The organism is Pseudomonas sp. LP_7_YM (genome assembly GCF_004364435.1).
Taxonomy (GTDB): Bacteria; Pseudomonadota; Gammaproteobacteria; order Pseudomonadales; family Pseudomonadaceae; genus Aquipseudomonas.
Genome location: NZ_SOCT01000003.1, coordinates 1 through 457,233, shown reverse-complemented (window position 1 = coordinate 457,233; position 457,233 = coordinate 1). Strand labels below are relative to the sequence as shown.

Annotated in this window: 428 protein-coding genes, 4 tRNA genes, 19 pseudogenes and 1 riboswitch (1 of these 452 only partly in view); of the genes and pseudogenes, 238 read left to right on the top strand and 213 right to left on the bottom strand. The window is 58.7% G+C overall.

From position 1 onward, the window contains the following. Nucleotides 1-36, bottom strand: the 5' end (the start) of a protein-coding gene (locus tag EC915_RS11125) for a hypothetical protein (RefSeq protein WP_133750570.1). It extends 168 nt beyond the left edge of the window; the window shows 36 of its 204 coding nt (coding positions 1-36); its start codon is at nt 34-36; the stop codon falls past the left edge of the window. A 246-nt stretch (nt 37-282) separates the two neighbouring features. On the opposite strand from EC915_RS11125, the gene coaA reads away from it, so the two are divergent. The 4 genes from coaA to EC915_RS11105 all read left to right on the top strand — a co-directional run bounded on the left by coaA (nt 283) and on the right by EC915_RS11105 (nt 3,541). After that, nucleotides 283-1,209 carry a type I pantothenate kinase gene (gene coaA / locus EC915_RS11120; RefSeq protein WP_133750569.1) on the top strand — a complete coding sequence of 309 codons (927 nt, stop codon included), beginning with the start codon at nt 283-285 and terminating at the stop codon, nt 1,207-1,209. A gap of 20 nt (nt 1,210-1,229) precedes the next feature. Then, nucleotides 1,230-1,595 carry a Rap1a/Tai family immunity protein gene (locus tag EC915_RS11115; protein WP_133750568.1) on the top strand — a complete coding sequence of 122 codons (366 nt, stop codon included), beginning with the start codon at nt 1,230-1,232 and terminating at the stop codon, nt 1,593-1,595. Nucleotides 1,596-1,704: 109 nt separating this feature from the next. Beyond that, nucleotides 1,705-2,283 (top strand): TetR/AcrR family transcriptional regulator, encoded by a 579-nt coding sequence (locus tag EC915_RS11110; RefSeq protein ID WP_133750567.1) that lies wholly within the window; start codon nt 1,705-1,707, stop codon nt 2,281-2,283. Nucleotides 2,284-2,320: 37 nt separating this feature from the next. Further along, nucleotides 2,321-3,541, top strand: a complete 1,221-nt coding sequence (locus tag EC915_RS11105; protein ID WP_133750566.1) for a nitrate/nitrite transporter — start codon at nt 2,321-2,323, stop codon at nt 3,539-3,541. A 49-nt stretch (nt 3,542-3,590) separates the two neighbouring features. Here the strand turns inward: EC915_RS11105 and EC915_RS11100 are convergent, their stop codons facing one another. The 4 genes and pseudogenes from EC915_RS11100 to EC915_RS11085 all read right to left on the bottom strand — a co-directional run bounded on the left by EC915_RS11100 (nt 3,591) and on the right by EC915_RS11085 (nt 6,305). Then, complete coding sequence (locus EC915_RS11100; protein WP_133750565.1) at nt 3,591-4,430, bottom strand: PhzF family phenazine biosynthesis protein; 840 nt, start codon at nt 4,428-4,430, stop codon at nt 3,591-3,593. Nucleotides 4,431-4,553: 123 nt separating this feature from the next. Beyond that, on the bottom strand, nt 4,554-5,042 hold the full coding sequence (locus EC915_RS11095; RefSeq protein WP_133750564.1) for an N-acetylmuramoyl-L-alanine amidase: 489 nt from the start codon (nt 5,040-5,042) through the stop codon (nt 4,554-4,556). A gap of 116 nt (nt 5,043-5,158) precedes the next feature. After that, nucleotides 5,159-5,530 (bottom strand): annotated as a pseudogene (locus tag EC915_RS11090) (alkaline phosphatase family protein); the annotation flags it as partial. Between the two features lies 1 nt (nt 5,531). Continuing rightward, complete coding sequence (locus tag EC915_RS11085; protein ID WP_133750563.1) at nt 5,532-6,305, bottom strand: ABC transporter substrate-binding protein; 774 nt, start codon at nt 6,303-6,305, stop codon at nt 5,532-5,534. A 157-nt stretch (nt 6,306-6,462) separates the two neighbouring features. On the opposite strand from EC915_RS11085, the gene dnaX reads away from it, so the two are divergent. The 4 genes from dnaX (at nt 6,463) to recR (ending at nt 10,950) form a co-directional block, all read left to right on the top strand. Then, entirely contained in the window at nt 6,463-8,631 is a 2,169-nt protein-coding gene (gene dnaX / locus EC915_RS11080; protein ID WP_133750562.1) for a DNA polymerase III subunit gamma/tau, read from the top strand. A 67-nt stretch (nt 8,632-8,698) separates the two neighbouring features. Further along, nucleotides 8,699-9,025 carry a YbaB/EbfC family nucleoid-associated protein gene (locus EC915_RS11075; RefSeq protein WP_133750561.1) on the top strand — a complete coding sequence of 109 codons (327 nt, stop codon included), beginning with the start codon at nt 8,699-8,701 and terminating at the stop codon, nt 9,023-9,025. A 224-nt stretch (nt 9,026-9,249) separates the two neighbouring features. Beyond that, a complete protein-coding gene (locus tag EC915_RS11070) occupies nt 9,250-10,278 on the top strand; it encodes an NADP-dependent oxidoreductase (RefSeq protein WP_133750560.1) in 1,029 nt (342 codons plus the stop codon). Between the two features lie 69 nt (nt 10,279-10,347). After that, complete coding sequence (gene recR, locus EC915_RS11065) at nt 10,348-10,950, top strand: recombination mediator RecR (protein ID WP_133750559.1); 603 nt, start codon at nt 10,348-10,350, stop codon at nt 10,948-10,950. A gap of 79 nt (nt 10,951-11,029) precedes the next feature. On the opposite strand, the gene EC915_RS11060 is transcribed toward recR, so the two are convergent. The 13 genes and pseudogenes from EC915_RS11060 to ccoN all read right to left on the bottom strand — a co-directional run bounded on the left by EC915_RS11060 (nt 11,030) and on the right by ccoN (nt 23,165). Next, nucleotides 11,030-11,578 carry an adenine phosphoribosyltransferase gene (locus EC915_RS11060; RefSeq protein WP_133750558.1) on the bottom strand — a complete coding sequence of 183 codons (549 nt, stop codon included), beginning with the start codon at nt 11,576-11,578 and terminating at the stop codon, nt 11,030-11,032. Between the two features lie 66 nt (nt 11,579-11,644). Then, on the bottom strand, nt 11,645-12,379 hold the full coding sequence (fnr, locus tag EC915_RS11055; protein ID WP_133750557.1) for a fumarate/nitrate reduction transcriptional regulator Fnr: 735 nt from the start codon (nt 12,377-12,379) through the stop codon (nt 11,645-11,647). Nucleotides 12,380-12,499: 120 nt separating this feature from the next. Then, nucleotides 12,500-13,882: an oxygen-independent coproporphyrinogen III oxidase gene (hemN, locus tag EC915_RS11050; RefSeq protein ID WP_133750556.1), complete on the bottom strand. Its 1,383-nt coding sequence runs from the start codon at nt 13,880-13,882 to the stop codon at nt 12,500-12,502. Nucleotides 13,883-14,026: 144 nt separating this feature from the next. Beyond that, nucleotides 14,027-14,722 carry a sulfite exporter TauE/SafE family protein gene (locus tag EC915_RS11045; RefSeq protein ID WP_133750555.1) on the bottom strand — a complete coding sequence of 232 codons (696 nt, stop codon included), beginning with the start codon at nt 14,720-14,722 and terminating at the stop codon, nt 14,027-14,029. Between the two features lie 153 nt (nt 14,723-14,875). Then, complete coding sequence (gene ccoS / locus EC915_RS11040) at nt 14,876-15,091, bottom strand: cbb3-type cytochrome oxidase assembly protein CcoS (RefSeq protein WP_133750554.1); 216 nt, start codon at nt 15,089-15,091, stop codon at nt 14,876-14,878. A 17-nt stretch (nt 15,092-15,108) separates the two neighbouring features. Continuing rightward, nucleotides 15,109-17,562 carry a heavy metal translocating P-type ATPase gene (locus EC915_RS11035; protein WP_133750553.1) on the bottom strand — a complete coding sequence of 818 codons (2,454 nt, stop codon included), beginning with the start codon at nt 17,560-17,562 and terminating at the stop codon, nt 15,109-15,111. Between the two features lie 4 nt (nt 17,563-17,566). Next, a complete protein-coding gene (locus EC915_RS11030) occupies nt 17,567-18,106 on the bottom strand; it encodes a FixH family protein (RefSeq protein WP_133750552.1) in 540 nt (179 codons plus the stop codon). 6 nt (nt 18,107-18,112) lie between these two features. Beyond that, complete coding sequence (gene ccoG, locus EC915_RS11025; RefSeq protein ID WP_133750551.1) at nt 18,113-19,534, bottom strand: cytochrome c oxidase accessory protein CcoG; 1,422 nt, start codon at nt 19,532-19,534, stop codon at nt 18,113-18,115. Nucleotides 19,535-19,723: 189 nt separating this feature from the next. Continuing rightward, a pseudogene (locus tag EC915_RS11020) lies at nt 19,724-19,924 on the bottom strand (type II toxin-antitoxin system VapC family toxin); the annotation flags it as partial. Nucleotides 19,925-19,937: 13 nt separating this feature from the next. Further along, nucleotides 19,938-20,918: a cytochrome-c oxidase, cbb3-type subunit III gene (ccoP, locus tag EC915_RS11015; protein ID WP_133750550.1), complete on the bottom strand. Its 981-nt coding sequence runs from the start codon at nt 20,916-20,918 to the stop codon at nt 19,938-19,940. Continuing rightward, nucleotides 20,915-21,106, bottom strand: a complete 192-nt coding sequence (locus EC915_RS11010; RefSeq protein WP_133750549.1) for a cbb3-type cytochrome c oxidase subunit 3 — start codon at nt 21,104-21,106, stop codon at nt 20,915-20,917. Before EC915_RS11010 ends, ccoP begins: the two co-directional genes overlap by 4 nt. 5 nt (nt 21,107-21,111) lie before the next feature. Then, a complete protein-coding gene (ccoO, locus tag EC915_RS11005; RefSeq protein ID WP_166650964.1) occupies nt 21,112-21,723 on the bottom strand; it encodes a cytochrome-c oxidase, cbb3-type subunit II in 612 nt (203 codons plus the stop codon). After that, the gene (gene ccoN / locus EC915_RS11000; protein ID WP_133750548.1) at nt 21,723-23,165 is read right to left on the bottom strand and encodes a cytochrome-c oxidase, cbb3-type subunit I; all 1,443 of its coding nucleotides are present in this window, start codon (nt 23,163-23,165) and stop codon (nt 21,723-21,725) included. The genes ccoO and ccoN overlap by 1 nt, the downstream gene beginning before the upstream one ends. Nucleotides 23,166-24,105: 940 nt before the next feature. Here ccoN and EC915_RS10995 point away from each other — a divergent pair. Then, nucleotides 24,106-24,795, top strand: a complete 690-nt coding sequence (locus EC915_RS10995) for an alpha/beta family hydrolase (protein WP_133750547.1) — start codon at nt 24,106-24,108, stop codon at nt 24,793-24,795. On the opposite strand, the gene EC915_RS10990 is transcribed toward EC915_RS10995, so the two are convergent. The 5 genes from EC915_RS10990 to acnA form a co-directional block, all read right to left on the bottom strand. After that, nucleotides 24,784-25,272, bottom strand: a complete 489-nt coding sequence (locus EC915_RS10990) for a hypothetical protein (RefSeq protein WP_133750546.1) — start codon at nt 25,270-25,272, stop codon at nt 24,784-24,786. The genes EC915_RS10995 and EC915_RS10990 overlap by 12 nt on opposite strands. Before the next feature lie 654 nt (nt 25,273-25,926). After that, nucleotides 25,927-26,583: a hypothetical protein gene (locus EC915_RS10985; protein ID WP_133750545.1), complete on the bottom strand. Its 657-nt coding sequence runs from the start codon at nt 26,581-26,583 to the stop codon at nt 25,927-25,929. 771 nt (nt 26,584-27,354) lie between these two features. After that, complete coding sequence (locus EC915_RS10980) at nt 27,355-28,920, bottom strand: PAS domain-containing methyl-accepting chemotaxis protein (RefSeq protein ID WP_133750544.1); 1,566 nt, start codon at nt 28,918-28,920, stop codon at nt 27,355-27,357. 105 nt (nt 28,921-29,025) lie between these two features. Beyond that, nucleotides 29,026-29,817 carry a CPBP family intramembrane glutamic endopeptidase gene (locus EC915_RS10975; RefSeq protein WP_133750543.1) on the bottom strand — a complete coding sequence of 264 codons (792 nt, stop codon included), beginning with the start codon at nt 29,815-29,817 and terminating at the stop codon, nt 29,026-29,028. Between the two features lie 197 nt (nt 29,818-30,014). After that, nucleotides 30,015-32,756: an aconitate hydratase AcnA gene (gene acnA, locus EC915_RS10970; protein ID WP_133750542.1), complete on the bottom strand. Its 2,742-nt coding sequence runs from the start codon at nt 32,754-32,756 to the stop codon at nt 30,015-30,017. Nucleotides 32,757-32,993: 237 nt separating this feature from the next. On the opposite strand from acnA, the gene rlmM reads away from it, so the two are divergent. The 4 genes from rlmM to EC915_RS10950 all read left to right on the top strand — a co-directional run bounded on the left by rlmM (nt 32,994) and on the right by EC915_RS10950 (nt 37,122). After that, nucleotides 32,994-34,061: a 23S rRNA (cytidine(2498)-2'-O)-methyltransferase RlmM gene (gene rlmM / locus EC915_RS10965; protein ID WP_133750541.1), complete on the top strand. Its 1,068-nt coding sequence runs from the start codon at nt 32,994-32,996 to the stop codon at nt 34,059-34,061. An 87-nt stretch (nt 34,062-34,148) separates the two neighbouring features. Then, nucleotides 34,149-34,712: a helix-turn-helix domain-containing protein gene (locus tag EC915_RS10960; protein ID WP_133750540.1), complete on the top strand. Its 564-nt coding sequence runs from the start codon at nt 34,149-34,151 to the stop codon at nt 34,710-34,712. 330 nt (nt 34,713-35,042) lie between these two features. Further along, a complete protein-coding gene (locus EC915_RS10955; protein WP_133750539.1) occupies nt 35,043-36,464 on the top strand; it encodes an FAD/NAD(P)-binding protein in 1,422 nt (473 codons plus the stop codon). 169 nt (nt 36,465-36,633) lie between these two features. Beyond that, nucleotides 36,634-37,122: a hypothetical protein gene (locus EC915_RS10950; protein WP_133750538.1), complete on the top strand. Its 489-nt coding sequence runs from the start codon at nt 36,634-36,636 to the stop codon at nt 37,120-37,122. 321 nt (nt 37,123-37,443) lie between these two features. Here the strand turns inward: EC915_RS10950 and EC915_RS10945 are convergent, their stop codons facing one another. The 9 genes from EC915_RS10945 to EC915_RS10905 all read right to left on the bottom strand — a co-directional run bounded on the left by EC915_RS10945 (nt 37,444) and on the right by EC915_RS10905 (nt 48,333). Beyond that, nucleotides 37,444-38,547: a sigma-54-dependent Fis family transcriptional regulator gene (locus tag EC915_RS10945; protein ID WP_166650971.1), complete on the bottom strand. Its 1,104-nt coding sequence runs from the start codon at nt 38,545-38,547 to the stop codon at nt 37,444-37,446. Nucleotides 38,548-38,764: 217 nt separating this feature from the next. Then, nucleotides 38,765-39,901, bottom strand: coding sequence for an FMNH2-dependent alkanesulfonate monooxygenase (gene ssuD, locus EC915_RS10940; RefSeq protein ID WP_133750537.1), 1,137 nt, complete (start codon nt 39,899-39,901; stop codon nt 38,765-38,767). A gap of 330 nt (nt 39,902-40,231) precedes the next feature. Next, nucleotides 40,232-41,848: an inorganic phosphate transporter gene (locus EC915_RS10935; RefSeq protein ID WP_133750536.1), complete on the bottom strand. Its 1,617-nt coding sequence runs from the start codon at nt 41,846-41,848 to the stop codon at nt 40,232-40,234. A gap of 208 nt (nt 41,849-42,056) precedes the next feature. Further along, entirely contained in the window at nt 42,057-42,890 is an 834-nt protein-coding gene (locus EC915_RS10930; protein ID WP_133750535.1) for an aldo/keto reductase, read from the bottom strand. Nucleotides 42,891-43,192: 302 nt separating this feature from the next. After that, nucleotides 43,193-44,668 carry an efflux transporter outer membrane subunit gene (locus EC915_RS10925; protein WP_133750534.1) on the bottom strand — a complete coding sequence of 492 codons (1,476 nt, stop codon included), beginning with the start codon at nt 44,666-44,668 and terminating at the stop codon, nt 43,193-43,195. After that, nucleotides 44,665-45,582, bottom strand: coding sequence for an HlyD family secretion protein (locus EC915_RS10920; RefSeq protein WP_133750533.1), 918 nt, complete (start codon nt 45,580-45,582; stop codon nt 44,665-44,667). Before EC915_RS10920 ends, EC915_RS10925 begins: the two co-directional genes overlap by 4 nt. Further along, nucleotides 45,579-45,788 carry a DUF1656 domain-containing protein gene (locus tag EC915_RS10915; protein WP_133750532.1) on the bottom strand — a complete coding sequence of 70 codons (210 nt, stop codon included), beginning with the start codon at nt 45,786-45,788 and terminating at the stop codon, nt 45,579-45,581. The genes EC915_RS10920 and EC915_RS10915 overlap by 4 nt, the downstream gene beginning before the upstream one ends. Continuing rightward, a complete protein-coding gene (locus tag EC915_RS10910; RefSeq protein WP_133750704.1) occupies nt 45,785-47,875 on the bottom strand; it encodes an FUSC family protein in 2,091 nt (696 codons plus the stop codon). Before EC915_RS10910 ends, EC915_RS10915 begins: the two co-directional genes overlap by 4 nt. A gap of 5 nt (nt 47,876-47,880) precedes the next feature. After that, entirely contained in the window at nt 47,881-48,333 is a 453-nt protein-coding gene (locus tag EC915_RS10905) for a MarR family winged helix-turn-helix transcriptional regulator (RefSeq protein ID WP_133750531.1), read from the bottom strand. Nucleotides 48,334-48,844: 511 nt separating this feature from the next. On the opposite strand from EC915_RS10905, the gene EC915_RS10900 reads away from it, so the two are divergent. Then, nucleotides 48,845-49,513 (top strand): polysaccharide lyase family 7 protein, encoded by a 669-nt coding sequence (locus tag EC915_RS10900; RefSeq protein ID WP_133750703.1) that lies wholly within the window; start codon nt 48,845-48,847, stop codon nt 49,511-49,513. Nucleotides 49,514-49,582: 69 nt separating this feature from the next. Here the strand turns inward: EC915_RS10900 and EC915_RS10895 are convergent, their stop codons facing one another. Further along, the gene (locus tag EC915_RS10895) at nt 49,583-50,968 is read right to left on the bottom strand and encodes a heavy metal sensor histidine kinase (RefSeq protein WP_133750530.1); all 1,386 of its coding nucleotides are present in this window, start codon (nt 50,966-50,968) and stop codon (nt 49,583-49,585) included. After that, nucleotides 50,941-51,636, bottom strand: a complete 696-nt coding sequence (locus EC915_RS10890) for a heavy metal response regulator transcription factor (protein ID WP_133750529.1) — start codon at nt 51,634-51,636, stop codon at nt 50,941-50,943. The genes EC915_RS10895 and EC915_RS10890 overlap by 28 nt, the downstream gene beginning before the upstream one ends. A gap of 298 nt (nt 51,637-51,934) precedes the next feature. On the opposite strand from EC915_RS10890, the gene EC915_RS10885 reads away from it, so the two are divergent. From EC915_RS10885 to EC915_RS10875, 3 genes are all read left to right on the top strand, one after another. Continuing rightward, on the top strand, nt 51,935-52,540 hold the full coding sequence (locus EC915_RS10885) for a hypothetical protein (protein ID WP_133750702.1): 606 nt from the start codon (nt 51,935-51,937) through the stop codon (nt 52,538-52,540). A gap of 154 nt (nt 52,541-52,694) precedes the next feature. After that, a complete protein-coding gene (locus EC915_RS10880) occupies nt 52,695-53,318 on the top strand; it encodes a cytochrome b/b6 domain-containing protein (RefSeq protein WP_133750528.1) in 624 nt (207 codons plus the stop codon). Then, the gene (locus EC915_RS10875) at nt 53,311-54,081 is read left to right on the top strand and encodes a molybdopterin-dependent oxidoreductase (protein ID WP_133750527.1); all 771 of its coding nucleotides are present in this window, start codon (nt 53,311-53,313) and stop codon (nt 54,079-54,081) included. Before EC915_RS10880 ends, EC915_RS10875 begins: the two co-directional genes overlap by 8 nt. A gap of 192 nt (nt 54,082-54,273) precedes the next feature. Here the strand turns inward: EC915_RS10875 and EC915_RS10870 are convergent, their stop codons facing one another. After that, nucleotides 54,274-55,206: a hypothetical protein gene (locus tag EC915_RS10870; protein ID WP_133750526.1), complete on the bottom strand. Its 933-nt coding sequence runs from the start codon at nt 55,204-55,206 to the stop codon at nt 54,274-54,276. Between the two features lie 420 nt (nt 55,207-55,626). Between EC915_RS10870 and EC915_RS10865 the strand changes: the two genes are divergently transcribed. The 3 genes from EC915_RS10865 to EC915_RS10855 all read left to right on the top strand — a co-directional run bounded on the left by EC915_RS10865 (nt 55,627) and on the right by EC915_RS10855 (nt 57,552). Next, nucleotides 55,627-56,103, top strand: coding sequence for a GNAT family N-acetyltransferase (locus EC915_RS10865; protein WP_133750525.1), 477 nt, complete (start codon nt 55,627-55,629; stop codon nt 56,101-56,103). Between the two features lie 366 nt (nt 56,104-56,469). Beyond that, nucleotides 56,470-56,733 carry a DUF1652 domain-containing protein gene (locus EC915_RS10860; RefSeq protein WP_133750524.1) on the top strand — a complete coding sequence of 88 codons (264 nt, stop codon included), beginning with the start codon at nt 56,470-56,472 and terminating at the stop codon, nt 56,731-56,733. A gap of 396 nt (nt 56,734-57,129) precedes the next feature. Then, nucleotides 57,130-57,552, top strand: coding sequence for a hypothetical protein (locus EC915_RS10855; RefSeq protein ID WP_133750523.1), 423 nt, complete (start codon nt 57,130-57,132; stop codon nt 57,550-57,552). A 39-nt stretch (nt 57,553-57,591) separates the two neighbouring features. On the opposite strand, the gene EC915_RS10850 is transcribed toward EC915_RS10855, so the two are convergent. Beyond that, entirely contained in the window at nt 57,592-57,906 is a 315-nt protein-coding gene (locus EC915_RS10850) for a hypothetical protein (protein ID WP_133750522.1), read from the bottom strand. A gap of 883 nt (nt 57,907-58,789) precedes the next feature. Between EC915_RS10850 and EC915_RS10845 the strand changes: the two genes are divergently transcribed. Beyond that, entirely contained in the window at nt 58,790-60,220 is a 1,431-nt protein-coding gene (locus EC915_RS10845; RefSeq protein WP_133750521.1) for a pyridine nucleotide-disulfide oxidoreductase, read from the top strand. A 170-nt stretch (nt 60,221-60,390) separates the two neighbouring features. Here the strand turns inward: EC915_RS10845 and EC915_RS10840 are convergent, their stop codons facing one another. Continuing rightward, complete coding sequence (locus EC915_RS10840; RefSeq protein WP_133750520.1) at nt 60,391-61,638, bottom strand: M20/M25/M40 family metallo-hydrolase; 1,248 nt, start codon at nt 61,636-61,638, stop codon at nt 60,391-60,393. 180 nt (nt 61,639-61,818) lie between these two features. Here EC915_RS10840 and EC915_RS10835 point away from each other — a divergent pair, with 180 nt between their 5' ends. Further along, the gene (locus tag EC915_RS10835; RefSeq protein ID WP_133750519.1) at nt 61,819-62,058 is read left to right on the top strand and encodes a DUF465 domain-containing protein; all 240 of its coding nucleotides are present in this window, start codon (nt 61,819-61,821) and stop codon (nt 62,056-62,058) included. Nucleotides 62,059-62,352: 294 nt separating this feature from the next. Here the strand turns inward: EC915_RS10835 and csrA are convergent, their stop codons facing one another. From csrA to EC915_RS10820, 3 genes are all read right to left on the bottom strand, one after another. After that, entirely contained in the window at nt 62,353-62,541 is a 189-nt protein-coding gene (csrA, locus tag EC915_RS10830; protein ID WP_133750701.1) for a carbon storage regulator CsrA, read from the bottom strand. A 515-nt stretch (nt 62,542-63,056) separates the two neighbouring features. Next, the gene (locus EC915_RS10825; protein WP_133750518.1) at nt 63,057-64,409 is read right to left on the bottom strand and encodes a GntP family permease; all 1,353 of its coding nucleotides are present in this window, start codon (nt 64,407-64,409) and stop codon (nt 63,057-63,059) included. 111 nt (nt 64,410-64,520) lie between these two features. Next, nucleotides 64,521-65,036, bottom strand: a complete 516-nt coding sequence (locus EC915_RS10820) for a gluconokinase (protein WP_166650970.1) — start codon at nt 65,034-65,036, stop codon at nt 64,521-64,523. A 272-nt stretch (nt 65,037-65,308) separates the two neighbouring features. Between EC915_RS10820 and EC915_RS10815 the strand changes: the two genes are divergently transcribed. Further along, on the top strand, nt 65,309-66,325 hold the full coding sequence (locus tag EC915_RS10815) for a LacI family DNA-binding transcriptional regulator (RefSeq protein WP_133750516.1): 1,017 nt from the start codon (nt 65,309-65,311) through the stop codon (nt 66,323-66,325). A gap of 90 nt (nt 66,326-66,415) precedes the next feature. Here the strand turns inward: EC915_RS10815 and EC915_RS10810 are convergent, their stop codons facing one another. The 5 genes from EC915_RS10810 to glcD all read right to left on the bottom strand — a co-directional run bounded on the left by EC915_RS10810 (nt 66,416) and on the right by glcD (nt 73,020). Next, entirely contained in the window at nt 66,416-68,599 is a 2,184-nt protein-coding gene (locus tag EC915_RS10810; protein ID WP_133750515.1) for a malate synthase G, read from the bottom strand. A gap of 143 nt (nt 68,600-68,742) precedes the next feature. Continuing rightward, nucleotides 68,743-69,150 (bottom strand): heme-binding protein, encoded by a 408-nt coding sequence (locus EC915_RS10805; protein ID WP_133750514.1) that lies wholly within the window; start codon nt 69,148-69,150, stop codon nt 68,743-68,745. 46 nt (nt 69,151-69,196) lie between these two features. After that, nucleotides 69,197-70,420 (bottom strand): glycolate oxidase subunit GlcF, encoded by a 1,224-nt coding sequence (glcF, locus tag EC915_RS10800; protein WP_133750513.1) that lies wholly within the window; start codon nt 70,418-70,420, stop codon nt 69,197-69,199. Nucleotides 70,421-70,423: 3 nt separating this feature from the next. Next, on the bottom strand, nt 70,424-71,521 hold the full coding sequence (glcE, locus tag EC915_RS10795) for a glycolate oxidase subunit GlcE (protein WP_133750512.1): 1,098 nt from the start codon (nt 71,519-71,521) through the stop codon (nt 70,424-70,426). Beyond that, entirely contained in the window at nt 71,521-73,020 is a 1,500-nt protein-coding gene (gene glcD, locus EC915_RS10790) for a glycolate oxidase subunit GlcD (RefSeq protein ID WP_133750511.1), read from the bottom strand. The genes glcE and glcD overlap by 1 nt, the downstream gene beginning before the upstream one ends. A 655-nt stretch (nt 73,021-73,675) precedes the next feature. Here glcD and maiA point away from each other — a divergent pair. Together maiA and hppD are read left to right on the top strand one after the other, a co-directional pair. Next, entirely contained in the window at nt 73,676-74,308 is a 633-nt protein-coding gene (gene maiA, locus EC915_RS10785) for a maleylacetoacetate isomerase (RefSeq protein WP_133750510.1), read from the top strand. Nucleotides 74,309-74,450: 142 nt separating this feature from the next. Next, complete coding sequence (gene hppD / locus EC915_RS10780) at nt 74,451-75,527, top strand: 4-hydroxyphenylpyruvate dioxygenase (RefSeq protein WP_133750509.1); 1,077 nt, start codon at nt 74,451-74,453, stop codon at nt 75,525-75,527. 143 nt (nt 75,528-75,670) lie between these two features. Here hppD and EC915_RS10775 read toward each other — a convergent pair whose 3' ends face one another. Beyond that, nucleotides 75,671-76,459, bottom strand: coding sequence for an IclR family transcriptional regulator (locus EC915_RS10775; RefSeq protein ID WP_133750508.1), 789 nt, complete (start codon nt 76,457-76,459; stop codon nt 75,671-75,673). Between the two features lie 166 nt (nt 76,460-76,625). Between EC915_RS10775 and hmgA the strand changes: the two genes are divergently transcribed. Next, entirely contained in the window at nt 76,626-77,942 is a 1,317-nt protein-coding gene (hmgA, locus tag EC915_RS10770; protein ID WP_133750507.1) for a homogentisate 1,2-dioxygenase, read from the top strand. Next, on the top strand, nt 77,939-79,237 hold the full coding sequence (fahA, locus tag EC915_RS10765; RefSeq protein WP_133750506.1) for a fumarylacetoacetase: 1,299 nt from the start codon (nt 77,939-77,941) through the stop codon (nt 79,235-79,237). Before hmgA ends, fahA begins: the two co-directional genes overlap by 4 nt. Before the next feature lie 135 nt (nt 79,238-79,372). Here fahA and EC915_RS10760 read toward each other — a convergent pair whose 3' ends face one another. After that, a complete protein-coding gene (locus EC915_RS10760) occupies nt 79,373-80,836 on the bottom strand; it encodes an amidohydrolase family protein (RefSeq protein WP_133750505.1) in 1,464 nt (487 codons plus the stop codon). 72 nt (nt 80,837-80,908) lie between these two features. Further along, nucleotides 80,909-81,010, bottom strand: a pseudogene (locus tag EC915_RS25595) (hypothetical protein); the annotation flags it as partial. A 140-nt stretch (nt 81,011-81,150) separates the two neighbouring features. On the opposite strand from EC915_RS25595, the pseudogene EC915_RS10750 reads away from it, so the two are divergent. Beyond that, nucleotides 81,151-81,822: pseudogene (locus EC915_RS10750) on the top strand (DJ-1/PfpI family protein). Here EC915_RS10750 and EC915_RS10745 read toward each other — a convergent pair. Further along, entirely contained in the window at nt 81,819-82,448 is a 630-nt protein-coding gene (locus EC915_RS10745; RefSeq protein ID WP_133750503.1) for a TetR/AcrR family transcriptional regulator, read from the bottom strand. The pseudogene EC915_RS10750 and the gene EC915_RS10745 sit on opposite strands and share 4 nt — an antisense overlap. Nucleotides 82,449-82,677: 229 nt before the next feature. Here EC915_RS10745 and EC915_RS10740 point away from each other — a divergent pair, with 229 nt between their 5' ends. Next, nucleotides 82,678-83,769: an MBL fold metallo-hydrolase gene (locus EC915_RS10740; protein WP_133750502.1), complete on the top strand. Its 1,092-nt coding sequence runs from the start codon at nt 82,678-82,680 to the stop codon at nt 83,767-83,769. Between the two features lie 141 nt (nt 83,770-83,910). Beyond that, the gene (locus EC915_RS10735; protein ID WP_133750501.1) at nt 83,911-84,132 is read left to right on the top strand and encodes a hypothetical protein; all 222 of its coding nucleotides are present in this window, start codon (nt 83,911-83,913) and stop codon (nt 84,130-84,132) included. A gap of 121 nt (nt 84,133-84,253) precedes the next feature. Here the strand turns inward: EC915_RS10735 and EC915_RS24820 are convergent, their stop codons facing one another. The 3 genes from EC915_RS24820 to EC915_RS10725 form a co-directional block, all read right to left on the bottom strand. Continuing rightward, on the bottom strand, nt 84,254-84,421 hold the full coding sequence (locus EC915_RS24820) for a hypothetical protein (protein ID WP_166650956.1): 168 nt from the start codon (nt 84,419-84,421) through the stop codon (nt 84,254-84,256). A gap of 32 nt (nt 84,422-84,453) precedes the next feature. Next, complete coding sequence (locus tag EC915_RS10730) at nt 84,454-86,007, bottom strand: FAD-dependent oxidoreductase (RefSeq protein WP_133750500.1); 1,554 nt, start codon at nt 86,005-86,007, stop codon at nt 84,454-84,456. A 137-nt stretch (nt 86,008-86,144) separates the two neighbouring features. After that, complete coding sequence (locus tag EC915_RS10725; protein WP_133750499.1) at nt 86,145-86,633, bottom strand: GFA family protein; 489 nt, start codon at nt 86,631-86,633, stop codon at nt 86,145-86,147. A gap of 281 nt (nt 86,634-86,914) precedes the next feature. On the opposite strand from EC915_RS10725, the gene EC915_RS10720 reads away from it, so the two are divergent. Then, nucleotides 86,915-88,159: an AGE family epimerase/isomerase gene (locus tag EC915_RS10720; protein WP_133750498.1), complete on the top strand. Its 1,245-nt coding sequence runs from the start codon at nt 86,915-86,917 to the stop codon at nt 88,157-88,159. Between the two features lie 256 nt (nt 88,160-88,415). Here EC915_RS10720 and EC915_RS10715 read toward each other — a convergent pair whose 3' ends face one another. Continuing rightward, a complete protein-coding gene (locus EC915_RS10715; RefSeq protein WP_372237880.1) occupies nt 88,416-89,495 on the bottom strand; it encodes an AbrB family transcriptional regulator in 1,080 nt (359 codons plus the stop codon). 122 nt (nt 89,496-89,617) lie between these two features. Between EC915_RS10715 and EC915_RS10710 the strand changes: the two genes are divergently transcribed. Continuing rightward, nucleotides 89,618-90,520, top strand: a complete 903-nt coding sequence (locus EC915_RS10710; RefSeq protein WP_133750496.1) for a LysR family transcriptional regulator — start codon at nt 89,618-89,620, stop codon at nt 90,518-90,520. Between the two features lie 69 nt (nt 90,521-90,589). Beyond that, on the top strand, nt 90,590-90,805 hold the full coding sequence (locus tag EC915_RS10705) for a hypothetical protein (RefSeq protein WP_133750495.1): 216 nt from the start codon (nt 90,590-90,592) through the stop codon (nt 90,803-90,805). A gap of 64 nt (nt 90,806-90,869) precedes the next feature. Here the strand turns inward: EC915_RS10705 and EC915_RS10700 are convergent, their stop codons facing one another. Then, a complete protein-coding gene (locus tag EC915_RS10700; RefSeq protein ID WP_133750494.1) occupies nt 90,870-91,376 on the bottom strand; it encodes a nucleoside 2-deoxyribosyltransferase in 507 nt (168 codons plus the stop codon). Between the two features lie 150 nt (nt 91,377-91,526). On the opposite strand from EC915_RS10700, the gene EC915_RS10695 reads away from it, so the two are divergent. Beyond that, nucleotides 91,527-93,266 (top strand): VRR-NUC domain-containing protein, encoded by a 1,740-nt coding sequence (locus EC915_RS10695; protein WP_133750493.1) that lies wholly within the window; start codon nt 91,527-91,529, stop codon nt 93,264-93,266. 84 nt (nt 93,267-93,350) lie between these two features. Here EC915_RS10695 and EC915_RS10690 read toward each other — a convergent pair whose 3' ends face one another. From EC915_RS10690 to mfd, 3 genes are read right to left on the bottom strand one after another with little or no spacing between them, the layout of a single operon-like run. After that, complete coding sequence (locus EC915_RS10690) at nt 93,351-96,062, bottom strand: DEAD/DEAH box helicase (protein WP_133750492.1); 2,712 nt, start codon at nt 96,060-96,062, stop codon at nt 93,351-93,353. A 13-nt stretch (nt 96,063-96,075) separates the two neighbouring features. Then, nucleotides 96,076-96,612 (bottom strand): CsiV family protein, encoded by a 537-nt coding sequence (locus EC915_RS10685; protein ID WP_133750491.1) that lies wholly within the window; start codon nt 96,610-96,612, stop codon nt 96,076-96,078. Nucleotides 96,613-96,621: 9 nt separating this feature from the next. Next, a complete protein-coding gene (gene mfd, locus EC915_RS10680; protein WP_133750490.1) occupies nt 96,622-100,086 on the bottom strand; it encodes a transcription-repair coupling factor in 3,465 nt (1,154 codons plus the stop codon). A 169-nt stretch (nt 100,087-100,255) separates the two neighbouring features. On the opposite strand from mfd, the gene EC915_RS10675 reads away from it, so the two are divergent. Continuing rightward, nucleotides 100,256-101,719, top strand: a complete 1,464-nt coding sequence (locus tag EC915_RS10675; protein ID WP_133750489.1) for a glyceraldehyde-3-phosphate dehydrogenase — start codon at nt 100,256-100,258, stop codon at nt 101,717-101,719. Nucleotides 101,720-102,005: 286 nt separating this feature from the next. On the opposite strand, the gene EC915_RS10670 is transcribed toward EC915_RS10675, so the two are convergent. Continuing rightward, a complete protein-coding gene (locus EC915_RS10670; RefSeq protein ID WP_133750488.1) occupies nt 102,006-103,292 on the bottom strand; it encodes an MFS transporter in 1,287 nt (428 codons plus the stop codon). A 296-nt stretch (nt 103,293-103,588) separates the two neighbouring features. Here EC915_RS10670 and EC915_RS10665 point away from each other — a divergent pair, with 296 nt between their 5' ends. Together EC915_RS10665 and sthA are read left to right on the top strand one after the other, a co-directional pair. Further along, nucleotides 103,589-107,893: a dermonecrotic toxin domain-containing protein gene (locus tag EC915_RS10665; protein ID WP_133750487.1), complete on the top strand. Its 4,305-nt coding sequence runs from the start codon at nt 103,589-103,591 to the stop codon at nt 107,891-107,893. A gap of 381 nt (nt 107,894-108,274) precedes the next feature. Further along, a complete protein-coding gene (gene sthA, locus EC915_RS10660; RefSeq protein WP_133750486.1) occupies nt 108,275-109,669 on the top strand; it encodes a Si-specific NAD(P)(+) transhydrogenase in 1,395 nt (464 codons plus the stop codon). Between the two features lie 42 nt (nt 109,670-109,711). On the opposite strand, the gene EC915_RS10655 is transcribed toward sthA, so the two are convergent. Both EC915_RS10655 and EC915_RS10650 read right to left on the bottom strand, forming a co-directional pair. Next, complete coding sequence (locus tag EC915_RS10655; RefSeq protein WP_133750485.1) at nt 109,712-110,434, bottom strand: glycerophosphodiester phosphodiesterase; 723 nt, start codon at nt 110,432-110,434, stop codon at nt 109,712-109,714. 36 nt (nt 110,435-110,470) lie between these two features. Further along, entirely contained in the window at nt 110,471-111,058 is a 588-nt protein-coding gene (locus EC915_RS10650) for a PilZ domain-containing protein (protein WP_133750484.1), read from the bottom strand. 126 nt (nt 111,059-111,184) lie between these two features. On the opposite strand from EC915_RS10650, the gene EC915_RS10645 reads away from it, so the two are divergent. The 3 genes from EC915_RS10645 to EC915_RS10635 all read left to right on the top strand — a co-directional run bounded on the left by EC915_RS10645 (nt 111,185) and on the right by EC915_RS10635 (nt 114,457). Then, nucleotides 111,185-112,435: a lipoprotein-releasing ABC transporter permease subunit gene (locus tag EC915_RS10645; RefSeq protein ID WP_133750483.1), complete on the top strand. Its 1,251-nt coding sequence runs from the start codon at nt 111,185-111,187 to the stop codon at nt 112,433-112,435. A 7-nt stretch (nt 112,436-112,442) separates the two neighbouring features. Next, nucleotides 112,443-113,126: a lipoprotein-releasing ABC transporter ATP-binding protein LolD gene (gene lolD / locus EC915_RS10640; RefSeq protein WP_177413364.1), complete on the top strand. Its 684-nt coding sequence runs from the start codon at nt 112,443-112,445 to the stop codon at nt 113,124-113,126. A gap of 86 nt (nt 113,127-113,212) precedes the next feature. Beyond that, entirely contained in the window at nt 113,213-114,457 is a 1,245-nt protein-coding gene (locus EC915_RS10635; protein WP_133750481.1) for a lipoprotein-releasing ABC transporter permease subunit, read from the top strand. A 70-nt stretch (nt 114,458-114,527) separates the two neighbouring features. Here the strand turns inward: EC915_RS10635 and EC915_RS10630 are convergent, their stop codons facing one another. After that, nucleotides 114,528-115,886, bottom strand: coding sequence for a heavy metal sensor histidine kinase (locus EC915_RS10630; RefSeq protein ID WP_133750480.1), 1,359 nt, complete (start codon nt 115,884-115,886; stop codon nt 114,528-114,530). Next, nucleotides 115,886-116,566 carry a heavy metal response regulator transcription factor gene (locus EC915_RS10625; protein WP_133750479.1) on the bottom strand — a complete coding sequence of 227 codons (681 nt, stop codon included), beginning with the start codon at nt 116,564-116,566 and terminating at the stop codon, nt 115,886-115,888. Before EC915_RS10625 ends, EC915_RS10630 begins: the two co-directional genes overlap by 1 nt. Nucleotides 116,567-116,735: 169 nt before the next feature. Here EC915_RS10625 and EC915_RS10620 point away from each other — a divergent pair, with 169 nt between their 5' ends. After that, nucleotides 116,736-117,248: a plastocyanin/azurin family copper-binding protein gene (locus EC915_RS10620; RefSeq protein WP_133750478.1), complete on the top strand. Its 513-nt coding sequence runs from the start codon at nt 116,736-116,738 to the stop codon at nt 117,246-117,248. Between the two features lie 84 nt (nt 117,249-117,332). Further along, nucleotides 117,333-118,160 carry an NADPH-dependent 7-cyano-7-deazaguanine reductase QueF gene (gene queF, locus EC915_RS10615; RefSeq protein ID WP_133750477.1) on the top strand — a complete coding sequence of 276 codons (828 nt, stop codon included), beginning with the start codon at nt 117,333-117,335 and terminating at the stop codon, nt 118,158-118,160. 113 nt (nt 118,161-118,273) lie between these two features. On the opposite strand, the gene EC915_RS10610 is transcribed toward queF, so the two are convergent. Together EC915_RS10610 and EC915_RS10605 are read right to left on the bottom strand one after the other, a co-directional pair. Continuing rightward, on the bottom strand, nt 118,274-118,537 hold the full coding sequence (locus EC915_RS10610) for a DUF4404 family protein (protein ID WP_133750476.1): 264 nt from the start codon (nt 118,535-118,537) through the stop codon (nt 118,274-118,276). A gap of 108 nt (nt 118,538-118,645) precedes the next feature. Then, a complete protein-coding gene (locus EC915_RS10605) occupies nt 118,646-119,281 on the bottom strand; it encodes an HAD family phosphatase (RefSeq protein ID WP_133750475.1) in 636 nt (211 codons plus the stop codon). Between the two features lie 205 nt (nt 119,282-119,486). On the opposite strand from EC915_RS10605, the gene EC915_RS10600 reads away from it, so the two are divergent. Beyond that, complete coding sequence (locus tag EC915_RS10600; RefSeq protein ID WP_133750474.1) at nt 119,487-120,188, top strand: VacJ family lipoprotein; 702 nt, start codon at nt 119,487-119,489, stop codon at nt 120,186-120,188. A 100-nt stretch (nt 120,189-120,288) separates the two neighbouring features. Here the strand turns inward: EC915_RS10600 and EC915_RS10595 are convergent, their stop codons facing one another. Then, a complete protein-coding gene (locus EC915_RS10595) occupies nt 120,289-120,588 on the bottom strand; it encodes a PilZ domain-containing protein (protein WP_133750473.1) in 300 nt (99 codons plus the stop codon). 268 nt (nt 120,589-120,856) lie between these two features. On the opposite strand from EC915_RS10595, the gene rssB reads away from it, so the two are divergent. Beyond that, nucleotides 120,857-122,038 (top strand): two-component system response regulator RssB, encoded by a 1,182-nt coding sequence (rssB, locus tag EC915_RS10590; protein ID WP_133750472.1) that lies wholly within the window; start codon nt 120,857-120,859, stop codon nt 122,036-122,038. After that, nucleotides 122,038-122,517: an anti-sigma factor antagonist RssC gene (gene rssC / locus EC915_RS10585; RefSeq protein ID WP_133750471.1), complete on the top strand. Its 480-nt coding sequence runs from the start codon at nt 122,038-122,040 to the stop codon at nt 122,515-122,517. The genes rssB and rssC overlap by 1 nt, the downstream gene beginning before the upstream one ends. A 79-nt stretch (nt 122,518-122,596) precedes the next feature. Here the strand turns inward: rssC and tal are convergent, their stop codons facing one another. After that, complete coding sequence (tal, locus tag EC915_RS10580; protein WP_133750470.1) at nt 122,597-123,523, bottom strand: transaldolase; 927 nt, start codon at nt 123,521-123,523, stop codon at nt 122,597-122,599. 761 nt (nt 123,524-124,284) lie between these two features. Here tal and EC915_RS10575 point away from each other — a divergent pair. From EC915_RS10575 to EC915_RS10565, 3 genes are all read left to right on the top strand, one after another. Then, nucleotides 124,285-124,521: a hypothetical protein gene (locus EC915_RS10575; protein WP_133750469.1), complete on the top strand. Its 237-nt coding sequence runs from the start codon at nt 124,285-124,287 to the stop codon at nt 124,519-124,521. 252 nt (nt 124,522-124,773) lie between these two features. Next, the gene (gene dusA / locus EC915_RS10570) at nt 124,774-125,784 is read left to right on the top strand and encodes a tRNA dihydrouridine(20/20a) synthase DusA (RefSeq protein ID WP_133750468.1); all 1,011 of its coding nucleotides are present in this window, start codon (nt 124,774-124,776) and stop codon (nt 125,782-125,784) included. Nucleotides 125,785-125,913: 129 nt separating this feature from the next. Then, complete coding sequence (locus EC915_RS10565) at nt 125,914-126,837, top strand: Gfo/Idh/MocA family protein (RefSeq protein ID WP_133750467.1); 924 nt, start codon at nt 125,914-125,916, stop codon at nt 126,835-126,837. Between the two features lie 39 nt (nt 126,838-126,876). Here the strand turns inward: EC915_RS10565 and EC915_RS10560 are convergent, their stop codons facing one another. Then, nucleotides 126,877-127,257, bottom strand: a complete 381-nt coding sequence (locus EC915_RS10560; protein WP_133750466.1) for a hypothetical protein — start codon at nt 127,255-127,257, stop codon at nt 126,877-126,879. A gap of 208 nt (nt 127,258-127,465) precedes the next feature. Here EC915_RS10560 and EC915_RS10555 point away from each other — a divergent pair, with 208 nt between their 5' ends. The 6 genes and pseudogenes from EC915_RS10555 (at nt 127,466) to EC915_RS10535 (ending at nt 133,984) form a co-directional block, all read left to right on the top strand. Further along, the gene (locus tag EC915_RS10555; protein ID WP_133750465.1) at nt 127,466-128,053 is read left to right on the top strand and encodes an NUDIX domain-containing protein; all 588 of its coding nucleotides are present in this window, start codon (nt 127,466-127,468) and stop codon (nt 128,051-128,053) included. A 149-nt stretch (nt 128,054-128,202) separates the two neighbouring features. Continuing rightward, nucleotides 128,203-129,027 (top strand): annotated as a pseudogene (locus EC915_RS25590) (cache domain-containing protein); the annotation flags it as partial. A 15-nt stretch (nt 129,028-129,042) separates the two neighbouring features. Then, a complete protein-coding gene (locus EC915_RS25585) occupies nt 129,043-129,885 on the top strand; it encodes a methyl-accepting chemotaxis protein (RefSeq protein ID WP_372237879.1) in 843 nt (280 codons plus the stop codon). A gap of 197 nt (nt 129,886-130,082) precedes the next feature. Next, a complete protein-coding gene (locus EC915_RS10545) occupies nt 130,083-130,832 on the top strand; it encodes a gluconate 2-dehydrogenase subunit 3 family protein (protein WP_133750463.1) in 750 nt (249 codons plus the stop codon). 2 nt (nt 130,833-130,834) lie between these two features. Continuing rightward, on the top strand, nt 130,835-132,610 hold the full coding sequence (locus EC915_RS10540) for a GMC family oxidoreductase (protein WP_133750462.1): 1,776 nt from the start codon (nt 130,835-130,837) through the stop codon (nt 132,608-132,610). A gap of 12 nt (nt 132,611-132,622) precedes the next feature. Continuing rightward, on the top strand, nt 132,623-133,984 hold the full coding sequence (locus tag EC915_RS10535) for a cytochrome c (protein ID WP_133750461.1): 1,362 nt from the start codon (nt 132,623-132,625) through the stop codon (nt 133,982-133,984). A 196-nt stretch (nt 133,985-134,180) separates the two neighbouring features. Here EC915_RS10535 and EC915_RS10530 read toward each other — a convergent pair whose 3' ends face one another. The 3 genes from EC915_RS10530 to EC915_RS10520 all read right to left on the bottom strand — a co-directional run bounded on the left by EC915_RS10530 (nt 134,181) and on the right by EC915_RS10520 (nt 137,641). Beyond that, nucleotides 134,181-135,506, bottom strand: coding sequence for an MFS transporter (locus EC915_RS10530; protein ID WP_133750700.1), 1,326 nt, complete (start codon nt 135,504-135,506; stop codon nt 134,181-134,183). Between the two features lie 364 nt (nt 135,507-135,870). Beyond that, nucleotides 135,871-136,143 carry a hypothetical protein gene (locus EC915_RS10525; protein WP_133750460.1) on the bottom strand — a complete coding sequence of 91 codons (273 nt, stop codon included), beginning with the start codon at nt 136,141-136,143 and terminating at the stop codon, nt 135,871-135,873. 301 nt (nt 136,144-136,444) lie between these two features. Beyond that, nucleotides 136,445-137,641: an amino acid aminotransferase gene (locus tag EC915_RS10520; RefSeq protein WP_133750459.1), complete on the bottom strand. Its 1,197-nt coding sequence runs from the start codon at nt 137,639-137,641 to the stop codon at nt 136,445-136,447. 336 nt (nt 137,642-137,977) lie between these two features. Here EC915_RS10520 and uvrB point away from each other — a divergent pair, with 336 nt between their 5' ends. The 13 genes from uvrB (at nt 137,978) to xylB (ending at nt 155,430) form a co-directional block, all read left to right on the top strand. Further along, the gene (gene uvrB / locus EC915_RS10515) at nt 137,978-139,993 is read left to right on the top strand and encodes an excinuclease ABC subunit UvrB (protein WP_133750458.1); all 2,016 of its coding nucleotides are present in this window, start codon (nt 137,978-137,980) and stop codon (nt 139,991-139,993) included. A gap of 21 nt (nt 139,994-140,014) precedes the next feature. Beyond that, nucleotides 140,015-140,551 carry a GNAT family N-acetyltransferase gene (locus tag EC915_RS10510; RefSeq protein WP_133750457.1) on the top strand — a complete coding sequence of 179 codons (537 nt, stop codon included), beginning with the start codon at nt 140,015-140,017 and terminating at the stop codon, nt 140,549-140,551. A 167-nt stretch (nt 140,552-140,718) separates the two neighbouring features. Next, nucleotides 140,719-140,814, top strand: a complete 96-nt coding sequence (gene kdpF / locus EC915_RS10505) for a K(+)-transporting ATPase subunit F (protein ID WP_133750456.1) — start codon at nt 140,719-140,721, stop codon at nt 140,812-140,814. 5 nt (nt 140,815-140,819) lie between these two features. Next, nucleotides 140,820-142,514, top strand: coding sequence for a potassium-transporting ATPase subunit KdpA (gene kdpA / locus EC915_RS10500; RefSeq protein WP_133750455.1), 1,695 nt, complete (start codon nt 140,820-140,822; stop codon nt 142,512-142,514). A gap of 10 nt (nt 142,515-142,524) precedes the next feature. Beyond that, entirely contained in the window at nt 142,525-144,600 is a 2,076-nt protein-coding gene (gene kdpB / locus EC915_RS10495) for a potassium-transporting ATPase subunit KdpB (protein WP_133750454.1), read from the top strand. 65 nt (nt 144,601-144,665) lie between these two features. Further along, complete coding sequence (kdpC, locus tag EC915_RS10490) at nt 144,666-145,232, top strand: potassium-transporting ATPase subunit KdpC (RefSeq protein ID WP_133750699.1); 567 nt, start codon at nt 144,666-144,668, stop codon at nt 145,230-145,232. Nucleotides 145,233-145,562: 330 nt separating this feature from the next. Further along, nucleotides 145,563-148,220, top strand: a complete 2,658-nt coding sequence (locus EC915_RS10485) for a sensor histidine kinase KdpD (protein WP_133750453.1) — start codon at nt 145,563-145,565, stop codon at nt 148,218-148,220. A gap of 64 nt (nt 148,221-148,284) precedes the next feature. After that, a complete protein-coding gene (locus EC915_RS10480; RefSeq protein WP_133750452.1) occupies nt 148,285-148,974 on the top strand; it encodes a response regulator in 690 nt (229 codons plus the stop codon). Nucleotides 148,975-149,208: 234 nt separating this feature from the next. Further along, entirely contained in the window at nt 149,209-150,741 is a 1,533-nt protein-coding gene (locus EC915_RS10475) for a sugar ABC transporter ATP-binding protein (RefSeq protein ID WP_218568080.1), read from the top strand. Nucleotides 150,742-150,880: 139 nt separating this feature from the next. Then, the gene (locus EC915_RS10470; protein ID WP_133750451.1) at nt 150,881-151,873 is read left to right on the top strand and encodes a ribose ABC transporter permease; all 993 of its coding nucleotides are present in this window, start codon (nt 150,881-150,883) and stop codon (nt 151,871-151,873) included. Between the two features lie 64 nt (nt 151,874-151,937). Continuing rightward, complete coding sequence (locus tag EC915_RS10465) at nt 151,938-152,879, top strand: ABC transporter substrate-binding protein (protein ID WP_133750450.1); 942 nt, start codon at nt 151,938-151,940, stop codon at nt 152,877-152,879. A gap of 38 nt (nt 152,880-152,917) precedes the next feature. Continuing rightward, the gene (locus EC915_RS10460; protein WP_133750449.1) at nt 152,918-153,916 is read left to right on the top strand and encodes a LacI family DNA-binding transcriptional regulator; all 999 of its coding nucleotides are present in this window, start codon (nt 152,918-152,920) and stop codon (nt 153,914-153,916) included. 29 nt (nt 153,917-153,945) lie between these two features. Then, nucleotides 153,946-155,430: a xylulokinase gene (xylB, locus tag EC915_RS10455; RefSeq protein WP_133750448.1), complete on the top strand. Its 1,485-nt coding sequence runs from the start codon at nt 153,946-153,948 to the stop codon at nt 155,428-155,430. A gap of 73 nt (nt 155,431-155,503) precedes the next feature. On the opposite strand, the gene EC915_RS10450 is transcribed toward xylB, so the two are convergent. The 3 genes from EC915_RS10450 to EC915_RS10440 all read right to left on the bottom strand — a co-directional run bounded on the left by EC915_RS10450 (nt 155,504) and on the right by EC915_RS10440 (nt 157,438). Further along, complete coding sequence (locus tag EC915_RS10450) at nt 155,504-155,767, bottom strand: hypothetical protein (RefSeq protein ID WP_133750447.1); 264 nt, start codon at nt 155,765-155,767, stop codon at nt 155,504-155,506. Between the two features lie 368 nt (nt 155,768-156,135). Then, the gene (locus EC915_RS10445) at nt 156,136-156,453 is read right to left on the bottom strand and encodes a hypothetical protein (RefSeq protein WP_133750446.1); all 318 of its coding nucleotides are present in this window, start codon (nt 156,451-156,453) and stop codon (nt 156,136-156,138) included. A 79-nt stretch (nt 156,454-156,532) separates the two neighbouring features. After that, complete coding sequence (locus EC915_RS10440; RefSeq protein ID WP_133750445.1) at nt 156,533-157,438, bottom strand: LysR substrate-binding domain-containing protein; 906 nt, start codon at nt 157,436-157,438, stop codon at nt 156,533-156,535. 123 nt (nt 157,439-157,561) lie between these two features. Between EC915_RS10440 and EC915_RS10435 the strand changes: the two genes are divergently transcribed. The 9 genes from EC915_RS10435 to pstB all read left to right on the top strand — a co-directional run bounded on the left by EC915_RS10435 (nt 157,562) and on the right by pstB (nt 165,835). Then, nucleotides 157,562-158,686: an FAD-binding oxidoreductase gene (locus tag EC915_RS10435; protein WP_133750444.1), complete on the top strand. Its 1,125-nt coding sequence runs from the start codon at nt 157,562-157,564 to the stop codon at nt 158,684-158,686. After that, nucleotides 158,676-159,002 (top strand): (2Fe-2S)-binding protein, encoded by a 327-nt coding sequence (locus EC915_RS10430; protein WP_133750443.1) that lies wholly within the window; start codon nt 158,676-158,678, stop codon nt 159,000-159,002. The genes EC915_RS10435 and EC915_RS10430 overlap by 11 nt, the downstream gene beginning before the upstream one ends. After that, nucleotides 158,995-160,419, top strand: coding sequence for an NAD(P)/FAD-dependent oxidoreductase (locus EC915_RS10425; protein ID WP_133750442.1), 1,425 nt, complete (start codon nt 158,995-158,997; stop codon nt 160,417-160,419). The genes EC915_RS10430 and EC915_RS10425 overlap by 8 nt, the downstream gene beginning before the upstream one ends. Then, nucleotides 160,416-160,772, top strand: a complete 357-nt coding sequence (locus EC915_RS10420) for a RidA family protein (protein ID WP_133750441.1) — start codon at nt 160,416-160,418, stop codon at nt 160,770-160,772. Before EC915_RS10425 ends, EC915_RS10420 begins: the two co-directional genes overlap by 4 nt. A gap of 136 nt (nt 160,773-160,908) precedes the next feature. Beyond that, complete coding sequence (locus EC915_RS10415) at nt 160,909-161,685, top strand: ABC transporter substrate-binding protein (protein ID WP_133750440.1); 777 nt, start codon at nt 160,909-160,911, stop codon at nt 161,683-161,685. A 410-nt stretch (nt 161,686-162,095) separates the two neighbouring features. After that, nucleotides 162,096-163,115, top strand: a complete 1,020-nt coding sequence (gene pstS / locus EC915_RS10410) for a phosphate ABC transporter substrate-binding protein PstS (protein ID WP_133750439.1) — start codon at nt 162,096-162,098, stop codon at nt 163,113-163,115. 70 nt (nt 163,116-163,185) lie between these two features. After that, nucleotides 163,186-164,181 (top strand): phosphate ABC transporter permease subunit PstC, encoded by a 996-nt coding sequence (gene pstC / locus EC915_RS10405; protein WP_133750438.1) that lies wholly within the window; start codon nt 163,186-163,188, stop codon nt 164,179-164,181. Then, nucleotides 164,178-165,056 carry a phosphate ABC transporter permease PstA gene (pstA, locus tag EC915_RS10400; protein WP_133750437.1) on the top strand — a complete coding sequence of 293 codons (879 nt, stop codon included), beginning with the start codon at nt 164,178-164,180 and terminating at the stop codon, nt 165,054-165,056. The genes pstC and pstA overlap by 4 nt, the downstream gene beginning before the upstream one ends. Then, complete coding sequence (pstB, locus tag EC915_RS10395) at nt 165,056-165,835, top strand: phosphate ABC transporter ATP-binding protein PstB (protein WP_133750436.1); 780 nt, start codon at nt 165,056-165,058, stop codon at nt 165,833-165,835. Before pstA ends, pstB begins: the two co-directional genes overlap by 1 nt. A gap of 70 nt (nt 165,836-165,905) precedes the next feature. Here the strand turns inward: pstB and EC915_RS10390 are convergent, their stop codons facing one another. Continuing rightward, nucleotides 165,906-166,838: a LysR family transcriptional regulator gene (locus tag EC915_RS10390; protein WP_133750435.1), complete on the bottom strand. Its 933-nt coding sequence runs from the start codon at nt 166,836-166,838 to the stop codon at nt 165,906-165,908. 334 nt (nt 166,839-167,172) lie between these two features. Between EC915_RS10390 and EC915_RS10385 the strand changes: the two genes are divergently transcribed. Both EC915_RS10385 and EC915_RS10380 read left to right on the top strand, forming a co-directional pair. Further along, the gene (locus EC915_RS10385) at nt 167,173-168,642 is read left to right on the top strand and encodes an MFS transporter (protein ID WP_133750434.1); all 1,470 of its coding nucleotides are present in this window, start codon (nt 167,173-167,175) and stop codon (nt 168,640-168,642) included. Between the two features lie 203 nt (nt 168,643-168,845). Then, nucleotides 168,846-169,433, top strand: a complete 588-nt coding sequence (locus tag EC915_RS10380; RefSeq protein ID WP_133750433.1) for a LysE family translocator — start codon at nt 168,846-168,848, stop codon at nt 169,431-169,433. On the opposite strand, the gene EC915_RS10375 is transcribed toward EC915_RS10380, so the two are convergent. Both EC915_RS10375 and EC915_RS10370 read right to left on the bottom strand, forming a co-directional pair. Further along, nucleotides 169,434-170,249, bottom strand: a complete 816-nt coding sequence (locus tag EC915_RS10375) for an AraC family transcriptional regulator (protein WP_133750432.1) — start codon at nt 170,247-170,249, stop codon at nt 169,434-169,436. Between the two features lie 22 nt (nt 170,250-170,271). After that, on the bottom strand, nt 170,272-171,909 hold the full coding sequence (locus tag EC915_RS10370; RefSeq protein WP_133750431.1) for a phosphoethanolamine transferase: 1,638 nt from the start codon (nt 171,907-171,909) through the stop codon (nt 170,272-170,274). A 384-nt stretch (nt 171,910-172,293) separates the two neighbouring features. Between EC915_RS10370 and EC915_RS10365 the strand changes: the two genes are divergently transcribed. Further along, on the top strand, nt 172,294-172,611 hold the full coding sequence (locus EC915_RS10365) for a class I SAM-dependent methyltransferase (RefSeq protein WP_133750430.1): 318 nt from the start codon (nt 172,294-172,296) through the stop codon (nt 172,609-172,611). A gap of 1 nt (nt 172,612) precedes the next feature. Here EC915_RS10365 and EC915_RS10360 read toward each other — a convergent pair whose 3' ends face one another. Both EC915_RS10360 and EC915_RS10355 read right to left on the bottom strand, forming a co-directional pair. Then, a complete protein-coding gene (locus EC915_RS10360; RefSeq protein WP_256658702.1) occupies nt 172,613-173,533 on the bottom strand; it encodes a hypothetical protein in 921 nt (306 codons plus the stop codon). A 225-nt stretch (nt 173,534-173,758) separates the two neighbouring features. Continuing rightward, nucleotides 173,759-174,661, bottom strand: a complete 903-nt coding sequence (locus tag EC915_RS10355) for a LysR family transcriptional regulator (protein WP_133750429.1) — start codon at nt 174,659-174,661, stop codon at nt 173,759-173,761. A gap of 98 nt (nt 174,662-174,759) precedes the next feature. Between EC915_RS10355 and EC915_RS10350 the strand changes: the two genes are divergently transcribed. After that, nucleotides 174,760-175,941: an aspartate aminotransferase family protein gene (locus EC915_RS10350; protein WP_133750428.1), complete on the top strand. Its 1,182-nt coding sequence runs from the start codon at nt 174,760-174,762 to the stop codon at nt 175,939-175,941. Between the two features lie 98 nt (nt 175,942-176,039). On the opposite strand, the gene EC915_RS10345 is transcribed toward EC915_RS10350, so the two are convergent. After that, the gene (locus tag EC915_RS10345; protein ID WP_133750427.1) at nt 176,040-177,281 is read right to left on the bottom strand and encodes a M20/M25/M40 family metallo-hydrolase; all 1,242 of its coding nucleotides are present in this window, start codon (nt 177,279-177,281) and stop codon (nt 176,040-176,042) included. A 175-nt stretch (nt 177,282-177,456) separates the two neighbouring features. On the opposite strand from EC915_RS10345, the gene EC915_RS10340 reads away from it, so the two are divergent. The 7 genes from EC915_RS10340 to EC915_RS10310 all read left to right on the top strand — a co-directional run bounded on the left by EC915_RS10340 (nt 177,457) and on the right by EC915_RS10310 (nt 186,152). Next, nucleotides 177,457-179,820, top strand: a complete 2,364-nt coding sequence (locus EC915_RS10340; protein ID WP_133750696.1) for a DNA polymerase II — start codon at nt 177,457-177,459, stop codon at nt 179,818-179,820. 169 nt (nt 179,821-179,989) lie between these two features. Further along, nucleotides 179,990-180,268, top strand: coding sequence for a hypothetical protein (locus EC915_RS10335; protein WP_133750426.1), 279 nt, complete (start codon nt 179,990-179,992; stop codon nt 180,266-180,268). A 299-nt stretch (nt 180,269-180,567) separates the two neighbouring features. After that, nucleotides 180,568-181,485, top strand: coding sequence for a MoxR family ATPase (locus EC915_RS10330; protein ID WP_133750425.1), 918 nt, complete (start codon nt 180,568-180,570; stop codon nt 181,483-181,485). Further along, nucleotides 181,485-182,438 carry a DUF58 domain-containing protein gene (locus tag EC915_RS10325; RefSeq protein WP_166650963.1) on the top strand — a complete coding sequence of 318 codons (954 nt, stop codon included), beginning with the start codon at nt 181,485-181,487 and terminating at the stop codon, nt 182,436-182,438. Before EC915_RS10330 ends, EC915_RS10325 begins: the two co-directional genes overlap by 1 nt. A 13-nt stretch (nt 182,439-182,451) precedes the next feature. Then, on the top strand, nt 182,452-184,452 hold the full coding sequence (locus EC915_RS10320) for a DUF3488 and DUF4129 domain-containing transglutaminase family protein (RefSeq protein ID WP_133750423.1): 2,001 nt from the start codon (nt 182,452-182,454) through the stop codon (nt 184,450-184,452). Nucleotides 184,453-184,478: 26 nt separating this feature from the next. Further along, complete coding sequence (locus tag EC915_RS10315) at nt 184,479-185,258, top strand: CHAD domain-containing protein (RefSeq protein WP_133750422.1); 780 nt, start codon at nt 184,479-184,481, stop codon at nt 185,256-185,258. A 99-nt stretch (nt 185,259-185,357) separates the two neighbouring features. Continuing rightward, a complete protein-coding gene (locus EC915_RS10310) occupies nt 185,358-186,152 on the top strand; it encodes an acyl-CoA thioesterase II (RefSeq protein ID WP_133750421.1) in 795 nt (264 codons plus the stop codon). 63 nt (nt 186,153-186,215) lie between these two features. Here EC915_RS10310 and EC915_RS10305 read toward each other — a convergent pair whose 3' ends face one another. The 3 genes from EC915_RS10305 to EC915_RS10295 form a co-directional block, all read right to left on the bottom strand. Continuing rightward, nucleotides 186,216-186,437: a hypothetical protein gene (locus tag EC915_RS10305; protein ID WP_133750420.1), complete on the bottom strand. Its 222-nt coding sequence runs from the start codon at nt 186,435-186,437 to the stop codon at nt 186,216-186,218. Between the two features lie 201 nt (nt 186,438-186,638). Next, nucleotides 186,639-187,958: a methyl-accepting chemotaxis protein gene (locus tag EC915_RS10300; protein WP_133750419.1), complete on the bottom strand. Its 1,320-nt coding sequence runs from the start codon at nt 187,956-187,958 to the stop codon at nt 186,639-186,641. A gap of 98 nt (nt 187,959-188,056) precedes the next feature. Then, nucleotides 188,057-188,878, bottom strand: coding sequence for a TatD family hydrolase (locus tag EC915_RS10295; RefSeq protein WP_133750418.1), 822 nt, complete (start codon nt 188,876-188,878; stop codon nt 188,057-188,059). A 186-nt stretch (nt 188,879-189,064) separates the two neighbouring features. Between EC915_RS10295 and EC915_RS10290 the strand changes: the two genes are divergently transcribed. Then, nucleotides 189,065-190,486 (top strand): transglycosylase SLT domain-containing protein, encoded by a 1,422-nt coding sequence (locus tag EC915_RS10290; protein WP_133750417.1) that lies wholly within the window; start codon nt 189,065-189,067, stop codon nt 190,484-190,486. A 59-nt stretch (nt 190,487-190,545) separates the two neighbouring features. Here EC915_RS10290 and EC915_RS10285 read toward each other — a convergent pair whose 3' ends face one another. From EC915_RS10285 to EC915_RS10275, 3 genes are read right to left on the bottom strand one after another with little or no spacing between them, the layout of a single operon-like run. Then, entirely contained in the window at nt 190,546-191,295 is a 750-nt protein-coding gene (locus tag EC915_RS10285) for an ABC transporter substrate-binding protein (protein WP_256658701.1), read from the bottom strand. Between the two features lie 18 nt (nt 191,296-191,313). Continuing rightward, complete coding sequence (locus EC915_RS10280) at nt 191,314-192,660, bottom strand: diguanylate cyclase domain-containing protein (RefSeq protein ID WP_133750416.1); 1,347 nt, start codon at nt 192,658-192,660, stop codon at nt 191,314-191,316. Nucleotides 192,661-192,662: 2 nt separating this feature from the next. Next, the gene (locus tag EC915_RS10275; protein ID WP_133750415.1) at nt 192,663-193,433 is read right to left on the bottom strand and encodes an ABC transporter substrate-binding protein; all 771 of its coding nucleotides are present in this window, start codon (nt 193,431-193,433) and stop codon (nt 192,663-192,665) included. Nucleotides 193,434-193,865: 432 nt separating this feature from the next. On the opposite strand from EC915_RS10275, the gene cydP reads away from it, so the two are divergent. From cydP to EC915_RS10215, 12 genes are all read left to right on the top strand, one after another. Next, nucleotides 193,866-194,063, top strand: a complete 198-nt coding sequence (cydP, locus tag EC915_RS10270; RefSeq protein ID WP_133750414.1) for a cytochrome oxidase putative small subunit CydP — start codon at nt 193,866-193,868, stop codon at nt 194,061-194,063. Continuing rightward, nucleotides 194,060-195,649, top strand: a complete 1,590-nt coding sequence (locus EC915_RS10265) for a cytochrome ubiquinol oxidase subunit I (protein WP_133750413.1) — start codon at nt 194,060-194,062, stop codon at nt 195,647-195,649. Before cydP ends, EC915_RS10265 begins: the two co-directional genes overlap by 4 nt. A 10-nt stretch (nt 195,650-195,659) precedes the next feature. Then, nucleotides 195,660-196,802 (top strand): cytochrome d ubiquinol oxidase subunit II, encoded by a 1,143-nt coding sequence (gene cydB, locus EC915_RS10260; protein WP_133750694.1) that lies wholly within the window; start codon nt 195,660-195,662, stop codon nt 196,800-196,802. Between the two features lie 17 nt (nt 196,803-196,819). Continuing rightward, nucleotides 196,820-196,936, top strand: a complete 117-nt coding sequence (gene cydX / locus EC915_RS10255; RefSeq protein ID WP_133750412.1) for a cytochrome bd-I oxidase subunit CydX — start codon at nt 196,820-196,822, stop codon at nt 196,934-196,936. Next, nucleotides 196,926-197,228, top strand: coding sequence for a cyd operon YbgE family protein (locus tag EC915_RS10250; protein WP_166650955.1), 303 nt, complete (start codon nt 196,926-196,928; stop codon nt 197,226-197,228). Before cydX ends, EC915_RS10250 begins: the two co-directional genes overlap by 11 nt. A 330-nt stretch (nt 197,229-197,558) precedes the next feature. Continuing rightward, nucleotides 197,559-198,218 carry a M24 family metallopeptidase gene (locus tag EC915_RS10245; protein ID WP_133750410.1) on the top strand — a complete coding sequence of 220 codons (660 nt, stop codon included), beginning with the start codon at nt 197,559-197,561 and terminating at the stop codon, nt 198,216-198,218. Nucleotides 198,219-198,322: 104 nt separating this feature from the next. After that, nucleotides 198,323-198,751: a molybdopterin-binding protein gene (locus tag EC915_RS10240; RefSeq protein WP_133750409.1), complete on the top strand. Its 429-nt coding sequence runs from the start codon at nt 198,323-198,325 to the stop codon at nt 198,749-198,751. A gap of 126 nt (nt 198,752-198,877) precedes the next feature. Further along, nucleotides 198,878-199,726 (top strand): class A beta-lactamase, encoded by an 849-nt coding sequence (gene bla / locus EC915_RS10235; RefSeq protein WP_372237877.1) that lies wholly within the window; start codon nt 198,878-198,880, stop codon nt 199,724-199,726. Between the two features lie 538 nt (nt 199,727-200,264). Further along, nucleotides 200,265-200,996 (top strand): GntR family transcriptional regulator, encoded by a 732-nt coding sequence (locus EC915_RS10230; protein ID WP_133750407.1) that lies wholly within the window; start codon nt 200,265-200,267, stop codon nt 200,994-200,996. A gap of 202 nt (nt 200,997-201,198) precedes the next feature. Continuing rightward, the gene (locus EC915_RS10225) at nt 201,199-202,488 is read left to right on the top strand and encodes an MFS transporter (RefSeq protein ID WP_133750406.1); all 1,290 of its coding nucleotides are present in this window, start codon (nt 201,199-201,201) and stop codon (nt 202,486-202,488) included. A gap of 69 nt (nt 202,489-202,557) precedes the next feature. Continuing rightward, nucleotides 202,558-203,403 carry an amidohydrolase gene (locus EC915_RS10220; RefSeq protein ID WP_133750405.1) on the top strand — a complete coding sequence of 282 codons (846 nt, stop codon included), beginning with the start codon at nt 202,558-202,560 and terminating at the stop codon, nt 203,401-203,403. Between the two features lie 292 nt (nt 203,404-203,695). Then, entirely contained in the window at nt 203,696-205,078 is a 1,383-nt protein-coding gene (locus EC915_RS10215; RefSeq protein WP_133750404.1) for a hypothetical protein, read from the top strand. A 198-nt stretch (nt 205,079-205,276) separates the two neighbouring features. On the opposite strand, the gene EC915_RS10210 is transcribed toward EC915_RS10215, so the two are convergent. The 3 genes from EC915_RS10210 to EC915_RS10200 are packed head-to-tail and all read right to left on the bottom strand — an operon-like array spanning nt 205,277 to nt 211,089. Beyond that, nucleotides 205,277-206,698, bottom strand: coding sequence for an efflux transporter outer membrane subunit (locus EC915_RS10210; RefSeq protein ID WP_133750403.1), 1,422 nt, complete (start codon nt 206,696-206,698; stop codon nt 205,277-205,279). After that, nucleotides 206,682-207,848, bottom strand: a complete 1,167-nt coding sequence (locus EC915_RS10205; protein ID WP_133750402.1) for an efflux RND transporter periplasmic adaptor subunit — start codon at nt 207,846-207,848, stop codon at nt 206,682-206,684. The genes EC915_RS10210 and EC915_RS10205 overlap by 17 nt, the downstream gene beginning before the upstream one ends. Beyond that, nucleotides 207,838-211,089, bottom strand: a complete 3,252-nt coding sequence (locus tag EC915_RS10200) for an efflux RND transporter permease subunit (RefSeq protein WP_256658699.1) — start codon at nt 211,087-211,089, stop codon at nt 207,838-207,840. The genes EC915_RS10205 and EC915_RS10200 overlap by 11 nt, the downstream gene beginning before the upstream one ends. Before the next feature lie 207 nt (nt 211,090-211,296). Here EC915_RS10200 and EC915_RS10195 point away from each other — a divergent pair, with 207 nt between their 5' ends. Next, the gene (locus EC915_RS10195) at nt 211,297-211,707 is read left to right on the top strand and encodes a hypothetical protein (protein ID WP_133750401.1); all 411 of its coding nucleotides are present in this window, start codon (nt 211,297-211,299) and stop codon (nt 211,705-211,707) included. A 222-nt stretch (nt 211,708-211,929) separates the two neighbouring features. Here EC915_RS10195 and EC915_RS10190 read toward each other — a convergent pair whose 3' ends face one another. The 3 genes from EC915_RS10190 to EC915_RS10180 all read right to left on the bottom strand — a co-directional run bounded on the left by EC915_RS10190 (nt 211,930) and on the right by EC915_RS10180 (nt 215,129). Further along, nucleotides 211,930-213,345 (bottom strand): HAMP domain-containing sensor histidine kinase, encoded by a 1,416-nt coding sequence (locus EC915_RS10190; RefSeq protein ID WP_133750400.1) that lies wholly within the window; start codon nt 213,343-213,345, stop codon nt 211,930-211,932. Then, nucleotides 213,323-214,006, bottom strand: a complete 684-nt coding sequence (locus EC915_RS10185) for a response regulator transcription factor (RefSeq protein WP_133750399.1) — start codon at nt 214,004-214,006, stop codon at nt 213,323-213,325. The genes EC915_RS10190 and EC915_RS10185 overlap by 23 nt, the downstream gene beginning before the upstream one ends. 217 nt (nt 214,007-214,223) lie before the next feature. Further along, nucleotides 214,224-215,129, bottom strand: a complete 906-nt coding sequence (locus EC915_RS10180) for a formate/nitrite transporter family protein (RefSeq protein WP_133750398.1) — start codon at nt 215,127-215,129, stop codon at nt 214,224-214,226. A gap of 140 nt (nt 215,130-215,269) precedes the next feature. Between EC915_RS10180 and EC915_RS10175 the strand changes: the two genes are divergently transcribed. After that, a complete protein-coding gene (locus EC915_RS10175) occupies nt 215,270-215,755 on the top strand; it encodes a GNAT family N-acetyltransferase (RefSeq protein WP_133750397.1) in 486 nt (161 codons plus the stop codon). Between the two features lie 147 nt (nt 215,756-215,902). Here EC915_RS10175 and pncA read toward each other — a convergent pair whose 3' ends face one another. The 5 genes and pseudogenes from pncA to EC915_RS10150 form a co-directional block, all read right to left on the bottom strand. After that, nucleotides 215,903-216,553 carry a bifunctional nicotinamidase/pyrazinamidase gene (gene pncA, locus EC915_RS10170; RefSeq protein WP_133750396.1) on the bottom strand — a complete coding sequence of 217 codons (651 nt, stop codon included), beginning with the start codon at nt 216,551-216,553 and terminating at the stop codon, nt 215,903-215,905. A 97-nt stretch (nt 216,554-216,650) separates the two neighbouring features. Continuing rightward, nucleotides 216,651-217,619, bottom strand: a complete 969-nt coding sequence (locus tag EC915_RS10165) for a D-2-hydroxyacid dehydrogenase family protein (RefSeq protein ID WP_133750395.1) — start codon at nt 217,617-217,619, stop codon at nt 216,651-216,653. 179 nt (nt 217,620-217,798) lie between these two features. After that, nucleotides 217,799-218,452, bottom strand: coding sequence for a DUF1345 domain-containing protein (locus EC915_RS10160; protein WP_133750394.1), 654 nt, complete (start codon nt 218,450-218,452; stop codon nt 217,799-217,801). Between the two features lie 180 nt (nt 218,453-218,632). Continuing rightward, complete coding sequence (gene gudD, locus EC915_RS10155) at nt 218,633-219,976, bottom strand: glucarate dehydratase (RefSeq protein ID WP_133750393.1); 1,344 nt, start codon at nt 219,974-219,976, stop codon at nt 218,633-218,635. Nucleotides 219,977-220,102: 126 nt separating this feature from the next. Continuing rightward, nucleotides 220,103-220,522, bottom strand: a pseudogene (locus EC915_RS10150) (MFS transporter); the annotation flags it as partial. 342 nt (nt 220,523-220,864) lie between these two features. Here EC915_RS10150 and EC915_RS10145 point away from each other — a divergent pair. Continuing rightward, nucleotides 220,865-221,023, top strand: a pseudogene (locus EC915_RS10145) (GntR family transcriptional regulator); the annotation flags it as partial. Nucleotides 221,024-221,065: 42 nt separating this feature from the next. Here the strand turns inward: EC915_RS10145 and EC915_RS10140 are convergent. Further along, entirely contained in the window at nt 221,066-222,190 is a 1,125-nt protein-coding gene (locus EC915_RS10140; RefSeq protein ID WP_372237871.1) for an alpha/beta fold hydrolase, read from the bottom strand. A 232-nt stretch (nt 222,191-222,422) separates the two neighbouring features. Between EC915_RS10140 and EC915_RS10135 the strand changes: the two genes are divergently transcribed. Both EC915_RS10135 and EC915_RS10130 read left to right on the top strand, forming a co-directional pair. Further along, nucleotides 222,423-223,508, top strand: coding sequence for a sugar diacid recognition domain-containing protein (locus tag EC915_RS10135; protein WP_133750391.1), 1,086 nt, complete (start codon nt 222,423-222,425; stop codon nt 223,506-223,508). Between the two features lie 263 nt (nt 223,509-223,771). After that, nucleotides 223,772-224,908, top strand: coding sequence for a glycerate kinase (locus EC915_RS10130; protein WP_133750390.1), 1,137 nt, complete (start codon nt 223,772-223,774; stop codon nt 224,906-224,908). A 22-nt stretch (nt 224,909-224,930) separates the two neighbouring features. Here the strand turns inward: EC915_RS10130 and EC915_RS10125 are convergent, their stop codons facing one another. Continuing rightward, on the bottom strand, nt 224,931-226,748 hold the full coding sequence (locus tag EC915_RS10125) for a monovalent cation:proton antiporter-2 (CPA2) family protein (RefSeq protein WP_133750389.1): 1,818 nt from the start codon (nt 226,746-226,748) through the stop codon (nt 224,931-224,933). Nucleotides 226,749-226,969: 221 nt separating this feature from the next. Between EC915_RS10125 and EC915_RS10120 the strand changes: the two genes are divergently transcribed. The 8 genes from EC915_RS10120 (at nt 226,970) to map (ending at nt 231,495) form a co-directional block, all read left to right on the top strand. Then, nucleotides 226,970-227,158 carry a hypothetical protein gene (locus EC915_RS10120; protein WP_133750388.1) on the top strand — a complete coding sequence of 63 codons (189 nt, stop codon included), beginning with the start codon at nt 226,970-226,972 and terminating at the stop codon, nt 227,156-227,158. 242 nt (nt 227,159-227,400) lie between these two features. After that, nucleotides 227,401-227,667: a PepSY domain-containing protein gene (locus EC915_RS10115; protein ID WP_133750387.1), complete on the top strand. Its 267-nt coding sequence runs from the start codon at nt 227,401-227,403 to the stop codon at nt 227,665-227,667. A gap of 137 nt (nt 227,668-227,804) precedes the next feature. Next, nucleotides 227,805-228,230, top strand: a complete 426-nt coding sequence (locus tag EC915_RS10110) for a GNAT family N-acetyltransferase (protein ID WP_133750386.1) — start codon at nt 227,805-227,807, stop codon at nt 228,228-228,230. A gap of 54 nt (nt 228,231-228,284) precedes the next feature. Continuing rightward, nucleotides 228,285-229,316, top strand: coding sequence for an Ldh family oxidoreductase (locus EC915_RS10105; RefSeq protein ID WP_133750385.1), 1,032 nt, complete (start codon nt 228,285-228,287; stop codon nt 229,314-229,316). 121 nt (nt 229,317-229,437) lie between these two features. Continuing rightward, complete coding sequence (locus EC915_RS10100) at nt 229,438-229,650, top strand: hypothetical protein (RefSeq protein ID WP_133750384.1); 213 nt, start codon at nt 229,438-229,440, stop codon at nt 229,648-229,650. Nucleotides 229,651-230,031: 381 nt separating this feature from the next. Further along, nucleotides 230,032-230,376: a helix-turn-helix domain-containing protein gene (locus EC915_RS10095; RefSeq protein ID WP_133750383.1), complete on the top strand. Its 345-nt coding sequence runs from the start codon at nt 230,032-230,034 to the stop codon at nt 230,374-230,376. Nucleotides 230,377-230,461: 85 nt separating this feature from the next. After that, a complete protein-coding gene (locus EC915_RS10090) occupies nt 230,462-230,713 on the top strand; it encodes a ParD-like family protein (RefSeq protein ID WP_133750382.1) in 252 nt (83 codons plus the stop codon). Further along, nucleotides 230,710-231,495 (top strand): type I methionyl aminopeptidase, encoded by a 786-nt coding sequence (gene map / locus EC915_RS10085; RefSeq protein WP_133750381.1) that lies wholly within the window; start codon nt 230,710-230,712, stop codon nt 231,493-231,495. Before EC915_RS10090 ends, map begins: the two co-directional genes overlap by 4 nt. A gap of 219 nt (nt 231,496-231,714) precedes the next feature. Here map and EC915_RS10080 read toward each other — a convergent pair whose 3' ends face one another. Then, the gene (locus tag EC915_RS10080; protein WP_133750380.1) at nt 231,715-231,963 is read right to left on the bottom strand and encodes a hypothetical protein; all 249 of its coding nucleotides are present in this window, start codon (nt 231,961-231,963) and stop codon (nt 231,715-231,717) included. Nucleotides 231,964-232,235: 272 nt separating this feature from the next. Between EC915_RS10080 and EC915_RS10075 the strand changes: the two genes are divergently transcribed. Then, nucleotides 232,236-232,628 (top strand): hypothetical protein, encoded by a 393-nt coding sequence (locus tag EC915_RS10075; RefSeq protein ID WP_372237870.1) that lies wholly within the window; start codon nt 232,236-232,238, stop codon nt 232,626-232,628. Nucleotides 232,629-232,682: 54 nt separating this feature from the next. Here EC915_RS10075 and EC915_RS10070 read toward each other — a convergent pair whose 3' ends face one another. Together EC915_RS10070 and EC915_RS10065 are read right to left on the bottom strand one after the other, a co-directional pair. Next, nucleotides 232,683-233,747 carry an endonuclease/exonuclease/phosphatase family protein gene (locus EC915_RS10070; protein WP_133750379.1) on the bottom strand — a complete coding sequence of 355 codons (1,065 nt, stop codon included), beginning with the start codon at nt 233,745-233,747 and terminating at the stop codon, nt 232,683-232,685. Between the two features lie 112 nt (nt 233,748-233,859). Further along, a complete protein-coding gene (locus tag EC915_RS10065; RefSeq protein ID WP_256658711.1) occupies nt 233,860-234,054 on the bottom strand; it encodes a DUF1654 domain-containing protein in 195 nt (64 codons plus the stop codon). 249 nt (nt 234,055-234,303) lie between these two features. Between EC915_RS10065 and EC915_RS10060 the strand changes: the two genes are divergently transcribed. From EC915_RS10060 to EC915_RS10020, 9 genes are all read left to right on the top strand, one after another. Next, nucleotides 234,304-234,531, top strand: coding sequence for a YgdI/YgdR family lipoprotein (locus EC915_RS10060; protein ID WP_133750378.1), 228 nt, complete (start codon nt 234,304-234,306; stop codon nt 234,529-234,531). Between the two features lie 322 nt (nt 234,532-234,853). Then, entirely contained in the window at nt 234,854-235,810 is a 957-nt protein-coding gene (locus tag EC915_RS10055) for a sugar ABC transporter substrate-binding protein (protein ID WP_133750377.1), read from the top strand. A gap of 69 nt (nt 235,811-235,879) precedes the next feature. Next, a complete protein-coding gene (locus EC915_RS10050) occupies nt 235,880-237,430 on the top strand; it encodes a sugar ABC transporter ATP-binding protein (protein WP_133750376.1) in 1,551 nt (516 codons plus the stop codon). Next, entirely contained in the window at nt 237,430-238,425 is a 996-nt protein-coding gene (locus EC915_RS10045; RefSeq protein ID WP_133750375.1) for an ABC transporter permease, read from the top strand. Before EC915_RS10050 ends, EC915_RS10045 begins: the two co-directional genes overlap by 1 nt. 1 nt (nt 238,426) lies before the next feature. After that, a complete protein-coding gene (locus EC915_RS10040) occupies nt 238,427-239,449 on the top strand; it encodes a LacI family DNA-binding transcriptional regulator (RefSeq protein ID WP_133750374.1) in 1,023 nt (340 codons plus the stop codon). Between the two features lie 39 nt (nt 239,450-239,488). Further along, complete coding sequence (gene rbsK, locus EC915_RS10035) at nt 239,489-240,406, top strand: ribokinase (protein WP_133750373.1); 918 nt, start codon at nt 239,489-239,491, stop codon at nt 240,404-240,406. Next, complete coding sequence (rbsD, locus tag EC915_RS10030) at nt 240,403-240,807, top strand: D-ribose pyranase (protein WP_133750372.1); 405 nt, start codon at nt 240,403-240,405, stop codon at nt 240,805-240,807. Before rbsK ends, rbsD begins: the two co-directional genes overlap by 4 nt. A gap of 43 nt (nt 240,808-240,850) precedes the next feature. Then, a complete protein-coding gene (locus EC915_RS10025; RefSeq protein WP_133750371.1) occupies nt 240,851-241,879 on the top strand; it encodes a nucleoside hydrolase in 1,029 nt (342 codons plus the stop codon). Nucleotides 241,880-242,106: 227 nt separating this feature from the next. Then, entirely contained in the window at nt 242,107-242,427 is a 321-nt protein-coding gene (locus EC915_RS10020) for an I78 family peptidase inhibitor (RefSeq protein WP_133750370.1), read from the top strand. A 60-nt stretch (nt 242,428-242,487) separates the two neighbouring features. Here the strand turns inward: EC915_RS10020 and EC915_RS10015 are convergent, their stop codons facing one another. Further along, nucleotides 242,488-242,700 (bottom strand): cold-shock protein, encoded by a 213-nt coding sequence (locus EC915_RS10015; protein ID WP_007905882.1) that lies wholly within the window; start codon nt 242,698-242,700, stop codon nt 242,488-242,490. 975 nt (nt 242,701-243,675) lie between these two features. On the opposite strand from EC915_RS10015, the gene thrS reads away from it, so the two are divergent. From thrS to EC915_RS09965, 9 genes are all read left to right on the top strand, one after another. Continuing rightward, nucleotides 243,676-245,598: a threonine--tRNA ligase gene (thrS, locus tag EC915_RS10005; protein WP_133750368.1), complete on the top strand. Its 1,923-nt coding sequence runs from the start codon at nt 243,676-243,678 to the stop codon at nt 245,596-245,598. Then, nucleotides 245,598-246,149: a translation initiation factor IF-3 gene (infC, locus tag EC915_RS10000; protein WP_177413368.1), complete on the top strand. Its 552-nt coding sequence runs from the start codon at nt 245,598-245,600 to the stop codon at nt 246,147-246,149. Before thrS ends, infC begins: the two co-directional genes overlap by 1 nt. Nucleotides 246,150-246,209: 60 nt before the next feature. Next, nucleotides 246,210-246,404 (top strand): 50S ribosomal protein L35, encoded by a 195-nt coding sequence (gene rpmI / locus EC915_RS09995; protein WP_002553160.1) that lies wholly within the window; start codon nt 246,210-246,212, stop codon nt 246,402-246,404. 28 nt (nt 246,405-246,432) lie between these two features. Next, nucleotides 246,433-246,789: a 50S ribosomal protein L20 gene (rplT, locus tag EC915_RS09990; protein ID WP_007905879.1), complete on the top strand. Its 357-nt coding sequence runs from the start codon at nt 246,433-246,435 to the stop codon at nt 246,787-246,789. A gap of 104 nt (nt 246,790-246,893) precedes the next feature. Continuing rightward, a complete protein-coding gene (pheS, locus tag EC915_RS09985) occupies nt 246,894-247,910 on the top strand; it encodes a phenylalanine--tRNA ligase subunit alpha (protein ID WP_133750366.1) in 1,017 nt (338 codons plus the stop codon). A gap of 32 nt (nt 247,911-247,942) precedes the next feature. Further along, nucleotides 247,943-250,324, top strand: coding sequence for a phenylalanine--tRNA ligase subunit beta (pheT, locus tag EC915_RS09980; protein WP_133750365.1), 2,382 nt, complete (start codon nt 247,943-247,945; stop codon nt 250,322-250,324). A gap of 3 nt (nt 250,325-250,327) precedes the next feature. Next, entirely contained in the window at nt 250,328-250,630 is a 303-nt protein-coding gene (gene ihfA / locus EC915_RS09975) for an integration host factor subunit alpha (protein WP_019741137.1), read from the top strand. Further along, nucleotides 250,611-250,967 (top strand): MerR family transcriptional regulator, encoded by a 357-nt coding sequence (locus EC915_RS09970; RefSeq protein ID WP_133750364.1) that lies wholly within the window; start codon nt 250,611-250,613, stop codon nt 250,965-250,967. The genes ihfA and EC915_RS09970 overlap by 20 nt, the downstream gene beginning before the upstream one ends. Nucleotides 250,968-251,054: 87 nt before the next feature. Further along, nucleotides 251,055-251,131: transfer RNA gene (locus EC915_RS09965), tRNA-Pro, on the top strand. Nucleotides 251,132-251,656: 525 nt separating this feature from the next. On the opposite strand, the gene EC915_RS25245 is transcribed toward EC915_RS09965, so the two are convergent. Further along, nucleotides 251,657-251,872, bottom strand: coding sequence for a DUF6434 domain-containing protein (locus EC915_RS25245; RefSeq protein ID WP_133750691.1), 216 nt, complete (start codon nt 251,870-251,872; stop codon nt 251,657-251,659). Nucleotides 251,873-252,176: 304 nt separating this feature from the next. Here EC915_RS25245 and EC915_RS09955 point away from each other — a divergent pair, with 304 nt between their 5' ends. The 5 genes and pseudogenes from EC915_RS09955 (at nt 252,177) to EC915_RS09935 (ending at nt 256,049) form a co-directional block, all read left to right on the top strand. Then, nucleotides 252,177-253,751, top strand: a complete 1,575-nt coding sequence (locus EC915_RS09955) for a bifunctional diguanylate cyclase/phosphodiesterase (protein WP_133750363.1) — start codon at nt 252,177-252,179, stop codon at nt 253,749-253,751. A gap of 487 nt (nt 253,752-254,238) precedes the next feature. Next, nucleotides 254,239-254,376: a hypothetical protein gene (locus EC915_RS24815; protein WP_166650962.1), complete on the top strand. Its 138-nt coding sequence runs from the start codon at nt 254,239-254,241 to the stop codon at nt 254,374-254,376. 397 nt (nt 254,377-254,773) lie between these two features. Further along, a pseudogene (locus EC915_RS25450) lies at nt 254,774-254,923 on the top strand (DUF6021 family protein); the annotation flags it as partial. A 338-nt stretch (nt 254,924-255,261) separates the two neighbouring features. Continuing rightward, nucleotides 255,262-255,630 (top strand): DUF883 family protein, encoded by a 369-nt coding sequence (locus tag EC915_RS09940; RefSeq protein ID WP_133750360.1) that lies wholly within the window; start codon nt 255,262-255,264, stop codon nt 255,628-255,630. A gap of 215 nt (nt 255,631-255,845) precedes the next feature. Beyond that, nucleotides 255,846-256,049 (top strand): DUF2934 domain-containing protein, encoded by a 204-nt coding sequence (locus EC915_RS09935; protein ID WP_133750359.1) that lies wholly within the window; start codon nt 255,846-255,848, stop codon nt 256,047-256,049. A gap of 73 nt (nt 256,050-256,122) precedes the next feature. Here the strand turns inward: EC915_RS09935 and EC915_RS09930 are convergent, their stop codons facing one another. Together EC915_RS09930 and EC915_RS09925 are read right to left on the bottom strand one after the other, a co-directional pair. Beyond that, nucleotides 256,123-257,334, bottom strand: a complete 1,212-nt coding sequence (locus tag EC915_RS09930) for an MFS transporter (RefSeq protein WP_133750358.1) — start codon at nt 257,332-257,334, stop codon at nt 256,123-256,125. Between the two features lie 215 nt (nt 257,335-257,549). Beyond that, nucleotides 257,550-258,707, bottom strand: a complete 1,158-nt coding sequence (locus EC915_RS09925; RefSeq protein ID WP_133750690.1) for a murein transglycosylase A — start codon at nt 258,705-258,707, stop codon at nt 257,550-257,552. 283 nt (nt 258,708-258,990) lie between these two features. Between EC915_RS09925 and EC915_RS09920 the strand changes: the two genes are divergently transcribed. Further along, nucleotides 258,991-259,713, top strand: a complete 723-nt coding sequence (locus tag EC915_RS09920; RefSeq protein WP_372237869.1) for a hypothetical protein — start codon at nt 258,991-258,993, stop codon at nt 259,711-259,713. Between the two features lie 53 nt (nt 259,714-259,766). Here the strand turns inward: EC915_RS09920 and EC915_RS09915 are convergent, their stop codons facing one another. From EC915_RS09915 to ppnN, 5 genes are all read right to left on the bottom strand, one after another. Next, nucleotides 259,767-260,213, bottom strand: a complete 447-nt coding sequence (locus EC915_RS09915) for a CBS domain-containing protein (protein ID WP_133750356.1) — start codon at nt 260,211-260,213, stop codon at nt 259,767-259,769. Between the two features lie 168 nt (nt 260,214-260,381). Continuing rightward, entirely contained in the window at nt 260,382-260,822 is a 441-nt protein-coding gene (locus EC915_RS09910; protein WP_133750355.1) for a type III secretion system chaperone, read from the bottom strand. A gap of 38 nt (nt 260,823-260,860) precedes the next feature. Then, the gene (locus tag EC915_RS09905) at nt 260,861-261,265 is read right to left on the bottom strand and encodes an AvrE-family type 3 secretion system effector (RefSeq protein WP_166650961.1); all 405 of its coding nucleotides are present in this window, start codon (nt 261,263-261,265) and stop codon (nt 260,861-260,863) included. A gap of 77 nt (nt 261,266-261,342) precedes the next feature. Further along, nucleotides 261,343-261,927, bottom strand: coding sequence for a GNAT family N-acetyltransferase (locus EC915_RS09900; RefSeq protein ID WP_133750353.1), 585 nt, complete (start codon nt 261,925-261,927; stop codon nt 261,343-261,345). Between the two features lie 164 nt (nt 261,928-262,091). After that, complete coding sequence (ppnN, locus tag EC915_RS09895; RefSeq protein ID WP_133750352.1) at nt 262,092-263,465, bottom strand: nucleotide 5'-monophosphate nucleosidase PpnN; 1,374 nt, start codon at nt 263,463-263,465, stop codon at nt 262,092-262,094. A 354-nt stretch (nt 263,466-263,819) separates the two neighbouring features. On the opposite strand from ppnN, the gene EC915_RS09890 reads away from it, so the two are divergent. Beyond that, the gene (locus EC915_RS09890; RefSeq protein WP_133750351.1) at nt 263,820-264,356 is read left to right on the top strand and encodes a sterol desaturase family protein; all 537 of its coding nucleotides are present in this window, start codon (nt 263,820-263,822) and stop codon (nt 264,354-264,356) included. Nucleotides 264,357-264,481: 125 nt separating this feature from the next. Continuing rightward, on the top strand, nt 264,482-265,204 hold the full coding sequence (locus EC915_RS09885) for a dienelactone hydrolase family protein (protein WP_133750350.1): 723 nt from the start codon (nt 264,482-264,484) through the stop codon (nt 265,202-265,204). Between the two features lie 121 nt (nt 265,205-265,325). Here the strand turns inward: EC915_RS09885 and sodC are convergent, their stop codons facing one another. The 8 genes from sodC to EC915_RS09845 form a co-directional block, all read right to left on the bottom strand. Beyond that, complete coding sequence (sodC, locus tag EC915_RS09880; protein WP_133750349.1) at nt 265,326-265,859, bottom strand: superoxide dismutase family protein; 534 nt, start codon at nt 265,857-265,859, stop codon at nt 265,326-265,328. Nucleotides 265,860-265,971: 112 nt separating this feature from the next. Further along, complete coding sequence (locus tag EC915_RS09875; RefSeq protein ID WP_133750348.1) at nt 265,972-266,385, bottom strand: PaaI family thioesterase; 414 nt, start codon at nt 266,383-266,385, stop codon at nt 265,972-265,974. 788 nt (nt 266,386-267,173) lie between these two features. Further along, entirely contained in the window at nt 267,174-267,800 is a 627-nt protein-coding gene (locus EC915_RS09870; RefSeq protein WP_133750347.1) for a glutathione S-transferase family protein, read from the bottom strand. Between the two features lie 204 nt (nt 267,801-268,004). Continuing rightward, complete coding sequence (locus tag EC915_RS09865) at nt 268,005-268,856, bottom strand: CAP domain-containing protein (protein ID WP_133750346.1); 852 nt, start codon at nt 268,854-268,856, stop codon at nt 268,005-268,007. 277 nt (nt 268,857-269,133) lie between these two features. Then, complete coding sequence (locus EC915_RS09860) at nt 269,134-269,967, bottom strand: amidohydrolase (protein ID WP_166650960.1); 834 nt, start codon at nt 269,965-269,967, stop codon at nt 269,134-269,136. Nucleotides 269,968-270,053: 86 nt separating this feature from the next. After that, nucleotides 270,054-271,418, bottom strand: a complete 1,365-nt coding sequence (locus tag EC915_RS09855) for a short-chain fatty acid transporter (RefSeq protein WP_133750344.1) — start codon at nt 271,416-271,418, stop codon at nt 270,054-270,056. 227 nt (nt 271,419-271,645) lie between these two features. Next, entirely contained in the window at nt 271,646-272,851 is a 1,206-nt protein-coding gene (locus EC915_RS09850) for a CaiB/BaiF CoA-transferase family protein (protein WP_133750343.1), read from the bottom strand. 138 nt (nt 272,852-272,989) lie between these two features. Next, a complete protein-coding gene (locus tag EC915_RS09845) occupies nt 272,990-273,865 on the bottom strand; it encodes a LysR family transcriptional regulator (protein WP_133750342.1) in 876 nt (291 codons plus the stop codon). 200 nt (nt 273,866-274,065) lie between these two features. Between EC915_RS09845 and EC915_RS09840 the strand changes: the two genes are divergently transcribed. From EC915_RS09840 to EC915_RS09825, 5 genes and pseudogenes are all read left to right on the top strand, one after another. Continuing rightward, nucleotides 274,066-274,929: a CoA ester lyase gene (locus EC915_RS09840; RefSeq protein ID WP_133750341.1), complete on the top strand. Its 864-nt coding sequence runs from the start codon at nt 274,066-274,068 to the stop codon at nt 274,927-274,929. Nucleotides 274,930-274,985: 56 nt separating this feature from the next. Further along, nucleotides 274,986-276,347 (top strand): 2-hydroxycarboxylate transporter family protein, encoded by a 1,362-nt coding sequence (locus EC915_RS09835; RefSeq protein ID WP_218568078.1) that lies wholly within the window; start codon nt 274,986-274,988, stop codon nt 276,345-276,347. Nucleotides 276,348-276,624: 277 nt separating this feature from the next. After that, nucleotides 276,625-278,261: pseudogene (locus EC915_RS09830) on the top strand (ABC-F family ATP-binding cassette domain-containing protein). 60 nt (nt 278,262-278,321) lie between these two features. Then, entirely contained in the window at nt 278,322-278,495 is a 174-nt protein-coding gene (locus EC915_RS24810) for a hypothetical protein (RefSeq protein WP_166650954.1), read from the top strand. Nucleotides 278,496-278,527: 32 nt separating this feature from the next. Next, nucleotides 278,528-279,208 carry a GNAT family N-acetyltransferase gene (locus tag EC915_RS09825; protein WP_133750340.1) on the top strand — a complete coding sequence of 227 codons (681 nt, stop codon included), beginning with the start codon at nt 278,528-278,530 and terminating at the stop codon, nt 279,206-279,208. A gap of 26 nt (nt 279,209-279,234) precedes the next feature. On the opposite strand, the gene EC915_RS09820 is transcribed toward EC915_RS09825, so the two are convergent. From EC915_RS09820 to EC915_RS09810, 3 genes are read right to left on the bottom strand one after another with little or no spacing between them, the layout of a single operon-like run. Then, nucleotides 279,235-279,834, bottom strand: a complete 600-nt coding sequence (locus tag EC915_RS09820) for a class I SAM-dependent methyltransferase (protein WP_133750339.1) — start codon at nt 279,832-279,834, stop codon at nt 279,235-279,237. Continuing rightward, nucleotides 279,831-280,592: a PIG-L deacetylase family protein gene (locus tag EC915_RS09815; protein ID WP_133750338.1), complete on the bottom strand. Its 762-nt coding sequence runs from the start codon at nt 280,590-280,592 to the stop codon at nt 279,831-279,833. The genes EC915_RS09820 and EC915_RS09815 overlap by 4 nt, the downstream gene beginning before the upstream one ends. After that, on the bottom strand, nt 280,589-281,620 hold the full coding sequence (locus EC915_RS09810; protein WP_133750337.1) for an acyl-CoA dehydrogenase family protein: 1,032 nt from the start codon (nt 281,618-281,620) through the stop codon (nt 280,589-280,591). The genes EC915_RS09815 and EC915_RS09810 overlap by 4 nt, the downstream gene beginning before the upstream one ends. Nucleotides 281,621-281,851: 231 nt before the next feature. On the opposite strand from EC915_RS09810, the gene EC915_RS09805 reads away from it, so the two are divergent. The 3 genes from EC915_RS09805 (at nt 281,852) to EC915_RS09795 (ending at nt 283,450) form a co-directional block, all read left to right on the top strand. After that, nucleotides 281,852-282,229, top strand: coding sequence for a DUF2946 domain-containing protein (locus EC915_RS09805; RefSeq protein WP_133750336.1), 378 nt, complete (start codon nt 281,852-281,854; stop codon nt 282,227-282,229). 112 nt (nt 282,230-282,341) lie between these two features. Next, a complete protein-coding gene (locus EC915_RS09800; RefSeq protein ID WP_133750335.1) occupies nt 282,342-282,950 on the top strand; it encodes an SCO family protein in 609 nt (202 codons plus the stop codon). Then, nucleotides 282,950-283,450: a copper chaperone PCu(A)C gene (locus EC915_RS09795; protein ID WP_133750334.1), complete on the top strand. Its 501-nt coding sequence runs from the start codon at nt 282,950-282,952 to the stop codon at nt 283,448-283,450. The genes EC915_RS09800 and EC915_RS09795 overlap by 1 nt, the downstream gene beginning before the upstream one ends. A gap of 163 nt (nt 283,451-283,613) precedes the next feature. Here the strand turns inward: EC915_RS09795 and EC915_RS09790 are convergent, their stop codons facing one another. The 4 genes from EC915_RS09790 to EC915_RS09775 form a co-directional block, all read right to left on the bottom strand. Further along, nucleotides 283,614-284,942, bottom strand: coding sequence for an Nramp family divalent metal transporter (locus tag EC915_RS09790; RefSeq protein ID WP_133750333.1), 1,329 nt, complete (start codon nt 284,940-284,942; stop codon nt 283,614-283,616). An 86-nt stretch (nt 284,943-285,028) separates the two neighbouring features. Continuing rightward, on the bottom strand, nt 285,029-285,694 hold the full coding sequence (locus EC915_RS09785) for a glycosyltransferase family 2 protein (RefSeq protein ID WP_133750332.1): 666 nt from the start codon (nt 285,692-285,694) through the stop codon (nt 285,029-285,031). Nucleotides 285,695-286,012: 318 nt separating this feature from the next. After that, on the bottom strand, nt 286,013-286,573 hold the full coding sequence (locus tag EC915_RS09780) for a type 1 glutamine amidotransferase domain-containing protein (protein ID WP_133750331.1): 561 nt from the start codon (nt 286,571-286,573) through the stop codon (nt 286,013-286,015). Nucleotides 286,574-286,702: 129 nt separating this feature from the next. Next, nucleotides 286,703-287,038: a hypothetical protein gene (locus tag EC915_RS09775; protein ID WP_133750330.1), complete on the bottom strand. Its 336-nt coding sequence runs from the start codon at nt 287,036-287,038 to the stop codon at nt 286,703-286,705. A gap of 416 nt (nt 287,039-287,454) precedes the next feature. Between EC915_RS09775 and EC915_RS09770 the strand changes: the two genes are divergently transcribed. The 6 genes from EC915_RS09770 to EC915_RS09745 all read left to right on the top strand — a co-directional run bounded on the left by EC915_RS09770 (nt 287,455) and on the right by EC915_RS09745 (nt 291,056). Next, nucleotides 287,455-287,664, top strand: a complete 210-nt coding sequence (locus EC915_RS09770) for a hypothetical protein (RefSeq protein WP_133750329.1) — start codon at nt 287,455-287,457, stop codon at nt 287,662-287,664. Between the two features lie 106 nt (nt 287,665-287,770). Then, the gene (locus tag EC915_RS09765; RefSeq protein WP_133750328.1) at nt 287,771-288,178 is read left to right on the top strand and encodes a hypothetical protein; all 408 of its coding nucleotides are present in this window, start codon (nt 287,771-287,773) and stop codon (nt 288,176-288,178) included. Nucleotides 288,179-288,239: 61 nt separating this feature from the next. Further along, on the top strand, nt 288,240-289,004 hold the full coding sequence (gene tam / locus EC915_RS09760; protein ID WP_133750327.1) for a trans-aconitate 2-methyltransferase: 765 nt from the start codon (nt 288,240-288,242) through the stop codon (nt 289,002-289,004). A 12-nt stretch (nt 289,005-289,016) separates the two neighbouring features. Continuing rightward, complete coding sequence (locus EC915_RS09755; protein WP_133750326.1) at nt 289,017-289,520, top strand: cupin domain-containing protein; 504 nt, start codon at nt 289,017-289,019, stop codon at nt 289,518-289,520. Nucleotides 289,521-289,667: 147 nt separating this feature from the next. After that, nucleotides 289,668-290,453 carry a sulfite exporter TauE/SafE family protein gene (locus tag EC915_RS09750; protein WP_133750325.1) on the top strand — a complete coding sequence of 262 codons (786 nt, stop codon included), beginning with the start codon at nt 289,668-289,670 and terminating at the stop codon, nt 290,451-290,453. A 30-nt stretch (nt 290,454-290,483) separates the two neighbouring features. After that, complete coding sequence (locus tag EC915_RS09745; protein ID WP_133750324.1) at nt 290,484-291,056, top strand: GNAT family N-acetyltransferase; 573 nt, start codon at nt 290,484-290,486, stop codon at nt 291,054-291,056. 88 nt (nt 291,057-291,144) lie between these two features. Here EC915_RS09745 and EC915_RS09740 read toward each other — a convergent pair whose 3' ends face one another. The 7 genes from EC915_RS09740 to glgA form a co-directional block, all read right to left on the bottom strand. Next, a complete protein-coding gene (locus tag EC915_RS09740; protein ID WP_133750323.1) occupies nt 291,145-291,474 on the bottom strand; it encodes a hypothetical protein in 330 nt (109 codons plus the stop codon). Nucleotides 291,475-292,203: 729 nt separating this feature from the next. Beyond that, nucleotides 292,204-294,390 carry a glycogen debranching protein GlgX gene (gene glgX, locus EC915_RS09735; protein WP_133750322.1) on the bottom strand — a complete coding sequence of 729 codons (2,187 nt, stop codon included), beginning with the start codon at nt 294,388-294,390 and terminating at the stop codon, nt 292,204-292,206. 175 nt (nt 294,391-294,565) lie between these two features. Next, nucleotides 294,566-294,991, bottom strand: a complete 426-nt coding sequence (locus tag EC915_RS09730) for a DUF2934 domain-containing protein (RefSeq protein WP_133750321.1) — start codon at nt 294,989-294,991, stop codon at nt 294,566-294,568. A 16-nt stretch (nt 294,992-295,007) separates the two neighbouring features. Then, complete coding sequence (locus EC915_RS09725; protein WP_133750320.1) at nt 295,008-297,794, bottom strand: malto-oligosyltrehalose synthase; 2,787 nt, start codon at nt 297,792-297,794, stop codon at nt 295,008-295,010. A gap of 8 nt (nt 297,795-297,802) precedes the next feature. Continuing rightward, complete coding sequence (gene malQ / locus EC915_RS09720) at nt 297,803-299,872, bottom strand: 4-alpha-glucanotransferase (RefSeq protein ID WP_133750319.1); 2,070 nt, start codon at nt 299,870-299,872, stop codon at nt 297,803-297,805. After that, complete coding sequence (gene treZ / locus EC915_RS09715) at nt 299,862-301,676, bottom strand: malto-oligosyltrehalose trehalohydrolase (protein WP_133750318.1); 1,815 nt, start codon at nt 301,674-301,676, stop codon at nt 299,862-299,864. Before treZ ends, malQ begins: the two co-directional genes overlap by 11 nt. Before the next feature lie 27 nt (nt 301,677-301,703). Then, entirely contained in the window at nt 301,704-303,290 is a 1,587-nt protein-coding gene (gene glgA / locus EC915_RS09710; protein WP_133750317.1) for a glycogen synthase GlgA, read from the bottom strand. Nucleotides 303,291-303,891: 601 nt separating this feature from the next. Here glgA and EC915_RS09705 point away from each other — a divergent pair. After that, nucleotides 303,892-304,383 (top strand): GNAT family N-acetyltransferase, encoded by a 492-nt coding sequence (locus EC915_RS09705; RefSeq protein ID WP_133750316.1) that lies wholly within the window; start codon nt 303,892-303,894, stop codon nt 304,381-304,383. Nucleotides 304,384-304,500: 117 nt separating this feature from the next. On the opposite strand, the gene EC915_RS09700 is transcribed toward EC915_RS09705, so the two are convergent. Together EC915_RS09700 and EC915_RS09695 are read right to left on the bottom strand one after the other, a co-directional pair. Continuing rightward, nucleotides 304,501-306,246: a phosphoethanolamine transferase CptA gene (locus tag EC915_RS09700; protein ID WP_133750315.1), complete on the bottom strand. Its 1,746-nt coding sequence runs from the start codon at nt 306,244-306,246 to the stop codon at nt 304,501-304,503. Nucleotides 306,247-306,579: 333 nt separating this feature from the next. After that, nucleotides 306,580-306,753 carry a DUF6026 family protein gene (locus EC915_RS09695; protein WP_133750314.1) on the bottom strand — a complete coding sequence of 58 codons (174 nt, stop codon included), beginning with the start codon at nt 306,751-306,753 and terminating at the stop codon, nt 306,580-306,582. 314 nt (nt 306,754-307,067) lie between these two features. Between EC915_RS09695 and gnd the strand changes: the two genes are divergently transcribed. The 6 genes and pseudogenes from gnd (at nt 307,068) to EC915_RS25575 (ending at nt 314,486) form a co-directional block, all read left to right on the top strand. Then, on the top strand, nt 307,068-308,045 hold the full coding sequence (gene gnd, locus EC915_RS09690) for a phosphogluconate dehydrogenase (NAD(+)-dependent, decarboxylating) (protein ID WP_133750313.1): 978 nt from the start codon (nt 307,068-307,070) through the stop codon (nt 308,043-308,045). After that, nucleotides 308,045-309,568: a glucose-6-phosphate dehydrogenase gene (gene zwf, locus EC915_RS09685; RefSeq protein ID WP_133750312.1), complete on the top strand. Its 1,524-nt coding sequence runs from the start codon at nt 308,045-308,047 to the stop codon at nt 309,566-309,568. The genes gnd and zwf overlap by 1 nt, the downstream gene beginning before the upstream one ends. Then, nucleotides 309,565-310,383, top strand: coding sequence for an HAD family hydrolase (locus EC915_RS09680; protein ID WP_133750311.1), 819 nt, complete (start codon nt 309,565-309,567; stop codon nt 310,381-310,383). Before zwf ends, EC915_RS09680 begins: the two co-directional genes overlap by 4 nt. Nucleotides 310,384-310,440: 57 nt before the next feature. Next, nucleotides 310,441-312,240 (top strand): glycoside hydrolase family 15 protein, encoded by a 1,800-nt coding sequence (locus tag EC915_RS09675; RefSeq protein ID WP_133750310.1) that lies wholly within the window; start codon nt 310,441-310,443, stop codon nt 312,238-312,240. Nucleotides 312,241-312,416: 176 nt separating this feature from the next. Beyond that, a pseudogene (locus tag EC915_RS25580) lies at nt 312,417-313,613 on the top strand (FIST signal transduction protein); the annotation flags it as partial. Nucleotides 313,614-313,940: 327 nt separating this feature from the next. Further along, nucleotides 313,941-314,486 carry a methyl-accepting chemotaxis protein gene (locus EC915_RS25575; RefSeq protein WP_372237876.1) on the top strand — a complete coding sequence of 182 codons (546 nt, stop codon included), beginning with the start codon at nt 313,941-313,943 and terminating at the stop codon, nt 314,484-314,486. 36 nt (nt 314,487-314,522) lie between these two features. Here EC915_RS25575 and EC915_RS09665 read toward each other — a convergent pair whose 3' ends face one another. Then, nucleotides 314,523-314,882: a hypothetical protein gene (locus tag EC915_RS09665; RefSeq protein ID WP_133750308.1), complete on the bottom strand. Its 360-nt coding sequence runs from the start codon at nt 314,880-314,882 to the stop codon at nt 314,523-314,525. Between the two features lie 50 nt (nt 314,883-314,932). On the opposite strand from EC915_RS09665, the gene EC915_RS25230 reads away from it, so the two are divergent. Both EC915_RS25230 and EC915_RS25225 read left to right on the top strand, forming a co-directional pair. Then, complete coding sequence (locus tag EC915_RS25230; protein ID WP_256658697.1) at nt 314,933-315,715, top strand: hypothetical protein; 783 nt, start codon at nt 314,933-314,935, stop codon at nt 315,713-315,715. Then, complete coding sequence (locus tag EC915_RS25225; protein ID WP_256658696.1) at nt 315,672-315,878, top strand: hypothetical protein; 207 nt, start codon at nt 315,672-315,674, stop codon at nt 315,876-315,878. Before EC915_RS25230 ends, EC915_RS25225 begins: the two co-directional genes overlap by 44 nt. Before the next feature lie 44 nt (nt 315,879-315,922). On the opposite strand, the gene alkB is transcribed toward EC915_RS25225, so the two are convergent. From alkB to EC915_RS09640, 3 genes are all read right to left on the bottom strand, one after another. Then, nucleotides 315,923-316,600: a DNA oxidative demethylase AlkB gene (gene alkB, locus EC915_RS09650; protein ID WP_133750688.1), complete on the bottom strand. Its 678-nt coding sequence runs from the start codon at nt 316,598-316,600 to the stop codon at nt 315,923-315,925. Nucleotides 316,601-316,617: 17 nt separating this feature from the next. Next, nucleotides 316,618-316,797, bottom strand: coding sequence for a hypothetical protein (locus EC915_RS09645; protein WP_166650959.1), 180 nt, complete (start codon nt 316,795-316,797; stop codon nt 316,618-316,620). Nucleotides 316,798-316,873: 76 nt separating this feature from the next. Further along, nucleotides 316,874-317,179, bottom strand: a complete 306-nt coding sequence (locus EC915_RS09640; protein ID WP_133750306.1) for a DUF1883 domain-containing protein — start codon at nt 317,177-317,179, stop codon at nt 316,874-316,876. A gap of 169 nt (nt 317,180-317,348) precedes the next feature. On the opposite strand from EC915_RS09640, the gene EC915_RS09635 reads away from it, so the two are divergent. Then, the gene (locus tag EC915_RS09635) at nt 317,349-317,702 is read left to right on the top strand and encodes a hypothetical protein (RefSeq protein ID WP_133750305.1); all 354 of its coding nucleotides are present in this window, start codon (nt 317,349-317,351) and stop codon (nt 317,700-317,702) included. Nucleotides 317,703-317,726: 24 nt separating this feature from the next. Here EC915_RS09635 and EC915_RS09630 read toward each other — a convergent pair whose 3' ends face one another. Next, on the bottom strand, nt 317,727-318,008 hold the full coding sequence (locus EC915_RS09630; protein ID WP_133750304.1) for a hypothetical protein: 282 nt from the start codon (nt 318,006-318,008) through the stop codon (nt 317,727-317,729). 162 nt (nt 318,009-318,170) lie between these two features. Further along, a complete protein-coding gene (locus EC915_RS09625; protein ID WP_133750303.1) occupies nt 318,171-318,356 on the bottom strand; it encodes a hypothetical protein in 186 nt (61 codons plus the stop codon). Nucleotides 318,357-318,701: 345 nt separating this feature from the next. Between EC915_RS09625 and galU the strand changes: the two genes are divergently transcribed. From galU to EC915_RS09610, 3 genes and pseudogenes are all read left to right on the top strand, one after another. Then, nucleotides 318,702-319,544, top strand: a complete 843-nt coding sequence (gene galU, locus EC915_RS09620) for a UTP--glucose-1-phosphate uridylyltransferase GalU (RefSeq protein WP_133750302.1) — start codon at nt 318,702-318,704, stop codon at nt 319,542-319,544. A 135-nt stretch (nt 319,545-319,679) separates the two neighbouring features. Next, on the top strand, nt 319,680-321,035 hold the full coding sequence (gorA, locus tag EC915_RS09615; RefSeq protein ID WP_133750301.1) for a glutathione-disulfide reductase: 1,356 nt from the start codon (nt 319,680-319,682) through the stop codon (nt 321,033-321,035). 156 nt (nt 321,036-321,191) lie between these two features. Then, nucleotides 321,192-322,838, top strand: a pseudogene (locus EC915_RS09610) (response regulator); the annotation flags it as partial. 11 nt (nt 322,839-322,849) lie between these two features. On the opposite strand, the gene EC915_RS09605 reads toward EC915_RS09610, so the two are convergent. Continuing rightward, entirely contained in the window at nt 322,850-323,566 is a 717-nt protein-coding gene (locus tag EC915_RS09605; protein ID WP_133750299.1) for a DNA-binding protein, read from the bottom strand. 331 nt (nt 323,567-323,897) lie between these two features. Here EC915_RS09605 and ahpC point away from each other — a divergent pair, with 331 nt between their 5' ends. Next, nucleotides 323,898-324,461, top strand: coding sequence for an alkyl hydroperoxide reductase subunit C (gene ahpC / locus EC915_RS09600; protein WP_133750298.1), 564 nt, complete (start codon nt 323,898-323,900; stop codon nt 324,459-324,461). A 146-nt stretch (nt 324,462-324,607) separates the two neighbouring features. Then, nucleotides 324,608-326,170, top strand: a complete 1,563-nt coding sequence (gene ahpF / locus EC915_RS09595; protein ID WP_133750297.1) for an alkyl hydroperoxide reductase subunit F — start codon at nt 324,608-324,610, stop codon at nt 326,168-326,170. Nucleotides 326,171-326,284: 114 nt separating this feature from the next. On the opposite strand, the gene gloA is transcribed toward ahpF, so the two are convergent. Further along, the gene (gene gloA / locus EC915_RS09590; protein WP_133750296.1) at nt 326,285-326,806 is read right to left on the bottom strand and encodes a lactoylglutathione lyase; all 522 of its coding nucleotides are present in this window, start codon (nt 326,804-326,806) and stop codon (nt 326,285-326,287) included. A gap of 174 nt (nt 326,807-326,980) precedes the next feature. On the opposite strand from gloA, the gene EC915_RS09585 reads away from it, so the two are divergent. Beyond that, a complete protein-coding gene (locus EC915_RS09585; RefSeq protein ID WP_256658709.1) occupies nt 326,981-327,511 on the top strand; it encodes a DUF4946 domain-containing protein in 531 nt (176 codons plus the stop codon). 444 nt (nt 327,512-327,955) lie between these two features. Here EC915_RS09585 and EC915_RS09580 read toward each other — a convergent pair whose 3' ends face one another. From EC915_RS09580 to EC915_RS09530, 11 genes are all read right to left on the bottom strand, one after another. After that, on the bottom strand, nt 327,956-328,318 hold the full coding sequence (locus EC915_RS09580) for a histone-like nucleoid-structuring protein, MvaT/MvaU family (RefSeq protein ID WP_133750294.1): 363 nt from the start codon (nt 328,316-328,318) through the stop codon (nt 327,956-327,958). Between the two features lie 369 nt (nt 328,319-328,687). Continuing rightward, nucleotides 328,688-329,785, bottom strand: a complete 1,098-nt coding sequence (locus EC915_RS09575) for a tetratricopeptide repeat protein (RefSeq protein ID WP_133750293.1) — start codon at nt 329,783-329,785, stop codon at nt 328,688-328,690. 214 nt (nt 329,786-329,999) lie between these two features. Continuing rightward, nucleotides 330,000-331,397 (bottom strand): efflux transporter outer membrane subunit, encoded by a 1,398-nt coding sequence (locus EC915_RS09570; RefSeq protein WP_133750292.1) that lies wholly within the window; start codon nt 331,395-331,397, stop codon nt 330,000-330,002. Further along, nucleotides 331,397-334,588 (bottom strand): efflux RND transporter permease subunit, encoded by a 3,192-nt coding sequence (locus EC915_RS09565; protein ID WP_133750291.1) that lies wholly within the window; start codon nt 334,586-334,588, stop codon nt 331,397-331,399. Before EC915_RS09565 ends, EC915_RS09570 begins: the two co-directional genes overlap by 1 nt. Before the next feature lie 12 nt (nt 334,589-334,600). Continuing rightward, nucleotides 334,601-335,845, bottom strand: coding sequence for a multidrug efflux RND transporter periplasmic adaptor subunit MexE (gene mexE, locus EC915_RS09560; RefSeq protein ID WP_133750290.1), 1,245 nt, complete (start codon nt 335,843-335,845; stop codon nt 334,601-334,603). Between the two features lie 143 nt (nt 335,846-335,988). After that, nucleotides 335,989-337,728, bottom strand: a complete 1,740-nt coding sequence (locus EC915_RS09555; RefSeq protein ID WP_133750289.1) for an ABC transporter ATP-binding protein — start codon at nt 337,726-337,728, stop codon at nt 335,989-335,991. Next, a complete protein-coding gene (locus tag EC915_RS09550) occupies nt 337,721-338,542 on the bottom strand; it encodes an ABC transporter permease (RefSeq protein WP_133750288.1) in 822 nt (273 codons plus the stop codon). Before EC915_RS09550 ends, EC915_RS09555 begins: the two co-directional genes overlap by 8 nt. A gap of 2 nt (nt 338,543-338,544) precedes the next feature. Then, nucleotides 338,545-339,540 carry an ABC transporter permease gene (locus tag EC915_RS09545; RefSeq protein WP_133750287.1) on the bottom strand — a complete coding sequence of 332 codons (996 nt, stop codon included), beginning with the start codon at nt 339,538-339,540 and terminating at the stop codon, nt 338,545-338,547. Between the two features lie 5 nt (nt 339,541-339,545). Beyond that, entirely contained in the window at nt 339,546-341,048 is a 1,503-nt protein-coding gene (locus tag EC915_RS09540; RefSeq protein ID WP_218568077.1) for an ABC transporter substrate-binding protein, read from the bottom strand. A gap of 37 nt (nt 341,049-341,085) precedes the next feature. Next, nucleotides 341,086-342,003 (bottom strand): homocysteine S-methyltransferase family protein, encoded by a 918-nt coding sequence (locus EC915_RS09535; protein WP_133750285.1) that lies wholly within the window; start codon nt 342,001-342,003, stop codon nt 341,086-341,088. Nucleotides 342,004-342,392: 389 nt separating this feature from the next. Beyond that, the gene (locus tag EC915_RS09530; protein WP_133750284.1) at nt 342,393-343,307 is read right to left on the bottom strand and encodes a LysR family transcriptional regulator; all 915 of its coding nucleotides are present in this window, start codon (nt 343,305-343,307) and stop codon (nt 342,393-342,395) included. 471 nt (nt 343,308-343,778) lie between these two features. Between EC915_RS09530 and EC915_RS09525 the strand changes: the two genes are divergently transcribed. The 16 genes from EC915_RS09525 (at nt 343,779) to EC915_RS09450 (ending at nt 360,375) form a co-directional block, all read left to right on the top strand. After that, complete coding sequence (locus tag EC915_RS09525) at nt 343,779-344,801, top strand: zinc-dependent alcohol dehydrogenase family protein (protein ID WP_133750283.1); 1,023 nt, start codon at nt 343,779-343,781, stop codon at nt 344,799-344,801. 615 nt (nt 344,802-345,416) lie between these two features. Further along, the gene (locus EC915_RS09520) at nt 345,417-346,922 is read left to right on the top strand and encodes a hypothetical protein (protein ID WP_133750282.1); all 1,506 of its coding nucleotides are present in this window, start codon (nt 345,417-345,419) and stop codon (nt 346,920-346,922) included. A gap of 100 nt (nt 346,923-347,022) precedes the next feature. Then, a complete protein-coding gene (locus EC915_RS09515) occupies nt 347,023-348,420 on the top strand; it encodes a PLP-dependent aminotransferase family protein (protein ID WP_133750281.1) in 1,398 nt (465 codons plus the stop codon). A gap of 303 nt (nt 348,421-348,723) precedes the next feature. After that, on the top strand, nt 348,724-350,964 hold the full coding sequence (locus EC915_RS09510; protein WP_256658708.1) for an ATP-dependent DNA helicase: 2,241 nt from the start codon (nt 348,724-348,726) through the stop codon (nt 350,962-350,964). 145 nt (nt 350,965-351,109) lie between these two features. Continuing rightward, the gene (gene pgm, locus EC915_RS09505) at nt 351,110-352,756 is read left to right on the top strand and encodes a phosphoglucomutase (alpha-D-glucose-1,6-bisphosphate-dependent) (protein WP_133750279.1); all 1,647 of its coding nucleotides are present in this window, start codon (nt 351,110-351,112) and stop codon (nt 352,754-352,756) included. A 227-nt stretch (nt 352,757-352,983) separates the two neighbouring features. Continuing rightward, nucleotides 352,984-353,415, top strand: coding sequence for a hypothetical protein (locus EC915_RS09500; RefSeq protein WP_256658694.1), 432 nt, complete (start codon nt 352,984-352,986; stop codon nt 353,413-353,415). A gap of 53 nt (nt 353,416-353,468) precedes the next feature. Next, the gene (locus tag EC915_RS09495; protein WP_133750278.1) at nt 353,469-354,539 is read left to right on the top strand and encodes a harpin HrpZ family protein; all 1,071 of its coding nucleotides are present in this window, start codon (nt 353,469-353,471) and stop codon (nt 354,537-354,539) included. A gap of 39 nt (nt 354,540-354,578) precedes the next feature. Beyond that, entirely contained in the window at nt 354,579-354,953 is a 375-nt protein-coding gene (sctI, locus tag EC915_RS09490) for a type III secretion system inner rod subunit SctI (RefSeq protein WP_133750277.1), read from the top strand. A 9-nt stretch (nt 354,954-354,962) separates the two neighbouring features. Continuing rightward, nucleotides 354,963-355,766 (top strand): type III secretion system inner membrane ring lipoprotein SctJ, encoded by an 804-nt coding sequence (sctJ, locus tag EC915_RS09485; RefSeq protein WP_133750276.1) that lies wholly within the window; start codon nt 354,963-354,965, stop codon nt 355,764-355,766. After that, nucleotides 355,766-356,332 (top strand): type III secretion protein, encoded by a 567-nt coding sequence (locus EC915_RS09480; RefSeq protein ID WP_133750275.1) that lies wholly within the window; start codon nt 355,766-355,768, stop codon nt 356,330-356,332. Before sctJ ends, EC915_RS09480 begins: the two co-directional genes overlap by 1 nt. 39 nt (nt 356,333-356,371) lie before the next feature. After that, entirely contained in the window at nt 356,372-356,950 is a 579-nt protein-coding gene (gene sctL, locus EC915_RS09475) for a type III secretion system stator protein SctL (RefSeq protein WP_133750274.1), read from the top strand. 107 nt (nt 356,951-357,057) lie between these two features. Next, nucleotides 357,058-357,282, top strand: coding sequence for a type III secretion protein (locus EC915_RS09470; protein ID WP_133750273.1), 225 nt, complete (start codon nt 357,058-357,060; stop codon nt 357,280-357,282). After that, on the top strand, nt 357,269-357,700 hold the full coding sequence (locus EC915_RS09465) for a type III secretion protein (RefSeq protein ID WP_133750272.1): 432 nt from the start codon (nt 357,269-357,271) through the stop codon (nt 357,698-357,700). Before EC915_RS09470 ends, EC915_RS09465 begins: the two co-directional genes overlap by 14 nt. A gap of 1 nt (nt 357,701) precedes the next feature. After that, nucleotides 357,702-359,810, top strand: a complete 2,109-nt coding sequence (gene sctC / locus EC915_RS09460) for a type III secretion system outer membrane ring subunit SctC (RefSeq protein ID WP_133750271.1) — start codon at nt 357,702-357,704, stop codon at nt 359,808-359,810. Beyond that, a complete protein-coding gene (gene hrpT / locus EC915_RS09455) occupies nt 359,807-360,013 on the top strand; it encodes an HrpT family type III secretion system protein (RefSeq protein WP_133750270.1) in 207 nt (68 codons plus the stop codon). The genes sctC and hrpT overlap by 4 nt, the downstream gene beginning before the upstream one ends. A 2-nt stretch (nt 360,014-360,015) precedes the next feature. After that, a complete protein-coding gene (locus EC915_RS09450) occupies nt 360,016-360,375 on the top strand; it encodes a type III secretion protein HrpV (RefSeq protein WP_133750269.1) in 360 nt (119 codons plus the stop codon). Nucleotides 360,376-360,455: 80 nt separating this feature from the next. On the opposite strand, the gene EC915_RS25570 is transcribed toward EC915_RS09450, so the two are convergent. From EC915_RS25570 to EC915_RS09415, 8 genes and pseudogenes are all read right to left on the bottom strand, one after another. Continuing rightward, nucleotides 360,456-361,184, bottom strand: a complete 729-nt coding sequence (locus EC915_RS25570) for a methyl-accepting chemotaxis protein (protein ID WP_372237875.1) — start codon at nt 361,182-361,184, stop codon at nt 360,456-360,458. Nucleotides 361,185-361,313: 129 nt separating this feature from the next. After that, nucleotides 361,314-362,246, bottom strand: a pseudogene (locus tag EC915_RS25565) (sensor histidine kinase); the annotation flags it as partial. A gap of 356 nt (nt 362,247-362,602) precedes the next feature. Then, nucleotides 362,603-363,391, bottom strand: coding sequence for an ABC transporter ATP-binding protein (locus tag EC915_RS09440; protein WP_133750267.1), 789 nt, complete (start codon nt 363,389-363,391; stop codon nt 362,603-362,605). Next, complete coding sequence (locus tag EC915_RS09435; protein ID WP_133750266.1) at nt 363,388-364,419, bottom strand: iron ABC transporter permease; 1,032 nt, start codon at nt 364,417-364,419, stop codon at nt 363,388-363,390. Before EC915_RS09435 ends, EC915_RS09440 begins: the two co-directional genes overlap by 4 nt. Before the next feature lie 5 nt (nt 364,420-364,424). Then, nucleotides 364,425-365,441, bottom strand: coding sequence for an ABC transporter substrate-binding protein (locus EC915_RS09430; RefSeq protein WP_133750265.1), 1,017 nt, complete (start codon nt 365,439-365,441; stop codon nt 364,425-364,427). Nucleotides 365,442-365,585: 144 nt separating this feature from the next. Then, a riboswitch (cobalamin riboswitch) is annotated at nt 365,586-365,785 on the bottom strand. Between the two features lie 162 nt (nt 365,786-365,947). After that, nucleotides 365,948-366,670 carry an aspartate/glutamate racemase family protein gene (locus EC915_RS09425; RefSeq protein WP_133750264.1) on the bottom strand — a complete coding sequence of 241 codons (723 nt, stop codon included), beginning with the start codon at nt 366,668-366,670 and terminating at the stop codon, nt 365,948-365,950. A 23-nt stretch (nt 366,671-366,693) separates the two neighbouring features. Continuing rightward, the gene (locus EC915_RS09420) at nt 366,694-368,199 is read right to left on the bottom strand and encodes an NCS1 family nucleobase:cation symporter-1 (protein ID WP_133750263.1); all 1,506 of its coding nucleotides are present in this window, start codon (nt 368,197-368,199) and stop codon (nt 366,694-366,696) included. Between the two features lie 321 nt (nt 368,200-368,520). After that, entirely contained in the window at nt 368,521-369,516 is a 996-nt protein-coding gene (locus tag EC915_RS09415; protein WP_133750262.1) for an aldo/keto reductase, read from the bottom strand. Nucleotides 369,517-369,803: 287 nt separating this feature from the next. Between EC915_RS09415 and EC915_RS24805 the strand changes: the two genes are divergently transcribed. Then, on the top strand, nt 369,804-369,956 hold the full coding sequence (locus EC915_RS24805; protein ID WP_166650953.1) for a hypothetical protein: 153 nt from the start codon (nt 369,804-369,806) through the stop codon (nt 369,954-369,956). Between the two features lie 86 nt (nt 369,957-370,042). Here EC915_RS24805 and EC915_RS09410 read toward each other — a convergent pair whose 3' ends face one another. The 4 genes and pseudogenes from EC915_RS09410 to EC915_RS25220 all read right to left on the bottom strand — a co-directional run. Then, nucleotides 370,043-370,801 (bottom strand): endonuclease/exonuclease/phosphatase family protein, encoded by a 759-nt coding sequence (locus EC915_RS09410; protein WP_133750686.1) that lies wholly within the window; start codon nt 370,799-370,801, stop codon nt 370,043-370,045. Between the two features lie 125 nt (nt 370,802-370,926). Further along, nucleotides 370,927-372,141, bottom strand: coding sequence for an MFS transporter (locus EC915_RS09405; protein ID WP_133750261.1), 1,215 nt, complete (start codon nt 372,139-372,141; stop codon nt 370,927-370,929). Nucleotides 372,142-372,315: 174 nt separating this feature from the next. After that, the gene (locus EC915_RS09400) at nt 372,316-373,902 is read right to left on the bottom strand and encodes an ABC-F family ATPase (RefSeq protein ID WP_133750260.1); all 1,587 of its coding nucleotides are present in this window, start codon (nt 373,900-373,902) and stop codon (nt 372,316-372,318) included. A gap of 12 nt (nt 373,903-373,914) precedes the next feature. Next, nucleotides 373,915-374,143: pseudogene (locus tag EC915_RS25220) on the bottom strand (hypothetical protein); the annotation flags it as partial. A 118-nt stretch (nt 374,144-374,261) separates the two neighbouring features. On the opposite strand from EC915_RS25220, the gene EC915_RS09395 reads away from it, so the two are divergent. Then, nucleotides 374,262-374,582 carry a DUF1654 domain-containing protein gene (locus EC915_RS09395; RefSeq protein WP_133750259.1) on the top strand — a complete coding sequence of 107 codons (321 nt, stop codon included), beginning with the start codon at nt 374,262-374,264 and terminating at the stop codon, nt 374,580-374,582. A 170-nt stretch (nt 374,583-374,752) separates the two neighbouring features. Here EC915_RS09395 and EC915_RS09390 read toward each other — a convergent pair whose 3' ends face one another. Then, entirely contained in the window at nt 374,753-375,607 is an 855-nt protein-coding gene (locus tag EC915_RS09390; RefSeq protein ID WP_133750258.1) for a S24 family peptidase, read from the bottom strand. A gap of 143 nt (nt 375,608-375,750) precedes the next feature. Here EC915_RS09390 and EC915_RS09385 point away from each other — a divergent pair, with 143 nt between their 5' ends. The 5 genes from EC915_RS09385 (at nt 375,751) to EC915_RS09365 (ending at nt 378,897) form a co-directional block, all read left to right on the top strand. Next, the gene (locus EC915_RS09385; RefSeq protein ID WP_133750257.1) at nt 375,751-376,353 is read left to right on the top strand and encodes a hypothetical protein; all 603 of its coding nucleotides are present in this window, start codon (nt 375,751-375,753) and stop codon (nt 376,351-376,353) included. Nucleotides 376,354-376,773: 420 nt separating this feature from the next. Further along, complete coding sequence (locus EC915_RS09380; RefSeq protein ID WP_133750256.1) at nt 376,774-376,980, top strand: Com family DNA-binding transcriptional regulator; 207 nt, start codon at nt 376,774-376,776, stop codon at nt 376,978-376,980. Next, on the top strand, nt 376,970-378,145 hold the full coding sequence (locus tag EC915_RS09375) for a cellulase family glycosylhydrolase (RefSeq protein WP_133750255.1): 1,176 nt from the start codon (nt 376,970-376,972) through the stop codon (nt 378,143-378,145). The genes EC915_RS09380 and EC915_RS09375 overlap by 11 nt, the downstream gene beginning before the upstream one ends. 69 nt (nt 378,146-378,214) lie before the next feature. After that, nucleotides 378,215-378,541, top strand: coding sequence for an MFS transporter (locus EC915_RS09370; RefSeq protein ID WP_133750254.1), 327 nt, complete (start codon nt 378,215-378,217; stop codon nt 378,539-378,541). Next, nucleotides 378,538-378,897 (top strand): hypothetical protein, encoded by a 360-nt coding sequence (locus tag EC915_RS09365; RefSeq protein WP_256658692.1) that lies wholly within the window; start codon nt 378,538-378,540, stop codon nt 378,895-378,897. The genes EC915_RS09370 and EC915_RS09365 overlap by 4 nt, the downstream gene beginning before the upstream one ends. Nucleotides 378,898-379,319: 422 nt before the next feature. Here the strand turns inward: EC915_RS09365 and EC915_RS09360 are convergent. From EC915_RS09360 to EC915_RS09350, 3 genes and pseudogenes are all read right to left on the bottom strand, one after another. Continuing rightward, a pseudogene (locus tag EC915_RS09360) lies at nt 379,320-379,690 on the bottom strand (integrase core domain-containing protein); the annotation flags it as partial. A gap of 44 nt (nt 379,691-379,734) precedes the next feature. Continuing rightward, nucleotides 379,735-380,784 (bottom strand): annotated as a pseudogene (locus EC915_RS09355) (IS66 family transposase); the annotation flags it as partial. 409 nt (nt 380,785-381,193) lie between these two features. After that, nucleotides 381,194-382,369 (bottom strand): 4-hydroxybenzoate 3-monooxygenase, encoded by a 1,176-nt coding sequence (locus EC915_RS09350; RefSeq protein WP_133750253.1) that lies wholly within the window; start codon nt 382,367-382,369, stop codon nt 381,194-381,196. An 83-nt stretch (nt 382,370-382,452) separates the two neighbouring features. Here EC915_RS09350 and EC915_RS09345 point away from each other — a divergent pair, with 83 nt between their 5' ends. After that, on the top strand, nt 382,453-383,073 hold the full coding sequence (locus tag EC915_RS09345) for a TetR/AcrR family transcriptional regulator (protein ID WP_133750252.1): 621 nt from the start codon (nt 382,453-382,455) through the stop codon (nt 383,071-383,073). Nucleotides 383,074-383,135: 62 nt separating this feature from the next. Here the strand turns inward: EC915_RS09345 and tnpB are convergent. Continuing rightward, a pseudogene (gene tnpB / locus EC915_RS25560) lies at nt 383,136-383,510 on the bottom strand (IS66 family insertion sequence element accessory protein TnpB); the annotation flags it as partial. Between the two features lie 502 nt (nt 383,511-384,012). Here tnpB and EC915_RS09335 point away from each other — a divergent pair. Continuing rightward, nucleotides 384,013-384,405, top strand: a complete 393-nt coding sequence (locus EC915_RS09335; protein WP_256658691.1) for a reverse transcriptase domain-containing protein — start codon at nt 384,013-384,015, stop codon at nt 384,403-384,405. A gap of 352 nt (nt 384,406-384,757) precedes the next feature. After that, nucleotides 384,758-385,207: a LexA family transcriptional regulator gene (locus tag EC915_RS09330; RefSeq protein WP_133750251.1), complete on the top strand. Its 450-nt coding sequence runs from the start codon at nt 384,758-384,760 to the stop codon at nt 385,205-385,207. 101 nt (nt 385,208-385,308) lie between these two features. Here EC915_RS09330 and EC915_RS09325 read toward each other — a convergent pair whose 3' ends face one another. From EC915_RS09325 to EC915_RS09315, 3 genes are read right to left on the bottom strand one after another with little or no spacing between them, the layout of a single operon-like run. After that, nucleotides 385,309-386,757, bottom strand: a complete 1,449-nt coding sequence (locus EC915_RS09325; protein ID WP_133750250.1) for an efflux transporter outer membrane subunit — start codon at nt 386,755-386,757, stop codon at nt 385,309-385,311. Then, nucleotides 386,754-387,878: an HlyD family secretion protein gene (locus EC915_RS09320; RefSeq protein WP_133750249.1), complete on the bottom strand. Its 1,125-nt coding sequence runs from the start codon at nt 387,876-387,878 to the stop codon at nt 386,754-386,756. The genes EC915_RS09325 and EC915_RS09320 overlap by 4 nt, the downstream gene beginning before the upstream one ends. A gap of 32 nt (nt 387,879-387,910) precedes the next feature. Continuing rightward, nucleotides 387,911-389,509 carry an MFS transporter gene (locus EC915_RS09315; protein ID WP_133750685.1) on the bottom strand — a complete coding sequence of 533 codons (1,599 nt, stop codon included), beginning with the start codon at nt 389,507-389,509 and terminating at the stop codon, nt 387,911-387,913. 190 nt (nt 389,510-389,699) lie between these two features. On the opposite strand from EC915_RS09315, the gene EC915_RS09310 reads away from it, so the two are divergent. From EC915_RS09310 to EC915_RS09290, 5 genes are all read left to right on the top strand, one after another. Continuing rightward, complete coding sequence (locus EC915_RS09310) at nt 389,700-390,332, top strand: TetR/AcrR family transcriptional regulator (RefSeq protein ID WP_133750248.1); 633 nt, start codon at nt 389,700-389,702, stop codon at nt 390,330-390,332. A gap of 272 nt (nt 390,333-390,604) precedes the next feature. After that, the gene (locus EC915_RS09305; RefSeq protein ID WP_133750247.1) at nt 390,605-390,841 is read left to right on the top strand and encodes a hypothetical protein; all 237 of its coding nucleotides are present in this window, start codon (nt 390,605-390,607) and stop codon (nt 390,839-390,841) included. A 147-nt stretch (nt 390,842-390,988) separates the two neighbouring features. Then, entirely contained in the window at nt 390,989-391,705 is a 717-nt protein-coding gene (locus EC915_RS09300) for a tRNA (adenine(22)-N(1))-methyltransferase TrmK (RefSeq protein WP_305955395.1), read from the top strand. Nucleotides 391,706-391,880: 175 nt separating this feature from the next. Beyond that, nucleotides 391,881-391,956, top strand: a tRNA-Asn gene (locus tag EC915_RS09295). 537 nt (nt 391,957-392,493) lie between these two features. Further along, complete coding sequence (locus EC915_RS09290; RefSeq protein WP_177413363.1) at nt 392,494-393,081, top strand: hypothetical protein; 588 nt, start codon at nt 392,494-392,496, stop codon at nt 393,079-393,081. Between the two features lie 116 nt (nt 393,082-393,197). On the opposite strand, the gene EC915_RS09285 is transcribed toward EC915_RS09290, so the two are convergent. Continuing rightward, nucleotides 393,198-393,566: an NUDIX hydrolase gene (locus EC915_RS09285; RefSeq protein WP_133750245.1), complete on the bottom strand. Its 369-nt coding sequence runs from the start codon at nt 393,564-393,566 to the stop codon at nt 393,198-393,200. 516 nt (nt 393,567-394,082) lie between these two features. On the opposite strand from EC915_RS09285, the gene EC915_RS09280 reads away from it, so the two are divergent. The 8 genes from EC915_RS09280 to EC915_RS09245 all read left to right on the top strand — a co-directional run bounded on the left by EC915_RS09280 (nt 394,083) and on the right by EC915_RS09245 (nt 400,651). Continuing rightward, nucleotides 394,083-394,931 carry a transporter substrate-binding domain-containing protein gene (locus EC915_RS09280; protein ID WP_133750244.1) on the top strand — a complete coding sequence of 283 codons (849 nt, stop codon included), beginning with the start codon at nt 394,083-394,085 and terminating at the stop codon, nt 394,929-394,931. A 64-nt stretch (nt 394,932-394,995) separates the two neighbouring features. After that, entirely contained in the window at nt 394,996-395,658 is a 663-nt protein-coding gene (locus EC915_RS09275) for an amino acid ABC transporter permease (RefSeq protein ID WP_133750243.1), read from the top strand. Nucleotides 395,659-395,670: 12 nt separating this feature from the next. Beyond that, nucleotides 395,671-396,333 (top strand): amino acid ABC transporter permease, encoded by a 663-nt coding sequence (locus tag EC915_RS09270; RefSeq protein ID WP_133750242.1) that lies wholly within the window; start codon nt 395,671-395,673, stop codon nt 396,331-396,333. Beyond that, nucleotides 396,330-397,121, top strand: coding sequence for an amino acid ABC transporter ATP-binding protein (locus EC915_RS09265; RefSeq protein WP_133750241.1), 792 nt, complete (start codon nt 396,330-396,332; stop codon nt 397,119-397,121). Before EC915_RS09270 ends, EC915_RS09265 begins: the two co-directional genes overlap by 4 nt. 23 nt (nt 397,122-397,144) lie before the next feature. After that, the gene (locus tag EC915_RS09260) at nt 397,145-397,531 is read left to right on the top strand and encodes a RidA family protein (protein ID WP_133750240.1); all 387 of its coding nucleotides are present in this window, start codon (nt 397,145-397,147) and stop codon (nt 397,529-397,531) included. A gap of 140 nt (nt 397,532-397,671) precedes the next feature. Then, nucleotides 397,672-398,436, top strand: a complete 765-nt coding sequence (locus EC915_RS09255; protein WP_133750239.1) for an IclR family transcriptional regulator — start codon at nt 397,672-397,674, stop codon at nt 398,434-398,436. Between the two features lie 55 nt (nt 398,437-398,491). Continuing rightward, nucleotides 398,492-399,697 (top strand): amino acid deaminase, encoded by a 1,206-nt coding sequence (locus EC915_RS09250; RefSeq protein WP_133750238.1) that lies wholly within the window; start codon nt 398,492-398,494, stop codon nt 399,695-399,697. 12 nt (nt 399,698-399,709) lie between these two features. Continuing rightward, nucleotides 399,710-400,651 (top strand): sugar kinase, encoded by a 942-nt coding sequence (locus EC915_RS09245; RefSeq protein WP_133750237.1) that lies wholly within the window; start codon nt 399,710-399,712, stop codon nt 400,649-400,651. A gap of 49 nt (nt 400,652-400,700) precedes the next feature. Here the strand turns inward: EC915_RS09245 and EC915_RS09240 are convergent, their stop codons facing one another. Further along, the gene (locus EC915_RS09240; protein WP_133750236.1) at nt 400,701-400,976 is read right to left on the bottom strand and encodes a peptidylprolyl isomerase; all 276 of its coding nucleotides are present in this window, start codon (nt 400,974-400,976) and stop codon (nt 400,701-400,703) included. A 188-nt stretch (nt 400,977-401,164) separates the two neighbouring features. On the opposite strand from EC915_RS09240, the gene EC915_RS09235 reads away from it, so the two are divergent. Beyond that, on the top strand, nt 401,165-402,331 hold the full coding sequence (locus EC915_RS09235) for a PilT/PilU family type 4a pilus ATPase (protein WP_133750235.1): 1,167 nt from the start codon (nt 401,165-401,167) through the stop codon (nt 402,329-402,331). Between the two features lie 49 nt (nt 402,332-402,380). Here the strand turns inward: EC915_RS09235 and EC915_RS09230 are convergent, their stop codons facing one another. From EC915_RS09230 to EC915_RS09200, 7 genes are all read right to left on the bottom strand, one after another. Beyond that, nucleotides 402,381-403,976 carry an ABC transporter ATP-binding protein gene (locus EC915_RS09230; RefSeq protein WP_133750234.1) on the bottom strand — a complete coding sequence of 532 codons (1,596 nt, stop codon included), beginning with the start codon at nt 403,974-403,976 and terminating at the stop codon, nt 402,381-402,383. Nucleotide 403,977: 1 nt separating this feature from the next. Continuing rightward, nucleotides 403,978-405,000: an ABC transporter permease gene (locus tag EC915_RS09225; RefSeq protein WP_133750233.1), complete on the bottom strand. Its 1,023-nt coding sequence runs from the start codon at nt 404,998-405,000 to the stop codon at nt 403,978-403,980. Then, nucleotides 405,000-406,064 (bottom strand): microcin C ABC transporter permease YejB, encoded by a 1,065-nt coding sequence (locus tag EC915_RS09220; RefSeq protein WP_133750232.1) that lies wholly within the window; start codon nt 406,062-406,064, stop codon nt 405,000-405,002. Before EC915_RS09220 ends, EC915_RS09225 begins: the two co-directional genes overlap by 1 nt. Further along, on the bottom strand, nt 406,064-407,932 hold the full coding sequence (locus tag EC915_RS09215; protein WP_133750231.1) for an extracellular solute-binding protein: 1,869 nt from the start codon (nt 407,930-407,932) through the stop codon (nt 406,064-406,066). Before EC915_RS09215 ends, EC915_RS09220 begins: the two co-directional genes overlap by 1 nt. A gap of 342 nt (nt 407,933-408,274) precedes the next feature. Then, on the bottom strand, nt 408,275-408,556 hold the full coding sequence (locus tag EC915_RS09210) for a peptidylprolyl isomerase (RefSeq protein ID WP_133750230.1): 282 nt from the start codon (nt 408,554-408,556) through the stop codon (nt 408,275-408,277). Between the two features lie 105 nt (nt 408,557-408,661). Continuing rightward, entirely contained in the window at nt 408,662-409,546 is an 885-nt protein-coding gene (locus EC915_RS09205) for a triacylglycerol lipase (protein WP_133750229.1), read from the bottom strand. 310 nt (nt 409,547-409,856) lie between these two features. Further along, entirely contained in the window at nt 409,857-410,942 is a 1,086-nt protein-coding gene (locus EC915_RS09200) for a 3-deoxy-7-phosphoheptulonate synthase (protein WP_133750228.1), read from the bottom strand. Nucleotides 410,943-411,606: 664 nt separating this feature from the next. On the opposite strand from EC915_RS09200, the gene EC915_RS09195 reads away from it, so the two are divergent. Together EC915_RS09195 and EC915_RS09190 are read left to right on the top strand one after the other, a co-directional pair. Beyond that, nucleotides 411,607-412,380: a carbon-nitrogen hydrolase family protein gene (locus tag EC915_RS09195; RefSeq protein WP_133750227.1), complete on the top strand. Its 774-nt coding sequence runs from the start codon at nt 411,607-411,609 to the stop codon at nt 412,378-412,380. After that, nucleotides 412,381-412,869, top strand: a complete 489-nt coding sequence (locus EC915_RS09190; RefSeq protein WP_133750226.1) for a GNAT family N-acetyltransferase — start codon at nt 412,381-412,383, stop codon at nt 412,867-412,869. An 89-nt stretch (nt 412,870-412,958) separates the two neighbouring features. Here the strand turns inward: EC915_RS09190 and EC915_RS09185 are convergent, their stop codons facing one another. Then, nucleotides 412,959-413,192: a DNA-binding protein gene (locus EC915_RS09185; protein ID WP_133750225.1), complete on the bottom strand. Its 234-nt coding sequence runs from the start codon at nt 413,190-413,192 to the stop codon at nt 412,959-412,961. Between the two features lie 82 nt (nt 413,193-413,274). On the opposite strand from EC915_RS09185, the gene EC915_RS09180 reads away from it, so the two are divergent. The 5 genes from EC915_RS09180 (at nt 413,275) to EC915_RS09160 (ending at nt 417,006) form a co-directional block, all read left to right on the top strand. Beyond that, the gene (locus EC915_RS09180) at nt 413,275-413,622 is read left to right on the top strand and encodes a helix-turn-helix domain-containing protein (RefSeq protein WP_133750224.1); all 348 of its coding nucleotides are present in this window, start codon (nt 413,275-413,277) and stop codon (nt 413,620-413,622) included. A 184-nt stretch (nt 413,623-413,806) separates the two neighbouring features. Beyond that, nucleotides 413,807-414,451 carry a UvrY/SirA/GacA family response regulator transcription factor gene (uvrY, locus tag EC915_RS09175; protein ID WP_133750223.1) on the top strand — a complete coding sequence of 215 codons (645 nt, stop codon included), beginning with the start codon at nt 413,807-413,809 and terminating at the stop codon, nt 414,449-414,451. A gap of 1 nt (nt 414,452) precedes the next feature. Next, a complete protein-coding gene (uvrC, locus tag EC915_RS09170; RefSeq protein ID WP_133750222.1) occupies nt 414,453-416,276 on the top strand; it encodes an excinuclease ABC subunit UvrC in 1,824 nt (607 codons plus the stop codon). A 32-nt stretch (nt 416,277-416,308) separates the two neighbouring features. Further along, complete coding sequence (pgsA, locus tag EC915_RS09165; RefSeq protein ID WP_133750221.1) at nt 416,309-416,869, top strand: CDP-diacylglycerol--glycerol-3-phosphate 3-phosphatidyltransferase; 561 nt, start codon at nt 416,309-416,311, stop codon at nt 416,867-416,869. A 61-nt stretch (nt 416,870-416,930) separates the two neighbouring features. Continuing rightward, nucleotides 416,931-417,006: transfer RNA gene (locus EC915_RS09160), tRNA-Gly, on the top strand. Between the two features lie 474 nt (nt 417,007-417,480). On the opposite strand, the gene EC915_RS09155 is transcribed toward EC915_RS09160, so the two are convergent. After that, nucleotides 417,481-418,404, bottom strand: coding sequence for a dihydrodipicolinate synthase family protein (locus EC915_RS09155; protein WP_133750220.1), 924 nt, complete (start codon nt 418,402-418,404; stop codon nt 417,481-417,483). A 174-nt stretch (nt 418,405-418,578) separates the two neighbouring features. On the opposite strand from EC915_RS09155, the gene EC915_RS09150 reads away from it, so the two are divergent. The 3 genes from EC915_RS09150 to EC915_RS09140 all read left to right on the top strand — a co-directional run bounded on the left by EC915_RS09150 (nt 418,579) and on the right by EC915_RS09140 (nt 421,672). Then, entirely contained in the window at nt 418,579-419,532 is a 954-nt protein-coding gene (locus EC915_RS09150; protein ID WP_133750219.1) for a GntR family transcriptional regulator, read from the top strand. Nucleotides 419,533-419,572: 40 nt separating this feature from the next. After that, entirely contained in the window at nt 419,573-420,358 is a 786-nt protein-coding gene (locus EC915_RS09145; RefSeq protein ID WP_133750218.1) for an SDR family oxidoreductase, read from the top strand. A 108-nt stretch (nt 420,359-420,466) separates the two neighbouring features. Beyond that, nucleotides 420,467-421,672 (top strand): pyridoxal phosphate-dependent aminotransferase, encoded by a 1,206-nt coding sequence (locus EC915_RS09140; protein ID WP_133750217.1) that lies wholly within the window; start codon nt 420,467-420,469, stop codon nt 421,670-421,672. Nucleotides 421,673-421,724: 52 nt separating this feature from the next. On the opposite strand, the gene EC915_RS09135 is transcribed toward EC915_RS09140, so the two are convergent. From EC915_RS09135 to EC915_RS09105, 7 genes are all read right to left on the bottom strand, one after another. After that, nucleotides 421,725-422,900, bottom strand: a complete 1,176-nt coding sequence (locus EC915_RS09135) for a Xaa-Pro peptidase family protein (RefSeq protein WP_133750216.1) — start codon at nt 422,898-422,900, stop codon at nt 421,725-421,727. Further along, the gene (locus EC915_RS09130; protein ID WP_133750215.1) at nt 422,900-423,997 is read right to left on the bottom strand and encodes a mandelate racemase/muconate lactonizing enzyme family protein; all 1,098 of its coding nucleotides are present in this window, start codon (nt 423,995-423,997) and stop codon (nt 422,900-422,902) included. Before EC915_RS09130 ends, EC915_RS09135 begins: the two co-directional genes overlap by 1 nt. Beyond that, nucleotides 423,994-425,163 carry a M20 family metallopeptidase gene (locus tag EC915_RS09125; protein ID WP_133750214.1) on the bottom strand — a complete coding sequence of 390 codons (1,170 nt, stop codon included), beginning with the start codon at nt 425,161-425,163 and terminating at the stop codon, nt 423,994-423,996. The genes EC915_RS09130 and EC915_RS09125 overlap by 4 nt, the downstream gene beginning before the upstream one ends. 10 nt (nt 425,164-425,173) lie before the next feature. Continuing rightward, nucleotides 425,174-425,938 (bottom strand): amino acid ABC transporter ATP-binding protein, encoded by a 765-nt coding sequence (locus tag EC915_RS09120; RefSeq protein ID WP_133750213.1) that lies wholly within the window; start codon nt 425,936-425,938, stop codon nt 425,174-425,176. 12 nt (nt 425,939-425,950) lie between these two features. After that, entirely contained in the window at nt 425,951-426,676 is a 726-nt protein-coding gene (locus tag EC915_RS09115) for an amino acid ABC transporter permease (RefSeq protein ID WP_133750212.1), read from the bottom strand. Between the two features lie 67 nt (nt 426,677-426,743). Then, complete coding sequence (locus EC915_RS09110) at nt 426,744-427,568, bottom strand: ABC transporter substrate-binding protein (RefSeq protein ID WP_133750211.1); 825 nt, start codon at nt 427,566-427,568, stop codon at nt 426,744-426,746. Between the two features lie 217 nt (nt 427,569-427,785). Next, nucleotides 427,786-429,018: a gamma-glutamyl-gamma-aminobutyrate hydrolase family protein gene (locus tag EC915_RS09105; RefSeq protein ID WP_133750210.1), complete on the bottom strand. Its 1,233-nt coding sequence runs from the start codon at nt 429,016-429,018 to the stop codon at nt 427,786-427,788. A 113-nt stretch (nt 429,019-429,131) separates the two neighbouring features. On the opposite strand from EC915_RS09105, the gene EC915_RS09100 reads away from it, so the two are divergent. Both EC915_RS09100 and EC915_RS09095 read left to right on the top strand, forming a co-directional pair. After that, complete coding sequence (locus EC915_RS09100) at nt 429,132-429,989, top strand: LysR substrate-binding domain-containing protein (RefSeq protein ID WP_133750209.1); 858 nt, start codon at nt 429,132-429,134, stop codon at nt 429,987-429,989. Between the two features lie 316 nt (nt 429,990-430,305). After that, nucleotides 430,306-430,379, top strand: a tRNA-Cys gene (locus EC915_RS09095). Between the two features lie 99 nt (nt 430,380-430,478). On the opposite strand, the pseudogene EC915_RS09090 reads toward EC915_RS09095, so the two are convergent. Next, nucleotides 430,479-431,063, bottom strand: a pseudogene (locus EC915_RS09090) (integrase); the annotation flags it as partial. Between the two features lie 121 nt (nt 431,064-431,184). Between EC915_RS09090 and EC915_RS09085 the strand changes: the two are divergent. Genes EC915_RS09085 through EC915_RS09075 form a run of 3 tightly spaced genes read left to right on the top strand, consistent with a single transcriptional unit; the run spans nt 431,185 to nt 433,034 of the window. Next, nucleotides 431,185-431,673 carry a type VI secretion system tube protein Hcp gene (locus EC915_RS09085; protein WP_133750208.1) on the top strand — a complete coding sequence of 163 codons (489 nt, stop codon included), beginning with the start codon at nt 431,185-431,187 and terminating at the stop codon, nt 431,671-431,673. A gap of 9 nt (nt 431,674-431,682) precedes the next feature. Next, the gene (locus EC915_RS09080; protein ID WP_133750207.1) at nt 431,683-432,660 is read left to right on the top strand and encodes a hypothetical protein; all 978 of its coding nucleotides are present in this window, start codon (nt 431,683-431,685) and stop codon (nt 432,658-432,660) included. After that, a complete protein-coding gene (locus EC915_RS09075) occupies nt 432,657-433,034 on the top strand; it encodes a hypothetical protein (RefSeq protein ID WP_133750206.1) in 378 nt (125 codons plus the stop codon). The genes EC915_RS09080 and EC915_RS09075 overlap by 4 nt, the downstream gene beginning before the upstream one ends. 210 nt (nt 433,035-433,244) lie before the next feature. On the opposite strand, the gene EC915_RS09070 is transcribed toward EC915_RS09075, so the two are convergent. Next, nucleotides 433,245-433,454, bottom strand: coding sequence for a hypothetical protein (locus EC915_RS09070; protein ID WP_133750205.1), 210 nt, complete (start codon nt 433,452-433,454; stop codon nt 433,245-433,247). Nucleotides 433,455-433,810: 356 nt separating this feature from the next. Between EC915_RS09070 and EC915_RS09065 the strand changes: the two genes are divergently transcribed. The 3 genes from EC915_RS09065 (at nt 433,811) to EC915_RS09055 (ending at nt 434,682) form a co-directional block, all read left to right on the top strand. Continuing rightward, the gene (locus tag EC915_RS09065; RefSeq protein WP_133750204.1) at nt 433,811-434,002 is read left to right on the top strand and encodes a hypothetical protein; all 192 of its coding nucleotides are present in this window, start codon (nt 433,811-433,813) and stop codon (nt 434,000-434,002) included. Between the two features lie 124 nt (nt 434,003-434,126). Next, on the top strand, nt 434,127-434,327 hold the full coding sequence (locus EC915_RS09060) for a hypothetical protein (protein WP_133750203.1): 201 nt from the start codon (nt 434,127-434,129) through the stop codon (nt 434,325-434,327). Between the two features lie 40 nt (nt 434,328-434,367). Beyond that, nucleotides 434,368-434,682, top strand: a complete 315-nt coding sequence (locus tag EC915_RS09055; RefSeq protein WP_133750202.1) for an XRE family transcriptional regulator — start codon at nt 434,368-434,370, stop codon at nt 434,680-434,682. 183 nt (nt 434,683-434,865) lie between these two features. Here EC915_RS09055 and EC915_RS09050 read toward each other — a convergent pair whose 3' ends face one another. Beyond that, a complete protein-coding gene (locus EC915_RS09050) occupies nt 434,866-435,579 on the bottom strand; it encodes an SOS response-associated peptidase family protein (RefSeq protein WP_133750201.1) in 714 nt (237 codons plus the stop codon). 99 nt (nt 435,580-435,678) lie between these two features. On the opposite strand from EC915_RS09050, the gene EC915_RS09045 reads away from it, so the two are divergent. The 3 genes and pseudogenes from EC915_RS09045 to EC915_RS25205 all read left to right on the top strand — a co-directional run bounded on the left by EC915_RS09045 (nt 435,679) and on the right by EC915_RS25205 (nt 437,493). Beyond that, complete coding sequence (locus EC915_RS09045; protein WP_133750200.1) at nt 435,679-436,110, top strand: LexA family transcriptional regulator; 432 nt, start codon at nt 435,679-435,681, stop codon at nt 436,108-436,110. Between the two features lie 762 nt (nt 436,111-436,872). Beyond that, nucleotides 436,873-437,244, top strand: a pseudogene (locus EC915_RS25210) (autoinducer binding domain-containing protein); the annotation flags it as partial. Continuing rightward, the gene (locus EC915_RS25205) at nt 437,227-437,493 is read left to right on the top strand and encodes a LuxR C-terminal-related transcriptional regulator (protein ID WP_256658707.1); all 267 of its coding nucleotides are present in this window, start codon (nt 437,227-437,229) and stop codon (nt 437,491-437,493) included. The pseudogene EC915_RS25210 and the gene EC915_RS25205, both read left to right, overlap by 18 nt. Before the next feature lie 78 nt (nt 437,494-437,571). On the opposite strand, the gene EC915_RS09035 is transcribed toward EC915_RS25205, so the two are convergent. Genes EC915_RS09035 through EC915_RS09000 form a run of 8 tightly spaced genes read right to left on the bottom strand, consistent with a single transcriptional unit; the run spans nt 437,572 to nt 443,899 of the window. Next, nucleotides 437,572-438,096, bottom strand: coding sequence for a GNAT family N-acetyltransferase (locus EC915_RS09035; RefSeq protein WP_166650957.1), 525 nt, complete (start codon nt 438,094-438,096; stop codon nt 437,572-437,574). Further along, nucleotides 438,089-438,946, bottom strand: coding sequence for a diaminopimelate epimerase (dapF, locus tag EC915_RS09030; protein ID WP_133750198.1), 858 nt, complete (start codon nt 438,944-438,946; stop codon nt 438,089-438,091). The genes EC915_RS09035 and dapF overlap by 8 nt, the downstream gene beginning before the upstream one ends. 2 nt (nt 438,947-438,948) lie before the next feature. Further along, entirely contained in the window at nt 438,949-439,908 is a 960-nt protein-coding gene (argC, locus tag EC915_RS09025; protein WP_133750197.1) for an N-acetyl-gamma-glutamyl-phosphate reductase, read from the bottom strand. Nucleotides 439,909-439,927: 19 nt separating this feature from the next. Then, a complete protein-coding gene (locus EC915_RS09020; protein ID WP_133750196.1) occupies nt 439,928-441,007 on the bottom strand; it encodes a pyridoxal phosphate-dependent aminotransferase in 1,080 nt (359 codons plus the stop codon). A 25-nt stretch (nt 441,008-441,032) separates the two neighbouring features. Next, nucleotides 441,033-441,836, bottom strand: coding sequence for a ThiF family adenylyltransferase (locus tag EC915_RS09015; RefSeq protein WP_133750195.1), 804 nt, complete (start codon nt 441,834-441,836; stop codon nt 441,033-441,035). A gap of 16 nt (nt 441,837-441,852) precedes the next feature. Then, the gene (locus EC915_RS09010) at nt 441,853-442,542 is read right to left on the bottom strand and encodes a 2OG-Fe dioxygenase family protein (protein WP_133750194.1); all 690 of its coding nucleotides are present in this window, start codon (nt 442,540-442,542) and stop codon (nt 441,853-441,855) included. A 14-nt stretch (nt 442,543-442,556) separates the two neighbouring features. Then, entirely contained in the window at nt 442,557-443,597 is a 1,041-nt protein-coding gene (locus EC915_RS09005; RefSeq protein WP_133750193.1) for an iron-containing redox enzyme family protein, read from the bottom strand. Nucleotides 443,598-443,629: 32 nt separating this feature from the next. Then, nucleotides 443,630-443,899: a 4Fe-4S binding protein gene (locus tag EC915_RS09000; protein WP_133750192.1), complete on the bottom strand. Its 270-nt coding sequence runs from the start codon at nt 443,897-443,899 to the stop codon at nt 443,630-443,632. Between the two features lie 327 nt (nt 443,900-444,226). Here EC915_RS09000 and EC915_RS08995 point away from each other — a divergent pair, with 327 nt between their 5' ends. Further along, nucleotides 444,227-444,895: a glutathione S-transferase family protein gene (locus EC915_RS08995; RefSeq protein WP_133750191.1), complete on the top strand. Its 669-nt coding sequence runs from the start codon at nt 444,227-444,229 to the stop codon at nt 444,893-444,895. Nucleotides 444,896-445,240: 345 nt separating this feature from the next. Here EC915_RS08995 and EC915_RS08990 read toward each other — a convergent pair whose 3' ends face one another. The 5 genes from EC915_RS08990 to EC915_RS08975 form a co-directional block, all read right to left on the bottom strand. Then, entirely contained in the window at nt 445,241-445,636 is a 396-nt protein-coding gene (locus tag EC915_RS08990; protein WP_133750190.1) for a TetR family transcriptional regulator, read from the bottom strand. After that, nucleotides 445,633-447,219 carry an integrase gene (locus EC915_RS08985; RefSeq protein WP_305955394.1) on the bottom strand — a complete coding sequence of 529 codons (1,587 nt, stop codon included), beginning with the start codon at nt 447,217-447,219 and terminating at the stop codon, nt 445,633-445,635. Before EC915_RS08985 ends, EC915_RS08990 begins: the two co-directional genes overlap by 4 nt. Before the next feature lie 62 nt (nt 447,220-447,281). After that, the gene (locus EC915_RS25440) at nt 447,282-447,521 is read right to left on the bottom strand and encodes a hypothetical protein (protein WP_305955392.1); all 240 of its coding nucleotides are present in this window, start codon (nt 447,519-447,521) and stop codon (nt 447,282-447,284) included. Continuing rightward, nucleotides 447,518-449,194 (bottom strand): hypothetical protein, encoded by a 1,677-nt coding sequence (locus EC915_RS08980; RefSeq protein WP_133750189.1) that lies wholly within the window; start codon nt 449,192-449,194, stop codon nt 447,518-447,520. The genes EC915_RS25440 and EC915_RS08980 overlap by 4 nt, the downstream gene beginning before the upstream one ends. Beyond that, nucleotides 449,194-450,339, bottom strand: coding sequence for a site-specific integrase (locus EC915_RS08975; RefSeq protein ID WP_133750188.1), 1,146 nt, complete (start codon nt 450,337-450,339; stop codon nt 449,194-449,196). The genes EC915_RS08980 and EC915_RS08975 overlap by 1 nt, the downstream gene beginning before the upstream one ends. Before the next feature lie 87 nt (nt 450,340-450,426). Here EC915_RS08975 and EC915_RS08970 point away from each other — a divergent pair, with 87 nt between their 5' ends. From EC915_RS08970 to EC915_RS08960, 3 genes are all read left to right on the top strand, one after another. Then, entirely contained in the window at nt 450,427-451,683 is a 1,257-nt protein-coding gene (locus tag EC915_RS08970; protein WP_133750187.1) for a Y-family DNA polymerase, read from the top strand. Nucleotides 451,684-451,821: 138 nt separating this feature from the next. Beyond that, complete coding sequence (locus EC915_RS08965) at nt 451,822-452,466, top strand: hypothetical protein (RefSeq protein ID WP_133750186.1); 645 nt, start codon at nt 451,822-451,824, stop codon at nt 452,464-452,466. 5 nt (nt 452,467-452,471) lie between these two features. Beyond that, nucleotides 452,472-452,774 carry a hypothetical protein gene (locus EC915_RS08960; protein WP_133750185.1) on the top strand — a complete coding sequence of 101 codons (303 nt, stop codon included), beginning with the start codon at nt 452,472-452,474 and terminating at the stop codon, nt 452,772-452,774. Between the two features lie 74 nt (nt 452,775-452,848). Here EC915_RS08960 and EC915_RS08955 read toward each other — a convergent pair whose 3' ends face one another. Further along, the gene (locus EC915_RS08955; RefSeq protein WP_133750184.1) at nt 452,849-453,343 is read right to left on the bottom strand and encodes a type VI secretion system tube protein Hcp; all 495 of its coding nucleotides are present in this window, start codon (nt 453,341-453,343) and stop codon (nt 452,849-452,851) included. 75 nt (nt 453,344-453,418) lie between these two features. Here EC915_RS08955 and EC915_RS25200 point away from each other — a divergent pair. Beyond that, nucleotides 453,419-453,968 (top strand): annotated as a pseudogene (locus tag EC915_RS25200) (DNA polymerase V subunit UmuC); the annotation flags it as partial. Between the two features lie 101 nt (nt 453,969-454,069). Here the strand turns inward: EC915_RS25200 and EC915_RS08945 are convergent. From EC915_RS08945 to EC915_RS08935, 3 genes are all read right to left on the bottom strand, one after another. Continuing rightward, nucleotides 454,070-454,354, bottom strand: a complete 285-nt coding sequence (locus tag EC915_RS08945; protein WP_133750183.1) for a type II toxin-antitoxin system RelE/ParE family toxin — start codon at nt 454,352-454,354, stop codon at nt 454,070-454,072. Then, complete coding sequence (locus EC915_RS08940; RefSeq protein ID WP_133750182.1) at nt 454,344-454,583, bottom strand: CopG family ribbon-helix-helix protein; 240 nt, start codon at nt 454,581-454,583, stop codon at nt 454,344-454,346. The genes EC915_RS08945 and EC915_RS08940 overlap by 11 nt, the downstream gene beginning before the upstream one ends. 162 nt (nt 454,584-454,745) lie before the next feature. Beyond that, entirely contained in the window at nt 454,746-454,922 is a 177-nt protein-coding gene (locus EC915_RS08935; protein ID WP_133750181.1) for a DUF3606 domain-containing protein, read from the bottom strand. 675 nt (nt 454,923-455,597) lie between these two features. Here EC915_RS08935 and EC915_RS08930 point away from each other — a divergent pair. Together EC915_RS08930 and EC915_RS08925 are read left to right on the top strand one after the other, a co-directional pair. Then, nucleotides 455,598-455,882 (top strand): DUF1778 domain-containing protein, encoded by a 285-nt coding sequence (locus tag EC915_RS08930; protein ID WP_133750180.1) that lies wholly within the window; start codon nt 455,598-455,600, stop codon nt 455,880-455,882. Then, the gene (locus tag EC915_RS08925; RefSeq protein WP_133750179.1) at nt 455,840-456,364 is read left to right on the top strand and encodes a hypothetical protein; all 525 of its coding nucleotides are present in this window, start codon (nt 455,840-455,842) and stop codon (nt 456,362-456,364) included. The genes EC915_RS08930 and EC915_RS08925 overlap by 43 nt, the downstream gene beginning before the upstream one ends. Before the next feature lie 275 nt (nt 456,365-456,639). On the opposite strand, the gene EC915_RS08920 is transcribed toward EC915_RS08925, so the two are convergent. Both EC915_RS08920 and EC915_RS08915 read right to left on the bottom strand, forming a co-directional pair. Continuing rightward, a complete protein-coding gene (locus tag EC915_RS08920; protein ID WP_133750178.1) occupies nt 456,640-456,882 on the bottom strand; it encodes a DUF4224 domain-containing protein in 243 nt (80 codons plus the stop codon). A 104-nt stretch (nt 456,883-456,986) separates the two neighbouring features. Continuing rightward, on the bottom strand, nt 456,987-457,233 hold a 247-nt coding region (locus tag EC915_RS08915), incomplete at its 5' end, for a transposase domain-containing protein (protein WP_133750177.1).

Here is a 457,233-nt window from a genome sequence, read left to right as displayed (position 1 = left end):
GGTGAGCAGTTGCAGGGCCGAGCATTTATGCCGCATGGATAAGCGCCTCCGAGAGCAGGGTAGGGTGGCTCTTTGTCACCATCCAGCAAACCCGAGTTCCATTTATTTTTCTGCCGGGATTGGTCTATGCGCTCGGGTCTTATCGGAGCACCCGACTGTCTCGGATCAACGTCGATTGCGCCAATAATGCGAGGCAAATCAAAGAAATCTGCCCCGCTTTTGGGTCAATACGATAGTCTTCGCACCATTGTCGAAATGGACACCTGGATTGGAAGGCTATAGATGGCGCCTGATGACTATCTCGTAATGACCAGTGCCGAGTGGGCGGGGCTGCGCGCCAGTACGCCGCTGACTTTGTCCGAAGAAGATCTGGCGATGTTACGAGGCGTAAACGAAGACATTTCCCTGGAAGATGTCGTCAATATCTATCTTCCCCTGTCACGCCTGATCAATCTGCACGTCAGCGCTGCCCGCAATCTGGCAAGCATCAAGGACACTTTCCTCGGCCGTCCCGCGAAGAAGCAGACCTATGTTGTTGCCGTCGCCGGCAGTGTGGCCGTGGGCAAGAGTACCTTCGCCCGGGTGTTGCAGGCGCTGATGGCTCGCTGGCCTGATCACCCGCGGGTCGATCTGGTGACCACTGACGGTTTTCTGCACCCCAATGCCAAGCTCGATGCGGGCGGCATCATGCACCGCAAGGGCTTTCCGGAAAGCTACGACCGCAAACGCATGGTCAGGTTTCTGTCTGATCTCAAGGCCGGCGTCGCCGATATCAGTGCACCGGTCTATTCGCACATCAGCTACGACATCGTGCCGGATAAATTCCTGCAGATCAGTCAGCCGGACATTCTGATATTCGAAGGCTTGAACGTGCTGCAGACTGCCGGCAACGACGGCCAGAAGCCTGGCAGTATCGTGTCGGATTTCTTTGATTTTTCGATCTATCTGGACGCCGACGAAAGCAATATCGAGCGATGGTACGTCGAACGTTTCCTGATGCTGCAACGTACTGCGTTTCGTGCGCGCGGTGCTTACTTCCGGGAGCTGGCCGATCTGCCTCCGGAAAAGTCCCCGGACGCCGCTCGCAAGATCTGGCGAGACATCAATCGCCCCAACCTTCTGGAAAACATCCTTCCCACCCGCGAGCGGGCGAGCCTTGTGGTGCGCAAGGCTGCGGACCATTCGGTGAAGGAATTGTGGTTGCGGTAGGGGCAGAGGATAGATCACACATGACCAGAGCAACTCTCTGCGCGACAGCGTTGGCGTTGGGCTTGAGCGCTGGCGCCATGGCCGACGGCAACAAGCTGTTGCTCGAATGCCAGGATGGCATCAGCAGCATGAGTGGCGGCGTCGCTAAAAACCCTGTGGGTATCGGCCATTGCGTTGGCGTGCTGCAAGCCACCATCGACACACTGGACCTCGTTCACGAAGCCGCCGGCACGCCCAAACTGGTCTGCGTACCGGAGGGCGGGATCCCCATGCTTCAGTCGATGCGCGTTGTGGTGCAGTCGCTGGAAGAACACCCCCAGAGCCTGCACCTCAACGAGTCGGTTCTGGTCGTCTCGGCGCTGAAAAACGCCTTTCCCTGCCGATAGTTTCCATCCCATCCTTTTGCCATCGTTGTGGAATCTTTTCTCATGGCTGGCTATTCTGGTTTTTCCGTCTATCTTTACCGGTCAGTACAGATAACCTGAGTCGTTCTGCATGTTGACCACCAGAGATTTTGCCGCCAACCATCAGCGCCTGATCGACGCTGCGTCTGCGCTGTTTTTTCGCGACGGCATCAATGCCACCGGGATTGCAGCCGTAGCTGAGTTCGCTGGCGTATCGAAGATGACCCTGTATGCCCACTTCACTTCCAAAGACGAGTTGATCGTGGCGTTTCTCGACAAGCGTAACGAACGTTGGGAGGCGGCCGTACAGCAAACCCTTGGGTCCGGTGGGACGCCTGCCACTCAATTGCTTGATCTGTTTGACCTGCATCGGCAATGGCTTCGCGAGGGCGGATGGCGGGGCTGCCCCTACGTGAATTCCGCCGCCGAGTTTCCCGATCGCAGCCATCCGGTTCGCCTGGCGGTGGACCGGCATAAACGCGGGATGAAACAGCACTTGCTGGATCTGGCTGAGGCCGCCGGTCTGGCGAATCCTCGGACATTGGTCAGGCGGCTGTTCATGCTGCTGGAAGGAGCGTTTCTGACCGGCGCTCTGGAACACGATGACAGCGTATTTCTGATCGCCAAAGACCTGGCCGCAGAGCTGATCGACGCAGCGCGATCTGCGTAAGGCTTTTCCCTCTCTCATTCAAGAAAGGAAGCTGGCTATGCGTATCAATGCTCTGATTGTGCTGTTGCTGACCGGCCTGGTAGCTGCGACGTTCGGTTTCGGGATTTACCTGTTCGCGCAGCTGGTGCCGGACATGCGTGACAGCCTGGGCTTCGATATTTCCTGTGTCGGCACCATCACGGCGGCAGGGCAGTTTGGTTTTCTGCTGTGTGCACTGCTGGCAGCCTGGATCACTCCGCGAGTCGGGGGCGGCTGGGTGATCTTTGTTTCGGGTGTGGTCTGCGCGGCGGCCCTGCTGCTGATCCCGCTGACCCATGACATCGTCTTGATCGGCATGCTGCTCACCGTATTGGCGGGGACGGCAGCCACCGTGTTTGTGCCAATGGTCGATGTGATTTCGCGTACGGTCGCCTTCAATTATCGCGGCATGGCCATGGGTTTGGTCTCCAGTGGTACCAGCTACGGCGTTTTCGTCAACAGTCTGTTGGTGCCGTTGTACGCGGCACAGGGGCAATGGCCAATGGTTTGGTGGATTGTCGGCCTGATCACGGTGGTTCTGGCGATCGGTGTGGCGGTGGTGTTCAAGCGGGCAGGGTTGTTCCTCCAGCCCGAGGCCGCAACCATCAGCGAACCGATGCCCAAGGTCGACAAGGCTGCGCTGATGCAGCCTTGGGTGCTTACCGTATGGGCGATGAATTTCCTACTGGGCTTCTCGACCTTTCCGTTCCAGAACTACCTGTCGTCCTACCTGCGCACGGAGCTGAATTTCGCCGTCACCTACACCGCACAAATCTGGGCCAGTATTGGGTTCGTTGGCATGTTCGCGGGTCTGGCGGTGGGCTGGCTGGCTGATCGAGTCGGCTTGCGAATCGCCATGATGCTGGTCTACGCCTGCGTGGCCCTGGCTGCCATGATTCTGGTCACGCACCCTGGCGGTTATTGGCCGATGGTGGCGGGCGTGTTGTTCGCGCTGGCGTTCTATCCCATCTTCGGTCTGATCCCCGCCTACGTATCGAAGATGGCTGGTAGCGCGGCAATGGCGGTCACCCTTTTTGGCGTCGCCAACATCCTTCAGGGGGTGGGCGGGATGCTCGGCAATTTCAGCGGCGCGGTGCTGGCCCGGTTTAGCGGATCGTTCGTGGGCGTGTATGTCGCCATCGCGCTGGTTGCCGTATCGCTGGCGGGGCTGACATTGCGCTTGCCCAAGGAAGCCGGCGCAATGCAAGTGGCCAATCCGCTGGCCACCGTCAGTACCTGAGTGTCGCGTGATGGCCCATCACGCAAATCAGGTCGGCCACCCTGAAGGATTACAGGGTCACGCTTCCCCTCACGCAGTGCTGCACGTCACCGCCGATCCAGATCTGCTCACCGATCTGCTCGATGCTGATCCGCCCGCGATGACCGATCACCGTTCCCTGCCGGGCGGTGTATCGGCTTGGCGCCAAACCTGCGCTGATCAGCCATTGGGCGAGGCTGGCGTTGAGGCTGCCGGTGACCGGGTCTTCAATGCCGTTATCGCTGCTGATCAGTGCGCGTACTTCGAAGTCGTCCTCGGCGTCAGGACCGGTCCATGGCGCCACGACACCTACATTCAGACCCTTGAGCGCGGCGTAGTCGGGGCGGATCGCCAACAGTTCATCGCGACTTTCGAGCATGACCGCCACCCAGCCCGGCCCGTTGTCGGCCCACTGGCTGGCGACGATGCTTGCAGGCGACATGCGCAGTCCGGCTGCAATGTTCTGCAATACGTCGGCCTCGACCGGTCCGCTGCGCAGCAACGGCGGAGCGCTGAAGGCCAGGCGCGAGCCGTTGCGGCGGATACGAATCAGGCCGACACCACATTCCTGAACGATCTCGTCAGCCTTCGGGATGCCGCCGTTATCGAGCCAGACGAAACAACTGCCCAGCGTCGGGTGGCCAGCGAACGGCAGCTCGCGGGTAGTGGTAAAAATGCGCACGCGATAGTCGGCGTCGGGGTGGGTCGGACGCAGCAGGAAAGTGGTTTCACTGAGGTTGGTCCAGCGCGCGAATGCGGCCATCCGAGCGTCGGTCACCTCATCGGCAGCGTGCACCACGGCCAGTGGATTGCCTTCGGTGGCAGCGCAGGAAAAGACGTCAACTTGCTGGAAATTCAGTGTCTGGGGCATGGCAATCTCCTGATGTGCTGTAGGGCGCGGTCACTCTATTGCGCAGAAACCGCGCTGTATATGCACAGTTCCACACACATTCACAGCAGATGTGTGTGGTTGGCGGAGGCCGGACTCGTCAGCTTATGTGTAGCGTTTTAGCCAGGCCCTGACATCGAATGACGGACAGGCCTTGATGAACTCGCTGGAGCTGATCACGCCATCGCCGTTGCGGTCAGGGGACAGATCTCGATGACCCAGAATGCGAGCATCGGGATAACGCGTACCGAGCTGCTCGAGCAATCCGCGCAAGGCAGCGAACTGCTCTGACGTGAAGTTGTTCTCGGGTTTGCCCGTTGCGTCCACGCCCCCGGCCAGACACACGCCAATCGAGTTGGCGTTGTGCCCTTTGACGTGGGCGCCAATGGCCGATTCAGGTCGACCGGTTTGCACCTCGCCGTTGCGGCGGATGACGTAGTGATAGCCCACCGTGTCGAACCCTCGCTGGCGGTGCCATTGAGTAATGTCCTTTACCCCGATGTCCAGGGTGGGGCGCGTGGCCGAGCAGTGCACGACCAATAGCTCGGTGGTCTTGCGGTGTCTGGGCACGTAAGGAGGATGTGCTGCATTCATGTTGTCGCTTCCTTGCAGGTGATTGGAGCCCTGAAAGGAATATCTATTACGACGACAGGTCAACCGGGCAAAGATTGCAGGACGTCTCGGTGACGTCCTGCACAACCGGTCATCAATCAGCCCGGAAAGCGCAGGGCATTGGTCAGGTCGCCCATGGGTGTCTGTCCGCGGGCGGTCATTGCCTCGTCGCGCTCCTTCAGGCCGTCGAGTTGTTCCAGGCCATGCACGCGGGTGATCAGGCGCAGGATCGAGGCCGTGTCATAGACGGTGCGGTCCACGGAGCCCATGCGCGCGAACGGCGAGATGCCGATGGCCGGAACGCGCGTGCCGGGCCCCCAGCGATCACCCTTTGGCGGCGCAACGTGATCCCACCAGCCGCCGTTCTCATCGACGGTGATGACGATCACCATGTTTTTCCATTGCGCACTGTTGCGCAGCACTTTCACTGCGCGATCGATGTGGCGATCACCGGCGGCGACATCAGCTTGATCACCGCGCAGCCGCAGGCTGGTCGGCAGGCAGACCCGACACGGTTTTGTAGCGCTCCAAGATGCGGTCGATCTCGCCGGACATGCGCATGCGCAACAGAATTCTCATCAACCGCTGTGCCGGGATGCCGGGGTCGTTGCGCACGAGGCAACCCACCGATTGCTCGTCGATCACCGCTACGCTGCGCAACTTCTGGTCATCCGGCAGGTTGTGGTTGAACCAGTCCAGCGACCATTGGCTGCCCACTGCATAGCGGTAGCGATGAACCTGCAATTTCTCCAGCACCTGCACTTCGCTGCGCGCATCGTCGCGGTGCAAAACCTTGCTATCGAAATCGGCTTGCAGGGTAGGGTAGACGTAGCCCAGCACCGTCCCTATGGTTTCACCGGACAGGGTTTCGGGCGATCTCGGAGCGGGGTTGTCAGGAGTACTGATCAGTAGGTCGCGTTGGATCAGCAGCGGCAGGCTCCAGGTGTAATCTCCCGACAGGCTGGGCATCCATGACTGCGTGGTGTAACAACGCACGTCAACCCTGCCGCTATTCAAGACACGTTCCACGCGTTGAACGGGCACGACGCGATATTCCGCCGTCATGTTCGCCTGGGCCGCCATACTTTGCATGATGTCGAAAATGATACCGCCACTGGGCTGATGGTCATCGATCCTCACCAGTGGCATCGCCCATGCGTCGGCGATGGAAAAACGCAAGGGTACCTCCCCGGCGTGGGTGGCCCCGCTTGTCAGCAACAGAGCGCTCAGTGCCAGCAGGCGCATCAAGGTCCCTCGTGTCAGCATTGACGGCGCAATTATGCAGTGACGTCAGTCTACCGGCAGAGGGTTTATATGCCCGCAGTCATATTGCCCGGATGCAATTTTGCCCCCGCTCCGCTAGCATTAGCGGTCTTCCGCAACCCAGTCGCGACGGTTTTCAATGAGTTATCAGGTTCTTGCACGTAAATGGCGTCCGCGCTCGTTCCGCGAAATGGTCGGCCAGACCCATGTGCTCAAGGCCTTGATCAACGCGCTCGACAGCCAGCGCCTGCACCATGCCTATTTATTCACCGGCACGCGCGGGGTCGGCAAGACCACCATCGCCCGGATCATCGCCAAGTGTTTGAATTGCGAAACGGGGATCACGTCCACGCCCTGTGGCGAATGTTCGGTCTGCCGGGAGATCGACGAGGGCCGTTTCGTCGACCTGATCGAGATCGACGCCGCGAGCCGTACCAAGGTCGAAGACACCCGTGAGCTGCTGGACAACGTGCAATACGCGCCCAGCCGCGGGCGCTTCAAGGTCTACCTGATCGACGAAGTGCACATGCTCTCCAGCCACTCGTTCAACGCTTTGCTGAAGACGCTGGAAGAGCCGCCGCCCTACGTCAAGTTCATCCTCGCGACCACCGATCCGCAGAAGCTGCCGGCGACCATCCTGTCGCGCTGCCTGCAGTTCTCCCTGAAGAACATGACCCCCGAACGGGTGGTCGAACACCTGACGCACGTGCTGGGCGCGGAAAACATTCCGTTCGAAGACGACGCGTTGTGGCTGCTCGGTCGAGCCGCCGATGGCTCCATGCGTGACGCCATGAGTCTCACCGACCAGGCCATTGCCTTCGGTGAAGGCAAGGTGCTGGCTGCCGATGTGCGGGCCATGCTAGGCACGCTGGATCATGGTCAGGTCTATGACGTTCTCACTGCGCTGATCGATGGCGATGCGCGCTCCCTGCTTGAAGCCGTGCGTCATCTGGCCGAGCAGGGTCCTGACTGGAGTGGTGTGCTGTCCGAGATTCTCAACGTGCTGCACAGGGTGGCCATCGCCCAGGCGTTGCCAGAGGGTGTCGACAACGGTCACGGTGATCGCGACCGCGTGCTGGCACTGGCTCAGGCCTTGCCTGCCGAAGACGTGCAGTTCTATTACCAGATGGGGCTGATCGGTCGACGTGATCTGCCCCTTGCGCCAGATCCGCGTGGCGGTTTCGAGATGGTGCTGTTGCGCATGCTCGCCTTTCGCCCGGCAGATAACGATGACGCGCCCGGACAGCCGTTAAAGTCGGTGGGAATCAACCCGGCCACGGTTGATTCCCAGGCTACGGTGGCCGGTGCAGCGCCCGTTGCTCCGGCACCCGCGTACGTTCCGGCGGCAGCTGAGCCGCTGCCTGTCGCTTCGCCCGTTGTGGCCTCGCCGGTCGCAGGTCATACCGAACCGGTCGCCAAGCCCGCTGTGCCAGCAACGCCTGAACAAGCACCTGCGCCCGCGCCCGCAGAAGACATCGATCTGCCCTGGAACGAGCCCAAGGCTGTGCAGTCGAGCGCCGAGCCAGAGCCTGCGTCTGCTGCCGAAGAAATTCCGCAGCCGATGCTCGACACGGTTGCCGAGCAACCTGAACTCACGCCGATGCCCGGCCCGACACCGGCAACCCCGGTACCGGATGCGCCGGAAGTAGAGTCTCGGGAACAACTGCAAGCCGCCGCCGGTTTGGTCACCCCGGCCATGCTCGAACACGTGCCCATTGCCACGCCCTATGTACCGGCGCCGATGGAACGTGACGACGAGCCGCCGCCGGATGACGATTATTACGAGCCGGACATCGACATTGACCCGGCCTCGTTCGCCTATCTCGACGATCTGGCTCACGAAGCCGTCGAAACCGTTGAGGCGGTGGAGAAAGAACCCGAACCGTTGCCCGCCGCCGCACCCGCTACCGGGCTGGCCGCTGATTGGCTGGACCTGTTTCCAAAACTGCCGATCTCCGGCATGACGGGCAGCATTGCCGCCAACTGCACGCTGATCTCGGCCGAGGGCGATAACTGGCTGCTGCACCTGGATCCGGCGCACAGCGCGCTGTTCAATCCGACGCAACAGCGGCGCCTGAATGATGCGCTGAACCAATACCATGAACGCACCATCAACCTGAGTATCGAGCTGATCAAGCCCGAACAGGAAACCCCGGCTCAAGCGGCTGCCCGTCGGCGCGCCGACCGTCAGCGCCAGGCCGAGGCTTCGATACAGGGCGATCCGTTCATCCAGCAGATGCTGACGCAGTTCGGCGCAAGCATCCGCGAAGACACCATTGCTCCCGTGGATACTCCGGTAACCCCTTAATGAACCCGAGGCGCTAGGCTGATATAGCGCCGCCCAATGAACCCATCGACTTTCGAGGAGAACTCTCATGATGAAAGGTGGCATGGCTGGCCTGATGAAGCAGGCCCAGCAAATGCAGGAAAAAATGGCCAAGATGCAGGAAGAACTGGCCAATGCCGAAGTCACCGGCCAATCGGGCGCAGGCCTGGTGAGCGTGGTGATGACCGGTCGCCATGACGTCAAGCGCGTCAATCTGGACGACAGCCTGATGCAGGAGGACAAGGAAATCCTTGAAGACCTGATCGCGGCCGCCGTCAACGACGCTGTGCGCAAGATCGAAGCGGCGAGTCAGGAAAAGACCGCGAGCATGACCGCCGGCATGCAACTGCCGCTGGGTATGAAAATGCCGTTCTGATCGAGCGCACGTTGCACCCGATGCCAGGCTCAGTGCCTGGCATTTTTGTTTGTGGTCGATGAATTCTGCGCTGTACACCGTAAGTGATCTGCGCCCTCCAGGTGTCATCACGTCCGCTTATCGCATTTCGGGTGCATATCATCGCCACATCCGACCGAACACCCTTCAGCGCACACGGTCTGCTTTCTATCGTCCCGAATTGATCAATCCAGGAGTTGCTCCCGATGTCGCAAGAATTGATCCTCAACCAGCGTGTGGTCCTCGCCTCCCGTCCAGAAGGTGCGCCGACGCCGGAGAATTTCCGGCTTGAACGCAAGGCGTTGCCTGATCTGGAGGAGGGCCAGGTTCAGCTGCGCACGCTATATCTTTCCCTGGACCCCTACATGCGCGGTCGCATGAGTGATGCGCCGTCCTACGCGCCACCGGTGAAAATCGAAGCGGTAATGGAGGGTGGGGCGGTCAGCGTGGTCGAGCAGTCGCGCAACCCCGGATTCAAGGAGGGTGACCTGGTGGTCGGTCAGACCGGTTGGCAGAGCCATAGCATTTGCGATGGCAATCATCTGTTGGCGATACCGAAGGATTTGCCGAGTACGTCAATGGCCGTAGGTGTGCTGGGTATGCCCGGCATCACCGGTTACATGGGTTTGATGGACATCGGAAAACCCCAGGCAGGGGAAACCCTGGTGGTCGCGGCCGCATCGGGTGCCGTAGGCTCGGTGGTGGGGCAAGTGGCCAAGCTGCATGGCCTGCGGGTGGTCGGCATCGCCGGCGGTGTCGACAAGTGCCGCTATGTAATGGATGAGTTGGGTTTTGATGCGTGTGTTGACCACAAGAGCGAGTATTTTGCCGAGCAACTGAGCGAGGCCTGTCCCAGCGGCATCGACATTTATTTCGAGCTGGTGGGCGGCAAGGTGTTCGAGGCCGTATTGCCGCTACTTAATCAATACGCGCGGATTCCCCTCTGCGGCCTGATTGCACAGTACAACGCCCAGGGCTTGCCGGACGGTCCCAACCATCTGCCGCTGCTGATGCGCACACTGCTGACCAAGCGCGCCCGGATTCAGGGCTTCATCGTCTACGAAGAGTATTACCATCGCCTGGAAGAATTCATGCAAGCCATGGTGCCGTTGGTGAAGGACGGCAAGGTCAAGTTCCGCGAAGACGTGGTCGATGGGCTGGAAAATGCCCCGGATGCGTTTATCGGCATGCTTGAAGGCAAGAACTTCGGCAAGCTGGTGGTCAAGGTGTCTTAAGCGTGATTTGACGCTTGTCAGAGGCGCGGGTATAAACCGCGTCTCGTGTTTCTGTGAGATTTTTCTTCAATGAGCTTCAGCCCTTTGATCCGCCAGTTGATCGACTCCCTGCGCATTCTGCCGGGGGTCGGTCAGAAAACCGCGCAGCGCATGGCGTTGCAGTTGCTTGAGCGCGATCGCAGCGGAGGGTCGCGTTTGGCCCAAGCCTTGGGTCAGGCCATGGAGGGCGTCGGCCATTGCAAACAGTGCCGCACGCTCACCGAAGACGAACTCTGCCCACAGTGTGCCGATAATCGCCGTGACGACACATTGCTGTGCGTGGTGGAAGGTCCGATGGATGTCTACGCCGTGGAACAGACCGGTTATCGCGGTCGCTATTTCGTGCTCAAGGGCCATCTGTCGCCCTTGGATGGTCTGGGGCCTGAGGCGATCGGCATTCCGCAGTTGGTGGCGCGCATCGAAGAGCAGGGCACCTTTAGCGAAGTGATCCTGGCTACCAATCCGACGGTAGAGGGTGAAGCGACCGCGCATTACATCGCCCAGTTGCTCAACAACAAGGGTTTGATTGCGTCGCGGATTGCCCACGGCGTTCCGCTGGGCGGCGAACTCGAACTGGTGGACGGCGGCACATTGGCGCATTCGTTTGCAGGGCGCAAACCGATCAAGCTGTAAATCGCCAGTCTGAATGGCGCAGTGCGCTGCAGGAGCGAATACATTCGCTCCTGCAGCGAGATGGCCGCAATGGCTGTATTTACTTATCGGTCAACGCAAACTGCGTCAGACAGAACGTCGGGATGCCCAGGTCTTCCAGGCGCTGCGATCCGCCCAGTTCCGGAAGGTCGATGATTGCGGCGGCCTCGTGGACGTTGGCGCCCATGCGACGAATCAGGCTGGCTGCGGCGACCAGGGTACCGCCGGTTGCGATCAGGTCATCGAACATCACCACCGAGTCGCCATCGCACAGGCTGTCGGCGTGGACTTCCAGAAAAGCTTCGCCATATTCGGTTTGATAACCCTCGGCCAGAACATCAGCCGGCAGCTTGCCTTGCTTGCGAAACAGCACCAGCGGTTTATTCAGTTCGTAGGCAACGATCGAACCGATCAGAAAACCTCGCGCATCCATCGCGCCCACATGGGTGAACTCGGATTCGATATAGCGCTGGACGAAGCTGTCGATCACCAGGCGCAGCGCCTTTGGCGACTGGAACAGCGGCGTGATATCGCGAAAAATCACGCCGGGCTTGGGGAAGTCCACCACAGGGCGGATGAGGGATTTGAAGCTTAATTCGTCGAAAATCATCAAAGGGTCCTGGGCAGGAGGCTCGCGCAAAAGGCGTAGTCTAAGCCTGCCCAGACCTTACTGCCATCAGCTTTCCAGCGACCCGCCCGCCAATGCGCACAGCTGAATCGGGTCCAGAATATGAATTTCCTTACCTTCGGCGTTAATCAGTTCGTTCTGCTGAAAGCGCGTGAACACGCGCGAAACGGTTTCCACGGCAAGCCCCAGGTAGTTACCGATTTCGTTGCGTGACATGCTCAGACGGAACTGATTGGCGGAAAATCCACGGGCGCGGAAGCGCGCCGACAGGTTGACCAGGAAGGTTGCGATGCGCTCGTCAGCGGTTTTCTTCGACAGCAACAGCATCATTTGCTGGTCATCACGAATTTCCCGGCTCATGACTCGCATCAGTTGGCGCCGCAGTTGCGGCAGCTGCACAGACAGTTCGTCCAGACGCTCGAAGGGGATTTCGCACACCGACGTGGTTTCCATGGCCTGGGCGGACACCGGATAAGCTTCGGAGTCCATCCCCGAAAGGCCGACCAGTTCGCTTGGCAGATGGAAGCCAGTGAGCTGCTCTTCGCCGCCATCGCTGAGGCTAAAGGTTTTCAAAGCGCCAGAGCGCACGGCATAAACCGAATTGAACGCATCGCCCTGACGAAACAGAAACTCGCCTTTCTTCAAAGGACGGCCACGTTTGACGATATCGTCCAAGGCGTCCATGTCTTCCATGTTCAATGAAAGCGGCAGGCACAACGGGGCCAGGCTGCAGTCCTTGCAGTGAGCCTGGGTGTGAGCGCGCAATTTGACTGGCTCAGACATCGGGTAATTCCTTGTAATAAAACACACAGTAGTCGTAAGGGTAGCCCAATGACCAAAGCCCCGACTAGCACGTGCCCTCCATAGCGTGAAAATGATTCCTGCCGCTTCTTCGGAAATTTCCTAAATAACTTTGGAAAATCGCTGGCGGTTTTGTAGGTCGAGGTAAGCGTCGAAGACCATGCAGATGGAGCGCACAAGCAGTCGGCCGGCCGGTGTCACGCGCAGACTGTCAGCGTCCAGGTGAATCAGCCCGTCCGTGGCCATGGTCAGTAATCTGGGCCATACGTCATTGAAATAGTCGCGAAAATCGATGCCAAAACGGTCCTCGACAGTAGCGAAGTCCAGCGAGAAATGACAGATCAACTGCGCGATGACGGCGCGTCGGATGTGATCGTCTACGTTGCACAGCAGGCCACGGCTGGTTGCCAATTGATCGCTGCCCAGCAGGTTCTGATAGTCGGCAAGATCGCTGCTGTTCTGTGCGTAAAGATCGCCAATCTGGCTGATGGCCGAGACACCCAGACCGATCAGATCGCAATGCCCGTGAGTGGTGTAACCCTGAAAGTTGCGTTGCAGTGTACCCTCTTCCTGAGCGATGGCCAGGTCGTCATCGGGCAGGGCGAAATGGTCCATGCCAATGTAGCGATAGCCTGCCCCGGCCAACTGCTCGATGGTGCGCTGGAGCATCTGTAATTTGTGCTCAGCGCTTGGCAGTTGTGCCGTGTCGATGCGCCGTTGTGGCATGAAGCGTTCCGGCAGATGCGCATAATTGAACACCGACAGGCGATCCGGCTGCAGGGCGATGACTTGCTCGACAGTGCGGGCAAAACCGTCCGGGGTCTGCAAGGGCAGGCCGTAGATCAGGTCGATGTTCACCGAGCGGAACTGCAATGTGCGCGCCGCTTCGACGATAGCGCGGGTTTCGTCCAGGCTTTGCAGGCGGTTGATTGCGCGTTGCACCAATGGATCGAGATCCTGCACGCCAAGGCTGACGCGGTTGAAGCCAAGTTCGCGCAGCAGCCCCATGGTCGACCAGTCGGCTTCGCGTGGGTCGATTTCAATTCCATAGTCGCCGCAGTGGTCGTCCAGCAGGGTGAAGTGCTTGCGCAGATGCGCCATCAGTTGCCGCAGTTCGACATGGCTGAGGAAGGTCGGCGTGCCTCCGCCGATGTGCAATTGCTCGACCACCTGACGGCCATCGACGTGACAGGCGACCATCTGGATTTCCTGCTCCAGACGCTGCAGATACGCCTGTGCGCGGCCCCGGTCCTTGGTAATGACTTTGTTGCAGGCGCAGTAGTAACAGATGTTGGCGCAGAACGGGATGTGCACGTACAGCGACAATGGGCGCACGGCCTTGCGACTTTCGCGCAGTGCATGCAGCAGATCGAAAGCACCCACCTGGTTATGAAACTGCACCGCAGTCGGGTAGGACGTGTAGCGCGGTCCTGTCAGATCGTGGCGACGGATGAGTTCAGAATCCCAACGAAGGTCGTCGAGCATGGGGCATTCTCGGAAAGGCTGGCGGTAAAGGCATTTTAGGGAGAGGGAGGAGCGGGGGGTTGATCTGGGTCAAGGGGGCGCTGCTCCGAGACTGCAAGCCCATGCAGAACGGTGTTGCGTTCACGGATCCGGGCTGGCGATAGCTCAGTGCCCCATCAACCAGTGCTGATGCGGGCCCGGCAGGGTCCACAGGCCAAACAACATCACCAGCAGCCCCCCGGTAATCCGTACGCCACGTTTGCGCAGCAGTGCGGTGGTGCGCTCGGCGGCAAGACCGGTGGCCAGCAACACCGGCCAGGTGCCGACACCGAACGCCAGCATCAACAGCGCACTGGACAGCGCATTGCCCTGGCTCGCGGCCCACAGCAGGGTGCTGTAGACCAACCCGCATGGTAACCAGCCCCATACCGCGCCAAGCAAAAGTGCACGGGGCAGGTTCGACACCGGCAACAAGCGACTGGCCACTGGTTGAAGGTAACGCCATAACCATCGTCCCAGGCCTTCGATGCGTGTCAGCCCGCTCCACCAGCCGGCAAGATAAAGGCCCATGCAGATCAGCAACAGCGCGGCGATCACCCGCAACGCCATCGCCCCTGGACTGTTTGCCACCGCCCAGCCCAGCAGGCCGATCAGAAGTCCGGCGCAGGCGTAGCTGAAGATTCGCCCCAGGTTGTACGCCAATAGCAGACGAAAGCGTCGGCTGCGCTGCTCCCTGGGGATAGCCAGCGTCAGCGCACCCATCAGGCCGCCACACATACCCAGACAGTGTCCGCCGCCGAGCAGGCCAAGAATAAGGGCCGAGAGGAGCTGGGGGAGGAGGCTGGAGAGTGCCTCAGGCATGAAAGGGGCCCGATATTTCGGCAGCGTCTATCCAGCCCCCTTCGCGGGCAGGCTCACGCCCACAATGGGCAGGCGTCGAACCACAGGCTTGTGCATCGCGCTTAACCTGCGCGCGCGAAGAGGGCGGTCGTATCTGTGCAACAATCAACCTGTTCATCCCGCCTTTTTCTCATCCGGTTTCTGCACCTCTTTACCCGACGCCTCAACCACCGCTGCTTGGTGATTGGGGTCCTGATCGTCGAACAGAATGCTGTGCGCCGGTCCGTCCAGGTCGTCGTACTGACCGCTGTCCACGGCCCAGAAAAACACGTAGATCGCCACCGCCACGATCAACAAAGCCACCGGAATCATGATGTACAGCGCTGGCATTGAAGCTCCGGATTCCGTTAAGTGAACAGCGGTTGTTGAACGTCGAGCGGGACGGGCAGGTAATGGCCAGCCTTCACTCGAGTCAGACGCAGGGCGTTGAGGACTACGATCAGAGAGCTGACCGACATGCCCGCTGCCGCCCACAGCGGCGTGATCCAGCCCAGCGCGGCGAATGGCAGCATGAGGCCATTGTACAGCCCCGCCCACAGCAAATTCTCGATGATGATGCGTCGTGTACGTCGGGCCAGGTCGAATGCCTGCACCAGGGCCTGTAAGCGATTGGACAGCAACACCGCGTCTGCGCTGGTCTTGGCCAGGTCGGTGGCCGAACCCATCGCCACGCTGATGTCAGCCGCTGCGAGTACCGGTACGTCGTTGACGCCGTCGCCCAGCATCAGCACCTTGTGTCCCTGCGCCCTGAGCTGCTGGAGGACCTTCAACTTGTCATCCGGTTGCAGGCTGCCACGGGCCTCGTCGATTTGCAGCTGTGCGGCGACACTGGCCACCATCGGCGAACTGTCCCCCGACAACAGCAGGGTTTTCCAGCCCCGCTGTCTGCAGGCCTCGATCAACATGGCGGCGTCATCGCGCAGACGATCGTCAAGCACCAGCCACGCCAGCGCTTGCTGTTGATTTCCAAGCAGCAGCCACTGGCCCGACTCATCCGGCATGGGAGGCACGGGGCTGCCGCTCAAGGCACAGACGAACGCGGGTTGGCCAATGCGCAAACGACGGGTTGCAACGTGACCTTCCAAACCCAATCCCGGTACGCTGGTTACCTGCTCGGCATTCAGTGGGGTAAAGCCGAATGCCCGGGCGATGGGGTGTTCCGAATGACTTTCCAGCGCGGCGGCCAGACCCACGCATTCCTCACTGCTGAGCGAACCCAGCGTGCGAACCGCTCGAAGGGTCAAACGGCCTTCGGTGAGCGTGCCGGTCTTGTCGAAAATAACCGTGTCGATCCGATTCAACCCTTCGAGCACATGCCCCCGCGTCAGCAACAGGCCGAGCCTGTGCAGCGTGCCGGTGGCCGTGGTCAGCGCCGTCGGAGTCGCCAGCGATAAGGCGCACGGGCAGGTGGCTACCAGCATCGCCAGCACGATCCAGAAGGCGCGATCAGGTTCCAGTTGCCACCACACCAGCCCGATGGCCGCTGCGAAAATAAGTGTCATCAGCAAGAACCATTGCGCCACGCTGTCAGCGATCTGCGCCGCCCGTGGCTTCTGCGACTGCGCCCGTTCCAACAGCCTGACAATGGCCGATAACCGGGTTTCGTGGCCCAGGGCCAGGACTTCCACGGTCAGTGCGCTTTCGATATTCAGCGTGCCGGCTGTCACTGCGTCGCCAATGAAGCGAGGCTGGGGCAGATATTCGCCGGTCAGCAGCGACTCATCGATGCTCGACTGGCCGGCCACGATGCATCCATCCGCTGGCAGCACTGCACCGGGCAGTACCAGCACATGATCGTTCGGTTGCAGTTCGCTGAGCAAAATGCGCTCGCTCTGGCCGTTTTTTTCCAGGCGCAAGCAGGAAGCCGGTAACAGGTTGACCAGCTGCGCAGTGGCGGCCGCAGTGCGCTCGCGGGCACGCCGTTCCAGATAGCGTCCGGCCAGCAGGAACAGCGCGAACATGCCTACCGCATCGAAATACAATTCGCCGTTGCCGGTGATGGCTGTCCAGATGCCTGCCAGATAGGCCATGCCGATGGCCAGCGACACCGAGAGGTCCATGGTCAGGTGGCGTGTGCGCAGGTCGCGTAACGCCCCTTTGAAGAACGGCATACAGCTGTAAAACACGATAGGTGTCGTCAGAAACATCGCCACCCAGCGCAGGATGGTGTGCATTTCCGGGCTCAGGTCGGCGTTGAATTCCGGCCAGGTGGCCATGGTCGCCATCATCGCCTGAACCCAAAGCAGCCCCGCGACCGCCATTTGACGCAAGCTGCGACGGTTTTCTTGCGCCAGTCGCTCGGTGTGCTGGTCGGCTTGGTAGGGGTGTGCGGCATAGCCAATACTGCGCAGTTCGTGCAACACCTGACTCAAGGGCAGCGCTGTGTCGTTCCAGCGCAGTTGCAGGCGGTGGTTGGACAGATTCAGACGAGCCTCGACCACCGGCGACAAGGTGCGCAAGTGACGCTCTATCAACCAGCCGCAGGCCGCGCAACTGATTCCTTCGATCAGCAGTGTGGTTTCGGCCAGATCTTCATCGTGGTGCACGAACGGCGCCTGAACATCCGGGCGATCGTACAGCGCTTGCTCGTCTGCCGCTGCTGCGGGCAACACTCGAGGATTGGTCGAGGCTTCACTTCGATGGACGTAGTAGCCCTCCAGCCCGCCAGCGACGATGGCCTGTGCCACCGCCTGACAGCCGGGACAGCAGAACTCGCGGGTGTTGCCGAGCACCACAGCCGTGAAACGGCTGCCACGCGGGACGGGCAGCGCACAGTGGTAACAGGGAGTGGGCGTATTCATGGCATTACTTTTTCGCAGCTTCGGCGCCTTGAATCGGCTCGTCGCCCAGGATCAGATCCTTGTCGCGCACGATCGACTCTTCTTCAAACAGGCGCCAGGTCTGGCTGTTCTCCACGCCCAGCAACTCGACGAAGCGTCGCCCTTCGACCCGATCGCTCAATTGCCCGACGTAGCGGCCCGGTTGCGCAGGAGCGCGAGCCAGGATGATCTTGCGGTCCTTTTCCGGCTGTGTCGGTGAGATTAGATTCAACACCAGGGTTTCCGGCTGGCTGTTACCGGTCAGGCGCATGCTTGCTTCGCCGGTGACCGGGTCCAGGCTCACGGTGGCGCGCAGCTTCAGGGTTTGCGCCAGCAACTCGCGATCCAGCGAGCGGTTGATGCCTTTGCCGGCCTCGTAGTAATTGTCGCTGACCAGGTTGTCAGGATGCGTCACGGCAATCGTCACCATCGATAGGGTCAGGGTCACCGAGCAGGTCAGAATACCGATGATGATCCACGGCCAAAGGTGCTTGTACCAAGGGCTTGAGACGGTTGCTACGGGCATGTCTGACTACTCTGAACGAACGTGTGGGCCGATGAACCGGCTTTTGGCTTGCACTTGGGTACTGCTGTTCTCGGCGTCCCTGAGGAGGAAGCTGATCTCATTGCTGCTCGACGGCATCCGTTCAGGGGCAACCGACAGCTCCACCGGCAGGGTGAAGATTTCTCCTGCAGGCACCTTTATCTCGCGCCGACCTTGCAGTTTCAGGTCCGGTAACCCAGTGGCCTCAAGCACATACGTGTGATCGACCTGATCCTTGTTCATCACCTTCAGGCTGTAGACGTTCTCGATCCGCCCTTCTGCGTTTTCCCGGTACAGCATGCGGTCCTTGCTGACGTCCAAGCCGATCAGCGAACGGGTCCAGAATGCAGTAGTCAGCACGCCGATCATCACCAGCAGCACAGCTGCATAAGCGATCAGGCGCGGTCGCAGTTTATGAGTGGTCTGTCCGGAAAGGTTGTGCTCGGTGGTGTAGCTGATCAAACCGCGAGGGTAGCTCATCTTGTCCATGACAGTGTCACAGGCATCGATGCAGGCCGCGCAGCCGATGCATTCGATCTGCAGACCGTCGCGGATATCGATGCCGGTGGGGCAGACCTGGACGCACAGGGTGCAGTCGATGCAGTCGCCGAGTCCTTGAGCCGTGTAGTCCGTGTCCTTCCTGCGCGGGCCACGTGTCTCGCCGCGACGTGGGTCGTAGGAAACGATCAGGGTGTCCTTGTCGAACATCACGCTTTGAAACCGCGCGTAGGGGCACATATGGATGCACACCTGCTCACGCAACCAGCCGGCGTTGCCATAAGTCGCAAGGGTGAAAAAGCCGATCCAGAAGTACGACCAGCCGTCCGCCTGGCCGGTGAAGAACTCCACGGTCAGGTCGCGTATGGGAGAGAAATAGCCGACGAAGGTCAATCCGGTGGTCAGGCCAATCAGCAGCCAGAGGCCATGTTTGGTGAACTTGCGGGCGAATTTGCCGACGCTCATCGGTGCGTGGTCGAGCTTGATGCGCTGGTTGCGATCGCCCTCGGTGACCTTCTCGCACCACATGAAAATCCAGGTCCAGACACTCTGCGGGCAGGTATAACCGCACCACACGCGACCGGCAAAAACGGTGATGAAGAACAGCCCGAACGCGCTCACGATGAGAATGCCGGACAACAGGATGAAATCCTGCGGCCAGAAGGTCGCGCCAAAGATGTAGAACTTGCGCTCCGGAAGATTCCACCAGACTGCCTGATGGCCACCCCAATCGAGCCAGACCGTGCCGAAATAGAGAAGAAACAGGACAATGCCGCCGATGAGGCGCACGTTACGAAAGACACCAGTAAACGCCCGGGTGTAGATCTTCTGTCGGGAGGCATAAAGGTCAACGCTGTCACCCTCTGTGTAGGCCGGTGGGGTGACGTTGTGAACCGGTATCTGGTTACTCATCGAGGTGCGCTCATAGAAACACCACGGGGCAGTGGCAAAACTTGCCTCGGCCAGTGTGTGTCGACCGGGGTACTGGGTGCTTGTAACGCCGCACAGGTTTGATTGTCACTTAATTGCTCGCCTGGGGCCGCCGTTGCGCGTGGCTCGGCTTCCGCCCGCAGCGCGCCAGCGCAGAGTGATCGAGAACGCTCAGCTTTCGATGCCATACGGCACAGGCTCTTCATTCAACTGACTGATCCAGGGGTTGAGCAGCATGACGCCGCTTGCGGCGAAATCTGCGGTATTACGGGTGACGACCGTCATGCCATGCACTAATGCCGTGGCGGCGATCAACGTGTCGTATTCACTCCGCGGGTCGGGAACATGCAAGCGTGCGTCCCTCCACGCTAGCGGGGGTCAGCGCTCAGTCCTGGGTTTTCTCTACTTTAATCTCATGAGACAGGCTGTAGACATACGCGGCCAGCAAGTGCACCCGGTCGTTGCCTTGTAACAGTGCCTGCGCAGGCATCTGGCCCTGGCGGCCATAGCGGATGGTCTGTTGCACTTGCGCGAAGCTGGAACCGTAGATAAACCCGGTGGGATCGGTCAGGTTGGGCGCGCCCATGGCAGGAGTGCCTTTGCCTTCGGGACCGTGGCAGGCGATGCAGGTGGTGGCATAGGTCTTCTGCCCGGCAACCGGGTCGGCCTGGGTGCCTTCCGATAATGGGCGACCGGCCAACCGGGCCAGCACATAGGCGGACACGTCGCGCACCCCTTGCTCGCCGATCACCTGATCCCAGGCGGGCATCACCGCGTGGCGGCCGCCCATGATAGTGGTTTTGATGGTTTGCGGGTCGCCGCCCCAGCGCCAATCGTTGTCGGTCAGGTTGGGATAGCCAAAGGCGCCTTTGGCATCGGAGCCATGGCACACCGCGCAATTGGAAGCGAACAGTCGACCGCCCATTTTCAGCGCTTGTGGATCCTTGGCAACGTCCTCGATGGGCATTGCGGCAAATTTGGCAAAGATAGGCCCGAAGCGCGCTTCCGAGCGGGCCATTTCCTTCTCCCACTCGTGTACCGCGGTCCAGCCCTGAGTGCCGTCTGAAAAAGCGATCTTCTTGTCGTTGTCGACGTAGCCGTAACCCGGCAGCAGGCCTTTCCAGCTGCCCAATCCCGGATACAACGCCAGGTAGCCCAGGGCAAAGACAAGGGTGCCGACAAACAGCCAGAACCACCATTTGGGCAAAGGATTGTCGTACTCCTCGATGCCGTCGAACGCATGGCCGACGGTTTCGTCGGTGGTGTCGGCGCGCTGGCCCTTGCGGGTCGCCAGCAGCAACCAGGTCAGGCAAAAGAGCGTGCCCAGCGTCAGCACGGTGACGTATAGGCTCCAAAACGTAGTCATTGCTCATCGCTCCTTGCGGCCTTCGCTTGCTTGAGGTGCCTGATGGCCTCGGGATCGTCGGCAAAGGGCAACAGCGTCGCGTCGTCAAACTCGGCTTTGCGCCGTGGGCTGAACACCCAAAGCGCCAGCCCTATGAAGGCCACCATCACAACGATGGTGCCCAGGCCTCGAATGGTTCCGATATCCATAGCGATCACCGCTTGCTCTTGATGAGAGTGCCCAGGCCTTGCAAGTAGGCCACCAGTGCGTCCATTTCGGTCTTGCCCTTTACGGCAGCTTCGGCACCGACGATGTCTGCGTCGGTATACGGCACGCCCAGGCTGCGCAGGGCTTGCAGTTTGCGGCCGGTCAATTTGCCGTCGATTGGGTTGTCCGCCAGAAACGGATAGGCCGGCATGATCGATTCGGGCACCACGTCGCGCGGGTTGTACAGGTGCGTGCGGTGCCAGTCGTCCGAGTAGCGACCGCCCACCCGAGCCAGGTCCGGCCCGGTGCGTTTGGAACCCCACAGGAACGGGTGATCCCACACGCTTTCGCCCGCCACCGAATAATGGCCATAGCGTTCGGTTTCGGCGCGGAACGGGCGGATCATCTGCGAGTGACAACCGACACAGCCATTGGCAATGAACACGTCGCGGCCTTCCACTTCCAGGGCCGGACGCGGCTTCATGCCCTCGACCGGCCTGGTGGTGACATCCTGAAAAAACAGCGGCACGATTTGCGTCAGGCCGCCCACTGCGACCGCGAGGACCATGAAGAGCGCCAGCAGACCGATGTTCTTTTCGAGCTTTTCGTGCTTGATCATCAGTGGGCTCCCACGACGGCGATGTGGCTGGCAGCGTCGGCTTCCTGCGCATTCGAGGACCGTACGGTGCGGAACACGTTGTAGGCCATGAACAGCATGCCGCTGGCGAATGTGGCACCGCCCACGGCGCGCACGATATAGCCTGGATGGCCTGCTTGCAGCGCCTCCACAAAGGAATAGGTGAGGGTGCCGTCATCGTTGATCGCACGCCACATCAGACCCTGAGTGATGCCGTTGACCCACATCGAGGCGATGTACAACACGGTGCCGATGGTGGCGAGCCAGAAATGCGTGTTGATCAGGCCGATGCTGTGCATCCGCGCACGGCCATACAGGCGCGGAATCATGTGGTAGACCGAACCGATGGAGATCATCGCCACCCAGCCCAACGCGCCGGCGTGGACATGACCGATGGTCCAGTCGGTGTAGTGCGAAAGCGAGTTGACGGTCTTGATCGCCATCATCGGGCCTTCAAACGTTGACATGCCATAGAACGCCAGGGACACCACGAGAAAACGCAGGACCGGGTCAGTGCGCAACTTATGCCAGGCACCCGAAAGGGTCATCATGCCGTTGATCATGCCGCCCCAGCTCGGTGCCAGCAGGATGATCGACATCACCATGCCCAGCGACTGTGCCCAATCAGGCAGCGCGGTGTAGTGCAGGTGGTGCGGGCCGGCCCAGATATAAAGGGTGATCAATGCCCAAAAGTGCACGATGGACAGTCGATACGAATAGATAGGGCGCTCGGCCTGTTTTGGCACGAAGTAGTACATCATGCCGAGGAAGCCGGTGGTCAGGATAAAGCCTACGGCGTTGTGCCCGTACCACCACTCGATCATGGCGTCGGTGGCCCCGGCATAGGCCGAGTACGATTTGAAGAGGCTCACCGGCAGCGATATGTGGTTGACGATGTGCAACATCGCCGTCACCAGAATGAATGCACCGTAGAACCAGTTGCCCACGTAGATGTGTCGGGTCTTGCGCTGAGCGATGGTGCCGAAGAACACTATCGCGTAGGCAATCCATACCACAGCCAGCAGAATAGCGATCGGCCATTCCAGTTCGGCGTATTCCTTGCTGGTGGTGTAACCCAAAGGCAGGGTCACGATTGCGCCGATGATTACAGCCTGCCAGCCCCAGAAGTGGAAGGCCGCCAGGCGGTCGGAAATCAGCCGGGTCTGACAGGTTCGCTGCACGACATAGTAGGAAGTACCGAACAGTGCGCAGCCACCGAAGGCGAAGATCACCAGATTGGTATGCAACGGACGCAGCCGCCCGAACGTGGTCCACTCAAGCCCGAAATTCAGGTCAGGCCATACCAGCTGCGAAGCGATAAAGACCCCCAGGCCCATGCCAAGAATCCCCCAGACCACCGTCATGATGGCGAACTGGCGGACGACCCTATAGTTATACGCAGTCGGCGTGATTGCAGTGCTCATTCTACGGTTCCACGGTTTGGATGGTTGTTAGTGTGGTAACGGCCGCAGCATCCAATCATGGACAACGCCCTCCGTTACACCGGAGCGTGGGGCGAGGCCAGGCGTCGAGTGCTGTGGTGGTTCAGCAGATGCCTGCGCGTAGGTGCGCCGAGGCGATCTGCCCAAGTGGGCCGAAGGGGCGGGGAAACAGGTCGGTGAGGCAGCGCGCGTGAGTGGAGAAAGTTGGATACAACCCTGCGGGTGACTGACAGGGCTGCGCTGTCTGTCTGCAAGAGGGTTGAAAGATCGTGCACAATCCTTTCACTGAGCCTGTGGCCAGCTGTAGCCGGACCACTGTGGCGCTTAGCTTAGACGGGTTTGTTCGCCGATGGAAGCCGCATGAACAGAGGTAGCGACACTTGGCCGCGAGACAAGGGCAAGTTGCCGCGCCCCGGACGGAGCGCGGCATTCACCTTTCTTCGATGATCGCTGAAACGATTCTCTCCCTGCATTCCCTGCGAACGGGATAGCATTTCTACACCGCAGGTTGTATACAAAAGCCGCCGACAATTGCACTTAATTACTGCCCAAAAAATTTGGCCCGAGCTGGCAGATAAGGCCGGAGATCGTCGCGGTTGATCGACCGGCGCCGGTCAGAAAAGACGATCTCATCAATGAACCCGCCCGGTTGCGTGTGGTTTGGGGCGCTCATGGTGAAGGTGTTTTTTCTACCGAAGTGTGCTGGCAGGGTAAGTACCCGAAGCTGAACCGGGGCTGTCACGGCTGAGGATCTTCGAGACGTTCGTCGGTACGCAAGACTGGGTCTGCAGCCATTGTTCCCGCTGCAGGTAAGCATTAGCTGCGGTCAGGTCATGGTACGTCAGTACTGCCCGGCGCGCTGATCCTCGGCATAATGGTGAGCATTTTCTCTTACCCGCGGTCAGGACAGATCGAGAAAAACATGAGCAAAGAACATTCTGCGAGTACTCACGCCGAGCAATGTGCGCAACTGGCAAAAAACCAGGGCTGGCTGTGGAATGCTCCCGTCCCGTCCGAAAAACGCGAGCCTGCAACGCTGATTCTCGCCCACGGCGCCGGGGCCCCGATGGACAGTGAGTTCATGAATGACATCGCCCAACGTCTGGCTACGTTGGGCGTCGGTGTGCTGCGCTTCGAATTTCCATACATGAAGCAGCGCCGGATCGACGGTGGCAGGCGCCCACCCAATCCCCAGCCCAAGCTGCTCGAATGCTGGCGCCAGGTTCATGCGACATTACGGCCTCATATCAGCGGGTGTTTGGCCATCGGCGGCAAATCCATGGGCGGGCGCATGGCCAGTCTGCTCGCCGACGAGTTGCAAGCCGATGCGCTCATCTGTCTTGGCTACCCGTTCTATGCGGCAGGCAAGCCTGAAAAACCCAGAGTCGCGCATCTGGCCGAACTCCGGACCCCGACCCTGATCCTTCAGGGGGAGCGCGATACGTTGGGCAACCGCGAAACCGTCGAGGGCTACATCCTTTCACGCCAGATTCATGTCCATTGGTTGCCCACTGCCAATCACGACCTCAAGCCCTTGAAGGCGGCAGGTGTCAGTCATGAGGCGTGCTTGCAGGACGCAGCCGAACAGATCGTCAGAAAGCTAGTCGGCTAAGGGTTCAAACGGCTCTGCGGGGCGGCAGCGCAGATCGAATTCTCCTTGAGATACGGTGAAGTCGATCGCCGACATCGAAAATTCGAACGCCCCGCGCAGCCGTCCGGTGTGTGCATCACATTCATGCAACGTTACGCTGCCGTGCTGAAAATCCCGCGAATGATAGACCTGCGCTTGCTGTCTGGGCGTGAGGTGATAGACCGCCGTCAGCCGCTCGTTGCGTACCAGATCGTAAGTGCCGGGCTCAAGCGACTGATCGATGAAAAAGCCGAATACGGTACGACGCCAAGCGACTTTGCCCGTGGCGTGGACCTTCCATATCTTGCACGTGCGCTCGCCCGCCAATTCGGAGCGCAGGCACAAGTGCCCTTGCAAATGAGTGGTGGTAAAGGGCTTGTCGTTGATTAACGCGCGGAAATAGCCTTGGCTTGAACCGCGGGGACGGCCGGGGGAGGGGAACTGCGTAATTTTTTCCATAAAAGTCCTTTGTATAGATGTGCTTTTCCAAGTGCCAAAAAATGGAATTCGTATTGAGCGTGTTTCGGGTGTGCAGGACCTCCCTGTTCCGCAAATAAATTAATCGCAAGATTATTCCTCGGTCAACGTGGTAAAAATCTACATATGTAGGATTTTTTGAAGTTTTGTAGGACGTTAATAAGGAACTCAGAAAAAGTTGTGCAGGTTTTTTGCCCTAAAACGTGGAAATATCGGAACTGTGAATTTTTTGGAGTAAGAAAAAACGTTGACCCTTTGGGATGTATCCTACTGTGATTTTTTATGGTTTTTATTCACAAGGAACGTATGGGTTCCCAGGTTTGTAGTGCTCTCATGCAAGAGGGAGGCGTGCGTATATCTGGAGTATTTAGTCCGCAGGGGGTGAGTGTGCTTGCGCTGTCCATGAGTACTCTTTTTTCCCAGGCAGGGGCGGCAGAGGGAGGCGTGAAACTACTGAAACGTGGGCTCGGGAAGTTGCCCAGGGGGCATGGTGTTCAGAAGCGGAACGGGGGGGCACTGGTTGGAGGCGACGTGGGGCTGCGCATCGGGTTCTGACGCGTTTCGCGCTGCAATAGCGGTTTGTAATCTCGTGACTAAGCCCCGACCGCAATGAAGCAGTCGGGGTCTTGATGATTGCTATTGCAGTTTGCGACGGCGAATTGCCCGACCGCGCTGCGTCTTTGGATGATCTTTCCCATCGCAGCGCAGGACAATTTTCAAGGTTTCCGAAATGCCGACCAGGCGTGTACGTCGAACCACCTCGTAGCGAATCTCGATCGCGCCAGTCTTGTAGCTACCCAGTTTCTCGGCATTGAGGTACTGGATCAGTCGTGGTCCGGTTCGACCGCTGGACTCCCCGACGGTGGTGTAGAAAGTGCAGTTGCCCCAACGCATCTTCAATTGATCCCCGGCCCAGATTTTAGCGGTGCGAGGGACGTTGATGAACACCCCGGCAATGAGTTGTTCTTCGGTCACGACGCCGTCCTTGTCGCCGGTGAGAAACGGGGCAGGAAGGGAAGGCATGGCAGCCATGGCCTGCACGTCCAGCTCCCATGGAAACCCCAGGGCGCTTTGCAAATGCTCGGAGTAGAAGGTGGCGGTCTCGTTTGCGGTGACCCCTGGGGGCTGAGGCGCATGCAAGTCCTGGTAATGGGGAACCGTAGTCTTGCGCAGTGCTGGTTCGTCATGCTCTTTGTTGTTATCCATTAACTGATCTTTCGTTGATTTTTTATGGTTATCCAGGGGGGTATCTTGTGGATCGGCAGAGGGCTGGATGTCCATTTCGTCTTCCATGGAAGCTCCTTGATCAGATGGTTGTGACGGTGTTTAAAAATCAGACGATGACAACCTAATTTGTAGGACGTGAGCGTCTCAGCTGCATATGTTCGATTCGGTGAAAGCTACTGTCAATCGAGTGGCTTGCAGAGCTTTACATCGCTATACAGGTTAAATTTTTCCTCTTGAATAAAATCCCGGGATGTGGATTTCTGCATGTTTCCGTCGTTTTATCTGGGTTGTAACTATATATGTATCGTATTTGGCGATGCAGAATGTGCTTGCGAATGGGAGTGTTCCTAAGCGGTTGTAGGCGTTGAGGAAATAAGCATGAAAAAAATAAATCCAGATAATGCTCATTGAGTGGCTCTTGAACAGACCTGGATGCATATGCATGGAGGTCTGCGCGTCAAATAGTCGAACGAATATCGGGATTATGCTGTTACAAAGTTATTGACAGGGCCACGGGGAGCGATCTGATCCGCCGGTTACCAACGCGCTCGGTCACGGCGTAGCCAATAACCCTATTCGGACAGCAAGGGTGTGCAGCGCTTCACGTTCAAAAGTGACCCTGACAGGAAGCAGGGTCCGCTCGTCGGATTACACGGTTTGCGTCGTTCATAACACTAACTAAACCCGTGGAAGCCTCCTCCATCTGTCAGCCCTACAGTCCCTGGAATAGCCCGGGAAAGCGATCACACACGCAACGTTGAATATTTCCTGCTTTACACCGGGCCATAAAAAGCCCCGGCAGACGAACTGCCAGGGCTCGGGATGGAACGTGGGTTATCAGCGGTTGAAACGCTCGACCAGTGAGTACTGGCTGTTGGCAGTATTGGTCAGCTCTGCACTCAGGTTGGCCGAGCGACGGGCGTCATCCGATGTCTGGTCCGCCAGGTGGGCAATGGTACTGATGTTGCGGCTGACCTCTTCGGCGACCGAGCTTTGTTCTTCGGTGGCTGCGGCGATCTGAGCCGTCATGTCGGTGATGTTGGCCACTGCGTCGCTGATGCCCACCAGCGCCTTGTCAGCTTCCATAACCTGCTCGACGCCTTCTTCGGCCTGACGACGCCCGGTGTTCATGGTCTGAACGGCATTGTTGGCGGTCGTTTGCAGCTTGGCGATCAGCGAGTGGATCTGCCCCGTGGATTCGGTGGTGCGTTGTGCCAACTGGCGCACCTCGTCGGCCACTACGGCAAAGCCACGGCCCATCTCGCCCGCACGTGCCGCTTCGATAGCAGCGTTCAGGGCCAGCAGGTTGGTCTGATCGGCGATACCTTTGATCACGTCGACCACGCCACCGATCTCGTCGCTGTCCTTGGCCAGTTGGGTGACAGTCACGCCGGTTTCTCCCACCGAGGATGACAGGCGCTGGATGGCTTCGCGGGTTTCACTGGCGATGTCACGACCTCGGCGGGTCAGTGCATTGGCTTGCTGCGTGGCCTCGGCGGTGCGTTGAACGTGGTTGGCGACCTCCTGCGTGGTCGACGCCATCTGATTGATGGCGGTGGCGACCTGTTCGGTTTCCAGGCGTTGACGATCAAGCGCATTGGAACTGGCCTGGGCCAGGCTGTTGGATTGTCGCGCTTGCGAGTTCAGGTGTTCGGCAGTGTCCTGCAGCCGCGTCAGACAGGTCTTCAGGCGGGCTTCCTGACTGAGGATGGACATTTCCAGACGCGCTTGCGGACCACGGCTGTCGGTGTACATCTGCGCGATCAGCGGGTCTGAGGTCGTTTGTTCGGCCAGTCGTAACAGGCGCTTGATCCCGCGCTGCTGCCAGGTCAGACCGAGCAGGCCCAACGGTACGGACAGGGCGGCCGCCAACGCGAAACCCCAATGTGAGTTGAGCCACACACCGATCAGGAAGCTCAACTGACTGACCAGAATGAATGGCAGCCAGTCCTGCAGCACCGGCAGCCAGGTGTCGCGGCTGGGCACGGCAGATTTGCCGGCATTGATGCGCTGATAGAGCGCTTCAGCACGACGAATCTGCTCGGCAGTAGGTTTGATCCGTACCGATTCGAAACCCACTACATCCTTGCCATCGAAGATCGGCGTGACGTAGGCGTTGACCCAGTAATGGTCGCCGTTCTTGCAGCGGTTTTTGACGATGCCCATCCACGGCAGGCCCTGCTTGAGGGTCCCCCACATGTGCTCGAACACGGCCGGCGGGACGTCAGAGTGACGCACCACGTTATGTGGCGCCTTGAGCAATTCCTCACGGGAGAAGCCACTGATCTCGACGAATGCATCGTTGCAGTAGGTGATCACGCCGCGTGCATCGGTGGTCGAGATCAAGCGTTGCTGCGCCGGGAAGGTCCGTTCGCGTTGGGTAATGGGCTGGTTATTACGCATAAGCTGGTCTGTCCGGGAAAGGCTTTGACGAGTTATCGGCTCGCTTGCCAGGAAATTAAGCATTTTGTGAACTGCGTCATGAAGCGCGTTGCGGCAGGTCAATAGTCAGCGGTCGAACATCGGATAGGTGAACAGGCTGAAATGCGCAAGATCAAGCCCGAAGTGGGTGATGACCGCTGCGGGGAACCCGCCGTAACGGTAAGCGACGCCGCAGCCGAGCCCGGCCAGCCCGGCAAGCACCACCCACTGCCAGCCGCTACCCATGTGTGCGAGTCCGAACAACAGCGCGGCGATGAGCATCGCCAGTGTTTGGTGACAAGGAACCCGCTGCAGCAGACGGCTCAGGCCGCCTTGTATATAGCCGCGAAAGAGCAGTTCTTCCGTGACGGTCACCAGCAGCAGATTATTCAACGCCCAGATGCCACCTTGCTCGGGCCAGTTTGGCGACCAGCCGATCTGGTGCATCACGATGGCGCTCGTCAAACACGCCCCGAGGGTGACAGGCACCGCCACGCTGCTGACGATCAGCATACGGCGCAGGGTCACAGCGCAAAACACCCAGGGACATGTCAGCGCGATCCAGAAGCCAATCAGAGGCTTGTCGAGGTTCAGGTACATCGAAAATGGCGCAGCTTCCGGCGTGAAGCGCACGGCGGCGATGACTCTGCTGCTGAAAAAACCAGGCAGCCAGTGACTCGCCAGTCCCGCGGCCAGCGCAACGAAAAGCACATGGCCGAAGGCGCGAACCGCCCAATGAGGGAACTGGCTGACGCAGATCCCGGCCATGATCAATAAACCGAACGTGACCACGACCGGAATGCTCAACTGCCCGTACACCAGCGCGATGCAATAACCGAGGCTCAGGAGCGTGAGCGTGCTCCAGCGCTGCGCCGGCATGAGGACGTCCTTGAGCGTAGGAGAAGGCCGGCGATTTTAACGTTGATTAAACGGATGTGTATGTGATGAAGGGATGAAAGGTGTCTGAAAATCTGGTGAGTAATTCACCTGCTGGATGTAGGTTTTTTCTGAAAGATCGGGACCACGGCGCAGACGCTCAAATCGCCGTGGTCCTCAGCGGAGGGTTGGGTGTCAAATTACGCCGCAATCAACTGCCGCAACACATAATGCAGAATCCCGCCGGCCTTGAAGTATTCCACTTCGTTCAGGGTATCGATCCGGCACAGCACATCGACGCTTTCCTGCTGGCCGTTTTCCCGGGTGATCTGCAGGCTCAGGCTGATGCCAGGTTGCAGCGTGGTGCCGGTCAGTCCAGTGATGTTCAACACCTCCGTACCGGTCAGTTCCAGGGTCTTGCGACTCTGACCATTTTTGAACTGCAGCGGCAGTACGCCCATGCCTACCAGATTGGAGCGGTGGATACGTTCGAAGCTCTCGGCGATGACAGCCTTCACACCCAACAGGTGGGTGCCCTTGGCTGCCCAGTCCCGACTGGAGCCGGTGCCGTATTCCTGCCCGGCGATGACCACCAGCGGCGTGCCTTCCTGCTGATAACGCATGGCGGCATCGTAAATCGGCAGTTTCTCGTCCGTTGGCACGTGCAGGGTGTAGCCGCCTTCTTCGTTGCCGAGCATTTCGTTGCGGATGCGAATGTTGGCGAAGGTGCCGCGCATCATCACTTCGTGGTTGCCGCGTCGCGAACCATAGGAGTTGAAGTCTTTTGGTTCTACGCCCTTGCTGCGTAGATAACGACCTGCGGGGCTGTCGGCCTTGATGTTGCCAGCCGGTGAAATGTGGTCGGTAGTGACGGAATCGCCCAGAATCGCAAGCACCCGTGCCCTTTGTACATCGGCGATCACGGGCAACGGACCGGCGACGTCGTCGAAGAACGGCGGGTGCTGAATATACGTGGAGTCGTCCTGCCACACGTAGGTTGGGTCCTTGGACACTTCGATGCCTTGCCACTGCTCGTCACCGGCGAACACCTCGGCATATTCCTTGTGGAACATGCCGGTGCTGACGTTGAGCACAGCGTCGGCGATTTCCTGTTGCGTAGGCCAGATATCGCGCAGATAGACCGGCTTGCCGTCGCTGTCTTTGCCCAGTGGTTCGCTGCTCAGGTCGATACGCACGCTGCCGGCCAGCGCATACGCGACGACCAGAGGCGGGGAGGCCAGCCAGTTGGTTTTCACCAGCGGGTGCACGCGACCTTCGAAGTTGCGGTTGCCGGACAGGATCGAAGCGACGGTCAGGTCCGATTGCTGAATGGCTTTTTCGATAGGCTCGGGCAGCGGGCCCGAGTTGCCGATACAGGTGGTGCAGCCATAGCCGACCAGATTGAACCCCAGCGTGTCCAGATACTCGGTCAGGCCCGCAGCGTTGTAGTAATCGGTGACCACTTTCGAGCCGGGCGCCAGCGAGCTTTTCACCCAGGGTTTGCGTCGCAGGCCTTTTTCCACTGCTTTTTTCGCGAGCAGCCCGGCCGCCATCATGACGCTTGGGTTCGAGGTATTGGTGCAGGAGGTAATGGCTGCAATCACCACTGCGCCGTTTTTCAGGCGATAGGTGTTGCCCAGATACTCGTATTCCGCTTCGCCAACCTGTTCGGCATTGCCCACCGCAACACCACCGCCGCCTTCACTTTCGAGGCGGCTTTCATCGTGCTTGCTCGGTTTGAGCGCCAGACCGAGAAAGTCGCTGAACGCTTGGGAAACATCCGGCAGAGCAACGCGATCCTGTGGCCTTTTGGGGCCGGCAAGACTGGCGACCACAGAGCCCATGTCCAGCTCCAGCGCATCGGTGAACACCGGCTCTTTGCCCGCAAGGCGCCACAGGCCCTGCGCCTTGCAATAGGCTTCGACCAGTTTGACGGTGTCGTCGGGGCGGCCCGACAGGCGCAGGTATTGCAGGGTCACGTCGTCGACCGGGAAGAAACCGCAGGTCGCGCCGTATTCAGGGGCCATGTTGGCGATGGTCGCCCGGTCCGCCAAGGGCAGCTCAGCCAGGCCGTCACCATAAAACTCGACGAATTTGCCGACCACGCCTTTCTTGCGCAGCATCTGGGTCACGGTCAGCACCAGGTCGGTCGCCGTGATGCCTTCCTTGAGCTTGCCGGTGAGTTTGAAGCCGATCACTTCTGGAATCAGCATCGACACGGGCTGACCGAGCATCGCCGCTTCCGCTTCGATCCCGCCGACACCCCAGCCCAGCACGCCCAGGCCGTTGATCATGGTGGTGTGGGAGTCGGTGCCCACCAGCGTATCCGGAAAGGCATAGGTGCGATCGTCTTCTTCCCTCGTCCAGACGGTACGGCCCAGGTATTCGAGGTTAACCTGATGGCAGATTCCGGTGCCTGGCGGCACTACGCTGAAGTTATCGAACGCACTCTGGCCCCAGCGCAGGAAGGCATAACGCTCGCCGTTGCGCTGCATTTCGATGTCCACGTTCTCGCCAAAGGCTTGCTTGTCGCCAAATTTGTCGACCATCACCGAGTGGTCGATGACCAGATCCACCGGCGACAGCGGGTTGATGCGTTGCGGGTCGCCGCCAGCCTTGGCCACCGCGGCGCGCATGGCCGCCAGGTCGACCACCGCCGGTACGCCGGTGAAGTCCTGCATCAGCACACGGGCGGGACGGTACTGGATTTCCCGGTCGGATTTGCGCTCGGTGAGCCAGGCGACAATCGACCTGAGGTCCTCGCCGGTGACGGTCTTGTCGTCCTCCCAACGCAGCAGGTTTTCCAGCAGCACCTTGAGTGACATGGGCAGCGTGTCCAGATCGCCCAGGGATTTGGCCGCTTCGGGCAAGCTGAAGTAGTGGTAGGTCTTGTTGTTGACGTCGAGTGTCTTGAGGCTTTTCAGGCTATCGAGGGAGGGCATGAACTAACTCCTTGACGAGTCCGCACGGTACGGGCGGGTGAAACACGCAGAACGGTAAGACGGTGTGTTCGGGCCCTCTGAAAGGCGGCTCTAAACGGTCATTGAGTAGTACTGGACCTTTGGCCTGCGCCAGTGGTTCCTGATTCCGCTATCATGCGCGGCTTTCGAGTCATTGAGGTGCAGCCTCAAGTATAGAGCGCGCCGTGAGACCGTCCGGCGCGCGAGGAGACCATTTTAGTGAACACCCTTTTCATGCATTGCCGCCCCGGTTTCGAGGGCGAGGTCTGCTCGGAACTCAGCGATCACGCCGCGCTGCTGGCCGTGTCCGGCTATGCCAGAGCCAAGCCCGGTGCGGCCTGTGCCGAATTCGTCTGCACCGAGCCGGACGGTGCCGAACGGCTGATGAACGGTGTGCGCTTTACCAATCTGATCTTCCCAAGGCAGTGGGCCCGCGGGGTGTTCGTGCAGTTGCCCGAGACCGACCGTATCAGCGTCATCCTCGAGCACATGGCCGGTTTTGCCACCTGTGGCAGTCTGTGGCTGGAAGTGGTCGACACCAACGACGGCAAGGAGCTTTCGACCTTCTGCCGCAAATTCGAAGGTCCGCTGCGCAAGGCGCTGGAAAAGGCGGGCACGCTGGTGGACAACCCGAGTCTGCCGCGATTGCTGCTGACCTTCAAAAGCGGACGCGAAGTGTTCCTGGGTCTGGCCGATAGCGATAATTCGGCGATGTGGCCGATGGGCATTCCCCGGCTCAAGTTTCCCCGGGAGGCGCCAAGCCGCTCGACGCTGAAGCTGGAAGAAGCCTGGCATCACTTCATTCCCCGTGAGCAGTGGGATGAGCGCCTGTCCGGCGACATGACCGGCGTCGATCTGGGCGCCGCGCCCGGTGGCTGGACCTATCAGTTGGTCCGGCGCGGGATGCTGGTCACCGCCATCGACAATGGTCCGATGGCCGAAAGCCTGATGGACACCGGGCTGGTGCAGCATCTGATGGCCGACGGCTTTACCTACAAGCCACGTCAGCCGGTGGACTGGATGGTCTGCGACATCGTCGAAAAGCCTGCACGCAACGCTGCCCTGCTGGAAACCTGGCTCGGGGAGGGGTTGTGCCGTGAGGCGGTGGTCAACCTCAAGCTGCCGATGAAGCAGCGTTATGCAGAGGTGCGTCGTCTACTAGCGCGCATTGAGGAAGGCTTCAAGACACGAGGCGTGAAGGTGTCGATCGGTTGCAAGCAGCTGTACCACGACCGCGAGGAAGTGACCTGCCATCTGCGGCGGCTGGATATGAAGCGCAAGGCGTAGGCACCTGCGAACCGGGTGCATCGTCAAGCCTTCATGCTGCCAAAACCGGTCAGTCGGGTGCGCAGGGTGGCAAAGGGGAGTGATTCAATGGACAACGAACATTCGCAACGCGCGTCCGTGTTGCAACACGTCAGCCTGAATGTACGGCGTTTGCGGCATGCGGCGAATTTGAGCCAGACCGCCCTCGCGGAAAAATCCGGCGTCAGCCGGCGCATGTTGGTAGCGATTGAGGCGGGCGAGAAGAACGTCAGCCTCGCCACCCTTGATCGTGTGGCCGAGGCGCTGGACGTGGCGTTCAGCGATCTGATCCAGGCGCCGGAAGAACCCGATCCCAGTCGCATCAATGAGATCGCCTGGGCAGGCACCTTGCCGGGCAGCAAGGCGGTGTTGCTGGCCAAGGCGGTGGCACGCAAGGGCGTCGAACTGTGGGAATTCTCCCTGGAGCCGGGAGAGGCCTACCTTTCTGAAGCGGACCCCGATGGCTGGAGCGAGCAAGTCTATGTGATCGAAGGCTGCCTGACCGTTGCCCTTCCGGAAGAAATCCGCCAGGTCGCGACGGGCGAGTTCTTCATGTTTGCCAGTAACCGGCCCCATGCCTATCGCAATGAGGGGACGCAGGGGCTGCGGTTCGTGCGTAACGTGGTGTCGTGAGGTGACGCGTCCGTGGCCGTTTGCGCCCCCCGTGCGGGTGAGTCCATTGCCGAGGCGGTATTGCAGACCTGCACTTCGCCGGCAGTGACGTTTCTGTCGCCAATGAATGCGCTTTAACCGAAGTAATACGCTGTCGCGGGTGTTGACGACGCAACACCCGATCAACACTTTGCCCGCTATTTGGCCAGCAAACCTCGCCATATCCCGGCACGCGCCATGCCTTGCATCCTTCATACCGAAACAGGTCGCGTGCGCCCCTGTTTGAATCCATCTGCAGGCTCGCCATACTCAGGCCTGCGCGCCGTCACGGCGATGAAAAGGCGAACAAACATGACTTCAGAGAACAATCGACCTGATGCTGACATTCTGATCGTTGGTGGAGGGCTCAGCGGCACCTTGCTGGCCGTGCATTTGCTGCGCCTGCCGGGGCAACGGCGGATCGTGATCGTTGAATCGCGCAGCGAACTGGGTCGCGGCGAAGCCTACAGCGCCACCGATCCAGGCCATACCCTCAATGGCAATGCCGCGCGCATGAGTGTCGACCCGGATGACGCCGATGACCTGACCCGCTGGCTGGCGGAATTCATTGCCGCAGGCGGCTGGCCGGAGTCGGACGAGCAGCATGCACCGGTGGCCGAACTGTTTGCGCCGCGGGGGATTTTCGGTCTGTACGTTCAGCAGCGTCTGGCCGAAGCCCAGGCCTTGGGAGCACCTTATGGTTCGACCGTTGAGCATGTGCGCAGCGAGGTCATGGACCTGCAAACCGAGGCATCGGGCATTCGCCTTACCCTGGCCGACAATACCCGGCTAAGCGGACGTTTCGCCGTGCTGGCCACCGGCATGTTCGCCGCCGCGCGCACGCCACAACACGGCTCAAACGACTTGAACGCGGCAGCGGTTGACCCGTGGGATATCGAAGGCATGCGTCGCCTCGACCCTGAGGGTCGAGTGCTGATCATCGGCTCCGGCCTGACCATGGTCGATGCACTGGTATCGCTGGAAAAAGCCGGGCATCGCGGTCCCATCGATGTGTTCTCCCGTCATGGTCTGCTGCCTCATGTGCGTCGGCAGCCGCCGGCCTGGCCGGACTTTCTCGCCGCCGACCACAGCATTCGCAGCACCCGGCAACTGGTGCGCGCGTTGCGTGAACAATGCGACCAGGCGCTCGCCCAGGGCATCGACTGGCAGGCGCCGCTGGACACCGTGCGGGTGCATATCCCGCGTCTGTGGAGTCAGGCCACTGACCTTCAGCGCCGCCAGTTCGTACGCCACGTGCGGCCTTGGTGGGAAAGTCATCACCACCGCTCACCGCCGCCCAGCGCGCAATTGCTGGATCGCCTGCTGCAAGCGGGGCGTCTGAGCATCCATGCCGCATCGTTGCAGGCGGTGCTGGATCGCAACCCGGGACAGGTGCGGATCAGTGTTCGCCATCGCGCAGAAGAGCAACTGACGCAGGTCAGCGGTGCGGCGCTGATCAACTCCACAGGTATTCAATACGACTGGCGCCGTGTGGATCGAGCCTTGACCCGGCAATTGCTGGCGCGCGGGCTGGTTCAGCCTGGGCCGTTGGCGCTGGGCATCGCGGCAGACCCGGGCGGTGCGGTGCTGGACGCAGGAGGCCGGGTGTCCGGTCGTCTGTTTGCGATGGGCCCGCCATTGCGCGGCCTGTGGTGGGAAAGCACGGCGGTGACCGACGTGGCGTTACAAGCCAAGGCCTTGGCGGCGCGGTTGAGGTCACTTCAGGAAGGTTGAAGGCCGCGGAGAGTAAATGCAGTGAAATTGTGTCAACTGCGACACAATTTCGACGCCTGCCTCTAAAGGCCAGTACGAAAGAGCCGACAGCCAATAACAGACCCCGCGAAACCGTTGGTTTCCCGCAGGTACTTCACAGGACTGAACAAGGCGATGGAGGCACTCTTACATGTTGAGCTTGAGTTTCAGGAACCCGGCCGATACCGCGCTGTTGTTGCAACAAACCCTCGCAAACGCTCAGCAGTGCGCTGAGCAAAGCGGTGAAGTGCCTGATGCCACCGAGCAACTGCGACAGGGCGTCGAGGTGTTGTTATCGCCCGAGGCGCAAAAGGCTGCCAAGACCACTGACAAGAACGCCGACATCGACGCGACCCACTTGCCGGACCGCATCAAGGATCAGTTGAAGTTGATCCGTTCCATCCAGGAGCGTATCGCCAAGCGCATGCAAGACATGCAGGCCTTCATGAGCGACCGCTCACTGTCGCCGCGGGTCCGCGAAGGCAAGATGCGACAGTTGCAAATGGAAATCATGGCTCTGACCCACTCACTGATGCAGGCCACTAACCAACTGAATCAGGCGATGCAGCAAATGAGCCTGTCACAGGCCGACCGTTCGCTGGCCGGCACGCTGGTCAGTCCGCAGAACCTTCAATCCTGAACCAGCAGGCGCCGTCTCGTCCCAAGTCCTTCCCCGCCTTTCGCGCCGCAAACCCGGATATTTGCGGCGACTGAACTTCAGCCTTGGTGAGCACGCTCACGCCCACAGGGAAGAGGGGGTCAGCACGGCGCGGCAGCTGGCCCCGAACGCCATGGGCGCGAGCTTTCTCGCGAAGGGGCCGGTCCACTCACCACATCTCATCGGCAGTGCCTCAGCCTTCATGAAATACCCTCATCAAAAACGAGCACGGCGCAGTAGTCGACCTGCTTTCCGTAGGAGCGAATTCATTCGCCAGGCGCACGCCCTGACGACGCAGAACGATCAGACCGACAACTGCATCATTCGGTCGCCCTGCAGTTGCTCACCGGGTCGCCGCTTGTTCACGGCCAACTCGCCGATCTTGATCAGCCGCGCCCGAATTACATTGCGGCTCAGACCCAGCAGCTGCGCGGTATGCACCTGGTTGTAGTGACTGAAGCGATAGGCTGCTCGCAGCAGGGCATCTTCGACTTTTTCATGCAGGGCCCCGGCCTGTTCTTCGAAGAGTTTCTGAAAGGCGCGGGCGAGCAGGGCATCGGTGGAGTCGTCGACCACCGGTGACGACTCCTCCTGACGCTCAAGGCGCAGGTTGGAGAGGCGCAGGTCGTTGGCCTGGATCACGCCGTTGCGGCAGATCAGCAAGGTGTGATGAATGACGTTTTCCAGTTCGCGGATGTTGCCCGGCCAGCTGTACGTGCGCAGCTTGTGCTCGGCGTCGCTGCTGATCTGGATCGGCCCGCAGCCAAGGCGCTGGCTGTAGACCTCGATGAAGTGCCGGGTCAGCGGCATGATGTCGCCGGGACGCTCGCGCAGTGTGCTCAATTCCAGATTGACCACGTTCAGGCGATAGAACAGGTCTTCGCGGAAGTGTCCGGCGTTGATCGCGCGTTCCAGTTGCACGTTGGTGGCTGCCAGCACCCGCACATTGATCGGCGTACTCTTGCGCGAGCCCAGGCGCACCACTTCACGTTCCTGCAACACGCGCAGCAGTTTGACCTGAATAGCCATCGGCAGATCGCCGATTTCGTCAAGGAACAGCGTGCCGCCGTTGGCTTCCTCAAACCAGCCGGCCTTGGCGGTCAAAGCTCCGGTGAAGGCGCCTTTCTCATGGCCGAACAGTTCGGCTTCCACCAGGGATTCGGAGAACGCACCGCAATTCACTGCGACGAAGGGTTGATGACGACGACCGCTCAAATTGTGGATATGGCGCGCAACCAGCTCCTTGCCGGTGCCGGTCTCGCCGATGATCAGCACGCTGGCATCGCTGGGCGCGACCTGTTGCACGTGGGCCAGCAGTGCCTGGGACTTGGGGTCTTCGAACACCTGCGCGGTGGCGCGGATCGAAGTAGCCAGAGCCGGAGAGGGCGGTAACGTCAGTAGCTGCATGGGGATCACTTGTGGTTGAAACGGGACGCTGACGGTCATGTAGGAACTCCTTGACTGATCGTTCCCAGGCTTGGCGTGGGGATGCCGCCGATGACGCTCTGCGTCAGACAGTGGATGCAACGCGTCCGGGGATGCGTTCCCGCGCCAAGCGTGGGAACGATCAAGCAGAGCGTGGGAGTGATCGACACCTCTCCCACAGGCCGTGGGGTCATCGTGATTACTTCTGCGGCGGCAAATCATTGGCGATCATCTCGCCAAACGGGCCGGTCAGATTGGTGATGCCGCGCCCGGCCAGGCTGCGATAGGGCTCAGGCAGCAGCGGGAACACCAGTTCGGCAAAACGGTAGGCCTCCTCCAGATGCGGGTAGCCGGAGAAGATGAAGCTTTCGATGCCCAGATCCGCATATTCCTTGATCCGTGCAGCGACTTCTTCCGGGTTGCCGACCAGCGCAGTACCCGCCCCGCCCCGCACCAGCCCGACACCAGCCCACAGGTTCGGGGCGATTTCCAGATTGTCACGACGACCGTCGTGCAGCGCAGCCATACGCCGCTGGCCTTCGGAGTCAAAGCGCGAGAAGGATTTCTGCGCGGCGGCGATGGTGTCGTCGCTGATGTGCTCGATCAGCTTGTCAGCGGCTTTCCAGGCCTGCTCGCTGGTTTCACGCACGATCACATGCAAGCGGATCCCGAACTTGACGGTGCGACCATTGCGCGCGGCGCGTTCGCGGATATCAGCCAGCTTCTGGGCAACAGCAGCGGGTGGTTCGCCCCAGGTCAGGTACACATCGACCTGTTCGGCCGCCAGTTCGTGAGCAGCCTCCGATGAACCGCCGAAATACAGCGGCGGGTAGGGCTTCTGGATAGGCGGGTACAGCGCTTTGGCGTTCTGCACCTTCAGGTGTTTGCCTTCGAAGTCCACAGCTTCGCCTTGCAACACGCGGCGCCAGATCTTGAGGAACTCATCGGTGACCTCGTAGCGCTCGCTGTGATCCAGGAAACTGCCATCGCCACGGTTTTCATCAGGGTCGCCGCCAGTGACGACGTTGATGAGCAGACGCCCGCCGGACAGGCGATCCAGCGTAGCGGCCATGCGCGCGGAAACGGTCGGCGAGATGATGCCCGGACGAATCGCTACCAAATAACGCAGTCGCTCGGTCAACGGCACCAGTGCCGAAGCGATTACCCAGGAGTCTTCGCAGGAGCGACCGGTCGGAATCAACACGCCGTGGTAACCCAGATCATCGGCAGCCTGCGCTACCTGCTTGAGGTAGTTGAGCGTGACCGGACGCGCACCTTTGGCAGTGCCCAGAAAGTGGCCGTCGCCGTGGGTCGGTAGAAACCAGAAAACATCCATGAGAAATCCTTCGAGCAGCATCGGTGGCTTTTGAAATAGGTGCGCCATTTATAGAGGTTGTGGGTTATGCCGTAAAAGAACTGAATCCCATATTTTTAGATCGATTGGAGATATGGCTGTATTTACCTTTGAAAACGTATGTCCTGCACCAGCGGTATTGTTGCGCCCCACTGACTGCGTGTATGAGCGCGTTGGCCCGCAATCACAGCCTGTCAGTCAGTGAATGCATGACAATGTCTGTCGGAGTCTAAACGGGGCGGTTTACGGGAGCCGAAGTAAAAAGACAGGCACCGAAGCGCCTGGGAAGGAGAGAAGGGGAAGCAGTGCTGCTCAGAAAATCCGGGAGAATAACCAATACAGGCCGCCCGATAGCAGGATCGCCGCTGGCAAGGTCAGCCCCCACGCCAGGGCCAGATTGCGCAAGGTGCGCATCTGCAGGCCGGAGCCGTTGGCAGTCATGCTGCCCGCCACGCCTGACGACAGCACATGGGTGGTCGATACCGGCAGGCCGTACATGTCCGCCGCGCCAATGGTCAGCATCGCCACCACCTCGGCCGAAGCGCCCTGGGCGTAGGTCAGGTGAGTTTTGCCGATCTTCTCGCCAACGGTCACCACAATGCGTTTCCAGCCGACCAGGGTGCCCAGGCCTAGGGCAATGGCGACGGCAATCTTCACCCACAGTGGAATGAAGCGCGTAGCGGTGTCGATCTGCTGGTTGAACAGTTGCAGCTTGCCTTGGGTATCGGCATCAAAGTGCCCGACCTTATGCTTATCCATCAGGCGAATGACCTCGGACGTCAGGTACATGTCGTTGCGCACGTTGGCGGTGGCTTCGGCAGGCACTTTGGCCAGCGAGCCATAGCTGGCCACCTGATCGCCGATCTTGCCGGCCATCACCGCCAGGGCCGGTATCAGTTCAGCAGTCGGCTGTTTATCGCGGATGTAATTGGACAGCGTCAAGCGCGAGTCCGCAGGGGCGGGCAAGGGCGCAGCCTCGGTCAATGCCTGTTGGGTGACCTGTGCAACTGCCGCGAACTGCAGCGATTGATCCGCTGGCATCGCGCGGTTCAGGGCATAGGCCATGGGCAGGGTGCCCACCAGAATCAGCATGATCAGCCCCATGCCTTTCTGACCATCGTTGGAGCCGTGCGCGAAGGACACGCCGGTGCAGGTCACGATCAACAGGCCACGAATCCAGATAGGTGGCGGGGTATTGCCTTCAGGTGCCTTGTACAGCACACGATTCTTCACGAACATGCGCAGGGCCAGGAGTAACAGCGCGGCGCAGGTGAAGCCCACCAAGGGTGACAGCAGCAGCGAATAACCGACCTTGGTGGCCTGTGTCCAGTCCACTCCGCTGGTGCCAGCGCGGCCATGCATCAAGGCATTGGCAACCCCCACACCGATGATCGAGCCGATCAGGGTGTGCGACGACGAAGCAGGCAGCCCCAGCCACCAGGTGCCCAGGTTCCACAGGATCGCGGCGATCAGCAGGGCGAAGATCATCGCGTAACCGGCGGCCGAGCCGACTTGCAGGATCAGTTCGACCGGCAACAGCGCAATGATGCCGAAGGCCACCGCTCCGCTGGAAAACAGCACGCCCAGAAAATTGAAGGCCCCAGACCAGACCACTGCGATATTCGGTGGCAGGGAATGGGTATAGATCACGGTGGCTACGGCGTTGGCGGTGTCATGGAAACCGTTAACGAATTCAAAACCCAGGGCGATCAATAACGCGACGCCGAGCAACAGGAACGGGGTCCAGGTCACCACAGCCGTACCCAGCTCGTCCATATCCTGTTTCAGACTGAAGATCGTATAAAGCAGGCCCAGCCCCAATACGATGAAGAAAATAACCATCGTTCTGAGACCGGGTTTGCGACCGAATTGGGCACTCAGTCCGGGGCGTTGCCGTGAGGAGTCGTGAGCCAGTGTCGGGGTCGCCATGATTCACAATCCTTTCGAAATGGGATGGTGAAGATGATCTTTGCAAAACGTGACAGAAATGCGACGCAGGTCAGCACTGCATTGGATTTGTTGCGGGAACAGATAGGCGGTATTCAAGGAATACCGCAGTGAGGGCGCCATTGGGAGTTGGCACCAACCGAAAGACCGTCGTGGCAGCGCGCTCTTGCAGCAGCTGTTCTAAGGTCTCTTACACCATCGCCAGACGCTTCTTGCGCGACGGCGCGGGCCATGAGGTATCGATCAACAGTTCGTCATCGATGCTCAGCTCGATCTTCGCGGCGTCAGCATTCAGCCGAAGGTGATGGGGATCGACCGCTTTGGGTATGGCGATCACACCGTCCTGACGCAGCACCCAGGCCAGGCTGATCTGTGCAGGGGTGGCGTCATGGCGCTCGGCGACTTCGAGGATGGCCGGGTTCATCAACAGATTGCCGGCCTGACCGATAGGGCAGTAGGCCATGAGCGGCATGTCGGCGGTTTGCATCCAGGGCATCAGGTCGTATTCGACGCCGCGTTCTTCAGGGTTATAGAGCACCTGATTGGTGGCACAGGCACTGTCAGAATCGATGCCCTTCAATTCGAGCATGTCCGCGACGTCGAAATTCGACACGCCCCAACGGCCTATCTTGCCCCCCTCACGCAGCCGCTCGAACGCCTCAATGGTTTCTTCCAGCGGATACGAGCCCGGCCAGTGCAGCAGATAAAGATCGATGTAATCGGTTTTCATCCGTTGCAGGCTTCGCTCACAGGCCGCCGGAATACCTTTGCGGCTGGCGTTGTGCGGATAGACCTTGCTCACCAGGGTCACCTGGTCACGCTTGCCGGCGATAGCCTGGCCTACCACCTCTTCCGAGCCGCCTTCGCCGTACATTTCGGCGGTGTCGATCAGGTTCAGGCCCAGCTCAATACCCAACTCCAGCGCAGTCACTTCGTCCTGACGCCGGTGACGGTCCTCCCCCATACGCCAGGTGCCTTGACCGATGACGGGAACGGTTTTGTCTGCCAGTTGGAGAGTGCGCATCGAATGCCTCCTGGTGATGGGTGTATAGAGAGGTCAGGCAATGCAGGCGGACAGGGGTTCCATTAATCGGCAGTGGTGAGCGTTGAGCCTCAAGTTTCAAGCGCAGTGAGGCTGGCGTAGGTCTGATGTGAGAGTGAGCTTGCTCTCGTCAATGATGACAGGCCCTGGATCTGACTAGCGCCCCAGAAGTGCTGTGGGCGTTAGTCTGCTCACGAATGCCATGTTTCACCCCGCTTGAGGGGCAGGGGCAGTACCGTCCTGTTCGTGATCAAGCTCCCACAGAAGTCTTTGCCCCTTTGCAATTACTGTTCGCTCGGCTGTCCTGCGGCAGCTTGAGACTGTGCAGCTGCCTGCGCCGCCCGCGCATTCTCCCAACCCCCACCCAGCGCCAGGAACAGATCGATCTGCCCCATTGCCACTTGAGTATTGGCCGCCGCCAGTTGCGCGGTCACGTCGGTGTAGGTACGGGTGGCCTGCAGGTCGGCGAGGAAGGATTCGCGGCCGGCCATGAAGAAACGGTGGGTCTGGTCAGCGGCCTGCCTGGCTGATGACTCGGTATCTACCAGTGCGTCACGGCGTTCCAGCAGGGCGGTGTACTGCGAGAGTCCGGTCTGCGCTTCGCGGATGGCGTTGAGCACCACGCCGTCGAAATGCGCCAGTGCTGCCTGATTCGAGGCTTCGGCCATGCGAATCCGGGCACGAGCACCGTTGGACGGGATGGTCCAGTTGATCACGCCGCCAAACCCCCAGCGGTTGGTCGAAGGCTCGCCGAGTTCCTTGAGGATACCCACGGTGCCGACGGTGGCGCCGATGCTGATGTCAGGGTACAACTCGCCGGTGGCCACCCCGATCCCGGCGCTGGACATGGCCAGACGACGTTCGGCCTGACGCACATCAGGCCTGCGCTTGAGCAATGCGGCGCCATCGCCCACCGGCATGACCTGAGCGATGTGTGGCAGCTCGGCGCAATCGGCCACGTCCTTGGGCAACTGCTCCAGTGGCCTGGCCAGCAGCATCGACAGGCGATACAGACCGGATTTTTGTGCGGCCTCGTAGCGCGGCAGGTCAGCACGCAGGGTTTTGTACTGCGTCTGTGAACGCGTGACCTGGGTTTCGTCGCCTCGACCGGCATCACGCAGGCGCTGGGTCAGGTTCAGGCTTTGTTGCTGCAGATTCAGCGAGTGCAGGGCGATATTGCGCTCTTCGTTAGCCGCGCAGATTTGCGTATAGGAACGCACGACATCGGCCACCAGCGTGATCCGCGCGGTGTCGGCTGCAGCCTGGGCCGCATCGGCGCTGGCTTCTGCCGCCTCGATCCCGCGCTGAAGTACGCCGAACAGGTCGAACTGATACGACGTGCTCAGGCTTGCATCACCGACATTGGCCACGGGTACTTTTTCCGGCAGCAGGTACGCCTGTCCGGCTTCCTGCAACCGTTGTGCGCCCGCTTTGGCATTGCCGCTGAAACCACCCGCTGCCTCGGCTTCGTCGGTCTGAAAGCGCGCCCGCTGCAGATTGGCGGCGGCCACGCGCAGATCGGCGCTGGAAGCCAGAGCCTGTTGCACCAGCGCATCCAGCCTGGGGTCGTTGTACAAGCGCCACCAATCGGCCGGTACCGGCGCCGAGACGACATTGGTCGATGACCCCGCCAACTCGCGCTGCAAATCGGGACGATTGACCTCAGCGTCCTTGGGCAGTTTGTAATCCGGCCCGACCACGGTGCAGGCCGAAAGGAGCAAGCCCAGACCTGCGGTCAGGATGCGCACGCCGGGTTTCATCGCGCGGCTCCCGTGTCAGTGGGGGTGGCGGGATGCTTGTCGGCAATGCCGTCATCGATGACCGACACGGTCGCGGTCCGCCCGGCAATCATGCGGAAGTCCATCGGCACTTCGTCGAAGGCGATACGCACCGGGATCCGTTGCGCCAGGCGCACCCAGCTGAACGCCGGGTTGACGTTGGGCAGCAGGTTAGAGCCGCTGCTGCGGTCACGGTCTTCGATACCGGCGACGATGCTCACCACATGGCCGCGCAGCCTTGCGTTATCGCCGATCACGCGGATGTCCACCGGTGAGCCGATGTGAATGCCGTCCAGCTTGGTTTCTTCGAAATAACCGTCGATGTGGTACGAGGCGCTGTCTACCACCGACAGCACCGGGTGTCCGGCACTGACGAACTCGTGCGTGCGCGGGGCACGGTCGTTGAGGTATCCATCGACAGGGCTGCGGATCACCGACCGATCAAGGTTCAGCTGAGCGGCGTCTACCGCCACTTGCGATTCGTTCAATGCAGAGAGCGCGCGGGCTTCTTTGGACTGGCTTTCTTCCAGCTGTTCGCGGGCGACCAGATCGCTCAGGCCACGGTTTCGCTTGTTTTCGCGTTGGGCCTGTTGCCAGGTTTCCTTGCGCTCGGCCACGGTGGCCTGCGCCTGGCGCAAGGCCAGACGGAAGCGGTCCTGGTCGATGGTGAACAGCACCTGCCCCTTGGTGATCGCCTGGTTGTCGCTGACCGAAACCTGTTCGATCAGGCCAGAGACGTCCGGGGCAATCTGGATCACGTCGGCACGGATATGACCGTCGCGGGTCCAGGGGGCGTACATGTAATACATCACCATGCGCCAGACGACAAAGGCGGCGAGGGTGATGACCAGCAATGTCAGGACCACGCGGCCCAGAGTCAGTAGAGGTTTCTTCATTTCATCAGGTATCGACTGAGTGTATCCACGACGCCGAGCAGCAAAGCGTATAGACCGACGTTGAACAAAGCCCGGTGCCAGACCAGGCGGTAGAAGTGGACACGCAACAACACGGCGTGAACCACCAGAAAGACCACATAGGTGATGCCCATCAGCACCAGAAAGGTCGGCAGGAAAATCCCGCCAATATCCAGATCACCGATCACAAGGGTGCTCCATCGATGCCATACGGCGGTTGCTCTTCTTGCTCGGCGAGAGCATCAACGATTTCCACACCCGGCAGAAGTGCCAGACGCAGGCCGCTCAGGGCATGCAACAGATGCAGACGCGATTCGTCATCGCCCATCCAGTCAAAGGTCAGCGAGCGGCGCGCGCGATCCATGGTCATCAACAGACCTTTGGGCGCAGGTAAACGCTCACGGGTTTTGAGGCAGGCGCGGAAATAATTGCCGACTTCGGTCGCGACCTGACGCAGCAACTGGCGCGGCACCTCATGCACCCGCGGCATGTACGCCAGCAGGTCGAGCATGTTCAGCGCCACGCGCACTTCGCGCAGGGCGATGTTGGTGTCCTGTGCGGTGATTGCCAGGCGCGGCAGGTGCTGCATCAGCCGGTCAAGCATGCGCACGCCCATATGCCGGTGTTCGGCCAGGGTGGCTTCCTCACTCAACGCAACGATGTCGCGCCAGCCGAACCGGGTCAGGCGTTTGGCTGCCACTTCTGTACCGAATGGCCGCACGATCAGGGTCCAGACGAAGGCGAACGCCAGACCCGTGGGGCCGGCGAGGTTGGCGTTCACGAAGTTGAGAAAGTCGGCGTCGTAAGCGCTCTGGATACTGATGAAGGACGAGGTGTTGACGATGGTCAGCAGGGTGCCCAGGTAGAAGCGCGGCTGCACGGTCAGGGTGCCGACACAGATGAACGGCACGGCGAATGCGAGCACCAGCATCGGGAAGTCATGCAGGTTCGGCAATACCACGAATAAATAAAGGCTGGCGAATACCACCGACAGCATGGTCCAGAAAAAGAAACGGTAGATCTGCGGCGCCGGATCGTCCATCGCGGCAAAGAAGCTGCATGATACCGCCGCCAGCGCTACGGCGCTGGCACCGTCCTGCCAGCCCAGCAAAATCCACAGGGCCGAGGCAACAATGATCGCGCTGACCGATGTGGCCACCGAATACAGCATCATGCCTTTGTCGAGAAACGGGGACAGACGCCCCAGACGCCAGTGGCGGTAAACCGCGCGCCAGGGGCGGTGGTCATCGGTCTGGATAGCGAACTGCAGACTGCGGCAGTCCTGCCACAGGTCGATCCATTCGCGCAGACGATACAGCGCGTTGGACAACAGCAGTTGGCGACGGTCATCCAGCTGCGCCGGTGTCGGCTGCAAGCGCTCCAGTTCGTTGTGCAGGGCTTGCCAGTATTCGATCGGCGCGCCTTGCGGGGCGTTTTCAACCCAATCGCGGCATTCGAGGATCAACGGCGCAAGATCGGCCACCAGTTCCGGGGTTCGGCGCTCCAATGCCCAGAGTGCATCGTCCAGCGCATCGATGACCGGCAGCAGATGAATCATGCGCCCGCGCAGTTCCTTGGCATTGCGCACGGTCTGGCGGTGAGTGCCCTCGTAAGGCAGCTGGCCGATCATCAGTTCCAGACTGTTGAAGGTGCCGACCATGGCCGTGCGCAGGGCGCCGACGGCTTCCGGCGAGGCCGCGCGGGCAAGAAACAGGTCGCTGTAGGTCGAGGCATCCTTGAACCATTTGCCCATGGAGTCGACCAGCACCGGTGCCAGGCGGCGCGGCCAGAACATTGCACCGACCACGGCGGCGCAGACGATGCCGAGGAGGATTTCTTCGGTCCGCGACACGGCGATGTCGAACACCGCCTGAGGATTGTCCACCACCGGGAAAGAAATCAGCGGCATGGTGTAGCCCGCCAGCATCAGCGCGTAACTGTTGGCCGTGCGCAGGTGCAATGACAGAAACAACAGGGTACCGGTCCACAGGGCAATCACCACCGCCAGCAGCAAGGGCGTCTGCACAAACATCGGCACCAGCACCACCGATGCCGCAGCGCCGAGGAAGGTCCCCGCCGCGCGGTACAGCGCCTTGGAACTAGTGGGTGCTACAAAAGGGCTGGAAACGATGTAAACGGTCGCCATCGCCCAGTAGGGGCGGGGCAGTTCGAAGATCAGCGCGAGATACAACGCAAGCATCGACGCGGCAAAAGTGCGCACGCCGTAGAACCAATCTCGAGAAGGCGGCACGCCTTGAAAGAAACCCTGGAACATGTCTTTCAAAATGACAGCTCCGGCCCCATCGGGCTGGCTTTGGCGAACGCCTTGAACACGCGCAGGGCGGCTTCGAGATCCGCGGCATTGAGGTCGCTGAACACATCGCGACGCAGGCGAATTAGTTCTTCTTCAATAGAATCTGCAAGCGTGCGACCTTCATCAGTCAGGCTCAGGGCCTTGGCTCTGCGGTCGGTAGGGTCTTCGGTGCGTTGCACCAGATTGGCCTTGCCCAGTTGATCGAGCAGGCGCACCAGTGACGGGCTTTCCAGCCCGCATGCTTGTGCAACGGTCACCTGGCGTACGCCTTCACCCAATCTGGCGATCATCAGCAACGGCCCTGCGCAGGCCTCGGACACCCCATAGTTCATCAACGTGGTCTGACACACGCGGCGCCATTGGCGAGAGGCTGCGACCACGCCGCCGGTGATGTGCATTTGTAGTGAATCTAGGGTCATGAAGGTGCCACTGGTAATCGACAAAGAATTTTGATTAGGCGGTGAATGATTAGTCGCCGTACTATTAGGATGCTAACTATTAATATCCTGTAACAATCTAATTTCGTCAAATGAAAATTACAAAAAGTACCTAAGGATCCTTTAGGACAAATTGCCCTTGATGGCGAGGAAGAAAGCGATATAACGACCGTCTGTCTGTAAATATTTTTAAGCTTGAACCTTTACTTCTATTTTCTCTCTTGCCTGTTCAAAAAAATGACGTCAAGTAAAAGGCGTGTGTCCCGCCATTTCCGGGTGTTGGCTATCGGCCTAAAGCTTGGCTGGGATAAAACAGGTAATGCCCAGATGATATCGCTGCTCGAATTTAATCGATTTCGACGGTTTCTTGACTGCGGAGCGGGCTAAAGAAAAACCGGTTCAGCCGATAGCAAAGGCGACAGGAACCACGGTGTACACGCCTGTTCCAGACACCCCCTTTGCTGGTGCGCAGCGCGCACCCAAGAGCGGCATGATGATCGACCTCGCGACCTGGAATCTTTCCGAACCTGTGGGTACCCCCGCAGTCACCATTAGTACGCCGACGCTGACCAGCGGTTATGAGGATGGCTACTTCCGTTCAGGAGACACATTGTTCTTCTGGGCGCCAGTGACCGGGTCAAAGACAGACAACGCCATTTATCCCCGCACGGAATTGCGGGAAACCTACGCCAATGGCACCGCGCACAACTGGATGTACAGCCAGGCGGACAATTATTTGCGCGCGGCGCTGAGCGTCGATCAGGTGCCCTCGTCCGGCAAGATCGTTATCGGTCAGATCCACTGTTACGGCAGCACCGAGCCGCTGTTCAAGCTCGAGTACCAGTACAAGGACAAGACCAAAACCGGCAACATCGTTGGCAAATTTCGCCTCACGCCAACATCCGAACCGCAGGTGATTCAGATCGCCACTGGCGTGCTGCTCAAGGAACGCTTCAGTTACGTCATCCACCTGACGCCTGCCGGTGACCTTTCCGTCGATGCTCACGACATGCAATGGAGCGCCAAACTCGACGCCAGCTGGAGCACCCGGCAGTTGTACTTCAAGGCTGGCGTCTATGTTCAGGACAACACCGGGTATACATCGGAGGGCGGAGCGGCGACCTTCTACAAGCTGCAGATCTCCCACGAAAAGCAGGCGTGAAAGCAGCGGCGAATTTTGGGCTGCACGTTATCAGTTAAAAAGGGCCGGACTTGGGGCTGGCTGCAGCGCTCAAAACACTAGGGCGAAACAGATACGCCCTGGTGCCGGTTGATCCACTGTCGCCTCGCCGCCGTGCAGTTGCATGATGGCTGTGACAATCGCCAGCCCCAGCCCGTTGGAGTCCGAGCTTTGATGGCGTGAGGCGTCGGCGCGGTAGAAACGGCCGAACAATTTGTCCAGGGCCGATTCGCTCAGGATTGGCCCCTGGTTTTCTACCTCGATGCGGCAATGTTCGGCGCGCCAGGCCACGCGTATGTCGATCCCGCTGCCTTCGTCCGCGTACCGAATCGCATTGGCGACCAGATTGCTCAGGGCCCGGCGCAGCAGCAGCGGGTCGGCTTTCAACTGTCCCTCTCCTGAGACATGCAGCGTCATCTGCCGCTCTTCGGCCAGGCCTTCGAAATAACCCGTCACGCGTTGCAGTTCTTCGGCTAGGTCCAGCGCCTGAATATTCAACGCCGCCTGGGCATCATCGGCCCGGGCAAGGAAGAGGATGCTTTCGACCATTCGCGAGATTCGCTCAAGCTCTTCAAGGTTCGACGCCAGCAGCGATTGGTACTCATCGGCGGTGCGCGGTTGTCTAAGCGCTACCTGACAATGGCCCATCAACGAACCTACCGGCGTGCGAATCTCATGGGCCAGATCGGCAGAAAACTGCGTCAGGCGCTGATAACCGTCGGCCAGCCGGTCGAGCATGCCGTTGTAGGCGTTGCTCAACTGCTGAAGTTCGACCGGTGTGTCGCGACTGTCCATGCGGCTGTCGAGCCGCGCCGGAGTGATGGCAGCGGCGTGCTCGGCCATGCGGCGCAATGGGCGCAGGCCCCTACGCAGCAGCAGATAACCCAGCCCGGCGGTGAGGGCGAACGCCAAGGCGATGGAAAACAGGATTCGATTGCGAAAGCTTGCCAGCGTGGCCATTTCCTTGACCGCCAGGTGGGCTGCGGTCAGGTGCACGAGTCTGCCGCCGGACAGCGCTTCTACCGTGGCAGCGCGCATCGGCACATCCGGGTTGACCCACCCACTGCGAAGATCGGCGGCACTCAACGGTTGATCGACCTTGACTATCGGCGTTTGCGGCAGCGCCGCGTGGCGCGGATTGACCATGATCACCGGGGCTTTGCCGGGTTCTGCGATGACGAAAATGTCGTCCTCGCTATCGAGCATGTTCTCGAACAGTTGAGGACTGCTTTGCAGCGTGTCGAGGGTCAGGTCGTATTGCAATAGTTTGCGAAAGTGATCAAGGCGCGCCAGCACGGCATGATCGCTGCGGGTCATGACCGCGGCCTTCATGCTTTCGTACAGGTACATGCCGGCGCTGGCAACGGCGAGCATGGCAACGACTGCGAACGCCAGGGTCGAGCGCAGCGTCAGAGAGGGTTGGCGTCGAGCTCGCATGGCCGTACCTCGCAGACATATCCGATGCCGCGCACGGTATGGATCAGTTTGACGGGGTAGGGCATATCGATTTTGCTGCGCAGGCGCTTGATCGCCACGTCGACCACGTTGGTGTCGCTGTCGAAATTCATGTCCCAGACTTCCGAAGCGATTTGCGCCCTGGACAGCACGTCGCCTTCACGGCGCAGCAATAAATGCAGCAGTGCGAACTCCTTGTTGGTCAGGGTGATGACCTGCTGTTGCCGGGTCACCCGACGTCGCAGCAGGTCCAGTTCGAGATCGGCCAAATGAAAGTGGTCGGCTTCGCGGACCACGCCGCGCCGCAGAATGGTACGGATGCGCAGCAGCAGTTCGGTGAAGGAAAACGGCTTGACCAGATAGTCGTCGGCGCCCAACTCCAGTCCGCGAATCCGGTCCTGCAATTGATCGCGTGCGGTGAGGAACAGCACTGGCACGTCCTGCTTTGCGCGCAGGATCCCGATGATTTGCCAGCCATCCACGCCCGGTAACATCACATCCAGCACCAGCAGGTCGTAGCGCTGCTCCAATGCCATGTGCAGCCCATCGGCGCCATGCCGGGCCCAGTCGACCTTGTAGCCGGACTCGCTGAGACCTTTCTTCAGGTATTCGCCAGTTTTGGTATCGTCTTCGATCAACAGGATGTGCATCGTGAATGAGGCTCGCTTGACGTCATGGGAGGCGTCGCCGGACGCCGTATCAGGTAGTGGCGGTTCAAGGCAGGCAGGGAACGACGGGTCAGCACGTCGATTGCGCAGTGTAACCAACCGCCAGCGCGCGCACGGTTACATTTTTGTCATTGATAGATCGGGATGAGCACTGCGCCACGGATGACAAAAATGTCATCGTCCGGTCACTGTCCGGTGCCGGTCGCGGGAAGAGTATGGTAGTCATTCAATGCGCAATCTCCATTGCGCATATCTGCCCTCAAGGAGCGTCACGATGAAAATGAAGACTGCACTGTCCGCCACCTTCGGCTTGCTCGCACTCAGTGCGGCAGTGATGGTATCTGCTGCCGACATGCCGCTGATCAAGCCACTGCGCGGCACGGTCGACAGCGTCGACAGCAACACCCTGAATTTCACCACCCGCGCGGGCGTGCATCAAAGCATTGGCCTGACCGACAAGACCGGCGTGCGTCTGGTGTCGAAGACCGACGTGGAGTCGATCAAATCCGACAGTTTCATTGGCTCTGCAGCGACTCCTCAGGCCGACGGCACGCTCAAAGCACTGGAAGTGACTGTGTTTGAAGCGAGCCTGAAGGGCAGTGGCGAAGGGCACTATGGTTGGCAGAACGCTGACGGCAGCACCGGCACCATGACCAATGGCACCGTGGGCAAATTGACCAAGGCCAATGGCCGTACCTTGAGCGTGAGCTATAAGGGTGGCGAGAAGCAGCTGGTGGTGCCGGACGATGTGCCGATCGCTTATGTGCAGGCAGGCAAGGTCGATGAACTGGTCAAAGGGGCCAAGATCGTGGTTTTCCCCGCTGAAGATGGCAAAACCGCGCGCGGTGTAGCCGTCGGCAAGGATGGCTTCCAGCCGCCGATGTAACCGTTCATTTGAATCACCGTTGAATGGACGGTTGGCGCACTTCTGTGGGAGCGGATGCGGTCGCGAAAAGCCGGTACAGACGATACATCTCTATCGACTGTAGGGTTTTTCGCGAATGCATTTGCGCCCACAGGTTTGCGGCCGGAGGAATTCCATGAAAAAAATCAGAGTCCACCCTTGGCCCATCCGCCTGACGCATTGGGTCAATGCTTTTGGCATGGTCTGCATGTTCATGAGCGGCTGGGGCATCTACAACGCTTCCCCGCTGTTCCGTTTTTCCTTCCCTCGGGATTTCACTCTGGGCGGCTGGCTCGGTGGGGTGCTGGCCTGGCACTTTGCGGTGATGTGGCTGCTGGTAATCAACGGCCTTATCTACGTGCTGTACGGGGTCTTCAGTCGGCACTTCAAGCGTGACTTTCTGCCGGTGACTGCGAATACCGTCAAACGCGATCTGCTTGATGCGTTGCGCTTTGGTCTCAAACACGAAAAGGGTGTCTACAACGCCGTGCAGCGCTTGATGTACTGGCTGGTACTGGCGGCTGGGGTGCTGATCGTGGTTTCAGGGCTGGCGATCTGGAAGCCGGTTCAATTACAAGAATTGACCGCCCTTCTTGGCGGTTATGACTTCGCGCGCTTTGTGCACTTTGGCGCCATGGCGGCGATCGGCGCATTCACCGTAGTGCATTTGGTACTGGTGTTGCTGGTACCCAAAACCCTGCTGCCGATGATTGCGGGCGGGGTTAGAACGGTAGATGACGGGAAGGTCGAACATGATTGAACCGAAAAAACGCGCCATCGCGCGCGTCAGGCTGGAGCCTGCCCAACAAACGCAGCTGGAAAGCCTTCAGCGTCGCCACTTTCTCAAGGGCGGCTTGACCGTTGGCGCCATGGCCATGCTCAGTGGCTGCAACCTGCAGGATGGCGATCAGGTGGACAAGGTGCTGTGGAGCATGTCGCGCTGGAATGACAGGGTCCAGGCGTGGCTGTTCAGCGGTCAGAAACTGGCACCTACGTTCAGCAAAGCGCAAATCCGAAACCCATTTCCGTTCAATGCGTTCTACAGCGAGGATGACATCCCGGATCTGGACGTTGCCGACTGGAAACTTGGCGTCTCGGGGCTGGTGCGTGACAAGGGTGCGTGGAGTCTTGAAGGCTTGCGCGAGTTGCCGCAACGCAGTGATATCACCCGTTTGATCTGCGTCGAAGGCTGGAGCGCGATAGGGCAATGGGGCGGGGTACCGCTGAAGACCTTTCTTGAGCATGTAGGTGCGGACACCACAGCAAAATTCGTGGGCTTCAAATGCGCCGACCGGTATTACTCAAGCCTGGACATGCCCACCGCTTTGCACCCGCAAACCCTGTTGGCGCTGGACTTCGGTGAAGTGGCATTGCCCCCGGACTTTGGTTATCCGCTGCGGGTCAGGGTTCCGACCAAGTTGGGCTTCAAGAACCCCAAGCATATCGTCGAGATCTTCGTAACCAACGACTATCCGGGCGGCTATTGGGAAGACCAGGGCTACAACTGGTTCAGCGGGATCTGACGATACGAATCGAGTGTCTTACCGGGCTGGACGTTTTGGCACGCAAAAAAAATCCGCGCAGGCCTTGGTTCAAAGGCGCTGCGCGGATTGTCTACGACGCTGTTAGTGCACGAACAGGGCGATCAGGATGATGATCGGGATTGGGATACCCAGGAACCACAGAAGTAGTGAGCGCATAGTCTTTCTCCTTGATCAGCGAATGTTTGAATTAGTGGTGTAGGCACGGGTTTCAACGTAGGTCACAGCATCACGACGACGGCCACCCCAGATTGCGGCCAGGCTCGCAGCGAATGCACCGCACAGCAGGGAAACGAAGGTCCACAGTGCTGTCATCGCGGCATACTTGGCAGCAGCGTCAGCCGCTTGTTGAGCTTTGAGCTTGGCATCTGCAACTGCTTGTTTGGCCTGACCATAGACCTGATCAACACGGGCCTGGGCATCGGCCTGGCTCAGATTGGTACGCTGGGCGACCAATTGGGCAAGGTAGGTGCGGTCTTCGGCAGCCAGTTGGCCATCGTTGGCCAGGGTCTTGGTGAAGATACGCACTACGACGCCACGTGCTGCGTCATCATTGACGGCAGCAGGGCGGTCGTCACGGAACAGGGTGTCTACAAAGTAGCCGTATTGGTCGCGGCTGGTATTCTTCGCCGCAGAACCGGCAGCAACAGTAGCCGTACCGGCTACGCCTGCTACGGCGGTTGCGCCGGCCTTCACGCCGCTACCCACGACGCCGCTTACCGAACCGACGACCAGCACAGCAGCAACCAGCGTTGCTACTGCCCATGAAAGGAAGCCGTGCGCCGTGTCGCGAAAGTACACTTCATCGCCATGCATGTTCGACCATTTCACGCGAAGCCGACCGGCAATGTAACCACCCAGGCCGGAAGCGATGATTTGGGTCAGCGCCAACCAGACAACGGTAGTCACACCGATGGTTTTTGCGCTGGCGCCTTCATTGGCCCACGGCGACATCGCCGAGAAACCCAAGCCCGAGCCCAGAAGGATCAGAATCAGGGAGAGGGCTGCGGCGCCTGCGGCACCGGCGAAAATTGCGCCCCAGGAAACACCTGAGACATTGGAGGGTTCTTCTACTGCGGCAGAATAGGAATCGGGGGTGACATTCATTGTTGTGCTGCTCCGTGCGAATGGTGTTGTGACATCGCTGTAGATAATGCACTCGTTATGCCAGCAATGAAAAATTAAAAAAACATTTAAAATCAAGGGGTTATAAATGCCTAAAGATCCTCTATTCATGCAAATTGCATGAATGGTCCGCTTTGCACGGGCGTTCTGCCCGGTCAGGATAAGTTCAGCCTGATCATAGGGTTGCGGCGCGCTTTTCGTGTGCCGATGAATGTTAATGAAACACTCGGGCACATTCCCTTCAGAAAATTGTCCGATAGGATCAGAGCTGCACGGCACTGAGGGAGCTATCACCCGTTAGAGGGTAAGCCCGCAAGCAGTGGTGCCTACACGTCAGTGCTGGACTTGAGGTTGCGCAGTGAATTGCGCCCTGTATCGGTTTCTTCGAGAGGTATTTTCGTTATGTTCCTGCACCGTCCCCTGGAAGAGAAAGACATCCCTGCGATCTGCGATATGCCGCAGAGTGTTGACGAGCTTTTCTATATGTTCCCCAAGGCGGTCTTCCCGCTTACGCCTGCTCAGTTAAGCAACTCCATCGAACAGCGTTCGGACAACACGGTGATTGAGTTGAATGGCGAAGTGGTGGGATTTGCCAATTTTTCTCGTTATGACTTTCGCGGTCGCTGCTCCATGGGCAATGTCATTATTGCCCCGTATGCTCGCTCCAAGGGGGTAGGCCGTTACATGATCGGTTGCATGATGGAGCTGGCTTTTGGCAAGCATGAGGCTCAGGAACTAACAGCTTCGTGCTTCAACCATAACGTGCCTGGGCTGCTTTTCTATCCCAAGCTGGGCTTCAAGCCCTTCGCTATCGAAGAACGTCAGGACAAGCGTGGCAATCGGGTCGCCCTGATCCATCTGCGCCTGCCTCACGCCTGAAGCGCCACTCATGTCATTCGTCGGTTACAGCGCGGCAGCCGACGAAAGAATGGTGCGTGAAACGGCCTGGAAATTACTTTTTACAAGCCTGATTCTGTGTACTTCCAGATAATTTACCTGCGTTTGCCATTTTTATGAGGGGTGAAACGTTTTTTCAAGTCGCCGTCATAACTATTACTCCGCCAGAAGGCGACAGGGGTGAGGTTTGCTTCGCAGGGAAGCGCAGCGTATAACTTAATTGTGCGCTACAACCGTTGAGGTTAATGGCCCGAATAAACAGTTACTTTTATTCATGGAAGCTACTGATAAAAATCAGGCGACAAACTGTGCGTGTGATGACAGAGGTTGCCTCAGGAGGATACTGCGGTGATTGCATGCACTCTTTCGAACCTTGAATTGCGCAGCATTGTGGAAAAGGCATTTCTGCCTGTGCGCTGTAATTGCACAGTGATGGACGGTGCGATGAAAGTCGAGGTCATCGACCCCGTTACCGAGCGCGTTGAGCTGTTGGCCACAGGTATCAAACTCGATAAACTGGACACCAGCCGTGCGCTGTGTGAGTTGATTCTAAAGCTGCGCGCTGACCTGCAAGCGATGCAGCAGATGCCACAGCACGCATTGGCCAGTTAAGCATCGGAGCAAAACGTATAGCCGTTAATACATACGCTCATGATGCTGTAGTGTTATGAGCGTTTTTCATCAATGAACTCATAGCGTTTTTATCAAAAGCTGGAAACCTGCGGTTCCCCCTTTAACATTCTTAATCATTGGCTTGCGCAAGCATTCATGACCACTGTCCACGTCTTGATCCTCACGCGCGCGAGCCGTATTCCGAGAGAATGGCGTTGCCCACTGAAACGTTGACACACCCGCTTCTGAAATCGCGACCTTGCGCCGCTGGTTAAGCGCCGGGGCGGCAGTCGAGTCTCTTGCATGCACGAGACAGAAAAAGGCTGTGGCAAAGCACTCGTTTACCTTTTATCTTAGTGCCGCGTAAAACGCGGATTTCGATTTCAAGGGGAATGCATGGAAGAGAACCAGCCCGAGCGCGCCTGGGGATTTTCACAGGGTGCAAAATTCAAACGGATGCCGCGCCGGCGCAAGGTGATGCTGGGCGTCTCTTTGTTGTTAGTCGTGGCGTTGGTATGCGTGGCAGCCATTCTGGTCATGCTGCACCGGCTAGAGGCTCGCAATGCGGCTTTTCAACCGCCCATGACAGCACTGGAGCGACAGCGTCTTTTGCCGAGCGATCCGGTTCTGGATACCGCACCCAGGCTGGAGGGTTTGCATTATCGCCAGCAGGAAGAACTGAAAGCTGAAGGTTTTTCACCGGTAGAAGGTGTTGATGCTGAACGGCAGGGGCCTACCAATCACGTGTTGGTGCTTCATGGCGCAGACCTGCATGCCGATGCTCATTCCGGTCTGCGTCCCATTATCCAGCCCCGCTGACTGCCCGATCCTGCCCGAATATCGCAGCCCCCCTCGCGATCAATGTATCCGCCGCCGATGCTCGTTCTCGAACACCAGTCTAAATTCCTCCTTGCCGCTGTCCCGGGTTGCGTAATGGTCCAGTACCGGGCCCGCTTCGATCCTGCCATCCAGTGCGATCCGTATGATGGATGACTTGGAAAGGTAGTCGGGCACGTCACCAATAATCGTCAGTTCGCGAAGGGTATGACCGTCGTGTTCGATAGTGGCGAGCCTTACTCGACAAGTCGCCTGCATGGGAATGGGACCGAACAGTGTGTCACGCGAATAATCGATTTCGGCAATGCTGGACCGAAGGTTTTTCTCAGCATTCATGGTAGCGACCTCTCTGTCTGTTCAAAGGCAAGCATAAGCCCGACAATGGAGCCGGATCGTCTTGAAATAGTTCTTTTTTTTCGCCAGAGGGTGCGACCGTCTATCGGCTGTGAAGCTGGCTTATGGCTGACTGTGCATCGACTTTTTTGACAGCCCCGCGCCAGCCAACTGTTCTACCCATCAACAATGTTATTGGCCATTCCCGTTACAGCCTCCAATCCATAACGTCAGGACACGCAAGAAGTCAACTATCACCTCCAGTTATTGCGGTCGTCCTTGTTGGCGTATAGGTGAGGACAACAATTACCCGTTTTTCTTCGATTTTAAATTCGCATGACGCCGACGCGCTGTAACGAAAAGCTGGCGTCAAAAAATGCAAGTTCAATATAATCAATAGTTTACATGCTGATTTTTTCATTTTAACAATTTAGCGGATGTTTGACAGGTGTGAGCTTTTTTGAAACTATGTAAGTGCGTATTAGGTTGTCACTGTGCAGTTGCTTTGCCTGTCTAAGTAACTTTCTTTCGCTTCGTTTACGCAAATAGTGTCGTTACAAGTGTCGGCATGTATTATAAAATAATCACCGGTATATGTGCCAACTCGCTGATTTCGGAGAGATAAAATGATGTGAAAGGTGCTGGTTTTTTTGATCAAGTCATATGTTCATAAAATAATAGAGGCTGTGTCAGCAGCAGGGCTCTTTAAATAGGTGCCTCTACGCTTGTTTATACCGTGTATCAGACTGTTTTAAGATCTGATTTCATTGTAAATATCCAGATCAATAAAAAGGAAGTGACATCAGCACGAGCGGTCAGGAGTGGCTGTTATTCAGCACTCCCCCGAGGTTTGCTCAACGCATCGATTAAGTTCGGAGTCAACGTTATGCATGGAGAATATCTGGAAAGCGTGTGCGGCTGCGTTATAGCGGGCGCCGGACCGGCTGGCATGGGGCTGCTCTTTAACGCGTTAAAATGTGGCTCGATGCCTGAACTGGCCCGGCGGGGTCTGGTTATTGTCGATGCCAGTCCTCGTCCTGGAACGGGTCGGTTGGGAGATTACCGGGTCACGGCAAACTCGGTAGGTGATGTGTTCCTGGACTGTCTGCGCGATCCGGCATTGCGCAACGTGTTCGAACCGCTTGAGCGCTCACCCGCGTACTGGCGCATTCGGCGTCAGGCGCAAAACGCGCCGCAGCTGGCAGATGTTGCCGAGTTGTTGAGTGAGGCATCGATCCTGGTCCTAGACTTCGTTGTTAAACACTACGGTGTGAAGCTCTGGACTCGCGCCACCATCACCGAAATCGTGAAGCTGGACGATGAGTATCATGTCTGGGTCGAGTCCGAAGGGCGTTCCCGACGCATCCGCTGCCGTGCGCTGGTTTTGAATCTGGGAGGCAGGCAGGACCCCCAGCATCTTCTTGACAGTCTTGCCGATCAAGGCCTTGCTGTTTCGCCTTGCACCAAAGTGCTGAGTGCGGATGCGTTATTGCGCATGAACGGCGTGCAGTTGCGCGACTATTTTGCGGCCACGTTGGCGCGTGAGGGCCGGGTCAGTGTGGTGGGAGGTTCTCATAGCGCGTTCTCCGTGCTTGAAAACCTTGCCGACGCGCTGGAGTTCGCCGGTCTGCGCGAAGTGACGCTGATACACCGCTCGCCGATCCGACTTTTTTACGAGACAGCGCAGGCTGCAGTCGCTGCGGGTTACGCCTTCGACCCGCTAAAAGACATTTGTCCGGTCTCCGGGCGAGTCAACCGCTCCGGCGGGCTGCGATATCGCGCGCTCGATATCGGGCGCGAGGCAATGGCGAACGGGCGCATTGGCAAAACCGCGGTCCGCGTGCAGCTGCTCCAGACCCGACAGGGCCCGGAGGGGCATTTGCAAAGCGCTCGTCAAGCGCTGGCCGAGTCCGAAGTTGTAGTGCAGTGCACCGGCTATCAGCCTCTATTGCCCGCGATGAAGGACTCGCAGGGTGTCCCTATCCGTCTGATGGAGGTCAAGGGCGGTGTCGACTCGGACGCTTGCGGCTGCCCGCTGGACGTTAATGGGCAGCGACTTTATGGCTTGCATCTGTTTGGCCTTGGCGCCGGTTTGGGTGTCGATCCGCGCCTGGGCAGTGAGGCGTCGTTCGACGGGCGCATTTATGGCGTCTGGCAATTCCACCATGACGCCAGTCGCGCTGTGATTGACGCGGTGATCAGACGGCTGCAGCAGATGAGTCTTCCTTCGGTCAATCCCAACCATAACCAGTCTGGCAACCGTGAGGAGCAGCCTGGGCCGTTCCTCTGGCCAGTATTGGCCAACGCTCAGCCTTGATGCTGCGTGCAAGCTTGCGGACGGGCAACAGTGCTCGGGGGTTCCATCCTGAGACTTCAGCCATGAAGCGAAGCAGGCAGGGCCTGGGCCTTGCGTTCAAGGGCGGCCCAGACCCGCCGTACGGCGGGCATGATCTTTCCCTGACACCCGTTTCCACCGCTCAGGGACGTTTAACCTTTGGGTTTTGCCAGTTCCATGATCATTCGGGTCAGCAGATAGATTCGCGGCGAAACGCTGTCCACTTCGGCGTACTCCTCCGGGGTGTGAATGTTGCCGCCCACGATGCCAAACCCGTCGAGCGTGGGCACGCCAACACCGGCCGCGAGGCTGGCATCGGCTGCGCCGCCGCTGCCTTCGATGGTCAGCTTGCGACCGATTTCACCGTAGATGCCTTGAGCGATGTCGACCAGCTTGTCCGATTCGGCGGTTTGCGGCATGGGAGGCAGGCCCCGCTCCAGCCGTGTCGTGACTTCGGTTTCGGGTATCAGCTTGTTAGCCGATACGCGCGCCAGGTCCTTTTCGATCCTGTCGAACTCTTCCGGCACCGCTACGCGCACGTCTGCCTTGGCGGTGGCTTGGTCCGGAATCACATTGATGCGATCTCCGGCATTGATCACCGTGAAGTTAATCGTGGTCTTTTTCTCCGGATCCCCCAGCTGGCCCAGTTGCAGGATCTGGTGCGCGGCTTCCATCGCGGCGTTACGGCCCAGTTCCGGGGCAACGCCGGCATGGGAGGCTTTGCCTTTTACTTCCACCACGGCGTTGGCACTGCCCTTACGCCACACTACCAGGCCATCGGCGGGCCGACCCGGCTCAAGGTTCAGAGTGACGTCGTGCTGTTTGGCGACCTTCTGAATCAGCTCGGTTGCGGCCATGGAGCCGCTTTCCTCACTGGCGTCGAGCAGAAAGGTGATCTGAGCGTAATCCTTGAAGTTCAGGTTCTTGAGCGTTTTCAGCGCGTACAGACCAACAACAATCCCGCCCTTGTCGTCCATCACCCCAGGGCCATATGCACGACCCTCCTTGATGGTGAAGGGACGGTCCGCAGCCGAGCCTTCCTTGAACACGGTGTCCATGTGCGCCATCAGCAGGATTTTCGCTTTGCCAGTCCCCTTGAGCGTTGCGACGACATGACTGCTTTTGTCCGGCGCCGTGTTAGGAATGGTTTCGATGCTCGCGCCGAGCTTCTTCAATTCATCCACAACGATGTCGCGCACCTGTGTCAGGCCAGGTTCATAACCCGAACCTGTGTCGATGTTGACCAGCCGCTCCAGCAGTTTGAGCGCTTCGGCCTTGGACTGCTCAGCGTCAGCCTGCACTTGCTTGTTTGGCTCGGCCAGGGAAGGTGCGGCGTAACCGAAAGCCAGGCCCAGGGTCAGAGCGCTTGCGAGAATGGAACGGGCAAAGGATAAAGTCATGGGTCGATCCTTGAAATTATTTGGAATTATGTCGGATCACACCCTAACGTTTTGAACAGGATTGTGCATGTCAAAATTCGCTCTTCTGCCCCGTTACCAAGCCCTCTGGCAGAAATGTCGAACCTTATCTGCCCGTGATCCTCAATAACTGGACATCAGTAATCAGAGGAGCAGCGAACCATGCCGGTCAAGCACGATTTGTACGCGGATTTGAGTATCACCAAAGATGAGCTGAGCAAGCAACGCAGCCAGGATGCCCAACTCAATAAGCTGGTCAGTGACTACGAAGCGATCGATGCCGATATCGTCAAGGTGGAGGACGGATCAACGAACGATGTCTCGGATGACGAGCTGAAGAAGCTCAAGGAGAAGCGTCTGCTCGCCAAAGACAAAATTGTCGAGCATCTGCCTTCACGTTGATGCGCCCCTGACCTCCCTCTCCTGGCGGCCGGTATTTTGCGCAATACCGGCCGCTTGCGTTTGCGGTGCGCGCATTTCGACCGACCAGGCAAACAGCGAGGGCGGGATATCACGAGTCGTAATGGCGATTATTTAATAAAGCGCCACGGCGGTAGTTAGCGAAGGGATAACGGCAGTGAGGTTTGATGGATCCAAAGTTCACACAAAAAAACGGCGTCTGGGTGTACGCCGTTCAATCTTTGTCTGCTGCCAGTGAGCAGCAGACTTACTTACCAAGAAGATGAACCGGTTGGTTCATTGTGCCTCTTTGCCCGGCGCTATCTCGGCTTGAATACGTTTGTAGATTTCTTCACGGTGCACTGAAACATTCTTGGGCGCGTTGATGCCGAGCCGGACCTGAGAGCCCTGCACGCCCAGAATAGTGACGGTGATGTCGTCACCAATGTTTATGCTTTCGCCGACTTTACGGGTGAGTATCAACATAATCTTTTCCTTGATGGCCTCATGATGCGCCTCTACCAGGAGGCTGGCGTTAGCCTTTGGGTGATGGTGATTGCCGAGTGCATCCAAATGCGTTCATCAGTATGACGTCATTGGCACGATTTTAATTCCCCCAGGTTCTTATTCTTGTCATTAGTCTGATGCACCTGAGGCTAAGCGGCATACGAATTTTGCCTGTTTGCGGCAACAAATCCCCGGAAATATTGGCTATGGGTCTGATAGCCAGATCCGGGGCGGCGCCTATTGCACACTCCTTTCGCATTTAATGCAAAGAACTCGTGCCAAGCGGGGATGAAATTTTCATTAGTCGGCCTGTACGTGATCTCCCAAAAGGATTGTAGGAGACTTCGGAATTATGTGTAGGCAAAGTGATAAAGCTTATGGGGGAATTGCGACGGGCTAGCCGTTTGAGGGTGTCGGGAGGATATCTGCAGGGTGTGCGCCCCACAAATGACGTGCCCACCGCGAGGGTGGGCACGCAGGCAGCGGTCAGGGAATCAGACCACCAGCGACAACAGCATGATCAGGGTAATGCCCACCACGGACAGGATGGTTTCCATCACGGTCCAGGTTTTGAGGGTTTCGACCACAGTCATGTTGAAGTACTGCTTCACCAGCCAGAAACCGGCGTCGTTCACGTGGGACAGGATCAACGACCCTGCGCCGGTGGCCAATACCAGTAGCTCGCGATTGACGCCGGGCACCAATGCTACGACTGGCGCAACGATACCGGCACCGGTGATGGTCGCAACCGTTGCGGAACCGGTGGCCACGCGAATCACCGCAGCCACCAGCCACGCCAGGAGGATCGGCGAGATCTGCGCCTGAACGGCCATATGCCCGATCAGGTTGCCGACACCGCTGTCTACCAGCATTTGCTTGAAACCGCCGCCGGCACCGACGATCAGTACGATGGCCGCTACAGGCGCCAGGCTCTGGTCGAGCAGCTTGATGATCTGTTCACGGCTGAAGCCTCGGGCCGAACCGAAGGTGTAGAACGCCAGCAGCAGAGCGAACAGCAAGGCGGCAATCGGGTGACCGATGAAGTCCATCCAGATGCGGAAGATATGGCCATTCGGCAACGCGACGTCGGCGAAGGTTTTCAACAGCATCAAGAACACCGGCAACAGGATGGTCAGCAGCGTGATGCCGAAGCTTGGCAGATTCTCGTTGGTGGACTCCTTGGCAATCTGATCCATCAATGCCTTGTTGGGACTGCCGGGAATACGTTTGGAAATCCATTTGCCGAAGATCGGGCCAGCAATGATCGCCGTAGGAAAGGCAACGATCAGGCCGTAGAAAATCGTCTTGCCGATGTCGGCATTGAAAATGCCGATGGCCAGCAGCGGTCCCGGATGCGGAGGCACCAGGCCGTGAACGGCCGACAGTCCGGCCAGCAGCGGGATACCGATCTTGACGATGGACACGCCGCTACGGCGCGCGACGATGAACACCAACGGGATCAGCAGCACAAAGCCGATTTCGAAGAACAGCGGGATACCCACCAGGAACGCCGAAAACATCATGGCCCAGTGAACCCGCTCCTTGCCGAAGCGACGGATCAGGGTCTGGGCGATCTGGTCGGCACCGCCGGAGTCAGCCATCAGCTTGCCGAGCATGGTGCCCAGACCGAGGATGATACCGACGAAACCCAGTACGCCGCCGAAGCCGTCCTGGAACGACTTCATGACCTTGTCTACCGGCATACCGGAGGTCAACCCGAGAAAACCTGCGGCGATGGTCAGCGCAATAAAAGGGTGGACTTTGAACTTGGTGATCAAAAGCACAAGGCCAATGATGGTCACCAACGCATCGACCAGCAGATACGTGTCTTGAGTCATACCGAACATGGGGTGTCTCTCCGTTGTATTTTGTTTTTTTGGAGCTACTGCTCAGCGCTTCGCGCACTTCCTAGTGCACCTAAAAAGACAGCGCTGTCTTGGTCGCTCGCGCCGGGTCGATCAGGAACCGGTGAGGGCGTTGGCAGTGGAAGTTTGCGATGCACGCCACCAGGTTGCCGCTTCGGCACCGATGGATTCGATCGATTGGGTGGCGTCGACGACCAGCGTGCGGTCTTCGCCGTAAGGCGGCTCAAGCGTCGCGAACTGGCTGTCGACCAGACTGGCCGGCATGAAATGGCCTGGTCGGTGCGAGCACCTATCGGCCGCCAGCTCTGGGGTCAACTCGAGAAATACGAAGGCCAGGCCCGGCACAGCGGCACGCAGACGGTCGCGGTAGCTGAGCTTGAGGGAGGAGCAGGTCAGCACCGGTTTCTCGCCATTGCGCACGGCGGTCGCGACTTCCTCGCCCAGGCGGGTCAACCAGCCAGCACGGTCTTCGTCGTTCAGAGGATGACCAGCGCTCATCTTGTCGATATTGGCTTGGGGATGAAACGCATCGCCCTCGATCAGGCGGCCGCCGCTGTTTTTGGCAATTTCAGCGCCGACAGCACTTTTGCCGCAACCGGACACACCCATTACCACGACGGCGGATATAGCATTTGGAGCAGTAGTCATAAAAACCTCGTCCCGAAGACAGCGCTATCTTTGCCAGATGGTGTGCAAGTCCGGCAAGACTGTTTTCCGGGTGTAGTCATTGTTATGGGTATCTCGCTGTCCATGAGATGCAGCACTCCCGCTCGCCAATAGGATCGAGGAAAGTTGCGGGCCTCCGTGAGATAGCGCTACCTTAGAGCCCATCCCGGACAATCGCAACCCCTGCGACTTTTCCTTCCAGTAGTTGGCAATGCATGACACGTATTGGTTCCCGCTCCACCGGTCGTCCCACTCTCAATGAAGTCGCCAGGCTCGCCGCAGTCTCTCCTATCACGGCCTCAAGAGCCTTGCGTGGCATAGCGACCGTGGCGCCAGAGCTGGTTGAGAAAGTGCGGGCGGCTGCGCAGAGTCTAGGCTATGTCGCCAACCCTGCTGCGCGTGCGCTGGCGTCCTCGCACAGTCAGTCGGTGGTAGTGCTGGTGCCTTCGTTGTCTAACCAGCTGTTCATCGAAACGCTCGAAGCCATACAAACCGTCTTGCGCCCTCGTGGCCTGGAAGTGGTGATCGGTAATTATCACTACTCGCCTGTAGAGGAAGAGAACCTGCTGCGCAGTCATCTGGCAAACCGGCCCCGGGGCGTCATTCTGACCGGTTTTGATCACAGCCCGGCGTCGCGAGACGCGCTGGCGGCCAGCGGGGTGCCCTGCGTGCACATGATGGAACTCGATCCCGCCCGAACAGAGCCTTGTGTCGGGTTCTCCCAACAGCAGGCGGGCGCGCAGGCTGCGCGACATTTGTTGAGTCGCGGTCGCCGGCGTCTGGCTTATGTGTCCGCGCAACTGGACCCACGGGTGATCCAGCGTGGTAGCGGTTTTCGCCGAGCCCTGGAAGAGCAGGGGCTGTACGACGACAGCTTGCAGATGGCCTCGCCGCTGCCTTCCTCGATAGGCTTGGGTGGGGAGCTGTTCGCCCGCCTGCTGGCGGAGCACCCGGACGTGGATGGGGTTTTTTTCTGCAACGATGACCTGGCTCAGGGCGCCGCGCTTGAGGCCTTGCGGCGCGGGATCAGGATTCCCGAGCGGGTCGCGCTGATCGGCTTCAATGATTTGCCCGGCTCGGCGCACATGGTCCCGCGCCTGACGTCCATTCGCACCCCCCGCGAACAGGTCGGCCAGCGTGCCGCGCAACTGCTGCTCGGGCTACTGGACGGCAATGTTCAAGAGACACAGGTGGACCTGGGATTTGAGCTGGTAGTGCGAGAAAGTACCTGAAGCGCTGGACAAGCCTTCGCAGGACCGCGAGCACGTTGTGGGAGCCTACAGCAGCTCCACACATCTCGCGACGCACCTCAAATTGCCTTATCAGCGGTCCTTTTTGAATGCCAGGCGGAACTCATGTAATAACGGCTCGGTATACCCGCTCGGTTGTTCGCGTCCTTTGAACACCAGCGCCGATGCCGCCTGGAACGCGACCGACTTTTCAAAGTTTTCTCCCATTGGTTTATAGGCAGAATCACCGGCATTCTGCTTGTCCACCACTTTGGCCATGCGCTTGAGGATGTCCAGCGCTTCATGCTCGTGAATCACACCATGGCGCAGCCAATTGGCGATGTGCTGACTGGAGATGCGCAGCGTGGCACGGTCCTCCATCAGGCCAACGTTGTGAATGTCCGGGACTTTCGAGCAGCCCACGCCTTGTTCCACCCAGCGCACGACATAGCCCAGCAGACCCTGAGCATTGTTTTCGACTTCTTCACGAATCTGCTCTTCGGTCCATTTCGGGGCTGCAGCCACGGGAATGCTCAGCAGATCCAGCAGGATCTCTTCGCTGATGGCGTCCAGATCAATGTGTTCCAGCTCTTGCTGTACCGCCTTTACGTCGACTGTATGGTAGTGCAGTGCGTGCAAGGTCGCGGCAGTGGGCGAGGGCACCCACGCCGTGGTCGCGCCGGCTTCCGGATGGGCGATCTTCTGTTCCAGCATGTCGGCCATTTGATCCGGCATCGCCCACATGCCCTTGCCGATCTGTGCCCGACCACGCAGCCCGCACGCCAGGCCCACCAGCACGTTGCTGCGCTCATAGGCTTTGATCCATGGCGTGGTTTTCATGTCGCCCTTGCGCAGCATCGGGCCGGCTTCCATCGAGGTGTGCATCTCGTCGCCCGTACGATCCAGGAAGCCGGTGTTGATGAATGCGACCCGGGCCGATGCGGCGTTGATGCACGCCTTGAGGTTGACGCTGGTACGCCGCTCTTCGTCCATGATGCCCATTTTCAAGGTATTGCGAGGAATCTTCACAACGTCCTCGATACGGCTGAACAGCTGGTCGGCAAACGCGACTTCGGCAGGGCCGTGCATCTTCGGTTTGACGATATACACGCTGCCGGCTCGTGAATTGGTGCGGTTGTGCAGATCATGCAGGGCGATGAGGCTGGTGATCACGCCGTCCAGAATGCCCTCGGGGATTTCCTTCTTGCCGTCATACACAATCGCAGGGCTGGTCATTAGATGGCCGACGTTGCGGATGAATAGCAGCGAGCGACCGTGCAGCGTGATCTGGCTGCCATCGGCAGCGGTGTATTGGCGATCAGGGTTGAGACGGCGGGTCAGGGTCTTGCCGCCCTTGACCAGCTCTTCACTCAGGTCACCCTTCATCAGCCCCAGCCAGTTGCGGTAAATCACCAGCTTGTCGTCGGCGTCGACCGCGGCCACCGAGTCTTCGCAGTCGATGATGGTGGACAGCGCCGCTTCCAGCAGCAGGTCCTTGATGCCTGCCGGATCGCTGCCGCCGATGGGGCTTGCAGGATCGATCTGGATTTCGATGTGCAGTCCGTTATTCTTCAGAAGAATCGCCTTGGGTTGCAGCAGCTGACCCTGATAACCGACGTATTTTTCCGGCTGCGCCAAGGACGACTGGCTGCCATCGGCAAGGGTGACCCGCAGTTCGCCGCTGTCCACGGCGTAAGCCTTGGCGTCCACGTGGGAACCGGTTGCCAGTGGCGCGGCCTGGTCAAGCAGGGCACGGGCAAAAGCAATGACTTTGGCGCCGCGCAGCGGGTTATAACCGGCCTTGATTTCTGCGCCGTTGGCACTGGATATCGCGTCAGTGCCATACAGCGCGTCGTACAGCGAGCCCCAGCGGGCGTTGGCGGCGTTCAGTGCATAGCGGGCGTTTGCGGCGGGCACGACCAGTTGTGGACCGGCCTGTTCGCTGACTTCGATATCGACCTTGCTGGTAGTGACCTTGACCTTGACCTCGGCCGGCACCGGTTGCAGGTAGCCGATGGAGAGCAGGAAGGCGATGTAGGCAGGCATGTCGGTGACCGGCCCGGGATTGGATTTGTGCCACTTGTCGAGCTGGGTCTGCAGACGATTACGCTCGGCCAGCAGCTCACGATTGATGGGCGCCAGGTCGTGGACCAGCGAGTCGAAATCAGCCCAGAAGACCTCCGGACTCAGCCCTGTTCCGGGAAGCACGTCCTCGTCGACAAAGCGTTTCAGGTTGGCTGCCACCTTAAGGTTGTGGCAGTTGACGAATTCGGTCATCTCGGGTCTCCCATAAATAAACATGTAACCAGACCGCACGGAGTGTCAGACACAGACTGAATGTCAGCTTTACTGCCGCTGCGCGCCAGATTGTCAGCAAGCCAGCTGCCACGCCCTCCGGGCAGAATCAAAAGCGCTGGCAGCTAACCCGCCTTCACCGCCGCAACGCCTGCTTTAGCGACCTGCGCGTCCTGATCGGCCTTCACGCCGGACACGCCGACGGAGCCGATGGTTTCGCCGTCCACGATCACCGGTACGCCACCTTCCAGTGAGGTCAGCAAGGGTGCGCTGACGAAGGCGGTACGGCCGCCATTGACCATTTCTTCATAGCCTTTGGATTCACGGCGCCCCAGGGCCGAGGTGCGTGCCTTTTCGATGGCAATGTAGCCGCCGATCGGCGCGCAGCCATCCAGACGCTCGAAGCCCAGCAGGTGGCCGCCGTCATCGGTTACGGCGATGGATACCGCCCAGCCATTGGCCTGCGCCTCTTTACGGGCGGCGGCGAGGATCTGAGTGACTTCGGTCTGGGTCAGTACAGATTTGGTTTTCATGCAGCGCTCCTGAGCAGTGACGTAAAGGATGAAAGACGACCTGCGATCAACTTGGATGCAGGGCGTCCTCTATGAGTTCGATCCAGTGTTTGACTGGCGTGCGGCCGGCGCTTGCCAGGTGGGTCTGACAACCGATGTTTGCAGTCGCAATGACGTGCGGCTTGCCACTTTCCAGCGCATTCATCTTGTTGTCGCGCAACTGCCTGGACAGCTCCGGCTGCGTGATCGAGTAAGTGCCCGCCGAGCCGCAACATAGATGGCTGTCGGGCACCATGGTCAGATTGAAGCCCAACCGCGTCAACACCGACTCTACTGCACCGCCGAGTTTTTGCGCATGTTGCAGTGTGCAAGGGCAATGAAACGCCAGTCTTGTGCTGTCGCAGACGCCGAGTTTTTCCAGAGGCTCGGCCCGCAGCACTTCGACCAGATCCCTGGTCAAGGCGCTGACTTTCGCAGCCTTTTCAGCGTAGGTGGGATCGTCGCGCAGCATATGCCCGTAATCCTTGACGAAGGCCCCGCAGCCGCTGGCGGTCTGCACGATCGCTTCGGCACCGGCCTGAATCCCGGGCCACCAGGCATCGATGTTACGACGGGCGCGGTCCAGGCCTTGCTCCTGTGCGTTGAGGTGATAGTCCACAGCACCGCAGCAACCGGCTTGGGCAATGGATGTGACGCCGATTTCCAGCCGATCCAGCACCCGCGCCGTGGCAGCGTTGGTGTTTGGCGACAGGCCGGGTTGCACGCAGCCTTCCAGCATCAGCACCTGACGCGCATGTTGGCGGGTCGGGCGTGCCTTGGCCGGTCGGATGTTATCGGGCAACTTGGATTGCAGGTTGGCAGGCAGCAATGGCCGAAACGCGTTGCCCATTTGAGTCAGACGCTTGAACAGCGCCGCGTTGGGCACTACTGCACGCAGGCTTTCACGCAGCAGGCGCTGACTCATCGGGCGTGGCACGGCGGCATCGACCACGGCGCGACCAATGTCCAGCAGGTTGTGATAGTTGACCCCCGAAGGGCAGGTGGTCTCGCAGTTACGACAGGACAGGCAGCGGTCCAGATGCAGCTGGGTTTTTTCCGTGACTTCCTTGCCTTCGAGCACCTGCTTGATCAGGTAGATGCGTCCACGCGGGCCGTCCAGTTCGTCGCCCAGCAGTTGATAGGTCGGGCAGGTCGCGTTGCAGAAACCGCAGTGCACGCAACTGCGCAGAATGCTCTCGGCTTCTTCAGCGCGGGGCAGGCTTTTCGCGTGTTCGCTCAGGGTGGTCTGCATGGTTCATATCTCCGCGTACATTCGGCCCGGGTTAAAAATCCCGTGCGGATCAAGTTGCGCCTTGAGCTGGCGGTGATAGCGCAAGAGTGGCGCTGCCAATGGCTGAAACGGGACGTCGTCGAGGCCGTGGCTGTAACAGGTCGCATGACCACCGACCGCGCTGACGATGGCGCGAATCTCACGGCCGCTGGCATCACTCTTCAGCCAGCGCTGCGCACCGCCCCAGTCGATCAACTGATCGCCCGCAAGCTCCAGCACGCCGGTGTTGGTCGGCAGCGACAAACGCCACAGCGCCCGACCATCAGTGAAAAAGTCCAGGCGGTGCTCGTTCAAGGCGCGCCAGTAAAGCGGGTCGATGGGCTCGCCGCCCAGACGATCATGAGCTGCCGCCACCGACCCTTCGCCGCCTTCCAGACGCAGGCGCAGTACACGGCCGTCGTGGCTTGCAGCGCTGATTGGCAAAGGTTGCTGACCCCACTTGGCCAGGTGGGCAAGGGCACGGTTGCTGTCCATTTCCAGGGCCAGGCTGGTACACAACCGTGGCTTGGGCAGCACCTTCAGTGACACTTCGGTGATGACGCCCAGGCAGCCGAAACTGCCGGCCATCAAGCGTGAGAGGTCGTAACCGGCGACGTTTTTCATGACTTCGCCGCCGAATTTCAGGTGTTTACCCAGCCCTGTGATCACCCGCGTGCCGAGCACGAAATCGCGTACCGACCCGGACCATGGTCGACGCGGACCGGACAAACCCGCAGCAATCATCCCGCCGACTGTGGCATCGCTGACGCCGCCGTCGCTGAAGGTCGGGGGTTCACACGGCAGCATCTGGCCGGCCTGGTCCAGCGCGGCATTGAGTTCGCTCAGGGGCGTGCCGGCGCGGGCGGTGATGACCAGTTCGGTGGGGTCGTAACTGACAATGCCGCGGTGGATTCGCGTGTCGAGAACTTCACCGGCTACTTCGCGCCCGAGAAAGGCCTTGCTGTTGGCGCCCTGAATTCGCAATGGCATACCGACCTCAATGGCCTGGTTGACCTGTCCCAGCAGTACGTCACTGGCGTCTTGATCCTGAGCGGTGAGATTCGATTGGCGTTCGGCACCCATCAGAAGCGCTCCAGTTCGGGGAAAGGCAGCTTGCCCATGTGCACATGCATCGCGCCGAACTCCGCGCAGCGGTGCAGGGTCGGGATGTTTTTGCCGGGGTTAAGCGTGCCGCTGGGGTCGAACGCCGCTTTAATTGCGTGGAACAGTGTCAACTCGTCGCTGTTGAACTGCGCGCACATCTGATTGATCTTCTCGCGACCCACGCCATGTTCGCCGGTGATGCTGCCGCCCACTTTGACGCACAGTTCCAGAATCCTGCCGCCCAACGCTTCGGCCCGGTCCAGTTCGCCCGGTTGATTGGCATCGAACAGGATCAGTGGGTGCATGTTGCCGTCGCCCGCGTGGAAGACATTGGCGACCCGAAGGCCATATTCCTCGGACAGGGCGCAAATGCCCTTCAATACGCCTGGCAATTCACGGCGCGGAATGGTGCCGTCCATGCAGTAGTAATCCGGCGACAAGCGACCTACCGCAGGGAACGCGTTCTTGCGCCCGGCCCAGAAACGCACACGTTCGGCTTCGTCTTTAGCCTGACGGACTTCGGTAGCGCCGGCTTTTTCCAGCACCGCGCGAACCCGTTCACAGTCGTTGTGAACGTCGGCCTGGACGCCGTCCAGCTCGCACAACAGAATCGCTTCAGCCGCTATGGGGTAGCCGGCGTGAATGAAATCTTCGGCGGCGCGGATTGCCAGGTTATCCATCATCTCCAGCCCACCGGGAATGATGCCCTCGGCAATGATGTCGCCCACGGCGCGACCGGCTTTTTCAACCGAATCGAAGGCGGCCAGTAATACCCGCGCGACTTGGGGCTTGGGCAGCAGCTTCACAGTGACTTCAGTGATAATGCCAAGCATGCCTTCTGATCCGGTGAACAGCGCCAGCAGGTCGAAACCGGGTGTATCCAGAGCATCGGAGCCCAGCACCATGTGCTCACCTTCGACCGTGAGAATGTTGACGCTGAGCAGGTTGTGCACGGTCAGGCCATATTTGAGGCAGTGCACGCCGCCTGCGTTTTCCGCGACGTTGCCGCCGATGGAGCAGGCGATCTGCGAGGACGGGTCAGGGGCGTAATACAGGTCATAGGGCGCGGCCGCGTGTGAGATCGCCAGATTGCGCACGCCGGGTTGCACCCGAGCGAAACGCCCGGCCGGGTCAATGTGCAGAATCTTGTTGAAGCGCGCCATCACCAACAGCACGCCTTTGGCCAGCGGCAGGGCCCCGCCGGACAAACCTGTGCCAGCGCCACGGGTCACCACTGGCACCCCGCGCTCATGACATACCTTGAGCAGCGTCTGCACTTGTTCGATGCGCTCGGGCAGCGCCACCAGCATCGGCATGGTGCGGTAGGCAGAGAGTCCGTCGCATTCATAGGGGCGCAGTTCTTCCTCGCGGTGGAGGATATCCAGATCAGGCATCCGCGCTTGTAGGGAGCTCAGCAACCCGGCCTTGTCGATGGCAGGCCACGCACCATCGACGCGTTCGTCGTACAGGATGTTCATGATGGGTTTACAACCCTCTCTTGTATTTATAAAGGGTGCTTTATAGGAGGTCCGTTCCTGGGGGGAACGTTCTACCGCTGACTTGCATCATTCGCCGTGCTCCCCGTACTGTCCACGCCTGAAAGCACTGGTCGAACCAGTTTTTTTCAGGGTTTGTACAGTGGTATTGATAAAAATCGATGTGAATCAAGCGCCTGTAATACAGCGGTGATTGGGTGAATTCATTTTCTGCCACTGGTCATACCAGCTTGATGCGAGTCCGGGCAATCAGTCGTAGGCGCAAGCAGGCTGCCTGCTGCAGGGCGACGATGCGGCTTGAGGGCTGGGCGTGACACTTTCACGCAACACACGTGACGCTCAAGAGGCGCTCAGGGGAAGTGAGTCTGGTCCTCTCGCCCAAGGCGCTACCTCCGCGCTTCCCGTGTGAGCGAGCCGGCTCGCGAGGAGGCCGGTCCAGCCATCCAATCCCTGCCAGCGGCGCCTCATCCTTCGTGAGCACGCCCACGCACACACGCTCTGCAGCGTCAGTTAAATCGGTGAGCCAATTCTAAGCGTCGGGGCGGGCGAGCGTCATCCTTGACAGCTGCAGGTTTATGTCGCAGTTTACGCATTGCGTAAATCATTTACGAAAATAAAAACAAAGACAGGCCTTACCGTGGACCTTTTCACCTACTACCGATCCACCTCCAGCTACCGCGTGCGTATCGCGCTGGCGCTGAAGGGCCTTGAGACCAACGCGATTCCGGTGAACCTGATCCGTGACGGCGGTGAGCATCGCAAGCCCGATTATCTGGCGATCAATCCTCAGGGCCGGGTGCCTGCGTTGAGACTCGATGGGGGCGAGGTGATCATTCAATCGATGGCCATCATCGAATACCTCGAAGAGCGTTCGCCTTCCCCTGCATTACTGCCCGTCGATCTGCTCGAGCGTGCTTGCCATCGTGAAGTGGCAGCGGTGATCGGTTGTGACATTCATCCGCTGCACAACGTTGCCGTACTCAACCGTCTGCGCGGTCTGGCCCATGGCGAAAGTGACGTGACGGCCTGGACCGGCCACTGGATTACCGAGGGCCTGACCACCGTTGAAGCGCTCATCGGCGACGAGGGTTTCTGTTTTGGCAATGTGGGCCTTGCCGATGTCTACTTGCTGCCGCAACTGTATGCAGCGCGGCGTTTCAATGTCGACCTGAGTGCCTTTGTGCGGATCTGTCGGGTAGAGGCGCTCGCATTGCAACATCCGGCTTTCCAGAACGCGCACCCCGACGCGCAACCCGACAGGCCGGAGTAATCTTTCGCTCATGAAAATTCTCGGTTTGCAATTGATCTTCGGCGATTTCCTCGCCCGCAGCGTGCGGGGAATTCCCTGTGCGCCACCTGTTGAACAGTGATCTTCGCCGCAGTGCATTTCACTTTTCAGCAGGAGCAAGACCGTGACCGACCTTTACGAAAATCCAATGGGCCTGATGGGCTTCGAGTTCATCGAATTCGCCGCGCCGACCCCTGGCACCCTGGAACCCGTTTTCCAGATCATGGGCTTCACCAAAGTCGCCAACCACCGTTCCAAGAACGTGGCGCTTTATCGCCAGGGCGCGATCAACATCATCCTCAACAACGAACCTCACAGCGAAGCGTCTTACTTTGCCGCCGAGCATGGCCCCGCCGTGTGCGGCATGGCGTTCCGGGTCAAGGATTCGCAAAAGGCCTATCAGCGTGCACTGGAACTGGGCGCGCAGCCGATCGAAATCGGCACTGGCCCGATGGAACTGCGACTGCCAGCGATTAAAGGCATTGGCGGCGCGCCGCTGTACCTGATCGACCGGTTTGGCGAAGGCACGTCGATCTATGACATCGACTTTGTGTTCATCGAGGGCGTTGACCGCCAACCAGCAGGTGCGGGCCTGAAATTCATCGACCACCTGACCCACAACGTCTATCGCGGGCGTATGGCTTATTGGGCGAATTTCTACGAAAAGCTGTTCAACTTCCGCGAGCTTCGCTACTTCGACATCAAGGGTGAGTACACCGGCCTGACCTCCAAGGCCATGACTGCACCCGACGGCATGATCCGCATTCCGCTGAACGAAGAGTCGTCAAAAGGCGCGGGGCAGATCGAAGAGTTCCTGATGCAGTTCAACGGCGAAGGCATTCAGCACGTGGCGTTCTTCACCGAAGACTTGATCGACACCTGGGACCGGCTCAAGGCCCTGGGCATGCGCTTCATGACTGCGCCGCCGGAAACCTATTACGAAATGCTCGAAGGCCGCCTGCCCAACCATGGCGAGCCTGAACATGAACTCAAGGCGCGCGGAATCTTGCTGGATGGCACGTCCGAAGGTGGCAGCCAGCGTCTGCTGCTGCAGATTTTTTCGGAGACCCTGATGGGGCCGGTATTTTTCGAGTTCATTCAGCGCAAGGGCGACGATGGTTTTGGCGAGGGCAATTTCAAGGCCCTGTTCGAATCCATCGAGCGGGACCAGTTGCGTCGGGGCGTGTTAACGGCGGATTGAGTATCCGCGACTGACGCTTTTTTACCTGTGGGAGCGGGCTTGCTCGCGAATGCTGATTTCCAGGCACTGAAGATAAGGCGGATGCACCTGGCTTATCGTGAGCAAGCTCGCTCCCACAGGGTTTGTGTGCGTTATAAATGGGCTCAGGCCGGCATTTCCCCGCCCATTCGCGCACTGATGGCCTGCGCCGTTTCCCTGAGCCTCTGCGCCGCTGCCGCTTGGCGCTGGTCGGTAAACACTGACGCCGAGCCCACAATCGTTACCACGCCCACCAGCTTGTTGCCCATGGCGAACACCGGTGACGACACGGCATTGACCCCGGTCATCAGCATGCCGTGAATCTGATGCACACCCGTGCTGCGGATCTCCTTGATGTGCCGGTCAATCTCCTTCAGTTGCTGGCCGTCAAGGCTTGCAGACTCAGTCTCGCGCAAGGTTTCCGTCTCTGCGCTCGATAGAAAGGCGTCGAATACCAACCCGGTGGAAGAGCCCAGCAGCGGCAGTACCGAGCCGATCTGCGTGACCAGCGTGACTGCGCCCAGCGATTGCTCAACGTAAACCACTGTCGGCCCTTTGTTGCCCCACACCGCCAGGAAACAGCTTTCGTTGAACTCATCACGCAGGGCGATCAGCTGTGGAGCGCTGACTTTCAACACGTCCAGCTGGCTCAACGCCGCCAGACCCACCTGCAGGGCCGAGCGTCCCAGCCGGTAATGATTGGTGACCGGATCCTGCTCAGCGAAGCCACTGTCCACCAGCGCTTGTAGATAACGGTGGACCTTGCTGGCGGGCATCTCGACGTGTTCGGCGAGTCTGGACAATGAGGTGGCGGGCGTGAGTTCGGCCAGGGCCTTAAGAATGCCCACGCCGACTTCGGCGGATTGCACTTTCTGCTGGCGCGCAGCGGCGGGTGGTGCGGTGTCTTCGGTCATGAGCGGGGCGTGCGCCAGTGGGAGAAGGCTGCTTTATAGCTTGACCGTTTGGCAAACTCAAATTACGTTATGCGTAATTCGGTTACGATTATTCGATCCTGATCCGGTTTGCCCATTCCCATCCGGGCACATCCGATCGGTATGCACACAAAAACAAGAGGTCGAAATGTCCACTACACCTGCCCCCGACGCTCTGCGCTATCAATCCGGCTTGGGCAATCAATTCAGCAGCGAGGCGTTACCGGGTGGGTTGCCGGCCGGGCAAAACTCGCCGCAGCGTCATGCTCTGGGCCTCTACGCCGAGCAATTCTCGGGCACTGCCTTCACCGTGCCCCGTGCCGAAGCCCGGCGTACCTGGCTGTACCGGATCAAGCCGTCCGCAGCGCACCCGAAATTTCAGCGTCTGGACCGGCAAATTACCGGTATGGAGCAGGGGCCGATCAACCCCAATCGGTTGCGCTGGAACGCCTTTGACATTCCCGCCGACTCCACTGACTTGCTCGAAGGCCTGACCGCGCTCGTCAGTACTTCGGCAGCAGATCAGGCCGACGGCGTCAGTGTTTATGTCTATACCGCCAATCGCTCCATGGAACGCGCTTTTTTCAACGCCGATGGGGAATGGTTGATCGTTCCGCAACAGGGCCGTTTGCGCCTGATCACTGAACTCGGCCTGCTGGACATCCAGCCGCTGGAAATTGCCGTCATTCCACGCGGGCTGAAATTCAGCGTGCAGCTGCTCGATGGGCCGGCGCGTGGCTACATTTGCGAAAACCACGGCTGTGCACTGCGTTTGCCGGAACTGGGGCCTATCGGCAGCAACGGGCTGGCCAACCCCCGGGATTTTCAGGCGCCAGTGGCGCATTTCGACGCGAGTGCGCAACCCACCGTACTGGTGCAGAAATTCCTCGGTGAACTCTGGGAAACCCGGCTTGAGCACACTCCGTTCGACGTGGTGGCATGGCATGGCAACAACGTTCCGTACAAGTACGATCTGCGCCTGTTCAATACCATCGGCACCATCAGCTACGACCACCCGGACCCCTCGATCTTTACGGTTTTGACGTCACCGGGCACGACCCTGGGGCAGGCCAATGTCGACTTTGTGATCTTTCCACCGCGCTGGATGGTGGCGGAAAACACCTTCCGTCCGCCCTGGTTCCATCGCAACCTGATGAACGAATTCATGGGGCTGATCGACGGCGCCTACGACGCCAAAGCTGAGGGGTTCATGCCCGGTGGCGCGTCGCTGCACAATTGCATGAGTGCCCACGGTCCAGACAATGCCACGGCCGAAAGAGCCATCGCTGCCGAACTCAAACCACACAAGCTGGAGCAGACCATGGCATTCATGTTCGAAACCGGCAAAGTCCTGCGCCCCAGCACTCATGCGCTGGAGTGTCCGCAGTTGCAAGGCGACTACGACGCTTGCTGGGACGGCCTTGCCAGAATCTTCAAAACCTTTGATACGGACAGCCACCGATGAGCACCTCCAATCACCCTCGCAGTTGGGTGACCTGCGCCAATGATCACCCTGACTTTCCGCTGCAGAATCTGCCGTTTGGCGTATTCAGTCGCTCAGGCGGCGAAAAACAGGGGGGGGCGGCAGTTGGCGACTTCATCTTCGATCTGCAGGCTGCGCTTGATGCGAATTTGTTCGAGGGCAGTGCGCGGATTGCCGCTGAAGCCGCCAGTCGCGGTCAGCTCAACGCCTTCTTTGCCTTGGGTGCGTCGCCACGCAAGGCATTACGAAACGAGCTGTTGAAGCTGCTGGATGAACACAGTGCGCAGCGCGAGCGACTGCAAGCTTTGGGTGACAGCCTGCTGGTGCCGATGAGCGAGTGTCGGATGCACCTGCCAGCCCACGTGGGCGACTACACCGACTTCTACGTTGGTATCCACCACGCGATGAACGTCGGCAAGCTGTTCCGCCCGGACAATCCGCTGCTGCCGAATTACAAATACGTGCCCATTGCCTACCACGGACGTGCCTCGACGCTGTGTGTGTCGGGGACACCGATCAAACGCCCCAACGGCCAGACCCTCGCGCCCGGTGCCGAGGTGCCCGCGTTCGGACCGAGCAAGCGTCTGGATTACGAGCTGGAAGTCGGTGTGTGGATGGGGCAGGGCAATGAAGCCGGAGAGCCTATTGGCATCACCGAGGCGGGCGAGCATATCGCCGGTTTCTGCCTGCTCAATGACTGGTCCGCGCGCGATCTGCAGGCTTGGGAATATCAGCCGCTGGGGCCGTTCCTGTCCAAGAGCTTCGCCACCAGCATTTCGCCCTGGGTGGTGACCGCAGAGGCGCTGGCGCCATTTTGCAGCGCCCAGCCCGAGCGCCCGGCGGGTGATCCCAAGCCATTGGATTATCTGTTCGACGAACAGGATCAGCGACACGGCGCACTGGATATCGAGCTGGAAGTGTTGCTGCTCACTGCGCAGATGAAAGAACAGGGTATCGCGCCGCAGCGCCTGGCCTTGAGCAACACGCTGAACATGTACTGGACCGTGGCGCAGATGGTGACCCACCACAGCGTCAACGGCTGCAAGTTGCAGGCAGGCGACCTGTTCGGCACCGGCACCTTGTCTGGTCCGCGGGCCGGTCAGCTCGGCAGCCTGCTGGAAATGACCGAGGGTGGGAAGCACGCGGTCCAATTGCCGACCGGGGAGACGCGCAAGTTCCTGGAGGCCGGTGATGAAGTGATCCTCAAGGCCAGATGCCGCAAGGATGGCGAGGTGAGTATCGGGTTTGGCGAGTGTCGCGCAGTGATTGTCGGTTAGCCTTCAAAGGGTTGCTCAATGATCCGACAGTCATCACCGCAGTGCTGGCCAAAATCAGTTCGCCCCCACAGGAAGTTGCAGTTCACCTGTGGGAGTGAATTCATTCTCGCAAGGCAGGTTCTGGCGCCGCGGTTTTCAGCCTTGCTTGAATCCTGAAACCAAAGAGCCGCTTCTCTGCAAAAACCGCCCGTGCCGCTCACCTTGCGGTTTGCCCCCGGCATAGCTCAAATGCCCGTTCACCCACACCCCGTCGATACCCTCGGCGGCGCGTTTGGGCGCCGTGAAGTCGGCAACATCGCGCACGGTGGCGGCGTTGAACAACACCAGATCTGCCCAATACCCCTGGCGAATAAACCCTCGCTCGTGCAGGCCGAAGCGGGTGGCGGTCAGTCCGGTCATCTTGTGAATGGCTTTGTGCAGCGGGAACAGGCCGAGATCGCGACTGAAGTGTCCCAACACCCTGGGGAATGCTCCCCAAAGGCGCGGATGCGGAAACGGATCTTCCGGCAGACCGTCCGAGCCGATCATCGACAGTGGGTGTTGCATGATGCGCTGCACGTCCTGTTCGTCCATGCCGTAATACACCGCGCCAGCCGGTTGCAGTTTGCGCGCGGCGTCCAGCAGCGACAGGTTCCAGCCGGCGGCAATGTCCTGCAGATCGCGCCCACCCTGATCCGGGCAAGGCGTGGACCAGGTGATGGTGATCCGAAAGGCGTCGGTGACCTGTTTAAGGTCCAGGGTCGAGGAGCTGGCGGCATAGGGATAACAATCACAGCCGACCGGCTGGGTCCGTGCGGCTGTTTCCAGCGCGTCGAGCAGCTGTGGACTGCGGCCCCAGTTGCCTGCGCCGGCGCACTTGAGATGGGATATCACTACGGGTGACCGGGCATGGCGGCCGATCTCAAAGGCTTCTTGCATTGCCTCCAGCACCGGTTTGAATTCGCTGCGCAAGTGCGTGGTGTACACCGCACCAAAAGCGGTCAGCTCCTCGGCCAGCTGTTTGACCTCATCGGTTTCTGCCGAGTAGGCCGAGGCATACGCAAGACCGGTCGACAGTCCCAATGCACCGTCCTGCAGACTCACGCGCAGCTGTTCGCGCATGGCGCTGATCTCGGCAGGCCGGGCGGTACGCATCAGGTCGTCCAGATGATTGCTGCGCAGCGCCGTGTGGCCGATCAAGGCGGCCACATTGACCGCCGGCCGTGCCTGATCCACCGCTTGGCGATAGTCCCTGAATCGTGGGTAAACGAATGCGCTGGCCGGCCCCAGAAGGTTCATCGGATCGGGCGGATCGCCTGCCAGCGTTACCGGCGACGCGCTGATCCCGCAGTTGCCGACGATCACCGTGGTCACGCCTTGGGTGATCTTGGGCAGCATCTCGGGTTGACGAATCACCACCGTGTCATCGTGGGTGTGCACATCGATGAAACCTGGCGCTAACACTCGGCCTGCGGCGTTGATTTCCTCGCTGGCCGAAACGCCGTGCAGATTGCCAATACGCTGAATGCGCCCGTTGCCAATCGCCACGTCGGCGCGATAGCCGGGGCTGTCGCTGCCGTCGATCACCAGCGCGTCGCGAATGATCAGGTCGTAAGGCATGGTTCAGTCTCCAAGCGGCAGGCCGTCTTCACCGCCGCGGTAGTCGTCGAGGGCCAGTTTGAGCGTTATCCATCCGTTTTCCGCAGCGTGCACATTAGCCGAAGCGAAGACCTGTAGCGGCCCGGAGATATCCAGAAGTTGCACATCGGGAACGCGAGGATGCGGATCGACCATGTCTGGCATGGCAGATTCCCAGATACGTCGGCGGGAAATGTGGGGTCCATGGCGTATCCGCAAAAGCCTATCCGGCTACAGTTCAGTCGTCCACGCAACCGACTTCTTCTCGCTTGCACGTCAACACAGGAGCAACATCCATGACCCTGCACATCGGCCTGCTGGCATTCCCCTGGTTCAACAGCAGGATTTGACCGGCCCTTAAGACGTCTTGCCAGCCTGCCCGGCGTGACCGTGCATTCTGATCTGGAAATGCCTTGATCCATTGTTGTCCTGCACCGGGCTGGGCCTGTTGCCCACCCGCACATTTGATGACTGCCCGGATCTGGACGTGATCTGCGTACCCGGCGGCGTGGGCATCGATACCTTGCTGGAGGACGCCGAGACGCTGGCCTTCATCAGGTAGCAAGCCGCACATACGCAATATGTGACGTCTGTGGGCGCTGGTATTGCGGGCGGCGGGCCTGCTTGAAGGCAAGCGCGCGACTACTCATTGGGCGTTTCATGGTTTGCTGGAAAAATTCGGCGCGATCCCAGTGCATCAGCGTGTGGTGCGTGACGGCAACCTGATGACCGGCGGCGGCGTCACAGCGGGTATCGATTTGCCCTAACCCTGATCAGCGAGCTCTTTCGATGCCGATACCGCCCAGGCCATCCAGTTGCAAATTGAATATGCCCCGGCGCCACCGTTCGATGCAGGCCGTCCGAACACCGCGCCCGCTCCTGTGCTGGCTGTCGCAAAGGAGCGCGCGGCGCCGGGACTTCAAGCGCGTCGACAAATTGTCGAACGCATTACGGCGGGGCATCGTTAGGCCTTTACCGGCGCAGTCTTGATCTCGTACCAGCACAGAAACAGGTCCAGGGCCGACTCCACCACCGGCAGTTGCTCTTCCGCCGTCAGCAGCGGTTCATTGAGCGTGACCTGAGGCCAGAAGGCGAACGCCTTGAGAAGCGCATGAATCTGCGATGCGGCGAAGCCCGGCTCGACGGCTTTGAGTCGGCCATCTTGCTGGGCACTGCGGACCCAAACGGTAAACGCCTCTTCGCGCTCGTTGAGGCGATTGACCCAGGCCTGCGCGCGCTCCGGAGAGTGAATGGTGGCGCCAATGGCGACTCGCGCCAGATCGATGAAATTGCTATCGCCGAGGGTTTTCATCTTGGCCCCCAGCAGTTCGCGCAATTGATCACGCAACGGCACATCTGGACGATAGCTGGCGTCAGGCTGCGCGGTGGCCCTGGTCCACAGACGCTGGAGCATCTCCGAAAACAGCTCCTCCTTGCTCGGGAAATGGTTGTAGACCGTGCGTTTGGAAACTTCCGCCCGAGCGGCGATGCGATCCATGCTGGTGACCTCGAAACCGTTGTCGCGGAATTCGGCAATGGCTGCCTGAACAATGGATTCACGTTTTCGGTCGGTCAGGCGCAGCGCAAGGTTCATGGCATCGTTTCTGGGAGGTGGCCGGAGTTCGCGCAGGGATGGCATCATCCAGCGAGAAAATTACACCGGGCAGTTTACTTCCCTTTAGGGATCGTGCAAGCTTGAAACTACACTGTGTAGTGTAAAGGCTGTTACAAATTCCCCCTTACTTCGTCCAGCCGTATGCAACATTCTGCGATGCATTCGTCGTTGCAGACATCTCCACCCGTTTCATGGAGTCAGCACCCTCATGGCCTCGATCGAAAAAAAACTCGACAGCGCTGCGTCGCTGCCTGTCCTATCCCGCGAACAAGGCCGCTACCGCAATCACAAGCCAATGAAGCGTTCCGGGTTCCTGAAGACGATGCGTATTTTCTGGAATGCCATGGTCAATAAACCTCGGCACACGCGGCCCGTGGGTGAGATACCGGTTCAGGTGCTTTCCCGTCAGCAACTGCTGGCCGCGCCGAACAACACCGTATATCGGCTGGGGCACTCCACAGTGCTGCTTAAGTTGCGCGACCAGTATTTTCTGACCGACCCGGTGTTTGCCGAGCGCGCTTCGCCAATTCAATGGGCCGGGCCGCAACGTTTCCATCAGCCGCCGATCACCCTGCAAGACTTGCCGCCGCTTAAAGCCGTGATTCTTTCGCACAACCATTACGATCACCTCGACCACATGAGCATTCAGGTGCTCAAGGACAAGACCGAGCATTTCATCACCCCGCTTGGAGTGGGCGATACATTGATCGAGTGGGGCGTACCCGCGGACAAGGTGCAGCAACTGAACTGGTGGCAGTCCACCCAAATCCACGGTATCCGCTTCGTCGCGGCCCCAGCCCAGCATTTTTCCGGACGCAGCCTGCGTGACGGCAACCAGACGCTCTGGGCGTCGTGGGTAATCATTGATGGCCCGCAGCGGATCTTCTTCAGCGGCGATACCGGCTATCACGATGGCTTCAAGCTGATTGGCGAGCACTATGGCCCGTTCGAGCTGACGCTCATGGAAACCGGCGCCTATAACGCCCAATGGCCAGACGTGCACATGCAACCGGAAGAAACCCTGCAGGCGCATATCGATGTGCGCGGCAAATGGCTGCTGCCCATTCACAACGGCACGTTTGATCTGGCGATGCACGCCTGGCACGAGCCTTTCGACCGGATTCTGAACCTGGCCTGGGATCGCAGCATTTCCATTGCCACACCGGAAATGGGCCAGCCCTTCTACATGCAGTACCCGAGTCGCGGGGAGGCCTGGTGGATGAAGGTAGAGAAGGCGATCGAAAGCGAGGATCCGACATCTCAACGTTGTGGGCGTCGTTGCGATCGCCAACAGGCATAAGCTGCCAATCGCGGATAAGCTGCGCGCGTCCGGAAATGCCATTGACTGCTGTAACGACCTGTTGTGATTCAGGGGGGAAGCCTTGGCCCTGATCGTCCTGATTTTTAAAACCCGCCCGCCAGTTTTCAGTTTGTCGCGCACGTGACTGTCGAGGCCTTTACCACGCGTCACCACGTCTATCCGACACCTTGGGTTTCCAATGCCTATCTCGTTGACCGCTGGCTGGCTCGTCAGGGCACAGAGCGGCATATCGCGGCCTGCGCGGATACCTATGGCTCGGCGTTGCAACTGCTGCGGGGCACTGACCGCTTCCTCACACTGCCCCGACGGATTCTTGCCGCACTGGCTCCCCGACGTGGCTGACGGTGCGAGAGTTGCCAGACGATCTGCCAGCGTTTTCGCTGGAGAGGGTCTGGAGCGAACGTGCTGACCGGGACCAAGCCAATGGCTGGCTTCGTGAGCAGATTCTGGGCGTCTGCGTGGATCAGGGTTTGTTCTGATTGTGCTCCTTGTCCTGATCCTGCCCCTTGGGCGGTTCGGGGCGTCGGGGTTGTTCACCCTGCTGATTGGCCTGTTTGTGTTTTTCGCCGACTTTGCTGGCGTTTTCCGGTTTGTGGTCCAGGTCTTCACGGTTCGATTCTTTGGGCATCATTCACTCTCCTTTAAGTGTTGCGACCTGTGCCCTCAAGCACCGTCGCTTATCTGCTTGATCAGCATCAACGCTTCGTCTTTGAACAAAGGTTGCTTCATGCGTTCGGCGAGCAAAGCCATTTCACGTTCGCGCTTACAGCTGACCACGGCGTGCACCGTGCCTTGCTTACACATCAGCGCAAGGAATTCAAAGTTTTCCGGCTCACCCAGGTAGACGATATCGTCCCAGTCCTTGGCATGGCCCAAATAGTCCAGGCGCTTGCCGAAGTGAAAGGTCCAGAAAAAAGGCACGTCGGCGTAGTGTGTTTCACCGCCCAGCATGTTGCTTGCGGCGATGCGCGCATGTTGCTGGGCCAGACGCCAATGCTCTATGCGCAGGGGCTGGCCGTTGACGGGAAACGTCGCGATATCGCCTGCCGCCCAGAGGTCCGGGCCCACTTTCATGCCTGAGTCCACGGCAAGCGATCCGTCTTTCTCAAGTTGCAGGCCATCGATGAACTGAGTGGACGGCGTGACGCCGATGCCGATCAATGCCAGGTCGACCGGCATGCGCTCGCCGTTGTTAAGCACGGCAGTCTGCAGGCATCTGTTTTCGGCCTGTTCATCGCCCTCGAATCGGCTGACATCGACGTGGGTGCGGAACAAAACCCCGTTTCGTTCGTGCAGGGCGCGCAACGCTTTACCGATTCTATCGCCCAGTTGCGCGGCGAAGGGCGTCTCGTGATGGGCGATAACCGTCACGTCGACTCCGTGCTTACGCAAGGCTGATGCGGCTTCAAGCCCGATGAAGCTGTCGCCGACAATCAGCGCATGCTTGCCTGGCTGCGCGGCAGCGAGGATTTTCGCTGCGTCGTCCCGCGAGCGCAGCGTCAGCACCTGCGGCAAATCAGCACCGACCAATGGCAGCACGCGAGGCTCGCCACCGGTGCTGATCAAGGCGGCATCGTAGGTAATACGACGTCCATCGGACAACGTCAGGCGTTTGTTGACGACGTCCAGTTTCATCACCTCGCCCTGGATACGCTCGATTCGATTCTCTTCATAGAAGGTCTCTTCGCGCAGGGGCGGGATCTCATCCGGGCGCATGTCGGCCGCGAGTACGAATTTGCTCAGCGCCGTGCGGTCGTAACCGGGTCTGCTTTCGCGGTCAATCAGCAGCAGGCGTCCGTTGAAGTCTTTTTCCCGTAAGGCGCAGGCGGCTGCAGTGCCCGCAGCGCCTGCACCTATCACGACAAAGCAACGATCGTCGTCGGGCACGTTGCTGTGAGGGGGCTTCATGGCCTGATCATCGATGTGAATCTGATCTTCTATCACCAGCAGCGGATAGCGTGTGAGGGCATCCAGGGCGGGCGGCTCGCACAGGTGCCCGTCCGAAATGGCAAATTCCGCCTTGTGCCACGGACAAATCAGATGTCCATTGCATATTGCCCCGTCGGCCAGCGGCGCTCCTGCATGTGGGCACTCGCCCTGATAAGCGCGGACCTCATCGCCATGCTGCACCAGCACAATCTTCTTTTCACCCACCTCAACCTGAATCCCGCGATCTCGACGAAGATCGGCCAGACTCGCCACTCGATGCATTGGCATTTTAAGTTTCTCCCAGGCTTTGTTTTGGGAGTGGGCGGTCGATCAAGAGGTTCAGCGAATATGATGGAGCGTAATGCGTCCCTTGCCGCCGTAACCTTCGACCTCCAGCAAGATGTGCGAGTAGCCATTGAGCCGCCTCAGCGAACCAGACCCAACCGTTCATGCCACTGGGCAATCGACTCTTTGGGGTATTGCTCGAACTGTTGGTCCTTTGGACCTGCCTGCACCTGGACCCACGATGCCTTGGAATCCAGCAACAGATGCGTATGCTCAGGCGGCGTTGGCAGTGGTGTGTCGATGGCCGAGGCGAACGGGTGGATCAGCTCTGGCCACTGCGGGCTGAACAGCCATAGGCCGCTGCCGCACAGCTTGCAGAAATGCCGCTCGGCGTCGCTGGTGTGAGCCTGCTGGTGTTCCTCGTCGCGCATTTTGGCGTGATAAATGGCGATATTGTGCCTGCCCTTGACCTTCAGGCCGTTGGCATCACCACCCAGATTGATCGAATAGCCACCACCGCCTTGCGTCTTGCGGCAGATCGAGCAGTAGCAGCGTTGATAAGAGTAGGGGTGGGCGCTTGTCAGGCTGAACTCCACTTCGCCGCAATGGCATGAACCTTCCAGATGCATGATGGCCTCCGTCTTCGAATATGTTGACTCACTGTTCTAGACCTCATGAGGCGACGAGGTTCGATGTTTCCTCGAACGCGCGTTCGGATGGGCCGTGTAGAAGGCATGGGTTGCCTGTCGCACGAAGGAGCGCGCTCCCATGATCAGACGATCGATTTCCAAGCCGCTAGTTAATGGTTTCACCTGCGCCCCTTGCCGGAACCCTGTTCCGGCTTGCATGATCCTTCCCGACTAATAATTCCTGGCGGGCTGAACCTGCCGAGCAGATAGGTGACAAGGCAATGGATGATGTGAATCGCGGTTTCAGCAGTTGGTTGCGTGCCCCCGGACACAAGGCCTGGCTGGCTCAAGAGGGCAATCGCTTGCTCACCTTTGCCAAGGCGGCCAGGCTGCCCCAGGGTTTCGGCAATCTGGATGACCGAGGGCGGTTGCCAGCAGACGCGGTCGCCGAGACCATGAACACCGCGCGCATGACCCACAGCTTTGCCCTGGCGCATATCAACGGCATCCCCGGCTGTGCCAAGCTGGTCGATCATGGCATTGCTGCGCTGGCCGGGCCGTTGCGTGATACGGAGCACGGCGGCTGGTTTGCCAGACCTCTGAACGCGGACGGCGATACGGGCAAAGCCGCCTATCTGCATGCTTTCGTGGCGCTGGCTGCCAGCTCCGCGGTTGTTGCCCAGCGTCCCGGCGCCAAGGCCTTGCTGGAACAGGCGATTCACGTCATCACCGAGCATTTCTGGAGCGAGGAAGAGGGCGCCATGCGCGAGTCCTTTTCCCGTGACTGGAGCGAAGAAGAAAGCTATCGCGGCGCCAACAGCAACATGCACAGCACCGAAGCCTTCCTCGCCCTGGCGGATGTCACCGGCGATGCGCGCTGGCTGGACCGTGCGCTGAGCATCGTTGAGCGAGTCATTCATCAACACGCCGCCGCCAATAATCACCAGGTGATCGAACACTTCACCCTGCAATGGCAGCCGATGGCTGAATACAACGCCGACAAGCCTGACGATGGTTTTCGCCCCTATGGCACCACCCCCGGCCACGCCTTCGAGTGGGCGAGATTGTTGCTGCATCTGGAAGCCGCCCGACACGAGACCAAGCTTGAAACACCCGCATGGCTGGTTCAGGACGCGCGGATGTTATTCGACAATGCTTGCCGTTACGGCTGGGATGTCGATGGCGCGCCAGGGATTGTCTACACGCTGGATTGGCAAAACCGCCCGGTGGTGGGTCATCGCTTGCACTGGACCCATGCCGAGGCGGCTGCGGCATCCGCCGCTCTGCTGCAGCGTACCGGCGAGCAGCAGTATGAAAACTGGTATCGCACCTTTTGGGAGTTCAACGAGACCCTGTTCATTGATCGAGAGCACGGCAGCTGGCGTCATGAGCTGAACCCGCAGAACCAACCCAGCGCCGACATCTGGGCGGGCAAACCGGACCTCTATCACGCGTATCAGGCCACTCTGCTGCCGCTGCTGCCACTGGCCCGAAGCCTGGCGACCGCGTTGGAGCGTTTGCAGTAATCCGCATCGGCGTCCGGAGTGCTGCCGGGCGTCTGGGACAGGAGGTGTTCCATGGGGAGGGGCAGCTTTGAATTTCAATCTGCAAGTAAGCTAACGCGGTATTCGCAGCCGTCGTTACCCTCGGCGTCTCTCGCAGAGGCTGTGGGATCTTCTAGAACCGTGCGACAGTGGCAAATGCGTTGAATCAGGCTCGGATACATTGAAAGGATTTTTGAACTCGCTGCCGTGTGACCTTCTGCGTCTTTCTAGGAGTTGATCACGCCAACCGCTCTGTCACCCGTATCACCTGCCGTGCGATGTAAGCGCCGGTGACGATCACCCCGAACAGGCGCAAGGTCTGCATTGCCAGCACGAAGCCAACGTCCGAGTGGGTGTCGATAGCGATGATCGCCATTGCGTCCAGCCCGCCGGGGCTGGTGGCCAGGTAGACCGAGAGAAAGTCCTTGCCCATCATCTCGGCAATCACCCAGGCAGACATTGCACACAGCAGGATCAGCAGTAGCGCACTCATGATCATCGCTGGCAGGCGTCGCCACACGTAGCTGATGGTTACCCGGTCGAAGCGCAAGCCGATGTAGCCGCCGATGGCGCCATAGGCAATTGCGAGCAACCAGGTGGGCAGGGTGATCTGCAGCAGACCACTGAGCTGCAGGGTACCGCCCAACAGCAGCGGCACCAGCAAAGCACCGGCGGGCACGCGTGCGCCGAGACTGACACCGAACCCAATGACCACCAGGCTGAGCACCAGGTTGAGCCCATCGAAGCCTTGCAGCAGCGCATCGACGCTGTGCGTTTCGGTCCCGCCAGCGTCGGCACCCATCAGCCGGCTGACCAGTGCGCCGACCATCACCACGCAGACCACGCGCACGTATTGCATCGTCGCCACAACCCGTGAGTCGGCGCCGTAGTCCTCGGACATCGCCACCATCGCCGACGCCGCGCCGGGCGAAGTGCCCCATGCCGCCGTACTGCCCTGAATGCCCCCCCATCGCGCGACACCGATGCCCACCATCGCGCTCAATGCGACCGTGATCAGGGTGGCGAAGACCATGACGTGCCAAGAGTGCAGCGCGGCGATCAGCACGCCCATGGTCATGGAATGAGCGACCAATACCCCAACCGTCCCTTGACCCAGGCGAAAGATGTTCCTGTGCAGCCGGATCGAAGCGCCGGACACGCCGAAACCGATAGCGACCAACATCGGGCCGAGAAACAGCGCGGCGGGCACCTGGAAATATCTGAACAATTGGCCAGCACTACCGGCCAGAATCACCAACAGCAGCCATTGCATCCGCGAGGGGAGGGTTTCAAGGGAAAACGAGGCGGGGCGCGACAACGAGTATCTCCAGAGCATGGGCTTTTTCCTTGTGGAATTTCGTCCAATGCCGAGAAGTATCGACACTTGAATCGATCAAGTCTATTTTCTAATAATCATGAATTGATAACTTTGGTTGATATATGGACCTGCGCGACCTGACGTATTTCGAAACCATCGCCGAGCTCGGTCACCTGGGACGTGCGGCAGAAAAGCTCAACCGCAGTCAGCCTGCGTTGACCAAAAGCATTCAGCGCCTGGAAGCGTCTTTTGGGACCAAGCTGTTTCAGCGCGACGGCAGGCGGATCAAACTGACCCCGGTGGGTGAGTTGCTGCAGGCCAGAGGCAGGTTACTGCAGCAAAGCATCGCCCAGACTCAACGCGAGGTGCGCGATTTCGCCAGTGGTGCAGTGGGCGAAATCCGCCTGGGGTGTGCGGCGACGATGGCCGAGTACCTGCTGCCGGAATTGACCAACGCTTTGCTCAAACGCTCGCCGGATGTTGTCCTCAAACTGGTGATCGGTCAGGACGACATGCTTCGTGAGGAGCTGCGTTCAGGGCATCTGGACATGATCATCTGTTCGCAGCGCAGCACCGAGGATGAATTCAGTGCGCACCCGATTCTCACTGATGAAGCCGTGGTAATTGCCAGCCGCAATCACCCGATCTTCAACACACCGTTTCAGATGAGCGATCTGTGCAAATACCGCTGGGTGCTGCCGCCACCCGGGGTGTCGTCGCGGATGTGGGTTGACGACGCCTTCGCCCGCCACAACCTGCCGCTGCCCGTGGTGCAGATTGAAGCCAACTCCATTTCCCTGCTGCCCCGCCTCATCGCCCAGACCCGCCTGCTGAGCTTCATCGCCCGCGAAACGCTGGAATATGGCAAGAACATGCAGTACCTGCGTGAGGTGCCGTTGCAACCCACCACCATGACCCGAACCATTTGCGTGATTCTGCGCCGCCAGGGGTATCTGTCTCCCGCAGCCCACGCCATGGCGCAAATGTTGCGCGACGACGGCGGATCGTTTTTCAGTTGGGTGTGATTGCGTCGCAATCAGGTGTAGCCTTGAAGACGAAACACACTATCGAGTAGACCGTTGGAGAAACCTGCCATGCATGCAGCGCCATACGAACACGACCCGCGCAGTCTGACGCCGTACCTGCTGAGCGACGAAGACCAGCATTACGGTGGCGACCAGTCGCCCCTCAATGATGCCGATGGCGATGAAGACAGCGATCCGGAAGCTGAACTGGATCTAGGGGAGCTGCAACTGGATGAGTTTGCAGATTCGGACAAGCTGGATATCGGGTCGTCCACATTAGGATAAAGGGTCGCTGAAGCTCGTCCAGCCCACAACTTGCCCCGAGCCATGGGCTGACGGGTTCAGTGTTTTACAGACCATCCAGATACCGTGCCAACGTCTCGATTCCGTCCTCAGCCGTCTCGCTGCTTGCGGCCCAGGTGCATGCCAGCATCAGGTTTCTGGGTAGCTGAAAGTCCTCCACTTGAAAGCCTTGGGCGTCGAAGCCTTGTGCATCGTGGACGATTTGCTCACGTAACGTCCTCGTATCCTCGAAATACGCCCATACCGGTTTGCTCAGCGCAACCGCCATGCCTACTTCAAAGGCCGTCCCGGAGTCCGGTTCGACGCCGCGAAAAGGGTTCAGATTAGCCAGCATCGCATCACAGTTCCGGATCATGGCGATATTGGCATCACAGATGAGTCTGGCGGTCTGGTGTGCAGGGAGATCGGGTGCGACTTCGTTATCGAACGGGTACAGTCCGACCAGGCCATGGGCGTCGCACAGCGCTTTCAGATAACGCCCATGTTCGATGGCATCGGCGCGAAAGACATCGAAGCCGGCCAGATAGACGCGGGGTTTACCGGAATAAGTCATCACAAGCCCCTTTGACTGAATTGGACTCGATTGTAGCGCCGGCGCCTGCCGTTGATCAGCTCGATCCCCGTTCACGGGGACAAGGGCTGGAATCTGTACGGATAAACAGTATCCTCACGCTTTTCCCGTCAGCCATAACGTGACCCCGCCGTGAGCTATTCGCCCCTCGACAATCCCTTCTACTACCTGGAAAACTTTCGCCAGGTGCTGAGCTGGATTGGCCAGCGCTACGACGATCTGCTCGTTGACGAAGAGCGTCTTTTTATCGAGGGCTTCGCTCGCCTGCCGCAAGCCGCACAAGCGTTGCTGGTGCGAATGGTGATGCGCAAGGGTGTGCTGTTCAGGGCCAGTAAACTGGTATACCCCGAAATCGGTGACCCACGGCAGGCTGCTCTGCCGCTGCTGGCGTGTGGCTGGGTCGACGGGCAACCGCCTCTGGACCTTCGGGCGCTATTTGCGCTCCTGCGCAAGGACGAGTTGACCTTGTGCTTCAAGGCTCACGGGGTAAGAAATGCCGAGAAAAAAGCCGATTTTCTGGACCGCCTGCTGCCCCTTCATGAGCATGTCCAGCCGCTAGACCAGTGGTTTGCAGATTTTGACGAGGTGGTGTTCGGGTTGCAGGTCATGCCCCTGTGTGACCGGCTACGCCTTTTGTACTTCGGCAACCTGTATCAGGAATGGTCTGAATTCGTATTGGCGGATCTGGGCATCTATCGCTACGAAAAGGTCGAGTTTTCTCTGGAATCACGAGGCATCAGCCAGCGGCAAGACATCGACATTTGCCTGCATCTGCACAGTTGTCGCCAGGCGCTGGATCAGACTCTGAATGAAAGCGACCAACTCGGCGAACTGGCGACCCAGGCACTGGCTATCCGGACTGACAACCCTTGGTTATCCATGCGCCGGGCCAAACTGTTGTTCCAGATCGGCCAACAGGCTGAACGCCGACAGCAGGGGTTGTTGGCGCTGAGTGTTTATGCGCAGTCCAGTTACGCCGGCGCGCGAGTTCGCAGGATCCGGGTGCTGGAGCGCAGCGAGCAGTACGCCGAGGCGATGACGCTTTTGCAGCAGGCCCAGGCTCTGCCCGAAAACGATGAGGAAACCCAGCACCTGTTGCGGATTCAGCCCCGGCTGCAGCGCAAGTTGGGGCATTGCGCGGTGCGCAAGCGACCGACGCGCACGGTCAAGCGGCTGGACCTGAGTGTCACGCCGCTGCCCGATTACAGCGTGGAGCGCTTGATCCAGCTGCATCTGGCCGAGGAGGGCAGCGAAGTACATTACGTCGAAAATGCACTGATCAATTCGCTGTTCGGCCTGCTCTGTTGGCCAGCGGTGTTCGCGCCGTTGCCGGGGGCATTTTTTCACCCATTCCACAGTGCTCCCAGCGATCTCTACAGCCCGGATTTTTACCAGCGTCGGGCCGCGTTGTTCGATGAATGTCTGGCGCAGCTGGACGATGAACGTTATCTGGCGGTGATTCGTCACCACTACGTGCAAAAGTTCGGTCTGCAATCACCCTTCGTGTTCTGGGGCACCCTGACGCAAGATCTGCTCGAACAGGCCCTGCATTGCCTGCCGGCGCAGCACCTCAAGCACTGGTTCCGTCGGCTGCTGCAGGACATCAAGGCCAATCGCACGGGCATGCCAGACCTGATTCAGTTTTATCCTGAGCAGCGCAGCTACCGAATGATCGAGGTCAAAGGCCCCGGAGACCGTTTACAGGACAACCAGCTGCGCTGGCTGGATTTCTGCGCCGAGCATGAGATGCCGGTAGTGGTGTGTTATGTGCAGTGGGCCGAGCAAGTGACGTCGGCAGAAAAGAGCGACCCACCGCCGTTTGCAGCAGTCGGCGCGCCGGTGGATGCGTTAGCCCCGGCGCCTTACTGTTGACCCACCCGCCGCCATCGCGGGCAAGCTCGCTCCCGCCGTGCATTGCCAAACCCGGTACGGCGCAAACCCGGAAATGGCTGGGCTTTATGTCTGTCGCTTCACTTTCCTGGGGGGTAACGGCAACGGGGCAAACAAGGCTTGGATGTCGTCATCCTGCAGTTTCCAGTCCCCGGCCGTACGGCCATCCAGTACGCCAGATGCCAGCGCGGACTTCTCGTGCTGCAGGTGCTGAATTTTTTCTTCCACCGTGCCGCGGGCGATCATCTTGTAGACGAATACCGGCTTTTCCTGGCCGATGCGATAAGCGCGGTCGGTGGCCTGGTTTTCTGCGGCAGGGTTCCACCACGGATCGTAATGGATCACCGTGTCAGCGGCGGTCAGGTTCAGCCCTGTGCCCCCGGCCTTGAGGCTGATCAGAAAGATCGAGCGTTTGCCGCTCTGGAAGTCCTGCACTGGGGTACGACGGTCCTTGGTTCTTCCCGTCAGCAGGGCGTATTCGATGCCGCGCTGGGCCAGTTCGAATTCGATCAGTTCGAGCATCGAGGTGAACTGCGAGAACAGCAGAATCTTGCGGTCTTCGGCCAACAGCTCCTCGATCATCTGCATCAGGCTTTCCAGTTTGGCCGAACTCGACTGCCGCGTGCCGGCGGGGACGCTGTTGACCAGCCGCAGATCGCAGCAGACCTGACGCAACTTGAGCAAGGCTTCGAGGATGATGATCTGGCTGCGCGCGACACCCTTGAGGGTGATCTCGTCGCGAACCTTCTTGTCCATCGCCAGCCGCACGGTTTCGTAAACATCGCGCTGGGCATCGTTGAGCTCGACCCAATGCACGATCTCGGTCTTTGGCGGTAGCTCGGTGGCGACCTGCTCCTTGGTCCGGCGCAGCAGAAAAGGCCTGATCCGCGCGTTCAGGTGCTGCAAGCGCGCCTCGTCGCCGGCCTTTTCGATGGGGTTGCGATAATTGCTGTTGAACTGTTTGGCATCGCCCAGCCAACCCGGCATCAGAAAATGAAACAGCGACCATAGCTCCCCTAGGTGGTTTTCCAGCGGCGTACCGCTCAGGCACAGCCGCTGTCGGGCATTCAACTGCCGGGCCGCCTGCGCCGCCTTGCTGTTGGGATTCTTGATGTACTGTGCTTCGTCGAGCACCAGCACGTGCAGCAGTTGCTTGCTCAGCAGCTCGACGTCCCGAGGCAGAAGGGCGTAAGTGGTGAGGATCAGGTCGTAATCCTGCAAGCTTACGTAATCCTGATGCCGATTTGCGCCATACAGCGCCAGCACCTTGAGTTGCGGCGTAAAGTGTTTGGCTTCGTCCATCCAGTTGGGAATCAGGCTGGTGGGCATGACCGCCAGCGCCGGACGATCAAGGCGCCCGGCCTGTTTTTCCATCAGCAGGTGGGCGAGGGTCTGCAGGGTCTTGCCCAGGCCCATGTCATCAGCCAGGACCCCACCCACTTCCAGCTCCCGCAAGGTCTGCATCCAGCTCAGCCCTTCAAGCTGATAGGGACGCAGCGTCGCATTCAGGTCCCTGGGCGGCTTGACCTGGGCGGTTTTGATCGTAGCGAGGCGCTCTGAAAACTGCCGCAACCGGTCGCCGCCTTGCCATACCAGCGGCAGGTCGTCGAGCTGCTTGAGGCGTGCAGCATCGGCCTTGTTCAGGCGAATGGCGTCGTTGCCCTCTTCGCGCCAGTAAAAGTCGCCCAGGGTCGCGAGCACCGTCTTTAGTCGGCCATAGGGCAGGGCGACCTGGATCGGGCTGCCGCCACGCGGGGTAAAGTGGTTGAGCTGTACCAGCAACTGTTCGTCGTCGCGGCGTTTGGCAATGCCCGACAGGGTCATCAGTTCCGGGTGGGTGCGCAGCAGATTGATCAGGATCGGCAACAGGCTCAGGCGTTCGCCGTTGACGATGATGCCCAGCTCCAGGTCGAACCAGTCACGCTCCGGTTCCTCCTCGACGACGGCGTACCAGTCGTCCACTGGCGTGACGTCGAAGCCGAAATCTTCGTTCATCTCGATCTGCCAGCCTTGCTCGCGAAACGTCGGCAACTCGTCGAGCATAAAGCTCAGCCAGGCTTTCTCAGTGGGCAACTCGAACATTTCTCCTGCACTGTCGGGCAAGGCCTTGCTCTGCCGTGTAGCGATGCGAAAGCCGATCTCTTGCAGCTGTTTGCGCAGGTGCCCTTCGCGGTCCAGATGACGCCGCAGGCGCAGGGTTTCATCGACCAGATGGCGCACGATATCGCTGGAGCGGCCGGGGCTCGGCATGCCCGAAGCGTAGAACTCGCCATACCGAAACGCCAGTGCGGCACGATGCTGAATATGCCGCTGCATCTTGCCATTGCGCGGCTCGTAGGCGCTGAACTCGAAGCTGGCAAGGATCAAGCGCGGCTCGGGCTCGACGTTGGTAATGACCCGTTCGGGCAGTGCCGGTTTGTCCTCGGCCTTGGGACCGGGCGCAGCCGTGTGCTGATCCACGATGCTCAGAACACCGGGGAGGTTTTCCGGGGCCTGCAGATAGAACAACGCCGCCGCACAATGCTTGCAGTTATTTCTCACAGGGCAGGTGCAGGTGCCGACCACGAAATGGCGGGCGCGCTCGGCGTCCTTGAATTGCAGCGTCTGGACATAGGTTTCCATGCCAGACCCGCGGCACAGCGTGCGAACCAGATCGGGGCTTACATGCTGGAGCGTCACGCGTTTCTGTCGGGCATAACCGAGCCCGCGCTCCACACTCTGCGCCTTGAACAAGGGTTCCCATGGCAGGGCCAGGGCTTTTTCCAGTAGGGATGACACGTCTTGCCCTGCGTCAGCGCGGTGCTTGGAGAGGAGAAACCTTGATCAACAAGGCCAGGCTTCCGTTGTCCATGTAAGTCAATTCCCCGTTCCTGACCCGGGTGGCCTGACGCATGCGTTCGCTGGTGACCAGCACGCCGTGATCGTCGAGCTGATTGACCCAGAAATTGGCGTCGATGTCAGTGAAGCGCGCCAGGCCCAGGCTCACCGTACCTTCGATCGGATAGTGACCGAATTGCTCTTGCCCGTTGCTGATCGCAACCTTGCTCGGTGTGGCGCCCAGATCCTGTTGCCAGGCGCGGTGCAGCAGCACTTTGTAGCCGTCGCTGGATTCCAGTTTGCCCACCAGACTGTCCAGCGCCGTGGAGGTTTGGTTATCGACTCCCAGCGTTTTCACGCCAGCGTCCCAGTTTTCCGGCGCCGCCTGATTGGTGGCCGCCGGTTCACCGTTCTGGCGGAACAGGATCAACTCCACCTGATAGGTGCCATCGGCGAACGCTGCAGGGGCAATCAGCACCAGCAGCAGGGTGAGCGAGCGAAGCACACGCATGGGCAATCCTTAAGCCGATTTTTTGGAGGGCGGCGGGGTCAGGCGCTCGAGCAGCGCTTCGATTGTATTGAAACGCTCCTCGGGACGCTCCATCGGCACCATGAATTTGAACAGCGTGGCGCCTTCGAATTTGTAGCGTGCCGGTTGCCCCTGAATCAGCTTGATCAGCGTCAATGGATCGACCGGCGTATCGGCAGCGAATTCGATTCGTCCACCCTGCGGCCCGGCGTCAACCTTCTTGATGCCCAACTGCTCGGCCTTGAGCTTGAGCGAGGTGATGCGTACCAGATTCTTGGTCGGCTCCGGCAGCAGGCCAAAGCGGTCGATCATCTCCACTTGCAGATCCTTCAGGCCTTCCTCGTCGGCGGCGTTGGCGATGCGTTTGTAGAGAATCAGCCGCGCGTGAACGTCCGGCAGATAGTCTTCGGGAATCAGTCCCGGAACTCGGAGATTGACCTCCGGCCCGCCGCCCAGGGGCTGATCCAGATTTGGCTGCTCGCCCTTGCGGATCGATTTCACCGCGCGTTCGAGCATTTCCATATACAGGGTGAACCCTACGGCCTGAATCTGCCCGCTCTGGCCATCGCCGAGCAACTCGCCAGCACCACGGATTTCCAGGTCGTTGGTGGCCAGCACGAAACCGGCACCGAGGTCCTGCGTATTGGCGATTGCTTCCAGGCGCTTCACGGCATCCGCGGTGATCTGCTTGCGCGGCGGCGTCAGCAGGTAGGCGTAGGCCTGGTGGTGACTGCGCCCGACCCGACCGCGTAACTGGTGCAACTGGGCCAGACCAAACTTGTCGGCGCGCTCGATGATGATGGTGTTGGCGCTGGGCACGTCGATGCCGGTCTCGATGATGGTCGAGGCGATCAGCACGTTGAAGCGCTTGTGGTAGAAGTCGCTCATCACCTGCTCGAGATCGCGCTCGTGCATCTGTCCGTGGCCGATACCGATCCGGGCTTCCGGCACCAGTTCGGCAAGGTCAGCGGCGCATTTTTCGATGGTCTTCACGTCGTTGTGCAGGTAGTACACCTGACCGCCGCGCAACAGTTCACGCAGCAACGCCTCCTTCACGGTCGGCTTGTTCTGCTCCATGACGAAGGTACGCACCGACAAGCGTCGCGCAGGCGGCGTGGCGATGATCGACAGGTCGCGCATGCCGGCCACGGCCATGTTCAGGGTGCGCGGAATCGGCGTCGCGGTGAGGGTCAGGATATCGACCTCACTGCGCAGGGCCTTGAGTTGTTCTTTCTGACGCACGCCGAAGCGGTGTTCTTCGTCGATGATCACCAGCCCGAGGTTCTTGATCTTGACGTCGTCCTGCAACAGCTTGTGGGTGCCGATGACGATGTCGATCTTGCCCTCGGCCAAGTCGGCCACCGCAGCATTGATTTCCTTGGTCGACTTGAAGCGGCTCATCACCTCTACCGTCACCGGCCAGTCGGCAAAACGGTCGCGGAAGCTGTTGTAGTGCTGCTGGGCGAGCAGGGTGGTGGGCACCAGAATCGCCACCTGCCTGCCGCCATGCACGGCGATGAATGCCGCGCGCATCGCCACTTCGGTCTTGCCGAAGCCCACGTCGCCGCACACCAGACGGTCCATCGGCTTGGGCGCGAGCATGTCGGCGCGTACCGCTTCGATGGTGGTCTGCTGGTCCGGGGTTTCTTCGAACGGGAAACCTGCGCTGAACGTTTCGTAATCCAGCTTGGGGTCGGCGAACGCATAACCTTCGCGAGCCGCGCGCCGGGCGTAGATGTCCAGCAGTTCGGCTGCCACGTCGCGTACCTGCTCAGCGGCCTTGCGCTTGGCTCTCTGCCATGCCTCGGAGCCAAGGCGATGCAACGGTGCGAGTTCGTCGTCGCTGCCGGTGTAGCGCGCGATCAGGTGCAGATTGGCGACCGGAACATACAGCTTGGCTTCCTCGGCGTAGGCCAGCATGAGGAATTCGGCGACCTGATTCTCCACCTCCAATGTCGCCAGCCCCAGATAGCGCCCCACGCCATGGTCGATGTGCACCACCGGCGCACCTTCGCGCAGCTCTGCTAGGTTCTTGATCACCGCGTCGCTGGAGTGGCCGTCCATACGCTTTTCGCGCCGCCGCCGCTGCATCACCCGCTGACCGAACAGCGGGCTCTCGGCGACCAGCGCCAAGGCCGGTTGCTCCAGCACCAGGCCTTCATCCAGCGGCGCGATGGTGATTGCCAGGCGCTCTTTGCTGTCGACGAATTCCTGCCAGCTGTCGAGGGTTTTCGGGCGCAGTTTCAGACGTTCGAGCAATTCCAGCAGCACCTCGCGGCGCCCTGCGGATTCGGCAGTGAACAGCACGCGGCCGGGGAACTCATTGAGGAAGCTTGAGAGCGCCGCCAACGGCTGGCTGGCCTTGGCTTCAATGGCCAGATCGGGCAATACCCGAGCAGGAAAACGCTCGCGGCCCATGCCGGCGTCAACGTCGTCCTGGCTGGCGACCACCCGTGGCCAGCTCTTCAGGCGGGCGAAGCAGTCTTCTACCGGGAGAAACAGCTCCGTCGGTGGTAGCAGCGGACGATCAGGGTCAACGCGGCGTTCTTCGTAACGATTGCGCACGTCTTTCCAGAAGGTTTCCGCTGCCGATTCGATACCGGGCAGCGAGAACACTTGAGTGTCCTGAGGCAGGTAGTCGAACAGCGTGGAAGTTTCTTCGAAGAACAGCGGGATGTAGTACTCGATGCCGGCGGGGGTGATGCCGCTGTTCAAGTCCTGAAAGATGGGGCTGCGGCGGAAATCGACGTCGAAACGTTCGCGAAAACGCGCCTTGAAACGGGTTACCGCTTCTTTCTGCAGCGGGAACTCCTTGGCGGGCAGCAGACGCACCGAATCTACTTTGTCCACCGAGCGCTGGGTTTCCGGCTCGAAGGTGCGCAGCGTTTCGATTTCGTCGTCGAACAGGTCGATCCTGTATGGCAGTTTGCTGCCCATGGGAAACAGATCGATCAGCGCGCCGCGAACCGTGAATTCGCCATGCTCGTACACCGTATCGACATAGCGGTAACCGCTGGCTTCAAGTCGCGTGCGCATCGCTTCGACATCGAGCTTCTGACCGACATCCAGCACCAGGCTGCTGCCCAGCAGGAAGCTGGTCGGTGCCAGACGATGCAGGGCCGTGGTGATCGGCACCACCAGCACGCCATGTTCCAGTTCCGGTAGCCGGTAAAGGCTGGCGATGCGCTGGGAGATAATGTCCTGATGCGGCGAGAACAGATCGTACGGCAGGGTTTCCCAGTCAGGGAAATGCAGCACCGGAAGGCCAGGGGCGAAGAACTTCAGTTCCTGCTCCATCCGTTCGGCGCTCTGGCTGTCGGCGGTCAAAAGCAGGGTGAAGCGTTTCGCGGCGCTTGCAGCCTCGGCAATCGCCAGACTTTGAGCGGCACCGGGCAGGTTGCCCCAATGTTGTTTGCCTGCGGCGGCAGGAAGAATCGGTAGGCGCAGAACGGGCACGGAAGATAGAGCTCCAGGCGTTGCGGCAAAGCCTGGGATTGTAACTAAATCCGAGATCTGCTGTCAGTTTTACGCTCGCCAATTTATGTAGTGCCAGTCCTGTTCAAAACAGCGGATTGCTCATAAACAAAGGCTTGGGCATAATGTAGTCCCTTTTTTCAGCCCCTACATGTGGAAGGTTACCGTGACTCAGAAGCCCGACCAGTGTCTTGGTGAATGGATCGATCGTGAAGCGCTCGCCGAGGCGATGATCCCGCTTATCGGTCAGCTCTACCGCAATAACAATGTGGTGAGTTCGATCTATGGCCGCACCCTGATCAATCGTTCAGTGATCGCGATTCTCAAGGCGCATCGCTTTGCGCGTCATCGTCAAGCCGACGCAACCGAGTTGTCCGTACACGAGACTTTCCCGCTCATCAAAGCGATGAGCGAGCTCAAACTGGGTGCCGCTTCGGTGGATCTGGGCAAGCTGGCCGTCAAATACAAGACCGAAGCCAATGGTCGCACTGCCGAGCAGTTCGTCCGTGACGAGATGGCTGAAGTCGTCGGTCAGCAGAATTGCGGCGCCCGCAAAGGCACTGACGTCGTACTGTACGGTTTCGGCCGTATCGGTCGTCTGCTGGCGCGGATCCTGATCGAAAAAACCGGTGGCGGCGACGGCCTGCGTCTGCGCGCCATCGTTGTCCGTAAAGGCGCCGAGAACGATCTGGTCAAGCGTGCAAGCCTGCTGCGTCGTGACTCGGTTCACGGCCCGTTCGACGGCACCATTACCATCGATGAAGCCAACAGCACCATCACCGCCAACGGCAACCTGATCCAGGTGATCTACGCCAAGAGCCCGACCGAGGTGGACTACACCCAGTACGGTATCAAGGATGCGCTGCTGGTCGACAACACCGGCGTATGGCGTGATGCCGACGGCCTGGGCCAGCATCTGCAGTGCCCGGGCATTGACCGCGTCGTGCTGACCGCACCGGGCAAAGGCAAGCTGAAGAACATCGTTCACGGTATCAATCACCAGCAGATCACCGCCGATGACAAGATCATCTCCGCGGCGTCCTGCACCACCAACGCCATCGTTCCGGTGCTGAAGGCGGTCAACGACAAGTACGGCATCGTTAACGGTCATGTTGAAACGGTTCACTCGTACACCAACGACCAGAACCTGATCGACAACTTCCACAAAGGCGATCGTCGTGGCCGTAGCGCCGCGTTGAACATGGTCATCACCGAAACCGGCGCTGCTACCGCTGCGGCCAAGGCGCTGCCCGAACTGGCCGGCAAGCTGACCGGTAACGCGATTCGGGTGCCAACGCCGAACGTGTCGATGGCGATCCTGAACCTGAATCTGGGTACGGCCACCACGCGCGAAGAAATAAATGAATACCTTCGCGAAACCGCGCTGTATTCGGACCTGCACAAGCAGATCGATTTCGTGAACTCGCAGGAAGTGGTGTCCACCGATTTCGTTGGCTCTCGCCACGCCGGTGTGGTCGATGCCGAAGCGACGATCTGCATGGACAACCGCGTTGTCCTGTATGTTTGGTACGACAACGAGTTCGGTTACAGCTGCCAGGTGGTGCGCGTAATGGAAGACATGGCCGGGGTCAACCCGCCAGCCTTCCCGCAATAAGCGGCCTCGAGCGACAAGGTACGTCGCTGCAAGCGGCACGTTACGAGCCTCAAGCAAAAGCGCCACGACGGTCCACCCGTTGTGGCGTTTTTGCTTGTGCGCCTTCGGCGGGTCTGACCGAGTGGTTGCGGTGAGCCTCGTTGCTGCAGCGGTCCGGGTTGCCGACCATGACGTCCGTGCATCCTTAGCGTCACCAATCAGGGCTACTACAGGTGAATGAGCGCAGATCCGCTGGAAAAAAAAACGCCCCGAACAGTCGGGGCGTTTTTATTTCTTCTTGCAGCTTTTAGCTTGTGACTGCCTGTATGCGGGTCTGACCCTTGCGGAACAGCACCAGCGTCGCGAGCAGGCCCAGCACGGCGGCACCGCTCAGCCAGATGCCGGGCGCTGCCTTGTTGTCCAGCACATGGATCAGGTAGGTGCAGGCTGCCGGTGTGAAGCCGCCGAACGTCGCGGTTGCCAGGCTATACGCCAGGGAGAAACCCGTGGTACGCACTTCGACCGGCATGATTTCGGTCAGGGCCACGACCATGGCGCCATTGTACGAGCCGTACAGGAACGACAGCCACAATTCGACCATCAGCAGATTGGCGAATGTCGGATTGGCCGTCAGCCAGGACAGGGCAGGGTAGGCCGTGACGATGGCCAGAATGGTTGCGCCCAGCAGCAGGGGTTTGCGGCCGATCTTATCGGATAGCGACCCCATCACCGGCAGCCAGATGAAGTTCGAAATACCCACGCAGACGGTGACCAGCAGAGAATCCAGGTCCGACAGGTGCAGCTCGTTCTTGCCGAAGGTCGGGGTGTAGGCCGTGATGAGATAGAAGGACACGGTGGTCATGACCACCAGCGCCATGCCGGCAATCACAAGGCCGAAGTTCTGACCGATCGACCTCACGACCTCGCCAAGAGTTGGACGATGTTTTTTCGCACGGGCCTCGAATTCCGGAGTTTCTTCCAGCGAGCTACGGATAACGAAGATCGCCGGAACGATCAGGCAGCCAATCAGGAACGGCACGCGCCAGCCCCATTGGCCCATGTCTTCCGGGCTCAGCCAGTGGTTCAGGCCGACACCCAGCAGGCCTGCGAAAACCACCGCGGCTTGCTGGCTGGCGGACTGCCAGCTGACGAAAAAGCCCTTACGGCCAGGGGTCGATATCTCGGCCAGATACACCGATACACCGCCCAGTTCGACACCGGCGGAGAAGCCCTGGAGCAGACGTCCGATCAGCACCAGCAGAGGCGCAGCGACGCCCAGGGTTGCATAACCTGGCACACAGGCAATGAGGACCGTACCCATGGCCATCATGGCGAGGGTAATGACCAGGCCTTTCTTGCGGCCATGATGGTCAATGTAGGCACCGAGGAAGATGGCGCCCAGTGGGCGCATCAGAAAACCGGCGCCGAAGGTCGCCAGCGAAAGCATCAGCGATGCAAATTCGCTGTCGGCAGGGAAGAACGTTTTGGCGATGGCAGTGGCGTAAAAGCCGTAAACCATGAAGTCAAACATTTCAAGAAAATTGCCGCTGACAACGCGAAAAATCGCTTTGCCTTTGCCTGTGTTGGAGGCCATCTGGAATACTCACTTAGGCTGTCTAGCTGGGGGGATCCGTTGTATTTGTACGTCCTCTGCTGCGCCGCCCGGGCTTGGTCCCCGGCAGCGCAGATTTGTAACGATATGTGTAAAAATGGCGGATGGCAATCACAACCCGGTCGACCGCCTCAGTGGCTGGGCGCATGTCCTTGGGGGGCATGGCGATATTTGTTTATGTCACCGTCGACGAGAATCGGCTTTTAACTCGCCTGAAACGCTCCGATTCGGCCTCCGGACAGGCCGATCATAAATCCCTATTGCGAGTTCAGCCGCCCATGAGTACAAAATTCGACCTGATCGACACATTTTCCCACCGTCCCTCGCTTTCACCGCTGGCGCTCGGCGCACTGCATGACGCCCTTCGCGCCCAGTACCCGGCGCTGGATATCCGCCCTGACCTTGCAGTGATTACCGGTGAAGCAACAAGCCGGACCTTGCTCGAACATCTACACATCAACTTCGCGACGGGCAAGACCCCGCGCTGGCTACGTGGCCAAAACACCCTGGTGGCCGACCCAGGGGCACCGGTCACGCAGACCCTGGAGGTCGATATCGAACAGTTGGCCGTTTTGATCGATACCGTCTCCCTGGCACTTCCCGATACGTTCATTCACGCCTTGGTGGATTTCTGGGATCGTCCTGGTCCACAAGGCGTGACACCCTGGAAACAGCTGTCTGACGCCCTTGAGTGCCAACATTCAGCGGCGCATCCGGTGATCCGCGACGGCGGGAGTGTGGTCGGCGCCGAATCTCGGCTCGCGATACTTGCAAGTGGGTATTTCGAGCGCAAAGCCCTGGAAGCCCTGGACGCACAACTGTTGGCGATACGGGGCGTGCTTTCTTTTGGGCTGGAAGAATTCGACGAGATCGAGCGCTATCTGGCGCGGATCACCGACATCCGTCCTCTCCTGCACGATGAGGTCTTCACCAGGATCGCGTCGCGGGTGTCGCGATTGGAGCAACTGCCCGCCTGGCTGAAGACCGCCTCTTCGGCAGACCGCCTGGACTATAGCCGCAGAATGTCCGCGCTGGGCGTGGTAGCCGGTCGAGCCGCGGGCCAGGCCTGGAACGACGATTTACCGCCGATTCTGGATTACGCGGGCAAGGCCATGCAGGATGCTCTGCGCCAGGACCATCCTGAAGCCACACGGCTTACCCTCGATGACGTGACCGTACACATCGCCAAGGTCGTGGCGGCAGCCGTGCCATCGGCCGGGCAGATCATCCCGATCGGCAGCGTTCAAAACACGCGCATGAGCGTCGCCGCCTTCGCCTTGCAGAATCTTTCCAGCTTGCCCTACGGGTCCTTGACGCTCTCGATTCGGGATGGCGGTCCTTTGCCTGGCTGGTTCACTCCCGACTATCTGAAACAACTGGCGAGGCGCGTGGATGTCGGACGCAGTTATCCCGAGCGGGTGCGTCATTACCTGATCGCCGATCACGCGCAAATGGCGCGGCGTCGGGTCTTGTTTGCCGAGCAATTGCGCGTGCAATTGCCGCTCAAGGCCCTCGAACAAAAAATACGCGGGCAGGGCGATCTCACTTCGGCCGGCTATCGCGTGGTCTGCGCGCTTCTGACACCGGCATCGGCAGAGGGTGCCTGCCCGAGCACCGACAGCGTCTTGCGGCCCCTTGCCTGGACGGCAGAACCGGGCGCGGCCGCTGACGAGGTGAACAACATGTTCGTAATTGCGAATGCCGATCCAGCCATTGGACCATTGATCCTTTACCGTCCCTTCGCCGCTGTGCCGCTGACCGAGTTTGCCAATTGGACGAGCCTGCGTCAGGCCATCGTCACGCCTGGCGAACTGCAGGATGGCGTGTTGACCTGGATGAGCCCTCGCGGGCGGCAGCGATACGCCAATGGTGGTTTTGATCAACCGCACATCGTACGCTTCGGTCTGGGTTCGGATTTCGCCCCGCTGCGCACGCCTGGTCCGGCGCAGCTGTCCACCGCCCACGTGCAAGGTGACCCGTTGATTGCGTTGTTTGACGCCAACGCCAGGGCCTTGGTTGACCTTGCCGACCGTGAGTCGGTGTCCAATGCCGAGAGCCGCTGGGCGATGCTCCAGCGCGGCGGCTGGCTGGCGCTGGATGCTGTGATGCCGTTTATTTCGGGATCGGCGGGTTCGGCGCTTTGGCTGGTACAACTGATGGCCGGGGTCGATCAGGTGTTGGTGGCCGAGAGCCGTAAGGCGCGGCGCGAAGCCAGCCAGGCGTGGAACGGGCTATTGTTGACGATTTCCATGATCCTGCTGCACCAGGGGTTTGCCATACGGGCAGAGGCCAGCGGGCAATCGGTGCCGATGCAGCCTTCACCAACCGAGCCTGTCGGTCGGCCTGTCCTCACCGTCACCGAAGCATCGGTCCCCGTGCCCGATCTGGCCGAGCCTTCGCGCATTTCGCTGCTGGATTTCTCCTGGTCCAGCGACGACCATCGCTTGACCGAAACTCAGGCACGGCACCTCGAACGCCTTAGGGCATCTCCCGATTCGGCCTCCGGGGTGCCATCAATCGAGCCTGGCAGAGAAGGGTTATATCGCCAGGGTGAACAGTGGCGGGTGCGATTGGACAGTGGGGTCTACGCAGTCGGTTTCTCCGATGACGAAGTCTTCATCGTCGACCCGCAGGACCCTCTGTCCAAAGGGCCGCGCCTGAGAAAGGTCGCTCATGGCTGGGCCATTGATCTGTCTCTTGGGCTTCGTGGTGGCGGTCCGAAGCGTACCGCTCGAATGCTGGCCCAGGAAAATGCTGCCACGCTCAAGCGCGTGACCGAGCGGGGTGCGGCGCTGGCACAGCGCCGTCAGGAGATTTACCAACGATTGGCCCGGTGGGACGCAGATTACCGGGCCTCGCGCGCACCGTTGACCGCCGAGCTGATCAAGAGTGTCGAAGCGGACCTGAACGAACTCATTGCGATTCTCGAGGAGCACAAGCAGCTCCAGCAATCGCTGCGCCCGGCTGATCGGTTTGGAGAGAAGGCCACCGCCGATGATTTGAAGTCAACGGTCCGGCGCATCGCTTTTTTCGAGGGCGTGGTGCTCGAACGGCTGCTGGCGTACGTGCGCGTGGAGTTCCCGCGTTTGAGTGAAAATGGTGAGGCGAGCGTAAATGCAGGGAATATCGATGCCTATCTCATATTGTTCAACAAGGTACTGACGTTGACTGACCGGGGTGTGCATTGGTCTGGTGTGAGGTATGGATTCTGGGAACAACTGCGGGCGGTCCCCAAGGTCGGTGAGCGCTACTGGCATGATGAGGTGCTGGAGATGCAGCGCTGCAACTTGTATACGCACCTGGAGTGGCGCATCAACCGTATGTGGTCGCTGCTGGAGTTGAGCCTGCGCCAGGAGTCGATTCTGGCGCCCTATGACGCAGCGGAGCTCAAGGCCTTACGCATCGATGCAGCTTTGCATGCGGCGTGCAGCTCCCACGCCGAGCTGGAAAAACCCAATGACTACACGGTTTCGGAACAGATCGACGTGCTTGAAAGCTCAGTGCGCGAGTACCAGCGGGGTCTGACCATCGCCACCTGTACGCAGCAAAATACACCCGAACTGCTGATAGTCGAGCAGTTCGAACGTTTCGTCGATGACCTGTCAAAAGTCTCGGAGCAAGCGGAAAAGCGTTTATCGGACCTGATCCGTGAAAGCGCCGAGCCTCAGCACCATGTGCTCGAATATGCGCCGAAGGTCAGGCAGCCTGGCAAACGTGTCTTCAAGACCCGCAACCAGCGCACCTTGGTAGGACGTCTCAGAGAGGGCGAGCCGGACTTTCCCGGTGAAGTGGTGGATGTTACGCAATCGATGGGGGACAAAGTCGTCAGCACTTATCACCTGCACGAAAACGGGGACTGGGTGGAAGTGGAAACCGTGCATCCGGCGAAGGAACAGGGGCACGAAAGCAGGGTTGCGCTGGCCGAGCTCTCGCGCGAAGCGAGCGCAGCGCTGGCGCGGGTCGAACCGGATATCAACACCGTTCAGCGTCAGGCCAGGCGCGGCGGCGAGCCGGCAGACATGCAGGATATCCTCGTGCAAAAGGCCAGCCGCTTGACTGAGCTGGCTGACAGGATCGCGGCCCGCAGGGTCGAGCCCGCCGAAGTGGAGCCGACGGACACCGAAGTGCCGGCATTGCTCGGTGAACTGCGCCTCGCTGCCTCGCGTCTTGGGGAAGAGGGACGCAGTGTGCGCATCGCGATGATCAAGGCGCAGCCGCCCACCGCCGCACGGCTCAGTTATCTGGCGGCTGAGCGCGAGGTCAACATTGCCCGTTTCGAGGGGCGCAAGAACATGTCCGGCTCGCGACGCAATGATTTTTTGCAGGAGTATCTGATTCGTGACAACGAGATGCGTGTGTTGTGGTGGGCGCATTTTCACTATGCCAGTGAAGGGGCCGCCGCCGATGCGTTCACGGCGGCGCACCTGAAGTTGCCTGATCAGCGATTCATCGGCTACAAGGCCCAGTTGAAAGCCGCACGCGACAATAAGGAAGTGATCAGCGTCTATCGCAGCTACATCGGTAAGGATGTCGCTCGGCGGTTGTTCCTCGATCTGGATCCCGTGGCTACCCCCGGTAGCTGACCTGCCCTATATACGAGCAGCTTTGCTTGATCGCGCCTGAATTAGCCTGTCCGCCGACCGGTCGGGCGCGATCCGATGGCACAACAGGCCAAACACTGCCTAACCTGGCACTGCCCTACAAAATTCCGGCTTTTATTGTGATTCATCCCGCCTGCGCATTTATCATCCGCGCCAATTCGGCCTCGATCCGGTCTATGGCTGGCAAGGAAAATGCGCCGTAAAGCAGACAAAATTGGCTTGCGACGCGACCAAGGGTTAATGTTCCCCGCGACGTTGGGCGATTAGACTTCGCCGCGAGTTTCGATTCTTCATGCCGCTGGCTGCGGCATGGGTTAGCCAGAGACGCCAGAGTGGAGTCTCGGCCTGTTCTAAGGAGTACGCATGGCTGTCTACAACTACGACGTAGTGGTACTGGGTTCCGGCCCGGCTGGAGAAGGCGCGGCAATGAACGCCGCCAAGGCTGGACGCAAGGTAGCCATGGTCGACAGCCGTCGGCAGGTCGGCGGCAATTGCACCCATCTGGGCACGATCCCGTCCAAGGCGTTGCGTCACTCGGTCAAGCAGATCATTCAGTTCAACACCAACCCGATGTTCCGGGCCATTGGCGAGCCGCGCTGGTTTTCGTTTCCGGATGTGCTGAAAAATGCGGAAAAGGTCATCAACAAGCAGGTCGCCTCGCGTACTGGCTATTACGCCCGCAATCGCGTCGATGTGTTCTTCGGCACCGGCAGCTTTGCCGATGAGCGCACTGTCGATGTGGTCTGCAACACCGGTATCGTCGAGAAGCTGATGGCTAACCAGATCATCATCGCTACCGGCTCGCGTCCTTATCGTCCCGCCGACATCGACTTCAGTCACAAGCGCATCTATGACAGCGACACCATCCTCAGTCTCAATCACACCCCGCGCAAACTGATCATCTACGGTGCCGGTGTGATTGGCTGTGAATACGCATCGATCTTCAGCGGCCTGGGGGTTGAGGTCGAACTGATCGACAACCGTGATCAACTGCTGAGCTTTCTCGATGCGGAAATCTCCCAGGGCCTGAGCTATCACTTCAGCAACAACAACGTGATGGTTCGCCACAACGAAGACTACGAGCGCGTCGAAGGCCTGGAAAACGGTGTGATCCTGCACCTCAAGTCCGGCAAGAAGATCAAGGCCGATGCCTTGCTGTGGTGCAACGGGCGTACCGGCAATACCGACAAGCTGGGTCTGGAAAACGTCGGCATCAAGGCCAACGGTCGCGGTCAGATCGAAGTCGATGAGACCTACCGCACCAGCAAGCCGAACATCTATGGCGCCGGTGACGTGATCGGCTGGCCGAGCCTGGCCAGTGCTGCATACGATCAGGGCCGCTCGGCTTCGGGCAGTGCGGTTGACAACGGCGCCTGGCGTTTCGTCAACGACGTGCCAACCGGTATCTACACCATCCCGGAAATCAGCTCGATCGGTCAGAACGAGCACGATCTGACGCAGGCGAAGGTGCCCTACGAAGTGGGCAAGGCGTTTTTCAAGGGCATGGCCCGTGCGCAGATTTCCGGTGAGCCGGTCGGCATGCTGAAAATTCTGTTTCACCGAGAGACGCTGCAGATCCTCGGGGTGCACTGCTTCGGCGACCAGGCCTCGGAGATCGTGCACATCGGTCAGGCCATCATGAATCAGCCGGGCGAGGCGAACACCCTCAAGTATTTCGTCAATACCACCTTCAACTACCCGACCATGGCCGAGGCCTATCGGGTAGCGGCATACGATGGTTTGAACCGGCTTTTTTGAGCGGCTCCGGCCGGTGGCCTGAGCCGGCCGGGGAGACCGATTTCAGCAATTCCCAAGGGTGGCGTTGGCCAAACCGGGAAAGTCTGTAATCAGGCTGTCAACGCCAAAGTCAGCGAGTCTGCGCATCAACGCGGGCTCATTGACCGTCCAGACGGACACATGCAGACCCTGATCCTGGGCTTTTCTCAGGCGCTCGGGGGTGCACAGTGTCCAGTTCAGCGCCAGAAGTTCACAGCCGTAGCCCTGCGCGACCTTCAATGGGTCGAGCCAGGCATACTCGGCCACCAGCCCCCGCGAAATATCCGGCGTCAGCTCCAGGGCTGCACGCAAGACTTCCCGCGAGCTGGACGTGATGGTGATCCTGTCCAGCAGGCCAAGCCTCTGGGCCATTTCACGAATCGCCAGCACAGTCGTCGCAGCGCGGGTGCGTGATGCGCTTTTCACTTCCAGCTGCCAGTGATCGAAAGCGCAGGTCTGGAACAGTTCTTCCAGGCGTGGGATCGGGCAGGGCTGAACCCAGCCGGGCCCACCCTTGCGGGCGTCATAGGTGACAAGGTCCGCCGCCGTATGCTCGACCACCCTGCCGCGTCGGTCGGTGGTCCGTTTCAGCGTAGGGTCGTGGATCACCATCAGCTCACCGTCGCGGGACAGATGCAAATCCAGTTCGCAACGCTTGACCCCATGCTTGAGGCATTCCTGAAAGCTGGTCAGGGTGTTTTCCGGTGCTTCGCCTTTGGCGCCGCGGTGGCCATAAATCAACGTCACAAGTACTCCTTCGATAACGCGCCTGTAGGCTGAAAATCAATGCTGATCAGAGGGGCTCTGTTCCCGAGCCAGCCGCCGTTGGGCGGCTTGTCGTTGCAGAATGTGTCGCGCGAGCAATTGACGCTGAGCGTCAGACAGGTCAACCCACTCCGTACCTACCGCAAAATCGCCGATGGCCAGCGAGTGGCACTGCGTAACCCTGGCCTGCAACATCATTCCCGAGGCCTGGGGCATCAGCACCATTTTTACCAATAACGGGGTGCCGGCGGGGAAGGGGTGGGGAGATTCGAATTCCAGCCCGCCTTCGGACATGATCACGTTTTGCGGCGGACCCAGCTTGCCGAGCACGGTCTGGGCCACCACCTGACCTAACAGATCGATGCGTTTGCTCATGGCCCTCAGGAAGCTGTTGGTGGTACGGTCGCGGTCGTCCAGTTGGCGCAGCAGGCGCTGCGACTCGAACTCGGCAACATGCAGTTCGGTCAGCAGATCAAAGAGTGTCGAGGTGTCGTGAGCAGCCGGTTCGTCAACCGTCCCGGACGCCGGGATGGGTTGAATTTCCAGTGCGACGCTGTCCTCGATACGGTAGTATTCGCGGCGTTCTTCTTCATCTAATGTCGACATGGCGAACCCAAGGTAGCTGCGGTTGTCAGAGTGATTGCTCTCGAGCGCGACTCAGTGATCCGAGTGTAAAGCCGCAGGCCCAGGCCCGCCACATGGACGTTCCCATTCCTCCGAACAAGCCCCTACATGTTCAGACCTCTTTTTGTATTTATCGGCACGCGTTATACCCGTGCAAAACGCCGTAATCATTTTGTCTCCTTCATTTCCCTGACGTCGATGATCGGTCTCGCCCTCGGCGTGGTAGTGATGATAGTCGTGTTATCGGTCATGAACGGTTTCGATCATGAGATGCGTACGCGCGTCCTGGGCATGGTGCCTCACGCCACCATCGAGTCCGGCGAGCCCATCAGCGACTGGCGCAGCCTGGCGAGCAGAGTCAAGAAAAACCCGCAGGTGGAGGCCATCGCGCCATTCACCCAGATGCAGGGCCTGCTGACCAACAATGGCAATGTGCAGAAAATCCTGCTCAATGCCATCGACCCGGTTGAAGAGCGCAAAGTTTCGATCATCGACGGCTTCATGAAGCAGGGCCGGCTTGACGATCTGGTGACCGGCGGTTTCGGCGTGGTCATCGGCGACAAGGCCGCGACCAAACTGGGCGTAGGGATCGGCGACAAGGTTACTTTTGTCTCGCCCGAAGTCACGGTCACGCCTGCCGGGATGTTTCCGCGCATGAAGCGCTTTACTGTGGTCGGCATCTTCCACGTGGGTGCCGGTGAGCTTGATGGCTACCTTGGCGTGACCAATCTGCAGGATCTGGCGCGTTTGCACCGCTGGAAGCCTGATCAGGTACAGGGGCTGCGCTTGAAATTCACCGATTTGTTCAAGGCCCCGCGCACCGCTTATGACATCGCGCAGAGCCTGGGTGAGCATCAGTACTATTCCCGTGACTGGACACGTACTCATGGCAACCTTTATCAGGCCATCGGCATGGAGAAATCCATCATCGGTCTGCTGTTGCTGCTGATTGTCGCGGTGGCGGCGTTCAACATCATTTCCACGTTGGTGATGGTGGTCAACGACAAGCGCGGCGACATCGCGATCCTGCGTACCCTGGGCGTCACGCCTGGGCAGATCATGGCGATTTTCATGGTCCAGGGCACCGTGATTGGCGTGGTCGGTACGTTGATTGGCGCCGGCGTCGGCATTCTTGCAGCGCTCAACGTCAGTTCTGCGATCTCGGCACTGGAAGGCCTCATCGGCCACAAGTTTCTCAATGCGGATGTCTATTTCATCGACTATCTGCCTTCGCAATTGATGGCCGAGGACGTGCTGCTGGTATGCGGCGCGGCCCTGGCCCTGAGTTTCCTCGCCACCCTGTATCCCGCCTGGCGTGCTGCGCGCACCCAGCCGGCGGAGGCGTTACGTTATGAGTGAGTCGGGCATGAGTGATAAAGCTGTACTGAGTTGCCGCAACCTGGGCAAATCCTACGAGGAGGGCCCGGAGTCGGTGGTGGTGCTTTCGGGTCTGCAACTGGAGTTGCACCCGGGCGAACGCGTGGCGATCGTCGGCAGTTCCGGCTCGGGTAAAAGTACCTTGCTCAATCTGCTGGGCGGGCTGGACACGCCGACCGAGGGCAGCGTCTGGCTGGCAGGAGAGGAGTTGTCCGCGCTCAACGAGAAGGCGCGTGGGCTGCTGCGTAACCGGTCGCTGGGCTTCGTCTATCAGTTCCACCACCTGTTGCCTGAGTTCACTGCGCTGGAAAACGTCTGCATGCCGCTGCTGATCGGCAAGACGGCGATCCCTGAAGCGCGTCAGCGTGCCACTGCCTTGCTTGAACGGGTAGGGCTTGCGCACCGTCTGGCGCACAAGCCTTCGGAGTTATCCGGTGGTGAGCGGCAGCGTGTGGCCATTGCACGCGCCTTGGTCAACCAGCCAGGTCTGGTGATGCTCGATGAACCGACCGGCAACCTAGACTCCCACACCGCCCAAGGCATTCAGGACCTGATGCTGGAGCTCAGCACCTCGTCGCGCACAGCGTTTCTGGTGGTGACTCACGACATGGCCTTGGCCCGTCAGATGGACCGCGTGTGGCGTCTTGAACAAGGGCGTCTGGTTCAGGCGTGACGCAAGGCTGATTCATCCGGCGCCAGTGTCCCTGAGCGTCGGCAGGTTTCCATTTTTAGCTGCTTATCAGCTACGGTGCTCCACGAATGTTCAGACCGTTATCCATCTTTATCGGCACCCGCTACACCCGCGCCAAGCGCCGCAATCACTTCATCTCGTTCATTTCAATGACCTCGATGATCGGGTTGGCGCTGGGCGTGCTGGCGATGATCGTGGTGCTGTCCGTGATGAACGGTTTCCAGCAGGAGATGAGTTCGCGCATCCTCGGTATGGTGCCGCACGCGGTGATCGACGGGGTCAAACCGCTGGACGACTGGAAACCTGCGGCGGATGCGGCATTGAAGAATCCGCAGGTCACCGCTGCCGTGCCGTTCACCCAAATGGACGGCATGCTCTCGTACAAAGGCTCCATGCAGCCCATCGAGATCAACGGCGTCGACCCGGCGCTGGAGTCTCGGGTTTCCATCGTCACCCAGCATATCGTTCAGGGCCGTCTTCAGGATTTGAAGGCTGGCGAGTTCGGTGTGGTTATCGGTGAAATCACAGCGCGACGCTTTCGTTTGAATGTCGGTGACAAGCTGACCCTTATCGTGCCGGAGATCAGCAACGATCCGGGGGGAATCACTCCGCGTCTGCAACGCCTGACGGTGGTTGGCGTGTTCAAGGTCGGCGCCGAGCTGGACGGTTCGATGGCCCTGGTCAACGTTGCCGATGCTGCGGCGATCAAGCGCTGGCAGCCCAATCAGGTGCAGGGTGTGCGCCTGGCACTGACCGACCTGTATGCCGCGCCGCAGGTCTCCACCGCGATTGCCGGTGGCTTGGGCGCAGGCTACAAGGCCGATGACTGGACCCACACCCAGGGTAGCCTGTTCAGCGCGATGAAAATGGAGAAGACCATGATCGGGCTGTTGTTGTTGATGATCGTGGCCGTTGCTGCCTTCAACATCATCGCCACGCTGATCATGGTGGTGAACGACAAGGGTGCCGACATCGCGATTCTGCGCACCATCGGCGCCACGCCGCGCCAGATCATGGCCATCTTCATGGTTCAGGGCACCGTGATCGGCGTGGTAGGAACCTTCATTGGCGGTGTGCTGGGTATCATTGCAGCGATCAACGTCAGTCAGCTGGTGGGCTGGGTCGAGCGCGTCACCGGGCAGCACATTTTCACGTCCGACGTTTATTTCATCAGCAACCTGCCGTCGAAGCTGGAAGGCAGCGACGTGGCACTTATCTGTGCTGCCGGGTTCATTCTGAGCTTTCTGGCAACCATCTACCCTGCGTATCGTGCGGCACAGATCCAGCCTGCGCATGCGTTGCGATATGAGTAAACGCCAGTACTGCTGATGTTGCATACATTGAGGGCGTGAGCACGCTCACTCCCTCAGTTTTCAGAGTCTTCTAGACCGGCAATTCGATCAGGAACCGCGTTAGCCCATCCTGTGATTCGCACCTGATCGTCCCGCCATGAGCTTTGATGATCGACCGGGTTATTGCCAATCCCAACCCTGCGTGTTCGGTGCTGCCTTCATGGCGTGCCGGATCTGCTCGATAGAAACGGTCGAACAACCGCGGCAGCATTTCGGCCGGAATGGTTTTGCCGTTGTTCTCGACGCTGAGACGCACCTGTTGACACGTACATTCAAGGCGGACCGACACCTCACTTTCAGCAGGCGTGAAGCGCAAGGCGTTATCCAGCAGGTTCGATAAGGCCCGACGCAGCATGTGCCGGTCGCCGTTCAGTATCGCTTGGCCTTCTCGCCTCAGGCGCACCTGCGCCTCTTCGGCCAAGGGCAGAAAAAACTCCAGCAGCGCGTCGACCTCACTACCCAGTTGCAAGCGCTCGCGATTCGGGTTCAGCAAGCCATGCTCGGCCTTAGCCAGATAGAGCATGTCATTGACCATCTGCGCCATCCATTGCAACTCTTCCAGATTGCCCAACAACGCCTCGCGATAGGCCTCAAGGTCCCGAGGCCGGGTCAGTGTGACTTGAGTGTGAGTCAGCAAATTCGACAGCGGCGTGCGCAGTTCATGGGCAATGTCCGCCGAAAAGGCCGAAAGCCGCTGGAAGGCATCGTCGAGACGACCCAGCATGGCGTTGAACGCCTGAGTCAACTCAGCCAGTTCGACGGGCATCTCGGTTTGGGGCAGGCGGGTGGTGAGAGAGCTGGCCGACACACTGGCAGCAATCTCGCTCATCTGCCGTAACGGCCGTAAACCGCTGCGAGCCGCCCACGCGCCGAGCAGCGCCGTGGCCAATGCGGAGAGGCCGACGGTCAGCCAGATCAGGTGCTGCATGCGTTCGAGGAAGTGCTGGTGGTGGGTGATGTTCAGCAGCAAGGTCAGTTGCGGCGAAGCCTGCTGCTCTGGCCGTAGGGGCACCGAGTAGGAGCGGTATGAGACACCTTGATCGGCGACGGTGTTCAGCCCGTCATGCACGCGGGTCTGATTCATCGACGGCGTCACACTGTCGAACCACAACCTGCCGTCTACGCCGTGGACCTGTAAACTCAGGTCCGGCGAGTGTGCCAGTTCATCCTGCAAGGCTTGCCGATGCTCTGTCAGTAGCTCTGCGCTGGTCACTCCCGTCAAGGCATCGCGCAGGCTCGGCAGTTTGCTGTCCAGCAGTTGCTGATCCAGTTCCATGAAGTGCGCTTCGCTGGCCTGGTTGAACAGCACGCCCGCTGTCAGGGAAACCAGCGCGGTGCAGGCAGCGAACAATAAAGCCAGGCGACTGCCCAGGGAGATACGCTTGAGCATCAGAGGTCGCGCTCTTCGAGGACATAGCCCATGCCGCGCACGGTGTGAATCAACTTGTGGGTGAAATCGTCATCGACTTTCAGGCGCAGGCGGCGGATGGCGACTTCGATCACGTTGGTATCGCTGTCGAAATTCATGTCCCAGACCTGCGAAGCGATCAGCGACTTGGGCAGCACTTCGCCCTTGCGTCGCAGCATCAGTTCCAGGAGTGAGAACTCCTTGGCCGTGAGGTCGATGCGTTGACCGTTGCGCTCGACTCTGCGGCGTAGTAGATCCAGACGCAGGTCGGCCAGTTGCAGATGGGTCTCCTGACTGGCACTGCTGCCGCGCCGCAACAGGCTGCGCACCCGGGCCAGCAGTTCGGAAAAGGCGAAAGGCTTGACCAGGTAATCATCGGCGCCCAGTTCCAGCCCGCGTACCCGATCTTCGACAGCATCACGGGCGGTCAGAAACAGCACGGGCGTGTCCAGACCGGTACTGCGCACGGCCTGCAGGATCTGCCAGCCATCACGACCGGGGAGCATGACGTCCAGAATCAGCAACGCGTAGTCCCCGGTCAGCGCCAGATGCTGGCCACTGGTTCCGTCAGCCACAAGTTCGGTGTTGAAGCCGGCTTCGGTCAGGCCCTGACACAGGTATTGTCCGGTTTTCGCTTGATCTTCGACGATCAGTAATTTCATGGCGACTCATCAATCCTGTTAACGCTCCGCGGTGTTCGCAGGCGTACTTTATAACGCGACCCGGGCGGGCGAGTGCGCAAGCTTACAAAGTTGTAATGTCGCGGTCAGCTTAATGGCAGTGACCCAGGCTCAATGTCGGGGCATTGATTGCCGTTGACTGGAGATCCACATGTCCGCTCGCTTTATCGTTGCCGCTGTCTTGCTCAGTGCCAGCCTGTTATCCCAGGCCTCGCCCGATGCGCATTTCGATTTCGGCCATCCCGCCAAGGCTGACGAAGCTACCAGAACTGTCGAGTTGACCTTGGGTGACATGTATTTCGAGCCCAAAACACTGACGGTAAAAGAGGGCGAAACGGTGCGTTTCGTATTGGTCAACAAGGGCGCGCTGCTGCACGAGTTCAACCTGGGTGATGCGGCGATGCATGCTGCGCATCAGCAGGAAATGCTCAAAATGGTTGCCAGTGGCATGCTGACGGCAACCGGCATGAGGCACGACATGCCCGGAATGGATCATGGCGAAATGGGCATGAAGCACGACGATCCCAACAGTGTGCTGGTCGAGCCGGGCAAGACCACCGAGCTGACGTGGACGTTCACCAAAGTCACCCGTCTGGAGTTCTCCTGCAATATTCCCGGCCACTATCAGGCAGGGATGGTCGGAAAAATCGTGATCGCCGACTAATCGCTGAAAGGGCGGGACAAAACCTATAAACTTGGCGGTCATGATTTCACATCAGCCATTTTTAATACGTTTTCAGGTCCCGCCATGCATCCCGCCGAACACTCGCCGCTGGGCAAGTCCAGTGAATACATCGCCACCTACATGCCATCCTTGCTGTTTCCGATCCCGCGCACGGCCAAATGGGCAGAGCTCGGATTGACCGCCGAGACGCTGCCGTATCAGGGTATCGATTTCTGGAACTGCTATGAGTTGTCCTGGCTTTTGCCTTCGGGCAAGCCGGTGGTGGCGATCGGAGAGTTCAGCATTCCGGCCGATTCGCCCAGCATCATCGAGTCGAAGTCGTTCAAGCTTTACCTCAATTCGCTGAATCAGACGCCCTTTGCATCTGAGGCCGAACTGATCGCGACGCTGGAAAAGGATCTTTCGGCAGCTGCCGGCAAGCGTGTGGGCGTGCGCATTCGCTCGTTACGGGAGATTGAAGCCGAAGGCATTGTGCCGGTACCAGGCGTGTGCGTGGACGAACTGGACGTGACCGTCGATAGCTACGACCGCCCACAGCCGGAATTGCTGCGTTGCGACCACTCCCAGGTGGTGGAGGAGGCGTTGCACAGTCATCTGCTAAAGTCCAACTGCCCGGTGACCAGCCAGCCTGACTGGGGCAGCGTGGCCGTGCAATATCGTGGTGCAGCGCTGGATCACGCGAGTTTCCTGGCGTACATCGTTAGCTTCCGCCAGCATTCGGATTTTCACGAGCAGTGTGTGGAGCGAATCTTCATGGACCTGCAGCGCCTGCTCAAACCGGAAAAACTCACGGTCTACGCGCGCTACGTGCGTCGCGGCGGGTTGGACATCAATCCGTACCGCAGCACCGAGACACTTACGCTGGAGAACGGGCGCCTGGCACGGCAGTGAACGCCAGCTCCTCTATGCCTGTGCCAGAGCCGTGTCATATTGCGAAGGGTAGAAAGGTCGAATGCAAAAGCCCGTCGTGATGACGGGCTTTTGCCGACTGCGCGGGGCGGGCTTCAGATCCCGATATTGCCCAGCGTCTGCACGATATTGCGCAGGGTCCCGGCGATGGTCGGGTGTTCGACCTCAAAGCGTTCGACCGCAAGGTTCACGCCATCGGCGAGGTTGTTGTCCTGAGTGGTGGTTTCCAGAGCAATCTGCGACTGGATCTGGCTCATCAACTCATTCAGGTGCACGCGTTCTTCTTCGGTCAGCGGCGGGTTTTGGTCCAGTTGCTCGCGCAGGGTATTGAGTTGTTCTTGCAGTTCTCGGGCGGGCATAGGGTGCTCCCTCAATTGATAGTCTTTGCATGGACCGCAACGCGTCGGCAAAGGTCCCTGGTTGCCAAGACTAACCCAGTGCGGGCCCACGTGCATGACTCTGATCAATCAAGGCTTTTCCGCTTTCAAGCGGCGCAGGGCAATGTCGGCCAGACATGATTCCAGTTCGTCCAGATGATCGATGACCGAATGCGCGCCGGTCGCGTAAAGTTCAAGTGTCGCGCGGCCCCGCAGGCGTTCACGTTGCAGGTCGCTCATCGCTTCCCACTGTGCTGGCGACAGCCCGCAGAGGGGGCCGCAGGATGCCAGGCCCACTGTCCAGAGACCGGCGTTGAGCCCGGCCATGAGCAGGCGAGGATCGCCGCTGATCAGTACACAACCGTCAAGCTGCGCGACGTTCAGGCCCATCAGCGCCTGCCAGCAAGCGTCGGGTGCCGGCCACCGGTGGTTCGGAGCCGGTGTCGAGCGGGCCAGGCCCTCAAGGGTCGCCGCCAGTTGTTCGGCGATGCTGGCCGGGTATTCCTCGATCCAGGCGCAGGGAATGCCTTGCTGTCTGAGCCCTTTCAATGCATTGAGCGCTCCTGGCGTGGGTGCGGAGTAAAGGCTGGCATCCTCAGGGGCAAGCGACTGGCCGTCGCTGCTGCAGCGCTTGCGCATCTGCGCGCCGAAATCCACCAGACAGCCGCTCAGGCCAAACAATACAGCGGTGAACGATTGTACGGGCACGGAGGCGGCGGCTAGCATGGAATTCCCTCTCAAATGTCAGTGACGCTAAGGGATTTGCATGACAGTGCGATGACTGACGGGTAACGCCTTACCGCAGATGTGGAGTGAGTCTGGTAATTCCTTCGGTTTTCGGCGACGTAAATATTTACAGAAGGCTTTATACTCTGGCCTTTGGTTTGGGGGCGTAGCGCCCGCTTCATCACTTTGACTGGGAGTTCCTGCTATGCCCGTAACTGGTGCAGGCTTTATTAATCGTCTGGCTCGAACGTGTTTCTGGGCCGGTCTGGCGCTGGTGCCAATGGCCGCTCAGGCCGCTGAAGAAGACCCGTGGGAAGGCGTTAACCGCGCCATCTTCCGTTTCAACGACACTGTCGACACCTATGCCTTGAAACCGATCGCCCAAGGCTATGACTTCATCACGCCGCAGTTCCTTGAAGACGGCATTCACAACATGTTCAAGAACGTAGGTGAAGTGACCAACTTCGCCAACGATGTGTTGCAGGCCAAGCCTGAGGCCGCAGGTGTCGATACGGCGCGCCTGATCTTCAACACTACCTTCGGCCTGCTGGGCTTCTTTGATGTCGGCACCAAAATGGGCCTTCAGCGCAACGACGAGGACTTCGGCCAGACCCTGGGCCACTGGGGCGTGGAAAGCGGTCCGTTCGTGATGCTGCCTTTCTTCGGCCCAAGCACCGTACGCGATGCCTTGGCCAAGTATCCGGACACCTACACCCAGCCGTATCGCTACATCGACAACGTTCCTGCTCGCAACACAGCATTTGGTGTAAGCGTAGTCGATACGCGTGCCAGCCTGCTGTCCGCCGAGAAGCTGATCAACGGCGACAAATACATCTTCATTCGCAATGCCTACCTGCAGAACCGTGAGTTCAAGGTCAAGGATGGCAAGGTCGTCGACGATTTCTGATCGGACACGGCGGTTACATAATGCAAAAAAGGCGACTTTCGAGTCGCCTTTTTCTTTTGGTCGGATCTTTTCGAAATTGTGATGCAGTTCCCGGAGCGAATCACCTCATCGCAAGGATGGTGAGCCCCAGCTTTTGCTCTCCACCGTCGATGTCAGCGATCCAAACCACTTCGGTATCGGCTTCAAGGCCTCTGAGCGCGGTATGGTCGGACTCGATCTTCACGCTTAGCCGATCACCCACCTTAAATGAGCGGGGCGCCTGTATCTGCATGCCCGAACTGGACAAGTCGACGCACACCGCCGCAATGATCTGCCCCGCATAAATGAGGCTGATATCCGCGTCTATACGCATACGGATGTAATCTCGTTTCTCTGCATAGTCGCGATCAAGCTGGCCCATGATCCATCCTTCGTTTTTGTTGCTGATTTAAAGGTTCTTATAACTCCCGGCGATTTGTCGTGTAAAGACACTGGCCGACCGCTGGAGCGTGCTTGAAACACCCGGCGGATGGGAGTACCGTCTGCGCCTTGAAGGGCACCTCTGATAAGTGAAGCGTTTGACCACGAGTCCGCTCACTTTGCACCAGAGAGGCTAGAAGCGAATCCAGTATGCGGGCCTGACAGAATCCGACCGTGTACGCCAACCTAATCTGGCGCCGTTTGCCCACATGCAAAAAACCAGTGCCACGCTGCTGATTATCGATGACGACGAAGTGGTGCGCGCAAGCCTTGCGGCCTACTTGGAAGACAGTGGGTTCAGCGTCCTGCAAGCCGGCAATGGCCTGCAGGGGCTACAAACCTTCGAGAAAAACAAGCCTGATCTAGTGATCTGCGATTTGCGCATGCCTCAAGTTGGAGGGCTGGAACTGATTCGTCAGGTCACCAGCCTGTCCGCGCAAACCCCGGTCATCGTGGTTTCCGGTGCAGGCGTGATGAGCGATGTCGTTGAGGCGTTACGCTTGGGCGCGGCTGATTATCTGATCAAGCCCCTGGAAGACCTTGCGGTGCTCGAGCACTCGGTCAAAAGGGCGCTGGACCGTGCACACCTGCTGCAGGAAAACCAGCTGTATCGTCAGAAGCTTGAGACCGCCAATCGCGAACTCGAAGCCAGCCTGCACCTGCTGCAGGAGGATCAGGATGCCGGTCGTCAGGTTCAAATGAACATGCTGCCGACCAACCCCTGGGCAATCGATTCGTTCCAGTTCGAACACGAAATCATCCCGTCGCTGTATCTGTCGGGCGACTTCGTTGATTATTTCCGTGTCGATGAGCGCCGGGTCGCGTTCTACCTCGCCGATGTGTCGGGACATGGTGCTTCATCAGCGTTTATCACCGTACTCCTGAAGTTCATGACCACGCGCCTGCTGTTCGAATCCAAGCGCGGTGGCACCTTGCCCGAATTCAAGCCTTCTGAAGTCCTCGGACACATCAATAGAGGGCTGATCAGCTGCAAACTGGGCAAACATGTCACGATGGTGGGCGGGGTCATTGACGAGCAAAGTGGGAAGCTGACCTACAGCGTCGGCGGACATCTGCCGTTGCCAGTGCTCTATACCCCTACTGAAACCCGCTATCTGGATGGCCGCGGTCTGCCGGTGGGCCTGTTCAACGAAGCGACGTATTCGGACCACGTTCTGGATCTGCCCGAGTCCTTCAGCCTGACCCTGCTGTCTGATGGCATTCTGGACCTGTTACCGGGTGATACACTTAAAGAGAAGGAAGCCAACTTACCTGAACTGGTCAAGTCGGCAGGCGGCAGCCTGGATGGTCTGCGTCGTAAGTTTGGATTGGCCACACTCGGGGAGATGCCGGATGATATCGCCTTGTTAGTGTTGAGCAGGAACCTTTAATGAGTACCGGTAGAATCCAGTTTGCCGAGCAAGATGGCACTTTCGTCCTGAAGTTCGTGGGTGAAGTGCGCCTGACGCTCTGTTCGGCGTTGGATGCGACGATTGAGCGGATCTTCACCTCGATGAATTTTTCGACCGTGGTGATTGACCTGACCGAAACCCGCAGCATTGACAGCACGACACTTGGCCTGCTTGCCAAGTTGTCCATATTGTCGCGTCAAAAAGCCGGGCTGTTGCCCACAGTCGTCACCACCCACGAAGACATCACGCGTCTGTTGCAGTCAATGGGCTTCGATCAGGTGTTCAATATCGTCGGTCGACCGATCCCGCGCCCGGAGACCTTGAGGGATCTGCCTTCGCAAGATCAGTGCGAGGAGGTGGTGAAGGCCAAGGTGCTGGAGGCGCACAAGATTCTCATGGGGCTGAACGATTCCAATCGCGAAGCCTTTCGCGATCTGGTCAACGCTCTCGAGCATTAGAGCCAAGGGTTTTGCCGCGATCACGAATCGCGGGCATGAAAAAGGGCGGCACCCGTAAGGATGCCGCCCTTTTTACGATTTATTTCTTGGCGCTGAGCAGAGCTTCCAGCTTTTCCTGATCGCGAGCGAACTGGCGAATGCCTTCGGCGAGTTTTTCTGTTGCCATGGCGTCCTCGTTGGATGCCCAGCGGAACTGGCTTTCAATCAATGTCTGACGTGGCTCACCGCCATTGCCTGGCTTGAGCTTCTGAGCCAGCGTACCGTTATCTTCCGACAGCTTTTTCAACAGCTCGGTACTGATGGTCAAGCGGTCACAGCCTGCCAGTTCTTCTATCTGGCTTAGGTTGCGGAAACTGGCGCCCATGACCACAGTCTTGTAGTCATTGGCCTTGTAGTAGTTGTAGATGCGGGTAACAGACTGGACGCCTGGGTCTTCCGCGCCAACGTACTCCTTGCCCTCAGCCTTCTTGTACCAGTCGTAGATGCGCCCCACGAACGGCGAGATCAGGAAAACTCCGGCATCGGCACAGGCCTGGGCCTGAGCGAAGGAGAACAACAGCGTCAGATTGCACTGGATGCCTTCTTTCTCCAGCTGTTCTGCAGCCTTGATGCCTTCCCAGGTAGAAGCCAGCTTAATCAGGATGCGGTCGCGCCCGATTTCGAATTTTTCATACAGATCTACGATGCGCTTGGCGCGGGCGATGCAGGCCTTGGTGTCGAAGGAAAGGCGTGCGTCCACTTCGGTGGAAACGCGGCCCGGCACGACCTTGAGGATCTCGCGGCCGATGGCCACGGCGAAGCGGTCACTTGCTACGTCGATGTCGCCGTTGGCGCCGCTGAAGGCTTCTTTCAGGCGATCTGCATTGCTATCGGTCGAGCCCGCTTTGAGCAGCAGGGAAGGATTGGTCGTAGCATCGAACGGCTTGAGCTTTTCAATGGCAGCGAAATCGCCGGTATCGGCTACGACGGTCGTGAACTGTTTGAGTTGTTCCAGCTTGGAAGTCATGAGCGTGCTCTGTCCTGTGGGTTTGATGACATTACCCGAGCGCCGCCGGTCACTCAAGGGCGTATACCGCAACAGATACACTGAGTTAGACGCTTGTGTTTGCGCAAACAGCAGGCCTGCAGCTTAGCCACGAACCCGGTGCGACATGACATTTTCTTCAGTCCATGTGGGCTAGTGATCTTGGTTCCCGAGGAGGGCGGATACTCGATCCAGACTGATTGGAGCATGGATAACATCGGTCGTTCCCCCGACTTGTCTTTTAATGCGGACATTGCCGTCAAGCGGCTGGTCAGGGGTATAGCCAAAAGCTTACATGCATTGCAGCAAACTGGCTCTTTTAAAACATGAAGTTGAACAGGTACATTGGATCCATCAACTGAAGCAAAGGATTGCTTCGCAGGTCAAGGAAGATCAGCCATTGCGCGGAGCGCTGCCGACAGGGTGTCGGGATGGCCATGAACTGAGAAAACAACCCGCTTCGGCGGGTTTTTTCGTTGGTTATTCAGGCGTGTTCTGACGATGAGCCTACTTGGATATACGATTTGCGTGAACAGGCAGTGGTGCGCTGAAAGGTGTGAGCTGCGGAGCCGCTGCCTGGAGATTTCGCCCCCGTCGAACAAAGTGAGGCTAGCGCTTCTACCCTCAAAGTGAAAACACAACCTGGCAAGCGCAGTCGCCCGTCAGAATATTCCGTTGCAGGCTCATCCTTCGATTTCACGCGAAAAAACTGGTCTACGCTCTCCGCAAAGGAGGGCAGGAGAATGTACGAGGGCAGGGAAATGGCGCTACAAATCGCGCTAAAAGCTGTGTTGGCGACGGCCAGGAAACAGGGCCTGGATGTGGACGCGCTCGCGGAGGCAGCGGCGGACAGCCTCATAGTCGATCCGGCCTACAGCAGCTGGTACGTGTCGGAAGCGATCCTGGAGATCGAGAAGGCGGTCGACGCGCTGCCGGTGGAGTCGTCAGGCCCGCCGCACCTTGAAGAAACACTTAACTGATTCACTGGCGAATATCCCTCATGCTTACAGGCCTTGTACTTGGCAAGGCTGCGCGCGTGCTCGATTGCACAGGGCGCGGGCTGGTTCTCGCTTGCTTCTGAGCCGCGACTGTGTGGTCGCCCTCCGTTCGAAGGTCTGCCTTTCCTGATAAACTGTCGCGCCTTTTTGAGAGATGCTGATCAGCGCGTTGAGCCGCTGCGTCCCGGAAAAAAGCAGAACAGCAGTAGACGGTAAGAAATGAGAGTTGTTGAAATGCAGACCAAACCCGCAGAAAACCTCGCTACACCCGTAGATCCGGTATGCAGGAGGTTTTCTGTTGCGCCGATGATGGACTGGACTGACCGCCACTGCCGGTTCTTCCTGCGCTTACTGTCCAAGCATGCGCTGCTGTACACCGAAATGGTCACCACGGGAGCGCTATTGCATGGCGATGCCGAGCGTTTTCTGCGTCACGACCAGGCCGAGCACCCGCTCGCGCTGCAGCTGGGTGGCAGTGACCCAGCGGACTTGGCGGCCAGTGCACGTCTGGCGCAGGCGGCAGGTTATGACGAGGTCAATCTGAACGTCGGTTGCCCCAGCGACCGCGTGCAGAACAACATGATCGGTGCTGTGCTGATGGGGCATCCGCAACGGGTCGCCGACTGCGTCAAAGCCATGCGCGATGCCGTGTCGATTCCTGTAACCGTCAAACACCGTATCGGCATCAACGGGCGTGACAGCTACGCGCAACTGTGTGAATTCGTCGGTACCGTGCGCGACGCTGGCTGCACAAGCTTTACCGTACACGCGCGGATCGCCATTCTCGAGGGCCTGTCACCCAAGGAAAATCGCGACATTCCCCCACTGCGCTACGACGTCGCCGCACAGCTTAAGCAGGATTTTCCGGAGCTGGAGGTCAACCTCAATGGCGGCATCAAGACCCTGGAGCAGTGCCGGGAGCACTTGAAGACTTTCGACGGGGTAATGCTGGGCCGCGAGGCCTATCACAATCCCTACCTGCTGGCCGAGGTCGACCGCGAACTGTTCGGCGGCAGCGCTGCGCCGGTCACCCGTGCCCAAGCACTCGCCCAACTACGGCCTTATGTCGAAGCCCATCTCCGTGACGGCGGCTCGATGCATCACATCACCCGACACGTGCTCGGCCTGGGCACCGGCTTTCCCGGCGCCCGCAAGTTTCGCCAGCTGCTGTCGGTGGACATTCACAAGACCGACGATCCGCTAGGACTGCTGGACAAGGCGGGGGAGCTGCTGGAAGGGCGTTAGACTCGTAGGCGTCTTTGAAACGTCAAGGCCAGTGGATACGTACATCAGTGAATTCGCCGCGGCCAATGTCACTCGCTACAAGGTTCTTGGAATCGCCCCAAAATAACTACAACATCACAGGAGTCATCGATGCATCCGATTCGTTTAGGGTTGGTGGGTTACGGCAAGATCGCGCAGGACCAGCATGTGCCGGCGATCCGCGCCAACCCGCATTTCGAGTTGGTGGCGGTGGCGACGCTGGGGCAGCCTTGTCCGGGCGTCGATAACTTCGGTTCGCTGGCCGAACTGCTGGCTCAAGGCCCGGATGTCGATGCCATTGCCTTTTGCACGCCGCCCCAAGGGCGTTTTTCGCTGGTGCAAGAGGCGCTGGATTCGGGCAAGCACGTGCTGGTGGAAAAGCCGCCATGCTCGACCCTCGGCGAGGCCATGTCGCTGGTCGATGAAGTCAGTCGGGCAGGCGTCAGCGGTCTGTTTGCCTGGCATTCACGGTTTGCCCCAGGTGTGGGCATCGCCAAGGCGTGGCTACAGGGCAAGACATTGAGCCAGGTGCGGGTGGACTGGAAGGAGCAGGTGCGCAAATGGCATCCGGGCCAGACCTGGATCTGGCAAGCGGGCGGGCTGGGTGTTTTCGATCCGGGGATCAACGCGTTGTCCATCGTCACCGACCTGCTGCCAGGAGCCCTGTTCGTGGAGTCCGCGCGATTGAGCATTCCGGGGAACTGTCAGTCTCCGATCGCCGCTTCGCTAAACATACGTGGGGCTCATGTGGGTGTGATAGCCGAATTCGACTTTGACCATTGTGATACCGAGCAATGGTGTATCGAACTGCATTGTGATGAAGGCGTCATGCGTCTGGACGCTGGCGGGACGCTGGTCAGCATCAATGGCGTAGCACAGAGCGTTTCGGAAGAGGGCGAGTACCCGGCCATGTACCGGCATTTTGCGCAGCTGATTGCTGAGCAAAAAAGCGATCTTGACCTGCAACCGCTGCGCATCGTGGCAGACGGTTTCTTTGTGGGCAGCAAGCAGACGGTGGCAGACTTTTACGAGTAACTCGTAAGACCGGCGATTTATCCGCTGGCGAGCGTCACATCAGAACTGACCGACGCCTGCCAGCGCGATGCAAAAGGAAACGATCAGCATCAGCAGGATGGACATGTTGATGGACATTAAAGGGGCCTTTATCAGATTGAGGGCGCCATGATCCCTGTTCCTGAAGCTTAAAAGAATAGCGACATTCGCTATGTTCACTATCGACCACATCGATAGAATTATTTCCCAGCAGCGCACTCGTCTATGTCTGCGTCCTCTTGATGACCCTTTAAATTTCACCGCCCTACGCACGTCATGATGTGTAACTGTCATTGATCCCATGAGCGCCTCGGTGCAGTCCGGTTCCTGCAGGCGCATGCACCATTGGGCGGCGGCATCGGCAATGCTGTCGTGGTCGTAGGGATTGTCTGGGTCGTTCATGGTCTGTCCTGATTTTCGGCATTCTAACCTCCACCACCGGCCCCAGTAACAGCCGTCACGGCATATGCCTATCACTGATTCATGCACATTGACCGTAAATCCGCGAATCGCATGGCGGTTAAATACCCCGCGGCTCGTTCCCCTCTACGAGCGCCGCTAGGGTATGGGCTCTTGGATCGTTCAACACCCTCCATGTCAAAGGACTCCCATGGCCTCAACATCCGTGCGCATCACCGCTGAACACATTCTTTCTGACAACTGGTACCTGCTGAAGAAATACAGCTTCGATCTGCAGCGTCGCGACGGCAGTTGGCAGTCTCAGACCCGCGAGGTGTACGACCGCGGCAACGGCGCAACCATTCTGCTCTATAACCTTGAACGACGAACCGTGGTGCTCACCCGCCAGTTCCGCATGCCGGCATTCGTCAATCGGCACAGTGGCTACCTCATTGAGGCCGCGGCCGGCCTGCTCGACAATGCAAGTCCTGAAGAACGTATCCGCAAAGAGGCTGAGGAAGAAACCGGCTACGTCGTCAGCGCGGTACAAAAAATCTACGAAGCCTTTATGAGCCCCGGTTCGGTGACCGAACGCATCCACTTCTTCATCGGAGCATTCCAGCCTCAGGATCGTATCAGCGACGGTGGCGGCCTGGAGGAAGAGGGCGAGGATATCGAAGTCATGGAGTTGGGCTTCGAGCAGGCTATCGCCATGGTGCATACCGGTGAGATCTGCGACGGCAAGACCATCATGCTGCTGCAGTATCTGGAGCTGCGGATGATGTCGGCCCTTTCATAAGCTTAGTGTCAGAGCCTCCGACACCGCGCACGTGCTCTTGAAGCTCAGCCGTGTCGGAAGGCTGGCGTCAAAAAAACATCAAAATATTTCAAGTTGTACGATCTCCTGCCGATAGGTGATGACCACACGACCAGGAGGTGATTTATCCCATGAAGCTTACCGTTAAGAGCAAGCTACTCTGCCTAGCCATTATTCCAGCGCTATTGTTTGCCCTGATTCTCAGTGGCGTCGCAGCGTGGATGTTGCGCAGCAGCGCCGACCAGCAGATGAAGGAAACCCGCGAGCAGCTGGTGGAGCGTAATCGCCAGGTGCTGAAGAATTACGTGGATGTAGCGTTGACCACAATCAAGCCCTTGCACGATGCCTCCGCCCAGGGCGACATGGCCGCGCGGGACAAGGCGCTGCAGCTTCTCAAGCCGATGAAGTACGGTGAGGACGGTTACTTTTTCGGCTACGACACCCAGGGTGTTCGGGTCTTCCGTGGCGACAGCCCGGCAGGTGTCGGCACAAGCTTCTGGGACACTCGCGATCCGGATGGCACCTACCATTACCAGACCTTCGTCGAGGTCGCCAAAAACGGTAAGCATTACATCGATTACGCCGCGCCCAAACCGGGTGACGAAGCGGTGCAGGTGCCCAAGCTCGGTTACACCGTGTACCTGGAAAAGTGGGACATGGTACTGGGCAGCGCGATTAACATGGACGACATCGACGCCGCCATGGCGCTCGAACAGCAGGCCGTTACCAGCCGTACCCACCGCGTCCTGATCGGTGTCTTCCTGGTCACCTTGATCCTGCTGCTGGTGACCGCTGCCGCCGGCGTCTGGACCGCCAACGGCATCGTGCGTCCGTTGCGCATTCTCAAGGCCAATCTGGATGACATCGCTGCCGGTGACGGCGACCTGACCCACCGTCTGGAAGTGACCAGCCGAGATGAGCTGGGGGATCTGGCCACATCGTTCAACCTGTTCGTTGCGAAGATCCACGGCATGGTCCGACAGATCGCGCAGATGACCACCGACCTTGCCGGGCTGGTGGATCAAGCCTCGCAGCAGACCCAGCGCTCCGAAACGGCCATGCAGCGTCAGCGCGAAGAAACCGATCAGGTCGCCACCGCCATCCATGAAATGTCCGCCGCTGCACAGGAAGTCGCCAGCAGTGCGCAACGTGCTGCCCAGGCAGCGTCCGAAACCGACCAGCAAGGCCAGGCGGCACGCAAGGTCGTGGGCAGTAACATCACCGGCATGAACTCGCTGGTCAGCGATATCCGCAAGAGCGGTGTCAGCCTCGACAGCCTGCAGCAGGACGTGCGCTCCATCGTTTCGGTGCTGGATGTGATTCGCTCCATTGCCGAGCAGACCAACCTGTTGGCACTCAACGCGGCCATCGAAGCCGCGCGCGCCGGTGAAGCCGGTCGTGGTTTTGCCGTGGTGGCCGATGAAGTGCGCGCCCTGGCCAGCCGCACGCAGCAGAGCACTCAGGAAATCCAGGGCATGATCACCCGCCTGGAAACCGGCACCCATGCTTCGGTCGAAGCCATGCGCCGTTCCACCGAAGCGGGCGAAGGGGCCAACGTGCGGACCAACGAAGTGGGCGCCTCGCTGGATTCGATCTCCGACCTGATCGGCACCATCAACGCCATGAACGCTCAGATCGCCAGTGCTGCCGAAGAGCAGACGTCGGTCGCCGAAGAGATCAATCGCAGCGTGCATCAGATCGTTGGCGCCGTGGAAAACCTGGCAGAGGAAACCGAACAGAGTGCGCGCACCATGCGTGACGTTTCGGCGCTGGGCGGCAACCTCAGCGTGCTGGTTCGCCAGTTCAAGATCTGATGAATCGTTTAACCCGACCGTGCTGCTGGCACATGATGGCAAACGCTGGTTTAGTGTCGCCCGAATGCTTAGCTTGGTCACTATTAGCTGGCAATCGAATCACCGGGCAAGGGCTACGCAATGGGCTTTTTACCCCGGTGATCAATAACTAGAAACACCCAAAGCACACCCGTGTTCAGTCCCAGGAGATAAGAAAAATGTTCGATGACGACACCTCACCGGCGCGTCGCGACTTCCTACGCAAGTCGCTGACGCTTATTCCCGTCGTAACGCTGGCCAGTGCAGGACTGTCGTCCAGTGCTTTTGCGCAGACCCCGGCCAGTGATGCGAAGCAGGCGTCGGACGCCGTTCCAGGCCCGGTTACGGGCGATTACACACCGACATTCTTCACCCCCGAAGAATGGGCTTTTCTGATCGCGGCTTGTGATCGCCTGATCCCCTCCGATCAGGTAGGCCCTGGCGCCGTCGAACTCGGTGTCCCCGAATTTCTTGACCGACACATGCAAACCCCTTACGCCAACGGCGGCATCTGGTACATGCAGGGGCCGTTTTTAGAGGCTGCTCCGGAATTCGGTTATCAAGGTCGTCTGAACCTGCGCGAAACCCTGCGCATCGGTATCAAGGCCATGAATGCCAATTGCAGAAAAAACCATTCCGGCAAAGCCTTCGCTGAGCTTTCTGCTGCGCAACAGGAAGACCTGCTCAAGTCCGCCGAAAGCGGCAAGCTGGTGCTGGATGACATTTCCTCCAAGCTGTTCTTCACCAACCTGCTCAATGAAGTGCGCAACGGTTACTTCGCCGATCCGTCCCACGGCGGCAACAAGAACATGGGCGCATGGAAGATGATCGGTTATCCCGGCATGCGCGCCGATTACATGGACTGGATCACGGTGCGCGACAAGCCGTATCCGCTACCGCCGGTCGATCTGTCCGGGCGGAGGGGCTGAACATGGCGAACGCAAAAGCAAAAGTGGACGCCGTGATCGTCGGCATGGGCTGGACCGGCGCGATTCTGGCCAAGGAACTGACCGACGCAGGTCTGCATGTGGTGGTGCTGGAGCGCGGTGCTGACCGTGACACGCAACCTGATTTCGCCTACCCGAAAGTGGTCGACGAGCTGGAAGGCTCGGTGCACCGTCGCTACCTGCAAAGCCTGGCCCAGGAAACCGTGACCGTGCGTCACGACCTGACATCAACCGCTGTGCCTTATCGGCAGATGGGTTCGTTCAAGCCCGGCACCGGTGTTGGCGGGGCGGGCAGTCACTGGTCCGGCTGTCATTTCCGTGCGCTGCCGGAAGACTTCAAGCTGCGCAGCAACGTCGAACAGCGCTATGGCGCCAGCTTCATCCCTTCGGACATGAGCATTCAGGATTTCCCGGTCAGCTACGAAGACCTCGAGCCGCACTTCGACCATTTCGAATACGTCTGCGGCACCTCGGGCAAAGCGGGGGTGATCAGCGGGGTCAAGCAGCCCGGCGGCAACCCGTTCGAAGGCTCGCGTTCGCGGGAATTCCCGCTGGGCCCGAACCCGAACTACCTGGGCGCGGAAATGTTTTACAAAGGCGCCCGGGAGATGGGCTGGGACCCGTATCCGATCCCGGCGTCCAATGCCTCGGCGCCTTACGTCAACCCCTACGGTTGCCAGATGGGGCCGTGCAACGCCTGCGGTTTCTGCAGTGATTACGGTTGCCTGAACTACTCCAAGGCCAGCCCCAACATCAGCATTCTGCCGGTGCTGCGTCAGCGCAAGAACTTCGAATTGCGCACCCACGCGCAGGTGCTCAAGGTCAATCTGGACAGCGATGGCAAGAAGGCCACAGGCGTGACTTATCTGGACGCTCAGGGCCGTGAAGTCGAGCAGCAGGCCGATCTGGTGTTGCTGTGCGCATTCTCGCTGTACAACGTGCACCTGATGTTGCTGTCGGGCATCGGCAAGCCTTATGACCCGCAAACCGGCGAAGGCACCATTGGCCGCAACTATTCCTATCAGAACCTCAACCGCGTGGTGCTGTTCTTCGGCAAGGAAGTGCAGGCGAACCAGTTCATCGGCATCGGCGGCGCCGGTACCACGATGGACAACCTCAACGGCAACCAACTGGATAACGCCAAGGCCGGTTTCGTCGGTGGCGGTCTGGTGTGGGCGCGTCAGCCGGGCGCCGGTCCGGTACGCGGGATCAATGTACCGCCCGGTACGCCGAACTGGGGTACGCAGTGGAAACAGGCGGCCAGCGATGCATTCCGTCACTCGTTCTATTTCGAAGTGCAGGGCGCCTGCATGTCGTACAAGCAGCATTACCTGAGCCTCGATCCGACTTACAAGGACGGTTTCGGCCGACCACTGTTGCGCATGAACTTCGACTGGCACGACAACGAAATCAAGGCTTCGCAGTTCCTGGTAGGCAAAGCGCTGGAGATGTCGAAAATCCTCAACCCCACGGCCATGGCCGGTGACGCCAAGAAGCCGGGTGAGCACTACAACATCACCAAGTACCAAAGCACCCACACCTGCGGCGGCGCGATCATGGGCAGCGACCCGAAGACCTCGGCACTGAACCGTTACCTGCAATCCTGGGACGTGCACAACGTGTTCGCCATCGGTGCCAACGCGTTTCCACAGAACAACGGCTATAACCCGACCGGCATGGTGGGCGCGCTGGCGTACTGGTCTGCCAAGGCCATTCGCGAGCAGTACCTGCAAAACCCCGGCCCGCTGGTTCAGGCATAAGGAGAGACGACCATGAAAAAGTTTCTTCTGAGCCTGATCACCCTTGCGGTACTGGTGTTCGTCGCGTTGCTGGCATTCGCCCTGTGGCCCACCTCGACCCCGGCGCTGGTGGCCTCAGCCGACACCGATCAGGCAGCATTGGTAGAGAAAGGGCGGTACCTGGCCGATGCCGGCGACTGCACGGCTTGTCACACCGCTCCTGGCGGCAAACCGTTCGCCGGTGGCCTGCCGATCGCTTCGCCGATCGGCACGCTGTACAGCAGCAACATCACGCCCGAAAAGGCATCCGGCATTGGCAATTACTCGCTGGGTGACTTTGACCGGGCCGTGCGTCATGGCATCGCCGCCAACGGCAACAGTCTCTATCCAGCGATGCCGTACCCGGCCTATGCGCGCACCAGCGACGAGGACATGCGTGCGCTGTACGCCTACTTCATGCACGGCGTTGCGCCGGTGTCCGCAGAGAACCGTGCCAACGACGTGCCGTGGCCGTTGTCGATGCGCTGGCCTCTGGCGATCTGGCGCAAGGTGTTTGCCCCGGCCCCCCAAGCGATGGGGTTCGACGCCGGACGTTACAAGGATCCGCAGGTCGCCCGCGGTGCTTATCTGGTGCAGGGGTTAGGACACTGCGGCACGTGCCACACGCCACGTGCGCTGACGTTGCAGGAGAAGGCGCTGGACGAGTCGGGCCCCGAATACCTGTCGGGTGGTCCGGTGATCGACGGCTGGCTGGCGGTGAATCTGCGGGGCAACCCGGCTGACGGGCTCGGTAGCTGGAGCATCGATGACATCGTCGCCACCCTGCGCAGCGCCCGCAGTCCCACCCATGCGGTATTGGGCGGCCCCATGGGCGATGTGGTCACCCATAGCACCCAGCACCTCAACGAAGCCGACCTGCAGGCGGTGGCGGTGTACCTGAAAACGTTGCCCGCCAGCGAACGTCAGGTCTCCAGCTTCAAGGCCGATCCCACGACGGCCAAGGCGCTGGCGGCAGGGCAAGAGGGCAGCCGCGGTGCCGAGTTGTACGTCGATAACTGTTCGGCCTGCCACCGCACCAACGGCCAGGGCTACGAACGCGTGTTCCCGAAGATCGCCGGCAACTCGTCGGTGCTGTCGGAGGATCCGGTGTCGATGATTCGTCTGGTCCTGGCAGGCAGCAAATTACCGTCGACCGCCACGGCGCCGTCAGAGCTGGGCATGCCCGGTTTTGCCTGGCGGATGTCGGATGAAGAGGTGGCGCAACTGCTGACCTTCATTCGCAGCAGCTGGGGCAACCAGGCGCCAGCGGTGAACGCCGGACAAGTGGCGAAGATGCGCGCGACCTTGCCCAAGGAGTCGCCAGCGGTCAGCCGTACGGACATTGCCAAGCCTTGAGTCGTTGAAAAAAAACGGTGATTTTGCCCGCAGGTGGCAGGCGCACAGCCTGCTGTCCTTGCCGGGCAAAATTGGACCGTTCCCTACTAGCGGTCCGTTGAACGGATCACGTCTTCCAAGCTGTAATCTTCGCCTGCAGCTTCTCACGCACCCTCTTGAGCGCGTCGCCGCCCAGCAACCAGTAGGCTGACGGTGTTCAGCTTTGAACGGTGGCCGTGTTCTTCGCCACCAGGCGCAACCCGCTCGCAACGCTGCCAACCGCCGCGAACCCTGCGCCGATGCTCAGCGCCAAGACCGGGCCGTGTGCGCTGGAAATGCCGAAGCTCAAGGCAACCAGTGCGGCGCCGGTGGCCTGACCGAGCAGACGCGCGGTGGCGATGGTGCCGCTGGCGCCACTGGAGCGTTCTTTTGGGGCGCTGGTCATGAGTGCCTTCTGGTTCGGCGCTTGAAAGAAGCCAAAGCCCAGGCCGCACAGAATCATTCGTGCAGTGATGGACATCACACTGGCATCGGCAGGCATGGTCGCCAGCGAAATCATCCCCACGCACAGCATCGCCAGCCCGATCCCACCCAACAGCCCCGGCGCATACCGGTCCGACATTCGCCCGGCAAACGGTGCGATCATCGCTACCACCAGCGACCACGGGGTCATCAGAAAGCCGGTCTGCACGGGGTCACGGCCCAAAGTGGATTCGAAGAAAAATGGCAGCGACACGAATGCCAGCCCCTGAGTCGCAAAGGAACAAAACGCTGTCAGCGCGGACAGGGCGAACATCGGGCGCCTGAGCAGATCCAGCGGAAACATCGGCGCAGGGTGCCCGGATTCGCGCCTGAGCATTGCGGCGCCACCCACCAGAAAGATCGCCAGCGCGATCAGCACGCTGCTCATCGAACCCAGTTGTGCGGCCTGGCTCAGGGCGAAAATCAGGGCACCGAAGGTGATGACGTTGAGGATCGCCGTCACGCGGTCGAACACCAGACTGCCGGGGTTGGTGGCAGGTAAGGAGTTCCATGCGAATACCAGAGCGAATAAGCCAATGGGCAGGTTGATCGCGAACAGCCACGGCCAGTTGGCGACCGACAGCACCAGCGACGCAATGGTCGGCCCGATGGAAAACGAAGTACCGACCACCAGCGCATTCATCCCCAGGCCGCGACCGAGTCGCTCACGAGGGAAGATCGAGCTGATCAGCCCGGCATTGACGCTCATGATGGCACTGGCGCCAATGCCTTGCAGCACACGGGCCACGGTCAACGTAGGCAGCGACCAGGAGAACGTGCACAGCGCCGAAGACACCACGAACAGAATCAGCCCGCCGAGGTACACCTTGCGTTGCCCCAGCACCCCACCCAGTGCGGCGAAGGGCAACAACGTGGCGACCGCTGCCAGTTGGTAGGCGTTGATGATCCACACGCAAGCTGCAGGTGATGCATGCAGATCGGCCGCGATAGCAGGTAAGGCGGTATTGGCAATGGCGGTATCAAGCGTCGCCAGAGCGATGGACATCAGAATGGCCGCCATGCCGCGAAATTCGCGGGAGGTGAGCTTATCGTTGACGCGCGGGAAATCCTGAGTGGCGGGCTCAACCATTATTGACAACGCTCCGGGGGAAACTGCGGGCAGGGCTGCAAGCACAGAAGAAGCCGTGATGGTGCCGCTTTGTTAGGGAGCTATGCAATGGGCAGGTGAGGTGGCTGGAGTCGGTTAGGACAAATAGTTGAGGTTAAATTGTTGAGGTTAAATTGTTGAGGTTGGAGGCATCGGGCGCAGCACTAGCCCTGGGTGAACGAATTCATTCGCGAGACGGCGGCAAATCCGGGTGATAGGTACCGGGTGCACGTTCGTCTCGCGCATGGATCGCTCCACAGTGGGTTTGCAGCGTAGCTTAACCCCCTTGGGTATCGATATCTGCGTCGGTCTCGCCGGTGTCTTTTTCCTCACCGGTGGTGTCCAGAGACTCATGCTCCTCAGGCTCGAAATTTGGGGTATAGGTGTTTTCGCCCGATTGACTGCCTTTGTTCTCCTGACCTTGCGCGCTGTTTTGCTCGCCTGGTCTTGAAGTCGCTGGCTTATCCTGGCCCATGTGATTGTCCGGGGTATCCGGATCAATCGCTGGGTCGTTGCGGTCGGTGGTCTGCTGATTGTCTTGGGTAGCCATATGCACCTCTTCGGAATGCCCGACTTAACAGGGCTTGAACATATCGAGGGCTCAGCGACGCAGGCGTTCGATGTATTTGCTAACCGGTTGTCCGGGTTCTGCATGTGCTTTTTTACGCGTTAGCTCAGACATCGCCAGACGCGACTTGGGTTCAGGCCCGTGGAGCGTTGCCTGCGCGAAGCAATCCGACGAAGTCGGACCCAACCAGAACCAGCGCCATCTAAAACAAAACAGGGGAAGCCAGACCAAAATCTGCTCCCCCCTCGTTGAGCTTGCAGCTTCTAACTCGCCGCTGCTCTTTTTAGATGACCGCCAGAATCGCCCCGGTCACCGCTTCGATATTGCCCTTGTTCAACGCCGCCACACAAATCCGCCCCGTATCCAGCGCATAAATCCCAAACTCACTACGCAGGCGATGAACCTGCGGCGTGGTCAGACCCGAATACGAAAACATCCCACGCTGACGAGCGACAAAACTGAAATCCTGCCCCGCCGCATTATTCGCCAGACGCCGAGTCATCTCCTCGCGCATCCCACGAATGCGCACACGCATTTCGCCCAACTCGTCTTCCCACTTCTGACGCAACTCTGGATTGTTCAAAACCGCCGCGACAATGGTCGCGCCATGGGTCGGCGGGTTGGAATAGTTGGTGCGGATCACGCGCTTGACCTGAGACAGCACACGGGCTGTCTCTTCCTGCGAACCGGTCACGATCGACAGCGCGCCCACACGCTCGCCATACAGCGAAAACGACTTGGAAAACGAACTGGACGCGAAAAAGGTCAGGCCGGAATCGGCGAACAGGCGCACGGCAGCGGCGTCTTCATCGATTCCGTCGCCAAAGCCCTGATAGGCCATGTCGAGGAACGGCACATGACCCTTTGCTTTCAACACTTCCAGAACTTGCTTCCAGTCTTCAAGGGTCAGATCGACACCGGTCGGGTTGTGGCAGCAGGCGTGCAGCACCACGATTGAACCGGAGGGCAGGTGCTGCAGGTCTTCGAGCATGCCCGCGCGGTTCACATCGTGGGTCGCAGCGTCGTAATAACGATAGTTCTGCACCGCAAAGCCTGCGGTTTCGAACAATGCCCGATGGTTTTCCCAGCTTGGATCACTGATCGCTACCACGGCATTCGGTGACAGCTGCTTGAGGAAGTCAGCACCGATTTTCAGTGCACCTGTACCGCCGACTGCCTGCACGGTCATCACGCGGCCCGAAGCCAGTAATGGCGACTGAGCACCGAACAGCAGGGTTTGCACAGCCTTGTCGTAGGCGGCGATGCCGTCGATTGGCAGATAACCACGCGGAACGTGCTGAGCGACGCGAATTTCCTCGGCTTCGGCAACGGCACGCAGCAGCGGAATTTTCCCTTCTTCGTTGCTGTAGACGCCTACACCCAGGTTGACCTTGGTGGTACGGGTATCGGCGTTGAATGCTTCGTTGAGGCCCAGGATAGGATCGCGAGGTGCCATTTCGACAGCGGAGAACAGGCTCATTTTTGCGGCGGCTCTGAATGGGAGTGAATAGGTCGCATCGCTCCGGCCGAATGCACTGGAGCGGTGCACAAACGGGGAGTCAGTATAGAGAGCATCGCGCACCGGGGCGACAGGGCATGGCCGGTTTTTTCCGGGTTTTTCCGATTTTTTTCGACCATTAGTCATGTGCCGGGGACTAATGTCCTGATGATGGCTTGAAAGCTGGCGTCGCGGACTCCATTTGTAGTCCCATCATCTTTTCTTCGTACGCCTTTTCTCATGGCGAGATCAGTCGTCCGCGCTCATCACGCTCAGGCCCGAGAGCTTTCGAGGCCGGGGCGAACACAGAGGTATGCCATGTCCGAGTTTCAGCTCGTTACCCGTTTTGAGCCGGCCGGTGATCAACCGGAGGCGATTCGTCAGCTGGTCGAAGGCATCGATGCTGGCCTGTCCCACCAGACCCTGCTCGGTGTGACCGGTTCGGGCAAGACCTTCAGTATTGCCAACGTGATCCAGCAGGTGCAGCGCCCGACCCTGGTACTGGCGCCGAACAAGACCCTGGCCGCGCAGTTGTATGGCGAGTTCAAGGCGTTCTTCCCCAATAACGCCGTCGAGTATTTCGTTTCTTACTACGATTACTATCAGCCCGAAGCCTACGTGCCGTCGTCGGACACCTTCATCGAGAAGGACGCCTCGATCAATGACCACATCGAACAGATGCGCCTCTCCGCTACCAAGGCGTTGCTGGAGCGCAAGGACGCGATCATCGTTACCACGGTGTCGTGCATCTACGGTCTGGGTAGCCCGGAAACCTATTTGCGCATGGTCTTGCACGTCGACCGTGGCGACAAGCTCGATCAGCGCGCCTTGCTGCGTCGTCTGGCTGACCTGCAATACACCCGCAATGACATGGATTTTGCCCGGGCGACCTTCCGGGTGCGTGGCGATGTGATTGATATCTTCCCGGCCGAATCGGACCTGGAAGCTATCCGCATCGAGCTGTTCGACGATGAGGTCGAGAGCCTGTCGGCGTTCGACCCGTTGACCGGCGAAGTCATTCGAAAACTGCCGCGCTTCACCTTCTACCCCAAGAGCCACTATGTGACGCCGCGTGAAACGTTGCTGGACGCCATGGAAGGGATCAAGGTCGAGCTGCAGGAGCGTCTGGAGTACCTGCGTGGCGCCAACAAACTGGTGGAAGCCCAGCGCCTTGAACAACGCACCCGTTTCGACCTGGAGATGATTCTCGAACTGGGTTACTGCAACGGTATCGAAAACTACTCGCGCTACCTGTCCGGCCGTCCGTCCGGGGCGCCGCCGCCCACGCTGTATGACTATCTGCCGGATGACGCGCTGCTGGTGATCGACGAATCCCACGTCAGCGTGCCGCAGGTCGGCGCCATGTACAAAGGTGACCGCTCGCGCAAGGAAACCCTGGTCGAGTACGGCTTCCGTCTGCCGTCGGCACTGGACAACCGGCCCATGCGCTTCGATGAATGGGAAAATATCAGCCCGCAGACCATCTTCGTTTCGGCGACGCCTGGGACGTACGAAGGCGAGCACGCCGGGCGCGTGGTCGAGCAGGTGGTGCGGCCCACCGGCCTGGTCGATCCTCAGATCGAGATCCGTCCGGCGCTGACTCAGGTCGACGACCTGCTGTCCGAGATCAAGAAGCGCGTGGACATGGAAGAGCGGGTACTGGTCACGACCCTGACCAAACGCATGTCCGAAGACTTGACCGATTATCTGGCGGACCACGGCGTGCGGGTGCGCTACCTGCACTCTGACATCGATACGGTGGAGCGGGTCGAAATCATTCGCGACCTGCGCCTGGGCACCTTCGACGTGCTGGTGGGGATCAACCTGCTGCGCGAGGGACTGGACATGCCGGAAGTGTCGCTGGTGGCGATTCTTGACGCTGACAAGGAAGGCTTCCTGCGGTCCGAGCGCTCGCTGATCCAAACCATCGGTCGGGCGGCGCGCAACCTCAATGGACGGGCGATTCTCTACGCCGACAGAATCACCGGCTCCATGGAGCGGGCCATCGGCGAGACCGATCGCAGGCGTGAAAAGCAGATCGCCTTCAACCTGGCCAACGGCATCATTCCCAAAGGCGTGGTCAAGGACGTCACTGACATCATGGAAGGTGCCACCGTGCCTGGCTCGCGCAGCAAGAAACGCAAGGGCATGGCCAAGGCTGCCGAGGAGAACGCCAGGTACGAAGCCGAACTGCGCTCGCCAAGCGAGATCACCAAGCGCATTCGTCAACTGGAAGAAAAGATGTATCAGCTGGCACGGGATCTGGAGTTCGAAGCGGCCGCCCAGATGCGCGACGAAATCACCAAGCTGCGTGAGCGGTTGCTGGCGGTTTGAGGCAAACACAGGGGACGCGTGATGCAACGAACGACCGAACGGCTGATCCTGCGAACCCCCACCGTGGACGACCTTGGCAGTTTGTTCGCGATCTACAGCGATCCTGCGACTAACCAGTTCAACCCTTCCGGGCCGCTGACCCGCATCGAACAGGCGCAGTCGGTGCTAAAGGGCTGGCTGGCTCACTGGCAAAGCACAGGCTACGGACAGTGGGCCATCGCCACCCGCGAGCGCCCCGATCAGGTCATCGGTTTTGGCGGGATTGATGCGCGTCGCTATGGGGATGTCCTGAGGCTGAATCTGGGCTACCGCTTCGGCGTGCAGGCCTGGGGGCAGGGCTATGCTACCGAGCTGAGCCGGGCAGCGCTGGACTTCGCATTCGTTGAGTTGCAGGTCGCGGAAGTCTTTGCTGTGGTCAGGCCCCAGCACCATGCCTCGATCCGCGTGCTGGAGAAATCCGGGATGCAGCGCATCGACACCCTCAGCGACGTGCCGGGGCAGGCGCCAAGTCTGGTCTTTCGTTCGCGTCCGGATGAGGTGACTCAAAAGGTGACTTAAGCCTGCGGACGCATGCCATCAAGGCGCTCTTTACGGCTCGATCCCTCCTGAAACCGGCATTCTTTACGCTTTCTTTATGGCGTAGGCCTGCAGTCGGTCTCGTTCCTTTACACCCTGAATGAAGACAATTCCTGCACACGGCAATCGCCGTATGACGGAGAGTTTTCATGAGCGGTCTCGATGGGGTGTCACTGTTGTTGGCGGCAGGGTTGTTCGTGTACTTGCTGGTGGCGCTGTTGCGTGCCGGCCGGGTCGAGGAGTGACGACCATGCACGGCTACGACTATCTGCTGATTCTGGCTTTTTTTGCGCTGGTGCTGGTGCCTGCGCCGTTACTGGGCCGCTTTTATTACAAGGTCATGGAAGGCGAACGCACATTTCTGACGCCGGTCATGGGACCGGTCGAGGGCGTCTGTTATCGCCTGTCCGGCATCGACCCCAAGGTCGAGCAAAACTGGAAGCACTACGCACTGGCCTTGCTGGCATTCAACCTGGCGGGGTTCGTCGCGCTGTTTGCGATTCTGCTATTCCAGGGCGCGCTGCCGCTCAACCCGCAAGGCTTGCCGGGCATGGAGTGGTCACTGGCGTTCAACACGACGATGAGCTTCGTCACCAACACCAACTGGCAAAGCTACAGCGGCGAATCATCCCTGAGCTATCTAAGCCAGATGGCCGGCCTGACGGTACAGAACTTCGTCAGCGCCGCCACCGGCATTGCCGTGCTGGTCGCGTTTTGCCGGGGAATCGGTCGTCGCTCGGCGCAACACATCGGCAACTTTTGGGCCGACATGACGCGTGCCACCCTTTACGGCCTGTTGCCGCTGTGCATCATGCTGGCGCTGTTTCTGGTCTGGCAGGGAGTGCCGCAGACCTTCGCTCACTACGTCGATGCGCTCACCCTGCAAGGCACCGACCAAACCATCCCGCTTGGCCCGGCCGCCAGTCAGATCGCGATCAAGCAGCTGGGCACCAACGGTGGCGGCTTCTTCGGCGTCAACTCGGCGCACCCGTTCGAAAACCCTACGGCCTGGAGCAATCTGCTGGAGATGAGCGCGATCATCCTGATTCCGGCAGCCCTGGTGTTCACCTTTGGCCACTACGTCAAAGACCTGCGCCAGAGTCGCGCGATCATCGCTTGCATGCTGGTGCTGTTCCTGGTCGGCGGCGCCACCGCTTTGTGGTCCGAATATCAGCCCAATCCCACGCTGAATGTTGCCTCGGTGGAACAGACCGCGCCGATGGAGGGCAAGGAAACCCGATTCGGTACCACGGCCACGGTACTGTGGACGACCACTACCACTGCCGCGTCCAACGGTTCGGTCAACGGCATGCATGACAGCCTCAACCCACTGACCGGGATGGTCGCCATGGCCAACATGATGGTCGGCGAAGTGATCTTCGGCGGGGTCGGGGCGGGGCTGTACGGCATGTTGCTCAACGTGCTGATCGCCGTGTTCCTGGCGGGTCTGATGATCGGTCGCACCCCGGAATACCTGGGCAAGAAATTGCAGGCTCGCGAGGTGAAGCTGTTGGTGGCGACGCTGATCGTGATGCCGGTCGGGGTGCTGGTGCTGGGCGCGCTGGCAGCCTCCTTGCCAGGCCCGGCCGGCGCGGTGAGCAATCCCGGCGCACATGGCTTCAGCCAGTTGCTTTACAACTACACCTCGGCCACCGCCAACAACGGCTCGGCATTCGGCGGTTTCAATGGCAATACCCTGTTCCACAACCTGATGCTCAGCCTGTCGATGTTCCTTGGGCGCTTCGGTTACATCCTGCCGGTGCTGGCCCTTGCAGGCAGTCTGGCTGCGAAGAAAGCCTCGCCGCTGGGCCTGAACAGCTTTCCGACTCACGGCCCGCTGTTCGTCACCCTGTTGACCGTGACCATTTTGCTGGTGGGCGGCCTGACCTTTCTGCCGACCCTGGCGCTGGGCCCGATTGCCGAACACTTGAGCCTGGGCTTCTGAGGACTGAATGATGAACATGCAAACACCTGTGTCCAGCCCCCCTGTGACCCAAGCCCCTGCGCAGCCAGCGGCACCGGCCGAAACCGGTTTTGCCGAGCTGTGGCGCCCGGCCCTGATTCAGGCTTTTGTCAAGCTCGACCCGCGTCAGTTGCAGCGCGCGCCGGTGATGCTGGTGGTCGAACTGACCGCGATCCTGACCACCGTTCTGTGCCTGATTCCCGACCCCGCGGTGCCAACCCTGGTCGCGGTGCAGATCGCGGTCTGGCTGTGGTTCACCGTGCTGTTCGCCAATTTCGCCGAGGCACTGGCCGAAGGGCGCGGCAGGGCACGGGCCGACAGCCTCAAGTCTGGCAGCGAAGGCCTAAAGGCCCGTTTGCAAGGCGAGGGCGGGGCGTTCACCACTGTCAATGCCAGCACCTTGCGCAAGGGCGACGTAGTGCGGGTCGACGCGGGGGAACTGATTCCCGGCGACGGCGAGGTTATCGAAGGCATTGCGGCGGTCAATGAAGCGGCGATTACCGGGGAGTCTGCGCCGGTGATTCGTGAGTCCGGTGGTGATCGTTCGGCGGTGACCGGCAACACACGGCTGGTGTCCGACTGGCTGCGCATACGCATCAGCGCCAACCCCGGAGAGTCCACGCTGGACCGTATGATCGCGTTGGTGGAAGGCGCCAAACGGCAGAAGACCCCCAACGAAGTTGCGCTGGATATTCTGCTGATCGGCCTGACCCTGATCTTTCTGCTGGTGGTCGTGACCCTGCAGCCATTCGCCCACTTTGCTGGCGGGAGCCTGCCGCTGGTGTTTCTGGTGGCGCTGCTGGTGACCCTGATCCCCACCACCATTGGCGGCCTGCTGTCGGCCATCGGTATCGCCGGCATGGATCGCCTGGTGCGCCTGAACGTCATCGCCAAATCCGGGCGTGCGGTAGAAGCGGCGGGCGACGTCCACGTGTTGCTGCTGGACAAGACCGGCACCATCACCTTTGGCAATCGACGCTGCTCGGCGGTGTATGCCGCGCCAGGGGTGAGTGGCAAGCAATTGAGCGATGGCACGCTGCTGGCCTCGCTGGCCGACGACACCGCGGAAGGCAAGTCCATCGTCGAGTACCTGCGCGCCCTGCATCCCATGAGCGAGGCTGCGCCAGACCAACTGACGGCCGTGCCTTTCAGCGCCGAAACCCGCCTGTCCGGCGTCGACTGCAACGGTCACGTTTATCGCAAGGGCGCCGTGGATTCGCTGTTAAAGTTTCTGGGCCGTGATCGCAGTGATCTGCCGCCCGTTCTGGCGCGGGAAATCGACAAGATTGCCAAGACCGGTGGCACGCCTTTGCTGGTCTCGGTCGACAGTACCCTGCTAGGCGCCATTCACCTCAAGGACGTGGTCAAGCCCGGCATTCGCCAGCGCTTCGAAGAACTGCGCAAGCTGGGAATCCGTACGGTCATGGTGACCGGCGACAACCCGCTGACCGCAGCGGCGATTGCGGCCGAGGCGGGCGTTGATGACGTGCTTGCCGAAGCCACGCCGGAGAAAAAACTGGAGCGCATTCGTCAGGAGCAGAACGACGGGCGTTTGGTGGCGATGTGCGGCGACGGCGCCAATGATGCGCCAGCGCTGGCTCAAGCTGACGTCGGCATGGCGATGAACGACGGTACGCAGGCGGCGCGGGAAGCGGCGAACATGGTCGATCTGGACAGCGATCCGACCAAGCTGCTGGACGTGGTGCAGATCGGCAAGGAATTGCTGGTCACACGCGGCGCACTCACCACCTTCTCGATTGCCAACGATGTGGCCAAGTATTTCGCCATCCTGCCGGCGCTGTTCGCGGCCATCTATCCGCAACTGGGCGTGCTCAACGTCATGCACCTGGCCAGCCCGCAGAGCGCGATCCTCTCGGCCATCGTCTTCAACGCCCTGATCATCGTCGTGCTGATCCCGCTGGCCCTGCGCGGCGTGCGGGTGCAGGCGGCAAGCGCGGCGCATCTGCTGCGTCGCAACCTGTTGATCTACGGGCTGGGGGGCATCGTCGTGCCGTTCGTGGCGATCAAGCTTATCGACATGCTGCTGACCGGGTTGCACCTGGTGTAAGCGTTGTCTCTGCGCTGCGCGGCATGCATGCGCCCGCAGCACCTGACTGGATTGAGGATTGAATGATGTCGACTATAGTGCGTCCCGCAGTGAGCCTGCTGGTTCTGATGACGTTGATCACCGGTGTGGCTTATCCGCTGGTGGTGACGGGGGTCGCCCAGCTGGCGTTCCCGGAACAGGCCAACGGCAGTCTGGTGTACGACGATCAGGAAAAGGTCCGTGGCTCGGAACTGATCGCGCAGAGTTTCACCGGTGAGCAGTGGTTTCATTCGCGTCCATCGGCTGCGGCGTATGCCACAGTGGCCAGTGGTGCGAGCAATCTGGCGCCCAGCAACCCGGCGCTGGCAGCGCGTGTCGGCGAGGACGCGGCGAAAGAGCAGGTTGAAGGCCAAGGACCGGTACCGTTGAATCTGCTGACCACCTCAGCCAGCGGTCTGGACCCGCACCTGTCGCCAGCGGCGGCGGATTATCAGGTAGTGCGGGTGGCGACTGCCCGGCATCTGCCGCGCGAGACGGTCCAAGGGCTGGTGGCAGCCAACACCTACAGCCCGCTGATTGGCCCGCCGGTGGTGAACGTGCTGGCGTTGAACCAGAGCTTGAGCCAGTTGCCTGCTACCAAGCGGGCCAACTGACTGGCAAAGCCGCGTTATGAATAAACCCGGTGGGAGCAAGCTTGCTCGCAAAGAGGGTGGGTCAGGTATGAATGCTTGCCTGACCTACCGCTTTTGCTGCCGTCGTAACCTCCGGGCGTCTCCTACGCAATAACGCGGCAATACGCTGATACAGCGCCGAGCCGTCAAGGTTGAACGAATACTGTGTAAGTGGTGTGGATGTGTGTGCGGCGAAGCTTTTATGAGCCGGTTTGCTCAGGCGCGCGTTAGGTCAGGCCCATGCAGATCGCCCTATCAGGTCGTTATGAGTCAAGTCAGGAAAAAAGTGAGCAATCAGTCAGGACAACCATCGTGAATTCAGACAGCCGTGCCGACGCGTTGCTGGCCAATCTCCCTCGCGACGATCGCGGTCGGTTGAAGGTCTTCCTTGGCGCTGCACCGGGCGTGGGCAAGACCTTCGCCATGTTGCAGGCCGCTCATGCCCAGATGCGTCAGGGCGTTGCATTACGGGTCGGTGTGGTCGAGACCCACGGCCGCGCCGAGACCGAAGCGCTGCTCGGCGGGTTGGCGCAGCAACCCATGCTGCGTTCCGAATACCGCGGCGTCATGCTCGAGGAAATGGACCTCGACGGCCTGCTCGGCGCCCGACCGAAACTGGTGCTGGTCGACGAACTGGCCCACAGCAACGCCCCGGGCAGTCGTCACGCCAAGCGCTGGCAGGATATTCAGGAACTGCTGTCAGCGGGGATTGACGTCTACACCACGGTCAACGTCCAGCATCTGGAAAGTCTCAACGATCAGGTGCGCGGCATCACCGGCGTGCAGGTGCGCGAAACCCTGCCCGACTGGGTATTGCAGGAGGCCTACGAACTGGTGCTGATCGACCTGCCGCCTCGCGAGCTGTTGGAGCGTCTGCGCGACGGCAAGGTGTATGTGCCCGAGCAGGCAAGGGCGGCCATTGATGCTTTCTTCACTCAGACCAACCTGACCGCATTGCGCGAACTGGCGATGCAGACCGCCGCCGCACAGGTGGATAACGATCTGGCGCTGGGCTACAGGCAACTGGGTCAAGCCGCGCCTGCGGTGCGCGGGCGATTGCTGGTGGGCATCGATGGCGATGCCCAGGCCGAGCGTCTGGTGCGGCACGCCAGTCGGGTTGCACAGCGCAGACACCTGCCGTGGAGTCTGGTGCACATCGATACTGGCCGCTTCGTCGACGAGCGCACGCGTGGCCGACTGCAAACCGCCCAGCAACTGGCCGAACGCCTGGGCGGCGAAGTGGTGCTGCTGCGGGCGCCTGAAGTGGCTAAAACCCTGATTCAACATGCTGCCGAGCGGCGTGCCAGTCTGGTGCTGGTGGGCCAGTCGAGGCCGTCGCTGTGGCGCCGGAGGTTCGGCGGCGGTCTGGCGTCGCGGCTGTTGCGCAACGTCCATGGGCTTGAGATCAACGTTCTCGACAGCGAGGCGCATCCCGCTCAGCCGCGCTCGACCACCCCGCGCACGTGGCGATGGTTCGATTACCTGCTGGCGGTGGTGGCGACAACAGGTGCCAGTGCACTGGCCTGGGCGGTCTCCAGCGTACTGGCGTTGCCCAACATTTCGCTGGTGTTTCTGGCGGCGGTGTTGCTGGTGGCCGTACGCAGCAGTGTGGGCCCGGCGATGGTCTGCTCGGTGCTGTCGTTTCTGGCCTATGACTTTCTGTTCATTCCGCCGAATTTCTCCTTAAGCATTCAGCGCGAAGAAGACGTGCTGACCCTGCTGTTCTTCCTGATGATGGCCGCACTGACCGGCAATCTCGCTGCACGCCAGCGTCGCCAGATGCAGGCGTTGCGTGACACCCAGCAGGAAACCAGCGAACTGCTCGAACTGTCGAAACGTCTTACCGCAGCTACCGACCGCCAGGCTGTTCTCAGCGCAGCCGATCATCACCTGGCGGGCTGGAGCGAGTTGCAGATCTGCATCCTCGACAACGACCCGCAACAAGGCTGGAAGGTGGAAGTCGGCGCGGCGCAGGCATTTACCGAGTACGAGCGAGCCGCCGCCGATTGGGCCTGGCAACACGCGCAGCCGGCTGGCAAAGGCACTGGCACGCTGCCGTCGGGCAGTTGGTGGTGGTTGCCGCTGTGGGTTGATGACGCGCCGTTGGCGATGCTCGGCGTCAGGCCGCGACAGGGTCAGCATTTCAGTGCCCAGCGCAGGCGCTTGCTGACGGCGCTCAGTCAGCCCCTGGCCCAGGCACTGGCGCGGGCGCGACTGGCTGAGGATCTGGAAGCGGCGCGCCTGCATGGCGAGACCGAGCAATTGCGCAGCGCGTTGCTGGCCTCGGTGTCCCACGATTTGCGCACTCCGCTGACGGCCATGCGCGGCAGCATCGACAGCTTGCTGGCGCTGGGCGAAGCGATACCGCTGGACGACCGCCGCGAGCTGCTGGAAGGCACGCGCGATGAAGCCGAGCGTCTGGATCGCTACATTCAGAACCTGCTGGACATGACGCGTCTGGGCCATGGCGCGCTCAAGCTGGCGCGGGACTGGGTCTCGCCGGGGGACATCGTCGGCAGTACGCTCAACCGCTTGCGTGCGGTGCTGACGCCACTGCAGGTCAGCACCCAGCTGCCTGCGGATCTGCCATTGCTGTACGTACACGCCGCCTTGATCGAGCAGGCGCTGATCAACGTGGTCGAGAATGCCGCGCGATTCTCGCCGGTGCACGGGCGGTTGCAGATTCAGGTGCAAGCCTGTGCCGATGAACTGCTGTTCGCCGTGAGCGACGAGGGGCCGGGCATCCCCCAGGCCGAACGGGAGAAGATCTTCGACATGTTCTATACCGCCGCTCGCGGTGATCGGGGCGGGCAGGGCACCGGCCTGGGGCTGGCGATCTGTCAGGGCATGATCGGCGCCCATGGCGGCCGGATCAGCGTGGCGGACGGCATCGAAGGGCGCGGCACCTGCATCAGCCTGCACCTGCCTTTGCAGGCCCAGCCGCAGACTGAAATGGAGCAGGCGTTGTGAGGCGGCTTTGCGTTAGGCTGGCGGTTTGCGGCCACCGGCCATTCTTCGGCAGCAAGGCATTTCCATGAGCCAGACGGCAACCATTCTGGTGATCGATGACGAGCCGCAGATCCGCAAGTTTCTGCGTATCAGCCTCGCGTCACAAGGCTACAAAGTGCTGGAAGCCGGCACCGGCAGCGAAGGTCTGACCCAGGCAGCGCTGAACAAGCCTGACCTGCTGGTGCTTGATCTGGGCCTGCCGGACATGGACGGGCAAGAGGTGCTGAGGCAGCTCCGCGACTGGTCGGCGGTGCCGGTGCTGGTGTTGTCGGTGCGCGCCAGCGAAGGCGAGAAAGTACGCGCGCTGGACTCCGGGGCCAATGACTACGTGACCAAGCCGTTCGGCATTCAGGAGTTTCTGGCTCGGGTCCGCGCGTTGTTGCGCCAGGTCCCGGACAGCGGGCAGCGCGAGGCAGCATTGGTGATTGGGCCGCTGACCGTGGATCTGGCGTTCCGGCGAGTGCTGCTGGACGATGTGGAAGTGGCCCTGACTCGCAAGGAGTACGCAGTGCTGGCGCAACTGGCACGACATCCGGGGCGGGTCATCACCCAACAGCAACTGCTCAAGGACATCTGGGGCCCGACCCACGTGGAAAACACCCATTATTTGCGCATCGTGGTTGGCCATCTGCGGCACAAACTCGCCGACGATCCGACCGCACCCCGGTTCATTGTCACCGAGGCGGGAGTGGGCTACCGACTGCTGGCGACCTGACGGCGACATCCGGGGTGAGTCGGTTTTTTTTCGTGCTGAAAAGCAAGCGCTTGCGTGAATCGATTCAGCTGTTCTAGAGTGTTGCAACGTAATACCGAGCGTCGCCCGTATCGAGGCGGCCCAGGCATAAGAACAAGAAAGCCCGGAGATCCCCATGAACAGCTTGCCCGCTGTAGTGCCACGCCTTTTCCATGCGCCCGCCGCACCGTCTTGTTCGTTTCAGGACGCTCGGTCATGAGCGCCGTCCTCGCTGAACACCCCGCGCCCGTGCTGGAAATGCACGCCATTTCCAAGACCTTCAATGGCGTGCGCGTGCTGAAAAATGTCGCCCTGAAAGTCTACGCCGGGGAGGTCCATGCGCTGATGGGCGAGAACGGCGCGGGCAAGTCCACCCTGATGAAAATTCTCTCAGGCGCCTATCAGGCCGATGCCGGTGGCCAGATTCGTATCGGCGGTCAGACGCTGGCCGCGTTCGATCCATTGACCGCCAAGGCCCAGGGCATCGCGGTAATTTATCAGGAGCTGAGCCTGTGCCCGAACCTCAGCGTCGCCGAAAACATCTATCTGGGCCGCGAGTTGCGGCGCGGCTGGAGCATCGACCGCAAGGCGATGCAGGCCGGTTGCGTCGAAGTGCTCGCCCGTCTGGGCGCCGATTTCAAAGCATCGACCCAGGTCAGCGTGCTGTCGATTGCCGAGCGCCAACTGGTGGAGATTGCCCGCGCGCTGCATGCCAGGGCGAAAATTCTGGTGATGGATGAGCCCACCACGCCACTGTCCTCAAGAGAGACCGACCGGCTATTCGCCCTGATCAAACAACTGCGCGATCAGGGCTTGGCGATCATCTACATCAGTCACCGCATGGCAGAAATCTACGAATTGTCCGACCGGGTATCGGTACTGCGCGACGGCGAATACGTCGGCATGCTGCAGCGTGATGAGCTGTCAGCGGATGCCTTGGTGAAGATGATGGTAGGGCGCGACCTGTCCGGCTTTTACAAAAAGGAACACGCCCCGTACGACCCCGGCGCGGTGATTATGCGGGTGCGCGACATGGCCGATGGCAAGCGCGTCAAACCCTGCAGTTTCGACCTGCACGCGGGTGAGGTGCTGGGCATTGCCGGGCTGGTCGGAGCAGGGCGCACGGAATTGGCACGGCTGATTTTCGCCGCCGACCCACGCACCTCGGGCACGCTTGAGGTCGCAGGCACGCTGCTCACCGAGCTGCGCAATCCCGCCGATGCGATTGGTGCGGGTGTGGTCTACCTCACTGAAGATCGCAAGGCCCAGGGCCTGTTTCTGGACATGAGTGTGCGCGACAACATCAACGTTTGTGCCTGTGTGCCTGATGCCCATGCCGGTGGTGTGCTGGATCGCGGTCGTGGCGCGCAGCGGGCGCTGCAGGCGATTCGTTCGCTGTCGATCCGCGTGGCGTCGGGCAAGGTCAACGTCGGCGCGCTGTCCGGCGGCAATCAGCAGAAGGTTTTGCTGGCGCGGCTGCTGGAGGTCAAACCCCACGTGCTGATCCTCGATGAACCCACCCGCGGTGTGGACATCGGTTCCAAATCGGAGATCTATCGCATCATCAACGAACTGGCCCAGGCTGGGGTCGGCATCGTGGTGATTTCCAGTGAGCTTCCGGAAATCATCGGCACCTGCGACCGCGTGCTGATCATGCGCGAAGGTCAGTTGGTGGCAGAGGTCGGCGGAGCGTCGGGGCAGGCCATTTCACAGGAGCGGATCATTGATCTGGCGACTGGCGGTGGCTGAACGAAGCGCCTGGGTTTCCAGCCTCCGCAAGCAAGCCCATTCCCACAGAGGATGTGCGTGGGGATGAGGGCGTGCACTGCCCCAGCGGCACTGAGAGTGCTTCATACATTTTCTACAACAATAAAAAGGAAACCAGGCCATGAGTCTGACCCTGGAAAACTCGCCAAGCGTGGCCGCCATCAGCAAGCGCGAGCGTTTAGGTGAGTTGATGCGCACCGTCGGCATGCTGCCCGTGCTGATTCTGTTGCTGATCGGCTTTGCGCTGATGACCGACAGTTTCATGAGCTGGCAGAACCTGTCGATCATCACCCAGCAGGCATCGGTCAACGTGGTGCTGGCTGCGGGCATGACCTTCGTCATTCTGACCGCAGGCATCGACCTGTCGGTAGGGGCGATTCTCGCCGCCTCCGCCGTGGTCGCCTTGCAGGCCTCGATGTCGCCGCAATACGGCATGCTCGGGATCTTCGCCGGGGTCGGTTTCGGTTTGCTGTTGGGGCTGGTCAACGGTGGGCTGATCGCCTTCATGCGCCTGCCGCCCTTTATCGTCACCCTTGGTGCGCTCACCGCCATGCGCGGGTTGGCCAGGCTGCTGGCGGACGATAAAACCGTGTTCAACCCGGACTTGCCGTTTGCCTTTATCGGCAACGATTCGGTGCTGGGTGTTCCGTGGCTGGTGATCATCGCAGTGGCTGTCATCGCCATTTCCTGGTTCATCCTGCGCCGCACGGTCATGGGCGTGCAGATCTACTCGGTGGGTGGCAACCCGGAAGCCGCACGCCTGTCCGGGATCAAGGTGTGGAAAGTGCTGCTGTTCGTCTACGCCGTCTCCGGTGCGCTGGCAGGGCTGGGTGCGGTGATGAGTGCTTCACGGCTGTTTGCAGCCAACGGCCTGCAACTGGGGCAGTCCTATGAACTGGATGCCATTGCTGCGGTGATCCTGGGCGGCACCAGTTTCACCGGTGGCGTCGGGACCATCGGCGGCACTCTGATCGGTGCCCTGATCATTGCCGTGTTGACCAACGGCCTGGTGCTGCTCGGTGTCTCGGACATCTGGCAGTACATCATCAAAGGCATCGTGATCATCGGTGCCGTGGCACTGGATCGCTATCGCCAGTCCGGTGCGCGCACGTGAGTATCAGCTTGTCCCGCAACGCGTTGTAAACAATGGCTCTGACAATAATCACAAGAGAGAAATCATGAACTTCAAACGCACCTTTCCTGCTGTTGTATCTCTGTGCCTGGCGGCGCTGGTGTCTCAGGGCGTCGAGGCTCGTGAACTGAAATCGGTCGGTATCAGCCTGGGCTCGCTTGGCAACCCGTATTTTGTGACCCTGGCCGACGGTGCCAAGGCCAAGGCGCTGGAAATCAATCCCAATGCCAAAGTCACCTCGGTGTCCGCCGATTACGACCTGAGCAAGCAGTTCTCGCAGATCGACAACTTCATCGCGGCGGGCGTGGACCTGATCCTGATCAACGCCGTGGACCCCAAAGCCATCGCGTCGGCGATCAAGAAAGCCCAGGCCGCAGGCATCAAGGTGGTTGCGGTGGATGTCAGCGCCGCTGGCGTAGATGCAACCGTGCAGACCGACAACGTCGAAGCCGGCAAACTGGCCTGTCAGTTCATCGTCGACAAGCTCTCCGGCAAGGGCAACGTGATCATCGAAAACGGCCCGCAAGTCACCGCCGTCACCGATCGGGTCACCGGGTGCAAGTCTTCGCTTGCCGCTGCGCCGGACATCAAGGTCCTGTCCGACGATCAGGACGCCAAGGGCTCGCGCGACGGTGGTCTGAATGCGATGCAGGGCTACCTCACGCGCTTCCCGAAAATAGACGGACTGTTCGCTATCAATGATCCCCAGGCCATCGGCAGCGACCTGGCAGCCCGGCAGCTCAAGCGCAGCGGCATCGTGATTACTTCGGTGGACGGTGCCCCGGACATCGAACATGCGTTGAAGTCCGAGTCGTCGATTCAGGCATCAGCCAGCCAGGATCCGTGGGCCATGGCGCAGCAAGCAGTCGTTATCGGCAACGACCTGCTCAACGACAAAAAGCCGGCCGAAGCGGTGACTCAACTCACGCCCAAGCTGATCACCCGCGACAACATCGGTTCCTACACTGGCTGGTCGAGCAAACACTGACGGGTTGAAGCCGGCCTTGAACGGGGAGAGGGAACGCAGTGGTCAAAATGGAGGATGTGGCGCTGCGCGCGCGGGTCTCGACGTCAACGGTGTCCCACGTGCTCAACGGCACGCGCAAGGTCAGCCCGCAAACCCTCGAAGCGGTGCAGCAAGCGGTCAGGGAACTGGGCTATGTGCCCAACACCCTGGCGCGCTCGCTGGCCCGTTCGCGAACCAATACCATCGGCGTGGCGATTTCGGCGCTGTCCAACCACTACTTCAGCGAGACCGTCCACGCCATTGAAACCGAGTGCGCGCATCACGGCATCATGATGCTGTTCGTCGATACCCACGATGATCCTGAACAGGAACTGCGTGTGGTCAGGGCGCTGCATCATCGGCGCGTGGATGGCATTCTCCTGGCGCCCTCCAGCGATTCCGGGCAGGCAGCGCTGGCCTATTTGCAGAGCAGCGCGATTCCTGCCGTGCTGGTGGATCGTCTGGCGGCGCGAGGGTTTGATCAGGTGGGGGTGGAGAATCGCGAGTCCACGCGAGCGCTGATTGCCCATCTCATCGACCATGGTCATCAGCGCATCGGCATGATCGCCGGTCGTCGTGGTTTGAGTACCACCGAGGAGCGCATCGACGGTTATCGGCAGGCGTTGTCCGCGGCGGGTCTGGCATTCGATGAGGTGCTGCTGGTCAATGGTGAATCCAACAGCGAATCGGCGCGGCTGGCCGCTCTGGCCCTGTTGGCGTTACCGAGTCCACCCAGCGCGCTTATGGCCGCCAACAATCTGATGACCATCGGCGCCATGCACGCACTGCGCGATGCAAACATTGCAGTACCCGGGCAGATGGCGCTGGTGGGTTTCGACGACTTCGACTGGGCGGATTTCTTCCTGCCACGTCTGAGCGTGATCGCCCAACCGGTGCATGCCTTGGGGGCGCGTGCCGTGCAGTTACTGTTGCAACGCATCGGCAATCCAGACGGCGTACGACAATCCGAACGACTGCCTGCCACCTTGCGCATACGAAATTCATGCGGGTGCCTTTGAGCGCTGCCGCTGACAGGAACTGAACATACATGAGCCAAGCTGTCTCTCTGGGCATCGACCTGGGCACCTCCGAACTCAAGGCCATCCTGCTGGATATGCAGGGCAGGGTGCTGGGGCAGGCTGCTGCACGCGTGACTGTTACGCGCAGGCACTCCGGCTGGTCGGAGCAGAACCCTACGGACTGGTGGCAGGCCTGTCTATCCGCCCTGGAGCAGTTGCGCAGCGAGCAGGCAGCGGCCTGGCAGCGAATCGCGTGCGTCGGGTTATCCGGGCAGATGCACGGCGCGGTGCTGCTGGATGATGCGGGGAAAGTCCTGTATCCGGCGATGCTCTGGGACGATTCCCGCGCCGTCGCCCAGGCCGGGCAGTTGAATCGAGAGTTCCCTGATTACCCGGCGGTCACCGGCAGTCTGGCGATGGCCGGGCTGACGGCGCCGAAGCTGCTATGGCTCCAGCAAAATCAACCGGAGGTGTTCGGCAGAATCGACTGCGTGCTGTCGCCCAAGGACTACCTGCGTTTTTTGCTGACCGGTGAACGGGTCAGCGACCTGTCCGATGCGGCCGGCACGCTGTGGCTGGATGTGGCAAGACGCCAATGGTACGGGCCGATGCTGTGCGCCACGGGCTTGAGCCTGGCGCAAATGCCGAGACTGCTGGAAGCCAATCAGCTTTCAGGCACCTTGAATGCAAAGGCGGCGCAGTGGCTCGTGTTACCCGAGGGGCTGCCGGTCGCTACGGGCGGTGGTGACAACCCGGTGTCAGCGGTGGGCATCGGTGCGATCAATGCCGGAGATGCGTTCGTCACGCTCGGCACCAGCGCGGCCATCGTTGTCATCACCGATCACCCGGCGGGGAATCCGCTCAGTGCGGTCCACAGTTTTTGTCATGCACTGCCCGATCGCTGGTACACCATGGGCGCGATGCTCGCAGGCGCCAGTTGCCTGCGCTGGGTGACGCGCCTGTTGGGACAGCCGGATGAGCAGACGCTGCTGGACTTGATAGGTACGGCGTTGCCCGTCGATCGGCCCGTGGCCAAGACCCACCCCCTGTTTCTTCCGTATCTGGCAGGGGAAAGAACCCCGCATAACGACCCGCTGCTGCGCGGCGGTTTCATGAATCTTGGTCATGACAGCACCCCCGCGATGCTCGGTTACGCAGTACTCGAAGGCGTGGGTTTTGGTCTTCTGGACGCGATGAACGCCGCGCTATCGGCCGGGGCGAGCGTCAATGCCTGCGCTCTGGTGGGTGGCGGGGCACGTAGTGAATACTGGGCGCAGTTGCTGGCCAATATTCTGGATCGCGAAGTCTACACATTGCAGGGTAGTGAATTGAGCGCCTGCATCGGGGCCGCGAAATTGGGGCTGCTGGCGATCGGGCAGGGCGCGGACCTGCTGCATCACGGAATGCCGATCAAGGCGCGCTATCAGCCGATGGCCGCCGTACAGCACTCGCTGCAAGCGCGCTATGCAAAGTTCCGCGGATTACTGCCGGCAGCGCAGGGGTTGCATCGCTAAAAGAGGAACGATAAGGCGCCCATCTCGTACCTGAACAGTGTGCTGAACAGGCAGGATCTGTGTCTTTATCGACTCAATGCACCGCCCATGAGCGCGGTGCCGGGGTGTGACTGAAGCGGGGAATACCCTTGACCCAAAAGCGCCGATGAGAGGTCTGATCAGGCGCCAGCAGCGGCTGGCTGGACCATTGGTGGTGGCGCTTGGAATCTTCGCGCCACGCTTTCCATTCCATCGCTTCAGCGGTGTCTTTGGCCGCACACTCATCATCGAACCAGCCAAGAACGGACACTTCGCCCTGATCGCGGCCGTGTTCTACCAACAGAAAAATGTCGTACATAGGTATGCCTTTCATCATCAAGTTCGACCCGACTCTCGGGCTCTACTAATGATTTATCGACAGCCGACGGAAGAAATTTAGATAAAAGCACGCTCACATTGAACTCTAAAGATAGAGTCACAGCGCCAAAGGGTTTGAGGGGGACGCGCAAGTGAGGAGTAAGGGGGATAGGCTCAGGGCCACGGGGTCCAGATAGAATCGACATGCAGGCCTGCAGGGAGAGTGTTTGGTCGAGTGATATGCAGGGGCGAACTCGCTAGAGCATCCGATACGCAGGCGACGAATGAACGTCACCTGCAGCACCGAGCCTTGACGCCGTTCGCACCCCCAACAGCTGTGACCCATGCCTATGCAGGCAGGTCATGGGATTACTTGCTACCGCTGGACCCACTTGCGCCACCTGCATTGCCACCGCTACCACCCATGCCAGCGCCATTGCCGCTAACGCCGCCTTCGCCAGCGCTGCCATTGCCGTCAGAACTGCCCATGCCTTTGGTGCCGGGCGTGGAGCTGGTGCCGGTTTTAGGGGTGCCGTCGGTATTCGGACCCTGGCTGCTGTCGCGGGGACCTGCCGGATTGGAAGAGTTGACAGGATCGGTCGGCCCGGTGGAACCCGCAAATGCGGAACCTGTCGCCACAGCGAGCAGGCCAGCGAGAGTCAGGGCAGTCAGTTTTTTCGTATTCATGATGTGAATCCCTTTTTCTGTCGTTAATACAGATTGGTCTGCTCGCCTGGTCTGGACGTGCGGTCTCTCCGACGGACGGTCAAAAGCGATAGGCCTTGGGAACCTGTCGGCTGATAAATGCCTGCGTATGTTCAAGAAACGCCGTCTGCAGCTTCGAAGCAGGGCCCTGTACCGGCAGCAGCATGCTGAAGTCCATCTCGATGGCAGGGTCGAAGGCTTTGAAGACAATGCCGGTGCCTCGGTAATTGACCGCGCTCAACACGTCTACCAGAGCGACCCCCAGGCCATGCTCGACGAATTCGCACATCGGCTGGGACAGCTGCGTCTCCAGGCGCAGCTCGCGCTCGACGCCATGGGCAGCGAAGATCGTGTCGATCTGCTGCCGTGAACCGATTGAATGAGGGAAGGAGATGAAGCGCTCGCCACGCAGGTCTTCGGGAACGATCAGCGGCTTGTCACACAGCCTGTGACCCGCAGGCAGTGCGCACAGCATGCGGGTCGCCAGAAGTTTCTCCGAACGCGGGCTGGGGTAGGTGTTAGGCAGCACGATAATGCCCAGATCGCAGCGCTGACCGACCACCAGATCGATCACCTCCGACGATGAATGCACCACCAGCGAAATCTGTACGCCATCGTGCTCGGCCATGAATGCGGCAATCACACGCGGCAGGAAGACCAATCCCATGGCTGGCGCACAGGCGATGTGCAGGGAGCCGCGCTTGAGGCTGCGTATGTCCTGCGCCGTGCGCGCGATGCGCTCGACGCCCACCAGTGAGCGCTGCACTTCCTGATACAGCGTCATGGCTTCGGCGGTGGGCTGGAGCCGACCCTTGATCCGGTCGAACAGGGTGAAGCCGATGTCCTCTTCAAGGCTTGCAATCAGGCGCGTCGCTGCCGGTTGCGAGATGTGCAGCATCTCGGCGGCGCGCGTGACGGTCTGGCCGAGGATGACCGCCCTGAATGCTTCCAGCTGACGCAAATTCATTTCCCCAACCCCATAACAAAAAGACATGACTGGCCGAAAATAAAGCATTTTTCATGGCTGTAATAGCGCCGTTAGGATCGAAGCCAGTGAATACCTGACTCGCCACAAGCCTTGAAATGAATGATGCACAAGAATGATTTGATCGTCGTCGGAGGTGGCCTGGTAGGTATGTCCATTGCGTATGGACTGGCACTGCTGGGGCGTCAGGTTACCGTGCTGGATGAGGGTGACGATGGCCTGCGTGCTGCTCGCGGCAACTTCGGCCTGCTCTGGGTGCAGGGCAAAGGCTATCGCAACCGCCCTTACGCTAGCTGGACTCGCCAGTCCGTGGCATTGTGGCCGCAACTCAACGCCTTGCTGCAGTCCGACACCGGCATCGACGTTCACCTGCGTCAGCCTGGCGGGTTTCAGTTATGCCTGAGCGATGAGGAACTGGCTGAAGAAACCCTCCGACTGGTCTGGCTACAGGAAGCTTTCGAGGGCGATTACCCTTTCGAACTGCTCGACCCAGCGCAGCTCAGGAAGCGTATTCCGGGCATCGGTCCGGGAGTGGTAGGTGCCTGCTATACGTCGATGGATGGCCACGTCAATCCGCTCAAGTTGCTGCGCGCACTGTATGCGGCCTGTGCCTTGCGCGGGGTCAAGGTGGTCAATGGCCTGAGCGTCGACGCTATCGATCAGCACAGCGGTGGATTTGAGGTCCGTGCTGCACAGCAACGGTTCTGCTCCGAACATCTGGTCCTGACTGCAGGACTTGGCAATCGCCCGCTGGGTGCGATGCTGGGCATGGATGTTCCAGTGCGGCCCAATCGCGGGCAGATTCTGGTCACCGAACGCCTGCAGCCGTTTCTGCAATACCCCACCACTTATGTGCGGCAGACCGACGAAGGCACGGTGCAACTGGGCGACTCGCTTGAGGCTGTTGGCTTCGACGATCGCACCAGCAGCCCTGTGATGTCCGAGATCGCCGCCCGCGGTGTGCAGTGCTTTCCACGCCTGGCACAGGTGCGCATGGTGCGCGCCTGGGGTGCGCTGCGTGTGCTCAGTGCCGACGGATATCCAATTTATGAAGCCGCGCACGACAGTCCCGGGGCATTTGTCGTCACCTGCCACAGTGGCGTGACCCTGGCCGCTGCCCATGCCTTGCGCCTGGCACCCTGGATCGCCGGAGAAGCCGAAGAGCCGGCAATCGATTCATTCAATCTGGCCCGGTTCAAGGGCCAGCGCGAGGTGCCTTATGCTCACTGACGCATTGTTTCGACGCCTATCATCGGCACAGCACTGCGTACAAATCGAGTTCGAAGGTGCGCCGTTGAAGGTTCCCGCCGGTGTTTCCCTCGCGGCGGCATTGCTGACCCATGACCTTGGACATACCCGTGAGAGCGCCGTCAACGGTAGGCCCGGCGCGGCTTACTGCCTGATGGGTGTGTGCTTTGAGTGCCTGGTGGAAGTCGATGGCCAGGCCAATTGTCAGGCGTGCCTGGTCCAGGTTGCCGAAGGCATGCGCGTACGTCGTCAGCACGGGGCGCGGGAGCTGTTGATCGGAGGGCTGGAAGATGAATGATTCAGAGGTTGATCTGATCATCATCGGCGCTGGCCCTGCAGGCATCAGTGCGGCGCTGGAGGCATCGGCACATGGCCTGGACGTGGTGCTGCTGGACGAGCAAGCCAGCCCCGGTGGACAGATCTGGCGCAACGTCACCCAGAGCGACGCACGGACCCGGCAGGTGCTTGGCTGCGATTACAGCGCAGGACGCGAACGGGTAGAAACACTGCTTGCCAGCGAGGTTCGCTATCACCCCAATGCGGCGGTCTGGCAGGTGACCGATGCCCGTTACGTACATGTGCTGATCGATGGCGAGGCCCGCGTGCTCCGGGGGCGTCAGTTGTTGATTGCCACTGGCGCGATGGAACGGCCAATGCCGATTCCGGGTTGGACGTTGCCTGGGGTGATGACCGCCGGGGCAGGGCAGATTCTGCTCAAGAGCGCCGCGATGGTGCCTCGGGGCCCTGTGATTCTGGCCGGGTGCGGGCCCTTGCTTTACCTGCTGGCGGTGCAGTACCTGCGTGCCGGTATCCGCGTCGAGGCGCTGGTGGACACCAGTGAGCGGCGCGATGCCTTCAAACACCTGCGTCAATTGCGTCAGGCGCTTGCAGGATGGCGAGACCTGCTCAAAGGCGTGTCGCTTCTGGCAACCCTCAAGCGTGCCGGCATCAAGCATTACCATGCAGCACGCAATTTGCGTGTTGAGGGTGAACGACATGCCCAAGCGCTGCGCTTCGACAGTGAGGGTCAGTCGCAGAAGGTTTCGGCTTCGTTGATCCTGCTGCATCAGGGGGTCGTGCCGCATATCCAGATCAGCCAGTCCTTGCGCGCCGACCACGACTGGAACGAGCAACAATTGTGTTGGGTCGCGCGCCGCGACAGTTGGGGCGAAACCAGTGTGCCGGGGATTTTCATTGCCGGGGATGGCGGGGCCATCGGCGGCGCCCATGTGGCGGCCATTCAGGGGCGTCTGGCTGCCCTGGCGATCGCCTGCCGATTGCAGAAAATCGATGAATCTGGCCTGCACACCCTGAGCAAGCCCTGGCGCCGTTTGCTGAGCAAGCAAAGCGCCGCCCGACCGCTGATCGACGCGCTGTATCGCCCGCATGTGCAGAACCGCATTCCTCAAGACGACACCATCGTCTGCCGCTGCGAAGAAGTCAGCGCTGGCGCGATTCGCGGTTACGTCGATCTGGGCTGTCTGGGCCCCAACCAGGCCAAAGCGTTTGGCCGTTGCGGCATGGGCCCGTGCCAGGGCCGCCAGTGTGGCCTGAGCGTCAGTGAAATCATCGCCGAACACCGCAACGTTCTGCCGACGCAGGTCGGTTACTACCGCATTCGCCCCCCGCTCAAGCCCATCACCCTGGCGCAGTTGGCCAGCGAGCGAGCGCTTGAGATGTCCCCATCCTCACCCCCCGAAAGGAGCCCTTCATGAGCACCTCGATCCACCGTATCGAAAGCAACCCGCGGCTGAGCCGCAGCGTAATCCACAACGGCGTGGCCTGGCTCGCCGGTATCGTCGCCGCCGATTGCACCCAGGACATTCGCGGCCAGACCCGTCAGGTGCTGCAGCGTGTCGACGAACTGCTCGCCGCCTCGGGCAGCGACAAGAGTCGCTTGCTCAGCGTGCAGATCTGGATGAAGGACATGACCGCCGATTTCGCCGGCATGAATGAAACCTGGAGCGCCTGGGTCGACGCCGCGCAGACCCCGGCGCGGGCGACCTGCCAGGTGATGTTCGACGACCCTGAAATCCTGGTGGAGATCCTCGTCACCGCCGCCGTCTGATTTTTGCTGCAAGGGCAGGGCGCCGTTCGCGTGCGCATAGAGTGCCCACCCGCTGTTCACATTGCTGCTGCCATAACGGACGAGATCCTCATGCCGAGGGCTCGCCCGACTTGAACAACATCGCCCGGAGCCATGCATGAACATCACAACCCTCGTCAGCACCCTCAGCCTCGCTTCCTTGCTCGCGTTCAATGCCCATGCTGCCGATGCGCCGCTGAAACTGGGCATCGAAGCCGCTTATCCACCCTTCGCCTCGAAAACCGCCGACAACCGGATCGTCGGCTTCGACTACGACATCGGCCAGGCCCTGTGCGCCGAGATGACAGTGCAGTGCGTGTGGAAGGAGAACGAGTTCGACGGATTGATTCCGGCGCTCAAGGTAAAGAAGGTCGACGCGATCATTTCGTCGATGTCGATCACCCCCGAGCGCATGAAATCGGTGGATTTCAGCAACCGCTACTACCGCATTCCCGCGCGTCTGGTCGTGCGCAAGAACAGTGGCATCACCGACATTCCGGCGCAGCTCAAGGGCCTGCGCATCGGCGTGCAGCGCGCCACCAACTTCGAGCGTTACGTGACCGAAAAATTCGTCCCGGCCGGTGCGCAGATCGTCAGCTACAGCTCGCAGAACGAAGTGTTTCTCGACCTGCTGGGCGGGCGCATCGATGCCACCATGGCCAGTTCCGTCGCCATCGATGAGGGCCTGCTGAAAAAGCCTGAGGGCAAGGACTACGCATTCGTGGGCCCGGCGTTCACCGAGGCGCAGTACTTCGGCACCGGCATCGGTGTCGCCGTGCGTAAAGGCGACCCGTTGCTGCAACGCCTCAATCAGGCGCTGGCAGCGATTCGTGCAAATGGTACTTATGACCGGATCCAGAAGAAGTACTTCACCTTCGATATTTATGGTGAGTGAAACCGCAGGCCCGTTTGATTCTGCCGCGCGCCGACACCACCGAATCCTTTTGTGGCCGGGCGTGAGCCCTCACGCAAAACGTTGAAACACATGAGCGCCGGCAACGTCGCTGACAAATGACAAGGCCCGCCGTCATGGGCGGAAGAGCCAAGGATTTCACGGCAAAAAAGGGCAGTCCAGAGGCTCGGTGTGGCGTATTGATGTTAAAGCCCCAAAAACCTTAAAACCCTCGTTTCCCCCAATGGAAACGGGGATTTTTCAGTTTTGGCCTGGACGCATCTACCCCTACATCCGGGCTATTCGGGAGGTTTGTCTAAAGACTGTCATCAAACAGAAATGTTTCCGGTTTTAAATCTGCCTCGGGCCTTCCACTGGGACCCCACACACATTTCTCTTGTTGAGGTATTGCCGTGAATCTGCTGACAAAAACTCGCCTGTCACTCCTGCTGGCTTCGATGTGCCTGACCGGGATGGCGCATGCTACGGACGTCACAGGTGCTGGTTCGAGCTTCGTGTTCCCGGTCATTTCCAAATGGGCGACCGACTACAGCAAGGTCACTGATACCCGGATCAATTACCAGTCCATCGGCTCGGGCGGCGGTATCGCGCAGATCAAGGCTGCCACCGTCGACTTCGGCGCGTCCGATGCGCCTTTGAAGGCCGAAGACCTGCAGGCTGGCGGCCTGGGGCAGTTCCCCAGCGTGATTGGCGGTATCGTTGCGGTGATCAACGTCGAAGGCATCGAAGCCGGCGAGCTGGAATTAAGCGGCAAGGTGCTGGCCGATATTTTCCAGGGCAAGATCACCCAGTGGAACGACCCGGCCATTGCTGCCCTGAACAAGGGCCTGAAGCTGCCTGAGTCCAACATCACCGTGGTTCACCGTTCGGACGGCTCGGGCACTTCCTTCAACTTCACCAACTACCTGTCCAAGGTCAGCTCGCAATGGAAAACCGCAGTGGGCGAAGGTTCCAGCGTGCCATGGCCGGTCGGTGTGGGTGGCAAGGGCAACGAAGGTGTCGCTGCCTATGTGAAGCAAATAAAGGGTTCGATCGGCTACGTCGAGTTCGCCTACGCCAAAACCAACAACATCGCTTTCGCCAAGCTGGAAAACGCCGCCGGCAAAGTGGTGGAGCCTGGCGCCAAGGCATTCGCCGCCGCTGCTGCCACTGCCAAGTGGGAAGACGCCAAGGATTTCAACCTGATCATGACCAACGCTCCGGGTGCCGATGCGTGGCCGATCACTGCCACTACCTGGATCATCATGTACAAGCAGCCCAAGAACGCCGAGAAGAGCGCTGCGGCCTTCGATTTCTTCAAATGGTCCCTGGAAAAAGGCCAGGCCCAGGCCGAATCGCTGGACTATGTGCCGCTGCCTAAAGAGCTGGTCAGCAAGATCGAAGATTACTGGAAAACCGAGTTCAGCCGGTAACTCGACGTTATCCGGCTTACCCCTGTCATCGAGCGCTCGGTGACAGGGTTTCTTTGCGAGTGGACACACCATGACTGAAAACACCCAATACATGTCCGCTGCGATTCCGGACGTGACGTCCGAGAGCGAAAAACGCGCGGCCCGCGATCACCGACACGACGCCTGGTTTCGGCGCACGATGCTGGGCGCGGCTCTGTTGGTGCTGCTGTTGCTGGCGAGTATCGCCGGCTCGACGCTCTGGGGCGGCGCCCTGGCGTTCAAGACCTTTGGATTCGAATTTCTTACCAGTACCGAATGGGATGCGGTCAACGGCAAATTCGGTGCGTTGGTCCCGATCTATGGCACCTTGGTGACCTCCTTTCTCGCGCTGCTGATCGCTGTTCCGGTGAGTTTCGGCATCGCGATTTTTCTGACCGAAGTCGCACCGCCCTGGTTGCGGATGCCGATTGCTGCTGCGGTCGAGCTGCTGGCAGGCATCCCTTCGATCATCTATGGCATGTGGGGGCTGTTTGTTTTCGGCCCGTTCATGGCAGACAACATGGCGCCGTGGATCAACGACAACCTGGGCGCACTGCCGTTGATCGGGCCCGTGTTTCAGGGGCCGCCACTGGGGATCGGCATGCTCACGGCCGGTATCGTTCTGGCGATCATGATCACCCCGTTCATTACCTCGGTGATGACCGAAGTGTTCCGCAGCGTGCCGGTGGCGCTCAAGGAGTCGGCCTATGCGCTGGGCGGCACCACCTGGGAAGTGGTCTGGGACATCGTCCTGCCTTATACCCGCTCGGCGGTGATCGGCGGCATCTTTCTCGGTTTGGGGCGCGCGCTGGGTGAAACCATGGCGGTGACCTTCGTCCTCGGTAACGCCCATCAGTTTTCTGCATCGTTGATGATGCCCAGCAGCTCGATCGCCTCGGTGATCGCCAACGAGTTCAGCGAGGCCTACACCGACCTGCACCGTTCTTCCCTCATCGCCCTGGGTTTCCTGCTATTCGTAGTCACCTTCATTGTGCTGGCGATTGCCCGTCTGATGCTGTCTCGTCTGTCGCGCAAGGAGGGTTTATGAGTAAGGCCGATAACGAAAATCTGTACCGGGTCCGGGCACTCAAGAACATGATCGCCATGGTTCTGAGTTGCGGCGCGACGGCGTTCGGTCTGCTGTGGCTGGTGTGGATTCTGCTGACCACCGTGATCAACGGTTTCCAGGCGCTCAATCTGCGACTGTTCACCGAGATGACGCCACCGCCGGGTGCCGAAGGCGGCCTGGCCAACGCGTTCTACGGGAGCTTCCTGATGTCGGGAATCGGCCTGTTGATCGGAACTCCGATCGGTTTGATGGCCGGTATCTGGCTGGCCGAATTTGCCCGTCATTCGAAGCTGGGCAACGCTGTGCGTTTCATCAATGACATTCTGCTGTCGGCGCCTTCGATCGTGCTGGGTCTGTTCGTTTATACCGCTGTCATCCTGCCGGTCAGTGCACTGACCAACCACCAGGTCGGGTTTTCTGCCTTTGCCGGCGCCCTGGCTCTGGCGTTACTGGTGATCCCGGTGGTGGTACGGACCACCGATGAGATGCTTCAGCTGCAACCGTCAACCATGCGCGAGGCAGCGCTGGCATTGGGCGTACCGCAGTGGAAGCTGACCTTGCAGATCGTCCTGCGTGCGGCCAGGGCCGGCGTTGTCACCGGTGTGCTGCTGGCCCTGGCGCGCATAACGGGCGAAACCGCGCCGTTGCTGTTCACCGCCTTCGGTAACCAGTTCTGGAGCAGCAACGTTCTCAAACCGATCGCAAGCGTTCCAGTGGTGATCTTCCAGTACGCGATGAGCCCGTTCGATGACTGGCATTCTCTGGCCTGGGCCGGTGCCTTGATTCTGACCTTGTTCGTGCTGTTGCTGAGCCTCGGTTCCCGTCTTCTCCTTTTGCGCAATAAGGCGTCCTGATGAACAACCTTTCCCTGGCCGACGAAAAAACCAAAATCCAGGTACGCGACCTCGACTTTTTCTACAACGGCAATCGCTCGCTGAAATCAATCAACATGACCATTCCGGAAAAGCGCATTACAGCGATCATCGGACCCTCGGGATGCGGGAAATCGACCCTTTTGCGGGTGTTCAACCGGATCTATTCGATGTACCCGAAGCAGGAAGCCAAGGGCGAAGTGATACTCAACGGCGAGAATATTCTGGCTCCCGGCTATTCGATGAACCGCCTGCGCAGCCATGTCGGCATGGTGTTCCAGAAGCCGGTGCCATTCCCGATGTCGATCTACGACAACATCGCCTACGCCGTGCGTCACCACGAAAAGCTTTCTCGCCGCGAGATGGAAGATCGTGTGGAAGAGGCCCTGCGCGGTGCCGCGCTGTGGGATGAGGTCAAGGATAAACTCAGGCAGAGTGCCCAGAGCCTGTCCGGCGGTCAGCAGCAGCGGCTGTGCATTGCCCGCACCATCGCCCTGCGTCCGCAGGTCCTGCTGCTCGACGAGCCGACCTCGGCGCTCGATCCGATTTCCACAGGGCGCATCGAGCAGCTGATTACCGAACTCAAAGCGCAGTTCACCGTGGTCATCGTCACCCATAACATGCAACAGGCAGCCCGCTGTTCGGACTACACCGCGTTCATGTTCATGGGAGAGCTGATCGAACATGGCGACACCGACACCCTGTTCACCAAGCCTGCCAAAACCCAGACCGAAGACTACATCACCGGCCGGTTCGGCTGATCCAGCACTGACTCACCGCATTTTTTCGAATGCGGTCCCTGGTCAGAATCAGCCAGGGAGCCAGTGAGCTTCAGCCCAACGGCACAGGGGCGACGGTGATTTGCGCCCCCATGAATTGCTCCAGTTTCTTGCGCAACCAGCGCTCCGCCGGGTCGGTATCCATCACGCTCAGCCAGACCATCGACAGCTCCAGGTTCGGCGTGATGAACGGCAACGGCTCGCCACACAACAAGCCCGACTTGCTCATCGCTGCCGTCAGGTGGTCCGGCAGGTTGCACAGCAGGTCGGTGCCTGCCATCAACGCCGGAAGCGTGCTGTATTGCGGCACGGACAGCACCGCCTGACGCTTGCGCCCGATCGCTGCCAGCCACTCATCGGCGAAACTGGAGATGTTGGCCACGTGAGACACCACCACGTGGGGGCGCGAGCAGTATTCGTCGAGAGTGATCGGTTCGGGGGAGGCATCGGCTCGTACCACCATCGGCTGTACGCTGCGCAACAACTTGCGCTTGGCATTGGCCGGCAGCTCGCGGGTCATGCACACGCCGACGGTAATCTCGCCGGACATGAGCAATTCCGAGACATTCCAGTAGTTGACCTGCTTGATGACGATGACAATGCCCGGCGCCTCCTCGCGAATCGCCCGCAGGAGCGGCGGCAACAAGCTGTACTCCACATCATCGGACAGGCCGATGCGAAAGGTCATGTCGCTGCTGGCCGGGTCGAAATCACGGGTCAGGCTCAAGGCTACCGACATGGCGTCCAGCGCCGGTGACAGGTGGTGGATGATTTCATTGGCCCGCGCCGTGGGCTCCATGCGATGGCCCACGCGGATGAACAGCGGGTCGTTGAACAGCGCCCGGAGCCGATTGAGCGCAGCGCTGATAGTAGGCTGGCCGAGGAACAGCTTCTCGGCGGCACGGGTCACGTTACGCTCTTGCATCAAGGTTTCGAATACCACCATCAGGTTGATATCGGCCTTGCGCAGCTCATTGCGATTCATAACTCGTCCCCGTTACCCGACATGTTTCGTCCTGCCCGTGAAAGAAAGGCGGCGAAATGATGCGCAACAGTTTATGGATCGCCACCGCCCGGCGTCCAGCGTAACCGTATGTCTCGCGCTGGCATGTGTATATAGCCGGGGTTCATGGTCAGTTGTGAACGCTTGTAAGCCTGCTCGCGAAGTCGGTGTTTCGTCCAGGAAACAGGCAGGCGGTAGAGAATCCCTTTCCTGAAGACACGTGTCGCACCTCAGGAACACGCTGCAGTTGGCTGAACTCCCGATGGCCATCCAGACTCTCACCCCACAGAATCATCCTCCATCCATGGGAAGCGCGATGGCTATTACCGAGACTGAACCCGCAGCAGGTCTGGAAAAGGGCAGGGTCTTCGAAACCGATCTTCCGGCGCGTCTGGATCGTTTGCCGTGGGGGCGCTTTCATACCTTGCTGGTGTTCGCGCTCGGTATTACCTGGCTGCTCGATGGTCTTGAAGTCACGCTTGCGGGTTCTGTCTCCGGCGCGCTGAAAGACAGTCCGGTGTTGCATCTGAGCAATGCCGATATCGGGCTGGCAGGCGGCGCCTACATCAGTGGAGCTGTGCTGGGCGCATTGTTCTTCGGCTGGCTGACGGATCGACTCGGACGCCGCAAGCTGTTCTTCATCACGCTTGCGCTGTATATCAGCGCGACCGCCGCCACGGCATTTTCCTTCAGTGTCTGGAGCTTCATGCTGTTCCGCTTTTTGACCGGGATGGGCATTGGCGGCGAGTACACGGCCATTAACTCGACGATTCAGGAGTTCACCCCGGCACGGTTTCGTGGGTGGGTGGATCTGACGATCAATGGCACATTCTGGATCGGCGCGGCGCTGGGTGCGGGGGGGTCGATAATTTTTCTGGACCCGGGCTGGATCGGCGCCGATCTGGGCTGGCGTCTGTGTTTCGGCATTGGTGCGGTACTGGGGCTGGTGATCCTGTTTATGCGCCTATGGCTGCCTGAGAGCCCGCGCTGGCTGCTCATTCACGGGCAGGAGGATGAAGCGAAACGCATCGTCGAGAACATCGAAAACAACCTGCGCGAGCAGGGCCATGAGCTAACCCGGCCCAAGGGCAAGCCGTTGAGTTTGCATGCCCGCGACCATACCCCGATACGAGAAATCTTCGAGACGCTGTTCATCACCTACCGCCAGCGCGCCTGGGTCGGGATGACGCTGCTGACGGCTCAGGCATTCTTTTACAACGCTATCTTCTTCACCTATGCGCTGGTGCTCTCCGAGTTTTATCAGGTTCCCTCGGCGTCCGTGGGCTGGTATGTGTTGCCTTTGGCATTGGGCAACTTTTGCGGACCGCTGCTGTTGGGTCGATTGTTCGACGTGATAGGCCGACGTGTGATGATCAGTCTCACCTACGCGATCTCCGCCGTGCTGCTGACCATCAGCGGCTATTTGTTTGAGCAGGGGGTATTGAGCGTCACCCAACAAGCCATCGCCTGGATGATCATCTTCTTCTTCGCCTCGGCCGCCGCCAGCTCTGCTTACCTGACCGTTGCAGAAACCTTCCCGCTGGAAATTCGCGCCCTGGCCATCGCCGTGTTTTACGCCTTCGGCACCGCCTTGGGCGGGATTATCGGGCCGACACTGTTTGGCGAGCTGATCGACAGTCATCAGCGCGGTCCGGTATTCGTCGGCTACCTGATCGGTGCGGCCTTAATGTTGCTGGCCGCTGCGGTGCAGGCAATCTGGGGTGTGGCTTCGGAGCGCAAATCGCTGGAAGAGGTGGCGCGACCGCTGTCACAGGCTCGTGATTAACGGGCTGTTATCGCCGGTCGTCTGAGCCTTCCCGGCCTGCATGGCTCGATTACGGCTTCATCAACCAGGTCGAGCAGGCCCCTTACCCACGACGCAGTGTTGCCGCGTGCGATTAACACGCGCGACAGGTCAGTTTTCTTCAATACCCCGCTGGCCCCCTTTGCTTAGGCTCTCCGATACTCACCAATCGGAGAACTACTCTTATGAATCTGGCGCTTTCCATGGCGGCGTTTGCACTGGCGGCATCGATTTCCCCCGGTCCAGTGAACGTGGTGGCGCTCAGTTGCGGGGCGCAGTTCGGGCTACTGGCGAGTCAACGGCATGTCATGGGCGCTACGGTCGGGTTTGTAGTGCTGCTGATCTTCACCGGCTTTGGCTTGCATGAGGTGCTGCACAGCTACCCGATAGTGACCGACATCATTCGCTGGGCAGGGATGGCTTTTCTGGTGTACCTGGCGTGCAGACTGGCCATGGACGATGGTCGGCTCAACATTGAAAAATCCGCGCAGCGACCGTCTTTCTGGCGTGGCGCGGCGATGCAATGGCTTAACCCCAAGGCATGGCTGGCGGCGGTGGCAGGGATGGGTGCGTTCCTGGCGGGTGGCGAAGCCGAACTGATCGGTCTGTTCGCGCTGATTTACTTCGTGGTCTGTTACCTGTCGGTGGGTTGCTGGGTGTACGCCGGTGCGTTTCTCGGCCCTTGGCTGCGCAGCCCACAGCGCATTCGCACCTTCAACCGCAGCATGGCGGCGTTGCTGACCGGCTGCGCGGTGTCGTTGTTGTACGTGTGATCACTGACGATACTGGCCCGGGGTGGCGGCCAGATGTTTCTTGAACACGCGCTGGAAATGCGCCTGATCGGCAAAGCCACTCTGCTGGGCGATCGCGGCAATCGGCTGGCCTGCGCGCAGTTGCGCTTGGGCATGTTGAATGCGGCGGTTGATGAGATAGGCATGGGGCGTCATGTGGTAGTGCTGCTCGAAGGCACGAATCAGGTATGCCTGCGACAGACTCGCTGCCTGACAGATTTCTTCCAGCCGGACCGCGCGCAGGAAGTGCGCATTGATGTACCGCGCGGCACGTTCCACCTTCTGACTGGCCTTCTTGAGCGGCGCATCGCACTGGCCAAGACGCTGCTGCATCAGCACGAAAAACGCGATGGCGGTTTCGTGTTTCTCCAGGGACTGGAGCGTTGGATCGGTCAATACCCGGTATAGGTCCAGCAGCCGCGAAAAAAGCTCGGGGTCTGCGCTCTGAATCGCCGGAACAGGTTGGAAACCCTCGACACCACAGGCCTGCTGCACCCGCCCGAGCCAATGCGCATCGACGTAAAACATGATGTACGACCAAGGTTTGTCGTCGATGGGATTGCAGGCATGCACATCGCCTGGGTTCATCAATACGACGGTGCCGGTCGCGATGGTGTGCCGAGTCTTCTCATGCAGGTAAGTGCTTTGCCCGGCAGTGATCGCTCCAATGGAAAACACTTCATGGGAATGCCGGGAATAACACAGCTTACGGCCATCGGAGATGGAGCGGGCTTCGATGAACGGCAGCTCGGGATCACGCCAGAACAACGGAATTTCCGGCTTACGCTGTGGTTTCATCAAGGCCGCCTTGTCTACGCATTCAGCCGCGTCTGCAGCTGTGGAAAATGTCCAGCGCCGGCTGGTATTCGGTGCTATTGACGCCGAGCAAGCCTAGCACTGAATGGAACAGGTAGTCATGGCTCAGATCCGCCTGGTTTTGCTTGGCGAGCAGACAGTTGCGATCGATGCTTGCGTCTTGCAGCGTCGAATGGCCGAACCACATGACCATCGGTACATGGGTCTGGGCAGTGGGTGCAATTGCATAGGGTGCAGCATGCAGATAGATGCCGCTTTCGCCCAGCGACTCGCCGTGGTCCGACACGTAGATCATCGACGTGTCGACCTTGTCCTGATTGCGTTTGAGCAGTTCGATGGTCTGCGCCAGGAAGTGATCGGTGTACAGAATGGTGTTGTCATAGACGTTTTTCAGCTCATCCGAAGTGCAACTGCCCAATTGATTGGTGTGACACACCGGGGTGAAGCGCTCCAGGGTTTGCGGATAGCGTTCGTAGTATTCCGGGCCATGACTGCCGTCGGAGTGCAGCACGATGATGGCGTTGTCCTGGAGCGAGTCGATGTACGCTTGCAGCCCCACCAGCAGTGATTCATCCAGGCAGTTCTGACCATCGCAGAAGGGGCTGGGCTGGTTTTTCGGGATATCGCTGTGAGGCACGCGCAGGCAGGCGCCCTTGCAATCGCTGTTGTTGTCCAGCCATAGCACCTTCAAACCAGCGCGTTGCAGCATGTCGAGCAGGCCTTCGTAAGTCTTGCCCTTTTTGTCGCTGTACTCGGTGCGCGGAAACTTCGAGAACATGCACGGCACCGACACTGCGGTAGAGGTGCCGCAGGACGACACCTGGGTGAAGTTGAGAATGTCCTGCTGCTTCAATTCAGGGTTGGTGTCGCGAGCGTAGCCGTTGAGTGAGAAGTGGTCGGCGCGTGCCGTCTCGCCGACGACGAAGATCATCAGGCTCTTTTTCGGCCGTTGCCGGGCTTGCGCACCAAGCGCAGCGTCGGCGCCCACGGTCTGAACAGTGACTGTTTGCTTGATCGCCAGGGTCTGTTTGGTGAGTTTGCCGATGGCGTAGAGGTAGTTGGTCGGGTTGATGAAGTGGGTCAGTTTGTCTTCGTCACGGAAGATCGGCGCGTAGGTCGAATAGAAGGTGCCTACGCAAGCTACGATTACCACCACGCAACCGGCGCATACAAGGAGCTTATTGATCAGCCCCGGCAACACCCGGCGATAGGTCACCGGAATCAGCCATATCAACGCCGTCGGCAGTACGCCCAGCAAACCCAGATACATGAATAGCTTGCCGCTGAGCAGGTCCTGGGCCTCGCCCGGGTTGGTCTCCAGCACGTTCTGCATCATCGTCGTGTCGATGCTGATGCCGTAGGTATTCATGAAGTAGGCGGCGGCCGCCGAGCCTGGCGCGACCAGGCTCAACACCGGTTTGAGGGTCGGGCGGAACGAAAAGGGCGTCAGCAGCAATGTGATCGCGGCCCAAAGAAACAACCCGAAAGAGAGATAAAAGGCCCCGGCCTTGATGCCTTGCAACTGTGTCAGGCCGACGAGCGCATGCCAGGTGGCGAGGTTGTAGAACAGCACCAGGCACAGAGAAAAGAGCATGACCAGGCGGGTAGAGGTGAGAGGGCGTAGCTTCGAACGCATTTCCATATAAAGCACTACTCGAGTCGAGACGGGCCTGCACGTGAACTTCCAGTCGGCGTCATCCTTGCGACTTGCACGTCCAGACTGACCTGCCGAGGCAGGTGGTTAATGAGGAATCAAGCTGGCGCGAAGTTTTCCAGAAGGCTTGTGAATACTTTGTGAAACAGCTTAGACACAATCCATGCTTTGACGCGGTGCTCGTCGATGTGCCCGACACGATTGACAATGGCCGCACAGCTTCTCTAGGATGCCGCTCATGCGCCGATTTAAACAGCTACTTGCGGGGCGCCGGGTGTCGTGAGCAACGTCACCGAAATACCGCTAAAGCGCTGGTTCGGTGTTGCCTCTCACCGCTGCCCAGCGGAACACTGAGGCAGAGAAAACGACACGATGAGCAGCCCTCCCAGCCCACGTCCTCCCGTCCGACTTGGCCCGATCGCCAGTCAGTTCACCCGTCGCAACCCGAAAATCCTGCTCGGTGGTGTTCATCAGCCAACGCTTTTGCGATACCTGGACGGCTGGCCGCGTCGACAGCACGGCCCTCATGCTTTCCTCATCCAGTTCATCGATGCCGAAGAGTCACTCGAGCGTTTCGGCAACGACCAGTTTGACCTGGCCGTTGTTCAAGCACCGTCTACCGAGTGTGCTGCACAGGTGATCCGCCATCTGACGCGTATTGCACGCCAAGGGCTGATCACTTGCTGCTGACTCAGCGCCGCTTTGGTTGCAGGGGTTCGTCAGGGTGGCTGAGCTTGCGACCACCCCTAATCTCATTGGCGTGCCGACAATTGGCAATCAGATTGCTGCGCAGCGACCAATCGGTGTTGATGATGTAGAAGTTCTGGATGTAGCTGTCCTCGTCCACCGATTCGAACCACTGATCGATTTTATCGCTCAGGTCTGTCGGCGCATGAAAGGGCAGCGAGTATTTGGCGCATTGCACGGCTTGCAGGTAGAACGGCTCGTTGTATTCCTCGGCCACACGGTCAATGAACGCCTTGAGGGTGTTGCTGTTGAACAGATTCTCGCCCGGCCAGCGCTGGTTGACGCCGTCCCAGCCATCTTCTTCGACACTGGCATCGTTATAGGCGATAACCACGTTTCTACCCGGGTGATGCTGCCAGATCTGCCCCAGCGTCCAGTTGCGCACGCCATAAGGAAGCACCCGGGCTCCCAGCTCATTGAAAACCTGTGCCTGCAATTGGGCGTGGGCTCGATCGGTAAAACCCTTGAACTGGTGAAAATCGAGAATGACGATTTCACGGGCGGTACTGCCATCGCTTTCCAGTTCTGTAAAAAACGCCCGGACGGCGTCGATGATATCCACGGCAACGGTCCTGCCGGAGGATGTCAGGTGGAAGAGCTGGAAGCGATCCGGGTGGCCTTCCGGGTAATCCTCATCGAGTACGACACGCAGGTCGAGCACCCGGATACCATTGCGCAGTTGCTCCAGCGGCGACACATCCTGGGCGAATTCCTGCGGTAAGCCCGGATTGGGTGATTGCTTGTCGCTGCCCGAGTTATGTGTACCTGGCAGGATCAGTTCATCGATACGCAGGTGTTCGAGGTTGGCCGTCTCGGCCATCCATTGGGTATGCACAGGGGAGTGGGTGTTGCGTTGATTGGTCATGCTGTCAGTCCTTGACGTAGTGAGCGCACCTCGGGGTGGGCGTGCGTCGGGCGAGTCCTTGCCCTGAAAATCGAGGACCAGATTTGCTTTTTAAAGGCAGGCGGTCAACCGGCCAAGACGCGACTTATCGTTACCGAATGTCTGCGTCCGACGGGAGTACGGGGTCCGCAAGATGCCGAGAGGCGCCGCGTTCGCCGCGCGAGCGCTTGCTGGCCGGACCTGGCGTCATTTGCCCCAGGCCGCCAAAGCGCTTTCTACAAAATGCCTGACCTTGGGCAGACGATAACGATCCTGCGCATACATCAGCCAAAGCAGGCGGCTGGGCGGCTGGTAGTTTTGCAACAGCGGTATGAGATTGCCCGCCTTCAGATCATCACTGATCAACACATCCGGCAACATGGCAACGCCCATTCCGGCCAGTGCCGCCTGGCGCAATGCGGGCGAGCTGTTGACGATCATCGACCCGCAGACCGGAACCTCCATTACGCCTTCCGGGCCGGTCAACTTCCACAGTTTGTCGGCGGCGCGCCAGTCGTCACCTGCGGGATACGCGAACGCCAGGCAGTTGTGGTTGCGCAGTTCTTCGGCAGTGTTCGGGACACCGCAGCGTTTCAGGTAATCCGGCGCCGCACAGAGGGTCAGGGTGTAATCCTGCAGCGGTCTGGCAATCAAGGCAGAAGGTTCGGGAATGCCCAGGCGAATGGCCGCATCGAAACCGTGCTCGATCAGGTCCATCAGCTGATTGCTCAGCACCACCTCAATCCTGAGTTCGGGATAGCGCCGGGTGAAATCGCTGAGCATCGGCGCCAGGCGTTCGGCACCGAAGGCGGGCGGGGCGGTCAGGCGCAACGTACCGCTGGGTTGGGTTTGCAGGTGCTCTGCCATGCGTTCCGAATCGCTGACCAGCCCCAATACCTCGACACAGCGGCGATAGTACTGCAGCCCGAACTCCGTGAGGTTCTGCCGGCGTGTCGTGCGTTGCAACAGGCTTACGCCCAGCCGCTGTTCGAGAGCCTTGAGGTGATTGCCGACCATGGTCGTCGACATTTCACACTGCCGGGCGGCGGCGGTCATGTTGCCGGCCTCTACGACTTTCACGAAAACCGTCATTGCCTGAAAAACGTCCATTATCAAGCCCTGCTTTAAAGTCACCGAAGAAAGTCAATCTTTATACAGCAACACGGGTTAACCATACTGGCCCTACACCCTGTGATGGAGCCAAGAGCATGACTGCCGCCTGCCTGATGAACACTTACAAGCCGCTACCCTTAAGCTTTGTCAGGGGCCAGGGCGCACAGCTCTGGGATGACACTGGGCGTCAGTATCTGGATGCCGTTGCAGGGGTGGCGGTGACGGGCGTCGGCCATAGCCATCCGTTGATCGTTTCGGCAATCACCGAGCAGGCCGGCTTGCTGTTGCACACCTCCAACCATTACCGCATCGACTGGCAACGGCGTCTGGCCGGCAAACTGACGTGCCTGTCGGGGCTGGAGCAGGTGTTCTTCAATAACTCCGGCGCCGAGGCCAACGAAACTGCTCTCAAACTGGCGCGTTTGCATGGCTGGGCCAAAGGTATCGAACAGCCGTTGGTGGTGGTCATGGAAAACGCCTTTCACGGTCGCACCCTCGGCACCTTGTCGGCCAGCGACAACGGCACGGTTCGGATGGGGTATCAGCCGATGTCAGGGGCGTTCGTCAAGGTGGCCTTCGGCGACATGGACGCCATCCGGCAGGCCGCCAGGGTTCATGGCGAGCGTATCGTGGCGGTGATGCTGGAGCCGGTTCAAGGCGAAGGGGGCGTGAGTCTGCCGCCGCCGGGTTATCTGAAAGCGTTGCGTGCCCATTGCAGCGACAATGGCTGGTTGATGATCCTTGATGAAATCCAGACCGGTATCGGGCGTACCGGGCGCTGGTTCGCGTTCCAGCACGAGGGCATCGTTCCGGACGTCGTCACCCTGGCCAAGGCTCTGGGCAACGGCATTCCGATCGGCGCTTGCCTGGCATCGGCGGCGGTCGCGCGGTTGTTTACCCCCGGCAGCCACGGCAGTACCTTCGGTGGCAATCCGCTGGCGTGCAGGGTCGGATGCACCGTGCTGGATATCGTCGAGCAACAAGGCCTGTTGAACAATGCAGCGGGGCAGGGCGAACGGCTGCTGGCGCGCTTGCGCGCAGAACTGGCCGGGCATCCCGATGTGCGGCAGATTCGCGGCCTGGGATTGATGGTCGGGATCGAACTGCACAGACCGATTCGTGACCTGTGCCTCAAGGCCGCGCAGGAGTACGGGGTGCTGATCAATGTCACACGCGGCCAGACCATACGGCTTTTGCCGCCGTTGATCATAGAAGAGGCGGACGTCGAAAAAATCGTAAGTGCGGTGGTGGGAGTGTTGGCAAGCTCAGGAGCGTGAGTGGCTGAGGTAATGACGCAGGCTGCGCGGCCGAGGCTGGGCAAGTGGGAGTGAGCACGCTCACCCCACAGTCTCGCTTCGGTTCGGTCAGACCCGGATTACTTGTCGTTACCCGATAGCTGCATGATCATCGCCACTGTCAGGTAAAGCCTCGGCGCGATGCTCGACAGTTCCGAGTACTCGTCGTCGGCATGCAGACCGGCGCCGACCACACCCATGGTTTCCAGCACGGCAGGTTTCTGACTGTCGGGCACGTAGGCGTAACCGGCGTCGGTTCCGAAACGCATGGCGATCGGTTCGATGTTTCTCCCGATCTTCCCATACAAGGCCTTGGCAGTCTTCGCGAGGTCCTCGGTGGCCGGATTTTTCACCAGTGGCGGACGGCCCTTGTCGAGGCGGAACGTCACCTCGGTGCCATCGATCAGTTTGTCCTGCACGATACGCTGACCGTCGGCCAGCACTCGATCCGACTCACCGAGGTCCGAATAACGCATGTCGCCCTCGGCCGCAGCGCTCGCCGGAATGATGTTGCGCTTTTCGCCGCCCGTGATCAGCGTCCAGTTCACCGTCGTACCCTTGGCCGGATCGCCCAGGTCCTTGAGCTGAACCAGTTGGTGAGCCAGTTCCAGCGCAGCATTTCTTCCTGCCTCGGGGGCGGATCCGGCATGGGAGGACTTGCCCTTGACGTCGACGAACACGCCATTGATTCCGTTGGTGGCGACGGTCACTGCGTCTTTATCGGGCGGCTCATAGGAGAAGACGTAGTCATGCTTGCGCGCAAGCTCGGCGATGAGGTTCTTCGAGCCTGCCGAGCCCGTTTCTTCATCGGGGTTGAACAGCACGGTGATCGTGCCGTAGTCCTTGAATGACTGATCCTGCAGCAGCTTCAGCGCGTGCAGCACCATTGCCACGCCACCTTTGGCATCTGCGACTCCGGGCCCATAAGCGCGCTGGCCGTCGACCCGGAACGGCCGTTTGGCAGCGGTGCCCGGACCGAACACGGTGTCGTAGTGAATCATCAGCAGGAAGCTTTTGCTGCCGTTGCCTTTGAGCGTCCCGACGATGTTGTCACCCGCCGACGGGGTGGCTGGCGTGGTTTCAACGGTCGCACCCAACGCCTTCAAACGTTCGACCAGGACCGCGCTGACGGTCTTGAGTCCGGCGGCCTGACCTGTGCCGGTGTCGATATCCACCAGCTGTTTGACCGTCGCCAGATAGGGTTGCTGTTCGGCTTCGGCTTTCTTCAAAAGCTGTTCGGGCGGCAGTTCGGCGGCCAAGGCCAATGAACACAAGAACGAGGCGGCAATGGCAGCCGCCAGAGAGGTACGTCGAACGAGCATGCTGGATCCCTCAGAGGGTGTGCGAGTGATGTTCTGATAGCCCACAGGTTGGCATTGTTCCCCAGGCGCAGTCTCTGATCGGTCTGACGATCAGTTCACCAGAGCGGATCGCGGGCTTTCCCGTGCTGACCGCCGTAGAATCGCGCCTCGGGAAATGAGTTTCGAGGTCGCAGCGGTGGATTTACAACAGGGTTTTGTCTTGACCCGACATTGGCGAGACACGGATGCGGGCACGGAGGTCGACTTCTGGCTGGCGACCGACAACGGTCCGCGCCATGTGCGCCTGCCGCTGCAGACGTCAACGGCATTCATTCCGGCGCAGCACCGTGAGCGCGCCGAAGCGGTGCTGCGTCAAGAGCAGGGTGCCGAACTCAGGCCGCTGCACTTGTGCGACTTCCGCCATCGGCCTGTACTGGGTCTCTATACCCGGCAGCATCGGCAGTTGATGAACCTGGAAAAGGACCTGCGTCAGGCCAGCGTCGATGTTTATGAAGCCGATGTGCGTCCCCCCGAACGCTATCTGATGGAACGCTTCATCACCGCGCCCGTCCAGTTCAGCGGCACGCCGGATGCCAGCGGCGTACTGCTCGACGCGCAGATGAAACCCGCACCGAGCTATCGGCCGCAGTTGAAGCTGGTCTCGCTGGACATCGAAACCACTGAGCGTGGCGAGCTGTACTCCATTGCGCTGGAAGGCTGCGGCGAGCGCCAGGTGTATATGCTCGGGCCGGCCAATGGCGATGCATCAGCGGTGGATTTCAAGTTCGATTACTGCGACAGCCGCGAGCAGCTACTGGAAAGGCTCAACGAATGGATGGCGCGGCACGACCCGGACGCGATCATTGGCTGGAACGTGGTGCAGTTCGACCTGCGGGTGTTGCACGAGCATTCCCGGCGGTTGAATGTGCCGTTACTGCTGGGGCGCGACGGCCAAATCATGGGCTGGCGCGAACACGGCGCACGCAATAGCCATTTTTTTGCCTCGGCCGCCGGGCGTCTGATCATCGATGGCATCGAGGCGCTGCGTTCGGCAACCTGGAGCTTTCCCTCGTTCAGCCTGGAAAATGTCTCGCAGACCCTGCTCGGTGAAGGTAAGGCCATCGACAATCCGTACCACCGCATGGATGAAATCAACCGCATGTTTGCCGAGGACAAGCCGGCACTGGCGCGCTACAACCTCAAGGACTGCGAGCTGGTCACGCGGATTTTCGCCAAGACCCAGTTGCTGACGTTCCTCCTCGAACGCGCCACCGTCACCGGTTTGCCAGCCGATCGCAGCGGCGGTTCGGTGGCGGCGTTCGAGCACCTGTACATGCCGCTGATGCATCGCCAGGGTTTCGTGGCACCCAATCTGGGCGAGCGCATGCCCGAGGCCAGCCCTGGTGGCTTCGTCATGGATTCGCGGCCGGGTTTGTACGAATCGGTGCTGGTGCTGGACTACAAAAGCCTTTACCCATCGATCATTCGCAGCTTTCTGATTGACCCGGTGGGCTTGATCGAAGGGCTCAAACATCCCGACGACAGCGACTCTGTGGAGGGCTTTCGCGGTGCGCGTTTCTCTCGCACCCGACACTGCCTGCCGGCCATCGTCGCGCGGGTGTCCGAAGGACGCGAGGTGGCCAAGCGCGAAGGTAACGCGCCGCTGTCCCAGGCGCTGAAGATCATCATGAACGCCTTTTACGGCGTACTCGGCTCCAGCGGCTGCCGTTTCTTCGACACTCGGCTGGCGTCCTCGATTACCCTGCGCGGGCACCAGATCATGCGCCAGACCCGCCAGCTGATTGAAACCCAGGGCTACGAGGTGATCTACGGCGACACCGACTCCACGTTCGTCTGGCTCAAACGCCCCCATGGCCAGGAAGAGGCCGCGCACATCGGCAAGGCGCTGGTCAAAGGCGTCAATGACTGGTGGCAGGAGCACATACGAGACGAATACGGTCTGGAGAGCGCGCTGGAACTGCAATTCGAAACCCACTTCAAACGCTTCCTGATGCCCACCATCCGTGGTGCGGAGGAGGGCAGCAAGAAGCGCTACGCCGGGCTGGTCACTCGCGCCAACGGCGAAGACGAAATGGTCTACAAAGGCCTGGAAGTGGTGCGCACCGACTGGTCGCCGCTGGCGCAGGGTTTCCAGAAAGAACTCTATCTGCGCATCTTCAATAACCGGCCGTATCAGGATTACGTGCGCGACCACGTTCGCCGTACGCTGGCCGGTGAAATGGACGACCAGCTCATCTACCGCAAGCGCCTGCGCCGCCCGCTGCACGACTACGAACGCAACGTCCCGCCCCATGTCCGCGCCGCGCGCATCGCCGATGACTACAACCGTAAACACGGCCGCCCGCTGCAATACCAGAACCGCGGCTGGATCAACTACGTCATCAGCGTGGTCGGCCCCGAGCCATTGGAAGTCCGCAGCGCCCCGATCGACTACGACCATTACATCACCCGGCAACTGCAGCCGATTGCCGACGCCATTTTGCCGTTCGTGCAGGACGACTTCGCCACCCTGATTGGCGGGCAGATGGGGTTGTTCTGAGTCTTTTACCGGCTGATCAGGATGTTCGGCGGACACCTCACGTGATTCGACGTCAGGCACCGCCGATGGTCCATGCCCGGGATGGAAATCGGACCCTGTGCTTTGGCACTTTTACCTCGGCGCACCGTCAAAGCCGCATCGTTGAATTCCATTATTGAGGTAACACCCGATGAAAGCCTGGATCTGCCTGCCACTGCTCGCGCTTGTTCTAACGGGCTGCGCGGGTAAAACCGCCTATCGCGACAGCTGCGCGACCAATCTGGATACCGCCTGGCATGAGCTGGATCTGGCCAAAGCCGAAGGGTTTGCCGGAACGGTTAGTTATTCCAAAGCCCTGTCGTTGCTGACCGGCGCCAAGACCCAGCAACAGTTCGAGGCCTTCGAAGGCTGTAATGACAAAGCCGAGAAGGCGCGCTTCTACATTCGTGAGTCGCGCGCGGGGCGTTGAGGGCTTCCAGCTTATATACGGTCAGGGTGATAACACCCCCTGTGGGGGCGAGCTGGTTTACGAAGGCAATGTATAAGCCGCTGCGGTGATCGCGGACCGCTTGCCAAGCTCACCCCTACGGCATTTACGCTTGTCGTCTGTCCGCAGTGCAAACCTCTCGCCTTGCGTCCTCGCATAAAATCTTTTCATTCCTGCGCCCGTCTCTGGCTAAAAGGCCTACGCTGACTCTAAAGTGGCTGCACGTCTGGCATGGTCTGCAGTCCTATTAGCCAAGAGCAGTCGCTTGGGGAGGCTTTCCGATGGGCAGAAAACTGGATGCGTGCCTGAGCGCGATCAATGAAGTGGTGCTGGGCAAGGAGCCTCAGGTGCGTCTGGCCATGGCATGCCTGCTGGGTGGGGGGCATCTGTTGATCGAGGACTTGCCCGGCATGGGCAAGACCACCTTGAGCCATACGCTGGCCAAGGTCTTGGGCCTGAGTTTCCAGCGAATCCAATTCACTTCCGACCTGCTGCCGGGCGACATTCTCGGCACCTCGATTTTCGACCGGGACACCGGACAGTTCACCTTTCATCCCGGGCCGATCTTTGCCGAGCTGGTGCTGGCCGACGAGATCAACCGCGCCACGCCGAAAAGCCAGAGCGCGCTGCTTGAAGCGATGGAGGAGGGGCAGGTGACCATCGAAGGTGCAACCCGTCCTTTGCCCGATCCGTTTTTTGTCATTGCGACCCAGAACCCGTTCTCGCAGGGTGGCACCTTCGCCTTGCCCGAATCGCAGCTGGACCGCTTTCTGATGCGCCTGTCCCTGGGCTATCCGGCGCGCTCTGCGGAAAAAGCCCTGTTGTTGGGCGAGTCGCGCCGCGATTTACTCCCGCGTATCGAACCGCTCATCGACCACACTGAGCTTGCAGCCCTGCAACTGGAGGCACGGCGTGTGCGCGCCAGCGATGCGCTGGTGGATTATGTGCTGCGTCTGGTGGAAGCCACCCGCAGCCAACCGCAGTTCGCCTACGGCCTGTCACCTCGCGCCAGCCTGGCGATTCTCTCCGCTGCGCGCGCATGGGCGCTGTTGATCGGCCGCGATTACGTGATACCCGAAGACGTTCAGGCGATTCTGCCTGCGGTCATCAGCCATCGTCTGCGCGAACGCACCGATCCGACCGGGCATGGCGGTGGGGCTTTGGTCCAATGGCTGTTACGTGAGGTGCCGGTGCTTTGATGCCGCAGTTCAAACCGGTCTGGCAGCGTTGGGTGGGGCGACGCATTCCTGCGGCCTCCCGCATCCAGCTCGATCACCGCCGAATTTTCATCCTGCCAACGAAGGTAGGTGGCACCTACGCGCTCTTGCTTGTGTTGCTGCTGCTGGTATCGATCAATTATCAGAACAGTCTGGCCTACGGTCTAACCTTCCTGATGCTCTCGGTGGGCATCCTTGCAATTCTGCACACTTACCGCAATTTCAGCGGCCTGATCCTTAGCGCCAGCCCTGCGCGTTCGGTGTTCGTAGGTGAGCCTGTGCAGTTGCGGCTGCGTCTGGAGAGCGCTTCTAAGGGCCATCAGGCCATTGCGTTGGGCTGGAACAGCGAGCGCATGGAGCAGACCGATGTTGAGCGTGATCGCCAGATGGAGGTTGCGCTGACCTTGCCTGCGGTCAATCGCGGCTGGTTGCGGGCACCGCGTCTGCGGGTCGAGAGCGTGTTTCCGCTGGGCATCTTCCGCGCCTGGAGCTGGCTGGATCTGGAGCAGACCGTGTTGATCTATCCACGTCCGCTGGCTGGCAGTATGCCGCTGCTGCAAGGCGTTCAGCCCCACGCCAGAGATGAAGGACAGGCGACTCAAGGGCAGGGCGTCGACGATTATCAGGGCCTGCGCCCGTGGCAACCCGGCGATTCCCTGAGCCGTATGCACTGGAAAGCCTGGTCGCGCGGTCAGGGATTGATGATCAAGGAGTTCACTGACCTCAGCGGGCACGACCTGTGCCTGGATTTCATGGCCTTGGGAGGCGATATCGAGGAGCGCCTGTCACGTTTGTGTTACTGGGTGCTGGAGTTGTCCCAGCGCCAGCAACCCTTCGCCCTGCGCATGCCCGGTTTTCTCTCGGCAGTGGACAGCGGCGATGCCCACCGCCAGGTGTGTCTGCGGCAACTGGCGCTGTATGGCGTCCGCGCATGAACGTGGGGTGGGCATGACCTCGACCCGTCTGGCGCAATCGATTCCGCGGGTCAGCCTGAACTGGCTGTTGATCGCTCAGGCCCTGGTCATCGTGCCTTTCTCGTTGCATATCCCTGCTTCGCTGATTGTGTTGTGGCTGGCCTGTACCTTCTGGCGCATTCAGATCTTCCGCATGCGTGCGCGCATGCCCGGCAATTGGATCAAGTCAGGCCTGCTGGTCGGGACTGCAGGCGGCATCTACCTTGCGCAGGGCAGTCTGGTGGGGCTCGACGCCGGGGCGGCGCTGCTGATTGCCGCGTTCATCCTGAAAATGCTGGAGATGCAAACGCGGCGCGACGCATGGGTGCTGATCTTCCTGGGCTTCTTTTGTGTGGCCGTGGGTTATCTGTTCGAAGACGCGTTGCTTTGGGGGCTATTCACGCTTCTGCCGATTGCGACCTTGCTGGCCGGGCTGATCGGCCTGCAGCAGTCGGCGCTGTCGAGTAAACCGGCAGGCACGCTGATGCTTGCTGGCAAATTGCTGCTGCAGGCGGTGCCGCTGATGCTGTTGCTGTTTCTGTTCTTTCCTAGGCTGGATCCGTTGTGGTCGCTGCCGCAGCCGAGTAACAAGGCGCTCACCGGGCTCTCTGACAGCATGACGCCGGGGGATATTGCAGAGTTGAGCAAGTCCGCCGAGCTGGTCTTTCGTGCCAGCTTCGAAGGTTCTGTCCCGCCGCGTCACCAGCAGTATTGGCGCGGTCTGACCCTGGAACAATTCGATGGCAGACGTTGGTCGCAGTCTTCCCGGGCTCAGGTGCCCGACGCGCCGGACTGGCGCAAGGAAGGCGAAAAAATTGCCTACAGCGTTGTTATGGAGCCCACTGGCAAGCCTTGGCTGATGACGCTGGACGTTGGCGATACCGACCTGGCGGGCGTGCGGCAAATGAGTGATTTCCGTTGGCAGCGCAGACGTCCCATCGAGCAGTCGGTGCTCTACAACGTCAGTTCCTGGCCAGACGCCGTGCGCGATACAGCGCTCAGCGACGGAGCCCGGATGCAGGATCTGCAGCTGCCCGCCAAAGGCAATCCTGAAACACGGGAATGGGCTGCCGACATGCATCGTCGCTACCCCAAGCCTGATACGCTGGTCGACGCTGTGTTGTCCTATTTCACCCAGCAGCCGTTCCACTACACGTTGAAGCCCCCGTTACTGGGCGCCAACAGCGTCGATGATTTCCTGTTTGCCAGTCGCGCCGGTTTTTGCGCACATTACGCTGGCGCCATGACCTTCGTGCTGCGTGCCGCGGGTATTCCTGCCCGCATTGTGGCGGGCTATCAGGGGGGCGAGTTGAACCCCGAGGGCAACTACATCAGCGTGCGGCAGATGGATGCCCACGCGTGGGTCGAGTACTGGCAGGCCGGGGTAGGCTGGCGCAGTGTCGACCCCACCGCAGCTGTTGCACCGGCGCGGATCGAACAAGGCCTGGAGCAGGCCCTGTCCGCCGATGAGGACTTTCTCGCCAATTCGCCGATGTCGGCCCTGCGCTATCGGCATCTGGCCTGGCTCAATTCGATTCGCCTGACGTGGGATAACCTCAACTATGGCTGGCAGCGCTGGGTACTGGGCTATCAGGGCCAGCAGCAGTTGCAGGTTCTGGGGCGCTGGTTCTCCGGCTTTCAGGCGCCGGCCTTCGCAGGTGGCGCGCTGGTGATTCTCGGGATTCTGGCGCTCTGGCTGCTCAAACCCTGGCGCCGTGAAAGCGACTCGCAATTGCGACTGTTCAATGCCTTCGAACGACTGCTGGCCCGGCATGGTCTCAGACGTCAGCAGGGCGAAGGCGCGCAGGCCTTCGCCTTGCGCGCGGCGCTGCGATTTCCGGATCACGCCGAGGCGATCCAGGGCTTCGCCCGTGAGTTCGAATCGCAGCGTTATGGCGGCATGTCCGGCTCGGTCAGCCAGTTGCGCAGGCACCTCAAATACCTGCGCAGGCGCTTGCCCTGGCGCTTGTCGGCGGTGAAAGACAAGCATCCCTAACAAGATCAAGATGGAGGAGCGTGTTCATGTCTGCAATGGTCGATCACCTGATCGCCGAGATCTTTAGCCTCAACGTCAAACTGCTGGCCTGCCACGCCCGCTTGCAAGCGTCTACCGACAGCGAAGCGCTGCACGATCTGCGCACCACAGTGCGACGCCTGCGCAGCGCGCTGCGGCCCTTGCGCGGTTTACCGGGGCTAGGCCAGGTCGAGGAAGCGGCCAAAGGGGTCGGCGATCTGACCACGCCGTTGCGAGATATGCAGGTGCTGGCGGCGTTTCTGACCGCTGAGGGACTGGATCAGGCTGCGCTCAAGCGCACGAAATACCTGGACGCTGCCTGCCCGAAGGTGGCGACTTCGCCTGAGCTGAACCGCCTGTTCGGGGTGTTGGATCAGTTGCCGTCGCTTTTACGCACTCAACAGCGTCATGGCCTGCTGAGTAAGCTGCGCCAGCGGGTCGAAAAGCGCCTGGACAAGCAATGGAGGCAGCTGCGCCAAGCCATGGCCGATCCTGCCCATGATCGTCACCGCTTGCGTTTGCTGATCAAGCGCGTGCGCTACGCTGCTGAGGCCTATCCCGAACTCAGTCATCAGCCCAAGGGCATGGAGAAGCGGCTCAAGTCAGCGCAAGGCGCATTGGGCGATTGGCATGATCACCTGCAATGGCTGGCTCAGGCTGCGCAGCAGTCTGACCTGGCGCCGTGTGTAGCCGGATGGGAACTGGGCATTTTGCGTGCCGAGGAGAAATCGGACAAAGCGCTGCAGCGCCTGTTTCAAGCCTGCTTTGCCGACGCGCCGGCGCATTGATCCCGACCCCTGCGCAGGATTGGCAGTTATGAGCGCTGCTCGACGCGCCTGCTCTCGCTAAGATCCGCAAACGTTCTTTACGAGCTTCCTGGAGTGCCCATGACATTGTCCGAACTGCTCGAAGCCGTTCGCGCCAACCCGCAAGCCGTGACCGTTCCGGCGGTCTGGTCTCAAGGCCGTTCCTGCTTCGGCGGCCTGATGGCAGCGCTGCAATTCGAGGCGATGCGGGTGACGGTTAAAGCAGATCGGCCGGTGCGGTCACTGGCCATCTCCTTTATTGGCCCGACCGAGATCGATGTACCGATTTCGTTCGAGGTGCAAACGCTGCGTGAGGGCAGGGCGGTCACTCAGGTCTTGGGTCGCGCCGTACAGAACGGTGAAACCTTGATGCTTATCCAGGGCAGCTTTGGGGCACCTCGGGAGTCGCTGATTGCCGTATCTGCCGAGCCTGCACCCCAATTCAAACCGGTGGATGAAGTGCCGGAGTTTCCGTTCGTTGCCGGGGCAATGCCCGACTACCTGCGTTACATCGATATGCGTTGGGCCTTGGGAGGAATTCCGTACAGCAACACCCGGTCGCGCGCCATCGGCGGTTACGCACGGTTGCACGATGTCGCGCAAGAGAGGCTGACCGAAGCCCACCTGCTCGCACTGGCTGATACCTGGCCACCGGCAGTATTGGCGCATCTGAGTAAACCGGCACCCGGCAGTTCGCTGACATGGACCATTGAGTTCATACAGCCGTTGCCGCAAATGACCACTTTGGAATGGACGCAATACCAGGCTGTGATCGAGCACGCCCGCGATGGATACGGTCATGTGGCGGCAGGGTTGTGGTCGCCGAGAGGGGAGTTGATCGCGATCAGCCGTCAGACGGTGACCGTGTTCGGTTGAGCGTAAAGCGGTTAACGGCTTTTTATAGATGAGCAGCCACGGTATGCAGGCAATCCCGAGACCTTACTGGCCCCGGGCTTTGATGGCTTGCGCCGCGATCAGACCTAAAACACCGATACCTGCCGAAGTAATGCTTGGGCTCAGCGCGCCGTCGAGCAACAGCAGGCCCGAAACGATCGACAGCGCAAACGCCCGCGACGACAGAACCAAACACGAGGAAAGACCGGACTTGTTGGCAGCCGAGAAGAAGTCGTCAAGGTGAAGACTGGATATGAACTTGGACATGATGCTTACCTCTGCTGTGCCTGAATAAGAACCGTTTTCGATAGGCTCAGCGTAGGCCTGCGTTCTACCGATAGCGAATCGAGGTTGGCTATCGGTGTCATAGGCAAGAGGTTGGACAGCGGCGTTGCCGATTCGGGCGAGCCGGTGCAGGCGACATATTTCTGTCTCGTTCAACACCGCCCCCCGCGCATGAAGCGCGACTCAACCGCGCAATTTCAGTTGTCCGATCGCTGTGTTCAGTTCCCCGGCCAGTGTGGCCAGTTCATCGCTGGTGGCCGCCGAATCAACGGTCTGGCGCACGGTGCGTTCGGTGACGTCGCGTATGCTGACCACCGCCCGGTTCATCTCTTCGGCCACCTCACTCTGCTGCTGCGCCGCCACGGCGATCTGCGTGTTGCTTTCGCGCATCTGCGCCACGGCTTCGGTAATCGCGGCCAAGGCTTTGCCGGCTTCCTGTGCCTGCTGGACGCAGTCGTCAGCCTTATAAGAACTTTCCTGCATGAAATCCACGGCGTCTCGTGTACCCGCCTGCAACGCCGAGACCATGGTGGTGATCTCGTCAGTGGAGGCCTGCACGCGCTTGGCCAGATTGCGCACCTCATCGGCAACTACCGCAAAACCGCGACCCATTTCCCCGGCCCGCGCCGCCTCTATGGCCGCGTTCAGGGCCAGCAGGTTGGTCTGCTCGGCAATGCTGTGGATCACGTTAACCACGCCGTTGATCTTCTGGCTGTCTTCAGCCAAACGCTGAATCATGCCGGCGGTCTGCTGCACGCCACTGGACAGGCCGGCAATCGAGGTCTGGACCCGATCCACCACATCCCTGCCGCTGCCTGCCAGTGCATCGGCATTCTGTGATTGATCGCGCGTGGCGCTGGCGTGCTGGGCGATGTGATGCACCGTAGCGGTCATTTCGTTGATCGCGGTGGCTACCTGATCCGTCTCGCTTTGCTGACCGAGCATGCCCTCCCGTACGTCGCTCATGCCGGTGGCCAGATGCACCGCACCCTGATCCAGCCGCGCGGCCGATTGCGCCACAGTACCGACAATGCGCTGGTAACCTGCCTGCATGGCGTTGAACGCCTTGGCCATCTGCCCGACCTCGTCTTCTCCGGCCAGCGGCACACGCGCCGACAGGTTGCCGGTCTTCTCGACAAGCAGCATCACGTCTTTGAGCGTGTTCAGATGGGTCAGCAGGAACCGGATCAACAGCTGCGAAGCGCTGAGCATGGCCAGCATCAGCACGAAAACGGCGACAGCATAGTGGGTGAAATGCTCGGTCAGCACCTGCCTGAAGGAGGGCGCAGCGGCGAGCGGCACGGTACGGGGCACCGGTTGCCCGGCCGGCCAGGCCGCCAAGAGTTGTGCATGGACCTGCGCGGCGATCCTGGCATCTGCAGTGCGGCTCTGTTGCTCAAGGTTCAGCGCATAGAGCACCAACAGCAGGATGGTGAGGAATGCAACGGCGTTTACCGCCCAGAATTTGTATTTCAGCGAGATGTTGCTCAACCAGCGGCCCATGAGGAAGCTCTTCTGTGATTGCACGTGATAAGGCAAGGTGCCAGTATTTTCTCAACTGTGTATAGCTGCTGCGTTGACCTGCATCAACTCGCAGGCAGTCAAAATGTCGCACTTTCCTGAATCGCAGGCAGTGAGAAGAACGCACGAGCGCAAGCCGTGGTGTGAGCGGCGACGTCTTCCGGGCGTTCGCCCCGATGCAGTGCCACTTCACGCAGCACTTCCGTCAGATAGGCCGGTTCATTACGCCCGTTTTTCGGTTTTGGCCTCAAGCTGCGGGGCAGCAGGTACGGCGCATCGCTTTCCAGCATCAGACGCCCGCGGGGGATTTCGCGCATCAGAGGGTGCAGATGCGTGCCACGGCGTTCGTCGCAGATCCAGCCTGTAATGCCGATGTGCAGGTCCATGTCCAGATAGCTGAACAGTGCACGTTTTTCGCCGGTAAAGCAGTGCACGACGGCGCCGGGCAGGTGGTCGCGGTATTCGCGCAGAATCGCCAGCAATCGCTCGTCGGCCTCCCGTTCATGCAAAAACACCGGAAGCTGCAAGGCTACGGCCAAGGCGAGATGGGCGTGCAGCACCTTTTCCTGTCGCGGGCGCGGTGAGAAATCGCGGTTGAAATCCAGGCCGCACTCGCCGACTGCGCGCACGGCATTTTCTTTCAGCAGGCCCTGCAACTGTTGTTCGGTGTCCTGGGTCCAATCGCTCGCCGAATGGGGATGAACCCCAGCGGTGCTGAACAATCGCTCACCGCTTTCATCCAGTTCACGACACATCTGCAACGCCTGCTCACTGCCTTGGACACTGGTGCCGGTGAGGATCAACTGAGCTACGCCCGCGGCGTAGGCGCGCTCGAGAACTTCTCGCTCCTTGGATGCGAAGCTGGAATTCGTCAGGTTGACGCCGATGTCGATTAGCTGCATGGTTCACCTCAGGCCGGAGGCCGAGAAGAATAGCAGAGCGATTGAGGCGATAAAAAACAAGCAGACTCAACTGCTTAGAATTAGTAGATCCCTGTGTCGCTGTCAGCAGGCCTTGCACAGACCGCCTGCGTGATGGTCCGACAGGGACTTCAAGCCCGTTTTTTCGGCATTTTTCCCGGAGCGTCAATGATCCGAGCCTCGCTGGTCTCGTTGCTGTGCCTGTTGCTCGTTCCTGCCCATGCGGCGGCACGTCCTGCCGGGCCGCCGGTGATCGTCAAGAGAACCCAGATCCGTGACCTTGCCGCCATCCGCAGCAGCAAGGTGCTCCGTGTCCTGGTCAACCAGAGCCGCAACAGCTCAGGTGAAATGCAGGGCGAGCTCATCGGCGTCGAGTATCGCCGCCTGCAGGCCTTCGAAAAATACCTCAACGGCCACGCGCGTGATGGCCAGAAAGTCTCCCTCAAGCTGATTCCAAAAGCCAAGGACCAATTGCTCGCCGCACTGCAACGCGGGGAGGGCGACGTGGTGGCCCCGGGCGAGTTGCTCGATGCCAGCGCCGCGCAGTACGTCGACGCCACTGAGCCTGTGGTCAGGCACGTGCCGCTGGTGGTCGTGGGAACGCGCGGCGAGCGCGTGATCAAGCGCCCTGAGCAGCTGTCCGGTCGCACGCTGATGCTGACTAACGGCAGCGTGGCCGATGACGCCATCGCGCAGCTCAACCAGAAGCTGGCGTTGCGCAAATTACCACCTGTTCGCATCGAATGGGCCGACCCGAGCCTGGCTGTGGAAGACGTACTGGAGATGGTTCAGGCTGGGATTTATCACCTGACCATCGTCGAACAACCGATTGCCGAGCGCTGGGCCAGGGTCATGCCCAAACTTCGGGTCGACCGCGGGCTGGCATTGAGCGACCCGGGCGACATGAACTGGTTCGTGCGCAGGGACGCCGTGATGCTGCATGCCACCGTCGACCGTTTTCTGGAAACCTACGCGCCACCTGCCAATCAGGACGCCGCGTTCCAGAAAGCCTACAAAGACCTCTATCGCGTCCACTACCCGTTGGCGCGGGAAGACCGGCAGCGTCTGGAAAAGCTGCGTCCCACCCTGCAGCGTCACGCCGACGCGCAGAAAATGGATTGGCTGGACCTTGCAGCGCTGGCGTTCAAGGAGTCGGCGCTCAACCCCGTCGCCAAGGGTGGCAGCGGCGCCACGGGTTTGCTGCAGATCACCCCTTCAGCCGCCCAGCGGGTAGGGGTGGATAACATTCACGATGTCGATGGCAATGTCCAGGCTGCGAGCAAGTATCTGGCGATGATCCGCCGCAAGTTTTTTGCCAGCCCGCGGATCAACGAGCGCGAGCGCATGGCGTTCACCCTCGCAGCGTATAACCTTGGCCCGGAGCGGGTGCAGGCGATGCGCACCGAAGCCAGGCGTCAGGGCCTCAATCCCAATCAATGGTTCTTCCAGGTCGAGCGGGTGGCGATGAAGCAGCTGGGGACGAACGTGGTCAGTTACGTCAATAGCGTCAACAAGTACTACCTGGCCTATGACCAGGAGCGTACGTCGCTGGAAAGTCCTTCACCCCGGAAAGTGGCGATCAGGGACTGAGCGGTCGTCCGACACTGTCGCCTGATCATCATGCTTTCGTGCGGTCGAACCCTGGCCCATTACTGCGCCATGGCGTTGGCCACCGTTCCGTCTTCCTTCAACTGGGTGAACGCTGTGGTAATGCGCTGCACCGTATCCGGCGGTGTCTTCAGGCTCAGCGCGACATACAGTTCGCTGGAAAGCTCGTCGACGGTGTAAACGCTTTCGAGCTGACCGAAGTCGATATGGAGTTGCGCGCACTGCACACGCGCTTCGCGCTCGGGCATGGGCACCAGCGCGACTTGCCCATTGAGCAGCTTGCGCAGGTTATCCAGGTTGTTGGCCGATACCACCATTTTGCTGAAGCCTTGTTCCTTGAGGTATTCCTGGCGCGCATCATCACGTATCACGCCAACGGTGAAATTCCGGGCATCCCCCAGGTCGTTGATGACGATGTCATGGCGGTCGTGCAGTTTGTAGAACTTCGGCGTAGCCGATTCCAGCTCACCGACCCAGATGAACAGCGATTCGCGCTCGCTGCTGCGCACGATGGGATAAATCATTACGTTGCTTTCCAGGCGAGCAATGTCGTAGGCACGCGCCCAAGGGTAGAGGGCCATGCGGTAGTCGCTGACCCCGGCCCTGGAGAGGACCTTTTCCACCACTTCGCTGGCGCTCCCGACGACCTTGCCGTCCCTTAGCGCGCTGTAAGAGGAGTCCTCGGTGACGACCTGCAAAGGTTCGGCCTCGATGCCCAGACAAGCAAGCATCAGCAAGGTCGCGGACAGGGGACTCAAGCCTTGTTTGAGCGAATGTCGGGTAAGGCGCATGTCACATTCTCCCCACGGTCATATCTCACAGCGGTTACGCCCTTGACTCTTGGCGCGATACAGGGCCCTGTCGGCGCTTTGCAGCAATTGGTCGAAGCATTCCATGTTTGCCGGATCAAGCTCGGCGACGCCGATGCTCAACGTGACGTAAGGTGAAACGCTCGACCCCTTGTGGGGCAGTTTCTGCTCGGCAAGCAGTGCTTGCAGACGTTCGGCCAAGCTAAGCGCCTGCTGCCGGTTCTGCCCCGCAAGCAACACGGCGAATTCTTCTCCCCCCAGGCGAGCCACCAACTCCCCCGAACGCGAAAACAGGGCGCTCATGGTCAAGGCTACATCGCGCAGGCATTGGTCGCCGGTGGCATGGCCATAGGTGTCGTTATAGAGCTTGAAGAAATCGATATCGCACATCAGCACCGAAAACGGCTGGTCGTGGCGCAAGGAGCGGTTGAATTCCAGCTCCTTGAGTTCATCGAAGTGCCGGCGGTTAGCCAGGCCGGTCAGCGGATCGAAGCGGCTGAGGGCTTCGAGACGAATGTTGGCCGCCTTCAATTGCGCGGTGCGTTGTTCGACCAGTTCGGCCAGTTGATCGCGGCTGGTGGCCAGGGCCAGTTCGTCGTGGGTCTGGCGCTCGATGTGGTCGGCCAGCTTGTCTTGCAAGTCGTTGACGCCAGCTTCCAGCAGGTCCAGTTCGTCACTGGCCGTGCCGCCGCGTTCGAGCATCAGGTGATGTTTAAGGTTTTGGGGGGTCAGCTGTTCCAGGTGCTGGGCGATGCGTCGCACATGCAGGGTCACCGAGCGGTTGAACATGCTCATGATCAACCCGGCCAGCGCCAGCGACTGGATGATCTGGGTCAACATGATGATTGCGACTTCTTTCCACAGGCGTTGCCACAGCAGACGCGCATCGCCTTCGATGCTCAGTTCGCCCACCACTTCGGTGGCGCCGGGGTAGGGGCTGACCGTCAACTGGCGGCGCAGGGTTGGCGTGAAAGAAGAGCCGTCATGGCCCGCATGGTGACGCTCCAGGACCTCTGGCGGCCGGCCAGGACGCAAGACGCGCACTTCGACACGTCCTACCGGAGGTGCCAGGGCCACGCTGTCGAGCTGCGTCTGCAAGTCTTCGTTGTCCATTTCCCACACCGCCTTGGACAGCGTGCCCTGAAACACCTGGTCGATCAGGCTGAGTTCGGCGTTCATGTTCGACAGGTTGCTGTTCCAGGCGAACCAGGTCCGGACTCCCACGGTGGCCAGGGTGAACAACAAGCAAAATGCCAGCGTCGCCAGCACCAGACTGCGCGCGAGCGAACCGGCACGCGGTGGGGCGACGGCATTTGCGGGAAGCTGGGACTCAAGCTCTGCGGGCATGCTCACTTCCAGTTCCGGGCAATGGCATCGTAGGTCCCGTTCTCGCGAATAGTCCCCAAGCCTTTCTGAAACAGCTGCACGGTAGCGTCGGGAGTACCGGCGCTGAACGCCATGCTAAAACCCCCGTCTTTTTCCAGATCCTTGACCTGCAAGGATTGCACCAGCGTGCGAGCGGGATCGTCGCCCGCCTGACGTGCCAGGTAATTGGCATTCAGTTCATCGGAAATCCACAGATCGACGTGGCCGGTCTGAAGCTTCTGATAGTTGAGCGCGTAGCGATTGCTGGACTGCAGTTGCTGGCCGACGACGAAGTTTCTGCCGATCAGGTACTGCTCGCCGACGTCTTCATTGACCGTCGCGGTCTGCCAGTCAAGGGCATCGTCCAGTGCCATCAGGCTGATGGGGTGAGTGGACGCGGAATAAATGTACCAGCGCGAGGTGGCGATGGTCCCGACCCATTTGAAAAGATGCTCGCGCTCGGCGGTTCGGGTGATGGAATAGATCAGTACATTCGGGTCATGCAATGCCAGGTCATATGCCCGCGCCCAGGGCATGGATTGAATGCTCGCCTGCACCTTCACCTCTTTGAGCACCGCCCGCACTACGTCGGTGCTCATGCCGGTCAACTGGCCATCGCGCGTCATGTTATAGGGCGGCAGTTCTTCGGTGACGACGCGAATGCCGTCGGCCCATGCAGTGCCAACGCTAAGGCAAAGCGATACCACGCAAAACAGTAGGTTGCGAGCTGTGGAATCGAGCGTTGCGGGTGTCATGAACAGCTACCTCACGGTCTGCAGTAGCGGCGGTTATCCGGCTCCGACGCATGCAGAAAAGCATGAGCGGGATGCTTCCTACAGCCACCCTATCGGCTGAAAACCCCCTCACTTGAGAGGGTTATAAGACCTTTATCCTCCCGCTGCGATGTACAACTGTGGCAGAGGCAGGCGGTTGCCACTGGACACTGCGAAATGCCGCTGCCACAGCTGACAAGCTGTGCCAGCTGCTTGATTGAAACACACTGCTTTTTGGGACATTGCAGCGGTTTGAAAGCTGCCTGCCGACCACGGGTTTTGGAGGTTCCCGCCTTCCGACGAATCACGCTGTGGCGTTTTGCCACACCATGTCGCCCGGAGGTTTTTGACCTGGATCAACGGTTGCACAAGGCGCTATAGGAAAAATGCGGTGCACCCTGACGAGTCATCAACATGCCCGGTCCTTTCGATTTCCTCAAACACCCTCTGGCGAAAGAAATAGGCCTGATCCTGCTGATCAAGCTCGTCCTGTTAATGGGAATCCGTAGCGTCTGGTTCGACGCTCCGGTCGAGGTCAAGGATGACGGGGTGCAAGCTGGCCTGCATGTACTGGGCGCCCCTCCCGTGTCTCCTGAGAAGAATTCAAAATGATATCGGAATCCGTCGTCGACTTATCTCGGCTGCAGTTCGCAATGACTGCGCTGTACCACTTCCTGTTTGTCCCATTGACGCTGGGCATGGCTTTTTTACTGGCGATCATGGAGTCGGTGTTCGTCATGACCGGCAAACAGGTCTACCAGGACATGACCAAGTTCTGGGGCAAGCTGTTTGGCATCAACTTCGCCCTGGGGGTCACCACCGGCCTGACCATGGAGTTCCAGTTCGGCACCAACTGGGCCTACTACAGCCATTACGTGGGCGACATCTTCGGTGCGCCGCTGGCGATCGAAGGGATGATGGCCTTTTTCCTTGAATCAACGTTTATCGGTCTGTTTTTCTTCGGCTGGGATCGGCTCAGCCGCGTGCAGCATCTGGGTGTCACCTGGCTGGTGGCAATCGGTTCAAACATGTCGGCGTTGTGGATCCTCATCGCCAACGGCTGGATGCAGAATCCGGTCGGCGCAGAGTTCAACTTCACCACCATGCGCATGGAAATGACCAGTTTCGCGGACCTGATCTTCAACCCGGTCGCGCAGGTCAAGTTCGTGCATACCGTAGCTTCCGGTTATGTCACCGGGGCGATTTTCGTCCTGGCCATCTCCAGTTGGTACCTGCTCAAGGGGCGCGACATCGGCTTCGCCCGGCGCTCGTTCGCCATTGCTTCGGCGTTCGGCATCGCCTCGATTCTCTCGGTGATCGTGCTGGGCGATGAGTCCGGCTACGAAATCGGCGACGTGCAAAAAACCAAACTCGCGGCCATCGAAGCCGAGTGGGATACGGAACCTGCGCCCGCTGCGTTCACCTTGTTCGGTCTGCCGAACCAGGCCGAGCAGCGCACCGATTACGCGGTAAAAATCCCCTATGTGATGGGCATCGTCGCCACCCGTTCGGTCGACAAGCAAGTCACCGGGATCAAGGATCTGGTCAGTGAGCACCAGGGCCGCATCCGCAACGGTATGGTTGCCTACGACCTGTTGGGCAAGCTGCGCGCCGGGGACAAGAGCGAACAAACCCTCAACGCATTCAACGATGTGAAGAAGGACCTGGGTTACGGCCTGCTGCTCAAGAAGTACACCGACAAGGTGGTGGACGCCAACGAGCAACAGATCAAGCAGGCTGCCCTGGATTCGATTCCCCATGTGGCGTCGATCTTCTGGACGTTCCGCATCATGGTGCTCAGTGGCGTGCTGATGCTGCTGTTGTTCATCTGCGCGTTCTGGGCCTCGGCACGCAAGAACGAATCGAGCAAGCGCTGGTTGCTCAAGTGGGCGGTGTTCAGTCTGCCACTGCCGTGGATCGCCACGCAGACCGGCTGGTGGGTTGCAGAGCACGGTCGTCAGCCATGGTCGATCGGTGAAGTACTGCCGGTTCACTTGTCTGCTTCGACCCTGTCCAGCGGCGATGTCATTGGCTCGATTCTGGCGCTGGTCGGTTTCTACACCGTGCTGTTGATCATCGAGATGTACCTGATGATCAAGTTCGCCCGCCTGGGCCCAAGCAGCCTGCACACCGGTCGTTATCACTTCGAAGCACGCGGCGCCGCTGTGTCTGCTGCCAAACAACCTGTGCTGGCCTGAGGAACACATGATGTTCGATTACGAGACACTCAAACTCATCTGGTGGGTGCTGGTCGGCGTGCTGCTGATCGGCTTCGCCCTGACCGACGGCTTCGACCTGGGCGCGGCGATGCTGATGCCTGTGGTGGGTCGCTCGGATAACGAAAGACGTGTGGTGATCAACACCATCGCCCCGCACTGGGACGGCAACCAGGTCTGGCTGATCACCGCCGGTGGCGCGTTGTTCGCTGCCTGGCCACTGGTCTACTCGGCGGCGTTTTCCGGGTTGTACTGGGCGCTGTTGCTGGTGCTGTTCGCGTTATTCGTACGCCCGGTGGGCTTTGACTATCGCAGCAAGCTGGAAAACACCCGCTGGCGGCAGAGTTGGGATTGGGCGCTTTGTGTGGGCGGTATAGTGCCTTCGCTTGTGTTCGGGGTGGCATTCGGCAACCTGCTGCTGGGTGTGCCGTTCCAGTTCGATGAAACCATGCGCTCCAGCTACCAGGGCAATTTCTGGCAGTTGCTCAGCCCGTTCGGCCTGCTGGCCGGTGTCGTCAGCCTGAGCATGCTCGGTCTGCATGGCGGTACCTGGCTGATGATGCGCACCGAGGGCGCGATTGCCCATCGTTCGCAGCGTGCGGCGCAAGGGCTGGCACTGGTGTTCCTGCTGTCCTTCATCGGTGCTGGCGTATGGCTGCTGCTGGGCGCAATTGAGGGGCTGTCGATTACTTCGGCGTTCGATGCAGGCGCAGCGCTGAATCCGTTGGCCAAGACGGTCGATGCGTCTAACCACGGCTGGATGGCTAACTATCAGCAACACCCGCTCACCGTCATCGCGCCGCTGCTGGGCATCTTCGGTGGCCTGCTGGCACTGCTGTGCGCCAGCGCGGGGCAGGGCAGAATGGCGTTTCTGGGCAGCAGCCTGGCCATCGTCGGCGCTCTGTGCACCGCAGGTTTCGCGATGTTCCCGTTTGTCATGCCATCGAGCCTGGATCCGGCGTCGAGCCTGACCGTCTGGGATGCAGTGTCCAGCAGCAAAACCCTGTTCATCATGCTGGTTGCGGCCGTCATCTTCGTGCCGTTGATCCTCTGCTACACGCTGTGGTGCTACGCCAAGATGTGGGGCAAGGTCACCACCACGCATATCGACCATAACCCGCACGGCCTGTACTGAGCCGAGGAGAGAACATCATGTGGTATTTCGCCTGGATTCTTGGCGTATTGCTGGCCTGCAGCTTCGGCATCATCAATGCCTTGTGGCTGGAGTCTTCGGACGCCACGGCTGTGGAGAACGGTCGTGACCGCTGAGGCGCGGAACGCACCCTTCAGGCATGCCATCGGCCGGACACTGTCCTGGCTGATGGCGGTGCCCCTGAGCCTGGTGCTGTTGATTCATCCGGCGTCGATGCTCGATGCCAACGGTCATTATTCCCATAGCCTGTTGATGCTGGTCATGTGGGGCGTGGCCGGTGGTTTCGTGCATGGCGTCGGCTTCGAGCCCCACGCGCTGGTCTGGCGAGTGATGTTTCATCCACTGCTGTGCTGGGCACTGATGGCTTTGGGGTTCGGGATGTGGCTCACGGCGCGGCAGTTGATCTGAAGAGCCTGTGAAATGGCTGCCTGCCCTGATGGTGCGGGCAGTCAACTGACTCTTGCGTAATTGAAAGCGGCAGCCCGGCTGCTTCACAAAACCTTGGGAATAGAATCTCTGGCTCAGCACCGGCTCGTGGTTGCATCAACCAGCAGCACCTTGGTTCAACCCTGGGGGTCCGTGGAAGCCGGCAAGCCCGTACATGACTTACGCGATGAGCTGCGATGAATGAACGGCCTGCGTTGGATAAATACGTTCAGCCGTCGCCGATGATTGCCCATGGGTATCGCTATGTAGTAAACAACACAGCGGTAGCAGGGTAGGCGACAGGGGAACGGAATGAACGCAGTGGCAAAAGAATCGGTTGGGAAAATCTACGACATCGAGGCCATGCGGCATACCCAGGCCATGACCTGGAAGGCCATCGAGCGGGTGTCTCAGCGCATCAAGCCGGGGATGCTGGAATCAAAGGCAGTGGCTATGGGCAAACAGGTGCTGGTCGAGCTTGATAGCCAACGCATCTGGCACCCGATGTTGATCCGCTTTGGCGCAAACACCCTGAAAACCTTCAAGCAGCGCTCCGATGGCGATCCGGTGCTGGGTGAAGACGATATTTATTTCATCGACACGGGCGCGGTTTGGAAGGGACACGAGGGTGATGCCGGTGCCTCCTTCACCACCGGCAACGACCCGCAAATGCAAGCCTGCGCTGCTGCGGCGAAAACCCTCTTCGAAGGGGTCGAGCAGCGCTGGAAAACCGCAAGCGTCGAAGGCATCGAGTTGTACCGCTTTGCCCAAGAGCACGCTGCTGCCATGGGCTGGACGCTGAATCTGGAGATCAAGGGCCACCGCGTCTGCGACTTTCCGCATGCGATTTATCGGGACGGTAATCTCGGCGATTTCGATGGCGTGCCCAACCCCGGTCTGTGGATTCTGGAAATCCAGCTCGCCCATCCGAGCAAACCTTATGGCGCGTTTTATGAAGACTTGCTGGCCTGATATGCGTCACATCCAGATGTCAGCAAGTCGCTATGGTTGTAATCACATGACGGGTGGTTCGATGATGCGCGCCGCACTTATTCATCCATGACAGGACACCCGACATGAAAGTCAGCGCCCGTAACGTCTTCAAAGGTACCGTCAAACAGATTCAGGAAGGAGCGGTCAACGCCGAAGTGGCTCTGACCTTGGCCGGTGGCGAGGAACTGGTGGCGGTGGTCACGCTGCAAAGCGTCAAGAGTTTGGACCTGGCGGTCGGTAAGGAAGCGGTCGCTTTGATCAAGGCGCCATGGGTGATGCTGATGACCGATTCCGGTGGCTTGCGCCTCTCGGCGCGCAACTGCCTGCAAGGTAAAGTCACCCGCGTCAGCGATGGCGCGGTCAACGCCGAAGTGGTGATCACACTTGCTGGCGGCACTGAGGTCTACTCCATCGTTACCCGCGATGCGGTAAGCGAACTGGGCCTAGCGCCAGGCGTAAGCGCAACTGCGGTCATCAAGGCATCGCACATCATTCTCGGTGTGCCTGCCTGATCCAATCGATTGCCGTCGTGCGGCAACCGCTGTGGCAAGTGGTTGTCTTCGGCAGTCATGTTTCCATCTGCCAGTACAAGGAAGTGTATTTTGATTACACGCAGAACCCTGATCGGCGCATCGCTCATGGCGATTCCTGCGCTCTGGACCTTTAAGTCTTTGGCGGCCGCTGCCGCCACTTCCTCCACGACACCCATTGAACAGCAACTGGCTGAGCTGGAGCTTCGTCACGGAGGGCGGCTGGGCGTGGCCATTCTCGACACCGGCAGCCAGCGCCTGATCACCCACCGCGGTGACGAGCGATTCGCTCTGTGCAGCACCTTCAAGGCCTTGGCGGTGGCCCATGTTCTGGCCCGCGTCGACCGCAAGGAAGAGGACCTTTCGCGGTTGATCGTCTATGGCAAGGATCAGCTGGTCACCTATTCGCCGGTCACCGAAAAACACGCGGGCAATCCTGGGCTGAGCGTCGGCTCAATCTGCGAAGCTGCGATTACGCTGAGCGATAATACCGCTGCCAACCTGCTGCTGGACAGCTTCGCAGGGCCTGAAGGCCTGACCGATTGGCTGCGCTCGATGGGTGATCAGACCACCCGCCTGGATCGGCGCGAACCCGAGCTGAACGAGAACCGCCCCGGGGATCTGCGCGATACCACCACACCTGTGGCGATGCTCCAGAGCCTGCGCACATTGGTGTTGGGGAATGCGCTGTCCGCTGCGTCCCGGGACCAGTTGGTCGCCTGGCTAGGCAGCAACAAGACCGGCGACCAGAAATTGCGGGCCGGCTTGCCGAAAGGCTGGCGGGTCGGTGACAAGACAGGGTTGGGCGCCAACAACGCCAGTAATGACGTTGCGGTGATCTGGCCCTCCGAGCGAGCGCCGCTGATCGTCACGCTTTACTCCACCGGTTCCCACGCCAACGCCGAGCAGATCAATGCGCTGATGGCCGACGTCGGTCGGCTGGCTGCCTCGATTTGAATGCAGCATGTGGAGCCGCGCAGCAGAGCGGGGCGTTGGGAAAATGCATAACAAGCTATCTGATCCGGTTTTTTGGCGAATACCTGGCCCTGTATCGAAACAGACCTCGGCCTCACACTGAAGGTGCTCTTTAATCCCTGACCTCGACGCTCGAGGCATTACGGGGAGCCGGCGTTATCTGTCTCGAAACTTTCTGTGAGGAGGCCGTTGTGGCTCGAATGACTATTTTCCTGTTGAGGTTTCTGGCGCTGATCGTCACCCTCGGCTTGCTGGCGACCCTCCCTGCGGGTTGATCCGACAGGGGTGTTTATTTGTTTCCCCCCCTCGCTGCTTCTACTTGAAAACGTGCTGCTTACCGGGCTGTCGCGTACGGCGTTGGGCAGGTTGCCTGCGAAAAGTTTTACCCTGCTGGCCCCTGTCCACCTCCACCGTTGGTCTGCCAGACACCCTATCGCTCCTTGACGATTGACCGGTTCGAGACAATACTTCGCGACTATTCATATAGATGACTATATAAATCAGACAGCGAAGCGCCGCCATGAATCAGTTATCCAGTGATGTCCGCCTACCGCTTTATCAACGCCTGCGTGATCAATTGGCTGAGCAGATCGCCAATAATCGTTGGCGTCCGGGGGAAGCCATTCCCACCGAAGCTGCATTGTCCAGCGAGTACTGCCTGTCCACCGGCACCGTGCGCAAGGCTATCGACATGTTGGTCAACGAGAACATCCTCGAGCGCCAGCAGGGGCGTGGCACCTTCATTCGGCGTCCGCAGTTTCAGTCTTCCCTGTTCAGGTTCTTCCGCTTTCAGAGTGTCTCAGGCGAACGTCAGGTGCCCGAGAGTCGCATCCTGTCCATTGAGCCGGTGAGCGCGCCTTCGGCTGTTTCCCAAGCGCTGGGGCTGGCGCTGGATGCTCCGGTGATTCGCATGATCCGCCTGCGGTTGCTCGATGCCCAGCCGGTGCTCGCCGAAGAGATTTGGCTGCCGCAGGTGCAATTCCAGACCTTGCTCGAAACCGATTTCAGCCGCCATGGCCCCTTGCTTTATCCACTCTACGAACAGTTGTGCGGTCAGGTCGTTGCGTACGCTGAAGAGACCCTGACGGCCGAAGCGGTCAGCGACGTGCACGGGCGTTTGCTGCAGGTGCCGGCCGGCAGCCCGGTCGTGGTGATCGAGCGTCTGGCGCGCAATTACGCCGGTCAGCCGTTGGAATGGCGTCGCTCCCGGGGCCATGCGAGCCATTTTCGTTACAGCGTGGATATTCGATAACTCACACCGGACTTCACCACGGATCCTGCGGTGGCGAATTGATTCGCGAAAGATGGATCAGGCGACGGGGATGTATTGGCGCCTGGCGATTGAATTTGCTCCCGCAGGGGAGACCGCGATTCAAGGGCCATTTTCAAACAAGCCTGTCATTCAGAACGGGCTCAACAATAACTGCCGCTTCACCTGCATAAGGACAAAAACCATGTTCAATTGGTATCGCCAAATCACTCCTCGTGAGCGCAAAACGTTCTGGGCCTGCTTCGGTGGTTGGTCGCTGGACGCCCTTGAAGTCCAGATGTTCGGTCTGGCCATCCCGGCACTGATCGCCGCTTTCGCCTTGAGCAAGGGCGATGCCGGGCTGATCAGTGGTGTGACCCTGATCACTTCGGCATTGGGTGGTTGGGTCGGTGGTACGCTTTCGGACCGTTACGGTCGCGTGCGCACCCTGCAATGGATGATTCTCTGGTTCTCCTTCTTCACGTTCCTGTCCGCATTCGTCACCGGCTTCAGCTCGCTGCTGGTGGTCAAGGCCCTGCAAGGCTTCGGCATCGGTGGCGAATGGGCGGCCGGTGCGGTGCTGATGGCCGAGACGATCAACCCCAAGTACCGCGGCAAGGTCATGGGCACCGTGCAAAGCGCCTGGGCAGTGGGTTGGGGCCTGGCGGTGGGCGTATTTACGCTTATCTATTCGTTCGTGCCTGCTGATATCGCCTGGCGCGTGATGTTCCTGGTCGGTCTGTTGCCATCGTTCCTGATCATTTGGGTACGTCGCAACGTCGAGGAACCAGACAGCTTTCAGCGTCTGCAAAAAGAGCAGGCCATTCCGCAGAGTTTCTTCAAATCCCTGGCCGGTATTTTCCGTCCTGAACTGATTCGCGTGACCCTGCTTGGCGGATTGCTCGGGCTGGGCGCCCACGGTGGCTACCACGCGGTGATGACCTGGCTGCCGACTTTCCTCAAGACCGAACGTAATCTATCGGTGCTCAACTCCGGTGGCTATCTGGCGGTGATCATTGTCGCGTTCTGGTGTGGCTGCGTGGCCAGTGGTTTTTTGATCGACCGCATCGGCCGTCGCATGAACATCGTGCTGTTCGCCCTGTGCTGCGTGATCACCGTGCAGTGCTATGTGTTCCTGCCGTTGACCAATACCGAAATGCTGTTCCTGGGGTTCCCGCTGGGCTTCTTCGCTGCCGGCATACCGGCCAGCCTGGGTGCGTTGTTCAACGAGTTGTACCCCGCTGACGTGCGCGGGGCAGGGGTGGGCTTCTGCTACAACTTCGGTCGCGTGTTGTCCTCGGTGTTTCCGTTTCTGGTCGGTCACATGAGCGAGTCGATGTCGCTGGGCTCGGCCATCGGTATCGATGCCGGTATTGCCTATGGTGTGGCCGTAATCGCCGCACTGTGCCTGCCGGAAACCCGTGGTCGCAGCCTGGAGGCCAGCGCAGCCGTCGCTCAGGGGGCCACTCCGGATAAAGAAACTGCCAGCGCCTGATATTCCTTCCTGCGCGGTGTTCCGGCTTCAGGCCAGAGGCCGCGCATTTTTCTTCGATAGATGAGACCCATGTCCGATACCTTTCCCGCGTCGATTCTCGGCATCGACGGCCACGCACACGTATTCAGCAGGGAGCTGGATCTGACATCGGCAAGACGCTATTCACCCGACTACGACGCCACGCTGGCGGCGTATCAGCAAAACCTGCAAGACCACGGCCTGAGCCATGGTGTGCTGGTACAACCAAGCTTTCTCGGCAGCGATAACAGCTTTCTGCTTGATGCGCTGCAACAAGCCCCTGCGCAACTGCGCGGAGTGGTGGTAGTCGATCACGACATCAGCCGCACGCAACTGGACGAGATGGATCGTCTCGGCGTGGTCGGTATTCGCCTGAACCTGATGGGCAAGGCACTGCCGGATTTTTCCGAACCGCAGTGGAAGATCCTGTTCGGCCATATCGCCGAGCTTGACTGGCACGTGGAGTTGCATCGGCACGTGGCGGATATCCCGGCGCTGGTTCGTGGGCTGTTGCCATTTGGGGTGAAGGTCGTGGTCGATCATTTCGGGCGGCCCGACGCGCGACTTGGGCTGGACCAACCCGGCCTGCGCGAGATGCTCGAGCTGGGCCTCTGCGGTCAGCTGTGGCTGAAGGTCTCGGGCATCTATCGCCTGGAAGGCAGCGAACAGCAAAACCTTGACTTCGCTTGTGCCGCGCTGCCCTTGCTGATGGAGAGTTTCGGCCAGCAGCGCCTGGTGTGGGGCAGCGACTGGCCGCATACGCAGCACGAGGGGCAGGTGAACTACACCCAGGTGGTCGAGCAATTACACGCATTGGGCTGTACCCCTCAAGTGATGCGCTCGTTGCTGATCGAAGCGCCCCAGGTGCTGTTCGATTTTTCGATGGTCGAGGCCTGAAGCATTTTGTCCGCCGCCGCCCGTCCCTGTAGCCGTCCAGCTCGGCGGCGGTAGCGGTCGGATGCCCCACTGCCGGCAAGCCGCGCTGCTATGACAATGTGTGTACGGCGCCGTCTGCTAGGCTTTAAATGATCAGCGGTACGCCGTTCTACCTGGCCTCGATAAAACGTCGCCTGATGCGGCGTGACGCTAGAGCAGTTCCCACGGAGCGGGACTGATCGAGATGCCAGGAGGCTTTCGGCGTAACGCTTGTTTCAGTGCCGCCTCATTCAAGTGACTGAGGTGATCTACCATGCGAACCCTCTTCGCGTTATCACTCGTACTGTTGCTGGCTGCCTGTTCCGGCACCACAGTCGATACTCCCGCGCCGCCTACCGCTCCTGCCCGGATTCAGATCGCGAAACACGCAGCCCCCACCTCTGGCGTCGCCGGACAGCTGAATCAGCGCGGCGAACAGGCGCTCGCACTGCTTCAGAGCTGGTACAACGACAGGACCGTCGACTGCGGTGGCATCAATAAACCTGCGTACCTGTGCAGTGGTGTCTGGATCAGATTGACTACCACTAATCGGGCCTACCTTCCCTGGGACCCAAGCCCCGGTGCCATCACCAAAGGTGGCATTTCATTTGCTTGGCTGAGACAGGATCAGACTTTTTCCAATATCCTGGTAGATGCCCGCAACGGCTTGCTGTTCTATCCCAATGACCGGGCGCCGGCGGGCAAGTATGCCCTTGACGTGCTTTGCACCTTTCCAAGGGATGCGAATACCTGGGAGCGTGACACGTTGCAGGGGTGCGGGCCGTCGCGGTCCAATCCGGAAACGACCGTGCCTTGCCAGCCATTGGGCATTCTGACCGCTCGCCAATGGATCGCTAAATACGGAGAGTACGCGCCACCTTGTGGCTGGGATCTGCGCCCGAAAGCAGGTTCGCCCGGTCGGTGGTTCGACGCATCAGCCGTGTCGCATCAGACGTCGTCCGAGCAGGTGTGGCAAACCAATAACGAGTTGATCGTGAGTACCTGGCAGCCTGGGATCGGCGCAACGCTGCCCATGGTTGCCTTCGTCTACCTGAGCGGTTCGAACACTGAACTGGAGGCGCGGACCAAGGCCTGGATTGATCAAATCCGCTATTACGATGCATACGGTGTAGCGCTGCCGATCCTGCGCATCGAGCTACCCAAAAATCACAGTCAGCCGGTGACCTTCCGCTACTCTTCTGCCGATCAGGGCCTTGATCCCGGAAACCAGAGGCTGCACGCCGACTTTGAGGATGTGCCTGCGGGCACTTACCGGCGGGTGATTTCAAATGGGCTGGAATTCCTGCTGACCGACCCGTCCGGCGAAGTGCGTGATGATCCGCTGCCATCGGCCTCCATCAAGGGTCACTATGCGGTCGCAAACAGCACGCTGTCTTTTGGGGTCAAAGGGCAGGGACCCCTACGCGTGACTTTCGACTGGGGCTGCAATGAATACTGTTTTGTCGGCGAAAGCATGACGGGCAAATACCACGAGTTGTACGACGGCGCTACGCCCGGCCAGATGCGTTTCGGCACCTACAGTGTGGTCGTGGAGGCGCCCGAACACATCACCCTGGGCTCATTGGGCGAAGACGCTACGAAGATTGTGCTGGATAACGTGCGCATCGAGCCTGTCGAAGGCGCTACACAGCGCTGATGGATTTGTTGGGGTCGAGCTCAGTGCCGCTCGACCCGACGCAGCAGGAGCCAGTTGCTTGAAGCCCCGTGATGCATATCGTGGAGCGAGGGATACGCGTGCCCGCAAACGCGGCAGGCCAACCTGCGGATGGATTGGCGTGCCGCGTTCTTTGGCATTTCTGATTTGCGATGTCTGCCTACGGTTCAAACGTGACGATCAACCCGCTTTCCATCCACCACCCAACGCCACCGCCAACCCGACACTGGCCTGCAAGCGGCTAGTGTCCAGCACCTGAAATCTTCTCTGAGCTTGCAGGGCAGTGGTCTGGGCGGTGACCACGTCGAGGTAATTCACAGCCCCTGCTTCATAGCTGCTGGTGGCCATGCGTTCAGTGCTTTGCGCAGCGTCCACAGCGGCTTGCTGGTCCTGTGATTCCTGCTGCAAGTCGCGCAGTTGCCCGAGGTTGTCTTCCACTTCGCGCACCGCCTTGAGCACCTGGCTGTGGTACTGCGCGGCAGCTTCCTCGAATTCGGCGCGGGCCTGGCGTTCGTTGGCGCGACGGCGCCCGCCGTCGAAGATCGGCAGATTGACCAGCGGACCCAACGCCCAGTATCGATTGGCTGCCGCCAGCAGGTTGCCGCTGCCTCCCGTTTGCCCGCCCAACAGGCCGGTCAGACTGAAGTCCGGATACCAGGCCGCCTTCGCCACGCCGATATTGGCGTTTGCTGCGAACACCCGACGCTCCGCCGCAGCGATGTCCGGTCGCTGCTGTAACACACTGCCGGGCAGGGCTTGAGGGATGTCTGGCAGCTTCAATGGCTGGGCGTCGTGCACCAGGGCAAAGTCGCTGGGCAACACGCCGACCAGTTCGGCGATGGCGTGTTCGCTAAGGTCACTTTGTGCCTTCACATCGTCCAGTTGCGCCTGGGCTTCGGCCAGTTGGCTCTGGGCGCGGGTCAGGTCGAGTTCCGAGGCAATCTTGCCTTCGTAGCGATCACGGGTCAGTTGCAGGGCCTGGGTGTAGTCGTCCAGCGACGTCTTGAGGATCCGGCTTTGCGCGTCCAGGCCTCGGGCTTGAATGTAAAGCGTCGCCAGCTGGCGTTGCAGGCTCAGCCGCGCCACGGCCAGATCATCGGTCCCAGCCTGTGCCTGTGCATCACCGGCGGCGACCTGATTGCGAATCCTGCCCCAAAGGTCCGGGTCGAAACTCAGGCTGAAACCGGCAGTGTCACTGTTGTACACCGAAGGTTGCGTCGTGCCGCGCAACGGCCTGTGTTCCGACTGACGCTGGCGCAGCGGGCTGATGCTGGCCTTGATCTGCGGGAACAATCCGGCGTGCAACTGACTGGCGTAAGCCTGAGAGGCGTCGTAATGGGCCAGGGCCGCAGCCAGATCGGGGTTGGCCTTGAGCAGTTGCTGTTGCAGGTCATCGAGCTGTTTGTCCTGGAACACCTGCCACCATGCAGTTTGCACCTGATCGGCAGGTCGGGCAGGGTGCCAAGGGCCTGCATCTTCCTTGTAGTGGGCGGGGAGTGTCACGGTCGGCGCGTGATAGGTCGGCGCCAGTGAGCAACCCTGCAACGTCATGGCGCCGGCCATGACCAGTGCCAAAGCCAGACCTTCAAGCCTTAGGCGCATGCTGACCTCCAACGTTCGCCAGTTGCACGGGATCGTTTTCGCGCAGGGCATCGGGCGGGTTATCGATGACCTTGTCGGTGGCTTGCAGCCCTTGATCGATCACCAGCCGATCCCCCAGGTCCATGGCGATGTGAATGTTGCGCAGGTGCACGTGACCGGCGTTATCCAGAGTTGCCACTTGCGTGCCTTGGGCGCGGAACACCAGTGCGCTGGCCGGGATGCTCACCCCATGGCTACCCGCTGCGACCGGCAAGGTGGCGTCGGCATAGTCGCCGGGGAGCAGAGCCCCGTCAGGGTTCTCGGCGACGAACTGCGCCAGCAAGGTGCCGGAGCGCGGATCGATCGCCGTGGAATCGCCCAGCAGCGTTGCCTTGTAAACCTGCGCCGGATGTTCGGGCACCGTCAATTGCACCTGCATGCCGGGACGAATGACGCTGGCGTAGTTTTGCGGCACCGGCACGTACAGGCGCAGGCGATGCGTGTCGGCCATGCTGAACAGCGGTGTGCCGCCACCGTTGTCGGCCTTGATCAACTGGCCGATATCGGTATTGCGCGCGGTAATCGTGCCGCTGAACGGTGCGCGAATGGTCTTGTAGGCGGCCAGGTCCGTCAGGCGTTGATAATCCGCGACAGCGGCTTGGGCATCGGCTTTCGCAGCAATGGCGGCGGACAGTTTTTCGTCCACCTCCTGTTGCGATACCGAATGCGTGGCCAGCAGATGCTGCCAGCGTTGCGCGGTGGTTTCAGCGATGCGCGCATTGGCCTGCTGCTGCGCCAGATGAGCGCGAGTCTGTGCCAGTTGCTGGTCCAGTTCCGGGCTGTCGATGTGCGCGAGCACCTGACCGGCCTGCACCCGGGCGCCGATATCGGCGGTCCAGTCTTTCAGGTAACCGCTGACCCGGGCATTGATCGAAGCCTTGCTCCAGGCGTCCAGGCGTGCCGGTAACTGCAAGGTATCGCCTTGAGCCGCCTTGGAGGGTGAGACCACCGTGACCACCGGCACTGACTGGCTTTCGGTCCAGGCGGCGACCGCGTGGTCATGGCGGGTCCGCGCGGCCAGGCCGTTGGCGACCAGCAGCGCCGCCAGGGTCAGTCCGCCGATGCCGGTGAGCATCAGGCGTTTGCGCGAAGGGGCGTGTTCAGACGACATGGGGCGTTTCTCCATCAGTGTTGCGTTCTTGTGCGGCATGCTGGTTTAGCGAGCGGGGTTGCGAATGACGGTGCACCAGGCTGAACACCACCGGTACGAACAGCAGCGTTGCAGTGGTGGCCAGGATCAGCCCGCCAATGACCGCGCGGCCAAGCGGCGCGTTCTGTTCCTGGGAAATGGCCAGCGGCAGCATGCCGATGATCATCGCCAGTGCCGTCATGCATACGGGGCGAAAGCGCGTATAACCGGCTTCCATTGCAGCGAGCAGGGCGTCGCCATGTTCGGCCAGACGCTCGCGGCAGAAGCTCACCACCAGAATCGAGTTGGCGGTGGCAACGCCCATGCACAGGATGGCCCCGGTCAGCGCCGGAACCGACAACGACGTGCCGCTGAGGAACAGCATCCAGACGATCCCGGCCAAGGCAGCGGGCAGGCCGGTGATGATCACGAACGGGTCCACCCAGGACTGGAAGTTGACCACGATCAGTAAATAGATCAGCACCACCGCGCCGAGCAGACCCAGGCTCAAACCGCTGAAGGCTTCATGCAGGGCGTCAATCTGGCCGTGCAGGCTGACCACCGCGCCTTTGGGGCGCAGGTGCGCCATGTCATCGATGACCTTCTGCACGTCCTTCGCCACACCGCCCAGATCACGGCCTTGCACGTTGGCGTACAGGTCCAGCGTCGGCTGGATGTTGTAGTGGGTGACTACGGCCGGGCTGTCGACCCGCTTGATGGTGGCCAGCCCGCCAAGGATCTGCGACTGCCCATCGCTGCCGGTAATGGGCAAGGCTTCGAGGGTCGGCAGGCTGTCCAGACGGTATTGCGGCGTGGCTGCGACCACCGAATAAGACACACCGTTTTTCGGGTTCAGCCAGTAAGTCGGTGCCACTTGCGAGGTCCCGGCCAGCGACGCGCCGAGGCTGGTGGTCACGTCTTTTTCGGTGATCCCCAGCTGCTTGGCCCGCAGCCGGTCGACGTTCACCTGCAGTGATGGATAGCCGGTGGACTGCTGAATGCGCAGATCGGCGATGCCGGACACGTGCTGCAGTCGGCGTTGCAGTTCCAGCGCGTAGGCGCGGTTGGCTTCGCCGTTTGGCCCGGAGATTTTCAGGTCCAGTGGAGCGGGGGCGCCGAAGTTAAGAATCTGGCTGCTGATGTCCGCCGGCATGAAGGCGAACTGGCTGCCGGGAAAGCTCTGCGGCAGGGCTTCACGCAGACGTTTGACGTAGTCGGCTGTCGGCGCATGACCTTCCTTGAGCGTGACTTGAATATCACCATCCTGCGGGCCGATGGTGCCACTGCTGCTGTAGGCCATGTCGATACCACTGAGCGGGATGCCGATGTTGTCAATCACCGTGTCCAACTCGTCGGCGGGGATGATCTGGCGAATGCGTTGCTCGATGCGATCGAAAGCCGCGGCGCTTTCTTCGATGCGTGTGCCCAGCGGCAGGCGCACGTGCATCGACAACGCACCGGCGTCGGTGGCCGGGAAGAAGTCTTCTCCCAGACTCGGCAGCAGGGCAAAACTGGCCAGTACACAGGCCAAAAAGCCCAGCAGGAATGCCTTGCGTCGCTTCAGCGCCAGCCCCAGCAGGCCGTGATACACGTCGCGGATTGCCGAGAAACGTTTCTCGAAACCCTGCTGGAAAGCCAACGCTGCGCGCAGCAAGCCATTGCGCTGACGCCCGTGCTGATCGCCTTCGTGATGGTTGATGAACGCATCTTCCGGGTGATGGCCGGGGCCGGCTTCCAGGACATGCGGCTTGAGCAGAAACATCGCCAGGGTCGGCACCAAGGTGCGCGACAGCAGGAACGAGCTGCCCATGGCGAAGATCACCGCCAGCGCCATGGGGCGGAACAGGTAACCGGCGATGCCTTGCAGCATGAACATCGGCACGAACACGATGCAGATACACAGCAGCGACACGAACGCCGGGCCGACGATCTGCCGCGCGCCGTCCATGATCGCGTCCTGCACCGCCTTGCCTTGTTCCAGGTGCCAGTTGATGTTCTCGATAGTGACCGTTGCGTCGTCCACCAGAATTCCCACCGCCAGCGCCAGCCCGCCGAGGGTCATGACGTTGAGTGTCTGGCCACTGATGGCGAGCAGGGCAATGGCCGACAACACCGCCAGTGGAATTGAAGCAGCGATGATCACGGTGGAGCGCCAACTGCCGAGAAACAGCAGGATCATCACGCTGGTCAGCAGGGCGGCGATGATGCCTTCCCGCGCTACGCTGCCCACCGATTCCTTGACGAACACCGAGGCATCGCCCAGCAGCGAAGTCTTCAGTTCCGGCGGCAGGTTTTCATTGATCAGCGGCAGCATGTTGCGGATGTTGTCGACGATGGAAAGGGTCGAGATATTGCCGTTCTTCAGCGCAGGCATCAGCACCGCTCGACGGCCATCGACGCGCACGATGTTGGTCTGCGGCGGCGAGCCGTCACGCACGTGGGCCACCTGCCCAATGGTGATCAGCGCGCCGTCGACGGTCTTGATCGGCAGGTCATTGAGTTCGTCGATGGCCTGAGGGCTGTTGTTGAGCAGCACGGTGTATTCGTCCGTACCCATCTTCACCGTGCCCACGGGGATGATCTGGTTACCTGCGGCCAGCGCGTTGCCGACGTCCTGCGCAGAAAGGCCCTTGGCAGCCAGCGCCTGTGGGTCCAGGTCAAGGGTGATCTGCCGCTGCTTGCCGCCCATTGGCGTGGGCATCGCCAGCCCCGGCACCGCGCTGAGCGGCAGACGGATACTGTTCTGCACCAGGTCGCGGATCCGCGCTTCCGACAGGGTCGGACTGGAAAACGCCATTTGCAGGATCGGCACCGTCGAGGCGCTGTAGTTGAGGATCAGCGGCGGGGTGATACCGGCAGGCATCTGCTTGAGCACGGTTTGTGAAACCGCTGTCACCTGGGCGTTGGCGGTGCGGATGTCGACGCCCGGCTGGAAGAAGATCTTGACGATGCCCATGCCCGGCAACGACTGCGATTCGATGTGTTCGATGTCGTTGACCGTGGTGCTGAGCGAGCGCTCATAGGTGTAGATCACCCGCCCCGCCATGGCGTCCGGGGACAGGCCAGCGTACTGCCAGACCACCGCGACCACGGGAATGCCGATGTCGGGGAACACGTCAGTGGGTGTCTTGACGGCCGCCATCGGCCCGACAATACAGATGAATATCGCCAACACGATGAACGTGTATGGCTTGAGCAATGCAGTCTTGACCAGCCCGAGCATGCCGGAAACCTCCCATTTCGAATCAGCGCAGTCTTGGGGCAGATACCTAACAGGCAGCTTTCGGCCAGATGAACAAATCGTTAGTCCGGCGCACAAGGAGCTTTCATGGGGGATTCATTTGTTGTTCATGCAGGCCGCGTGCAGCCTTGCCTCCTCGAAATTCACCCTGCGCCACAGGGGCTTTTTTCAACTGCTGAGGTTTATGTCATGAACGCGAAATCATTGTTGCTGGTGCCCATGTTGGGGCTGGTGGCTGTTCTCTCTGCCTGTGCCGGCCCCATGCCCAAGGCTGATCCGAGTGAAGCGTGGATCGGCTTGCAGGAGGAGCCGTCCGGTGTATTGATGGCGGAGGATCTGGATGGCAAACGTTTGAACGATGGCCGGTATTTCGACGTGAAACCGGGCGCGCATAAGCTCGATGTAGACCTGATTGTCGAAGGCAACGGCGACGACGGGCAGAGGAACTGCGAAGCGGGCATCAGCTTTGACCAGTTCAAGGCGGGCGAACGTTACAAGCTGGTCGAGTCGAGTCTGGGTGAGGAATATCGGGTGAAGCTTGAGGATGCTCAGGGCCATCAGATAGGGCGCAGCAAGGATTTCACCTGCATGCCGGGGTGAGCCACTGTTCTTTGCTTCGCCGCTTCAGTTGAGTCCCCATCCTGTGGAAGCTTCTGGAGCCGTGCGACAGTGGCCAAAGCGGTGGATCGAGCAGTTCCAGGCTGACTGATACACCGCTTTCGCTGCCGTCGTAACCTCCGGCATTTCCTACAGGACTGCGGTGCGCAGCTTTCGTGTATTTACGCCGAGCTACTGTGGAAATTCATTCGCGAAAGATTGTGCTCACAGCTCATGAGTCGCGGGTGGCTCACCTAACGCCAACACCTGCCGACATTCCAGCACCAGACTTGCGCCCCTCGAGGGGCTGTTGCCGATGCGCAATTTGAAGCCATGCAGGCTGACGATCGCGGCGACGATGGACAGCCCCAGGCCGAAGCCACTTTGCTGATTGCCGGTTTCACTGCGGTAGAAACGCTTGAACACCGCTTCCCGTTCGGCGTCGGGAATGCCGGGGCCGGTGTCCTGGACTTCGATGAAGGTCGTGTCGCCTTCGGCGCGGGCGATTATCAGCACCTGGCCGCCCGCCGGGGTGAATTTGATCGAATTACTGAGCAGGTTCGACAACGCCTCGAACAACAGGGCGCGGTCGCCTATCACGGGCGGGAGGCTCTTGGCGACTTTCAGTTGCAGCGAAACACCGCCTTCCTCAGCAAGCGGCAGGTAAAAGTCATGCAGTTCCTGCAGCAACGGCAATGCATCGAGCTGACCAAAAGCTGAACGGCGTTGATGATCCTCCAGCTCGGAGATGCGCAGCAATCCACGGAAGCGCGCCATCAGGGTATCGGCATCGGCGATAACCTGGGCCATCTGTTCGCCCTGCGGTGAGTCTTCCGGGGACTGCTGCTGAATGCGGTACAGCTGCGCACGCAGGCGCGTCAATGGCGTGCGCAGGTCATGGGCGATGTTGTCACAGACACCTTTGACCTCGTTCATCAGCCGTTCGATACGGTCGAGCATGGCATTGACGATATCGGCCAGCATGTCCAGCTCGTCGCGACGGTCAGACACCGGCAGCCGTCGGGTCAGGTCGCCGGTGACGATGGCTTCGGCGCTGGCCTGAATCGCACCGATGCGTCTGAGCGGTCGGCGACGTAAAAGATGCCAACCCGCGATGCCGGGAATGATGGTCAGCGAGATCCCCCATAACAAAGCGCGCAGAATCAGCGTGGTTACCGCAAACAGCGAACCGTTGTCACGCACCAGAATCAGCCAGCGGTCGTCGAGGGTATGGATGGCCACCGCATCGCAACTGGCGGGCGGCAGATCCGGGTCGTCCGAATCGATGCAGGTGTCCAGCTCATGAATTTCACCGGTCAGCTTGAGCCCGCTAGGAATTTCGTGGACCGGCCCGCTGATCGGTTTCAGGTCTTTGTCGAACAGGCCATAGGCGTCGACGGTGCGGATATCGAACTTGTCGCTGGTGCGCAGGGCATCGTCCAGCTGCGCGCCCTGAAAGCGAGAGAACAATTGCTGGCGCTGCATGAGTGAGTGGCGGGCGAGGGTGTTCAGATAACTGGTGACTTCCCAGTACAGCACCCCCATGAGGATGCTGCTCCAGGCCACAAACAAAAAGCTGTAAAGCGCCAGCAGCCGGCTGCTGGAGGAGCGCCAGCCCTTAGACGGGTTCGGCAATGACATAACCTGAGCCTCGAACGGTACGTATCAGCGGCGTCAGGGTAGGGGGATCGATTTTCTTGCGCAAGCGACCGATGTGTACGTCGATGAGGTTGGTGCCGGGGTCGAAGTGATAACCCCAGACTTCCTCGAAGATCATCATGCGGGTGATGATCTGGCCGCTGTTGCGCATCAGAAACTCCAGCAGCTTGTATTCGGTGGGCAACAGGTTCAGTGCCTGACCGGCGCGGCTGGCCTCGCGGGTGATCAGGTTCAGTTCCAGATCAGCGACCTTAAGCATGGTTTCGGCCTGAGTGACCGGGTTGCTGCGGCGCAACAGAACCTCCACCCGGGCGGCCATTTCGTCGGAGGCGAAGGGCTTGGAGAGGTAATCATCGCCGCCGGCACGCAGACCGCGGACGCGCTCGTCGACATCGGACAGGGCGCTGATCATCAGAATCGGCGTGGCGATTCCGAGTGCGCGCATGGTAGTGACAATCGCCAGACCGTCGACTTCGGGCAACATCCGGTCGAGGGTAATCAGGTCGTAGTCACCGCTGACGGCACGCACCAGGCCTTCGCGACCATTGTCGACCCAATCCACATGCAGGCCGTGACTGCTTAACTCGGCGACGATTTCCTTGGCTGTGACGGCATCGTCTTCGATTGTCAGAATTCGGGTCATTGGGTTGCCTGAACCACGTAGTGACTGAAGGCTGTATTTTGCCCTTAAACGTGGCCACGTTTTCTTAAAAATAATTTAAGAACGCAGGACTGCCTTGATTCGCAGGCTAAAACCTGAGCTGTAGGAGTGGATTACTTCGCCGGGCGTCGGTACATCCCACCGCTGTGTAATGGAGGCTACCGGCCTCTTGCGAAGGGATTCGCTGCTACGGCTGGTCTCATTGCTCCCCGGGCTGGGCGTCATCCTTACGAGCGTTATCCGCACGCCGCTGTTTCTTTTCATCCCTCTTCGGCTTGCCGCTCTCACTGCGAATTTGCGCATGGCTGATCAGGGCGAAGATAAAGCTGCCGCCGATGATATTGCCTGCCAGCGTGGGCCCGGCGAAGGTCAGCCAGAACTCTCTCCATGACAGCTCGCCAGCAAACACCAGGTACGAAACCTCTGCCGAACCGACCACAATGTGGGTGAAGTCCCCCAGCGCCATCAGGTAGGTGATCATCAGGATGATCCACATCTTGGCGTTTTCCATGGACGGGATCATCCATACCATGGTTGCGATCATCCAGCCGGAAATGATCCCCTTGGCAAACATCTGGGCGGGGGTGTTTTCCATGACCTTGCGCCCGATTTCCAGAAATGCCTGATCGGTCTTGGTGTCGAAGATCGGCAGGTGCAGCATGACGTAGGCCACCAGCAGCGTGCCGCAGAGATTACCCACCAGCACGACAGTCCACAGGCGCAGCAAGCGAATGAAATTGCTCAGCGTCGGCTTGCTCATCACTGGCAACACCGCGGTCAGGGTGTTTTCGGTGAACAACTGCTGACGCGCGAGAATCACTGCCAGAAAGCCCGCGCTGTAGCCAACGCTGGCGATGACCTTGAATGCTTCGCCGTCCGGCAGGCGCGAGTTGAGCAATCCCATGGCCATCAACGACAGGCCCATGGTCAAACCGGCAGCCAATGCCGACCAGAACAACGCGGCGACATTGCGTTCCAGTTCCTGGTCGCCCTGCATGCGGATCGTCTCGTGCAATACGGCGGCACGGGGCGGTTGATTCTCGTCGATGCCACGTTCTTCCTCGGCCGTCAGGCCCGGGGTCTTACCGTCTTGTTCAGTGTCCATGTTTATCCTTGGGCTTTTCTGGGGTGGACGGTCTGATTTTTTGGATTTGTCTGCTGCGCCGTGCTGATGGTTCAGACACAATTGGGTTCCCGTCGTTCGCGCTGCACGACGGCCTTTTCATTGACCCCGGAGACCCTGCCGTGCCCCTTCAAATCCGCGACGCCACCCGCGCCGATGCCGCTGTGATACTGGGCTTCATTACCGAGCTGGCCATCTACGAAAAAGCCGAACATGAGGTCAAGGCCAATGTGGCCGATATCGAGTGCAGCCTGTTCGATGAGGCGTCACCTGCCAAGGCGCTGATCTGTCTGCTGGACGATGAGCCCATTGGCTTCGCCGTGTATTTCCTCAGTTACTCCACCTGGCAGGGCCGCAAGGGGCTTTATCTGGAAGACCTTTTCGTCTCGGCCACACAACGTGGCATCGGTGCAGGCAAGCAGCTGCTTCGCCATCTGGCGAAAATCGCACACGACACTGGCTGCGGCCGTTTCGAATGGAGCGTGCTGGACTGGAATCAGCCGGCGATCGATTTCTACACATCGATCGGGGCCAAGCCGCAGGATGAATGGGTGCGCTACCGGATGGAGGGGGAAGGGTTGAAGCGATTTGCGCTAGGGCAAGCGTGACTCAGCGTCGGGCATGACCTGTGGCAGCGAGCTCGCTCGCGAAGGGATCGGTACCTGCATGAGATGCAGATCTGAATCCGGGCCTTCGTGAGCAAGCACACACACGTGTTTCTGGCTGGCAACCGCCCAAGTTCTGAAAAATGGGGGTCAGTCAACCAACTCGCGGCTGTTGACCCGCATGACATCCGCGGCCTGGAAATTCCTCCACGCTTTGTCCAACGACCCGCCCAGGTCGATGGGCTTGCAGGCATCGGTGATCACCCAGGTGTTGAAGCCTGCCGCCCGTGCGTCCAGCGCCGTCCAGGCTACGCAGAAATCCAGCGCCAGGCCGACCACGAACACACTGTCGATGCCGCGCTCCTTCAGATACCCGGCCAGGCCGGTTTGCGTCGTGCGGTCCGCCTCGACGAACGCCGAGTAGCTGTCGATGCCGGGATTGCAGCCCTTGCGCAGAATCAACTGGACATGGGGAAGATTCAGGTCAGCATGTATCTCGGCGCCTCGGGTGCCCTGGATGCAGTGGTCCGGCCAAAGCGTCTGCGGGCCGTAGGGCAGGGTGATGCTATCGAACGGTTGGCGTCCGGCATGGCTTGAGGCGAAGGAAATGTGCTCGGCGGGGTGCCAATCCTGGCTGATCACCACGTTGCGAAACTGCGCGCCGAGGCGGTTGATCAACGGCACCAGCGCATCGCCTCCGGCCACTGCCAACGCGCCGCCGGGCAGGAAATCGTACTGCATGTCGATGACCAGCAGTGCGCTACGCGGGTCGGCAGCGAGTCGTGAGAGAGAGGGGGTCATCCTTGTAATCCTCGAGGCGTTGATTGAATCGGTTGCACCGCTGGCAGCGTTGCGACTGTTGCCGAGTGCGACGGGCATGACATCGGGTGGCGCCGCTTCATCCAGCAAGCAAACGAATCGGGCTTCCCGCATGCCAGGCCTGAATATCCTCGATCATCTGACCGAAGAACATTCTGTAGTTGTTCTCGGTGACATAACCCAAGTGCGGCGTTGCCAGCAGATTGGGCAGGGTGCGGAAGGGATGATCGGCAGGCAGCGGTTCGACGCTGTAGACATCCAGTGCCGCACCGGCGATCTTCCTCTGCTCGAGCGCCTCGATCAGCGCGTTCTCATCGACAATAGGCCCTCGAGACGTGTTGATCAGGTACGCCGCAGGCTTCATCCTGCTCAGCGATTCGGCGTCCACCAGACCCCGACTGCGATCACTGAGCACCAGGTTGACCGAGACGATGTCCGACTGTTCGAACAGCGCCTTCTTGCTGACGTACGTCGCGCCGTGTTCGCTGGCGCGCTCGGCCGTGAGGTTTTCGCTCCAGGCGATGACCTTCATGTCGAAGGCCTGCGCATAGCGGGCGATTTTCTGCCCGATGCTGCCCAGGCCGACGATGCCCAGGGTCTTGCCCTGCAGATCGCTGCCGATCCCGACCTGCCAGTTGCCTGCGCGCAGGGAATTGGCCTCGTCGACGATGTTGCGCGTGACGCCCATGATCAGCGCCCAGGTCAGCTCTGGAGCCGCGTGCTTGTAGCTTTCGGTACCAGCGATGCTGATGCCCAAGCGTGCAGCAGCCTTAAGATCCAGCGCGGCATTGCGCATGCCACCGGTGACCAGCAACCTGAGGTTGGGCAACTGGCTGAGCAGGGCGTCGTCGAAAATCGTCCGCTCGCGCATGACGCAGATGACGTCGAAGTCTTGCAGACGACTGGCCATGGTCGCGGTGTCGGCGGGATAGTCGTGAAGGAAACTGACGTCGCCAATCGGACCGAGAACAGTCCAGTGCGCCGCCTCTTGAGCGACAGATTGCCAGTCATCGAGTACGGCGATTCTCAGCGCAGACCCCTGAGTCATTCGGATACGCCCCATTTCAAGGAATACATTGGATGTGTGGCGCTTACAGTACGCTTGCGTCTTGCTGAGTAAAACCCTGAAAGGACTGCGTAAAAATTCACCCCTGCTTTGAACAATACGGGGGCTCCCAAGGGAAAAATGAACCCGGCAGGTGCCAACCCGGTGTCTGGTCCATGCCGTCAGTTAAATAAGCCCGCCGCAATGTTAATCGAGAACCCCAATATCGAGGTATTGAACAGAAACCCGATCAGCGACTGCGCCAGCACCACCTTGCGCAAGTCTCGGGTAGCGACGCCTACGTCGGACGTTTGCACCGCGACGCTGATGGTGAAAGAGAAATACAGGAAGTCCCAGTAATCTGGATTCTGCTCGCCATCGGCGAATTTCAGGCCTGCATCGTCACCGTCCCAGGTGTAGAACATGCGCGCGTAATGCAGGCTGAAAATCACCCCGATCAATAACCACGAGCCGACGATGGTCAAGCCCGTGAATGCGTAATGCAGGGCCTTGTCGCTGTCCGACATGCCCTTGATGTTCGCCAGCTCCAGAACGATGGCGGCAAGACTGGCGATGGCCGCGACGCAGACCACCATCAGCACCAGACCGGCGTTTTCGTCCTCGATTTCGGCGATGCGTTTGACGTCATCGGCATTGGATTTGAAGGTGCGGATCATGATCAGCACCATGTAGAACCAACCCGCAACGTTCCAGGCGATCAGGCATTTGCTGGTCAGGGTGATGTGTGGCGCGAAGACGGCAGCCGCAATACCGGCGGCGACGCCCAAGGCTACGGCGATGGTCAGGCGAGGGTGGGTCTGGGCGAGATGGGGCATGGCAGGCTTCACGGCAGCGAGATGAGCAGAACCTTAGCACGTCGCGCTCAACCGAATGAATGAAGAAAAACGGCGCGCAAGGGGAGACGCGCCGGTCGCCATAGGGCAGTTAACGTGGATGGGTTTCAGGCAACCGGAACGCTCGCTGCAGGGCGCCTGGCGTTTGTCGAACCTCAATGGCTATCGAACAAGACAGGGCTGCTTGTTGTTGAATTTCCAGTCAGGCATCAAAAATTGCATGGCCGCGCTGTCATCCCGCGCACCCAGGCCCATGCCTTTGTACAGCTCGTGGGCCTTGGCCACTTGATCCATGTCGATCTCGACCCCCAGCCCCGGCTTGTTCGGTACTTGCACGCTGCCGCCGATGATCTGCAGTGGCGCCTTGGTTAGGCGTTGCCCGTCCTGCCAGATCCAGTGGGTGTCGATGGCGGTGATGTTGCCCGGCGCCGCAGCTGCCGCATGGGTGAACATCGCCAGCGAAATGTCGAAGTGGTTATTGGAGTGCGAACCCCAGGTCAGGCCCCATTCGTTGCACATCTGCGCAACACGCACCGAGCCCTGCATCGTCCAGAAATGCGGGTCGGCCAGCGGGATGTCCACCGATTGCAGCTGGATTGCGTGGCCCATTTCACGCCAGTCGGTGGCAATCATGTTGGTGGCGGTGCGCAGCCCGGTGGCGCGGCGAAATTCGGCCATCACTTCCCGGCCCGAGTAACCGTTTTCCGCGCCGCACGGGTCTTCGGCGTAGGCCAGTACCTTGTGCTGATCACGGCACAGGCGGATCGCTTCCTTCAGTGACCAGGCGCCGTTGGGGTCCAGGGTAATGCGCGCCTTCGGAAAGCGCTCGGCCAGCGCGGTCACCGCTTCGATTTCCGCATCGCCGCTGAGCACGCCGCCCTTGAGCTTGAAATCTTCAAAGCCATATTGCGCGAAAGCGGCTTCGGCCAGACGCACCACAGCGTCCGGGGTCAGAGCCTCTTCATGACGCACGCGGAACCATTCATTGCCGGCGTCGTTTTCGGTGCGATACGGCAGGTTGGTCTTGGTCTGGTCGCCCACGTAAAACAGGTAACCGAGCATCTTTACTTCGTCACGCTGCTGGCCTTCGCCGAGCAGCGCCGCGACCGGGACGTGCAAATGTTGGCCGAGCAGGTCGAGCACGGCCGCTTCAATGCCGGTGACCGCGTGAATGGTGATACGCAGGTCGAAGGTCTGCAGGCCGCGACCGCCCGAATCACGCTCGGCGAAAGTGCGGCGCACATCGTTGAGGATTTTCTGATAGTTGCCGATGCTGTTGCCGACTACCAGCGCGCGGGCGTCTTGCAGGGTCTGGCGGATCTTTTCTCCGCCGGGAATCTCGCCCACACCGGTGTGGCCTGCGTTGTCCTTGAGAATCACGATATTGCGCGTGAAGTAAGGGCCGTGGGCGCCGCTCAGGTTGAGCAGCATGTCGTCATGGCCTGCCACCGGGATAACCTGCATCTCGATGATGACGGGGGTGCTGGCGGAATGCTGTGGGGTCATGGCTAAATCCTTGGGTTTGCGTGGCGCCTGGGTCGGCGCCGTTAACACGGGTTTCAGGCTTTTGAGTCAAAGAGCATCAGCAATGGCTGGGTGTCGCATCCACTCGGGCTACCGACGCCGCGCAGCGGTGAAGTAGTCGATCACGCCTGGAAAGAAACCGGCTTCAGCCACCCCCAATAGGAAACGCAGGATATAGAAGTGGGTTTGGGTCTGGATGAAAGCCATGCCTGCAGCCACCAGACCCCAGGTCAGCATGAGTCGGGTCAGCCAGATGCGCGCACCGACTTTCTGCAGGAGGATGTTGGAGGGTACGTCGAACAGCGCGTATGCGACGAAGAACAGGCCGGCACCAAAGCCGTAGGCGGCAGCGCCAATGCCTAGGTCATGTTCCATATGACTACGCACGAAACCGATATTGACCCGGTCGATGTAGTTGACGATGAACATAATGGCGAGCAGCGGCAGGGCATGACGGTTAACTTTTAAGACCGCCGATTGCAAGACGGAATCGATCCCGTCATCCACTCGTGATGAGGGTGTGTTCACTCTGATTGACTCCCACTGATTTATTTTTATGCGGGTTGTGGTGTATCTATCTCACACGCTGTGTGCGCTTTGTTGTTAGTCATCATACAAGTCACCTGAATCGCCGCAAGTGGTTTTTGCAGGGGTCGCAGCTACTATTTTGGGGAATACTCTGGCTTGTCTGACAAGTTGAATAAGTGGTTTTAGCTATCGTGCTCCACCGCTAATGGGGGCTTAGAGGGTCACCACGGCATTCTACGAATGCCTGTGCATACTCGCTTGTCCTGGCCACTAGATGGAAAAAGTACAAGTGCGAACGTGCTCACTTGCGGTCGATTCAACTCAGTGTTCGGACAATCTGCCATGGCATTCACCCCACCCGTTCTTCCCAAGCGTCGGCAGCACAATCTGGCAACCGATCTGGTGACCGACCTCAGCCGCCAGATTCTGTTGGGGTCCATCGCCCCCGGTGAAAAGCTGCCCTCGGAAAGCGAGATCGTGCGTCAGCATGGAGTGACTCGTCAGGGGGCGCAGAGTCCGGGCGTGCGGCCTCAGAGTTATGCATCATTCAGACGTCGACGCCGCGTGCAAAACCCCCAGCATCACGCCCATCTGCCATTCGAAGTACGGATTGAACGTCAGTCTCGCAAATACCTTGCCGGGCTCGCGATGCCCCCAATCCGAATACCACACCGGTTCACCGTTCAGGCATTTCTGCATGTCGGCTGCGTCCTGGCCGTTCCAGCAGATGCGCTGCTGACCGTCCTTGCCATACAGGCGGTTTTCGGGCGAGAACATCAGGCCCATGTGTGAGAACTGTGCGATGCGAGACGCCGGCAGATAATCGCTGCGCACCAGCACCCGCGAATTCCTGGCTGCCGCTGCCGGCTCGTCGCCGTACCAGATCAGACGACTGTCCGGGTGGCTGAAGCGGGTGTTGAAGTTGTCCAGCACATAGGCAGTGTCCAGCACCGAGTCATGTTGTGTGATGGCGATGAACACCGGTTTTTCGTAGCGCTGCCGATGGATGTGCCTCTGGGCCGACAGTGCGCTGCGATAGAACTGGGCAAAGCCGTTAGTGGGCACATTGAGGTAGCGCACCGGTGTTTGCATGGGACGCACGCCATCCTCGGGCTTAGCCAACCACGGCCGAAACCAGCCGATGTATTGGGTCACCCAGGCGTAGGTGTTGGCGGGACGAAAGGCAGGGGAAAACAGCACCAGGCCGGCGATTTCCGGATGTTCACTGGCGTAGTCCAGCACCAGATTGGCGCCGGTGGAGAAGCCGCCCAGGTACACCCTAGGCACCTCGCGCTGCAGAATTAGGGTCTGCTCGCGGACCACTTGCTGCCACTGGTTCAGCGTCACATCCAGCATGTCGGCCGGCTTGCTGCCATGCCCCGGTAGCAACACGGTACGCACCAGAAACCCCTGATCCGCCAGTTGCTGTCCGATGTCATTGAACGACCATGGCGAATCCCCAAGGCCATGCACCAGCAAAATCCCACGCGTGGGCACGCCGACGGGACGCCACTCACGCGGCGTATTCCACTCAAGCTCAGCGGCGTGGTCATCGGTCTGGAAAGTACGGTTTTGCTGGATCCAGGCCATGGTTTGCTCACGATACTCGGCAAAACTCGTCTGCCCCAGCGGCGCATCGCTGGAAGCGCAGGCTTGTAAGGTGAGCATTGGAAGCAACAGGGCAATACGACGTAGGGGCAAGTTGCGGTATCTCTCGGCTTTCTTTATTGGACGCAGAGCGCGCTTTTGCACTGTGCCACGCGAAGGCTCTGTTGGGTATTCGCGGTTGTCGATTGCCATGCAGGAACTAAACGTATAAATCAGGCAGACTCCCACCACTCATAAAAACAATTCGTGATGTGTATGAACCCTCAACGGCTTCGCTTACCGGTAACGCTTCATGTTCATCCTTGATCAAGCCCTGGCCCAGGACATCGTTGATCGGGCGATGGCGATATTGCCGTGCAACGTAAATGTCATGGATTACATGGGCATCATCATTGGTAGCGGCGAGGCGCAGCGGCTTTACACCCGTCATGAAGGCGCACAGCTGGTGCTGGCCAACAGCAGGGTGGTGGAGATTGATTCTCACACGGCCAGACAGCTCGACGGCGTGCGACCGGGGGTTAACCTGCCGTTGATGCTCGATCACAAACTGGTGGGGGTGTTGGGCATCACCGGCGAGCCGGCGCAGGTCCGGGTGTATGCGGAGCTGGTGAAGATGACCGCCGAAATGCTTATGGAGCATCGTCGGCAGCAGGCCGACCAGCAGTGGCGGCACCAGCGCAGCGAGGATCTACTGTCGCGGTTGTTGCTTGGGGACGGCGGCCTGCACTTGCTGGATGAGGCAGAGCAGCTGGGGCTGCAGCCGCAGTTATCGCGTCAGGCGGTAGTGATCGAACTCCCGGCCAATGCGGTGTATGCCGGGCAACTGGTCACATGGCTTAACGGGCGATACGCCAACAGCTGGTGTGTGTCGTGCGAGCCAAGTCTGGTCTATTGGTGCCGTGCTACTGGCAAGGATCGGGATGATGCCTTGTTGCTGGAGCAGTTCGATGCGCAACGCTGGCACGTATCGCGGATGGCGACGGTCGAGCCTTCGTCAGACCTGGCTTCGTTACGTGAAGCCTGTACAGCGGCGCGAGATTTGCTCGACTACGCCCGCCATGTTCAGCCGCAACACCGCTTATTACGGCTCGCGAGTCATCGTCTGGCCGTACTGTTCTGGCGCAATCGGCATGACTGTTTGGCCGACAGTGTGGCCGAGCCTGTCCGTCGTTTGCAGGGCAACGGCCAGTTGCTCGATACCCTGCGGGCCTGGTTCGACTACAGCGGCGAAAGCCAGACCTGCGCCGACGCGCTGGGCATACACCGCAACAGCCTGCGTTATCGCCTGGAAAAGATCGCCGAGGTGAGCGGTTGTGATCCGTATCGAACCGATGACCTGTTGAGGCTGTATGTGGGATTGCAAATGGTGCCCAGGTGAATGGCATTCATCGTGCCTCGCCGTAAATGGACGTTGTGAGCGACTTCATTCGTCCGCAGCGAATCAACCGGCTGCAAGTCCATTGCCCAAGCTATCTCGACTCTCTCGCGAAGCCACTTGTCTTGATACAGCCCATCGTCCATCGAGCAAAACCGAGCTTTTTGTTCGTATGAACAACGAAGGCATCCTCGGTTCTGTGCCGGGGCCAGCCGTAAGGTTTCGACGAACGTGCGAAGATCGCAACAATCGATAAGGAGAACCCCATGAAAATCGTCATTGCCCCGGATTCCTTCAAGGACAGCCTCAGCGCGCAAGGCGTGGCCCAAGCCGTCGCCATTGGCCTGCGCGAGGTGTGGCCTGATGCACGGTTGATTGAGTGTCCAATGGCCGACGGTGGTGAAGGCACCATCGAAGCGGTACTGGCAGCCTGTGGCGGGCAGTGGATGACCACCGATGTCAGCGGCCCGCTCGGGCAACCTGTGCAGGCGCAGTGGGGATGGCTTGCCGATTCTCGTACTGCAATCATCGAAATGGCCATGGCCAGCGGCCTGCAAATGCTGACCCTGGCACAGCGCGACGCGACCGTCACGACCACGTACGGCACGGGCCAGCTGATTACCGCAGCTCTGGATGCCGGCGCGCAGCGGGTCATCCTCGCCATTGGTGGCAGCGCCACCAACGACGCTGGCAGCGGGATGCTCTCGGCGTTGGGCGCACGTTTTCTCGACGACGACGATCAGCTTCTGGAACCTGGCGGTTTGGCCCTGAGCAAGGTTGCGCGCATTGATCTGGGGTCGCTGGACGCTCGCTTGAAAGAGGTGCGATTCGAAGTGGCGGCTGACGTCAATAACCCACTGTGCGGGACGAATGGCGCGTCGCATGTCTTTGGTCCGCAAAAGGGCGCTTCGCCCGAACAGGTGCTGGCGCTGGACGCTGCCTTGGGTCACTTCGCCGAGCAGTCGGCCCGTGTGCTGGGCAAGGATGACAGCGAACAGCCCGGCAGTGGCGCGGCAGGGGGAATGGGTTTTGCTGCCAGCGCCTATCTGAATGCTACGTTTCGACCGGGTGTGGAGGTGGTCGCGGATCTGACCGGTCTGGCGCAGGCGCTGGAGGGCGCCAATCTGGTGATCACCGGCGAAGGGCGTTTCGATGCTCAGACCCTGCACGGCAAGACGCCGTTTGGCGTGGCGAAGATTGCGCAACGTCAACGCGTGCCGGTGATCGTGCTGGCCGGGACACTGGGCGATGGCTACGCCGACCTCTACGAACACGGTATCAGCGCTGCGTTCGCATTGAGCAGCGGGCCGATGACGCTGGAGCAAGCCTGCGCCAACGCCGCTACCCTGTTACATGATCGCGCGCGGGATCTGGCGCGGGTGTGGCGACTGGCTGCCCGATAGCAGGGCGTCCTTCGCAGCGCGGTCAGCCTTTCGCGGCCTCCTCGGCTTCCTCGTCGATCCGGTCCGACTCGAACAATTCTGCGAGCTCGTTTCGGGCTTCCAGCGCATTCTGCATGACCTTCGCTGCGTCATCGTAGATCAGATGCTGGCGACTGAGCACCTGTTCGTCATGACGTTTGAAGCGGCTGATCCGTGCTGCCGCCTGCGTCTCGCTCAAGCCCAGACCAATCAGGGTGCGTCGGGTCATCTCCAGGCTGGAATAGAAGGTTTCCCGTACCGCCTGCGCGTCCAGGTCCATCAGGCGGTGCACGTGCTGCCGGTTGCGGGCCCGGGCGATGATCTTCAGGTGCGGGTACAACTTGCGCACAAGCTCGGCGGTCTTGATGTTGGTGTCGGGGTCGTCGGTGGCGATCACGAAATACTCGGCCTGATCGACCTTGGCTGCGCGCAGGATTTCCGGACGCAACGGGTCACCGTAAAACACCGGCACGTTGCCGAAGCTGCGGGTGAACTCGATGGTTTCCACCGAGGTGTCAAGCGCGATGAAAGGAATGTTCTGTGCCCGTAGGATCCGCGCCACGATCTGGCCCATACGGCCCATGCCAGCGATGACCACTCGGGGATTGTCCGAGTCGATGGACTTGTATTCGTCGGGCACTTCCTTGACCACCGACTTGGGTGTAAGCCAGCGTGACATCAGCAGCAACAGAGGCGGGGTCAGGGCCATCGACAGCGTGATGGTCAGCACCAGCGTGTCGTAAAGGCTCGCATCGAACAGGCCCTGATCGCGACCGATCTTGAATACCACGAAGGCGAATTCACCCCCGGCGGCCAGCACCAGGCCCAGGCGCAGCGCACTTTGTTTGCCAAGGCCGCCGGTCAACCTGCCGACGAAAAACAACAGTGGCAACTTCAAGCCGATCAACAGCAGGGTCAGCGCCAGCACTGTAAAGGGCGAACTGAACAGCAGCCCGATATTGGCACCCATGCCGACGCTGATGAAAAACAGCCCCAGCAGCAAGCCCTTGAATGGCTCGATCTGCGCTTCCAACTCGTGGCGATACTCGGAATCGGCCAGCAGCAGACCGGCGAGAAAGGCACCGAGTGCCATGGAGACGCCCACCAGGTCCATCAGCCATGCAGTGCCAATGACGACCAGGAGGGCGGTGGCTGTAGAAACCTCTTGCAGCTTGGTTTTTGCGACGATTCGAAACACCGGACGCAGCAGATAGCGACCGCCGACCACCACTGCGGTGATCCCGCCCAGCACCTCCAGCCCATGACGCAACGAGTCGCTGGATGAGGCTTCATGATTGCCGCCGGCCAGCATCGGGACCAATGCAATCAGTGGAATCGCCGCGATGTCCTGGAACAGCAGGATGGCAAACGCCAGTCGGCCGTGTGGCGCATTGAGTTCCTTGCGTTCGGCCAGACTCTGCAGGCCGAATGCGGTAGACGAAAGAGCCAGGCCCAGACCCAGGACCACCGCGCTGTTCAGCGGTTGGTCGAAGCCGAGCAGGGCGACTGTGCCGATAACGAACCCGGTGAGCAGCACCTGCGCCAGACCGACACCGAAGACCGATTTACGCATAGTCCACAAGCGTTTGGGTGACAGCTCAAGACCGATGATAAACAGCAGCAGGACCACCCCCAGCTCCGAAATGTGCGCCACGCTTTGTGGATTACCAATCAAGCCCAGTACGGACGGGCCAATGATCACGCCAGCGATCAGATAACCGATCACTGCGCCTAGCTGCAGCCGCTTGGCCAACGGCACGGTCAGAACGGCGGCGAGAAGAAACACGACTGCGGCCTGCAACAGGCTGCCTTCATGGGGCATTGGGAACTCCTTTGAGCGACAGGCAACGTTCGTACATGAAAAGTAAGTGCGCGCATTAAACCACGACGAAGTGACCGGGTTTAGCGTGCGAGGCTTTTCGCCGCACATGGGTACAGACGGCTCGGGAATGCTCGTGGGTGCCAGGACGGCTGTGACGGCGTAAGATGTCGGTCGCATTTGCGCCGCGCAAATGATCTCTACCCGCTTTCAGGACTTGCGCCATGACCAACAAACAGCGTCTGATTTATTCGATCATCATCGCCCTTAGCGTGCTGGCTCTCATGCTCGGCCTGTCGCACCTGCAGAATATCGGCGTGCTCGATGAGAAAACGTTCCAGTACATCGCCATCTTTGTGGCCGTCGTGGTAGTGGTGCTCAATGGCATTTTGCGGCGCAAGGTCAAACACTGATCAGCTGCAATTTCGGTGCTGTGAGGTAACGGCTTGATCGCGGAAACGGGCGGATGACCTTGCCGTAATTCCCGTGACATGCCGCGCGAACCTCACCTGCGTCGCGAAGCCCCTATCCTGAATCAATTTAGGGCATGACCCGCAGCACCCGGTTACAAAACCAGGCCTGAACTATTTTTCTTCTCGCGAACTCCAAAAAACTGCATGTCATATAGCCCGCAAAGGGAAAATGGAGTTCCGAAATGATCAAGACACTTACTGCTGCCGTACTCGCCACCGCCGCTCTGGCCACCGCCCCGTTCGCGTTGGCGGACAAGCCTGGTGCAGGCTGGATCACTATCGAGAAAGCGATCGAAAAAGCAAAGTCGTCCGGCTACACGCAGATTTATCAGATTGAAGCGGACAACGACGGTTACTGGGAAGGCAAGGGGCGCAAGGCTGACAGCCTGACTTATGAGTTCCGCATTGACGGCACATCCGGTAACGTCCTGCGCGATCAGAAAGACTGATCCGAGCGGGCGTATCACGCTGATTCGCCCCGCACCGGGAGCGCCGCTCGGCTGCTCCCGTCTCTGAATCGCGCTTTACTCCCCGCGCTGAATCCGACAACCTTGCCTTCCTATTCCATGTCAGCAGGAAGCGACGCATGACTGTGCGGATCGAATTCAAAAGCAACCCCAGCGAAGACGAGCGTTTAGAAATTCTCGAACCCTTGAAGGCCTACAACGCCGCAAGGGCGGGCGATGGACAGTCTGAAAAGTTTGCCTTCTTTGTCCGCGACCAGACCACTGAGGCGGTAATCGGCGGGCTGCACGGGCGCATTCTCTATTGCTGGCTGTTCATCGAATTGCTGGTGATCCCAGAGCAGGCGCGCGGGCAGCGCATGGGCAGTCAGTTGATGGACATGGCTGAAGAATATGCCCGCAAAAAAGGCTGCATCGGTGTCTGGCTCGACACCTTCGACTTCCAGGCTCCCGATTTTTACCGCAAGCACGGCTATCAGGCTTTCGGTCAACTTGAAGACTACCCGCTAGGGCATCAACGCCTGTTCTTTCAAAAGCGCCTGGACTGATGCCATGAGCTGACGTCCTGCCCGTCCGGCATTTGGGATCTTTCGGAGTTTAAGATGTCTTCAACACACGTCCCTGTTGATAGTCAGACGATTTCCTTCGGCGATCTGACCGAATTGCTGCGCCAGATATTCCTGCGTCACGGCACTTCGGCGAACGTCGCGGCGGTGTTGGCACAAAACTGTGCCAGCGCCGAGCGTGACGGATCCCATAGTCACGGCATCTTCCGTATCAAGGGCTACTTATCCTCGTTAGCGGCAGGTTGGGTGGACGGTCGGGTGGTGCCGCAAGTCGAAGACGTGGGCGCAGGTTTTGTGCGCGTTGATGCAGGTGGCGGATTTGCCCAGCCAGCCGTGCAGGCCGCCAAAGCGTTGTTGATCGAGAAAGCGCGTACGGCCGGCATTGCCATCCTTGCCATCCGCAACTCGCACCACTTCGCTGCACTGTGGCCTGACGTGGAGCCCTTCGCTCAGGAGGGGCTGGTGGCACTGAGCGTGGTCAACAGCATGACCTGCGTGGTGCCTCACGATGCGCAGGCTCCCTTGTTCGGTACCAACCCGATTGCGTTTGCCGCACCACGGGCCGGTGGTCAGCCAATCGTCTTTGACATGGCGACCAGCGCGATTGCCCATGGAGATGTGCAGATTGCTGCCAGGGAAGGGCGCACGTTACCGCCGGGCATGGGCGTTGATCGAGCCGGTCAGCCTACCCGGGATCCCGCTGCGATTCTCGACGGCGGAGCGCTGTTGCCTTTTGGTGGCTACAAGGGCTCGGCACTTTCAATGATGGTCGAGTTACTCTCGGCCGCGCTCACAGGAGGCCATTTCTCGTTCGAGTTTGATATGTCCACCAGGCCAGGAGCGCAGACGCCCTGGACCGGACAGACCATCATCGTGATCGACCCGGACAAGGGCGGCGGGCAGGCTTTTGCTCAACGCAGTGAAGAGCTGGTGCGACAGATGTATAGGGTCGGTCAACAGCGCATGCCTGGAGACCGCCGTTATCGCCAGCGAGAAAAATCCCTGCAGCAGGGCATTGTCCTTTCGGCGCAAGATTGGGTCTGGCTTAAGTCCCTTGCGCATTGTTGAGCGTCACAAATTCCTGAAAAGGCTCTAAGCAGGAACGACCACTCGTCGTATCGAGGCTTGCGTTTGGCTCTCTGAGAAAATACTGTATATTTAAACAGTATCCAGTGAAGAGGGATTGACCATGCAAGTCAACCAAGCTGCAACCACCCAGGCTTTCACCGCTCCGGCTGCAGAAACATCGTTCAGCAATGTCTGGGGCAATGAAATGCAACGCGAGGATTTTCTTGCCCTGGCAGCAGGCGTTCGTCAGTTAAGCACCCACCTTGAAGACGTCGCTTTTGTGCCGGGCGCACTACGTTACTCAGGTGAACAGGCCCAATGCGCAGTGGAATGAGTCTGCCTGTTGATTGAGCAGGCATGTTGCAGACCTAGCGGTGACGTTTCCCGGGAGCTCTTACCGGGACAGGCTCTACGGCAAAGGCACCATCAGCGTCGGGCTGACGCTTCTTGCCTGCGCTGATCAGTCCGACCGCAATAAAGGTTCCTGCCAGCGACACCGCACACCAACCCAGGAAAAATGGAATCACGTCTGGTCCTCCGAACTACAAAATCGGGTTGCCACGCAAATGACGAGCTGCCCATACGGGTTGTCGGCGTTTATAAGTGGTTCCAAAGGCCGAAAAGCGCGCAGCTTGAACAAATGTCGGGGGATTCGCAACTCCCCTCGACCAATGGGGTCTTGCTTTAAACATAGTCAATCTTGAGGCTCTCGGTTATGAAAGATATAGGTTCTCGCCTGAAGGAAGAACGCAAAAGCCTGGGCCTCTCGCAACAGGAGTTCGGTGCGATCGGCGGTGTCGAGGCTAACGCTCAGGGCAAGTACGAAAGCGGCGAGCGGATTCCTCGTTCCGACTATCTGGCAGCGCTGGGTAAAAAAGGAGTCGATGTGCTGTATGTGCTCTCAGGTGTGCGAACGCCAATGTCTGCCGAATCCCTGAACGACGAAGAACGGGCGATCATCACCCATTATCGAGCCTTGAGTGAAGACGACAGGGAGGCTATCTCACAATTGGCGACGTCGCTGTCTGAATGCGCCGTGGACGCCCATGCTCCGGTTTGAGGTCCATTTACAGCCTGGGCATTCGACGACTTGCGGCTGAATATATGAAACGTATATGCTTCGTATATTCAAAGCGAGGTGAGTCATGGGACTGGTCAAAATTTCCGAACAGATGCACGCCAATATTCGCTCGGCCAGCGCTGCGCTGAGTCGATCGATCAACGCCCAGGCTGAGCATTGGATGCGAGTAGGGATGCTCGCTGAACTCAACCCCGGCCTTAACTATTCCGATATCTGCCAGCTGCTCATTCGCGCCGAGGTCGCTGGCGATACGCTGAGTGATCAACCCGAGGAATTCGACACGCAGGAAACGCATTTCAGGGCGGTGTCGCAATGAGCGTTAGCATCAAGAGTGAAGCGGATCTGGCCGGATTACGTGTCGCCGGGCGTCTGGCCGCTGATGTTCTGGCGATGATCGCCAAGCACGTGAAATCAGGCATCAGCACCGAAGTGCTGGACGACATCTGCAATGATTACATCGTCAATGAGCTGAAAGTCATCCCTGCCAACGTCGGTTACCACGGGTTTACCAAGACCACCTGCATTTCGCCCAATACCGTGGTCTGTCATGGTATTCCGTCCCCGGACGACATCCTCAAGGAGGGCGACATCGTTAATATCGATGTCGCAGTTATCAAGGATGGCTGGCATGGAGATACCAGTCGCATGTACTACGTGGGTGAGGTGAGTCCTTTGGCGCGCCACCTGGTAGAAACCACCTACGAAGCAACGCTTGCAGGGATCCGGGTGGTACGCCCCGGCGCGACGTTGGGTGATATTGGTAGTGCGATACAGACGGTGGCTCATCGTGAGGGTTTCAGCGTTGTGCGTGAGTACTGCGGTCATGGTATCGGGCGTAAATACCATGAAGAACCCCAAGTGTTGCATTACGGGGCTAAAGGCAAGGGGTTGAAGCTCAAGCCCGGGATGGTGTTCACCATCGAGCCGATGATCAACGCCGGGAAACCTGGCACTCATACGCTGGATGACGGCTGGACGGTGCTGACTCGTGACCAGTCATTATCTGCGCAATGGGAACACATGGTAGCGGTGACCGATCACGGGTTCGAGTTGTTGACCCCATGGCCGGACGGGACAGGTGACTATCCGGCAGTTTGAGCAACGCCGCATTCGGACTAATAAAGTCACAATTGTTAGCATGACGAAAAGCTGACGTAACTTGTAGGAATCTTCCTGTTCCCCTGTAGTGCTGCAGCCTGACCGGCTCATGGATGATCAGACGTGCAGCATTTGGGGAGAACACCAAGAACACAAGGCGCGTGAAGGATCACACTCAATCAACGCCCACCGGTTTTCGTCAATCCCGATTTCCCCTCATCAAAGTCGTTTTGCCGCCTCCACTCCGGCAGAGCTGAGCTTGATCGGGTACTTGAGTGAGCGCTCGCCTTTGGCCGAGCTTTCAACGCACCCGTCATGTATCAACCCGGCTGTCTGCAAATGTTCAAGGGTGTCTGCAACTGCATGCTCCCCTCTGTAGTTATCCAGCACCTCTTTACCCAAGCCGGCCGGATGAGCGTGCAACAGACGTGTCAAGACTTCGTTTTTAAGCGCGTTATCGATGGTCATATTTACCTCGCTTTCTGGTACATGAGCGCTGCTTATAAATACCGACCACTCGATACCCGGTTTGTTTGGAGATTTATCATCTCACGTACGTTTGCCAGTCAACTGGGCCACATCTAGCCCTCCTGCCAATACCGTGGCCAAATGCGCGTTTAACCTGGAAAGCAATAATAGTGAGGGGGCGCCTTTATTCAGGCTGTGGAACTCCATGAATCAGGTTCGAAGACGAGCTGATTCAGCCGGATGAAGAATATCTGTAAAGAAAGGGCAATCTGATGGCCCGCGACGGAGACATTTTCTGGAAAAATCCTTTTCTTTCAATCAATTCCGGGGCGAGCTGTATGCGAGGAGTGGGTCTGGGCGTGGCGTTTTTTTTGATGGTGGCGGCAGTCCCTGCGCATGCACGAGCCATCAGTAAAAACGACCTGCATGTTTGCAAATGGGGAGCGTTAGTGGCACAGGCTGCCCAAGAATCCAAGCTGTCAGGGACGACGCTCTACAGTGCCAGAAAGAAGTTCCAGACGCGGAAATTCGCCCAGCCCTGGATGCAAAAAATGGCAGTGGGTATTACCGAACAGACCTATAAAAGCCCTTCGCGTCTGAAGCCTGCCGCAGTGAAACAGATCTATTACGACGGCTGCATCCAACATGATCTGGCGCGTAAATAAGCAGGAGGGATGTGGCGGGCTTTGAGGCCCGCCGTGTCGTTGCTTGCGAAGAGCTTAGTGGCAGTTACCTGCCAAATGGTAACGCTGGGCTTCGGCTGCCGCAGTGCTATCGAATTCGATCCTGTTTTTTTCCGACACCGCGTTGTATGACGGGCAGCCCGGGCGATGGTAGACCATGGTTTTCTTATTCCCGCGAATCGCAACATTCAGGTTGCTTGTCTTGGGTGCAGAGGCTGCATTTGGCTTCATCGAATTGGGTGCGGCGGGTATCGTCGACGTTGATCCTAAAGCAGAGCCTTTACCGCCAAAACTGGCGTTGAGAAAGATCGGCGCATGGTCGGAAACGCTTTCACGCCCCTGAGCATGGGTCATGCCCAGGTATTTCGGGTACTCGAAAACCTGAACCTTGTTAACCTTGATCGTCGAATTTTTGCCAACGAAAATGTTGTCGTAAAGATGGGCAAACTTGCCGTCCGACGTCGACAGCGTGCTGGCTCCGCTCAGCATCAGCGGTCTTGCACTGGCGTCCAGGTTGCCCCAGGCCGGCGAGGTGGGCGGCGTATTGAAGTCGCCCATCAGCATGATCTGGCTATTGTCCGGGTAGGTGTCCTTTAACCATGCCCAGTAACCGGACAATGCGGTGATCTCCGAAGCACGATCAGTCTGATTTTTGCCGTACAGGATATGCACCGTCGCGACGACAAAGGTACTGCCATCCTTGAGTGACTTGAAGCGGGCCGAATAAGGCTCCCGCTCGAAAGTATCGCCGCGATTAAGGTACGTTACAGCGCCGTCTTCGTAGGCCACCACATCGTCACGCCAGAGGAAACCGTACATTTCCTTATACGATGATCGGCCCACGGCGTGAGAAGCCATGGCGCTCCAGTGTTTGCCGGTCTGCCGGGTCAGTTCACGGGCCAAGGCTTGCAGGGCGTCTTCGTTCATAAGCTCTTGTACGGCAAGAAAGTCGACGTTCTGCGCAACTTTCGCGATGCTTTTGAAATCCTTGTTTGGACGCACGCTAAGGTGTTCCAGATTCCAGGTCCCGATATTGACGTCAGCGGATGCATTCTGCAGCACGGAGAAGGCCAGCAGGCATGAAGCGATAAATCTAAGCATTGAATTCCAACTTGGGGCTGAGTAAAGCGAAGGCGAGGCATTTTACGAATATCGCCGGGCAGGACAGTTTCATGGCCTGGATCAACCAGGCATCGAGATGCTGAAGAGGGGATCAATCGTCCTTGGGAACGGTCCAGAAGACCTGCACGCCACCGTCATCTCGCCAAGCCAGTGTCACGTTGTCGTTTTCGGCGATTTCTTCCAATAGCTGACTCCAGTCATCCTCGGGGTCGTCCGATAGGCGGAAGAGCAACGCAGAGCGAGATTTCTGCGCAGTGGGTGAGTTGATGATTTTTTGAATGCGCATGGCCAGACGATCATAAGAAGCCGGCGCTGAAACGGCGTTAGTAGACACGAGGAAAATCCTATTCTGCTGTATGTGTATACAGTATTTGAGTGTAGGACGTTTCGCAACTCCGGGGAGGCAAATTCGTGTCAGGCTACAGGTCTCTGTTCTACGGGACGGACTGGCGTCGCGAACCAAAATCAAATGTGTGGATCTGATCCGCTATTGGCGATTCAGTTCGCGATAACTCGAAAAATTAGAGGACTTGACATGAATATCAAAGTTTTGGGGCTGTCTTTCACTGCTGTGGTTATATGTGCTGCATTGGCTGGATGCTCGACGGCGACAGTGGTGACGCTGCAGAACGGCACCCAATACATTACCAAGGATGCACCGAAGACCAAGAGCAAGGACGGCTTTTACGAGTTCGAAGATATCTCTGGAAAAAACGTGAAAGTACGCGCTGACGAGGTGGCTACCGTCAAGAAGGAGGAATAAAGACGGCTTGGCCACTGTGTAATAAATCGTACGGATCGGCTTGAATAAACGCTTCAAAGCGGCCTCTGCCATGCCCCCGATGTCTTATGGGTGGCGTGGACGGTACGCAGGAGCGTTATCAGCGGCACGGAGCAGACGCGGCAGATCATTTTAATGCTTTGTAAGCAGGTGCTGAAATAATCCGTGATCGCCTTCAGGATGTTGACAAATCACTCGGCGATTCTCATAGTTTCGCCTACGCAAACGTTTGCGATTCGCTCATTCCTACGGGCTGAGGACGCATTCGGTGCCGATACAATAATCATAATGTCGGAGTAATTCCATGAAGCTGCCATTCGCTGCACGCCTTCTTGCTGTTGCCATGCTCGCCGCCAGTGCGGTAACCCTGCCTCTCTCTTCTGCCTCCGCTGACGACGCGAAGAAGCCTACTGTCGCCCTGGTCATGAAGTCCTTGGCCAACGAGTTCTTCCTGACCATGGAAGATGGCGCCAAGGAGTATCAGAAAGATCATTCTGCAGAATTCGACTTGATTTCCAATGGCATTAAGAACGAGTCCGATACTGCCGCGCAGATCGATATCGTCAACCAGATGATAGTGAAAAAAGTCGATGCCCTGGTCATAGCACCTGCTGACTCGAAAGCCCTGGCCTCGGTTATCAAGAAGGCTATGGACGCCGGTATCAAGGTCGTGAATATCGACAATCAACTCGATGCCGAAGTGCTGAAGGGTAAAAGCATCGAAGTGCCTTTCGTAGGCCCGAACAACCGCAAAGGCGCGAAACTGGTGGGTGATTACCTCGCCAAACAGCTGACTGCTGGTGATGAAGTCGGGATCATCGAAGGGGTGCCGACTACCACCAACGCGCAGCAGCGCACCGCTGGCTTCAAGGACGCGATGGATGGCGCGCAGATGAAGATTGTCTCCACTCAATCGGGCAACTGGGAGATCGACAAAGGCAATGCGGTCGCTTCGGCCATGCTCAATGAATACCCGAACCTCAAAGCGTTGCTGGCCGGCAACGACAGCATGGCTCTGGGGGCCGTGTCGGCTGTCCGCGCCGCAGGCAAGGCGGGCAAGGTGCAGGTCGTAGGCTACGACAACATCAACGCGATCAAGCCGATGCTCAAGGATGGTCGCATCCTGGCGACTGCTGACCAGTTTGCCGCGCGCCAGGCTGTATTCGGCATCGATACCGCGCTGAAGATGGTCAAGGGTGAAAAGCTCGACATCAAGGAAGGGGTGATCGAAACCCCCGTCGAACTGGTCACCAAGCCTTAACAAGCCCGACTTCTCAAGTCCCCGTAAATACCGCCAGCCCGCACTCCGGGCTGGCGAGTGGAGAGCGTTATGTCAGCGTCTGCTCAGGCCGCTGTTCTATCTGTCAGCGGCATCGGCAAAACCTACGCCCAACCTGTTCTCGGCGACATCGACCTGACGCTGATGCGCGGAGAAGTGTTGGCGCTAACAGGGGAGAACGGCGCGGGTAAGAGCACCTTGTCCAAAATCATCGGCGGACTGGTGACACCCACCATCGGCCAGATGCAGTTTCAAGGGAAGCCTTATACGCCAGCAAGTCGCACTCAAGCCGAAAAGCTTGGTGTACGCATGGTCATGCAAGAACTCAATTTATTGCCAACCCTGTCGGTTGCTGAAAACCTGTTCCTCGATAACCTGCCCAGTCGGGCCGGTTTCATCAATCGCAAAAAACTGCGTGAGGATTCCATAAAGGCCATGGCTCAGGTAGGACTGGAAGCCATCGACCCTGACACCCTTGTCGCGGAACTGGGTATCGGCCACCAGCAGATGGTCGAGATCGCACGCAACCTGATCGGTGATTGCCACGTTCTGATTCTCGATGAGCCGACAGCCATGCTGACCGCTCGTGAAGTGGAAATGCTCTTCGAGCAGATCACCCGTCTGCAGGACCGTGGCGTTTCCATCATTTATATCTCTCATCGCCTGGAAGAGCTTGCCCGGGTCGCGCAGCGCATTGCCGTACTGCGTGATGGCAAGCTGGTGTGTGTCGATGCGATGGCCAATTACAACAGTGAGCAACTGGTGACCTTGATGGTCGGTCGCGAACTGGGCGAGCACATTGATCTGGGCGAACGCAGCATTGGCGCGGTCGTTTTGTCGGTCAAGGGCTTGAGCCGCTCCGACAAGGTCCGGGATGTCTCGTTCGATGTGCGTGCTGGCGAGATCTTTGGTATTTCCGGTTTGATAGGTGCAGGTCGCACCGAGCTGCTGCGTCTGATTTACGGAGCGGACATTGCCGATTCCGGTACGGTTGCCATTGGCCAACCGCTGCAGACGGTACGTATAAGCTCGCCGGTGGATGCAGTCGGCCACGGTATCGCTCTGATCACCGAGGATCGCAAAGGCGAGGGCCTGCTGCTGTCGCAGTCGATCAGCGCCAATATTGCCCTCGGTAACATGGAAGCAATCTCCAGCGTAGGGGTGGTCAACGGTAATGCCGAGATGTCGCTGGCAAGACGTCAGGTGGATGCCATGCGGATCCGCAGCTCAAGCCCCACGCAGTTGGTATCCGAACTCTCAGGTGGCAACCAGCAGAAGGTCGTTATCGGACGCTGGCTGGAGCGCGACTGTCAGGTGATGTTGTTTGACGAACCGACCCGTGGCATCGATGTGGGCGCCAAGTTCGATATCTATGCGCTGCTGGGTGAACTGACCCGTCAGGGTAGGGCGCTGGTGGTGGTCTCCAGTGATCTGCGTGAGTTGATGCTGATCTGTGATCGTATCGGCGTGCTCTCCGCCGGACGTTTGATAGACACCTTCGAGCGTGAAAGCTGGACTCAGGATGAACTGCTTGCCGCCGCTTTCGCCGGCTACCAAAAACGTGATGCGCTGCTTTGCGAAGCGGCGCCCAGGAACGACTGATGAAAACTTCGACTCCTTCTGCCGCGCTGCCTTCACCGGGCAAACGCAGCGGCAATTATTTCGGCCTGGGGACCTATCTTGGCCTCGCAGGCGCCTTGCTGGCGATGATTGTGCTGTTTTCGCTGCTGAGCGATCACTTCCTGTCCTATGAAACTTTCAGCACCCTGGCCAACCAGATTCCCGACCTGATGGTGCTGGCGGTCGGTATGACGTTCATTCTGATCATCGGTGGTATCGACCTGTCGGTGGGTTCGGTGCTGGCGCTGGCAGCTTCCGCAGTGAGTATTGCAATGCTCGGTTGGGGCTGGGGCGTGCTGCCCTCTGCGTTGCTGGGCATGGCGTGCGCGACCGCTGCGGGCACGTTGACCGGCTCGATCACGGTAGCGTGGCGGATCCCGTCATTCATCGTCTCATTGGGTGTGCTGGAGATGGCTCGCGGTGTGGCGTACCAACTGACCGATTCTCGGACTGCGTATATCGGTGACTCTTACGCCTGGTTGTCGAATCCCTTCGCATTTGGTATCTCGCCCTCGTTCGTGATCGCATTGATCGTGATCTTTGTCGCACAAGCGGTCCTCACCCGGACAGTCTTCGGTCGATACCTGATCGGCATCGGCACCAACGAAGAGGCCGTACGTCTGGCAGGGATCAATCCAAAACCCTACAAGATTCTGGTTTTCTCGCTGATGGGATTACTGGCAGGCGTCGCGGCCCTGTTCCAGATTTCGCGCCTGGAGGCAGCGGATCCCAACGCAGGTTCGGGGCTTGAACTGCAAGTCATCGCAGCCGTTGTGATCGGTGGGACCAGTCTGATGGGTGGGCGCGGTTCGGTGATCAGCACTTTTTTCGGTGTGCTGATCATTTCCGTTTTGGCGGCGGGTCTTGCGCAGATTGGCGCAACGGAGCCAACCAAACGCATCATCACCGGCGCAGTGATCGTCGTTGCAGTGGTGCTCGACACCTATCGCAGCCATCGTGCACGGCGGCGCGGCTGAAATGGCCACTATCAAAGATGTCGCGGCAATTGCGGGCATTTCCTACACCACCGTATCCCATGTTCTGAATAGAACACGGCCGGTGAGTGACGAGGTCCGCAAGAAAGTCGAGGCCGCCATCGCACAGCTGGATTATGTGCCCAGTGCTGTGGCGCGCTCGCTGAAGGCCAAGTCGACAGCCACCATCGGGCTGTTGATTCCCAATGGCATCAATCCGTATTTCGCCGAGCTGGCCAGAGGGATTGAAGACTACTGCGAGCGCAACGGTTTCTGCGTGATTCTCTGCAATTCGGACGACAACCCGGACAAGCAGCGCAATTATCTGCGGGTGCTGCTGGAAAAGCGTGTGGATGGTCTGATCGTATCATCCGTGGGCGGGGGCGACAGTCTGGTCGACAGCTTGTCTGCGGTGCGCACACCTATGGTCATCGTTGATCGGGATCTGGAGCAAATCACTGCCGATCTGGTGCGGATCGATCATGAGTTGGGGGCCTACCTGGCCACTTCGCATTTGCTGGAACTGGGGCATCGCCATATCGCCTGTATTTGCGGGCCGGCTCAGACCAGCGTCGCACGTATGCGGCTGACAGGTTATCGCCGGGCGATGCAGGAGGCTGGCATCGAGGTCCCTGATAGCTGGGTGGTTGATAGCGATTTCACGGGGCCCAGTGGGCACCAGGCTGCAGGCAAATTGCTTGACGGTGATCGCCCGAGCGCGATATTCGCTGCCAATGACATGATTGGCATCGGCGTGTTGCGGGCCGCTGCGGAGCGAAATGTACGCGTGCCTGCTGATCTTTCAGTCATTGGCTTCGATGACATCCAGATGAGTCAATATGTGTACCCGGCGCTGACGACGGTCGGGCAATCGATACTGCAACTGGGTGAGCGCGCGGCTGAAGTCTTGCTTCGGCGCATTTCGACACCGGGCGACAGTCCGGTGCAGCGGTTGATCGTTGCGCCGAGCATCGTGTTGCGCGAATCCACGGCGCCTCCCACCAAAGCGTTCAATGAGTTTCGCTGAACCGGGCCGAAGGGGCCCGGCCTGAAGAGTAAAGACGTCATGCATGCAAAAGTAGTGATAGTGGGCAGTCTCAACATGGATCTGGTCACGCGTGCGCCTCGCTTGCCACGCGCAGGCGAAACCCTGGCCGGTCATTCGTTTGTCACCGTGCCCGGTGGCAAGGGGGCCAATCAGGCTGTCGCAGCGGCACGTCTGGGCGCCAGCGTGGCAATGATCGGCTGTGTGGGCGATGACGCCTACGGCGAACAATTGCGCGCGGCGCTGCAGGCCGAAGGCATCGACTGTCAGGCCGTGGCTAGCGTTGCCGGTGAGTCCACAGGGGTAGCGCTGATCGTCGTCGATGACAGCAGCCAGAACGCTATCGTCATCGTCGCCGGCGGTAATGGTCAGGTCACGGCGCAAGTGGTCGACGGCTTCGACAGTCTGTTGAGCCTCGCTGAAGTGATCATCTGCCAGCTTGAGGTGCCGATGGCAACTGTCGAGCACGTACTCAAGCGCGGACACGAGCTAGGCAAGACGGTCATCCTCAATCCGGCTCCGGCCAGTGGACCATTGCCAGCGCATTGGTACGGCTGGATCGACTACCTGATTCCTAACGAGAGTGAGGCCAGCGCGTTGACCGGTTTGCCTGTCGATAGCGTAGCCGGCGCCGATGCTGCGGCTACCGCGCTGATGGCCTCGGGGGTACGCAAAGTGATCGTGACGCTGGGCGAGCAGGGCGCATTGTTCGCGACTCATGCCCATTCCCAGCATTTTCCGGCGCCCAAGGTTAAAGCGGTGGATACCACCGCTGCGGGCGACACCTTCGTCGGTGGCTTCGCGGCTGCGTTGGCCGACGGTAAGTCCGAGGCCGAAGCCATACTTTTCGGACAGATTGCGGCGGCATTGTCCGTCACGCGTTCCGGTGCTCAGCCTTCCATTCCGACCGTCAACGAAGTTCAGGGCTATCCGTCATGAAAAAAACTCCGCTGCTCAATATCGCATTGTCACGCGTTGTCGCCTCCCTGGGGCATGGCGACGTGCTCATGATCGTTGACGCCGGGATGCCGGTCCCTCCTGGCGTGGAGCTCATCGACCTGGCTGTAACCCATGGTATTCCGGACTTCGTCAGCGTGCTGAATACGGTGCTGGCAGAGATGCAGGTCGAAAGCCATATTATCGCCGATGAAATGCACGAGAAGCAGCCTCCGGCACTGATTGTGCTCAATGAGCTCAACGCAGCCGGGCTTCTGGGCAAGCAGCATCTGCTCAGCCATGAAGCATTGAAACAAAAGAGCTGTCGCGCCCGGGCAATCGTGCGCACCGGTGAGTGTCAGCCATACACAAACATCGCCCTGGTGGCGGGCGTCGTCTTCTGAGTGCTTCGAAGCATTCCATTACTGATTGAACAGGGAGTTTTCAATGCAAATCTGCCGTCACTTCGTCTCTCAATTGATCCGGAGCGTTGCACTCTTGGCTATTTTTTCCACTGTTGCGGTGCAGGCAGCCGAAAAGCGTGACCTGATCATCGATACTGATCCCGGCGCGGATGACGTGGTAGCGCTGCTGCTGGCACTGGCGTCACCGCAGGAACTGAATGTGATGGCCATCACGACTGTCGCCGGTAACGTCCGAATTGACAAAACGTCGCGTAACGCGCGTCTTGCCCGCGAATGGGCTGGCCGTGAAGAGGTGCCGGTGTACGCCGGGGCAGGAAAGCCTTTGGTACGCACGCCGATCTACGCTGAAAACATTCACGGCAAAGAGGGTCTGCCCGGCGTTCAGGTGCACGAACCGAAGAACCCCCTCGCTAAAGGCAACGCGGTGCAGTACCTGATTGATACGCTGGGCAGGGCCGCGCCCCACAGCATCACCATTGCCATGCTGGGACCACAGACCAACCTGGCGCTGGCACTGATTCAGGCCCCGGAAATCACCCAGGGCATCAAGGAAGTGGTGGTCATGGGTGGCGCGCATTTCAACGGGGGCAACATCACCCCAGTCGCCGAATTCAACCTCTATGCCGATCCCGACGCCGCTAAGGTAGTCCTCGCCAGCGGGGTCAAGCTGACTTACGTACCGCTGGACGTGACGCACAAAATCCTTACCAGCGATCAGCGGATCAAGCAGATCGAGGGGCTGAACAATGAGGCTGGCAAGCTGGTCAGCAGCATTCTGAACGAGTACGTCAAGGCCGATATGGTGCATTACGGTTTGCCGGGCGGGCCCGTTCATGACGCCAGCGTCATTGCCTGGCTCCTGAAACCGGAGCTTTTCAGCGGCAAGCTGATCAACGTGGTAGTCGATAACCGCGAAGGGCCCGGGTTTGGTCAGACCATTGCCGATTGGTACGACACCATGAGCCAGCCGAAAAACGTGTTCTGGGTTGAAAACGGCGATGCTCAAGGGTTTTTCAATCTGCTGACCGAGCGTCTCGCACGTTTGAAATAGCCCTCACTCAAGCGTTGCTCAGCGCCCCGTTCGAGTAACGAGTGAAGTCAATTGCAGCCACGATAAATACAATACCAAACGTTTTGTGACGATTTGAATGCCATCACTGCGCCGTGCTCGGGCAGACTCGGCCTTGTCTGCAGCCGACTTGCAGGCACAGCCTGCGAAACCAAGCGTTTTCTGCGGTGTCGCAGAGTTTCGGTTCACGTTAAACGTAAGGAGTTTGTATGCCCTGGAAATACGCATCATCGGGATTGATCCTGGCCGCAGCGGTGCTGGCCGGTTGCAGCAGCACGTCCGGAACCTCAAAGCCAGCCGAGGAGTCGGCTTCTGATGCCGGCTACTCCCGTTGTGATGCCGCCGCTGCTCAATTCGCAATTGGCAAGCCAGCTTCACCCGCATTGCTGGAGCAGGCTCGAATCAAGGCAGGCGCGCAAACCGCAAGGGTGCTTGGGCCCGATGACATGGTGACGTTCGAATACCGGTCTGATCGGCTGAATCTGAATACCGATCAGACTGCGACAGTCAATCGCGTCAACTGCGGCTGATCACTTTTCCGCACGCATAAAAAACCCCGTCAGCGACGGGGTTTTTTTAGCACGCTTGGATTACTCCGCGCGAACCTGAGCGGCTTGCATGCCCTTCTGGCCTTTCTCAGCCACGAAAGAGACAGTCTGGCCTTCTTTCAGGCTTTTGAAACCGTCGGATTCGATAGCCTTGAAGTGTACGAACAGGTCGTCACCGCCACCTTGTGGAGTGATAAAGCCGAAGCCTTTTTCATCGTTGAACCATTTTACGGTGCCGGTTTGGCGATTAGACATGGTGTATCTCCAGAAACATAATTTTCAGTAGTGCTGTGCTGCTCAGGCCAACTGGGCACACGAGGGCTATCATAGTCGAATTGTGTGAATGCTGGACTTTTTCGGTAAGAACTTTGCGCCAATACCGCAAATATTTGCAGCCAACTTGATCGGCTTGCCCGTCCAATGCGGCGCCCCGGATATTCCGATACATGTTCAAATGCGGCTAAGGTCCGCGAGATACGGGGATTTCAGTCGAAGTTGCGGCCACTTGCACATTACCCGTGCTCCATGTGCAAGCGGTCTATTGTAAATTTTTTATTTTTTGTCTTTCAGGTATTTTCTCCTACCGCTTTTGTAAGCGAGACGTCATTTCGGCGCTTGGAGGCGTCGTTTTGTCATCGAGTGAGACGATTTCCCTATCACTAAAACTTTTATTGATTTGCTGCGCACCGCATTCGCATTAGGCCTTGACGGCGCTGGCACTCATTGAGTGACTATTCTGGGTTGCCGCGGCTGTACATTCACTCATGTACGTAGACCTGGTCTTTGCATTCATCGCGGCGTGAGCGCTGAATGGAGGTGCCAGTGCCAGCGGTGCGAGGAGTGCGGCTACGCATAAAACCTTCGTGGTAATCCATGCTGTCTGTTAGGCCCGGAACTGGCGGGCCTTGAATGCAAGTCCCGGATAGTCTAACGACAGCGAGATGGCGCCGTCAGTTCAGAACGATCCTTACAGTGATTGTCGGCAAATTTGGTGATCCCCTGCACTGGCCCTGACGTAGAGCATTCGGGCTGTGCTAGGATGCGCGTCCTGCAGATAGGCTTTTTTATCGCATGCCTGTCGATTTTGTACATTCCAGTCACTCCGGTTCGATCAAATGGTTGGCCTTTGGGCTCCTGCCACTGTGAGGCAGGTATACCGACGAATCGCGTACTGGCTCTATCCCACCCACGTGACCTTTGGTAGGGGTCACCACTAGGAGAGGAGGCGCCATGCCAACTATTACTCTTCCCGACGGCAGTCAACGTTCTTTCGATCACCCGGTTTCCGTAGCCGAAGTCGCCGCGTCCATTGGCGCAGGTCTGGCCAAGGCCACTGTTGCCGGCAAGGTCAACGGTCAACTGGTTGATGCCAGTGACATCATTGACGCCGACGTGAGCCTGCAAATCATCACCCCGAAAGATCAGGAAGGCGTGGAGATCATTCGTCACTCCTGTGCGCATCTGGTCGGCCATGCCGTCAAACAGCTGTACCCGACCGCGAAAATGGTTATCGGGCCGGTGATCGACGATGGCTTTTATTACGACATTGCCTACGAACGCCCATTTACCCCCGATGACCTGTCTGCTATCGAACAGCGGATGCAGCAGCTGATCGAAAAAGATTACGACGTCATCAAGAAAGTCACTCCGCGTGCCGAAGTAATCGAAGTGTTCAAGGCGCGTGGCGAGGATTACAAGCTCCGTCTGGTCGACGACATGCCTGACGAAAAAGCCATGGGCCTCTACTATCACGAAGAATACGTCGACATGTGCCGCGGCCCGCACGTGCCGAACACTCGTTTCCTCAAGTCGTTCAAGCTGACCAAACTGTCCGGTGCATACTGGCGCGGCGATGCTAAAAACGAACAACTGCAACGTGTGTATGGGACTGCATGGGCTGACAAGAAGCAGCTGGCGGCATACATCCAGCGCATCGAAGAAGCCGAAAAACGTGATCATCGCAAGATCGGCAAACGTCTCGGTCTGTTCCATACCCAGGAAGAAGCGCCGGGCATGGTGTTCTGGCACCCGAATGGCTGGACCCTGTATCAAGTCCTTGAGCAATACATGCGCAAGACTCAGCGTGAGAACGGTTATCTGGAGATCAAGACCCCGCAAGTGGTTGATCGCTCCCTTTGGGAGAAGTCCGGGCACTGGGCCAATTACGCTGAAAACATGTTCACGACCGAGTCGGAAAGCCGCGACTACGCCATCAAGCCCATGAACTGCCCTTGCCACGTGCAAGTGTTCAACCAGGGTCTGAAGAGCTACCGTGAGCTGCCGATGCGTCTGGCCGAATTCGGTGCCTGTCATCGTAATGAGCCGTCGGGTGCACTGCACGGCATCATGCGCGTACGTGCGTTCACTCAGGACGATGCCCATATCTTCTGCACCGAAGAGCAGATGCAGGCTGAATCTGCGGCATTTATCAAGTTGACCATGGATGTCTACGCCGACTTCGGCTTCAAAGACATCGAAATGAAGCTGTCTACTCGTCCTGAAAAGCGTGTAGGCGCCGATGAATTATGGGATCGCGCAGAGTCCGCCCTTGCAGCGGCGCTGGACAGCGCGGGTCTGCCATATGACTTGCAGCCGGGTGAAGGGGCTTTCTACGGCCCGAAAATCGAATTTTCTCTCAAGGATTGCTTGGGTCGCGTGTGGCAATGCGGTACATTGCAACTCGATTTCAACCTGCCAATCCGTCTGGGTGCTGAATTCGTTTCCGAAGATAACGGACGTAAGCATCCAGTCATGTTGCATCGCGCGATCCTCGGCTCCTTCGAGCGCTTCATCGGTATTCTGATCGAGCACTATGAAGGCGCGTTCCCTGCGTGGCTGGCTCCAACTCAGGCAGTGATCATGAATATCACTGATAAACAGGCAGATTTTTCCCTTGAAGTGGAAAAAATACTGCTTGAAAGCGGGTTTCGTGCCAAGTCCGACTTGAGAAATGAAAAGATCGGCTTTAAAATCCGCGAGCATACGTTGCTCAAGGTTCCTTATCTCCTCGTTATTGGAGATCGGGAGGTTGAAACGCAAACTGTCGCTGTGCGTACCCGTGAAGGTGCAGACCTTGGCTCAATGCCGGTCGCCCAATTCTCGGAGTTCCTTGCACAAGCGGTTTCCCGGCGTGGTCGCCAAGATTCGGAGTAATTATTATTAAGCGTGAAATGAGACAAGATAAACGAGCTGCACCGAAGGCCCCGATCAACGAGAATATCTCGGCCCGCGAGGTTCGGTTAATTGGGGCTGAAGGCGAGCAGCTTGGGATTGTGTCAATTGAAGACGCGCTTCTTAAGGCTGAAGAGGCCAAGCTCGATTTGGTGGAAATTTCCGCCGACGCTGCACCGCCTGTCTGCAAGTTGATGGACTACGGCAAATCGATCTTCGAGAAGAAGAAGCAGGTTGCCGCAGCCAAAAAGAACCAGAAGCAGATTCAGGTCAAAGAAATCAAGTTTCGTCCAGGGACGGAGGAAGGGGATTACCAGGTAAAACTACGCAACCTGGTACGTTTCCTGAGTGACGGGGACAGGGCCAAGGTGTCGTTGAGATTCCGCGGTCGTGAGATGGCCCACCAGGAGCTGGGTATGGAGCTGTTGAAGCGGGTTGAGGGTGACCTGCTCGAATACGGCGCCGTCGAACAGCATCCTAAGATGGAAGGACGCCAGCTGATCATGGTCATCGCCCCGAAAAAGAAGAAATAACCACCAGGGCACGGCAGGCCTTGCGGTTATGTTTATCAACTGAATGCGGAGTATCCGAACATGCCAAAAATGAAGACTAAAAGTGGTGCAGCTAAGCGGTTTCTGAAGACCGCGAATGGCATCAAGCACAAGCACGCTTTCAAGAGCCACATTCTGACCAAAATGTCGACCAAGCGTAAGCGTCAACTGCGCGGAAGCAGCCTGCTGCATCCGTCTGACGTGGCAAAAGTCGAGCGCATGCTGCGCCTTCGTTAATTTTGATCAAGAATAGAGGAAGTAACTCATGGCTCGTGTAAAGCGTGGCGTCATTGCCCGTAAGCGTCACAAGAAAATTCTGAAACTTGCTAAAGGCTACTACGGCGCGCGTTCACGCGTGTTCCGTGTTGCCAAGCAAGCGGTAATCAAGGCTGGCCAATACGCCTACCGTGACCGTCGTCAGAAAAAACGTCAGTTCCGCGCTCTGTGGATCGCTCGTATCAACGCCGGTGCGCGTATCAACGGTCTGTCCTACAGCCGTTTTATCGCGGGCCTGAAAAAAGCGTCGATCGAAATCGACCGCAAGGTTCTGGCTGATCTGGCAGTGAACGAAAAAGCGGCGTTTGCTGCGATTGTCGAGAAAGCTAAAGCCACTTTGGCCTAAGTCCCCGGCAGTCACCGGACTCCGTTTGGGGTTCGGTGTTAAACGTCATAAATAGGGGAAGAGCCTTATAAGCTCTTCCCCTATTTTGTATCTGGAGTCTGTACATGGAAAACCTGGACGCGCTGGTCTCTCAAGCACTTGAGGCTGTGCAAAGCGCCGAAGATATCAATGCCCTGGAGCAAATCCGGGTTCACTACCTCGGCAAAAAAGGCGAGTTGACTCAGGTGATGAAGACCCTGGGGAGCTTGCCTGCTGAAGAGCGTCCGCAGGTCGGCGCGCTGATCAACGTTGCCAAGGAGCGTGTTACAGACGTTCTCAATGCGCGCAAGGCGTCGTTCGAGCAAGCGGACCTTGCCGCCAGACTCGCCGCCGAATCGATTGATGTAACCCTTTCTGGCCGTGGCCAGATCACGGGCGGCCTGCATCCTGTTACACGGACTCTGGAACGTATCGAACAATTTTTCACCCATATCGGTTACGGCATCGCCGAAGGCCCTGAGGTGGAAGACGATTACCACAACTTCGAAGCGCTCAACATCCCAGGCCATCACCCGGCCCGGTCGATGCACGACACCTTCTACTTCAACGCGAACATGTTGTTGCGCACCCATACCTCGCCGGTACAGGTCCGCACCATGGAATCGACCAAGCCGCCGATTCGCATCGTCTGTCCAGGCCGTGTGTATCGTAGCGACTCTGATATCACTCACTCTCCGATGTTTCACCAGGTCGAAGGGCTGCTGGTTGACCGCGATATCAATTTCGCAGACCTGAAAGGCACCATCGAAGAGTTCCTGCACGTGTTCTTTGAAAAAGAACTGGCAGTGCGTTTTCGCCCTTCGTATTTCCCGTTCACCGAGCCGTCCGCTGAAGTCGACATGGAATGTGTGATGTGCAGCGGTAAAGGCTGCCGTGTCTGCAAGCAAACCGGCTGGCTGGAGGTCATGGGTTGCGGCATGGTTCATCCGAACGTGTTGCGTATGTCCGGTATAGATCCGGAAGAGTTTCAGGGCTTTGCTTTCGGCATGGGCGCAGAGCGTCTGGCCATGCTGCGTTACGGCGTCAATGACTTGCGCCTGTTCTTCGACAACGACTTGCGGTTCCTCGCGCAATTTCGCTAGGTCGCCCGTAACGAACTTTTTAGGAGAGCAGGATGAAATTCAGTGAACAATGGTTGCGCGGCTGGGTAAGCCCGCAGGTATCCCGTGACGAGCTGGCGGCTCGTCTTTCGATGGCCGGGCTGGAGGTCGACAGCGTGACCCCGGTCGCTGGTGTGTTCAGCGGTGTCGTGGTCGGTGAAGTACTGAGCACCGAACAGCATCCGGATGCCGACAAACTGCGTGTGTGTCAGGTCAGCAACGGTTCGGAAATTTTTCAGGTGGTCTGTGGCGCGCCGAACGTACGCCCCGGCCTGAAGATTCCGTTCGCCATGATCGGTGCCGAGTTGCCTGGCGACTTCAAGATCAAGAAAGCAAAGCTGCGCGGCATGGAGTCCAACGGCATGTTGTGCTCGCAGGCCGAGCTGCAAGTAGGCGAGGGTGACGACGGCTTGATGGAGCTGCCGTTGGACGCTCCGGTTGGCAAGGATTTTCGTGCCTACCTGAAGCTGGACGACGCCAGCATCGAAGTCGATCTGACGCCGAACCGCGGTGACTGCCTGTCTGTCGCCGGTCTTGCCCGTGAGGTGGGCGCGTTATATGACGCGACGGTTATCCGTCCGCAGGTGGCTCAGGTGCCTGCTGTTCACGAAGAAGTTCGTCCAGTCGAAGTGCTGGCTCCGGCTGCTTGCCCACGCTATCTGGGTCGTGTGATTCGCAATGTAGACCTGTCTCGCCCGACGCCACTCTGGATGGTTGAGCGCCTGCGTCGTTCTGACGTGCGCAGCATTGATGCAGCCGTGGACATCACCAACTATGTGATGCTTGAACTGGGTCAGCCTCTGCATGCCTTCGATTTAGCCGAAATCAACGGTGGTATTCGTGTGCGAATGGCCGAGGAGGGCGAAAAGCTGGTATTGCTCGACGGTCAGGAAGTCAGTTTGCGCGCGGACACACTGGTCATCGCGGACCATCAGCGCGCGTTGGCCATCGCCGGTGTGATGGGCGGTGAGCATAGTGGTGTCGATGCTGCGAGCACGCGTGACATCTTCTTGGAAAGTGCCTTCTTCGACCAGATCGCAGTTGCTGGCAAAGCCCGTTCTTATGGCCTGCACACCGACGCCTCCCACCGCTACGAGCGAGGTGTCGACTGGCAACTGGCTCGGGAGGCTATGGAGCGTGCCACGGGGCTGCTGCTGGAAATCACTGGCGGTGAAGCCGGGCCGATTACCGAAGTTGTAAACGAGCAGCTCCTGCCGTCGATCAATCCAATTGTTCTGCGCGCCGACCGCATCGAGCAAATGCTCGGCATGCAGATGGATGCCACCGAAGTCGAGCGTCTGCTGTCCGCGCTGGATCTACAGGTGGTCTTGGAAACGGCTGGTCAGTGGCGCGTCAAGGTACCAAGCCATCGCTTCGACATCACCCTTGAAGTGGATCTGATCGAAGAATTGGCGCGTCTGTACGGTTACAACCGCTTGCCGGTTCGCTATCCGCAAGCGCGTCTGGCGCCACAGGCGAGTGCCGAAGCTAAAAGCGATCTGCCTGCGCTGCGACGTTTGTTGGTCGCGCGCGGTTATCAGGAAGCGATCACCTACAGCTTCATCGATCAGAAATGGTTCGAGCTATTCAGCCCGGGTGTAGAGCCGCTATTGCTAGCCAACCCGATTTCCGCTGACATGGCAGCCATGCGCTCGTCGCTGTGGCCGGGCCTGGTCAAGTCCCTGCAGCACAATCTCAACCGCCAGCAGGATCGTGTGCGGTTGTTCGAAAGCGGGCTGCGATTCGTCGGCCAACTTGAAGATTTGAAGCAAGAGCCTATGCTGGCCGGTGTGATTTGCGGAAGCCGCTTGCCCGAAGGTTGGGCGCAAGGGCGAGATCCGGTGGACTTCTTCGATGTCAAAGCGGACGTTGAAGCGATATTGGGCTTCGCTGGCGCGCAGGAAGATTTCCGTTTCGTACCCGGACATCATCCAGCCCTGCATCCGGGCCAGACTGCTCGCATCGAGCGCGATGGTCGTGAAGTCGGTTATATAGGTGCTTTGCATCCGGAACTTTCCAAAACCTTGGGGCTGGATCGTCCGGTATTCGTTTTTGAGCTGATATTGGCCGATGTCGCCAAAGGCCAATTGCCGAAATTCCGCGAATTGTCGCGCTTCCCGGAGGTCCGCCGTGACCTCGCAATAGTGGCGGATCGTGAGGTTGCGGCCTCGGCGTTGCTGGACGTTATTCGTGGAAATGCAGGGGAATGGCTGACAGACCTCAGGCTATTTGATGTTTATCAGGGTAAAGGCATTGATCCGCATAGAAAAAGCCTTGCAGTTGGCTTGACCTGGCAACATCCATCGCGCACTCTTACTGACGATGAGGTAAACGCTTCGACGCAGCAAATTCTCACCTCGCTAGAGGAAAGGTTAAACGCCACGTTAAGGAAGTAGCGTATGGGGGCTCTGACGAAAGCTGAGATGGCCGAACGTCTGTACGAAGAGCTAGGCCTGAATAAACGAGAAGCCAAGGAACTGGTTGAGCTGTTCTTTGAGGAAATCAGGCACGCTCTGGAAGATAACGAGCAGGTCAAGTTGTCCGGTTTCGGAAATTTTGACCTGCGAGACAAGCGCCAGCGACCGGGCCGAAATCCCAAAACAGGGGAAGAAATTCCGATTACGGCTCGCCGTGTGGTCACCTTTCGCCCAGGGCAGAAACTGAAAGCCCGAGTTGAGGCATATGCTGGAACCAGGTCATAACGACGAGCTGCCGCCTATTCCTGGCAAACGCTACTTCACCATTGGTGAGGTCAGTGAGCTCTGTGCGGTCAAACCGCACGTTCTGCGTTATTGGGAGCAGGAGTTTCCTCAACTCAACCCGGTCAAGCGCCGCGGAAACCGTCGGTACTATCAGCGGCAGGATGTGCTGATGATCCGACAGATCCGCGCCCTGCTCTACGACCAGGGTTTCACTATTGGTGGGGCGCGTTTGCGCATGTCCAGCGATGAGGTCAAAGACGATTCTTTGCAGTACAAGCAATTGCTTAAGCAGATGATCGTAGAGCTGGAAGACGTTTTGGTGGTATTGCGTAAATAGCAGCCTTGATCAAAATACTTCCCTGATTCAAAAGCTTAGGGTATATTTCTCGAAGCTTTCGCAAGAAGTCACAGTTTCACGCCTAGTCGGGGCGTAGCGCAGTCCGGTAGCGCACTAGCATGGGGTGCTAGGGGTCGAGTGTTCGAATCACTCCGTCCCGACCATATATTTCAATGATAAGGGCCAATGTTCACAGCATTGGCCTTTTTCATGCGCGTGATTTCTGTACTGATCCGCGTCAAGTTGTTCGAATTCGGCATTTTTCGACCCGTACTATCTGGATGCCACCCGCGTGCCGAATGGCACATCGTTCATGTGCAATCGCCCCGGCCGATGACCGGCCCTGCCAATGAAGACAAAGGTGGAGGAAGAAATGAAACTCAGGGTGTTGTTGGGTGCGGCCGATATGGGCACACCACTCGCGTCCGCTTCTAGAGGCGAGCCGCGTATTGCCACAATTGATTCACTCTCTTCAGAAGACCGCGTCAGGCTCGTTGAACTCTACTAATTCCCCGACGCCGTCAACGCAAGGCTTGAACCGGTCTGGTACGTGACTGGTGCGGAACTCGGTCGTAGCGAGCGTTGCTTAACTCAATAACACATTGAGCCCGCAGCGCCAGTTCACGGACAAATCCCGATACGTGCGAATCGATGTGCTCGGTAGTCACGCAAGTTCATCAGTTTTTGTTCTATTCGGATCGCTTATTTATGCGAAGCCAATGATCTGCAACATCGCCCATGGTTAGTTTTTCTCCCTGTTTCATCCAAGCCATGAACGCCCGGTCGAATTTAAACGCCTCCCCACACTGCGAGATCATGAATCGCCTAACCTTCTGCGTATTTCGGTAATTATCGTCCAGAGGTGTTTCGCGGGTGATAGATCCTGAGTGCCAATCAAACGTCATGGTCGCTACCTTGTGAATGCCGAGATCTATCGACGACGTGATGAGCATAGCCATTCACACCATTAAGTGCCGTGCGCTGTCCAGCTTTTAGATCCCATCCGTATCCCCTCCGCCAGACTGGCAATTCCCAATCGCGCCGGTGTCCAGTGACCGTGACTGGGACGTTACAGGCTCAGACTGCGGTTTGAGCGAGTGAGTCGGCCATTCGACAGAGCGTACTGGTCTGCGATCAACGGTATGAACATTTATGAGATGATGGCTGTCTGACATCACTCTGAATTTCACTGGCCCTGCGAGGCCTGCCATGACCGACTTGCATCACCAAAACCCCTGCCGTTTGCCCACGCTCCTGTTATTTACGCTGCTGTCGATGATCGGCATTTCCGTGCTTTGGGAGTTCAAATTTGAAGCCTTGGCAATGCAGTGGCTAAATCTGCCTTACGACAGCGACTTCGAGGACGCGGAACGCTGGAGGTTTGTGTTGACTGCTACTGCATTCTCTTTGCTTTCGTTGATTGCGCCTACTCTGGTACTCAAACGGCTGGTGGCAAATACGCGCTCCAGCTATCGTCGCCTGCAGCGTGTACAACTGCTGACCGAAGCATTGGCTAAATATGACTCGCTTACCGGCTTGATTAACCGGCGCATTTTCATGGAGTCGTTACTCGATCAGCTTGGTCGGAACCATCCAGCAGCGATCATGCTCATTGACCTTGACCATTTCAAGGCAATCAATGACCAGCATGGGCATTCGGTAGGCGACCATACCCTCATTGAGGTCGGCCGCAGGCTTCAGGATATTGCACGGCTGTATGACGGTATGGCCGTGCGTTTGGGCGGTGATGAGTTTTGTCTATTATTTCTGACGCATAAAGAAGAGAACGAACTGGTTGAAATAGCTGAGACTGTTCTGTCGAAATTAGCTAAACCCTTGCCGGAAACTAAAGGCTTCTGCAGGCTGGGGGCGACGATTGGCATTTCGCGGTCCTGGCTGGACGCGCAAGAAGCATCAGCCCTTCTACATTGCGCTGATATAGCCATGTATAAGGGAAAGAGCAACGGACGATTAACGTTCAGCTTCTACGACAGCGAGTATGAATGTCAGCGCCGAGCTCAATCTGAACTTGAGGTGGCCCTTAGGCAAGCTCTAGAAGGGGAGGAGATCGTCCCTTTTTATCAGCCGATTGTTATTCTTCCCGCTCAAGAAATCGTTGGTTTCGAGATTCTCGCGCGCTGGGTCAAGCCGGATGGCAGCATTGGCATGCCTGCGGATTTCATTCCGGTCCTTGAGCGACTGGGATTGATTTCCGCAATGACTCGTTCGCTGGTCAAGCAAGCCTGTCGAGCTGCCAAAAGTTGGGACGGCCATCTGCATCTGTCATTGAATATCAGCGCCGCGATGGTTGCAGATCAGTTTTTTCCTGATCAGCTTTTGGAACAACTCACACATGAGAAATTCCCCTTTAATCGTTTTGAGATAGAAATCACCGAAGAGGCTCTTGTCGGGAATCTGGAAGCGGCGCAGCGAAATCTGAGCAGACTCAATTCCCATGGCATAACCGTGGCGCTGGACGATTTCGGCACTGGCTATTCGGGCTTGTATCACCTGACTCGGTTGTCCATTGACAAGATCAAGATAGACCGTTCTTTCTTCGAGGCTGGGCAAACAGACCATTTACCCATGGTAGAAGCCATCTTGGGAATGGCCCGGAGTATGAACATGAAGGTGACTGCCGAAGGCATTGAGGATTTTCATCTGCCACATCTGCCGTCGTGGTTGGCAGACAACGGCTGTCACTATGCGCAGGGTTATCTTTATGGACGACCACAAGCGCACGTTGAAATGGTTCCGGTATTGGCCGAATTCCCCTTTAACTAGTCTTTGCTTCAACTAATCCTTTGGACTCAATCGCCGAAAACGTTAGTCAGTGCAGATCCGGGCCGCTTTACCATCAGCAAGCCATTGAGTCGCTTCCGAGAGTTTCTATAGAATGCATGCCGTTCGTCAGAGCCGCTGCACGTTTTACCAGTTATCCAGTCCATTCAACGCTGGTAGAAAACCTGGGATTTTATGCGAAGCACAAATTACGACCCCCCCAACGCGCTCGATCTGCTCAATGAACTTGATCGATCGACCGAGGAAATGATGGCCTTGCATGTTGGGCAGGTCGGCGGTCAACGTTGGCAGGACGCTTGCGCGCGTCAACAGCGTGCTTTTCGAGCCTGGCGCGATTACCTTTTTCTCAAGGCAGATGAGAAACCGCCCGCTAAGCTGCTCAGTATCGCCTGAAGTTCCGGGCGCCCTGAGCGCCGAATATTTGGCAGAGGGTGTTATCCTGCCTGCCTTTAGTTAAGGAGCAGGTGCGTTGAAAGCGTTTACGTTTCTTCGCGATCCGATGTTTCTGGTGGGCGCTCCGGTTCTCATCCTGGCGCTCATTTACGACCAGCCGGTCCTGATGGGGCTTGGAATGTCTTTAGTCGCGTGCACGCTGCTCGCGAGCTGACCAGAACGCGCTGACACATGCCGCGGCCACATTCCTCGGTAGACGGAGATTGTCGCTCTTGACTGAGTGCTGTTCTGGTTATCGCGCTTATTTCAGATAAAGTTAAGTATCTCGGGAAGCCCTGGTTCAGATCTCCCAATCCACTCGTTCATGTGAAGGTCGGCTGCCAACGCTCATCAGTTGTCCTGAGTCAACTAACCATTCGTCCATCTTCGGGCACTCGCCAGTTATTGGGGTATCCCAATTCCCTGTGCATGGATGTCCCATGCAACAAGGTTGGAGAAACGAGATGGAAATGAATCCCGACGCACCAGGTAATGTTTCGCAAAAAGGCGTAAACAGCGACGCGGATAATGAAACCGGGTTCGATCATCGTTCGCAAGGCCAAGCGGATCCTTCTTCGGACAATGGCAAAGACGTCGGCGATGAGTTGGGCTTTGACCCTGACTCGCCCGATCTTTCGGATCCTGCCGTGGATCCGCTTCACCCGGCGCGTACCAGCAACGACCCTGTTCCCTCTGGGAAGCGCTTGGGTAGTAGAGACTAAGTTTTGACTGGCAATTACGGCATTGCTAAGCAGTAATATCGAGAAACCCGGCCATTTCGCCGGGTTTTTTGTTCCTGCTTTTTGATTAGGGCGGTGTTCGGTGTTGTCCGATCCGATGTCGCCTGTTAACGGTCGAATCTTTATAAATGGTGCTTGAGAGTTCGTCGCACACGTTCGGCATTGGTTGCTTCAATGCCCATATGCCAATCCTCTTGACGCACAATGGCTGAGCCCTCTCGCGCCTTGCCATGCCGTGACTGCCGTTGTTCGGAATTCAGGAACGAATTGCCTCCAGGCTTGGTCAACCCAATTCGTCAACTTAGAACTCGGTACTCTCCATGAGCACGATGATCGATAACTTCGCTGAAACGCTGAGCGATGATCTGTATGAAAAAACCCGTAAGCAGCTCAACACGTTTATCGACGAGACTAACGCGCTGCTGGCCGCAGGTGACGCACTGCATGAAGACCGTACTTCACAGGCCCGAGAGCGCCTGAACAGGTTTTTGAAGGGCGCCTCGTTGAGAGCAGCAGCCTCCAGAGGCGCGGAATTTGCCACATCAGAGTTTGCTGTTGAACAACCCCCACTGACCCGAGCGATCGATGGCGCCAAGGGCTACGTCAGGGCTTATCCGTGGGCTGCGGTCGGCGCGGCGGCGGGGGTTGGCTTGATTGTCAGCATTTTGCTCAATCGCAGGCAGCCCTGAGGATAGACGAAATGCGTCGTGGTATCGCAACGATGCGCAGGGGACCAGGGGGAAGATTCTCGCTTTCCAATGCTTACAAGCGTTGTGAGGGAGCGCGGGTGTTTTATCCACGGTATTGGCTGCTTTATGGCTCGCCAAGCGTTGTCACAGCAGGTGGCCTTGGGGTCTATCTGACCCCGGGCGATGAATTGCAAAAGTATCTAAGGGGGCCTTGCATGGGTGTCGACGAAGAGGCAGTTCGTCAACTGGCGCAGCTGATCTGGGAAACAGAGGGCAGGCCCGATGGGCAGGAGACCCGGCACTGGGAAATGGCAACCAAGCTTGCCGAATCGGCGGCCATGGCGCCTGTGCGTTCGGTGCACCGGCATCGGGTGGATACGCTGTTTCCAAACCCGGATGACGACGCTGACGATAAGTAAACCCGATAACGCCGCGCTTGCGGCGTCTACGGTTGACAGCGTGATGCCGCAGATGCGGCATTCCAAGGCACGATCAAGCGTCTCCGGTCGCTACAGTGGAGACCGCATGCGTGGCGCGTGCGTCGGTGATTGCCCAGTACCACATTCCCAAACCGCCTAATGTCAGGCCCGCTGCGGCGTAACCTGCCGCAGGCAGACCAAGGCCTGCGGAAATGACCATACCGCCGACCCAGGGGCCAATGGCATTGGCCAGGTTGAAGGCGCTTTGCACCAGAGCACCCGCCAGTGACTGAGCGTTGGGCGCCACGTCCATCAACCGCGTCTGCAGAATCGCTGCCAGACCGACCCCGCAGCCAACAAAAAATACCGCTGGGATCAGCAGCCACAGGTTATTCGTAGCCGATGGATACACGGCAAGGACCAACGCTGTGAACCCAAGCGAAATCCCTGCCGAGCGCATGGTTGCCCGATCCGCTGCCCAGCCGCACACCAGATTACCTGCAGTGGTACCCAGGCCGAACACTGCCATGACCACCGGGATCATCAAGCTCGAAGCGTGGGTGACCTCGATCAGTGTCGCCGCCAGATAGGTGTAGACGCAGAAAATCCCGCCAAAGCCGATGCCGGCAATTCCCAGCGTCAGCCACACTTGACGTGAACGTAACGCGTCAAGTTCGCGTAACGGGCTGGCATCGGGCTGCGCGGGGGAAGCGGGCGCCAGCAGGCGGATCAGCAGCGCTGTAATTGCGGCAAGCAGGGCAACCACACCCAAGCCCCAACGCCAGCCGACGGTCTGACCTATCCAGGTCGCGAAGGGTACGCCGACGATGGTGGCGATGGTCAGGCCCAGGAACACTCGGGAAACCGCTTGGGCTCGCTGGTTCTTCGGCACCAGTGACGCCGCCAGCAGCATGGCCACGCCAAAGTAGGCGCCATGGGGAAAGCCGCTCAGAAAGCGAAAGAACACCAGCCACGGCAGCGAGGGGGCAACGGCGCTCAGTGCATTGGCGAGGCCGATGAAGGCTGCAAGCCCGACCAACAGCGCCCGACGCGGCAACCTGACACCCAGCACCATGATCACCGGCGAACCCACTACCACTCCCAATGCATAGGCGCTGATGGCGTGGCCTGCCAGTGGTTGCGTACTCTGGAAGTCGCTTGCAATGAACGGTAACAGCGTCATCGACGCGAATTCGGTGGTGCCGATGGCGAAGGCGCCCATGGCCAGAGCGAAGAGCAGCCAGCCCATGTTGAAGTCGTGAGGGGTTACAGAGGAGGTATTCATGTGGGGATGAGCGCGGCGCATTTGGGAAGAAGCGCTCCGTTATACCTGAAACCGGTTTCATATCAACTTGAAACCGGCAGCAATCGCCAACGATGGCGCGTGCCACTCAGGTGGAGCGCGCCATGTTGATCAGGAGCATTGCTTAAACTTCGGGCCACGCCCCATCAATGATATTGACGCGCAATAGCGTTTGCGACCATCGGCCTGATGCTCTGTCAGTCCTTGGATTTGGCATCAGGCAACGCCGCGCCCTTGGGCCACAGCATCCAGATTTGCCCCTGTTGTTTCATATTGCCCGCCAGTTCGCCTGCACCGTCGCCTGTGCCCCAGAACATGTCGGCGCGCACTTCGCCTGCGATGGCACCTCCGGTGTCCTGGGCGGCCACCGGGCGCACCAGCGGCGAACCGTCTGGTCGAGTCGAGGACAGCCACAGCAGGCTGCCCAGCGGAATGACCTTGCGATCGATAGCCACGCTGTAACCCGCCGTCAATGGCACGTTCAGCGAGCCGCGAGGGCCTTCGTCGCTGTCCGGGCGCAGGGTGAAGAATACGTAACTGGGGTTGCTGCCCAACAGCTCATGGACGCGCTCGGGATGGGCGATGGCCCAGTCGCGAATGCGCCCCATGGAGACCTCGTCCTTAGTCAGTTGGCCCTGCTCGACCAGCCAGCGACCGACGGGTTTGTAGGGGTGGCCGTTCTGATCGGCATACGCGATGCGCAACTGGCGACCGCTTTCAAGTTGCACGCGCCCGGATCCCTGAATCTGCAGAAATTGCAGGTCGATGGGGTTTTCCAGCCAGGCCAGGACCGGGGCGTTGGCACCTTTTTCGTTGATGGTGGCAGCGTCGTCGTAAGGACGCAGGACGCGACCGTCGAGCCGGCCGCGCAGGCGCTTGCCTTTGAGTTCCGGGTAGATGCTGTCCAGATTAACGATGATCAGATCGTCGGGCACACCGTAGATCGCCACCGGGTGCTGATCGTTGTGTGCCTCGCTGCCTTTATAGACGGGTTCGTAATAGCCGGTGATCAGGCCGTTGGCGCCATGTTCGGAGGAACGCAGGCTATAGACCTGCAACTGGCTTTTGAGGAAGTCGCGAACGGCAGCGGGCTGCTGGGGCACTTGTGCGGCCATGGCACAGGTGGAGCCCCATACCGGGTCCTTGGCGAGCCGCTTGCACGCCGAGAACCAGCTGTTGTAGCCAGCGATCAGGTCGGCATCGTCGACCGCAGGCAGTGTGTCCCATTCGACGCTCACATAGGTGGTGGCTTCGGAAGGCTTGGTCTTCGGGGCGCCGCCGTCGCAGGCGGCGAGCAGGGCGATCAACGGCGCGAGGCAAAACAGAAAGCGGCGCCAGTGCAGGCTTGGGGTCATCACGCGGGGTGTTCCTGAAAACAAGTGAAGGCGGCTAGCTTGGTGAAAGGTGGGGGCGGCGTCAAATCTGTGAGAGGTGCTGGGGTAGATGCGCGTTGGTCAGGCAAGTCTGCTCCTGCACTGCGTCGGCGGTGGCGAAGGTGTGATTTCACGCTGCTTTTCACCCATGCACCGCACTTTTTTGCATTTTTCCGCTCTATGCATGGCCGGGACGTCGCGATTCGCGCGGGGTCCAGATCGTCGAAGTTTGTAATTAATGGTTTCAGTCCGGTGTGTTTTTTCTTTGTGCCGCAACGCCAGCGTTGGGCTGGCGGTAGGTATTGTTGTGCTGTGTGCGGCGGGCTGCACCCGGCAGGACGGACGTGAGGTAGCGACCCAGTTCAGCGAAACCCGGCCTCAGGAGTTCTTTCAGACCAGCGTGGATCGCATGGCGACGCTCACCATGCAGGACAATCTGGAAAGCCTGTATCTGTTGATGAGCAAGCTGTACCTGCGCAACCCGGCCGAGTGGCGCAAATCCGGGTTCGTCAACGCTCAGGCTGCCGAACGCAACGTGCGTAATGCCATCGAACAGCAGACGCCACTGGCGCAACTGGGTAACCGGCGCGACCTGGCGGCGTTGAGTTATGCGTTGAGTCCGGATTTTCTCGGTGATCGTGTGGGCGCGTTCATCTACGCCATCGGCAGCATGCTGGTCACCGCTCATGGCGGACGTTTTGAGTTTTTTATGACCGACCAGATCAATCCCCGATTCGTCAACAATGCCGCCCGCAACATCGAAAAGGCCACCTGGCTTCTGGGCCAGCGGCAAAACGCCAATGGCGAGCTGATGCTGTTCTCCAACGAAATTTCGGAGGAGGGCAGTAACCTGAGTTTCGCCACCGAGTTTGGCAAGATTGTGGCGCGGCTGGATCTGCTCACCCAAATGCTCGATGAGCGCTACCGACGCATCGGGCTCAATTATGCGCAGAGCCTGTTATTTCTGAATTTCCTGCCGGTGCAGTGAAGGCGCCCCGCGGCAATTCTGTAGTCGGGCAAGGTAGCAGTGCTGCCGGTGGCTTAATACGTCTCGCCACGAATGTATTGCTGCAGCTTCTCGATCAACCGCTTTTGTTCGGCAATGGCTTCTTTCACCAGATCGCCGATCGACAGCAAGCCCACCAGGCAACCATCGTCTACAACCGGCAAATGACGCAGACGACAATCGGTCATGATGTTCATGCACTGATCCACGGTCTGCTGGGAATTCACGGTTCTGACGTCATGGGTCATGATCTCGCTGACCGGTGTACCCACCGAGGCTCGTCCCTTAAGCTCCATCTTGCGCACATAGTCTCGCTCACTGACGATGCCTACCACCTTGCCGTCCTTTACAACCGGCACGGCGCCGATGTTTTTGTCCGCCATCAGGATGATCACTTCGATGACCCTCTGATCCGGTCCGACGGTGTGAGGTGCGCGATGCTGTTCATCTTTGAGGTTTAGTAATTCGGCTACGATTTTCATGCTGGCCTCGGCGGCGCGTATTTATGAGCTCGTCCACGATCTGTCGGGCGAGGCATAGAGAATCGTAGAGAGATGGCATTCCCGCAAGTGTTGAAAGTGCCACGCAGCGGCTGAAAGCGCCACGAAAGAGTCGATAGCCCTGTTCATCGGCCTACGCGGCACGCGGACTCAAAGGCTGCGTGACAAGCCGGGCATCGTCGGCCGCTGCGCCATGGGCCTGGCCGGCCCCCCAATACCCAACCTCAGCAAGCCCGGCATCTCCCGGGTCTGCCGCACAAAGCCTTGAACCCAATGCACGAACTCCGTTTCGTCCATCGATTCCAGCGATGCCTGGGCGCACAGCCGGACATCGGAGCGCTCATCCAGCGCCAGCCAGCAGCCATGCAGGGCGCCCATGTCGAAATTCAACCGCAGCAGTCGCTCATGGATGCCCGGATCCGGCCGCATAGGCAGCTTGCAATGCAGCACTGCGACATCGCCTGCGGGTGAAATTTCGATGATGGCGACCTCGTTGTCCTGATCGAAGAGGGCGCAAACGCCGTTTTCCAGGGTCAACTCGGTGTTCAGTTGCTTACCCAACGCGCCGAGCAAGGTGTCACGGGAGGTCATGGATCATTCCTTTCAGTCGATGGATTCTTCGGGCGGTGTCAGCGAGTGCGGAATTCGCCGCCCGCGTGGCTGCCCAGATCGTGTGCAGCCTGCAGGGCGCTTTGCTGATCAGCTGCATCGCCAAGCTCGCCGTCGACGGTGAATTTCTTCGGATGGCTCTGATCCAGCCCATAGTCGAACGTCACCTCGCCACGCAGTCGTTCGATGCTCAGGGCGCTGCCGCTCTTGAAACTCACATAAGGCAACGGCAGACCGAGCGAGTCCTCCTTGGTCGCAGTGCGGAACACGGCGATTGCCTTGATCCGCAGGGTCTTGAGAGGCGGCCAGCCGTTGGCGCCTGGTTTGCGAGAGTGTCGCCGTTGGGCCGGCCCCCCGGTGATGGCGGTGAGCGTCGGGGAGGTAGGGGCGATACGGGTGGCCGGATTAAGACGGGGAAGGTCCACGAGAAATCGTCCATGCAGGGATTTAGCGCTTGAGTGGCACTGACGCCCATCCGGTTCCCTGAATTCGCGCGATGGCTCTAGTCTGGCCGTGCGCGCCGGGGCCGCGAGATAACCGACTCGATATTCTTGCGTCCGATCAGCAACGGGCTTTTCGCTTTGCGCGAGGCGGGCATGTCGGCGAGCCATTTGTACATCACCAGACAATCGACCAGACCCTGACGGGCATGGCGATAAGCACGCGGCAGACGACCGACGGTCTCGAAACCGAGCTTGTTCCACAGTGCGACGGCGACTTCGTTGGTCGATACCACCGAATTGAACTGCATTGCCGAGAATCCACTGTCCACCGCCAGTTGCTGGGAGTGCTCGCACATCAACCGCGCCACGCCGCGGCCACGTGCCTGTAGCGTAACCATGTAGCCACAATTGCAGACGTGACTGCCAGGCCCCGCAGCGTTGGCCTTGAGGTAATAGCTGCCCAGCAGCACGCCGTCTTCCTCGGCGATCAAGGTGTGAAGCGGGTACTCCAGCCACAGGTGCAGGGCCTGGTCATAGCTCATGCCCGGATCGTATGCGTAGGTCTCCCGAGCTTGAATCACGGCCTGGAAGGTTGGCCAGAAGCCCTCGAAGTCTTCGGCGGTCATGGGGCGGATCTGGATCATGGAGGTTCCGTTGGCGAGCGAAGATCAACTGTTGAAGCCGGCGTGTCGGCGAGCAGCGGTATGTCAGATAAAGGTCTGCTGACAGGACGCTGTTCACCAGCAAGCCGGCTCCTTCAGGTGTTACGTTTCAGCGGGCCTGCACGCAGGGCTGCCGAGTGTGTAACTTAGGAAACCACTCGGTAACACGGCACATACGCCGCGCCGCCCGGTAATTTCATCCGGTGCTGCTCGACGAAGGCCTGAAGCAGCCTGTCCAGCGGCTTCATCACCTCAGCGTCGCCATGTATCTCGTAAGGACCATGCTCTTCGATCAGCCGGATGCCTTTGTCCTTGACGTTACCGGCGACGATGCCGGAGAACGCCCGACGCAGGTTCGCGGCCAGTTCGTGAGGCGGCAGGTCACGACGCAGTTGCAGGCTGGCCATGTTGGCATGGGTCGGGTCAAACGGACGCTGGAAGCTTTCTTCGATCTTCAGCAGCCAGTTGAAGTGGAAGGCATCGGCACGTTCGCGGCGGAACTGACGCACGGCGCTCAGGCCTTCGGTCATCTGCCGCGCCACTTCGGCGGGGTCGTCGATAATGATCGTGTAGTGCTTGTGCGCCTCTTCGCCCAAAGTGGCGCTGACGAAGGCGTGCAGTTGTTCCAGATACGGTGCCGTGCTTTTCGGCCCGGTCAGGATCACCGGAAATGGCAGCTCCTGGTTGTCCGGGTGCATCAGAATGCCGAGCAGGTACAGAAACTCCTCGGCCGTACCGGCGCCGCCCGGGAAGATGATGATGCCGTGGCCGACCCTGACGAAGGCTTCAAGACGCTTCTCGATGTCCGGCAGGATCACCAGCTCGTTGACGATCGGGTTCGGCGCTTCGGCAGCGATGATCCCCGGCTCGGTCAGGCCCAGATAACGCCCCCCTGTAATACGCTGCTTGGCGTGGGCGATGGTGGCACCTTTCATCGGCCCCTTCATCACGCCCGGTCCGCAACCGGTGCAGATGTCCAGCTTGCGCAGGCCCAGTTCGTGGCCGACTTTCTTGGTGTATTTGTATTCTTCGGTGTTGATCGAATGGCCACCCCAGCACACCACCATCTTCGGTTCCACGCCGGGCCGCAGAGTGCGGGCGTTGCGCAACAGGTGAAAGACGTAGTCGGTAATGCCCTGGGACGAGCTAAGGTCGATGCGCTGGCTGTCCAGTTCGCTTTCGGTGTAGACGATGTCACGCAGGGCGCTGAACAGCATTTCCCGGGTGCTGGCGATCATTTCGCCGTCGACGAAGGCGTCAGCTGGCGCGTTCAACAGCTCCAGGCGTACGCCCCGGTCCTGCTGATGGATGCGCACTTCGAAGTCCTGATAGGCCTCGAGAATGGTCTTGGCGTTGTCGACATGGGCGCCGGTGTTGAGGATGGCCAGGGCGCACTGGCGAAAAAGCGTATAGATGCTGCCGGAGCCTGCAGCGCTGAGCTGTTGTACTTCACGTTGCGACAGCGTCTCCAGGCTGCCTTTTGGGCTAACCGAAGCATTGATGACATGTCTTGGGGCCATTCTGAATTCCTTGAAAGCGATGCCGGGCAAACGTCAGCAGTGGACGGCACCAGTACAGTGAACGAGATAACGCCCACCCATGGGGGCCATTTTTTACATCGGTCGGTCAGGAAAGCAAACGTTGTGCGTGAAATCCTTGGCATGTGCCCTTGCCGTCACTGCTTCATGAACGCCACGGCCCTTGTGGCAGTGAGCCTGGCCAGTCCGTGCAGATTCACCTTCAATACCCCAGTGATGGCTTTGCAACCAAGCAATCCCGGTGTCCATGGGAACAGCGACTTTTGATTTTTCACTGCGCCCCGGTATGCTGCACCCCGATACCCGCAACCACCCCTACACGATGTTCCCGACTTCATGATCTATAACGTTGCGATTTTCCTCTGCACCCTGATTTCCATGGAGGGGATCGGTTTTCTCGCGCACAAGTACATCATGCATGGCTGGGGCTGGTGCCTGCACCGCTCGCACCATGAAGAACATCTCGGCGCGCTCGAAACCAACGACATTTATCTGCTGGTGCTGGGCGCTGTTGCCGTTGCCCTGATCGTTCTCGGCAACAGCGGTCATGACCCGTTGCAATGGGTCGGCGCAGGTGTCGCGGCATTTGGCCTGATCTACGTTCTGTTCCACGACGGCGTTGTTCATCGCCACTGGCCCGTGAGCCCCAAACCGCGCAATGGCTACCTGCGACGCCTGCATGACGCCCACCTTATGCATCACGCCATCAAACACCGACGCAACAACGTGTCGTTTGGCTTTCTCTATGCACCCTCGGAATTGACATTGCGCAAACAACTGCGCGAGATGGGGGTTGATCGGGACCGGCAGCCCGAACCTCAAGACGGCAGCCTTTGCAGCACGCCGGTCAATCCCGATCTGCAAAACGGTTGAGCGAATGAGATTGTCGAGCGTTGCTCTTTTCAACACCGTTCAACTGTCGTAGAACGGTAGGCCCGAGCTGGCCGCATACTGTGCAGGCCAGCACGAACCGATTTTTTAATGCGTGGGAGACCAACGTGACTCAATCGAAAGCGCAACCAGCGGCAGGCAAAACCATCACTTACCAACGCCCGGACGGCAAAGACGTCAGTGGTTATCTGGCAAGCCCGGTGAAGGCCGAAGGCGCGCCGGCCATCGTGGTGATTCAGGAGTGGTGGGGGCTCAACGACCAGATTCGCGGTGTGGCCGATCGTCTGGCAGCGGTCGGTTACCTGGCTTTGGTGCCGGACCTGTATCGCGGCGAGACGACCGTCGAAGAGGAAGAGGCCCATCACCTGATGGACAAACTCGACTTTGCCGACGCCGCGACCCAGGACATTCGCGGCGCTGTGCAGTACCTCAAAGGGCATACGCAAAAGGTCGGCGTCACAGGGTTCTGTATGGGCGGCGCACTGACGCTGCTGGCGCTGAACTTCATCCCCGAACTATCGGCTGGCGTGGCGTTCTATGGCATGCCGCCGCTCGAATACCTCGATCCCAAGGCGATCAAGGTGCCGGTGCAGGCACACTGGGCAACCCAGGACGAGTTCTTTCCAATTGAAAACGTCGACAAGCTGGAAGAAAAACTGGGCGAAGGCGCAGTGGACATCGAGTTCCACCGGTACCTGGCGCACCACGCGTTCACCAACGAAACCGCTGTCGGCCCCGGTCGGATCGCCGGTACTCAATACGATCCGGTGTGGGCGCAATTGGCGTGGGATCGCACACTGACCTTCTTTGGCCGCACGTTGTGGGGTTGATCGGCCTACGTTGAGGTTGGGGAAGTTTGGCTTTCAGCGATGTCCGAGTGCCTGAAAATCGGCAGCGGCATCCAGACAACAACCGGTGACGCCGCAGAGGCGATCACCGGTGACTTTCCGATCAGATCACGCCGCACGCCATACGGTCACCGCCACCCCCTAATGGCATCGGCATGTCGGCGTGATTATCGCCGCCGGCGTGAATCATCAGCGCGTGGCTTTTGATTTCCGAAATCTTTTTCAAGCGAGGGGCGAGCACCGGGTAATCGGCTTCGCCTTTGGCGGTCACATAAATGGCCGGCAGGTCGCCCAGATGACCATCGGCGTACGGCCCCAGGTGCTTGCCGGTCTTGGCCGGATCGAAATGCCCGCCAGCGGCCAGCGCTGCGACTGTCTTGCCATCCTTTGTGCCAGCGTCGCAGCTGCCGTTTTCATGCACGTGGAAGCCGTGCACGCCAGCGGGCAACGAAGTGAGCTTTGGCGTGAAGAGCAGCCCGTAGGCGGTTTCACTGATGGTGACCTGGCCGATGGGCTGCGGTGCGCCTTCGGCGCTGACCAGATTGATCGGAACCTCGATTGAAGCGGCCTGAGCAGTTGCGCAAACGCTGCCTAGAGAAAGCGTGCCCAGCAGTCCGAGCCAGAGATAAGGTTTCATAAGCGTTCCATCGTAGGGGTGGGGGGGATGTTGAGCTTAGGTGAACTCTCTTAGGCTATTGAAGCCATGCCCCTTTTGAGTGTTACAAAAAATTCCGGTTCGCATCGGTCGCTCAGCGCAACGGGTGTGGCGCAATGGCGTAGGTCCCGACCACATGGGCCACCGCCTCAGGCAAGCCTTCGGAATACAGGGACACTTCGCCAACGGCCAAGGTCTTGCCGACTTTCATCAGCTGACACTCGGCAATCAGGCGCCGCCCGGCTTCGGGTTTGCGCAGAAAATTGATGGTCAGGGAGGTGGTGACCGTCAGCGGCACAATGCCAATAACCCCAAGCACGGCGACGTAGAGCGCTACATCGGCCACCGCCATCAGCGTTGGCCCGGAGACCGTACCGCCAGGGCGCAGGTCCGAGTGATCAACCACCTGCGAAACCCTTGCCCGCTGATCGCCCACCTGCTCGACGACGATCCGGGTCTGCGGAAACTCATCGGTGATGAATGCCGCGATTTCTTCTTTGCTTGCCATCGTGTGCTCCTGCCAGATGCGGTTGGGCAAGACTCGATGAGCAAGAGGTGCTTGTCAACGGGGTGTCGCTTTCGAGGGGAGGGGGCGTCTGAGCGGGGCGCATCGCCAATGAATTCGTTCCCACAGGGTAATGCTGTTCACTCAAAAAAACGCCCCCAGCCCCAGCAGGTATCGCGGCGTTTGGCGTGGAGCGGGCAAGTGTCTGAGGCGTTGGCGTTGGCGTTGGCGTTGATGCTTGTGCCTGGCTAACCAAAGACCGAGGCCATTGCTTTGCGATCACCCGGCAGGCGCCACGCATGCGCTGTTCGCTGAGCGTAAGCAGGGTCCATGCCACCTCAGTGCCGCGCCAGCTGGTTTTTCTTACCCGCGCTACGGCGAGAAAGTAGCAAGGAACCGAACCTACGCAGTACCAGAACAGCTCCATTGGCGTATTGCCCGCTGTGCTGAGTTGGCAACTGCTCTTGACCACACGCAGCAGGGCTCCACTCACCGGTCCGTACGGTGTCGGAAAGCGTTGCTGCGCGAAGCTGTCTTGCAGCGCACGCTGCCGCTGCCTGCGGGACCAAACCGTCATGTACAACAAGGTGCCGAAAGCGCTGGCGCCGATCAGGATGGAAGTCGCAGTGCAGATTACCGAAGAGAACAGCATGCCGGGATCGAGTGATGGGCCGGCATAGAAATGAAAGGGAGAACACAGCGGTTCCCCCTTCATCAAACGGCCTGAGCTAAAAATGTAAATCTTACAAGGCTTGAGCCGAGTGTTGCCAACGGCGCAAGGCAAGTGGGCATCATTTCGCGAATGCGTACTCTCCGCCTTTTTCCACTGCCTTCCGATAGGCCGGCCGCGCCTGAAATTTTTCGACCCACGCCGTAACGTTAGGGTACGGCTGCAACATCCCTTGGGTGTTGGCGAATTCGCCAATGAAGCTCATCTGCACGTCTGCACCGGTGAGCTCATCGCCCAGCAAATAAGGCGTCAGTCCCAGCGCGGTGTTTAAGTAGCCAAGGTAATTGGCCAGCTCAGACTCGATGCGTGGGTGCAGCGGCGCGCCCGCGTCGCCCAATCGGCCCACGTACAGGTTGAGCATCAGCGGCAGCATCGCCGAGCCTTCGGCAAAGTGCAGCCATTGCACGTATTCGTCATAGGTGGCGGTAGCAGGGTCCGGCTGCAGACGGCCTTCGCCATGGCGACGAATAATGTAGTCGACAATGGCGCCCGACTCGATCAGCACATGAGGACCGTCCTCGATGACCGGCGATTTGCCCAGCGGGTTGATGGCTTTGAGTTCAGGCGGCGCCAGGTTGGTTTTCGGATCGCGCTGGTAACGCTTGATCTCATAGGGCACGCCGAGCTCTTCGAGCAGCCACAGAATGCGCTGCGAGCGTGAGTTATTGAGGTGATGGACAGTGATCATGGCAGCTCCGGTTAAACGAGAGATAGGTCAATGAAAGAGACTGCCGGGCCGCCGGGGAGTGCCCAAAAGTTTGCGCTTACTGGAAAGAGTCGATGACATCTGCGGCGATGGGTGGCCGTCAGCCGCGCACTTCCTGGCTGCGCGCTGCCGGTTGCGGCGAGCCGTTGTTGCCGTTCCTGTGACTGCCATAACCCAATTACAGCGCTACTGCTGCACGCCGAACATCGCTGTCCAGTAGATCCCTGCATCGCTTTTCGGGTCCACTGCATAAGCGGCACCCAGTTCACGAAACGCCGGGTTCATGATGTTAGCGCAATGCCCGGGGCTGGCCAGCCAGCCTTCGACCACCTTGCTTGCGCTGTCCTGCCCGGCGGCGATGTTCTCGCCGATCTGCTGCCCGATATAGCCCGCCATTTCCGCACGGTCCCCCGGCGTTCCACCGTTGCGTCCCTTGTGGTCGAAGTAATTGTTGTTGGCCATCGAGCGGGTGTGCCCTTCAGCCGCGCTGGCCAGGTTGTCGTTCCAGTGCAACGGCGAGGCGGGGTCATAGGCCTGGCCCCCACACTCATGGGGCACGCTGCGCGCCGCGTTGACCAGGCCGAGCATTTTCTGGCCCTCGGCCTGGGCGTTACCCAACCCGCCCGTCAGCAGGGGCCGCGCCAGGACGATGCGCCAATCGCGATCATTGCGGCTCACGCCGACGTCCACGAACTGCGGATTGAGCACGACCTGACAGAAACTTTCCTGAACCGCCTTCATGGCCGATTCCGCATCCCGCGGGCCGGACAGGCTGATCGCTTGCACCGAGACCATCGGGTAAGCAGCGCGGGACAGCATCGGTTGCAGGTCCACGGCGCCGCTGGCCGGAAGATTCAGGCGCGGATCGGTGTTCAGCGGAGGGAGCTCCTGGGACACCACGTTGGCACAGGGTTGCGCCTGACTGCGATAGGTATTGATGGACTGGATCAACTGCGTTTCTTCGCTGGCCAGCGCCGTCCCGATCGACATCAGCAGCCATGAGCAGGCGCCAAGACGTATGAATGATGTGAAACGCATGAAGATCTCCCTTGAGCTGACTGCGGCCATGATGCGCGATTTTGTCGGTCGCGAAACAGTCTGAGCCGAAGAATCCCCGGAGGTTGCAGTCCAATAGAAGGTTTTTGCAATGAGAAAAAATCAAAAGCCGCCTCAAGGGCGGCAGCTTGGGGCGTGCACGGCTGGCATTTCGCTGAATTGGTGTATCGCCGGCAGGGCGCATGAGCAGGAGCAAGGCCGGGGCGTCGATCAGGTGATGAGGTTATTCAACAGAGGCCATCACCCGGGTGCTCAGGTATCAGTCGTCGAATCCGTATAGTTGCGCCGGGTTCTCGACCAGAATGGCCTGGCGTGCCGCATCGCTGCCGGCCCAGTCGAGCAGCAGGTCCAGCAGGTCGGCGTCATCGGGTTTTTGGGCTTCGGTGACGTGGGGCCAGTCGCTGCCCCAGACCATGCGCTGCGGCGCCAGGGTCACGAGGTTTCTGGCCAGGCTGCGGACATCGGAGTAGCGCGGAGCGCCTTCGAGGGTATTGAGATAGGGCCCGCTGAGTTTGACCCAGGCCTTGTCGGCATCGATAAGTCGCGCCATGAAGCGCAACGCCGGATGACTGGCGTCGGAGCCTGGCGGCAGACGGCCCATGTGATCGAACACCACGGGCACCGGCAGAGCTGCCAGCAAGGTCTGCTGTTCGAGTATCTGCCCGGCAGCCATGTGGATCTGCACGTGCCAGCCGAACTCGGCAATGCGCTCGGCCAGCGGCTTGATCATGTCGACGCTGGTCACTTGATTACCGGCGTTCCATAGGCTGAATCGAAGCCCCCGGATGCCACCCTCATGCAGGCGAATCAACGCCTTGTCGGTCACGCTCGTGTCGACCACCGCAATGCCTCGGGCCTGGCCGCGCATTTGCGCGATGGCGTTCAGGGTGCAGCGGTTGTCGGTGGCGTAATGCTTGGGCTGAACAATGACGGCGCGGCGCAGGCCCAGCTGCGTGCGTACACCGCTGTAGTCGTCCATCGATTGGCCGTGGGCCGTGGTTGTCGCCGGATCGGCGGGGGCGAAGCGCGGGTCGATAATATGGATATGCGCGTCGCAACTGTTGGCCGGTGCTTTGAAGGCGGGTTTTTTCATCGGTTGACCTTCTTGTCCATACATCTCACGTTTCAACCAGGAGGGATGACAGCATGCTTTTTAAGGGGCTGGCGTGCGGCTTGCCCTCACACCAGCCATAACAACGCCGACCCATAGGCCACGGCTGCCACCAGGAACGTCACGAAGGTGAAGCCCAGCACGCGCTGCACACCGACCCCCGCCATGGCGACCACGGGAGCTGCCCAAAACGGTTGCATCATGTTCGACACCTGCTCGCCCATCGCAACCGCCATGGTGGTGGCTGACAGCGATGCATGCAGCTCGACCGCCGCCGGAATCGCGAACGGGCCTTGCACCGCCCAGTGACCGCCTCCACTGGGAATCAGGAAGGTTACCAACAGCGAACAGACATAGCTCCAGAACGGCAGGGTATGAGTGGTGGAAATCGCCACGAACCCCTTGGCGATAACCCCTGGCAAACCGGTGGCTTCCATCATGCCCATGATTCCACCGTACAGCGGGTACTGCAGGATCATCGAGCCGCTTTGGCGGGCTGCACCCTTGACTGCATTGGCGTAGGCCAGCGGGTAGCCGTGCAGGATGATGCCCAGGGTGAACATGCTCACGATCACGCCGTTGACCCCGGACAGTTGCAAATGGCCGGTGAACGACCAGCCCACTACCGCGACCCCCAGCAATCCCATGAGAACGCTGCCCAGCGGCGAGTATTCTAAAAATTGCGCAAAGCTGCGCTTGCCCTGCGGCCGTTGGGCCGGCTCCGGGTCAGGGTGCTTGCTCATATCGAGGAAAACGGCGTCTTCATCCCTGGGGCGCAACGCCGCCAGCACGAAGGGCATGATCACCAGCAGGGCGATGGTCGGCACCATGTTGTAAGGCATGAAGACCATGTCGCCAATACTAAGCACCTGTCCTGTGAGTTTCTCGACGACGTTCATCGGATTGCCCGGCGTGGTCTGCGCCAGCACGATGGAGCTGGACAGTCCGCCTGCCCAGACCACCCAGCCGGAGAACCCCGCCGCAACGATCCAGGCGAAATCCACGCGCATGCGCTTGGCGATTTCCCGGGCGAGCAGGGCGCTGAGCACCAGGCCAAATCCCCAGTTGAAGAACGAGGTGATCGCCACGCAGAGGAAGATCATCGCCCCCGCCTGAGCCGGGGTGCGCGCCAGAGCCACGAGACGTGTGAAGAAGCGCTGCACGATCGGCGCATGGGCCAGTGCATGGCCGAGCACCAACACCAGAGTGATTTGCAGGGCAAAGGTGAAGATGTTGCACAAGCCTTTGTACCAACCACCCAGCAGTGCATCGAACGAGGCATTCGGTGCCACCAGCCATGATGCGGCGGCGACGATGAAGGTGATGAAAATCGCCAGCACGAATGGATCCGGAATGGTTCGTTCGAACAGTCTGATGGTGCTGTCGGTAAAGCGGGTGCGCAAAGAGCGTGACGCAGTGATGGAGGTGTTCATGGCCGGGAGCCTCCGTGCGGACGGACTGCGGACGTGGTGTTCGGCATGGGGTTATCCCTTTTATTGTGTTTGTGGGAAATCGGTCTGACCCACTCCAGACCGGCGCGGATCAATCTGAGGAAGCGAATTCACTGGTGAAGCAATCCATCGTGCAAACCATATGCGCGGATGTGTCGCCTCTTCGCGAACGCGTCACTCCCCAGGTCAGGCAGGTGCAATCAACGAAATCAGAGCAGCGCCCCATCGGCCCTGAGCTTTGCAATTTGTTGCTCGGTAAAGCCATGCTCGGCCATTACGCGATCCGAATCGGCGCCGAACATCGGCGCAGCAAAGGGCGCTGATCCGGGGGTGCGGCTGAAGGTCACCGCGCGGGTGAAGCCCTGGTAGCGACCGACCGCCGGATGGTCGAACGCGGTGATCAGCGATTCGGCCTCGCACTGCGGGAAATCGAACATGTCCTCGACACGCCGCGCGGCGGCACAAGGCACGGCCTCCCCGAAGATCGTCTCCCATTCCAGAGCGCTGTGCTGCTGCAACGCCTGGTGCAATTGCGGGACGATGACGTGGTGGTGGATTGCCCGTTTGCGCACGCTGTCGAAGCGCTCGTCCGTCGCCAGATGACTCAAGCCGGTCAGCTCGCACAGCGCTTTCCAGAAATGCGGGGTATTGGCCGACAGATACAGATGACCTTCGCGGGTCGGGTGAATCCCGGTGATGCCGCCTGAGCGCATGTCGCGATCCAGGGCGCGCGGTTCGCTGTCAGCCCAGACCAGCCGCGCCGACTGCATCGCCAGCGCGCTGCGCAGCAGAGACACACCGACTTCCTGGCCCAGGCCAGTGCGTTCGCGCTCGAACAGCGCCGAGGCCACGCCACCGGCCACCAGCGATGCGGCGTAATAGTCGACCACCGAGCCGTAGAGCACCTCCGGTGGCCCATCGGCCTTGCTCTGGGCCGTGCACATGCCGGTCATGGTTTGCAGCACCTGGTCATAACCGGCCTTGGCTTTCAACGGACCCTGATCGCCGTAGCCGGTGACCGCGCAGTAGATCAGCCGTGGGTTGACTTGGCGCAGTTGCTCATAACCGATGCCCAGACGTTGGGGGACACCGGGACGAAAGTTATGTACCAGCACATCCGCCTCGTGCACCAGCGCCAGCAGCGCGTCCAGGCCACCGGGAGACTTGAGGTCCAGCACCACGCCGGATTTGCTGCGATTGACGCCAAGAAACGCGCGGCTTTCGCTGGCCAGCGTCGACGGGTATTTGCGCAGGTTGTCGCCGCTCGGCGGTTCGATCTTGATCACGGTCGCGCCCTGATCGGCCAGCAGCGAGCAGCCGTAGGGGCCGGCGATGTAAGCGCTGAGGTCGAGGACGGTGATACCGGCAAGCGGCCCGGTCGGATGGCCTGACGGCGGCGGGGCGGGATGAGGCATGGGCATTTCTCCGATCTTGTTATCGCTGTGCAGGGCAGCACCAGGCGAGCCCCAATGCAGCACATGGGACCATTCTGGTGAGCGCGAAGGAGAAATAAAATGCGTTTTAGCTAGCTTTAGAATCCATAAAAAATGGACTTAAGAATGGCTGAGCTGTTCGAACAGCACCTTGCAGAAGACTTCGATCAACCGCTCCTTGGCTGAGTTGCGTTTCCATAACAGACCGATCGGTCTATATAGCCCGGCACCCGGTAAAGGGATTTGCGCCAGTTCCCCCAATTGCGCGTGCATCGGCCGCCACTGCGGTACCAGTGCTACGCCAAGCTTGCCCTTGACCATGGCTGCAATGGCATCCAGCGCATCCATCTCGAAACGCTCCTGAGGCTGGATGCCTGCCTGCAGCAAATACCGATCCGCCAACACCCCACCCCACGAACGGCGGTGATAACGAATGAACGGTTGGCTGCGCAACACTTCGTGGGGGTGTTCGTCCGCCAGATGTGGCGGGGCGAGGACCACGAACGGCTCATCGCGTACCGGACGCCAGACGAACTCCTTGGGCAACTCGAATTGGGGCGCGACCATCATGGCCACGTCTGTTTCACCCGACAGCACCTTGCGGTACAAATCGGTGGAAAACGCGGGCTCGACGTGGGGCCGCAGATGTTCATAGTTGGCGATCAGGGTCGCCAGCACATCCGGTACCAGATAGGCCAGAGCGGTCGTAATGCAGCCAATGCGCAGCTCACCCGCGACGGTATCGAGCGCGGCAATGGCACGCAACTCACGGGTGCGAACCAGCAGCTCGCTGGCAGGAGCAAGCAGTGCCGAACCCGCAGCGGTCAGTTGCATGTTGCGCCCGGCACGACTCAGCAACGGCTGGCCGATTTCATGTTCCAAGGCCTTGATCCGCTGGGCCACCGCGGTGGGAGTGAGGTTGAGTTTGCGTGCGGCGGCAGCGGTGGAGCCGAGCTGGGCCACTTGAAGGAAGCTGTCGAGGTAGCGTGTGTCCATAGTCTAAAAATTCTGGATTCTGAACGTAGAAATACGCACTTTAGTTAGCTTTTATGTTTTTGCAATATGGGTCTGGCTTTCAAGACCGCCGGGCACACCTGTCCGGCTTCCAAGAACAATGCCGGGTATGGGCTCGATCCTGTCATCCGGCACGACGCTGCAGCGCCCCGTGGGCGGGCGTCGTCATCGAGTGAGTGGCCATGCGCAGCAAATTGTTCGTTCCTGGATCCCGCCCTGAACTTTTCGAAAAGGCCCTGGCTTCACGCGCCGACGGCGTCAGTTTCGATCTGGAGGATGCAGTTGCCGAAAGCGCCAAGTCGACTGCGCGTCGTCAGCTGGCAACGTTTTTAAGCCACCTGGCTGCCACCGAAAAGACCCTCGTGGTTCGCGTCAATGGCCAGGACACCGCGCACTACCAGGCCGACCTCGAAGCGCTGGTGGGCAGTCGCCTGGACATCATCAATCTGCCCGTGGTCGAAAGCCCCGAGCAGATCGTGCAACTGGTGACTGATCTGGAGCGCCTCGAACGCCAGCATCCCGCAGCGGCGAAGGTGAGGATCCTCGCCAATATCGAATCGCCGCGTGGTTTACGCAGAGCGGCAGAGATTGCCTGCGCTCACCCGCGGCTCATGGGCCTGCAATTGGGCTTCGCCGACCTGCTGGAGCCTTTGGGCATCAACCGCCACGAAGCCAGCGTGATCCGGCAGATTCAACTGGCCGTGCGCCTGGCGGCCGGTGAAGCCAACATCGCTGCCTATGACGCTGCGTTCGCCGCCATCAAGAACGTTGAGGCCTATCGGGAAGAGGCGCGTTTCGCTCGCAGCCTGGGCTTTACCGGTAAGTCCTGTATTCATCCGACCCAGATCGATCTGGCCAACGAAGCTTTCCTGCCCGGCGCCGAAGAAATCGAACGCGCCAAGCGTGTACTGGCTGCCGCCAAAGACGCTGACGCGGCGGGCGTCGGTGCTTACACGGTTGATGGGCAGATGGTCGACGCGCCGTTTGTGCAGCGCGCTCGCGTGATCATCGAGCAGGCTCGTCAGGCAGGCCTGCTGCCCCACTGACCCACGCAGCACGTGATGCAACCTGCCCTACAACAATAAAAGAAGACGAGGTTTACATGCACAACGCCGAATCACTGGCCAAGCCGGCCGTGACTGCGCCGAATGCGGGCCGCAACGCTCTGTTCTGGCGCCTGATGGACATCCGCATCGGCTTCATTCCTTTGCCGGTTTACCTGCTCTTGGCGGCGCTGGTGGCCGGGCTGCTGCTTTGTAAAGAGATCAAGGCCGACTTGCCAACGATGATTGCGATCATCGGACTTGGCGGGGCCACCTGCGCAGAGATCGGCAGGCGCCTGCCGTTCTTCGGCAAGATCGGTGGGGCGGCCATTGTCTCGGCCTTTCTGCCCTCGTACCTGGTCAGCCTCGGTTGGGTGCCGCAGGACATCATCGCGCCGGTGACGACCTTCACCAAATCCAGCAATTTCATTTACCTGTTCGTGTCGGCGGTGGTGGTGGGCAGCATTTTCACCATGGACCGCAACCTGATCATCAAAGGCTTTGCCAAGATATTCGTGCCGCTGCTGGCCGGCTCGGTACTGGCGCTGTTTGCCGGCATCGCCGTGGGCCTGCTGTGCGGAATGGAACTGCGTCAGGTGCTGTTCTTCGTCATTGTTCCGGTGATGGGTGGAGGGCTGGGCGAAGGGGCGATTCCGCTGTCGGTGGGGTATGGCGAAATCCTGGGCATGGACTCGGGCAAGATTCTCGCGCAGTTACTGCCCATCATCCTGCTGGGCAACCTCTGCGCTATCCTCGCTTGCGGCGCGCTGGACCTGCTCGGCAAACGCTTCCCGCAACTGACCGGCAACGGTCGCCTGCAAATGGTGGAGCTGCCGGCGGATGACACCGCTCAAACGCAGAAAGCGCTAACCCGCTTCGATGCCCAGACCGTGAATCAGGTGATCGCTGCCGGCATGTGCGCGATCACCCTGTATCTGGCCGGTGTTCTGCTGCATGCGCTGTTCGGTTTGCCGGGCCCGGTGTGCATGCTGTTTCTAGCGGTGCTACTGAAGTTGTGCAACGCCATACCGGCACCGTTGGAAGTGGGGGCGCAGGTGCTGTTCAAATTCTTCACCACCTGCGTGACCTATCCCTTGCTGTTCGCCAACTCGATTGCCGTGACCCACTGGAGCGAACTGACCGCAGCGTTCCATATCGGCAACGTGCTGACCATCGCCACGACCGTGCTGACCTTGATGCTCACAGGGCTGGTGATCGCCCGAAAAATGGGCATGTACCCCATCGAAACCGCCATCGTCAACGGCTGCCACAGCGGTCTGGGCGGCACCGGCGACATCGCGATCCTCACGGCGGCCAACCGCATGCAACTGCTGCCGTTCGCGCAGATCTCAACCCGTATCGGCGGCGCGATCACGGTGATGGGCGCGCTACTGATACTGGCGAACCTGCCGCCGGTTTGACCCTCGGGCCTGCGCCGCCCCTCGAGCGGCGGGTCCCGGTTTAAGGTGCAGCGTCGGTGAAAGACGCGGCCTGCGTCAGTGGGGCGGGAGGTTATCGGGCCAATGCCCGATACCTGACGCTTGTTCCAATCCCGATAGGGTTTCATACTCTGGCCCGTTCTCACGTTTTTGAGGTGTTCGTCCAATGCGCAATTGATGCCGCCGTCCTGTTCGACGGCCCGCTTTCAGGCTCCCTGACTTCAGGGGGAATGTTCCGTGGCATCCATTGAGTACGTGTATGACGATTGCATCCCTGACACTGCAAAGCGTTTCCCTTGCCTTGCCCGATGGCCGGCAAGTCTTCTCCGATCTCACCGCGCAATTTGACCAACAGCCCACTGGCCTCGTTGGCCGCAATGGCGTGGGCAAGAGCCTGCTGGCGCGGTTGCTCGCAGGACAGCTCGAACCCAGTGGCGGTCGCTGTCTGCGCACCGGCTCGGTTCATTACCTGGCGCAGCAGGTTGATCTTCCTCCTGATTTGACCGTAGCTGGCCTTGCGGGTCTGGCACCGGTGATTGACGCACTGCAGCGCATCGAAGCAGGCAGTGTCGATCCTGCTGATTTCGACGCAGTCGGCGAGCGCTGGGACATTTGCCAACGGTTGCAGACGCTGCTGCAGGCCCACGGCCTTGGGCAGTTGGCGCTTGATCGGCCAGCCACTGAGTTGAGCGGCGGTGAGGCCATGCGCGTGGCCTTATTGGGCGCTTGGCTGGCGGAACCGGATTTGCTGATCCTTGACGAGCCCACCCACCCTCTCGATGGTCCCAGCCGTGAGGCGTTGATGGAGCAACTGCGCCTGTGGCCTAAAGGTTTACTGGTCATCAGCCACGACCGAGCGCTGCTGCAGCAGATGTCGCGCGTCGTCGAACTTTCATCGCGGGGATTGCAGAGTTATGGCGGCAATTTCGCGTTTTATGAGCAGTGCAAGGTGCAGGAACGCGTGGACGCCGAGCGCCTGGTCGAGCAGCGCAAGCACCAGCGCAAACAGGGCGAACGGGCGCTGGCGCAGCAGCGTGAACGCCAGGAGCGGCGGCAGGCCCAAGGCAACCGGCAAGCGCGCGAGGCCAATCAGGCGCCGATCCAGCTGGGCAGGCAAAAGGCGCGCAGCGAGCAAAGCGCGGGTAAGTTGCACCTGCGTCAGAGTGTAGTGCTGGAGGCCTTCAGTCAGCAGGTTCGCGACGCGGTGCAACGGGTTGAGCAGGACGCCGACATTACGCTGTATCCACCCCTCAACGCATCCAGTCACCGCCATCGGGTGGCTGAATTGAAGGCCCTCCGTCTGCCGTACGGGGGGCCTTCTACCGCACTCGACCTGACCATCGGCGGTCGCCAACGGATAGGGCTGGTCGGTGCCAACGGCGCAGGAAAATCGACGCTCTTGCAGGTGCTCGCGGGTCGGCTCAGTCCGCTGACCGGGCTCTGTTCAGTGCAGGCGCAGACGGCGTTTCTTGATCAGCGACTGGGTGACCTTGACCCGAATCAGTCGGTGCTTGAGCAACTGCTGAAGGTCAATCGAACAGTCAGTGAAGGCGAGCTGCGCACGCGTCTGGCGCACCTTGGCCTCGATGCTCACAGGCTGACGCAGCCTTGTGTTGCGCTCAGTGGCGGCGAGCGTCTGAAAGCGGCCTTGGCCTGTGCGCTGTACGCCGACCGGCCGGCTCAGTTGCTCTTGCTGGATGAGCCGGGTAACCACCTGGACCTGGTTCGCTGCGGGCGCTTGAGACCCTGTTGCTGCAATACGCAGGAGCGCTGGTGGTGGTGTCCCATGATGCCTGCTTTCTTGATCGTTTGGTGTTGACCCATCGCCTGCACGTCAGTGATAGCGGATGGGTTCTGCAGCCCTGGCCGGTTACCGTCGTCGACAATGACCGATGACGAGCCTTCTCGCTTATACGCAAATGCCGCATCAGGTCATGACATTCGACAGGACAAGCGATGCAACTGGAATGGCTGGCGGACTTCGTCGAGCTGGCGCGTCTTGAGGTCATCGAAAAGGCCGGGACAGTGATCGCTCATGACAGGGGCACCCCGATCATCACCCCCCATGACAACTGCGTGCTGGTGCAACCTTTCCCTGATGAAGAAGGTCAGGATCGAAAGCAGTTATGATACCCAGGCCCGTCCATCGCCAGAGCCTCAGCATGTTCACCGTTACCCGCCTCGAAAACACCCCGCCCGAATCCATCGATAGCCAGATCATGCAAATGGTCGTCGACTACGTCACCGACATCAGCAGGGTCGGCATCGCCCCCAGCAACCCTCTGTACCCGCTTTATCAATACGGGGTGGGTCACGAGGTGCACCAATACCTTCAGGCCATGAACGGCTCCCGAGGCTTCCCGGTGGAACTCATCGTCGCCCTGGACGACGCAGACCCTTCCGTGGTCTCAGGCTTTCTCCTCTACCTGCCGGTGCAAGGCGATCCCCAGGCGTGCTCCATTGCCTACATGGCGGTCAAGACCTGCCAAAGACGACGCGGTATTGCGCGTGCGATGGTGCAGAAGATGCTGGGCCGCTATCCACACGCCGAACTGGCGTGCTTTGTAAGCAAGGTGCCGTACTTCGAAGCGATGGGTTTGCAGGTCCTTGGCGCTCGCGGCCCGCAGGTCTTGATGAACACCCGCGACCACCAGACCGATGGCCTGTTGGCGGTGCTCGACATCGCGCCGATTTACCACTCGTTGGAAGTGCGGCAGATCCATGCCTACCTGCTTAAACAGCACGGCAAACGCGCGATGACTGACGCGGAAAAACAACGTGATCGACAGCTGGACCAACTGACCCGACACGCACGGCTTTACGTGCAGGAGCGCCTGGTCTGACAGGCGCGAATCCAGACACGCGCCACTCAGAACACCTGCTCACCTAGATCGATCCCGCCTGGCTGCTGGCCCCACATCTCCAGAAGAAAGTCGGTCTCTTCGTGCCGGAGCAGGGGCTGTAGCCCCAGATGCTCGGCGAGCAACCCATGCGCCTTTCGACCGAGCATCGGGCAGCCTTCGATGGGGTGCAGCCAATGACAGGCCAGCACCGTGCCGTCGGGAGTGAGGCTGTCGGCGATACGCTCGACCACCTGCACAAACAACTCAGGCTCAAGGTAGTAGGCCCACTCGCTGACCACGATCAGATCGAACTTGCCTGCAGGCCAGTCGTTCGGCAGACAACCTTCGAGCACTGTAGCGGCGGGAAACGGGCTCAGTCGCTCGCGCGCCAAGGCCACAGCTCTGGCGCTCATGTCCAGGCACAGCAGTTCGTCGCAGCGTTGCGCCAGACGCAAGCTGAGTTCGCCGTTGGCGCAGCCAGGTTCGAACACGCGGCCGTAGCGTTGCCGGGGCAGAGCGGCCAGGGTCACGTCACGCTTGCGCTGCTCATACCAGCGCGTGCCAAAGCCCCAGGGGTCGTCGCTGTCGGCGAACAGTTCATCGAAATAATCGGCAGGCAGGCTCACAGAAATACCAGTTCGAAGGGCTGCAGCAACCGCTCCAGCGTATTGGCGTCGAGCACCGGCGCAGCGCCGGTGCTGGTGTCGATTTGCAGCTGGCTGGCATGGGCCGTGATTGCCTTGCGTTTGCGCATCAACTGAGCGTCGGTCAGCATCAGCTTGCGCGCGCGATCCCACGGAATTCTTGGATCGTTGGGCTGCGCCCAGTGCCAGGCCCACACCGGCAATTCCAGCAAGGTCGCTCCGGTGTTCGCCGCAGCTTGTGCAGCGCAATGGCCGACCGCCTCGTGATCGCAGTGGCCGTCGTGGCGCCAGGTGCTGAGCAGCACGTCACCGGGGCGCATATCTTCGCTGAGCAGCGCTATCAACGATTCGGCGCGGTCAGCGACGTGGCCATCGACCAGCTCCAAGCGGTGCCAGCTGATGCGCGACAATTCGAGCCCGAGACTGGCAATGGCGTGTTCACTTTCCTGACGACGCTGAGCGCGCAGCTGCGGTTGCGGCCATTGCGACGATCCCGGATGGCTGCCTTCCCCGTCGGTCACCGAGATCAGCTGGATATCCTCCTGCCGCTCGGCCATCGCTGCCAGCAGGCCGCCGCACGCCAGAACCTCATCGTCCGGGTGCGGGGCGAGCACGACCAAGCGTGAACCGGGAGGAACCAGTGCCTCCAATGTGATCGGCTGTACGCTGCGCAATGCCGCGCTGTTTTGCCAATCTCTCAAAGGCGTACCTTGAACGCCGAAAGGCAGGGCTTGACTCATAGCGACCAATCCTGCGGAGCGTGGCTGACGAGCAACTGGCCGAGTTGCGCCAGATCACGCTCGGCGTGGCTTTGCCGGATGAAGACCGGCAGGTCCACGGCCAGCCGGGCGAACTGCGGATCACGGCAGAAGGGCGTGGCCCCCAAAGCACGTCCCACGTGTCGACAAACCTGCTCGACCGCCATTTCGACCTGGGCTCGCACACGTTGCACAGCCAGTCGCGCATCGTCCCGGGGATGGGCGTCAATCCACTCTGCGCAGTCTCGCAGCGAGGCCGCGGCCCCGTAGAGCGCGGCGTCCACAGCGCCCAAGTGCGCATCGGCATGCTCATCGGGCCGGCCTTGCTGGCGTTGCTGATGAAGCGAGCACGCCAGCGAGGTGGCTGCGCCGTACCAGGCGGCGGCGATGCCTGCACCGCCTTGCCAGAAACCGGGGCGAGACAGGTAGGCCCCGCTTTCGCCTACGCACTGGCCCACGGCATTATCGAAATGCAGATCGACGCTGGCGGTATGGGCCATGCCCACGGCCTGCCAGGCTTGCGCATCAATGGTGACGCCGGGCTGATCGAGGCGCACCGCGACCAGTTGAGGCTGGTCACCGCCGCTCCAGACGGTGATCAGCGCGTAGTCGATCTGCTGCGCGCCGGAGCACCAGGCCTTGCGCCCGTTCAGACGCACCTGGTCGCCGTTGCGCTCGCTGGCCAGGACCCGCGCCGAGGGAGGTTCTGCTGCCCACACCCCCCAGATGCCAGGTTCGGCAAAAGGCTGACAAGCGAGTTCTTCGAGAATGGCCAAGGCATCGGTGTGTCCTTCGTAAAGCTTGAGCAACGCCAGATCGATGGAGCCCACGGTGGCCAACTGTTGCCAGCGGGTCAGGGTCTGACCGCTGCCGGGCAATGGCAAATGATCAAGCCCGCGCTCAAGGCACAGACACATCGCGTCACGTAGCCGACTGTCGCTGCCAGGCACGTTGGGCCGGCGGGCGAAATCCGCCAGTGCCGCCTCAATTCCTTGTGAGTGATCGCCCATGCCTGAAAATACTCCTGCCGATTCCATGGCCCGCACGGCGTGCGCGGGCTACCCGTTCAGTTCGGCATCCGCTGGAGGAGGGGGTTCAAATAATCTGAAGCGGCTTTAGCCATAAACACTTGCCCGGTACTGCGAGGGCAGTGCGGGGCACGTTGCCTGCGCGGTTTTGTCGCATCCCTTGATCCGGGCTCACGCCATGTGATCGGGTGCAACGATGTAGAATCACGGCCCATGAAATTCGTCCGAACCCATCAATCGCTCATCGCCTGGATGCTGTATGGCTTCATCCTGTTCAGTGGGCTTGTGTGCAGCCTGAGCCATGGCCAGATGCTGCAGGCGTTCAATCAGTTTGACCCCGCCGCCGAGTGCAGCACGCGCCACGAGCTGTCCGGCCATCCGGACATGGGGCAGTTGGGTGAGCATGCGCGGTTGATGAACCTGTCCATGGCCGATTGTGCCTTCGCCGGTACGCTGGTGCTGGCGTTGATCTTCTTCATAGGCGCTGGCTGGACAGCACGCAGCCAGCGCAAACTCGTTCCCCGTTCCGACTACCTGCTGCGCAAACCTCCCCGATACCGCCTGCCTGAACTCGCACCTCAGGCGCCCTGATTCCTCTGTGCATCGTGTACAGTCAGCGTCGTTCTTGAGCATGCCCATCGCGGCAACTGCCGGGACGATCAAAGGCCGGCGTCAATGCCGGTCGCTTCAGAGAGTGCGTGACATGAATGATTTACTGAGCCGCCGTCAGGTGGTCACCGGCATGGGCATTCTTGGCCTGGGCCTGCTTGCCGGTTGCGATGGTTCGACCACCGCGCTGGATTTCAAATACGGCAAGGACCTGAGCAACAAGATCATGGGCCGTACCTTCAAGCTCACCGATACCGCAGGTGAAGTGAAAACCCTTTCCAGCTATCGCGGCCTGATGCCGATGGTGTTCTTCGGGTTTACCCAGTGCCCGTCCGTCTGCCCCACGGCATTGGCTCGCGCCGCGCAGATCAAGAAGATCATGGGCGAGGACGGCAAGACCCTGCAGGTGATTTTCATCACCGTCGACCCCGAGCGCGACACGCCGCAAATCCTCGACGCTTACGTCAAGCAGTTCGACCCAAGCTTCGTTGCCCTGCGCGGCACGCCGGAGCAGACGAAACAGGTTGCCAAGGAGTTTGGCGTGTTTTACGAAAAAGAGCCGATCGGTGATACGTACACCATGTCCCACACCGCCACCAGCTACGTGTTTGATTCCCGGGGCAACCTGCGCCTGGGCCTGTCACCTTCGCTGTCCGCCAAGCAATGTGCGGAAGATCTGCTCACCGTTATGGAGATCTGCTGATGACCCTGTCGTTTTCATCTGCCCTAAAACGCCTGGCCCTGCGCCGGATTCTTGCCGCTTTCGTATTGGGCGGCTTCAGTGTTTGCGCCATTGCTCAGACCCATGTCGATGATGCATGGGTTCGCACGACGGTACCGGGCCAGCCTTCCTCCGGTGCGTTCATGCGCATCACTGCCGATGTCGACAGCAAGCTGCTGAATGTCGCTTCACCGGTGGCGAAGGATGCACAGATTCACGAAATGAGCATGACCAATGACGTGATGCGCATGGGCCCGGTCGACGCCGTGCCACTGCCCGCGGGCAAGGCCGTATCGCTGGACCCGGATGGCTACCATGTGATGCTCATGGGGCTGTCGGGCCAGATCAAGGAAGGCGATCAGGTACCACTGACCCTGACCATCGAAAACGCTCAGGGCGTGCGCGAGACCGTACAGGTGCAGGCTCAGGCGCGGCCGATGATGGACATGGACATGAGCCACGACCACGGCAGCAGTCATTGAGCTGAATGTGAGCGTTGGTTGACGGAACAATCTGCTTTCTAACGCTCGCCACTTCTGACGCCTCCAACAGAACTCGGGCCTGGCTGCAAAAGACTCTCGGCAGGAAGTCTGCCGAAGATTTATGGCCTGAACCCGATCCAGTGCAGTCAAAATATTTGCGCCATCAATCGCCAAACATCCCCACCAGCAACACAAGATTCAAACCGATGATCAACAGCGCAATGGCCCAGGCCACCAGGGTCAGCACAGGTCCTGTGACCAGCTTGCCCATCAGCTTGCGGTCCGACACGAAGCGCACCAGTGGCACGATGGCGAAAGGCAGTTGCATCGACAGGATCACCTGACTCAACACCAGCAGTTTGGCGGTGCCTTGTGCCCCGTAAATACTGGTGACTACGATCACCGGGATGATCGCTAGCCCCCGCGTCAATAGCCGCCGCACCCAGCCTGGCAGCTTCATTTTCAGAAAGCCCTCCATGACGATCTGCCCGGCAAGCGTAGCGGTCACTGTGGAGTTGATGCCGGACGCCAATAGCGCAATGGCGAACAGCGCCGACGCAATGCCCACGCCCAGCATGGGCGACAGCATGTGGTAAGCCTGTTCTATCTCCACCACGTCCGTCTTGCCTGCTTTGTGAAAGACCGTAGCGGCAGTGATCAGAATGGCTGCATTGACGAACAGCGCGAGCGTCAGGGCGATGGTGCTGTCGGTGACCGACCAGCGCAGGCCGATGCGCCGGCCTTCATCGGTGCGCGGATAGGCTCGTGTCTGCACGATGGAGGAGTGCAGGTAAAGGTTATGCGGCATGACGGTTGCGCCGATGATGCCGATGGCCAGGTACAAGGCTGCAGGGTTGGTGACAATTTCAGATTGTGGAATGAATCCGGCCAGCAATTCGGCCATGTCAGGACGTGCCAGGATCATTTGAATCGCGAAGCAGCCGAAGATGATCAGCAGCAAGGCAATGACGAAAGCTTCGAGGGCGCGCAAACCTCTGCCCATCAACAGGAAAATCAGGAACACATCGATTGCCGAGATCACCGCGCCCCACACCAGCGGGATACCGAACAGCAAATTGAGGGCGATGGCCGTGCCGATCACCTCGGCCAGGTCACAGGCGATGATCGCAATCTCACAGGCCAGCCATAGCGCAATGCACACCGGTCGGCTGTATTGCTCACGGCAAGCGCGGGCCAGGTCCCAGCCAGTGGCGATGCCCAAGCGTGCGGAAAGCGCCTGAAGCACGACGGCCATCAGGTTGGAAAACAGGATGACCGAGAGCAGCATGTAGCCCAATTGCGAGCCTCCGGCCAGGTCCGTGGCCCAGTTACCAGGGTCCATGTAGCCCACGGCGACCATATAGCCTGGGCCGGTAAATGCCAGCAGGCGTTTGAACCAGTTGCCGGATTTGGGCAGGGCCACACTGGCGCTGGGCATGCCGCCGCCCAGGGTGTCATCACCGGGCTCGGCGCGGTTTTTCATGGGTTGCATCGGTTACTGTCCCGCCGGGGTGAGAGTCGCTGATGGGGCACGCTGGGTGCTCAATGACGTTTCCAATATTGCGCACACAAGGGGGGCTAGCCTGGTAACGCCTGACCCGCCAGAGAATTCAAGTAGTCGCCAAAGCCTTCCTTGCAGCGAAAATGTTTGCGCGCGCTGGTGGTCACGCTGTTACGGGCGGTCCAGATGATCTGCGCGCCAATGCGTTGCAGGTCCTCGACAAGGTGCACGTCCTCATGAGCGGGGAGTGCTTTAAAACCGCCCGCCTTGAGGTAGGCCGTGGAAGAAACCCCCAGGTTGGCGCCATGAATGTGCCGGTGATCGTCCATAGGTTGATAAAGCGCGTCATAGCGGTGCTTCACATGCTCCGGGTGTTCGGACCAATCATCGACCTGAACGATTCCGCAGACGGCATCGGCATTCGCTCGAAGCTGTTCCGCCAGCCAGCCATAGGGCACCACGCTGTCGGCATCGGTGAATGCCAGCCATCGGGCGCCACGCTCGAGCATCCACCGTGCTCCTGCTGCGCGGGTCTTGCCGACATTGCGATAGTCACAGTCGAGGGTGTGGACACCCTGTGCCTGTGCAACTGCTGCCGAACCGTCACTGCAGTCATCCAGCAGGATCAGAATCTCTACCGGCTCGCTATTGAGCTGCTCATGACTGGCAGCTGCTACCAGTGACTTGATGCAGTCACCCAGGAAAAATTCTTCGTTATGCGCGGGGACAATAATTCCGATCATGTGCGAAATCCCGTGTCTGCACCTGCGTTGATCGCGTTGGCCTCGGGATGTGGACCGGTAATGTGAAAAATTGGTTGCAAGTATTTTTCTTGCCACTAGCACATTGGCGCCAGTGCGCACAGCCGAACGTCAGTTGCTTGAAAAAATATTCGAACAGACTGAATTAGTCCCGCAGATCGCGCTCAGAACAGGGGAGTGCGAGACTCCCCTGGCGGTCTGTACGTCGCTGTCTTCCGCCAGGGTTATAATTCCCCAAACGCATCGACGCCGCTTTTGAGCGGCGTCGGTGCGTTTTCAGTTGTGATAGAAGCAGCGGCTTCAGACCCCTTGCAATGCGTTGCCGATGGCTTCGTTAAACGCCGGCAGATCATCCGGGGTGCGCGAAGTGATCAGCGTCCAGCCATTGGCGCTGCATACTTTGACTTCTTGATCCACCCAGTTGGCTGCTTTGGCATTCATCAGATCCTGGCTCACGCTTGGATAGGAAGTCAGGGTTTTGCCTTCCACCACGCCAGCGTTGATCAGCAGCCACGGGCCATGGCAGATAGCGGCGATGATCTTGCCTGAATCAGCGAATTCCTTGACCAGACGCTGCGCGTCTTTGTCCTGACGCAGCGTATCGGCATTGACGGTGCCACCTGGGATCAGCAGCGCATCGAAGTCCGCAGCAGACAAGCCTGCCAGTTGGGTTTTAGAGGTGACGCTGATGTCTTTTTCGGTGTCTTGGACGAACGTTTGCGCCTCGCCACCCTTGATGGTGGCGTGGGTGACGGCTGCGCCCATGGCCTGCAACGCCTTCAGCGGCTCGAGCAGTTCATCACGCTCGATACCGGTGTTGGACGTAATGATCAGGACCTTTTTGCCGTTCAATGTATTCATGGTGAAGATGCCTCCAATGAAAATCCATGCTCGATAATCGAGCGGTATCGGTTCTCAGAGGGAATCGGCAAAACGAAAGTTCACACCGATTTTCTTAGCGTGTGCGAATGGCATCTGCTCACCAGCAGCTCATAAACAGTCGCGTGCCGCCTTCTCCAGTGCGCTGTGGCCAAAGGCTGAGGCGAGAGGAGCACGCTGGTAAAGGAATGCGCGGGTATTGGGATTGCCCTTGAATACTTCGAGGATATTGTCCTGCGCCACTTTGCCGGAGATCAGCAATTTGTAGTGCCCCTTGCTTTCGATCAGCTTGGCATCGGGCTTGAGTCGCTGCCATTTCTGAAACACGCATTGTGCATAGTCACCTGCAGCTTTGGGTGTTTCCAGATCCACTGAAGGGTTGTTCGGGGTTGAGCCGCAGCCGGACAGCAACACGGCCAGCACACTGGTCGACAGTACAAGACGCATCTATTTAATCCTGAAGCAAAAGTGAGATCACGTTGGCAATAACCGCGAAGCGAGTTCGTATGCGGCTTTTACATAAGTTTGTTATTAAGCAAAGAAACACGATAGTTGAGAATTAATATCATTCTCTTCTTTAGGCTGCTTGCTGTTACGAGTGGGCGGGTATGTTGACGAGCAAATCTGCAAATGAAAAGGGCGTCTGCCAAATATTCCGGTAGGGCTCTGCACTCAGACTTATGCGCTGAAACGGGCTGCGCTGCTGGACTGCTTCAGCGTCATTCGACTGCTGCTGCCCTTCACTGAATGCTCGGTTATGGTGGGTTTCATTGATTTTATTTGTTATTTCAGCAATAGCGAGCATGGTCGAGCAATCAAATCATACTAAAGAGGCGAATCATGCCAAGGCAGGTGTGCATCTGTTGCTGGTTTCAAGCGAGTCGGGATTGGACGAAATCGCTCAGGCCATTGTCGGAGCGGTCGAAACCGGCCTGCTCGAACTTCACCAGTTGCTCAAGGCATCCGAGAAGGTCAAGGGCCTGACCGAGAAGTCCCGTGCGCAGGTCGATGCCGGGTTGTACGTGTCCTATTCGATTCCCGGTGGCCACCTTACACGCAGGGTGTGCATCTGATCGCGGCAGGCCAGGTTGATGCGGATCGAGCGTAGTAGGCAAAAGCCTCGCCGCGCTGCACAATGTCGGCACGCCAAGGACCTCATCAGCCAAGAGTCTGCTGCCCATGTTCACCCCTATCGCTTTGTCTGAACTGCTGCGCTTTGCCCATCATTCCAGTGCCGTCACCCAAGCCTGCTCGTGCGTCCCCAAATCCTTCGCTGGCTGGGAAGGGATGCCGGTATCGCTCAAGGAAAGCCAGCTGCGGGAAGTCGGCTCGCTGATCGCAGGCGAGGAGGAAGACCTGACCCTCGATGAACATCATCCGGCAGGCACTTCCTATTGGTCAGCCGAAGCGCCGATTGCTCCGCATTTCTTTCCGTACAATCGCTGCCGGATCTGGGAGTGCGTGCTATGCAGCCGGGTTTTTTTGCGCTATTCCGAAGCCGGCGCGTATCACTTTGAACAACGCATTCGCAGCCTTGATCCGGTATTGATTGTGGATGTGGCCTTTAACGGTATCGGCCGCGCCTGACCGCGATCCGGTCGTTTCGACCTTGGTTCATACGTCTTACAGAAAGCGGAGAGCAAGCCCGATGAGTTGGTCAGCCAGGCAATATTCGATGTTCGAGCAGCAACGCACGCGACCGGTCCGCGATCTGGTCGCTGCCATCCCTGCAAACAGAGTCAAGACTGCAATCGACCTGGGTTGCGGTCCGGGTAATTCCACCGAGGTCTTGGCAGAGCGTTATCCCGACGCGTCAATGACCGGGCTGGACAGTTCAGAGAACATGTTGGCAGAGGCACGCCAGCGCTTGCCGAGTCTGCAATTCGCGCTGGCCGACATCGACACATGGAGGCCTGAGCACGCCTTTGATGTGATCCTGGCCAACGCCTCCTTGCAGTGGGTGCCTGATCACGCCGAACTGTACCCGCGTCTGATCAGCTTTCTTGAGCCCGGCGGGACGCTGGCCGTGCAGACGCCAGACAACCTCCAAGAGCCTGCGCACCGTCTGGCGCGCGACATCGCCGCGAGCGGGCCATGGGCAGGCAAGATCGCTTCGGTGAAACACCCGGACCGGCATCCGGCGGCCTGGTACTTCAACCTGCTGCAGCCTCATTGCACCGAAGTGGATGTCTGGCGCACAACCTATCATCATCCATTGTCCGGCGGGCACGCAGCGATCGTGGAATGGTTCAAGGGCTCGGCACTGCGGCCTTATCTGCAACGTCTGGATGAGGTTGAGCAGAAGGATTTCCTCGACGCCTACCTGCATGCAGTCAGTCAGGCTTACCAGGCGTTGTCAGACGGCTCGGTGCTGCTGCCGTTTCCGCGCCTTTTCGTTGTAGCAACGCGCTGATTCGGAGTGCATATGGACCCGACCAAAACAGATCTGGCTTTGCGCCTGATCCGCAATTTTAATGAATTACCCTTGCACAATGAACGCCGCGACCCGCTCTATGAAAGTCAGGCTGCGCGCCTGGGTACAGGAACGGTGGCGCAGAAGCTCGGCGCTTCAATGGACATTGTCGCGCCGGGCAAGCGTTCCTGTCCGTACCATTTCCACCATATTCAGGAAGAGATGTTCGTCGTCATCGAAGGTGAGGGCACCCTGCGAGTGGCCGGGGAAATGCTGCCAATTAAAGCGTGTGATGTGATCTTTATCCCGCCTGGTCCTGAGTACCCGCACCAGATCATCAATACCTCTGATAAGCCGCTCAAATACCTTTCCATCAGCACCCGCGAAACGCCAGAAGTGTGTGAATACCCTGATTCGGGCAAGTATCAGGCAACGGTAACGATCAATGACGCGGATGCGTTCACGGTGGTACAGCGACCAGAGGCGTCGCTGGATTATTGGGACGGCGAACCCTGACGGCTACGTTATGCCTGAAAGGACAGGTCAGTTTGGTTATATCCATAGATCGTATCGATCTACTCTTCATATAAGAAAAATCAAGGTCCATAGACAAAAAATCGCTATCCTGCGTGCCAGTTTTTTGCAGGCGTATCAGGTCCAACCATGGATTTCGGCAATATAGGTTTCGTCGTCGCAGGATTGGTCGTGGGATTCATCGTCGGCATGACCGGAGTCGGAGGGGGGTCGCTGATGACCCCGATCCTGCTGTGGTTCGGCATCAATCCGGCAACGGCCGTTGGCACTGATTTGCTCTATGCAGCCATCACCAAGAGCGGTGGCGTGCTGGTGCACAGAAAGAATGACAACATCGACTGGGGCATCACGGGCTGGCTGACGTTGGGCAGCGTACCGGCGGCGGGACTGACCCTGTGGTTTCTCAGTAGCCTGCACACCGCGCCCGAGGCGATGAATGCGGTCATCAAGCAGGGGCTGGGGTTTGTCCTGCTGCTCACGGCGGTAGCGATTTTCCTTAAGCAGCGTCTGCTGGCCTTCGCTCAGCGCCATGCCGGAGACCGCTTTCGCCTCAGCGGCAAAACCCTCAACAGCCTGACGGTGATCACCGGAGTGGTGCTTGGCGTCATGGTCGCCCTGACCTCCATCGGCGCCGGGGCTTTGGGCACGGTGGCGCTGTTTTTACTCTATCCGTTTCTCGATACCCGGCGCCTGGTGGGCACCGAGATCGCGCATGCCGTGCCGCTGACGCTGATTGCCGGCCTGGGACACGCCAGTATGGGCAACATGAACTGGACCATGTTGGGGTTCCTGTTGATGGGGTCGCTGCCGGGCATCTACATGGGCAGCCAGCTGACCGGACGTATCCCCGATGCCGTGCTGCGCCCCTGTCTGGCGTTGATGCTGATCGCGATCGGTTACAAGCTGGCCTTCTAAACTTTTCAGAATCAGGTCAAGACGCACGTCATGGACATCATTGCCGAGCCGCAGCTGATTCGTCTGGTTACCGAGCGTCTGGTCTTGCGCCCGGTGGCAGGCGGGGATGCGCTGCAGATTCAGCGCTACAACCTGAACAACCGCGATCATCTGCAACCCTGGCAACCGATCCGCCCAGCGGGCTTTTTCGAGCTTGATGCGATTATCCACCGCATCGCTTACACCGAGTATGAGCGGATTGCCGGGAGGGGGTTGCATCTGCTGATCATCGAGCGTGACAGCGCAGATATGGTGGGTGAATGTATCTTCAGCAATGTCGTGCTGGGTGCTTTTCAGGCCTGTCATTTAGGCTATTCACTGGCTGAACAGGTTCAAGGAAAAGGTCTGATGACCGAGGCGCTGCACCGGGCCATCGCCTACGCATTCGAAGACCTGGGACTGCACCGGATCATGGCCAACTACAGGCCGGAGAATGAGCGCAGCGCACGGGTGCTGTCGGCGCTGGGTTTCGAGCGGGAGGGTTTTGCCCGAGCGTATCTGAAGATCAACGGCGAGTGGGCAGATCATGTGCTGACGGCGTTGATCAATCCGGCAGCACGGTGACGTACGACAGCATGCGTACAGTCGGTGGCACTCTAAGCAATACGCCGCTGACCCTTGGGAAACCCAGGAATCAGCGGCGCAACGCTTCTTAGCAAAGCCGGTCGATCACACACACGCCTTCGTGTTGCCGCGCGTTGCCCCATTCACTGCTCAGGGTATCGAGCACCTGACCAAGGAACTGTTTGTCGGCGGCTGCCTTCTTGCCGACATAACCGTGGCCTTTGCGGTACATCTTCAGCCGTGCGCGCATATGCGGACGCTGTTCGTCGAACTCTTGTTCCTCGGTGCACACACCGAGGCCGTCCATATGCACATCACCTTTCTCACAGACCCAGAGAATGTGGCTGTCGAGGGAGTCCTTCTGCGCCGCGAACAGTCGAGCCAATTGGTCAATGGTAGGTTGATTGTTCAGATTCATGGTTGGATACCCCTTTTTGCCGTTCGTTAATCTATCTAGTCAGTTCAAAACGCGATGGCGGATCGTCCGTCGATCCGCAGTCCTTCACACGCTGACAAACAAGGCCCGTCTAGACGCAGAGCCGGTGCCGGGCGTCAGGATGTAGTGCTGATGAGAGTCTGCTACGGAACGGTTCGAAACATCGAGGAGAGGCTGCGAGCGTCGCAAGAACCCTGGCGACTGATGTCGACCACAAGTGTCATGAGGACGTATCGCCAGCGCTCGGCCCATGGCTCGATCATGCCGGTTCAGGTTCATCAATCTGCCTTGTGGGCAGCACACATCCAGAGGTGGTTCGACTGTTGGGTCGAATGGCCCGGACTACTTTTGCCAGCTCTCCCGATCGGGGAGACGGTTGAACTATGCAATTGCAAAACAGCTTCGTCAATCATTTTGTAGTGATTATTTTAAGGCACTACATATTTTGTAGTTTCAATACAGGAAGGTCGGTTTGTGACTACAAAGTCGGCACTGCGCAGGGAGAAAACAACAGCGGGTCAGCGCGCGCAACAGGGGCGCGTCCGTATTGATTTGCCTGGATAGGCCTTTGAGAAGGGCTGCGAGCGCGTGATCATTCTACCGGCTGCAAAAATGCAAAACCCCTGCTGCGGCGAATGCATTCGCTGCAGCAGGGGTTGGGGAACGGTCCTCAGGAAGCGAGCCTGGTCCTGAAGACAATTACGTGGCTTTTTACGCCTGATCTTCCTTGTGCAATTCAAACAGCAGCAGCGAACGCGGCGTCACGGTGTACTCGCTGCCGAAGTCGAATGTGTCCTTGCCACGAATTTCAGGCTGGTTGGTGTCGACCAGGCTGACCCAATGCACGCCTTCTGGCACTTCCGGCAGGGTGAAGTTGACGCCATCGTGGTGTGAGTTGACGATCAGCAACATGGTGGCCTCGGAGCCACGGCGACGAATACCGGTCTCTTGAGCGCGGCCATCCATGAGCATACCCAAGCAACGACCATTAGGATCTTCCCACTGCTCGATGGTCATCTCTTCACCGCTTGGCGACAGCCAGGTCACGTCCTTGACCCCCAGTTCTTCGTTGTAATCACCGACGAGGAAACGTCCGCGACGCAGGATCGGATATTTCAGGCGCAATTTGATCAGGCGTTGCACGAAGCTGTGCAGAGCCTTGCCGTCTTCGTCCCACTCCCAATTGACCCAACCGATTTCGCTGTCCTGGCAGTACGCATTGTTGTTGCCATGCTGGGTACGGGCGAATTCATCACCGGCCACGATCATCGGCGTGCCCTGCGAAAACAGCAGGGTAGCGAAGAAGTTGCGCATCTGACGCAGACGCAGTGCGTTGATTTCCGGATCTTCGGTCGTGCCTTCCACACCGTGGTTCCAGGAGCGGTTGTCGTTGCTGCCGTCCTGGTTGTTCTCGTCGTTGTCCTCGTTGTGCTTGTCGTTGTACGACACCAGGTCGTGCAGCGTGAAGCCATCGTGAGCGGTGACGAAGTTCACCGAGGCATAAGGTCTGCGGCCGCGCTGGTTGAACATGTTGCCCGAGGCGGTCAGGCGACTTGCCAGATCGGCAAGCTGCGCTTCATCACCCTTCCAGAAGGCGCGCACGGTGTCGCGAAACTTGTCGTTCCACTCGGCCCAGCCCGGCGCGAAGTGACCGACCTGATAGCCACCGGGACCGCAGTCCCAAGGCTCAGCGATCAGCTTGACCTGACGCAGCACCGGATCCTGGCGGCAGGCCACAAGGAAGCTGTGACGCTCATCGAAGCCATCGTGGTAACGACCGAGGATGGTTGCCAGGTCAAAGCGGAAGCCGTCCACATGCATCTCGGACGCCCAGTACCGCAGCGAGTCGGTAACCATCTGCAGCACGCAGGGATGGCTCAGGTCCAGTGTATTGCCGGTGCCGGAATCGTTGATGTAGAAACGTTTGTCGTCCGGCATCAGGCGATAATAGGAGGCGTTGTCGATACCGCGCATCGACAGGGTAGGGCCGCGCTCGTTACCTTCGGCGGTGTGGTTATAGACCACGTCGAGAATCACCTCGAGTCCGGCCTGGTGCATGTGGGCGACCATTTCCTTGAACTCTGCAATCTTGCCATGCGCCAGGAAACGCGGATCCGGGGCAAAGAAGGCAATGGTGTTGTAGCCCCAGTAATTGGTCATGCCTTTTTGCAGCAGATGCTGGTCATTGACGAAGGCATGGATAGGCAGCAGCTCCACGGAAGACACTCCCAGCCCCTTGATGTGCTGGATGACCTCATCGACCTTAAGGCCCGAGAACGTGCCCTTCAACTCATCGGGAACGGCTGGATGACGCATGGTGAAACCGCGAGTGTGGGTCTCATAGAAAACGGTCTTTTCCCACGGCACATTGACCCGCTGATCGCGGCCCCAGGTGTAGGCAGGGTCGATGACCTTGCACTTGGGCACGAACGGCGCACTGTCGCGCTCATCGAAGCTCAGGTCGTCGTCAGGGTGGCCAATGGTGTAGCCGAACAATGCTTCCGACCATTTCAGCTCCCCGACCAGTTGTTTAGCGTAGGGGTCGATCAGCAGTTTGTTGTGGTTGAAACGATGGCCGTTCTTCGGGTCGTATGGACCATAAACACGGTAGCCATACACCAGACCCGGGTGGGCGTCAGGCAGGTACCCGTGGAAAATCTCATCGGTGTACTCGGGAAGTTCGATTCGCTCCAGTTCAGTCTCGCCGGAAGAGTCAAACAGGCAAAGCTCTACCTTGGTAGCGTTGGCCGAGAAAATCGCGAAGTTTACCCCCAAGCCGTCCCAGTTCGCGCCGAGTGGAAAGGGGAGCCCCTCTCGAATGCGCGATGCGGTAACTTCCGGGCTGTCAGCCTTAGTGGATTCATTCTTTGGGGCGGTGTTCTTTTCTTGCTTGCTCATGGTGATTCCTGACGTTCGAATGATTTCCTGAAGGCGAACAAAGCCTCTGTCGCAGGCTGAAGCTGCGCCACACGGTAGAAACAGGCAAAGGGGTTACCGCAGGGAGAAGATCGTTGTAACGCGATCCCTGCGGTAGGGGGCTGCTGTACGCTGAGTCTTCGTTGAAAACGAAGACTCAGTGCGCGGTCGGCTTGGCCGCGGCGGGCGCTTTCTTGACTGCAGGTTTGGCCGCTGGCTTGCTTGCAGGTGCCGCGCCGCTTGCGGTTGGTGCCTTCGCCTTTGCCGGGGCTTTGGCCGCAGGTTTGGTCGCAGGCTTGGCCGCGGGTTTGTCTGCAGGTTTCTCAATTGCTTTGGCTGCAGGCCTTACGGGTGCTGCCTTGGACTTGGCGGAAGCTTTGGCGGCGCCCGCTTTAGGCTCGGCTTTGCCGTCGGCCTTAGGCTTCGCTGCTTTGGATGCTGCAGGCTTCTTGGCTAGCTTGGTTTCAGCTTCAAACAGCTCCAATGCCTTCTTCCAATGCTCGGCATCCTTTCCGTGTGGTTTTCCTTCCGTTTTCCACAGATCGTAGGCTATCTCTTTGATTCTTTTATCGTCGGCACTCATCTCGACACTCCCGGTATTACAAGGTTTGAATAAGCAGATTTACGGAAAATTCCTTGAGCGCTTCGCTGAGCGACAATTCCTTGCTCTCTGTGACTGTAGCCTGTGCAAAAAGTCCCTTCCAGTTTGGATTTGCGTTAGCGAACGGCAGGATCACTCGTGTATCGCCCCAATTTGCCGCATTGATCAATGGAGTTTGCGCGGTGCCCAATAGTTCAGCCGGCAAACGAGGTATCACAACGATAGCCCGCACCTCCTCATGTTCACGGGCAAATGCCAGGACGTGTTCAGCCTGTGAGCCGTTCACTTCGAGGGGCAGATACCGACCTTCACTGAACAGTGCTGGATACTGATTGCGCAGCGAGAGCACTTGAGCAATCAATGCCTGCTTGATCCGGCCGTCCTGCCACTGGGCGAGCAGCTGCGCAGGCACTGGCGCGTCATTCAAGGCACGCTGTCGAGCGCAATAGTCCACTGGCCGACGGTTGTCCGGGTCTACCAGACTGAAGTCCCAGAACTCGGTGCCCTGGTACAGATCAGGCACGCCGGGCACAGTCATTCGCAGCAAGGTTTGCGCCAGACTGTTGAGGGCGCCCGCGGGGGCGATGCGATTGGCGGTAGCCCCGATGGATTGGCGCAATGCCAGCGCATCCGGGCTCAATAACACATGCTGCAGAAACTCGCGACAGGCCGTTTCATAGGGCTCGTTCGGTGCGCTCCAGCTGCTTTGCAACTTGGCTTCGCGCAGGGCCTTTTCCTGCCACTGAGTGAGGCGTTTGGCGTAATCCTCGAACCCCTGCTGGCCCTCCAGCCCCAGCGGCCAGCTGCCCAGAATCGCCTGGTACAACATCAGCTCGTCGCCTGGACTGATCTGATGCTCACCCTGCTTGAGCGGCGCAGACAGCTGTAGCCAGCGCTCGACCTGCTCCGCGTACCAGGGCGCGTTTTCACTGATCACCGCCAGACGGGTACGCGTATCCTCGCCACGCTTGTGATCGTGGGTGGCAGTGGTCAGCAAGTTGTCTGGAAAGTGTGCACCGCGTTCCACACAGATTTCGTGAAACGCTTCGCAAGGCGCACTGAAATGTTGCGGATGAAACCCTACATCGTTGCGCGAAAGGAGCACGGCAGAACGATAGAAAGAGGTGTCTTCGACCGATTTTGCCGCCACAGGGGAGGTCAGTTGCTGAAAGCGATTGCAGGCCTTGCGACGCATCTCACGCTGTGGGCCGCTCGGGAAATCGCGCAGGCTTTCGCCGCCCAGCCAGCGTGCCAGATTGTCGAGCACTGGCCAGTCGCCCTCGCTGAGCATTTCCCGCGCGCCACTCATGGCCTGCTGGAAGAACCGCTCGTCCTCGGCAGAACGGCCACACGCGGTGATGTAGGTGCGATACACCGGGAAGTTGCCTACCAGCGCCAGCAGCGCACGGCGGATCGCACCCAGCGTCAGATCGCGGCTCATCACGTCGCTGCGGGCCACTTGCAGCAGCGCCTGAGCGAGATTTTCGAAGTCGCCGGCGAGGGTGCCGTGCAGGACCAGATCTCGCGCTTCCAGCACCTCCTGGTTGAAGTCGGCAGTGCGGCCACTGATGCGGCTCCACAGTTCTCCCAGTACCTCTTTGCCGCGTGGATCGTGTTGCAGCAGCGAGACCTGGTTCATGAATTCATAACCGGTGGTGCCGTCGACGTTCCAGTCCTTGCGCACCTGTTCATCGGAGCCGAGGATCTTCTCGACGAAGATCGGTACATGGCTCAATTCAGTGCCCTGCGGGCGCTGATTCAACAGGCTCTCGACCCGCCGGTGCAGTTTTCGGCAGTAACCGCGTGGGTCGGCCAGACCGTCGATGTGGTCGATGCGCAACCCATCCACCAGTCCTTCGGCGATCAATTGGAAGATCTTGCCGTGGGTTGCCTCGAACACCTGCGAGCGCTCGACCTTAAGGCCGCCCAGTTCGTTGATGTCGAAGAAGCGGCGCCAGTTGATGTCATCGCCGGCGGTGCGCCAACTGGCCAAACGGTAATCCTGGCGTTCAAGCAATGCGTGCAGGCGTTCGAAACCTTCGGGTTTGCTGGAGTCGTACTGGCCCAGGCCGCTTTCTATGGCCTGAACCAACGCCGGTTCAGCCTTGATGAGTGCAGCCAGTGCATCCTTGATTTCCTGCGCCTGCTCGTAAGCCTGCGGGCTGGCGTCCAGCTGCTCGAAGCGTGCGGCCAATTCATTCAGTTCTGGGCGGTTGGCCGCTCTGAGCAACGGTCCATAGGTGCCCGGGTTGATCGGGAAATGATGCTGATAGTGTTCAACGCGGAAACTGGCGTGCTCACTGTCCAAGCGCAGCGGCACCTCGTTGTTCTGCAACACGGTGCCGTAATCGGTGCTCAGAAATGGCAGCAGCAGCTGGCCTTTGAGCAGTGGGTCGGGGGAATTCCACTGGATGTCGAAGAACTTGGCGTACGGGCTGCGCTGACCCCATTCCAGCAGGTCCAGCCACCACGGGTTATCAGCGCCGCCGACGGCCATGTGATTGGACACGATATCCAGGATCAGGCCCATGCCGTGTTTGCGCAGCTCGGCCACCAGACGGCGTAACGCGGGTTCACCGCCAAGCTCCGGGTTGATGATCCGGGGATCGACCACGTCATAGCCGTGCATCGAGCCCGCACGTGCCTTGAGCAGCGGCGAGGCGTAGATGTGGCTGATCCCCAGTTGAGCGAAATAGGGGATCAGAGCGGTGGCGTCGTCGAGGGTGAAATCTTTATGAAATTGCAGGCGCTGTGTGGCGCGTAGCGATTTGAGAGGTGGATTCATTGGATGACTCATTGATCACGCTCTGCGGCTTGTTGGCGTGCTGCGGCCAGTATTTCCAGACGACGCGCCGCGTTAGCGTTGTCCAGCAGGCGAGCACAGTCGCCGGACAGTCGGCGACGCCAGTTGGGATGGCTGTCGATAGTGCCCGGAAAGTTGGCTTGCTCTTCGATGCCCAGCGCATCTTCGATGGGTAGCAGCACCAGCGGCGCGCGGGTATGGCCAAGGTAGCGCACGCTGCCGTCGATAACGTCGCTGTCGCTGATCGCATCCTCGCCATAGCTCTGCCGCAGCGCGGCACGCAGGCCCCGACGTTCGCGTTCACGACCTTCACGCCACTGGCGCTCGGTGTCGGCGTCGATGTGGCCGAGGGTTTTATTCCAATCGATGTCCAGCTCACTGAGCCAGCCGCTCAAGGTGGGCAGGTCATGGGTGCTGGTGGTCGCCAATGCGTCATCGGACCATTTGATGATCGGCTTGAACTGAGCGTTGTCCTGTTCGAACAACAGCACGCGCATGCCTAGAATTCCTCGGGTCGAGAGCTTCTCGTGCAAGCCTTCCGGTACCGTGCCCAAGTCCTCACCCAATACCACGGCCTTGTGGCGCCAGGATTCCAGGCACAGCAGGCGCAGCATGTCATCCAGCGGGAAGTTCAGATAAGCGCCTTCATTGGCCGGTGAGCCCAAGGGCACCACCCAAAGGCGCTGCAGGCCCATTACGTGGTCGATCCGCAGGCCGCCTGCATGAGCGAAGTTGGCGCGCAGCATCTCAATGAATGCCCGGAAGCCATTGCGCTTAAGGCCCGTGGGCGAGAACGCCGAAATGCCCCAGCTTTGTCCCGAACGATTGAGAATGTCCGGTGGCGCACCGACAGTCAGCGCCGACAGCAGCTCATCCTGACGGCTCCAGGCCTGACTGCCAGCACCATCGGCGCCTACCGCCAGATCGCCGATCAGGCCGATGCTCATGCCACTGCCCCGGGCCGCTGTCTGGGCGCGTTCAAGGCCTCGCGCGACCAACCATTGGGCGAAGGCGTGAAAACCGATCTGCTTGCCATGCGCGGCAGCGAATTCGTCGATCACCTGGCTGCGTGGGTCCTTGAAGGGCTCCGGCCATTCGTGCCAGTTACCACCGATGCCCAGCGTTTCGCTCTCGTCGCGCAGGGCCTCGAAACGGCAATGGTTTTCCAGCGCTTGACCACCTGCATGGCGGAAGCTATTGAAGTCTTCGTGCAACGGATGACTGCTGGCAACGAAAGCGGCGTACAGCGCGCGATAGAGCTTCCACTTGGCGGCTGCGGCTGCCGGCCAGTCGATCAGCGGCAGCGCCTCCAGGCGTGTGAGCTCATCGGCCAGACCGGTTTCATCGATAGCCATATGCACTGCGCGTTCCCCGAGAATGGCTCCGGGTGCGGCGTACAGCGCATTAAGAAACAGGCGACTGGACGGCGAGTAAGGGCTGAAGCGCTCGCTGTCATTGGAGAACATGGCGTGCACCGGGCTGATGGCGATTGCCTCCGCGCCGCGCTCGCCTGCGGCACGGGCAAAGGTTTCCAGCGCCTGGGTATCGCCAAACCCGCCATCGCCTTCGCGACGCAGGTAATACAGCTGCAGGGTCAGGCCCCATGTGCGGGGTACGCTAACGCCGGTGGCCGAGCCTAGGGTGTAGGCGGTCTTGGGCGCTACGGCGATGGTCAGATGCTGACCATCGATAGCCAACTGCTGATAACCCACTGTGGCCAGCGCAGGCAGCTCTGCCTTGGCCGTTAGTTTTGCGTCCAGGCGCGAGCCGTCCTCCAGTTCCAGTACGAACGGCGTCTTGGGTTTGAACCAGGCGGACAGATCGAGGTTGCTGCCATGATCGACCGTCAGCAGAGGCGGGGGCGTGGTCGAAAGACTCTGGTCCTGCAACTGCTTGAGGCTTGCCGCTATCTGCTCATCGGTGTCGGCGCTGTGGCCAAGGCCGGCGAGAACCTTGCGTAATACTTCAGGACTGACTCGTTGCGGTTTTGCGTTGGCGTCTTTCCAGTCGACGGATAATCCAGCTTCGGCGGCCAGCATCTCCAGTTGCTCATTGCTCATCCTGTTCCTCCACAACGTCACTCGATATCAGGCTGACAATGGCCGTGTATGGATTGAGGTTGCCGTGTTGGGAAAGTTCTGCCGATTTTGGATGGGACTCATACAGGACCTGCTGGACGCTGTGCTCGTCGATCTGCACGGCGTGTTCGCTGAGATTCAGATCGATGCGCAGGATATGGCCGTCGCCCATCTGCCAACTGGCGCTCACCGCTTTTTCGGCCAGCACCTGTGCGCCCAGTGCCTGGCTGCTGCCAAGACGGGGGACGATCTGCTCGCGACGGATCTGCAGCAGTTCCTTGTACAGCGTCAGCCAGCTGCGGTGGTCCTGGCCCTTGTCGGTTTCCAGAAGCAGCGCATCGAACGCAGGTCGCGAAGCGTCGAAGGTCTGCAGCGCATTCGGGTCGGGAATGAGTTCGCGCTTGGCCGGGTCGGCGAATGCCGCGAAATCGGCAAACTCGCCACGACGACCTTCACGCACCGCGTCTGCCAGATCGTCATGGAAGTCAGTGAAGAAGAGAAACGGCTCACTGGCACCCCACTCGTCGCCCATGAACATCAGCGGAATCATCGGCGACAACAGCAGCAGCGCAGTGGCAGCCCGCAATGCAGCCGGTGGGCATAATTGTGCAAGGCGCTCACCCAATGCACGGTTGCCGATCTGATCGTGGTTCTGCAGGAACAGTACGAAGGAAGTCGGCGACAGATGAGCACTGGGCTCGCCCCGCTTATGGCCGTGGCGGGTCGACTCACCCTGGTAGACAAATCCCTCGCCAAGCAGACGCGCCAGCTTGTGCGTCGGCTGCTGGGCGAAATCCGTGTAGTAGGCGTCGGTTTCCCCGGTCAGCAATACGTGCAAGGTGTTATGCCCGTCGTCATTCCACTGAGCGTCGTAGTGTTTCTCCAGACGATGAGCTTCGTTGAACTCGTTTTCCAGCATCAACCAGATATGACGCCCGGTTGGCGTCTGTTGCCGCACACGTTCTGCCAGTTCCTTAAGGAAAGTTGGATCTTCAATGGCGTGCACAGCATCAAAGCGCAGACCGTCGAAGCGGTATTCCAGCAGCCACATCAACGTGTTGTCGATGAAGAAGTCGCGCACCTCGCGACGGCGAAAATCGATGGCGTCACCCCAAGGGGTTTTCTTGTCGCTGCGAAAGAAATGCTTGGCGTAAGCGCCCAGGTAGTTGCCGTCCGGGCCGAAGTGGTTGTAGACCACATCAAGGATGACCGCCAGACCCAGGCCGTGGGCCGTGTCGATCAGGTGCTTGAGCTGCTCCGGAGTGCCATAGGAGGACTGAGGCGCGTAAGGCAAGACGCCATCGTAGCCCCAGTTGCGGTTGCCGGGAAATTGCGCGATGGGCATCAACTCAATGGCGGTTACGCCGGTGTCTACAAGGTGTTGCAGATGTTGCTCGACACCTGCAAAACCGCCCAGGGTGCCAACATGCAGCTCGTAGACAACCGCTTCGGCCCAAGGCCGTCCTAGCCACGCATTGTGCTGCCATGGGTAGGCGTCGGGGTCGACGACCACACCGTAGCCATGTACGTCGCTGACCTGAGCCCGGGAAGCCGGGTCAGGCACGCTCAGTTCATGGTTGATTTTATAGCGATAGTGCGAACCGACCGGGGCGGCTGTTTCCAGAACGAACCAGCCGTCTTCCTGGGGCAACAGGGCATGTGAGGCCCCGTTCTCCAGCTCGATATTTACGTAGTCCGCATCCGGTGCCCAGAGGGCAAACCGGGTGTGTTCGGAATCCAGCAGGACGGCGCCGTGGCGCCAGTTATTATCCGTGCGCGAAGGCATCCGTTACCCCTTTATTTCAGTCATCAATCAGTAATGCAGTGCAGCGCCCAGGTTCTTCTTCAACAGTTGCTGATAAAGATCGGCATAGGGTTCTACTGCTTTATGCCAGTCGAACGGCGCAGCCATGGCGCGGCAGCGCATGGCGTTGAGCAGCGCAGGGTTGGCGAAAACGTTGAATGCGCGGGTCAGGGCTTCGGCGTAGCTCTCAACGGTCGATTCGTCGAACAGAAAACCCGTGCAGCCATCCTCGATGGTGTCGGCCAGGCCCCCGGTACGACGGGCCACAGGCAGCGAACCGAAACGCTGGGCGTACATCTGGCTCAGGCCGCAGGGCTCGTAGCGTGAGGGCATCAACAGGAAGTCACTGCCTGCAAACATGCGGCGTGCGTCGGTCTCGTTGAAGCCAACCCGCACGCTGACCTGGCCGGGGAAGCGGGAGGCGAGGGCGCGCATGGCGTCCTCTTCGTCAGGCTCGCCACGGCCGATAATTGCAATCTGCCCGCCTTTGTTGACGATATGCTCGGCAACGCCGATGGTCAGGTCCAGACCCTTTTGATACACCAGGCGCGACACCACAGCGAACAACGGGCCGGTGGAAGGCTCGAGCTCGAATAATTCGCGCACGTAGTCGGCGTTGATTTCCTTGCGGGTCCATTCATTGGGCGCGAAACGGCAAATGAGGTGGTCGTCAGTCGCGGCATCCCAGCTTTCGTCGATGCCGTTGGGGATGCCGCTGAGCTTACCCACAATGGCTTTGCTTTGCAGGAAGCCTTCCAGCCCGCAGCCGAAGTCAGCAGTGGTGATCTCCTTGGCGTAGGTCGCACTGACGGTAGTAATGTGGCTGGCATAGGCCATACCGGCCTTGATGAAGGAAAGCTTGCCGTAAAACTCCATGCCTTCGGGACTTAGCGCCGAATCGGGAATCCCCAGCTCGCGGCTCGATGCGGTGCTGACGAAACCCTGATAAGCAAGGTTATGGATGGTGAAAATGCTGGGCGTGCTCTGACCGCGCCATTTCATGTAGGCAGGCGCCAGGCCCGCAGGCCAATCGTGAGCGTGCACCAGTTCCGGGCACCATTGGGTTTTCACCGCGCCTGCCGCAAAGTCCGCGGCTGCGAGGCCCAGGCGAGCGAAACGGATATGGTTGTCGGACCAGTCACGGCCTTGATTATCGCCGTAGGGCGTGCCTTCACGTTCATACAATTCGGGACAGATCAGCACATAGATGACCAAGCCGTCTTTCATGTCCATACGACCGATCTTGCACGGTGGCAGCGCAGCGTACCCGGTCAGTTCATTGATGATGTGAATCGGGTTGCCGCTATTGATGACTTGCGGGTAGCCCGGAATCAGCACGCGGACATCGTGCAGGTGGCGCATGGCGCGCGGCAATGCTGCAGACACATCACCCAGACCGCCGGTTTTCACCAGATCGGCCATCTCCGAGGTTACGAACAGGATTTTTTTCCGGTTCGCCATGGACATGCCTGGTTGTACAGGGGGCAGTTGTAGCCGAGGTGCGCTCGTCGTTGCAAAGCCCGGCAGATGGGTCAGCTCGCTGGCCGGCTGATTAAAACTCTCTCCCTTCTGGGTTTTGACAGCGGCACTAATCATCGTTTTCTCCAATTCGATACACAGTGTTGATACAGCACTTGATGGGTAATCGGCCATTTCCTATGGCCAGGCACACAAGACCTACGCAAGATCGATACCTATTTACCGAATGCATGAGAAAGGACAGGGTGGAAGCGGCCTCTATTCGACTGTCATGCAACAGCATAGGCGCTCTAAACAGCTGACCCAGGGCATTTGTAGAAGTTTCGACTTTTTCTTGAGAAAACTCTGACGTGCTTCATGGCAACAGTTTGTAGGAAATCGATCCTGCCACTACAGATGGCCCACGACCGCCAGTTGCGCCGTTTCGGAGCAGGCATAAGAGCTGTTAGAGGCCACTGACCGCTGGTCGGATTGTTCGACAATCAGCGAGGTTAAACCCGGTAGTTCCGCTTTGCAGATGTGTTATGTGGCGAATTGAACACAATGCTTGTTCATTGCCTTTTCAGGTGCAGTTCAGCTCAAAACGCATGCCTGCCAGGAAATATCCTGCTTCTGTACCGGGAAATTTTGTTGCGCTCCACGGTAGAATCCTCGGCACGTGGCAAACGGTCTCTTCAGTCCGTTGCCTGTTCCCCCTCCCTTGTAGTAGAGGAAGTCAATGCAAGCCCCAGAGGTGCTGGTCCTGCAAGCCAGCTATAGCAATCCGGTTCACGCTGAAGCCATCGGTTTTCTGCTCGATCAATACGCCACTGATGCCATGGGTGGCGGCGAACCGCTGTCGATGGACACTCGTCAGCAACTGGCTAAGGAGCTTGCCAAGCGACCTCACGCTTTCAGTGTCCTTGCCTTCATTGCCGGTGAGCCCGTGGGGCTGGTCAATTGCTTTGAGGGTTTTTCAACCTTTGCCTGTCGCCCGCTGGTGAACATTCACGACGTGGTGGTTATTGCCTCGGCACGCGGGCAGGGCATCAGCCAAAAGATGCTGGGCAAGGTCGAAGAAATCGCACGCCAGCGCGGCTGCTGCAAGATGACCCTGGAAGTGCTGGAAGGCAATGCAGTCGCACAAGGTGCGTATCGCAAACTCGGCTTTTCCGATTATCAGCTCGACCCGCAGATGGGTCGCGCCCTGTTCTGGCAGAAGGCGCTTTAACAGAAAACGCCGGGGGGACGATGACTGCGTCGTGGCCAAGCCGGCGCGGCTAACACATCACGAAAAAAACGGCCTGCATTGCGCAGGCCGTTTCTCTACAACGCAGGACGCACAGCGCTACCGTCTGGCGACTTCAGGCGCCGCGCCAGGTTGCCTGGCAATCTTCTCCATCACCGCGAAATCACTCAGGCCTTTCTGCGCATAAGGGTCGCCGATCATTCTGGGGCGCGCCTTGAAATCCAGACTGACCATACTCTTGGTAGTGTCGAGTTCGTCGAAGCTCAGCCCGGCAAGCTGCGCCCACGTGTGGATCAGAGTGGAGCTGCTGTACGGGCGATCGCGAATGCTGTCGAAGTTCCAGTCATGCGTTTCCCGCCATTTGGGTGAGGCATAAACGATGAACGGCACGGTGTACATCGGAATCGTCGGTTTGGCCTCATTACGGCCCAGCGTGCTGTGCCCGGCGGAGTCGTACACGTCCTCACCGTGGTCGGACAGGTACAGCAGAAAGCCGTTGGGATCGGCCTTGCTGTAAGTCTTGATCAGGCTCGATACCACAAAGTCGTTATAGAGCACGGCATTGTCATAGCTGTTGTACATCTGCAGCTTGCTGTCATCGATTGCCGCCGGTACGCCTTCACGGCCGGTGAACTTATCGTACTGCTCGGGATACCGATACTGGTACGCCATGTGCGTGCCCAGTAGATGCACGACGATCAACTTGCGTGGCGCAGCATCGGTCAAGGCTTTGGCAAACGGCTCCAGAACATCGCCGTCGAACTGACGAGCGTTCTGGTTACGATTGTTGTTCAGGTACACCTGTTCATCCGCTTGTTCAGAGAACGTGGTGAGCATGGTGTTGCGTTTGGTCATCGTCTGCTGGTTGGTGATCCAGAACGTCTTGTAGCCCGCCTGTTTCATCACGCTGACGATGGACGGCGTCTTGAGGTACAGGTCCGGGTTTTCTTCGTCGGCGAACGTCAGTACCTGTTGCAGCGCCTCGATGGTGTAGGGGCGGGGAGTGATGACGTTGTTGAACACCTGCAGCTGGTCTTTCATGGCGTCCAGGTTTGGCGTGGTCTGCCGCGGATAACCATAAAGATGCATGCGTCCTCTATTGGTCGACTCGCCGATCACCAGCACCAGCGTGGTGGGCAGTCCTGCCTGTTGATCCTTGAGGTTTTTCAGTGGCGGGATATTGCTGGAGGTCGTCAGCATGTCCTGCATGCTGTCCAGTTGCTGGGTGTAGCGATGGTAGGCCACCACCATCTGCCACGGCACCGTGGTTTCGATACGCGACTCGAAACCTTCAAGGCCCGCTTCTACGGTGTCGTTACGCGCTATCTGCTTGGCCAGCGGATAGCCAATGATGGCGACCAGCAGCGCCGAGGCGACCACCCAGGCTCGGCCCCGGGGCATGTACACCGGGCGCAGACGGGTCCACAGAAAGATCGCAAAGGCAGTGTGAGCGATAAACGCCAGCACGATCCACCAAGCGAAGTACTGGGTCATGTACTCGCCCGCTTCAGAGATGTTCGACTCGAACATGATGAAGATGACGCTCTGGGAAAACTCCTGCTGATAGATGAAAAAGTAGCCCAGGCTGGCCATGGAGCATGCCCACAGCACCACCCCGATCACGGCCGCCATAATTCGGGTTTTGGCGGGGAATATCAACATGGGCGCAAGCCAGATGCCGCTCATCACGAACGCTTGGCGAAAGCCCGAGAAGCCTGTGATACCGGTGAGCTGAATCAATAACTGAGTAATACCGGAGAAATACCAGAAGAATAAAAACAGCCAGGCTACACCTGTCCAGTCGAAGCCTTTCGGAGTCGTGGTACTCCGTTTCGTTGTTGCCATCGGGCGCTCCAGCTGTGGATCTATCGCGCGGCCCGGACAGCCGCATCGTGTGCGATGGAGGGAACGTACGGCCAGCAGGCGACCGCAGTCATTCCATGAGAGAGGCGCGAGTATGCAAAGAGGCAGGTGAAAAAAACGTCACCCCGACGTCAGCAGAGTGTTGGCCACGCTCAAGACCGGAGCTGCGAGAGGGGGGAACGTTAGCGGATGTGCCTGGTCCGACAACTGATCAATCGAAAATCGTGAGCTTAACAGAAGGTTTGGGCAGCAAAGGGGCATGGAAGGGCAAGCCAGCTGATCGGGCTTGCCTCGATTCGGCAAAAACGGGAGATATCAGGCGTGCAGGGCCGTGCCGCGGCTGGCGAGCTGAGCGTGTTGCAGCATCATAGCCAAGTGAGCGACTTTCTTTTTAAGTTGTTCGCGTTCCTCCCGGAGCTGACGCAGCTCGTCGCGGCGAATGGTGACGTACAACGTCTGTGGAGCGCTTGCCGGTACTACATTGCCCATTGCTCACCTCGCAAATGGCGGGATTCAACATCATAAGGTTCGAACAACGACACTATCGCGACCCGAATTGTCTTTGCTCATACCTTTATCGGCGCAAAGTCTGATTTCTTTTGAGGGAAAAAGGAACTTTTTTATTTTTTATTGTCGCGAACGTTTCTTGATCGCGACAATGGGCGTCCTACACGGCGTTAGCGCCCCAAGATGAAACTATTTTCACCGGGAAACCTTCGTTTGCCTCCCCCGGACTAACCCTACAGGCGGCACTGGGCTATAAAATGGGGCACCCCTGTTTAAGAATTAAGGAGCACCTCTACATGCAACTCGGGATTGTTGGACTAGGCCGCATGGGCGGCAACATCGCACGTCGACTGATGCTCAATGGCCACACGACCGTGGTCTATGATCGCGATGAGCAGTCTCGCACCGTGCTCGCTAACGAAGGTTCGAAGCCAGCGGGTGGCCTTCAGGCACTGGTCGCCGCGCTGGACAAACCGCGAGCCGTCTGGGTCATGTTGCCTGCGGGCGCGCCGACCGAAGACACCATTGATGAGCTGGCTGAACTGCTGGAAGCCGATGACGTGATCATCGATGGTGGCAACACCTTCTACAAAGATGACGTGCGCCGCTCCCATTCGCTTAAGGAGAAGGGCCTGCACTACGTCGACGTCGGCACATCGGGCGGCGTATGGGGGCTGGAGCGCGGCTACTGCATGATGATCGGCGGCGAACCCGAGGTCGTGAATCGCCTCGATCCGCTGTTCAAGACCCTGGCGCCGGGCATCGGTAACATTCCGCGCACCAAGGATCGTGCCCAGAGCGCTGATCCGCGTGCCGAGCAAGGCTATATTCACGCTGGCCCGCCGGGTTCTGGCCACTTTGTCAAGATGATCCACAACGGTATCGAATACGGGATGATGCAGGCCTTTGCAGAGGGCTTCGATATCCTCAAGACAAAGAATTCGGAAAATCTCCCTGCCGATCAGCGTTTCGACCTGAATCTGGGCGATATCGCCGAAGTCTGGCGTCGTGGCAGCGTGGTGTCCTCCTGGCTGCTCGATCTGACCGCCGACGCGCTGGCGACCGATCCACAGCTCAATGCCTATTCCGGCTCGGTGGCCGACAGTGGTGAAGGCCGCTGGACCATCGAAGCCGCCATGGAGCAGGCGGTGCCGGTTCCGGTGCTGTCGACTTCTCTGTTTGCCCGCTTCCGCTCGCGTCAACAAAGCACGTATGGCGACAAGATGCTCTCCGCCATGCGTTTCGGATTTGGTGGTCACAAGGAACCAAAATAATGGGTTTGACCCGAAGCAAGCAAAAGGCACCGGTCGCTCCGGCAACCACACTGTTCCTGTTCGGCGCTCATGGCGACCTGGTCAAACGGCTGCTGATGCCGGCCCTCTACAACCTGTTCCGTGACGGGCTGGTGGGTGAGGATCTGCACATCGTCGGCGTGGACCACAACACTGTGAGCGACGCCGACTTTGCCAAAAAGTTGGAGGACTTCATCCGTCAGGAGGCGGCCAGCAAGGTCGCTGAAGGCGGCAATGAGCCTCTGGACCCGGCGCTGTGGGACGGTCTGGCCAAACGGATCACCTACATCACCGGTGATTTTCTGGATGACGCTACCTACACCGCCATCGACGAGAAGATCAAGAGCACCGGCACCAAAAATGCTGTGTTCTATCTGGCGACCGCCCCGCGCTTCTTCAGTGAGGTAACCAATCGTCTCGGCTCTTGCGGCCTGATGGGCGAGGGCGACGATCATTTCCGCCGCGTGGTGATCGAAAAACCATTCGGCCATGATCTGCCGAGTGCGGTGGAGCTGAACAATTGCTTGCTGAAGGTCATGTCCGAAAAGCAGATCTACCGGATCGACCATTACCTGGGCAAGGAAACGGTACAGAACATTCTGGTCAGCCGTTTTTCCAACGGTTTGTTCGAGTCGTTCTGGAACAACCACTACATCGATCACGTACAGATCACCGCAGCGGAAACCGTGGGCGTCGAAACCCGCGGCAGTTTCTATGAGACCACCGGCGCGTTGCGGGACATGGTGCCCAATCACCTGTTCCAATTGCTGGCGATGGTTGCCATGGAACCGCCAGCTGCCTTTGGCGCTGACGCGGTGCGTGGCGAGAAAGCCAAGGTGATTGGCGCTATTCGGCCTTGGTCGGAAATGGAGGCCCTGGCCAACTCTGTGCGCGGGCAGTACAGCGAGAGCAGTATCGATGGCAAGCGCGTGCCTGGCTATCGTCAGGAAGACCGTGTCGCGCCCGACAGCACCACGGAAACCTACGTGGCGCTCAAGGTGATGATCGATAACTGGCGTTGGGTCGGCGTGCCGTTTTACCTGCGCACCGGCAAGCGCATGAGTGTGCGCGACACCGAGATCGCGATCTGCTTCAAACCGGCGCCTTACGCGCAATTTCGTGACACTGACATTGATCGTGTGGAGCCCAACTTCCTCAAGATTCAGATTCAGCCCGACGAAGGCATGTGGTTTGATCTGCAAGCCAAGAAGCCCGGGCCTACCCTTGACATGCAGACCATCGAGATGGGCTTTGCCTACAAGGACTTCTTCGAGATGCAGCCATCGACCGGGTATGAAACCCTGATCTATGACTGCCTGACCGGCGACCAGACCTTGTTCCAGCGTGCCGATAACATCGAAAACGGCTGGCGTGCGGTGCAGCCTTTCATCGACGCCTGGGCCAAGGATCCGCAAGTCGAAACCTATCAGGCAGGTGAGGACGGTCCTGCTGCGGCCGATGAATTGCTGGCCCGCGATGGTCACACCTGGCAACTTCTCGGATGAGTGACTCTGCGCATCCCTCGATCCGTTTCATGTTGTCCGACATTGATGGCACGCTGCTGCGGCCCGATCACAGCCTGAGTCAGGCCAACATTGATGCCATTGGCAAGTTGCGTGAGGCCGGGATTCTTTTCTCGGTCGCCAGCAGTCGGCCGCCGCGTGCCATGCGTCAACAGATCGCGGCGCTGGGCATCAATGTACCGACGGTAGCCTTCAATGGCGCCAACATCATCAATCCCGATGGCAGCTTGCTCAAGGCACACCGAATCGCGTCCACGGCGGCACGCAGCAGCCTGGAACTCTTCGCTGGCGAGAACGTGGCGGTGTGGGTGTTCGCCGACGATCAGTGGTTACTGATCGATCCCCAAGGCGATTACGTGGAGCATGAGCGCAACACGCTGGGATACGACTTCGTTCAGGTTGATCACTTCGATGACTACATCGATCGAATCGACAAGATCGTCGCCGCCAGCAAGGATTTCGAGCTGCTCAAACAGCTGGAAGCTCGCCTCAACCCGCTGATTGCCGACACAGCGTTGGCGGCTCGCTCTCAGTCCTACTACCTGGATGTCACGGCTCTGGACGCCAACAAGGGTTCTGCACTGGAAACCCTTGCCAAGGGTTTGGGTGTGGCGCTGGCCCATACGGCGGCCATCGGTGATGCGGGCAACGACGTGGCGATGTTTCTGCGCGCCGGTCTGTCCATCGCAATGGGGCAGGCCGAAACAGGGGTCAAGACCCACGCCAGCTACGTGACTGAAAGCAATGAACACGACGGGCTGGCGACGGCCATAGAGCGTTACATCCTGCCGCGCTGAAAAACGCGGCACTTTTAATGACTGATGCCCCCTTACACCAAGAGGGAACACTGCCCCATGGCTGTTTTGATTGAAGATTATGCGCTGCTTGGCAATTGTCGCACTGCAGCGCTGGTGGCCCGCGATGGGTCGCTGGACTGGTTGTGTTTTCCGCGCTTTGACGCACCTGCCTGTTTTTCCGCTTTGCTGGGTGACAGTGATAACGGTCGCTGGAAAATTGCGCCCACCGATGGAAAATGCAACTCCCGGCGCAGTTATCGCGACGGTACGCTGATTCTCGAAACCCTGTTCGTGACCGATACAGGTTCAGCGGTACTTGTGGACTTCATGCCCATGAGCGAAGACAGCAGCGTAGTGCGCATCGTGGTCGGCCTCCAGGGACGCGTGGATTTCTCCATGGATCTGGCCATCCGCTTCGACTACGGCAGCACGGTCCCGTGGGTCGAGAAACGCGATCCGCATACCATGACTGCCGTGGCTGGCCCGGACATGCTGGTCCTGCGTACGCCTTCGGAATTGCATCCACTGGACCACCACACCGAAAGCCAGTTCACGGTCCAGGCCGGTCAACGTCTGGGCTTTGCGCTGGCGTGGCAGGCGTCCCATGAGCCGGTCCGCGAACGCTTCGATATCGAAGCGGCATTGCAGCAGACGGAGGGGTTCTGGCGAGAGTTTTCTGACCGCTGCCCCGATGTCGGCCCGTGGACCGCTCAGGTCAAGCGCTCGTTGATCACCCTCAAGGCCATGACGTATGCCCCGACTGGCGGTATCGTCGCCGCAGTGACCACCTCGTTGCCCGAGCAACTGGGCGGCGAACGCAACTGGGATTATCGCTTCTGCTGGCTGCGTGACGCGACCATGACGCTGCTGGCGTTCATGAATCTGGGTTACTACGAAGAGGCGACAGCCTGGCGCAACTGGTTGCTGCGTTCAGTGGCCGGCAACCCCGAGCAGATTCAGATCATGTATGGACTGGGCGGTGAGCGACGCTTGCCGGAGTATCAACTGCCGTGGCTGAGCGGCTACGAAAACTCCCGCCCTGTTCGCATTGGCAATGGTGCCGCGACCCAGACGCAGCTGGACGTATACGGCGAGGTGGCGGATGCCATGACGCAGGCCTTCAAGAGCGGTCTGCCGCGGTTGCCGCGCAGCACGCAAATCCAGAAAGTGATCATGCCGTTCCTCGAGCAGGTCTGGCATCTGCCGGATGCAGGCATTTGGGAGATCCGCTCCGAGCCCCGGCACTTCACTCACTCCAAGGTCATGGCTTGGGTGTCATTCGATCGCAACGCTGCCGTCCTCACGCAAAGTGATGATGCAGAAGATCGCGAGCGCGGTCGGCATTACCGGCTTGTCGCCGACGAAATCCATGCCGATGTGTGCACCAATGGTTATGACGCCGACCTGGGCAGCTTCGTGCAGACCTACGGCGGCAAGGAGCTGGATGCCAGTCTGCTGCAGATTGCACTGACCGGGTTCCTGCCGGTGGATGACCCACGCGTGACAGGCACGATGACGCAAATCGAGAAGGCCCTGATGCAGGACGGTTTGCTGCTGCGCTATGACGGCGAGCGCAGTGCGGACGGAGTGTCCGGCAGCGAAGGCACGTTCCTGGTCTGTTCGTTCTGGTTGGCAGATGTTTACGTATTGCAAGGACGCGAGCAGGAGGCCAGTGACCTGTTCGAGCGACTCTGCGGATTGTGCAACGACGTCGGTCTGCTTGCCGAGCAGTACGATCCGCGTGCCGGACGCATGCTCGGGAATTTTCCACAGGCGTTCAGTCACATCGGGATCATCAATACCGCACTGAATCTGCATCGAGTGGTGTGCCCGGTGAAAACCCGGGCGTCGGCCTAGAGAGCCTCGCAGGCTTGCATCAGCGGTCTGGGAGCGGGAGCCTATCATCGCTGAGGCTGCGGGGTAAGGGGCTGCTCAGGGAGCTCGGTCGGGTTTCGAGCCTCTGGCGCAAGGAGTAAGACGAACTGTCTTCAGCCCGCGCCGCAGTAGCCGATAGAGGGTAACGCGCCACACGCATGCAAAGCTTGCGTCAGGCCACCCACTCGTCCGAGCCCATCATGAATCCACTCAGACTTTTCAATCAGGCGCGCGCATCTGCTCAAGGTGCCCTGACCATCACGTGCAGCGCCAGCGAAGTCGACAAAGCCCTTGCCGCGTTGCGCATGGCGCCCGTTCTCATTACCGGTTTTGTTTCTCCTTATCTGGACATCGACACGATCGCCAGCAAACTCAGGCAGCGTTTCCCTACCAGTGCTATCAGCCTGTGCACGACCTCCGGCGAGCTGTGCAACGCTGCTGACAAGCTGTACTGCACGACGGGAGACAGCTGGGATCGCGTGGTGCTGCAACTGTTTGACGTCAGTGTCATCGCGTCCGCCGAAGTGGTGATGGTGTCGCTGGAGTGCGAAGACATTCGCCGCGGCGGCAAACGACTTGCGATGCGCGAGCGGATTGCCAAACTGGTGAGCAGCATCAAGCGTACCCAGATCCGCACCGCCATCGACCACCGCGACACCTTGGCGTATGTGATTTTCGACGGCCTCTCAGCCTCCGAGTCATTCTTCATGGAAGCCTTGTATGAATCGGGACGTTTTCCGTGCCTGTTCGTTGGCGGGTCGGCCGGTGGCAAGCCAGACTTTAAAAAGACCCTGATTCACGATGGTCAACGCAGCTATGAGAACCATGCGCAGATCGTTTTCCTTAAAACCCCGCCCGATGTGCGTTTCGGAGTCTTCAAAAGTCAGAACTTTCAACCCGCCGGGCTCAGCTTCAGTGTCCTGACCGCGTCGGTGGAAGACCGCACCATCGGCCAGGTCATCGACAGCAGCGGCAATATCAAATCCATGGTGCAAGCCCTGTGCGAAGCCTTTGAATGCACTGCGCAGGCGCTTGAGCAAAAGCTTGCTGATTACTCGTTCGCCATTGCGGTGGGGGAGGAACTGTTCGTGCGCTCCATTGCTCGTATCGATTACCAGCAGCAGACCGTGCATATGTTTTGCGACGTCGCGCCCGGCGAGCAACTGGTCATGGTCAAGCGCACCCCTTTGCGCGAAGCAACGCGCAGCGACTACGAGCGATTCCTGCGAGGCAAGGGTGGTAAACCGGTGGCGGGCATTCTCAGCGACTGTATCCTGCGCAGGCTTAACAATATCCGCGACCTGCGCAGCATGACCGGGGTGTTCGGTGATGTGCCATTAGCCGGCTTTTCGACCTTCGGCGAAATTCTTGGCTTGAATCTCAACCAGACATTGACGGCGGTTTTCTTTTTCCGGGTGGCGAAGGGCGCCAGCTTCGTCGATGACTACGTTGACAATTTCATCACTCATTATGGTGAATTCAAGGCCTTTTTCCTGCGTCGGCAGATCAAGCAACTGGCGGGCCTGAACCATGTGGTGGTCAAGCAGATAACTGCATTCAAGAGCGGCGACTACGGCCGTGCCTTGGACACCGAGGGTCTGGATAACAAGATTCGGCCTGTCTTCGATGGCCTGGCAGACCTGGGGCAGGTGTTGGCACAGGCCAGCGAGCAGCAGGAGCAGATGTCGAAGCAGATCAAGCATTACTCGGGCCAGTTGCACCTGTCGATGGACGATCTGGCGGGTACTATTGACCAGCAAAACGCGGTGGCCACGAGGGCGGGAGGCACGGTCGAGAGTCTTGCCACACAAGCTGAAGAGGCAGTGACAGGTGCTCGCGCGCTGGCAGGTTCCAGCTTGCGTATCCAGTCGATTGTGCAGGTCATCCAGCAAATTGCCGGGCAAACCAACTTACTGGCGCTCAACGCCGCCATCGAGGCTGCGCGAGCCGGCGAGATGGGTCGAGGATTTGCTGTCGTGGCTGATGAGGTGCGTAAGCTTGCGGAGATCACCCGCAAGAACGCGGCCGATATTGGTGTAGACATTGATCTGTTGACCGGCGAGATTCAGCGCGTCGCTCAGCAAATTGAAAGTCAGTCCATTGCTGTCGGTACGTTGCGGGAAATGCTCGACGCGCTGGAAGAGTCCAACCGCACAACCGAAGGCACAGCACAACGTACCAAATCCATTGCAGATACATTGACGGGTCTGACCCACGGGCCGCTTTGAAACACGCGCCGCTGTCCTGATGCGCGGAGACCCGCTTCAGTAACAGCCCAGGCTTCGCAGGGCGTAGGTGTATTTCAAGACGGGATCGAGGTATCGCTCAAGTTCCTCCAGCCAGTCGGGCAGGCGCCAGGAACCATCCGCTTGCTCAGCGAGATAGGGTGTCTGCCAGTCACGATGCCGTTCAAATACATCGGGTACCGAGGCCGCTAACACGGCCAGCTCGCCCGCCCCGAAACCGGATGCCAGCAGAGATCGGGTTTTATCAAGCGCTTGCTCGTACTGGTGTCGCTGATCCAGCTTCATGCGCCTGGCCAAAGGGATCAGGTTTTCCAGCGCCTGCCCCAGCTGCATCAGCTGTTGGCGGCGTTCGTGTGGCGTATAGAAGTGCCCAGTCATAAACCTGCGCCTGAACCAGAAGGTGCACGTGATAGCAAGGATGAGATCACTTGGCAATCAACACCGATTTCGGTCTGGTGTTCGGCAAGGGCATACTGCTGACCGTTTTACTCGAAGATGACGCACCACTGCCCGAACCGATATCGCAGTCATTTTTTGCGCCGAATGCAAAAGTGCTGAAGAAACACCGCTGGGTCCAGTTGCAACTGCTTCAGTTCTGCCGCGACGATGTGAAACTCAAGCCGCAACAGCTTGCCGATCTGATCCGCAGTCACCTGAACGCTGGAAGGCGCGACACCTGCTTGAGCAACGTTTTGAAACGGCCAAGGCCCCGACGGACTCGACGGAACAGTCAACCAGGCTGTCGTGACGACAGGCTTTTCAGGACGATCCATTGCAGCCCATTTGCCTGGCAACGGACGCAGACCGGTCTCTGGATATGCCAGGGACCGGACACGCTTCTCACCAACAAGGAAGTACCCTCTTCATGCAGCAATCCTTCTGCGCTCCACCCCCCCGACGCAGGCGAACTGACCGGCACCTACTGCCATGGCAAAGGCTTTTTGGTGTTCCTGTTGTCCTTTGGTGGCGTGATGCTGTGTCTCGCCGGATTCTTGCTGTACTTGAGCAGTGTTTTGCCGCCAAGCGATAACGGACCTGCATCGGTGCATACACACACAGGCATGGCATTGGATTTTTCCAGCCCGCAGATGCTGATCTATTGCGTGAGCGGGTTTCTGGCATTTATTGCGCTGGGTGTGCCCTTTACCTGCAACAGAGTTTATGAAAGTGCGCGGCAAACAGGTGGCGATTTCCACACTCATTACCGTTGATCTCAATGCCTGGACAGAGCGCGTGATCGTCAGGGATGAGTCCGGTATGGAGGTGCTGAACACGATCTGCACCGGCATCATGAGCCATGATCTGTTTCTCAATACGCTCGCAGCGCTTTTCGAAGCATCGCATACCGGCGAGCCATTGGCAGAGCCCGCATAGGCCGGGGAAGGATGGTTTGGACCAGGCTGGCAGCTAGCGGGATTTCAGCGTGCTTTACGAAAGGTGAAGTTGATACGTTGCTCGCCCAGTTGGGCATGCTCGGCTTGTTTGATCGGCATGACGCCGTGGTAGCGCAGGCGGTCTTCGCCGCCCCAGACCACGACGTCGCCGTGGAACAGTGGCACCTTCGTGGTAGCGTCACTGCGGGCATGACCACCGAACAGAAACCTTGCCGGGATGCCGAGCGACACTGACACCACCGGCCATTGCAGCCCGAGCTCGTCCTTGTCCTGATGCAGTGACATCTTCGTGCCGGGAATGTAGCGGTTGATCAGGCAAGCATCGGGTATGAAATCGGCAAACCCCGCTGCATCGGCTGCAGCCTGCGCAAGCTTCAGGAAGAGCTCAGGCATTGCTGGCCACGGCTGCCCGCTCTGAGGATCGATGCGCGAGTATTTATAGCCCCGGCGATCGGTGGTCCAGCCGAACTCGCCGCAGCTGCTGAGCGCAACCGACATGATGTGACCACCGGGGGTGACCATGTTGCGAAAAGGAGCCTGAGCGAGAACAGCTTCAAGGGTTGGCAGCAATGGCTCCACCATCGGTAATGCGAAGCCGCGAAAGACGAACGAGCAAGGGCCGATCTGCTCGGTGGCCGGCAATGGAGGGGCGTCGTCGGCAAACAGATCAAAGGTGGCTGGGGTCGTGCTCTTGAGTTGCATCATCATGGCCTTTGCGATCAAAGCGCCTTGCTGACCTTTACATCGCTGATCACGTCATCGCTGCCGCTGTGCATTTTCTGCAGTGCAGCCAGCGCCTCGCCAGCAGAAGGGGATTGCAGCAGGGCGAATTCGAAGCGGCGCTCGCCGTTGAGTTTGTAGCTGATGGCGTATTTGATTACCGGGTCGGACGTACTCACGATGAACTCCTGAAAAAAGGTGGCATGCTGGCGTGAAACACGAAGATTTCACGCGGCCTGTGGTTGACTGCGCTGATCAGCTCAGGCGTGTAGACGTGCGTCGCACGATTTTGATCGAGTGGGTAAACGTGGTTTTGCGCGCGCCGTGGGTGTCCAGCTTGCGCCCGGCGGCGTCGATGGTAATGTTCCAGAAACCGGTGCTGGGCACTGTAATCTTTGCCGGAAACCGATCGAATGCGCCGCCGTGGTAAGTGTGCCGTCCGCCATTCTTGAAGCTGCGGAAATTCGCGTCGCTCATCAGGCGTATGTTGCAAAGCTGGGAACACTCGATGACGACCATGTCGTCTTCATTGAGGTGCTCGCGCTGGTGTACGAATTTCATGGGTGTCTCCGAAGACAGGCATTCTCGAAAACCCGAAACGATAGCACGCCGAGCACCTGCGTTGATGACCGTTCAAATGTTTGTTGTCGCAACTGCGGCAGAAAAAGCGTAATGGCCAGGGATATAATCAGCGCCTGGCTTGTCGTAGAGCCTTTACTGGAGGGTTTGTATGAAACTGGCTGTTGTAGTTTTGGCTCTTGCAATGACAGGGTGCGCAAGCGTGACTGACATCGAGCACACCCCCGCCACCATGAGCGTAATGTCAGGGAAGAACCCGCAGGAATATGCCGAATGCTTCGTGGGCAAAATCAGTGACAGCCGCGAGCCATCTCAAGTTGAGCCCCACAAGGATGGTTTGCGTGTGATTGTTCCGCAGAAGTTTGCCAGCAGTACCCCTACTGCCATCGTCGATATCGAAAGGCGCTCCGGGGGCAGTTCGATCAAGCTTTTCGAGGATGGCGGCAATAATCCCTTGCGGCCCAAGGATATCCAGCACGCCGTCACTGCGTGCATTTCGGGTTAATGAGCCCCTGAAGCGGGTCTCTGCTTATTTGCACATCACCAAAACGGTACGGTTCTTGTAGTTGCCCACGTCCACGCCCAGGGTTTTATCGGACTCCTGAGGTTGTGGCGTGCCGTTGGTACTGACGATGTTGTAACCCGTGCCTGCGCATGAGGCATCGGCTTTTTCATAGCAGGCGGCCCAGGACATGGCCTCGCCAGAGCAGTCGATGCTCAGTGCCTGCTTGCCGTTCTTCAGGTAGGTGTTTTGTGCGGTTGCACAGCCGGTCAGGCCCAGTACAACGATGACGGACAGAATCTTGATCATTTTCGAATGCTTCACGATGAGGGCCGAGGTGGAATAATCAGCCTCTCTGAGACTGAACGGCCATGCCATCGTTCCGGCATCACTGAAACATTTTTTCGACGTGTCGACGGTTGTGCATGAGGGTTCAAGCCCGGCCAGCCCAGGCCTGAACGCTTTACCGACTCAAGACCTCTTGTCAGCGTGGTGGCGGGGAACGGGGGTATCCTGAAACACGGCGGCCACTTCAATAGCGCTGCTTTCGCTGGCGAAAGGGCCGGCAACGTGTTCTTCGTCATGGCCGATCAGCCACCACTGACCATCCTGCAGTTGCTTGATCTGGTAACCGTTTACACTTTTTGCTTCTGACATCGATCCATCTCGATAAATGATTCAGGCGCCATAGTAAGCGGGAATGATGCTATTTCCAATGTATGCGCGTGGGCCTTTCAAAGGCCGTTCTGTATCACGCAATGCTCGCTTGCTGGCGCTTGCAAGCGCTTGATCAGCAGCGAGCGCCCATGGACAGGTGAACGCCCCACGAGGCGTTGGCAGTCTCTTAGTGACAGGTGAGTCGCAATATCGGAATTCATGCGGAACTATCTGCGCATCAGTTCCTCTACCAACACATCGAATCGGCCAGTGGCGGGGCATTGTAAGGTAAGCGCCTCCTGATTAGACTGCGCCGCAATACCCCCAGCCCCATCAAGGATTTATATGATCAAGAAATGCTTGTTTCCTGCAGCCGGTTACGGCACTCGCTTCTTGCCAGCGACCAAAGCCATGCCCAAAGAAATGCTGGCAGTCGTCAACAAGCCGCTGATCCAGTATGGCGTGGAAGAAGCACTTCAAGCCGGGTTGAAAGAAATCTCCATCGTGACCGGTCGCGGCAAGCGCGCACTGGAAGACCACTTCGACATCAGCTACGAGCTGGAGCACCAGATCAAGGGTACCGATAAAGAGAAATACCTGGTCGGCATCCGTCGTCTGATCGACGAGTGCAGCTTCGCTTACACCCGTCAGACCGAGATGAAGGGTCTGGGGCACGCGATCCTCAGCGGTCGCCCGCTGATCGGTAATGAAGCGTTTGCTGTCGTACTGGCCGATGACCTGTGTGTGCATCTGGAAGGCGACGGTGTCCTGGCGCAAATGGTCAAGTTGCACAACCACTATGGCTGTTCGATTGTTGCGATTCAGGAAGTGCCTGCCGATGAAACCAACAAGTATGGTGTGATCGCCGGGGAAGAGATCAAGCCGGGTCTGTTCCGGGTAACCAACATGGTTGAAAAGCCGAAGCCGGAAGATGCGCCATCGAACCTGGCGATCATCGGCCGTTACATTCTGACCCCGGACATCTTCGAGAAAATCGAGCAGACCGAGCCGGGTAAAGGTGGTGAAATCCAGATCACCGATGCGTTGATGAAGCAGGCTGCCGAAGGCAACGTTCTGGCTTACAAATTCAAAGGTCAGCGGTTTGACTGCGGTGGCGCCGAAGGTTACGTCGAAGCGACCAACTTCTGCTTCGAGCACTTCTACAAGACGGGTAAATCTACCCAGTGATGCAGGTGTCCCGGTAATTCGCCGATAACTGTGTTGCAGCGCAAAGCCACCTTCGGGTGGCTTTGTCGTTTCTGTCTGCGGGCCTTGCCGAGTGCGCTGAAGCGGTTATGCTAGCTGCCTTGCCAGGAGAAATACATGACTTACAACTTCGACCTTTTCGTCATCGGTGCCGGATCAGGTGGTGTTCGCGCCGCGCGGTTTTCCGCCGGTTTCGGCGCGCGCGTGGCGGTTGCCGAAAGCCGCTATCTGGGCGGCACGTGCGTCAATGTCGGCTGTGTCCCGAAAAAACTGATGGTGTATGGCGCTCACTATTGCGAGGACTTCGAACAGGCTAAAAGCTATGGCTGGAACAGCGGTGCGGCGAGCTTCGACTGGCCGACCCTGATCGGCAACAAAAACCGCGAGATCAGTCGCCTCAATGGCGTCTATCGCAAGCTGCTGGACGACAGCGGCGTGACCTTGATGGAGGGCCATGCTCGCTTGCGTGGGCCCCATGAGGTGGAAATCAACGGCCAGGTTCACACCGCCGAGCACATCATGATCGCCACCGGCGGCTGGCCTCAGATCCCGGACATCCCAGGCCGCGAACACGCTATCACGTCCAACGAAGTGTTTTTCCTCGAACAAATGCCCAAGCGCGTAGTGATCGTCGGTGGTGGCTACATCGCGGTCGAATTTGCGTCGATCTTCAATGGCCTCGGTGCGGACGTGAGCTTGATGTACCGCGGCGAGCTGTTTCTGCGAGACTTCGATGACGGGGTACGTAACCACCTGCATGAGGAGCTGAACAAGCGCGGGATGGACATTCGGTTCAAGACTGAAATCAACAGCATCGAAAAGCGCGCCGACGCCAGCCTCGACCTCAAGCTCAACGATGGCAGCACGTTCAACACGGACTGCGTGTTCTACGCCACCGGACGTCGGCCGATGCTGGACGATCTGGGCATGGAAACAGTCGATGTCGCGCTGGACGAAAAAGGTTTCGTCAAGGTCGATGAGCATTATCAATCCAGCGAGCCTTCGATCATTGCAATCGGTGACGTCATCGGTCGTGTGCAATTGACTCCCGTGGCGCTGGCCGAAGGCATGGCTGTCGCTCGGCGCTTGTTCAAGCCCGAGCAATACCGTGCGGTGGACTATAATCACATTCCAACGGCTGTATTCAGCTTGCCGAATATCGGGACAGTAGGTTTGACCGAAGCGCAAGCCAGGGAAGCGGGTCACGACGTGCAGATTTTTGAAAGTCGCTTCCGGCCGATGAAGCTGTCACTGACCGATAACCAGGAGCGCACGCTGATGAAGCTGGTGGTGGATGCCAAGACCGATCGCGTGCTGGGTTGCCACATGGTGGGCCCGGATGCCGGTGAGATCATTCAGAGCCTGGCTATCGCGCTGAAAGCCGGAGCCACCAAGCAGATTTTCGATGACACCCTCGGCGTGCACCCGACGGCAGCGGAAGAGTTCGTCACCATGCGTACAGCCGCGCGTTGATGTCTGAACCCCGCCTCATGGATGAGTGTCGGGCCTGCAATCGTTATAAGGATGGAACCGCTTTTGACCAGCAAGAATCTTCCGGCAGCCATGCCCTTGAATCCTACTGCAACTGAAGATCGGGAATCTGATGACCGGGGACCTGCCGGGGACGCCGCGTTGCACGAAAGCGAGCGGCAGTTCCGGACCCTGGCTGACAACATGAGTCAGTTGGCGTGGATTGCCGATCCTGTCGGAAGGATCTATTGGTACAACGCACGCTGGTATTCCTATACCGGCACCTCTCACGAAGCCATGATGGCGCTGGGCTGGCGATCGCTGCACCATCCCGATCATCTGGAGCGCGTTGAGACGCGCATGCGACGCTGTTTCGCCACGGGTTCGATCTGGGAGGACACCTTCCCCCTGCGCGGCAAGGACGGGCTCTACCGCTGGTTCCTCTGTCGCGCGCTGCCCATCCGCGATGAGCAGGGCAATATTACCTATTGGCTTGGCACCAGCACTGACATCACCGCGCAGGTCAGCGCTGAAGATGCGTTGCGTGAACTGAACGAAAGTCTTGAACGGCGGGTGGCAGAGCGCACGCGCGAACTGGCGCAGATCAACGAGCGGCTCCAGGTGGAAATCAGCGAGCGTGCACAGGCTGAAGAGGCGCTGCGTCACGCCCAGAAAATGGACGCCATCGGCCAGCTGACTGGCGGCATCGCTCATGATTTCAACAACATGCTGACCGGCGTGCTGGGTGCTCTGGACCTGATCCAGCGACGTGTTGCGGCGGGTCGAGTGTCCGAGATCGACCGCTATATCGAGGCGGCCATGAGTTCGGCTAACCGGGCCGCCTCGTTGACGCACAGGTTGCTGGCATTCGCCCGGCGTCAGTCGCTCGACCCACGACCCGTCGACGTCAACCAGATGGTGATGTCGATGGAGGAGCTGGTTCGGCGGACCATTGGCGAGAGTATCGAACTGGAAATCGATCTGACTACCGGCTTGCAGCTGACCAACACCGATGAGCATCAATTGGAAAATGCCCTGTTGAATCTGGTGATCAATGCTCGCGACGCCATGCCCGACGGCGGACGGCTATTGATTCAGACCGAGATCGTTCATGCGGCAGCGCTGCATGACGCGTTGCCGCCGGGTGACTATGTCCGGTTAAGCGTGCAGGACACCGGCAGCGGTATGTCCGCAGAGGTGATTGCTCGTGCGTTCGATCCGTTTTTCACCACCAAGCCGATCGGGCAAGGCACCGGTCTGGGCTTGTCGATGGTTTATGGCTTTATCAACCAGACTGGCGGGCAGGTGCTGATCGACAGTGTGGAAGGCCGGGGGACGCGCATCGACCTGTACCTGCCGTGCCACTTCGAATCTGCGCACCGCCAGCAAGCGACCGATGAGGACGCTGCGACTCCAAGAGCGGAGCAGGGCGAGCGCGTGTTGGTCGTGGAAGATGAAGCCGATGTGCGAATGCTGGTGGTGGATGTGCTGCGGGAGCTGGGGTATTCGGTAGAGGTGGCTGCCGACGGTACGTCTGCCTTGCCGTTTTTGCAGGATGGCGGGCGAATCGACCTGCTGGTCACTGACGTAGGCTTGCCGGGCATGAACGGTCGTCAATTGGCGGAAATCGCCCGCCAGCAGCGCCCTGAGCTGCGCGTGTTGTTCATGACCGGATACGCCCGCAATGCCCAGGTGCGTGGCGATTTTCTGGAGAAGGGCATGGACATGCTGGTCAAGCCGTTCCACATCGATGACCTGGCGCAGCGGGTCCGCGGCTTGATCGAAGCGCCGTCGGACAAACCTTAGGCGCTGATGCGTCAGCTGTCCGGGGCGGTTTGCGTGGCAGGATGCTCTGCCCGCAGATTTTCCAGCGCCACTTCAGTCTTGATCAGGATCAGCTCCAGAACCCGATTCTGCTGGTCACGTTCGGTCAGCCGCTCCTGCAGCCTGTCGTTTTCACGCTGTGCATTGTGCAAGCGTTCCTGTAACAGCGCGCACTGGGTGTGCGATTGCAGATGCTGTCCTTTGAGCGCGCGAATCTGCGCGTCCCTGTCCTCCAGGCGTGACGTGGCATCCTGAGCGGCCTGGGTCAGTCGGCCATTCTCCTTCTGCTCGATCTGCAAGGCTTTCTGTGTGCTCAGCAAAGTGGCGGTCTGGGTGCCCAGCTTGGTGGTCTGGCTGGCGTGGCGTTCAATGAGGTCGGCCAGGCGCCGCTCTACGGCGTTCAGTGTGTCCTGCAGGGCCTTCTTTTCGGCATCCAGGCTTGTCTTCGCCTCCTCGATGTGCGCCTGCGCCTGCTCCCTCAACCGCGCTCCCAGGCGAGCCACAAGACTATAGAGTTCGGCGTCGATCTGTGGGACAGGCGTGTCGCTCTCTGTCGTGTCAAGTTCGCGCATGAGGCGGTGGATGGTGCTCTTCGATCCTGTATTGCCCATCTCGATACGTACTGCATCGATGCTCGGATTTTCGCCCCGAGCCAGCAGAGCAAGGCGCGCAGACTGCACGTCCGACTTGTTTATGCCGCTTCGGGCCATACTCACTCCTGCAGAATGTAACGGCCACCTATCAGCGGTTACGTACTATCAAAGGCGCGCATTTTGCTGCATTTTTCAGGTGATGTCTGCCATGGGTTGAACATCCATGGATGAAGCCGGTAGGCTGTCCGGCGCGTGCTGCGATTCACCCTGGATCGCCTGTGACAGATTCGCGAGGCCGCACTGAATTCTTCTATTAATAGAGTTCCTTTATAGCGAAAACCAATCATCAGCATCAGGTTTGCCAATGAGCCGTGGCTGATGATTGTGCGTAAGATCCTTCCCATCGCTTCACAACGCCGTTTTTTTTAACCCTAAGGAGATCCAACCGATGCCTATCATTAACAGCCAGGTAAAACCGTTCAAAGCGACCGCGTTCAAAAACGGTTCTTTCGTCGAAGTTTCGGATGCTGACCTCAAAGGCAAATGGTCTGTGGTGTTCTTCTACCCAGCCGACTTCACCTTCGTCTGCCCGACCGAACTCGAAGACCTGGCGGACAACTACGAAGCGTTCCAGAAACTGGGCGTTGAAATCTACTCCGTATCGACCGACACCCACTTTGCCCACGCTGCCTGGCACAACACTTCCCCAGCCATCGGCAAAATTCAGTACACCATGATCGGTGACCCAACCCTGACCCTCTCGCGCAACTTCGACGTGCTGATCGAAGAGGCTGGTCTAGCAGATCGCGGTACCTTCGTGATCAACCCTGAAGGCGAGATCAAAATCGTCGAGCTGAACGACGGTGGTGTAGGCCGTGACGCCAACGAGCTGCTGCGTAAAATCAAGGCTGCTCAATACGTTGCTGCTCACCCGGGTGAAGTCTGCCCGGCCAAGTGGAAAGAAGGCGAAGCGACGCTGGCTCCTTCCCTGGACCTGGTCGGTAAGATCTAAGTCCTCATGACAGGACCGGGGGCGTTCAGCCCGTAAGTCAGTAAGCCGCATCGCCCCCAAAAAACGCCCGGGCGGTTATCGCCTGGGCGTTTTTGTTTGAAGACACTGCATTTGCAGACCCTGAAAGTGAAAAAAGGAACGCCATCATGTTGGACGCCAATCTTAAAGCTCAGTTGAAATCGTACCTGGAGCGGATCACTCGCCCGATCGAGATCGTCGCGTCCCTCGATGACGGCGCAAAATCCCAGGAAATGCTGGCGCTGCTCAATGACATCGTCAGCAGCTCCAACCAGATCACCTTGGACACCAACGGCACCGATGCCCGCACCCCGTCCTTTGCCCTGAACAGCCCGGGCGAGGACATCAAGTTGCGGTTTGCCGGCCTGCCAATGGGTCACGAATTCACCTCGCTGGTATTGGCGCTGCTGCAGGTTGGCGGCTATCCCTCCAAAGCCACCGAGGAAACCATCGAGCAGGCACGTTCCCTGTCCGGTGAGTTCAAGTTTGAAACCTACTTCTCCCTGACCTGCCAGAACTGCCCTGACGTGGTTCAGGCGCTGAACCTGCTGGCTGTGCTCAACCCGAATGTGCATCACGTGGCTATCGAAGGCGGCCTGTTTCAGCAGGAAGTCAGCGACCGTCAGATCATGTCGGTGCCGAGCATCTACCTCAATGGCGAGCTGTTCGCCCAGGGCCGCATGAACCTGGAAGAGGTTCTGGCCAGGATCGACACCGGTGCAGGTGACCGTCAGGCAGAGAAACTCAATGCCAAGCAAGCATTCGATGTGCTGGTAGTCGGTGGCGGCCCTGCAGGTTCCGCGGCAGCGATCTATGCCGCACGTAAAGGCATCCGCACAGGCGTGGCGGCTGAACGCTTCGGCGGTCAGGTGCTGGACACCATGGCCATCGAAAACTTCATTTCGGTACAGCACACCGAAGGCCCGAAACTGGCCGTGGCCCTTGAAGAGCACGTCAAGGAATACGAAGTCGACATCATGAACCTGCAGCGTGGCGACAAGCTGATTCCAGGCAAGGATGGCGCGCTGCATCAGGTCAGGTTCGCCAGTGGCGGCGTGTTGAGATCCAAGACCGTGATCCTGGCGACCGGTGCCCGCTGGCGCGAAATGAACGTGCCCGGTGAACAGCAGTATCGCAATAAAGGCGTAGCGTATTGCCCGCACTGCGACGGCCCGTTGTTCAAAGGCAAGCGCGTGGCTGTGGTCGGCGGCGGTAACTCTGGCGTGGAAGCGGCAATCGACCTGGCCGGTATCGTGTCCCACGTGACCCTGCTGGAATTCGACAGTTCGCTGCGAGCCGATGCTGTTCTGCAACGCAAGCTGCACAGTTTGCCCAACGTCACCGTGCTGACCAGCGCGCTGACTAGCGAAGTGACTGGGGACGGCCAGAAGGTCAATGGCCTGCGTTACAAAAACCGCATCACCGGTGAAGAGATCAACGTTGAGCTGGAAGGTATCTTTGTACAGATCGGTCTGCTGCCAAACACCGAATGGCTCAAAGGCACCCTTGAGCTTACGCCACGCGGCGAGATCGTTATCGACAACCGCGGTGAGACCTCAATCCCTGGCATCTTCGCTGCCGGTGACGTCACCACTGTGCCGTACAAGCAGATCGTGATCGCGGTGGGTGAGGGCGCCAAGGCCTCCCTGAGCGCGTTCGATCACTTGATTCGTACCAGCGCCCCGGCCTGATGGCTGACTGACTTAGTCTCAAAACAAAAACCTCATGAGCGATCATGAGGTTTTTTTATTTACAGGATCACCGACGAGTCCTGAAATGGGGGCAGTCGTGACCTGGCGGAATGCTCAGACCGGCGTAGGCTGAATGATCTCGACCCAGTAGCCGTCCGGGTCCTTGATGAACGCCAGGCTCTTCATGCGGCCATCGCTCAGGCGTTTCTGGAAGTTCACACCCAGCTCTTCGAAACGGGCGCAGGCCACGTGTACGTCCGGCACTGACACACAAATGTGACCAAAGCCTCGCGGATCGCTGTTGCCATCGTGGTAGGCGACCGACGGATCGTTCTCGGTGCCGTGGTTGTGGGTCAGCTCAAGAATGCCAGCAATGCCCTTCATCCAGACCGTGCGCGCCGCGTCGTCCGCAGGAATCTGCGCCTTGTCGACCAGCGCCAGGAAATACAGGCTGAATTCGGCTTCAGGGAAATCGCGTTTTTCCACCAGACTGAAACCGAGGACGCGGGTGTAGAAATCCAGCGAGGTGCAAATGTCCTTGACCCGAAGCATGGTGTGGTTGAACACGAATCGGGCAGTGGCGGCATCCGGCTGGGCAGTGACGCCTGGGAAGGTGTTCAGTTCGTGCAGACTCATGGTGACTCCGGGTAATTCTGTAAATGTGGCTCAATGATACGGGACGCCACGCCGTAGCCAAACCCGAAAGTGATAAACCTGTCTGCGCGCCTTGTGGGCATACTCTGTCTGCACCACAATTTCCGGCTCTACGTTCAGGTATCGGACATGCTGCTCACGCTACGTACTCTTTTAATGGTCGGTGCCTGCCTGGCATTTGGTTCAATTCCGGCACAGGCGGCGGATGCGGTGATCGTCTGGCCCAGCGACTGGCAAGTCGAGGCATTGCCACCGGCGCAGCCGCAGTCAAATCCGGACCGACCTGCTGTGCAGATCCGCCAACGGGCGGTGAAGAACGATGACAATGGCGACCCGGCGATGGTCGTTGAGCTGACACAGACCCGCTTGCAGCCCGGCCATGAGGTCAATGTGCAGAGCGTGCTGCTGGAAATGCGCAAGGCGGTGCAGGTCAACTTCGTGCGCAGTGGATTGCAGAGTGTCTGCACGAAGATGAAGGACAGTGCCTTAAGCGATGTGCCGGCGATGGAAACCACCTGCACTATCACGCAGAACGGAGCGCATGTGATGACCCAGACGCTGGTCGCGGCAGCCAGCAATGCGACGGCCTGGTCGTTGTCTTATGCAGGCTCGGCAGACGGCTACGTCGCCAATAAGGATGAAGTGTTGCGCATTAGAGACAGCTTGCGTCTGCATGTAACGCCCTGAGCGCTAAACGATAGGCATAAAGAAGCCCGCCGAAGCGGGCATGGGGCGCTAATCCTTTAGCAGCCCCCATCCTGTAGAAGTGCATGTGAAAAATATGTGAAGAACTTGCAAATAAGCAGTTAGCACTTAGCGATTTCATCGACTGTTCGTCGATTCAAGCAATCTTGGGTGCTTAGTTCGTTACCGCCCTCGACAAGGTGAATAACACCCATTCATTACTACTTTGTAATCAATCACCGGGGTGGTCCGCCTTAGTTGTCATCCCTTTGTTGGAGCCGACATGCCCGGTATACGCTCACACACTTGATGGCTTTGTGCAGCCTGGGCAGGGGCCGCATTGACTTTCACGGTTCGCACCGTGCGTTGATCATCCAGGTCACGATGTTTATAAAAAAGCCCCTTGGCAGGGGCTTTTTTATAAGGCGTTGGTGCCACCCAAGGCGATCAGTCGCGCAGCCAGGAGTCAACGGTTTCAGCACCGTACTGCTCTTTCCATGACTTGAGGCCGCGATGGTTGCCGCCTTTGGTTTCGATCAATTCCCCGGTATGCGGGTTGTGGTAGACCTTGACGACGCGTGCCCGGCGGCGCTTGGGGCCTGCAGGGGCGGCGGTCGTATTCGAAGGGTTTGGATCGAGAATGGCGATGATGTCACGCAGGCTCTTGTCATAAGTGCTCATCAGGGCCTGAAGCTTTTGCTCGAATTCGATCTCTTTTTTCAGTCCGGCATCATTCTTCAGATTCTCCAGCTGGGCCAGCTGTTCCTGAAGGGCTTTTTCTGCTGCGCGAAACTCGGCAAGTCTGGACAAATATAGTACTCCGACGATGAATGGCTGTTATCAGCCCAAGGCAAGCAACATAGACGCAAATAAAAGGCCTTGTGCTCATTGTGTCACTACCCCTCTGCGCCTTGACATTGACATCGGCCAATGAAACTAACGTTGTGATATCAGTTTCACATCGATGGCGGGGTAGTTGTGATTCACTGCGGGTAAATAATGCACGTTTTTTGCGAGTTGGAAAATAGGCGAGGCGCATTTCCAATATGAAACTTGCAGGGAAAGATAAAGCCGTCTGACAGAAAATGCCTCGGAAGGAGCAAATTTCTGTAAGTAATTTCTCAAACTAGGCTGACAGAAGAAACTAGCGACCTGCGCTGCCGGACCCTCTTTCTGTCCCTAAAGGCCTTGTTGCAGGGCAGGATCATCAGGGTTCAACTGCTCCAGCTCCGCGAGCAGTACCTGAACTTTCTGCAGTTGTCCGGCCTCCTTCCAGTAGTGGATGAGCAGAATGCGTGCGCTGCGATTTGCCGGTTGGCGCTGCAGGATTTCTGCGAGTTGACGCTGTGCCGGCTCCAGCTGTTGAAGGTCATGCAGGGCGACGGCCAGATCATACCGATAGTCTGTATTCTCGGGCTCCAGCTCCACAGCCTTGACGAGCGCCAGCAAGGCGTATTCATGTTGCTGATGACGCAGCAGCCACAGGCCCAGCGCATGTTGCAGCATGGAAGACTGGGGATGCTTGCTCAGCAGCCGCGCCAGTTGCTGCCGGGACGGGTCGGCCTGGCCCTGCCGATCCAGGAGCTGAACCTGCGCAAGGCCCGCCTCAATGTTATCGGGCTCCAGTTTCAACGCCAGATCCAGAGCGTCAGACGCTTTTTGCACATCGCCGTGGTTGATCAACAGTTTTGCCAGCAGTAATTGACTCTGACCACTGGGGGGCTGCGAGGCAAGCGTGCTTTCGTATTGGGCGGCGGCGTCCTGAAGCGGGCCGTAGTAGAGCCCGACGTCGTCCGGCGTCAGACCCAATAATGCGCGCACGGCACTGAAGCGCACGCCTTGATCCGGGTCATCGAGCAGGGGGCCCAACAGCAGGCTGCGTTGGGCCTGCGGAACCATTGCGGCGACGGCGTCTATTGCGGCCTGCTGAACCAGTGGGACGGGGTTTTTGAGGTCTTTATCAAGTATTTTCAGCGCCTGAGCGCTTGGATAGTTGGCCAGTTCGGCGAGCAGGCCAGCGCGGCGGATGTCCGAGAGGTCGGTGCGACTGAACTGTTGGTAGAGCACGCGGGCAGCTCCCGGTTTGCCGTTGTGAGCCTGTTCCAGCGCTTCGGCGTAGCTGTGATTGACCGCTGGCCGGGGCGCCGGGGCGTGCCACCCGCGCACCAGCAATGCCAGGGCGATAAACGCCAGCACTGCCATGGCGGCAATGGCGATATTCCAGCGGTGTCGAGCTTTCAGTGATGCTGGAGAGTCCTGCGGAGACGCTTTTGACATACTGATTTCCGTTTCTGCGTGGGCAGCAGCTTCGGGGAGGGATCGTCGAGTGTCAAACGCCAATCCACAATTTAGGGCGCTGTCGTCGCGCTGCGCGGTTAACGAACGAGCGCCATGCGGAGTTCAAAACCGTTCAGTGAAAAGCCCCGGACCTTATGAGTCCGGGGCTTGAACAGGGCGGCAGACAAAGCTTCCGGCGGGTGCCCGGAGTCGATCAGGCGTTGGGCTGCCAGCCGCCGCCGAGTGCCTTGTAGATCGCCACGATACCCCGGTACAAATCGATTTCTGCCTGCGCCTGGGTGTCTTCAGCGGCAAGACGCTCGCGCTCGGCATCCAGCAATACCAGGAAGTCGGCGGTGCCTTCCTTGTACTGAATGCTCGCCAGATTCGCCGCCGAGCGACTCGCCTCACTTTGCCGCACGAGTGCGACCAGCCGCTGCTGACGCTTGTCGTAATCGCTGAAGGCGTTTTCGGTTTCTTCCAGCGCCAGCAGGACCTGTTGCTCGTAGTTGGCAAGCGCGCCCTCGGCATCGGCGTTGGCGCCTCGGATCCTCGCCCTCACGCTGCCAAGGTCGAATGCTGCCCAGGTGATGCTCGGGCCCAGCCCCCAGGCTTGCGCCGCCCCGGAGCCGATCTGCGAACCCCGGCTGGCAGTGAAGCCAAGGAAACCGCTGAGACTGACCCGTGGAAACAGGTCGGCGGTCTGCACACCGATGCGTGCGGTTTGCGCCGCCAGTTGTCGTTCGGCACTGCGCACATCAGGACGGTTTTCCAGCAGCCTGGTCGGGTCGCCAATCGGCAGCGCCTTGGAAATCGCCGGCAGTCTGGCCGGTGCCAGGCTCACGGTCATGGCGTCCGGGCGTTCACCCAGCAGGGTAGCGATGCGATTGCGCTCGCGGGTCTGTTCGGCCTGCAGTTGCGGGATCGTCGCTTCCACGGCGGCCAGACGTGCATCCGCGCGCACCACGTCGATCTCGTTGCCGACGCCTTCGTCGCGCAATTGCACAGTGACCCGGCGCGAGTCCTGCTGGTTTTTCAGGTTGTCGCGGGCGATGTTTTCGCGCAGCTGAGCGCCGCGCAGTTGACCGTAGGCGTCCACCAGCTCGGCGATCATGCTCACTTGAAGCTGATACAGGTTGGCCTCGGCCACTTGCTGATCGGCTTCGCTGGCTTCCAGTTCGCGCTGAATGCGACCGAACAGGTCGATCTCCCAGGCCATGTCCAGACCCAGGTCGTAACGTTCCTGATTGACCCGGTGTTCGGTTTCACCCGGCACCTGGGCCCGGCCGATCTGGCTGCTGGCGCGGCTGGTCACCACGGGCATGGCATCGTTGCTGATGTCGTCGCGGATGGCCCGAGCCGCCTTGAGACGGGCGAACGCGACGCGCAATTCGCGGTTGCCTTGCAGCGATTCGGCCACCAGTTGATTGAGCGTCGGATCATCGAATTGCTGCCACCAGATCGTCTCTGTGCGGCTGCGGTCGTAGGCGCCCTGGCCGGCGGCGTGGATATCGGCCGCTGAGGTGTCCGGCTTCTTGTAGTCAGGGCCGACGGCACAGGCCGCCAGCGCGAGGACCAACAGGCTTGGCAGAAAGAGTTTTGCAGCCTTCATCAATGAGCCTCCGCAGCGATGGTCTGAACGTGTTGAGCCTTGGCCGCTTTGCGCGCCTGTTTGCGCTCCACGAAATTACGAATCAGCACATAGAACACCGGGGTCAGCAGCAGACCGAAGAAGGTCACTCCAAGCATCCCGGAGAATACCGCGACACCCATGGCATGACGCATCTCGGCACCGGCACCGCTGGACAGCACCAGCGGCACGACACCCATGATGAACGCGAAGGAGGTCATCAGGATCGGACGCAGACGCAGACGGCAGGCTTCCAGCACGGCCTCCAGCGGGGTCTTGCCTTTTTCCTGTTCGTCCTTGGCGAATTCGACGATGAGGATCGCGTTCTTGCACGCAAGGCCCACCAATACGATCAGGCCGATCTGGGTGAAGATGTTGTTGTCGCTGCCGGCAATGATCACCCCGGCGATGGCCGACAGCAGGGTCATCGGAACGATCAGGATCACTGCCAGCGGCAGGCTCCAGCTTTCGTACAGTGCCGCCAGTACCAGGAACGCCAGCAGCACGCAGAGCGGGAAGACCAGCAGCGCCGTGTTGCCCGAGAGGATTTGCTGGTAGGTCAGGTCGGTCCACTCATAGGTCATGCCGTTGGGCAGTTCCTGCTTGAGCAGTTTTTCCATCGCCACCTGTGCCTGACCCGAGCTATAGCCTGGACCGGCGGCACCGTTGATCTCGGCGGTGATGAAGCCGTTGTAGTGCATTACGCGGTCCGGGCCCGAGGTGTTGGTGACGTGCAGCAGGGTCGCCAGCGGGATCATTTCACCCAGGTTGTTGCGCACTTTCAGCTGACCGATCTGCTCGGCGTCCTGACGGAACTGCTGTTCAGCCTGAACGTTGACCTGATACGTACGGCCGAAACGGTTGAAGTCGTTGGCATACAGCGAACCCAGGTACACCTGCAACGTATCGAAGATATCGCTGATGGCCACGCCGTGGGTTTTGGCCTTTTCCCGGTCAATGGCGGCATCTACCTGCGGCACATTGACGGTGTAACTGGTGAACAGCGCGGCCAGTTCCGGCACGCTGCGGCTCTTGCCGATCACGTTCATCGTCTCTTTATACAGCTCGTCATAACCCAGGTTGCCGCGGTCTTCGATCTGCAGTCGGAAACCACCGATGGTGCCCAGTCCCTGTACCGGCGGCGGCGGAAAGATCGCCATGTAGGCCTCCTGAATCGACGCGTATTCACCGTTGAGCGCACCGGCAATTGCCCCGGCCGATTCGCTGGCCAGCTTGCGATCGTCGAACGGTTTGAGCGTGACGAACACCACACCCGAGTTCGGGCTGTTGGTGAACCCATTGATCGACAGGCCCGGGAACGCCACCGCGCTTTCTACGCCCGGCTGCTTCAGCGCGATGTCGGACATGCGCTTGATCACCTCTTCGGTGCGGTCAAGGCTGGCCGCGTCAGGCAACTGCGCGAATGCCACCAGGTACTGCTTGTCCTGCGCAGGTACAAAACCGGTAGGCGTGCTCGAAAAACCCAGCCAGGTCAGAACGATCAGCCCGGCATAGACCACCAGCGCTACGCCGCTGACCCGAATCACACGTCCTACGGCCCCTACGTAGCCATTGCTGGCCTTGACGAAGAAACGATTGAACGGACGGAACAGCCATCCGCCTAGCACCCTGTCGAGCAAGCGCGAAAAGCCATCTTTCGGCGCATCGTGAGCGCGCAGCAGCACAGCAGCCAGTGCTGGCGACAACGTCAGGGAGTTGAACGCAGAGATCACCGTCGATATGGCAATGGTCAAGGCGAACTGTTTATAGAATTGCCCCGTCAGCCCGGAGATGAACGCCGCCGGGATGAACACTGCGCAAAGTACCAGTGCGGTCGCGATGATCGGGCCGGTCACTTCGCGCATCGCGATCTGTGTGGCCTCCATCGGTTGATGGCCCAGCTCGATATTTCGCTCGACGTTCTCCACTACCACGATGGCATCGTCCACCACGATACCGATCGCCAGCACCAGACCGAATAGCGACAGGGCATTGAGCGAGAAGCCGAACAGGTGCATGACCGCGAACGTACCGATCAGCGACACCGGCACCGCCGCCAGCGGGATGATCGAGGCGCGCCAGGTCTGCAGGAACAGGATCACCACCAATACGACCAGAATCAGCGCTTCGAACAGGGTGTGAACCACTGCCTCGATGGAGCCGCGCACGAAGATCGTCGGGTCATAAACGATGCTGTAGTCCATGCCCTCGGGGAAGCTCTTTTTGAGCTGGTCCATCTGGGCGCGCACTTCGTTGGAAATGTCGATGGCGTTTGAGCCGGGACGCTGAAAGATGGGCATCGCCACCGCTGGCTGGTTGTTCAGCAGTGAGCGCAGGGCGTACTGGCTGGAACCCAATTCGACTCGGGCAATGTCGCGAACCCGGGTGATTTCGCCGTTGTCGCCGGCGCGAACGATGATGTTTTCGAACTCCTCTTCAGAGACCAGACGGCCCTGGGTGTTGATCGACATCTGAAAGCTGGTAGCGCTCGGGGAGGGTGGAGCACCCAGCTGACCGGCCGCGACCTGGCGATTCTGTTCGCGAATGGCGTTGACCACATCGGTCGCGGTGATATTGCGCGAGGCAGTCTTGTTCGGGTCCAGCCACACACGCAGCGAGTAGTCACCCATGCCGAACAACTGCACGTCGCCGACACCGTTCAGGCGCGCCAGCTCATCCTTGATGTTGAGCACGGCGTAGTTGGACAGGTACAGCATGTCGTAGCGTTTGTCCGGCGAGGTCAAGTGGACCACCATGGTCAGGTCCGGGGAGGCCTTGTCCACGGTGATACCGATCCGCGTCACCTCTTCAGGCAGCTTGGGTTCGGTCCGGGTTACGCGGTTCTGCACCTGTACCTGCGCAGTGTCCAGGTTGGTGCCCAGGGCGAAGGTGATGGTCAGGGTCAGTTTGCCGTCGGCGGTTGCCTGCGAGGACATGTACAGCATGTTCTCGACGCCGGTGATCGCCTGTTCCAGTGGTGCGGCCACGGTTTCGCCGATGACCTTCGGGTTGGCGCCGGGGAAATTGGCGCGCACGACCACGGTCGGCGGCACGACTTCCGGGTATTCACTGATCGGCAGCTGAAACAGAGAGATGGCGCCGGCAATCAGGATCAACAGCGAGAGCACCGCCGCGAAGATCGGGCGCGTGATAAAGAACTTTGAAAAATTCATCGAGTGTGTTCCTTAACCGCGTGGGGTCGCGACAGCAGCAACCTTGGCGTCCGCTGTGGACGGCACCTTGGGTTGATTGCTGGCGTCGAGCGCCTGGCGTTGTTTCTGCAGTGCAGCGAGCGTATCGGCGCTGGCCATCTCGGTGTCTTGCGGGTCGATCGGTGAGCCTGGACGTACGCGCTGCAGACCGCTGACCACGATGCGGTCGTCCTTGGCCAGACCGCTGCGCACGATGCGCAGGCCTTCGATTTTCGGCCCCAGGTCGACGCTGCGGTAAATGGCCTTGTTGTCCTTGTCCACCACCAGCACGAATTTCTTGCCCAGATCGGTGCCGACCGCTTCATCCTTGATCAGCATCGCCGAGTAGGTGCCGCTGCCCACCAGCTTCAGACGCGCATAAAGACCAGGGGTGTATTCACCCTTGCTGTTATCGAACACCGCGCGGCCACGGATGGTGCCGGTACGCGGGTTGACCTGGTTATCGACGAAGTTCATCTGACCCTGATGCGGGTTGTCCGCTTCGTCGGACAGCCCCATGTACACCGGGCTGGCAGCGCCACGCTTGCCGTCGCGGGCCAGTTGGTTGTACTTGAGGAACACTCGCTCATCGGCGTCGAAGTAGGCGTAGACCTTGTCGGTGGAGACCACGCTGGTGAGGATGCTCTGATCGGCGGTAACGATGTTGCCGGCGGTAATCTCCGCTCGGCTGACGCGACCGGCAATCGGCGCGGTCACGCGGGTGAAGCTCAGGTTCAGCCGTGCCAGATCCAGTTGTGCCTGAATGGCTGCGACAGCCGCTTTGGATTCCTGCGCGCCGGTAGTCCGCGAGTCGGCCAGCTCCGTGGAAATTGCATTATTGGCGCGCAGACGTTCGCCGCGTTGCGCTTCGTTGTTGCTGCGCAGCGCCGCTGCTCTGGCCTGTTGTAACTGAGCATCCAGACGATGCACTTCGGCCTCGAACGGGCGCGGATCGATCTGGAACAACAGGTCGCCTTTCTTCACCAGCGCGCCATCGGTGAAGGCCACCGAATCAATCTGGCCTGAGACTCGAGGACGAACCTGCACGGTTTCGGGCGCTTCAAGACGCGCGGTCACTTCATCCCATTCGTTGACCGGTTGTTCAAGCACCTTGGCCACGCTGACTTTTGCCGCCGCTGGGGCCTGTGCTGCCGTCTCCGGGCTTTTGCCGCAGGCACTGATCACAACCAGTGCCAATGCGGCAAGGGGATAGCGAAAAGGAGGGAGTGACTGAAACATGGAAAAATCCGCCGATGTTATTGAGATGGGCGGATTCTGTTCTCGGGGGTTTTATTGCACGAATCGAATAACACGAAGATAAATATCAGTCGGAATGATATTTCCGCTGTCGCAGGCTCTGGGACGCGGGTTACACCAAGCTGTCAGGATTCCGGAAAAAATGTTGTCAAGGATTCAGGGCGCCGTTCACGCCACCCGGATTGTATCTCGCTCCCCCAGCTGAGCGTGTCCGAGCCGGTGCCAAGTGCAATGACCTGCTGTCGATCAAGGCTGATGGAGATTTTGGCGAGCCAATCTTCCCTCATCTGCGGCACGGCCTCGATCAAACGTTGGGTATACGCATCCAGCGGCGGATTGAGCGCTTCATCCACGCTGCCTTGGCGCACTATGCGGCCGTGACAGAGTACGGCCACGTCATCGGCGATCTCTTCCACGACGTGCAGATCGTGGGTGATAAACAAGTAAGACACCCCCGTATCCTCCTGCAGCTGACGCAGCAGCGCGAGGATTTCCCTTGCGACCAAGGGGTCGAGCGCTGACGTAGGCTCATCGCAGACAATCAGATCCGGTTTCGCTGCCAGCGCGCGAGCAACGCATACGCGCTGCTTCTGGCCCCCGGAAAGCGTATGGGGAAGACGCTGCGCTACGATGGCCGAAAGGCCTACTTGACCGAGCAGCTCAAGCACACGTCGTCGACGCTGCTCGCGGCTCAGGTCGGTGAATTTTTGCAGTGCACGATTCAGCTGATCGCCAATGAGAAGCTTGGGATTCAGAGCGCTGTCCGGTGTCTGGTGGATCATCTGGATCCGTTGCAAATGCTCTCGACTGCGCTCGCCAAGGGTCGGCGGCAACGCCCTCCCGTCGAGTGTAATCGAGCCACTCTTGGCAGCCAGCAGCCCGCAAACCACTTTACCGAGCGTCGATTTGCCAGAACCGGATTCGCCGATGAGCGCCAGCGTGCGGCCCTTGAGCAGACTTAGGGAAATACCGTCCAGAACCGGTTGATGGTGGTAGCTGGCGCTAAGAGATCGTATTGACAACAACTGCGGATTTTCAATCCGGGTCGCAGGGCGCCGGTGAGCACCGCGTCCGGCATCGAGCAGGTCGTTGGTGTACCGGGCGGCAGGTGCATGGAGAATCTGCCTGGTCGTGCCGTATTCCACTTGCCGGCCATGACGCAACACCAGAATGTGGTCGGCCAGCTGCGCCACTACTGCCAGATCGTGGCTGATGTAAATCGCCGCGACGCCGAACCGGCGGATCACCCCTGCGATAGTCTGGAGTATCCCCAGCTGAGTGATGACATCGAGTGCGGTCGTGGGCTCATCGAAGACGATCAGATCGGGCGCGCTGCACAGCGCCATCGCAATCATTGCGCGTTGCAGTTGCCCACCCGAAACCTGATGGGGATACCGCAGATAAAACTTTTCTGGCTCCGGTAGGGAGAACAGCCTAAACAGTTCAAGTGCTCGCTCCCGTGCTGCCATAGCGTCCATCTGCCCATGAAGTCGGGCGGCTTCGACCACCTGAGCGCCAATGGTAAGGGCCGGATTGAAGGCACCGCCGGCCGACTGTGCGACATGGGCAATCCGCTTGCCCCGGATCCGCCGCAACTGGGGCTGCGGCAGACACGCCAAATCCTTATCGTCGAACAGGATACGGCCGCCCGTGAGCGCCATGCCCTGGCGCAGGTGCCCGAGTATGGCCTGGCCAATTGTGGATTTGCCCGCACCGGATTCGCCAATCAGTCCGAGCACTTGCCCGCTGTCAAGGGTGAAGGAAATATCGTCGACCAGAACCCTTTCAGGTGTGCCCCTGGCCACAATCCGCAGGTCTTCGACGCGCAGCAGCGGGGTGAGTGCAGTGCCTGACAATTCAGTCATGAGCGCGTGCTCCCCAGGCCCGTGTGTTCGCGCCAAGCAGCCAGTCGGCCAGCGTATTGATGCACAGCGCCAACAGCGCGATCGCCGCGCCCGGTAAAAGCGCGGCCCAAATGCCGAACAGGATGCCGTCTTTATTATCCCGAGCCAGCCCACCCCAGTCGGCCGTGGGCGGTTGAATCCCCAAACCGAGGAAAGACAAGGCGGACAGGAACAAGAGAATGAAGACGAACCGCAAGGCGAACTCCGCGATCAGGATAGGTAACGCATTGGGCAAAATCTCGCGCAGGAGGATCCAGCCCAGACGCTCGCCGCGCATGCGGGCCACATCGATGAACTCCATGGCTGCGATGTCGGTTGCCAGTGCACGAGCGACCCGAAGAATGCGAGTGGCCTCCAGCAGCCCGAGCACCAGGATAATCACGCCAAGGGATTTGGGCAGCGTCGCCAGCACCACCAGTGCCAGGATCAGCGTAGGGATGGCCATCACGACATCGTTGACCCGTGAGATCAGTTGATCAAGCCAACCGCCCATCACACCCGCGATGAACCCCAGGGTGGTGCCGATGATGAACGCGACCAACGCCGTGACCATCGTTACCGACAGCGAGGTGCGAGTGCCCCATATCAGCCGGGACAGCAAATCCCGGCCCAGATTGTCCGTGCCCAGCGGCGCCAGCATCGAAGGTTGATCCCACGCTATCCCAATCACCTGGTCCGGTGCGTGGGGAGAAAGCAGGGGGGCGAACAGTGCGACGCCCACGAACAAAATAAAACCGGCAATACCGGGCAGGTGGGACAGTTTCATGGCAGGCATGGCTAATTTCCGTTGCGTAGGCGGGGGTTGGTCAGAACGGCGACGACATCGGCGAAGAGGTTCAAGAGGATGTAAACGAAGGCCAGTACCAGAGCGCAGCCCTGCACCACGGGGATGTCACGTTTGCTGATACTGTCGACCATGTATTGGCCGAGTCCTGGGTAGGCGAAGATGTTCTCCACGATCACCACGCCCACCATCAGGTACGCCAGGTTCAGCACGATCACATTAATGATCGGTCCCCAGGCATTGGGCAGCACATGACGCCACAGCACGCGCATGGGCGACAGGCCCTTGAGGATCGCGGTATCGATGTAACTGCTGTTCTGCGCGTTCAGCAAGGCTGCGCGGGTCATGTTACTCATGTGCCCCAGCACCGCCATCACCAGCGTGATTCCGGGAAGGACAATCGCCATCAGCCGCTCAGATAGCGGCATGTCCATCTGCACACTGCTATTGCTTGGCAGCCAGGCCAAGGTAATCGAAAAGATCAGAATCAGCAGATAACCTGAAAAGAATTCCGGCAACGCCACGGCTGAACGGGTCAACAGATTCAGCAGCCAGTCCAGCCAGCTGCCATGAAAGCGTACCGAGACGAAGCCGATGATTAAAGCGAACGGGACGGCGACCAATGCCGTACCGCTCGCCAGGAACAGGGTATTTTTCAGTCGGGTCCACAGGGGGGCGGATATGTTTTCCCCAGAGGTCAGACTCATGCCGAAGTCCCCATGCAACACAGCGCCAAGCCAATGGAGATAACGCGCGAGTGCCGGCTGATCCAGACCTAATTTCAGCTTCAATGCGTGGACAGCGGCGGGTGTTGCCGACTGGCCCAGAATCGCCGTAGCTGTATCACCGGGCAGCAGGTTCAGGCCCGCGAAGATCAGCAGCGAAATCGCGAGGAGCATCAGCAGCCCGGCGAGCAGCCTGCGGGCGATCAGCGCAACGAGAAAATCCTGCCCGGCGGCGCGCGCAAAAAACGGCAGTGTCAGTGACATGGACCTTACCCCTCCAGCCAGACTTTCTCGGCAGCGCGGTTTCCGCTCAGGGGCACACCGGGCACCGAGGTAAACCCCTGCACTTTCTTGCTGGCGGCTGAGAGCGCATCGGCATAGAGAGGAATGAGTTCGCTGCCCTGATCCACGAGCATCACTTGAATGTCGTGGTAAATCTGGCGCCGCTTGACCTCGTCGGTTTCACCCCGCGCAGCCTTGACCAACTGGTCGAAGGCCGGGACTCGCCACGCGGATTCATTCCAGGGCGCATTGCTGGTGAACACCAGTGACAGCAATGCATCGGCGGTCGGTCGAGAACCCCAGTTGGACGTGCAAAAGGATTTTTTCAGCCAGGTATCGGTCCAGAACGCATCATTCGGGACACGCTCGACAGCAAGGGGAATACCCGCTGTGTGCGCAGATTGCTGAAAGAGCTGGGCCGCGTCAACGGCACCGGGAAACCCCGCGTCTGCCGCGAAGAGCACCAGCGGACCGTCGAAACCTGCCTTCTGCCAATGGAACCGTGCCCGGTCAGGATCGTGAGGCCGTTGCGGGAGGTCCTTGGCGAAGTAGGTGTTTGACGGAAAGATCGGGTTGTCGTTGCCCAGCGAGGCATAGCCGCCCAGCACTGTATCGATTATCTGCTGCCGATCGATGGCGTACTTCAACGCCAGCCGCCCGTCCATAGAACTGAAGGGCGCGATGTTCGCGAGACCCGGCAAGGTGAAAAGCTGGCTGTCCTTGTCGCGCACCAGCTGGATCGAGGGGATTTTTTCGATGCGCCCGACAATACGCGGATTCACCCGGTTGACGATGTGCGCCGAGCCACTGATCAGCGCCGCCACCCTGGCAGTCGAGTCATTCATGGCCAGCGTTTCCACTGAGTCCACGTGGCCACGGTCAGGGTGCCAATGGTTAGGATTGCGCTTGACCAGCATGCGTACGCCGGGCTGGAAGTTTTCGAGAATGAAGGCTCCGGTGCCGATGCCTTTCTCGAAGGCTTCGTTCTCGGCCGTGATCACGAAATGCACAGCAGAGAGCAGCGAAATGAACTCCACGTTAGGCTCTGCCAGCGTCAGAGTGACCTCATGCTCACCCGTGACAGTCAAGCCTGTGACAGGCTCCAGGTAGCCCTTGACCGGCGAGGAAGATTTCTCGTCGCGATGGTGATTGAGCGACCAAACGACGTCTTTTGCGCTTAATGTGCGGCCATCATGGAATTGCACCCCTTTGCGGATATTGAGTACCCATTTGCGGCCACCGTCGGCACTCGACCAGGCCTCTGCCAGGGACGGCACGATGTTGCCACTGCTGTCGATTTCAACCAAGGCGTTGAACAGCTGGCTGCCGGTGAAGTACATCCAGCTTTCAAACCAGAATGCAGGGTCCAGGCGATCGGTGGTCGAAGCGTTATCGAGCCCGATAATCAGATGACCGCCTTTTTTAGGACGTGAAGGTTCTGCCGCCAGGGCGCTGGCTAACGACCAGGGGGAGGTCAGCGCGGCAGACATGACAACCGTCCCAGTACCCTTTATGAAAGAACGCCGATCAATCATGTGGACCACTCAGTGGATCGTTGGAAGTGGGCAAGTGCGCCGACAACGCAGCGATGTGTTCAGGCCCAATGCCACAGCAACCGCCCACGATGCTGGCTCCCTGTTCGATCCATTCGTTGGCCCAACGCAGGTAACTGGGAGGTTGGGTATCACGACGTATCGCACTGATCCCCACATTGGCGCCGCGTTTCTGATCCGCCGGCTCGAAGGCGTTGGCGTAGACCCCTAGGGTTAGCGTCGAGGAGGCCGCCGCTTCAAGTACCGCTGCACTCATGACTTCCGGTGGGCTGCAATTGAACAGCACCGCCGCCGCATTGAGTTCAACAGCGGCCGCCACTGCGTCGGTGATGCTTTCCCCGGAACGCAACCGGGCCTGGCCTTGTTCATCAAGTGCATCGTCAAGGGTGAAGGAAAACCAAAGCGGGCGCGGGTCGTCTTTCAATAACTCGGCCACCAGTCGCACTTCCGCAATTGAACTTTGCGTCTCTGCCAACCACAGATCGACGTTGTCACTCAGCGCTTCGATCAATACGTTCAAAATTGGCTTCGCCGCTTCGGGTTCAAACAGATCCGGACGGTAAGACCCCAGCACTGGCGGCAGCGAGCCGGCGACGCGGACCGGATCCACGCTGGCATCTGCCGCCCCGCGAGCGATGGAGCCCGCCAGCCGTGCCAGTGAGCGACCCTCTGTAGCGAACCGTTCCTCTCCTATATGAAACGGCACGACGGCGTAGCTGTTGGTGGAAATCACCTGCGCGCCGGCATGAATGTAGGCATCGTGCGCCTTGCGTACGTATTCCGGAGTTTCGATCAGGGCCAGCGCCGACCATTCCGGCTGGCGAAACGAAGCGCCGTTACGCGAAAGTTCCCTACCCATACCGCCGTCCAGAATTTGAATCTTTTTCACCATCGTATTCACCAGGCACCTGAATAAGCTTTTAAAACGACACGTCATGCTTATAAAAAAGCGCCGTTTTTCGTGCTTGGTTCAATTGCAAGTTCAGGGCCAGCTGTATTTCAGTGGGGGCGGGGGGGTCAAGTGGTTATTGGTCAGGCGCTTTAGCAGCACTTTGCTAAATGACTGTCCGCCCATCAACAGCACAGCACTCAAGACGATAAATGAGCAACTAACATGCTGACTGTTTAGCGATGCTCGCGTCGGCGCCGACATTGCTTATCTGGGCGGGTGGTATCGTTGCCTTGGTCGACGGATCTCAGCCTATTTCGACGCAGGGGCAAGGAGGGCGATAGCAGGGATGATCGATTACGGGCATTCCAGAGCGGTTCCATACAGATTGCTTAAAGGCTATCGGGGTCACCAAAAAACATCTGAATCCTCGAGCGCAGCCAGCGCTCGCCCGGGTCGTTGTCCTGGGAGCCGCGCCAGACCATGTGCAGCTCGAAGGTGCGCGATTCAATGGGCAGGTCGTCGGCCCGGACGCCGCCCGCTGCGGTGAGTACCGCTGCTGCGTAATCGGGAACGGTGGCGATGATGTCGGTGCCGGAGATCAGGGTTGCCAGGCCGTTGAACTGCGGCACCGCCAGTACCACATGACGCTTGCGGCCGATCTTCTCCAGGTGTTCATCGATGAAACCACCCAGGTCGCCAGCGATGGACACCAGTGCGTGAGGCCGGGCGCAGAAGTCATCCAGCGTGATCGATCCCGGCATCGCGTCCGCGCGCAGCAGCTTGGGCTTGCTGCGGCGCAGTAGCTTACGCTTAGCATTGGCGGGCAGGTCGTCGGTGTAGCTGACACCGATGGATATCTCGCCGGAAGAGAGCAGTGCGGGCATCAGAATGTAATTGGTACGACGCACCACCAGCACGATGCCGGGCGCTTCGGAGCGCAGACGCTTGAGCAGCGATGGCAGCAGAGCGAACTCGGCGTCATCGGACAGGCCAATGCGAAACACCGCGGTACTGGTCGCCGGGTCGAAATCGGCAGCGCGGCTGACGGCTGTGGAGATGGAATCCAGCGCTGGCGAAAGCAGACCGAAGATTTCCACCGCCCGCGCGGTGGGTTCCATGCTGCGACCCGTGCGCACGAACAGAGGATCGTCGAACAAGCCACGCAGCCGGGAAAGCGCAGCACTGATCGCCGGCTGGCCAAGAAACAGCTTTTCTGCGGCACGGGTGACGCTGCGTTCGTGCATGAGTGTCTCGAACACGATGAGCAGATTGAGGTCGACGCGACGCAGGTCGTTGCGATTCATGACAGGGGTCTCGGAGACATTGATCAATGCATTGGCGGCCGCAAAAGCATGCCAGTGTTCAGCTCAGGGACGGATATTAAGGGCAAATGCGCACCCTGCGCATGGTTAAATTCATCTGCGGCATGCAGGCGCGCTCGCTGTCACGGCGGTTGAGGGCGTGGGCCGACGGCTTGACTCATGACCGTGATCCATCCACATGGGTTGATCTATGGTGCGGGGCCACCCGGATGCACGGAGTGTTCACTTCTCCGGCGTGCGCTTCACCGGAAATCAAGGACCGGGTTGCAATGTCCGGGTGAGCGAAGAACAATGTCCGCCTTGAAGACGTGGACATTCGATGAAGGTTTCATCGCTTTACGTCCGCAAACACAATCGATGACAGGCATGTCGACTATTAATAGCCACTGATAGTGTTACCGGCAGCGCCCGGATAGAGTTCATGGCATCAAGGTTCATAAGGCGAGGTTCGAAATGTCCCGCACGATCCGTTTTCATCAGTTTGGCCCGGCCGAGGTGCTCAAGTTTGAAGAGCTGCCCGTCGCGTTGCCGGCGCCCGGCGAGGTGCAGGTGCGCGTCCAGGCAATTGGCGTTAGCTGGTACGACGTGCTGTGGCGGCAAAACCTGGCGTCTTCCCGGGCTCGATTGCCTGCCGGCCTGGGTTCCGAGATGTCCGGTGTGATTACCGCTGTCGGCGATGGCGTGGTCGATTTCAACGTGGGCGACAAGGTCGCCAGCTTCCCCGCAGCCGACCCTAACGTACATCCGGTGTATGGCGAGATGATTACGCTGCCGGCCAATTCCGTGACCCGCTATCCGGACGTCCTGACCGCTAACGAGGCAGCGGTCCATTACACCCCGATGCTGATTGCGTATTTCGCGTTCGTTGAACTGGCCCGCGCCAAACCCGGCCAGACGGCGCTTATCACCGACGCGAGCCACTGCGCCGGACCTGCGTTTTTGCAAATGGGCAAGGCGCTTGGTATCAAGGTGATCGCAGCAACCAAGACCCAAGCATGTCGTGACTACCTGCTCAAGCTGGGCGCGGACAAGGTGGTTGTCACTGAAGATCAGGATTTGTTGATGGTGATCAACAAGTACACCGATAACCGCGGCGTCGATATTGTGCTGGACGGTCTGGGTGGTCCGCAGATGTCCATGCTGGGGGATGTACTGGCACCGCGTGGCAGCCTGATTCTTTACGGTCTGCAAGGCGGTAACCACACGCCATTCCCGGCGTGCGCAGCCTTTCAGAAAAACATTCAGTTCTTCGTTCACTGTGTCGGCAACTTTACGGGCAAGCCGGAGCTGGGCATCTGTCAGGATGAAGATGCGGTGAAGCGTGCGCTGCGTGATATCAACCAGCTGACCGCTGACCGGGTGCTGTTGCCGCAGATCACCAAGGTATTTTCGTTCGATCAACTGGTCGAGGCACACCGCTTGATGGATAGCTGCCCGGTAGGTGGTCGGGTGGTGGTAGAAGTCGATCCTGCGTGAGCGCAATTCATCGCGCTCATTGATTGATCGACGCCAAGGCCAGGCGTTGAGACGGGTACAGGGTCAATGTCAACGTAGATCGCCCCGTTTTTGATTGGCCATGTGGTATCTGACAAAGCCTTCCTGAAGAATCGGGAGGGCTTTTTTGTTTATACGTTCAATGTAATTGAACAGGGTTGTTTCGCAGGCGAAGCATTAGGCTAAAGCTCGTCGCGTCATATTAATGGTTCAACCTCTAAACGCATAGGTTTAACGGCACGAGTTTTGTATAAAACTGGCAGTCAATCCAACGCGGATCTGTACCTTGTAAATGTGTTCGTGAAGTCGATAATAGTTCGCTCCATACAACTCAGGGAGTGAGTCATGTCACACTTTCGTTATGGCCGGGATACGCACTCTGCTCGTTGGTTCCGGCTTTTTCTCAACGGAACGCTAGCCCCAAGACAGACCGCCCCAGCCCATGCGCGGTGCAGAGCCTCTAGCCCGAAGGCTGTTGAGTCCGACCTGAACGAAATGCTGCGTCCGACAGTACCGATGGCCAGCCAACTCGTTTCCCAACGTTGTGGTAAGGCCATCAACGTTATCGCTTGATCGAGCAAGTCAGGTATTGAAGTTATGAGTTCCATCCATGAGCAGGCCATGAAATATGTCTATCAACAAGTGCTGCAACGCCTGTTGAGTTATTTCAATCGCGCCGAACGAACTGCGCTGCAATTATTAATTCAACGTTTGATTGTGGCCGCCGGAGGCATCGAGCAGATAGGCAACTATCGCGTATTGGTGACGTTCAGTGGAGGCAAGGACAGTGCGTATACGGTGGCGTTGTTGCGCGCGGCTCAGTTGAGCATTGCCGGTCGCTCTCCAGCCACTTTCAAGCTACGGATTGCCAACATGCGTCACGCCGCAATGACGTCAGCGGTAATGGGTAATATCCAGCGCTGTTATTCAGCTTTGTTTCTGCACGATGACCCCAGGGTGCAATTGCTCGTGGTCGATCATCAGTACGTCCAGGCTTTCGAGCCGGATCTGCCGTTTACCAGGGCCGCACGCGAGCAGAACCGGTCCGACGTGCTGTTGGGGGGGCATCTGACTGCGGGTGATGCCCGGACCACGTTCTACAACGCCTGCTACCTGAGCATGGCGCGGTTTCTGGGTCGGGCAGCCAGTTGGGCCGAGGGCGTCAATGCCGTGGTCTGTGGCCAATCGCTCAAGGCGCGCAGACAGTACGCCACCTGGATCATGCGCCTGGCGCGGAGCAACGGCCAGAGCGTCTCGCATTGGCACAAACTCGGGCTGGGCCATGTGCTTAATACCATCGACAGCATCGGTCGGGTGTATTACCGCGAGCTGTACGGAGAAGCACCCACGCCAAGCGATCTGGTGCTGCGACCGCTGGGCTATCCGGACACACTCAAAACGCCAACATTACTGCCCATTGCCGATCTGACCGCCTTCAGGGTCGAAGAGCATTGGGGATTGCTTACCGGTTTTCTGGGCTTTCACTTCGACGATCTGGCATTTGGCTTCAGTGAGTCCGACTGCGCCAATCCTTTGCTGATGGCGCATATGCGCGGACTCAGGGCGCAGTTCATCCAGGGAAGGGATTACGCAGAGGGCGTTACCGAGTTCCTGGATCAGGCGGTTGCAATGATGCATCGCAAGCAAATGCCCAAGCGCCTGATCGAACAGGCCATAGCTGCTTACGATCGTGCCGAAAAAGTCCAGGAACGTCGCGAGCGGGCTGCCGACTATGCGCAGGAAGCTTTTGGGCTTAACGAAACGCAACTGGTCTGCCTGCTGTTTGCACCCTTCGTCGATGCAGGGGCGCAACTGGCGCCGTTTCTGCGTTGCTGTCATCCCGGCATGCTGGTGGCATTGGCCGATCTGCATAAAGCGCTCTCGGGCCAGTCGGCGCCTGATCAGGTGGTCCAGTGGCTTTTGGATGTCAGTGGCCTGAGCCTTGCGGGGCTGCAAAATCTGTACACCCGATCACGTGTGGATTTCAGCGACGACAGTTCGATCATCGCCCGTGTACGCGCCAGTGACCCGGACAAGGGCCGCGTGATCACCTTCGATCAACCTGCTGAAGAGGCCGTGGCGGAGTGGGTCACAGGCTGCTGAATGTTTCATTGCGTAGCTGATACGGGAGCATTGCGACCTGATATTGCTGCGTATTTATTTTCATTGACCCTGCGTTTTGCGCATGGATGGGGTTCGTCCGATGAATAAAGACAAGACCGATTTCGCCTACCAGATGGTGTACCGCTACCTGTCGAGGCTGACCCACGAGCTGCCGGCCGGCCCGGCCGTCAAGCTGCCCTCGCTGCGTTTGCTCGCCCGGCGCCTGCGCGTGTCCATTTCAACGGTGCAGAACGCCTATTCCTTGCTGGAAAAAGAGGGGCGCATCTGTTCCGTGCCCAAATCCGGTTATTACGCGCTGCCACAGCCTTGCAACGATATCCATTGCGAGGGCGAAGACCTGCTGGAGCGTTATCAGGCCAGTACGCGACGAGCCGACATGTTCGTGTTCGGTGCCGATGAGCCGACGCTTGTGCAATCGATGGACACGGCGCTGCTGAGCCTGGAGCGCGACCTCATGCGGCATTACCCCAGTCAGTCGGATCCACGCTTTCAGCCCTTCGGTGACATCGAGTTGCGCGCGGCACTGGCTGCGCATTACACCTCTTGCGCCCAACATTGCTGGCACCCGGACAACGTCTTTATCGCTCCTGACAAGACCGGGGTATTGAAAACCGTGCTCAAGGCGCTGCAATTGCGCGATTGTGCGGTGCTGGTCGAGTCGCCCTGCGGCTGGAGTATCCTGCGCACCCTGCAGTCCTTCGGCATTCGTGTGATCGAGCTGTGCACGGATGTCGAAGGGGTGATCGACCCTGACGACCTGGAGGGACTGTTACGCCATGCCGACATTAAAATGGCGATCCTGTCGTCGCGGATGAACACTATCCGTGGCCGGGTCATGGCGAGTGATCAGCGCGTGCGTCTGGCGCAGGTGCTTAACCATCACGGCCTTTGGGTGCTGGAAAACGACAGTCAGGGTGAGTTGTGTTTCGACCAGCAATGCGTCCCCTTGCGTGATCTGATCGATCCGCAGCGCTTGCTGATCGTCGGTGCGTTCGACAAGACCATCGGCCTGGAGGCGCCCTTTGGTTATCTGCTGACCCGGCATTCCCGAGCCTTGTGGCACCGGCAGTTATTGTTGCGATCTTTTCGCTTGCCTCCGATCAGGCAGAAAGCCGTCGCTCGTCTATACAGTTCCGGCCAGTTGCAACGGCACCTGTGCCAACTGCGGCACCATCTTCGGCTACGGATGGACCACCTGTCGCTGATGATCGATGAGTATCTGGGTGAGAACGTGACCTTCGAGCCTCCCCAGGGTGGCGCGACAATCTGGTTGAACTGCAGACATTGTGTGGACATGGAGCGTGTGTTCGAGCGGCTGCTGGACCAGCGTATCGTCATCGCCCCGGGAACGCTGTTCAGCGTGCGTGGCCTGCATCAGCAGAGTTTGTGCCTCAGCGGTGCGGCGGACTGGAGTCAGAACATCGAGTCGATGCTGGTGAGCATCAGGAATGCGCTGGTGCAGGAGCGTTTGAGGTAGCGGTCAGCAGCTCTGATCGGCTGTCGATCCCGGGTAAGCCATAAGTCGCAACGCGCACTGGGCATCGGGTTCTGCCCGCCCGGACGCGGTGGCGGGATTGGCGAGCACAGAGCCGTCGATCCTTTTCCGATTGCCAGAACGGTAATGCTGCTGTTATCTGTATGCCTGTCCAGTATCACGAATGCGCTTCCCTTGCTGCCAGTCAACACCATCCCCCCGATCGAACCTGTTACCGACGCGGTATCTGATGAGCTGCCAGCGGCGCCGGCTGCCCCGGCGATCGATCCGCAGGCCGGCTACTCGATTGCCGTGCGCGCGTTGTGCGAATTCACCGCCAAGGTCGGCGATCTCGATCTGCGTTTCACACCGTCGCCTACCGCCCAGGAAGGCATCGTCGGGCATCGTACCGTGGCCGCACGCCGCGGTCCGCACTATCAGTCGGAAGTGTCTCTGTCCGGCGCTTATCACGAGCTGAAGGTGCGGGGCAGGGCGGACGGTTACGACTCAGCCCTCAACCAACTGGAGGAAGTGAAGACCTACCGTGGTGACCTCGACAAGATGCCCGTCAACCACCGACAGTTGCACTGGGCTCAGGCCAAGGTTTACGGCTGGCTGCTCTGTCAGCAAATGCAGCTGGCGGACGTGCACATCGCGCTGGTCTATTTCAACATCGTCAATGAGCAGGAAACCCTGATTCGCGAACGTTTTACGGTCGCGCAATTGCAGGCATTCTTTGAAGCGCAGTGCGGGATTTTCCTGCACTGGGCACGTCAGGAACTGGCCCACGTCCAGTCGCGCAATCTGGGGCTGGCTGAACTCAAGTTTCCCCACGCCGGTTTTCGCAGCGGCCAGCGCGTATTGGCTGAGTCGGTATACAAGGCTGTCAGTACCGGGCGCTGTTTGATGGCTCAGGCGCCGACCGGCATCGGCAAAACCATCGGCACCGTGTTTCCGATGCTCAAGGCCGCGCCGAGCCAGAAACTGGACAAGGTTTTTTTTCTCACGGCCAAGACCCCGGGGCGACAGCTGGCGCTGGATGCGCTGAGCGTCATCGGTCGCAGTGCGCCACAGTTGAAGCTGCGGGTGCTGGAAATGGTCGCTCGCGACAAGGCCTGCGAGTACCCGACCAATGCTTGCAATGGCGATTCCTGTCCCTTGGCCAAAGGCTTTTATGACCGATTGCCTGCCGCACGCAGCGATGCCGTGGCTAACCCCTGGCTGGACCAGGCAGGGTTGCGCGAGGTGGCGCTGCGTCACCAGGTGTGCCCGTACTACCTGAGCCAGGAGCTGGCACGCTGGTCGGACGTGGTGATCGCCGATTACAACTACTACTTCGACCTTAGCGCCTTGCTGTTCGGGCTGTGTCAGCTCAACCAGTGGCGCGTTGCGGTGCTGGTGGACGAGGCGCACAACATGGTCGAGCGCACGCGACAGATGTACAGCGCAAGCCTTGATCAGTACACGCTGAATCAGGTCCGGCAAAACGCCCCGGAGCAACTGAAAAGGTCTCTGCAACGGTTGAACCGGGAGTGGAACGCCCTGCACAAAGAGCAGGTGGCACCCTATCAGGCTTATCCCGGCACGCCCGCAAAGTTTCTCGCCAGCCTGAATCTGTGCGTCGCTGCGTTCGGCGATTACTTCAACGATCATTCCCATGCCGCCAACGGTGAGTTGCAGAGCTTCTACTTCGAGGCGATTCAGTTCGGGCGCATCGCTGAATTGTTCGACGAGCATTACCTGTTCGACATCAGCAAGCGTGAGCTAGGGAGCAGCAAAACGCTGTCGAGGTTGACGCTGCGCAATGTGGTGCCTGCCGGGTTTATCCGCCCACGGCTGACGGCGGCGCGCAGCACCACCCTGTTTTCCGCCACGCTCACCCCCAGGCATTTCTACCGCGATTTGCTGGGGTTGCCCGACGACACCGCCTGGGTCGACGTCGAATCGCCGTTTGTGCGCGAACAGCTGGATGTGCATATCGTTAGTCGTATCTCGACGCGTTACACCCATCGTCAGGCCTCGCTTGCGCCCATTGTCGAGCTCATGGCCGAGCAATTCCGTGCGCGACCGGGTAACTATCTGGCGTTCTTCAGCAGCTTCGATTACCTGCAACAGGTGGCAGGGCTGATGAGCGCGACTCACCCGCATATTCCGATGTGGCAGCAGTCCCGGGGCATGGCCGAGACGGATCGCCAGGCGTTTCTCGAGCGCTTCACGCCCCAGAGCCAAGGCATCGGTTTCGCCGTGTTGGGCGGGGCGTTCGGGGAGGGTATCGACCTGCCGGGTGCTCGACTGATCGGGGCCTTCATCGCGACCCTCGGCCTTGCCCAGATCAACCCGGTCAACGAGCAGCTCAAGCAGCGCATGAGCCTGCTGTTCGGAGCCGGTTACGACTACACCTACCTCTATCCCGGCATGCAGAAAGTGGTGCAGGCGGCGGGCAGGGTGATCCGGGGGCAGGAGGACTGCGGCGTGGTAATGCTCATCGACGATCGCTTCGCCGAGCGCAAGATTCAGCAGTTGTTGCCAGCCTGGTGGCAGTTATAGGACGCACTGCGCAATTGTCTGAAGGGTTACGGATCAATAGCCGAGCAGGGTGGTCCAAGTGCCAGTAAACTGCCGCGCCATCGGCATTTTTTCTTTTGCTGCGCCCCATTTTCTATTCCACGGTTTCCATCCACGGAGGTTTTCCATGAGCATCAGTCCATTGGCGGGCAAACAGGCGCCTGCAGAATTGCTGGTCGATCTTCCTCGTCTCGTGACGGCTTACTACACCGGTCAGCCAGACGCCTCGGTGGCCACGCAACGGGTTGCCTTCGGCACTTCCGGTCACCGTGGTAGCTCCTTCGACCTGAGCTTCAACGAGTGGCACGTGCTGGCGATCAGTCAGGCCATCTGCCTGTATCGTCAGGCCAATGGCATCGACGGCCCGCTGTTTCTCGGCGCCGATACCCACGCGCTGTCCACACCCGCTGCCGCTTCGGCGCTTGAGGTGCTGGCTGCCAATGGCGTCAACGTGATGATTTCCGAAGGCGACGAGTACACCCCGACGCCGGCCGTGTCTCACGCCATCATTTGCTACAACCGTGGCCGTACATCGGGTCTGGCTGACGGTATCGTCATCACCCCGTCGCACAATCCGCCGGAAAGCGGTGGCTTTAAATACAACCCTACCAACGGTGGCCCGGCCGACTCGCACATCACCAAGTGGATCGAGACCAAGGCCAACGAGTTGCTTGCCGAGAAAGTTATCGGCGTGACCCGCGTAACCCTTGAAAAAGCCTTGCGTGCCGACACCACGCACCGTCATGACTACCTCAACACCTACGTCGCCGACCTGAAGAACGTCATCGACATGGACGCCATCAAGGGCGCCAATCTGCGTCTGGGCGTCGATCCGCTGGGCGGCGCTGGCGTGCGTTACTGGTCGGCCATCGGCGAGCACTACGGCCTGAACCTGGAAGTGGTGAACACATTCGTCGACCCGACCTTCCGCTTCATGAGCGTCGACTGGGATGGCAAGATTCGCATGGACCCTTCGTCGAACTTCGCGATGCAGAGCCTGATCGGTCTTAAGGATCGCTTTCAGGTGGCGTTCGCCTGCGACCCGGATCACGACCGCCACGGCATCGTGACACCAACCGGCGGCCTGCTGGCGCCGAACAATTACCTGGCGGTGTCCATCGATTATCTGTTCCAGAACCGACCTGAATGGCGCGCCGAGGCAGCCGTCGGCAAGACTGTGGTCAGCAGCGGCATGATCGACCGGGTAGCGCAGCGCTTGGGCCGTCGCCTGTATGAAGTGCCAGTGGGCTTCAAGTTTTTCGCTGAAGGCTTGTACGAAGGCACGTTGGGCTTTGGTGGCGAGGAGAGCGCGGGGGCGTCATTCTTGCGTCGCGACGGCACGGTCTGGACCACCGACAAGGATGGTCTGATCCCCGCGTTGCTGGCGGCCGAAATCCGCGCGCGTAAAGATCGCGACCCGAACGAGATGTACAAGGCGCTGACCGATGAACTGGGTGAGCCGGTGTCGACACGGGTCGAGGCCAAAGCCAATTTCGAGCAGAAGGCATTGCTCAGCAAGCTGTCGCCGGAGCAGGTCACGTCGACCGAACTTGCAGGTGAGAAGATCCAAAGCATCCTCAGCAAAGCACCCGGAAACGATCAGGCGATCGGCGGCTTGAAAGTCATCACTGAAAACGGCTGGTTCGCTGCGCGTCCGTCGGGCACGGAAGATATCTACAAGATCTACGCCGAGAGTTTCAAAGGCGAGGATCACCTCAAGCGTCTGGTCGCTGAGGCGCAGGTATTGGTAGACAGCGCCATTTCACCGAAGTAAAGCCAGCACGGCGGAGTTCGCAAGGGCTCCGCTGTTGTGCGGTTGTCTTGATTCGCGCACTCCACTGCGACGTGTTCCTCCCGCGCCTGGACGCACATCTGCTGTGGGAGAGCGTTTGTGTGTGTCTGCCAGACATGCTGTCCTGATCCAGCCTCAGTGTCTTTACGCCAGACCTGGTACGCACTTCATACCTGTGGCCACGAGCACCTGTTCATCGCACAAAATCAGTGCTCAACAAATTTTTGAATAACGCGCGGAACCGATCTTCACCTGGACGCCACCCATCAGCACCAAGCACTTCCGCTGGTGACGATCCAGGAGTATCGAAAATGGGCGCTATCTCTTCAATAGGTAATTTCGCAAACAGTCTGATCAACGGCGGCGGTCAGATCGCGCAGCAAACAGCCGGCGCTGGCGCCAACATCACGCAGCAAAGCAACATCACAGACTCAAGCGGCACATCAAAAGCGGAAGCGGCGCAAAGTGCTGCTACCGAAAAAGCCGACGCCAGTTCCGCACGCCTGATCGCGATGCAGACTGATGCTGACATCCGCAAACAAACCAACGACGTCCTCAGTGCCATTCGTTCCGGCAAGGAAGACAGTTCGAACAAGGCGATCAGTGCCGAGGCGCAAAACGCCAAAGGTATCAGCTACTGATCATTCAGAGCGCCCCCTGAAAAAGGGGGCAACCCGCTGAAGTTGGAGGTTTCATGCTAAGTCTCAATGCCAGTATCAACCCGCTGCAGAACGCCCGCGTGGGCAACATGCTGTCGACCGGCTCTGTAGGCGGCCAGCAGGGCACGCAGCAATCGCTCAAGGACGTCATCGACAAGCTGGCCCAGGCGCTCACCAAAGACGGTCAGCTTGACCAGAGCTCGCCACTGGGCAAGATGGTCGGCGACCAGATGAAGAAATCCAATCCTCTGGCCGCGCTGGGTGGTGGTTCGCCTGACATGGTCAAGGCCGCTTTGAGTGAACTCATCAAGGACACGTTGGGCGACAATTTCGGCGCAGCGGCAGACTTCGGTCTCGACAGCGGCACGGGCAAGCCTGATCTGATGTCCCAGGTGCTCAATGGGCTGGGTAAAGCTTCGTTGGATGACCTTCTGAGCAAGCAGGGTGATGGAACGAAGTTTTCTTCCAGCGACATGCCGCTTCTGGACAAGGTCGCGCAGTTCATGGACCAGAACCCCAGCAAGTTTCCGGCACCGGATTCAGGCTCCTGGAAAAATGAACTCAAAGAAGATAACTACCTCGACAAGAGCGAAACCAGTGCCTTCCGCGCCGCGCTGGACATGCTCGGTGGCCAGCTCGAACAGCAACAGAACGGTGTCAGTGATGCAGGCAATGCGGGCGGCGATCTTGGCGGCGATGCCCTGAGCACCGATGCTTCCGCCGGTCAGGATGCGGTGAGCGACCCTGCCCAAGACCTGGGCCAACTGCTCAGCGGTTTGTTGCAGCAGGGGCTGAACGCAAGCACCGGCAACGGCGGTGGCAACAGCGTGGGTGGAGGTCTTGGCACCCCGATCAACGACACCACGCAGTCGGCCAATACTGGTAATACCGGCAACAGCGTGACCCAGGATCTGGGCAAGCTGCTCAGCGGCCTGATCGAAAAAGGCCTGCAAGCCAGTCAGGGCGGTAACGGCGGCAATGTCAGCGGTGCTGGCGGTCAGCAGAACCCTCTGCTCGCACAGCACGACCTGCAAAGCAGCCTGAGCCAAGCGGCCAATGCCATCATTCAGGCGCTGACAGGAGCGGGCAACAACAGCCTGTCCTGATCCAGCCTTTCGTATCGACCCGTCTGTCGGAGAGAACCCGTGACCGTTTCCAACATCAATCAACTCAAATCGTCATCCCCCGATCTTGAGCAGCATCTTGATCAGGGACTGGTCAGCGGCCCTTCGCAGGCGGACGTCGACCTGTTCAATTCCGCCATGCGCCCTGACATGGCGTTGCAGCAAAGCCATCTTTCTGACCAGATTGCCAATGCCTTGTCCGAGCGATTGGGCACGATGGACAAGTTTTCCCAGCAGGCGGTGCGCAAAATGAAGAAGGCGTCCAGTACCGATGACCCGCTGGAGATCGCGCAAATGAGCCGATCCTTGTCCCAGTACTCGTTGCAAATGGCGTTGACCACCAAGGTCGTCAACAAGAGCGCTCAGGCGTTCGACAAGCTGACCAACCTGCAATAGAGGTCCTGCGTGAACTATCTGACTGCGGGCTTGATGTGCCTGATGATGCTGCTCGGCGGATGCAGCGACGACACCGATTTGTTCAGCGGTCTGTCCGAGCAGGATTCCAACGACGTGGTCGCCAGCCTCGCCGATCAGCATATCGATGCGCGCAAACGCATGGAGAAAACCGGCGTGGTCGTCACGGTGGCAACGGCGGACATCAACCGTGCCGTGCGCATACTCGATGCCGCCGGGTTGCCCCGGCACTCGCGTACCAGTCTGGGTGAAATCTTCAAGAAGGAAGGGGTGATCTCGACGCCGCTCGAGGAGCGCGCTCGCTACATTTATGCGCTGTCCCAGGAACTGGAGGCCACGCTCTCGCAGATCGACGGTGTGATCGTGGCGCGGGTCCACGTGGTGCTGCCTGAACGGGTGGCGCCGGGGGAGCCGGTGCAGCCAGCATCGGCGGCGGTATTTATCAAACACACCTCGGCACTGGACCCCGACAGCGTGCGCGGGCGAATTCAGCAGATGGTTGCCAGCAGTATTCCGGGGATGTCCGGCGAGTCGGCGGATTCAAAGAAATTCGCCATCGTTTTCGTACCTGCAGCGGAATTTCAGGACACCGAGCGGCTGGTCAGTTTCGGCCCGTTTCTGGTCGACAGCGCCAACCTGGGCTTCTGGAAAGGCATGCTTTGGGCCGCACCGTTCTTGGGCCTGATGCTCATCCTGTTGCTGGTGCTGATCCTGCGCGCTGATTGGCGCAGCGCACTCTTGCAGCGCATCGGGATAGGCCGCGGCCAGCGTTCGAACATGCCGGTACGTGTGTGATGCCCGACCAGACCGAGCGCTGGATTCAGTGGTGGTGCGCCCCGTGGCAATGGGCGCATCCGGACTGGATGGCGCTGTTCGCCGAGCGCAGTGGCCTGCCGGCCCTGGCGCCGCAGGCACTGTTATGCGGTCGACACAACGCGTTTTTGCAGACCGTGGGCATTACCCCCAGTCAACCGCCAGAGCCGTCCGCGTCATGGGTGCAATGGCTGATGCTCAGCGCTGACCGACAGCGGCAGGCCCTGAACCTGGCCGGAAGTATCTGCTTGGGGCGCGCTGCTTTCAGGGCAACCGGGCCCTTTGCAGAAGGGCGGGTTCATGATGACGCTTTACAGCATGAAGATTGGTGCCGTTCGGTAGCCAAGGCGTTGCGTCCTGGCGCTTGGCTTGCGCCTTCGATTGATGATCCAAGGCTGTTGCTGGCGGCCTGGGCGGGCGAGGCAAGCTGGTCGCGACTGCGGCTGAGCTGGGCGCCGGACGAGGTGCAGCATCACGTTATCGAGCTGCCGCAGAACAAACTGCAAACCCTATGGCAGTCGGTGCTTTGGCGTGTCACCAGCGCTTGAATCGCTCAAGGCTTGAATCCTTAACAACAGGAATTGCACATGCTCGCTAAACGCAGCCTTTCCCTGGCCTCCGACGGGGTGCTCGTCGAGACTATCCTGCGGCGCGAAGACCTCGTCGACGTGCAACTGGCCTCGCAGGTGCTGCGCGATGCTCATCTGCAAGCCGAGCAGATCCTCGCTCAGGCCCGTGAACAGGCGCTGCTCGAGCGAGATCAGGCCCACGCGCAGTTCTGGGGAAATGCCAATAGCTTTTTGCAGGATCTGCAGCAGGAAAGACAAACCCTGCAGCACGAGTCGATGGTGGCTGTCGAACAGCTGTTGAGCAGCGCCCTGGCCAGCCTTCTCGACGAAACATCCTTGGCCGAACGCACCCGCGCCCTCATCCGTAACCTCGCCGACAGTCAGCGGCACGAAGCAGTTGCCACCCTCAGCGCCCACCCTGAGATGCTCGCCGATCTGCGCCAATGGCTGGAGCACAGTCGCTTTGCCGAGCATTGGCAGCTCAAGGGCGATCCGTTGATGGCGCCTCAGACCCTGCGCCTGAGCGACGCCAACGGCGCATTCGATATCGACTGGGCAAGCCTGCGTAACGGATTGGTAGGCCAGTCGGACGAATGATGACCTCTTCCTGAACGAGCATGACGGTTTTTTGCAGCCATGCAGGGAACCGGAGCGGAGCGAGTTTCCACTCAGGGGTTGAACCCCTTATGTCGGAGTCGCCACTCATGATCAGTTTCAAGTCCTTGCAGAGCCACCTCGATCACACCTACAGCCGCGCCCAGAACGACATGGACGACGCTGCCGAAGCCGCCTCGGACAGCGGCACCATGGAAGACCTTCAGGCGTTCAACGACGCCTCGCAGCAGACCAACATCGCCAACATGATCCTCAATGAAGGATTGCGCGCCAAACACGGCATTACCAAAGCGATCATCGATGGAATTCAGTGAATTTGCGGCCATTCTCGGCCAGTGGTGTGAGCAGCGGCCGCTCGCACCGCTGGACTGCTGGATCGACGATGCCAACGCGAGGCTGATGGTCCTTGGCAACGGCGTGAGAATCAGCCTTGACCTGCTTGACCCCTACGACGGAAGCGACCCGCAACGTCTGGAAGCCTTGCTCGGGCAAGGTGGCGCCAGCGTGGCCTGCGCCTGCGCCGGCGCGCTGGCGATCGACCCCGACAGTCGCTGTGTGGTGTTAACCAGCTGGCTGGCGAATCCGTGCAGCCAGACCGATCTGCTCAACCAACTCGAGCAACTGGCCAATCAACGGGCCGCGATGCTTAGCTTGATGCAAACCTCCCTGCGCAACGCCACGGCTTCGTCGTCGCCTCGCGCAACTTTAAATCGCTGGCAACCAGGAGTGTGAAATGCGCAAGGCCTTTATGTGGTTGCCTCTGCTGATGATAGGAGTCGCCGCGCCCACGCTGGCAGCGGTGCCAGATGCCTGGAAACATACGGCTTACGCTTACGATGCCCGGCAGACCGATCTGACTGCTGCGCTCAAGGACTTCGCCAAGGAGTTCGGCATCGGTCTGGAGATGCCCCCTATCCAGGGCACCCTCGACGGACGCATCCGTGCGCAGAACCCGCAGGAGTTTCTTGACCGATTGGGCCAGGAACATCACTTCCAGTGGTTCGTTTACAACGAGGTGCTGTACGTAAGCCCGACCAGCGAGCAGACCTCGGCCCGCATAGAAGTCTCCCCCGAAGCGGTGGACGACTTGCAGCAGGCGCTCTCCGATGTCGGCCTGCTGGACAAACGTTTCGGTTGGGGCGCGTTGCCCGACGAAGGCGTCGTGCTGGTGCGTGGCCCTGCCAAATACGTGGAATTCGTACGCAGCTATAGCAAGAAGGTCGAGGCGCCCGAGAAAGCCGAGAAGCAGGACGTCGTGGTCTTGCCGCTCAAATACGCCAACGCCGCGGACCGAACCATTCGTTATCGCGATCAACAGCTGACCGTGGCCGGCGTGGCCAGCATCCTTCAGGAACTGCTTGAAAGTCGCTCTCGTGGCGAGTCGATCAATGGCGTCAACCTGGTGCAGGGGCAGGGCGGCACTGCCAACGGGATGGCGGGCAACAGTAATGCCTCGGCGATGAATTACGGTGGCATGGACGGCGGCGGCTTCGACACCGGCGCACTGGAACAAGGTCTGGATCGAGTGCTGGGCACCGGTGGAAAGCGTGGCGCGGGCTCCCGTGACAGCACCGGCGCACGTTCCAAAATCCGCGTCAGCGCCGATGTGCGCAACAACTCCGTGCTCATCTATGACCTGCCCAAGCGCAGGGCAATGTACGAAAAGCTGGTCAAGGAACTGGACACGCCTCGCAACCTGATCGAGATCGACGCCGTGATCCTGGACATCGACCGCAACGAACTGGCGCAATTGTCCAGCCGCTGGAATTTCAATGCGGGCAGCGTCAGTGGCGGCGCCAACCTGTTCCAGCAAGGCACCAGTTCAACCTTGTTCATTCAGGACGCAGGCAAGTTTGCCGCCGACCTGCATGCGCTGGAAGGCAATGGCGCGGCGTCGGTGATTGGCAACCCGTCGATTCTTACCCTGGAAAACCAGCCTGCAGTCATCGACTTCAGCCGTACGGAATTTCTCACCGCGACCTCCGAGCGTGTGGCAGATATTCAGGCCATCACCGCCGGCACCAGCCTGCAGGTCATCCCGCGCTCGCTGGACAAGGGCGGCAAATCGCAGGTACAGCTGATCGTTGATATCGAAGACGGGCAGATCGACACGTCGACCATCAATGACGCCCAGCCTGCCGTGCGCAAGGGCAACGTCAGCACGCAGGCGGTGATCGCCGAGCACGGCTCGCTGGTGATCGGTGGCTTCCACGGACTTGAAACCACTGACAGGGTCAACAAGATCCCGTTACTCGGTGATATTCCGGTGATTGGCAAGCTGTTGTTCCAGAATCGCAGCCGCGAACTGAATCAGCGTGAACGGTTGTTCATCCTGACCCCACGCCTGATCGGCGACCAGGTCAACCCGTCGCGCTATGTCGAAATCAGTAACCCTCACGATGTGGACGACCAGATGAAGCGCATCAGTCAGCGCCGCGACGGTGGCGAAGAGCCGACCCGTGGCGACGTGCAAAGTGCCTTCACCCAGTTGCTCGATGGCGTGGCCCCGGTGGGGTTCAACAGTGGCGAAACCTTGCCGTTCGAAGCCGACAGTCTGTGCGATCCGGGACAAGGGCTGGAGATGGACCGCACGCGCTCGCAGTGGTTTTCGAAGAAGGATTGGGGCATCGCTGTCGTGGTGGCGCGCAATACCACCGGCAAACCGGTGCGCATCGATGAAAGCCGTTGTGGCGGCCGCTGGGTGATGGGCGTTAGCGCCTGGCCCCATGCCTGGCTGCAACCGGGGGCGGAGAGTGAAATCTACATCGCGGTGCGCCAGCCGCAGATTTCGACCAAAGCCAAACAGAACCGACCTTCGCTGCTCAAGGGGGCAACACGATGAACGCACGCGTGTACATCATTCTTCTGGTGCTGTTCGCCACGTTGGGCGGCTGCGCGAGTCGTTCCGGTTGTTCGGGCTATGCCTGCAAACGCCCGGATTCCAATGATCGCGAACTGGTGATCTGGTGGCCGCAGGACATGCGTCAGGGTCTGGATGAGCGTGACCATGAGCTGGACTTCACCGTTGTGCCACTTAAGGATTGAGCATGATTCGGGTATCGGAAAAAGCTGCGTTCTATGCGCATGTCGCGGCCGAACGCGCGGCGATCTGGCCGGTGGCGACGGGTGTGGCATTCGTCAGCCGGCGCGAGCACCGCGACTGGGGCATCGCTTTGCACATCGAAGGACGGGCGTTGCGACCCGAGCAATTGCGTGACGCGTTGGAGCGGCGGTTTTCACAGGCGGAAATGTTTAATGACTATTTCCTTTTTCTGGACGTGCAACGGGATTTCGTGGTCTGGCATGCGGTGCCGGGCGCTACTGAATCGCCTACCAGCCTGGACAGCATCCGCCAGCATGAACTGATGCTGGCAGGGCTGGATCACCTGAGTGATGTGGGGCGTTGAGCGCCGTCAGCTGACCTGCGGCTCGCCTGTCAGCTGAACGCCGGGGGTGCGGAAAAAGCCACCTTGGCGCGACGCTGGACTCAGGTCTTGAAGCGGCGCACCAGCCCGTCCAGTTCGTTGGAAAGGGTCGCCAGGTTCTGCGCGTCCCCGCGCGCCGAATCCGCCAGATCCGCCACCCGCTGCGCATCGCCGTGTATCTGGCTGATATGGCGGTTGATGTCTTCGGCCACCTGATGTTGCTCTTCAGCGGCGGTGGCGATCTGGGTATTCATGTCACGGATCACGTCAACCGACTCGCGTATCTGGCCGAAGCTGCTGCGGGCTTGCCCGATCTTGGCGACCGACTGCTGCGACACGTCCAGGCTGGCGTGCATCTGCTGCGCGACCGAGGCCGTGCGCCTGGCCAGATTACCCAGCAGCGAGTCGATTTCTGCGGTCGAGTCCGATGTGCGTTTGGCCAGCGCCCGCACTTCGTCGGCCACCACTGCGAAGCCGCGACCCTGCTCACCGGCGCGGGCTGCTTCAATGGCCGCGTTGAGCGCCAGCAGATTGGTCTGTTCGGCGATCGATCGAATGGTGTTGAGAATCGACTGGATGCCGTTGCTGTCCTTTTCCAGCTGGGTCATGTCATTGGCCGAACGAGAGATTTCACTGCTGAGCTGGTCGACGCTATTGACCGCATCGTCAATCTGGCGCTGACCCTCACGGGCCTGACGCTGACCACTGTCTGCCGATTCTGCGGCCTGACTGCAGGAACGCGCGACTTCGTTGGCGGTGGCCACCATTTCATGGAATGCAGTCGATACCATGTCTACGGCTTCACGCTGACGCTCGGCCGCTTCCGCCATGTCGCTGGACACGCGCGTGGAGTTGGCGGAGCTGTCGAGAATCCGGGTAGCGGACTGGCTGATATGCTGAATCAGCCCGCGAATGGCCGTCAGGAACTGATTGAACCAGTTCGCCAGTTGCGCGGTTTCATCCTTACCGCGTATGGACAGGCTTTTGGTCAGGTCGCCTTCACCTTGTGCGATGCCCTCCAGGCCGCTGGCGACGCTGCGAATCGGACGCACGATGAGTGTGGCGAAGCTGGCACCGAGAATGGCGAAGACCACTGCCAATACCGCTGCAATGATCCCGATCAGCCAGGTCAGTCGTGTCGCCGAGCTCATGACTTCGCTCTGCTTGATCAAGCCGATGAAGCTCCAGCCCAGTTGATCGGAAGGGAACACGTTGGCCATGAAATGCTCGCCATTGATGTTGACTTTGATCAGCCCGGCCCCGGCCTTGGCCAGGTCACTGAAACCGCCGCCCAGCTCTGCGAGTTTCTTGAAGTTGTGTTCGGGTTGCTTCGGGTCGACCAGCACCGTGCCGTTGTTCTCGATCAGCATCAGATAACCGCTTTCGCCGAGCTTGATCTGCTTGACGATGGTCGTCAGCTGCTTGAGGGAAACGTCGATATTGACCACGCCACCAGCGTTGCCCAAGGCGTTATTGACGGCGCGAACCGTGCTCACGAGCACCGCATCGTCGCCGGCCCAGTAATAGGCGCTGGTGCGTAATGTCTTGCCCCGATTGGCCTGGGCTGTCTGATACCAGGGGCGCTGACGCGGATCGTAACTGGCCATTTTCGGATCGCCTGGCCAGAACGCATAACTGCCGTTTGCCAGCCCATAGGACACGTACGAGTAGGCCGGATGACTCTTGGCAATGCTGGCAAAGAAGTCGAACAGCTGTTTATCGACATCGGACTGTGGAATGTCGGGGGCCTGAGCGCTCATGTAGCTTTTCACGCCGTCCCCGGCACCTGTGACCAGCGGATGGGCCGCCAGGTAGTCGACGTTCTGGCTGATGCCTTCGAAAAACAGCTGCATCGCGTTGCTGACCTGACGTATCTCCCGGCCGCTGCTGTCGACGAAGCTGTTCTCGGCGTCGTTGCGCAGGTTGATAATGACCAGCGTTGCAACCAGGATGATGGGCAGGCAGGCAATCACTGCAAAGGCCCAGGTCAGTTTCTGTTTGATGTTCATCGGCGCTCCTGATTCGTTCTTGTGGGTCACGCGTGGGATTGTGCCGCTGGCAAAATCGATCAGGGCCGTGCGAGGAATGCAAAAGCATCTGATGGCATACCATTTTCGGCAGGCAGACGGATTTCTTGAGTGTTCAAGCGGGACGTCGCTGGCGTGCCCGACCTCAGCGGCCCATCAAGGCTTGGTCAGCTTGGCTGGACTTAAGGTGTGCGCAACCTCAGGATCCGCGCGCCATCGAACGGGTCCGTCAGCCAGTGCCCCAGAACGCCAAAGGTCTCAGTCAGGCGTTCCGGTGTCAGCACCTGGAAAGGCGAGCCCAGGGCTACCAGCCGTCCGTGATCCATCACCGCCAGGCGATCGCAGGCCAGTGCCTGATTCAGATCGTGCAGTGCAATGACGCTGGTCACCGGCAGTCGATGCACGAGCCTGAGGATCGACAGTTGCTGCTGGATATCCAGATGATTGGTCGGCTCGTCCAGCAGCAGAATCTGTGGCTTTTGTGCCAATGCACGGGCGATGTGAGCGCGTTGCCGTTCACCGCCTGACAGGGTGTGCCAGGCGCGCTCGCGCAGGGCTTGCAGGCTTACATCGGCAATGGCCTGATTAACGATGCGCGTATCTTCCTCACTCCAGGGTGCCAACGCGGACAACCACGGTGTGCGGCCCAGCTCCACGGCCTGCAGCAGACTGATTGAATCGCTGGTTTCAGCGTGCTGTTCGACGACCGCCAGACGTTGCGCGATGTCACGGCGGCGGATTGCCGACAGGGGCTGACCTTGCAGGAACACCTCACCCGCGCTGGGGGCCAGCAGCCCGGAAAGCAGTTTGAGCAAGGTCGATTTTCCCGAGCCGTTGGGCCCGATGATGCCCAGATTCTCCCCTGGCCGAATCGCCAGACTTACGTCGTTGAGCAACTGCGCACCCTTGACGCGGTAGCTCAGGTTGACCCCGCTGAGCACGCTGGTGACCTGATCGGTTCGCGCATTCATCGTGAGCGATTGCCTCGCAACAGAATGAGGGCGAACACCGGTGCGCCGACCAGTGCGGTGATGACGCCAATGGGCAGCACCTGACCCTTGATCAGTGTGCGCGAGAGGATATCGGCGGCGATCATGAACAGCGCGCCGCTCAGTGCACTCAGCGGCAGGACGCGCGCGTGCCGCACGCCGGCGATCATGCGCACGGCATGGGGAATCACCAGCCCGACGAAACCGATGGAGCCGACGATCGACACCATCACAGCGGTCACCAGTGCGGCGGTGGCGATCAGAATCGTCTGCACCCGGCGCACCGGAATGCCTAGCGACGCCGCTGAGTCGGCGCCAAAGGTGAATGCGTCCAGCGAGCGACGATGCCACAGGCACACCAGCAGCCCTGCGATGACCACCGGCACCGACAGCAGGACCGAGGTCCAGCGCACGCCGCTGAGATTGCCCAGCAACCAGAACATGATGCCGCGTGCCTGTTCGGCGCTGGCCGACTTGGTGATCAGGAACGAGGTCAAAGCGTTGAACAGTTGCGAGCCGGCGATACCCGCCAGAATGATCTGCCCGGTGGCGGTCTGACCCCGAGAGGACCGGGCGAGCAGGGCGACCATGGCAAACGCGGCAAGGGCGCCCACGAATGCGCCGGTGGACAGCGAAATTGCCCCGGCGCCCAGACCGATGATTGCCACCAGCACTGCACCGGTGGAGGCCCCGGCGGAAATCCCTAGCAGATAAGGATCGGCCAGTGCGTTGCGCAACAGCGATTGCAGCACCACGCCAGAGATCGCCAATCCGGCACCGCAGGCCGCCGCGACGATGGCGCGAGTCAGGCGGTAGTTCCAGACGATCCCTTCATCGATGGCATCCACCGCAAAACCTGCCGCCCACAGCTTGTTCGCCAGCACCTGGAATATCACCGGCAGGCTGATCGTCGTCTCACCAATGGCGACGCCCGCCAGCACTGCCATTAGCAGCAGCGCGCTGATCCATAAAGCGTGCAGCACACGCCCCGGCCATTGCCCGATGCTCATACGCCTCATTGATTGCCGGAGGCCTGGGCCAATTGCTCGATGCCGTCGAACAAGCGCACGCTGGACTCCATCGCGCTGGCGTCCATGATCACGATGCGGTTGTTTTTCACGGCGTCCATGCTGCGGGTAACCGGGTCGGATTTAAGAAAGGCCAGTTTCTTCTCATGATCGTCTGCCGGAAAGCGGCGGCGATCCATGCGTGCGATGACCAGTATCGTCGGGTTGGCCTTGGCGATGGTTTCCCACCCTACGGTTGGCCATTCTTCATCCGAATCGATGATGTTGTGGATACCCAGGGTCTCGAGCATGAAGTTGGGAATGCCTTTGCGCCCGGCCACGTAAGGGTCGACGTTGATATCGGGGCTTGAGAACCAGAACACGGCTGAGGCATTGCCCGCGTGCTTTTTGGCTTGCCCCACGGCCTTTGCCAGACGCGTTTTGTAGCTGTCGATCAACTGCTGTCCACGGTCCTGGACGTCGAAGATCTGCGCCAGCTGGGCGATGCTCTTGTACAGCGTGTCGATGCGGAAAGCTTTCAGCCGCGTGCCGTCGGCACCCACCAGATTGTTCTTGCCCTCGCAGTCGGAGGGCAGGAGATAGGTCGGGATCTTCAACTCTTGAAACTGCTGCCGGGTAGCGACTGCACCCTGCGGGCCGACCATCCATTCGAACTGAACCGGTACGAAGTCCGGGCGTTTGCCGATCACCGATTCAAAGCTCGGTGCATTGTCGGCCAGACGTTCGATCGGGTCGTTGGCAGGCTTGAACTCAGGCAGCACCTGGTTGAACCATAGCGAGGTGCCGACGATGTGCTGGCTCAGGCCGAGCGTGTAGAGCATTTCGGTCGCGGCCTGGCCGATGGTCACGGTCTTTTGTGGGACATGGTCGAAGGTCAGCGGCACACCGCAGTTATCAAGGGTCAATGGATAGTGCGTCGGCGCGGCAGATGCAGCGGGGGCCACGAGCGCTGCGCTGGACAGTGTCAGACCGGTAAACAATGTGGCGAAGCGGCGCAGCGACATCGAGGACTTCTCCAGTGAACCTGAGTATCGGCGGAGCAGGCATTGGAAAGCACACCCTGATGTAGCGCTTGAAAGGCAAGTCAAGCCGAAACTTGCGAGGGGCAAGCGACGCGCACGGGAGTCCTTCCCGGATACCCCGCCGGTGAGTGATTGACGCGTGCCGGCAGGTCTCCTGACTGGCGCGTCCTCGCCCTGCTTCGGCCTTCCCGGGAGAACCCAGTGGCAAACATGAAACAGGGCTCAGCGCCTACAGTTGCGGGGACAGTTCCGTTTGAGCCTTATAGAGGAAGGGCTCGCGGATTCCCTATTAATTCCGTGCGGAAACCGGCGGCGGGGATACTAAACGATTTGCGGGGGCGGGGCGAATCTTCAAAGCAGAAGCCGGCGCAGACGAATGCGCTGTTCTGACACACCGCATTCTCAGGATTTGCTGCCGCTTTGCGCTAAGTCGCGAGCAAGCTTGCTCCCAGGCCCTTCGGACATCGGCGGCAACACCCACTGGTGCGTTACAAGCTGAACGGCCAGCCGATCACCTTCTTGGGACGCGGCGTGGCATAGGTGCGCACCTTGGACGTTTTCAGGCCCAGACGCACCAACGATTCGGCCAGCGCGACCGCCGCGGTCACGCCGTCGACCACCGGAACCCCTGCACGCTCACGAATCAGTTGATCGAGTCCTGCCATGCCACCACAACCCAGGCAGATCACTTCGGCCTTGTCCTGGGTTACCGCTTCGACGGCCTGCCCGGCGATGGCCTCGAGCGCGCGGTCGGGCATCTCTTCCAGTTCCAGCACGCTCATACCGCTGGCGCGGACGGACGCACAGCGCTCGAACACCCCCGCCAGTTTCAGGCGGTCCTCGATCATTGGCACAGCGCGATCCAGTGTCGTCACCACCGAGTATTTGTGCCCCAGCAGCATTGCCAGGCTTGCAGCCGCTTCGGTGATGTCCACCACCGGCACCTCGAGCAGTTCCTGCAGACCCTCTCGGCCATGTTCCCCATAGCCTGCCTGAATCACCGCGTCGTAGGGTTGATCGTATGACAGCACCCTGTCCATCACGGCGATGGCCGCCAGGTAACTTTCGAAGTTGCCCTCCACGGATTCGGCGCCGAAGCGCGGAGTCAGGCCGATGATTTCAGTACCGGGGGACGCCACGCTGCGCGCCTGTTCGGCGATGGTCTGAGTCATCGACTGCGTGGTGTTCACGTTGACAATCAAAATACGCATGAGTAACGGCCTCTCGTTTGCGATCAATGCTGGGTCTCTTGTACGGCAATGGCCTCACCACTGACGTCGTTGAAGGTTTTGCGACGGTCGGCCAGCAGCAGGTACAACGCCGCGCCAATGGCCGCACCCATCAGCCACGAAAATGGCGATATCGAATCGAATGCTGGCGCCAGTGCAGTGATGGTGGAAATAAGCGCCGCCGGAATGAATGCCCACACCGCGCGCAGATTGACCCCGCGTGAGTAATGGTAGGCGCCGGTCGGGTCTTCGGTATAAAGCTGCGGCACGTCGACGCGGCCTTTGCGCAACAACCAGTAGTCCGCGGTGATCACGCCATACAGCGGGCCGAGCAGGGCGCCCAGACCTGACAGAAAATACACGATCACCACCGGGCTGTTGTAGAGGTTCCATGGCAGGATCAGCACCGCGACAGTCGCACTGAGCATCCCGGCGCGGCGAAATGTCAGGTAGCGCGGCGCCAGGCTGCTGAGCACGAATGCGGGAGCGACGAAGTTGGCCATGATGTTCACCGCGACCGTGACGATCAGAAATGCCAGGCAACCGAGCACCAGAAAGAAGGTATTGGGAATGGTCTTGATGATGTCGGTCGGGCTTTGGATGATCTGCCCATTGATGGAGAACTGCGCGCCGCAAATCAGCACCGTGATGCAGGCGAACAGCAGCACATTCACCGGCAGGCCCCAGAAATTGCCCTTGCGAATGGTTTTCCTGCTGGGTGCCGAGCGTGAGAAATCGCAGAAATTCAGGATCAACGTGCCGTAGATCGCCAGCCATAAAGCGCTCCCTGCAAAAATGCTGCGCCACATCTGCGCGCCCTCCAGAGGCGACTTGTTCGACCAGGCGATCTGCCCATGGGCCTGGGTGAACATCCAGCCTGCAAGGCTGGCGACCGTCAGCAGAATCACAGGACCGGCGAAGGCTTCATAGCGGCGCACCATCTCCATGCCGTAAGCGAGAATGACGAACTGCACCGCCCAGATGCTGGCGAAGCACAGCCAGCCCAGACTTGATAATCCCAGCCAAGCGTCGTGGTCATAACTGTCCAGCGCCGGATCCAGCGCGGTAAGCAGGACGCGCAGCACCACCGAAGCCAGATAGGTCTGAATACCGAACCAGGCAATGGCGATCACTGCGCGAATGAGCGCCGGAATCTGCGCGCCGAAGATGCCGAAGCTGACTCTGCTTATCACCGGGAACGGCACCCCGGTCTTTTGCCCCATGTCGCCGGTCAGGTTCATGCACAGATAAACCAGCACCGCGCCAATGGCCAGTGACAACACGATTTGCCAAGCCCCAAGCCCTAACGCAAAAAGGCCGATGGCGAAAGAATAGTTGGCGAGATTGTGTACATCATTGGTCCACAGAGCAAAGATGCTGTAGCCACCCCATCGTCTGCCTTCTCGCTTGCTGGGAGCAAGGTCGTGATTATAAAGACGGCTGCTGAGTCCCGGACATTCGGCAGTCGGGGAGGCGGCAAGGCTTGGATCGAGGGTGCTTTCAGTCGGCATGTTCAACAATCTCCGGCGCTATTTGTATTTGTTTTTGTATACAGTGCGCAGGCAAGACTAACGGAAATGACAGTTGAGTCAACGCGAAGATTACCGAGGATGCGGGGTGGGACGCTTAGGGCCTGAGGTGAAGAGCAGGGTCAGAGGCTCTAAATAAACACTGTGAGAGCGAATTCATACGCGAGAAGGCCGGTACATCCGATAGGTGTCCGGCGCCTGACGAATAGCCTCGCGAAGGAATTCGCTCCCACAGATCTGGGCCCCTCCTGCGGGAGCGAATTCATTCGCGAAAGGGCCCAGCCAGCCGAAGAGCCGGGCCGGTCAAGCCTTCATGGGTACCGGCGCCTGCGCGGCGATGAACCCTTGATCGCGCATCGCCTGCCAGAAACCATCGGGCACTTGGGCGTTAAGCGCGGCAATATCCTCAGCTATCCGCGATGGTCGGCTGGCGCCCGGAATCACGGCTGCCACCAGAGGGTTGGCGAGGACGAATTGCAGGGCAGCCGATTTGATATCGACCTGATACTGGCGAGCGATTTCCTGAATGTGCGCCACCTTGTCGAGCATGGCTTGCGGGGCTTCCTGATACTCGAAATGCTTGCCCCCCACCAGTACCCCCGAGCTGTAAGGACCGCCGACCACGAATTCAGCATTGTGCTCACGCGCCTTGGCGAACAGACGTTGCAGCGGCTGGTCGTGGTCGAGCAGTGAATACCGGCCGGCTAGCAGGAAGCCGTCCGGTTGCGCTTCGCTCAGATCCAGCGTCAGCTCGCACGGCTCCACCCGATTCACACCCAGACCCCAGGCCTTGATCACGCCTTCTTCGCGCAAGCGGGTGAGGGTGCGGAAAGCACCTTTGCGAGCGACGTTGAAATGCTCGATCCACTCATCGCCATGAGCGTCCTGAGCGACGTCGTGGACAAACACGATGTCCAGCCGGTCAGTGTTCAGGCGTTTGAGGCTGGCCTCGATGGAGCGCAGCGTTGCATCGGCCGAATAATCGGTGAGGATCTTGTTCTTCAGCCCCTCGGTGAACGGTCCGCTGCGGGCTTGGGTATCAAGCTCGTCCGAAATCAGCCTGCCGATCTTGGTGCTGAGGGTGTATTCATCGCGCGGCACATGGGCCAAGGCCCTGCCTAGCCGTTGTTCGGACAGGCCAGCGCCATAGATCGGTGCCGTATCGAAATAGCGAACGCCCTGATCCCAGGCCGATTGCACGGTGGCGGCGGCTTCCTCTTCAGAGATGTTGCGGAACATGTTGCCCAAAGGCGCGGCACCAAAGCCAAGGTGACCGATGATCTTGTCGTGCAGACTCATGAAAATATCCTGTCTGGCGTCGTGGAAGATTGGTGTAAGCGCTGTGAAGTGAGCGCCTGATGTTCGTGTACTGATCGTCCATCGAAGCAGTAGTTCGAATGACGTGCATCAAGCGGCAGTGACTCGACTCCGTGGGAAGTGTCATTGTCTGGCAGCAAGGGAGGCTTGATCCGGGACCGGCCTGGCAGCTCGGTGCGGACGCGGTACGTTGAACCATCAGCCTAGACGGGGCTCAATCAATCAGACCCCAGGCGCGAAAATATCCGCCTCAACACGAGGAAATTGTCATGAACACACACTCGCACAGCACCTTTACCGGCGAGACGGATGAAGATGTGATTGACCCTGCTAAAGACATCGATAACGACCCGGGCAATGAGGACCCCGGCTCGCAGCTGGATCGCGAGGCGACGGTGCCGCTCATCGATCCAGACGAATAACAGACAAAAGGCGTTGGCTATAGCCCTTGCTGCGTTCCGGCACGTGGCCGGATGACGAATCCATTGCGTGCCCAGTTGACATTGCTTTACATGTGCACTTCCACCGTGAGTGGCAGGTGATCCGAAAGGTGCGTCCATGGCCGGGTTCCAAGAATCTTCGGGTCGTGGCTGGTGGCGTTGCGCAGGTATATTCGGTCCAGACGCAGCAGTGGAAAACGCGCCGGGTAGGTTTTCGCCAGCCGCCCATGGCTGTGCTCAAACGCTTCATGCAGATACGTACAACGCGCCAGGCGCTTGTTGCCTTGCAGTTGCCAGTCGTTGAAGTCTCCGGCAATCACGACCGGCGCGTGTTCAGGTAATGAGTCCAGCAGTGCGCAAAGCAAATTCAACTGCAACTGGCGGTGGCTTTCCAGCAAACTGAGGTGCACGCAGATCGCATGCACTTCGTCATGCCCCGGCACCTGTAACACGCAATGCAGCAGACCACGTCGTTCTGGACCCGTAATGGAAATATCCAGGTTGCGGTAATGCAGAATCGGGTACTTGGACAGAATGGCATTACCGTGGTGGCCTTCCGGGTAAATGGCATTACGACCGTAGGCAAAGTCGCTCCACATGCTGTCAGCAAGAAACTCGTACTGGGAAGTTACAGGCCAGTCGTCGTAACGGGTGGCGTGACCATCGTGGCCACCCAGCACTTCCTGCAAAAAGACCAGATCGGCGCCAGTGCTGCGCACGGCCTCGCGAAGCTCTGGCAGGATGAAGCGCCGGTTCAGCGCCGTGAAGCCTTTGTGTGTATTGACGGTCAGTACACGCAGCTTGTGGACGTCTTGTGCAGCCGCCATGTTCGTGGGAGGTAGATTGATGCCTGGGTCGGAGGTCACACGCACGCTCCTTTTTGCATTGTGAGGGGATTGATGTTTCCGACCGCCTGGAGTCGGGGCGGTTCAGCTTTTCGGCCGCAACAGGGTCATACCCGCGTGTCTACGCCGGGACGACGCGACAGCAGCAGCGTGAGGCCCAACGCGAGCACTGAAAGCACGGCAGCAAAGAAGAAAATCCAGCCGTAACCCATGCCTAGCGCGATCGCTCCCATCAGGGGGCCGGCGATTGCCAGTGCCAGGTCGAAAAATACTGCGTAGGCGCCCAGGCCAGCGCCGCGGCTGCTGTTGGGCACTTGCTTGATCGCTTCAACGCCAATGGCCGGATACACAAGAGACAGGCCAAACCCCGTCAACCCCGCTCCCATCAACGCAGTCGTAGTGTTGGGTGACAGCCAGAGGGCCAGTAGCCCGATGGTTTCGACCGACATGCAGGCGATGGCCGAAGCGAAGCCACCGAAGCGGGTGATGGCGTTGATAAAGAACAGTCGGGCGAGGATGAAACAGATACCAAAGACCGTCAGGCACCAAGCCGCACCTTCCCAGCCTCGGCTGACGTAATACAGCGTGATGAACGTAGTCAGGGTGCCGTAACCGATGGACGATAAGGTCAGGCTCAGGCCATAGGGCGCCACTCGACCGAACACCGACCAGAATGCCATTCGTTCGCCGCGCACTACGGGCACCGGCGGCTTGTTGCGGATCAGCAGCAGCGCGCCGACTGCCAACACCGTAAGCACCAGCCCCAGGCTGACGAACCCTAATGCGTCGACCATCACTACGCCCAGCGGAGCGCCGATGGCAATGGCGCCGTACGATGCAATCCCGTTCCAGGAAATCGAGCGTGCCGTGTGCTCGGCCCCGACCTGGCCGATGCACCAGCTGATCGTGCCCACACCCACCAGGCCCTGCGAGCCACCCAGGATCAGACGGGCGACGATCAGGATGATCAGGCTGGTACTGGCGAATTTCTCCAGCAACACCGCGAGTGCCGTCAGTCCGCCGCTCAGCGCAATCCCCGCAAGACCGTAGACGATTGCCCGTTTGGTGCCGATGGTGTCGCAAATTCTGCCCGCCACTGGACGACTGAACAGCGTGGCCAGGTACTGTGAGCCGATTACCAGTCCCGCAACCACCGCACTGAACCCCAGCTGGTTGTGAACGTAGCCGGGCATGACCGCGATAGGCAGGCCAATGCACAGAAACGCAATGAACGTATAAAGGACGATAGAAACGATCTGCAAAGTGATCGTCATTGAACTGGCGTTCGGCGCAGGCGTATTCGGCGGCAGGGCGGCGGACATGGGACTCTTCGCTGGAGCGGTGGGAGTGCGCCATCATCGCCCGTGAAGCGTGGAAATGAAAGCAGGCTAACGTTTTAATCCGGCCTCAATGAACAGCGAACGCTGCTGAAAACCCTTGCCTGAAAACAGAAAGCCCCGTCATGAACGGGGCTCTCGGGTAGTGCGCAGCGCTGTTTAGAGCACAACGCCCTGGCTGCGCAGGTAATCGTCGTACGTGCCGCTGAAGTCAGTGACGCCATTGGGGCTCAACTCGATGATTCGAGTGGCCAGAGACGATACGAACTCACGGTCGTGACTGACGAAGATCAACGTGCCCGGATAGTTTTCCAACGCCAGGTTAAGCGCTTCGATGGATTCCATGTCCAGGTGGTTGGTCGGTTCGTCCATCAACAGCACGTTTGGCTTTTGCAGGATCAGCTTGCCAAACAGCATACGGCCCTGTTCACCACCGGAGATGACCTTGACCGACTTGAGAATCTCATCGTTGGAGAACAGCATGCGCCCCAGCGTGCCACGGATGATCTGTTCGCCCTGAGTCCACTGACCCATCCAGTCGAACAGACTGACATCGTCTTCAAAGTCGTGTGCATGGTCCTGAGCGTAGTAGCCCAGCTCCGCGCTTTCGGTCCATTTCACCGAGCCTGCGTCCGGCGTCAACTCACCCATCAGCGTGCGCAGCAGGGTGGTTTTACCAATGCCGTTCGGGCCAATGATCGCCACGCGCTCGCCGGCTTCGACCGTGAAGCTGAAATTCTTGAACAGCGTTTTGCCATCGAAACCCTTGGACATCTGCTCGATGGTCACGGCCTGGCGATGCAGCTTTTTGGTCTGCTCGAAACGGATGAATGGGCTGACGCGGCTCGACGGCTTGACCTCGGTCAGCTGGATCTTGTCGATCTGCTTGGCGCGGGAGGTGGCTTGTTTGGCTTTCGAGGCGTTGGCCGAGAAGCGGCTGACGAAGGTCTGCAGTTCGGCGATCTGTGCTTTTTTCTTGGCATTGTCCGACAGCAATTGCTCACGGGACTGGGTCGCCGCGGTCATGTACTCGTCGTAGTTGCCCGGGAACAGGCGCAGCTCGCCGTAATCCAGGTCGGCCATGTGGGTGCAGACGCTGTTCAGGAAGTGCCGGTCGTGGGAAATGATGATCATGGTGCTGTTACGCGCCGTGAGGATGGTTTCCAGCCAGCGAATGGTGTTGATGTCCAGGTGGTTGGTCGGTTCGTCGAGCAACAGCACCTCCGGATTGGAAAACAGCGCCTGAGCCAGCAGCACACGCAATTTCCAGCCCGGTGCAACCTCGGTCATCGGGCCGAAATGCTGTTCCAGTGGAATGCCCAGACCCAGCAACAGCTCGCCGGCGCGGGATTCTGCGGTGTAACCGTCCATTTCGGCGAATTCGGTTTCCAGTTCGGCAACGGCCATGCCGTCGTCTTCGCTCATTTCAGGCAGCGAATAAATTCGGTCGCGCTCGGCCTTGACCTTCCACAGTTCCTCGTGACCCATGATCACCGTGTCGAGCACGCTGAACTGCTCATACGCGAACTGATCCTGGCGCAGCTTGCCCAGGCGCACGTTCGGTTCGAGCATCACCTGACCGCCGGAGGGTTCAAGGTCACCGCCCAGAATTTTCATGAAGGTGGATTTGCCACAGCCATTGGCGCCGATGAGGCCATAGCGATTGCCGTTGTTGAATTTGACCGAAACGTTCTCGAACAGCGGCTTGGCGCCGAACTGCATCGTGATGTTAGCTGTGGAAATCAATTACTTTACCTATCAAGGGGTTACAGGTTGCTGATTCTGGCCTTGGACCAGCGATGGACCAGTCTTTAGCTTTTCCATCTCACCCCAATCGCCGCTGGAGCTGATCCAGCGGGCATACGTCGAAGGCGACATCTGCACGTTATGGCTGAGCTGCTGGGAAATGAATGCGGGGGTTCATGCCAGACATTCTGCGTATTGTCGCATAGGTGTGACGACAGTTGTACGGGGGACGGTGTCGCACCCGAGCTCCTCAAGGTCAGTACCCGTGATTTATCGAGCCGAGGTGTTTACGTCAGGTTTTGCAATACGCTATGCTTTGTGTGGTACTGTACATGCATACAGCAATCATGGAGTAGCTGATGACCCGCCCACAAAAGCAGACACTGCAAGATCATCCGACAATGCCCGGGATAGAGCGGCTGAACCTCAGGGTTTCGAACATGATCAACCATCCCATGGCCCAGGATCAGCGGTGGGTGACGATTCACCGCCTGGATACGGACGGCGACAGGGAATGGCATGAGGTGATGGGCGTGCTGTCCGAAACGGACGGAATAGAAATGACATTCAACGAGGAGGATAAGTCGGTCACTTTGAAGTGGGAGGCGTCTTCAGAAGCGGATCTCCACGTACAGGCTCATGACGAATTCGTGATAGTTGAAGAGTCAGCACCCTTCTGACCAGGATTTAAACCTGAAGGTCGACCTCTATCAAAAAAGAGCGGCGCGAACCTTGCTGACCAGAGCCCCACCCAGACAATGCACGGCCGCTGGGGGCGTCGGAATCAGTAGGGCGAACACATCCCTTGGGCTGCCTAAACGCTGAGGCCATATGACGTGAAGAACCTGAGCTAAGCCTTTCTGGCATTCCAGATAAGCAACACTTTCGCGTGAATCGTTACGTCAGCGATCCTTGCTGTCTGGTTTTCGTAATGCGGGTTGTCCGAGATCAACCGGTAGTGTTCTTCGTCCAAACGCATGACGCGCTTGATGTACAGCTCCTGATGCCAGGTCATGACATAAATACCTTCACCGACGAAGTCTTTCACGCCGCGGTCGACAATGACGAGATCCTTGTCGTTGATCGTGCCTTCCATTGACTGGCCCCAACCGGTGATCATCGCCAGCGCGCTTGCAGAAGTGTAGGTCACACCCTTCTCGCGAAGAATTTCTTCGCGCACCACCAGATTTCGGACTGCCTGGTTGTACTCGGGCGGGACCTGCCCATGGCCCATTGCAGCACGGATGTCGTACTGGGGAATCAGGATTTCTTCGTGGGTGGGTCGCAGGCTGGCCAGCTTCGCAGTCAGAACGTTTGTCGGGCCCTGCTCGGGCTCTTCTGCAGCGGCAACAATTCGATCACGTGCCTGCACAGACAAGCCTCTCACTCTGCTGAGCATGCGTTTTACCTGGTCGGTGGCTGAGGAGGGCGGTTCAACAGTTGCTGCAGTCCCTGCATCTGGTGCTTCGTCCGGCGAGCGCGTCGACGGTTCTTCAGCCGGTATCGAGTCAAACCAGCCACGCGGCAAACCCTCAACCGCCTCGATGCGACGAGCGACATCATCACCCAGATTTTTTGCTGTTTTGGTGGAGAGAACCTGACTCAGGTGCGCAGGCGCCATCCCCCAGCGATCAGCGCAGGCGCCTTTTTTTTGGTTTCCGATCAGTTTGACCAATTGGTGTTTGCGAATTGCGTAGATGTCCATGGGTGCCAGAATGCCATCCTTTAGCTCTTTGCTAAACGCACTATAAGCTAAATAATATCTTGCTACAAATTTAGCCTTGGGCTAATTTTTGTCTTTGTATACGGCCCGGATTGGCCAAAGACCCAAGCTCAAGGAGAAAGCCGATGCTGTATTCTACCGTTTTGAGCGCCGTCGTATCGGCTCTCGGCACTGAAGCCGCGGACAACACCAGCAAGCAGGCCTGGCAAAAGCTTTACATCGCGCCCGACCGTTTGAGGGCGGATCGAGGCAGGCTGTCGCCGTCAAGGCTCGATGGTATGGATCGTCGGGCAGTCGATTGCTGGATCTACGCTCGGCTGCAGTCACAACTGATCACGCGTCACTGGAATGCACTGATGGCGAAGTTCAGCGTACACAAAGGCAAAAAGGTACACGCTATTGGTGAGCTGGTGCCTTTGATGGCTTCGCACGCGCCGCAGCTGTTTCTCTATAAGGCTGTCACCGCCTGGGCCATCCCGCCGTTACTAGGCGCCAAGGTTATAGCCGACCGCGAGCAACAGAATGTAAAGCGCTCAACTGACATGATCGTGCTGCCGGAGACGTTTTATGACATCAGTACCTGGGATCCACAGGGGTTGAATCGAACCACCTATTGGCGGTGGAAGAAAGCGATAGATATCGCGTTGGAGGCGCTGGTGAAGGACGCGCTGAAATCAGCCGAAGCCGTACTGATTCACGAAGGCGTGCTTCTTTCAAAAACCGGTTGACACCTGTGCATCCATACAGTATTCTTTATCCATGCTGTTACTTCTGCGTAGATAAGACTACGCCACAAGCCCCGCTAGAGAAATCTGCCGGGGCTTCGTCATATGTGCTTATTGGAGCCTGAATATAACGAGAGCAGAGACCGCTCTGCGTCTCGAATTATTCATGTGCTCTTGGCCCTGTTTGAGCGGCCACTTCCTTCTAAAGCTCGGTGTCCTCCGAGGGTTTTTACCGATTGCTTGAAAACAAAGCCCCGAGACTCGGGGCTTTTTATTTAGTAGTGCAAAAAAAGAGGCACACGGTGTAGGGCAGTTCTAACCCTCAAGTTCGAACTCAGATCGCAAAACCTTACTGCGCCCCGGCCAAGACCCTTCACCGCTCAGGGGGGCGTGACGCATTCTGGAAAAACAGAGGCTTTGCATATGTTGAAAGATTACAGATGTGGAAAGTGCAAAAGACTTCTCGCCCGAATCGGCGAGATGACCGAGCTCCAAATCAAATGCGCCCGTTGCGGGACGTTGAATCATGTGCGGGCCACGAGCCCCGAGCTATCGCCATTGAGCGCCAGCGGTACCGCGTCCGTTACGCGGCTAACTCGATCGACTCAAGGTGCACAAAATGTCCAATAGCAGCTCAGCAATCGCCCAGCTCACCAATATCCCTCTGGTAGGGATCAACCTGGGCTCCGTTGCCAACGCCGGTCAGATCCTTCCGGGTTCAGCCGGCACCCATTATCAATGGCCTACCCGGGCCACCATCACCCATTGGGTGAAGGACCTCGGTGTGCGACTTATCCGGTTCCCCTTCGAACTGCAGCGTGCCATCGAACTTTCTTCGACGGATGGACTTCCGGGCCAAGGGGCAAGTCTGAAGCAAGACTTCATCGATAATTGGAAAGTGATGTTGAAGGCGATTCACGATGACTCCAATGGTGAAGCCAGGATCATTCCTGACCCGCATCACTACATGCGCCTGCATCGTTATGAAACCGACAACTACGGGCAATTGACCGGCAGCCTTTATCCTCCGGAAAAAGCCGGTAATCAATCCGGCTGGAAGGTGACCGAGCAAGTCCTGATCCAAGACGGTAACGCTGTCGGTGGAGGATCGTGGAGTGCAGTCCATTTGGCCAACTTCCACCAAAAACTGGTTGTTGCCTGCGACGACCCGATGGTGCTGGGTTGGGGCCTGGGTAACGAGCCTTATTCCTTCACCAGCAATGCCTGCGCAAAGGATTACATCACTCTGCCCAACCTGGAAACGTTGTACATCAACACCATGAACACGGTTCTCCAGGCCCTTCGCAACAGTTCCAAAAAGCCGGTTTTCATCTGCGGTCTGGAGTACGCAAGCGCCAAGTACTGGTCGAGCGTTTCGGCGAATCTGCAATCGAAAATCGTCGATCCGGCGAACGCCATCGTCTGGGAGGCTCATGGCTATGCTGACGTTGATGGCAGTTCCAGTGGTGCTTATAACGGCGATAACACTCAGATATCGTCCACCGCATTGCGCGATAATATCGTTGGCCCGTTCCTTACCTACGCCAAAACCAACAAGATGGCAGCATTTATCGGCGAGACTGGCATTCCGCCGACCGATGCCGGTCGCACTGCCTTGAAAAACCTGCTTGAAAAAGCCAAAGCCGAAAAGACTCCACTTACCTTGTGGGTGGCCGGCCCTGGCACCGATGGGGAAAAAATGAGCCTTGAAGCCAGCAACCATGCAACCACGGTCACCATGGTTCAGCCTTACTTTGCCGAGCGTATCGCTCAGTGGGGTTACGCCCAGGCATAACTTGGGTGCCACGACACGGGAGCCCCGCATTTTGCGGGGCCTTTTCATGCCCAGTATGGAGTCGAGCGCATGGAGATCTTTCACCGGCTGCTCGACAAGTTCGACTGGCTGATTGCAGGACTATTGGGTGCCCTTGTCGCCACGCGCTGGCACAAGGAGGATCTGACCGACTGGAAGTCCTGGCTGTTGTTTCTCTTCACGGGCATGGCGTGTGCCCACTACCTGACCGGCATGGTCAGTGCTTATTTCGGAATTATCGAACCACGCACTGAAGCCGGAATTGGCTTCCTGCTGGGTACCTTTGGCGGATCGCTCATGGCCGCAATTACCCGGGCTATCAAGGCCGCAGACCTGTGGTCATTTATCCGAAGCAAATTCGGAGGACCCAGCCCATGATATTCGAGTACCTGAACGCATACGCCGCAGGCTTCATTGCATGCTGGGCTACCTGGTGCGCGCTGAACGGCAAGATCCGGGACGGTGTCATTGGCAAAATCCTATACGCAGTGATCGCCATCAGTGGCTATGCGGTCCTTGCGCTGTCTGACCCTCTCTTCTTCACGACAAATCCAGCAGGGATGACGATGCATGTCGCGATGGCTCTGGCCGGACTGCGTCACATGTTCATGGTCACCTGCTGGCCCAAAATGAAACGCTGGAGAAGCGCGCGGCCCGATCGTGAAGGCTGTTTACGTGATAACCGTTTCGGCTGTCAGCCTGGAAAGATCGAGCGTCGAAGCGAACGCCGCTAGCTGACCGATTGGTTAGATAAATACCCATCGTTTCTGGAGAGAAATTTGCTGAACTCGGCTGTACGGCCAGCATCCATTCATCCATCTCAGACGTAGAGAGTAGTTGCGATGGATGATGAATTGGATTTCGTGACCGACCTTCAGTTTTTGGGCGGCTTGGTGCTGATTGCAATCTTTACGGCGGTGACCTGGATGATTTTCTAAGACAGTGCCACCTGTTCGCATGCATCCGTTTTGTAGCTTGGCACAAGCCATGATCAGCATGGTCTCAGCGGTATCGTCTTGACGGTACCGGGGCCGGATTAAAACGACGTTGCAAGCTGTATCCGTATCACCACTTGCGCTTTTAATGGTCCGCCAGTGACAACGTTTTTCAAGGTAGTTGTCGCGTCAACCGTATAACTATGCCGTCCTTTCTCGACCTGCTGCTCTCGATCCGGGTTCAACAGTACGGTACCGATCGGCTTCCAGTTACGCGTTCTACCCGACCACCGTTCCGGCTTTTTCTCTTTGGTTCGCTCGTACAACTCATGTCGCTGGGCCAGGATCTGATCATCCAGTCCCCGATGCCGCTCAGTCGGCGTGACGAAGCGGATACGGCTATGTCGGTGTTCGTCGTTGTACCAACGCATGAAATCCCTCACCCAGGCCCGTGCGGCGTTCAAACTGGCAAAACCATCCTGCGGCCATTGCGGGAGTATTTCAGTGTTCTAAACAGCGACTCCGAGTAGGGATTGTCGTTGCTGACACGCGGTCGTCCCCGCGAAGGCGTAATGCCCAGGTCGTACATTTGTAAGCGCTCCATAAACCCCACCGAACTCAATATGGGTGGCGCGCTCAGCTAGGCGATGTGGGTGAGCAGTTCCACGGCAGCAACGCTTCGTAATCTTCAACAGACGACGCCTGCGGCAGCCGCTCAAGCACGTGGCGCAGCCACGTATAGGGCTCTTGGCCGTTGACCTTGGCGGTCTCAACCAAGCTGTAGATCTGTGCACTGGCGGTGGCGCCTTTGGGCGTGTCGCTGAACAGCCAAGCCTTGCGCCCGATCACAAACGGCTTTATCGCTCTTTCGGCGGCATTGTTGTCGATCGGTAAAAAACCGGCTTCCACGTAGCGTTTTAGTCGGCTCCAGTTGTTAGCCAGGTAGTTCACTGCCTTGCCCAGTACACTTTGTGGCGTTACTTGGGACTGCGTTTTATCCAGCCAGCTTTTCAACTGCGTCAGGATCGCCAGGCTCTTTTCCTGACGGCCGATAAACCGCTGCTCGTCGCTGCCATCTTTTAGTTCACGCTCGATGCCGTACAGCTTGTTGATCATTGTCAATGCGATATCTGCACGCCCAGTCTTGCCCTTGGGCTGCACTTTCTGTGCTTCCACGAACTTGCGCCGGGCATGAGCCATACACGCCAGGCGCTCCACGCCCGGTTGCAACGCCAACGCGTTGTAACCCGCGTAATCGTCGGTCATCACATAGCCACGATAACTTTCCAGCAGGCGCAACGGCACTTCCTGCGCACGGCTGGAGGTGTAGTCAAACAGCACGACTTTTCTGTCCGGCGGCCCACTGGCCTGCACCCACATCCAGGATTGGCTGGTTGGGTCTCGATCCGGTTCTTTCAGCACCTGAACGCGGGTTTCATCGCAGTGAATGACCGGGCTCTCCAGTAGCCGGTCGCGCATCAGACTCAACAACGGTTGCAGATGCTCGCCGGACTGGATAACCCAGCGGGCCAGGGTTTGACGCGGGATTTCTATGCCGTGGCGGCTCAGCATTGTCTCGAAACGATGCAACGGCAAGCCGTCGACATACTTGGTGGTCAGAAGCATGGTCAGCACGCTCGGGCTGGCCATGCTCTTTTCGATCAACTGCGCAGGCTTGTCCATCACAGGGACGGCTTTCTCTTGCCGTATTCGGTGCCGGGAGTCCGGTTCCAGGTCGCGGACTTCACGTTGATTTCGTAAAACAGCTGGATGTAGTGCAGAGCCTGTTAGGCAACTGTGCTTTTGTTAGTCGCATGCAACTCGAAGAACTTTCGCCGCGCATGAGCCATGCACCGATCTCGGTCAGGCCGGGCCCGAAACCCGCTTTGTAACGCCAAAATCATCGCAGACCAGCTTGCCCTTCCAGTCTTGCAGGGAGTTTCGAGCATGTTCTCCAGCACGGCTGGGCAGGACACCCGACCTCACATGCGTCCCACTGAGAAGGGCGATGAAGTCGAGCTGAAAAGGCTACCTCCGCGAGCAACCAGAAATTGCTGTCCCAGCTCCGAATCCAGATACAGCCACACTCAAGGGATCAGGCCATTCCCCGCAGATATTCGCTGTGTATACGGGCTGCTGCGGGAACATCGAATAACGCATCCAAGCGCGCTCGCGCAGTCTTCTGACAAAACGTGCCGTGCAGGGTGCTATCGCCAGCGTCGTGCATCGTGTTCGTCATCCAGCTGCTGAACTCCTGGTAGCGCCAGACATGAGGCATCACGGTATCGGTGTATGCCGCCAAGGGAGCCAAGTCATCGTCTCGCACCGCACTTATCAACGCTTGAGCCAGCATGTCGACATCGAATAGCGCCAGGTTCATTCCCTTAGCACCTGTAGGGGGAAACAGATGTGCGGCGTCACCGGCGAGAAATAACTGACCATGCTGAATCGGGACGTGTACCACTGACCGCAGTGGCACCAGTTCCCGCTCGAGAACCGCCGAATTTGTAAGACCTGCGTCACCCGTCCGAAGACGGATTTCGTCCCAAAGACGTTGATCTGGCCAGTCCGATAACTGATCATCAAGCGAGCACTGCAAATAATATCGGCTTCGATGTGGTCCGCGAGGGAGTTGACCCACAAAGCCATGCTCACTGATTCCCATGATGGGATGTGCGGCTACCGGGGCTTCCACAAGCGCTGCTAACCACGCATAGCCAAAGTCGTGAATGATGGTTGTTAGGATCCCCGCCGGAATGGAGGCGCGGCTCACACCTCGGTCCGCGTCGCAACCAGCAATATGCACACAGGTCAACTCATGTAGGCCGTTCGCGTCGGCGTAGGCAACCTGAGGGGCGACGCCCGCTTCGTTCCTGATGGTGACGTCCGTGACGCTGAATCGCACGTCTGCGCCCATTTCATCTACCAGTACCCGAAGCAGATTGTTGACCAGCATCTGCTGTGTGCAAAAGCGGCCCTCGACGGCATCTTCTTTACTGATTTCAAAGACGCGGCTGACGCCATCGGTGCGATAGTCGATGGTCTGGGCGACGGGGCCTCCAAGTAGTCGATCAGCCAAACTCCAGCGCTCGAACATTTGCACATTGCGTGCATCGACCACTCCTGCACGTTGTCGGGTCTGGACGTAACTGCGGTCGCGCCGCTCAAGGACTATGCAAGTGATACCGGCGACTTTGAGGAATGTGGCTAACGTCAAGCCTGCTACGCCGGCCCCAATGATGACTACGGGGGTATTTTCTTGGATTGCCATGGTGCACCTCCACCGCTGATAGGATGGAGGTCAAGATATAAGTATTTGATTGCTTCTTCTAATCACATCCGGCGACTACCTTAATGATGAAAAAACCGAGGCAGATGAGCCCGAAAAAACTGCCGATTCAGGCTCGGGCGGTGGCAACGGTTGAAGCTTTGGTCGAGGCAGCTACTTACATTTTGGCTCGCTCCGGCCCTGCGGGGCTCACTGCTAATAAAGTCGCAGACAAGGCCGGGGTCAACATCGCATCCTTCTATCAATACTTCCCTAACAAAGAGGCGCTGCTTTTTTACATCGTACGGCAGACTTGGGAGCGTCAACTGGCCAGGCTATCGCCTATCCTGACCCGCAGAGACGCCAGTCATGCAACTCGGCTACGTGATTTCCTCAGAGAGTTTTTCATGATCGAATCGGCAGAGGTGGAGCTTCGACGTGCACTTCGGGCGGCTTCGGTGGAGCTTAGAGAGATGGAGGAGTATCAGGTATTGCTACGCGACGGCGCTGAACTAACCAAAACCTTCATAGCCGATGCCGTAGGTAAGCACCTTGAACATGAGGTCGATTTTATCGTCCGATTCGTGGTGCTCATGACCACCAGCTTCGCTGAGCGCACTACTGACGAAGGAACCGATGGTGCCGAGTTGATCCGTCAGGCGGATTTGATTACTAGCATGCTGGTGAAGCAGTTTAAATTGACGTAGCCATTCAGAGACAACAAGGGAGTCATTGACCTAGCTTCCCCATGGCACGAGCGTGTTAGGCTGCGGCAATCGCAGGCACAGGTCAGTTCGTGCTCGGCAGTTCGTGGATGACTTCGATGCGCGGCAGATCAGCTGACAGTGGCTTGCGTCTGCCTCGGCGCGATGTCGCTGCAACAACTTCTTTCATCAGCGTCGCCAACCCACGGCATGGGTTCGCTTTCAGGCTCGTTGAACAGCGCCAGCTGCGGCGTTTTGCGCTCCCAATACTGCACGTTGACTCGGTTGCGGTGGCGATTCAGGAAAACGAAAAGTACGGGGTCAAACACCGCCACTTTAATATCGAGTTCGACCAGGGCAGCCAAGCCGTCGATGGATTTTCTAAAGTCGACGGGTTTCGGGTAGAGGTAAACTTTTTCAACGCTGGCGTCGGGACGCATCATGGTGAGCGGCTCCTGAGAGGAAATCGGGAGCTCAGCATCAGCTGTCAGCTATTCGCTTGGAATGTGGGGTTCGTGAAGCTTATAGAGCGCCAGCCAAGCTGGCAGTTGATAAAGGGTGAAAGTCCCTACGAGAGAAGTTATGGCGAAACACCTCGACCTCGAGTCATGCGTGATACATCGTGAGGTGTATGGCGAAGCGTTGGCAGGGGAAACCAGCAGGCGAGCCATTGAGCCGCGAAATCATGAGTCCGGGGCGCCGACGCTGTTATGCGAAGCGGAAGGCCACAGTGCGTATGACGATAATCGCAAGTCATGCTACACGCCCTGCGCGGTCGTAGACCCTGAGCATACTGGGAAGTCAACTGTACGGAAGCTGGGAGATCTCATTCGTGTCTGGTCGTGACAAGCCAGACGGGGCAGGAAAGGCCGCAAGCCAAAAGTCTGCCGTCTACGCGAATATGCATTGGATGCGTTATCGGTAGGTATACAAAGCTCGCGCGTGCGGTGGGTACTGGACGTTGATATTCAGGCGTTCTTTGACGCCCTCGATCACGACTGGATGATGTGTTTCCTGCAACATCGAATCGCAGATAGGCGAGTGCTAGCGCTGATCGCTCGATGGTTGCGTACAGGCGTTCCCGAAAATGGAAAGCGGATTGCTGCGAAGCAGAGCACGCCGCAAGGTGCGCCCATTCCGCCGTTGCTCGCCAACATCTACCTGCACCACGTGGTGGATTTGTGGATCAGGCAATGGCGCGAGCGTACTGCATGGGGTCAGATGATCGCCGTGCGATATGCAGACGACTGGATGGCTTTCGTCGTGAAATCATCGATGCGTGGAGGCATGCCCTTAAACGGCGGAGTCAGCGACATCGCCCGCATGACTGCCTAGGCCCGTTGGTTCATACCCTATCCACGAGAGCTGCCCATGCATCCTCATCCTGTAACTCGCTTCGGCGTTAAAACCCAAGGCAGGAGCCATATGCGGTAATTCTGCACGTACCGATCTGTGCAGGGGTGGCGGGTGACCGCCATTCCTGCCGCGACCGATATCTGCACAGTCGTAGCGGTGGATGATCAGTTGCTCTGCAGCCAGCGCTTTGAGGTAATAGTCTATTGGTTAGTAGTCAGTAGCCCCTCGCACATGCTGTCACCCGTCGTAATTTCCTGTCCGTGAGATTGACTGCAAGCGAGTTAGCGCGTTAACTGTATACATATACAGTTAATTGGATAACACACGCATCATGACGCTTACCATTCTTGGGCCACTGGTGGCTGGCGGCGAAAGGCTGCCCCTTTATTCATCGCACGCGCAAGCCGGATTCCCATTTCCTGCTGCCGATCACGTTAATAAACATACTTCGTTTGATGACCTGTTCGATATCCGAGCGCCGCATATTTATCTGGTCAGGATCGAAGGCGATAGCATGCAGGGCGCGGGCATCTTTTGTGGGGATCTGGTCATAGTCGACCGGAGTCTATACGCAGAGCACGGCGATATCGTAGTCGCGTCGCTTAATACCGAGCCGGTGTGCAAGCGTCTGCATATGCGTGGTCCGGACGTCATTTTGACGTCTGAAAATCCGCAATACCCGCCTCGGTATGTCCTGGAAAGCGACGACCTTATGATCTGGGGCGTGGTTAAGCACAGTATCCGCGCTCATGAAAACAGTCCGAACCGGTCTGAGCGTTGATCGACTGCAACAGCTTCGCGTATCAGCAACCAATAAAGACGCGCTTAATCAAAGCTCGCCGTAAGTGCCGATAAGCGAATCTCCATTTTCGCAATTTAGAATCAATGCACGCTGGCTGTTGATTTAGTTTGCATCCCTCGTGGCTCTGTTGCCGCCTGGTTCGGATTCGAGCCACGCCAACCTCCACCCAATGCCTGATAGAGTGAAATAACGTTATTGAGTTGACTCTCCCTGACCTGAATCGCCGCTAACTCGGTATTGAATAGATTACGTTGAGCGTCAAGCACTTCCAGATAGGAAGAGTAACCGCCCTGATAGCGATCCCGAGCGATGTTCAATGAACGGTTCAGCGTGTTTATCCGGGTGCGTATCCGCTCGATTTGCTCTTCGAAACGCTTGACTGCCGACAGCGAATTCTCCACTTCGCCGAATGCCTTGAGCGCGACGGCCCGATAGTTGTAAGCGGCCTGGTCTCGCTGCGCCGTCGCTACGCCAAGCTGCGCTTCAAGCCGTCCGCCACTGTAAATCGGAGCCAGTACGCTGACACCCAAATCCCACACCTTGACCGGATCGAAATCCAGCGCGTTGACATAGAGGCGACCGAAGCCCGCTGACAGCTGCACCTGAGGCAGGTACTCATCGCGACGTGCTTCCAGGCTGAAATCCGAAGCCGCTACCATAAGCTCTGCTTGCTGAATATCGGGACGACGTCGCAGCAACTCTGATGGCAGCATCCCTGGCACCGTAGGGGGGGTGATGTTCTGGAACAGGCTGCCGCGCGAGACGTAGCCAGGCGGCGTGCCTGTTAGCAGGCGGATGGCGTTTTCCTGCTGGCGTATCGATTGTTCCAGTTGCGGAATCATCTGCTGGGCGGATTCGTACTCGGACTGCGCCTGGGTCAGTTCCAGCTGTGAGGTATAGCCTTCATTGGCGCGGTCCTGCGCAACCATCAGTGCATCACGTCGAGACGCGGCAGTATCGCGAGTGACCTTAAGCTGGGTGTCCAGCGACAACAAGGTGATGTACGCGCGTGCAACCGTGCTCGCGACGGAAAGATGAACATTGTCCAGGTCTGTCTGAGTGGCTTGGTATTGCAGCTGAGCGGCCTTGTCCAGGTTGCGAAGACGTCCCCAAAGGTCCAACTCATACGCCACCTGGATTTCCGGTTGCACCGACCGGGAGTGAGTAATGCCGGTCACGCCCAGGTTGCGCGTTGTCTGCGCGCCGAGCGACCCGTTCAGCGTGGGCAAGAGCGCCGAATGGGCCAGGCCGATTTGCTGGCGCGCTTGCTCGACACGCGCGACTGACGTCAGGACGTCGTTGTTATGCAGCAATGCCTCATCGACCAGTTGGCTAAGGACGGGGTCATTAAAGGCTTGCCACCACTGTGCGGAGACCGGCGCCAGCACCTGCGCCGGGCCTCGCCACTGTGAAGGCGGGAAGACCTTGGCCTGCGCTGGAATCGGGGCCTTGGCGGGCGCGCAACCCGTCAAAGCGACCAGGGTTGCGAGCACCAGGCGTCGCAACGGGCTGCAGGTTGGTCGACTCATGGCGCGCTACCTTCGTCGCCCGGGCTTGCCGTGTCGACGTGTGCAACCACCGACATGCCGGGTCTGAGCCGTCGAGCCATGGGTTGGTTGGCATCCAGCTCGATTCTGACGGGAATGCGCTGGGCAACCTTGGTGAAGTTGCCGGTGGCATTATCGGGCCTTAACACGCTGAATTCGGAACCTGTGGCCGGAGCGAAGCGCTCCACGCGCCCGGTCAGTCGCGCGCCATCAAGGGCATCCAGGTCAAGGGTTGCGGCTTGTCCGGCCAGCATGTCGTTAACTTGGGTTTCCTTGTAATTGGCGATCACCCAAAGCTGCTCCGGTACCAGATACAGCAATTGCGAGCCGGCGCTGACGTATTGCCCCAAGCGTACCGATACCTCACTGAGCACACCGTCACGCGGTGCCCGGATACGGGTGTTTTCCAGGTCGATCTGCGCCAGGTGCAAAGCCGCTTGCGAGCTTCTGACGGCAGCCTCCAAGACCCCGCGCGAAACCTGGGTGGATTTGACCGTCTCCCTGGCGATATCGATCGCGGCTCGCGCTTTCTTGACATTGGCGCCTGAGGCGCGGGCGGTGGCGCGGATCTGGTCACGTTCGCGGATAGACACAGAGCCTCGCGAGGCGAGCTCATTGACCCGCGCTTCGTCGGCTCTTGCACGATCAAACTCAGCTTCGACCGAAAATAGCTCCGCTTGCCTGGAGGCCAGTGTCGCCTGGTCCGAGGCCTGGGTTTGCAGCGAGTTTTGCAGGTCTGCTTTGCGAGCGTCCAGATCGGCTGCCGCTTGTTCAACGCGCTGCTGATAAATGCGATCGTCGATCTGTATCAGTACCGTTCCTTGCTTGACAGGTTCGAAGTCCCGCACCAGCACCTCTGACACATAACCATTGACCTGCGGCGCCATGACGGTGATCTGACCCCGGACATAGGCATTCTCCGTCGTCTTGATGGCACTGTTGAACGGCCAGAATTGCCAGGCATACAGGACCAGCACGATGCCAACGACCGCCACGGCCGCCATCAGCCACAGGGCAGTACGGCTTGGCTTGATGATTTTGGGCGGATCTACCGAGGCCCCACCTGCATTGGCTGCATCGGTGGGCGAATTTGCGGTTTTCATGTTTGTTTCTGGATCAGTCTGGCTCATTGAAGTCACACAACTGCGGAGGAGGGAGTGGCTGTGGGCGGCGGTTTCGCTTTGCGTGCGGCGCGGGCGGTATGCACCAATGACCAGCACAGAAAACCGACGGTCAGTACGCCCAGCACCCGGAAGACGTCGTTGAAGGCCAACACGTTGGCCTCTCGGGTGGCGGCCTGGCTCAGCTGGGCAATGCCCTGCGCATTGCGTAACACAGGATCCGGCTGGGTCGCGGCATAGATTTGTCCCTGAATCTGCAGGCGCTGTGCGATGACGGGGTTGGTGGGGTCGATATGCGCATTGATCTGGCTGGAGTGATATTTTTCACGCAACACTTGGAAAGAGCCCAAAGCAGCTGGCCCCGCCAGGCCTCCGATACTTTGCGTGAGCGAGAAAAGCACCGCGAAGCTGACCATGTAATGAGGCCCGTTCTTGAGCGCGCTCATCACGCCTATGAGCAACAGAGGACCCATGAACATTCCTGCAGCCACTGACAACAGGAATTGGCTCAGAAACATGTTTTGCGGACGTGTCAGGTTGGTGGCATCGGCATCCATGAAACTACCGACCCCGACGAGCACGATGGACACGAGAATCTGGGGAATGGTTGCCTTTTCACTGAACGTCAGGGCGCTGCCGAGTATTCCGGTCACGAGTCCTGCGAGCATGACGGCATACAAGGGCTGGAGTTGATCGGCTGCCATGCCCAGAGTCTGTAACAGGCCGACCGCACCATAGGTCTGTTCGGAAAGAATAAAGCGCAGCATCAGTGCGCCCAGGGCAAAGCGGATCGTCTCGAGCGAAGCCAGCCAGCGGGTTTGCAGTAACGGATTCTTGCGCCGGTGCTCGATCATGACCGCTATGGTCAGCAAGACAATGGCGGCGATCAGCGCATAGCCTATCCACTGTTGAGTGTTCCACCATTGCACGCGGCCTTGGGTCAGTACTGCGGCAAACAGGCCTAGCGCAGGGGCGAGCAGAAAAAAAGTGAGGAAATCCAGCGGCTCGAAGGCCTTGATCCGTATGCCGGGAGGCAGCTTGAGAGACACGACTGCGGCCAGGCAGCACAGTGCCAAGCCCGCTTCAAAGACATACAGACGATGCCATTCGCCCATGTCCAGCAACGCGGGGGAGATGAGCCAGGCAAGGGGCGTGGCCAATTGGGAAATACCGATGCCAAGCACCAGCGCCTTGCCCATATCCGCTTTTTTGAACGCCTGTAGCATATACATCACCGCCAGGGTACTCACGCTCGCACCGGCAAAACCACTGGCAGCCCTGACAACTATCGCCATGGTGAATCCATCGATGAACACATGGGCAATCGTAAGGAGGACATAGACGGGCAGGCCAATTTCAGCAAACCGTCGCAGACCATATTGCTGGCGAAACTTAACCAGCAGCAACGCTGTTGACAGGTTCACCATCAGATAGGACGCCGGCAACCATGCAGCTTCGGAGGGGGTCAGCCCCAGGTGGCCCTGGATGTTGCCCAGGTTGGCGCTGATCAGTGCATTGCCCAAGCCACCCGTGATGCCCAGTAATACGGCGACCAGCGCGTAGGCCAAACGCACACGCGGGGTGTGATAGGGCGTAGAAGGAGAACCTGGCATCGATGGCCGTTCATAGGCTTCCCATTTCGGCGTCGGTTCAAGGTACTCAGCCAAGCGCAATCATCTCGTTAACGTTAGGGAAAAAGTGCCGCGCATTTTGCGCGATACTAGACGGGCGCGTCGAGTTTTAGTTCATTTACGGGAGTATTAACTCGGTCATAATGGAGGACCGAATCATGCACGCTTTCCCATGACCGAAAAAAAGCCCTCTTCATTCCGCTCCCCGCAGCAAGCCCGCGGCCGTGAGCGGGTATCAACGATACTGGATGCGTGCGCCCGTCTGATCGTGCTCGAGGGTGCAGCTCAGGTGACCATGCATGGCATTGCCCGAGAAGCCGGAACATCAATCGGCTCGCTTTACCATTTCTTTTCGGACAAACAGAGAGTTCTAGAGGCATTAGGCGAGCGCCATATAGAGTCGCTTGCGCTCATTACAAACCAATTGTTGGCCATTGAAGACAGCGTCTGGGTTGCGCAGAGCGCAGAAGGTGTTATTGCTCGGCTCATCCTTCCGGTCCTGCAATACACCGAACAGCACCGGGACCTGGTTTCATTGATTTTTCCGCTCGATGGTGCTGATCGCTTGAGTAACCCCGACCTGCGCCTGCGGATCGAAGGCATCTATACGCGGGTGCTTCAATTACGATTGCCCAATGCAACAGCTGACGCACGCCAAACCTACGTGTTAGCAATGATAGGGCTGCCTATGGGTGCCTTTCAGATCGCGCAGGAAAACAGTGCGGTGTCCAGGCGGATCCTGATCGAGGAGATTCCGAGAGCCTTGACTGCTTACCTCAAGGCTCTGGAAATGCTTCATATGTAACAGGGTAGATCTGTTCGGGTCATCGCTGCCACAGGCAATTACCAAGGTGATGCAGGTGCTGGATGTCACCAATGACAGGTAGGGCAGGGCAACCCTTCGAGCGGCTAGCGCTCCCCCCAGAAGCCGGGCTGAACAACGAGGCGCGAGCCGCTGAGCGGTCGTTCCACGACGAAGGATGACCAGTTGTGCGCGGTTGGAAAGAAGTCGAACTAGAAGTTGACTTTATAGTCAGGATGTCTGTAACTCTTTTTCCTTTTCTCTCAGGAATCATCATGCACACCTACACGCTCGAGTATCTGTTCAACGATGAACCACGAATGCACCGCTTTGAGCTCAAACAGCCGGAGCTATCGGTTCACGAGGCGGCTATGCACCTGCTGCAACTGCATTTCGGAGACGCGGAGAACAGTCTGATCATGCCCGATGGCGAGGCGTCGCCCGCAGAAATCCTGGAGCAGGCCAAGCGGGACGGGCTGACGCAGATCAACGTCGTCGATTCAAACGCCTGAAAGCGAATACCTCATCGCCCAATGAGTTTTGCCTGATTCATTCTGGATCCCTGCGGGCGGGCATTTGAAAAGCATTGCGTTCCCCGACAGAATCGCGACCGTTCCGGCAGCCACTTGCCGGACGCATGAACTCGGGTGGGGCAGCAATTGAACGAACAGACTTTGTCCATGCGTCTAGAGCGCGTGGCGGCCCATGTGCCGACGGGTGCTTACCTGGCGGATATCGGCTCGGATCATGGCTATCTGCCGGTTGCCTTGATCCGTCGCCGCGTTATTGCAGCAGCGGTGGCGGGCGAGGTGGCATCGACGCCTTACCAGTCGGCCCTGCGCACGGTGCATGAGAACGGACTTGGTCAGTACATCGCCGTACGCCTGGCAGATGGGCTGGCGGCTATTGAGCCGCAAGATCGCATCACGGCGATCAGCATCTGCGGCATGGGAGGGGCGACGATCCGCGACATCCTCCAAAGCGGCAAGGCAAGACTCGGTGGACAGGAGCGTCTTGTACTGCAGCCTAACGGCGGCGAGCAGCCCTTGCGCCAGTGGCTGATGGACAATGGCTACCGCGTCGTTTGCGAAGAGCTGCTGCGCGAAAATCGCTTCGATTACGAGATTATCGTCGCCGAGCGCTCAGGGCCTGTGGTGTACACCCCAGAGCAGCTTTACTTTGGGCCGCTGCAGATGCAGGCCCGTAGCCCAGCGTTTCTGCTCAAGTGGCAGCGCCTGCTGCGTCTGAAGCAGCGGACGCTGAAGGAGCTGGTCCATGCAAGAAAAGCTGTCCCGGAAGAAAAACGGCAAACGCTGGTGCAGCAAGTGGAATGGATTGTCGCCTTGCTCGGCAGCACAGCTGAAACTACCCGTTGAGTGACCCCTGGCTTTTATGTCCAGAACTGATCAGGCGCAAGCATGTTGTTTCTCCTGTGCTGGGTCGCCAGCGCTCGGCGGGCTCTGGCACACGCATGAAGTGAGCATTCACAGCCCGAAGTTTTTTCATAGGGCTGCTTGACTTCTCTTTTTCAATCAGTAAGATAGCTCGCATTCCGCGATAGCTCAGTTGGTAGAGCAAGTGACTGTTAATCACTGGGTCCCTGGTTCGAGTCCAGGTCGTGGAGCCAAACGAAATACCAAAAAGGCCAGCTTATAGCTGGCCTTTTTTTTGCGCGTTGATTTTCTCCTTTCCCTTCGCAGAGTACGCGGCAAACCCTGCGTTTTTCAGAAAGGTCTGGGGTTTCAAGCTGCTGCCTGAGGGGATGCCAGCGCTGTTCATGGGGCATCCTTACCTAGCGATCCAGAGCGCAGAGCACGCCTGAGACAGGGGCACGGTGCTGCGCATCGTCTGGCGATTGACCTTGGGCGGTAGAAACGGTTCACGTAAGGTTTGCCGCTATTTCCAATGGCATAACTGAGCGTTTCTTTGCGGTGCGACACGGGAAAAAATGGCTGCCATGGCCGGCCCATCATTTTTGGAAATATTCATAATTCGTGAAAAAGACGTGAATTATTTGTAAAAATCGGTTTCCCTTGTGCGACGTTTCTGCCCCGGTCACCGGGGCCACTGGTGGAGCATTACGTTGCAAACGACGCAAAACGATTTGAAAATCGCCTCGCTCGGAGTGTTGTTGAGATTGGTCTTGGTTGGAATTGCCTTTGGCATGATCTGGTTGGACATCGCGGTATTTCGTACACAAATTCTGGAAGTCTCATTCACTGAAATCACTCAGGAGGTCATGTTGTTCGCCTGTGCGGTGCTTTTCTGGAAGGCGCCTGGCCCATCTCAAGAGCGTGGATTCAGGATCCTCGCAGGGGGCTTTTTCGCTTGCCTGCTGATGCGCGAACTCGACGGTCTGTTCGACCCGATCAGCCACAGTGCCTGGTGCTGGCCATTCAGTTTGATCGCGATGGTGTGCATTGGCCTGGCGTTCAAAACCGGTGATCGCCGCCATACCTTTGTTGCGTTGGCCTCTTTCGCACGTACGCCGGCCTTCGGCGCCTTCTCTACGGGGCTGGGAATACTGGTGTTTTCGCGGATTTTCGGGATGGGCGTTTTGTGGCACCTGATCCTGGACGACGGTTATGCGCGCCTTGCAAAAACAACCGTTGAGGAAGGTGTAGAGCTACTGACGTATTCGATGTGGCTGGCGGCATCGATTGAGTATTTTCTGCTGCAGCGTGCCTCTGAGGTCCGAAAGGCGGATGCTCTGACGGCCAACCCCAGAGGCGAAGTGGCCACGCAATACTGACGTCGCTAACTGCATGATGCGCACTGCGTGTTTGTGACATGTAGAAATCGGTAGGGATACAGAAAGCGAAACCGGCTGAGCCTGGCCGGTTCGCTCAGCTACCGAGTCGGGCTTGGCTAGACAATCGCATCATTCAAAAATGCTTTAACGATGGATTTGGCCGAGGGGTTGACCTTCAAGTCATTGAGCTCCTTGGCCGTGAACCACCTGCAATCGGCGATTTCGTTATTCGGCGCAGGTGTAGCCATGAACGTGACCGACACTTCGAATACGTGATGGAGCACGCTCGCTCCTTCAAAGCGCGTTACATAGGCCAGTTCCTGAAGGATTAATCCGGTTTCTTCGCGCAGCTCCCGAGCGGCTGCCTGGGCAGGAGACTCGTTGGCCTCGACCTTGCCGCCGGGCAGCGTCCAGCGCGCTTTGGCCTTGCGCACATAGAGAATCTGGTTGTTGCGACGGCAGATCACCGTAGCTCGTTCTTTCATTGGATCTTCCTCCACCGTACGACCTGTGAGATGCGCACTGCCTACGCCTCGTCACGCAGTCGTCACAAAAGCTTCATAAAAGGCTTTGAAGCACTAACGGTGCCAATGTTCCCCCTACTCTGGATGTCGGCAGGTTGCGGCATGTCCTTAGTCAATGCAGCGTAGCCAATGCCGAAATAGCCAGAGCTGCAATTGCGTGACGTTTTAACACCTGAATCAGGCTCACGGAACCTCCAGCGCCTGTCTTCAAACCTTGCGGTGCACCTGTGTGGCCTTCCTTGCACAACCTTGGGTCAGCATAGGCACTGCACGTCACCGTTGGGGCAAACAGTAGCGAAGTGTGCTGTGCGCCTCTGCAGTCTCGTTAGTTAATGCTGCCTTATGTCCTGATTTTTCAGGCTTTTCAGTTACCGTGTTCTGTCTGCCGATCTGTGGCACACTTTCTGCTATCTATTCCGTTGTTACATACATTGTTCCGTTATAGCGGAATAGATATTTTTCGGCGGAGTTCATCACATGCATCGCGGATCTTTTTTTCTAAAAGCCTGTGCGTTCGTTCTCGCGGCTATGGCAATCCAGGCCACGACGGCTCAGGCTGCTGACGGCAAGCTCGACAGCGTGCTGCAGCGCGGCCACCTGGTTGTTGGTACCGGCAGCACCAACGCCCCGTGGCACTTCCAGGGTGCGGATGGCAAATTGCAGGGCTTCGATATAGACATTGCGCGCCTTGTCGCCAAGGGCCTGTTCAATGACCCGAGCAAAGTTGAGTTTGTGGTGCAGTCCTCCGATGCGCGGATTCCCAATCTGCTGACCGACAAAGTCGACATGAGCTGTCAGTTCATCACCGTGACCGCCAGCCGCGCGCAACAGGTCGCTTTCACGCTGCCGTACTACCGCGAGGGCGTGGCGCTGCTGCTTCCGGCCAACAGCAAGTACAAGGAAATCGATGACCTGAAAGCGGCAGGTGACGGCATCACTGTTGCTGTGCTGCAGAACGTCTACGCCGAGGAACTGGTGCATCAGGCGCTGCCCACGGCCAAGGTCGATCAGTACGACAGCGTCGATCTGATGTACCAGGCGATCAACTCAGGCCGTGCCGACGCCGCGGCCACCGATCAGTCCTCGGTCAAATACCTGATGGTGCAGAACCCTGGTCGTTACCGTTCGCCCGGCTTCGCCTGGAGCCCGCAGACCTACGCCTGTGCAGTGAAGCGGGGTGATCAGGACTGGCTGAACTTCGTCAATACCGCGCTGCATGAGGCTATGACCGGCGTGGAGTTCCCGGCCTATGCCGAGTCGTTCAAGAAATGGTTTGGCGTCGATTTGCCCACGCCACAGATCGGCTTCCCTATGGAATACAAGTGATACGTCCTGCAATTGAAAGGGCAGGCAAGCACGTGTTGGCTTCCCGTCCCAGGTGTAACTGACCATGAATTATCAGTTGAACTTTGCAGCGGTCTGGCGGGACTTCCCCAGTCTGCTGGCCGGGCTGGGGCTGGGCTTTGAACTGGCTCTGATCTCCATCGCCATAGGCTGTGTGATCGGCTTGGCGGCAGCGTTTGCCATGCTGTCGCGCTATCGCGGCTTGCAGATGGTGTCTTCGATTTACGTCACGGTGATCCGCAACACGCCGATTCTGGTGCTGATCCTGCTGATCTACTTCGCCTTGCCGAGTTTGGGCATTCGCCTGGACAAGATTGCTTCGTTCATCGTCACCCTGTCGCTTTACGCCGGGGCCTACCTGACCGAAGTGTTCCGCGCCGGCTTGTTGAGCACTCACAAGGGCCAACGTGAAGCAGGGCTGGCCATCGGGCTGGGCGAGTGGCAGGTGCGGGCCTACATCATCGTGCCGGTGATGCTGCGCAACGTGCTGCCGGCGTTGTCGAACAACTTCATCTCGTTGTTCAAGGACACCTCGCTGGCCGCCGCCATCGCCGTGCCGGAACTGACGTATTACGCGCGCAAGATCAACGTCGAAAGCTACCGGGTGATCGAAACCTGGCTGGTGACCACGGCGTTGTATGTCGCGGCCTGTTACCTCATTGCCATGCTCTTGCGCTACCTCGAACAGCGCTTGGCGATTCGCCGCTAGGAGGCCCCTGACATGTACGCACAACCTACCTGGCTGCATGAGCTGTGGATCGCTCGCGAAGCACTCTGCAATGGCTTTCTGACCAGCGTGCAGTGCGCAGGGCTGGCGATCATCTTCGGCACCTTGATCGGCGTATTTGCCGGGTTGAGCCTGACCTACGGCAAGCTGTGGGTACGCCTGCCGTTTCGCTGTTATGTCGATCTGATCCGCGGCACGCCGGTCTTCGTGCTGGTGCTGGCCTGCTTTTATATGGCCCCGGCTCTGGGCTGGCAGATCAGCGCATTCAATGCTGGCGCATTGGGGCTGACACTGTTCTGCGGCTCCCATGTCGCGGAAATCGTAAGGGGTGCCTTGCAGGCGATTCCGCGAGGTCAACTTGAGGCGGGCAAAGCCATCGGCCTGACGTTTAACCAGTCGCTGAGCTATGTGCTGCTGCCTCAGGCGCTGCGTCAGATCCTCCCGACCTGGGTCAACTCGTCTACCGAAATCGTCAAGGCCTCGACCTTGCTCTCGGTCATTGGTGTCGCCGAATTGCTGCTCAGCACCCAGCAGGTGATCGCACGCAACTTCATGACCCTGCAGTTTTACCTGTTCGCCGGGTTTCTCTTCTTCGTCATCAACTACGCCATCGAGCTTCTTGGACGGCAAATCGAAAAACGGGTGGCCTTGCCATGACACAGACTCAAATCGCAACCGCCGCCCCGGCACTGCTGAGCATCGAAGGGCTGCACAAATCCTACGGCGCTGTAGAAGTGCTCAAAGGCGTGGACCTTACGATGAACAAGGGCAACGTAGTAACCCTGATCGGCTCCAGCGGTTCGGGCAAGACCACGTTGCTACGCTGTGTGAACCTGCTGGAAGAATTTCAGGGCGGGCGCATTCGGCTGGAGGGGCAGGACATCGGCTACAACGAGATCAATGGCAAGCGGATACGTCATCCAGAGAAAGTCATCGCTCAGCACCGGTCCATGACCGGCATGGCTTTTCAGCAATTCAACCTTTTTCCGCACCTGACTGCCCTGCAGAACGTCACGCTCGGCCTGCTCAAGGTCAAAAAGCTGTCCAAGGATCAAGCCATCGCTCTGGCCGAGAAGTGGCTGGAGCGGGTCGGTCTGTTGGAGCGTCGTAATCATTATCCTGGCCAGCTTTCCGGTGGTCAGCAACAGCGTGTGGCGATCGCCCGCGCCATTGCCATGAACCCGAGCCTGATGCTGTTCGATGAAGTGACTTCGGCGCTGGACCCGGAGTTGGTGGGTGAGGTGCTCAGCGTGATCAAAGGCTTGGCCGAAGAGGGCATGACCATGCTGCTGGTGACTCACGAAATGCGCTTCGCCTATGAAGTGTCCGACCAGATTGTATTCATGAATCAGGGGCGCATCGAAGAACAGGGCCCACCCAAGACGCTGTTCGAGCAACCGAAGTCGGCTCGGCTGGCAGAATTCCTCAAGAACATTCGTTTTTAAACGCTCAATCAAAGGAGATTTTCATGAGCATTATTCGTTATGGCGCTGGCAGCACAGCAGGTGGCGGCCAGCCACGTCCATTCGCTCGCGCTGTAGAGGCCGATGGCTGGCTGCATGTGTCCGGTCAGGTGCCAGCGGAAAACGGCGAAATCATTAACGGCGGTATCGTCGAGCAGACCCACAAGACCCTGCAGAACCTGGTCGCCATTCTGACTGAGGCCGGTTACAGCCTGGAGGATGTCGTCCGGGTGGGTGTCTGGTTGGAAGACCCGCGTGACTTCTGGAGTTTCAACAAGGTGTTCGGCGAGTACTTTAAACCCGAGCACGCGCCCGCACGGGCCTGTGTGCAGGCGAACATGATGGTCGATTGCAAGATCGAGATTGATTGCGTCGCTTACAAGCAGAAGTAAGCAGCGGCACGCTTTCAAGCTGCGGGCTGACCCTGTTGATGCGGCGCTTGCAGCTCGATACTTGCCGCTGGAAACTGACGCGTCTTTGTAAGGCCAGCGGTGCGTTATGCACCCGCGCCGCTTATCTGGGAACTGCTTTTATGACCCAAGACACCATCAAACGCCGTGCCCGAGGTCTGGATCGTGCGTTCGATATTCTCGATTTCCTCAAGGAAAAGGGAACGCCATTGCGCCCGAACGAAATCGCCACTGGCATCGGCAGCCCGAAATCGACGGTGTATGAGCTGGTCAGCTCGCTGCTGGAGCGGCGCATTCTCGAAACCGTGGGCAAGGACGGTCACGTTTATCTTGGGCGGCAACTGTATTTCCTCGGGCAGGCGCACCTGCGCCATTTCGACTTCACCCGCGAGGCCGAAATGAGCCTGGATGAAATCGTTGAGCAGACCCGCGAGACCGCGCAGATGTGCCTGCTCAACGGCCGCAAATACACGGTCGCGCTGATGAAGGAAGGCGCCCGGCATTTCCGCATTTCCTCGGACATCGGCGAGGACGCACCCATCCCGTGGACGGCGTCCGGTCGCCTGCTGCTGGGACACCTCAGCGATCAGCAGATCATCGACCTGATCGACCCTGAAGACTTCATTCTTCCGGACGGCACACGCCTGCCGCTGGAGAGCTTTCTAAGCGAAATCCGCAAGGCCCACGAAGAAGGCTTTTTCTCTTTCAACAGCATCGCCGACACCTTTACCCATTGCTTTGCAGCGCCGGTGAAGGACAAGCAAGGCATTTGCGTCGCGACGCTGTGCATCGTCGCGCCACGTGCCGACGCCACCGCGCACTACGACGACTACCGGCGCGTGTTGATCGACAGTGCCAATGGCCTTGGGCGGCGGGTCAACGATTAAAGACTGCGTCACTTGCAGGCAGACAAGACACAAACAAGAATTCTGGAGAACAGACATGACCATTGCCACCCTTGAAAAGGGCGCCGCCAACCCGGGCGACCACTTAGTGCGGGATGTCAGCCTGCCCGCGCTAGTGATTCATGACAAGGCGCTCAAACACAACCTGCGCTGGATGCAGAAGTTCGTCACCGACAGCGGCGCGGAACTCGCGCCCCACGGCAAGACCAGCATGGTGCCGGCGCTGTTTCAGCGTCAGTTGCAGCACGGCGCCTGGGGCATGACCCTGGCCACCGCCACTCAGGCCCGCGCAGCCTACGCCCATGGCGTTCATCGTGTGCTGATGGCCAACCAACTGGTGGGCGCGCCGAACATGGCAATCATCGCCGACATGCTCTGCGACTCGATGTTCGACTTCCATTGCATGGTCGATCACCCGGACAACGTCCAGGCGCTGGGCGAATTTTTCGCCGCCCGGGGCCTGCACCTGAATGTGATGATTGAGTACGGCGTGGTGGGCGGGCGCTGCGGTTGCCGCACTGAGGCCGACGTCATGGCTCTGACTGATGCCATTGCAGCGCAGCCCGCGCTGAAGCTCACGGGTATCGAAGGTTATGAAGGCGTGATCCATGGCGATCAGGCGGTCAATGGCATTCGTCAGTTCGCGGCCTCTCTGGTGCGTCTGGCGGTAACACTGCAGGACAAGGGCGCATTCGCCCTGGAGCGTCCGATCGTGACTGCCTCCGGTTCTGCCTGGTATGACCTGATTGCCGAAGAGTTCGACAAACAGCAGGTCCGCGAGCGCTTCCTCAGCGTGTTGCGCCCCGGCAGCTACGTGGTGCATGACCACGGCATCTACAAAGACGCGCAGTGCTGTGTGCTGGATCGCCGTCACGACCTGAGTGAAGGACTGCAACCGGCCATGGAAGTCTGGGCCCACGTGCAATCGATGCCGGAACCAGGTTTGGCCGTGATTGCCTTGGGCAAGCGTGACGTGGCCTACGACGCCGGCCTGCCGAGCCCCATCAAGCGCTACAAAGCGGGCGTGGTCCCGGCTCAGGGTGATGATGTGAGTGCCTGTAAGGTGACTGCGGTCATGGATCAGCATGCATTCATGACGGTAGCGCCGGGTTGCGAGTTGAAGGTGGGTGACATCATCTCCTTTGGCACTTCACATCCCTGCCTGACGTTCGACAAATGGCGCACGGGCTGTCTGGTCGGTGACGATCTGAGTGTCATCGAAGCCTTTGCGACATTCTTCTGACAGGAGTCTGTGATGAGCGAGTTGGTCAGTCACAGTCATCCCCGGGTTGCCCTGATCGGCGAATGCATGATCGAGTTGCAGCAGCACGCCAACGGCGCCCTCAGGCAGAGCTACGGCGGCGACACGCTGAATACGGCGGTGTATCTCTCGCGGCTGCTGGGATCGGCGTCACAGGTGGATTACGTCACCGCGTTGGGGGATGACAGCTTCAGCGACGCCATGTGCGCGAGCTGGGCCGAGGAGGGCATAGGCCTGAGTCATGTGCAGCGCCTGCCGGGGCGTTTGCCAGGCTTGTATTGCATTCAGACCGACGCCAACGGCGAGCGGCGCTTCCTGTATTGGCGCAATGAAGCGGCGGTGCGTGAGTGTTTTACCACGCCATCGGCCGAGCCCATCCTGGCGGCTCTGCCTGAGTACGACGTGTTGTATTTCAGCGGCATCACCTTGGCGGTGCTTGGAGAAGTGGGCCGGGCGCGGTTGTTGTCGAGCCTGGGCGATGCGCGTGATCGTGGCGCGCGGGTGGTGTTCGACAATAACTATCGGCCACGACTCTGGCGCAGCGTCGATCAGGCGCGGCAGGCCTATCGGGCGGTGATGCATGAAGTGGACGTTGCGCTGCTTACTGAGGACGACGAGCTCGCCCTGTTCGGCTATGCCGACGCTGAGCAGATCATGACGGCCTATCGGGACCTTGGCATTGCCGAAGTGGTGATCAAGCGCGGCGCGCAAAGTTGCCTGGTGTGTGCGGACAATCAGCGGTATGAAGTGGCGGCGCAGCCCGTGCACAAGGTCATTGACACCACGGCGGCGGGGGACTCGTTCAGCGCGGCGTATCTGGCGTGGCGCTTGCGTGGCGGCAGCCCCGAAGATGCGGCGGCGGCCGGGCACCGACTGGCAAGCCTGGTGATTCAGCATCCAGGCGCGTTGATACCACGCAGTGTGATGCCGGCTTGAGGCTCAGGCCCGTCACTCACTCTTTGCGGGAGTGACGGGCGCAACGGCTTCAATCCCGATAAAACACCTGCACCAGGTGATAGCCGAACTTGCTCTTCACCGGCCCATGCACCGTACGCAGGGGCTTTTTGAAAATGACCTGATCGATGGCCCCGACCATCTGCCCCGGTCGAACTTCGCCCAGATCGCCGCCGCGCTTGCCAGACGGGCAGGTGGAGTACTTCCTGGCCAGCACATCAAAGGCTTCGCCCTTGGCGATGCGTTGCTTGAGCTGCTCGGCCTCCTCAGAGGTCTTGACCAGAATGTGGCGGGCTTGAGCTTTCATGATGAAAATCGCCTCGATAAAAAAGCCGCGCATTATGCCCTTGCCCGGCGGATTTCAGGTAATTTCCTTCACCTTGGCCGCACGAGCGTAGCGCTGCTGCCTGGCTTGGCGCCGAACGTTGCCATTGCTTGAAGGTCGCACACAGTGGCGGCCTGCGGTCTTCTTAAACTTAATGTGCGGTGTGACTTATGGATTTCCCGGCGTTGTTGAAGGTTCTGGCCACTCAGGACGGATCTGATCTGTACCTTTCCACCGGTGCGCCGCCCTGCGCCAAGTTCAATGGCGTGCTCAAGCCGCTGGGCACCGAAGCGTTCAAGCCAGGCGATGTCGCATTGATCGCCGAAGGCATCATGGACGCCGAGCAGCGCCTGGATTTCGAACGTGAGCTTGAAATGAATCTGGCGCTTTCCCTCTCGGGCATAGGCCGGTTCCGGATCAACATCTTCAAGCAACGCAACGAAGTTTCTATCGTGGCCCGCAACATCAAACTCGACATCCCCAAATTCGAAGACCTGCACCTGCCATCGGTTCTGCTGGACGTGGTCATGGAAAAGCACGGTCTGGTGCTGTTCGTCGGCGCCACCGGCTCGGGTAAGTCCACGTCGCTGGCGGCCTTGATCGATCATCGCAACCGCCATGCCAGCGGGCACATCATCACCATTGAGGACCCGGTGGAGTTCATCCATAAACATAAGAAATCGATCATCAACCAGCGTGAGGTGGGGGTTGATACCCGCAGCTTTCACGCCGCTTTGAAAAACACCCTGCGTCAGGCTCCCGACGTGATCCTCATCGGCGAAATCCGCGACCGGGAAACCATGGAGCATGCGCTGGCGTTCGCAGACACCGGGCATCTGGCAATCTCGACCCTGCACGCCAACAACGCCAATCAGGCACTGGATCGCATCATCAATTTCTTCCCTGAGGAGCGCCGTCCTCAGCTGCTCCATGATCTGGGCAATAACCTCAAGGCGTTCGTCTCCCAGCGGCTGGTAAAAACCAAAGACGGCAAGCGCCGAGCGGCAGTGGAAGTGATGCTGGGTACGCCAACCATCCGCGATCTGATCCACCGCAACGAGTTGACCGAACTCAAGGGCATCATGGAAAAGTCCACCAACCTGGGCATGCAGACCTTTGACAATGCGCTCTACGATCTGGCGGTCGAAGGGGCGATCACCGAGGAGGAAGCGCTGAAGAATGCCGACTCGGCGAACAACGTACGCCTGCGCCTGAAGCTGCACGACGAAGGTGGTGTGTCGGCTATCAGCACGCCACCTGCCGCGCCACAACCTGCCGCGCAGGTCGATATGAAAGATTGGGGCCTGGTGGATGAGCGGGACGAGCCGGGCGCTTGAGTGCTGGCCGCGCAGCCGAGCACTGCGCGTTATGGGTGAAAGGGCAAGCCTAGCGCGCCTTCTCGTTGAAATCCGGGTGGGCTGCGGCGAGCAATTCTCGGGTGTAGGGATGCTGAGGCGTGTCGAAAACATCATGACTGGCGCCGCGCTCGACCACCTTGCCGTCCTTAACCACGATCAGGTCATGGGCCAGCGCCCGGACGACCGCCAGATCGTGACTGATGAACAGATACGTCAGGCCATGCTTTTCCTGAAGTTGGCGTAACAGGGCCACCACCTGCTTCTGCACGGTGCGGTCCAGGGCCGAAGTCGGCTCATCGAGCAAAATCAAGGCAGGTTTGAGCACCAGCGCGCGGGCGATGGCGATGCGCTGGCGTTGTCCACCGGAAAACTCATGGGGATACCGATGTCGGCTCAACGGATCGATGCCGACCTCCTCCAGGACTCGAATCACTTCGGCTTCGCAGCGCACCTTGTCCAGTTCACTGTGAACTTCCAGGCCCTCACTGATGATCTGCGCCACCGACATGCGGGGGCTGAGGCTGCCATAAGGGTCTTGAAACACCACTTGCATTTGCTTGCGCCAAGGACGCATCTGCTTCTGGTTCAGGTTGTCGAGCGAGTGTCCTTTGAAGCGGATACTGCCGCGCGATTCCAGCAAGCGCAGGATGGCTTGGCCAAGTGTCGATTTCCCCGAGCCGGATTCACCAACGATGCCCAGGGTTTTGCCTCGCTCGATGCTCAGGCTGATGTCATCCACGGCCTTGAGGTATTCCTGATGGCGATTGAAGATACCGCCTCCCAACGAGAACCAGACGCGCAGGTTGTCGACTTCAAGTACCTTTTCGCGGGTGTCGCGAGGCAGCGGTTCGCCAGCCGGTTCGGCGTCCAGCAGCAATTGGCTGTAAGGGTGCTGCGGGTGTCTGAACAGCGTCTGGCAGCTGGATTGCTCAACGATTTCGCCAGCGCGCATCACGCAGACCTTCTGCGCGATGCTGTGTACCAGGTTCAGGTCATGGCTGATGAGCAGCAGTGACATGTTCAGGCGTTGCTGCAATTCCTTGAGCAAAAACAGAATCTTGCGTTGCACGGTGACGTCCAGCGCAGTGGTGGGCTCATCGGCAATCAGCAACTCGGGTTCGCAAGCCAGGGCCATGGCGATCATTACCCGCTGACGCTGGCCGCCGGACAACTCATGGGGGTAGGCTTTCAGACGCTTTTTTGGGTGCTGGATGCCGACCAGCTCCAGTAATTCGACAATGCGTGCCTGCGCTGCCTTGCCACTGAGGCCCTTGTGCAGCAGCAGCGTCTCACCGATTTGCCGGGACACCGTGTGCAGGGGGTTCAGTGAGGTCATCGGCTCCTGAAATATCATGGCGATCTGGTTACCGCGAAGACGCCGCATCGTCTTGCCATCGGCACTCAGCAGTTCCTGTCCGCGATAGCGGATGCTGCCGGTGGTGACAGTGCCCGCCTGGGGCAGCAGTTGCAGGATGGAGTGCGCCGTGACTGACTTGCCGGAGCCTGACTCGCCCACCAGCGCCAGGCATTCGCCTGCGGGGATGTCGAGGCTGATGTTTCTGACCACCCTGTTGCCGCCGAACGCCACCGACAGGTCCCGGATTTCAATGAGAGTTTCAGCCACGTCAGGACCTCGGATCGAAGGCGTCACGCAACGCCTCGCCAATGAACACCAGCAGCGAGAGGATCAGCGCCAGGGTGAAGAATGCAGTGAAGCCCAGCCAGGGCGCTTGCAGGTTCTGTTTGCCCTGGCTGATCAGCTCGCCCAGTGATGCGCTGCCGGCGGGCATGCCGAATCCCAGGAAATCCAGGGCGGTGAGGGTTGATATGGCCCCAGTGAGAATGAACGGCAGGTAGCTCAGGGTTGCGTTCATTGCGTTGGGCAGAATGTGGCGCAGGATGACTTTGCGGTCATTCAAGCCCAGAGCGCGGGCCGCTTTGACGTACTCCAGATTGCGCCCGCGCAGAAACTCGGCACGCACCACATCCACCAGTGCCAGCCACGAGAACAGCGCCATGATCCCCAACAGCCACCAGAAATTCGGCTCCACGAAGCCCGAGAGAATGATCAGCAGGTACAAAACAGGCAGCCCGGACCACACTTCCAGCAGGCGTTGACCGATCAGGTCGACCCAACCCCCGTAATAGCCCTGCAAAGCCCCGGCGGCGATGCCGATGACGGCGCTGATAACCGTCAGTACCAAGGCGAACAGGATCGACACCCGCGCTCCGAAGATCACCCGGGCCAACACATCACGGGCCTGATCGTCGGTGCCCAGCCAATTGATCGCCGACGGCGGGCTTGGCGCGGGCTTGTTCAGGTCATAGTTGGGGGTGTCATCGCTGAACGGGATCGGCGCAAACAGCATCCAGCCGTCGCCCTTGCTGATCAGCTGGCGTACGTAGTCGCTGCGATAGTCCGGCTGGAAGGGTAGCTGGCCGCCGAACTCTTGCTCGGTGTGCCGTTTGAACGCCGGAAAGTACAGCTCGTGTTGATAACTGAGCACCAGGGGTTTGTCATTGGCGATCAGTTCACCGCACAGGCTGATGGCGAACAGTGCGCAGAACAACCACAGCGACCACCAGCCGCGGCGGTTGTTGCGAAAGCGCTCGAAACGGCGACGCGCTACCGGAGACAGTCTGCGCATCAGGCATTCCTCGCGCTGAAGTCGATTCGCGGGTCGACCAGGGTGTAGCAGATGTCCCCGATCAGTTTTATCAGCAGCCCGAACAGAGTAAAGATGAACAGCGAACCGAACACCACCGGATAGTCTCGCGACACGGCCGCCTCGTAGCTCATGCGGCCCAGCCCATCGAGAGAGAAAATGACCTCGATCATCAACGAACCCGCGAAGAACACACTAATGAACGCCTGCGGAATACCCGCCACCACCAACAGCATCGCGTTGCGCAATACGTGCCCATAAAGCACGCGGCGCTCGCTCAAGCCCTTGGCACGAGCCGTGACCACGTATTGGCGGGTGACTTCGTTAAGGAAGGAGTTCTTGGTAAGAATGGTCAGCGTCGCAAAGCCACCGATGACCAGTGATGCCACGGGCAGCACCAGATGCCAGAAATAGTCGGCGATCTTGCCCAGCATGGTCATCTGATCGAAGTCTTCCGAAACCAGCCCGCGCACAGGGAACCAGCTAAGCGAGGTGCCACCGGCGAACAGCACCACCAACAGCATGGCGAACAGGAACGCGGGCATCGCGTAACCGATGATGACTGCGGTGCTGCTCCAGATATCGAAATAACTGCCATGTTTGACTGCCTTGCGAATGCCCAGCGGGATCGACACCAGGTAGGTGATCAGCGTCGCCCATAGACCAAGAGAGATCGACACTGGCATTTTTTGCAGAATCAGGTCAGTGACTTTGGCGCCGCGAAAGAAGCTGTTGCCGAAATCCAGAGTTGCGTAGTTCTTGAGCATCAGCCACAGGCGTTCATGCAGCGGTTTGTCGAAGCCGTACTGGTGCTCGATTTCCTTGATCAGTCTGGCATCCAGGCCGCGACTGGCGCGGGACTGGCCGGTGTTCATGGTTTCGGTATGGCCAGCGCCTATGGCGCCGCCAGCCACGCCTTGCAGCTTGGCGATGGCCTGTTCCACCGGCCCGCCGGGCGCCGCCTGCACGATAAAGAAATTCACCAGAAGAATGCACAGCAGCGTAGGGATGATCAGGAGCAGGCGGCGCGTCAGGTAGCCGAGCATTACTTCACCTCCGAAGGAATGGCCGAGGCGCCCCGTTGCTGGGTAAATTGTTCAGTTGTCAGCGCCTGCGGAGCGATCTCCCACCAAGTGTCGATCGCTTCGCTGTTGCTCGCTTGTATCCTGGGAATGCCGAAACGGTTCCACCAGACCGTGGAGGAGCCTGGCGGGTAGTAGTTGGGGATCCAGTAGAAGCCCCATTGCAGGACGCGGTCCAGTGCATGGGCGTAGTCGATCATGGCCGGTTTTGTGTCTGCCTTGGCCAGGCCGTTGATCAAGCTGTCGACGGCCGGATCGCGCAGCACCATGTAGTTGCTTGAGCCCGAGTCCCTGGCCACTTTCGAGCCGAAGTTGTTGTACAGCTCCATGCCCGGCGAGGTCGATACACCGTACCCGGTCACGATCATGTCGTAGTCGCGGGCCATGACGCGATTCAGGTACTGGGCCGAATCGATGCGACGGATTTCGAAGTCGATGCCGATCTGCGCCAGATTACGTTTGTATGGAAGCAGGATCTTTTCGAAACCGCTTTGCCCGTTGAGGAAGGTGAAGCTCAGCGGCTCACCTTCAGCGTTCACCAGTCTGTCGCCCTTGGGCATCCATCCGGCTTCTTCCAGCAGGGCCAGTGCCTGCAGTTGCTTATCGCGGATAAAACCGGTGCCGTCGGTGCTGGGTGTCTGGAATACGCTGGTAAAGACTTCGGGTGGCACCTGGCCGCGCAAGGGCTCTAGCACTCGCAACTCGGATTCGGTAGGCAACTGAGTAGCGGCCAGGTCGCTGTTGGAGAAATAGCTGTTCTGGCGCACGTAGACATTGCGCATCATCTGTTTATTGGTCCACTCGAAATCCCAAAGCAGGGCCAGCGCCTGACGCACGCGGCGATCCTGAAATTTGGGCCGGTCGAGATTGAACACGAAGCCTTGAGAGCTTTGCACTGCACCCTTGGCCAGATGTGCCCGCTGTAGCCGTCCTTCCGTCAGGGCCGGGCTGTCGTAGCCGATGGAGTAACCGGTGGCCGAGTACTCGCGGTTGTAGTCGTACCCGCCGCCGCGCAGCACCTGGCGGGCGACATCGGTATCACCGAAGTACTCGACGCTGAAGTGGTCGAAGTTGTACATGCCCCGGTTAACCGGCAAGTCCCTGGCCCACCAGTCCGGGTCGCGCTCGAAGGTGATGCTGCGGCCCGGATCGACCTTGCCGATGCGATACGGACCACTGCCGACCGGGATCTCGAAACCGCCGCCGTTGGCGAAGTCCTTGCCGTTCCAATAATGTTCGGGCAGCACGGGCAGAGAAGCCAGATCAAGGGCAAGCGTGCGGTTTTCGTTGCTTTTGAAGTCGAAGCGAATTTGCGTCGGCGATTCGATTTCCACGCCTTTGACATCACCAAACTCGGTGCGGTACGACAGGCTGCCCTGGGTCATCAGCAGATCGTAGGTAAACCGCACGTCTTGGGCAGTAACGGGAGTGCCGTCGGAGAATCGCGCCTTGGGATTGAGGAAGAAGCGCAGCGACATGCCGTCGGCGGCGCGTTCCATTTTTCCGGCGATCAGGCCGTACACCGTGTAAGGCTCATCCAGCGATTTCACGGCCAGTGGCGAATAGAGCAGGCCATTGACTTGAGACACGCCAGTACCTTTGTCCAGGTAGGGCATGATGTGGTCGTACTGACCGATTTCCTGCGCAGACCGGCGCATGCTGCCGCCTTTTGGGGCGCGCGGGTTCACATAGTCGAAATGCTTGAAATCTGCGGAGTAGCGCGGGGCCTCGCCATAGACCGTCAACGCATGTTGAGGTGCAGCGGACAGGGATTGGAAACCTGAGATAAAGACCAGTGTTGCGACGATCAGCGATGAACAGACAAAACGCATTACACGAATCCTGACTGACGTCTTGGCGCAACGTCAGGGTTGAAGGTCATGGGCTGGCGTGTGGCCTGCGCCGAAGTTTTTTCTTGCAGGTTTCTAATGCGTTACCTCCGGTGGCACGTTACCGCAACACCGCGACCTTTGTAACCGCACAATGCTCGTCGCTGCTGACTTCTTGATAGGAAAGCCAGGGCTTGCCAAGCGCTGGCGTGTCTGCAAACCGGTTAACCCTATTACAAAAGCAATTTCTTTGCCTCAATCCACAAGTGATGGTTTTTTCCTGCTTGGTAAACAAGAACGGCCCGCTTTTCAGGGCGGGCCGTTGGAAGCGCACAGTCGGCAGGATCAGTCCTGACGGCTGGTGACTTCCAGCAAGTGATAACCGAACTGGGTTTTCACCGGGCCCTGCACGACATTCACTGGTGCGCTGAATACGACGGTATCGAATTCCTTGACCATCTGGCCCGGACCGAACGAGCCCAGATCACCGCCCTGACGGCTGGAAGGGCAGCTGGAGTTGGCTTTCGCGACTTCGGCAAAATCGGCACCGCCTTCGATCTGAGTTTTGAGTTCGTTGCATTTGTCTTCACTGGAAACAAGGATGTGGCGGGCAGTGGCTTTAGCCATGGGGTGTACTCCTGTCAAAAAAAGGAAAGAGCCTACCGGATTAAGGGAGGCTTTTCCCGAGAAAGTTCCGACTTACAGCCCGAACGCGATCATCACGGGCTGGCGCTACAGGCCCCTTGCGTAGAGGAAGGCCGCGTGATCGACGTAGAGTTTCACTGGATCGACATCCTTGCGCACCAGCCCAGCCGTCTGGTTTATCGCGTCGACGTGATCGAGGGGGTAATCGGAGCGAATGACCTTGCCCAGGTGTGAGCTGTAGCGTCCGACCAGACCGTCGTTTTGAGCTGTCTCGCGTTTGAAAAGCAGCGCGTAACCACGCAATGCCAAATGCAGAGGGTCCAATGCATTCTGCCCTTCACTGCGAAGCGAACCTTGAATGCAGCCGCTCCAGGAGTAGTAATTCACGCCGTTTACCTGTTCCGCACCATCACTGCCCCATTCCCCGGGCAGCCCCTGGGGGTACTTGAGATTGAAGTGCGCGACGCCTTCGGTGGTCAATGCGTCCAGCGCGCGCACAGGGTCCTGTGGCAGCCCGGGGTTGCCGCTGAGCAACGCCAAAAAGTGGGCGAACCCGCTAACCAGTCTTGCTGCCTGTCGTTCGGGCAACTTACCCGGCGTTAACGCTTCTCTTACCCGATCGGCGACTTCCGATCCGTGATTCGGGCCGCTGACCGAAGTCACGGAAGCGATCAGCTCAGGGCGTACGGCCGCAGCGTAGCGCGAGGTCAGCGCTCCCTGGCTGTGACCGATGAGATTGACCTTCAGATAGCCGGAGCGCTTTAGAAAACTCTCGATTTGCAGCAGCAGTTGCTCGCCGCGAGTCTCGTTGTCGTGGACCCCTGACAGAGCCGGGACGTGGACGCGGCATCCGGCTTTCTCCAGCGCCTGGACGATCCCGTAGAACATGTCGAAATTGGCGATGCGATCAAAACCGAACAGGCCGTGCACCAGCAGGATCGGGTATTTGGTCGTCACCTGTATGTCGTTCATCTTTAGCACTCCCTCGCTTGGTTGAACGTTCGAGGGTAGCCGAGGCGGAGCAGTGACGTTGGATGAAGACCGAACCAAAGATGGCGTGTTCGTCGCCCTCTGCGACAAAGTCTGCTTTGGGCGAATGGCCCGGATCACAAAGCACAGGCCAGTGCGCCGAATGAATCTTGCGACAGGTCTGAGACATACCTGCTGGATTTCCTACGCCTTCAATCCGTAAAGCGCAGAGGGGCTGCTGCCAGCACAGACAAGTATCAGGGAAATGGGCCGCACGCGTCGGCCCCACTTCCCATGTGGCCAATGCCCATGATTACCTGTAACGCAGTTTATGGACGGCCGCACGCAGCAGGCTTTCTGTATCGTCCCAGCCCAGGCAGCCATCGGTGATCGAGACGCCATAGCGCAACGATTCGCTCAACGGCTGGCAGCCTGCAAACAGATGGCTTTCCAGCATCATGCCGATCAGGCTGCGATTACCTGCCAGACGCTGTCGCAGAACATCGTTGAACACTTGAGGCTGGCGCAATGGATCCTTGCCGCTGTTGGCGTGACTGCAGTCAACCATGATGCGCGCAGCGATACGTTGCTGGTTCAGGCTGGCGTTGACCCTGGCGATGCTCGTGTCGTCGTGATTAGGCCCGTTGTGCCCGCCGCGCAATACGATGTGGGTATCCGGATTACCCCGGGTTTCAATGATCGAGGGATGCCCATGAGGGTCCATGCCAAAGTGGCGGTGGGCATGGGCCGCCGAACGAATGGCATCGCAGGCCACGCAGACGCCGCCGTCTGTACCGTTCTTGAAGCCGACCGGCATGTGCAAACCACTGGCGGTTTCCCGGTGAATCTGCGACTCGGTGGTTCGCGCGCCGATGGCGACCCAGCTCAGCAGGTCGTCGAAATAGCCGGCAGCCATCGGCTGCAGCAATTCAGTCGCGATCGGCAGCCCCAAGCGGATCATTTCGCGCATCAGGTGACGAGACAGCGTCAGGCCCGCAGCCATGTCGTCACTGCCATCCAGATTCGGATCGTATGCCAGACCTTTCCAGCCCACCGTGGTGCGGGGTTTTTCGACGTAAGCACGCATCACCACAAGCATCTGATCGCTGACTTCGAAAGCAAGGTTGGCCAGGCGTGCGGCGTATTCGAGGGCAGATTCGGAGTCGTGTAGGGAGCAGGGCCCCACGATCACCAACAGGCGAGAGTCTTCACCGTTAAGGATGGCGCGCACTGATTGCCGATGGGCTGCAACTTGTGCGCAAAGCCTGAGATCCAGCGGCAGCTGGTTTTTCAGTACCAGAGGGCTGGGCAGGCGTTGTGGGGCAGGGCGACTGTCAATCAGCGTCACGGTGCCGGACTGCAGGTCGGACAGGTCGGGTGCAACGACGGACGAATTCATATTCAGGTTTCCTGGTCGGCGGGCGTTGTCCCGCGCCGACCTACTGGGATGTTCGACAATTGGCCTTGCTGGCCGGTTGTGTTGATTTGCCACCTGTCAGTGACCGATCGGAGGCGGCTGGCTGTCCCGAGCGGAGGTTGCTAAATCGCCATGCAAAGTCGACGTCGTTGCGGTAATAGGTGCTGTATTTCATGTCATGTTCCTCAATTCGAAGCGTTAGTTGATTTTATGAAGGCCAGAAAAACGAAAACCCCCGGTCGGGAGGCCGACCGGGGGTAGAGTTATCTCTGGTGGGCGTCCCGTGATTCATGGGCGCCGGTCAGGTATCAGGCGCGCCAGTGGCTAAACCAATACCCATACAAATAAGAAGCAGGAGGCGATATTGCCGATGCACCCAGCACAGCCCATGCACTTGCCTGACGCGAGGCGTCGGCAGAGCGCTGAAGCTGATTGGGGATGGAAGGCAGCATGGCAAGTCTCCAAAGAATGTGGGCGAGCTTACTGCACGGGCGTGGCGTTATTCAATTGGAAATTCCAATCGTCGTGATGGTGAGCGTTGTTGATTGCATCGGATGAACTCGTCGCAAGACTGGTCAAGTCTTAGGACACCGTTAGAATGCGTCCTAAGAAGGGACAAGGTCACGAACAGCCAGGAGTAGCAACGATGCAGGTGAGTGAACAAACCCGAGCGCCGGTGTTTGCCGTAGCCCAGTCATCCTCCATGGCAGGAGACATCGAAGGGAATGTACAGCGTCATCTGCACTTCATGGAGATTGCCGCTGGACGCGGGGCGAACTTCCTGATGTTTCCAGAACTGTCGTTGACCGGTTATGAGCCGACCTTGGCGGGCAATCTGGCGTTCTCGGCCTGTGACCCGCGCCTGCAACCGATGCGGGATATGGCACGGGAGCTGAAAATGGTCACGGTAGCGGGTGCCCCCATCCGTTCCTCAACTCCCGGCCAAGTGCTGATTGCAGCGCTCGTTTTTCAGGCCGACGGCGGGCTCGACCTGTATTACAAGCAACACCTGCACAGCGGCGAAGAATCGGTTTTCGGTGCCGGAACTGGCGGCGCGCCAGTCGATATCGCAGGCGAGCGTCTAGCGTTGGCGGTCTGTGCCGACTTCGCCCAAGTGGCTCACGCAAAAAAGGCTGCCGAAGCGGGCTCGACCATTTATGCAGCAAGCGTATTGATTTCCGGCGCAGGCTATGCGCATGACTCGGCGCTGCTGAGTGGCTATGCGCGAACGCATCGGATGTCGGTATTAATGGCGAACTATGCGGGCAGCACCGGTGGTTGGCTGTCCGGCGGGCGCAGCGCGCTGTGGGATGAGGATGGCGAGATGGTCGCGCAAATCTCCGGGGCAGGAGAGGAATTGCTTCTGGTGCGACGTAGTGACGCTGCATGGTCCGCGACTGCCGTTGCGGTCAAATTGTAGATGGCCTTCATAACTGACGTATCAGGCAATTCGCTTTTATTGCAACCAGCAGCAGATAGCGATCTGGCATTTGCCCGTGAATTGACCCGGGTCAACATGCGCGATTATTACCTTTGTTACGGTCTGGTGTGGCAGCCGCAAGCGTTTGATGCTGAGTGGCCGCGGCGAGAGAGTTACCTTGTCATTCAGTCAGGAAAGCCAATCGGGTTTCTCGGGTTAACCCTCGAAACCGGCTATCTGTATGTGCGTGATGTGCAACTGATCGAGGCCCGCCGCGGTGAAGGCGTCGGCCAATGGATAATGACCTGCGTTGAACAAGTGGCGATAGCACAGGGGTGCGCGAGTGTTCGGCTCAAGGTGTTTAAAACAAACCCCGCAGTGAGGCTGTACCGCCGGCTCGGCTATATGCATGTGGGAGAAGAAGCCGCACTGTTCTGGATGGAGCGGGCAGTGCATCAGTCACTACGAGCTCCCTCGGACACACGATAATGACCTGTGATGGATTCAGGCTGAGCGAGCGCCCACGCACTTATACCTTCCCTGGACAAATGTTGCAGAAGGTCCACGCTCTGCGGGACCTAATCTGTCGATAAATCACCGCTATCCGGCGATTGCGTTGGTATCACGCCTATTTTCATACCCAGCAGCACCGCCACTTTGTGGGATTCGCCACGACGACCTTTTTTTCGACCGGAAAGAATCTGATAAGTCGTCGCCGGATCGACGCTGTTTTCGCGGGCAAACTCTTGAACAGATTTACCTTGCTGTTCCAGCCAGGCCTTGGCTTGTGCTGCGGTGCGGATTCCGGGCATAGTTCAAAACCGTTCAAGTCTGTACAAATTTATCAGGATTCTACCATTCGTAAGGATGGGGTCAATAAGGTTACGCATTCAAATGAGTGGAATTGGTGCCCGTATCAGGCAAGAGCGAGAGCGGCTGGGGCTTTCGCAGCGAGCGTTTGGCGAAATTGGTGGTGTCGAGCCCAATGCCCAAGGCAAGTATGAGAGTGGTGAACGCACGCCGAAGGCCGATTATCTAGCGGCCGTGGCTGCCAAGGGTGTTGATGTGCTGTATGTCTTGACCGGGTCACACACTCCGTCCCCCATTGAGGATCTCAGCGAAGTGGAAGAGTGGGTGCTCGGAAGCTACAGAACGTTGGTCAAGGAAGATCAGGACGCCATTCTTCGACTGACGACCACCTTGGCTGAATATAAGGCGAGCTACACAGCAGAAAAAAATTAATGTCAGAGCGGGGGAGTGATTTCATTTTTTTTGGCGGTACGCGGCGTCAGGCCGATGAGGCGGGCCTGTCGGCAATCTCGCAGATAAACGTCAGACCTGCCAAATTGCTTCATGCTAGGTCCTGCACTTTCTTTTTTGTTAAGGTGATGGACTATTGTCATCAATTGTTTCGTGAGGTGTCTGCTTGATTAGGGTGCTGGTTGTCGATGACCACGATCTGGTTCGGACGGGTATCACACGCATGCTCTCCGACATCGACGGCCTGCAGGTGGTCGGACAGGCCGAGTCTGGCGAAGAGTCGTTAAAGAAGGCTCGTGAACTCAACCCCGACGTCGTGCTGATGGATGTCAAGATGCCAGGTATCGGTGGCCTGGAGGCTACGCGCAAGCTGCTGCGTAGCTATCCGGATATCAAGGTGGTCGCAGTGACGGCATGTGAGGAAGATCCGTTTCCCACCCGTTTGTTGCAGGCCGGAGCCGCAGGCTACATGACCAAGGGCGCGGGCTTGACCGAGATGGTTCAGGCCATTCGTCTGGTGTTTGCAGGCCAGCGCTACATCAGCCCGCAGATTGCACAGCAGCTGGCGCTCAAGTCCTTCCAGCCGCAAACCAGTAATTCGCCATTCGATCTGCTGTCGGAGCGAGAAATCCAGATTGCCCTGATGATCGTCGGCTGCCAGAAAGTGCAGACCATTTCCGACAAACTGTGCCTGTCCCCTAAAACAGTGAACACTTACCGATATCGCATCTTCGAGAAGCTTTCGATCACCAGTGACGTTGAGCTTGCCCTGCTTGCCGTGCGTCACGGCATGGTCGACGCCAGCGCCTGAAATGACCCAACTGTTTGATCCAAGTGCCTTTCTTGCCACCTGCAGTGGCCGCCCCGGTGTTTATCGCATGTTCGATACCGAGGGCCGGCTTCTTTATGTGGGCAAAGCCAAGAACCTGAAGAAACGTCTCGCCAGCTATTTCCGCAAGACCGGACATGCGCCGAAAACAGGCGCACTGGTAGCGCGTATTTCTCAGATCGAAACCACCATCACCGCCAATGAAACCGAAGCGCTGTTGTTGGAACAGACGTTGATCAAAGAGTCACGTCCGCCCTATAACATCCTGCTGCGTGACGACAAATCGTACCCTTATGTGCATTTGTCCAATGGCGAATTTCCACGCCTGAGCATCCACCGTGGCGCGAAAAAGGCCAAGGGACGTTACTTCGGCCCCTACCCGAGTGCGGGGGCGATACGAGAAAGCCTAAGCATTCTGCAAAAGACCTTTCACGTCCGGCAGTGCGAAGACAGTTTCTACAAGAATCGGACGCGCCCATGCCTGCAATATCAGATAAAGCGCTGCAAGGCCCCATGCGTAAATTTCGTCGAGCCGCAGGTGTATGCCGAGGACGTGCGTCACTCGGTGATGTTCCTTGAGGGACGTAGCAATGCTCTGACTGACGAGTTGAACATGCTCATGGAGAAAGCAGCCATGGCGCTCAATTTCGAACGGGCTGCCGAATTGCGGGACCAGATCGGCCTGCTGCGCCGTGTTCAGGATCAACAGAGCATGGAAAGCGGCAGTGGCGACGTCGACGTGGTCGCCGCTTTTGTGAACCCGGGCGGTGCCTGTGTACATTTGATCAGCGTGCGTGGCGGCCGGGTGCTGGGCAGCAAGAACTTCTTCCCTCAAGTGGGTATAGAGGAAGAGGTCGGCGAGGTGATGTCAGCGTTCCTGGCGCAGTATTTCCTGGGCGGTGGTGAGCGCGAGCTGCCGAGCGAAGTCATCGTCAACGTCGTCAATGAAGATTTCCCCGCGCTGATCGAGGCCATTGACGCTTCCCGTGGCAAGGAAATGCTCATCAGTCATCGGGTGCGCGGAACCCGTGCGCGCTGGCAGCAGTTGGCCGTGACCAACGCCGAGCAGGCGCTCGCCGCGCGGCTTGCCAACCGACAGCACGTCGCGGCGCGCTTCGAGGCGCTGGCCGAGGTGCTCAAGCTGGATGAGCCACCGCAGCGGCTGGAGTGTTACGACATCAGTCATTCCAGTGGCGAAGCGACAGTAGCCTCCTGCGTGGTGTTCGGGCCGGAAGGGCCGATCAAGTCCGATTACCGCCGCTACAACATCGAAGGCGTGACTGCAGGCGATGACTATGCGGCAATGCATCAAGCGCTGACCCGACGTTTCAGCAAGATCAAGGACGGCGAAGGCAAGCTACCGGATATCCTGCTGGTCGACGGCGGCAAGGGGCAGCTGAACATGGCGCGTGACGTCATGAACGAACTGGCCGTGCCGGACCTGATCCTGCTGGGCGTCGCCAAGGGCACTACGCGAAAGGCCGGTTTCGAAACGCTATACCTCAATGACGCCGCCCATGAGTTCACGCTGCGGGGCGACTCTCCGGCGCTGCACTTGATTCAGCAGATTCGCGATGAAGCTCACCGTTTTGCAATCACCGGACACCGTGCGCGCCGCGGCAAGACAAGGCGTACTTCGACGCTGGAAGGCGTGGCGGGCGTGGGCCCGACGCGACGCCGGGACCTGCTCAAGCACTTCGGTGGCCTGCAGGAATTGTCCCGCGCAAGCATCGAAGAAATCGCCAAAGCACCCGGAATCAGTAAAAAGCTCGCAGAGTCGATTTATGCGAGCCTGCACAGCGAGTAGAATGCCTGTTCACCTCGTAGCCAGTTGTGCCGATGAATATCCCTAATTTGATCACCGTATTACGTGTCCTGCTGATTCCGATCTTCATTCTGCTGTTTTATTTGCCTTATCACTGGAGCTACATGGCCGCCAGTTCTGTGTTCGCCCTTGCGGCGGCCACTGACTGGCTGGATGGATACCTGGCGCGTCGACTGGAGCAGAGCACACCCTTTGGCGCGTTTCTCGATCCGGTTGCCGACAAGCTGATGGTCGCCGTCGCCTTGGTATTGCTGGTGCAGGGGCACGCTAATTTCTGGCTGACCTTGCCAGCTGCGGTCATCATCGGTCGAGAGATCGTGATCTCTGCACTGCGCGAATGGATGGCCGAGTTGGGTGCGCGTGCGCAAGTGGCAGTCTCCAATCTGGGCAAATGGAAGACAGCCGCGCAAATGCTCGCGCTGGTGATTCTACTGGCGAACCCGCCTGCCTTCACCTTCTGGGTCGTGCTGGGGTATGTGCTGCTGATGATAGCGGCGGGGCTGACGCTATGGTCGATGGTGCAATACCTAAGAGCGGCCTGGCCGCACCTGCGCACCACTACAGAGGAAAAATAAGTTTCTTTAAATCAAGGGGTTGACGCGGTCACTCGAATCTATAGAATGGCGCCCACACAATGCGGGAATAGCTCAGTTGGTAGAGCACGACCTTGCCAAGGTCGGGGTCGCGAGTTCGAGTCTCGTTTCCCGCTCCAGATAGTGTTTTGCGGTCTTTTATCCAGGTCTGCAAAACTGAAAAGAAGAGGCTTCGGCCTCTTTTTTCGTTCCAGTAAGTGCCCATCCCAAGCACCCTCATTCCCGGTTTTCTACGGTATCCATCGGATGCTGAGTAGATTATTTGGTGGGATTCGCTCTTCGGAAAGCGAAAAATCTCCTCCACTAGGTGCTTCGACCCTGCGATCGCGCTGATACATCGCCTTGATGATTACAGCATCACGTCACACTCTGTTCGTGCACCGCCTACGTATTCAGAACAAAGTGCGCGCCTTATCATCGTGAACTTCCGGCTATTCAGGGAAGGGTTCCTGGGTGAATGGCGGGTGGGAGATGCAGGCGGCGCAAGTAGACCCCGCCACCTGTGATAGATCCATCACCTTTTCAGTTGCACTTTGCGGTCTGAATCAGCTCCCGAAGATGAGCCATCACCTTCGGTAGCTGCCGGTCAGACCTTATTTCGGCAATACGATTGCCGAACGCGGATCGCTGGCCAGGGTGCGCAGAGCCAGCGCTACTTCTTCAAGCGCCGCGCCTTGCAGGTCCAGCAACGGGTGGCGAACCGACCCACCCTTGAATCCGCGCAGGTTCATGATCGCTTTGGTGGTTTGAGGCTGACCGTGTTTGCGTGCCAGCTCGCGTAACGGGAACCAGAGGCGATGTAATTCGGTGGCTTTTGTGGCATCGCCTGCCTGCAACGCTCGGAACGTCGCCAGGATCAGTTCCGGCAAGGCACCACTGTTGGTCGAGCTGATGCCGTCGAAGCCAGCCATCATGGGGCCGCTGAAGACCAGGTCCGAGGCACAGAACAGGCGAACCTTGCCGCTCAGTTTATTGGCGATGCGGTCGATCACCGTAGGCGTTAGATCCCCTTGTTTCAAGCCCACCACACCCTCGATTCTGGCCAGTTGCTCAATGACCGACACCGAAAGGGTGATACCAATCCCGGGGGCGTTGTAGATCAGGATGCCGGTCCTGGACAGCGGTGCCATGTCTTTGAAGAAGCTGACAATCTGATCGTCCGTAATCTCCGATACAAAGGGAGGAGTGACCATCGGCAGACCACCAAGCTCGCCCGCCAGCTGTGTCAATTCGCGCACGACACGGCTGTCTGAACCCGCGGTGCAGAGCATTACCGGCACGCGGTCGCCCACGATCGCCATCACCTTGCGAAACAGTTCGGCGCGCTCTTCACAGGTCATGACCGGAAACTCGCCGTACGTCCCGCCGATCAGCAAGCCGTCATAACCCAGCTCGATGACGCGCTCGATATTTTCGGCCATCGCCGCGTAATCGAAATCGCCATTTGCAGTGAAGGGGGTGACGGTGATGTTAAAGATCCCGTGAAGGCGTTCGCGACATTCTTGAATGGTTTGCATGCGTGGATCCTTTGGAGGCTGGACATCGGGGTGAGCAGATATTGTATTATCTGTGCCCATATGTACAATAACTTTCTGCCGACGATGACGCTCGGTCGTTCATTTGCTTCTGAGCAGACCTGTGGGCGTCCTTGGTAGGATGTGCGCACTCTTTATTGTCGAGGTTCACCTTCCATGGCGTCGTTACCGGGCCAGAACAGCCGTCGTCTGGCTAACCAGATTCTTGATTTCGTGCGTAAGGCGCGCTTCGAGCCTGGCCATCATTTGCGCGAGCAACAGATTGCCGATTTGCTCGGCGTTTCCCGCACGCCTACCCGTAACGCCTTGAAGCTTCTGGTCGAGGAGGGCATCGTCGAAACTCGCCGGCATCAGGGGTTTTTCCTGCTCAAGGCGTTCGATGCGCTGCAGCGAGTGGAGTTGAGTGTGTCCTCCAGCGTCGAGGATTCACTCTATGAACGTCTGGTCAATGATCGGCTTAGCGGCGCGATCGCTCATTCGGTAACGCAGACGGAAATCGCCACACGCTACGACGTCGACCGGGTCACGCTAATGAAAACCCTGACGCGCATGGCGGAAGACGGGTTGCTGATTCGTAACAAAGGCCACGGCTGGAGCTTTTTGCCAACACTGGATGAAGCGGCATTACGCAGCGGCTACCAGTTCCGGCTGATGGTGGAGCCGGCGAACTTCCTGCAACCGCAGTTCAGGCCGGATGCCGCAGCGCTGGAGCGTTCGCGATTGCAGCATTTGTATCTGGCCAGTCATTCGGACTCCGCGGCAGTCAGCAATGCCCAGTTATTCGAAACCGATGCGCGGTTTCACGAAATGTTCGCCGAGTTCGGCGGCAACACCTTTGTGATTCAAGCCATTCAGCAACAGAACCGGCTGCGCAAGTTGCTCGAGTTTGCAGGCTATGCCAACCGGCGCCGAGTGCGCGACTGGTGCGCCGAGCATCTGGCAATTATCGATGCAGTCGCCAGCGGTCGCTACGCGGATGCCAGCGAGCTGATGCGCAAACACCTGACCCACGCTGACACTGCGGCGCAACCCGGCAAAAAGCCGACGCGCAAAGCCTCGGCCAACCTCCGCCCACCCCGTCAGGTGGCGGATGTCCCCATTTACGGCTAGCGCCTGCCAGGCGCTGGTCCTTACGTTGAGAGAGGGTTTCATGGAATTAGGTTTGCGAGGTAAACGTGCGCTGGTGCTTGGCTCAAGCCGTGGTCTGGGCCTGGCGATTGCGCAGGGTCTTACCGCAGAGGGGGTTGCCGTTACGTTGTGTGGCCGCCGTGATGACGTGCTGGCCGAAGAGGCGCGCAAACTGAGCGATTCAGGTGCCCAGGCGGACTATCTGGTGCTGGACCTGGCCGATCCCGAACAGCGTCGTGGCGCTTTGGATCGACTGTTAGCCAACGGGCGCGGTTACGACATTCTGATCAATAACGGTGGCGGTCCTGCACCGGGTGCAGTGTGCGCCGTTGAAACCCGCCAGTGGCAGGCGGCGTTCGACAGCATGGTCTGCGCACTGTTTGAAGTCACTGCCAGCGTCCTGCCTGGCATGCGCGAAAGGGGATGGGGGCGCATCATCAATGTCGTGTCTTCCGGGGTGGTGCAACCGATTCCCAACCTGGGCATTTCCAACACCTTGCGCGCCAGCATTATCGGGTGGTCTAAAACCCTGGCCAATGAAGTGGCCGCCGAGGGAGTCACCGTCAACTCGGTCATTCCCGGACGCATCGCTACCGCCCGCGTCAGCGAGCTGGACCAGGCGGCTGCCAAGCGCGCCGGCTCCACCACCGAGGCCATCGCCACGGCCTCGCGCAGCACCATCGCGGTCGGCCGCTATGGCGAGCCGTCCGAGTTTGCCGATGCGGTTATCTTCCTGGCCAGCGCCCGAGCGAGCTACATCACCGGCACCTCCTTGCGGGTCGATGGCGGCCTGATTCGCAGCATTTAAACCCTCTTGGATCGTGATTCATCCTCTGCTGACCGTGCAGCCGAGCTTTCCTTATGTCACCTGTTGTTTTAAATGTAGCAATAGGTGCAAATATCAAAGGTGACTGAAATGTTCCAAGCGGTTCTGGCGCAGCGAATGCGCCGCGTACGTCCTTCTCCAACAGCAGAAATCTCCGACAAGGTGCGCGCTTTAACGGCGGCGGGCCAGTCGGTGATCAATTTGGGCGAGGGGGAACTGGATTTCCCCACACCCGCGCACATCGCTCAGGCAGGAATCGATGCGATCAATGCCGGTGAAACCAAATACACGGCTGTCCCTGGTAGCGCGCGCCTGAAGCAGTCGATCATCGACAAGTTCAGTCGCGAGAACGGGCTGATCTATAACGCTGGCGAAGTGATTGCTGGAGCAGGCGCCAAACAACTGATCTTTAACGCACTGATGGCAACCCTGAATGCTGGCGACGAGGTCATTGTCCCAGCGCCTTACTGGGTATCCTACCCCGACATGGTTTCATTGGCCGAAGGCGAGACCCGAATCGTCCAGTGCCACGAATCCGATGGCTGGAAGTTACAGCCCCAGGCCCTTGAGGCCGCTATCACGCCGCGCACCCGCTGGGTGTTGCTTAATTCACCCAACAACCCGACCGGTGCGGTATATAGCGAAGATGAAATCAAGGCGCTGACCGATGTGTTGCTACGGCACGAACACGTCCTGGTTCTGGCCGACGACATCTACGAACACACCCGTTACGGTCGGGCATTTTTCACGCCCGCGCAGGTTGAGCCGCTGCTGCGGCCACGCACGCTGACCGTTAACGGCCTTTCCAAAGCGTTTTCGATGACGGGCTGGCGCATTGGCTATGCCGGTGGCCCGAAATGGCTGATCGATGCGCTGCAGGTCTTGCAGTCACAAAGCACTTCCAACCCTAGTTCGATCTCTCAGGCCGCTGCGATTGCCGCGCTTGATGGTGGTACGGCGTTTATCGAGGACTGGATCGGTCGGCTTGCCGAGAGGCGTGACCAGGTACTGGACAGTATCGGGCGGATTGCAGGGCTGGAATGTGCCATGCCGGAAGGGGCGTTCTATTTGTTCGTGAATTGTCAGGGCATGTACGGCAAGCAGAGGCCAGACGGCAAACTCATTGCCGATGACTTTGACTTCGCCAGTTATTTGCTGGACGCGGCGAAAGTCGGGACTGTGCATGGCTCGGCATTCGGTGCGCCGGGTTATTTGCGCATTGCCTATGCGGTGGATGACCAAGTGCTGGGTGATGCCTGTCAGCGGCTTGAGCAAGCCTGTGCGCAGTTGAAGTGAGCATTTGACAGTCCGGTGGTTATCCAGCCACCGGACTGTCGATAGGGGATGATCAGATTTGCCGCAATGGTCGCTCAAGGCTGCCCAGCACGCGATAGCCGGTTTCGGTAATGACCACCGTCTCGCTCACGCCCACGGTGAATTCGCCGTAGATACGCAGGGCGGGCGGAATGTGAAAGCTCATGCCGGGCTCAAGCTCGGTCTTCACGCCGCTGTACAGGCTTAGAATCGACCCTTCGCCCCAATCGGGCGCAAATGAAATACCCACCGAATAACCCGTACGCTTCTTGAAGGCGTCGGTGAATCCGGCGCGGTCGATGACTGCCTGGCAGGCGATGTGTGAAGCCTCGCAAGGCTCGCCGGGGCGCAGCGCGTCCAGCGCCGCTTGCAGCGCTTGCTGGCACACTTTTTCCATTTCAATGGCAATGGCGGGCGGCTTGCCGAGCCAGGCGCAGCGCATCAACGCGGCATGATAGCGGTCATGGCTGGCCGCCATTTCGAGAAAGGCCGGCTCTCCCGCTTGCAGAACGCGCCGACGCCAGGTGCCATGCGGGATGCCGGTGCGCGGGCCGCTCGACACCAACGGTTCCATGCCCATGTATTCGGAGCCAGCGGCAATCGAGGCCTGCAGCATCGCAGCCACCAGGTCGTTTTCACTGGCGCCGACTTTCACTGCGTCCATGCCTGCGCGCATGCCGGCATCGACATAACGCGCAGCAAATTCGAGTTTTTCCACTTCGGCCGGGGATTTCACCGCACGCAGTTTTTCAATCACCCCGGCGGCGTCATGCACAGTGCCCAGCTTGCCTTGCAGAGCCTCATAGACCGCGATAGGCAGGAACCATCCTCGCTTGTCGATGGCAATACGGCGGTTACTCCAGCCTTTTTGTTCGATGGCCGCAACCAGAAAGCTCACAGGGTCATCGCCGTCCAGATACACCGAGGCGTCACTGATAAAGGTGTTGGCGATGAAATTGAAATATTCGAGCTGGCGGATCACGAACATCGGCTCGCCGTCGACTGGCAACACGAGTGCCTGAAAGGTGTAGTAGCCCGGTGTCTGTTGGCCGGTGAGATAGAAGATATTCTCCGGCCCGGTCACGATCATCACGTCGATGCCCGCCTGGACCAGATTGGTTTTGGCGTGGCGAACGCGCTCGGCATATTCGCTGGCAGCGAAAGCCGATTCGCTGCCTTGACGTACGTTGCTGGGGGGCGCTTGGTTCATCAGAAACTCCGAATCAGTTCAGTTTTTTCGAGGTTGAGGGTGATGCCCAATCCGGGTGCCGGGGGCAATCGGGCGTCACCGTCGAGATAGAGCAGGGGGCCTGCCGGGTCGTCGCACAGGCCATCGGCGCCATACAGTTCGGCGAAACTCGGCGTGCTTGCGCAGGCCACGTGCAGGGCTGCCGCAGTGGCTGCGGCGCCTTCATTCATTTGTCCGATCATGTACGGGACCGAGGCACTGGCCAGTCGTCGGGCGGCCGAAAGGCAGGGGGCGATACCGCCGATTTTTACCAGTTTGAGGTGCGCCCACAGCTTGCCGCCCAGCGCGCACAGGCGGTCCACGTCCTCACCGCTCGACAGGCTTTCATCGATCATCAACGGCAGCGGGCTGTGCTGCGCAAGCTGCTCCAGTGCATCCCAGTCCCCTGCGGCAATCGGTTGTTCGACATAGACCAGGTTGAACCGGGACAGCGCTTCGAGGTGTTTCAGCGCGTGCTGCAGTGGCCACTGACCGTTGACATCGACGGCTATTTTCACTTCGTCGCCAAAACGGTCTCGCAGGGCTTGCAGGCGCACAAGGTCCTCCTCGAAGGTCCCCACGGCAATGCGCACCTTCAGGTCGTGAAAGCCTCGTTTTACATAGGCATCCGCCTGCGCGAGGAAAACATCGAACGGCGACCAGAAAAGCGTCTGGTTGCTGGCGTAACGAATGTCCGAGACAGGGGCGCCCAGCCACTGCGCCAGCGGCACGCCCGCGCGGCGAGCGAGCAAGTCATGAAGCGCACAATCGATCAGGTTGCGCACCGGCATGCTCAGGCTGGCTGCCCACTCCGGCATCTGGCTCAGCAAATGAGAGGGGTCGCTGCTCCATGGCAGCACGGCGAGCGCTTGTAACGCCTGAGCGACCACCTGCTCAGCAGCGTACCCGTTGAGATAGGCGATGTTGATCCGCACTTCTCCGACGGCCTGATGCTGGCCGTCGTCCAGGCACAAATACAACGCTTGCAGTTCGCCGACACTGCCGGACGCCGCGGTATGCAAATGCACGCCATTGCCGTAGTGCAAATCGGCCCGACGCAGGAAGGCTTTGAGTGTCATGCCGATTCCAGCGGCAGCATCCGCAGGGCGATGTCCCGATAGATCAAGGCGGCTGCGATGAATTCATCGATCGGTACGAATTCATCAGGCTTGTGCGCCACGGCCAGGGTTCCCGGGCCAATGACAGTCCCGGTGGTTCCCAGGCTGCGGAAATGCACCAGGTCGCACCCACCCTGGAAACCGAACGGGCCGGCGTTGCCGTTGTTGTGCTCGCGGCAGGCCGCCAGGCTGGCCTGAACAATGGGCTCGGCCAATGCTGTTTCTGTGGCGCCACCGGTGGTGGGGATATATTTCAGGACCTCGGCACGGACGCCGAAACGCTCCTTGGCCAACGCCAGCAACTGATCGATTTCCGCTTTGACTTCCGCTTCGCTTTCGCCGGGCACCATGCGCCGGTCCAGCAACAGATCGCAGGCGCCGGGCAGCACGTTATCGGCGTGCCCACCATTGATGCGCGTGACGGTCAGGCTGGCTTCGCCCACCAGAGCATGGCAATGGCATTTCACCGAGTGTTCGTGATGTTGCTCGATCAGCTCCAATAACTGGGCGGCTCGGTAAATGGCGTTCTCTCCCAAATGGGGCGTGCCGGAATGTGCGGTGACGCCATGAACGCGGACCAGCGGGCGCAGGCTGCCCTTGTGCGCGGTGAACGCGGCGTTGGAGGTGGGCTCGCCAATCACGGCGAAGTCGATGTGCGGCGGCTGATGGGCGACATAATGCTTGGCGCCTTCGCTGGCGATTTCCTCATCGGCGGTGAACACGGCCATCAGCGTGCCGGACCACTGCTTGCGGCAGGCGATCAGCATGCGCGTGGCCTCGATCATGGCGACCATCGGCCCTTTGGCATCACAACTGCCGCGACCATGCAACTTGCCATCGGCCTCGTGCAGCACAAACGGGTCAGTACGCCAGCCTTCACCGGCCGGTACCGTGTCGATGTGGGTATTAAAAGCGAAGGTTGGGCCAGGGCCATTGGCGTAAGTCGCGATGACGTTGACGCGGCCCGGTTTGTATTCCGACAACGACAGGTCAAAGCCTTCCGCCTCCAGCAGCACCTGCAAATAGCGCGCTGCTTCGAGTTCGTGACCCGGCGGGTTCTCGGTATTGATCGCCACCAGCGCGGCGAGGTCGCGTTTCATGCGGGGGAAGTCGGGTTGCTGATTCATTGCTGTGCTCTCAGTGCAGGATCTGATCGAGAAAATGACGGGTACGCGGGTTGACCGCGCCGCCGAAAAAATCGTCTTTGCTGGTGTTTTCGATGATCTCGCCGCTTTCCATGAAGACGATGCGATCTGCCGCTCTGCGGGCGAACCCCATCTCATGGGTCACGACCAGGCTGGTCATGCCGTCGCTGGACAGTTCGGCCATGACATCGACGACCTCACGGATCATCTCCGGGTCCAGGGCCGAGGTCGGCTCGTCGTAGAGCATGACCTTGGGTTTCATGGCCAGTGAACGGGCGATGGCCACGCGTTGCTGCTGGCCGCCGGAAATCTCGTCCGGATAGGCGTCGGCCTTTTCCGGGATGCGCACCTTGCCCAATAACTCGATGGCAATGTCATGCGCATCGGTGCGGCTCATGCCGAGCACCTTCATCGGCGCGAGCATGATGTTTTCCACCACGGAGAGATGGGAGAAGAGTTCGAAATTCTGAAACACCATGCCGATATCGCGCCGCAGCAGATGCACGTTGCGTCGGTCGTAATCGATACGCCGGCCCTCGAAAAACAGGTCGCCGCCGTCGGCCGGTTCCAATTGATTGACGCAACGCAGCAGGGTGGACTTGCCCGATCCCGAAGGGCCGATGATCACCACGGTCTCACCGCTGTTGACGTTCAACGAACAGTTCTTGAGGACTTTGAAAGGGCCGTAGCTTTTGTCGATGCCGATGAGTTCCAGCAGTGGCTTGTCCTTGGCTGAAGCCCAGAGAGATTTTTGCATGATCGGTTTCTCCTAGCGGACGGTTGCGCTGCGCGATGTGCCCAGCATGCGTTCGGTCAGGCTGGTGCGTGGCCCTTTGCGGCGCTGTTTGGGATCAAGCCTGCGTTCGATCAACGCCTGTACGCCCATGAACAGCGTGGTCAGGGCCAGGTAATAGATGCCCGCCGCGGTGAGCGCTTCGAAATAACGGAAGTTCGAGCTGGCGGTCTGGTTGGCCACCAGCATCAACTCCTCAACGGCAACCACCGAGACCAGCGCGCTGAGCTTGAGCATGCCGACCATCTGGTTGCCGATGGGTGGCAGGATCATTCGGGCCGCCTGCGGGATGACCACGTGGCGCATCACGGCGAAGGGTTTCATGCCCAGCGCCAAGGCCGCGGTACGCTGGCCTTTTTTCACGGCCTGAAGGCCCGAACGAATGATTTCAGCCATGTAGGCACCCTCGTTCAGCGACAGCGCCAATATCGCGCTGACCATTGCCGACAGACGAATGCCGAAGGTGGGCAAAACGTTGTAAATGAAGATGATCTGAAACAGCACCGGTGTGCCTCTGAACAGCCACAGGTAAACCCATGCCAGGGTCCGGCCCAGCCGGGTATTGCTGTCCTGAAGCAAGGCGACTATCACGCCGACAGCGACGCCGAACACCAGCGAGTAGAGCGTGATCAGCAAGGTGGTCAAGGCCCCGTGAAAGAACGCCGGGGATATCAGGTATTGCAGGACCAGTTCAAATGACATGATGCCTCCTCAATGAACTCAGCCTTGCGCCGAGTACGTTCGGCGCCTGGGCTTGGGGTGATTGGCGTCAGTCGAACAGCGACACGGTCTCGGGAAACTTCCATTTTTCGATGATCTGTTTGTAGGTGCCGTCCGCGACCATCGCTTTGAGCGCGACTTGCAAGGCGGCGCTCATGGCGGTATCGCCCTTGGTCACGGCCATGCCGATGCGTGTGTCCGATTCGAACTCCGGACCTACGGTTTTGTAGACGTCAGTCACTTCGCGCAATAACTGCACAACGCCTGGCGTCGATTCGAAAATGGCGTCGGCACGTCCCTGGCGCAGGCTCAACGCGGTCGCCTGAGCGGTCGGCAGGGTTTGCACGTTTACCGCCTCCAAACCGGCGCTGCGACAGCGCTGGTCGTCCTGACGCGCGTAGGTTTCCTCAATGCCGCCCAACGTCACCGCGAGTGTTTTGCCGCACAATGACTTGTCCCGACCCGTGACCTGTGCCGGGTTGTCCTGCGTGACAACGACCTGATTGCCGATGCGCAGGTAAGGCACAAAATCGACCTGCGCAGCCCGCGCTTCATTCATGTACATGGCCGAATTGATCAGGTCCAGGCGCTTGCCCTGCAGGCCTGGAATCAGCCCCTGAAACTCCATGTTCATGGCCTTGGGCTTGAGGGCGAGCTTTTTGCCAATGGCCTCGACCAGATCGATGTCGAAGCCGGTCAGCTTGCCATCGGCCTGGAATTCGAAGGGCGCAAAGGTCGCCGCGGTGCCGTAGGTGAGCTGGCCGGGTGTAACCAACGGCAGCGCGGCGTCGGTTGCTGCATTGACCCAGGGTGCTGCCAACAGCGCGGATACCAGCGTGAGGGAGCGCAAGCTAGGGCGCAGTGATGTCGTCATGTCAATCTCCAAGACTGTAAATTCATTGCACTACTTGTATCAATTAGTGCAAATAAACCAAAAGTTGTAATGAGCCTTTCGAGGGCGTACCGCTCTGAAATGGTGCAGCGGGTTTGACTTTCGGCGTATTAAGCAGGAGGGGTGAAGCCCAGGTGGGCTCCAAGGTTACGGAGCAATATGCGTTCCATCTTTTTAATTATGTGTCACATGCAATGCGTCAGTGGTCATTCGGGGATGCGGCGCCAGCGTTTGCCGATGCCTGTGCAGCGAGCAAGAAGTCCTTGATCAGAGGATGCGGTGCCCCGGCCCTGGAGCCGAGTTCCGGGTGGCCCTGCATGCCTTGGTAAAAGGGGTGAGACGGCCAATCGATCATGTCGACAATTTGGCCACTGACGTCGGTGGCGGTGATCACCAAGCCTGCCGTCAACAGCGGCGGTATAAGTTCGGGATTAAGCATGAAGCGATGGTTGCAGCGTATTGTCAGATGATGTTGAAACCGGTATTCCAGTGCCGCGTCCCTGAATTGCAAACGTCGCTCGCCCAGGCGGTGAACCTCCAATTCAGCGATGCCAGCCATCGGTACAAAGCTTTTGATTGCTGCGTCCGGCGCCGCTTCCGCCATATTTGCCTGTTCAAACCCGGCAATGGTCTGCGCCAGGGCGGTGGTCATCGATTGCATGCCCAGGCACAGGCCCATGACGGGAATACCCGAGGCCAGCGCATGCCGCGCCGCACGTATCTGGCCCGGCACGTTAGTCATGTCGCAACCCCCTGGCAGAACGATGCCGTCAACCCAATCGAGCTGCGACACATCAAGCTGCGCAGGCGCGATGAAACGAATGTCCAGATTCACCTGCGCAGCGTCGGCGGCGTCGCCAAGGGCGGCCAGCGTGGCGGGGTACACGTCCCGCTGATCAGCCTCGCTCCCCAGCAGCGCGATGCACAGGCTTCTTGCGTAGGCATCGTGTGGTGTGTCGGATTCATGATTGACCCAGCGTCCGAATGCATCTTGGCGCCAGCGGCCATGCGCGGTCGGTATGCCGTCGTGGTCTTCCACATGCCAGGCGCCGTTCTGACTGAGAACCGTCAGATGGCGCGCCGATAACCCGGCAGCGTGGGCCTGCGCCAGCAGCGTCTCACGTAACACGTCGGATTGAAGTGTCGTGTCCCACGGCAAGACGACTGCATGCTGCCTGGCGGTGTCAATGACTGTCTTGATGTTGCTGACCGGCCGGATCTCGCGCCCGGTCATCCTTTCGTACCAAACGAAGCCACTGGCGACCAATGCCCCTTCCGCGGCGACCATTTGCACGCCGTCCATGCCTTGGCCAACATGAAAGTCAGCGGGAAAATGCATCAGCAATGCATCTTCGGCCTGCGCGACACAGGCCGCGAGTGCCCCGAACAGCGCTGGAGAGCAAGGTGAATGGCTGACCAGAGTGAGTGTCATTAAGGGGACTCCAATCGGATACGCGTGTTCGCAACATGGCTGTTAGATAAGACTGTCTGTTTCCTATCGACAGAGATAGCATGTTTTTCTTTTTTCAATCGAAAGTAATGCTTATGGATATTCGGTACCTGAACAGCTTGTTGGCGGTGATCGAATGCGGCTCCATTGCCGATGCTGCCCGCGTCGAAGGTATAACGGCGGCGGCTGTCAGTCAGCGCATTCAGGTGCTGGAACGCTTGTTTGGGTTTGCGCTGTTGTCCCGTGTGGGACATTCGGCCAAAGCCACCGAAGCCTGCCTGGCTCTGCTGCCGCGGGCACGCCACATCGTCAGGGAGGTCTCGTTACTGGCTGGCGACGCCGACTTGAGCGGATTGACCGGCTCGCTGCGCATTGGCGCGATTTCCACGATGTTGACCGGCCTTTTGCCCACGGCTTTGCTGGAGCTGAGTCGCCTGGCGCCCGGCATGAAAACCTCGATCCTGCCTGGCACCTCCCGTTCGTTATACCAAGCGCTGCAGAGTGGTGAGCTTGACGCGGCGGTCATTGTTGCTCCTCCCTTCGAGTTGCCAAAAATGTTCCGGATGGCACCACTGCACCTGGAAAAGCTGGTGCTGGCCTCTAAGGCGTTACCCACAAAAGGCATCGCCGAAGTCCTGCGATCGCATCCTTATATCTGCTATGAACCCAGCTCATGGGGCGGGCGGCACGCCGAGCGTTACCTCAGCGATACCGGCTTGGCATTGACGCCGCTGTTCAATCTGGACGGTCTTGAGGCCATTGCGATGCTGGTCGCCGATGGTGTCGGAGCGAGCCTGGTGCCACTGTGGTCGGGCCTGGAGCGACTGGCGCAGGATTTTAATATCACGCCGGTTGGGGAGGGGTATGATCGAGAAATTGTGCTGGTGACATTGGCGCACACCGACAGACCGCGAATGTTAGAGGCATTGCTCAAAGCGTTAGCCAAGCGCTAATCGGCTGGAATATTCACCGTCGGGAATATCGCCATAACCCAGCACAGCGAGAGTTCGGGCTTGATCAAAGGTGCGGCATCGCTGGTAACGGCAAGCGAGTACCGCGTTGACCGATCGTCATTCGGCAGGAAGCAGGCATATTTTTTCACCCGGCTGTTGACAGTCCTGCTGAACAAGTCCAGAATTGCGTCCATTCCTGACATAGGAAAGCGGAAAAACCTTTGTTAATCAAAAGGTTAGGGAGCTGATCACAGTTTCATTTCTTGCTTAAGTTTGTATGCGTCTAATGCTAGCTGTAGAGGCATTAGTCGTTTGGGGCCGAGTAGCAAAATGGTTATGCCGCGGATTGCAAATCCGCTTACGCCGGTTCGATTCCGACCTCGGCCTCCACATTTAAAGCCCGTAAGATCAACGTCTTACGGGCTTTTTTGTGGATGGCAATTAGTGAATTACTTCCGCTTGAATCCAAATCGCTTCCGTTTGGTGCCCCTATTTCGTCGGGCTGACGACTTCGCCGATGCGGCGGTAAACGTCTTTTGTGATCTTCTCTTTTGAATGCCCGAGCAGTCTGCTGGCGGGGCTGACATCCTCAATCTCCGATGCCGCTTTTGGCCGGATGTCCCGGAATTGAAACTCCCTGATCAAAGCTGCCAAGGCGGCGTCACCGGCCGCAATGGCTTGAGATGCTGCCTTGTCTCGGGCTTCAACCCAGCGGTTGTTCATCATTGCCATGCTCATCCGCAAGCCAGATGCATTCGTGATCAGCCGCGATCCGCGTATTCCGGCCAGGCGACGACGCTCGAGCAAGTCTTCAATAAAAATGCCCAGACCGGTCAGCTCGTCATTGATAGACAGACGAATTCGCAAGCGCTTGTCGGTTTTGCCTTGGGTTACAGAGAAAAATCCGGCTGCGATGTCCGTAGTTACAGCCTTGAGAGTATCGGCCGGGCGCTGCCCCGACAGATAAGCCAGGTCCATTGCATCCTTTAGTTCCTGGACCGCTTCGGTGTAAACCGCATTCCACACGGCGTCGTTAGCATAATAATCCCGGGGTTTTTCCTTGTTTCGACGTAGACCATCTTGATCACAAGATAACTATCTCTCTTGACGAATTGCCTGAGACTGTTTCGGAACCATTCTGAGAGAGTGTAGTCTTAAGGCCGGAATTTAATCAGTACGATACCAAGGAGGTCTCATGGCATTTGATGCTTTCGTAAAAATCGATGGTATTCCTGGCGAAGCGCTGGACGAAAAATACCGCGATTGGATAGAGATTACGGGTTACAGCTTCGGTACCCATCAAAGCACCTCTGCGACTGCAAGCTCTGCCGACGGCGCCTCATCTGGCAGAACTACCATGACGAACTTTACATTCACTAAGATCTTGGATAAATCCAGCTGCAAACTAATGGAGGCAAGTTGTGCTGGTGAGCATTTGAAAGAGGTTAGGCTTGTACTTTGCCGTGCGGGAACTGACAAGCTAAAGTATTTCGAAGTGGTGTTAGAAGAAGTAATCATCGCTGATTACACGCAAAACGCTGGTTCGGGTATTCCGCTAGAAATAGTCCAGCTGGATTATGGTCGTATTAAAACGACATATACGCAGCAAAAGCGTAGTGACGGTGCCTCCGGGGGGAATGTAGCCGGTGGGTGGGATCGTATCGGCAATAAAAAATATTCGTGAGAGGTTGATATGAGTGAACCTCTTTCATTTATAAATGCGAAAACCCAGTCGTTCGAGTCTTTAAAGCGGAGTCTTAATTTAACTGGTACCTCGAAAAGTAAGTTTGATGCGCTTAATAACCACATTGTTAATACGGTGGTCATGGGAGGGGAGTTGGTGATTATAGGTGATGTGTCGACTTCATCTAGCACTAGCGCGGAGGCCTATCTCATGAATCTCGCTAGCCAGATACATGCGGGCCTTCTTTCTAATAATGTGGATGCCGACGATTTCTTTCTAGAAAACTTTGAGTTTTTCCAAGATTTTCTTACTCACGGCTCTCAAGGGATAGGGGCTTTTAGTGATGGCTGGAGCAAGCATATGGAGAATATAAAAACCTCCCTCTTGGATATCGAAAGTCTGCATCAAAAGTATCTTAGGTCTGGCTCAATTGTAGATCATGATAAGTTCTATTTCGAGCGAGCGATGTTGTTCAGCAGGCTTGAAGGCCATTTGGATAGGCTTGCCGCTTACGGCTCTGGCTTGCGAAAGAAGGGAGAAATTAAAAGATTATTGGAAATCTCTACCAAAAGCTATTTGAAAACTGGGGAAATCGCAGGCTACGCAGAAAAAGTAAGCAAAGTTGCTAAGGCCGCTAACCTCATCAAAAAAGGGACTTATGTTGGCACTGCTTTGGACGTCGCTGCCACCGCAATTAAAATTAAAAAAGCATGTTCTGAAGGCCGAGAAGAGCAGTGTACAAGGGCTAAATATGTAGAGACCTCATCTTTTGCCGTGGGCTTGGGTGGTGGGGTGGTGGGAGGAGCTATGGGCGGTGCTGGCGCAACCTTTGGCTGCGTGGTCGTTTTAGGCATGTCCAGTGGTGGAATCGGAGCCTTGGCATGCGGTGTGGTAGGGGGATTTGCAGGTGGCTTGGCAGGAGGAGAGGTTGGCGGAGATGCAGGAGAAAAAATCGGCGATTATCTTTATGGGAAATCTTTGCAATGACCACGATTCCCATAGGACTTCTCGCCGCTCTAATTTGCTTACCTATGATATTTTTCGATCTATGGCTAATCTATGCTATTCACGTTTATACGGAAAAAGCCGAAAGCATGATGCCAACAAGTAGCTTTGTGCAGGCTAATCGGCAAGCCTACTCTCAAGCAGGCTTGATTGGGAAAGCCATTAGGAATGGTTTTCTGACAGGGGTTCTTCTCATGCCTAACCTTTCTAACAAAAGGGGGATAGTTAATCTTTCTGAGGTTCGAAGCTTTCCCGCGGGGCTAAAACATCTCCTGTTTATAACGTGGGGGCTTTGCGCGTTTTTTTTTACCGCATTAATGGCGTTAGGTCTTTACATGAAATACATCGAAATATGAGGCCCATGTCCGGTATGCGCGGCATTTGCAGCTGGCTCTTGATCGAGCCAGCATGCAGTTTTGGAAGATCAACGATTAAACGAACATTCTCCAACATGTCGTGAGCTGGCGCAGTTAAAAGATCAGAAATTAGTTCCCAATTTGGTTTTATATTTCTGCAAGGCGCAAGCACCGAGTTCGTTACCTGAACGGCGTCACGAACGTCTATGTCTACCTCAACTGATCACTAATCGCTTGCAGCAATTCTGGTATGAACGACAGATAAGCCCCGTCTCGCGCACGAATCCAACACAGGATCTTCTCCGGCGTGAAGACTCCCGCATCGGCAGGTACGTCCATAAGCTGGGGATCCCCGTTACCGTTGAACGTCACCAGCCAGCGTTTATCCCTGAGCAACAACGTCGCCAATCGCATTGTCATCCTGCTTTCAGTGGCGCCATCCATCGTTGGTAGGGTACCTCCTGCGTCCACTGAAAGTGTGGTTGAAGCTTTGCGGCCACCCGAGGACTTGATTGCTGGGGAAGCAAAAGGCTGCACCCCGCTTGGTAGCCGAGGTACGCATCTTCGACATGACCGCGGAGCGGCGCCACCCTGAAGTATCAGCGGGGAATTTGCCCAGCGCTCTGTCAGCAGAATCAGACGAGTTCGTCAGAGAATTCCTTGCTGAATGAGTAGCGCAAAACGATCAATTCAGCTTGCTTGTTTGTACCTAAAGGGTACAATTCAGGTATGGGCAGCGCAGTAAGGGCGACCCGATGACCCGAAAGGATGAAGATATGTTGAGAGACGATCGTGAGCACTTGGAGCTGGAAAAGCTTTCCGTAGAGATCCACAAGCTCATGGCTGAAAGTCGGAAGCTCGCGGCCGAGGAAGCCAAGATCAAGCGCGAGGCCATGTTCTACCCATTCGCTGTAGGGGCAGGGTTGATTACAGCGTTAGTGGCTTTGATCACGCTGTTGCGTAAATGAAAAACGCGGCCCCGGATAGCCGGGGCCTACAACGGAGCAACTTGAGTTGTCGCCCCTACCGGGTCTAAAGTATGCACAAAGGTGCAAATGTGATCCGCGCTTTTCCCTTTAGAGGATGCCTGATATGTCCACCCCTCGCACCAAACCCAATACTGGCCGGACCGAACGGTTCGCTCAGCTGCATGCCGACGTCGCTGCCTTTAACGAGGAAATGCATCAACATTCAGTACGGCCTGCTGACCCTCGTAAAGCTTGGCTGCCGTTTGGCCTGGGCGCCGCCGCTGCGCTGGCTGCGTTCGCGGTTGCTGCTCTGATTCAGCACTGATTTAGCTCCGAACAATCCCCCTGCCGGGGTATAGGCCCCCATGATTCGAATCAAGCACTATCAGCCGCCGAGCGCGGCTGAACTGGCACAACTGAAAGCGCGCCTGAAGTTGACCAGCCAGAAAATGGCTGACCTTGTGGGGCTGGCTGGCGGTGCTCAGTGGCGTAAATACACCGGCGGTGCAGAGCCTCGGACTATGGGTCAGCACATGCATTTCTACTTCGCTGCTCTTCTGACTCTTGAAGATGATCAGCTTGAGCAGGTGTATGCGTGTATGCGAGACCACGGCGCAGTGCTGGAGGAGGTCTCGGGCCTGCTCCCGTCGCCATTGGCTGCGTCGGAATCATCCCGCTAATCAAATGCCGTGGATCTAGTGTACCGGTGTGGCGCTCTGTACTGACCACTCCGCCCCTTACACAGTGATTCAATTCACTGGCCGTTCGCCGGTTTGTCGTTTCGCCAGCGCATTGTAGATAGTTGCATCACAGCCTAGGCACCTAAATGGCCATTGGGCCAAGTGTGTAGCGGCCACACTCTTTCACTGGTCATCGAACAGGTCCGAAGCCATCTCCGGCTCAATCAGTTCGGCACCTTGACTCCTCACATTACCCACCGCCTTGCCGACCCTAAACCATTCGAATTCGTCGGTCGGGCGACTGCCTGCCCTGGCAATTTCCTCCGCGCGGGCGGGCGACAGTCCCGGATCGACCCATTCCTTGGCCATCTCCGGAGACAGCACCAATGGCCGGCGGTCGTGGATATCCACCAGGCCGGAATCACTCGCTGCAGTGATGATCACAAAGCCTTCGCGCTCGTCAGTCTCTTGATCAGGGTGCACTTGCGCCAAGGCGGCAAAAAACATCGGACGTTGGCTTCTCAAACGGATGAAGTAGGGCTGTTTCTTTTTTGGATCCTTTGGATCCATCACCCACTCGAACCAGCCATTAGCAGGAGCCAGTGCTCGTCCGTTCGGCCAGAGCTCTTTGAAGAACTTGCCGGTCATCACCGTCTCAACCCTGGCATTAATCGGATCAGGCCGTTTCCCTTTAGCCCAGAAAGGCGACCAGCCCCAGCGTACTTTGTCGACGCTCAACCCTTCATTGACCGGTCGGATTATTTCGACGCGCGTGGTCGGTGCGACGTTGTACCGCTCAATGGCCCAGAGATCGTAGCCGTTGATGACCAACTGCTCTGGCGCGAGCTCCTTGAGGTAATGGTCCATCGGTTCGTAGATCGAGTAGCGTCCGCACATGGTGTCACTCGTCGAAATGTTCCATGTATGAGATTGACCGAGAGCAAGTCAGAACGTTAACTGTATATACATACAGTCACCCTCGGTAAGGTTCGCATCATGAGCATCAACATACTAGGCCCGTTATCTGCTACCCGTGAACGTCTCCCCCTGTACAGTTTCAAGGTACCAGCAGGCTTTCGTTCTCCTGCAGCGGACCATATCGAAAAGGACATCTCGCTCGACGAGCTATTCGACATTCGCGCTCCCCACGTCTACTTGGCGCAGATTGAAGGCGACAGTATGCAAGGGGCTGGGATCTTTTGCGGTGATCTGATAATCGTTGATCGCAGTATGGACGCGGTACACGGTGACATCGTTATCGCTGCTGTCAATTCAGAACCCATGTGTAAGCGCCTACACAAACGTGAGAACGCTGTGGTGCTGATGTCGGAAAACACCAAGTTCCCGCCGCGCTACGTAATGGAAGGCGACGAGGTTCTTGTCTGGGGCGTTGTAAGGTATAGCATCCGTGACCATTCCCACGCCTGAGCCCGTGTTCGCGCTGATCGACTGCAACAGTTCTGGACCCTAGCTAACCGTTAAATTCAATTTTAACAATGTAATTCAATGCCTTAGCCTTATGAATCTTTTTTGAATTTTTCGGGCGCATTCTACTGCCCCTCAAATGGAACAATTTGCGCGCCACCGCGCTCACCTTCCAGCAACCATTACCTCGTCGAGCACTCCCTCAGATGTGTTTGGGGCGCTGTGCGCTTGGTACAACTAGCCCAGCAGATTTTCCAGATGCCCGGTGTTCAGTTGGAGGGCTAGTCGATTTCTGCGCAGGCCAAGCGTCCTTGCAACCGACCGTCGGCGATGATTGTCTCCAGGTACCAAGGTAGCGTCGATGGCTTCATGTTCGATCAGCGCAGTCTACCCACACGCCGCGTAGCCGTTAGCGTTCATAACGTGGTAGCGACCCAGCTTGCGCCATTTCGCTGTTTGCCCGCTGTTAGGCTGAATTGAACAGCAACAGCAAGACCGAAGTCACATGATTCAGACCTTTCTTAAGTACGATCGTACTTAAAAGTAGCGATCGCACCAAAGTGGAGCGGCACTAAAACACCAAATAGCAAAAAACATACCTACCGAACTGATTTTTTAAATAAAAATTATTTCAGTATAATCCCGGCGCTTTTCTCAGCCAAAATAACAGGATGTTAGAATGTACGAGTGTAACGTTGAACTATTGGATTCCGTAAAAAACAAAAATATTGAATCAGCCTTTGAAATACTAAAAAAAAATCCCGCCTCTTAGGATTTGAATTCATTAGTTACCACTTCAGATACGCCCTCCCCATTACAGCTCCAAGGATGTTTTCAAAAAACAACTACGACCCTCAATGGAATGAAAACTACCAAATACATAACTTTGTAGAGTCGGATCCTACATTACAGCACGGCTTTAAAAGCAATGAACCAATGCTATGGTCGGAGGATACATTCAAAGACCACACTCTTCTTTACGGTGAAATGAAAAAATTCAATCTTAATTATGGCTGGCTTCAGTCATCCTGGTATAACTTCGCCGCAAAAGGAGTTATCACACTCAGCCGATCGACAGAAGCAATTACTTTGCAGGAGCTGGACGCCAAGGAGGCTAAAATGTCAAAACTCGTAAGACTTACCCATGCTTGCCTGTCCGAAATTATAACCCTCAGCCCACCGTACAATCCGCTTGAAAAACTCAGCACGAGGGAAGTGGAAATACTCAAATGGGTCGCTGATGGTAAAACCGGTGAAGTAATCGGGAAAGTTCTCGGCGTCACTGAGCGAACCGTAACGTATCATACGGTGAATATCATGCAAAAATTGAATGCCACAAATAAAACAGCCGCGGCCGTAAAAGCCGCGCTATTGGGAATAATCTAACATCAACCGGGGAGTATTGGTAACTCCCCTTCTGCTGCCATATCAAGCAATCAAGAAACTCGCATTCCACGCACTTTATCAATAGAGCTTTTTTCCGACCATCACTAGGTCAAAATCCTCTCCACGGACTCGTGCGACGCCTGGCATGAACCCCCAGCGAGTAAAACCCGAGTTCTCGAACAACCGCAAACTTTTATGATTATGGGCAAATACCGTGGTGGCTATCACTTCGATATCCAGCAAGGCTGCCGACTCCATGATTGATCGCAACAAAAATGATCCAACGCCTTGCGACTGATGAAGGGGATGAATATATAACCCTAAATCAGCGGTTCTAAAATAACCTGGACGCTCATTCATGAAGTACGAAAGTGATAAATAACCGATAACGCCTGTTTTCGGATCCCTAGGGTCTTCAGCTACCCAGATCGGGCGTCGGCTACCGGAGTGTTTTATAAACCAGGTTTTCCAGGCTTCAACACTCACCGGTTCGACGTCACATGTACTATTTCCCGCTTCAATAGCACAGTTGTAGATTTCAACAATGGCGGGTAGATCCGCCAGAGTAGCGGCGCGGCAAATATAGCTTGATGAATCATACATTTTGCATGCCCTTCTCGAAGTCATAGGAAAATATGCCAGAAAAGACATGCGTTACCGAACCGATCAGATTCAACGTGCTGTCCGGATCAATGAATACAGACATCTTCCCTCCTGGCATCACAACGGTCACATCTGCATCCACCAACCCCAGCGTATGACAAACGGCCGCTGCCGCACAGGCACTGCTGCCCGAGGCCAGCGTATATCCAGAACCCCGTTCCCATGTCTCGACTTCAATTCGTGAAGGACTCACGATGTTGACGAATTGTACATTGGTCTTGTCAGGGAAAATTGAATGCTGGGAAATCAATGGCCCAAGCAATTCCGCAGTGGCTCTATCCGCTGCTTGCCCAAGAACAACACAATGTGGATTACCAATATCAACACATGATATGGAAATATCCCGACCTGCGATGTGCAATGTCTCGTTCAAGACTGTTTTCTTCGCATCCATTATCACCGGCACTTTACTGCTCTCGAGGCAAAAAGAACCGAGGCTGACGAGAAACAGGTTATGTGCGGGTAATCGCTGCACAGCAATACTCTGCGCCAGACGACTCAACCAGATATCAAAACTGTCCGATTGGACATAATCATTATCAACAAGATATCGGGAGAACACCCGTAAGCCGTTCCCACTTTTCCCACAGGCCGAGCCGTCCGAATTATAGACTTCCAGACCCAACTTTCCATTATTCAAATGAGGGCCATACAAAACGCCATCCGCACCAATGCCGGTGCGCCGATTGCAGATTTTACGAACCAATTCAACATCGAAATCCATCGACATCTTATTGGGATCAAGAACGATATAATCATTGCCCTGTGCGGTGTATTTTACAAAATCCATTTTTATACTGCTCCTGCCGACTCAACCAACCCCAGGCGCTCCGGAAAACCCAGCATGATATTCATATTTTGTACAGCGGCGGTTGAAGCGCCCTTACCCAAGTTATCAAGTCTGGCAATCAAAAGTGCTCGCGAACCATCACTTCCCGAAGTATCCTTACACACATATAAATCAACTTTATTGGAACCTGAAATCACTTGAGCATCCAGCCTTGTTTCACTAACCGCAATACAGTCCTCCCTGGAAGCGACATTGACAAATTGTTCATTTTCATAACATTGTTCAAGGCATTCACGTATCTGTTCAGGGGTTACTCCCGTTGCCAAGAACAGCGGAATGTAAACCAGCATGCCACGATAGAAATTACCAACTGCTGGGGTAAAAATCGGTTCAATCTCAAGACCACTGTACAGTGTCATTTCCGGCAAATGTTTATGATTAAAATTCAAACCATACACATGGTGGGCAAAAGGCGGCGACTTACTTTCATATTCCTTAATCATTCCCGCGCCGCCACCTGAATAACCGGAGATCGCGTTAATTGACAACTTTGAGTGAGCCAGTACTTTGCCATTTAGTATTAAAGGCCTCAGTAACAATATGGCGCCTGTGGCAAAACAACCGGGATTTGTGACCTGGCGCGCATGTCTGATTTTTTCGCGTTGACCGAAGGATAACTCAGCGAGTCCATAAACCCATTGCTCGGCCGTCCGGTGAGCTGAACTCGCATCAATCAACCTGCAATCTATTGACTTCACGGCAGACACCACTTCTTTCGCTGCCAGATCCGGCAGACACAATATAGTGACGTCCGCGTCTGCGATCAGACGTTTCTTCTCATCAAGGTTCTTCTTGGCGTGCTCGTCTATGCTGATCAACGCGACTTCAGGATGTGCTTTCAAATGCTCCCGAATCTGTATTCCCGTCGTACCAAACTCACCATCAATAAATATTTTTTTCAAAACTCTGTCCTCGGAGCAATCAATACATCGACAAGGAATATTTGAACTCGGACTTTATCCTGCCAAGCCCTTCACGCAGTTCATCCACGGGTCTCGCAAAAGTAATACGCATCCCATGCCGCTGGCCAAACACTTCGGCGGGCATCGTCAACACCCTTGTGTGGTGGAGAACTCTTCGACAGAAATCCAACGAACTCTCCGAGGAAGTCAGGTGGACCCAACAAAAAGGAGTTCCCTCTGGCGCGACAATCTCAAGCATAGGAAAACAATCTCGCGACCATTGCTGAAACACCTCATAACCGTTTCGGCACAATTGCAAGTAATCTTTCAGCAGAGCGTCATAATTCAGCAGAATACGCTCTGCTATTTTTTCGCAAATCACCGAATTTGAAATTGTCGTGAAGTGCTTGTAATCCATTGCTTTCGCAACAATATCCTTCGGCCCACACATCCACCCCACCCGAATTCCTGGTACGCCGAAGATTTTCGATACGCCGGACACCGCGATCACGTTTTCGAAATCGAAATGGAACACGGATGCCTTCATGTCCGTGAGGTATTCTTCATCCGAAATGATGAATATATTCCTCTCTCGCGCTACTTCGACGATCCTCCTTAACTGATCTCGATCGATCGCTTTACCAGTCGGATTGCAAGGGTTATTCAAAATGATGGCTTTGGTATTCGCCCTTAACGCCCCCACAACTGACTCGGCTAACACTTTGAAATTTGCGTCATACTCAAGAACGCTTATCGAACAACCAATTTTCTCTGGAACTTTCCACGACTGTTGCCAGCCCGGCGAAAATGTAATGACATGATCACCCACGTTCAACAAAGTACGATACAATAGATAAAGCGCTTCCTGCGCACCGTGAGCGATGCCAACGTTACAGCGTTCGATGCCATAGAGCTTCGCAACAAGCATAGCCAAAGCACTGCTTCCCCGATCAGTTCCATAGTCCAATACCAAACCTTCAAGGTCTGCACTGAAGATCCCTGCTTTGATACACGGAGCATTACTGTCTCCCAGATCAATGTCGTATTTGCCATGAGCTTCTCTAAAAACCCATTCCTGCATACTGTAAGGCTGGCTCACTCACGTTCCCCTTTCCGTCCTGGAATCAGTTTTTCTTGTTTTCAGTAAATATCAACGCTCTGAGATCGAACTCATAGCTATGCGGAATCGATTTGACATTTGAGGTCTGCCCCAAGAGCAACATGTGAGCAATCATTGAGCCAAACGAAGTCGCCATCAAACATGTCGCACTTAACGACGATACCTTTTGCTTCTCAAAATCAAGCTTCGGCGAGTCGATATACTGCTTGTATAACTTTGAAGGTGCCAGCTTTCCTCCAAACTTCTTGAGGCTTTCGAGTTCGGTATCCTGATCTGAAATATCAAAGAACTCTTCGAAGGTCGGGCTATTCGGCAGAAAAACATGCACCGTCACCCCGTAGGCGACCGGGCAGCACAGCACGACTGGGATACTTCTGCGGCGGGCTTCCTTATAAAGCAGGAGCCGTGGCTTGATTACAAAAAAATCCAGCGTATCGCATACAACGTCAACACCGCTGAGGTAGTCACTGACATTGAACTCATCCAGATAATCGATGGCCTGCACCGATACCTGCGGGTTAATGGACAGCAATCGCTCAGACAATACTTCCGACTTCTTCCTCCCGATAGTGTTCGTTGAGCAACCGAACTGCCTGTTCATGTTCTCAGGACCAAATGTATCCGCATCAGCAATGTTTACACCGCCAACCCCCATACGTACCAGACATTCGGCATAGGTGTACCCGGTCCCCCCACATCCAGGCACCGCGACTCGTTTTCCAGCGAGAATATCGAGTTCTTGCTGCGACACCAGCCCGATCATGCGACTAAACAAAACATCTCGGGAAAAATCATTTGGCTGTTGCATCGTTATCTCCAGTAAATTAGGCCTGTACGGATTCAATGACTTTCTTTTCAAACTCATCGCCGTGCCAGCGATCAGCCCAGGGCGAAAATGCGACGACGAAAATATCGCGATATCCCTCTTCATTGACCGGAATAATCTCAGTCACGTCATGGAACATATTTTGATCATCAAGGAGCACCGCCTGGCCTTCGAGAAGAATGTCGTTGTAGAAAGGTTCCGTATCGTCTGCATTGCGATACAGGCTCATCTCAGCGCCGTTAATATCTTTTCGGGCCACCACGCCAATCATGACAAATGAATGTCCGTCTCTATGTCGCCCTTCTGGAACGGTAACGCCCTTCAACTGCGGATTAACAATCACCCGGTATTGATGGACATTGATCTGCCAGTCCTGTACTTTATCCAGAGCAATCTCGATTGCCCCTCGCTCAATGAATGGCGTGAAATCCACCTCGATAGGCTCATAGAACCTTTTTATTCCGCCAGCCACAGGATTATATTTAGAAAATGTCATGTACGGGCGATGCGCTAGAAGTTCAAAGTCCCAGGCCGTTTCGTTGAAAGACATCTTGTACTGGGAGAACCTTCTGTAGCGATTACCACCACCCATGTATTGATCCAATGCCAACCGTGAAAAACTATCGACTACATCAGTTGGTATTGCACCGAGTTCAATGATACTGAAACCATCATTATTGATAGGCATAGACTGCTCACTCCTTAAGCCAATGTCTTTGCGGTGTTTCCGAGATGGGCACTCAATTCGTCCAGATAACGTGCCGAAGAGTTAATCCGAATAAGTGCACCCACCGCAATTTCACGGCCGATACGGGGATCTTGATCTACCAACGGAGCAACGACGTTGTTAAACCAGCCATTGGCGTGTTCCGTGTCAATATAGACATGAAGCTTGTGATATTGAATACCGTGGGAAGGCAAATTATTTCTCTCCCATGCCTTGATCACGTGTTTGAAGCGCCGTGGCGCCAAGTATTCAGTGACACCGAAATACCCTACCGCCTTAAAATAATGACGGCGAGACAGCGCGAGGCAAGAACTGACGTTCCCGGAAACGATCGATTGAAGCAGCATTGCGCTGGACAAATCAGAATCTTCGACGCCTGCGGCCTTCAAAGTCTCCGCAAACATTCTGGAATGTACTTCAGCCTCGACTCCATTGCCCATTTCGTCAAAATAATTCTTGGCCAATTCAAGCTTTTGGCCAACCGGTAATCCAATCTGCATAAATGCCAGAATGTCGTCAAATTTCGGATCGAGATTGGTTTCTTGAATCAAGTAATACTTAACATCCGCTGCGGACGCATCCTCACTTAAAAACTGGGTATAAAAAGGATGCACACTGGAGGGAGTTTTTGACACCAGTTTTTTCAACCATTTTACATACTCTTTACCGTTTACCGGAAAGTCACTGACATCTTCATCAGACAGGCCTTTCATTTCAAACTGAAGCATTGCGCTTTCAAATACCGATTGAACGTCACTGACAATTGGCCGTCGATCAGCATTTACCTGTTCAATGCGCGCACACTCGAACTCATTCCGGTAAATGATAGCCAGACACTCATGCAGCGCCGCTAGGGCTGTTTGATTGTTGTTGACATAGGCCTCATGCGCCAACATTTGAGCAGATTGATTAATATTTTTCCGAATCGCGAAATTTTCATTCACGGAGTTCCATTCATCGGGGTTGCGCTCCATCGCAACAAACCATTCGAGCAGATCTAACCCTTCCACATTCATTGCGAACATCCTTATAAATTGATTTACCGTAGTTACTTTGCAGTGACTGATTTAAAAATCACGGGCGAAGTTTTGGATAGCTCTGAATTCAGAGCTATCACATCGTGGTTTTCACCAGAGTATTCTTCGGGATTGATAATTGCGTCGACAGGACACTCAGGCTCACATACACCACATTCGATGCAGGTATCCGGACAAATAACCAGTTGGTAGTCGGCATCGCGAAATGCGTCAACGGGACAGACATCTACGCAGATGGTAGATTTGCATGAAAGACACTCTTTCCCAACTACGTATGGCATCTGGACGTTCCTTCGTCGTTAAGTTTCGAATCATGCTGCCTCCGACAATCACATGTTTTCCTGATTGCCAGAGAGCGCAGCCATTTAAGTGTTATTTATTTTTTCTGTACACTGTAGAAAACTACAGGTGCGGCAAAAAGTAGATTCGTGTACCAGCATGAAGCACGCAATACTTTCGGGCTTCAGCCAAACCAGGCTCGGTCCTTTCAAGTACGACACCTCTGTTGGCAGCTCTGGCTTACGCCTTACACGCGCCACATGAAAAGTGCTAGACTCGGTCGCAATAGGCATGTTCATTCAAAATAACTGCTGAACCACGAGGCCCGCATGTACCTTCTTTATTACTCACCCGGTGCTTGCTCACTTGCAGCACATATTCTTCTTGAAGAACTGGGACAACCGTTCAAACTGGAATTTCGCTCAGCACTGAAAGGCATCGGCACCCAAACTCCGGAATACCTGAGCATTAACCCGAAAGGCCGGGTCCCAGCCCTGCTTTGTCTTGATAGCCCCATCGGTGAAGTAGCCGGAGTTTTGACAGAGTTACCTGCCATCTTGCTTTATCTGGCTAACCAATCGACACCTGTACGCTTTATCCCCGACACTCCAGGCGAATTAGGGCGATGCCTCGAGTGGTTGAACTGGTTATCAGGGACAGTGCACAGCCTTTCTTATGGACAGGTCTGGCGGCCACAACGGTTTATCGACGATGAAAGTCTGTTTCCTGCCATTGTTAAAAAAGGCCGCAGCAACGTTATGGATAACTACACGTTTATCGAGCAGCACATCGCTGCGCAGAGTGATCGTCCCTTACTAAGTACTTATAGTATTGTCCACCCCGTTCTTCTTGTTTTCTGGATGTGGGGAAAGTGGATTGATATAGATATGGGCACTCACTTTCCCAATTGGACTCAACTCGTTCAGTCGATAATCGAACGACCTGCCGTGCAACGAGCCTTGGCAACTGAGGATATTGATATAAATATTTTCAAGTAAAATTCCTAAAGCATTAGTATCCCCCTACGGACTTTGAATAGGGCTTGCAAATTGATCGAATGACACAGTAGAGCCCCTGACCATGCTGTTTGCTTTGCCAAACCTGTGGATGGTTCGAAAAACTCTCTTGATATGGATGAGTTACGTCTGTAACACGGAGAGGTCGGCTCACAAACCCAACCAACGTTGCACATAGGGGCGTTTCGCGACAGTTAGCGCTGATCGTGGTGGTTTTTTCACCTCGCCACGCAGACGTGGCAAGTTGATCGGAGCTCCCCTAGATTGGAGTATCAAGGCGTTTTCATAGCAGCGATGGAGTAAGCGCTTTCGCAGCTAGTACCTAGCCTATGGCAGATCCACTACCTTGGCGCCGCTTTGCTTAGCTTTCAGCACACGAGCCTCGGCTATCAATACCTCGTTAATTGAAGCGAGACTGGCAACCTTTACGCGTAGCTCCTCATTCTCTTGCCGGAGCATTCGATTTTTCTCGCGTTCAGCCAAGAGATCCTGGTGTTTCACATCCCGCTGGGCACGACTCGAACGCCCCTGAGTTTCGCGGATCGCCTCGGCGACGGTGGGGTAGTGATTGTGAATCAGAGCGGTTGAAACACCGGCTTCCCGCGCCACCGCGGCGATAGTGACCTTGGATTCGCCGCTATGCGCCCGACCGCGCAGGATACGTGCAAGTGCGAGTTGCAAATCCCGCTCTCGGGCGTCCGAGGGCTTGCGTTTAATGGTCATGCTACGTTCTCCTCCGGGTCGTATCCAAGTTGCATGAGCACGTCACGACAGCGATCCAAATCACGCAATACGCGCTGGCGGCCACCGTCACCAATGTCGTGGCAATCCAACAACCTCTTCAGGTTGTCGTAAAGGCGCTGGTAGATACCAACGTGTGCACCTCCAATCACGGCGTTGTTGCAGTCGCCGCAGCGCGTTCGCTCCATGGTGTTACCTACGCAACGATCATCATCGGCGGTACACCAGGCGTGACCATTACTTCGAATCGCGGTGCTCTCAGCAATCGATGTCACCATTGAGGCGTGGCTCTTGAAGATCGCGAGGTTCGCCGAATCGCGCTGCCAATGCTTGATTGATCGACCGTAGCCGCCAGTCAGCGGTGTGTCCCCCAGCCAGGTGCCGACGACCTCGGACTTGATGTCTTCGAGTTCTGACTGGATGTCTTCGTATAGTTCGATATCGAGATGCTGCCCCCAATCTTGATCCATGGCGTAGCCCAAGGTCATGTCCATGGACCAGTGTGCGAAATGCTCACGCAGGTAACGCAGGTCGCCGAATTGACTGTGTGCGGCATAGTTGGCGAATTTACGACGAAATTGATGGCTGGCTAAGATCCAGTTCAGACCACAGCTCTTCGCGTACGCTTTGAGGCACATGTTCCATGCCGAACCCGAGAGGGTACGAACTTGATTACGTTTGGTGGCCGCCACCCCGAGAAAGAGAGCATGCCGATGCTTCTGCGCCGTGGCGATTTGCGGATCACTCGAATTGAGCATTCTTCGCTCGGAGATCTCAGCGTCGATCATCGCCTGGTACGGCTTGGCCCAGCGTTCCATTAAACGCAACACGTGCACAGCAATTTCTGGAATCATCCAGTCGTGCACGCCGGTATCGGTTTTTTCCGACGTGGAGCGCAGCCAGTGAAAGACCGTGCCTTCATCGTCTTCCGTACGGTGGTGCGCGCCAGATTTTACGTTGGCCAACTCATGATTACGGCAACCGGAGGTGCTGGCCAGAACGATATAGGAAGCGGTTCTCAAATCCTTGATCGCTTGATTGAATGCCTCAAGCCCGCCTTCCCACCCAAGAGCCGTCAGCTGGCGAACCTTATGCTCCTGAACTGATCTGGTCACCTGTCCCTTGCGTGCTACAGCGACGCTATCGAGGGTGTCGCGCAGATCGAGCAGACGCTCACCGTGCTGAACCTGTTCATAGGCCTTCTCGAACAACGTACAAAACACTTCGTCTGGTATCAACGGCGTTTTGCCGGCCTCACTGTTGAGGGAGGCTCTACCGGCCAAGGCTCTCGCCGATGTATCAGGCCAGGGATGTCTTGGGATTGGGTCGTTGGTGTACTGACTGAGCTCATGAAGCGCCTCGACTGACATAAAACGACGCTCAAGGGCCGCCGGAGACAGCGCCTGCCCCCGATTGCGACGCGTCTGTCGGATCTCCCGACATTCGGCGACGTAATTTGCACAAATCATGGGCGTTACAGCGTCGAAGTGATCGAGCTTAAGCGCGCTTAGATACCGCAGGAAGGGCAATACATTTTCAAAAACATTGCGCAAAGTACTTGCCACGGGACGCTTCTGCCCTGCGCGACCGCGTCGTAGGTAGCGGTACAAGAGGGACTTCATCACCGCTACAAACGCAGGGGAACACGATCGAAGTCCAAGTTCCTCATGTTGTCCGGTACATTGCTCGTCAACCCTTCGAGCTGCCAAATGTCATCGCGATAGCGACTGAGAATGACCCAGCGGCCATCAACATGAATGGCGCTGACAATGAGTGCTTCACGGTCGCTCTCGGGCAACTCACGTATATCCCCTGGCTGTAGTTCGATACTTGCCCAGGGCAACATGGTCACATTGCTTTTGCTCATGCAAACATCTCCAGACTTTCCACTACATCGGACGACCAAAACGGGTGCGGATCGCGGCGAGCCTGCTCGCGAGCAGCTTCAACGGCGGCCGATTTGAAGGTTCCACGCCGCAGCCCTTCAGCCACGATATAGTCGTCAATCAATCGAGGAATATGCGCGTACTCCTGCGCCCAACGCCGTTTGTTCATGCGAGGACGCTCCGCAAACACACGAAAGTAAAAACTAAATAGCCGGTGTAAATCGTCTCCTGTGACCGCGTAATGCTTGCATCGCAAGCAGTTGAGGAATGAAAAGCACGCTTCCCCCTCACGTTTTGGCGCATATTGGCCGTTCACTGGATCACCGCAGCGCCCCATTGGGGTAGTTTTGTAAGTAGCGCCAATAGTCCGGCTGAGTAATTCCTGAACCATTATCTCGCCCATAAACTGCCAGTTGCGCCTCGCGTCTGCGCTAGGTGCCAAGTAATTTCGTCCGGCCACCTGTGGAGTGTTACCAAGCGCGATGGCCGTGGTCATCAGGTCACCCGCGAGCAATTCGAATATTCGGTTGGCAAACGTTTTACGTAGTCGAGAGATGTTGATGCGAAGCGGCTTACCATCCGTATCGACGAGTCCATAATCGGTCACCAATTTTCTGGACGCTGTTTTCAACGCGACATCAGTCAGCGCAATGACCCTGCCAAGGCCCGGCCCCCGGTGCACGCGATACAGCCAAACACAATCCTTGACGTTATCTGGCGCCTCCGCGCGCAGCGGTTCGCTGTGAGCAAAGACACGGCGGATCAGGCGCTCAATGTTGGTCTTGATGGTTGGGGTAGACTCCAGAAGACGCGCAGTGGCGCTCTCTGAGCGCAGAGCCACCTTACTGCTGCTGTGTCCGCGACGTTTCCAGAGGACTAAAAAGACACTGTTGTCTTTGGGGTGAGCGCGCAGGCAATCGTGCCCCATCTCCAGCAGCGGCGTGGAGTTACGCCCAGTGTGCAGCGCAACGGTCAACAAGGCATAAGCCAGTAGCTCACCTGTCACAAAGACGTCTTCATTCCAGATTGGCAGGGTCGCCTGTTTTAATGCTGAGGTGAACGCTTGTCGCTGGCGTTTCGGTAGTGGCGTTTCACCCTTACTTTTGCCACTGTTTGGGAACGGGTTGCGCGGAAACGTCGCATCGTCCCCTGTGGTGACCAACGAAATTATCCCTCTGCGGCCCAACGCATGAAGGACGCACTTCATACCGGTGTAGTGAGTACTCTGGCTAAGCGTGGTAATGCCCAATCCAGCAAGGTGACCAAGAAAATCGTCAATCAATGCACGGTCAATGTCGTTTAGGGTCAACTCACGGCTGAGCGCGGTTGCACGCAAAATCATGAAGTTAAGGAAGTGGCGTAAACCGCCTTTACAGAAGCTTGCTACGGTACTCGCTTCGACCCCAGTGTCCTGCTGGGCCAGAAAGCGTTCAGTCTGTCGCTGACAGGCATAGGTAATCGAATCGATACCCACGCCATACCAGAAAGCGAAGTCGATGCCGCGCGAGCGAGTGGCATTCCTTCCGAAGTCGACCCTTGTGTGGACAGGTGGAATCACTTCGGGGAGAACAATGACAGACCCGTTCGCGTCGTGACTATGCTCGACTTGCGGGATACTGAGGTCGGTCTTTAAGAAGACCTTGCGCCTCCCCATTAAACAACTCCCAAGTCGTCAGACAGTTCATCGTCGTAAGCCAGCACGGCGTTGTCGGCCAGTTCGTTGACCAAGTGCAGGTACACCATCGTCGTCTGGATCGAACTATGACCGAGCTGCCGCTGCACAAACACGAGCGGTTCCAGGCTGCTGCCATTGCGCTGAAGGGCGACCAGAGTATGGGTCGCGTAGGTGTGGCGAAGCATGTGCGTATGAACCTTGATCTCCGCACGCTTGCCAATTTCTCGGACAATGCGCTCGATGCGTTTACCATCATCGGCGTAGGGCTCACCAGACTGATTCAAGAACAGCGATTTGTGCTGAGTACGACTCAGTGATGCCCGCTCGCCACGAACCTGCACTACATATCGGTGCAGATCCGCGAGAAAGCGTCGACTGATAAAGATGTCACGCGGTTTGCTTCCCTTCGTGCGTATTCCATGACCATCGTGCGGATCAAGGCGAATCCGGATGTTGCGCTCGTGCCTGCCGGCTTTGTCCGGATCGAAGACATACGCCAACGGAAAAGAGGCGATTTCCGCCCGCCGCAGGCCCGTCTGAAGTCCAAGTCGAATCATCATTCGGTGATGCGGATTTTCCGCCTTCTCCAGCAACACCTTAATCTCGTCCATGCTGAGGAACTTCGGCAGCACCCGATGCTGACGAGGCATGACGTCGTTCACCATCGCCTTTCCGTCGCTGGCATTTATGTGTGCAAGAAAGCCGGTGGGCCGTCTGACCTTCCGCTCCTCATAACCAAACGGCAGTCTACTCACCCATCCCTGCTGCTGAGCGTACTCATAGAATTTGCAGACATAGTGAAGTCGTTGACGGGTCGTTGATCGGGCTAACTGACACTCCACCAAGCAGTAGTCCCGGTAACCCGCGACAACACTCTTGGCCTCGCCACGCTCCACATCGCGCCAGTCGAGGTCATGTGCCTGAAGGAAACTGAAAAAGTCGTACAGAGCACGCCCCATGCTTGGCCATGATTTGCTCGACCCAATAGCTCCTCGCAATAAAAAATGACGCATGAATTCATTGGCAGGAACGCAACTGTCCATCGTGTCCCAAAGCAAGAGCGGAAAGCCTGGATATGGACGACCGCCAATCACCAAAGACTCAGTAGCCCACAGAAGCTCCATCTACTCCCCCTAACCTATGGTCTGAACTAACGATTCGATAATTATTTTCTAATTTATTATTTATAAAACACTTATGTCCTAACGTTTATCAAACCCCAGAACAACAGCTTCTACGCCAGCTGTGAGCGGGTGTTCAGGCCGGACCTAGCCAAGACCCCCATCGTGGTGCTCTCGAACAACGACGGCTGCGTGATCGCGCGCAGCTATGACGCCAAGCCCTTAGTGAAGATGGGCGCCCCGTATTTCCAAATCAAAGACCACCTGCGACGTAACGGAGTTGTGGCATTTAGCAGCAACTATGCGTTGTACGGTCAAATGTCTGCACGCGTGATGACCATTATTGAGTCCATGGTCCCAGCGCTTGAGGTCTACAGCATTGACGAAGCTTTTGCTGATCTGACCGGCATACCGGGAGACCTCACCGAGTTTGGGCGAAGCATTCGGGCGAGAATTCTCAAGCACACCGGCATTCCTGTGGGTGTTGGAATCGCGCGGACGAAAACCTTGGCCAAGCTCGCAAACCATACGGCTAAGCGACTGCTGTCCAAGACAGGTGGCGTGGTCGATATCTGCGACCCCTTCAAACGTGATTGGACGCTGCGCAACACGGATGTAGGCGAGGTCTGGGGTATCGGCAAGCGCATGAAGGCCCACCTCGAGGCTATGGGCATCAAAACCGCGATGGACCTGGCCCAGGCCGATGCCTGGACGTTGAGGCAGAAATTCAGCGTCGTGATCGAGAAGACTGCCCGCGAACTTGCCGGTACGCCCTGCATGGAGCTGGGCGACGTTGATCCGCCGAAGCAGGAGATCTGCTGCAGCCGAATGTTCGGCACTCGCCTCACCGAAATCGAGCCGATCAAGGAGGCGGTGGCCACCTACATGCAGCGCGCTGCAGAGAAGCTGCGGGCACAGAACTCACTGTGCAAGAAAATCCGCATCAGCGTTCGCACAGGCATGTTCAACCCGGAAGAGGCCAAGTACGCCAACGGCGCGCTGGTCGAGCTGCCGTATCCCACCAACGACGTCAGGCTAATGACCAAAGCTGCCACTGAGGCCGTTGAGCGTTTGTTCCGGCCTGGCTTCAAGTACAGCAAGGCCGAGGTGCTGCTGATGGATCTGCGGCAGCCTGGTGAGTTTACGGATGATTTGTTTGCACAGTCGCAGTCTGTTGAAGCCGGGAAAGTGATGAGTGTGCTGGACGAAATCAATGGAAGGTGGGGCCGAGGCACATTGCGAGCGGCTAGCGTGCCTGTTGATCCCACGTGGGCGATGCGGCGTGACGTAATGAGCTGTAGTTACACAACCAATATAGGACAGCTATGGGTCGTGCGCGCTTACTAGCTGAACACCGCCCCAATTGCGGTAGGGAAAGTTGGGATTTGCCTTGACTCGGCTTCTGATATAGCTTGCTCAAGGCAATTGGACGCACAGCTTGATGGCCGAGTGTGTTGCCGCAAACTGAGTCAAGGACGAGCAAAAATGGAAGAGCTTTGCGATACAAGTACTAATAGCAGCCCTACATGGGGGCTGTTCGATGTTTTCAAATGGAAAGTCGTGCCTGAATCATTCGGCGGGGGTCGAGCCTACATTCAGCGTTTCAAAGATGCTTGGGTGGTGCATAACAAGCTTTCGATCAAAGCAACAGCGCTCAAGTATTCATTGCCGGTCCAGCTTTTAGCGGGGGTTTGCTGGATTGAAACTGGCGGCGATCCTAACTTTATCGATAGGGTGGCATTTGAGGTTCGAGCGTTCGATCATATTGGGAACTCATCGCATGTAGTAACGAATCCCCCAGCCAAAACCAGCTTCGGTTGGGTCAGTATACAGCTGCGAACTGCGGCATATACTCTTGGGCTTGACGCCGATAAGATGGAGATCAGCGAACTAAGGAGTTTATCTCATTGTCTAGAACGGGATGTATATAATATTGACTTGGCTGCAAAGCATTTGCGAATGCTTGCTGATCATGACCATTTCGTGTCCATTGGCTTCGAAGAGGTCCGGGTGATTGGCGCCCGGTATAATCGGGGGATGGAACTTTCGTTAGATAAAATTATGCAAAACACCCGTTATGGTGATTTTATCGTGAAGAATTGGTTGCGCTTTACCCAACTTATGATGTGAGACTTATGATCGCTAAAAAAGTCTGGACTCGTTTGGCTCTTTATTTAATCTATTTTGCATGCTTGCTGGCTTATGCAATGTTTCATGGTTCCAAGTACGACTGGATGGATCAGGGGGCGATGGGATCTTTATCGCAGGAAACTTCTATGAATTTTATTGAAGACCCTTCTGGTAATCGTTCGGTGTTTCGTGGCGTTATGTTTGTAGTTATTTTAGGAGTGCAGCTAGCAATTATGAGACAGTTTTCCAAGATCGAAGCTTTATTCACCGGTGTTCTGCTTTGTATTGTGATGATTGCTTTCTGGTGATTTTTTATAAAGCCCGCTAGCTTGTTTGCGGGCTCTTTCACGGAATATTTAACTGCGCCGGTTACGATTGGAGATTATGCGAATGGCTTATTAGCCGTCCTGTCCCAGCCGCCCGACACTATTCCAGCACTTGCTCCATCAACCCTGCGCTGTTGGGTATATTCAAATTTGATACGCCCATAATTCAGGGTAATAGTCTCTACTGGGAAACCTGCATGTTCTGCTCCCTGCCCACTTACTGTGGAGATCAGCACTTCTTCAAGGACAATATCTAAGTATTTGAATTTCTGAGTGCCCGCTCGATGTACCCGGATCGTCACTTTCTTGATGTGCGATCCTCGGCAGCAAAGCTCAAAAAGCTTAGGCGTTGCTCGATCAACATATTTGGCGATCCGGAAATCAGGCAGCGTAACATCCCCGGCGGAGGCGCCGCCGTTGGAACTGGCGGATTGGCTGATCGATTGAATGGCGTCATAGTGGTACGAAAGTAGTTCAACCCAACCTTTATGGTCGGCATCCAGCGATTCACCCTCAACACCTTCTACCTGCATGAATGCATCAAATGACATCTGTAGCTCCCTGCTATGTTTCGAAACATAAGATTAAGTATTCTAGATTAGAAACCGCCTGTACCATGTTCGATGCGCAAGGTATGGGCGAGGATCTGCAAATGTACGGTACCTCGGCGCATATTGAAATCATCCGAACGAACACCCCGCGCAGCGACCAACCATACCGCAAAATTGTTCATCGATAAAACTGGCGACGTGGTCGACATATGCAACCCATTCAAGCATGACTGGACGCTGCGCAACACCAACGTGGGGGAGGTGTTGGGGGTAGGTAAGCGGATGAAAGCGCACTTGGAGTCTATGGGCATCAAGACCGCCATGGACCTGGCCCAGGCAGATGCGTGGACGCTGCGACAGAAATTCAGCGTAGCGATCGAGAAGACCGCGCGGGAACTGGCCGGTACGCCATGCCTGGAGCTGAGCGAGGCCCGATCCGTCAAAGCAGGAGATCTGCTGCAGCCGGATGTTTGGCAGCCGGTTGACCGATATCGAGCCGATCAAGGAAGCGGTGGCCACCTACACTCAGCGCGCTGCCGAGAAGTTGAGAGCACAAAAATCACTCTGCAAAAAAATCTGCGGCTGCATTCGCACAGGCATATCCAACCTGGACGAGGCCAAGTACACCACACGACCGGACCCCAAAACGCAACTCACCGCTTGGACTCAAATGAATGGTATGCGTAAGGGGATCACGACGGAGTGGTCAAAGACACAAGCAGAAGGTTACCAACGCGCTGGTACAAGTCTGCGAGTGTGGAAAATTCGCAAAATTTGCAAACGACCGGATCTGAATCGATAAGGAATAAGGTAGGGATAAACGGGCATGGGCAAATCTCTAGTCCCAGAGATACGGCCCACCCGACCGATTGCAGGAAAGCGGGCAAGGTCTTCCACGCTAAGCCGCACTGCGGCAACAAAATCCATAGCGGCCTGAGGGCTATCCAGCGCTATGTGCGCAGCTTCATCATCGAGATTTTTTAGGGCAGTCCTTAGCCATTCAATCTGCATGGGTAGACCATTTCTCCATTACAGCATCTACTTCTTCGTCGGTCGCAAAGTCGCCAGCATCGGCTTCCACAATTGCTTTTCCGATTTCAGCTATCTGCCAAGCCTCGCGAGTCAGGTATTCACGAAGCGCGTCAATGGCGAGAAAAGATTTACTTCTACCGGTTGCCTTGGCAAGGCTGGCGAGCGTCTCCGCCAGTTCGTCTGGTAGACGTAGGGACATCATAGACATAACACCACCTGTGTAATTATATGTAATACGAGGTGATACTATGTCACGCCTCATACGTTCTAGCCAGAAATTCGCGAAACTTGAATTATGTCAGCGGGTATCCGAGGAGGGGAGAGGGAAGGCCCTGCTGCGAACGCTGTGACTGCAGCAGAGCAAATGTAGCTATTTGCCGAGCTTTTTACGAACATCAACAACCATTGGGCCGGCCGCCTTTGCTGCTGCTTTGAGCTGGTCTTCAGTTACGCCGAACTCCTTGGTCCAATATTTCAACTCCCACGGCTCGGACGTGTTTACGCGATTTCTGTCTTTCGGTCCACGATTGGAGAGATCATCAGCCATTTTAAGTATCCCTTTGAGTGACTTGGGGCGTTCCAGGCAGCTGAAGCATAGACTAACGGTCTCTGCTTCCCGCGCGGTCAACGGCTGGACCATGACAACGCCGAGGGAAGCGCAAAATTCAGTTCCGCAACTCGAAATATGATCGACTGAATATGCGGTTCGTAGGGCGGTCAAAAATCACATGTTGCGGAAGGTAAAAGTATGTAAGCGACTGATATATATAGTTTTTAATACCGGATTGCAAATCCGCTTACGCCGGTTCGATTCCGACCTCGGCCTCCACATTTAAAGCCCGTAAGATCAACGTCTTACGGGCTTTTTTGTGCCTGCTAAAAGTGAAAGTTTCTGCAACTTTCAAGATCGTTGCTGCAGCCTGAGCTTGTTGCCGCCCATTACGCTCCCCACGTCCGATGATCTGCATTCATTTTTTAGCGTTCCGGTTCTGCTCCGGCAGTGCGGACGAGGGTGTGGAAAGCTAAAATCCGTAAGTGCTTTGGCTATACGTATATACAATAGCTACACGTACTGATAGTCTTTGCTCGCGGACCGCATCCGCCGACTGCTAACGAAAACAACGGACTAGAGGCACTATTTACGTGACAGCTACGCAATATTTTCGGGCCATAGACCTACCTGACGGGCAAGGCTCAGCACTTATCATTTAGGTACCGTGACATGAACCAACTCTTAGAGCGCGATAAACCCGTCCCTATCAACATGCGGGTCGATACCAAAAAGCGCAGCCTGATTGACGCCGCAGTCGAAATACTTGGCACAGACCGGACCAGCTTCATTCTCGAGGCAGCGTGTAAACGCGCTGAAGAAGTGCTTCTGGACCGCAGGCTGTTCTTGCTGAGTGATGAAGCATTTGACCGATTTGAGCAGGCGCTCAACGACAATTCATTAGGGAATAACGAATGCGTCAAGAAATTGCTTGCAAAGCCGAAACCCTGGAGCTGACTCCACCGGAAAAGCTGGAAGAGCGTCACGTAGCAGATCAGTTTGAATCCGGTGAGGGTTCAATCGACGACTACATACGTAATAAGGCTTTAACGGCACAGCAGGCGAAGCATGCGATGGTGTATGTAGTTTGCTTCAAGGACACGAATATCATCGCGGGCTACTACACATTATCCAACAGTGCGGTAGATCGACGGCACGGCGCGACCGCAAAGCTCAGGCGCAATGCGCCCGACCCGTTGCCCGTGACCGTTCTCGGGCGGATGGGTGTAACAGCTAAAGCTGGCGGGCGGGGTTTGTCGCTTGGCTTGCTTGGTGACGCGATCGAGCGCTGCATTATCGCGTCTGAAATCATCGGATCTGCGGCCATTATCGTGCACCCCATGAACGAAAGGCTTGCGGCGTACTATGCCAAACACGCCGGGTTTATCCCGTGTCCCGACTTTTCTCCAATGACAATGATGCTTTCGCTTAGGCAGTAAGAACCAAGAAGCCCGCAGCCGCGGGCTTCTTGAGCTGTAGGGTTGGCGATCATTAAGCCCTCAATCGATTTCTAGCTTACTCATTTTGTGGGACTCACAATCTCTCCCACACGTCGGCTCAGGTCGTTGCCGAGCGGAATCTCTCGGCGTTTTCCAGCCTCTTCTTTGCCGTTGTAGTAGTGCCCGACCCAAAGTTTTCCGTTCCTGAACTTGCGGGTTCGCCGCAACATACGCGGCGGCAGGTCCCGATTTTCCTTGTTCTGGCTGCGCACCGTTTACCGCACGCGTGACAAGTCAAGTGTGCATGTTTCCGCCACTTCATTTGCAACGGATGGTTTAACGCCTGACAGCATCAGCCGCGCGTAGACGCGGCCTACGATCAGGCTTCTGGCCCCCGTCAGCACGTATTCCCAACCATTGTGGCTGAGCCACTGAATCTGCCGGGAGGGTGCCTGATAGCCGGTGATGGTTGCCGGTTCTTCATTGGCGAGAAACTCGCTTGGCACTTCCCAATCCATTCTGGAAAGTGAGCATCAGGGTCATGCGGCTATCTCCTTTTCGGTTGGAGTCAGGGTATCCGGTGCCTGCATTGTAAGCGTCCGCCGAAGTCACCTTGCACGACTTAGGCAGATACCCACTGATGCGGCAGCAGTTGCTCAATCTCACTCGCTCGCTGCGTCGGCAACCGCGCCAGCACATCTTTAAGATAGGCATACGGATCGTGCCCATTCATGCGCGCCGATTGGATCAAACTCATGATCGCCGCCGCCCGCTTGCCGCTGCGAAGCGACCCGGCAAACAACCAGTTGGAACGTCCAAGTGCCCACGGCCGAATCTGGTTTTCGACTGCGTTGTTGTCTATGGGTACA

Excerpts from the sequence above, each read along its gene's own strand:
- EC915_RS09235 (WP_133750235.1), top strand. The coding sequence starts at position 401,165 with ATGGATTTCCCGGCGTTGTTGAAGGTTCTGGCCACTCAGGACGGATCT.
- EC915_RS10815 (WP_133750516.1), top strand. The coding sequence starts at position 65,309 with ATGACACGTATTGGTTCCCGCTCCACCGGTCGTCCCACTCTCAATGAA.
- EC915_RS10050 (WP_133750376.1), top strand. The coding sequence starts at position 235,880 with ATGTCAGCGTCTGCTCAGGCCGCTGTTCTATCTGTCAGCGGCATCGGC.
- EC915_RS09050 (WP_133750201.1), bottom strand. The coding sequence starts at position 435,579 with ATGTGCGGACGCTACTCGATCTACGAACCGATGGACCATTACCTCAAG.
- EC915_RS10825 (WP_133750518.1), bottom strand. The coding sequence starts at position 64,409 with ATGTTCGGTATGACTCAAGACACGTATCTGCTGGTCGATGCGTTGGTG.
- EC915_RS10635 (WP_133750481.1), top strand. The coding sequence starts at position 113,213 with ATGTTCAGACCGTTATCCATCTTTATCGGCACCCGCTACACCCGCGCC.
- EC915_RS09180 (WP_133750224.1), top strand. The coding sequence starts at position 413,275 with ATGAGTGGAATTGGTGCCCGTATCAGGCAAGAGCGAGAGCGGCTGGGG.
- hmgA (WP_133750507.1), top strand. The coding sequence starts at position 76,626 with ATGTCCACTACACCTGCCCCCGACGCTCTGCGCTATCAATCCGGCTTG.
- EC915_RS09705 (WP_133750316.1), top strand. The coding sequence starts at position 303,892 with ATGCAAGCCCCAGAGGTGCTGGTCCTGCAAGCCAGCTATAGCAATCCG.
- EC915_RS09425 (WP_133750264.1), bottom strand. The coding sequence starts at position 366,670 with ATGCGTATTTTGATTGTCAACGTGAACACCACGCAGTCGATGACTCAG.
- EC915_RS10985 (WP_133750545.1), bottom strand. The coding sequence starts at position 26,583 with ATGGAAGACGAAATGGACATCCAGCCCTCTGCCGATCCACAAGATACC.
- EC915_RS09055 (WP_133750202.1), top strand. The coding sequence starts at position 434,368 with ATGATTCGAATCAAGCACTATCAGCCGCCGAGCGCGGCTGAACTGGCA.
- EC915_RS09185 (WP_133750225.1), bottom strand. The coding sequence starts at position 413,192 with ATGCCCGGAATCCGCACCGCAGCACAAGCCAAGGCCTGGCTGGAACAG.
- EC915_RS09555 (WP_133750289.1), bottom strand. The coding sequence starts at position 337,728 with ATGACTGAATTGTCAGGCACTGCACTCACCCCGCTGCTGCGCGTCGAA.
- EC915_RS10740 (WP_133750502.1), top strand. The coding sequence starts at position 82,678 with ATGGCCTCGATCGAAAAAAAACTCGACAGCGCTGCGTCGCTGCCTGTC.
- EC915_RS09395 (WP_133750259.1), top strand. The coding sequence starts at position 374,262 with ATGACCCGCCCACAAAAGCAGACACTGCAAGATCATCCGACAATGCCC.
- EC915_RS10100 (WP_133750384.1), top strand. The coding sequence starts at position 229,438 with ATGCAAGTCAACCAAGCTGCAACCACCCAGGCTTTCACCGCTCCGGCT.
- csrA (WP_133750701.1), bottom strand. The coding sequence starts at position 62,541 with ATGTTGATACTCACCCGTAAAGTCGGCGAAAGCATAAACATTGGTGAC.
- EC915_RS10870 (WP_133750526.1), bottom strand. The coding sequence starts at position 55,206 with ATGAATGTCACCCCCGATTCCTATTCTGCCGCAGTAGAAGAACCCTCC.
- EC915_RS10265 (WP_133750413.1), top strand. The coding sequence starts at position 194,060 with ATGATATCGGAATCCGTCGTCGACTTATCTCGGCTGCAGTTCGCAATG.
- EC915_RS11105 (WP_133750566.1), top strand. The coding sequence starts at position 2,321 with ATGCGTATCAATGCTCTGATTGTGCTGTTGCTGACCGGCCTGGTAGCT.
- EC915_RS09120 (WP_133750213.1), bottom strand. The coding sequence starts at position 425,938 with ATGCAAAAATCTCTCTGGGCTTCAGCCAAGGACAAGCCACTGCTGGAA.
- EC915_RS09345 (WP_133750252.1), top strand. The coding sequence starts at position 382,453 with ATGATGAAAAAACCGAGGCAGATGAGCCCGAAAAAACTGCCGATTCAG.
- EC915_RS10865 (WP_133750525.1), top strand. The coding sequence starts at position 55,627 with ATGTTCCTGCACCGTCCCCTGGAAGAGAAAGACATCCCTGCGATCTGC.
- EC915_RS24805 (WP_166650953.1), top strand. The coding sequence starts at position 369,804 with ATGAACACACACTCGCACAGCACCTTTACCGGCGAGACGGATGAAGAT.
- EC915_RS09150 (WP_133750219.1), top strand. The coding sequence starts at position 418,579 with ATGGCGTCGTTACCGGGCCAGAACAGCCGTCGTCTGGCTAACCAGATT.
- EC915_RS10535 (WP_133750461.1), top strand. The coding sequence starts at position 132,623 with ATGAAAAAGTTTCTTCTGAGCCTGATCACCCTTGCGGTACTGGTGTTC.
- ahpF (WP_133750297.1), top strand. The coding sequence starts at position 324,608 with ATGTTGGACGCCAATCTTAAAGCTCAGTTGAAATCGTACCTGGAGCGG.
- EC915_RS10945 (WP_166650971.1), bottom strand. The coding sequence starts at position 38,547 with ATGCAGCTACTGACGTTACCGCCCTCTCCGGCTCTGGCTACTTCGATC.
- EC915_RS10565 (WP_133750467.1), top strand. The coding sequence starts at position 125,914 with ATGCATCCGATTCGTTTAGGGTTGGTGGGTTACGGCAAGATCGCGCAG.
- EC915_RS10165 (WP_133750395.1), bottom strand. The coding sequence starts at position 217,619 with ATGACTCAGGGGTCTGCGCTGAGAATCGCCGTACTCGATGACTGGCAA.
- EC915_RS10420 (WP_133750441.1), top strand. The coding sequence starts at position 160,416 with ATGAGCACCTCGATCCACCGTATCGAAAGCAACCCGCGGCTGAGCCGC.
- EC915_RS10335 (WP_133750426.1), top strand. The coding sequence starts at position 179,990 with ATGAAAGCCTGGATCTGCCTGCCACTGCTCGCGCTTGTTCTAACGGGC.
- EC915_RS09015 (WP_133750195.1), bottom strand. The coding sequence starts at position 441,836 with ATGCAACAGCCAAATGATTTTTCCCGAGATGTTTTGTTTAGTCGCATG.
- EC915_RS08980 (WP_133750189.1), bottom strand. The coding sequence starts at position 449,194 with ATGGGGAGGCGCAAGGTCTTCTTAAAGACCGACCTCAGTATCCCGCAA.
- EC915_RS09010 (WP_133750194.1), bottom strand. The coding sequence starts at position 442,542 with ATGCCTATCAATAATGATGGTTTCAGTATCATTGAACTCGGTGCAATA.
- EC915_RS10910 (WP_133750704.1), bottom strand. The coding sequence starts at position 47,875 with ATGTTCCAGGGTTTCTTTCAAGGCGTGCCGCCTTCTCGAGATTGGTTC.
- EC915_RS10380 (WP_133750433.1), top strand. The coding sequence starts at position 168,846 with ATGAATCTGGCGCTTTCCATGGCGGCGTTTGCACTGGCGGCATCGATT.
- EC915_RS10325 (WP_166650963.1), top strand. The coding sequence starts at position 181,485 with ATGCCGCAGTTCAAACCGGTCTGGCAGCGTTGGGTGGGGCGACGCATT.
- glcD (WP_133750511.1), bottom strand. The coding sequence starts at position 73,020 with ATGAACATCCTGTACGACGAACGCGTCGATGGTGCGTGGCCTGCCATC.
- EC915_RS09420 (WP_133750263.1), bottom strand. The coding sequence starts at position 368,199 with ATGCCGACTGAAAGCACCCTCGATCCAAGCCTTGCCGCCTCCCCGACT.
- EC915_RS10090 (WP_133750382.1), top strand. The coding sequence starts at position 230,462 with ATGGGACTGGTCAAAATTTCCGAACAGATGCACGCCAATATTCGCTCG.
- sctL (WP_133750274.1), top strand. The coding sequence starts at position 356,372 with ATGCTCGCTAAACGCAGCCTTTCCCTGGCCTCCGACGGGGTGCTCGTC.
- EC915_RS08930 (WP_133750180.1), top strand. The coding sequence starts at position 455,598 with ATGAACCAACTCTTAGAGCGCGATAAACCCGTCCCTATCAACATGCGG.
- EC915_RS09465 (WP_133750272.1), top strand. The coding sequence starts at position 357,269 with ATGGAATTCAGTGAATTTGCGGCCATTCTCGGCCAGTGGTGTGAGCAG.
- EC915_RS25575 (WP_372237876.1), top strand. The coding sequence starts at position 313,941 with ATGTCGAAGCAGATCAAGCATTACTCGGGCCAGTTGCACCTGTCGATG.
- EC915_RS09290 (WP_177413363.1), top strand. The coding sequence starts at position 392,494 with ATGATCTGGTTGGACATCGCGGTATTTCGTACACAAATTCTGGAAGTC.
- EC915_RS10700 (WP_133750494.1), bottom strand. The coding sequence starts at position 91,376 with ATGACTTATTCCGGTAAACCCCGCGTCTATCTGGCCGGCTTCGATGTC.
- EC915_RS10055 (WP_133750377.1), top strand. The coding sequence starts at position 234,854 with ATGAAGCTGCCATTCGCTGCACGCCTTCTTGCTGTTGCCATGCTCGCC.
- glcE (WP_133750512.1), bottom strand. The coding sequence starts at position 71,521 with ATGGGTGCCGAACGCCAATCGAATCTCACCGCTCAGGATCAAGACGCC.
- EC915_RS09930 (WP_133750358.1), bottom strand. The coding sequence starts at position 257,334 with ATGAATACCTCCTCTGTAACCCCTCACGACTTCAACATGGGCTGGCTG.
- mexE (WP_133750290.1), bottom strand. The coding sequence starts at position 335,845 with ATGTTTCAGTCACTCCCTCCTTTTCGCTATCCCCTTGCCGCATTGGCA.
- kdpA (WP_133750455.1), top strand. The coding sequence starts at position 140,820 with ATGCACGGCTACGACTATCTGCTGATTCTGGCTTTTTTTGCGCTGGTG.
- coaA (WP_133750569.1), top strand. The coding sequence starts at position 283 with ATGGCGCCTGATGACTATCTCGTAATGACCAGTGCCGAGTGGGCGGGG.
- EC915_RS09845 (WP_133750342.1), bottom strand. The coding sequence starts at position 273,865 with ATGGACACACGCTACCTCGACAGCTTCCTTCAAGTGGCCCAGCTCGGC.
- EC915_RS10370 (WP_133750431.1), bottom strand. The coding sequence starts at position 171,909 with ATGGAAATGCGTTCGAAGCTACGCCCTCTCACCTCTACCCGCCTGGTC.
- EC915_RS09900 (WP_133750353.1), bottom strand. The coding sequence starts at position 261,927 with ATGATCCAGATCCGCCCCATGACCGCCGAAGACTTCGAGGGCTTCTGG.
- EC915_RS09680 (WP_133750311.1), top strand. The coding sequence starts at position 309,565 with ATGAGTGACTCTGCGCATCCCTCGATCCGTTTCATGTTGTCCGACATT.
- EC915_RS09045 (WP_133750200.1), top strand. The coding sequence starts at position 435,679 with ATGAGCATCAACATACTAGGCCCGTTATCTGCTACCCGTGAACGTCTC.
- EC915_RS09365 (WP_256658692.1), top strand. The coding sequence starts at position 378,538 with ATGATATTCGAGTACCTGAACGCATACGCCGCAGGCTTCATTGCATGC.
- EC915_RS09745 (WP_133750324.1), top strand. The coding sequence starts at position 290,484 with ATGGACATCATTGCCGAGCCGCAGCTGATTCGTCTGGTTACCGAGCGT.
- EC915_RS09225 (WP_133750233.1), bottom strand. The coding sequence starts at position 405,000 with ATGCGCAGACTGTCTCCGGTAGCGCGTCGCCGTTTCGAGCGCTTTCGC.
- EC915_RS24810 (WP_166650954.1), top strand. The coding sequence starts at position 278,322 with ATGCAACTGGAATGGCTGGCGGACTTCGTCGAGCTGGCGCGTCTTGAG.
- EC915_RS09570 (WP_133750292.1), bottom strand. The coding sequence starts at position 331,397 with ATGAAGGCTGCAAAACTCTTTCTGCCAAGCCTGTTGGTCCTCGCGCTG.
- EC915_RS10310 (WP_133750421.1), top strand. The coding sequence starts at position 185,358 with ATGACATTGTCCGAACTGCTCGAAGCCGTTCGCGCCAACCCGCAAGCC.
- EC915_RS10995 (WP_133750547.1), top strand. The coding sequence starts at position 24,106 with ATGAGCAAAGAACATTCTGCGAGTACTCACGCCGAGCAATGTGCGCAA.
- EC915_RS08960 (WP_133750185.1), top strand. The coding sequence starts at position 452,472 with ATGATCGCTAAAAAAGTCTGGACTCGTTTGGCTCTTTATTTAATCTAT.
- EC915_RS09320 (WP_133750249.1), bottom strand. The coding sequence starts at position 387,878 with ATGAAAACCGCAAATTCGCCCACCGATGCAGCCAATGCAGGTGGGGCC.
- EC915_RS10160 (WP_133750394.1), bottom strand. The coding sequence starts at position 218,452 with ATGCCCCATCTCGCCCAGACCCACCCTCGCCTGACCATCGCCGTAGCC.
- EC915_RS10875 (WP_133750527.1), top strand. The coding sequence starts at position 53,311 with ATGATTGAACCGAAAAAACGCGCCATCGCGCGCGTCAGGCTGGAGCCT.
- EC915_RS10425 (WP_133750442.1), top strand. The coding sequence starts at position 158,995 with ATGAATGATTCAGAGGTTGATCTGATCATCATCGGCGCTGGCCCTGCA.
- kdpC (WP_133750699.1), top strand. The coding sequence starts at position 144,666 with ATGTCGACTATAGTGCGTCCCGCAGTGAGCCTGCTGGTTCTGATGACG.
- EC915_RS10955 (WP_133750539.1), top strand. The coding sequence starts at position 35,043 with ATGACTTCAGAGAACAATCGACCTGATGCTGACATTCTGATCGTTGGT.
- EC915_RS10115 (WP_133750387.1), top strand. The coding sequence starts at position 227,401 with ATGATCAAGACACTTACTGCTGCCGTACTCGCCACCGCCGCTCTGGCC.
- EC915_RS10280 (WP_133750416.1), bottom strand. The coding sequence starts at position 192,660 with ATGCCCGCAGAGCTTGAGTCCCAGCTTCCCGCAAATGCCGTCGCCCCA.
- ihfA (WP_019741137.1), top strand. The coding sequence starts at position 250,328 with ATGGGGGCTCTGACGAAAGCTGAGATGGCCGAACGTCTGTACGAAGAG.
- fnr (WP_133750557.1), bottom strand. The coding sequence starts at position 12,379 with ATGTCTGAGCCAGTCAAATTGCGCGCTCACACCCAGGCTCACTGCAAG.
- EC915_RS25245 (WP_133750691.1), bottom strand. The coding sequence starts at position 251,872 with ATGACGTTTGATTGGCACTCAGGATCTATCACCCGCGAAACACCTCTG.
- EC915_RS09250 (WP_133750238.1), top strand. The coding sequence starts at position 398,492 with ATGACCATTGCCACCCTTGAAAAGGGCGCCGCCAACCCGGGCGACCAC.
- EC915_RS09135 (WP_133750216.1), bottom strand. The coding sequence starts at position 422,900 with ATGAACCAAGCGCCCCCCAGCAACGTACGTCAAGGCAGCGAATCGGCT.
- EC915_RS09515 (WP_133750281.1), top strand. The coding sequence starts at position 347,023 with ATGAATAAAGACAAGACCGATTTCGCCTACCAGATGGTGTACCGCTAC.
- EC915_RS10980 (WP_133750544.1), bottom strand. The coding sequence starts at position 28,920 with ATGCGTAATAACCAGCCCATTACCCAACGCGAACGGACCTTCCCGGCG.
- ccoO (WP_166650964.1), bottom strand. The coding sequence starts at position 21,723 with ATGATCAAGCACGAAAAGCTCGAAAAGAACATCGGTCTGCTGGCGCTC.
- EC915_RS10990 (WP_133750546.1), bottom strand. The coding sequence starts at position 25,272 with ATGGAAAAAATTACGCAGTTCCCCTCCCCCGGCCGTCCCCGCGGTTCA.
- EC915_RS09970 (WP_133750364.1), top strand. The coding sequence starts at position 250,611 with ATGCTGGAACCAGGTCATAACGACGAGCTGCCGCCTATTCCTGGCAAA.
- EC915_RS09810 (WP_133750337.1), bottom strand. The coding sequence starts at position 281,620 with ATGGGCGATCACTCACAAGGAATTGAGGCGGCACTGGCGGATTTCGCC.
- EC915_RS09155 (WP_133750220.1), bottom strand. The coding sequence starts at position 418,404 with ATGCAAACCATTCAAGAATGTCGCGAACGCCTTCACGGGATCTTTAAC.
- EC915_RS08935 (WP_133750181.1), bottom strand. The coding sequence starts at position 454,922 with ATGGCTGATGATCTCTCCAATCGTGGACCGAAAGACAGAAATCGCGTA.
- EC915_RS10240 (WP_133750409.1), top strand. The coding sequence starts at position 198,323 with ATGAAAGTCAGCGCCCGTAACGTCTTCAAAGGTACCGTCAAACAGATT.
- EC915_RS09210 (WP_133750230.1), bottom strand. The coding sequence starts at position 408,556 with ATGGCTAAAGCCACTGCCCGCCACATCCTTGTTTCCAGTGAAGACAAA.
- hemN (WP_133750556.1), bottom strand. The coding sequence starts at position 13,882 with ATGCTCGACGACCTTCGTTGGGATTCTGAACTCATCCGTCGCCACGAT.
- EC915_RS09410 (WP_133750686.1), bottom strand. The coding sequence starts at position 370,801 with ATGGCGGCTGCACAAGACGTCCACAAGCTGCGTGTACTGACCGTCAAT.
- EC915_RS09925 (WP_133750690.1), bottom strand. The coding sequence starts at position 258,707 with ATGACCCCAAGCCTGCACTGGCGCCGCTTTCTGTTTTGCCTCGCGCCG.
- EC915_RS09435 (WP_133750266.1), bottom strand. The coding sequence starts at position 364,419 with ATGAGCATCGGGCAATGGCCGGGGCGTGTGCTGCACGCTTTATGGATC.
- EC915_RS11085 (WP_133750563.1), bottom strand. The coding sequence starts at position 6,305 with ATGCGCCTGCTGGCACTGAGCGCTCTGTTGCTGACAAGCGGGGCCACC.
- EC915_RS10065 (WP_256658711.1), bottom strand. The coding sequence starts at position 234,054 with ATGCGCATTCAAAAAATCATCAACTCACCCACTGCGCAGAAATCTCGC.
- EC915_RS10470 (WP_133750451.1), top strand. The coding sequence starts at position 150,881 with ATGAGTCTGACCCTGGAAAACTCGCCAAGCGTGGCCGCCATCAGCAAG.
- EC915_RS09115 (WP_133750212.1), bottom strand. The coding sequence starts at position 426,676 with ATGTCATTTGAACTGGTCCTGCAATACCTGATATCCCCGGCGTTCTTT.
- gorA (WP_133750301.1), top strand. The coding sequence starts at position 319,680 with ATGACTTACAACTTCGACCTTTTCGTCATCGGTGCCGGATCAGGTGGT.
- glgA (WP_133750317.1), bottom strand. The coding sequence starts at position 303,290 with ATGATTAGTGCCGCTGTCAAAACCCAGAAGGGAGAGAGTTTTAATCAG.
- EC915_RS09780 (WP_133750331.1), bottom strand. The coding sequence starts at position 286,573 with ATGAATACATTGAACGGCAAAAAGGTCCTGATCATTACGTCCAACACC.
- EC915_RS08990 (WP_133750190.1), bottom strand. The coding sequence starts at position 445,636 with ATGACCATTAAACGCAAGCCCTCGGACGCCCGAGAGCGGGATTTGCAA.
- EC915_RS10900 (WP_133750703.1), top strand. The coding sequence starts at position 48,845 with ATGATCGACCTCGCGACCTGGAATCTTTCCGAACCTGTGGGTACCCCC.
- EC915_RS09440 (WP_133750267.1), bottom strand. The coding sequence starts at position 363,391 with ATGAATGCGCGAACCGATCAGGTCACCAGCGTGCTCAGCGGGGTCAAC.
- EC915_RS09890 (WP_133750351.1), top strand. The coding sequence starts at position 263,820 with ATGATCTATAACGTTGCGATTTTCCTCTGCACCCTGATTTCCATGGAG.
- EC915_RS11060 (WP_133750558.1), bottom strand. The coding sequence starts at position 11,578 with ATGATTTTCGACGAATTAAGCTTCAAATCCCTCATCCGCCCTGTGGTG.
- dusA (WP_133750468.1), top strand. The coding sequence starts at position 124,774 with ATGCAGACCAAACCCGCAGAAAACCTCGCTACACCCGTAGATCCGGTA.
- bla (WP_372237877.1), top strand. The coding sequence starts at position 198,878 with ATGGCGATTCCTGCGCTCTGGACCTTTAAGTCTTTGGCGGCCGCTGCC.
- EC915_RS09130 (WP_133750215.1), bottom strand. The coding sequence starts at position 423,997 with ATGACACTCAAAGCCTTCCTGCGTCGGGCCGATTTGCACTACGGCAAT.
- EC915_RS11030 (WP_133750552.1), bottom strand. The coding sequence starts at position 18,106 with ATGCCCGTAGCAACCGTCTCAAGCCCTTGGTACAAGCACCTTTGGCCG.
- EC915_RS10070 (WP_133750379.1), bottom strand. The coding sequence starts at position 233,747 with ATGCTTAGATTTATCGCTTCATGCCTGCTGGCCTTCTCCGTGCTGCAG.
- EC915_RS09625 (WP_133750303.1), bottom strand. The coding sequence starts at position 318,356 with ATGTCAGAAGCAAAAAGTGTAAACGGTTACCAGATCAAGCAACTGCAG.
- EC915_RS08995 (WP_133750191.1), top strand. The coding sequence starts at position 444,227 with ATGTACCTTCTTTATTACTCACCCGGTGCTTGCTCACTTGCAGCACAT.
- EC915_RS08940 (WP_133750182.1), bottom strand. The coding sequence starts at position 454,583 with ATGTCTATGATGTCCCTACGTCTACCAGACGAACTGGCGGAGACGCTC.
- EC915_RS09245 (WP_133750237.1), top strand. The coding sequence starts at position 399,710 with ATGAGCGAGTTGGTCAGTCACAGTCATCCCCGGGTTGCCCTGATCGGC.
- EC915_RS10330 (WP_133750425.1), top strand. The coding sequence starts at position 180,568 with ATGGGCAGAAAACTGGATGCGTGCCTGAGCGCGATCAATGAAGTGGTG.
- EC915_RS10605 (WP_133750475.1), bottom strand. The coding sequence starts at position 119,281 with ATGCTAGCCGCCGCCTCCGTGCCCGTACAATCGTTCACCGCTGTATTG.
- EC915_RS09005 (WP_133750193.1), bottom strand. The coding sequence starts at position 443,597 with ATGAATGTGGAAGGGTTAGATCTGCTCGAATGGTTTGTTGCGATGGAG.
- EC915_RS09390 (WP_133750258.1), bottom strand. The coding sequence starts at position 375,607 with ATGGACATCTACGCAATTCGCAAACACCAATTGGTCAAACTGATCGGA.
- EC915_RS09145 (WP_133750218.1), top strand. The coding sequence starts at position 419,573 with ATGGAATTAGGTTTGCGAGGTAAACGTGCGCTGGTGCTTGGCTCAAGC.
- EC915_RS08955 (WP_133750184.1), bottom strand. The coding sequence starts at position 453,343 with ATGTCATTTGATGCATTCATGCAGGTAGAAGGTGTTGAGGGTGAATCG.
- EC915_RS10025 (WP_133750371.1), top strand. The coding sequence starts at position 240,851 with ATGCAAATCTGCCGTCACTTCGTCTCTCAATTGATCCGGAGCGTTGCA.
- EC915_RS10385 (WP_133750434.1), top strand. The coding sequence starts at position 167,173 with ATGGCTATTACCGAGACTGAACCCGCAGCAGGTCTGGAAAAGGGCAGG.
- EC915_RS10360 (WP_256658702.1), bottom strand. The coding sequence starts at position 173,533 with ATGACCAATCAACGCAACACCCACTCCCCTGTGCATACCCAATGGATG.
- EC915_RS08945 (WP_133750183.1), bottom strand. The coding sequence starts at position 454,354 with ATGCAGATTGAATGGCTAAGGACTGCCCTAAAAAATCTCGATGATGAA.
- xylB (WP_133750448.1), top strand. The coding sequence starts at position 153,946 with ATGAGCCAAGCTGTCTCTCTGGGCATCGACCTGGGCACCTCCGAACTC.
- EC915_RS10295 (WP_133750418.1), bottom strand. The coding sequence starts at position 188,878 with ATGCAGCTAATCGACATCGGCGTCAACCTGACGAATTCCAGCTTCGCA.
- EC915_RS09935 (WP_133750359.1), top strand. The coding sequence starts at position 255,846 with ATGGGTGTCGACGAAGAGGCAGTTCGTCAACTGGCGCAGCTGATCTGG.
- EC915_RS09915 (WP_133750356.1), bottom strand. The coding sequence starts at position 260,213 with ATGAAAATCGTAGCCGAATTACTAAACCTCAAAGATGAACAGCATCGC.
- EC915_RS10060 (WP_133750378.1), top strand. The coding sequence starts at position 234,304 with ATGAATATCAAAGTTTTGGGGCTGTCTTTCACTGCTGTGGTTATATGT.
- EC915_RS10905 (WP_133750531.1), bottom strand. The coding sequence starts at position 48,333 with ATGACCCTAGATTCACTACAAATGCACATCACCGGCGGCGTGGTCGCA.
- rbsK (WP_133750373.1), top strand. The coding sequence starts at position 239,489 with ATGCATGCAAAAGTAGTGATAGTGGGCAGTCTCAACATGGATCTGGTC.
- EC915_RS11035 (WP_133750553.1), bottom strand. The coding sequence starts at position 17,562 with ATGAATACGCCCACTCCCTGTTACCACTGTGCGCTGCCCGTCCCGCGT.
- EC915_RS10725 (WP_133750499.1), bottom strand. The coding sequence starts at position 86,633 with ATGCATCTGGAAGGTTCATGCCATTGCGGCGAAGTGGAGTTCAGCCTG.
- EC915_RS10220 (WP_133750405.1), top strand. The coding sequence starts at position 202,558 with ATGTCCGATACCTTTCCCGCGTCGATTCTCGGCATCGACGGCCACGCA.
- EC915_RS10595 (WP_133750473.1), bottom strand. The coding sequence starts at position 120,588 with ATGGGCCAGCTTGATCGCGACTATGCAGAGAAACGAGATTACATCCGT.
- EC915_RS09530 (WP_133750284.1), bottom strand. The coding sequence starts at position 343,307 with ATGAATCGCAACGACCTGCGTCGCGTCGACCTCAATCTGCTCATCGTG.
- ppnN (WP_133750352.1), bottom strand. The coding sequence starts at position 263,465 with ATGGCCCCAAGACATGTCATCAATGCTTCGGTTAGCCCAAAAGGCAGC.
- EC915_RS10935 (WP_133750536.1), bottom strand. The coding sequence starts at position 41,848 with ATGGCGACCCCGACACTGGCTCACGACTCCTCACGGCAACGCCCCGGA.
- EC915_RS09370 (WP_133750254.1), top strand. The coding sequence starts at position 378,215 with ATGGAGATCTTTCACCGGCTGCTCGACAAGTTCGACTGGCTGATTGCA.
- EC915_RS09695 (WP_133750314.1), bottom strand. The coding sequence starts at position 306,753 with ATGGGCAATGTAGTACCGGCAAGCGCTCCACAGACGTTGTACGTCACC.
- map (WP_133750381.1), top strand. The coding sequence starts at position 230,710 with ATGAGCGTTAGCATCAAGAGTGAAGCGGATCTGGCCGGATTACGTGTC.
- EC915_RS08965 (WP_133750186.1), top strand. The coding sequence starts at position 451,822 with ATGGAAGAGCTTTGCGATACAAGTACTAATAGCAGCCCTACATGGGGG.
- EC915_RS10610 (WP_133750476.1), bottom strand. The coding sequence starts at position 118,537 with ATGCCCGCCCGAGAACTGCAAGAACAACTCAATACCCTGCGCGAGCAA.
- hrpT (WP_133750270.1), top strand. The coding sequence starts at position 359,807 with ATGAACGCACGCGTGTACATCATTCTTCTGGTGCTGTTCGCCACGTTG.
- EC915_RS10850 (WP_133750522.1), bottom strand. The coding sequence starts at position 57,906 with ATGAATGCTGAGAAAAACCTTCGGTCCAGCATTGCCGAAATCGATTAT.
- sctC (WP_133750271.1), top strand. The coding sequence starts at position 357,702 with ATGCGCAAGGCCTTTATGTGGTTGCCTCTGCTGATGATAGGAGTCGCC.
- recR (WP_133750559.1), top strand. The coding sequence starts at position 10,348 with ATGAGCTTCAGCCCTTTGATCCGCCAGTTGATCGACTCCCTGCGCATT.
- EC915_RS09765 (WP_133750328.1), top strand. The coding sequence starts at position 287,771 with ATGTTCACCCCTATCGCTTTGTCTGAACTGCTGCGCTTTGCCCATCAT.
- EC915_RS10975 (WP_133750543.1), bottom strand. The coding sequence starts at position 29,817 with ATGCCGGCGCAGCGCTGGAGCACGCTCACGCTCCTGAGCCTCGGTTAT.
- EC915_RS09470 (WP_133750273.1), top strand. The coding sequence starts at position 357,058 with ATGATCAGTTTCAAGTCCTTGCAGAGCCACCTCGATCACACCTACAGC.
- EC915_RS10645 (WP_133750483.1), top strand. The coding sequence starts at position 111,185 with ATGTTCAGACCTCTTTTTGTATTTATCGGCACGCGTTATACCCGTGCA.
- EC915_RS09480 (WP_133750275.1), top strand. The coding sequence starts at position 355,766 with ATGCCCGACCAGACCGAGCGCTGGATTCAGTGGTGGTGCGCCCCGTGG.
- rssB (WP_133750472.1), top strand. The coding sequence starts at position 120,857 with ATGCAAAAAACCAGTGCCACGCTGCTGATTATCGATGACGACGAAGTG.
- EC915_RS09075 (WP_133750206.1), top strand. The coding sequence starts at position 432,657 with ATGACCACGATTCCCATAGGACTTCTCGCCGCTCTAATTTGCTTACCT.
- EC915_RS09385 (WP_133750257.1), top strand. The coding sequence starts at position 375,751 with ATGCTGTATTCTACCGTTTTGAGCGCCGTCGTATCGGCTCTCGGCACT.
- EC915_RS10560 (WP_133750466.1), bottom strand. The coding sequence starts at position 127,257 with ATGAACGACCCAGACAATCCCTACGACCACGACAGCATTGCCGATGCC.
- EC915_RS09200 (WP_133750228.1), bottom strand. The coding sequence starts at position 410,942 with ATGAATTCGTCCGTCGTTGCACCCGACCTGTCCGACCTGCAGTCCGGC.
- EC915_RS09255 (WP_133750239.1), top strand. The coding sequence starts at position 397,672 with ATGACCCAAGACACCATCAAACGCCGTGCCCGAGGTCTGGATCGTGCG.
- EC915_RS09785 (WP_133750332.1), bottom strand. The coding sequence starts at position 285,694 with ATGATCGGAATTATTGTCCCCGCGCATAACGAAGAATTTTTCCTGGGT.
- EC915_RS10730 (WP_133750500.1), bottom strand. The coding sequence starts at position 86,007 with ATGCCAATGCATCGAGTGGCGAGTCTGGCCGATCTTCGTCGAGATCGC.
- ssuD (WP_133750537.1), bottom strand. The coding sequence starts at position 39,901 with ATGGATGTTTTCTGGTTTCTACCGACCCACGGCGACGGCCACTTTCTG.
- EC915_RS10855 (WP_133750523.1), top strand. The coding sequence starts at position 57,130 with ATGGAAGAGAACCAGCCCGAGCGCGCCTGGGGATTTTCACAGGGTGCA.
- EC915_RS09260 (WP_133750240.1), top strand. The coding sequence starts at position 397,145 with ATGAGCATTATTCGTTATGGCGCTGGCAGCACAGCAGGTGGCGGCCAG.
- kdpF (WP_133750456.1), top strand. The coding sequence starts at position 140,719 with ATGAGCGGTCTCGATGGGGTGTCACTGTTGTTGGCGGCAGGGTTGTTC.
- EC915_RS08975 (WP_133750188.1), bottom strand. The coding sequence starts at position 450,339 with ATGGAGCTTCTGTGGGCTACTGAGTCTTTGGTGATTGGCGGTCGTCCA.
- tal (WP_133750470.1), bottom strand. The coding sequence starts at position 123,523 with ATGACTTCCAAGCTGGAACAACTCAAACAGTTCACGACCGTCGTAGCC.
- EC915_RS09860 (WP_166650960.1), bottom strand. The coding sequence starts at position 269,967 with ATGAAAAAACCCGCCTTCAAAGCACCGGCCAACAGTTGCGACGCGCAT.
- EC915_RS09110 (WP_133750211.1), bottom strand. The coding sequence starts at position 427,568 with ATGACGACATCACTGCGCCCTAGCTTGCGCTCCCTCACGCTGGTATCC.
- EC915_RS10350 (WP_133750428.1), top strand. The coding sequence starts at position 174,760 with ATGACTGCCGCCTGCCTGATGAACACTTACAAGCCGCTACCCTTAAGC.
- EC915_RS09000 (WP_133750192.1), bottom strand. The coding sequence starts at position 443,899 with ATGCCATACGTAGTTGGGAAAGAGTGTCTTTCATGCAAATCTACCATC.
- EC915_RS09635 (WP_133750305.1), top strand. The coding sequence starts at position 317,349 with ATGAAACTGGCTGTTGTAGTTTTGGCTCTTGCAATGACAGGGTGCGCA.
- EC915_RS10245 (WP_133750410.1), top strand. The coding sequence starts at position 197,559 with ATGAACGCAGTGGCAAAAGAATCGGTTGGGAAAATCTACGACATCGAG.
- EC915_RS10600 (WP_133750474.1), top strand. The coding sequence starts at position 119,487 with ATGCCCGTAACTGGTGCAGGCTTTATTAATCGTCTGGCTCGAACGTGT.
- EC915_RS09585 (WP_256658709.1), top strand. The coding sequence starts at position 326,981 with ATGGTCGGTGCCTGCCTGGCATTTGGTTCAATTCCGGCACAGGCGGCG.
- EC915_RS10435 (WP_133750444.1), top strand. The coding sequence starts at position 157,562 with ATGCACAAGAATGATTTGATCGTCGTCGGAGGTGGCCTGGTAGGTATG.
- EC915_RS09795 (WP_133750334.1), top strand. The coding sequence starts at position 282,950 with ATGACCCTGTCGTTTTCATCTGCCCTAAAACGCCTGGCCCTGCGCCGG.
- glcF (WP_133750513.1), bottom strand. The coding sequence starts at position 70,420 with ATGCAGACCACCCTGAGCGAACACGCGAAAAGCCTGCCCCGCGCTGAA.
- EC915_RS10520 (WP_133750459.1), bottom strand. The coding sequence starts at position 137,641 with ATGAGCCTGTTCTCCGCTGTCGAAATGGCACCTCGCGATCCTATCCTG.
- EC915_RS09725 (WP_133750320.1), bottom strand. The coding sequence starts at position 297,794 with ATGAATCCACCTCTCAAATCGCTACGCGCCACACAGCGCCTGCAATTT.
- EC915_RS11095 (WP_133750564.1), bottom strand. The coding sequence starts at position 5,042 with ATGAATGCAGCACATCCTCCTTACGTGCCCAGACACCGCAAGACCACC.
- EC915_RS10140 (WP_372237871.1), bottom strand. The coding sequence starts at position 222,190 with ATGCTCACCTTACAAGCCTGCGCTTCCAGCGATGCGCCGCTGGGGCAG.
- EC915_RS10620 (WP_133750478.1), top strand. The coding sequence starts at position 116,736 with ATGTCCGCTCGCTTTATCGTTGCCGCTGTCTTGCTCAGTGCCAGCCTG.
- EC915_RS09805 (WP_133750336.1), top strand. The coding sequence starts at position 281,852 with ATGAAATTCGTCCGAACCCATCAATCGCTCATCGCCTGGATGCTGTAT.
- EC915_RS10705 (WP_133750495.1), top strand. The coding sequence starts at position 90,590 with ATGCATGCAGCGCCATACGAACACGACCCGCGCAGTCTGACGCCGTAC.
- EC915_RS10820 (WP_166650970.1), bottom strand. The coding sequence starts at position 65,036 with ATGGGTGTGTCCGGTTGCGGCAAAAGTGCTGTCGGCGCTGAAATTGCC.
- EC915_RS09310 (WP_133750248.1), top strand. The coding sequence starts at position 389,700 with ATGACCGAAAAAAAGCCCTCTTCATTCCGCTCCCCGCAGCAAGCCCGC.
- EC915_RS10290 (WP_133750417.1), top strand. The coding sequence starts at position 189,065 with ATGATCCGAGCCTCGCTGGTCTCGTTGCTGTGCCTGTTGCTCGTTCCT.
- EC915_RS09955 (WP_133750363.1), top strand. The coding sequence starts at position 252,177 with ATGACCGACTTGCATCACCAAAACCCCTGCCGTTTGCCCACGCTCCTG.
- EC915_RS10810 (WP_133750515.1), bottom strand. The coding sequence starts at position 68,599 with ATGACCGAATTCGTCAACTGCCACAACCTTAAGGTGGCAGCCAACCTG.
- EC915_RS09840 (WP_133750341.1), top strand. The coding sequence starts at position 274,066 with ATGCGCAGCAAATTGTTCGTTCCTGGATCCCGCCCTGAACTTTTCGAA.
- EC915_RS09380 (WP_133750256.1), top strand. The coding sequence starts at position 376,774 with ATGTTGAAAGATTACAGATGTGGAAAGTGCAAAAGACTTCTCGCCCGA.
- EC915_RS10650 (WP_133750484.1), bottom strand. The coding sequence starts at position 111,058 with ATGTCGACATTAGATGAAGAAGAACGCCGCGAATACTACCGTATCGAG.
- EC915_RS11110 (WP_133750567.1), top strand. The coding sequence starts at position 1,705 with ATGTTGACCACCAGAGATTTTGCCGCCAACCATCAGCGCCTGATCGAC.
- EC915_RS09545 (WP_133750287.1), bottom strand. The coding sequence starts at position 339,540 with ATGTCACTGACACTGCCGTTTTTTGCGCGCGCCGCCGGGCAGGATTTT.
- EC915_RS10315 (WP_133750422.1), top strand. The coding sequence starts at position 184,479 with ATGTCTGCAATGGTCGATCACCTGATCGCCGAGATCTTTAGCCTCAAC.
- EC915_RS10365 (WP_133750430.1), top strand. The coding sequence starts at position 172,294 with ATGAGCAGCCCTCCCAGCCCACGTCCTCCCGTCCGACTTGGCCCGATC.
- EC915_RS09330 (WP_133750251.1), top strand. The coding sequence starts at position 384,758 with ATGACGCTTACCATTCTTGGGCCACTGGTGGCTGGCGGCGAAAGGCTG.
- EC915_RS25570 (WP_372237875.1), bottom strand. The coding sequence starts at position 361,184 with ATGGTATCGACTGCATTCCATGAAATGGTGGCCACCGCCAACGAAGTC.
- EC915_RS10200 (WP_256658699.1), bottom strand. The coding sequence starts at position 211,089 with ATGCTCGGGCTGGTCAAGACTGCATTGCTCAAGCCATACACGTTCATC.
- EC915_RS09565 (WP_133750291.1), bottom strand. The coding sequence starts at position 334,588 with ATGAATTTTTCAAAGTTCTTTATCACGCGCCCGATCTTCGCGGCGGTG.
- gudD (WP_133750393.1), bottom strand. The coding sequence starts at position 219,976 with ATGACCCCACAGCATTCCGCCAGCACCCCCGTCATCATCGAGATGCAG.
- EC915_RS10625 (WP_133750479.1), bottom strand. The coding sequence starts at position 116,566 with ATGAAATTACTGATCGTCGAAGATCAAGCGAAAACCGGACAATACCTG.
- EC915_RS09315 (WP_133750685.1), bottom strand. The coding sequence starts at position 389,509 with ATGCCAGGTTCTCCTTCTACGCCCTATCACACCCCGCGTGTGCGTTTG.
- lolD (WP_177413364.1), top strand. The coding sequence starts at position 112,443 with ATGAGTGATAAAGCTGTACTGAGTTGCCGCAACCTGGGCAAATCCTAC.
- EC915_RS10665 (WP_133750487.1), top strand. The coding sequence starts at position 103,589 with ATGAGTACAAAATTCGACCTGATCGACACATTTTCCCACCGTCCCTCG.
- acnA (WP_133750542.1), bottom strand. The coding sequence starts at position 32,756 with ATGCCCTCCCTCGATAGCCTGAAAAGCCTCAAGACACTCGACGTCAAC.
- EC915_RS09755 (WP_133750326.1), top strand. The coding sequence starts at position 289,017 with ATGGACCCGACCAAAACAGATCTGGCTTTGCGCCTGATCCGCAATTTT.
- EC915_RS10045 (WP_133750375.1), top strand. The coding sequence starts at position 237,430 with ATGAAAACTTCGACTCCTTCTGCCGCGCTGCCTTCACCGGGCAAACGC.
- EC915_RS10285 (WP_256658701.1), bottom strand. The coding sequence starts at position 191,295 with ATGCGCCTTACCCGACATTCGCTCAAACAAGGCTTGAGTCCCCTGTCC.
- pgsA (WP_133750221.1), top strand. The coding sequence starts at position 416,309 with ATGAATATCCCTAATTTGATCACCGTATTACGTGTCCTGCTGATTCCG.
- EC915_RS09850 (WP_133750343.1), bottom strand. The coding sequence starts at position 272,851 with ATGCCTCATCCCGCCCCGCCGCCGTCAGGCCATCCGACCGGGCCGCTT.
- EC915_RS09215 (WP_133750231.1), bottom strand. The coding sequence starts at position 407,932 with ATGCGTTTTGTCTGTTCATCGCTGATCGTCGCAACACTGGTCTTTATC.
- EC915_RS09275 (WP_133750243.1), top strand. The coding sequence starts at position 394,996 with ATGAATTATCAGTTGAACTTTGCAGCGGTCTGGCGGGACTTCCCCAGT.
- EC915_RS09855 (WP_133750344.1), bottom strand. The coding sequence starts at position 271,418 with ATGAACACCTCCATCACTGCGTCACGCTCTTTGCGCACCCGCTTTACC.
- EC915_RS10185 (WP_133750399.1), bottom strand. The coding sequence starts at position 214,006 with ATGACCCGAATTCTGACAATCGAAGACGATGCCGTCACAGCCAAGGAA.
- EC915_RS09415 (WP_133750262.1), bottom strand. The coding sequence starts at position 369,516 with ATGAGTCTGCACGACAAGATCATCGGTCACCTTGGCTTTGGTGCCGCG.
- EC915_RS09550 (WP_133750288.1), bottom strand. The coding sequence starts at position 338,542 with ATGCCTGCCATGAAACTGTCCCACCTGCCCGGTATTGCCGGTTTTATT.
- EC915_RS10230 (WP_133750407.1), top strand. The coding sequence starts at position 200,265 with ATGAATCAGTTATCCAGTGATGTCCGCCTACCGCTTTATCAACGCCTG.
- ccoP (WP_133750550.1), bottom strand. The coding sequence starts at position 20,918 with ATGACTACGTTTTGGAGCCTATACGTCACCGTGCTGACGCTGGGCACG.
- ccoN (WP_133750548.1), bottom strand. The coding sequence starts at position 23,165 with ATGAGCACTGCAATCACGCCGACTGCGTATAACTATAGGGTCGTCCGC.
- queF (WP_133750477.1), top strand. The coding sequence starts at position 117,333 with ATGCATCCCGCCGAACACTCGCCGCTGGGCAAGTCCAGTGAATACATC.
- EC915_RS10555 (WP_133750465.1), top strand. The coding sequence starts at position 127,466 with ATGGCCTCAACATCCGTGCGCATCACCGCTGAACACATTCTTTCTGAC.
- kdpB (WP_133750454.1), top strand. The coding sequence starts at position 142,525 with ATGAACATGCAAACACCTGTGTCCAGCCCCCCTGTGACCCAAGCCCCT.
- EC915_RS09870 (WP_133750347.1), bottom strand. The coding sequence starts at position 267,800 with ATGATCACTGTCCATCACCTCAATAACTCACGCTCGCAGCGCATTCTG.
- ccoS (WP_133750554.1), bottom strand. The coding sequence starts at position 15,091 with ATGCCAGCGCTGTACATCATGATTCCGGTGGCTTTGTTGATCGTGGCG.
- EC915_RS09325 (WP_133750250.1), bottom strand. The coding sequence starts at position 386,757 with ATGAGTCGACCAACCTGCAGCCCGTTGCGACGCCTGGTGCTCGCAACC.
- EC915_RS10510 (WP_133750457.1), top strand. The coding sequence starts at position 140,015 with ATGCAACGAACGACCGAACGGCTGATCCTGCGAACCCCCACCGTGGAC.
- EC915_RS08925 (WP_133750179.1), top strand. The coding sequence starts at position 455,840 with ATGCGTCAAGAAATTGCTTGCAAAGCCGAAACCCTGGAGCTGACTCCA.
- EC915_RS09450 (WP_133750269.1), top strand. The coding sequence starts at position 360,016 with ATGATTCGGGTATCGGAAAAAGCTGCGTTCTATGCGCATGTCGCGGCC.
- EC915_RS09190 (WP_133750226.1), top strand. The coding sequence starts at position 412,381 with ATGGCCTTCATAACTGACGTATCAGGCAATTCGCTTTTATTGCAACCA.
- EC915_RS10430 (WP_133750443.1), top strand. The coding sequence starts at position 158,676 with ATGCTCACTGACGCATTGTTTCGACGCCTATCATCGGCACAGCACTGC.
- EC915_RS09520 (WP_133750282.1), top strand. The coding sequence starts at position 345,417 with ATGAGTTCCATCCATGAGCAGGCCATGAAATATGTCTATCAACAAGTG.
- EC915_RS09575 (WP_133750293.1), bottom strand. The coding sequence starts at position 329,785 with ATGTCAAAAGCGTCTCCGCAGGACTCTCCAGCATCACTGAAAGCTCGA.
- rssC (WP_133750471.1), top strand. The coding sequence starts at position 122,038 with ATGAGTACCGGTAGAATCCAGTTTGCCGAGCAAGATGGCACTTTCGTC.
- EC915_RS09035 (WP_166650957.1), bottom strand. The coding sequence starts at position 438,096 with ATGTATGATTCATCAAGCTATATTTGCCGCGCCGCTACTCTGGCGGAT.
- dnaX (WP_133750562.1), top strand. The coding sequence starts at position 6,463 with ATGAGTTATCAGGTTCTTGCACGTAAATGGCGTCCGCGCTCGTTCCGC.
- EC915_RS10885 (WP_133750702.1), top strand. The coding sequence starts at position 51,935 with ATGAAGACTGCACTGTCCGCCACCTTCGGCTTGCTCGCACTCAGTGCG.
- EC915_RS10345 (WP_133750427.1), bottom strand. The coding sequence starts at position 177,281 with ATGCTCGTTCGACGTACCTCTCTGGCGGCTGCCATTGCCGCCTCGTTC.
- uvrC (WP_133750222.1), top strand. The coding sequence starts at position 414,453 with ATGACCCAACTGTTTGATCCAAGTGCCTTTCTTGCCACCTGCAGTGGC.
- pheS (WP_133750366.1), top strand. The coding sequence starts at position 246,894 with ATGGAAAACCTGGACGCGCTGGTCTCTCAAGCACTTGAGGCTGTGCAA.
- EC915_RS10300 (WP_133750419.1), bottom strand. The coding sequence starts at position 187,958 with ATGGGCCGCTGGTTGAGCAACATCTCGCTGAAATACAAATTCTGGGCG.
- EC915_RS09940 (WP_133750360.1), top strand. The coding sequence starts at position 255,262 with ATGAGCACGATGATCGATAACTTCGCTGAAACGCTGAGCGATGATCTG.
- EC915_RS09775 (WP_133750330.1), bottom strand. The coding sequence starts at position 287,038 with ATGCGTCTTGTACTGTCGACCAGTGTGCTGGCCGTGTTGCTGTCCGGC.
- EC915_RS09305 (WP_133750247.1), top strand. The coding sequence starts at position 390,605 with ATGCACACCTACACGCTCGAGTATCTGTTCAACGATGAACCACGAATG.
- EC915_RS09070 (WP_133750205.1), bottom strand. The coding sequence starts at position 433,454 with ATGACAATGCGATTGGCGACGTTGTTGCTCAGGGATAAACGCTGGCTG.
- EC915_RS10930 (WP_133750535.1), bottom strand. The coding sequence starts at position 42,890 with ATGCGCACTCTCCAACTGGCAGACAAAACCGTTCCCGTCATCGGTCAA.
- EC915_RS10135 (WP_133750391.1), top strand. The coding sequence starts at position 222,423 with ATGTTCATCCTTGATCAAGCCCTGGCCCAGGACATCGTTGATCGGGCG.
- EC915_RS10675 (WP_133750489.1), top strand. The coding sequence starts at position 100,256 with ATGTGGAAGGTTACCGTGACTCAGAAGCCCGACCAGTGTCTTGGTGAA.
- EC915_RS09875 (WP_133750348.1), bottom strand. The coding sequence starts at position 266,385 with ATGGCAAGCAAAGAAGAAATCGCGGCATTCATCACCGATGAGTTTCCG.
- EC915_RS09675 (WP_133750310.1), top strand. The coding sequence starts at position 310,441 with ATGGCTGTTTTGATTGAAGATTATGCGCTGCTTGGCAATTGTCGCACT.
- pheT (WP_133750365.1), top strand. The coding sequence starts at position 247,943 with ATGAAATTCAGTGAACAATGGTTGCGCGGCTGGGTAAGCCCGCAGGTA.
- rplT (WP_007905879.1), top strand. The coding sequence starts at position 246,433 with ATGGCTCGTGTAAAGCGTGGCGTCATTGCCCGTAAGCGTCACAAGAAA.
- EC915_RS10210 (WP_133750403.1), bottom strand. The coding sequence starts at position 206,698 with ATGCGCCTAAGGCTTGAAGGTCTGGCTTTGGCACTGGTCATGGCCGGC.
- sthA (WP_133750486.1), top strand. The coding sequence starts at position 108,275 with ATGGCTGTCTACAACTACGACGTAGTGGTACTGGGTTCCGGCCCGGCT.
- EC915_RS10195 (WP_133750401.1), top strand. The coding sequence starts at position 211,297 with ATGAACGCGAAATCATTGTTGCTGGTGCCCATGTTGGGGCTGGTGGCT.
- EC915_RS09205 (WP_133750229.1), bottom strand. The coding sequence starts at position 409,546 with ATGAACGACATACAGGTGACGACCAAATACCCGATCCTGCTGGTGCAC.
- thrS (WP_133750368.1), top strand. The coding sequence starts at position 243,676 with ATGCCAACTATTACTCTTCCCGACGGCAGTCAACGTTCTTTCGATCAC.
- EC915_RS09540 (WP_218568077.1), bottom strand. The coding sequence starts at position 341,048 with ATGTCTGCCGCGCTGACCTCCCCCTGGTCGTTAGCCAGCGCCCTGGCG.
- EC915_RS09085 (WP_133750208.1), top strand. The coding sequence starts at position 431,185 with ATGGCATTTGATGCTTTCGTAAAAATCGATGGTATTCCTGGCGAAGCG.
- EC915_RS10630 (WP_133750480.1), bottom strand. The coding sequence starts at position 115,886 with ATGCTCAAGCGTATCTCCCTGGGCAGTCGCCTGGCTTTATTGTTCGCT.
- EC915_RS10080 (WP_133750380.1), bottom strand. The coding sequence starts at position 231,963 with ATGACCATCGATAACGCGCTTAAAAACGAAGTCTTGACACGTCTGTTG.
- EC915_RS10355 (WP_133750429.1), bottom strand. The coding sequence starts at position 174,661 with ATGGACGTTTTTCAGGCAATGACGGTTTTCGTGAAAGTCGTAGAGGCC.
- EC915_RS09105 (WP_133750210.1), bottom strand. The coding sequence starts at position 429,018 with ATGACACTCACTCTGGTCAGCCATTCACCTTGCTCTCCAGCGCTGTTC.
- EC915_RS10710 (WP_133750496.1), top strand. The coding sequence starts at position 89,618 with ATGGACCTGCGCGACCTGACGTATTTCGAAACCATCGCCGAGCTCGGT.
- EC915_RS10415 (WP_133750440.1), top strand. The coding sequence starts at position 160,909 with ATGAACATCACAACCCTCGTCAGCACCCTCAGCCTCGCTTCCTTGCTC.
- EC915_RS10835 (WP_133750519.1), top strand. The coding sequence starts at position 61,819 with ATGCCGGTCAAGCACGATTTGTACGCGGATTTGAGTATCACCAAAGAT.
- EC915_RS09220 (WP_133750232.1), bottom strand. The coding sequence starts at position 406,064 with ATGCTCGGCTACCTGACGCGCCGCCTGCTCCTGATCATCCCTACGCTG.
- EC915_RS10525 (WP_133750460.1), bottom strand. The coding sequence starts at position 136,143 with ATGGCTACCCAAGACAATCAGCAGACCACCGACCGCAACGACCCAGCG.
- EC915_RS09740 (WP_133750323.1), bottom strand. The coding sequence starts at position 291,474 with ATGAATCTGAACAATCAACCTACCATTGACCAATTGGCTCGACTGTTC.
- EC915_RS09800 (WP_133750335.1), top strand. The coding sequence starts at position 282,342 with ATGAATGATTTACTGAGCCGCCGTCAGGTGGTCACCGGCATGGGCATT.
- EC915_RS10745 (WP_133750503.1), bottom strand. The coding sequence starts at position 82,448 with ATGAACCTTGCGCTGCGCCTGACCGACCGAAAACGTGAATCCATTGTT.
- EC915_RS10480 (WP_133750452.1), top strand. The coding sequence starts at position 148,285 with ATGAGCCAGACGGCAACCATTCTGGTGATCGATGACGAGCCGCAGATC.
- EC915_RS10895 (WP_133750530.1), bottom strand. The coding sequence starts at position 50,968 with ATGCGAGCTCGACGCCAACCCTCTCTGACGCTGCGCTCGACCCTGGCG.
- EC915_RS25585 (WP_372237879.1), top strand. The coding sequence starts at position 129,043 with ATGGTCCGACAGATCGCGCAGATGACCACCGACCTTGCCGGGCTGGTG.
- EC915_RS09125 (WP_133750214.1), bottom strand. The coding sequence starts at position 425,163 with ATGAATCAGCAACCCGACTTCCCCCGCATGAAACGCGACCTCGCCGCG.
- EC915_RS24820 (WP_166650956.1), bottom strand. The coding sequence starts at position 84,421 with ATGATGCCCAAAGAATCGAACCGTGAAGACCTGGACCACAAACCGGAA.
- cydP (WP_133750414.1), top strand. The coding sequence starts at position 193,866 with ATGCCCGGTCCTTTCGATTTCCTCAAACACCCTCTGGCGAAAGAAATA.
- EC915_RS10305 (WP_133750420.1), bottom strand. The coding sequence starts at position 186,437 with ATGTCCAAGTTCATATCCAGTCTTCACCTTGACGACTTCTTCTCGGCT.
- EC915_RS09790 (WP_133750333.1), bottom strand. The coding sequence starts at position 284,942 with ATGCAACCCATGAAAAACCGCGCCGAGCCCGGTGATGACACCCTGGGC.
- alkB (WP_133750688.1), bottom strand. The coding sequence starts at position 316,600 with ATGCAACTCAAGAGCACGACCCCAGCCACCTTTGATCTGTTTGCCGAC.
- galU (WP_133750302.1), top strand. The coding sequence starts at position 318,702 with ATGATCAAGAAATGCTTGTTTCCTGCAGCCGGTTACGGCACTCGCTTC.
- EC915_RS09910 (WP_133750355.1), bottom strand. The coding sequence starts at position 260,822 with ATGACCTCCCGTGACACCTTGCTCGGCGCGTTGGGTAAGCAACTGAAC.
- cydX (WP_133750412.1), top strand. The coding sequence starts at position 196,820 with ATGTGGTATTTCGCCTGGATTCTTGGCGTATTGCTGGCCTGCAGCTTC.
- EC915_RS09100 (WP_133750209.1), top strand. The coding sequence starts at position 429,132 with ATGGATATTCGGTACCTGAACAGCTTGTTGGCGGTGATCGAATGCGGC.
- EC915_RS10685 (WP_133750491.1), bottom strand. The coding sequence starts at position 96,612 with ATGCGTGTGCTTCGCTCGCTCACCCTGCTGCTGGTGCTGATTGCCCCT.
- EC915_RS25440 (WP_305955392.1), bottom strand. The coding sequence starts at position 447,521 with ATGAGCAAAAGCAATGTGACCATGTTGCCCTGGGCAAGTATCGAACTA.
- EC915_RS09060 (WP_133750203.1), top strand. The coding sequence starts at position 434,127 with ATGTCCACCCCTCGCACCAAACCCAATACTGGCCGGACCGAACGGTTC.
- EC915_RS10110 (WP_133750386.1), top strand. The coding sequence starts at position 227,805 with ATGACTGTGCGGATCGAATTCAAAAGCAACCCCAGCGAAGACGAGCGT.
- EC915_RS09265 (WP_133750241.1), top strand. The coding sequence starts at position 396,330 with ATGACACAGACTCAAATCGCAACCGCCGCCCCGGCACTGCTGAGCATC.
- EC915_RS09605 (WP_133750299.1), bottom strand. The coding sequence starts at position 323,566 with ATGGCCCGAAGCGGCATAAACAAGTCGGACGTGCAGTCTGCGCGCCTT.
- pstB (WP_133750436.1), top strand. The coding sequence starts at position 165,056 with ATGAACAACCTTTCCCTGGCCGACGAAAAAACCAAAATCCAGGTACGC.
- EC915_RS09350 (WP_133750253.1), bottom strand. The coding sequence starts at position 382,369 with ATGGCAATCCAAGAAAATACCCCCGTAGTCATCATTGGGGCCGGCGTA.
- EC915_RS10720 (WP_133750498.1), top strand. The coding sequence starts at position 86,915 with ATGGATGATGTGAATCGCGGTTTCAGCAGTTGGTTGCGTGCCCCCGGA.
- EC915_RS10320 (WP_133750423.1), top strand. The coding sequence starts at position 182,452 with ATGACCTCGACCCGTCTGGCGCAATCGATTCCGCGGGTCAGCCTGAAC.
- EC915_RS10925 (WP_133750534.1), bottom strand. The coding sequence starts at position 44,668 with ATGAAACCCGGCGTGCGCATCCTGACCGCAGGTCTGGGCTTGCTCCTT.
- EC915_RS25205 (WP_256658707.1), top strand. The coding sequence starts at position 437,227 with ATGTCAAAACTCGTAAGACTTACCCATGCTTGCCTGTCCGAAATTATA.
- EC915_RS09240 (WP_133750236.1), bottom strand. The coding sequence starts at position 400,976 with ATGAAAGCTCAAGCCCGCCACATTCTGGTCAAGACCTCTGAGGAGGCC.
- malQ (WP_133750319.1), bottom strand. The coding sequence starts at position 299,872 with ATGAGCAATGAGCAACTGGAGATGCTGGCCGCCGAAGCTGGATTATCC.
- EC915_RS10390 (WP_133750435.1), bottom strand. The coding sequence starts at position 166,838 with ATGAATCGCAATGAGCTGCGCAAGGCCGATATCAACCTGATGGTGGTA.
- EC915_RS10180 (WP_133750398.1), bottom strand. The coding sequence starts at position 215,129 with ATGGACACTGAACAAGACGGTAAGACCCCGGGCCTGACGGCCGAGGAA.
- zwf (WP_133750312.1), top strand. The coding sequence starts at position 308,045 with ATGGGTTTGACCCGAAGCAAGCAAAAGGCACCGGTCGCTCCGGCAACC.
- EC915_RS09280 (WP_133750244.1), top strand. The coding sequence starts at position 394,083 with ATGCATCGCGGATCTTTTTTTCTAAAAGCCTGTGCGTTCGTTCTCGCG.
- EC915_RS09535 (WP_133750285.1), bottom strand. The coding sequence starts at position 342,003 with ATGGTGAAAAAGATTCAAATTCTGGACGGCGGTATGGGTAGGGAACTT.
- EC915_RS10545 (WP_133750463.1), top strand. The coding sequence starts at position 130,083 with ATGTTCGATGACGACACCTCACCGGCGCGTCGCGACTTCCTACGCAAG.
- dapF (WP_133750198.1), bottom strand. The coding sequence starts at position 438,946 with ATGGATTTTGTAAAATACACCGCACAGGGCAATGATTATATCGTTCTT.
- EC915_RS09195 (WP_133750227.1), top strand. The coding sequence starts at position 411,607 with ATGCAGGTGAGTGAACAAACCCGAGCGCCGGTGTTTGCCGTAGCCCAG.
- EC915_RS10760 (WP_133750505.1), bottom strand. The coding sequence starts at position 80,836 with ATGCCTTACGACCTGATCATTCGCGACGCGCTGGTGATCGACGGCAGC.
- EC915_RS10845 (WP_133750521.1), top strand. The coding sequence starts at position 58,790 with ATGCATGGAGAATATCTGGAAAGCGTGTGCGGCTGCGTTATAGCGGGC.
- EC915_RS10465 (WP_133750450.1), top strand. The coding sequence starts at position 151,938 with ATGAACTTCAAACGCACCTTTCCTGCTGTTGTATCTCTGTGCCTGGCG.
- EC915_RS09730 (WP_133750321.1), bottom strand. The coding sequence starts at position 294,991 with ATGAGTGCCGACGATAAAAGAATCAAAGAGATAGCCTACGATCTGTGG.
- EC915_RS09495 (WP_133750278.1), top strand. The coding sequence starts at position 353,469 with ATGCTAAGTCTCAATGCCAGTATCAACCCGCTGCAGAACGCCCGCGTG.
- EC915_RS10880 (WP_133750528.1), top strand. The coding sequence starts at position 52,695 with ATGAAAAAAATCAGAGTCCACCCTTGGCCCATCCGCCTGACGCATTGG.
- EC915_RS10540 (WP_133750462.1), top strand. The coding sequence starts at position 130,835 with ATGGCGAACGCAAAAGCAAAAGTGGACGCCGTGATCGTCGGCATGGGC.
- rbsD (WP_133750372.1), top strand. The coding sequence starts at position 240,403 with ATGAAAAAAACTCCGCTGCTCAATATCGCATTGTCACGCGTTGTCGCC.
- EC915_RS09065 (WP_133750204.1), top strand. The coding sequence starts at position 433,811 with ATGTTGAGAGACGATCGTGAGCACTTGGAGCTGGAAAAGCTTTCCGTA.
- EC915_RS11115 (WP_133750568.1), top strand. The coding sequence starts at position 1,230 with ATGACCAGAGCAACTCTCTGCGCGACAGCGTTGGCGTTGGGCTTGAGC.
- EC915_RS09430 (WP_133750265.1), bottom strand. The coding sequence starts at position 365,441 with ATGTCGCTGCGCCGCTTCGCCACATTGTTTACCGGTCTGACACTGTCC.
- EC915_RS10960 (WP_133750540.1), top strand. The coding sequence starts at position 34,149 with ATGGACAACGAACATTCGCAACGCGCGTCCGTGTTGCAACACGTCAGC.
- uvrB (WP_133750458.1), top strand. The coding sequence starts at position 137,978 with ATGTCCGAGTTTCAGCTCGTTACCCGTTTTGAGCCGGCCGGTGATCAA.
- EC915_RS09270 (WP_133750242.1), top strand. The coding sequence starts at position 395,671 with ATGTACGCACAACCTACCTGGCTGCATGAGCTGTGGATCGCTCGCGAA.
- EC915_RS10475 (WP_218568080.1), top strand. The coding sequence starts at position 149,209 with ATGAGCGCCGTCCTCGCTGAACACCCCGCGCCCGTGCTGGAAATGCAC.
- EC915_RS10950 (WP_133750538.1), top strand. The coding sequence starts at position 36,634 with ATGTTGAGCTTGAGTTTCAGGAACCCGGCCGATACCGCGCTGTTGTTG.
- EC915_RS10275 (WP_133750415.1), bottom strand. The coding sequence starts at position 193,433 with ATGACACCCGCAACGCTCGATTCCACAGCTCGCAACCTACTGTTTTGC.
- EC915_RS08920 (WP_133750178.1), bottom strand. The coding sequence starts at position 456,882 with ATGGATTGGGAAGTGCCAAGCGAGTTTCTCGCCAATGAAGAACCGGCA.
- glgX (WP_133750322.1), bottom strand. The coding sequence starts at position 294,390 with ATGAGCAAGCAAGAAAAGAACACCGCCCCAAAGAATGAATCCACTAAG.
- EC915_RS10095 (WP_133750383.1), top strand. The coding sequence starts at position 230,032 with ATGAAAGATATAGGTTCTCGCCTGAAGGAAGAACGCAAAAGCCTGGGC.
- EC915_RS10670 (WP_133750488.1), bottom strand. The coding sequence starts at position 103,292 with ATGGCCTCCAACACAGGCAAAGGCAAAGCGATTTTTCGCGTTGTCAGC.
- EC915_RS09140 (WP_133750217.1), top strand. The coding sequence starts at position 420,467 with ATGTTCCAAGCGGTTCTGGCGCAGCGAATGCGCCGCGTACGTCCTTCT.
- cydB (WP_133750694.1), top strand. The coding sequence starts at position 195,660 with ATGTTCGATTACGAGACACTCAAACTCATCTGGTGGGTGCTGGTCGGC.
- EC915_RS10775 (WP_133750508.1), bottom strand. The coding sequence starts at position 76,459 with ATGACCGAAGACACCGCACCACCCGCCGCTGCGCGCCAGCAGAAAGTG.
- EC915_RS09640 (WP_133750306.1), bottom strand. The coding sequence starts at position 317,179 with ATGAAATTCGTACACCAGCGCGAGCACCTCAATGAAGACGACATGGTC.
- EC915_RS10105 (WP_133750385.1), top strand. The coding sequence starts at position 228,285 with ATGTCTTCAACACACGTCCCTGTTGATAGTCAGACGATTTCCTTCGGC.
- EC915_RS10890 (WP_133750529.1), bottom strand. The coding sequence starts at position 51,636 with ATGCACATCCTGTTGATCGAAGACGATACCAAAACTGGCGAATACCTG.
- EC915_RS10225 (WP_133750406.1), top strand. The coding sequence starts at position 201,199 with ATGTTCAATTGGTATCGCCAAATCACTCCTCGTGAGCGCAAAACGTTC.
- EC915_RS10205 (WP_133750402.1), bottom strand. The coding sequence starts at position 207,848 with ATGTCGTCTGAACACGCCCCTTCGCGCAAACGCCTGATGCTCACCGGC.
- EC915_RS09665 (WP_133750308.1), bottom strand. The coding sequence starts at position 314,882 with ATGACTGGGCACTTCTATACGCCACACGAACGCCGCCAACAGCTGATG.
- ccoG (WP_133750551.1), bottom strand. The coding sequence starts at position 19,534 with ATGAGTAACCAGATACCGGTTCACAACGTCACCCCACCGGCCTACACA.
- EC915_RS10450 (WP_133750447.1), bottom strand. The coding sequence starts at position 155,767 with ATGTACGACATTTTTCTGTTGGTAGAACACGGCCGCGATCAGGGCGAA.
- gnd (WP_133750313.1), top strand. The coding sequence starts at position 307,068 with ATGCAACTCGGGATTGTTGGACTAGGCCGCATGGGCGGCAACATCGCA.
- EC915_RS09525 (WP_133750283.1), top strand. The coding sequence starts at position 343,779 with ATGTCCCGCACGATCCGTTTTCATCAGTTTGGCCCGGCCGAGGTGCTC.
- EC915_RS09815 (WP_133750338.1), bottom strand. The coding sequence starts at position 280,592 with ATGAGTCAAGCCCTGCCTTTCGGCGTTCAAGGTACGCCTTTGAGAGAT.
- tam (WP_133750327.1), top strand. The coding sequence starts at position 288,240 with ATGAGTTGGTCAGCCAGGCAATATTCGATGTTCGAGCAGCAACGCACG.
- EC915_RS10020 (WP_133750370.1), top strand. The coding sequence starts at position 242,107 with ATGCCCTGGAAATACGCATCATCGGGATTGATCCTGGCCGCAGCGGTG.
- EC915_RS09865 (WP_133750346.1), bottom strand. The coding sequence starts at position 268,856 with ATGCGTTTCACATCATTCATACGTCTTGGCGCCTGCTCATGGCTGCTG.
- EC915_RS10440 (WP_133750445.1), bottom strand. The coding sequence starts at position 157,438 with ATGAATTTGCGTCAGCTGGAAGCATTCAGGGCGGTCATCCTCGGCCAG.
- EC915_RS10215 (WP_133750404.1), top strand. The coding sequence starts at position 203,696 with ATGCGAACCCTCTTCGCGTTATCACTCGTACTGTTGCTGGCTGCCTGT.
- EC915_RS09375 (WP_133750255.1), top strand. The coding sequence starts at position 376,970 with ATGTCCAATAGCAGCTCAGCAATCGCCCAGCTCACCAATATCCCTCTG.
- EC915_RS10530 (WP_133750700.1), bottom strand. The coding sequence starts at position 135,506 with ATGGCGGCCATTCTGATGTCCATCGCTCTGGCGACGCTTGATACCGCC.
- EC915_RS09825 (WP_133750340.1), top strand. The coding sequence starts at position 278,528 with ATGTTCACCGTTACCCGCCTCGAAAACACCCCGCCCGAATCCATCGAT.
- rpmI (WP_002553160.1), top strand. The coding sequence starts at position 246,210 with ATGCCAAAAATGAAGACTAAAAGTGGTGCAGCTAAGCGGTTTCTGAAG.
- EC915_RS10445 (WP_133750446.1), bottom strand. The coding sequence starts at position 156,453 with ATGAATACGAAAAAACTGACTGCCCTGACTCTCGCTGGCCTGCTCGCT.
- pstC (WP_133750438.1), top strand. The coding sequence starts at position 163,186 with ATGACTGAAAACACCCAATACATGTCCGCTGCGATTCCGGACGTGACG.
- EC915_RS10015 (WP_007905882.1), bottom strand. The coding sequence starts at position 242,700 with ATGTCTAATCGCCAAACCGGCACCGTAAAATGGTTCAACGATGAAAAA.
- ahpC (WP_133750298.1), top strand. The coding sequence starts at position 323,898 with ATGCCTATCATTAACAGCCAGGTAAAACCGTTCAAAGCGACCGCGTTC.
- EC915_RS09700 (WP_133750315.1), bottom strand. The coding sequence starts at position 306,246 with ATGGCAACAACGAAACGGAGTACCACGACTCCGAAAGGCTTCGACTGG.
- EC915_RS10190 (WP_133750400.1), bottom strand. The coding sequence starts at position 213,345 with ATGTCATTGCCGAACCCGTCTAAGGGCTGGCGCTCCTCCAGCAGCCGG.
- EC915_RS11045 (WP_133750555.1), bottom strand. The coding sequence starts at position 14,722 with ATGCCTGAGGCACTCTCCAGCCTCCTCCCCCAGCTCCTCTCGGCCCTT.
- EC915_RS10125 (WP_133750389.1), bottom strand. The coding sequence starts at position 226,748 with ATGCCCCATGAAGGCAGCCTGTTGCAGGCCGCAGTCGTGTTTCTTCTC.
- EC915_RS09835 (WP_218568078.1), top strand. The coding sequence starts at position 274,986 with ATGCACAACGCCGAATCACTGGCCAAGCCGGCCGTGACTGCGCCGAAT.
- EC915_RS10375 (WP_133750432.1), bottom strand. The coding sequence starts at position 170,249 with ATGAAACCACAGCGTAAGCCGGAAATTCCGTTGTTCTGGCGTGATCCC.
- EC915_RS11010 (WP_133750549.1), bottom strand. The coding sequence starts at position 21,106 with ATGGATATCGGAACCATTCGAGGCCTGGGCACCATCGTTGTGATGGTG.
- pstA (WP_133750437.1), top strand. The coding sequence starts at position 164,178 with ATGAGTAAGGCCGATAACGAAAATCTGTACCGGGTCCGGGCACTCAAG.
- pncA (WP_133750396.1), bottom strand. The coding sequence starts at position 216,553 with ATGACCCCCTCTCTCTCACGACTCGCTGCCGACCCGCGTAGCGCACTG.
- EC915_RS11100 (WP_133750565.1), bottom strand. The coding sequence starts at position 4,430 with ATGCCCCAGACACTGAATTTCCAGCAAGTTGACGTCTTTTCCTGCGCT.
- EC915_RS09080 (WP_133750207.1), top strand. The coding sequence starts at position 431,683 with ATGAGTGAACCTCTTTCATTTATAAATGCGAAAACCCAGTCGTTCGAG.
- fahA (WP_133750506.1), top strand. The coding sequence starts at position 77,939 with ATGAGCACCTCCAATCACCCTCGCAGTTGGGTGACCTGCGCCAATGAT.
- EC915_RS10040 (WP_133750374.1), top strand. The coding sequence starts at position 238,427 with ATGGCCACTATCAAAGATGTCGCGGCAATTGCGGGCATTTCCTACACC.
- EC915_RS10920 (WP_133750533.1), bottom strand. The coding sequence starts at position 45,582 with ATGAAGAAACCTCTACTGACTCTGGGCCGCGTGGTCCTGACATTGCTG.
- EC915_RS10575 (WP_133750469.1), top strand. The coding sequence starts at position 124,285 with ATGTACGAGGGCAGGGAAATGGCGCTACAAATCGCGCTAAAAGCTGTG.
- pgm (WP_133750279.1), top strand. The coding sequence starts at position 351,110 with ATGAGCATCAGTCCATTGGCGGGCAAACAGGCGCCTGCAGAATTGCTG.
- EC915_RS10130 (WP_133750390.1), top strand. The coding sequence starts at position 223,772 with ATGAAAATCGTCATTGCCCCGGATTCCTTCAAGGACAGCCTCAGCGCG.
- EC915_RS11070 (WP_133750560.1), top strand. The coding sequence starts at position 9,250 with ATGTCGCAAGAATTGATCCTCAACCAGCGTGTGGTCCTCGCCTCCCGT.
- EC915_RS09750 (WP_133750325.1), top strand. The coding sequence starts at position 289,668 with ATGGATTTCGGCAATATAGGTTTCGTCGTCGCAGGATTGGTCGTGGGA.
- EC915_RS10120 (WP_133750388.1), top strand. The coding sequence starts at position 226,970 with ATGACCAACAAACAGCGTCTGATTTATTCGATCATCATCGCCCTTAGC.
- EC915_RS10075 (WP_372237870.1), top strand. The coding sequence starts at position 232,236 with ATGGCCCGCGACGGAGACATTTTCTGGAAAAATCCTTTTCTTTCAATC.
- sodC (WP_133750349.1), bottom strand. The coding sequence starts at position 265,859 with ATGAAACCTTATCTCTGGCTCGGACTGCTGGGCACGCTTTCTCTAGGC.
- gloA (WP_133750296.1), bottom strand. The coding sequence starts at position 326,806 with ATGAGTCTGCACGAACTGAACACCTTCCCAGGCGTCACTGCCCAGCCG.
- treZ (WP_133750318.1), bottom strand. The coding sequence starts at position 301,676 with ATGCCTTCGCGCACGGATAATAACTGGCGCCACGGCGCCGTCCTGCTG.
- EC915_RS11075 (WP_133750561.1), top strand. The coding sequence starts at position 8,699 with ATGATGAAAGGTGGCATGGCTGGCCTGATGAAGCAGGCCCAGCAAATG.
- EC915_RS09630 (WP_133750304.1), bottom strand. The coding sequence starts at position 318,008 with ATGATCAAGATTCTGTCCGTCATCGTTGTACTGGGCCTGACCGGCTGT.
- EC915_RS10840 (WP_133750520.1), bottom strand. The coding sequence starts at position 61,638 with ATGACTTTATCCTTTGCCCGTTCCATTCTCGCAAGCGCTCTGACCCTG.
- EC915_RS10805 (WP_133750514.1), bottom strand. The coding sequence starts at position 69,150 with ATGAAAACCAAATCTGTACTGACCCAGACCGAAGTCACTCAGATCCTC.
- EC915_RS09285 (WP_133750245.1), bottom strand. The coding sequence starts at position 393,566 with ATGAAAGAACGAGCTACGGTGATCTGCCGTCGCAACAACCAGATTCTC.
- EC915_RS09405 (WP_133750261.1), bottom strand. The coding sequence starts at position 372,141 with ATGTCCGCCGCCCTGCCGCCGAATACGCCTGCGCCGAACGCCAGTTCA.